The organism is Sphingobium cyanobacteriorum (assembly GCF_030580935.1).
In the GTDB taxonomy this organism is placed as follows: domain Bacteria; phylum Pseudomonadota; class Alphaproteobacteria; order Sphingomonadales; family Sphingomonadaceae; genus Sphingobium; species Sphingobium cyanobacteriorum.
The window spans coordinates 335,405-738,323 of the sequence record NZ_JAUQOM010000002.1 but is presented as its reverse complement, the minus strand read 5'-3'; the positions used below and the strand labels follow the sequence as shown (position 1 = coordinate 738,323).

The window sequence follows — 402,919 nt, the reverse complement described above, 5'->3', positions numbered from 1 at the left end:
CGGCGATGCAGATCCCATCGATGATCTGCTCCCATACAACTGGGTAGATAGTCGCGCTGCCACCAGCCCCGTCATCGATCAGGCCGCCTGAGCGCTCCCCCGTGGGGGTGTTTTAGCGCTTACTATTCGGCGGCGACGGCAAAGGACTCTTCGCAGTCCTCCGCTTCGGTATAGGGAGCCTCCGCTTCGGACGGCTGCTCCACGCTTCCCAAGTCCTCGGTCTCGACCGGCGCGGGCTGCTCCTCTTCCGCCTTCGGCATCCGCAGCACGGTGGGAAGCCAGCCACTACCTGTCAGAAGCTGCTCGGCGGTCTGCGCCATGTCCGGCTTCTTCATGTCGGCGATGCGGCGGGCGGCATCGTCGGACACGCCTTCGGACACAGCTTGGACGATATGCGCCTTGGTGACGCGGCCAAGATAGCTGTCCACCGTGGGTGTCCAGTCCTTCGCCACGTCCAGCGCCAGCAAGCGCGCCAGTCGGTCGGTGGTCTGCAACGACCGGGGCTTGCGATCCCACGGCAACCGCAGCGCGTTGACGGTGCGGGCGGCGCAATGTGCCAGCAGCGCGGTTCGCTTCTCGTCTGGCAGCCCGACGATGAAGCTCCAAAGGTCCGCTACGTCGCGCGGCATCCGCTCGGCCCATGCCTCGTGTTGCTCGCTCGCCCGCGCCGCCAATGGCGTGTCCTCGATTCCGTCTGCGTGGCTTCCCAAAGGAGTCACGGTCGGGCGGACCTCAAGGCAACCGGCCTCCGCATAGCTATAGAACAGTTGCGCGGTGAGCGTGTGGGTCAGTGCGATCAACGCGATGCCGGGTTGATCGGCCAGCGCCACCCGCAAGGCGAGGGTTCGGTGGGCGGACAGGTCGCGAATGAGGCTGTCGGAAATCGGCTTGCCCGGTTCCTCGTCCTCCTCGATCTCCTGCACGTCCCCGTCGCCGTCCTCCGGTTGCTCGTCCTCCCCCACCTCCGGGGCAGTCGCGTCGCCTTCGGCTTCCGGCTCGGGCTGCGGGACCGCCAGCGCCTCGTCCTCGAGACGAACGAAACCGCGCTCGATCCTGACCGTGCCGTCATGGTGAAGCACAACGAACACGCCACCGTGGACGATCACATTGGCGTCGTAGGCGTAACGCTTGGCCGAAATGACGTCGATCTCGTCGGACACCGCCTCCAGCTTTGCCGCTACGTCCTCGGCCATCTGGTCATAGGACGAATAGCCCTCGGCCAGTTCGTCATGCTCGGTGGACAGCGCCTCCAGCCGGGCCTCGTCCTCCTCGGACAGGGCGACGGTCTGCGGATAGAAGCGCCGCATCCCGTGGGCATGGGGATAGTCGATATGCGCCTCTGCCCATTTCCAGCCTTCGGCCTGCACGGTCCAGGCGATCTCGCGCAGCTTCTCGATGGCAAGCATATCGAGCAAGCCCGCATCCTCGAAGAAACCGCCCCGATCCTCGCTGAACAGGTCGCGTATGATGTTGCCGCCCGCCTCGACATAGGCGTCGGAACCGACGAAAACCGCGCGGCGATCATCGGCGGGCACGTTGGCGGCGGTCATGTCGCGCCGGATGATCCACGGCTCGCGATTGTGATGCAGGTTCTCGAACACCTGCTCCTGACGGACGTGATCCTCGGTGATGGCGAAGGCCATAAGCTGGTCCAGCGTAAGGCCATCCTCACGATAGACCTGCAACAGCTTGGGCGAGACAGCGCCCAAGCGAAGCCGCTGCTTCACCACGGAAGCCGACACTCCGAACCGCGCGCCGATTTCGTGCGCGCCCCAACCCTTGTCGTTGGAAAGCTCCGCAAACCGCTCGAACTGATCGGCGGGGTGCATCGGGGTCCGCGTCACATTCTCGTCGAGACTGATCTCGGACGGATCGTTGGCGGTGTCGAGCCAGCAGCGCACGGCTTCCGATTTCCTGATCTGCTTGCGCTTGGCGCGCAGCAGCATCGCCAGCCTGCGTCCCTCGCCAGCGGTGACGAGATAATAGCCGGTCGGCGTCCCGTCCTCCTTGGTTTCCGGCTCGACGACAAGGTTCTGGATAAGCCCCTTGTGCTGGATAGACGCGGCCAGCGCCTCGATAGCGGCTTCCCCATGCGGCACCTTGCGCGCGTTCTTGGGCGACTTCCTGAGCTTGTTCAGCGGCACGAAAATCTCGATGCCACTGACGGCTTCGGTCTGAACGGTATCGGTCATCTTACTGCTCCTTGGGCTTGGGTTTCGCGCAGCGGAGCGCCGCGCTGAAACCCTGCCCGTCGGCGAGACCGGGGGTGCAACCGGAGTGGGCGGCTTCGCGGGGAACCGGCTGCACGGAACGCGCAGCGTGGAGGAAGCTGGGCGGAAGCCGCTCCGAAGGGCGCCGGGGGCAGAGCCCCAAGCATCTGCGCCGCACGCGGCGCCACAGAAACGCACCCTTGCGGCGACCGGCCGGCGCGGCGGCGTGCGCGCGGGCCTGGGGGCCAGCCGCCGCTGCGGCCTCCGGGCAGAGCAAGAGTGCAACGCGGGAAACGAGAACGCGTGCACCCTGACCGGCTTCGCCAGAAGTTGGCAGTGTGCGCTCCGCTGATTCCGCGTACCATCCGGGGCGTTGCGGGGCTCCGGCCCCGCAGAAGGGGTACGGCCAGACCCAGGCTGGCCGTCAGGGGAAGGCTTTCCCCACGATCTTCATTGGCACCGGCGGAACAACGTATCGCGGTGCAACGATACAAAAGCTTGGTCATTGCATGTAAATACCAAGGAATTATATCAAGCCTCATGGAACCGACGACTCATCGAGAACGGGCCCTGGAGGTCGTCCGGCACTGCGGCATTGCGCGGGGACGCGATTTCGACGCGGCCGGCGTCACGCGGGCGACGCTGCAAAGGCTGCGCGACGAAGGCGTCCTTCAACAGGTCGGCCGCGGCCTCTACAAGCTCGCCGATGCTGACGTCGATAGCGCGACGAGCCTGGCCGAGGCCGTGCGGATCCAGCCGCGTGGCGTCATCTGCCTGCTCTCGGCGCTGCAGTTCCACGAACTGACCACGCAGACCCCCCATGCCGTGTGGATGATGCTCGGCCAGAAGGACTGGGCGCCAGTCAATCCGTCCGTGGCGCTCAAGATCGTCCGCGCAAGCGGCGAAGCACTGACAGCGGGCGTGGAGACACATATCATCGACGGCGTCCCCGTGCCCATCACCGTACCGGCCAAGACCGTCGCCGACTGCTTCAAGCACCGCAACAAGATCGGCATTGACGTGGCGGTCGAGGCCCTGCGCGATTTCATGAAGTCCCGGCCCCGGCCGGACCTCAATGCGATCTACCGTTATGCTCAGCTCGATAGGGTCCAATCGGTGATCCGACCCTATCTCGAAGCGATGACATGAGCCGGCCACCAAAGAACATGGCGATCTCGGTACGCGACCGGCTAACGGCGCGCGCCCGCGAACGCCGGGAAAATGCGCAGCTGCTGATGACCCGCTACGTCATCGAACGCTTGCTGTTCCGCCTGAGCCTGTCGCCCCATCGCGAGCGGTTCGTGCTCAAGGGCGCGATGCTGTTCAGCCTGTGGGCGGCAGCCCCTTATCGCGCGACCGGCGACCTCGACCTACTTGGCATGGGCGAGAACGCACCCGACCAACTCGCGACGGTCTTTCAGGAAATACTTGGTGTCGCGGTCGATGACGACGGCATCGTGTTCCGGCCCGAGACCCTCCGCGCGGCCGCAGCCCGGGCCGAGGATGAATATGCCGGTGTCCGTATCGACTTCGTCGCCGAACTCGCCGGCGCGCGCCTGCCGATGCACGTCGATATCGGCTATGGCGACGCGATTACGCCGGGCGCGATCGAGATCGAATATCCCTCGCTGCTCGGCCAGCCCACCGCGCATCTTCGGGCCTATCCGCCCGAAACGGTCGTGGCCGAGAAATTCCAGGCCATGGTCGCGCTCGGCATGCTGAACACGCGGCTGAAGGATTTCTACGACATCTGGGCGATAGCCGGATCGTTCGCGTTCGATGGCGCCGTGCTGTCGCGCGCCATTCAGGCCACCTTCGATCGCCGTCAAACCCCGTTGCCCGCCGAGACGCCCCCGGCGCTCACGCCCGGCTTCGCGGACGAGAAGCAGGGCCAATGGACAGCGTTCCTGCGGCGGACCGAAATCGCGCTGGCCCCCGAGCCGTTCGCCGCCATTCAAGCGCAGATCGCTGCGCTAGTGATGCCGGCGGTGCTGGCGCTCGGCCAAGGCGCCGCCTTTGACGGCGAATGGCCTAGCGGTGGCCCCTGGAAGGAGAGGTAAGGATAATATCCTCGACATAACATGCTCGCTCTGTGCACATTTTGAGAGTGACGAGCGTCACATCGCATACTTGGAGGACGATGCACGGACGGGCTTTGTGTGATACCGGGACGCGAGGAAATGCGGCAGGGGACGGCCATTCGGTGGCATCGAAAAAGTAGAATCTGGTAGTTCGACTTGCACTGGCCAACGAAATCGAGGCTCTTTAGCTAAGAGCATTGGATTGGTCTGCGTTGATGCGATGACGAACAAGAAAGAGTTGGGGCGGGCGGCGTGAACATATTTGAGTTGGATGACGCGCTTGTCGAGCGCTACGCAGCCTTTGCGCGATCATTTTCGATCTTCCGCGCGCCCGAAATTGCGGCTCAGATCGACGCTATTTACAGCGACCGCAAATTCTGGCCCGATCCTTTGATCACCATTAACCCTCGGTTTGAGCCGGGCCGGTCGATCGACGAACTCGTCGCCGATGGGGTTCTCGACCCGGCCCTGGCATCGATCTTCGCAGTCGGAAACCCAAGGGTCAGCCTGCGACTTCACCGGCATCAAGAGCGTGCGGTGGCCAAGGCCGCAAACAAGGAAAGCTTCATCGTCACCACCGGCACGGGATCGGGGAAGTCGCTATGCTTCTTCATCCCGGTGGTGGACGCGATCGTCCGCGCGCGCCGGGCTGGCGAAGCGCCACGAACCCGCGCGATCATCATCTATCCAATGAATGCGCTCGCCAACAGCCAGCTGGGGGAGATCACCAAATTCATTAGGGATGCAGATCTCCCCGCCGCGCTCCAACCGACGGTTGCGCGCTACACGGGCCAGGAAAACGAGGCTGAGCGGCAGGCGATTGCGCGCAGTAAGCCGGACATCCTGCTGACCAACTTCATGATGCTCGAGCTGCTGATGACCCGGCAGGATCCGCTCGATCAGGCTGTCATCGGCAACGCCACCGGGCTCGACTTCCTCGTCCTCGACGAACTCCATACCTACCGCGGACGGCAGGGCGCAGACGTCGCAATGCTCGTCCGCCGTGTGAAGGAACGTCTGTGCGCCGGCAAGAAGCTGATCTGCATTGGTACGTCCGCCACGATGTCGAGTTCGCCGGAAGAGGAAAAGCGGGCGGTCGCCGTTGCCGAGGTCGCCACGAAACTGTTCGGAGAACCGATTTCCCCGAACAGCATTATCGATGAGCTTCTCCAACGAGCCACATCTACTTCGGTCAACGTCGATGGCCTTGGTCAGGACCTCAGGGCGCTGGTCGAAACGCCGCTGAGCCGGACTTTGTCCAATGCGGAGCTTCGCGATCATCCTCTCGCCTGCTGGATTGAAACTCGAATTGGCTTGCAGGAGGGAGAGAAGCTAAGACGCCGGCGTCCCATAACGCTGCCAGATGCCGCCAAGGAACTCGCCGAGAAAACACTACTGCCGGAAGATCAGTGTGTCGCCGCATTGGCCAATATGCTGTCCATGATGGGCCGCCGCGAAGATCAGCGTGGCGGCATCGGCGATCGGGCATTTCTTGCGTTTAAGCTCCATCGCTTCATTTCCGGTGCCGGTCAGGCTTATGCGACGATCGAGCCGGCCGCGACGCGCCGGGTCTCACTTGAGGGACAGCTCTTTCACCCAGACGATGATAATGCTCGACTTTACCCGCTCTTCTTCTGCCGCGAATGCGGCCAAGAGCATCATAGCGTATCCGTAATCAGCGATCTGGATGGTGATCGGATCATCGCGCGGCCGATCGATGAACCGGCGCGGGATGAGGTGGAAGCCGATGGTACGCGCACCGGTTTCCTTGTTCCCGCCGTCAACGGAGACTTCGAATTCAGTGGTCAGCCGGCCGACTATCCCGATGACTGGCAGGAGGTAACGCCCGCCGAGCAGGAACGGCTGAAAAGCGCCCATCGGGGCAAGCACGAAGGACATCTCTATCTCGTCCGGCCCGACGGATCGCTTGGCGGTGACGGCGTCCCCGCATGGTTCTTTCCTGGCAAATATCGCTTCTGTCCGCAGTGCCGACTTCAGCCGCCAGCACAGGCGCGCGACATCAACAAGCTGGCAGGTCTGTCGGCCGAAGGCCGGAGTTCCGCGACAACCCTTATCGTGTCAATGATCCTTGCGTGGATGGATCGGGACGGGTCGATCGACAAGCATACCCGCAAACTTCTGGGGTTTACCGACAACCGACAGGATGCAGCACTACAGGCTGGGCACTTCAACGACTTCATCTTCGTGACACTGCTGCGCGGTGCGATCCTTCGCGCGGTGCGCGAGGCTGGTGACAAAGGCCTGTCGCACGCGAAGTTCGGCGATGCGATCCGTGAGGCGCTCGGGTTCAGTCTGGAAGAGTCGAGCCGTTGTGCCGACTGGATGCTCGATCCCAATGTCAAAGGCTACAGCAATCGCCAGCAAGCCGAAGAGGTGCTGACGCAGGTTCTGGCGCATCGGCTTTGGGCCGACCTGCGCCGCGGCTGGCGCTATACCAATCCGAACCTGGAGGAGGTCGGGCTCATCGCCGCGCGGTTTCAGGGGCTGGATGAGCTCGTCAGTGACGAGGAAGAGTTTCAGGGCAATGCCCGCTTGCGGCTGGCAACGCCTGCGCAACGCAAGCTGCTGTACGAAAAACTGTTCGATCAAATGCGGCAAGGCCTCGCCATCGCCACCGATGCACTCGATCGGCAGCGTGTGCTGCAGACGGCCCAAGACTCGCGCACCCGCCTGCGCGATCCCTGGGCGATCGATCGCGAAGAGGAAGACGGCCTTCGCGAGAGCGGGTTCCTGATGATTGACCCGCCCAGAAAGGGAGAAAGCAAGGCCACCGAGGATGCATTGATCGTCCGCGCCGGCTGGCGAACCAATCTGGGAAAGGCTCTTCGTCACAAGGATATTTGGGGCGATACACTGCCGGTCAGCGAGTATGACGATATGATCCGGGCGCTGCTTAAGGCGGCCGAGGCGCATCAGCTGGTGCGCCGGATTTCATCTGGATTCGACGCGGCGGCATGGCGAGTTTCACCGTCGTCACTGCGGCTGTTCGCCACTGAAACGCGCGCGGACGCCAAACGCCAAAACGCGTTCTTTCGGGCACTCTATGATCAAGTCGCTGAAATGCTCGGACAGCCTGGCAGGTTGCCGAATGCCTTCGAGGCGCGCGAACATACGGCCCAGGTCGATCAGGAGGTTCGTGGCTGGCGCGAGGATAGGTTCCGCTATGAGCGGGATGACGTCTCGCGAATTGAGGTCAACAAAGACCGAATGATCGAGCAGGGTGAGCCGACCGATTTCCTACCCGCCATGTTCTGTTCGCCGACGATGGAACTGGGGGTCGACATTAGCGCGCTCAACGCAGTTTACATGCGCAACGTGCCCCCGACGCCAGCAAATTATGCGCAGCGCTCCGGCCGTGCTGGCCGCAGCGGCCAAGCGGCGCTGGTTGTGACCTATTGCGCTGCCCAGTCCCCGCACGATCAATATTATTTCGCTGACCGGCAGGCGCTTGTCGCTGGGATCGTGCGACCACCCGCGCTCGATCTGGCCAATAAGGATCTGCTCAAGAGTCACCTGCATGCCGAGTGGCTCGCCGCAGCTGTCGTTCCGCTGAGGTCGTCAATTCCCGAGAATCTCGACATGACCGTGAAGGACATGCCGATCACACCTAATATCACCGTCTGTTTCGAGCGCCTGGCTTCGACCGGCGCGGCACGCCCGATTATGCGCAGGCTGGTCGATGCAATGTTGCCTGCGGTCAACGCCAAGGATGTGCCGTGGCTCGCCGACGTCGAGGCGTTCGTCGCTGAGACCGATGTAGAAGCGGCAGGAGCGTTTGCCGCAAGTTTCGAGCGTTGGCGAGGGCTGCACCGCGGCGCCCGCAATGAGCAGGAGCTGGCGCATGCAATCCAACAGAAGACGGGCCTTAAGGCCGGCGAGCGCACTGCTGCCGCGACACGCTACCGTAACGCCTCCAAGGAACTCGACATCCTCGAACGCGGTCGTGCATCGAGTGGGTCGGACTTTTACACGTATCGCTATCTCGCGACCGAGGGGTTCCTTCCAGGGTACAATTTCCCGCGACTTCCTCTCTATGCATTCATCCCGGCTACCAAGGGCGCGATGCTGCAACGGCCGCGCTTCCTTGCGATCGCGGAGTTCGGCCCCAACAGCTTGATCTATCATGAGGGCCGAGCCTACCGCGTCACCAAGGCGAAGCTGCCCGCCGACCGCATGGATGATGGCAAACTTGCGACGTCCACGCTGATCCTTTGCGGCGAATGCGGTGCAGCTCATAGCGATGAGCTGCAGGAGCGCTGTCACGCCTGTAACGCTTCGCTCGGCGGCGTTGAGCGGTTAAATGCTGTCTATCGGATCGACAATGTCGAAACATCCCCATCAGCGCGGATTACCGCGAACGACGAGGACCGGCAGCGGCGTGGGTTCGAGATTCAGACCGTCTTCCAATGGCCGATGAAAAGCGGTGCGCCGGACATCCGCTCCGCGGTACTCAAGGGGTCAGACGGCCCCCTCCTCCACCTCGATTTCGGCGCGTCGGCTAAGCTTTCCCGCATCAACAAGGGGCTCAGGCGGCGCAAATCGAAGTCAATTCTTGGGTTCTGCATCGATCCCCAATCCGGTCGATGGCTGAAGGATTCCCTCGACGGCGGCGACGATGATGCCAACAACGAGGGTGATGTGACGGCGGCGAAAGCCCAACGCATCGTGCCGATCGTCGAAGATCACAAGAATGCGCTGCTCCTGCGGCCGATTGCCGACCTGTCGAAAGGTCAGATGGCAACACTTCAGCATGCGCTGCTGCGCGGTATCCAGATTGGTTACGAACTGGAGGAGGCAGAGTTGCTCGGCGAGCCCTTGCCCACCCGCGATCAGCGCAACACGATACTGCTTTACGAAGCGACAGAAGGCGGGGCCGGTGTGCTCAACCGGCTGGTGTCCCAGCCTGAGAGCCTGGCCGAGGTCGCGCAACGGGCATTGTCGCTGATGCACTATGAGGCGCCGTTCGACCCTGGGCACATGAGCGAAAAAGAAGGCGCCTGCGTCGCTGGCTGTTACCGCTGCCTGCTGTCTTATTATAATCAGCCAGATCATGAGTTGATCGATCGTCGCGATCCCGAAGTGGTGGCATTTCTCTGCTCGCTTGCGGCTGCGGATGCCGCCGCGGTGCCTGTCCAGAGCAACGGGCATGGGTGGCCAGAGGCGCTCGCAGGCTGGGGCTTGCCGAAACCGGCATCAGTGAAAATCGCGGGAGAAAACTACCCGCTCTATTGGCCGGCGAAGGATGTATTAGCAGTGTCAGGACCGATGCCTGACACATTGGTCGAAGCGGCGAGCGCGCTCGGCATACTCGACATCGTCGCACTTCCGGACGCTCCCGGCGATCAGCCGCCAGCCGTCCTTCTGGCGGCACTGGGAGCCTCCTGATGGAAAATGTTGTTTTTTCACCCGGTGATCTCATCAGGGCGCGGGGTCGCGAATGGATTGTGCTGCCGTCGCCCGGCGAAGGCCTGCTGAACATGCGTCCGCTGTCGGGTTCCGATGAGGATGCCCAGCTCATCGCGCCATCGCTCGAACTGGAGCCGGTGACGCCGGCCAGCTTTGCCGCGCCGACCGCCGATCGTCTCGATACTCAGGACGGCGCGCGATTGCTCGCCGACGCGCTGCGCCTGTCGTTGCGGCGCGGCGCGGGGCCGTTCCGGAGCGCGGCCCATCTTGGCGTCGAGCCGCGCGCCTATCAGCTCGTACCGCTGATGATGGCCCTGAAATTGCCGGTCGTCCGCCTGCTGATTGCCGACGATGTCGGGATCGGCAAGACGATCGAGGCTGGGCTGATCCTGCGCGAAATGCTCGATCGCGGCACGGTCGATCGCTTCGCCGTGCTGTGCCCTCCGCATCTCGTCGATCAATGGGTCAGCGAACTCAGCGAAAAATTCGATATTGATGCCGTTGCGGTCACCTCGGCGCGTGCGCGGAGCCTCGAACGCGGCCTGCCGACCTCGCAAAGCCTGTTCGAAGCCTATCCCTACACCGTCGTCAGCCTCGATTATATCAAGGCTGACAGCCGACGCGATGAATTTGCGCGGGCCTGTCCGCCGCTCGTGATCGTTGATGAGGCGCATAGCTGCGTCGGTGGGGAGCGTGGCAAACATCAGCGGTTCGAGCTGCTCGAACGGCTCGCCGTCAATATCGAACGGCATATGCTGCTCCTGACGGCGACCCCGCATAGTGGCGACGTCGTTGCTTATGATAGGCTGCTCGGACTGATCCACCCGGATCTGGCCGGCGGCGCGGAGAGCGGCGATGCCAATGCCCGCGAGCGTTATGCTCGCAGGCTCGCACAGCATTTCGTCCAACGGCGTCGAGCCGATATCCAGGACGGCTGGGGCGAGCGTCGTGCCTTTGCCCAGCATAAGACCAATGAAGCTGCCTACCTCCTCACCGGCGACTTCGCGAGCTTTCAGGAAGATGTGCTCGATTATTGCCTGTCGGTCACTGAGCGCGCAGGCGCTGATCAGCGCAGCCGTCGTCTGGCCTTCTGGGGCACGCTCGCGCTGATGCGTTGCGTGGGCTCGTCGTCCGCGGCGGCGGCGAGTGCGCTCGGCAACCGGCTGGGCGGTATCGCCGAGGAAGGCGCGATCGAACCGGTCGTGTTCGACGCCGAGGACGGAATGCTCGACGAAGGCGATCTTGAGCCGGCCACAGCCGCCGCGCAGGGCGAAGAACAGGGTGCGTTGCGGGAACTGATCGCCCAGGCGCAGGCGCTTGATGCGCGGCGCGATGAGGACCCCAAGATTCGCCGCCTCGTGGCGGAGCTTCGGCCCTTGCTGAAGGATGGTGCGAAGCCGGTTATATTCTGCCGTTTCATCGCCACGGCCGAGGCGCTGGGCGCCGTACTGCGCAAGATCTGGCCAAAGGCCGAGGTGGCAGTGATAACGGGCATGCTAACTCCCGATGACCGCCGCGACCGGGTGGAGGCACTGCAGCCGTTCGACAATCGCATTCTGGTCGCCACCGATTGTCTGTCCGAGGGCATCAACCTGCAAAGCCTGTTCGATAGCGTAATCCATTACGATCTGAGCTGGAACCCGACCCGCCATCAGCAGCGGGAGGGACGAGTCGATCGGTTCGGCCAGCAGGCGCCGCTGGTGCGATCTCTGATGATGTATGGTGAGAATAGCGCGATCGATGGCGCGGTACTGAGCGTCATCATCCGCAAGGCCGAGGCTATTCAGAAGGCGACCGGCGTCGCAGTGCCGATGCCTGAGGATCAGGCCGGCGTCACCGCCGCGCTCATGCAGGCCGTCTTGTTACGGAAGGGCAGCACGCGGACACAGTTCGTGTTCGATTTCGGTACCGCGCCCGAGCGGCTCGATACGGCATGGCGTGACACCGCCGAAAATGTGAAGGCCAGCCGGGCGCGCTACGCGCAGGGTGCATTGAAGCCCGACGAAGTGATCCCAGAATGGCGGAAGATGCGCGCGCTAAACGGCGGGCCGGATGAAGTCGCACGCTTCACTGATCGGGCGTTACGTCGTGTGCAAGCACCGCTCGAAAACGCGGGCGATCATCAATTGGTTCATCTCACCGCGTTGCCGCAGACGATGCGGGAGCGTCTTGAACTGCGCGGACTGGTGGGCACGCGTCGGATCGCTTTCGTCGATGATCCGTCGCCAGGGGTTACCCATGTCGGCCGTGTCCACCCGCTGGTGGCCACGCTTGCTGAAACGCTTGCCGAAGGCGCGCTTGATCCCAAGGGCTCTGAAGCCAATCCGCTGGGTCGCGCAGGAGTCTGGCGTACACGGGCGGTAACTCAGATGACGACCCTGCTACTCGTGCGACTGCGTTTCCAACTCGTCACGAGCGGCCGCACCAATCGTCTGTTACTCGCGGAGGAGACCACTGGTCTGGCCTTTGGCGGCCTCGGCCAGATTACCACGCTCAGCGGACCCGAGGCTCTGTCCCTGCTCGAAGCCGAAGCATCGGCCAATCTCGAAACCGACACTCGCATCCGCCATCTGGACGCGGCCCGCGGCCGATTGCCCGGCTATGAAGGGGCGATCGCAGCTTTTGCGCGATCGCGCGGAGATGTGCTGTCGGACGATCATCAGCGACTAACCGATGCCGCCGGTGGCGGCTCTACCGTCAGGGTCACGCCCGTTTTGCCCGCCGATATCATCGGTCTCTATGTGCTGTTGCCGGAGGCAAATTGATGTCGCGATCTAGCAAGCGTGCCGCCGATATCGGCTTTACGGCGATATCGATCGAAGGGGCGTTGATCGCTCCCGAACAACTGGTTGCCATCGCGTCCGCAACCCCAAGCCAAAAGACTGCCGCCGATTATCTCTGCCCGAAGGGCACCTCTCTACGCGAGGAGATCACGCGCTATTTCCGGATCGGCCAAGCGCATTGGCGCGGATATGCCGCGATCGATGCACCGACGGTGACCCAGACCGCAGCCTTCGTAAAGGTGCTGCTGGAGCAGGCTTTTGGTTTCGTGCTGACCGGGCCGGTCGTGCACGAGCTCGACGGTCGCCGATACCGCATAACGTGGGAAGCAAAGGCCGGGCGTGTGCCGATCGTTGTGGCGGCGCCGATCAAGGACGAGAAGGGCAAGGCTGCCGAAGGATTTACGCGTGCGCTTCCCGAATTCGGTGATGGCGTGGGCGGGGGCACCGCGAAGCGGTCGCCAGTCGTGTTGTTGCAGGATTGGCTCAATGCCAATGTCGATGCCAACTGGGGGCTGGCATTCGCGGGTGATCGTGTGCGTCTGATGCGTGACAACGCCAGCTTCACCCGGCCGACCTATATTGAGGCCGATCTCGGCGCGATCTTCCGCGACGAGATGTTCGCTGATTTCACTGCGGCCTGGCTCTTGCTTCACGCGACGCGCTTCGGCTCCGAAGGCGCGGCGGCGAGCGACAGTCCGCTGGAAAACTGGCGTGAGGCAGGACAACGGGCCGGCACTGCCGTGCGCGAAAGACTACGAGGCAACGTCGAGAACGCTCTGCTTGCCCTGGGACAGGGCTATTTGGATGCCAATATCAGTCTGCGCGAGCGTCTCGATACCAGCGAACTAGCAATGCAAGACTGGTTTGAGCAACTCCTCCGCGTCGTCTATAGATTGATCTTCCTCGCGGTAGCGGAGGATCGAGAACTCCTGCATGGACCCGAGGCATCGGGCGCCAGCCGAGAACTGTATATGTCTGCCTATGGCTTCGGCCACATGCGAAAGCGGTCGATTCGGCGTTCCTCCCATGATCATCATCATGATGCATGGGAGGCAGCCAAGATCGTTTTTCGCGCTCTGGAGCGCGGCGAGAAGCTCCTGGGGTTACCCGCGCTCGGCGGCCTTTTTACGCGCGGCGGTACACCTGATCTCGAAGATGCGAGATTGCCGAATCGGGCTTTTCTAAGCGCAGTCTTCCATCTGAGTTGGTTGATCGAGGATGGCCGGCGCGTCCGCGTGAATTGGCGAGATATGGCGACGGAGGAGCTCGGCTCCGTTTATGAGGGGCTACTTGAGCTAGTCCCAGTCCGCAAAGACCATGGTCGGTGTTTTGGCTTCGCGGATGCCGGGGAAGCGAAGGGCAATGCGCGCAAGACCTCCGGCAGCTATTATACGCCGGATAGCCTCGTGCAGATGTTGCTCGATGCAACACTCGACCCCGTGCTTACACGGGCCGAAGCGGAGGGAGGCGCCGACGCGATCCTTAAGCTTTCGGTCATCGACCCAGCCTGCGGTTCCGGTCATTTCCTGCTTGGCGCCGCGCGCCGGATGGCATTCCGTGTGGCGCAGCTGCGCAACAGTGAGGTGCCCGACTATCCGGCAGCGATGCGCGACGTCGTGCGCCATTCGATCCATGGTGTGGATCGCAATCCGATGGCCGTGGAGCTAGCGAAGGTCGCGCTTTGGATCGAGGCGTTGGAGCCGGGCAAGCCGCTTAATTTTCTCGACAGCCATATCCGCTGCGGCGACAGTCTAATAGGCGTCTTCAACATTGAGGCGTTGCGCGCCGGCATTCCTGATGAAGCCTATGACCCATTGGCCGGCGACGATAAGGGTCTGGCAAAGATCTACGCTCGCCGCAACAAGGAGCAGCGCGAGGGCAAAGGCGCAACCGGTTTCCTCTCAGGCCTAAAACCGCCGACAGGGCTTATCGATGCGGCAATAGTACTGAGTGAAATGCCTGAGAACACCCTAAACGAGATCGCTGCCAAGAAGGCGGCGTTCAGCCAACTTCACATGGGGCCGAGCTGGTTCAATCTAAAGACGGCATGCGATTCATATGTCGCGGCATTCTTCCAACCCAAGACTGGAGCCGCGCCCGGCTCCGCCGACTTTGCCGGGCCGACGATTGCTGAGACCGATCACATGTGGGCAGCGGCGCGGGGCGAACCGCTTGATGGCCCGCTCGTTACGCTCATCGACAGGACGGCATGTGGCGTCAGCGCCTTCCATTGGCCGCTCGAATTTCCCACTATCATGGCGCGTGGTGGGTTCGATGTCGTGGTGGGCAACCCGCCTTGGGAGCGTATCAAACTGCAAGAGCAGGAGTTCTTCGCCGCCCGTGATCCCGAGATTGCGACCGCGCCGAATAAGGCTGCACGGTCAGTGCTGATAAAGGCGCTGAAACAGTCAGAAGCAGGCACCGTACAGGCAGATCTCGCTGCCGAATTCGAGTTTGCGAGCCGTGCGGCGGAAGCAGCGAGTGTGTTTGTACGTAAGAGCGGTCGCTTCCCGCTGAGTGGTATCGGCGATGTGAACACTTATGCGCTGTTCGCTGAACATTTCTCACAACTCGCGCGACCACGAGGACGCGCTGGCGTGATCGTACCTACCGGCATCGTTACCGACAGTTCCACCAGCGCCTTTTTTGGAAGTCTTGTTGCGAGCAATCGCCTAGCCACCCTGTTGAGCTTTGATGAGATCAGAAGATGGTTTCCTGCCACAGATGATCGAAAATCCTTCTGCCTCTTGGGAATTGGCGATTCAGGCCGAGGAGTCCGCGCATCCTTCGAGATTGGGCAGCTTGATCACTTAGCTGATGAGCGAAGACAAATCGAACTGACACCTGAAGAGTTTGCGTTATTTAACCCCAACACGCTCACCTCGCCCTTATTTCGTACCCGCGCGGACAGCGATCTGACGCGCAAGCTTTACCGTGCTGCACCCGTGTTGATCCGTGAGCGATCCGATCATCCCGATGGAGACGACAATGCCTGGGGCATTACGTTTCAGACGCTTTTTCACATGTCCAACGACAGCGGGCTCTTCCGCACCGGAGCACAGCTCACAGCCGGCGGCTTTTCCCGTGACGGGGCGGATTGGCGCCACGCGGACGAGAGACGCTATGTCCCGCTCTACGAAGCGAAGATGATCCATCAATTTGATCACCGCTTTGGCTCCTATGCCAGCCTTGCCGAGCGACCGGGCGACGGCTCGCTTCCACCGACGCCTAACGCTGTAAAGTCCGATCTGAATTACGAGGCCGACCCGTGGTACTGGGTTCCGCTCGACGAAACCGAACTTCGCACGGCCCGTGTGCCGTCCCGGCTCAAGCAATATTTCCGCAAGGGTAATGCCGAGGGCTGCTTAAAGGTGCTGGCGCAATGGGTGCTGGGCACGCTTGATCCAACGGATTTGCAGGCGAGCAATCTTGCGCGGTCTGCTCACCGCGCGAGCGCGCGTCTGCGCGAGGTGCTGGGCCCACGTGCAGTCGAGCGCGAAATCGTCGGCGGCACTTTTGCGACTTGGTTAAACAAGGCTGCTGATGGCGCGCGTGAGATGTGCCGCGAGACACCGCTCCACAAAGACGACCTCGCCTATATCAAGGCCAGTGACTCCGATCCGCTTGCGCTGACCGCCGCCCTGATCAACCGTAAGCAGCCGCGATGGCTGATGGGCTGGAGAGATATCTGTCGCTCAACCGACGAGCGGACAGTGATCGCCAGCGTATTCCCGAAGGTGGGCGCCGGCGATAAGATTTTGATCATGCATCATACGCGCGCCATTGAGACAGCAGTTCCAATTCTAGCGAATTTGATCTCCTTGCCGCTCGACTACAGTGCGCGACAGAAGGCCGGTGGGACGTCGTTCAAATACTATTACATGAAGCAGCTCCCCATCCTCGGACCGCACCAGTTCACTAGCGATGATCGAAAATTTATCACGCCGCGTGTGCTCGAACTGACCTACACCTCGCACTCTATGCGACCATGGGCCGAAGACCTTGGGTACTCTGCCGCACCTTTTCCCTTCGATCCGACCCGTCGCGCTAATTTGCGCGCCGAACTCGATGCGTTCTTCGCGCTCAAATACGGCCTCTCGCGTGACGAGTTGCGCTATATGCTCGATCCGACCGACATGAACGGGCCGGACTATCCTTCCGAAACCTTCCGCGGTCTTAAACGAAACGAAGAAGTCGCCTTCGGAGAATACCGGACGCGCCGCCTTGTGCTTGACGCCTACGATCGGTTGTCTGGAATGCAGGTTGCGGCCGATCCGATCGAACTTCGCCCGACTAAGCCGCTCGAGGCTTCTATGCCGGATGATGCGTGGGCCCGGGTTGCACAGTCGCAGCCGGGGGATACTGGCGCAGCTTTGGCCGCCGTTCTCAAGGCGATGGATGGACCGAAGCCGATCCGTGACGTTCGCCTCATGGCTGCGTTCGTCTTGGAGCCGCGCTTACTTGCCCTGCCATTGCCCAGTGCCAAAGCGGCAGAGTGGCAACGCCTGGTGGGCACCGAGGCCGATCCGCTCACCGGCAATGTCACGACGTTCGTAGCGCGAAACAACGCCGCGTGGGGAGCGGCTGTCCGCAACCATCGCGGCAACGGCCGCCTGATTGAGAATCTTGATGACGGCACGTGGGCGCCTGGACCCGGACTCGATGCGATCGACACGTCAACTTGGCCCGACGGCCGTGCCGGCTTCGTGTTGGAAGCGTTGAAGGGCATTGATCTAGGCACAGCGATGCGCTCATTGCCGGACGAGATACAGGGCTGGATAACCGATGCCGCAGCAGCCTGATCTGTTGGAGCCACAGCCCCTCGAGATAACACCAGCCGCAGGGTCGGAGGGGCCGCGGCTTTGGGTCCGGCGTCTGGTCATCTGGAAGGAGCCCGGCGGGGAAAAGGTACGAGACGTTGCCCTTCGCCCTGGCCTCAATATTGTCTGGTCCCCAGACGGAGCCGATGATGATGCGGCGGTAGACCAGACCAACGCGATCGGGCATGGCAGTGGTAAGACGCTGTTCTGCAGGTTGATCCGCTATTGCCTCGGTGAGGATCGTTTCGCCACGGAGGCACAGCGAGATCGGATAGGCACTGCATTCCTGAACGGCATTGTCGGCGCCGAAGTTATGCTCGACGGAACATGTTGGGCGATCGTCCGACCTCTCGGCATTCGCCGTCGGCACATGGCCGTTGCGAACGGCAATCTAGATGAGATGGCCGCCGGCGAGGGGACATCGACTGGACTTGAGCCCTTTATCGACGCCGTCGATCATAGTGTCCTTACCACTGAACTCGCTAGGCTGGTCCGTCCCCGGGCAGACGGACCGATTTGGCCAATCGCGTTAGCTTGGCTGACGCGGGACCAGGAATGTCGGTTCGACGACGTTCTGGATTGGCGATCGCCAACTTCGGATTCAGATTCACCGATACCCGCGAGCGGTCAGGAGAAGGGACCTAGGCTAGAGGCCCTCCGTGCCTTCCTGATGGCGATCACGCCAGAGGAACAAACGACACGTGGTGAAGTGAATACTCTCAGCGAGCGACGTAGAATCCTTGATCAGGAAATCGGTCATCGACGGTGGGAAATCGAACGCACTCAAAACCGCCTTGTCGCTGCGCTCGATCTCGCGACCCAATCCTTGCCTGAGATGCCGCTACTGATCGATGTCATGCGAAAGTCGGCGGAGGAGCGCCTGGCGGCGGCGTCGAAGCTTCCTGCTGGCGGCGGCGAGCTCGTTGCGGCGCGTGCCCAGCATGAATCTGCACGACTTGAGTGTGCGCGTCTTGATGGCGAGCGCATCCGCATCGAAGCGTCGATTCCGATCGAGCAGCGAGTGCTGAGCGAGATTCAAGGGGAGTTACCCGGGCTTTCCTATTCGCAAGCCGAAGCGGAGAGCCCCATTTGCCCAATTTGTGAAGTGCCGGTCGACCGAGCTTTGGCTGAGGGATGCAAGCTCTCGCACAAAATTCCCGACGCCGAAGCATGTCGTCAGCGGTGGACACAACGAAAGACTGAGTTCGAGGAGCAGGGTAAGCGCCTCGAGAGCTTACGCCAAGAGAGCGTGAGGATTCTTCCGCAAATCGCCCTCGCCAAGCAGCAGTTGGATCAAGCAGCCAATCGTGTTGCCGCGATAGAGAAGGCGCGAGATACGCGAGAGGCTACTTGGTACACGGCTCGAAGAGTCCAGGACGATGTCGAGCGTCTAGCTGATCTTATTGACACGCAGGACAATGCGATCAAGAACCTCCGCGATCTGGGGGTTAAACTCGAAGCTGAAAGAGAGCGTTTGGGGGCATTTCGCGACAAACAAGCTCGCGTATTCGGCAGAATGAGCGAAAAATTTGATCCGATTATTCGTCGCCTTATTGGCCGTCAAGATGTGCAAGGCCGCGTTACGCTTTCCGGCAAGGGGCTGGAGCTTTCGGTTGATATGGGCGGAGATCGAAGCACGGCGGCGATTGAATCACTAAAAATCCTCGCGTTTGACCTCTCCGCTATATGTCTCAGTATTGAAGGAGCGACGCGGGTTCCGGCGTTTTTGTTGCATGATAGTCCGAGAGAAGCCGACCTTGGCCTATCAATTTACGGGAGATTGTTCGACATTGTCGAAGAGTTGGAGCATGTCGGCGGGACACCGCTGTTTCAGTATATCGTCACGACGACCACCGCTCCTCCGGCGGAGTATAGAGAGTCCCCATACCTGCAACTTAAGATGCATGGTGATCCGCCAGCTCAGCGCTTGCTCGGTATCAATTTGTGACAGGGACAGAAATCCGCCTAACGAATTACCCATTCGCGCTGCTCTCTGAGTTGCGAGATGCTGCGAACGAACACGGATATCGGATCGGACCAGAGCAGGCGGCGGGTTGGCTTTTCTTTCGATCAGCATCGGCGCCCGGCGAGATCGCAGTAGCGGCGACCGTTGCGGGTCTCGATGGCCCGCTCTTTCTCTCCATCACGCATCCCGGAGCGGCCCGGGAGCTAAATGCCGAACCGGCCGCACCTTGTGCCAACGGACATTCGGCCGCATTTGTATTTCCTGGCAGGGACGCCCTATTCGCCGCGGTAAGCGATGTTTATCGCCTGTCGATGAGCCTTCCTACCCATCCCTTTGAGGAGTATCTCGCCGAATGCGCGTATCTAGGTGACACCGAGTACGATCGGATTCAGAAGTTCCGTATCGGCCAGGACAAATTCCGCAACGCACTACTGACATATTGGAATAGCCAATGTCCGCTGACCGGTATCACCGAGCCCGACCTTTTGCGGGCTTCGCACATTATTCCTTGGGCCCGCTGCGAGAGCGACGCAGAGCGGCTGAATTTATATAACGGGCTTCTGCTCTCAAGTCTTTGGGATGCGGCGTTCGACGCCGGCCTTCTGAGCTTCGACGATCACGGCCGGGCGATCGCGTCCCCAATGTTGAGTGCTGCAGCGTTAGCCGAACTTAAGATTGATGCGGTACCGCCACTGCCTCTTTCGGCAGAACACCGTATCCGCCTTAAATGGCATCGCGAAGAAATTTGGCTCGGCGGTTGAAGCTGGAATCCGGGAGGGTGCTTCTAGCGATTACGACCCTACAGCGTGGTGCCGCAATAGCGCCGACAATGCGACTGCGGTGCTGTGGACCGGCAGTGCATAATGGGGCGGCGGATTGGACCTCCAGGCCCGCCCGCCCGTAAAGCTGTCGAAGGACGTGCGGTAAAGCTCAGCCATTGCGACATGGGAGCGGTCAATGCGGCCCGGCTGAAGGAGGTCCATGAGGTCCGTCAGATAGGTGAGGAGCATCTTCATTCTGATCAGGCAAAAATCGTTCGCACCCTTGAGACTTTCGTAGAAATGGGCGGCTTGCGCAAACCATTTCGCCTCGCCGTTGCCGTTATGGTCTGAGCGGCAATGCCGGCGCGTTCAAGCTGGGTGATGTGCTAAAGCGGAACCTTGTCGCGCCGCCTGTCGAAAAGAAGGAAGAAAATGTAGCAGAGGCGAGTGTCCCGCCGGATCATTGATAAGCGACGCTTGGGCTTAATACAAGCTGCATGGAGGGCGACCCATCCCCCGGCGTCGTGCCAGTGCAAGCTGGCATCTCCTGCAGCTGCGCTTTTCCGTTCTCTCCCAGCCCCAAGGAGACCCCAGCTTTCGCTGGGGTGACGGCTGCGCTCTAGGTTCGCAAACCGCGGATGAGTCCACATCAACGCAACGTGGTATAAGCCGGCATCTCCACTTGGGCCTTCCACGACCGGGGGGCTGTGCTATTGCTTCATTGTGACCCGCACCTACCGCCGCCGATGCCGAGAAGCGATTGTCGCACTATAATTGGTGATTACCCGGTGATTACAATGGCTAACTCGGAAGATAGAAATCCCCCATTTTCTGGTTTAATTTCAGATCGATACTGCGATTCTAACTCTGAGGTCTGGTATTCCGATACCGGCGGAAATAGGCCAGAAGGCTGTTTTTGCAGCATATGCGTCATTGCAGTCGCGAACGGCAGGACCAGCACATAAGCGCTTGATGCGTTCCCGTCGGGCGGGATGATCGGCTTGCTTCGGGATGAAAATCGCAGGGGGTTCGGCATAAGGGGCGCGGCGTGCTACGTCGTCCCGTGTCGTAGAACGCCCGCCATGCCTAGCTGATTGGCCCCATAGCCCGATCGGACCGCTTGACCACATGGGTCAGATCATGGCGGCGCAAGCGCAACCCTGCATCTGCTGCCATCGGTCCATGCGCTTTGACACAGATCGCCGCCACCCAATCGATTCGATGATTTTCGAAATATGGATTGACTTGGCTGTCGCCAAGGATATTTCGATCATTCTGAAAAGGCGGTTTTCATGGACGATCTCACCATGCAAGTCTGGGCAGTCGAGGCGCTCGGCGCACTGGCGCATGAAACCCGGCTTTCGGTGTTTCGAATGCTGGTCAAGGCTGGCCCCGAAGGCATGATCGCAGGCGCCATAGCCGAACATCAGGCTGTACCGCCGTCGACCATGTCGCATCACCTTGCCATCCTGGAACGTGCCGGCATCGTCCAGTCCGAACGCGAAAGTCGCCTGATCCATTATCGTGCCGACTATCCGGCCATGCGCCGCCTGCTGATGTTCCTGATACAGGACTGTTGCCAGGGCGTACCGGAAATGTGCGGCGACCTCATCGCTGCATTGCATTGCAGTCCATCCCAGTCCCAAGGCGCCTGAGGCTTCCATGGCTGACAGGATTGACAGCGCCCGCTCGATCCTGGGCGAGACAGGAATGAACCAGCGCGGTGCGGGCCGCTTCAAGCCACGGAGCGCAGGCAGCCAGCCCAAGGGCGAGGTTCAGGCCCTGCGCTACTGTCTGACTGAGCCTGTCACGCTGTTCCCGACAGCGCCGAACGCCAGCATCGACGCAATGGCGATGCGGCAGAATCTCAAGGAAACAGGCAAGGCCGAAAGTGCCGACAATGGAGCGCGCGCATGACCGTCGACATAATCATCTATCACAATCCCGCATGCGGCACATCGCGCAATGCGCTGGCCATGATCCGTAATGCGGGAATCGAGCCGCATATTGTCGAATATTTGAAGACCCCGCCATCGCGCGCGCTGCTGGAAAAGCTGATCGCACGCGCGGGCATCTCGCCGCGCGCCCTGCTGCGCGAAAAGGGCACGCCCTTCGCCGAACTGGGGCTGAACAATCCCGATCTGACGGATACCCAGCTCATCGACGCGATGATGGACCATCCCATCCTGATCAATCGCCCGCTGGTCGTCTCACCGCTTGGGGTGAAGCTGTGCCGGCCGTCGGAACATGTGCTCGATCTGATTCCGGCGCAACAGCGCGGCGCCTTTGCCAAGGAAGATGGCGAGCAGGTCGTCGACTCCTCCGGCAACCGCGTAGCAGGGTGAGGAGGGACAATATGACCGCACAGTCCAGACGCGAACGCCTGTCGTTGCTCGACCGCTATCTCACCTTATGGATCGTCCTGGCCATGGTACTGGGGATCGGCCTCGGCCTGACCTTCGAAGGTCTGCCCAAGGCGATCGATAGCCTGTCATGGGGTACGACCAATATCCCCATCGCCATCGGGCTGATCCTGATGATGTACCCGCCGCTCGCCCGCGTCCGGTACGAAGAACTGCCGCGTGTGTTCGAGGATAAGCGCGTGCTGGCGATTTCGCTGATCCAGAACTGGATCATCGGGCCGGTGCTGATGTTTGCTCTGGCGATCCTGTTCCTGTCGGACAAGCCGGAATATATGACCGGCCTGATCCTGATCGGCCTTGCCCGCTGCATCGCCATGGTCATCGTGTGGAATCGGCTGGCGCAGGGTGACAACCAGTATGTCGCGGCGCTGGTTGCGTTCAATTCGATCTTCCAGATTCTGTTTTTCAGCGTCTATGCATGGTTTTTCCTGTCATTCCTGCCGCCCCTGTTCGGCCTGGAAGGCCGCGTGATCAATGTCAGCTTCTGGACCATCGCACAGGCCGTTCTGATATATCTGGGTATCCCCTTCCTCGCCGGGTTCCTCACCCGCCAGTGGCTGACGGCTGCCAGGGGCAATGCATGGTATGAAAGCATATTCCTGCCCAGGATCGGGCCGGTAACGCTGATCGCGCTGCTGTTCACCATCGTCGCAATGTTCAGCCTCAAAGGGAACGAGATTGTCACGCTGCCAAGCGACACCTTGCGCATCGCCATGCCGCTGACGATCTACTTTGTCGTCCAGTTCTCGATCAGCTTCTTCATGGGCAAGCTGATCTCCAGCGACTATCCGCGCACCACGGCGATTGCGTTCACCGCCGCAGGCAATAATTTCGAGCTGGCGATTGCCGTGGCGATTGCCGCGTTCGGGCTGGCTTCGCCGGTGGCCTTTGCCGCCGTGATTGGACCGCTTGTTGAAGTGCCGGTGCTGATCCTGCTGGTCAACCTTGCCTTCTGGTTCGGGCGGCGCTGGTTCCCGGACAGCGTGCCGGCCCACGGCAAGGCGGCGTGACCGGCATGATGAACGTCACTTGGCTCCGCACACCATTCCACAGTGCCTTGCGCGAACGGTCCTGAGCATGGCGCAATGGCCGCGCCCTGTGCGGGGGGCGGCTTTTTATCGGCACAGGGCTGGCAATTACGTTGCCCAGCCGCAATGATGGGGCATGGCCGGCGCGATCAATCCTCAAAGTTTCAGCGACTCCCTTGTCATATTGGGGGCAGCCGGATTGGTGATCCCCGGTTTCGCGCGCTTCCGCATCAGTCCGGTGATCGGTTTCATCCTGGTCGGCCTGGCGGTCGGGCCGGCGGGCCTGGGGGCGTTGGTCGGTCAATATCCCTGGCTTTACCATGTGACGATTTCCAACCGTGCGGCGATCGAACCTTTTGCGGAACTGGGCGTCATATTGCTGCTTTTTTCGATCGGGCTGGAACTGAGCTTCCGCCGATTATGGACGATGCGCGCGCAGGTGTTCGGTGTCGGCGCGGCGGAACTGATCGGCAGCGGCTTGCTGATCGCGCTGGGCCTGTATCTGCTGGGGCAGCCGACGGCAGGAGCGATCGGGCTGGGCCTTGCCCTCGCCCTTTCCTCCACCGCGGTCGTGCTGCCGATGGTGGGTACGCAGAGCGCGGTCGGGCGGTCGGCCTTTTCGATGCTGTTGTTCGAAGACCTGGCGCTGGTCCCGATCATCTTCATGCTGGGCGCCATGGCCCCGTCCCTGACCGCCAGCCCGGACGGGGGATGGAGCGAACTGGCCAGCACATTGTTCAGGGGCAGCATCACCATCGCCGTCATGCTGGTGCTGGGGCGCATAGTCCTGCCCCATATCTTCAGCCAGGCGGCACGAACCAAAAGTCCCGAAGTATTCCTGGCGGCAAGCCTGCTGGTCGTGATCGTTTCCAGCCTGGCGACATCGATCGCGGGCCTTTCCCCCATCGTCGGCGCGCTGCTGGCGGGCCTGCTGATCGCCGAAACCGACTATCATGGCGAGGTCGAGGTGATGACCGCGCCGTTCAAGGGGCTGGCGCTGGGCGTGTTCCTGATCACCGTGGGCATGAGCCTGGACATTCGGGTCATCCTGGCCAACTGGCCCAGCCTGCTGATCGCGGTGATGGGCGTGGTGCTGGCCAAGACGCTGGTGACATCGACGCTGCTGTACCTGTCGGGCGTGCGCAAGGGCGTGGCGATGGAGGTGGGCGTGCTGATGTCCAGCCCGTCGGAAACCACGCTGATCGTGCTGTCGGCCGCCGCCGCGGCGCAACTGATCCTGCCCTCGACGGCCGCTTTCTGGCAGATCGTGACCGCCATCGGCCTGACCATCACACCGCTGCTGGCGCGGATCGGCCATGACATTTCCCGGCGGCTGGAAATGGCGCTGGGCGAGGAGCGGGTCGAGGCTGACGAGGACCAGACCGAAGCGGCGGCTGTCGTCATCGGCTTTGGCCGGGTGGGCCGCATGGTGTGCGACCTGCTCAAGACCCACAAGCAGCGCTTCATCGTTGTCGAATCCGATCCCGATGTCGTCGCGGAGGCACGAAGGCTGGGCTATCCGATCCTGTTTGGCGATGTGGCGCGGGCGGAGATGCTGGACCGGCTACGCCTGGGGCATGCGCGCGCCCTCATCCTGACGATGGACGATCCGGTCCTGTCGGTGCGCGTGACCAAGCGGGTGCGAGGCTGGGTGCCCGACCTGCCGATCATCGCCCGCGCGCGCGATACCGATCATGCCGCGCAGCTTTACCGGGCTGGCGCGAGCGACGCGGTGCCCGAAACGCTGGAAAGCTCGCTGCAACTGGCGGAAACAGCGCTGGTCGACCTGGGTGTCGCGATGGGGCCGGTGATCGCGTCGATCCACCAGACCCGCGAGGATCTGCGCGTCGGGATCAAGGAAGCGGCGCAGATGGAAAGCACCCCCAAGCTGCGCCGGTTGCGTCCCGATGAGGTCGGTTAATCGCCCTCTTCGGGCGGGCTGAATACCGACCAGCCCGTGCGGCGCGCCAGCAATTCCAGTGCCTGCGTTCCAAGCTGGCTGTTGCCATTGTCGTTGAGACCAGGCGACCAGACCGCGATCGACGCCCGGCCAGGCACGATGGCCAGGATACCGCCCCCGACCCCGGATTTACCAGGGATACCAACACGAAAGGCGAAATCGCCCGAAGCATCATAATGGCCGCAGGTCAGCATCAGCGCATTGATGCGCCGCGCCCGGCCGGGCGACACCACCCTGCCGCCATCGGGATGCCGGCCATCGAGCATCAGGTAGCGACCGGCCAGCGCCAGTTGGCGACAGCTCATCTCGATCGCGCATTGATGGAAATAGGTGCCCAGCACCAGATCGACCGGGTGACGGAGATTGCCGAAGGCGCGCATATAATTGGCGAGCGCCATGTTGCGGAAGCCGGTGCCGGTTTCGGAAGCGGCGACATCCTCATTGATCGCGATGCTGTCGTCCCCGGTCAGATAACGGACGAAGCGCAACATCTCCCCGATGGCGACACGGGGCTGATGGCCGCCCAGATTGACGTCGGACACGACGATCGCACCAGCGTTGATGAAAGGATTGCGGGGGATGCCATGTTCCTGCTCCAACTGGACGATGGAATTGAAGGCATTGCCCGACGGTTCCCGCCCGACCCGATCCCAAAGCTGGTCCCCGACCTTGCCGAGCGCCAGGGTGAGCGCGAACACCTTGGAAATGGACTGGATCGAAAAGGCGGTATCAGCGTCACCACCCGCCAGCAGGCGGCCATCGGCCGTAGCGATGGCGATGCCGAAATGCGCCGGGTCGATCTTGGCCAGTTCGGGGATATAGCTGGCGACCTGGCCGCGTTCCTCCTGCGCCGCCATGGCAACGGCGATGTCAGCGATCAACGCAGCGAGATCGACCATAATGCGCGCGCCCCCGATCCGCTCACTCGTAGCTCAGATCCTCATAGCCATCATCGGCAAGGTCGGAGAAGCGGGTGATCTTGGCATCGAACTTCAGGCGGATGCGGCCGGTGGAGCCGTGACGCTGTTTCGCGACGATCACTTCCGCCTTGCCATAGATGCGGTCCATATTCTCGCGCCATGTTGCATAGGCAGCCTCGTCCTCGACCTTTGGCTCCTTGGCGGCTTCGTAATAATCCTCGCGGAACACGAACCAGACCATGTCCGCGTCCTGCTCGATCGAGCCGGATTCGCGCAGGTCGGACAGTTGCGGCCGCTTGTCCTCACGCTGTTCCACGGCACGGCTGAGCTGCGACAGGGCCAGCACCGGGACGTGCAATTCCTTTGCCAGGGTTTTCAGGCCCCGCGAGATTTCCGAAATCTCGTTCACGCGATTCTCATTGCCGCGTCCGGTGCCCTGAAGCAGTTGGAGATAGTCGACGACGATGAAGCCGATATCGTGCCGCCGCTTCAACCGGCGCGCGCGGGTGCGCAGCGCAGCGATGGTCAGGCCGGGCGTATCGTCGATGAACAGTGGCAATTCCTGCAGGTCGCGGGCGGCGCGGGACAGATTCTGGAAATCCGCCCGGCTGATCTTGCCCATGCGCAGCGCCTCGCCCGAAATGCCGGACTGTTCGGCCAGCACACGGGTCGCGAGCTGATCCGCCGACATTTCCAGGCTGAAGAAAGCGGTCTTGGCGCCCATATTCTTGTCCGGCGCGATGCCGTCGGCATTGTCCCGCAGCCAGCGCGACGCGGCATTATAGGCGATGTTGGTCGCCAGCGATGTCTTGCCCATGCCGGGACGGCCGGCCAGGATCATGAGGTCCGAATTGTGCAGGCCACCGATCTTGGCATTGAGGCTGTTGATGCCGGTGGTGATGCCCGACACATGGCCGCCGCTGTTGAGCGCCCGTTCGGCAATCTGCACCGCGGCGGTCGACGCGCTGAGGAAGCTCTTGACCGAGCCGCTCTCGCCCTCCCCCTCCGACACTTTGTAGAGCGCGACTTCGGCCGCCTCGATCTGCTCGCGCGGGTTGACATCCTCACTGGTGTCCAGCGCATTTTCAACCAGTTCCCGGCCGACACTGACAAGCTGCCGCAGCAGGGCAAGGTCGTAGATCTGGGTCGCGAAGTCGCGCGCGCCGATCAGCGCGGCGCCACTGCCCGTCAGTTGCGCCAGATAGGCCGCGCCGCCCAGTTCCCGCAGCGCCGGGTCCTGCTCCAGCATCGGTTTCAACGTCACCGGATTGGCAACCATGTCCCGGTCGAGCAGGCGCATGATCGCGTCATAGATGCGGCCGTGGAGCGGTTCGAAAAAATGTTCGGCCTTCAGCCTGAGTTGCACATCCTCGGCGATGCGGTTGTCGATCATGATCGCGCCCAGCAGCGCGGCCTCCGCTTCGACATTGCGGGGCAATTCGGTGCCGCTGCTTTCAGCGGGATTGATTTTCAGCAGTTCGACCATCGGCTCTCTTTCCTCCCCCGGACGGGTGGGCGCAAGGGGCCTGCGCCACGCATCTGTGGATAAGTCCTGCTTGCATTTCGACGCGCGCCGCCGCACTGACTGTTCGCTTGCATTATGGCCGATCCGCGCATCATAGACATCCAACTGGACCAGCGCACGATCCTGTGGCGCAATGCCGACGTTGAGCAGGAACGGCGCATCGCCATATTCGACCTGCTGGAGGATAATCATTTCGCGCCCCAGCGGGTTCATGCCGATGGCTATGCCGGCCCCTACAAGGTGCTGTTGCGGGTCGAGGAAGGCCGGCTGGTCATCGAGATCAACCGGGAAGATGACAGTCCGCTGGAGGCGATCATCCTGGGCCTTGGCCGGTTCCGGCGGCCGATCCGCGACTATTTCGCGATTTGCGACAGCTATTATCAGGCGATCAGCAATGCGTCGCCGCAGCAGATCGAGACGGTCGACATGGCCCGCCGCGCCATCCACAATGATGCGGCGGAGGTATTGAAAGAACGGCTGGAGGGGAAGATCGAGGTCGATTTCGACACCGCACGGCGGCTCTTCACGCTGATCTGCGTGCTGCATATCAAGGGATGAGGTAATCAGGGTCGTGACTTTGGGGGGGCTTCTGTTCCGTATCGGGGCAGGATTGGCGGCGGGCATGGTGCTGGCTCTGGCACTGTACGTCTATGCCCGCGCCTGGGCGCCCGATCGCGACACATATCCGGTGCAGGGCATCACCATCAGTTCCGACAATGGAGCGGTGGAATGGGGCACACTGGCGGCGCAGGGCGCCGATTTCGCCTATATCCGCGCGGCCAGGGGTTCCGACTGGCGCGATCCGGCCTTTGCCGCCAACTGGCGCGGAGCGCGGGGCGCGGGAATGCGTTATGGCGCGCTGATCGAATTCACCCCCTGTCGTCTGGCGAGCGAGCAGGCGACCCGCTTCATCACCACCGTGCCGCGCGACAATGCGGCGCTGCCGCCGGTGATCCGCCTTGCCTTCGATGCCCGGTGCGCGGCGCGGCCGGCGCGCGACCTGATGCTGTCCGAACTCAACACGCTGGTCAATCTGGTCGAAAGCCATGCCGGCAAGCCGGTGCTGCTGAATGTGACGGAAGAGTTCGACAAAGCCTATGCCATAGGGTCCGGCATCAACCGGACGCTGTGGCTGGACAGCAATTTCTTTCCGCCCGATTATGCGGCCAAACCATGGGTCATGTGGACAGCCAGCGACATGCGGCATATCGACGGCGTCGATGGTCCGGTCCGGTGGGATGTGGTGGCGCCCTGATATGTCAAACGAACAACGAGTGGAACAGCTAATCGCCGCCGCGCGCGGCGCGATGGCCAACGCCCATGCGCCCTATAGCCGCTTTGCCGTGGGGGCGGCGGTGCGGCTGACCGATGGCAGTATCGTCACTGGCAGCAATTTCGAAAATGCAAGCTATGGCCTGTCGCTCTGTGCCGAAACGGTGGCGCTGGCGAGCGTCAATGCCCAGGGTCGTTTCGCTGACGTAATGGAAATCGCCGTCGTCGGCGGGGCGATGGGTGCTGGCGAAGAAGCGCTCGTCACACCATGCGGCCGGTGCCGCCAGATCATGAACGAAGCGGAACAGATGGCAGGCCGCACCCTGGCCATCTACTGCGCCACCCCCAGCGGCGACCGGGTGCTGACGCTGAGCGTCGCCCAACTCCTTCCCCATGCCTTTGGTCCCAAGGACCTGGGCATCGTTCCTGACAAGAAGAGCTAGGACATTATGGCCATTCTTTCCGACAAGTGGATTCGCCAGCAGGCGCTGTCGACCGGCATGATCGAGCCGTTCGTGGAGAGCCAGCGGCGCGAGGGCTGCATCAGCTACGGCCTGTCCTCCTATGGCTATGACGCGCGGGTGGCGGACGAGTTCAAGATCTTCACCAATGTCGACAGCACGATCGTCGATCCCAAGGATTTCGATCCCAAGAATTTCGTCGATCGCAAGACCGATTGCTGCATCATCCCGCCCAACAGCTTTGCGCTCGCCCGCACGGTCGAATATTTCCGCGTGCCGCGCGACGTGCTGGTCATCTGCCTGGGCAAATCCACCTATGCGCGCTGCGGCATCATCGTGAACGTCACCCCGCTGGAACCGGGCTGGGAGGGGCATGTGACGCTGGAATTTTCCAACACCACGCCGCTGCCCGCGAAAATCTACGCCAATGAAGGTGCGTGCCAGTTCCTGTTCCTTCAGGGCAATGAACCGTGCGAGGTCAGCTATGCCGACCGGGCAGGCAAATATATGGGGCAGCAGGGCGTGACTTTGCCGCGCCTCTAGGGTGAAACTGGGCGCCATGACATTCTGGCGCAGAACGGGACGGCCCAGCCCTGCCGCATCGACGCAGGACAGGGCGCACGGCATCGGCACGGACCACCGCGTCTATGCGATTGGCGACGTGCATGGCCGCGCCGACCTGCTGGACGACCTGCTCGACCGGATCGCGCAGGACGACAAGCGACGTGGCCGGGCATCCCTGACCCTGATCCTGCTGGGCGACCTGGTGGATCGCGGCCCCCAGTCGCGGCAGGTGGTGGAGCGTGCCATGGCGCTGATCGCATCTGGCGGCGATGTCCGCTGCCTCAAGGGCAATCATGAAGAAGCCTTTCTTCTGGCCGCGCAGGGGGACGCGCGGGCCATGCCCCTGTTCCGCCGGATGGGCGGGATGGCGACGCTGGAAAGCTACGGCCTTGATCCCGCCCTCTTCCGGGTGATGACCGACGCGGAAATCATCGACTGGATGCTGGCCCATGTGCCGCGCGATCATGTCGATTTTCTCGACACCCTGCCCGACAGCGTCATCATCGGCGACTATCTGTTCGTGCATGCCGGCATTCGCCCCGGCGTCGCGATCGAGCGGCAGACATCGGCCGACCTGCGCTGGATCAGGGGCGAGTTTCTGGATCATGGCGGCATGCATCCGAAAATGGTGGTGCATGGTCACAGCATCACTGCGGACATAGATGCGCAGGTCAATCGCATCGGCATCGATACCGGGGCCTATTTTTCGGGACGGCTGAGCGCGATCGGATTGCAGGGCGGCGATCGCTGGTTCCTGCAAACAGACGGTTGAATTGCTGCGACGCAATATAATGCCGGACCTGTGCCCCCCTGCGGATCGATCGACCTCTCATAAGCCTGCAAGCGGCATTTCATGTCGCTTTTCCGTCACAAGGCGTAGCGGAGTGTAGCAATTGCTTCGTTCGGGGCAATAGAGCGGCACCAACGCCGCCATGCCAGGGGAACAGACAATGCATATTCGCCATGTCATGGCGGGGGCTGCCCTCGCCATATGTTTCATGTCGCCCACATATCTTTTCGCAGCCGCAACAACGGACGCCGCCCTTTCGCAGCGGCACAAGTTCGATATCCATGTGCAGCCGCTGAGCGGCGCGCTGCGCCAATTGTCCACCCAGTCGGGTGTCCGCATCCTTTTTCCCTATGACGAGGTCGCGACGATCCGCAGCCGCCGTATCCAGGGCTGGATGTCGACCCAGGACGCCCTCGCCCGGCTCCTGGCCGGAACGGAACTGAAATCGTCCGCAGCGGGCGCGGGTGTGATCGCCCTTGCCGCCCCGGCCAACCGCAGCGCGGCACGGCGCAGTCCTTTGGCGCTGCAATTCGCCCAGGCGAGCATGCCGGGCGCAGGTGCTGAAGGCCTGGCGCTGGCCCCGGCCCCCGAACCGATCGAGGACGCAACGCCCATCATCGTCACCGGCACCCGCACCACCACCCGCACCGTCGCCGAAAGCCTGGCCCCGATCGACGTGCTGGGCGAAAAGGACCTGGAATCAAGCGGCAAGCAGTCGGTCCGCGACCTGCTGGGTACGCTGGTCCCGTCCATCAACGTGTCGAACAATGGCGCGGGCGCAAGCTGGGCGGTACGCACCCTGTCGCTGCGCGGGCTGGGCGGCGACCAGTTGCTGGTGCTGGTAAACGGCAAGCGGCGGCACAACACCGCCACCCTGTTCATCAACGGGTCGGTCCAGAACGGACAGTCGCCCCCGGACCTGGACCTGATCCCCGGCAACGCCATCCAGCGGATCGAAGTGCTGCGCGACGGCGCATCGGCACAATATGGGTCCGATGCGATCGCCGGCGTGGTCAACATCATCCTGAAGAACGACACGTCCGGCGGCGCGGCGCTGACATTGGGCAGCACCGCCGACAATGGCGGCTGGCAGGGCCGCTGGCAGGTCGACAAGGGCTTTTCGATCGGACCGGATGGCGGCTATATCCACCTGTCGGCCGATGGCGTGTTGCAGGACAATACGATCGTCGCGAGCAGCCCGATCGCGGGGCAATTCTACCCGACCGGCGATCCGCGCAACGCCGATCCGCAGCGTATTCGCGCCAAATTTGGCCAGCCGCAGGTGATCGGCGGCAATGTCGGCTATGACGCCATGATACCGGTGGGCGACAGCCTGGAACTCTATAGTTTCGGCACCTATTCCAAGCGCCACGCCGCCGGATGGCTGACCTATCGCAACCCGGCCGCGCTGAACAACATCATCGAAATCTATCCCGAAGGCTATATCCCGCGCATCCATGTCTATGACGAGGATTTCCAGGTCGCGGGCGGCCTGCGCGGCGAGATTGGCGGAGGCGTGCAGTTCGACTTATCCACAAGCTATGCACAGGATGAGGTCAAATATTCCCAGACGACATCGCTGAACCCGTCACTCGGCACCGCCAGCCCGACCCATTTCTATCTGGGCAAGATCCGGTTCGACGAATGGACCAGCAATCTGGACCTGAGCAAGGAATTCGACATTGGCATGGCCGGCCCGCTGTCGCTGGCGGTCGGGGCGGAATATAAGAAGAATAAATTCCTGATCGGGCCGGGTGATCCCGTGTCCTATATCGACGGCGGCTACAAATCGCCGGCGGGCGCGTGGCTGGCGGGTGCGACCCGCACCGGGGTCGGGTCGCAGGGTGTGACAGGGTTCCTGCCGTCCGGGTCGGGCCGTTGGAGCCGGGACAACTGGAGCGCCTACGTCAATCTGGAAGGGAAAATCATCGAGGGCGTCGAGTTCGGCCTGGCCGGACGGCATGAGGATTATTCCGATTTCGGCACCACCGACACCGGCAAGGCGTCGCTGCGCATTGAGCCGACGCGCGGTTTCGCCATTCGCGGCACCGCCAGCACCGGATTCCGCGCACCGACGCTCCAGCAGCAACATTATGCATCGTCATCGACCATCAACGTGCCCGTCAACGGGGTGAACCAGTTGCTGCCGGTGCAGGCGCTGCCGGTCGACGGTCCGGCGGCCAGGGCGCTGGGCGCGGTATCGCTGAAGCCTGAAAAGTCGCGCAATCTGTCGGCAGGCATCGTCATCACGCCCGCGCCGAACCTGAATTTCACGATCGACGCCTATCAGGTGAAGATCAAGGACCGCATCCTGTTGAGTGAGACGCTGAGCGGGACGGTGGTGATGAATGCGCTGGCGGCAGCGGGGATCAATGGCGTCGCGGGCGGCCTGATCTTCTCCAACGCGGCCGACACGCGCACGCGCGGGCTGGACATTGTCAGCACCTATCGCGCCGGGCTGGGCGACATGGGGCTGGCGACGATCAGCCTGTCGGCCAATTTCAACAAGACCATCTTTACCCATATCGACCCGGTGCCGGCAGTGATCGCGGCGTCGAAACTGACCCTGATCGGCCGCGCCAAGATCGGCGACCTGTCCGAAGGTACGCCGCGCAACAAGCTCATCGCCAACATCCTGTGGGAAAAGGATGATTTCAACATGAACCTGCGCGCCACCCGTTATGGCAAGGTCGTTCAGCGGGCAAGCGCCGGCGTCTGGCATACGGCGGACTTTGCGGGATGTGCCGCACCGCCACCGGGCGGCACGGCGGTGCCCGGCTGCTCGTTCGGCTTCGTCGATGAACCTTTGAAGCCCAAGACCATCCTCGACCTGGAACTGGGCTACAAGCTGGCCAGGGGCGTCAAGCTGTCGGTCGGCGCGAACAATCTGCTGAACACCTATCCCAACAAGGTGAAGCCGGTGAACCGTGTCGTGGGCGGCCTCTATAACAGCTACGCCCCCTACGGCATCAGCGGCGGCTTCTATTATGGCCGGTTCAACCTGGAGTTTTAAAGGCATGACGATGACCAAGGGCGTCAGCCGCCGCCAGGCGATCGCAGCCGGGGGGATCGGCCTGCTCGCGGCAGGGAGCGCCGGGTCGGTCTCGCAAGCGCCCGGCGCTCCTGCTACGGGCAAGGAAAGGATGGTGCGGCTGGAGGACTGCACCAATGTCGCCCTGGCCCTTTCGCCCGACGGCAGCCGCATCGCGTTCGACCTGCTGGGCATATTATGGACCATGCCGGTGGGCGGCGGGGCATTGCAGCGGCTGACCGGCGACTTTGACGACCTGGCCCAGCCCGACTGGTCGCCCGACGGATCGCGCATAGCCTTCCAATCCTATCGCACCGGCCATTTCCATATCTGGTCGGTCGCGGCGGACGGTAGCGACATGCGCCAGCATAGCGACGGGCTGCTGGACGATCGCGAGCCGCGCTGGTCCCCCGATGGCCGGACCATCGCCTTTTCCAGCGACCGGGCGGAAGGACGCTATGCCATCTACCTGCTCGACGTGGCGAGCGGCCAGGTGACGCCATTGTCGCAGGGAACGACCAATGACAGTGAGCCGGCCTGGTCGCCGGACGGCAGGCGCGTCGCCTATGTCGCGGGCGGTACGAAGCTGGTCACGGTCGATGTCGCCAGCGGCGCGGTGACGCAAGTGGCGTCGGTCCCGCCATCGCCCGATCGGTTCAATCCGTCGGCGATCATGGCCCCCGCCTTCGCGCCGGACGGACGCATCGCCTATACCCGTGTCGAACCGGGCGCGCTGACGCTGGTGGTGGACGGCAAGGATGTCGTGGTGGGTGAGGATCTCTATCCGTTCCGTCCAGCCTTCACCAGGGATGGCGCGATCCTCTACGGATCGGGCGGCAAGCTGCGCCGCCTTGCAGATGGCGAGGCGCGCGTCATTCCCTTCACCGCGCAGGTGCCGGTGACGACGCCCAGCTACCGGAAAAAGACCCGCGATTTCACCTCCACCACGCCCAAGCCCGTGGTCGGCATCGCCGCGCCCATGCTGTCGCCCGATGGCAGGAGCATCCTGTTCGCGGCGCTCAACGCAATTTATCTGCTGCCCATCGGCGGCGTGCCCCGCAAGATCATCGGCGACAGTTTCCATAAGTGCGATCCGGCCTGGTCGCCCGATGGCGGGACCATCGCCTATAGCTGCGATCGTGGCGGCACGCTCGACCTGTGGTTACATGACATTGCGAGCGGCAAGGAACGCCAGCTCACCAATATCCCGGACAAGGCGGTCGCGTGGGGCAGTTGGTCGCAGGACGGCAGGATGATCGCCTTTCTCGATCAGGAGGGCGCGCTGCATACGGTGGAGGTCGCGACCGGCCTGGTCACGAAGCGGTTCGACGCGCTGTGGGAACCGGGCCGGCCCAGCTTCGGCCCGGATGGCAAAAGCATCGCCTATGCCGCGTTCAAGCCCGTCACCGGCCGCTATCGCGAAGGTGCCAGCCAGATATTGACGGTCGACCTGGCGAGCGGAAAAGGGACGTATCGCCCGGTATTCGAGGGCAAGTCGCTGGGCACGCGCGGGCATGACGGCCCGCTCTGGTCGCCCGATGGCACGAAAATGGCCTTCGTCTTTGCCTCCACCCTCTGGGTTGCTCCCGTCGCGCCGGACGGCCGCTTCACTGGCGCGCCCAGGCAGATCACCACCGAAGTCACCGACGCGCCAAGCTGGAGCGGGGATAGCGGCACGCTGCTGTACCTCAGCAACGGCAAGCTGCGCATCGTGCCGGCCACCGGCGGCGCGGCGCAGACCGTCCCCTGCCGCCTCAATTGGGCCAATGCCAGGCCCACGGGGCGCACCGTCATCCGGGCGGGCAGGGTCTGGGATGCGCTGTCGACCGACTACAGGATCAATGTCGATGTCGTGCTGGACGGCAACCTGATCAGCGCCCTGACGCCGCGAGGGGCCAGCGCATCCGACGCCAACGCCAGGCACGTCGACGCGCCCGGCCTGACGCTGATGCCGGGCCTGATCGACATGCACACCCACCGGCAGATGGCCGGTTACGGCTATGGCGACCGGATGGGGCGGCTGTGGCTGGCGATGGGGATCACCGCGACCCGATCACCCGGCTGCCCGGCCTATCATATGGTCGAGGACCGGGAAGCGATCCAGAGCGGCAAGCGCATCGCCGCGCGCCATTATGCCACCGGCGAGGCGATCGACGGCGGCCGCATCTTCTATAATTTCATGCGCCCCGTCACCGAACCGGGGCAGATGGCGCTGGAACTGGAACGCGCCAGGGCGCTGGATTATGACATGGTGAAAACCTATGTCCGGCTGCGCCACGACACGCAAAAGGCGGTGGTGGAGGCATCCCACAAGATGGGGATGCACCTGTCGTCCCATTATCACTATCCCGCGCTGCACAGCGGCATGGATTGCATGGAACATAGCGGCGCGACCAACCGCTTTGGCTATTCGCGCACCGTTACCGCGCTGGGCGGCGGCTATCATGATGTGAATGACCTGTTCGCCGCAGCCAGGGCGGGGCGCACGCCGACCCTGTTCGCCGCCACCGCGCTGCTGGGGCTGGACGATGGTTTCACGCGCGATCCCCGGATCACGACGCTCTATCCCAAATGGGAATATGACAAGCTGCTGGCGCGGGTGAAGGCGATGGGCGGCGATGGTGGCAAGGTGATGCTCGCTTCGCTGGAACGGCAGGTGGAACAGATCAGGATGATGCTGGCGGCGGGATGGCATCCCATTTCCGGCACCGACGCGCCGATCGACCTGACCGCGATCAGCCTGCACCTCAACCTGCGCGGCATGGTGAAATATGGCGTCTCGCCCTATGAGGCGCTGCTGATGACGACGCGCTGGTCAGGCGAGTTTCTGGGCGAGCCGGTCGGCCGGATCGAGCGCGGCATGCTGGCCGACCTGATCCTGGTCGAGGGCGACCCGCTCAGGGATGTAAGCGCCGTCGCCCGTGTAAGACAGGTGATCGCGAACGGTGTCGTCCATACGCCCGATGATCTGATGGCGCCCTTCCTATCGGCCAGGCCACAGGCGGGGGAGACGAGGATATTGCCGATGTTGGCGCATGCGCATCAGCATTATTGGTGGCATGAGCCGGATTATGTCGAGAGCAGCCGTGCGGCCTGCTGCGCGGGCCATGCGGTGGCACATGCCTAGAGTGTCACGCCGCATGTGCCCGCGCTGGCGGGTATGTGCTCAAAAGTCCTGAGCTTGGCTCCCGCCTACGCGGGCACATGTTGCAATATTACCGCCAGCCCCTCGCCTGCGCCGCCTTCTCCGCCGTCGCATCGGCTGGTGCGCCGTCGATCAGGGCGTCGACCGTCGCCATGACGCGCGCGTCGGCGGACGAGGCCTGGCGATAGGTCGTGCCTTGGCCCGCGCCCGGCAGCATTTGCTGCACCTGCCAGCCCTCGCCCTCGCGACAGGCGACCCCTGCGACCGTGCCATCGAAGCTGCGGCACCAGCCGCCGCCCTTGCGCCGGAAGCTCAAACCAATGCGGATGGCATTGCCGTCCTGCTGCGCCGACGCCAGTTGGGTGTCGAGCGCTTCACCAAGTGCGCCCTGCGCCACCATGACGCCATTCTGCATGCCGATCGGTCCGCCCTCCCCGCCCGACATGCGGCCGACACCAAGGCCCAGCAACAGGCTGGCCGCAATCGCCCCGCCCGTCACCCAGCCGCGCCAACGCGCTGGCCGTGCGAGCGGGACGACCGCCCCGCTTTCCTCCAGCATCGTCCGCAATCGTTGCGGCACCGGCTCTTGCGCCACCGGGGCATAATGGCGGCTCAGCCGATCACGCAGCGCACGGTGGCGCGCGAGGCGCTGCGCCAGCGCGGGGTCGTCCGCCACCGCCCGCTCGACGCGCCGCCGGTTGATTTCGTCCAGTTCGCCATCGACCAGCGCGATCAGCATGGCTTCGTCAATCTGGCTCATGCCGCTTCCCCCATCATTTCGATCAACGCGCCGCGTCCGCGCACCAGCCGCGACGTGAGCGTGCCCATCGGGATGCCCAGAATCTCGGCCGCCTCCTTGTAGGACAACCCCTCCACCAGCACGAGCGCGATCGCTTCACGCTGTTCGTCGGGCAGGGCCTGCATCGCGCGATCAACGTCGGACAGCATGACATGCGCCTCGATATCGCGATCACCGGCATGGCCGACGGTCGTGCCGGCTTCCTCCGGGGCGAAGGTCCTGGCGGCGCGCTGGCGGGCGCGGGCTTCGTCGATCCACAGATTGCGCATGATCCGGTACATCCAGCTATCGAGACGGGTGCCCGGCTGCCACTGGTCGCGCGCCTTGAGGCCGCGTTCCAGCGCCGCCTGGCACAGGTCGTCGCCATCGGCACGGTCCCGCGACAGGCTGGCGGCGAAGCGTCGCAGCCGGGGCAGGATCGCCAGCAGGTCACGCTCGAAGGACATCGGATCTCCGTCTCATGGGTCTTGCGGGATGAAACGCCCCGGCCCGCACGTTTAATCCCGCACATGACAAGACAGGTGGATATTTTTTCGTAATGGATGACTTTGATGGCCAGAGGAATGATGACAGCAGGAATGATGACAGCGACATGCGGACAAGCCAGTCTTGGATAATCGCGGGGCTGATGCTGATCGTGCCGACAGCATCAAGCGCGCAACTGCTGCCCGGCGTGCAACAGGCCGTGCCCGACCTGATCGGCCGGGCCGGTGACACGCTGGACGGGGCCGGGCTTGATCGCCTGTCCCCTGCCCGCCTGGCCGACCGGCTGGCCGCGGTCCGTGCTGCCCGCATCGACACTATGCTGCGCAACCATGGCGACCGGATCGAACTGGACGACCGGCGCGAACCGGCGCGGCGGGGCGTCATCCTGCTGACTGGCGTGGACGGCGGCATGATCGATACGCTGCGCGCCGCTGGCTATGGCGTGGACAGCATGATGATCGAGGGGTTGGACCTGCCCGTCACCCGCCTGACGACGCACAAGGGGCGCAGCCTCGCCAAGGCGCTGCGGGACGTGCGGCGCCTGGCCCCGCGCGCGCAGGTCAGTGCGGACAATCTCTATTTTCCAAGTGGCCCGGCGCTGCCCCTGACCACCGGCACACTCGCCGCCGGGCGGATCGAGGGGCGCGCCGCCGGGCTGATCGACGGCGGGGTCGCGCGCCATCCGGCGCTGACCGGCCCGATCGAACAGCGTGGCTTCGCCGAGGGTGCGCCACGCGCCAGCGCGCATGGCACCGCCGTCGCCTCGCTCATCAGCGGCGATGGCGTGGTGAAGGGCGCATCGCCCGGCGCGCCGCTGCTGGTGGCCGATGTCTATGGCGCCGATCCGGCGGGCGGCGGCGCATTCGCGCTGGTCCGGGCTCTGGGCTGGATGGCGGCGCGCGGCGTTCCGGTCGTGACGGTCAGCCTGGTCGGCCCGGCCAATCCGCTGCTCGACGGCGCGATCCGGCTGGCGCGGGACAAGGGCGTCATGGTGGTCGCGGCGGTGGGCAATGACGGCCCCGCCGCCCCGCCCGCTTATCCCGCCTCCTATCCCGGCGTGATCGCCGTGACGGGCATTGACGGGCGCGGACGGCTGTTGCCCGAAGCCGGGCGTGCGCTGCATGTCGATTTCGCCGCGCCGGGCGCGGACATGCAGGCGGGGACCGTCAATGGCGGCAAGGGCCCGGTGCGCGGCACCAGCTTTGCCGCGCCTTTGGTCGCCGGGCGGCTGTTCGCGCGCGGTTCGATCGCCGCGCTGCGTGCCGAAGCGACCAGGGGCAAGCCCCCTGTCCTGTGCGCGGATTGCAGAAATAAAGATTGAATTTCAATATATTGATAATATTTTTCGGCCATCGGGATGAAAGGCGCGTCTCTTCCCGTTCTCCTTGCATCGCATCGATATGCATCAAGGAGAAGCGCGATGAACAGCAAGTTTCTGATGGCAGCGACCTGCCTCGCCATCTTTTCAACGGCCCCCGCTTCGGCCCAGTTGCTGGGCGGTGGTGGCGGCGGCCTGGGTGGGTCACTTGGCGGCGCGCTGGGTGGTTCGGCTGGTGGCCTTGGCGGATCGCTGGGCAGCACGCTTGGCGGACGGGGCGCGCTCGACCGCAGCATCGATCTCGACAATGGCAGCGTCAGCACGCGCGCCCATGGCCATGGGCGCAGTTCGGCCACCGGCGGCGTGACCCGCAATGGCAAGAGCCGCAGTGCGTCGGGCGCAGCCACTGGATCGGGCAGTGCGGGCCTGTCGGTGGATGGGCTGGGCGTGAACGATGCTCGCAGCGTCGCCAGCAACGCGCAGGATGCGGCTGGTGCTGTGCGTGACCGGGCGGGCGTTGCCGTTGCCACCGCGCAGAATCGTGCAGACATGGCGGTGAACAACACCCGCGACCGCGCCTCGGCCGCCGCCAGTCGCGTGGGCAGTGTCGCCGGCAAGGCCGCTTCGGTCGATGCCAGCGGGCAAGTGTCGGGCAGCGGTCAGGCTTCAACGACTCCCGCGACCCCGGATCAGGCGGAGGATTGACCCCCGCAGGCGCGGGCGGCGCAAGACCCCGCTGCCGCCCCCTCCCCGCCTGAAAGGCCGGCGGTCCGATCCCGGATCGCCGGCCTGCCCTTGTCAGCGCACGTTCAACCCCAGTTCGCCCAGCAACTGCCCGGCCTGCTCGCGCGAAATGGTCGCGCCGCGAAACAGGCCGGCATTGACCAGCCGCAGGCCGCCAATGTCCGCGCCACGCAGGTCCGCGCCGTCGAAGCGGCACCCGTCCAGGCTGGCGTCGCGCAGGCTGCATCCGTCGAACAGGGTGCCGCGAAAATCGCATTTATGAAGATCCGCCTGGCTGAAATCGACCGCCTTCAATATCTGCTTGCGGAAAGAGAAGCCGGGCAGCCGGGCGTTGACCAGCAAGGTTTCGGCAAATTGCACGTCGAGCGCGCTGGCTTCGCTCAAATCCGCGCCGGTCAGCTTGCAGCGTTCGAACTGCGCGCCGAACAGCTTGGCCCGGCGCAACACGCCATTATTGAGGTCGCAGGCGGTAAATTGCGCATCGCGCAGGTCCGCGCCGCTGAACTGGACGAAACCGCCGCGACAGGATCGCCAGAGCGATCCGTCCAGCTTCGCCCCGCTGAAATCCGTGCGCCGCATCTGGCAGCGCTCGAAGCTCCAGCGTGACAGGTCGAGGCCGGACAGGTCCGCCTCCTCCAAATCACAGTCGATCAGTTGCCCCGGCAATCCCCTGGCCAGCGCCGCAAGATCGGCCCGATCCAGTTTCTGGTCGCTAAGCGATCGATCGGCAAACAGGTCATCCATGGGCCTGCCCTAGCCGCAACCTGCCCGACGATCCAAGCGCCAAAGGCAAAAGGCCGGCGCCCTTGCGGACGACCGGCCCCTTCACCCCCTGGCAATCGGCGGGCTGGATCAGGCGACCTTGGCCTGTTCCTCCAATAGTTCGTCCGGATCGCGCAGCACATAGCCGCGCCCCCAGACCGTCTCGATATAATTGTCGCCGCTGCAAGCCAGCGCCAGCTTCTTGCGCAGCTTGCAGATGAACACGTCGATGATCTTGAGTTCCGGCTCGTCCATCCCGCCATAGAGATGGTTCAGGAACATTTCCTTGGTCAGCGTCGTGCCCTTGCGCAGCGACAGCAGTTCCAGCATCGCATATTCCTTGCCGGTCAGGTGGACGCGATTGCCGTCCACCTCGACCGTCTTGGCGTCCAGGTTGACCGACAGCTTGCCGGTGCGGATGACCGACTGGCTATGCCCCTTCGACCGGCGAACGACGGCGTGAATACGCGCGATCAGTTCTTCGCGATGGAAGGGCTTGGTCACATAATCGTCGGCGCCAAAGCCGAAGGAGCGGACCTTGCTGTCCATTTCCGAAATGCCCGACAGGATCAGCACCGGGGTCTGCACCTTGGCCGCGCGCAATTTCTTGAGCACGTCATAGCCGTGCATGTCCGGCAGGTTCAGGTCCAGGCAGATGATGTCGTAATCATAGAGCTTGCCAAGGTCCAAACCCTCCTCGCCAAGGTCGGTCGTATAGACGTTGAAGCCTTCGGTCGTGAGCATCAGCTCGATCGCCTTGGCGGTGGTCGGTTCGTCCTCGATCAGCAGCACGCGCATGTGAAGCCCCTTTTGCACCTTCCGGTCCGTCGCAGTCCCGTTCACCCCACCAGAACGGCTTCTGCTCCAATTCATTAACCAAAAAACTTCTGAAGGACAAAGGTTAATTTTTCGATAACCGGCAGAAATCCACGAGTCGTCACAAAACGAATCTGTTTACAAAGGGTTGAGAGTGACACGGCCTACCGCGAGTCAAGATGGATTCACCTGCGAAACGACGCTTTGGGCCGGTTCTACGCACATCGATCTGATGGGGGTTGGCAATCATGCGTCGCCATCCTGCATGGCGCGGTTAACAGCCATGATGGCTGGCCAGGAAATCGAGCAGGGCATCGACCCGCGCGGGGCGCAACCGTGATGGCGGCGTCACCAGATGCAGGCCGACAGGCGCGGGGCGCCAGTCGGTCAATATCTCTTCCACCTCTCCCTTCGCCAGCGCATCGCCAATGATGAAGTCGGGCAGGCGCGCTATACCCACCCCCAGCCGGAGCGCCGGCAGCATCGCTTCACCGCTGTTGACGGTGATGCGGCTGCGCACCTGTACCACCACATTCTGCTGCCCCGGTCCGGCAAAGCGCCACACATCGGGTGCGGGAATGTTGGAGTAGCAAAGGCAGTCATGGTTTCCCAGATCGGAGGGATGCTGCGGGCGTCCGCGTTCCTCCAGATATGCGGGCGAGGCGATCACATGCATGGTCACGTCCGCCAGCCGCCGGGCGCGCAGCGAACTGTCAGGCATGTCGGCGATGCGGATGGTGGCATCCAGGCCCATGTCCACAATGTCGATCTTTGCATCGGACAGATGCAGGTCGACATCGACCAGCGGATGATCCTTTGTGAACTGCGCGATCAGCGGCGCGATGCGCAGCAGGCCGAAGGTCATCGGCGCACCCAGCCGCACGACGCCGGACAGGTCCGCCGTTTCGTCACGCGCGGCCTCTTCCGCCGCCTGCCCTTCGGCCAGGATGCGATGGGCATGGTCGGCCAGCCGCTTGCCGCTTTCGGTCAGCGCCAGGCGGCGGCTGGTGCGGTTGAACAGGCTGGTGTCCAGATGCTCCTCCAGCCGCGTCACCGCCTTGGACACGGTGGCCTTGGACACGCTCAGCGCCTTGGCCGCATCGGTGAAGCTGCGATGTTCGACCACGGCCGCGAACATCGCCCATGCCTCGAAATCTGGTAGTCGCATCGGGAAACAATCCGTTTCAAAGCTGCCGGTTTATGAAACGATCCTGATCACTAGATTGTCGGAAAGCAAGCGGAAGCATCCGCATCCGCAACGAAAGGCATCTGATATGACCACGACCACAACGAGCCGCATCGAGCGCCGCCCGTTCGCGTCGCTGGGCCATGCCGACCATGGCTGGCTCAATGCGCGCCACCATTTTTCCTTCGCCGACTATCATGACGACGACCGGATGCACTGGGGTGCGATCCGGGTGTGGAATGATGACGAGATCGGCCCGCGCTCCGGCTTTCCGCCGCATCCGCACAGCGACATGGAAATCATCACCTATGTCCGCACCGGCGCGATCACGCACAAGGACAGCCTGGGCAATCAGGGCCGCACCGAGGCTGGCGACGTTCAGGTCATGTCGGCCGGCACCGGCATCCGCCACGCCGAATATAATCTGGAGGATGAAACCACCACCCTGTTCCAGATCTGGGTCATGCCCCGCACCCGTGGCGGCCAGCCGAGCTGGGGCGCCAAGCCCTTTCCCAGAGGCGACCGTTCCGGCAGGCTGGTGGTGCTGGCCAGCGGCTATGACGAGGACAGGGAAGCGCTGCGCATCCGGGCTGACGCCCGCCTGCTGGGCGGCACGATCAAGGCTGGCGACAGCGTAACCTATGACAGCGCGGATGGCCGCCACCTCTACCTCGTCCCGGCGACGGGACGGATCGAGATTGACGGCCAGCCTTTCGAGGCGCGTGACGGTGCCGCGATCCTGGGCGGCGCGCCGATCACCATCACCGCGATCGAGGACGCCGAAATCGTCCTGGTCGACAGCATCTGACCCTCCTTCGGTCCGTCCATTTCCCTCTCCCCCCGGACGGACCAGGCCGCCTGCGCACGCCCCCTCCCCTGGCGCGGGCGGCCGCCTTTTCCTCATATCAAAGGACAAATATCATGGCTAAGGTACTGGTTCTCTATTATTCCTCCTACGGTCATATCGAAACCATGGCGAAGGCCGTGGCCGAAGGCGCGGCATCCGCCGGCGCGCAGGTGGATATTCGCCGCGTGCCCGAAACCGCCCCGATCGAAGTTGCGAAGAACGCCCATTTCAAGCTGGATCAGGATGCGCCTGTCGCGACCGTCGCCGAACTGGCGGATTATGACGCGATCATCGTCGGCACCGGCACCCGCTTTGGCCGCATGTCCAGCCAGATGGCGGCCTTCCTCGACCAGGCGGGCGGGCTGTGGGCACGCGGCGCGCTGAACGGCAAGGTCGGCGGGGCCTTCACAGCCACTGCCAGCCAGCATGGCGGGCAGGAAGTGACGCTCTTTTCGATCATCACCAACCTGCTGCATTTCGGCATGACCATCGTGGGCCTCGACTATGGGTTCCAGGGCCAGATGGGCGTGGACAAGGTGCGCGGCGGATCACCCTATGGCGCGACCACGCTGGCCGATGGCGATGGCAGCCGCCAGCCCAGCGACGAGGAACTGGACGGCGCCCGTTACCAAGGCCGTCGCATCGCCGAAACCGCGATCAAATTGCACGGCTGATCGGTCGCCATGCCGTCTGAAGCATGCGGCATGGCCAGAGTCTTTGGTCGCATGAAGACTTAAAAACAGGCCGCAGGGGCTGGCGCATCGGGACTATGCGCCAGCCTCTTCATGGTCGTGCATCCTGGCTTGTCCCAGGATTCAGGGTCAAAGGAACAGGCGCCGCAGCGGGGTCGCCCGGATGAGATGGTAGGCGGCAAAAGGCAGGACCAGCGCCAGCCCCAGCAACACCGCCTTGCCCAGATAGGGCGAGAGATAATGGATGATGGCGACATGCAGATACATGACGACCAGCGATGCCCGCCCCAGCATCGCCAGCGGCACGGCGAACGGCGCGATCCTTTCGGACAGGCGGAAAATCAGGCAGGACGCCGCCACCGCCGCGCCGATCGACAGCAACGGCGCGCCATAATCGGCGGCTTTCATGTTGAGCGTCGGCAACAGACCTGAAAGGCCGGCGGCCGCCAGCAAGCCAAGCGGCAGGATCAGGCCATTATGCCAGCGCATATGCGGCCAGGCCGCCCCCATCCACAGCAGCACGAAGGCCATGGGCACGCTGATCAGCCCCAGCGGCGACACCTGCGTCCACCAGCCCAGCGCATAGGCGAGCAACACCATCGGCAACAGCAGCGCCGCCCAGCGCCGGTCGAGCGGGTCGGGCCAGCGGGTCAGCGCGAGGTTGAACAGGATGCGCGCGACCATCAGGCACGGCACGAACCAGAAGATGGTGAACGGCCCACGCAGCCAGGAACCGCCCAGCAGGACCGGCACGATGTCATCAGGCCATGTATGGAAGATCGGCAGATGGCCCTTCAACCGCTCCATGATCTGGTCGGCGACGATCAGCAGGATGAGGAAGGCGACATAGGGCCGCATCTGGCCGGCCAGTTGGCGACGGGTGAAGGCCAGCACCGGACAGGGGCGCGACAGCATCCCCGACAACAGGAAGAAAAGCGGCATGTGAAAGGCGTACATGGCGTCCCGCAACGGGCCGCGCGTCCAGACATGGCCGACCACCACAGCCACGATGCCGATGCTGCGCGCCACATCGATCCAGTCGAGCCGCGCATGCGCCTGGCTATGCCCCCTGTTCTCCATCGTTCCCACGCCCTATAGGATGCGCCACCCACGTCAATATTGCTTCCCGATCGGATATCCTGCTTGGCTCTTCTTACCGACCATGTGCTGTTTCTCGATGGCGAGGCGCTGATCCTCGACAAGCCCGCCGGCCTGCCGGTGGATGCGCCCCGCGACGGATCGATCGCGCTGGAAAACCATCTCGCGTCGCTGACCTTCGGTTTCCAGCGCTGGCCGCTGCCGGTCCACCGGCTGGATCGCGACACCAGCGGCTGTTTGCTGCTCGCGCGCAATCCCAAGGCGCACAAGCGCTTCGCCGCCGCGTTCGAGGCCGGCACCGTCGTCAAACGCTATGTCGCGGTGCTGGAAGGCGTGCCGGCGCAGGATGAGGGCACGATCGAACTGTCGCTCAAGAAGGTGAGCACCGCCGCGCAGGGCTGGCGCATGATCGCGGCCAAGGCCGGCAAGCCCGCCGTCACCCATTGGCGCAAGCTGGCGGAAAAGGATGGTCGCGCGCTGATCGCCTTCATGCCCGAAACCGGCCGCACCCACCAGATCCGCGTCCATGCCCAGCATGGCCTGGGCTTTGGCATCGTCGGCGATCCGGTCTATGGCGACGGGAACGGGGCCATGCTGCTGCATAGCCGGTTCCTGAGCATGCCGCGTGGCGAGAAGCCGGCCGCCGAAGCGACCGCCCCCCTGCCCGCCACCTTCGTCGCCGCCGGTTTCGGGCCGGAGATACTGGACGATGCCGGACTTTGATATTCCCGATGATGCGCTGGAGGAGCGCTTCATCACCGGGGGCGGCCCCGGCGGGCAGAATGTGAACAAGGTCGCGACCGCGGTGCAACTGCGCGTCAACCTGTTCAAACTGGGCCTGCCGCCTTATGCCTATCGCAAGATAAAGGAGCTGGCGGGATCGCGGCTGACCGCCGCTAACGAGATAATGATCCAGGCCAACCGATTTCGCACGCAGGAGGCCAACCGGCAGGATGCGCGCGACCGCCTGAACGAGATGATCGCCAAGGCGCATGAACGCGACGCCCGCCGCATCGCCACCAAGCCGGGCAAGGCCGCCAAGGCGCGTCGCGTCGACAGCAAGAAGGCGCGCAGTTCGGTGAAACAGGGGCGCGGCAAGGTGCAGTTCGACTGATCCGGGCTGCCGCCTGCGCCCATCACGCGACAGCCGCAGGCGACACCGACCGGATCGGCCTTGCGATCAGGCCGGTTCGGGTTGCAGGTTGGCAGGCACGGCGACGGGTTCCTTGTCGCCCGCACTGGCCGTCAATTTCCGGGCAATCGCCAGCGACACCCATGCGATCAGGACACCGACCGGCAGATCGATCAGATAGTGCCAGCGGGTGGCGATCGCCGTCACCATGATGAAGAATGTCAGGAAAATATAGAGCGGCAACAATATACGGCCATGCCGCCAGGCGAAGCCAAGGAAAAGACAGGCCGCAGCCGTATGCAGCGATGGCATGGCGGCAAGTCCCACGGTAAACGCCACTGCTCCGTTTCGTTCCAGCCAGGCCGGCCCTTCGGCGACGGAATGCCGGTAGAAGTCGAGCATGCTCATCTGGCCAGGCGTGACCATCGGGTCCAAACCCTGTTCATAGATGAAGGGGCCAACCGCAGGCGCGACCAGATAGGCCAGGGTGCCGATAACCTGCAACAGAAGCGCTGCAATGACGAGTTCGGAAAAAACCGTCGGGGTTCTGACCGCATGATAGCAGAAGCTGCAATAGAACATTGCAATATAGCCTATCATATAGAAATTCGCTTCATAGGGTATGACCGTCGCCATCATGCGGCGGATTACCATGCACATATCCACCAATGGCCGGAAAAGCTGGTCAATCGACCAGTATAATTCATCATACAGAAGTGGATTCACATGTGGAATCCACAGCTTTATATTGAAATGCGCAAACAGCACGGCGACATAGCAAGGTAACGCAATCAAGAAAGTGCGGGCCAGCGCCTTCTTCTGCCCGAAAAAGGCAAAGGCACCCCAAATGCCCACGCCGATCAGCGGATAGAGATAATGTACGCCGACATAGGCCGCCCGCTCACCGGCCGGGAATATGATGGGCAGATCGTACCAGGCCGAAAACAGCAGCATCGCTGCCACCATGGCCAAGGAAATGCCGATTTCCGGCGGTATCTTCTTCGTGCTGGTCATGAGCCTCGTCTCCGCGAATGGCGCAATCCCTAACCGAACAAGGTTACCAACGGATAAATACGACAATGCTAGGCGGCGGCCTGAACTGATATTAAGGGGATGGTCATGTATGATTTCGCCCCCACATCCACCGCCGACAAGGCGACCCTTTACGCCGACCTGCTCTCCGCCGCCGACGCGCTGACGGCGGGCGAGCCGGACCCGGTGGCCAACATGGCCAATGTCGCCGCGCTGGTCTGGCAATTCCTGCCCGACCTCAACTGGGCCGGCTTCTATCGCCTGGTGGAAGGCGAACTGGTGCTGGGGCCGTTTCAGGGCAAGCCCGCCTGCATCCGCATCCCGGTCGGCCGGGGCGTGTGCGGCGCGGCGGCGGAAAGCCGCCAGACCCAGTTGGTCGCCGATGTCCACGCCTTCCCCGGCCATATCGCCTGCGACGCGGCCAGCGCCTCCGAAATCGTCGTGCCGCTGCTGCATGAGGGCCGGCTGATCGGCGTGCTTGATCTGGACAGCCCTGTGCCCGCGCGCTTCGACTCGGATGATGCCGCGGGGCTGGAGGCATTGGCCGCGCGTATCGCCGCAAGGATCGGATGACGGGTTAACCATAGCAACTGCCAGCGCCACCCTTTTCCGCCCCGTTTCGGGACAGGAAATCGGCCGCGCATCGTGGATAGCGGCGGATCACCATGCTAAACGGTGCGTTAGCATTTTCGTCCGCGCGCACATTGGGCGCGTCCGTGGCAACAGGGAGCGTTAACCATGAGGATGTCGAGCCTTCTCACTCTGGGCGCGAGCGCCATATTGGCGGTTGCCGCAACACCCGCCCTGGCCGGTGGTCATCCCGGCAAGGGATGGGGCGGCGGACCACGGCCGGGCGCGCATATGCCCCGGCCCGGCGGCTGGAACGGCGGCGGCCATCGCTGGGGCCAGCGCACCCAGGGGCGCTGGCATGCCGGATGGCGCGCGCCCGGCGGATGGAGCGCCTATCGCCGGCCGGTCTATGGCTATGTCCTGCCCCGCTACTGGATCAGCCCCAGCTATTATATCGCCAATTACGGCGCCTATGGCCTGCCCCGGCCAGCCGTCGGCTATGGCTGGTCGCGCTATTATGACGATGCGGTGATGACCGATCGTTATGGCCGGGTTTATGAATCGCGCAGCAATGTCGACTGGGGCCGGTATGAGGGCGGCTATGGCCCGGACGGCGACTATGATGACAGGCATGACGCCGGGCCGCGTCGCGACAATGGCGTGGGCGGGGCGGCGATAGGCGCGGTGGTCGGCGGCATTGCCGGCAACCGGATAGCCGGGCGCGGCAATCGCACCGCCGGCACGCTGATCGGCGCGGGCGTCGGCGCGGTCGCGGGCATGGCGATCGACAAGGCCGAGGATCGTCCGCATCACGGCGCGCCGCCGCCGCATCGTCCGGGCGCAGCCTATGACGACGGCCATGGCTATGCCGACGACAGCGTTACCACCCAGAACGACTATGAAGGCCGCTGGACCGGCACCTGGACGACCGATGACGGCCGCAAGGTCAGCGGCACCTATGAGGGCCGGTTCGAAGGCGAAGTGCGCGGCGCAGGCGTCGATTATGACGTGCCGCCCTATGCCGGCGCGCCCCATTGGGGGCATGGTTCCGGTCCGGCCTATCCGGCGGGCGGCTATATCGCAAATGGCTATTATTATCCCGCGCCGATCGTGACCACGGTGACGGTGCCGCCGGCGGTGACGACGACCACGACGACGACGACCTATGTGACCGAAAGCTACCGCAAGCCGGCGCGCCGCAAGGTGCGTAGCTGCCACTGCAAATGACAGGAACGTGACGGGCTGGCCGCTTGCGGTCAGCCCCGTTTCGGCGGGTGAAAGGCACTGAAAGGCTGCGGCCGGCCGAGGTGGAAGCCCTGGCCGACGACGCAGCCCAGTTCCAGCAGGCATTGGGCCTGCGCCTCCGTCTCGACCCCTTCGGCCACCACCTCCATGCCGAAAGTGCCGCCCAGCTTGACCACGGCATCGACAATGGCCGCGTCACCGGCATCCTGATCGACATTGCTGACAAAGCTGCGGTCGATTTTAAGCACGTCGACCGGATATTGTTTCAAATGGGTGAGCGAGGCGAAGCCGGTGCCGAAATCATCGAGCGCCACCCGCACCCCGGCCCGCGCGAAATGGCGCAGGGCGCGGGCGACTTCATCCGCGCCGCGATCCAGAAACACGCTTTCCGTCACCTCGATCTCAAAATGTTCGGCGGGCACGGCGAAACTGTCCAACTGGCGCAGCACCCGGTCGGCAAAGTCGCCATGGGCAAAATCCGCCGCCGCGGCATTGATCGCCACCCGGCCGGGATCGAGGCCCTCGGCCAGCCATTGGCGCAGGTCGGTCAGCACGCCATCAAGCATCTGCGCGGTCAGCGCCACCGCGATGTCACTATGGTGAAAACCGGCGGCGATGCTGCCGGGCAGTTGCACGCCCAGGCGCGGATGATGCCAGCGCAGCAGCGCTTCACAGCCCAGCACCCGGCCGGAACGCATATCGATGCGCGGCTGATAAAAAGGCGTGACCAGCCGGTCGGCCACCACCTGCCGCGCCATGCGGATCATCGAGCCGCGCTGTTGCGCTTCGGCCCGCAGTTCGGAATGGAACAGAGTCAGTCGCCCCCGCCCGGCCCGTTTCGACGCATAGAGGGCCAGGTCCGCCGCCTTGAGCAGATTGTCGGCCCGGTGCGCATGTTCCCCGAACAGCGCGCCGCCCACGCTGACCCCGCAATCGAGCGGGCGTCCCTGATGCATGAGGGGCGTCCGCACACTGTCCATCAGGCGGGCGCTCCATTGCTCCAGCCCCGCGCTGTCGACCAGCGATGGCGCGATCAGGCCGAACTCGTCGCCGCCCAGCCGGCCGAGCACCGCATCGGCCGGCGCGACCGCCGCCAGCCTTTCGGCAAAGGCGCACAACAGGGCATCACCCGCATCATGCCCCAGTGAATCGTTGGTGCGCTTCAGGTCGTCAATGTCCAGCAACATCAGGCCGAACCGTTGCCCCGTGGCCTGGGCCTGCCCTGCCAGCGTTTCCAGCGACGCCTGCCACAGCGCCCGGTTGGGCAGGCGGGTCATCGGGTCATGAGTCGCGGCCCAACGGATGCGCTGCTCCGCGTCACGCTCCTCCGTCACGTCGAGAAAGGTTATGATGATACGTTGCGGCCGACCGGCATGGGACCGCATTGTCCATCCGGTGCTGCGAATCCAGCGCAAGGCGCCTGTATCGGCGCGATGGATGCGCAGCGTCGCTTCGAAATGCGGCGGCACCATGTCAGCCGTCACCGCATCCAGCATGGCCTGCAACCGATCGCGATCATCAGGATGGACCAGTCGCAGCGCCAGATCGGTCGAAGCGGGCTGTTCATCGTCCAGCCCCAGCATCTTGCGAAATTCGGTGGACCAACTGCGCGCGCCGGTGATGCAGTCGAAATCCCAGATGCCCAGTCGCGCCGATTGCACCGCCAGGCGAAACCGCTCTTCGCTGTCGCTCAGGGCATGTTGCGCCAGACGCTCGGCATGAACGTCCTCCAGCGTGCCATACCATCGCACGATCCGCCCCTGCGCGTCGCGTCGCGCCGACGCGCGCGCGCGCATCCAGCGATAGCCGCCTTCCTGCAAGCGGATGCGATAGTCGACATCGACGGCCGCGCCACTGACCAGGCTGCTGGCCCACACTGCCACGGTCGGTTCAATATCGTCAGGATGCAGCGCACCCATCCACCCCGTACCCATTGCCTGATCGGGCGCCATGCCCGTCAGTTCGGACCAGCGCGGCCCCACTTCCTGGATGTTGCCGTCAGGCGCGGCCGTCCATGGCACCTGGGGATTAAGCTGGACCGACCAGCGATAATGTTCCTGGCTTTCGGCCAAAGCACGGGACAGGGCATCGCGTTGATGCTGGTCATGCACATCTTCGACCGTGCCGTACCAGCGCGGCCGGCCATCCATCGTCACGATGCGCGCCAGCCGGATCAGGCACCACCGCCACTGCCCGTCGGCGCAATGCAGGCGCACCGTGCGGGGCAGGTCGGTGTCGCCAGTCAGGGCGGCGCGCAACAGGGCGTGCACATCATCGCGCGACAGGAGGGCGCGCCAGCCCAGACGGATCGGATCGCCCGCGAATCGGGCTTGAAAGCGGCCACCCTCCCGCTCGATCGCGATCACCCGTCCGCGATGATCCGCGACCCAGCGTAACAGCGAAGGTGACACCTTGTCGAAAAGTGGCGAGGACAGGATATCGTTACGTTTAAGGAACAAGTCCTGCGCGGTCAGGCCGGCTTCCAATGCAAGCCGTGCATCATCAAATCGATGATCAGCGAAGCGGTCCATAAACCGCCTCCGATCCCATGACCTGTATCCCGCTCATTGGGAATGCGTAGCAAAGAAAGTTAAATAAATTCGTTCCTATACATCCGCAGCGGCGCTCTTTTACACTGCGACATGGCGATTATCGCCGGAACATGGCTGCCAGTTCGACCGGCAAGGGCGGTTCGTCACGCGCAACAGGGGCGACAGCGGCTTGCGCCCTGTCCTCCGGCGCAAAAGGCACCCAGCCATGCCGGCTCAGTTTTTCGAGCGGACGATAGCGGATCTTATATTGCATCCGTTGCGACCCGTCGACCCAATAGCCAAGATAGACATAAGGCAGGCCCGCGCCCGACGCACGGATGATATGGTCCATGATGATGTAGTTGCCCAGCCCCGGCCGATCCTCCAGTTCGGTATCGAAGAAGCTATAGATCATCGAGAGGCCATCGCCCTGCCGGTCGGTCAGGCAGGCGCCGACCAGCTTGCCGGGACGGCCGCCGACCCCAGGTTCGCGATATTCGATGACATAGCTGTCGACCGGGGACTGTTCCACCATGTCGGCAAAGTCCATCTCGTCCATCTCGGTCATCCCGCCGCCGGGGTGACGGGCATGGAGATAGCGCTGGAGCAGGGCGAACTGTTCTTCGGTCGACCATGGCTTGCAGGCCGTGACCTGCAAATCGCTGTTACGGCGGATCAGCTTGCGCTGGGTCGCGTTGGGCCGGAATTCCTTCGCCAGGACGCGCACCGAGACGCAGGCGGAACAGTCCGCGCAACTGGGGCGATAGGCGACATTCTGGCTGCGACGAAAACCGATGCGGCCCAGCGCGTCGTTAAGTTCGGTCGCATTGTCGCCGCTCAGTTCGGTAAACACCTTGCGCTCGCTCTTGCCCGGCAGATAGGGGCATGGCGAGGGATTGGTGACGAAAAAACGCGGGAATCGAAATGGGGCGGTCATGCACGCCTCCCCGATTCAACCATGCGCCTTTTGCGGTCCATATTTGGCTTATGCCGCCGCGCCGCGCCCCTGAAAAGAGCATTTACCACGAAAATTACACGGCCATTGGGGCATCATGCAACCTCGATCGGCGCCACTTCATAGCCCGCTTCGCCGAGTGCCGCGATCAGCCGCTGAAGGTGCGCGCGGTCGCGCGTTTCGCACTCGACATCCAGGCTCAGCCCCTTGGCCGGCAGGTTGGTGAAGATGCGCTGATGCGCCAGTTCCAGGATGTTGACCGCTTCCTGATCGAAGATGCGGGCGACATGGAACAGCGCGCCGGGACGATCCTGAAGGATGATGCGCAGGCGCGCCAGCCGGCCCGACCGGGCAAGGTCGCGCAGCAGCACATTGGCCAGCAGCCGCGTGTCGATATTGCCGCCGGTCAGCACCAGCCCGACATTGCGGCCGGCAAATGTCTCCCGATGGGTCAGCAGCGCGGCCAGGCCGGCGGCCCCCGCGCCCTCCACCACCGTCTTTTCGATCTGGAGCAGCAGGCTGACCGCTTCCTCCAGCCGCCGCTCCGTCACCAGCAGCACATCGTCCGCCAGCCGCTCGACAAAGCGGCGGGTAAGATCGCCCGGCTGCCTGACGGCGATACCTTCGGCCAGCGTGTCGCCGTCGCAGGGCAGGTCCGCGCCCTTGAGGAAGTCGTACATCGACGGATAGAGTTCCGCCTGCACGCCATAGAGGCGGATGTCGGGCTTCATCGCCCGCGCCGCCGTCGCCATGCCGGAAAAGAGGCCGCCGCCGCCGATCGGGATCACCAGCGTGTCGATTTCCGGGGCGTCCTCCAATATCTCCAGCGCGACCGTGCCCTGCCCGGCCATGATGTCCGGCTCGTCGAACGGATGGATGAAGGTCAGCCCCTGCTCCACCTCCAGCAGCCGCGCATGGGCATAGGCGTCATCGAACTTCTCGCCATATTGCACCACGGTCGCCCCGTGGCCGCGCGTCTGCGTGACCTTCACGATCGGCGTCGTCGTGGGCATGACGATGGTGACGGGCACGCCCAGCCGCTTGCCATGATAGGCCAGCCCCTGCGCATGATTGCCCGCCGACGCGGCGATCACGCCCTTGCTTTTGGACGCTTCATCCAGTTGCAGCAGGCGGTTCAGGGCGCCGCGTTCCTTGTAGGCGGCGGTGAACTGGAGATTTTCGAACTTCAGATAGATTTTGCAGCCCAGCATGTCCGACAGCGTCTGGCTGATCAGCGTCGGCGTCTTGACGATCGAGCCGGCAATGCGGGTCCGCGCGGCAAGGATGTCATCGACGGTGACGGGCAGCGGCAGGGCGCTTTCGATCTTGGCTAGGCTGGTCATGATGGCGCCCCGTAAAGCATAATTGCGTCGGAAGAAACTGGCACTGTCGGAAAACTGGCCCTATGGCGGGGTCAGACGCAGCAAATATACGAGGCATATGGCTAATATCGCGTTTATCGGCCTGGGCGTCATGGGCGGCCCGATCGCCGGACATCTGGCAAAGGCCGGGCACAGCCTGACCGTCTATAACCGATCGATCGGCAAGGCAAAGACCTGGGCCGAAACCTATGGCGGGCAGGTCGCGATCAGCCCGGCCAAGGCGGCCGAGGAGGCCGAGATCGTCATCAGTTGCGTCGGCAACGATGATGACCTGTCGCAGATCGCGCTGGGTCGCGATGGCGCGTTCCGCACCATGCAGCCGGGCAGCCTGTTCATCGACCATACGACCGTGTCGGCGCGGATCGCGCGGCAATTGTTCGTGGAGGGCGAAAGCCGGGGCATCCACAGCGTCGATGCGCCCGTATCGGGCGGACAGGTCGGCGCGGAAAATGGCCGGCTGTCGATCATGTGCGGCGGCGCCGAACCGGCCGTCGCGGCGGCGCAGATCGTGATGAACGCCTATGCCGCGCGCATTGTCCATGTCGGCAGCGCGGGCGCCGGCCAGACCACCAAGATGGTGAACCAGATCTGCATCGCCAGCGTGCTGCAAGGCTTGTCCGAAGCGTTGCGCTTCGCCCAGGCGGCCGAACTGGACCTGGAAAAAGTTTTCGAGGCGATTTCAGGGGGCGCGGCGCAAAGTTGGCAGATGGAGAATCGGTGGAAAACGATGGCGCAGGACAGTTTCGATTTCGGCTTCGCGGTCGACTGGATGCGCAAGGATCTGGGGCTGGCGCTGGAAGAGGCGCGCGCCAACGGATCGACCCTGCCGATGACGGCGATGATCGACCAGTTCTACGCCGACGTGCAGGCGCTGGGCGGGAACCGGCAGGATACCAGCGCGCTGGTGCGGCGGATCACGCGGGCATGAGGGCGTTTGCACTGGCGGCCATCGCCGCGCTCACCCTGCCCTGCGCGGTCCCCGCGCATGCATCGGGCGTGATCGACAATGTGAATGGCATCGCGATCGATGCCAATGGCAGGCTGGTGCGGTTCGGCGCGCTGCTGGTCGATGATGCGGGCAAGGTCGAGAAGCTGATCCAGGGCCGCTATCAGGAACCGGAATATAAGCCCAAAAAGCCGAAAAAGGGCCAGCCCTGGCCCGAACGGCCCAAGGGGCTGTCGTTCCGCATGGACGCGGGCGGCAAGACGCTGATCCCCGGCCTGATCGACGCGCATGGCCATGTCATGGGCTATGGGCTGGCGCTGGTCACGCTGGACCTGTCGGACACCCGATCGCTGGCGCAGGCGCAGGCGAAGATCCGCGCCTATGTTGAAGCGAATCCGGGCCGCAAATGGATCGTCGGCACGGGCTGGAACCAGGAAATATGGGGGCTGGGCCGCTTCCCCACCGCCGCCGAACTGGATGCGGCGGAAAGCGAAATTCCGGTCTGGCTGGAACGGGTCGACGGCCATGCCGGCTGGGCCAACAGCGCCGCGATCCGCGCGGCCGGCGTCACCGCCGCGAGCAAGGCGCCGATGGGCGGGCGGATCGAGATGGCGGCGGGCAGGCCGGCAGGCGTGTTCGTCGACAAGGCGATGGACCTGGTGGCTAGGGTCGTCCCCGCCCCTGCCCCCAAGGATCGCGACATCGCACTGGAAAAGGCACAGCGCGCGCTGCTTTCCATGGGCGTCACCGGCATCACCGACATGGGCACCAGCATCCAGGACTGGCAGGCATTCCGCCGTTCGGCCGATCGCGGCGCGTTGCGCGTGCGGATCATGTCCTATGCCGCCGGGCTCGACAATATGGTGCTGATCGCCGGGCCGGAGCCGACGCCATGGCTGTATGACGATCATCTGCGCATGGGCGGGATCAAGCTGCTGCTCGACGGCGCACTGGGATCGCGCGGGGCATGGCTGCGCGCCGACTATGCCGATGCGCCGGGGCAGCGCGGCCTGCCGATGATTCCCGACACGCAGTTGCGCAACATCATGAGCCGCGCGGCGATGGACAATTTCCAGGTCGCCGTCCACGCGATCGGAGACGCGGCCAATCATGACGTGCTGAACGCGATCGAGGAACTGAACGACACCTACAAGGGCGACCGGCGCTGGCGCATCGAACATGCGCAGATCATCGACCCGGCCGACCTGCCCCGCTTCGGACCGCTGGGCGCCATCGCGTCGATGCAGCCGGTGCATGAGGCGTCGGACTGGCGCATGGCGACCGCGCGCATGGGCGAAGCGCGCTTGAAGGGCGCCTATGCGTGGAAAACCATGCTCGACAATCGCGTGCCGCTGGCGTTCGGGTCGGACGTGCCGGTGGAAAGCCCCAACCCCTTCGCCGGCATCGCCGTCGCCATGAGCCGCGAGGATGGCAAGGGCGAACCGGCGGGCGGCTGGATGCCCGAACAGAAGGTCAGCTTCGAAGCGGCGCTGGACGGCTTCACCCGGCAGGCGGCCTATGCCGGCTTTGCCGAGAAACAGTTCGGCAGCCTGGTCCCCGGCCAGCGCGCCGACTTCCTGCTGATCGACCGCGACATTTCCACCGCGCGGCCATCCGATATCCGCCAGACCCAGGTGCTGGAAACATGGATCGGCGGCAAGCGGGTCTATGTGAAGGGGCAGTAGCGCGCAAATAGAGGCGCAAGGCCAAAAGACCTGTGCGTCGAAATGGACGAATTTCTTCATTGTCGTTTTCGCCGGTCGACAAGCCGCCTTTCTGATGGCATCCTGCCCTGCACATAAGAATAGATATCATTTCGATACGGTGTCGAAACATTGGTGAAGGCACGTCTGGTTGATGCGCTTTCATCCCGGTTTGAGTTGTGGTCGCATCCATCATGTACAGGCTCGTCGTTCGCCAGGGCGAACGGCGCGCGATTTGACGCAGGAAAAGGGTGATCGATCATGGCAACCATCTACGGCAATAAATTCAACAACCTGCTGGAAGGAAGCGATGACGACGACCGCATCCGGGGACGTAGCGGAAACGACGTAATCTATGGCCATGGCGGCACCGATTTCCTGTATGGCGACGACGGCAACGACCATATCACATTGGGGGCAGCACCATGGCTTCACCCGGTCGCTTCCAGTTACGGCAGCCATATATCCGGCGGCGAAGGGCGCGACACCGCGACCTTATATCTCCAGAACCATACCGAAAATCTGAGCATCGGCGCGGTCTATACGCGGGTCGTCGCCGATAGCGGCGATGGGTCGCCCATCCAGGTCGTAACCTCCATGCAGTCGATCGAAGCGCTGGTCGCCTATCTTGGCAGTGGCGATGATTATGTTCATGCCAATGCCTATGGCACCTCGGTCAGGGCAGGATCGGGGAATGACCGCCTGATCGGTGGCGACGGTCTGGACTATTTCTATGGCCAGGATGGCGATGATGTCCTGCTGGGCGGCGGCGGCAGCGATTATCTGGCCAGCGGCGCGGGCGTCGATCTGGTCCGGGGCGGGGACGGCAATGACTCCATCAATGCCGAAGCGGGCGACGACCGGCTCTATGGCGAGGCGGGGAATGATTATATCCAGGCAGGTGATGGCCAGGACATCCTGCATGGTGACGGCGGCAATGATTATCTGTCGGGCGCCAATGGCGACGATTACGTCTATGGCGATGCCGGTGACGACAACCTCTATGGTGGATTTGGCAGAGACAGAATGTTCGGCGGCGATGGCCGCGACAGGCTGAATGGCGACTATGACGATGACTGGCTCTATGGCGAGGCGGGCGATGACGTTCTGAACGGCTGGTCCGGGCAGGATATTCTCTACGGCGGTGACGGCGCGGACCTGCTGGATGGCGGTGTCGAGATCGACCGGCTCTATGGCGGATTGGGTTCCGACCGGCTGACCGGCGGCGCGGGGCATGACCGTTTCGTCTGGCTCAGCCCGGACGAGGGCGGCGACCGGGTGCTGGACTTCCAGCAGGGGCAGGATCTGATCGTCCTCGACAGCGACGGCTTTGGCGGCATCGCCAGCGTGGATGCAGGCAATTTCGTCAGCAACAGCGCAGGCGTGGCCAAGGATGCCGGGGACCGCTTTCTCTATTCGCAAAGCACCCATGCCCTGTTCTTCGACCCCGATGGCACCGGCGCGGCGACGAAGATATTGATTACCCGTGTCGATTTTGCCGTCGGCACGGATATTGCGGCAAGCGACATCATCATCGGCTAGCCCCGTTCTGCGCAATACGGATCTGTCGGCCAATTTGACAACCGGCAATGCTGTCATCGGGCAGGTCCGCTATGGCTATACCCATTCGCGCCCATCTGGCGCGCATTCTCACCCTGGAGACAGCTCATGTCGCGTATCGTTGGTAGCAAATTTCGCGATTATCTCTATGGATCGGCCGGCGACGACCGGATTATCTCCAAGGGCGGGCGCGACCATATCTATGGTCAGGGCGGCGTCGATATCATCTTTGCCGGTGACGATGACGACTGGATCACCATCACGCCACTTGACGGACAACTGGGCAGTTACATCTTCGGTGGGGCAGGCTTCGATCGTGCGACACTGTCATTTGCCGGGTTGACCACGCCCATCACCATCGCAAGCAATTATATCCATGCCTTCACCGACCTTGGCGGTGGTGTACGGGGGATCGTCGCAACGCTTGATTCGGTAGAGTCCCTCACCGTTTCGTTCGGCAGCGCCAATGACGAGTTCCATGCCAATGACGCAGGCAGCACAGCCAACGGCGGCGCGGGCGACGACCGCCTGTTCGGCGGCAGCGGTTATGACAAGCTCTATGGCGACGAGGGCAGCGACCTGCTGGATGGCGGCGCGGGCAATGATTATATCAGCGCAGGGACGGGTGCCGACAGCATACGCGGCGGCCTGGGCAAAGACACGATCTATGGCGAGGACGGCGATGACCTGATCTACGGTCAGGAAGGCATCGACCAGATCAACGCGGGACGGGGCAACGACCGGGTGCTGGGCGGCGACGGCGATGACAATATTCAGGGTCTGGACGGCGACGATGTCCTGTTCGGTGAAGGCGGACGGGACGACCTTTACGGCTATTGGGGCAACGATGTTTTGCTGGGCGGCCTGTCGAGCGACTATCTGTTCGGCCACTGGGGCATGGATGCCCTGCATGGCGGCGAAGCGAACGACTGGCTGGACGGGGGAGATGATAACGACCGCCTCTATGGCGGGCTGGGGAGCGACGAACTGACCGGCGGCGCGGGGCATGACCGCTTCGTCTGGCAGTCCCTGGATGAAGGCGGCGATCATGTCGTCGATTTCGCGCATAATCAGGATCTGATCGTCCTGACGGCCGAAATGGTCGGCGGGATTGCAGCGGTGACTGCCAGCAATTTCGTCAGCAATGCGAACGGCGTCGCCAAGGATGCCGACGATCATTTCCTCTATTCGCAGTCGACCCACGGCCTCTTCTTCGATCCCGATGGCAATGGCGTGATGGCCAAGACATTGATCGCCCATATCGATTTTGCGTCAGGGACATCGCATATCCAGGCCAGCGACATCGTCATCGCCTGATCCGCCCTATCGCGACTTTGCCGGGTTCCAGGTGGTGACGGTGCGACCGGTCATCGCCTTGGCCACGCCCTGCACGGTCGCGGCATAGGCGATCAGCACATCGACCAACGCGGCGAAGGGGCCGCTCTTTGCCCGCACGCCGACCCAGATCACGAATATTATCGCCAGCGCCCCGATCAGGTAGAGCATGGGCGAGATGCGCATGGCCAGCGCTCCCGCCGCCACCGCGCCGGTCAGGATGAAGAGGCCGCCGAACCAGCGGACGATCTTGCGCGAACCATATTTGAAGCGATCGAGGGCGGCCATGCGCCGCAATTGCGGACGCAGATGGCGATGCGTGTGCCAGGCGCGGGCGGCGATGCGGACCTTGCGCCGATATTCGTCGCTGCGCGCAGTCACCAGCCGTTCGCGCGCCAGAACATCCTTCGCCTTGACGAGCCGCTTGCCCGCAAAGACCACAGCCATCGACACGGTCAGGTCGTCCAGCACGCTGTCGGGGAAATCGGGGTAGAGGCTGCGGCGGATCGAGAAGATCGAGCCATCGGCCCCCAGCACATTGCCGGTGCGCGATTCTTCGTCCTTCAGCCGCTCTTCCAGCCGCCAGTAGAGCGATCCGACCGAGGCGGTCGCGCTGTCCTGCGCACCGACATAATGGAGCGATCCGAGCACGCCGCCGACATCGGGGTCGGCATAGCGGGCGAGCAGCCGATCCACGGCGTCCGCATCCAGCAGCACATTGGCGTCGGTGAAGATCAGCACATCACCGCGCGCGCGGGCAGCCAATTGTTTCATGCCATGCGCCTTGCCGCTGCGGCCGGGACCACGGAGCAGGGTGACGAGATCGCCCTGCCCCGCGATCAGATCGGCAGTGCCATCGGACGAGCCATCGTCGAAGGCAAGTATCTCCAGCGCCGGATAAAGCTGCCGGAGCATCGCCAGATTGGCCAGCTTCTCCGGCATCGCCGCCGCTTCATTATAGGCGCAGAAGAGCAGCGAGGCGCTGGGCAGCGGCCCTGCGACCGGCTGTTCCGGCCGGGTGGGGAGCGCGCGCAGTATCAGCGGATAGAAGAAAAACGGCCATGCCACCGCCGCCAGGCAGAGCAGCAGGACAGCGCCGAGGATCAGGTTGGTCGCCATGGACTCAATAGGCCTTGTGATGGACGAGCACGCCCAGCGTCGCGACGATGATGCGCAGGTCGCGCCAGACCGACCAGTCGCTGACATATTCGAGGTCCGACTGGAGCCGGTCGATCAGATCCTGATGATGGTCGGTCGCACCGCGATGGCCGCGCACCTGGGCAAGGCCGGTCATGCCCGGCTTGATGCAATGGCGCGCCCAATAGCGGGCGTCGACTTCCCAATAAAGGCTGTCCCCCGCCTTGGCGGCGGCGGCGTGCGGGCGCGGGCCGACGATGCTCATGTCGCCCTTCAACACGTTGAAGAGCTGGGGCAGTTCGTCGATGCTGGTCCTGCGCAGGAAGGCGCCCACCTTCGTCACCCGATCGTCGTCCCGCCGGGTCAGGGTCGCGGCCTTATGGTCGCTCGCCTCGCTGCGCATCGACCGGAATTTGTAGATGGAGAAGGGGCGCGCGTCCTTGCCGATGCGGGGCTGGCGGAACAGCACCGGACCGGGACTGGTCAGTTTCACCGCCAGTGCGGCGGCGATCAGGACCGGCGACAGGGCGATGGTGGCGATGGTCGCGACGATCAGGTCGAACAGCCGCTTGATCAGGCGATCACGGAAATGCAGCGGCCCGCCCGCGACGATGATGGTCGGCTGGCCGTCAAATTCATCCACACGCGCCGGGGCGAAGCGTAGCAGTTCGGGCACGACGATCTCGCCGCGCGCCGACAGCGACTTGAGCGCCGCCGACCAGTCCGCCATGCGATCGAGCGGACAGGCGACGATCACGCGCTCCGCCATGCCGACAGCGGCCGCCAACCGGGCGGCCATGTCGGCATCATGGCGTTCGGGATGAAGCTTTGCGACCTGGGCGTCGATCACGTCCATATGCGGCCCCGTCTGGATCGCCACCCCGTCCAGGATCACGGCGGTCAGGTGCGGCACATCGCCCAGCACCCGCAGCGCCAGCCGCGCCACCGCCAGCCGCACCAAGGCCACGGCAACCGCCCCCAGCACAAGGCCCGCGATGAAGGTCAGGCGCGACAGTTGCTCCGCGATCTTGCCCAGATAGACGATCAGCAGCATCAGCAGCGCCGCCTGCGCCAGGGCCCACAAGGCGCGGAAAATGCCCCGTCGCACATGGTCCAGCGTATTGATGCCATAGGCGCCGCCCTGCACCGCCAGGATCGCATAAAGCGGCGCGATCATGGCGAACATGACCAGGCCGTGCGGCTTGCCCGGTTCGCCCCAGAGCGCGCCCAGCACGAACCAGTTGGCGGCGAGGAACGCCGCAAACAGCCCCGCCATGTCCCCCGCCAGGCACAGCGCATAGAGCCGCAACCGCACGATTTCCTTGGAGACTGTCACCGATGCGCCCTGATTATCGCCATATGTCCCGTTGGCACCGGGCGCAGCGGGTTGCAAGGGCTTCCCATATGCACCATCCCTATCCTTCGGGCGAGCGGGCGTGCAGGGTCAGACCCCGAACAACCGCGTCAGCGCCTTGTCCAGCATCAGCAATTGCCACAAAAGCCGGCCATGGTCCGACACGCCGGAACGATGATCGGCCGCGACCTTCGCCAGCATCTTCGTGTCGAACCAGCCAGTCCTGGCCAGCGCCGATCCGCCCGCGATCGCGGTCGCTTCTCCCGCCAGTGCGCCACGGAACCAGGCGCTGATCGGCGTCACGAAGCCCATTTTCTGGCGATAGAGAATGTCCTGCGGCAGGAACGGCTCCATCGCCTTCTTCATGATATATTTGCCGCTATTGCCGCGAATCCGCTGCGCCACCGGCAAGCGCGCGGCGAATTCGACCAGCCTGTGGTCAAGCAGCGGTTCGCGCGCCTCCAGGCTGACGGCCATGCTCATCCGGTCGGTCTTGGTCAGTATGTCGCCGGGCAGCCAGATGCGGATATCGGCATATTGCGCCCGGTCGAGCGGGTCGCGCGCGGGTGCATCCGCCATCGCCTTGATATAGCGGTCCTCGGCGCGATAGGCGCCCAGGCGCCCCTTCATCTCCTGGCTGAACAGCCGCTGACGCAGGGCATGGGGGGTTATGCCGACCGATGTGGCATAGGCTTCGCCGCCCTCCCCCGCCAGTTCCAGCAAGGTCGATTTGGCGCGCAGCGCGCGGGGCGCCCAGTCGGCCTTGGGATAATAGCGGCCCAGCGTGCCGAACAGCGGCTGGCGCACCGACGCCGGGATCAGGCTGCGGAACCGTTCGCCCTGCATCTGGAACCGATGGCGGCGATAGCCGGCGAACGCCTCATCCGCGCCGTCGCCCGATAGCGCCACCGTGACCTGTTCGCGCGCCAGTTCGCACACCCGGTAGGTCGGCAGGGCGGAGGCATCGGCAAAGGGTTCGTCGAAATGGAAGGCGAGCGCGTCGATCAGGCCATAATCATCGGGCGACACGATCCGGCTGCGATGGTCGGTGGCGAAGCGGCGGGCGACGCGGTCGGCATAGGCCGTTTCGTCCAGGCTGGCCACGTCGAAGCCGATGGTGCAGGTCTGGACCGCGCGGGTCGAGGCTTCGGCCATCAGCGCGACGACGCTGCTGCTGTCCACACCGCCGGAGAGGAAGGCGCCCAGCGGCACATCGGCAACCATGCGCGACCGCACCGCCTGTCGCATCAATGCGACCAGTTCCTCTTCCAGCGCTTGCGGTGACGCCTTGGTGCGATCGGCGAAGCTGACATCCCAATAGCGTTGCGGCTGCGGCAGGGGGCGACCGCGCACCAGCCGCAGCGTCTCGCCCGCGCCCAGCTTGCGCACGCCCGCCACCAGGCAGGCGTCGTCGGGGACATAGCCATAGGCCATATAATCCTCGACCGCGCTCAAATCGGGCGCGCGGCGCAGCAGCGGATGGGCGAGCAGGCTCTTGAGTTCCGATCCGAAGATCAGGCTGCCGTCCGACAAGAGCGCATAATGAAGCGGCTTCACCCCCAGCCGGTCGCGCGCCAGCCAGAGCGAGCCCGCCCGCGCGTCGAACAGGGCAAAGGCGAACATGCCGTTGAAGCGATGCACGCATTCCTCGCCCCATTGCCGATAGCCGTGGAGGATGACTTCGGTGTCGCTATGGGTGCGAAAGACGTGGCCCTTCGCCTCCAGCTCCGCACGCACTTCGGCGAAATTGTAGATTTCGCCGTTGAAGGTGACGCCCAGGCTTTCGTCATCGGTCAGCATCGGCTGCGCGCCGCCGCCCAGATCGATGATCGACAGGCGCAGATGACCAAGACCCACGCCGGGCGCAGTCCAGATGCCGCTGCCGTCCGGGCCGCGATGCGGCATCACGTCCAGCATGGCGCGCACCCGCGCCGGGTCCACGGGCTTGGCCGTTTCGAGATGGAAGATACCCGCTATGCCGCACATGCGAACTCTCCTAGCGGATGCCGACGGCGCGGTCAGCCAAAAGCTGCACAGCGCCCAGATCGGTGAGGAAGGCGGCGATGGCGGCATCGGCCGGATGCCCTTCCCCCTCCTCCGCCGAAACGAGGATGGCGATCGCCCGCTGGTCCCGGCCCAGCAGGCGCGCGGCCATCGTTTCGATCTTGACCTGCGGCTTGCTGCCGGTCGGGGCGCCGGAACCGACGCGGTAGAAGCTCACCACATGGCGCACCACCGGGCCGGGCGCGGTGATCTGTTCGCCGCGCGCATCGGCCGGTGCGGCGGCGGGCGACGACCAGACCCACTGGCTGTCCGGGTCGGCCGCCCCCTGCGCGAAGCCGACCAGTTCGCGGCCTTCATCCTGCCGGGCATAGGTCGCGATCGACAGGTCCACGACTTGCCCCTGCGCGTTGCGATAGCGGCCGGTGACGAAATGATCGGCCCCGTCGAAGCGCGGCTTCCACGGATAGGCCTGGCGATCGGGGGCGTGGGTCCAGCCCTTGACTTCGGGCAGCGCCAACATGGGCGGCAGCGGATCGGATGCAGCCGCCGTGATGGCCAGCCAGAGCGGTGCCGCCGCGATCAGCGCCAGCGCCGCGCCGGCGACACCGCCGGCCGGAGACTGTCTTGCCCCCCCCTGCAACGCCGCAGGATCGAACCAGGGATCGCCGGGCTTGCGGTCGAAGAAGGGCCAGGCGGCGGCCATCACCACGACCATGATGATCGCGAAGAATAGCCAGCCATAGACGACATGATCGAAACCGACAGCCGCATCCACGGTGGTCAGATGCGCCACCAATATGGTGGCATAGGCGCGCACGCCATTGGCCAGCACGGACAGCGTCAATGCGCTGGCCAGGAACAGGATGCGTCGTTTCCAGGTGCGGAAGCAGATATTGCACACCAGCGTGCCATAGGCGGTCATGGCGATCAGGAATTTCGCGCCGGAACAGGCTTCGGCCACTTCGAAATAGCCGGTCGGCGTGGTGATGAAGATGCCCTCCATATGCGCGGGCACGCCCGACAGGTCGAGCAGCAGCATCGCAATCCGCGCCGTCACCAGTTGCAATGGCGGCACGATCTCTTCCCCGAAGGGCACCATGAAAAAGGCATAGAAGAGCGGGAAGAGTAGCGCCCGCGCGACCGCGGGACCAAGCAGGGCGATGGTCGCGCCCTGGAGCATGACGACCAGCGCGCCGTGACGCACCATCGCCACGCCCGCCGCCGCGCCCAGCAGCCAGGCGAACGCGCCCGCCGCCAGCCACAGCAGCCCCGGCGCCCAGGCGACCGGCTGCAATTGCCGCAGGCCCGGCAACCGTTGCTGCACCATCCAGCCGATCAGCAGGGGGATGAACAGACAATGGCCGAAGGTGGAGGCGTTCCACCAGATCGACACCATGCCGGCCACATCAGCAAAGAAGATCGCCAGGATCGCGCAGGCAACGACGCCCAGCGCCATCAGATGACCGCGCCAGCCAGCCAGGTTCAAAGGCCACGCCCGCGCGATGGGAAGTGCCCGGTCGCTCATGCCGCGCGCGCACCGGCCCGGTCAGCGGGAAACAGCAGGCCGGGAAGCCCCGCCAGCGTCGCCGACCAGCGATAGCGTTCCTCCATCCGCGCCCGCGCCGCCTGGCCCAGGCGATCCGCCCGCGCCGGATCGGCCAGCAGGGCAATGACCTTGGCGGCTTCTTCGGCGGGGTTGGCGGCGATCAGAAAATGCATGTCGTCGGTCGCATCGATCCCTTCGGCCGCCTGTGGCGACGCCACGACCGGCCGCGCCATCGCCATCGCCTCCAGCACCTTGTTCTGGATGCCGCGCGCGATCCGCAACGGGGCGACCACCGCATCCGCCGTCGCCAGCCAGCCACGCACATCCGGCACGCCGCCGGTCACGATCACGCCCGGCAGGTCCGCCAGCGCCATCACCTGTTTGGCCGGATTGCGGCCCACGATGGCGAAGCGCGCATCGGGGTGGACCGTGCGGATGGCGGGCAGCGTCGCCCGCGCGAAGCTGTCGACCGCCTCGATATTGGGGCGATAGTCCATCTGTCCGGTAAAAACGAGCAGCGGCCCATGGCCATGGTCCACGCCGGGGAAATCCGCTGCCGGGTCGAAATAGTCGAGCGCCACGCCATTTTCGATGGCGACGATCCGGTCCGGTCCCTGCCCGCAGGCGTCGCGGAACAATGCCGCCTCCGCTTCGCTGACGAAGGAACAGATGTCCGCCCGCTGCGCCGTGCGCCGTTCGAAATCGAGCAACACCCGCCCCTCGCGCCGGTTGATCCACGCCATCGGCCCGCTGCCTTCCGCGCCATAGGTGGCATATTTGGCGGAATCGAAATCGACGAAATCCATCAGGAAACGGATGCCCGGCGGCAATGGCGGCACGAAATGCGCCATTTGCGCCGAATAGGCGACGACCGCGCGGATCGGCTTTGCCGCCAGCGTCGTGGCGACCCAGCGATGCAGAGCAGGATGGTCGAACAGCGACAGCAGCAGCGACTGGCCCTTGGCCAGGCCGGTCAGTCCGGCGACGACCTTCGAGCGATCGCGCCGCAGAACGCACTGGCTGGCCGTGACCGCCGCCATCGCATCGGCAAAGCCCATGTCGCGATCATCATCGGCGAAGCAGCCGACATGCACCGGGCCGATCTCCGCCAGACGTTGCAGCAGATGGTAGGAGCGGATCTTGTCGCCCCGGTCGGGCGGAAAGGGGATACGGTGGCAGAGGAACAGGATATCGCCGCTCATCCCAGCCCTCGCGCAATATGCGGGCCGATCAGGTTGGCGATCGATTCGGGCAGTTTCTTCCACAATTCGACCTTGCGCCGATATTGGGGTGAGAGCGGGTTGACATCGCGCGTATCCTTGCCCGGCGCGGTGCGCAGATGATAACCCAAAGGTTCGCCTTCGAACCCCCAGGTCTTTTTCCACGCCGCAGGCCCGGTGCCGACCTTCGACCGGCCGAAGTCGAATATGGCGCAGCCGCGCTCACGCGCCGCGCCCATCAGGCGGAAATAGAGATATTCGTTGGAGCGCATGGCACGCGCGCCATCACCCGCGCCATGCCAATAGGGCATGCAGGCACCGCGATGATAGAGGCTGATGACCGCCGACAGCGGTTGCCCGTCCTTCGACACCAGGGCAATGTCGGCGTCGTCGCCGAACCGATCCAGCACCGCGTCGAACAGGGCGCGCGGAAAGACCGGCGTGCCCAGATTGTGGACGCTATGGGCATAAAGGCGATAATGGATATCGCGCAGTCGCTTGTCCCGGCCCATTTCGAAGGTCAGGCCATTGCCCATCCCCTTGCGGATTTCGGCGCGGTGCCGCTTTGGCACGGCCTTCAATTCCGCGTCATCATCGGCGGCCAGCGCGCGCGCGAAGCCCAGATAGGCATCGGCCTTTTCCTGCCATGGCGCGCCTTCGGGGGTTTCGCCGCCACGCAGTTCCAGCGTGGTGCAGCCCAGTTTTTCCGCCAGCGTCCAGGCCGCGTCGGACAGTGCGGCCCCTGCCTTGCGATGAGTCGTCAAAATGCCGCCATCGACCGCAAATCCGCTGCCCACCAATGCACGACCGAACAAAGCGGACCGGATATAGGTGAGCGGCAGCAGGCCCAATATCTCGCCACCGGCCGATCGCGCGACCAGCAACTTGGCCTTCTGCCCGGTGCCGGCTTCGACGCCCATGATCCAGCCGGGGCGCTGGAACGGTGTCGAACCGGGATGCGCGCAGACCCATGCGTCAAGATCCGCCACCACCGCCGGATCGGACAGCCGTGCTTCCTCCACCATGAGGACCAGACCTGGCATTGCGCTCATCACGGATATTTCCCTTAGCATTTTGCCAAAGCCTAGCCGCTCCGGCTGAAGATTTTATGTGCGTTTCAACCAAGGCCGCGCGAAATCATCGGTCCCAGCAGATTGGCGAGGGGCAATGGCAATTTCTTCCACAATTCGATCCGGCGCTGATATTTGGCGTTGGCCGGACTGATATCACGCTGCGCCCCGTCCACCGACCAGCCATGATAGACCAGGGTGCGCGGAGCGAAGCCGAAGCTCTTCTTCCATGCGGCCTGTCCGCTGCCGGCCTTCGACCGGCCGAAATCGAACAAGGTCATGCCACGCGCCCGACCATGGCCCATCAGGCGGTAATACATCAGTTCATTGGAACGCAGCCGGCGCGCATCGGTCACGCCGCCGCCCCAATAGGGCATGATGCGACCGGCATGGTAGAGCGTCAGCACGGCCGACACCGGCCGATCTGCGTCCCGCACCACCATGATATCGGCATCCTCGCCAAAATGGTGCAGCACCGCGCGGAACAGCGCGGCCGGGAATACCGGCGTGCCCAGGTTGCGGACGCTCTGCGCATAGACGTGGTAATGGTCACGGATCAGCCGTTCGCTGCGCCCCGTTTCCACCATCAGCGCCGGATTGGCGAGCGCCTTGCGCAGTTCGGCGCGATGCTTGCGCGGGATGGCCAGCAGTTCCGCTTCGTCACAATCGGCGATCGGACGGACAAAGCCGACATGCTCGCCCTCGCGTCGCTCCCAGCCGTCACCGGGCGCCAGGCCGCCACGCAATTCGATCGGCACAGGGCCAATCGTCCGCGCCAGTTGCTCGGCCGCCGCGGCCAGCGCTGCAACGGTTCGCTGATCCTGCGCCAATATACCGCCGTCGACCGCGAAGGCGGTCGATACCAGCGCCTTGCCGAACAACCGGCTCCTGACATGGTGGAGCGGCAACAGGCCACTGATATGGCCCGATGGCGCGACCGCCGCCAGGATCAGGGCGCGATGCCCGGTCGCCTGCGTGATCGCCCGCAGCCAGGCCGTGCGGTGAAAGGGCGTCCCGTCCGCCTGTGCCATGACGAAAGCATCCGCGGCCTGCCCCTGCGCCGGATCATCGATATCGAGCTGGATGACCGCCAGATCGGCGCCATTGCCGGCGATCATGACGCGCGCGCCGCCTCCGCATCCGCCAGCGCGTCCACGCGGGTCCAGGTGAAGTCACGGGTCAGGCGACGCAGCTTGTCCGCCATCACCGACAGGTTGCTGTAATGACGCAGCTTCGAACGCAGCGGTGCATCGGCAACGCGCGGCTGGTCCGGGTCGATTTCCCACGGATGAAAATAGATGATCGCGGGCCGTCCGGCCTGTTCATTCACCTGCCGGATCGCCCAGCGCGAAAAGCCATAGGGCAGCAGGCGGAAAAAGCCGCCGCCCCCGGCCGCCAATATACGCTTGCCCCATTTGGCGGTCGTCACCGGCAGTTCGACGAGCGGAGAATCCTGAACCGGCTTCCAGGCGAAACGCGGCGAATCCGGCCAGCCATAATGGTCGTGCCGGATCGGCGCGACACTGGAGGAATAGCGATAGCCCTCCTCCGCCAGGATCATATGCGCCCAGGGGGTGCGCGGATCGATCGAGAAGCTGGGCGCACGATAGCCTGTCACCGCCTGCCCACCGGCATCCTCCAGGATCGCGCGCGCCTTGCGCAGGTCGGCGCGAAACTGCTCCGGCGTGAAGGTAAAGACGCGGGCATGGTCATAGCCATGGCTCGCCACCTCATGCCCGGCGTCGGCGATGCGGCGCATCAGCGCGGGATAGCGCTGCGCGACCCAGCCCAGGGTGAAGAAGGTCGCCTTCACCCCGGCGGCGTCGAACAGGTCCAGAACCGCGTGCGTATTGCCCTCGACCCGATGGGGCAGGCTGTCCCAGTCGGCGCGGCGGATCGTGCGTTCGAACGCACCGACCTGAAACCAGTCCTCCACATCGACCGACAGCGCGTTCTGCATCATGCCTGTCCTGACGTCAGGCGACAGCCTGCGTGTCGGCAAGCTGCTCTTCCCGCTCGACCCAGTCGACCAGCAAGGTCAGCACCCGGCGCAGCGCCGTATCCTGTTCCTCGGCCCGGAACTCCAGCGACGACAGCCGTTCCTCGATCAGGGTGAAGCAACCCTTGAGCGCTTCAGGATCGATTTCGGGCTGGGTCGGCTGGGCGAAGGGCGCATGCGCCTGCATTGCGCGCAGCGACGCGATCTCCGCACGCAGCGCCTCGATCTCGGCCAGCATGTCGGAACGCAGCGCCTCGATCGCAAAAGTGTCAACGAGTGGAACATCTGCAACGGCTTGCACCGGCGCATCCGCCTCTTCCTCGATGGCGACCGGCGCGGCTTCTTCAACCTCCTGCGCCAGCGGCGCGAGGGGCGCGGGATCATTGTCCGTTACCGGCCGGACAAAAGGCCCGGCGGCGATGCTGGCCACCGGCGGCACGAAGGGCGCGGCCGGCTCCTCCTCGCCCGCATGCAGGTCGAGGATCTCGGCCGCCTCGTCCTGACCGTCATCATATTCCTCGACCTTGGCCGCCGCCGTTTCATATACGGTAAATACGGGGCGCAGGAAGGGCGCGGGCGCGACGGGTTCGGGTTCGGGTTCGGGTTCCGTGGCGGTTTCGGGCTGCGGTTCAATCCCGTCGTCCACCGGGGGTTCGGACCAGACGGCTTCGGGTTCGATCACCTCTTCCTCTTCCCGTTCCGCCTCTTCCCGTTCCGCGACGACCGGCTCCATCACCGCATCCTCCGCCATGTCCAGTGCGGACGGCGCGACCGGCTCCGGCGCGCTATCATTGTCCAGTCCCATGTCGGCTACCACCGCGCCGACGACATCCTCGTCAATCAGGTGCAGTTGCTCGATCGCGCCGAGCAGCAGCACGCGGCTGGTCAGTGCATTGAGCCGGCGCGGCACACCGCCGGTCGCGGCATAGAGCGCGGCGAAGGCGGCGGGCGTGAAGGCGGGGTTGCCGTTCCAGCCGGCAATGCCCAGGCGATGCAAGATATAAGGTTCGACCTCATTCGCCATCATCGGTTCCAAGTGATGGGTAGCGATAACGCGCTGGCGCAACTGTTCCAGTTCGGGCGACTTCACAAGATCGCGAAATTCAGGCTGGCCCAGCAGGAAAATCTGCAACAGCGATTGCCCGCCCAACTGGAAATTGGACAGCATCCGCAATTCCTCGATCGCGGAAACAGGCAGGTTCTGCGCCTCGTCCACGATCAGCAGGGTACGGCGGCCGGCGCGGGCCTGCGCATGCAGGAAGCCCTCGATCTGGTGGAGGCTCGCCGCCTTGGTCTGGCCATCGGTGGAGAGGCCGAAGCTCTGGGCTGCGAGGCGCAGCATGTCATCGCCCTCCACCTGGGTCGACACGATCTTGACCGCCGTGAGCCGCGCGGGATCGATCGTCTGCATCAGATGGCCGACCAGCGTGGTCTTGCCCGCGCCAATGTCGCCGGTGATGACGATGAAGCCTTCACCCTGCGCCAACCCATAACCCAGATAGGACAGCGCCTTGCGGTGCGTCGCGCTTTCGAAATAATAATGCGGGTCGGGCGTCAACTGGAACGGGCGGCCCTGCAAACCGTAGAATTGATCGTACATTTCTTCGTCTCCAAGCCGACCGTTCAGAAGCTGTAGCGCAGGCCGACCTGGCCCATGCCGCTGATGATCGTATCAATGTCATCCGCCTGTACCCCGTCCACGCCCAGCGAGACGGACCCGGACAGGCGACGGGTCAAGCTTTTGTAATAGCTGCTGAATGCGCCATAGTTGAGGACATCGGGACGCCCCCCGCTGGCATTATAATAATTGAGGTAAGTGACCAGGTCGATGCTGTCGCGATCGTTGAACATATAGGTCGCCGACCCGTTACCGTACCAGTTTTCATCCTGCGATCCGCGGATCAGCACGGTCTGGCCCTGCGGCGTGATGAACTTGCGCTGCGAATAGCCGGCGCCCAGGCCAAAGCCCCAGGGACCACGCCGCAGCGCATATTGCGCCGACACGCCGCGATAGCGGAAATTGGCGTCGGTGATGCCCGACAAGGCATCGTTGAAACACTGCCCCCCGCCGGTGGTGGAGAAGGCGCAGCCGGTAATGTCGCCGGTGAAGGGATTGCGCGCGACATCGAAGCTGCTGCCCGACAGCGCGGCGACATCGGCGGTGATCATCCGGCCGAAGCTGTCGATGCCGTCGAACACGATGATGGCGACGCTGCTGTCGCGGCCCTGCCACAGGAAGCTGCCCTGATAGGTCATGCCGCCATAGCGTTCGCCCACGCGGGCCTGCAACGTGGTGCGATGGCTGGGCCGCCACAGCACGCCCGCATCCCAGATAATGTCGTCGAAATTATAGATGAGCGCGCGCGGCGCGCTTTTGTCGGTGACATAGCGGCCGTTGCGGATCAGCGGCAGGCCATCCGTACCCAGTTGCGGCGATCGCTGGCTGATCCTGATATCTTCATAACCGACCCCGCCGACCAGCGCGAGCGTGCGCGACACCGGCAGCGTCGCGTCGACCCGGCCCCAGGCGTCCTCGAACCGCTGGTCGAGCTGGCTCGCATCCTCACGGTCATAGCCAGCACTGGCGGTCAGGCCGATCGCGGGCAGCACCGTATCGGGCTGAAACCCTACCGATCCAATGAGGCTGTGGGTCCAACTGTCGGCGAAAGCGCCGATCGAACCGCCATTGATATCATTCTGGCTGGTGCTGTCATCGACCCGCGCATAGCCCAGGCGATAGGAGGCATTGACGTTGAAGTCGCCCAGTTGCGTCGTGTAGGACGGCCCGGCATAGGCCGACCAGACCTGACTGGTATAGGTGTCGCGTTGGGTCGTCGCACCCGCCAGCCCGTCTGTACGGACGCGACTGGCCAGCGCGCCGCTCTGCAACGACAGGCCACGCGCGACATTGACATTGGCATGGGCGATGCCGCTCAGCACATCCTGGTCGGTTGCCCGTCCCCAGCCGAAGCTGTGATTATATTGCAGGTCGACCGCCGCCTCGACACGGCGCGTCTGCACCTCGGCCGTGACCCCGGCGGTGACATTGGTGTAGGTCAGCACGTCGCCGCCACCCTTGAGCGGCCCGGTCACGACCTGATCCACCCCGACATAGGGGATGATCAGCGTGCGCTTTTCCGGGCTGGATTGCGCAAAGGCTGGCGTAACAGCGGCCAGCGCGGCGAGCGAAACGCCCGCGATCCGGTGCCGGACGGTCATGACTGGGCATCCCCCTTGGAATAATAGCTGCCAAAGTGACGGCCGCTCCCCTGGAAGCGAACGGCATTGAGCAGAAGCTGGACCTTCGCCCCGCCCTTCAACATGCCGACAGCATCGCGCAGCGCGCTTTCGGGCGTCGTATCGGCGCGCACCACCAGCAGCGCGATGGCGGCATGGCTGGCGAGCACGGCGGCAGGCGAAGCCGCGAGCAGAGGTGGCGAATCGAAGATGATGATCCGCTCCGGTCGCCCTTCGGTCAGTCGCTTAAGCAAAATTTCGGTGCGCGCCGAAGCGAGATATTCGGTGTCGTTGTTGCTGCGCTGCCCGGCGGGCAGGACGGACAGAGAAGCGATGTCGGTGCGGATCACGCAATCCTCGATCGCGATCATCGGATCGGTGAGCGCATCCATCAGGCCAGGTCCGGCCTCCAGCCCCAGCCTGGCGGGAATGCCGGGCTTGCCGAAATCGGCGTCCACCAGCAATATCTCGCGATCCTTTTCCGCCGCCAGGCTGAGCGCCAGATTGATCGCGCAGAAGCTCTTGCCCTCCCCGCTATGGGCGGAGCAGACGAGGATGCGGTTGCCGCGCGCATCATCGCGCAACTGGGCGAGCAAGTCGCGCTTGAGCAGGCGAAATTCCTCGCTGATCGCCGTTACCGGGCCATCGGGGCGGATGAAGCCGCCTTCCGCCAGCGCGATCCGGTCGATCGGCTGCACCGGCCCGGTCCAGGCCGGCGCGCGACAGGCAGGCGGTGCGACCGGCGCGACCGGCGCCTGATATGCCGTGTCCACTGACATGGCGGGCGCGGGCGGCAGATCGGCGGGCAGATCGACCGCGGGCGCGGCCCGGCCGCGCAGCGCGGCGTTGAAATCATAGATTTCGGTCGCCCGCTCGATCAGCGACCCCCGACCCTTGATGGGCGTGTGCTGGTTCATCTTGCCTGGCTCCTTCACGCCATACCGCGCTGGACGAATTCGACGACGATCAGCAGCAGGCAGACAGCCGCCAGCCCCCCGCTCGCACCGGCGAACCATTTCATGCGTTGTTTTTCGATTGCGACCTGTGCCGCACTGACCGTCTGGCTGATCGATCCGGCGACCGGCAGGCCGATCGCTTTTTCCAGCCGGGCGGCGTTCGGGAATGTTCCCTTGAGTTGCCCAAGGGCGAAGGCGACGCCGACCCCCGCGCCAATCCCCAGAAGCAGCACGCCCAGCAGCAGCAGCGGCCGGTTGGGCGCGGACGGCGCGGTGGGGGCGCTGGGCGGCTGGATGACGCGGAACTGGACGGAGCCGGTTTCGGTCTTGACCTCGCCACGCAGGCGAATTTCCTCGCGGTCGCTCATCAGCTTGTCATATTGGGTCTTGAGCGCGGCATAATCGCTGTCGAGCTTTTCCTGTTCGGATGCGACGCCAGGTTCATCCACCTGCTTGGCCATCATGGTGTTGAGGTCGCTTTGCAATTGCGCCTTGCGCGTGCTGAGCGCCTGCACCGAGGCAGCGCGTTCGGCCTGCATCGACTTGATCGACAGATAGGCGGGGTTGGGCGTGCTGCCGCCACCTGCGCTGCCGCCGCCGGCCCGACGCAGGGCATCCACTTCGCGCTGGGCCGCGATCACGTCCGGGTGGCTGCTGGTCCAGCCGCGCGCCCGCATGGACGCAAGGTTGGACTGGGCCTGCGCCAGCGGCGATGCGCCGCCCGAAGCACTGACGCCCGGCAATGTCGCGGGCGTGCCCGCCAGTTGGCCGTTCATCGCGCTCAGGGCGCTTTGCGCCTGGACAAGCTGCGAATCGATCTGGTTGATCTCCATGCGCGCCGCATCCATGCGCTGGCTGATCGATCCGGCGCCGGGCAGCAGCCCGACATAGCGCTGGGCAAAGGCGACGCGGCGCTGGTCGGCCGCCTCAAGCTGCTTGCCGCGCGCGGCGATCTGCTGGTCAAGGAAGGCAAGGCTCTGCTTGGTCTGGTTGCGGTCGCCCGACAGATTTTCTTCCTGGAAGATGTCGATCAGCTTTTGCACCACCTGCTGGGCGATGCGGGCATTGGCGCCGTCGGACAGGCCCGAATCGGCGGAAATGGCGCTGATGTCGATCATGCTGGGATCGGCCTGCGCCATCACGGTGATATTCTCGCGCAGCTTGGTGATCTTCGCCGCGATATCGCGCGGGCCGGACACGGTCTGGGACAGGTCGGTGTCGCGCACCACCTTCTCCAGATTTTCCGCGCTGGCCAGCGTGCTGCGCACCCGGTCCAGATCCTGCTGGGACTGGACCTGGGTGATGCCCACCTTGTCCTCCAGCAGCGACTGGGTGTTCACATAGACCCGCGCCTTGGACTGATAGCTGTTGGGGATGAACGCCACGCCCAGCCAGCCCAGCATGCACACGCCCCAGGCGACGCCAAGCGCCACCCAGCGGCGGCTCCAGATGCCATGCAGAACAAGCAGCAGTTCGTCGTAAAGCCCGGCCATGATCAGAACATGCTTTCTGGGATGATGATGACGTCACCGGGCGACAGCAGCACATTGGCGCGCGTATCGCCCTTCTTGAGCAGGTCGTTCAAGCGGACCTGATATTCCTTCTGCTTGCCGGTCGCCTTGTCGAAACGGATCAGCCGGCCGCGATTGCCGGCCGCATATTCGGACAGGCCGCCGACCGATATCATCGCGTCCAGCAGGGTCATGTTGGCGCGATAGGGAATGGAGGCCGGCTTTTCGGTGGCGCCGACAATCCGCACCTGCTGGCTGTAGGTGCCGTTGAAATTGTTGACGATTACCGACACCAGCGGGTTTTCGATATATTGCGACAGCGCCAGCTTGATATCCTCGGCCAGCATCTTGGGCGTCTTGCCCACGGCCGGCATGTCGGTGATCAGCGGGGTGGTGATGCGCCCATCGGGGCGCACCTGCACCTTGGCGCCCAGTTCGGCGTTGCGCCACACGAAGATGGTCAGGTCGTCCAGCGGGCCGATGACATATTCCTCGCCCGGCCCTTCCTGGGTCGACACGAAGGAAGCCGGCGGCAGTTGTGGCCCGGACCCGCCGGACGCGCAGCCCGACAGCGCGACCACAGGCAGCGACGCGCCGATCAGAAGCCTGGAAACCGAGTTGAAACGCATAACCTAACCCCTTTGTCGGACCATGCGCGATCGGTGGCCGAAAAGGGGAAGGCCGCCCGCCATCACATGGCTTTGGGCTTCTTCTTGCCGTGAAAGGGTAAAGATACCGTTAGGAGTTAAGTGTTGCGCAATTCAGCCAAGTAAAAGTTCACGAGGACTTGGATGCCCCAGAAATGCGGAGGGGCTTGCCGATGCGCCATAGGCCCCCGCCAGGAAGATGGCGACAAGATCGCCTTCGCTGACCGGCGGCAGCGCCACCTTGTCCCCCAGCCGGTCGATCGGGGTGCACAGGCATCCCACGACCGTCACCGGCTGCGCAGCCGGGGCCGCGCCGAAGCGGTTGGCGATGGCGATCGGATAGTTGCGGCGGACCACGGTGCCGAAATTGCCGCTGGCGGCCAGTTGATGGTGCAGCCCGCCATCCACGACGATGAAGGTTTCGCCCTGGCTGACCTTCACATCGACCACGCGGGTCAGATAGACACCGGCTTCGCCCACCAGCCAGCGGCCCAGTTCGATGGCAAAGGCGCTGCCTTTCAGAATATCGGGCAAACTGTCCAGCGCGCTGTCCAGCGCCACGCCGATCGGCCGTATGTCGAGCCGGTCGTCGCCGGGGAAATAGGCCAGCCCAAAGCCGCCGCCCAGATTGACCAGCGGCGGGGCCAAGCCAACCGTGTCGGAAAGGCGCCCAGCGAGCGCGATCGTCGCCGCCTGCGTCGCGATGATCGCCAGCGGATCGAGATTCTGGCTGCCCGCGAAAATATGCCAGCCCTGCCAGTCCGCCCCGGCATCGATCATCGCCCGCGCCAGCGCCGCCGCCCGGTCAGCGTCGACACCGAAGGGCTTGGCGCCGCCGCCCATCTTCATCCCCGATCCTTTCAGGTCGAAATCCGGGTTCACGCGCACCGCGACGCGCGGCGGCTTGCCGACCTTCTGCGCCGCCATGAGCGCGCGACGCCCCTCCCCCTCCGACTCCAGGTTGATCGTGACACCGGCGAAGATCGCCGCTTCCAGTTCGTCATTGCGCTTGCCCGGCCCGGCGAAACTGATCCGATCCGGCGCCATCCCGGCCTTGAGCGCCATGTCGAGCTCGCCACCCGAAGCAATGTCGAAGCCGTCGACCTGACCCGCCATCCGCGCCAGCAGCGGCGCATAGGGATTGGCTTTCACCGCATAATGGAGATGCACCGCCCTGGGCATCGCATCGCGGAAGCGGCGGACCTGCGCCTCCACGATCGCCATGTCATAGACGAACAGCGGCGTGTCCCCCGCTTCGTCCACCAGGCTGGCCGCGCCGCAGCCGCCGATCAGCAGCATCCCCTCTTCGTCCGCGAACCAGGCCGGGATCGGTCCCATCGGCTTCATGCGCCATGCTCCTTCGCCAGCGCGACCCGGTCGATCTTGCCATTGGGATTGCGGGGAAACTGGGTCAGCACGATCATGTCCCTGGGCTGCATGAAATTGGGCAATTCCTGTTTGAGGTGGGCAGCGACCGCATCCGCGACCGCCCCGTCCGCCGACCGCAGCAGCAGGCGCACCGCCTGCCCCAGTCGTTCGTCCCTGATGCCCAGCGCCACCGCTTCGGCGACACCGGGCACGGCGAGCGCGGCCTCCTCCACCTCGGTCGGGCTGATGCGGTTGCCGGCGGACTTGATCATCGCGTCGTCGCGGCCGACGAAATAGAGCAGGCCGTCGGCATCGCGCCGCACCGTGTCGCCAGACCAGACCGCCATGCCGCCATAGCGCGACACCGCCGGCGCGGGCCTGAACCGTTCGGCGGTGCGGGCCGGATCGCGCCAATAGCCCTGCGCCACCAGCGGGCCGCAATGGACCAGTTCGCCCGGCTCGCCGTCATCGGTGATGCGGCCATCGGGGCGCACCACCAATATCTCGGCGAACGGAATGGCCCGGCCCATCGAATCGGGATGGCTGTCCACCAGCGCGGGCGGCAGATAGGTGGAACGGAACGCTTCGGTCAGGCCATACATGGGATAGAGGTCGGCCTCAGGAAAAAGCGCGCGCAGCCTGGCGACCAATGGCCGGGTCAGCGCCCCGCCGCTGTTGGTCAGGCGCTTGAGCCTGGCCGCCACCTGCGCCGGCCAGTCCAGTTCGGTCAGTTGCACCCAGAGCGGCGGCACCCCGGCCAGCGTCGTGATGTCGCGCCGGTCGACCAGCTTCATCACGTCGCGCGGGGTGAGATAATCGAGCGGATAGACACACCCCCCGGCATACCAGGTCGACAATAGCTGGTTCTGCCCATAGTCGAAGCTGAAGGGCAGGACGCAGGCGGTGCGATCATCCGCCGTCAGCTTGAGATAATCGGCCACCGCCACTGCGCCCAGCCAGAGATTGGCGTGGGTCAGCATCACGCCCTTGGGCCGGCCGGTCGAACCGCTGGTGTAGAGGATCGCCGCCAGATCATCCGGCGCGGCGGTCGACGGGCCGATTCCCTGCCCCCCGCTCATCGCGCAGGCGGCGTCCTCCTCGCGGTGCAATCGGCAATGGGCGGGCACGTCCCCCGGCTGGAGGCTGTCGAGCCGCGCCGCCGTGCCGATCAGCAGGTGCGCGCCGCTGTCCGCCAATATATGCGCGACCTGGGCATGTTTGAGCAGCGGGTTGACCGGCACATGGACAAGGCCCGCGCGCGGCGCGGCCAGCGGCATCAGCGCGGCGACCGGCCCCTTGGCGATCCAGCTTGCCACGCGCGCGCCCTTCGCCAGCCCGAAACCCGCCAGCCAGCCCGCCAGCCGCCCCAGCGTCTGTTCCAGTTCGGCATAGTCATAGCTGCCCGAACGACCATCCAGCGCCAGGCGCGCCGGATCGCCGCGCAACAGCAGATGGTCGATCGGTCGCAGCAAAGCGCCATCGATCACCGGGTCAGAATCGGGCACGGACGCTTAACTCCATATGCAGATTCTTCTCCTATGCTTGCCCGCGACGAAGGCGGAGATAGTCGGTTGCGGGCGCCAAGGGAATATCACAGCATCGATGGCGTGCGACAGGCAATGGCCGGTCGGCTGGATCGTGCCTGTGCGCCGCTGTTCGACCGGCTCGACTGGTTCGCCGCGCTGCGCCATCATTGCTTTCCCGATACGCCCGTCCGCATCCTGTGCGCACAGGAAGATAGCCGGGAAGTCTGGCTGTTTCTTCTTTCTCCCACGCCGCGCCGGGTGAGCGCGCTGGCCAACTGGTATAGTTTTTCCTGGGCGCCGATCTTTCTGGGCACGCCAGACGAGGCCGCACAGCAACGGCTGCTGGACATGGCCGCCCGGCACCTGCTGACGACCTGCGCGCAGATCGACCTCTATCCCCTGGAGCAGGCCGCGCCGCTGCTGGCCGCGCTGCGCCATGCCGGATGGTTCGCCGTGCAGCGGGCCATGGGCGGGCGGCATGTGCTGGATGTTCAGGGCCGCAGCTTTGCCGACTATTGGGCGGCGCGCCCCGGCCGGCTGCGCAACCTGGTGAAGCGCAAGGGGCGCGGCACCCCCTTCGCCTTGTCGATCAGCGACCGGCTGACCGACGATCTGTGGCGCGACTATGTTCAGGTCCATGCCCGTAGCTGGAAGGAGGCGGAGCCAGCGTCGGGACTGGATTTCCTGCATGAGCTGGCCATGCGGGAGAGCGCGGCGGGGACGTTGCGGCTGGGATTCGCCCGTGCGGACGGGCACCCGGTGGCGACGCAGTTCTGGACCGTCGAGGGGGGCGTCGCGCTGATCCACAAGCTCAGCCATGATCGTGGTTGCGATAACGGATCGCCCGGCACCTTGTTGAGCCACGCCATGTTCGCGCAAGCCATTGATCAGGATCGGGTCGACAGGATCGACTATGGGACCGGCGATAATGGCTATAAAACCGACTGGATGGAGCGGCGCATCCCCCTCCAGCGGATCGACGCCTTCAACCCGCGCTGCGCCTCCGCATGGTTGCCGGCGGCGCGCACCGCCATTTCCGCGCTTGTAGGTTAGGCCAGGAGGCATTAGGGGACAGCCACTATGCGGGCGCAAAATTCTCAGCCGGTCGACCGGAACGCCGATCTGGACAGCCTGATGCGGGCATTGTTGCGCGATGTGCTCAACCTGCCGCAGGCTCAGGTCGATGCTTTCGACGCGGACACGCCGCTGTTCGGCGCGCTGCCCGAACTCGATTCCATGGCGGTCGCCGGCCTGCTCACCGAGATGGAAGATCGCCTGGGCATCCTGATCGACGATGAGGATATCGACGGCGACACGTTCGAAACCTTCGGGTCGCTGGTGGCGTTCGCCCAGGCGAAGATCGGCTAGAGCCGACCTTCGCCCGTGGAAGGCTTACGCCTCCACCAACTGTTCGAAATCGGCTTCGGCCAGGAATTTCTCCACGTCGAGCGCGGCCATGCAGCCCATGCCCGCCGCCGTCACGGCCTGACGATAAATCTTGTCGGTGACATCGCCCGCCGCGAACACGCCGGGAATTGCCGTGCGGGTCGTGCCCTTTTCCACCACGATATAGCCTTCATCAAGCGGCAGCTTGCCCGTGAACAATTCGGTCGCGGGATGATGGCCAATGGCGACGAAACCGCCATCGGTCGGCTCATGGCTCTTTTCGCCCGTCACCGTGTCGGTGAGGTCGACGCCCACCAGCCCTTCCGGCGTGCCGCCGCCGACGAAGCGATCGACCGCCTTGTTCCACAGCACCTTGATATGGGGATGGGCATGGAGCCGCTGTTGCAGGATCTTTTCCGCGCGCAGTGAATCGCGGCGGTGGATCAGGGTCACGTCATGGCTGTGGTTGGTAAGGTAGAGCGCTTCCTCGACCGCGGTGTTGCCGCCGCCGATGACCACCACCTTCTTGCCGCGATAGAAAAAGCCGTCGCAGGTCGCGCAGGCGCTGACGCCCTTGCCCTGCAAATGCTCTTCGCCTTCGACCCCCAGCCATTTGGCCTGCGCGCCGGTGCAGATGACGAGCGTGTCGGCGACATAGAGGGTGCCGCTGTCCCCCGTCAGCCTGAAGGGCCGTTCGGACAGGTCGATGTCGACGATCTGGTCATACATCATCTGCGCGCCGACATGCTCGGCCTGCGCCTGCATCTGCTCCATCAGCCACGGACCCTGGATCACGTCGCGGAAGCCGGGGTAATTTTCGACATCGGTAGTGATGGTAAGCTGCCCGCCCGGCTGCATGCCCTGCACCACGATCGGCGCCAATCCCGCACGCGCGCCATAGATGGCGGCGGAAAGCCCGGCCGGGCCGGAACCGAGAATCAACATGCGGGTGCTGTGGGTGGCGGTCATATCAGGCTTTCGATTGATGCGATTCGGACAAGACGACAGAGATAGGCGGCGTGGACGCAGGCGCAAGCAAAGGATTGGCCTGGAAAGGGAGAAACAGGCCTGCCGCAGCAGATCGGCGCGACCATGGCGCGCCTGTCGGACGCGACAGGTCGAAGTTCACACCGTCATCGGGCTTTCCGGGGCAATGGCAACCGGGAAGCAGGCGCGCCCCATCCATCAGGCGATGGGACAGAAAAGACAGGCATGTCCCCTCCGCATGCGTTGCCGGCAAGGCCGCGTCAGCCATGGAAATAATCATAGACCTGCTGCGCCACCGCCTTCGACACGCCGGGCGCGCGTTGCAGGTCTTCCAGCGCGGCGTCGCGCACCGCCCGCGCCGTGCCGAAGTGCATGAGCAGCGCCTTTTTCCGCGCGGGGCCGATGCCGGGGACTTCATCGAGCGAACTGACGGTGATCGCCTTGCTGCGCTTCGCCCGGTGCGCGCCGATGGCGAATCGGTGCGCCTCGTCGCGCAGGCGCTGGAGGTAGAACAGCACCGGATGATTGAGCGGAAAGCTGATTTCCCGGCCGTCCATCAGGTGGAAAACCTCCCGCCCCTCGCGGCCATGATGCGGCCCCTTGGCGACGCCGATCATGCACACATCCTCGATCCCCATTTCCTCCAGCATCGTGCGGGCGGCCGATAGCTGGCCCTTGCCGCCGTCGATCAGCACCAGGTCGGGCCATTCGCCGCTGTCGCGATCCGGGTCTTCCTTTTGGGCACGGCCAAAGCGCCGTTCGAACATTTCGCGCATCATGGCGAAATCGTCGTTCGAGATGGCGGGGTCTTTCATGTTGAACTTGCGATAGGCCGATTTGCGGAAGCCCTCCGGCCCCGCGACCACCATCGCGCCCAGTGCGTGCGCGCCCTGGATATGGCTGTTGTCGTAGATTTCGATCCGGTCGGGCACGCCGTCCAGCCCGAACGCCTCGACCATGTCCTCCATGATCCGGCCCTGGCTGGTGGTTTCCGCCAGCCGCCGGTCGAGCGCCTCCACCGCGTTGCGCTGCGCCTGCTTGATCAGGCGGGTGCGCTCGCCGCGCTGGGGCACCTCGATCCGCACCTTGCCGCCCGCCCGCTCGGCCAGCGCCAGCGCCATCAGTTCGCATTCGGCGGGCTGGCGATCGGTCAGGATCAGGCGCGGGGGCGGCACTTCCTCGTAAAATTGCGCCATGAAACTTTCCAGCACCTCGTCGGTCGCCACATCGTTGGTGTGGACCGGGAAGAAGCTGCGATGCCCCCAATTCTGGCCGCCGCGAATGAAGAAGGCCTGGATGCACATCGCCCCGCCCTTTTCTGCCAGTGCGAAAATGTCCGCGTCGCCCAGCCCTTCGGCATTGATCGCCTGCGACCCCTGAATGAAGGTCAATGCCTTCAGCCGGTCGCGGATCACCGCCGCCTGTTCGAAATCCATGGCGTCGGACGCCGCCTGCATCGCCGCGCCCAGCTTCTTCTGCACGGCGGTCGACTTGCCGCCCAGGAAATCCTGCGCGTCCTGCACCAGTTCGGCATAGCCCGCCGCGTCGATCCGGTCGACACAGGGCGCCGAACAGCGCTTGATCTGATAGAGCAGGCAGGGCCGTGAGCGGTTGGCGAAGAAACTGTCGGTACAGCTTCGCAGCAGGAACAGTTTCTGCAACGCGTTGATCGTCCGCGTCACCGATCCGGCGCTGGCGAAGGGACCATAATAGCGCCCCTTATATTTGCGCGCGCCGCGATGCTTCTGCACGCGGGGGAAATCATGATCCTCCCGCAGCAGGATGAAGGGGAAGCTTTTGTCGTCGCGCAGCAGGACATTGTAAGGCGGGCGATAGCGCTTGATGAGCTGCGCCTCCAGCAGCAGCGCTTCGGCTTCGCTGTTGGTGGTCACGATGGTCATGCTGCGCGTCTGGGCGACCATGCGCTGGAGCCGCCGCGGCAGCCGGTCGACCTGGGTGTAGTTGGCGACGCGGTTTTTCAGTGCCCGCGCCTTGCCCACATAGAGCACATCGCCGCGCGCATCGTGCATCCGATAGACGCCGGGCCGGATCGGCAGTGTCCTGAGCGTGGTGCGGATCGCCTCCACCCCCATGTCGATATCCGGCTGGCTTCCGGTAACGGTGAAGCTCGCCTTGTCTTCGTTGAAACGGTCGGGGGATTGGGGGCCGGACATGGGGGCAGAGATAGCGCGTGCCGCCGGTTTCGCAATGGCGGCGTACCGGCCGCCCCCCGCGCCCCGGTCCAAAATATCCGCGCCCGCACCATAAGCGGGAAAAGTCAAATTTGTCCGTTACTTGCGATGCTACACTATTCGTCATGAAAAAGGACTGAACAGGCTGGCCGGTTCGGCCCGATTATCCTATCCTCCGCCCGGCTTCAGGACCATGGAATCGGCAAGAGGGGACCACCATCATGCTCTCGATCATGTCTCAATTCAACGCCGGCATTAGCGCCGTGGGCATCGGCTATGACAGTGTAACCGGCGAACTGTCGGTCTATGGCGCGTTCGGCGCCAACATCTTTCGCTATAGCAGCAGCGGGACCGCGCTGGGCAGCTACGCCGTGCCCGGCGGTGGCGCCAATGATTTTGATCTGGATGGCGTGCCGGTCGCTTTCATGATGAACGGCGTGCTGGTCCCGGCGGGCAGCATGCTGGTGTTCAACGGCGAAAGCGGCGTGGTGGAAATCTACGCGGTCAACCCCGCTACAGGCGCGGTGATCGCCTCGCTGATCACCGCCTTCGGCTCCGACCATGTCGTGGGCGGCAGCTATAACCCTGTGACCGGCACCTTCTTCGTGGTGCAGGACAAGGTGCCCGCCGCCGGGCTGGACAATCTGATCGCGGAAATCGACCCCGCCACCGGCGCGGTGATCGACCAATTCCCTACCGACACCAGCGGCTTCACCGTCAATTATGGCGACCTGGATGTCGATCCCTTTTCCGGCGCGCTCTGGGTCGTCAGCAGCGACCATAACAGCGTGCAGCGGATGGCCGTGGACGGCACGATCCGCGACACCATCACCCTGCCGGCCGGCATCGGTGGCCTGTCCGGCATCGCCTTCATCCCCGAATCCCCCGGCGAAGCCTTCGTCGTCAACACCAGTGGCACCGTGTTCCGCATCGGCGGCTTCCCGGTCGAACGCAGCGGCACGGCGGGCGACGATGTACTGGCGGGCGGCAGCGGCGACGATGTGCTCGATGGCGGCGACGGCAACGACACGCTGAACGCCGGCGCGGGCAACGACACGCTGCGCGGCGGCGGCGCGGGCCTCGACCTGCACTATGGCGGCGACGGCGACGATGTGATCCTGGTCGATCGCGCGTCGGACATTGTCACAGGCGAAGTCTATGATGGCGGCGCGGGCCAGGACAGCCTGATCCTCAATTTCAACAGCGACGGCGATATTTCGGGCGTGACCCTGACGGGGATCGAGTCGCTGACCCAATCCTATTTCGGTTTCGACACGAAGCTGACCGCTGCCCAGCTCGACGCGCTGACCAGCGTTTCCGGCCAGTCCTTCACCCTGACCACCGGCGGCAGCGTGTCGATGAACGGCACGTCGATCAACGCGCAGGTCTTCAACCTGTCGAACGCCGGCAACGTGCTCAGCCTTGCGGGCGCGACGTACACCTACAACATCACCGTCAACGGCGGTGCTGGCGACGATGCCGTGGGCGGCACCATCGGCGCGGACAGCATGTATGGCAACGGCGGCGCGGATATCCTGAACGGCGGTGACGGCGATGACATTCTCGACGGCGGCACCGGCGCGGACATATTGCGCGGTGGATGGGGCGGCGACACCTATTATATCGACAATGCCGGCGACAGGATCGAAGCCGAAGCGCTGGCCGGCGGCGGACTGGACCGGGTTATCAGCACGATCAGCTTCTCGCTCGGCGGCATCAATGTCGAGGAAATCGAACTGGTCGGATCGGCGAATCTCAACGCGACCGGTAACGGGTTCGATAATCGGCTGATCGGCAATGCCGGCAATAATGTCCTGAACGGCGCGACGGGCAGCGACATGATGGAAGGCGGCCTGGGCAACGACACCTATGTCGTGGATATTGCGGGCGATGTAGTGGTGGAAGGTCTGAACGCCGGCACCGACCTCGTCCGCACGGCCCTGACGGTCTATATGTTGGCCGACAATGTCGAAAATCTGACCGCCAGCGGCAATGCCACGCATGACTTCACCGGCAATGCGCTCGACAATATCCTGATCGGTGGCGCACTTGACGACATATTGAACGGCGCGGCCGGGGCCGACCGGCTGGAAGGCGGCAAGGGCAATGATGTCTATTATGTCGACAATGCCGGCGACGTCGTGGTCGAAGCCGGCGGATCGGGCGACGACGCTATTTTCAGCTCGGTCAGCTACACCCTGCTCGGCCGCTATGTCGAAACCCTGACGCTGACCGGCAGCGCCAATATCAACGCGGTCGGCAATACGCAGCCCAACAGCCTGATCGGCAACAGCGGCAACAATGTGCTGCGTGGCGGGCTGGGGAGCGATCGGCTGACCGGCGGCGCGGGGTCCGACATTTTCGGATTCGACACGACGCCGGGGACAGGCAATGTCGACCGCATCACCGATTTTTCGGTGGCCGACGATACGATCCGCCTCAGCCGCTCGGTCTTTTCGGCGATCAGCGCCACCGGCCCGCTCGCCGCCGGCGAATTTCGACTGAGCGGCAGCGCCGCCGACGCGGACGACCACATCCTCTACAACAGCGCCACCGGCGGCCTTTTCTATGACGCGGATGGCAACGGCGCGGGTGCGGCGATCCTGTTCGCGCGGCTGACCACCGGCCTGGCGCTCACCAGCGCGGATTTCCTGATCGTGGCCTGACGCGCTCCATCCACGCCGCGCGCAGGACCGGAGCCGCCGAATTTTGCAGGGCCGGATTGTCGCACCGGCGTTGTAACGATCATCATCGCCAAACGAAAAGGGCCGGTGCGTCGCCGCACCGGCCCTTTTCCGGTTCCGGCAGGGTCTATCAGTTGATCGTGCCCAGCCGTGTGATCGCACTGTCGACCAGCGCCTTGTCCGCCTTCGCATCATGGCCCTGGGCGATCAGGGCGGCGGCGGCGGCGGTGGCCGCGTTCACCGCCTTGGTGCGGATGCCGGCGACGGCGGCACGTTCGGCAGCGCCGATCTTGTCCTCCGCCATCTTCTGGCGACGGGCGACCAGCGCTTCGGCATTGGCCTTGGCGTCGGCGATCAGCCCTTCGGCCTCATGCTCGGCGGCCTTGCGCATGGCGTCGGCCTCGCCGGTCGCAGCGGCCAGCTTGGCTTCATATTCGCCCTTGAGCGCTTCGGCCTCGGCGCGCAGCCGGGTCGCTTCGGCAAGCTGTTCCCTGATCTGCGCGATCCGGCCGTCCAGCACGCCGCCGATCATGGCGGGCACCTTCTTGACCAGCAGGATCAGGATGAAGGCCGCCATCGCCAGGCTGACCCAGGCGGTGGCGTCCATGCCGACCGCCTTGGGATCGGTATGAGGAACCACACCTTCATGGGCGACGGTGCCGACCGGCTCCATGCCTTCGCTGTGGATCGCTTCGTTCAGGTGCGGAACCTGCGCCGCGCTATGGGATGCTGCCTCAGCCATGGGCCAGTGCCGCCTTTACTGCGTTGCGGGCTGCATCCTCCGACGCTTCCACGCCGGAAATGCGAGCCACCATGTCACGCGCCGCATCTGCGGCGACGATTTCGATTTCGGCCAGCGCCGCGTTGCTCGCGGCCTGGATACGCGCTTCGGCCGCGGCGATCTTGCCCGCGACTTCGGCGTCGGCGGCGGCGAGCTTCGTTTCCGAAGCTTTGGCCGCGTCCGATTTCGCCTTGGCCACGACCGCCTGGGCGGCGGCGCGGTTCTGGGCGTCGCGAACGCGATAGTCCGCTTCCGCTTCGTCGGCGCGGGCGAAGGCCGCCTTCGCCGCGTCCAGATCGCCGCTGATCTTCGCGTCGCGCGCGTCCGCCGTGCCCTGCACCTTTGGCACCATGCCGAGGCCAATGACGAAGAAGACGAAGCCGAAAGTCAGCAGCAACCAGAAAATCTGGCTGGAGTAGGTATCGGCAATTTGCGCGATTTGAGGCATTTTACGGGTCCGTCCGGTCAGAGGGCGGTCAATATGGGGGAAGCGGGCAGGCTATCGGCCAAAGCCGCCTGCCCGCTCCCGATTTCGTGTGTCAGGCCACGAACACCAGGATCATGGCGATGACGAACGCCAGCAGACCCAGAAGTTCCGCCGCGGCGAAACCGATGAACAGGCGGCCCTGCTGGCCGTCAGCGGCGCCCGGATTGCGCAGCGCGCCTTCCAGGAATGCGCTGAACACGTTGCCCACACCGAGGGCGGCGATGCCCGCACCGATCGCGGCCAGGCCAGCACCGAGCAGCTTTGCGGCTTCTGCGTCCATGTCGTAAACTCCCTTGTAAAATCAGTTAAAAGTTGAGGAAAATCAGGTGAAACTCAGTGCAGGTTCTCGGCATCGTTCAGATACACCGAGGTCAGCAGCGCGAACACATAGGCCTGGATGACCGCGACCAGCATTTCCAGCGCGCTGATGCCGATCATCAGGATGAAGCTGGCGGTGCCCACGGTCAGACCCAGCGCCGGCGAGGCGTTGGCGCTGTTGATGACGAAACCCGCCAGCACCTTCAGCAGGACGTGGCCAGCGGTCATCGCAACGAACAGTCGCAGGCCCAGGCTGAACGGACGCACCATGAAGGACACGAGTTCGATGACGAAGAGCGGCACGACCATCGCGATCGGCGTGCCGTGCGGCACGAACAGCGAGAAGAAGTGCAGGCCATGCTTCCAGAAGCCGACGATCAGTACGATCGAGAAGCTCATGATGGCGAGCACGCCGGTCGCGGTGAAGTGGCTGGTGAAGGTGAAGGGGTGCATCCCGATCAGGCCCAGCGGCAGCAGGCCCAGCAGGTTGGCCAGCAGGATGAACATGAACAGCGAGAAGACGTAGGGGATATATTTGCGGCCCTTGTCGCCGATATTGGCGATCAGCAGGTTCTTGATGAAGCCGGTCATATATTCGACCGCCATCTGCCACCGGCCCGGCACCAGTTCGCGCTTCATCCCGCCGATCACGAAGATCCACAGCACCACAGCGGCGAGCACCATGTAGAGCGCGCTGTTGGTGAAGGCGATGTTGAAGCCGCCAAGCGACAGATGATCCGTACCGAACAAAGGTTCGATAGCAAATTGATGCATCGGATCGATTTTGCCGGATTCTGCCACGTTGACCCCTGTAACGTTCAAATATTCGGACTAGGACGCTGCCTCCTATTTTTCGGGCGGCTTCGTCGTCGTCAATCTGATGATATTCCTGAACGCCGCCACGATCCCAAGACCGAGAAAAACGAGCAGGAGCCAGGGTGTCGTGCCAAGCAGCCGGTCAAGAACCCAGCCGATCAGCGCACCACCGACAAGACCGCCGATCAGTTCCGCAAGGACCCGGTTGCCCAGCCGCGATCCATCGTCCGCCTGCTGCTCCACCGCCCCCTGCCTGACCTTTTCAACTTGCTCCGCCTGCGCGATCCGCTCCTCAAGGGAAGCGATCCGCGAGTCTTCGCCCGCCGGGTCCTGTCCGGGTGTGTCCGCTGCCATGCATCATCTCCATCAGGCATTCAGCCCGTGGGGGTCGGCATGGCGCTTGCGGCTGCACCCGTCAAGGCGAGGCCCCTCTAGAAAGGGTTGGTGACAGTGTCAACCCCGCCCAAAAGCGCGAAAACCGGCCTTTGGGACCATAAGGGATCGCAGCCTTGCATTTAGATATTTTCCTATTTAGCTAAATGGGAATGGACATGATCTTCAAGGCGCTGGCCTCAGAACCGCGCCGCCGCATCCTGCATCACCTGCTCGCCGAGCCGATGACGGTGGGCGAGATTGCCGACAATTTCGAAATGGCCATGCCGTCCATTTCCCGCCATCTGGCGATCCTGAAACAGGCTGGCCTGGTGCGCGAACGCAAGCGCGGCCAATATATGCTCTATGCGCTGGTCACGGACCAGTTGACCGGGCCATTATATGATTTTCTGGCGCCTTTTTGCGAGCAAGCACGGGCGATTGTCGCGGCAAGGCCCCGGCGACGCGGACGGGATTGAGCGCTTTCCACAACAAGGCGCGTCGTTTTCAGGCAGGCCCATGGGCGTTCGAGGACGTCAGAGCATCGTGCGGAAAAATCGGCCCCGGTTTTCCGTCAGAAACGATGCGAAAACAAAAACCGGAGCGCGCGCCCTGCGTCCGGTTAAAGTGCAGCACGTTCCAGGGTCCAATCGACATTCAGCCCTGACGGCCTGCAAATGACGGTTTCTCGCGCTCGCGATGCTCATCGGCTTTGAACAGACTGCGTTGCAACGCGGCGCGTGACTCGTTTCAAGCGTCACGAACAACCACTATTCTGCCTGCTGCGGCCTGCGGCCCGGCTCGGCATCATCCGCATGCCGATCGGCCCTGCGGGGCGCAATCGCGTCATCCCGGTCGGACAGTCCTGCTCCCCCGCCTGCCCGGAGATAGCCGAATACCGCCCGGTTCACGCGGACACGCAGGGCCGCACAATCCTGCTCCTCCCGATCACCGGCGGTGTCCACCATGGCCTTGACGATGGCGAACACATCCTGCGCCGCGATCCCGGCATCCTCCTGTCGCGGCAGGTCGGCGCGGCCGAGTATATCGCGCAACATGGCCTCCAGCCGATCGGTCACGCGCCGGCTATCCGGGTCGAACGACAATCGCCGCTCGGCAAAATCGAGCAGGCGCGCCAGCGCCGGACGCCGAAGCTGATGCGCCACGGCGGCGTCGATCAGGCCGGACAGCGCCGCCACGCCATCCGCCCGCGCGCATGCGCCCTCGACCTCGTCGATCAGGCGTGATGTTTCGCGGATGATCAGGGCGCCGACAAGCGCGTCCTTGCCCGGAAAATATTGATAGAGCGAACCGATGCTGACCCCGGCCCGATCCGCCACGGCATTGGTGGTGAACCCTGCGAGTCCATCCTGTTCCAATATGCGAGCGGCCGCTTCGACGATCGCCTGCACCGTGGCCGCCGCGCGCGCCTGCCTGGGCATTTTCCGGGGGGCGACATGCTGGCGGTCATCGGGGCGGCAGGGGGCGGGAATGCGAGTAGCCTTTTGCGAGTGATCGCTCACAATAATCGCACCCACCACCGATGCAAGGATGCATGATGACGATATCTGCTGACGACATGATGTTCGACCCCGCCCTGACCATATTCATGCTGGTCAAAACATCGCCGGAATGGCTTGGCTTTAGCGTCGACCGCCGCTTCGCCTTGCTGCGCGAACAGTTCACGCCCATCCTGGAAAAGCATGCCGCCAATGTCCGGTTGCGCTTTTTCGATGTGGAATTTTACGCAACCCGCGTCACCGACATCTGGATGTGGGACGCCCGCAGCCATCATGGCTATGAACTGCTGGTGGAAGATTTGCGCGAAACGGCGTTTTGGGACCGCTATTTCCACATTGTCGAGATATTGACGGGCGTGGAAAATGCCTATGCCAGAAATTATGATCGCGCGGTCATTACCGTCTGATCGAAGGAGGGGGCACGATTATCGGCCCCCTATCCTTCCCCGCGGGCGGACGATCAGCCCGCCGTCGCGCAATAGGATGGCAGGCTGATCGCGCCCGCCCCCTTGGTCTGCCATGCGCCCGCGCCGATGCGATAGACCTGTCCCGTTTTCAGGCGGCTGAGCGTCTGGCAGGCGGTGGCGGCGGCGACATCCTGCACCGTCACGCCCCGCTGGCTGGCGAGCTGGGTATAGGCGGCGCGGCGCTTGATGTTGATCGATTCGACTTCGGATCGCACATCCGCGCCGACCGACCCGGCGACGCCGAGATAACCGTCCGCCTGTTCGCCCACCGTCCCGGCGCTCATCGCGGCGGCGACCGGCCCGGACTGGGCCACAGCCGGCGCGCCCATGGCGATGGCCAGCGCGGCGGCGACAATCAGCATCTTGCGTGTCATTGCGGGAACAACTCCGGGTTATTCTGGATCAGATCCTGGGCGTCGCGTTGCAGGCGCACCACGACTTCCTGCTGCACCTTCACATTCAGGTTGATTTCGATGGGCTTGTCGGGGGCCTTCACCTGAATACATCCCCCCAGGGCAAGACCGGCGAAACCGGCCGTCATGATCGCTCGTTTCTTCATTTCGGTTCCTCAATTACCGCCTTGTCGCTTTCCACAGGCTGAACCGCAAGCCCTTGCGCGCCCTGCACCCGCATCTTTTCCTGCGCCTGCTTGCCAATTTCGTCGCGAATCGTCTGGGTCGGGTCGATGAAGGATTGCGCCGTGCCCAGCAGCCCCCGGAAAGGCGCGGAAATGCGGACGTTGAAGATGAAGGGCAGGCCCACGAAGCTGCGGGCTATCCCGCCCGGCGCATCGCCCAGCTGCCCGCGATTGACGCCGTTGAACACGACATTCGTGACCATTTCACCGTCCAGCGCGCCATCCATCAATATGGTCAGGCATTTATATTGCAGATTCTTGAGCGCGTCGAAGGCCATGCGCCCCATCGTGCCGAGTTGTTCGTTCGATACCGGGCCGACATAGGAGAGCACGCCCGACTGACGACCGGAGTCGCAGGGAATGGAGGGCAGCACCCCTTCGGGCATGATGAGCGGCGGCATCCCCTGCTGCCGCGCGACCAGCACCCCGCCCGCGATCCGCCCGCCCTGCGAATTGAAGATCAGGGGCATGATCCCGTCGAACGTGCCGGTGGCCGAGATATTGTCCAGTTCCATCGCCTGGATGAAGGCGCCCGCGTCCAGCCCGATGACACGGAAGGTCAGGTAGCGATCGACATCCGCGGAAAAATCCATGGTGGTGGGCAGCAGCACCAGTTCCCCGCCGGAAAAGGGCCAGCCGCCGCCCTCAATCCGCACCTTCTGCCCGGCCTCCAGCCGGTAGCGCACTTTGCCGTCATGCACTTCGACACCCGGATTGACCGATCGGATCGTCACTTCCTGCCCCGGCGCGGTAATCATGCCGATCAGGTCGGTGAAGCGGATTTCGCCCGACAGCCCTTCGACCGGGCCGAAGGCAGCAGCCAGATTGGCATTGTCGGTGCGGAAGGTGCCGGTCGAGGTGACGGCCGCCCCCGTCCAGTCTATCCGCCCCTGCCCCGTGACCCTGGCGTTCACATTGGCGACCACGCCCAGCGCCAGCGGGGTGATATCTTCGGGCTGCAGACCGGCGTTGAAGGCCAGGCCGGGCACGATCAGGTCGGCATGCCCCTTCCCGCTGCCCAGCGCATGGCCGATGGCGAGCGTCGCCACCGCCGCGCCGCCGCGCGGGGCGGTCAGCGTGCCGGTGGCGGCGATGCGGCCATCCTTCAAGGTCAGGGCGAAGTCCGGCGCGGTGAGCGGGTTGAAGCGCGGCGGGCTTTGCGAATCGCGCACCGTCATCGCCGCCTTGAGCGCCAGCGCGCCCCCGGCAAAGCGCCAGTCGCCCGCGCCCTGCTCCACGATCAACGGCACCGTGCCGATCTGCCCGCCCGCGCCGTTCAGCGTGCCGCCAAAGCCATCGCCACGCATAGCCCCGTCCAGCGTGGCGGCGGTCAGGCGAACCAGCGCGTCCTGCGGGCCGATCGCCAGCGCGGCGTTGCGCATGGCAAAGCCGGTCCGGCCCAGCACCAGCCGCGCCTGATCGGCGGTCAGGCGCATCGGGCTGTCGCCGCTGCGGCCATCAAGCGCCAGGTTGCGGATCAGCGCGCCGCCGCTGACCCCGCCCGGCCCGGTGGCGACCATCCCGCCAGCGCCGACCGGGCAGAGCGTCTGCCGCGTCCTGCCCAGCGCGAAATTGCCGTAGCGCGCCTCCACCAGCGACAGCGGCACGCAACCCGGATTGATCGCGATCGCGCCATTGGCCGCGATCCGCCCTTCGACCGGCAGGCTGAGGCCGCGCAGATGGCCGTCGGGCAACGGCCCGTCGAGCCGCAGCGCCGTCGTCGCAAATCGGGTCGTGCCGTCGCGATCCGCCGAGAAGCGCACCGTATCGAGCGCCAGTCGCGCGTCGCGCGTCGCATAGGGATCGACGAACAACTGCCCGCCAAAGCCGCCGCCCGGCCGCCGCGCCAGTTTGAGCGCCGCCCTGGGCAGGCCGCCGCCTGCGCTGGTCAGCGCGCCGTCGAGCGCCCAGTCCACCCCTCCCGCCCGGCCCGGCCACGCCAGCGTGACGCGACTGTCCTGGCCCAGGCCGATCCGCGCGCCGCTGCCTGCATCGAGCGCGCCATCGGTCACGACCAGGCTGCCGCCAGCGCCCTTCTGCACCAGGGCGAAGCCGGTATGCAGCCGGTTGCGTGCGCCCGCCTGTTGCACCGCATCGGCCAGCTTCGCCGCCAGCGGCCCGACCGGGGTGCCCGCGGTCGCGGCACGCAGCGGACCAAGCGGGTCGCGCCCGGCCAGGTGCAGATCCTGCCCGGCGATCTGCCCCGTCAGGCTGTTTCCATCCCCGGCCACCAGCCAGTCGCCGGTCAGCGCCGCGTCGCGCAACAGCACCCCCTGCCCGGTCAGCGCCTTCGCGCCCAGCCTGATCCGGCCGCCGGTCCGGTCGGCCGTGCCGTCGAAATCGATCCGGCCGTCGGGCGACGCCAGCACCAGCCCGGCGCCCTTCAATGCCTGCCCCGTCAGGTCGACATGGCCGGTCCAGCGATCGAACGCCTTGCCCAGCGTCAGGTCGACGATGGCCGCCGGTTTCGCGATCGCCGCACCGGCATCGCGGCAGGCGATCGCATCGGCGCTGATCGGGCCGCTCAGATGCGGCTGGCCCTGCTGCATGGCGATGGCGACCATCGCCCGCGCCATCGTCAGCCCGCAACCGGGCAGCGCGGCGCGGGGCATGGCGGCGGCGACCTGCCCCCGGAAACCGGACCGGACATTGCCGCTGCCATCGATCTGCATCCCGACGCGGCCGGCATCGGTGTCGAGCGTCATGCGCGCATCCGCCAGCGACAGGAGGATGTCGGGCAGGCTGAACGGTGCGGTCGAATCGGGATCGCGAAACTTGTCCAGTTCGCCCAGGCGCAGCACGCCGTCATGGTAACTGCCGCGCAGCCGCACCCCGCCCGCCCGCACCGCCGCCACCTGCGGCGTCAGTCCGACAAAGGCGATGTCGACCTCCACCCAGCGCGCGGTCAGGTCCGGCCGGGCGGGATCGCCCAGCACGATATTTTCGATCCGCTGGGTGCGCAGCCCCACATCGATCAGGTCATAATTGGCCTGCACCCCACGCCGGTTCAGTTCCCGGCTGACGAAATTCTCGGCAATCGGCGCGCGCTGCGTCCATAGCGCGACAAGCACCAGCGCCAGCGACCCTGTACCAACGCCCAGCCAGCGCAGCCATGCCCGGCGAACCCTGCCTTCGCCGTCCTGTTCTTCCATGCCTATCGCCAACCCCGGATTGCTGAGACGCTGATGGTCCGTAACGGGACCATAACGTCTGTCCTCCCTTAAATATCCTTGCCCCGCGATTCCGCAACGCATAGCGTCGCCCGACTGCCACCGGGGGAGCGATTTTGGCCGAAGGGGATGCGAAAAGCACGCAGGACGGCGCGGGCCATCGCGCCCGGCTGCGGCAGAAACTGTGCGAGGCGGGCGGCGAGGCGCTGCACGATCATGAACTGATCGAATATCTGCTGGCGCTGGCCATCCCCCGCCGCGACACCAAGCCGCTGGCCAAGGAACTGCTGCGCACCTTCGGCGGGATCGGCGGGCTGATGAGCGCGGACTGGCAGGCGATCGCCCGCGTGCCCGGCATGGGCGACACCAGCGTCGCCGCGATCAAGATCGTCCAGGCGACGACGCTGCGGATGCTGCGCAACGCGGTGGAGGCGCGGCCGGTGCTGGCAAGCTGGCAGGCGCTGCTCGACTATCTGCGCGCGGACATGGCGTTTCTAGGGGTGGAACGGGTGCGGGTGCTGCATCTCAACAGCCGCAACATGCTGATCCGCGACGATCATATGGGCGACGGATCGATCGATCAGGCCGCCATCTATGTGCGGGAAGTCATAAAGCGCGCGATCGATTTCGGGTCGGCCGCGCTGATCCTGGTCCACAATCATCCCAGCGGATCACCCGAACCCAGCCGTCAGGACATAGAGGTGACACGACAGATCATCGATGCGGGCAAGCGGCTGGGCATCGCCGTGCATGATCATATCATCATCGGCGCGCAGGGGCATGTGAGCTTGCGGGCAAAGGGATTGTTGTAGAAGAATAATCACAATCAACAGAAAGATTCTTTAATTAATTGAAAAATAGAATCTTCAATTTCATCTTCTGTTATTCTTTCTATTTCATCCCCATTAAAAATCACCTTGTATTTATTTTCATCTGGAAAATGAATAAAAGTTTCCCCATTTTCTTCATTCGTTATAACTTCGACAACCAACTGTACCGGCCTATCTGGCGGATAAAATTCAAATTCAGATTTTATAAATATATTATTTATACAATAATTGTATCTATTTTGTTCACACGACCAAGTCACGACATAAAAATTTCCTTCCCTGTGATATATATAATTCTGAAAATTAATTCTAAAGTATACACCATCTTTCTCAGTTATATTTTCGATATACTTTGCTTTCTCAGAATCTGAGAAGCAGGATTTAAAGACATATAATACCCTGTCTAGCTCTTTTGGGCCATCCCGCTCAAATGATACAATATCAAATGCACCTCCAAACTGTTTGTCCAACCCCCACCCGTCACGAGACTGTTGAAGCAATGTTAAGGCTACAGCCTTTAACGCAGCCACCACAACATTATCTTCATCAAAATTTGAAATTAAATTCTTAAATTCATTTTTTCCACTTCCAGAAAAATAACCTATTTTATTATAAGTCATATCAATTTCAAAGTTTTTACTTATTATTCCATTTCCTTCCGAACAAATAAATGCAAAAAACCAAGAACATCCATCGTCAGGAAAATCACATTGATCTATCCAGCTAATTATTTTTTCTGAACTATGAATTCCGTTTTCAGATAAATCATAAAATTTTCGAACGCTTCTATAAAATTTATCGTAATCTCCAGCCCATCCAAAAAATATTTTGTCAGTTAATGGAAATATTTTTCTAGCCATGCCCAATACATTAGGAACAACATCATAAACTCTATCAAACTCGTTCGGGCGAGGATGAACTGGTAGAGATGCATCATGATGAACTACCGCATCAGTGGTGATTAAAGCATCACAAACGAATATAGCAAACATGTTATCCTTCAAATGTGCAATCAATGTCACAGATGATCTACCTTCATGCTCTGCAATCCATGTTTGTTTAACAAAATAATGGGCACTTCATAATCCATGACAGAATTAATGCCGTCGGCGATATTAAAAAAAAACGGGCGCTGACACACCCGTTTTCATAAGTTTGAGGCAAGTTCAAATTGGGAGCCAAGCATCTTCATTTGCGATGCCTCAATATACTCTACGATGCTTTAGCGTATGTTATTACTCACCAAAACCGACCGACAGGAAGTGGGGAACCGGGCCGTTCCAGCCATCATCCGGGCCTTCATCCACGGGATCGCGGCGGCGGGGTGGCGGGGCCGCGCGGGGCCGGTCGTCGCGGGGGCGATCCTGACGCGGGCGCTCCTCGCGGGCGCGATCGGCCGGGCGGGCTTCGGTCTGGCGCTCCTCGCCGGGCCGTTCCTCACGCGCGGGGGCTTCGCGGCGGGCGGGCTTGCGGTCACGGCTTTCAGGCCGGGCCTCGGCCCGCTTTTCAGGGCGCGGTTCATCCTGCGGCGCATCGGCATCGCGGGTCGATCCGCCCGGCAACGGCGCATAGGGAATCTTGGTGCCGATCAGCTTCTGGATATTGTCGATCGCCTCGGCATCGGATTCAGTGACGAAGGTGAAGGCGACGCCGGTTGCCCCGGCGCGGCCAGTGCGACCGATGCGATGGACATAATCGTCCGGGTGCCAGGGCGCGTCGAAGTTGAACACATGGCTGACGCCCTTGATGTCCAGCCCGCGCGCAGCCACATCGGACGCAACCAGGATATTGACGGTGCCGTCGCGGAAGCGCTCCAGTTCGGCGATGCGCGACGACTGATCGATGTCGCCATGAATCTCGCCCGACTTGAAGCCCTGCCGTTGCAGCGCCTTGTTGAGATCGCGCACGGTCGTCTTGCGGTTGCAGAAGATGACGGCGCTGGTCACGTCGGCCACCCGCAGCATGTCGCACAGGGCATCGCGCTTCTTGCGCGAATCGACCTTGACCAGATGCTGGGCGATGTTGGTGGAGGCGGTCGCGGGGCGCGCCACCTCGATCGACTTGGGATTGGACAGGAATTTGTCCGCCAGCTTCTTGATGACCGGCGGCATGGTCGCAGAAAAGAGCAGGGTCTGGCGCTGCGTCGGCAGCTTGGTGCAGATTTCCTCGATATCCGGGATGAAGCCCATGTCGAGCATCCGGTCGGCTTCGTCGATGACCAGCATCGAACAGCCGTTGAGCAGGATCTTGCCGCGCTGGAACAGGTCCATCAGGCGGCCGGGCGTCGCGATCAGCACGTCCACGCCCTTTTCCAGGGCCTTGAGCTGATCGCCCATCTGCACGCCGCCGATCAGCAGCGCCATGTTGAGCTTGTGATATTTGCCGTATTTCTCGAAATTCTCCGCCACCTGGGCGGCCAGTTCGCGGGTCGGCTCCAGGATCAGGCTGCGCGGCATCAGCGCGCGGGCGCGGCCATGGGCCAGGATGTCGATCATCGGCAGCACGAAGCTGGCGGTCTTGCCCGTCCCCGTCTGGGCAATGCCGATGATGTCGCGCATCATCAGGACAGACGGGATCGCCTGCGCCTGGATCGGCGTCGGCGTGTCGTAACCGGATTCGGTTACGGCCCTGAGCAATTCGTCGGAAAGGCCGAGATCGGCAAAAGTCATTCAAATGTCCGGACAGGAGGAAGCCGTCTTGCGCGTCCGCAAGACGGAAATCGGCCGCGCATTGCGGAAATATTGGCCGCTTGTCAAGAAATTCGCATGACTGGCGGCGCATGCATGCCGATCAATCCTCATCCTCGACCGGGATCAGGCGACGGAAACTGTCGATCGCGCAACTCAGGCCACTGCGCGCCTGCAATTCGTCCCGGCCCGAACAGAGCGATCCGTCATCATCCGGTTCGACATAGAAGCCGGAATAGAAACCATCGGAATCGCACCCTTTTTCCAGACGGGCGCGATAACGGTGATTGTCGGCCAGGATCAGGTCGACGCCATTGGCAACGACGATGCTGGCCCCGCGAATCGAACGCAGGGCGACACAGCGCGGCCCCTTCTTCTCATCCCATGCCTGCCGCGCTTCAGGCGTTGCGCGCGCAGGCGCCCTGCCCTTTTTGGCCATGGGCACGCGAATGATGATGCGCTGCTGAATCGTCAACTGCGCCATTTGCACAGGCTCGGCGCCGGGCGCGATCAGCAGCAGCAGGACGGATGGAAACAATGCGGACCCCTTCTGGAATCGACACGCTATCGTCAGATGGTTGAACCGTCGATGAATTCCGGGGCATAGCATCGTCCCATGATTGAACAGCAGCATATCGACCGCTTCATTGCCCTGCTCGGCCCTAAGGGGGTGACGACCGACCCGGACGATGTCCGCCCCTGGACCAGCGACTGGCGTGACCGTTATCATGGCGCGGCCGCCGCGATCCTGTCGCCCGCCTCCACGCAGGAGGTCGCAGCGACCGTGGCGCTGGCCGCCGACCTGGACATCGCGCTGGTGCCGCAGGGGGGCAATACGTCGATGGTGGGCGGCGCGACGCCGCCGGCGGACGGCTCCGCGCTGATCCTGTCGCTGCGGCGGATGAACCGCATACGCAGCCTGCGCGCGGACGACAATCTGGCGGTGTGCGAGGCGGGCGTGATCCTGAGCGTCCTGCATGATGCGGCGGAGGACGCCGGGCGGCGTTTCCCGCTGAGCCTGGGGGCCAAGGGGTCCGCGACGATCGGGGGCCTGGTATCGACCAATGCCGGGGGTACGCAGGTGCTGCGCCACGGCACGATGCGCGCGCTGGTGGAAGGGATCGAGGCGGTGCTGCCCGACGGCAGCATCTTCGACGGGCTGGATGCGCTCAAGAAGGACAATCGCGGTTACGACATCAAGCAGTTGCTGATCGGGGCGGAAGGGACGCTGGGTGTCGTCACGGCGGCGGCGTTGCGGCTGGTGCCCGCCATCGCCGCGCGCGCGGTCGGCTGGGTCGGGGTACAGACCCCGGCTGACGCGCTGGCGCTGCTGCGGCTGACGGAAACCATGCTGGGCGACAGCGTCGAAGGGTTCGAGGTGCTGGCCGACGAAACATTGGGCTTCGTCCTGGGCCATATCCCCGGCACGCGCGCGCCGATCGAGACGCGCACGCCCTGGCATGTGCTGGTCGAGATCGACCATGCCGACCTGTCCGACCCATCCCCCGCCGAACGGCTGGAAGGCGCGCTGGCAGAGGCGTTCGAACGCGGCATCGCGATCGACGCCGCGATCGCGACCAATGAGGCGCAGGCCGACGCCTTCTGGCGCATCCGCGAATCGCTGTCCGAATCCGAACGGGCACAGGGGCCGGCGCTGCAATATGACATCAGCGTGCCGGTGGCGAAGATGCCCGCCTTCATGATCGAGGCGGCGGCGGCGGCGCAGGCGCGCTTTCCCGGCACCACGGCGTCGTCCTTCGGCCATCTGGGCGACGGCAATGTCCATTTCCATGTCCGCGCGCCCAAGGGCACCAGCGACGGCCCGGCCTGGATCGCTGCGGAGGGGCAGGCGATCAACGCCTTCGTCCATGACGCCGTGGTCGCGGCGGGCGGATCGATCTCGGCCGAACATGGCATCGGCCAGATGAAGCGGGCGGAACTGGGGCGTCTGGCCAGCCCGGCGCGGATCGCCGCCCTGTGCGCGATCAAGGCGGCGTTCGATCCGCGCGGCCTGTTCAACCCCGGCAAGCTGATCCCCTTGCCGGACGAAATCTGAGCGCGCATCGCCGACAAAGCGATTGCCTAGCGCGGGCAAGGCCAGTATCGCCATGCACCAATATTCAGCCAGCGTCGGCAGGTAAAAAGCCGGCGCATTTTCAAGAGTGGACCCGGATATGGCCAGCGCGCCCGCCAACACCCTGCCGATCTTCTACAATGACCTGCTGCCGCTCAGCAGCGTCGACCATGTCGACTATAAGGTGCGCCAGGTCGAATCGGCCCCGTTCCTGACGACCCAGCATGCGGTCCCGCTGACCATCGACGAATTCGTGTCGGCCCAGCGTTTCGCCCCGATCATCTTTTCGTCCGGCGACGATTCGGTGCCGCTGCTGCTGATGGGCCTCAATGAAGGCGTGAACATCTTCGTCGATGATGAAGGCAAGCTGCGCGGCCCCGCCTATGTCCCGGCCTATGTCCGCCGCTATCCCTGGATGCTGGCCAAGCTGCGTCCCGACAGCGAGGAACTCTCGCTCTGCTTCGACCCCACCAGCCCCGCCATCGGCGCGTTCGATGAAGGCCAGGCCCTGTTCGAGGATGGCAAGCCCAGCGACCTGACCCAGGGCGTGCTGAAATTCTGCGAGGATTTCGAGCAGGCGGCGGCACGGACCGGCCAGTTCGTGCGTGACCTGCGCGAAATGGACCTGCTGATGGACGGGGAAGTGTCGATCCAGACGCCGATCGCCGAGCAGCCCTTCGTCTATCGCGGCTTCCGCATGATCAATGAAGAAAAGCTGCGCGACCTGCGCGGCGACCAACTGCGCAAGATCAACCAGAACGGCATGCTGCCGCTGATCTACGCGCATCTCTTCTCGCTCCAGTTGATGCGCGACATTTTCGAGGCGCAGATCGGCCAGGGCAAGGGACCGATCGCCCTCCCCGCCGCGACCGAGCCGGCCCCGGAAGCCGTGACCGAGGCGGCTGGCGCCTGAATGCAAAATGAACCCGAAAGGGTTTGAAAAATTGATGGAAAGGGCATCGCATCTCCCCTTGTAAGGCGATGCGACCTGCCCTATCTATCAATCATGCGATGCACCTGCCCCCCTTTCGGGTGTGTCGTATGGGCGCCTTCCCCCTTTGGAAGGCGTCTCCTCCCTGAACCTTGGCCACCCCATGCTCTGCATGGGGTGGTTTTTTATGGCATTCAGGCGGACAATCGCTTGACGCACTGGGCCCGCCTGTTAAAGCCCACCGCCTGCCAGCCGCCGATACGGCACATGGCCCCTTCGTCTAGCGGTTAGGACGCGGCCCTCTCACGGCTGAAACACGGGTTCGATTCCCGTAGGGGTCACCAAAATACTCTCACAAAGAGTATCAGAAATGCCGGGAATGGCGAATTTCTGCGGTTTTTCATGGTATAGCTGTCCCGCAGAGTGATCTGGAACCACCGGATACCAGCAAGTTGATGCTATGTCTGATGGCAGCGCGGCCCTCCTCGAAACGGAGGCCATCATGGCGCTCAGCGTCGCTGCGATCAAAGATGCAGCACTGGTCCGACCATCTCGACTGCCTGCGCGACGGGCAGAAGGTCGTAACCGGCTCGTTCGGTCAGGCGAAGGGCCAAGCCGCCTGATCGCAAGCGGTCGATGTTGCCGTGCCCTTGCCAAGAACAGGCGGGGCACGGCGACAGGATCAAGCGCCCAACTCCTGCCGGTCGCTTAACCTCAAGTCATCCGACTCTAAAGGGCCTTCCAGAACGCCAAACGCGCACTCCCATGGTCCAGTGCGTCCGAAATGGGCATCAGGTCGGTTCCGGCCCGTCGGGAAAGCTCGGCCATGACTCCCTCGATATCATCGGTTTCCACCTCGTAAATCGCCATGTAGCGATGCTCGGTGCCTGACACGCAGACGAAGCGTTCACCCGAAACGATATCCGGGATGGCAACCAGGTCAGGCAGATGTCGCTGGTCGTACCAGCGGTTATAATCATCATCCCGGCCTTCGATCGCGTTGCTGAAGGCCACCAATTTGTAACGTGCCATGATGCTTTCCCCTATCCTGTATCGAACCGACGAGACGGCGGATTTACATAATGCGCCGCTGATAAGCGGACACGCGGCCGGCCAGTTGCGCGGCACGCTCCTGTTCGTTCACCCAGCGTGTTTCCGGGGGCAGCTCGCCACGTAGGCCATCGATTGTCGTCCTGTGCAAGGACGCGAAGATTGGTCGACCGCCGGACTGCATCGCCTGCCAGCGGAGGATCATCAGGACATTTGCATATCCCCCCGTATCGAGCCAGTTCCACACACCCGGATCGCGCCGCGCAATCACCGTGCGAATGAAGCCGTCATTGTCGACATGCGACTGCGCCGCCGTTTGGCTTGACTGGATATGCTGATAATCCAGGGAGCGATAAAGCCAATCGGTCAGTTCGACCGCAGCATAGCCAGCACCGGCAGGATCCCATGTCAGGATGAAAGCGTCGTCCGCGTCGAGCCGGAAATGCCCGCTGCTCGTGCCTTGGGTCGACAGGCCAACCCCGGTGCTCGCCAGGGAGCGAGCGGGCAGGATTTCGTTGAGCACGATGCTGCTCACCATGTTCTGAAACCAGAAATATTGGAACACGTCACGCAGGGCGTGATGGATCGCCCGCGCGAACATGTCGTCGCGGTCGATCGGCGGGGCCTTCGCCTCGCCCATCCGCTCGATAGTCAAATCGAGCGGCGTTTCACTGGCCCAATCCATCATCGAGTCGCGAACAAAGAGAAATTTATTGCCGGGACTGGTCTGAAGATGGTTTGTTCGTCCCGCTTTCGGGCGATCGTCGATCTCGATGACGAAGCTGCCATCCTCCTCCCATAGCAGGTCGTGATCTTCAAGCAGCGCAACCGTTTGTGAAGTGCCGAAGTTATTGGCCAGCGCGAAGGAGATATTGGCCGGGCGTCGCCCGATTGTCCGCCCGCTCAGACGATACCGTGTCCCATGTTCGATGCCGGCCAGGCGGTAGCAATTGTCTGGATTGTCCCCGCCGGTACGCGCGCCCGGAACGCTGGTTCCGTGCCAGTCATGGGCCGGCATGAAGTTGCGGACCAGTCGTGGGTGCTGACTATCCGAAGCCGCTGCCTTGAAAAACCAGTTGGTCAGGAACTCATCGGCCAGTTCACCAAGCATGGGACGCATTTCGTCGGGCAGGCGCGAACCATAGCCAATTTCGAAATATTTGGCGATCTGGGCGCGCACGGGTTCGCCGCGTGGATCGGCGCGCATGGCGCGCACGTCGGCCTCCGCGGCCAACTGGGCCGGGGTGAAGATCGGATTTGACACGATATGCCTTTCGCTCTTGCCTTGGGTCATGCGCGGGGACCGCGCTCGCGCGTGATGCCGAATTGCTCGATATAGTCGCCGAACGCCGCCTCTATATCTGTGTCGTCCATGCCGAATTCTTGCAGCGAATATTGGCGTTGCGGCCCCTTGCCATGACTGTCGATGGCCAGGTGCCGCTCCATCCGGTCACGCGCGATATCGGTCAGGTGCAGGCCAAAGCGGTCGTAAAGCTGAGTGACGACAGCCAGGGGATCGGCGACGAGATCGGTAAAGTTGATGTCCACCACCTGGATGTTCGCGCTCGCGCTGCGGCGCCAGGCGGCATAATCTTTCATCGCCTGCGCCCATATCGCCAGTTGCTCCCGCCCTATGGCGGCAAGATCCGTCGGCTGGTCGGAAAACAGCCCGCGCAGTGCAGCCATCAGGCTCGCCATGGACGGCACGACCCTGGCCGGGTCGCGGTGATTTACGTAAATCAGCGCGTCGGGGAAGGCGAGCCGCATGTCATTCCACGCCATGATATGGGCGGGCGTCTTGAGCGCCCAACGCCGCGCTTCGCCATCCGCCTGCAGATATTGCATGACGCCGATCTGCCATTGGTAGGCAGCGGCGGTCTTGTCGGCCACGGCGTCCATGAAGGCCGGCACATGCCAGAATCCGCCGAAAAATCCGGTGCAGGCGCCCTCCTGCATGAAAAGACATTCTTCCGGCAGATCTGCGCCAAATGGATGGATGGCACGCATCTTGGGATCGGTCATGCCTTGGTAGGCAATCAACGCCTCGTAAATCTCGGCACGCTGGTCGCCGCCATCGCCCCGGAGCGGCACGGGGATAACCGCTTCAAACGCGCGGGCGACACGCATGTCGGGATCTTGCGCGATCACACCATGCAGGAACGTGGTGCCTGCGCGCGGCATGCCGGTGCCGATCAACGGCGCCAGGATGCGTTGTTCGTCAACATTTGGCGTAGATTTGCGTGCGTCGAGATAGCGCAGTCGCGAAACAAGAAGTGTCATCAATCGCGCATAGGAGCGATGCCGCCCGATCGCCGAGACTGCACCACTGTCCTCGATCCCGTCGCACAACAGCGCAAAATCGTGCCGAAACCGATCCTCTTCCCATTTCGATCCACCCCAGTCGGACAGGCCGGTCAGGGTCTCGGCACGGGGGATCAATGTGCCTGCGGTCAATGGTCCGTCCCATCCGGCCATGCCCGCCTTATAGGCGAGGGTTGGGCATTCGTCGGCCATAGCTTGCTTTTCTGTCGCGGTTTCATCGTCAATCATGGCTGACTCCAGTAAATGGGAAGGCGGCTATGCCGCACCGCCTGATGGCGCTGCGGCTCACCGTGCGGTCAGAAGCGGTAATTGGCACTGACGCCATAGGTGCGGGGGGCGCCAAATGTGGCCGTGGAATAACCCCAAGCCTGAAATTGCACATTGCGCGAGGTGATATATTCCTTGTCGAACAGGTTGCGTGCCCACAATTGAATATTGATCGGGCCATTCATGACATTGTCCCAGTTCAACGAAGCATTGGCCGTAAAATAACCCGCAATTTCGTTGAAGCGCTTGCCGAAGCTGGCATTATAGTCGCCAAAGACATTGGTTTGGGTGATTTTGCTGGTGTGATATCCCGACACCGTAGTCGTGATTTGGCCGATCGTGGATGCAACCGGCCATTCGTAGCTGGCCGCGACGTTGAACTGATGCTTGGGGGTTTGGGCGGGCGTCGCACCACTCAGGTCGGTCGGCTGGACCAGCGTGACGCCCGTTTGGCCGTCGGCGTTCCCGCCCAGGCCGGGGATGATGAACTCGTCAAACTTCGACTTTATGAAATTGTAGCTGGCGTCCAGCGTCAGCCCTTGAAACGGCGAGTAGCGCAGTTCCAGGTCAACGCCCCAGACCGATTGCCGTGCTGCGTTGATCACGCCATAGCCCGCAAACTGGTCGTCATAGTTCGCGTTGACGAAAACCTGCTTGTCCTTGGTCTTGCCGCGATAGACCGCCACATTGGTACGCAACGGCCGCCCGGCCAGGAACCAGTCGGCCTTGAGCCCGGCCTCCATCATCGTCGTCGTTTCCGGCTCGAAAAACGGCACTTCGCGGATGGTGAAGTTGCTGCCGCCTGACAGATAGCCATGGCTGATCTTTGCATAGCCCAGCACATGCGCGCCAAATTTGTTGGTCACCGACAGGTTCCAGCTCGGTGCCCGGAACCTGCGCGATCGCTGGCCAGTGCAGGCCGCGAAATCCCTGGCCTGATAGAAAATCAACGCGGCCGTGGCACAGGGCGTCTGCGCGTCGGGGAAATAGTTGGCGCCGAATGTGGGCAGTACGCCGACCGCTTGCGACGCGGAAACGCGGGACGAAATCTTGTCCCAGTTGTAACGAAATCCGCCACCCACGCTCAGGGTCGGGGTCACTTCCAACTCGCTATTGGCATACACCGCGCTCGAACTGAATTTTTTCCACTCGAAATTATGAATGTCGATGACGAGCGGCAGCGAAAATCCAAAGGCGCCCGACAGAAACAGGCTCTGTCCGACATTGGCGTTGATGCCCTCGCGCTTGTCGCTCGACAGGAAAAAGCCGCCTACACTCGTGCGCCAGCGATCGTCCATGGCCGAATACATCAATGTTATGTCATCGATCCACTGTGAAGCCTCGACATCTTTATAGATATTCACCTGTGTGAGCGTGAGGCCGGACGTATCCTCCGAAAAGCCCAGCATATCCTTGCGCCAGCCAAGCACGTTGCGCAGCTTGAGCGTGTCAGTCAGGTCAATGTTGAGTCGATGCTCGATGCCAAACAGCTTCGCCTTGCCGTAATATTCCCGCTGCACGCCGGAGGCGTCGGCGCCGACATAGATCGTCTTGCGGTTCCCGATCCGCTCGCCAAGGTCTCCGGGATTGATCCCGGACCCGGCGGCGGGTCCGAAATCCGTCGGAATTGTGCCGGAAGGCGCTTCGTCCCGGTTGAAATAGTCTACGATCAGCACGCTATCTACCGGCCCGGAACCCAGTTGCATCGTCCCGCGCAAGGAGTAGCGGTTTTCGTTTGCAAAACGATCAGGAGCGCCGCCAGCAGCGATGGGGTTTCTCACATAGCCGTCACGCTTGATCCAGTTGCCTGCAAAGCGAAAACCCAACACGTCATTGACCGGGAGATTGATCATTCCCTCCAGTTCCTTGCGGCTATAATTGCCGTAGCCGGCTTTGACATATCCCTCGAAAGCCGGGGACGGCAGGTTGGTGCGCACGGTCAGGGTGCCGCCGGTTGTGTTGGTGCCAAATTGCGTGCCTTGCGGTCCCTTGAGCACTTCGACGGTGGAAATGTCGTAAAACTGCGTGGACAGACCGATGGCATTCATAAGCGGCACATCGTTGAGATAGAGCGCGACGCCGCCGTCAATGCCCAGTTCGGTCGTCGTGCCACGGATGGCAAAGACGGGCGTGCCGCCGGTCTGATTATTGGAAATCGTAAGGCCTGGCGTCACCGTCTGCAAGTCACGCACGTCAAGGATCACCTTTTCCCTGATCTGTTCGGCATTGAATGCGGAAATCGTGATCGGGAGAGACTGTGACGCTTCGCCCACCTTGCGGGCGGTGACGATAATGTCATCGAACCCGTTCTGCGCCCGTGCAGCGCTATTCGCTTGCGCTTCGCCTGGTCGCAAATTGTCCTGCGCGACGGCATGGTGCGGTAGTCCGGCGATCGCGATGCTGAGCAATGAAACGCCAACGGCTTGCCTATATACGGTGTTCATCTGGTTCCTCCCCGGTCAACGTCATGCGAACTTTGCGTCCGTCACGGGAGGAATTGCCACGATGCAAGGCCGCATGGCACCGACGCCTTTTCGTCCCGATCATTTGCATGCGGGCAGTTGTCGGCTGTTTTCCATGATCCTGCTGTTGCAGGTTTCCTCTCCGTCCTCTTGTGGTAGCGCGTGCAAACTGGGCGCGGGAGGCTGAATATTTACATTTGACAGATCAGTATCACTGATCCATCTTTTCGTCCGTGCGGAACTGGAACCACCTAGTCCCCTTTGTCTATGCCGCCCGCGAACTGAGCTTCCGCAAGGCTGCATCACAGTTGGGCGTCACGCCCGGCGCGATCAGCCAGAGCATCTCTCAGTTCGAACGACGGCTGGGTTTCAGTCTTTTCTATCGATTGACACGGGAAGTGCGCCTGACGGATGAGGGCACCCGGCTTTTTGAAATGTTGCGGGGGCAAGTCGAGGAACTCGACCATACTCTGGCGTTCGCATCGGAAATACCATTGAAGCCAAACGGCACGATCCGCCTTGCCGCCTATACCTGCTTCGGATCACAATGGCTTGTACCGATCCTGGCCGATTTCCTTATATTATATCCGGCAATCAACCTGGATATTCGCTTTGCCTACGATCTGAACGACAATGACACAGTCGATATCGTCGTGCGGAGCAGCCTGCCTGAAAGCTCGACTTTCGAATATCATGAAGTCATAAAAATGCGCTCGATAATCGTTGCATCGCCCGCTTATCTGGCGCGCATGGGTACGCCGCAAACAGTGCAAGAGCTAGCGCGCCACACGCAAATTTTTATCGACAACGGCGCTGGGCCGATTCCCTGGTTCCATCGCGAACGAGCGCCCCGGTCCGCCGCGAAAACAAGGCTGCGAGACAATCTGGTGCGGATACCGCGCTCGCCAAATCATATCGTTGTGCGCGGGCATGTCGATGTCACGGACGAAATGCAGCAGGCCGGACTTGGGCTGATCATGGTGAATGATCATGTCGTGAAAGACACCATTGATTCAGGGAAATTGGTGCAGGTTCTCGATGCCGAGGAATTCCACTTGGGCAATGCGTCGAGCAACAATGTATATGTCGGCTGCCGCGGTCCGGGCAAAATGACAAATCGTGAGACCCTGTTATTCAAGCATATTCGTGACCGGCTTCTGGCACGGCAATCGCAAATTTGAAATGTCGCTGAGCAAGTCACTCACTTCACAAGCGGTAAAATGCATGATGGCGTCGAAGTCGGCTTCCTTCATCTGCATTCCGTCGGCCGTCTCTGCCTTTGCATTCGGCATACGGGACATGTCCTTGCAATGGTCAATATCGGGGATCAACACCTCGTCAGGATTGGACCGCACGACGTAAAGAACGCGCCAGTCACCCAGGCGCTCACGATATAGCGGATCGCCCTCATCCATCGCGACGTCCTGCACCGTCCTGGCGCCTTGCGGGTGCGGCTTCACCCGCCTTCGGCCCGCTGCGCTCGCAAGGGCGAAGCAAACCCATGTCCCCGGACTCCAAACGGCTATCGCGACATGCGATCAGCCAAGACTGCCGCCGCATGTCTTTGTCCATCCTGGCATGGGACAGGCGCAACCGGGCACGGCTTTCGCGTCATGGCGGAAAGGCTGCTCAAGGATATGGCTAAACAGCGAGCGTCTGGACCCTTTCGTAAATCCAGTCGGCGACCGCACCGATGCGCGCCAGCCGCCGCATATCGTCCTGCATCACCAGCCAGAAGCTGCGGACGATCTCCACCCTGTCGGTCATCAGCGGCATCAGGCCGGGGTCGCGCCGGCCGATGAAATCGGGCAGCACGCCGATCCCCGCCCCCTGTGCGATCATCCGTTGCTGGATGAGGATGCTGGTCGACCGCAGATGCGCCTCCAGCCCCGCCTCCACCTCGTCCAGATAGTCCAGTTCGGGCGAGAAGATGAATTCGGGCACATAGCCGACCAGGGTGCAATCGCGCAGGTCGGCGGGTCTGTCCGGCCGGCCGACCCGGTCCAGATAGGCAGGCGAGGCATAAAGATGCAGCCGATAGTCGCCCAGCCGCCGCACCCTCAGCCGCCCGCGCTGCGGCCGGGTCAGCATCACCGCCATGTCGGCTTCCCGGTTGGAGGGGTTGAGAAAGCCGGACGCGGTGATGAGGTCCAGCCGGATGCCGGGATGGCGGCGGTTGAAATCGCCGATGCCCGGCGCCAGCACCCAGGCGCCGAACCCCTCCGCCACCGACAGCCGCACCTGCCCGCTCAGCCGATGTTCCTGCCCCTGCACCTCCTCCATCGCCGCCAGCGCCGCGCTTTCCGCGCTCTCTGCGTGGCGCAGCAGCGCCTGCCCTTGCGCGGTCAGGGTCCGCTCCCCCGCGCCCATTTCGAACAGGTCGGCGGCCAGCGCCTTTTCCAGCCGCGCCAGCCGGCGCGCGATGGTGGTGGCGTCGATCCCCAGCGCGCGCGCCGCCGGCGCCACCTTGCGCGCCCGCGCCACCGCCAGGAATATGCGCAGGTCATCCCAGTCGAACATCGCGTATCCTGCAAATTTGCATGATATCCATGCACAACTTCGCCATTGCTGGCAATAACGCGACCTTGCTACAAGAGCGTGGAAAGTGATCCTGCCGCGTGGCGCGGAACGGCGGGGCGGAAGGAAAGCATGACCCAATTCGACCTGACCGAGGACCAGCGCACCATTCAGGACATGGCGCGCCGCTTCACCGCCGACGCGATCACGCCCCATGCGGCGACATGGGACGAGAAGCATATTTTCCCGCGCGACACGATCCGGGCGGCGGCGGAGCTGGGCTTTGGCGGCATCTATGTGTCGGAGCAATCGGGGGGCATCGGGCTTGGCCGGCTGGAAGCCGCGCTCATCATGGAAGCGATGGCCTATGGCTGTCCCTCGACCAGCGCCTTCATCTCGATCCACAATATGGCCGCCTGGATGATCGACCGCTTCGGCGCGCCGGCGGTCAGGGACAAATATCTTCCCGACCTGGTGCCCATGGCGCGCATGGCCAGCTACTGCCTGACAGAGGCAGGCTCCGGGTCGGACGCCGCCGCGCTCAGGACGCGGGCGGTGCGGGATGGCGACCATTATGTCGTGACCGGCTCCAAACAGTTCATTTCGGGCGGCGGCGAAAATGACATCTATGTCGTCATGGTCCGCACCGGGGAGGATGGACCAAAAGGCATCAGTTGCCTGGTCATCGAAAAGGACATGGCGGGCGTCAGCTTCGGCGCGCAGGAGCGCAAGCTGGGCTGGCACAGCCAGCCCACCTGCCAGGTCAATTTCGACGGTGTGCGGGTGCCGGTCGACAATCTGGTCGGCAGCGAGGGCGAAGGGTTCCGCATCGCGATGACGGGGCTGGACGGCGGCCGACTCAATATCGGCGCCTGCTCGCTGGGCGGCGCGCAGCGCTGCATCGACGAAGCCGTCAGCTACACCAGGGATCGCAAGCAGTTCGGCCAGGCGATCGCCGATTTCCAGAACACCCAATTCACCCTGGCCGACATGCAGACCGAACTGGAGGCGGCGCGCACGCTGCTCTATGCCGCCGCGGTCAAGGTGACGGACAATGCGCCCGACAAGACCCGCTTCGCCGCCATGGCCAAGCGCTTCGCCACCGACACCGGATCGTCGGTGGCCGACCGCGCGCTGCAACTCCATGGCGGCTATGGCTATCTGATGGACTATCCGGTCGAACGGCTGTGGCGCGACCTGCGGGTCCATTCGATCCTGGAAGGCACCAACCAGGTCATGCGGATGATCGTCGCGCGGGACATGTTGCGGGATTGATAGCAATCCTCTCCGCCGGGAGGGGAGAGGAGAGGATAGGAAGATAATGACCGACCAGGTCCTGACATTCATCGAAAACGGCATCGGCCGCATCCGCCTCAACCGGCCAAGGGCGATCCACGCCCTCACGCCCGACATGTGCGACGCGATCAACAACGCGCTGCTGGCATGGCGCGGCGATGACAGCGTGATCGCGGTGATGATCGACCATAGCGAGGGGCGCGGTTTCTGCGCCGGCGGCGACATCGCCCTGATCGCCAACAGCGCCAGGGCCGATTGCATCGAGGCGGAGCGCTTCTTCCACCTCGAATATCGGATGAACCATCTGCTGTTCGTCTATGACAAGCCGGTCGTCGCCTTCATCGACGGCATCGTCATGGGCGGGGGCGTGGGGCTGTCGCTCCCCGCCCGCTATCGCGTCGCGACCGAGCGCACGACCTTCGCCATGCCCGAAACCGGCATCGGCCTGTTTCCCGATGTCGGCGGCGGCTGGTATCTGCCGCGCCTGCCCGGCCGGGTCGGCGCCTGGCTGGCGGCGACGGGCGCGCGGATCGACGGGGCGGATTGCGCCGCGATCGGCATCGCCACCCATTATATCGCGTCGGACAGGCTGGATGCGGTCAAGGCCAGCATTCTGGCCGACCCGACCGGGCTGGGCGCGATATTGGACGAAAATGCGGAAACCCCGCCCCCGTCCAGCCTGGACGCGCACCGCGCCGAGATCGACCGGCTGTTCGCATCGGACCGCGCGGAGGAAATCGTCGCGGCGCTGCGCGCCGATGGCGGCGCATGGGCGGACAGGCAACTGGCGGTGCTCGCCACCAAATCGCCCCAGACGATCAAGGTCGCCCTGCGCCAGTTGGTGGAGGGCGCGGCAAAGCCCGACTTCGCGGCCAATATGGCGATGGAATATGGCCTTGCCTGCGCGGTCATCCGCCGTCCCGATTTCGTCGAGGGCGTGCGCGCGGTGATTTTCGACAAGGATAATGCGCCCGCCTGGAATCCGGCCACGCTGGACGCGGTGAGCGACAGGATGATCGACGCGATCTTCGCGCCGCTGCCAGCCGAAAAACAATGGACGCCGCTGCCCGCCACGGTCGGCGCAGACGCCTGAACGCAAGAGGAAGCCCGGACATGACCCAGACGATCGCCTTCATCGGCCTTGGCAATATGGGCGGCGGGATGGCCGCCAACCTGGCTAAAAACGGCTATGCCGTGCGCGCCTTCGACCTGTCGGAGGACGCGCTGGCCAGGGCGGAGGAACATGGCGCCATGCGCGCGGCGAGCGCCGCCGAGGCCGTCACCGGCGCAGATGCGGTGGTGACGATGCTGCCCGCCGGCAAACATGTCGAGAGCGTCTATACTGACGCAGTGTTCGGCGCGGCCAAGCCGGGCGCGCTGTTCCTGGATTGCTCGACCATCGATGTCGCCACCGCCCGCCGGGTGATCGAAGCGGCGACGGCACGAGGGTTCGGGATGGTCGACGCGCCCGTGTCCGGCGGCATCGCGGCGGCCAATGGCGGGACGCTGACCTTCATGGTCGGCGGCGCGGACGCGGCCTTCGCGCAGGCCAGGCCGATCCTGTCCGCCATGGGCAAGGCGGTGATCCATGCCGGCGGCGCGGGGAACGGGCAGGCCGCCAAGATCTGCAACAACATGCTGCTGGGCGCGACGATGGTGGCCACTTGCGAGAGTTTCGCCATGGCCAGGAAGCTCGGCCTCGACCCGCAGACCTTCTACGATATCAGCAGCGTGTCGTCAGGCCAGAGCTGGTCGATGACCAGCTACTGCCCGGTCCCCGGCGTCGGCCCGCAAACGCCCGCCGACAATGGCTATCAGGGCGGCTTTGCGGTCGGCCTGATGCTCAAGGATTTGAAACTGGCGATCGAAGCGGCCGCTTCGGTCGGCGCCAGCGTGCCGATGGGCAACGCCGCCGAAGCGCTCTATCAACTGCTCGCCAACCGGGGCGAGGCCGGTCGCGACTTTTCCTGCATGATCGAGATGCTGGAGGGGAAGTAGGGACGCCTGCAATCCTGCAATCCTGCAAGGGCAGGCGCGCGCGTCCCTTTGCCGTCCCTTCCCCGCCTGCGCGCAAACATGCTGCGCCCTGGATCGACGGGGCGGCGCTCAGCGCCCCTTCCACACCCCCGGCCGCTTTTCGACGAAGGCGGTCATGCCTTCTTTCTTGTCGTCGGTGGCGGTCAGGATCTGGAACAGGCGGCGTTCGGTCAGCAGACCCTGAGCCAGCCCGGTTTCGAACGCGATATTGATCATTTCCTTGTTGATCATGCTGGCCATCGGCGGCATCGCGGCGATCGTGGCGGCGGTCCTGAGCGCTTCATCCAGCAGCTCCGCGGCCGGAACGACCCGGCTGACCAGCCCGGCGCGCTCGGCTTCGGCGGCGTCCATCATGCGGCCGGTCAGGCACATCTCCATCGCCTTGGCCTTGCCCACCGCGCGGGTCAGGCGTTGCGACCCGCCCATGCCCGGCGCCACGCCCAGCTTGATTTCGGGCTGGCCGAACTTCGCCGTGTCCCCCGCCAGGATGAAGTCCGCCATCATCGCCAGTTCGCACCCGCCACCCAGGGCAAAGCCCTGCACCGCCGCGATCCACGGCTTGCGGGTGGCGACCACGCCGGTCTGCCAGCCGGAAAAGAAATCCTGGAGGAAAAAGTCCGCCGCGTCCTTTTCCACCATTTCCTTGATGTCGGCCCCGGCAGCGAACGCCTTTTCACCGCTGCCCGTCAGCACCGCGCAGCGCTGGCCCGGATCGCGGTCATAGGCGCCGAAGGCGGCGCTCAGATCGGCCAGCACCTGGCTGTTGAGCGCATTCAATGCCTGCGGCCGGTTGAGCGTGATCAGCGTTACCGCGTCGCGCTGTTCCACTAGGATCGTTTCATAGGTCATCGCCATCTCCCTTCAAGCCTTCCCCCTCCCTCTATGGACATGGCCCGCGCTGCGCCAGCCCATGCCCATCGCATGCGCGCCGTCCCTATCGGCACAAATGCATGAAGTCGCGATCATAGCTTTTGAGGTGCGCGCCGCCATCGACATAGAGCGTCTGGCCGGTCACGGCGGCCGCTTCGACCAGATAGAGCACCGCCTGCGCGATCTCATCCGCCTGGGGCAGCCGCGCGAGCGGCATCATCTCGCCCAGCCGCTCCATCTGCGCCGCGTCATAATCGGGCGTCGCGATGGTCAGGCCCGGCGCGACGGCGTTGACGCGCACCCTGGGCGCCAGGCTGGTGGCGCTGGTGCGCGTCAGGCCGGCCAGCGCCAGCTTGGAAAGGGTATAGGCCAGTTGATCGGCATGGGGATGGTCGATCCGCTGGTCGAGGATATTGACGATGCAGCGGTCCCCTGCCCCGGCCGGGATGGTCGCGAACGCCTTGGTCAGCAAAGCCGGCGCGGCGCAGTTCACCGCATAATGGCGCATCAGGTCATCGGCCGTCACCGTGTCCAGACTGTCCTGCCCGAACAGGGCGGCGCTGTTGATCAATATGTCGGGCGGGCGACCGAATCGCTCCGCGACCATCGCCACCAGTTCCTCTGCCCCTTCGGGATCGGCAAAGTCGACGACGAAGCCCTCCCATTCGGTCCGCGCATCCTCGAACGCCAGCGCCAGATGGGAATCGAGCCGCGTGTCATGGCTGCCATGGATGGCGAGCGAATGGCCCGCCTTCGCCAGCGCGGCGGCGATGATGCCGCCCAGCCGCCGATGCCCGCCGGTGACGAGCGCCAGCCGCTTGGGCGCCAGCGGCGCACCGACCGGCGCGGCCTCGGACCGCGCCTTGCCCAGCGGGCGATAGGCAGGTTCCTCTTCGCTGGTCATGAAGCGATGAGCTTGAGCACTTCCTCCCGCGACTTTTCATCATCGCGGAATATGCCCAGCATCCGGCTGGTTTTCATGATCACATTGGGGGTGCGGACCCCCCGCCCGGTCATGCAGCCATGGGTCGCTTCGATGATGACGGCGACGCCCTGGGGCTTGAGATGTTCCCAGATGCAGTTGGCGACTTCCGATGTCAGCCGTTCCTGCACCTGCAATCGGTTGGCAAAGGCGTGCAGCACGCGGGCCAGCTTGGAAATGCCGACCACATATTGGCCGGGCAGATAGGCGATATGCGCCTTGCCCACGATCGGCGCCATATGATGTTCGCAATGCGACTGGAACGGAATATCTTTCAGCAGAACCACATCGTCATACCCGCCCACTTCGTGGAAGATGCGGGACAGATGATAGGCCGGATCGTCGCCATAGCCGCGGCAATATTCCCGCCAGGCGCGCGCGACACGTTGCGGCGTTTCCAGCAATCCCTCGCGTTCCGGGATATCCCCCGCCCAACGAATCAGCGTGCGGATCGCCTCGCTCACATCGGCCGGAACAGGTGTCTTGCCATCGCCGGCGGTTTCGGCGTCCAGATCACATGCCATGCACAAACCACTCCCTCTTGTCCGCCCCGCATATGGCGACTGGGATGGCGGATGGCCAGTGTCTTTCAGGACCGCTGGACACGGCATCACGAGGGTGGCACACCGACCGTCAGGGACGCCCAGAAAAATGACGAAATAATCGACTATCCATGCGCACTGAACGTATCGCTGCGGTTTTGCTGGCGGCCGGCACGTCGTCACGCTTTGGCGAGGCGGACAAGCTGATGGCCGATCTGCGCGGCAAGCCGGTGGCCGCGCATACGCTGGAAACGGTGGCGTCCATGGCCTTTGCCGAACTGGTCGCGGTGGTCCGCCCGATCGCATTCGCGCCGGTGATCCATCGCAAGCTGGACCGGCGCGGCTATACGATCCTGGTCAATGACCGGCCAGAAGATGGGATTGCGGGCAGCATCGTGCGCGCGGTCGACCATGTGATGCCCGACAACAGGATTCGCGGCATCTTGATCTGCCTGGCCGACATGCCCAATATTCCGCCCAGCCATTATAACCGCATCTGCCTGGCGGCCGAGGACATACGCTCCGTCGTCGCCAGCACCGACGGCTTTTCTTCCTCCCCGCCCGCCTTCATCGGGCGCAAGCATTTCCCCGAACTGCTGGCCCTGAAAGGCGACCAGGGCGCACGCGCGCTGCTGAGCCATGGGGTCCAGATCGAAACGAGCGGCGCGATATTGCACGATATCGATACGCCGGAGGATTTGCTGGGCGGGCGATCGGTCACGCCGGGCTGAATCGGATTGCCGCGCGGCCTGTGCCCGCGCCGTCAACTGCCCGCGCCGTCAACATTCAGTTCGACCGGGTCGGATCGGTCATGGCATCGCCCATTTCGCGGGCGTCGGGCGCGCGGCTGATCGGCAGCGATCCGGTCTGCCGTTCCAGCCGGCGATGGACGACCGGCTCCTGCGGGCCGGCATGGAGCGCGGCGATCGCTTCGCTGTTGGCAATGTCGGCCACGGTGCGCCGCTGGTTGTGGCGGACATAATCGAGCCAGGTCGACACATGATAGCGCTCGACCCACAGGTCCGGTTCGCCCAGGTCGCGCAGCAATTGCCAGCCATGGGCGCCGTCGCGGCGGCGGATGCGGCGGCGCTCGCTCATCGCGGTCAGGAAGGGCACGACCGATCCGGGCGGGATGCGATATTCGATGGTGATGACGATCGGCCCGCTGCGCGGCTCGACCGGGATCATCGTGTCCGGTTCATGCCAGTCGCCGCGCGGGTCGAGATTGTCGTCGCCAATCTGGGGCAGCGGCCGCCAGAAACCCAGCAATGCCGCGACGCATTGCATCCCTGCGGCGGCGTAGAGGCCCATGACCACGCCCTGATGCTCCGCCACCCAGCCGAACAGCCAGGCGCCCCCGGCCATGCCGCCGAACGCGATCATCTGGTACAGCGCGACCGCGCGCGCCACCACCCAGCGGGGCGCGGACATCTGAACCGACACGTTGAAGGTGGAAAGCGCGATGACCCAGCCCGCCCCGGCCAGCATATAGCCCAGGATCGACAGCGCCAGCCAGCCGCTGGCCCCGGTGATCGCCGTGCCCAGCGCAAGGGCCAGCGCCGCCGAGCGCACGATCGTTTCGATCGGGAAGCGCGCGCGCAGGCGGCGGGTGGACAATGCGCCCAGCACCGCGCCGACGCCGAAACCGCCGCTGATGATGCCGAAGGTCAGCGCCCCGCCGCCCAGCAGGTCGCGCGCGACCAGCGGCATCAGCGCCGACACGGCGGCCGCGCCGATGCCGAACGCCCCGGCGCGCAGCAGCACCAGCTTGATCTTGGGCGAGGCGGCGACATAGCCCACCCCCGCCACCATCGCGACGCCCAGCCGCTCGCGCGGCAGCAGCTTGGGCGGCACTTCGGGGCGCCAGCGCGCCAGCACCACGAGCAGCGCGACATAGCTGAGCGCGTTGGTCAGGAACGCCGCCGCCGCCCCCGCCGTCGCCACGATGATGCCGCCCAGCGCCGGGCCGACGCTGCGCGCGAGGTTGAAGCCCATCGAATTCATCGCCACCGCGCTGGGCAGAACGGCGCGCGGCACCATGTCGCCGACCGACGCCTGCCAGGCGGGACCGTTGATCGCGGTGGCGCAGCCGAGCAGGAAGGTGAAGCCGAGCAGCAGCCAGGGGGTCATGCCCCCGCCCCAGGCCGTGACCGCGAGCACGGCGGAGGTCAGCAGCATCGCGGCCTGGCACGCGATCATCACCTTGCGCCGGTCAAGATTGTCCGCCACCGCGCCCGCCCAGAGCGAGAGCAGCATGATCGGCAGGGTCGTCGCCGCCGGCACCAGCGCGATCAGCAGCGGCGACGCGGACAGGGATGTCATCATCCAGGCCGCGCCGACCGACTGGATCAGGCCCCCGAAATTGGAACCGAGGCTGGCGATCCAGATCGCGCGGAAGCTGGGGATCGAGAAAGGCGACGGCGGTTTTTCGGTCGGGGCTTGGGTCGCACTGTCCATGGGAGGGATATAGCCCGCTCTGGAACGGGTGCAACGGTCCTGCGTCGCCATGCGCCGGCGCGCACGTTCATCTACCTGAAATAGCAGGGGGATTCGCGCAGGACAAGCGCAAAGCGCAACAGCGAGTGGTACAACTGAATCGCGATTGCGCATTTGCCCTTACGGCAGGGCTGGCACGGCGCGAACCGCGTAATAGACACTTGCACTTTACGTAAACGTAAATACATTCATGCACGAGATCCGATACGCCGGAACGGCCCCACGGAGAGGGACAGACATATGGAAGCCTTTATTTACGACGCCGTCCGAACGCCCCGTGGCCGGGGCAAGGCGGACGGATCGCTGCACGAAATCACCCCCATCCAGTTGGCGACGCAGGTGCTGGAAGCGGTGCGCGACCGCAATGCGATCGACACGGCGGACGTGGACGACGTGATCCTGGGCTGCGTCAGCCCGGTTGGCGAACAGGGCGCGGACATTGCCCGCGTCGCCGTGCTGAACGCCGACTATGCCCAGACCGTGCCGGGCGTGCAGATCAACCGTTTCTGCGCGTCGGGGCTGGAAGCGGTCAACATGGCGGCGGCGAAGGTCCATTCGGGCGAGGCAATGTTCGCGATCGGCGGCGGCGTCGAATCGATGAGCCGCGTGCCGATGGCGTCGGACGGGGGCGCATGGGCGATGGACCCGGCGGTGGCGTACAAGACCTATTTCGCGCCGCAGGGCATCGGCGCGGACGTGATCGCCACCAAGTTCGGCATCAGCCGGACCGATGCGGACGCCTATGCGGTCGAAAGCCAGAAACGCGCCAAGCGGGCCTGGGACGAAGGCCGCTTCGCCCGCTCGATCGTGCCGGTGAAGGATGTGATCGGTCAGATCGTGCTCGACCATGACGAACATATGCGCCCCGACGCGACGATGCAGTCGCTCGCCGCATTGAAGCCCAGCTTCACCGCCCTGGGCGAAGACATGCCCGGTTTCGACACGGTGGCGCTGCTGCGCTATCCCGAACTGGAGAAGGTCGACCATATCCACCATGCCGGCAACAGCAGCGGCATCGTGGATGGTGCGGCCGCCGTGCTGGTCGGCAACAAGGATATGGGCGACAAATATGGGCTGAAGCCCCGCGCCCGCATCCGCGCCATGGGGTCGATCGGGTCGGAACCGCTGATCATGCTGACCGGGCCGGAATTCGTCGCGGGCAAGCTGCTGGCGCGGGCGGGCATGACCGCCGCCGACATCGACCTGTGGGAACTGAACGAAGCCTTCGCCTCGGTCGTGCTGCGCTACATGCAGGCGATGGACCTCGACCATGACAGGATCAACGTCAATGGCGGCGCGATCGCCTTTGGCCATCCGCTCGGCGCGACCGGGGCGATGGTGCTGGGCACCGCGCTGGACGAACTGGAACGGTCGGGCAAGGGCACCGCGCTCATCAACCTGTGCGTGGGCGCGGGGATGGGCACCGGCATCATCATCGAGCGTATTTGAGCCAATGTCCTATGCTTCGTCATTGCGAGCGTAGCGAAGCAATCCACCGTTCCGCCATGGATTGCTTCGCTACGCTCGCAATGACGGGGAAGATAATAGCCCTTCGACATTTGAACGAGACAAGTGGCTCGTTCGGACAAAGCGAACAGGGTGAGGAGATTATAATGAACAGCATCGCATTCGACATCGACGCCGACGGCATCGCCACCCTGACCATCGACGTGCCGGGCCAGTCCATGAACGTCATCGGCCCCGACTTCCTGGCCGATCTGGATGCCGCCATCACGCGGATCGCGTCTGAGTCCGCCATCAAGGGCGCGGTCATCGCGTCGGGCAAGGACAGCGGCTTCATGGCGGGCATGGACCTCAAATATTTCGGGGCGATGCTGGCGAAGGCGGGACATGCCCCCTCCCCGGCCGCGCTTTACGACGATCTGTTCACGCTGAACGCGCTGTTCCGGCGGCTGGAAACCTGCGGCAAGCCGGTCGCCTGCGCGATCGAGGGTACATGCGTGGGCGGCGGGTTCGAACTGGCGCTGGCCTGCCATCGCCGCTTCGTGGGCGACAGTAGCAAGACGCAGCTTGGCCTGCCCGAAATCCTGATCGGCCTGTTCCCCGGCGGCGGCGGGTCGCAGCGCCTGCCGCGCATCATGGGGGTGCAGGCGGCGCTGATGTACATGCTCCAGGGCAAGCTGTTCCGCCCGGCCGAAGCCGCGATGCTCAAGGTCGTGGACGCGGTCGTGCCGCAGGGCACGGCGGTCGAAGCGGCGCGGGAATGGGTGAAGGCCAATCCCAACGCCAATACCCAGCCCTGGGACGTGAAGGGATATAAGGTGCCGGGCGGCGCGGGCGGCTTCAATCCCGCCTTCGTCCAGACGATGGCCGGCGCGCTGCCAATGACGCTGAAGCAGACGCAGCGGAACATGCATGCGCCCATCGCGCTGCTGTCGGCGGTCTATGAGGGCATCACTTTGCCGATGGACCGGGCGATCCGGGTCGAAAGCAAATATTTCGCGAAGGTCGCCGCCGATCCCCAGGCGAGCAACATGATCCGCACCCTCTTCGTCAACAAGCAGGCGGCCGAACGCGGCGCGCGCCGGCCCCAGGACGAACCGAAGGCGCCGACGCGCAAGCTCGCCATGCTGGGCGCGGGCATGATGGGCGCGGGCATCGCCACCGTCGCGGCGCAGGCGGGGATGGAGGTCGTGCTGTTCGACCGTGACCTGGCCTATGCCCAGAAGGGCAAGGCGCATGTCGAAGAGGTGCTGAAAAAGCGGCTGGGCAAGGGCATGACCCCGGAAAAGCTGGCCGAAACGCTGGCCCGCGTGACCCCCGCGACCGATTATGCCGCGCTGGCCGGGGCGGATTTCGTGATCGAGGCGGTGTTCGAGGATGTCGCGATCAAGGCGGAGGTCACAAAGCAGGTCGAGGCGGTGCTCGGCCCGGACGTGATCTTCGGGTCCAACACCTCCACCCTGCCCATCACCCGCCTGGCGCAGGCGTGGAGCAAGCCCGCCAATTTCATCGGCGTCCATTTCTTCTCTCCGGTAGAGAAAATGCCGCTGGTCGAAATCATCCTGGGCCAGCAGACCGGCCCCGCCGCGATCGCCAAGGCGCTGGATTTCGTCGCGCAGATCAAAAAGACGCCGATCGTCGTCAATGATTCGCGCGGCTTCTACACCTCGCGCTGCTTTGGCACCTATGTACAGGAAGGCGCGGAAATGATCGGCGAGGGGATCAACCCGGCGCTGATCGAAAATGCGGGCAAGCAGCTTGGCATGCCGGTCGGGCCGCTGGCGGTCAGCGATGAAGTGTCGATCGAGCTGGGCCACAAGGTCATGACGGCGGCCAGGAAGGAACTGGGCGACGCCTATGTCGCGCAGGCGTCCGACGCCATCATGACCCGCATGGTCGAAATGGGGCGGCTTGGCCGCAAGAATGGCAAGGGCTGGTACGACTATCCCGAAGGCGGCAGGAAGCATCTGTGGACCGGCATCGACGCCGAATTTCCCCGCGCCCCGGACCAGCCCGATGTCGAAGCGGTCAAGGAACGGCTGCTCTATCGCCAGTTGATCGAATGCGCCCGCTGCCATGCGGAAGGCGTGCTGGAAACGGCGGAGGATGGCGATATCGGCGCGATCTTCGGCTGGGGCTTCGCGCCCTATACCGGCGGGCCGTTCAGCCATATGGACACGGTCGGCATCGCCCATGTCGTGGCCGTGCTGGACCGGCTGACGGCGGCGCATGGCCCGCGCTTCGCGCCGACGCAGCAGTTGCGCGACATGGCGGCCAGCGGCGCGACCTTCTATCGCCCGGCTCCCGCCAGAGCGGCGGCATGATTGGGGTGTAAATCGTAAAGACTGTGGTTTAGGTCTCCACCCGCAATATATGTTCCCGCGCAGGCGGGAACCCGGTTCTGTCGCTGGACCGGGTTCCCGCCTGCGCGGGAACGCCTGCTTTTTGGGGTGAGAATATGAGCGACAAACCAACGGTCCTGGTCACGGGCGGGGCAGGCTATATCGGCAGCCATGCGGTGCTGGCGCTCAAGGATGCCGGCTATGGCGTGGTGGTGATCGACAATCTGGTCACGGGCTTCGACTGGGCGGTGCCGGACGATGTGCCGCTGGTGCGCGGCGACATTGCCGACCAGCCGCTGGTCGAGGCGACATTGCGCGACCATGGGGTCAGGGCGATCATGCATTTCGCCGGATCGGTGGTGGTGCCGGAGTCGGTCGAAAACCCGCTCAAATATTATCACAACAACAGCGCCAAGACCCGCGACCTGATCGAAAGCGCGGTGCGCGTGGGCGTGCCGCATTTCATCTTCTCGTCCACCGCCGCGACCTATGGCACGCCGGACGTGGAAGCGGTGCGGGAGGATACGCCGCAACGGCCGATCAACCCCTATGGCATGTCCAAGCTGATGACCGAATATATGCTGCGCGACGTGGCGGCGGCGCATCCCATGAATTTCTGCGCGTTGCGATATTTCAACGTCGCGGGCGCCGACCCGCAGGGGCGGACCGGGCAGTCGACTGCGGGGGCCACCCACCTGATCAAGGTCGCGGTCGAGGCGGCTTTGGGCAAGCGGGACAGCGTCGCCGTGTTCGGCACGGATTTCGATACGCCCGACGGGACGGGCGTGCGCGATTATATCCATGTGACCGACCTGGCCGCCGCGCATCTGCTGGCGCTCGAAGCGCTGATGGCGGAACCGGCGCGCAGCCACCTGCTCAATTGCGGCTATGGCCGGGGCTTTTCGGTGCTGGAGGTGCTGGACGCGGTCGACCGCGCCACCAACAATCCGATCCGGCGCGTGATGGCGGGCCGCCGGGCGGGCGATCCTGGCAAGCTGATTTCCGACAATGGGGCGATCCTCAAGACCTTCCCGTGGCAGCCGCGCCATGCCGACCTGGACCAGATCGTCGCCCATGCGCTGGCCTGGGAACGCGGTCTGGGAGAGCGCGGATGAGCGAGGCGAGCGTCCGCGCCTTCTTCGCCGCCCATGCGCCCGATGTGGCGATCATCGACCAGGGGGTGAGCACCGCGACGGTGGCGGAGGCCGCCGCCGCGCTGGGCGTGGAACCGGCGCGGATCGCCAAGACGCTCTCGCTGCGCGTGGGCGACGCGGTGGTGCTGGTCTGCGCGCGGGGCGACGCGCGCCTCAGCAATGGCAAGGCAAAGGCCGCGCTGGGTGCCAAGCCGCGCATGCTGGGCGGGCATGAGGTGGAGGATCTGACCGGCCATCCGGTCGGCGGCGTCTGTCCGTTCGGCCTCGCCGCCCCCCTGCCCGTCTATTGCGACCTGTCGCTCAGGGATTTCGCGACGGTGTTTCCCGCCGCCGGATCGCGCACCGCATCGGTCGAACTGACGCCTGATCGGCTGGCGGCCTTGACCGGGGCGACATGGGTGGACATCTGCACGCTGCCTGAAAATGCGGAGTAGCATCATGCCGACCGAACATCTTTTCGCCACCGGGGCAGAGGCCGCCGCCGATCTCGCCGCGCGCATCGCGTCGATCCTGTCGCAGGCGGTCGCGGCCCGCGGGATCGCGACGCTGGCCGTGTCGGGCGGCCGATCGCCCCGGCCGGTGCTGGAGGCGCTGCGGCAGGTCGACCTCGACTGGGGCAAGGTCGTGGTGACGCTGGTGGACGAACGCTGGGTCGCACCCGACAGCGCCGACAGCAACGAACGGCTGGTACGCGAAACCCTGTTGCAGGGGGCGGCGGCACAGGCGCGCTTCGTGCCGATGAAAACCGACGCCGCCGACGCCTATGCCGGTCAGCCGGCGGTGGAGGCGGCATTCGCCGCCCTGCCCTGGCCGCTTGACATCGTGCTGCTGGGCATGGGCGATGACGGCCATACCGCGTCCCTCTTTCCCGGCGCGGCAGAACTGGCCGAGGGGCTTTCTTCCAGCGCGCGGACGATCGCCGTCACCCCGCCAGCCGCGCCGCACCAGCGCCTGTCGTTAACCGCCAGCGCGATCCTCGACAGCCGGCAGGTCTTTCTCCAGATCGGCGGCGCGGGCAAGAAGGCGGTCTATGATCGCGCGCTGGCGGGCGGTCCGGTTGAAGAACTGCCGATCCGGCTGGCGCTGTTGCAGGACCAGGTGCCGGTCGACGTTTGGATCGCGCAATCCTGACATCAGTCCCGCCCGTCATGCCTGGAAATCAGGTGACGCCACACACCCACGGCGTTGATGACCAGCAGCGCGACATTCTGCCAGCCTATCCCCTCGCTGTCCTGGTCGAGGAAACCCCAAGCCATGAGCGCAATGGACGATGTGACGAACAGGACAAAGGCCCAGCCGGTGATCCGCCGGCCCAGGTTCAGCGACACGATCAGCGCCGCCAGCGTAGCGGCGCCCGCGCCATAATATTGCAGGGCGGTTAGAAATGTCTGGTTCATGCCAGGCAGAACGTAGCGGCCATGGACATGGTTGCGCCGTCTCTTTACGCCACGCAGCCATGATAGCCCGGATAGCCCCTTTCCACGCCATCGCCATCAGCCGCGAAGCCCATGCCCTGGAAGCGCAAGGCCGTTCGATCCTGCATATGGAATTCGGCCAGCCATCGACGGGCGCGCCCGCCGCCGCCATCGCGCTGGCGCATCAGGTGCTGGACACCGACCCGATGGGTTATTGGGAAAGCCAGCCGCTCAAGGAGCGGATCGCCCGTCATTATGCGGAAAGGCATGGCGTGGCGATCGACCCGGAACAGATCCTTCTGACCTGCGGCGCGTCGCCGGGGCTGGTGCTGGCATTGACCAGCCTGTTCGCGCCGGGCGCGCGGGTGGCGACGGCGCGGCCGGGCTATGTCGCCTATCGCAACACGCTCAAGGCGCTCTATCTGGAGCCGGTGGAGGTCGCCTGCGGCCCGGCCGAACGCTACCAGATCAGCGCCGACGCGCTGGCCGCGATCGATCCCGCCCCCGATGGCCTGATCCTCGCCAGCCCGGCCAATCCCACCGGCACGATCATCCCGGCGGACGAACTGGCGCGCATCGCGGCGGTCTGCGCGACACGGGGCATCCGCATCATCTCCGACGAAATCTATCATGGGCTGAGCTTTGGCGAACCGGCGCGGTCGATGCTGGAGTTCGCGCCCGACGCGATCGTCGTGAACAGCTTTTCCAAATATTACAGCATGGCGGGCTGGCGGCTGGGCTGGATCGTGGTGCCGCACGCCCTGATCGACGCGGCGCGGGCGCGGATGGGCAATCTGTTCCTGACCCCGCCGGTGCTGGCGCAACGCGCCGGGCTGGCCGCGTTCGATTGCACGGATGAACTGGAGGGGCATGTCGCCACCTATCGCCACAACCGGCACTTGCTGCTGGACGCCCTGCCTGCCCTCGGCCTCGCCCGGATCGCGCCGCCCGATGGCGCTTTCTACATCTATGCCGACATCAGCCACCTGACCGATGACAGCCTGGGCTTCTGCCAGGCACTGCTGCGCGAAACCGGGGTCGCGACCGCGCCGGGGATCGATTTCGATCCGGTCGACGGGCACCGCTTCATCCGGTTCAGCTTCGCGGTATCAACCGACCGGGTCAGGGATGCGATCGCGCGGATGACGCCGTGGTTCCAGGCGCAGGGGGCGGCAAAGCGCCATGCGAAGGGCGATGCGAAGGGCGATGCGGCCCACGGCCCAGCGGCATAGGATCAGGCGATGATGTCGGGGACCAGTGCGTCCTCCAGCATCGCGATCTCGTCACGCAGGCGCAGCTTGCGTTTCTTGAGGCGGGCGATCTGCATCTGGTCGCCACCGCCCGCCAGCGCCAGTGCGCTGATCGCGCTGTCGAGATCGCGATGCTCGACCCGCAGCAATTCCAGTCGGCGCATGATGTCTTCCCGGCTCACCGCGCCAATTGCCTCCACCTTCTGTTCGCTTGGAACTCCCTGATAGCGGGACCGGGGCGCGCAAACCATCGCAAATTTTCATGCAGCCCGCCGCAAAGCGCGATTCGTATCGAGACAAGCGGGGCGAATCATGATCTACTTCGTCATCCATCGCCCTCGTAAGGAGAATGTCATGGAAAATAGCCACATTTCAGCTCTTTCAGCAAAGCATGCCGGCCTTGAGGCCCGAATCAAGGCGGAATCGAGTCGGCCCATGCCCGACGCCATCCTGGTAGCATCGCTCAAGAAGCAGAAATTGCGGCTGAAGGAGGAAATGACGGCGCAGCACTGAAACGCAGCGCCCCAGGCCGGGAGGAGGTCAGGATCAGGCGGCGCAGACCGCTGATCCGACCCTCCCTGCACCTTCATGATTGTGGCGCATAGCCGCAAAAGCCCCGATGACCGATGGATCAGCGGGGCTTTTTATTGCGTGCGAAGATGTATTGCGCGCGATGATGCGGGATATCAGCGGCGCGGCACGCCAAGCTGGTGCAGCCGCAGATAATCGGGCACCCCCTGCTGCGCGCCCTTGCCCGTCACCGGCTTGCGCGCCAGTTGCGGGTCGATCGGTTCATCGAAGGCCAGGCCGATCTTGTCCTCGCGCGACCAGGCGACGATGCCGGTGACAGGACCGATCCCGCGCAGATCGCATATGATGCGGGTGCCGGCGGGCACCGCCCGCTCGCAATCCGCCATCAGCCCGGTGGCGGACAGATTGCGCACACGCGCCTTGCCCAGCGGCGCGCCTTCCGCCGTAGTGAGCGTCGTGAGCAGGAACAGGCTGTCACGCGGCGCGGCCCGTGCCGGTCCCCGATCAGAAATGTCCCGTTCGTCGTTCATGGGCAGACCCGCGATTCAAAAGAGTGGTCGAATGACGGCCATTCTAGGCGCGGGGTGATGGAAAAAGCGTTAATCGTCGCGGGATATCTTTTCCTGCCGCTCATGCCGTTCCTGCGCCTCGACCGTCATCGTCGCGATCGGGCGGGCTTCCAGCCGGCCGAGCGAAATGGGTTCGCCGGTCACTTCGCAATAGCCATATTCGCCGTCATCGATGCGGCGCAGCGCGGAATCGATCTTGGAAATCAGCTTGCGCTGGCGGTCGCGGGTCCGCAGTTCGATCGACCAGTCGGTTTCGCTCGACGCGCGATCGTTGAGGTCGGGTTCGCGCAGCGGTTCATTCTGCAACACCGCCAGCGTGCCTTCCGCCTCGGCCAGTATCTGTTTCTTCCAGTCCCACAGGCGCTGCCGGAAATATTCCAGTTGCAACGGGTTCATGAACTCTTCGTCGGGGGACGGCCGGTAATCGGCGGGAAGGGTTACAGTCGATTTGGGCGGCTTCTCACCGTCTTTATCGGAATTCAGGACCGATGCCATCTGGCTCTCCGACTCGAAAGGCCCCGGCGCTTGTAGGTTCCGGGCGCCCATGACTTTGATTGTCCGCGCCTCATAGCCATGGGCGTGGACCGACACAAGCGGGCAATCAACGCCCCGGCGCGCTTCTTGCGGAGATGGACTGACCAGGATCAAGGATTTCGACCGAGTCCGCCGCGTCCATGCAACCGGGCGCAACAAACAAGCGCTGTTTACTTGAACCGGCAAGGTCGTGCCAGAGTGGGACGTTAACCATATCCTTTGACGGGAAGGCAGGATTTCCCTCGACTTGAACCCCATATTGAGGGTTAACAGGATTGCGGTTAACCCTTTCTTTTGCGTTCATGCGCTTAGGAAGTTCCCGTAAACCCGCTGTCGGCGCAATTCGGCATCGGGGCCAGGGGCAACAAGATATATAAGAGTGGATCCTATGTCGGTACGGATGGCATTGGCTAAATTATGCGCCTGCACTTGCGGCGGGGCGATCATTGGCGGCGGCGCAGTCCATGTTGCGGAAAGCGCGCGGCCGGCGGTGGTCCACAGCAGCAAGAGCGTGAAGGCCGCCCCCAAGAAGCGCTATGCGGTACGCACCGTGAAGCGCAAGGTGGTCAGGACGGTCAAGACCGTCCACACCCCCGCGCCCCAGGTCGTGACCGTCACGACCCAGCCCGCGCCCATCCCCCTGCCCATGGCCGAAATGCCGGTCATGTCGGGTGGCGGCGGATCGGTCCCGGTGGTCATGGGCGGTGGCGGCGGCTTTGGCGGCGGCGGGTTCGTTGGCGGCTTCTTCGGCGGCGGTGGCGGCGGCAGCGGCGGGTCGGTGGTGATTTCCTCCACCAGCAGCTCGACCGGCGGCATCAGCAGCTCGACCAGTTCCACGACGGGCGGCGTGTCGACATCGACCGGCGGTGTGTCCACCTCCACCGGCGGCGTCTCGACCTCGACCGGCGGCGTGTCCACCTCGTCGGGCGTCAGCAGCAGTTCGTCCTCCTCGTCCAGCAGCTCCTCCTCTTCCTCCTCGTCCAGTTCGTCGTCGAGCAGTTCGGGCGGGTCGAGCGGCGGCAAGCCGCACCATCCCAGCAGTTCCGGCGGCAGCAGCGGCAGTTCGTCCAGCTCCTCCTCGTCCGGCAGCAGTTCCTCGTCGGGCGGATCGTCCAGCTTCGGCAGCACCGGCAGCAGCGGGTCGACCGGCAGCACCTCCTCTTCGAGCAGCAGTTCGTCGAGCAGTTCCTCTTCCAGCAGCTCGAGCGGGGGCTCGAGCGGCAGCACCGGCGGTCACGACGTTCCGGCCCCGCCCATGGTGCTCCTGTTCGGCGCGGCAGCCGTGGCGCTTATCGCGCGCCGGCGCTTCGCGGAGCGCAAGGCGCAGGCCCCGGCCTGACGTCCGACACGCCGGACAGACAGAGGGGCGGCCCGTGCCAACGGGCCGCCCTTTTTGTTGCGGGTGCCGGGGCGCCAGGACGGCGCGCAGGGTTGCGCGGTTCGTCGCGGAACGGCATAGGGCTGGCCCATGCACGACATCCGCTCCATCCGCGAAAACCCCGCCGCTTTCGACGCCGCCCTCGCCCGGCGCGGGCTGGCGCCGCTGTCCGCCGAGATATTGGCGATCGATGAGAAGAGCCGCGCGATCAAGACCCAATTGCAGCAGGGCCAGGCCCGCCGCAACGAGGCCAGCAAGCTGATCGGCCAGGCCATGGCCGCCAGGGACATGACAACGGCCGACGCGCTGAAAGCCGAGGTCGCGACGCTCAAGGATCAGATGCCCGCGCTGGAAGCGGAGGATCGCGACACGGGCGACGCGCTGACCGCCCTGCTCGCCGCTATCCCCAACCTGCCCGCCGACGATGTGCCGCAGGGCGCGGATGAAGCGGACAATGTCGAATGCACGCGCTGGGGCACCCCGCGCACCTTCGACTTCACGCCGCAGGACCATGCCGATTTCGGCCCGGCGCTGGGACTGGATTTCGAGGGCGGGGCGCGACTGTCCGGCGCGCGCTTCACCGCGCTGCGGGGCCAGATGGCGCGGCTGCACCGGGCGCTGGCGCAATATATGCTGGATACGCAGACCGGCACAAACGGCTATGAGGAAACCATCGTCCCGCTGCTGGTGAAGGATGATGCGCTGTTCGGCACCGGGCAGTTGCCGAAGTTTGCCGAAGATCTGTTCAAGACCACCGATGGCCGCTGGCTGATCCCGACCGCTGAAGTCTCCCTCACCAATCTGGTCGCCAACCAGATCGTGCCCACCGACAGCCTGCCGCTGCGCCTGACCGCGCTCACCCCCTGTTTCCGGTCGGAGGCCGGGTCCGCCGGGCGCGACACGCGCGGCTTCATCCGCCAGCATCAGTTCGAAAAGGTCGAGCTGGTCGCGATCTGCGCCCCCGAAGATTCGACGGCCGAACATGAACGCATGTGCGCGGCGGCGGAGGGTATCTTGCAGGCGCTGGCCCTGCCCTATCGCAAGGTGCTGCTGTGCACCGGCGACATGGGCTTTGGCGCGCGCAAGACCTATGACCTGGAAGTCTGGCTGCCCAGCCAGGACACCTATCGCGAAATCAGTTCCGTTTCCAACTGCGGCGACTTCCAGGCGCGGCGGATGAATGCGCGCTACAAGCCGGAAGGGTCGAAACAGACCATGTTCCTGCATACGCTCAACGGGTCCGGCCTGGCGGTCGGCCGCACGCTGGTCGCGGTGCTGGAAAATTACCAGCAGGCCGATGGGAGCGTCATCGTGCCCGATGTGCTGGTCCCCTATATGGGTGGCGTGACGACATTGCAGCCGCGATAGGGCGCGAACCGCCGGATTGTGGTTAAGGAGTGGCAAGCCTTGCGGGATAGGGTAAACGGATGCCGATGCGCCGCCTGTTTCGCCTGATCCCGCCCCGCCTGATCCTGCTGCCCGGTCCGCTGATGCTGGCCGCGTGCATCCCCAGCCATGGCGAGCGCGCCGAACCCGTCGCCGCCCCCACGTACTCCCCCCCGCCCCGGCTCGATGCCGATGCGTCGGCGGTCGAACTGGCCGAGCCGGAGCCGGTCTGGACCGCGCAGCAGGTGGTGGCGAACGCCACGACCGTCGCCGCGTCGACCTATATCGTCCAGCCCGGCGACACGCTGCGCGGCGTGGGCAACCGCACCGGCGCGGGGTCGGAGGCGATCGCCCGCGCCAACGGCCTGGCCCCGCCCTTCGCGATCCGCGCGGGGCAGCGGCTCGCCATCCCCGGCGGCCGCTATCATCTGGTGGCGGAGGGGGAGACGGGCATCGCCATCGCGTCGGCCTATGGCGTGGCGTGGCGGCGGATCGTGGACGCCAATGGCCTTACCGAACCCTATATGCTGCGGCGCGGCCAGCGGCTGCTGCTGCCCGGCGACACGCCCGCCCGCGCGCCCGACATCGAACAGCGCGCCGCCGCCTTCCGCATCGACATCGACGATGTGCTGACCGGCGGCCAGCCCGCCGTCACCGACTCGACGCCCAGGGCCGCCGCGTCGACCAGCGCCCGGCCGCTGCCGACCAATGTGCCGATCGCCCAGCCGTCCCGCTTCGCCGGCAGCTTCGCCTGGCCGGTCAAGGGCACGATCCTGTCCCGCTTCGGTCCGGGAGAAAGCGGCGCGAAGAATAATGGCATCGACATTGCCGCCCCCGCCGGCACCCCGATCCGCGCGGCGGCCGATGGCGTCGTCGCCTATGCGGGGGACAAGGTGGCGGTGTTCGGCGGGCTGGTCCTCATCAACCATGGCGGCGGCTGGGTCAGCGCCTATGGCCATGCCGCCCGCGTCGACGTGGTGCGCGGGCAGAAGATCGCCAAGGGCCAGGTCATCGGCCTGGTCGGCGACACCGGCTATGCCAGCAAGCCCAAGCTGCATTTCGAACTGCGCAAGGACCGCGTGCCGGTCAACCCCGTCGCCCAGTTGCCCCCGGCATGAGGATCGACCGGCCGCCGCCCTCGTCCGCCATGGCGGGCTTCCTGCGGCGGCGGTCGTCCATGCCGATGTGGGTGGACCTGACCTGGCGGGTGGCGCTGGTGTTCGGGCTGATCGCGCTGGTGCTGCTGCTCCACTGGGTCGGGCGCGATGGCCTCAAGGACAATCTCGACAACCAGATCAGCTTCGTCGACGTGCTCTATTTCACCACGGTCACGGTCACGACCGTCGGCTATGGCGACATCGTGCCGGTCACGCCCGAAGCCCGCCTGTTCGAATCGCTGTTCGTCACGCCGATCCGGCTGTTCGTGTGGCTCATCTTTCTGGGCACCGCCTATTCGCTTTTCCTTCGCAACATCCTCTACAGGTGGCGCATGGCCCGTATTCAAGCCGATCTGCACAATCACATCATCGTCACCGGCTTTGGCACGAGCGGGCAGGAAGCGGTGCATGAACTGCTGGCGCGCGGCGCCGACCCGCGCGAGATCGTCGTCATCGACGGCAGCGAAAAGGCGCTGGAACTGGCCGAAGCGCAGGGGTGCAACATATTGTGCGGCGATTCGACGCGCGATCGCACCTTGAAGGATGTGGCGATCCACCGCGCCCGCAGCATGATCGTGTCGGCCGGGCGCGACGACACATCGATCCTCATCACCCTGACCGCCCGCCACCTGGCCCCGCGCCTGCCGATCAGCATCGTCGTGCGCAACGAGGATAATGAACTGCCCGCGCGGCAGGCGGGCGCGACCACGGTGATCAACCCGGTCAGCTTCGCCGGGCTGCTGCTGGCGGGCAGCACCGGCGGCCGGCACATCGCCGATTACATGGCCGACCTGGCCGCATCGGGCGGGCGGGTGAAGCTCAACGAACGGCCCGTCCTGCCGCAGGAAATCGGCGGGCCATTGTCGGCGATCACGACGGGCATCGGCGTGCGCCTCTATCGCGACGACCGGCCGATCGGCTTTGGCGATCCGGCCGCGCAACGGCTCCAGACCGGCGACCTCATCATCGAGATTGTGGAGGAAAAGCCGGCCGATCGCGCGCCCGACAGCGATTGATGCGCCGCCCCCGTGACATGAGGCGTAAAAATCCCTATGTGCGCGGCGATCATGGCAACTAAATTCCCAGAAGCGCCGAAGGTCGGCATGGTGTCGCTTGGCTGTCCCAAAAATCTGGTGGACTCCGAACGCATCCTCACCAAGCTGCGCTCGGACGGCTATCAGATGTCCGCCGACTATGCCGGCGCCGATGTCGTGCTGGTCAATACCTGCGGCTTCCTCGATTCGGCGAAGGAAGAATCGCTGGAGGCCATCGGCGAGGCGATCGCGGAAAATGGCCGCGTCATCGTCACCGGCTGCATGGGGGACGAAGCGGATCTGATCCGCGCGAAATTCCCGCAGGTGCTGGCCGTCACCGGCGCGCATCAATATGAGCAGGTCGTCAATGCGGTGCATGACGCATCGCCGCCCATCCCCAACGCCTTTGTCGACCTGGTGCCCGAAGGCGGGCTGAAGCTGACCCCGCGCCATTACAGCTATCTCAAGATTTCAGAAGGCTGCAACCATCGCTGTTCCTTCTGCATCATCCCGTCGATCCGCGGCGATCTGGTGTCGCGCCGGATCGACGCGGTGCTGCGCGAGGCGGAAAAGCTGGTCGCGGCAGGCACCAGGGAATTGCTGGTCATCAGCCAGGACACGTCCGCCTATGGCGTCGACACCCGGCATGAGCCGCGCATGTGGAAGGGGCGCGAGGTCCGCGCGCACATGACCGACATGGCGCGTGAACTGGGCCAGTTGCGGACGCTCGACGGCCGCGCGCCATGGGTGCGGCTGCACTATGTCTATCCCTACCCCCATGTCGATCAGGTCATTCCGCTGATGGCCGACGGGCTGCTGACGCCCTATCTCGACATTCCCTTCCAGCACGCCGCGCCATCCGTACTGAAAGCCATGAAGCGCCCGGCCAACGAAGCCAAGGTGCTGGACCGCATCCATAAATGGCGCGCGATCTGCCCGGACATCACCATCCGGTCGACCTTCGTGGTCGGCTTCCCCGGTGAAACGGAAGCGGATTTCCAATATCTGCTCGACTGGCTGGATGAAGCGCAGCTCGATCGCGTCGGCGCCTTCCGCTTCGAGCCGGTCGAGGGTGCCGCCGCCAATGATCTGCCCGGCGCGGTGCCCGAAGCGGTGAAGGAAGACCGTTACCAGCGGATCATGGAAAAGACCGCCGCGATCAGCGCCGCCAAGTTGCAGGCAAAGGTCGGCCGCACCCTGCCCGTCATCCTGGACGAGGTGGGCGAACCGGACGATGAGGATGGCTCCATCGGCGCGACCGCGCGATCGCAGGCCGACGCGCCGGAAATCGACGGCAACGTCTTCCTGCGCGATGTGGGCGAAGGCCGGCAGGCCGGCGACATGATCGACGTGCTGATCGAGGACGCCGACGAACATGACCTGTACGGGGTGCCTCTATAAAAATTGTTCTCCTTTTGTTCTTTCCTACAGGGATAGCCTGCTTTTAATGAGTCTCCTCCAACCAAGGAGGAAGAGACATGGCATTCCTAGACGTACCAGGTGTCGTTGTTCCAAGCCTAAAACTCGGAACGAACGCAAACTCCGATGAAATCACGCAAAATACCAATAACATCAATAGCGCACTCGCTGATGCCAACAACAAGGTTGTCCTGCTTCCCGCAGGCGTCATTTATTGCAATAATACAATCTCCATGCCCTATGGCGTCGAATTGCGAGGTGCCGCATTCTGCCCCCTTCTACCTGATGGTCAAGGAGCAATTGTCCCTGCTTCGCCACCACCGACGGTTTTAGTTTTCCCGACTACGGTTTCTCCTTGCATCACGATGGGCAACGGAACCGCAAACATTCCGGGCGCGCTAACCAACATTCATATTAGCCGCTTGCAGACGACTATTCAGTCTCCAGCCTGGACCGGCACGGGCATTTATGTACATGGCGGATATAATATTCGAATTGAAAATGTTATGGTCAGTCGTCAGGCTATTGGATATTATTTTAAAAATACTCCATCTAATGGAGGAGTAGGCATTTCGGCAAAAATAAATGGAATTTATTCTTCCGCTATTACTGATACTCATATTCTCATGGATACTTGGCCAGAACTTTATATTTCCGGTGGTCGCTTGGGACAAAATGGCGGAACCGATCTAGCATGCAATTCCTATGTTCGCGTGACTGGTGGCAGTGGCAACGGTGCACAAGGTCCAAATAGCTTGATAGTCAATCAGGTTCAATTCAACCAAGGATTTTCAAAACCAAAATATTGGCTAGAATTTTCTTCGTTAATAAATAGCGACTCAAACGCTCTTGAATATAAATTTGATAATTGTCACATTGAAGGTGTAGGATATGCATTCATTAAATCTGATTTTGCAACTGAAAGCATTACTCAATTAAATATTACAAACTGCACATTTAATGAACCCAGTATTCCATTTTTTGACCTTTCCACAGCAACGACATTGAATGATTGCTCCATCCATTCCTGCCATATTTTTACAAGTAATTTCAATCTTCAACCCAATAATCAGATCAATAATCTTTCTGTTTGCAATAGTTTGCTATCACCTATGTCAGCCCCTGCATCCCCGCCATCGCTTGTCATGCAGCTTATTGTTCCTGCAAACTCGACAGTGACTTTCAGCGACACATGCTTTGGTGGCAATGTTAAAATCGGCGGCGCAGGCAATGTGTCCTTCACAAATCCGAGTTTCAAAAAAGGCGCTTTCGTTTTCGATACGAATGTTCCCCGCACCGGGAAAATGTTCGTTTCGAATCTTGGCTACGAAGTTATCGACATAATCGGAATTGCGATCGGCACCTCGACTAACGTAACATACGGCTATCGCACTGCTTCGTGGCAGTTCAGCGGAAATAAGATTAATGTTGATTTCAGAATCTCTATCACTAATAAAAATAATCTTACAGGTCCTGTCGCAGTGACGAATTTGCCAGTCCCTTTCGACCTAAACCATGGTGGCCAAGCTGCTGGCGGCGGCATAGTAACGCTCGTGGATAACGTTTCCGGCCTCACTAGTCCCATCATATTGTCGCCGAAAAAAGACAGCGGCAATCAGGCCACGCAAATGGGTCTTTGGATGAGCACCGCAACTGGATTAACACAGGTGACTGGAGCCAATCTTAATCCGTCCATATCGAGTCCAACACGGATTTTTGGTCATTTCAGCTACACCTTCTAAATCCATACTACTCCCGACTAATGTCGGGAGTACTTCTTGCTTTATTTTACGAACCCGTCCTGATATTCCGTCTTGATCGCCTTGCGCATCGCCGCGTCCATCGGCAACGCCACTTCATAGCTGCCTTCCGCATAGGGACCGGCGCTATAGGGGCCGATCACCACGGTCATGCCGTCGATCAGCCTGCCGTCCTTTGACGTTGGCACGATCAACTGCTCCAGCGGGTCGATGCATTGGGTGAAGTCATCGTCGCCCGGCACCACCGGCGCGCCGCGTTTTTCGGCGCGCTGCCGGTCCAGTTCCTTGCAGAATCGATCGCGGATCGCCGTGGCGAAGGCGGCGGGAGCGGTCATCAGCGCCTTGACGCTGGTTTCGCGGCTGCGCGCCTTGTCCCAGATCAGGCCGTCATAGCCGGTCATGCCATGCGCCCCGCCGGTATAGACATAGGTGTCCGATTGCAGCGACAGGAAGCGGGGCGTGTCGGCCGCCACCGTCCATCGCGTCTCCAGACTGTGGGGGCGGAAGGGGAAGCCCGATTCCTTGGCCGCCGCGCTGTCCTCCCGCGCCATTCTGAGCGCATCGGCCTTCAATGTCGTGCGCGCCTTGTCGAATTTCTCGACCAGGGCCGGGATCGCCGCCGCCTGCGCCGGATAGGCATAGGCATATTCCAGGAACGCGCCCTTGTCCGCTTCGGCGAAGGGCTTGGCGGGTGGCGGCGGCTGCGGCGCGCCCGCCATCTTCTCGGCATAGCGGGACGCGGCCGCATTGGCGGCGGCGTTGCTGCCCGGCTGGTCAGGCGATGGCGAACAGGCGGCAAGCAGCAACGCCGCCGCCGCCCATTCCAGCCCCCTGCCCTGCATCAATGCGCCCTGGCTGCGCGGCAACGCTCGGCGATCGCCTTGCGCGCATAGTCGCTGTCCAGTGCACGGCCCGCATTGGGCCAGCCTTCCGCGACCAGCGCATTGTGCACGGCATGGCTGTTGTCGAACCGGCCGGTGTCGGCGAGCGCATAGGCGCGCGCGCGGGCGGCCTGAAGGCCGCGGTCGTCACCATGAATCATCGTCCGTCTCCTTTTTGCTCTGCTATTGGGGGAAACTAGGCTTTTGCAGCGGCACAGGCAAAGGAAGAAAGGGCCGGCCGTGCCCTCAGGACGATGAATTTTGTCCTTTCCTTGCCCGGCCGCCTGGCCCTACAGCCATGTCCATGACCAACTTTGCCGACCTGCTCAAAGCCGACAACCAGCAGCCCGCCCGTTCGATCCACCTGCTTGACGCCAGAAGCCATGACGCCTGGCTCGCGGCGCAGCCTGCCCCGGTGCGGGCGGTCGTCGCGGCGCAGAAGTTCAGGGGCAAGGCGGGCGAGCAGGCGATCCTGCCCGGCGCCGGGGCAGATGACTGGTCGGTCGTGGCCGGGGTCGCGAACAGCGACGCGCCAGGCCCCTGGTGCCTTGCCCGGCTGGCCGAAACGCTGCCGGAGGGCAGCTATCGCCTGGCTGAAGGATCGGTCGGCGCGGCGGGGCTGGGCTGGCTCACCGGCCAGTATCGCTTCGACCGTTACCGCAAGGACGATGCCCCCACCGGCCCGCGCATCCTGCTGACCGGCGATGTCGCCCGGATCGAACAGACGGTGCAGATCGCCAGCGCGGTCGCGCTGGTTCGCGACCTCGTCAACATGCCCGCCGCCGACATGGGACCGCCCGATCTGGAGGCGGCGGTGGAGGCCGTCGCCAGACCGTTCGGCGCGACCGTCAGCGTGACGCGCGGCGATGCGCTGGAACAGGGTTATCCGATGATCCACGCCGTCGGCCGGGCGGCGGACAAGGGCTTTGCCCCGCGCCTGATCGAACTCACATGGGGCGACCCCGCTCATCCGCGCCTGGCGCTGGTGGGCAAGGGCATCTGTTTCGACAGCGGCGGGCTGGACATCAAGCCATCGTCGGCGATGCGGTTGATGAAGAAGGATATGGGCGGCGCGGCCCATGCGCTGGCGCTGGCGCAACTGGTGATGGATGCCCGGCTGCCGGTGCGGCTCCACCTGCTGATCGCGGCGGCGGAAAATGCGATCGGCGGCAACGCCTTCCGCCCTGGCGACATCCTGCGCAGCCGGCAGGGGCTGAGCGTCGAGATCGGCAATACCGATGCCGAAGGGCGGCTGGTGCTGGGCGACGCGCTGACCCGCGCGGGCGAGGATAAGCCCGCACTCATCATCGACTTTGCGACCCTGACCGGCGCGGCCCGCGTCGCGCTCGGCCCGGACCTGCCCGCCCTCTTCGCCAATGACGATGATCTGGCGGCGGACATGGCGGCGGCGGGAAGCGAGGTGGATGACCCCGTCTGGCGCCTGCCGCTGTGGGACGGCTATGCCGACATGCTCAAATCCGATGTCGCCGACATCAACAATGCGGGCGAAGGCGGCTTTGCCGGCGCGATCACCGCCGCCCTGTTCCTCAAGCGCTTCGTGCCGGACGACACGCCCTGGCTCCACCTCGACACCTTCGCCTGGCGCCCCTCATCCCGGCCGGGCCGGCCCAAGGGCGGCGAAGCGCTGGGTCTGCGCGCGGTTTTCCGCCTTCTGCAACAACGTTATGGCCGTGCCGGATAGAAGCATCCGTTACGCAACCGGATTGGGAATCATGCGTTAAGCCCACATGAACGCCCATGCAGCCACCGAAATCGAGCGTCCCGGCACCCATCCCCTTGGTCAATGGATGCGAACCCTGGTCGATTATGTCCGATCGGGCAAACCGGATCTGACCAATCGGCAGATGGCGTTGATGATGACCGTCTATATCGGGTCCGGCCCGCATACGGTGCGCGGCCTGGCCGAAGCGTTGCATGTATCCAAGCCGGTCATCACCCGCGCGCTCAACAAACTTTCGGCGCTCGGTTACCTTCGCCGTGAGCGCGATGCGGCCGATCGCCGTAATATTTTCATCACCCGGACCCCCAAAGGCGCGGAATTCCTTGACGCCTTTCACCATTTCATCGCAGGAACCGCGCGCGATGAACGCCATCAACACCCCAACGCGGAACGGTCCGCCTGAAAGAACCCGGTTCAAGCTGGACGGCCGCTCGGTCGCCCTGGATCGCCGTATCCATGCGGCGCGTGGCGATCTGGCCGATCTGGCGCTGGCCGGGATTCTTTTTTCCGCCCATTATGCCCGCGCGGTCCCCTTCACCTGCGTAGCGCCGGGCGCACCGATCCTGGCCAGCACATCGCCCACGGCCGAAGCGGTGAGCGAATTGCTGCGCGGCGAAACCTTCCACGCGCTTGACGTGACGACCGACTGGGCATGGGGCTTTTGCGGCCATGACGGCTATGTCGGCTATATCCGCCGCGATGCGCTCGACCTGCCGGAAAACCCGACCCACCGGATCGTCGCCAGGACCGCGCCCCTGTTCAGCGCGGCCGACATCAAATCGCCGATCGCCGATTACTGGCCGACCGGCGCGACCTTTGCCGGACAGGCACAGGGCGATTTCATCGCCTGCGCGGAAGGCTATGTCCATGTCCGCCATGTCGAGCCGGTCGACGCGACGCCCGCCGACTGGGTTGCGGTCGCGCAGCGCTATGTCGGCCAGCCCTATGTCTGGGGCGGGCGCGGCCATCGCGGCATCGACTGTTCGGGCCTCGTCCAGGTCGCGCTCGGCCAGGCGGGCATCGCCGCCCCGCGCGACACCGACCTGCAATGCGAAGGCATCGGCGCGCCGATCGACAGCGACGCATCGCTGCGGCGCGGCGACATCATCTTCTTCCCCGGCCATGTCGGCATCATGACCGACGCCAGGACGCTGCTGCACGCCAATGCCCACTGGATGGCGGTGGTCGAAGAGCCGCTGGCCGATATCGTCGCGCGCCTGGCCGACGCCCATGTCCAGCCCATCATCGCACGGCGGAGGATCGGCGCATGACAATAAACATCTTCATCGACGGCGGCCATGGCACCACCGGCATCGAAATTGGCGACCGGCTGGCGGGACGACCCGAACTGTCGCTCATCACCGTGCCGGAAGCCCAGCGGCGGGACGCCGGCGCGCGCCGCGATGCGCTCAACGCCGCCGATATCGTCATCCTCTGCCTGCCCGACGACGCCGCGCGCGAAGCGGTGGCGCTGATCGACAATGACCATACCCGCGTGATCGACGCATCGACCGCGCATCGGGTGGCGGATGGCTGGACCTATGGCTTCCCCGAACTGGAGCCGGGCCATCGGGAGCGGCTGGCGAACAGCCGTTTCGTTGCCAATCCCGGCTGCTGGCCGACCGGCTTCCTCGCCCTCGTCCGTCCGCTGGTGCTGGCCGGGCTGCTGCCCGCCGACTGGCCGGTGACGGTATCGGGCGCCTCAGGCTATTCGGGCGGCGGCAAGGCGATGATCGCCGATTATGAGGGGGCAAGCGGCGCGCCCAGCGCCTTCCTGCCCTATGGCCTGACCCTTGGCCACAAGCATGTGCCGGAAATGACCCGCTATGCGGGCCTTGCCCACCCGCCGCTGTTCGCGCCGGCCGTGGCCAACGCCTATCGCGGCATGATCGTGGAAGTGCCGCTGCAACTGCGCGCCATGCCGGGCGCGCCGTCTGTCGCCGCGATCCATGATGCGCTGGCCGCCGCCTATGCAGGCGCGCCGATCGTCAGCGTCGCGTCGCTCGACGACAGCGCGGCGATGGGCAATGTCCCGCTGGAGCATGTCGGCGCGACCGACCGGCTGGCGCTGTTCGTCTTTGGCAATGAAGAGCGCGGCCAGGCGCGGCTGGTGGCGGCGCTCGACAATCTGGGCAAGGGCGCGGCGGGCGCGGCGGTGCAAAATCTCAACATCCTCGCCGGCCTCCCGGAAACGGCGGGCCTGCGCCTGTAAACGACGTTTCTAGTGGATCGTGCCCAGCGGCTGGTCATGGGTCAGCAGGACGATCAGCCGTTCGATCTGCCGCCAGTGGCAGAAATGGATATGATTGCCCTGGTCCAGGCTGCGGTCCGCCCGCGCCGCCGCTTCATAGCCGGCGTCCGGCCCGAACAGCGCCATCAGTTCAGCCGCATCCTCATAGCTTTTCCGGTTGGAAAGATATGGCACCTGCATTGCAACCCCCCGCTTATTTTTGCGTCCTGGTCTGATCTGCGGTTCAATGTCCGTGCCATTTCAACGCTTTGGCCCTGACGGCTGGCTGCAAGGGTGAACGGGCCGTTAGGCAAGTCCCGGTCTGGAACAATCGTCCCTCACCGGGACGACCGATCCCGAAACGGCGCATGTCCCAAAGCCTCTGGCCTTGGCCGCCGCACCATGGCAAAGCGCGATCCATGACGAATGGCAAGAAAAATCCGACCGGCGCCGGCGCCATCATCGCGCTGCTGATTCTGGTCGGCACCATCGGCGGCGGGCTGCTCGGCCAGCCCAGCATCGGCCTGCTCGCAGGGGCTGCCCTCGGCATCCTGATCGCGATACTGCTCTGGTTGCGCGAACGCGGTCAATAAGCAGGCGACAGGCGCGCCATTCGCCTTGCCCGTCGCTGCGCCGCGATTTAGACGGGATGCCATGAACAAACATGTCATCGTCCTGCCGCTCGTCGCCCTGGCCCTGGCCGGCGGCGCTTTCCTCTATCTGGCGCAGGGCGACACCGCCCGCCTCCCCGCCGGCGCCGACACCGGCAGGGAGCCGGTTTTCACCGCCCCCCGCAGCGAGATGCTGCCCACCATCAACATCGCGAAGGTGAAGCCCTGGGCCGCCAATGCCAAGCCGGTCGCCGCCAGGGGGCTGGCCGTCGCCCGCTTCGCCGATGGCCTCTCCCATCCCCGTTCCCTGCTGCGCCTGCCCAATGGCGATGTGCTGGTGGCCGAAACCAACAGCCCGCCCCGGCCCAAGGATGGCATCGTCAACCGGGTGATGGCCTATCTGATGAACGAAGCGGGGGCCGGCGCTCCGTCGCCCAACCGCATCATCCTGCTGCGCGATGCCGATGGCGACGGCCGGGCGGAAACCAAAGCGACCTTCCTGACCGGCCTCCATTCCCCCTATGGCATGGCGCTGGTCGGCGACACGCTCTATGTCGCCAACACCGACGCGCTGATGGCCTTTCCGTACAAGGAAGGCGACACCAGGATCACCGCCAAGGGCCGCAGGATCATCGCCATCCCTGCCCAGGCGCCCAATTATCATTGGACCAGGAGCCTGGTCGCCAGCCCCGAAGGGCTGCTCTATGTCGGCGTCGGTTCCAACAGCAATATCGGCGAAAACGGGCTGGAGATGGACAAGGGCCGCGCCCTCATCCTGGAAGTCAATCCAAGGACCGGCTACAGGCGCATCTTCGCCTCCGGCCTGCGCAATCCTGTTGGCCTCGCCTTCGAACCCAAAAGCGGCGCGCTCTGGGGCGTTGTCAATGAACGCGACATGCTGGGCAGCGATCTCGTCCCCGATTATCTGACCCGCGTGGAATTCGGCGCCTTCTATGGCTGGCCGTGGAATTACTGGGGCGGTTATGAAGATCGCCGGGTCCAGCCGCAGCGCCCGGAAATCCGCGAATATACCAAGCGGCCCGATTATGCGCTGGGCAACCATGTCGCGCCGCTGGGCCTCGCCTTCGCCGACAAGGTTCAGCTTGGCGCGCCCTATACCGATGGCGCCTTCGTCGGCCTGCACGGCAGTTGGAACCGCAAGCCGGCGGCGGGATATAAAGTCGTCTATGTCGGCTTTGCCGATGGCGAAGCGGGCAAAGCCAAGCCGGTCGATGTGCTGACCGGCTTCCTCGACAAGGACGGCGCGGCACAAGGCCGCCCGGTCGACGTGACCGCCGATGCCAAGGGGGCCTTGCTGGTCAGCGACGATTTAGGCGGCGTGATCTGGCGCGTGACGAAGGCAAAATGACCCAGGCGTCGTGCGCCTGCATGACGGGCGCGCGACGTTTCAAATCCGCAGGCCGTTCCGCCCGGCCAGTTCCACCACATATTGCCAGGCGACCCGGCCCGACCGGCTGCCGCGCTGGGTCGCCCACTGGATCGCTTCCAGCGGATCGAAGCGCAGGCCCAGTTGCGCCGCATAGCCGCGCACGATCGCGACATAGGCGTCCTGGTCGATCGCATGAAAGCCCAGGCTCAATCCGAAACGGTCGGACAGCGCCATCTTGTCGTCGATCACGTCGCGCGGATTGATCGGGTCATCCTGTTCGGTCAGGTGGCGCGGCACGATATGGCGGCGGTTGGAGGTGACATAGAGGCGGACATTGGCCGGCCGCGCCGCCGTCCCGCCCTGCAGCAGCGAGCGCAGCGCGCGCGCGTCGCCCACGCCATTGTCGTCGAACCCCAGATCGTCGAGGAACAGGATGAAGGGGCGGCTGGTCCCGCGCAGCAGCGAAAACAGCCTGGGCAGGCTGGCCAGTTCGTCGATCGCGCATTGCAGCAGGGCGATGTCCTGCCCCTCCGCCTGCAATTTGCCGACCACGCTCGCGACCACCGCCGACTTGCCGGTGCCGCGCGCACCCCATAGCAGCACGTCATGGGCTGCATGGCCGGCGGCATGGCGGCGGCTATTGTCCAGCAATGCGCCCTTCTGCGCATCGATCCCGCTCAACAGCGCATAATCGACCGGCGCGAACGCCTCTACCGCATGGATCGCATGGCCGTCCCAGATATAGGCGGGCGCAGCGCCCAGATCGGCGGAAACGGGCGGCGGCGGGGCCAGACGCTCCAGCGCCTCGGCGATGCGGACAAGAAGGGCGTCGGTCATGCTGCGCGGCTTAATCGCCGAACCGGCGTCCGACAAGTTGGCTTGCTGTCATCGTCCTTACGCATTGGCCTTTTACTCGCCGGAACCGGGGACTATAGCGCGGGGGCCGTGACTATCGCACAATCAGCCTTTTCCACTCGATCCTGCCGCTATGGCGCAGAGGCGCTGCGTGAAGCGGCGCTGCTGATCCGCGCCGGAGAACCCGTCGCCGTTCCCACCGAAACCGTCTATGGCCTGGCTGCCGACGCCACCGACAACAGCGCCGTCGCGGCGATCTACAGCGCCAAGGGGCGGCCCAGCTTCAACCCGCTGATCGTCCATGTCGCCGACCTGGACATGGCGCGGCGGCTCGCCGACTTCTCGCCCATTGCCGACAGGCTGGCCGATCGCTTCTGGCCCGGCCCGTTGACGCTGGTGCTGCCGGTGCGCGCCGACAGCGGCCTGTCGCCGCTGGTGACGGCCGGGCTGCCGACCGTGGCCCTGCGCCTGCCCGCGCATCCCGCGATGCGCGCGCTGATCCGCGAAAGCGGCTGCCCCCTTGCCGCCCCGTCCGCCAACCGCAGCGGATCGATCAGCCCGACCCGCGCCGAACATGTGCTCGCCAGCCTGAATGGCAAGGTGCGCCTGATCCTGGACGAAGGCCCGACCAGCGAGGGGCTGGAATCCACCATCGCCGCGCCGGAGGGCGACCATATCCGCCTGCTGCGCCCCGGCCCGGTGACGGCGGCGATGCTGGAGGACGCGACCGGCCTGCCGGTCGTCAGCGGCAGCGACGGGAAGATCGAGGCCCCCGGCCAGCTCGAAAGCCACTATGCGCCGTCAAAGACGGTACGGCTCAATGCCCTGCGCGCCGAAAAGGACGAATATCTGATCGGCTTCGGCCTGATGCCCTGCCACATCAATCTCAGCCCGGAGGCCGACCTGCGCGAAGCGGCGGCGCACCTGTTCGCCGCGCTCCACATCGCCGACGCCAGCGCCACGCCCCGCATCGCCGTCGCGCCGATCCCGATGGAAGGCATCGGCGCCGCGATCAACGACCGGCTGCGCCGCGCGGCGGCCTGAAACACAAGCGGCGGCTGTGTCGATCCGCCACACCTCGCCCTGATCTACCGGCCTACCCGCAATTGTCGTAACCTGCCTCGCGGCACTGTTCGCGGCGCGCCTTGTCCGCCTTTTTCCGTTCCTTGCCCTCGCGCGCTTCCTGCTTGCGCATCTTGCGACCGTAATTGCGGTCCGCCTCGTCCTGGCTGGTCGTGCTCCAGTCGACCACCTGCGCGCCCGCGCGCACCGGCGCCGTCACGACGCTCGCCACCGTCCGCACGCAACCGGGCAGCGCCAGCAGCATCAGCGGCGCGGCGATCAGCATCTTTGTCCTCATGTTCAGTCCCCCGACCAGATTGTCCGCCGCGTCCCTAGCATAGTCTGTATGAACCGCCGACTAAGGACGCCACGAAACGCGACGGACCGTTGACAGGACTTCAGCCCGCGATCCGCTCGGCAAAGCCCTTGCGCAGCTTGGCCAGCTTGGGCGGGATCACGGCCATGCAATAAGGGTTCCGGTCGCCGACCCGGTCCCAATATTTCTGGTGATAATCCTCGGCCGGATACCAGGGCGCGTCCGGTTCGATCGTGGTCACGATCGGATCGCTCTGGTCCGCCTGCGCCCGTGCGATCCCGGCGCGTGCCTGCGCTTCCTGCTCCGCCGAATGGGGGAAGATGGCGGACCGATACTGGGTGCCGACATCATTGCCCTGCCGATTGAGCGTCGTGGGATTATGCGTCGCAAAGAAAATGTCGAGCAGGTCGGCATAGGCGATCACCGCCGGGTCATAGGTGATGCGGATCGCCTCGGCATGGCCGGTCGTCCCCGAACAGACCTGTTCATAGGTCGGATCGGCCACCTTGCCGCCGATATAGCCGCTCTCCACGCCCTCGACGCCCTTGAGATTCTGGTACACCGCCTCGGTGCACCAGAAGCAGCCACCGGCCAGCGTCGCGATTTCCTGCGCCATCCTGTATTCCTTGTCCGTGTTGACCGCACAGATAGGAAGGATCAGGCGGCGGTTCCAGTCTCCCGTGCCGTCGCTTCGGCCCTGGCCCGCTCCTCGGCGACCAGTTCCTTGCGCGACAGCTTGCCCACCAGCGTCTTGGGCAGGTTCAGCCGCACTTCCACCTCGCACACCCGCTCATGCTTGCCCAGTTGCGGGTTGAGCCAGTCCTTGAGCGTCGCGCCGTCCACGTCGAACCCCTCGTTCAGCGTCACGAACGCCTTGGGCTGCTCGCCGCGATAGCGATCGGGTATGCCGATCACCAGCGCTTCCTTGACCGCGGGATGATGGTAGAGGATGGCTTCGACCTGGCTGGGAAACACCTTGAACCCGCCGACCGCGATCATGTCCTTCAACCGATCGACGATCTTCACATAACCGTCCTCGTCGATGATGCCGACATCGCCGGTGCGGATATAGTCGCCGACGAACACCTGCGCATCGGCATCCGGCCGGTTCCAGTAGCCCTTCATGATCTGCGGCCCGGCGAACAGCAATTCGCCCGGCTCGCCCTCTGGCGGCGGCCGCGTCGGGTCTTCGCGATCGACCAGCCTGACCCGCGTGCCCGGCACCGGCTGGCCCACCGTGCCGCTCTTGTTCAACCCCTCATAGGGGTTGGTGCACACGATCGGGCTGGTTTCGGTCAGGCCATATCCCTCGATCAGCTTCGCGCCGGTCGCCGCCTCGAACTTCTGCTTCACCTCCAGCGGCAGCGGCGCGCCCCCCGAAATGCAGGCGCGCAGCGAAGAAAAATCGATATTGCGGATCGCCGGATGATCGAGCAGCGCCTGGAACATGGTCGGCACGCCCGGCAGCGATGTCGCCTTGACCCGCTGCACCGCCGCCAGCACCTGCGCCGCGTCGAAGCGCGGCAGCATCACCATCTCGCCACCATTCACCACCGTGCGGTTGAGCGTGCAGGTATTGGCGAACACATGAAAGAAGGGCAGCACCGCGATGATCCGGTCGGCTTCATGCTGGTGCGGGTCGATCGCCTGCGCCTGCCGCGCATTGGCGGTCAGATTCTGGTGGGTCAGCATCGCGCCCTTGGGCGTGCCGGTGGTGCCGCCGGTATATTGCAGCAGAGCCACGTCGTTGACCGGATCGACCTCCGCCACCGCGCAATCGCCCCGGTTCGCCAGGAAGCGATCATAGCGAATGACGCGCGGGTCGTCGGGCAGAGCCGTGCATTCGCTCGCCTTGAACCAGCGGAACAGCAGCGACTTGACCGGGGACAGCACTTCGGCGACCGATCCCACGATCAGCGTTTCGAGCGAACTATGGTCCAGCACCTCCAGCGCGGTCGGCAGCAGCGCCTTGGCCGACAGGGTGAAGAGTATCCTGGTCCCGCTATCCTCGACCTGATGCTCCAGTTCGGCGGCGGTATAGAGGGGGGAGAAGTTGACGACGATCGCGCCGGCGGTCAGCGCGCCATAATAGGCCGCGACATAATGGGGGGTGTTGGGCAGATAGAGGCCGACCCGGTCGCCCTTCTTCACGCCCATCGCCTGCAACCCGCAGGCGATCCGGCGGATCTGGTCGAACATCTCGCCATAGCTGAATTTGCGCCCCATGAAGTCGATCATATGGGCATCGGGATGGGCGGTGGCACTGTCCGCGACCATCTGGCCCATCGACAGCGGGGGGAAGCTCTGGTCCCATTTTGTGGGGTGACGATAGCGTTCCGTCAGGATTTTTTCTATGCTCTCCATGGCCAAAGTCTATGGCCATCCCGCACTTTACGCAAGCGTCAAGCATAGCAAAAAGGGCCGCGCCGTAAGCCCGGCGCGGCCCCGAATGAAGTGACGGCACAGCGGCCTGAACCCAGGCCGCCGATGACGCTACGGCATCACGCCTCGTCCTTGCTCCGGCTGAACGGATCGAGGATCGCGGCCGAACCGGCGATGAAGGCGGACTCGCCCTTGAGCGCCTCTTCGGCGCGGCGCGCGGCATCGTCACGCTCGCGACGCAACTCGTTGATCAACGCTTCGCGATCGCCATCCAGGCGCGAATCGGTCGGCGCCTCGATGCCCGCCTTCTTCGCCGCCTTCGTCACCAGCCCGTCCAGTTCGCGCTGCGAACACAGGCCCAGCGTCACCGGGTCTTTGGGCGTGATGTTGCTGATGTTCCAGTGGCTGCGGTCGCGGATCGCGGCGATGGTGGTGCGGGTGGTGCCGATCAGCTTGCCGATCGCGCCGTCCGAAATTTCGGGATGGTTGCGCAGGATCCAGGCGATGCCGTCCGGCTTGTCCTGCCGCTTGCTGACCGGGGTGTAGCGCGGCCCCTTGGTGCGGCGGACCGGCTCCGGGCCTTTCAGCATTTTCAGCTTATAGTCGGGGTTGGCCTCGCCCTTGTGGATTTCGTCCATGGTGATTTCATGGGCGCGCACCGGATCGCGGCCGGTATATTTGATGCTAGCGGTATCGTCGGCGATCGCCTGCACTTCCAGGATATGAAGCCCGCAAAATTCGGCGATCTGGTCAAAGCTCAGAGCGCTGTTGTCGACCAGCCAACTGGCGGTCGCGTGGGGCATGAGAGGCTGGGACACGATGGTCTTCTCCGGCGTAAAAACGATAAGGGCCGCCCAAGCAGGGCGGCCACGACGGATCAGAGATAGAACATCCCGCCCCTTCGGGCAAGGGAAAGCGTCAGGCCGCGCTCTCCACCCGGTCCGGGTCGATCGCGTGCAGCCCGGACAGGAATTCCTGCGCACTGCGTTCCCAACTGAAGCTGCGGCCATAAGCGGCGCAGGCATCCCGGTCGCAGCGCAGCGCCTGCGCGATCGCCGCGCCCAGATCCTCCGACAGCGCGCCCGTTTCCGGCGTCACGATGTCGACCGGCCCCGTCACCGGATAGGCCGCGACCGGCGTGCCGCAGGCCAGCGCCTCGATCATCACCAGCCCGAACGTGTCGGTGCGGCTGGGAAAGACGAACAGGTCCGCCCCGGCATAGGCGCCCGCCAGGTCACGCCCGAACAGCGACCCCAGGAAGCGCGCCTGCGGCCAGGCCCGCTCCAGCGCCGCGCGCGCCGGCCCGTCGCCGACGACGACCTTCGTGCCGGGCTGGTCGGTCGCCAGGAACGCCTCCAGATTCTTCTCGACCGCGACGCGCCCGACATAAAGCTGGATCGGGCGCGGCAGGTCGGCGAAGATCGCGGGCGGCGGCGCATCGGGGGTGAAGGCGCTCAGGTCCACGCCCCGGCCCCAGGGCCGCACCTTGGGCAGGCCATGGGCGCGCAACTGCTCGCGCACCGACCGGGTCGACACCAGCACCGCCTGCGCCGGGCCGTGGAACCAGCGGATATAGCGCCAGAACCAGGCGGCGGGCAGGCCGGTGCGCTGCGCCACATAATCGGGGAAATGGGTGTGATAGGCGGTGGTGAAGGGCACCCGCCCGCGCAGGCACCAGCGCCGCGCCGCCAGGCACAGCGGCCCTTCGGTCGCCAGATGCACCGCATCGGGCCGGAACGCCGCGATCGCCTGCCCCACCACGGCCGGACGCACCAGCGCCAGCCGGATTTCGGGATAGGTCGGGCAGGGAATGGAACCGTAGAGATCGGGCGAGATCACCGCGACCACATGCCCCATCTTCTCCAGTTCGGCGCGGATCGTCTGCAACGTCCGCACCACCCCGTTGACCTGCGGGCTCCAGGCATCGGTGACGATCGCTATACGCATGGCCTTATGCTCCGACAGCAGCCTGGTCCTGCAAGGGCGGGAACAGGCCGCACCACTCACTCAAGCCGCCATCCGCGCCTGCATGGCCCGCTCGTCCCGTTCGCGCGCGGCGATCTCGTCGGCCCAGTGCAGCACTTCCATCCGCCCGTCGCCATGTTCGACCAGCGCGGTGCAGCCTTCCACCCAGTCGCCGTCATTATAATATTCGATGCCGGCAATCTCGCGCATCTCGGCATTGTGGATATGGCCGCACACCACGCCGTCCACGCCCCGCGCGCCGGCTTCATGCGCCACCACTTCCTCGAAGCGGGAAATGAAGGACACCGCATTCTTGACCTTGTGCTTGGCCATCTTGGAAAGCGACCAGTATGGCAGCCCCATGCGCTGCCGCACCGCATTGACGACGACATTCAGCCGCATCAGCGTGGTGTAGGCCGCGTCGCCGACGAAGGCGAGCCAGCGATGCGCCAGCATGATCGTGTCGAACTCGTCGCCATGCAGCACCAGCAGCTTGCGCCCGTCGGCGGTCGTGTGAATCGCCTTGCGCCGGATTTCGACCCCGCCAAAGCTCATGCCGGTGAACTGCCGGAACATCTCGTCATGATTGCCGGGGATATAGACGACCCGCGTGCCGCGCTTGGCGCGTTTCATCAGCCGCCAAACCACGTCATTATGGCTGGCCGGCCAGTAGAAGCGCTTCTTCAGCCGCCAGCCGTCGATGATGTCGCCGACCAGATAGATGGTGTCGCTGTCGACATTATCCAGAAAGTCGATCAGCATCGCCGCATTGCAGCCACGCGTGCCCAGATGAATGTCCGAAATCCAGATGCTGCGATAGCGGCGCCGCTGCCCTTCCCGCTCAGGGATGTGGAAACGGTCGTCCGCGCCCTCGTCCAGCTCGCCCGGAAAGGGCAGGCGCGTAATGGCGTTCATGCTGCGATCCCCAAAGATCCATGTCTTTCGGGACCGAATCCTTAAGCGCGCAATGTTACAGTTCCGAAGAGAATATGACGGAAATGCTACGGTTTCCGTAGGTTTTACTCAGCACTCGGCCCCGTCATGCCAGCGAAAGCTGGCATCCCACTTCTTCTTGTTCTCGACGCGACAAGGCAATGAGATCCCAGCTTTCGCTGGGATGAAGAGGCGTAGAGTTAACGATCATGTCGCGAAAAATACTGCTTCACAAACCGGCATACAACAAAAGTTGCTGCTGCAATTGCGAGCGTTGGTACAAAAACGGGTATACTGCGCCACCACCAGTTCTCGGTGCCGGGTGCTGGATCGCCCATGAATCGCCCCAAATCGAAAAAAAGCGCCAAGCATCCTACAACCGCAGCGGTCAAACAGCCGCTTCGGTTTTTTGAACCCAGTCCGTCATAGCCATCGCCCATCCGCGTTTCCCAGATCACCCAGAAGCACCCTCAAACCACCAGCACGATCTTCCCGAAATGCGCGCCGGCATCCATCCGCGCATGGGCCTTGGCCGCGTCCGCCAGCGCGAACTTCTGATCCATCGCCGGGCGCAATTTCCCCTCGCCCACGAACGACCAGACCGTCCGCATCAATTCATCCGCGACCAGGCTCTTGAACCCCACCGACCGCGCCCGCAGCGTCGATCCGGTAAGGGTCAACCGTCGCTGCATGATTGCGGGAATGAAGATTTCAGCCTTCGCGCCGCCCAGCACCGCGATCGACACATGCCGGCCATCCTCGGCCAGGCATTGGAGGTTGCGCGGCACATAATCGCCGCCGACCATGTCCAGCACCGCCTGAACGCCCTGACCGCCGGTGATCGCCTTCACCGCCTCGACATAATCCTGGGTGCGATAATTGATCGCATGGTCCGCGCCCCATGCCTTGGCCTGTTCGCATTTCTCGTCCGACCCGCAGGTGACGATCACGGTCACGCCGAACAGGTTGCACAGACGGATCGCCATCGTGCCGATGCCGCTGGTGCCGCCATGGACCAGCACCGTGTCGCCTTCCACCGCATAGGCGCGCTCGAACAAGTTGGTCCACACGGTGAACAGGGTTTCGGGCAGCGCCGCCGCTTCGGCCAGGTCATAATCGTCCGGCACCGGCAGGCACTGGCCCGCGGGCGCCACCGCATATTGTGCATAGCCCCCGCCGGCCAGCAGCGCGCACACCTTCTGCCCGATCAGCGCGTCCGCGCCGCTCCCGGCCGCAACGATGGTGCCGGCCACTTCCAGCCCCGGTATGTCCGAAGCACCGGGCGGCGGCGGATATTTGCCCTGCCGTTGCAGCATGTCGGGCCGGTTGACCCCGGCGGCGGCGACGCGGATCAGCACCTCGTCCGCGCCCGGCACCGGCACCGGCCGCCGCTGCGGCACCAAAGCCTCCGGCCCGCCCGGCACGGGAATGGCGATCGCCGTCATCTCGCCCGGCACTGTTTCGCCCGGCACTGCGCTCATATCCGCCATCCTGCTGCCCCCAGCCATTAACCATATTGCACCGCACCCAAAATCGACGGACGGAGCCAGCGCCCTTATTGACAGAGTGGCCAACAGGGTCAACATTGGCGTCATGGACTTGGAAGACGATCTGCCACGCAAGGGAGATGATCCACTGGCCCGCCTGCTCCAACAGGATCTGGGTCCGCTCTCCGTGGCCGACCTGCAAAGCCGCATCACCGCGCTGGAGGCGGAAATCATGCGGACCAGGTTGAAAATGGAAAGCGCCGTTAACCATAAGGCAAGTGCCGAGGCGCTATTCAGGCGATGAACCCGCGCCCTGCCCCCTGCGCCGTGATCGGCTCCACCGGGCTTGGGCAGTCAGGCAATTCCGCAGGTCGGGGCCATGGCCTTGATCCGGCGTCGAGCAATGCCGACATATGGTTCGATACCGCCCCTCTTTGGGGCCAGGAGTAGAACAGACATGCCATCTTTCGCACCCGCTCTTGAAACCACCCTGCACAATGCGCTGACCCATGCGTCGGAACGCAAGCATGAATATGCGACGCTGGAGCATCTTCTGCTGGCGCTGATCGATGACGAACATGCGTCAAAGGTCATGCAGGCGTGCGGCGTGGAACTGGGCGAGCTGGGCGACGCCGTCACCCATTATCTCGACACCGAACTCGACAGTCTGAAGGTCGAAGGGGCCAGCGACCCCTCCCCCACCAGCGGTTTCCAGCGCGTGGTCCAGCGCGCCATCCTCCACGTCCAGTCGTCCGGCAAGGATGAAGTGACGGGCGCCAACGTGCTCGTCGCGCTCTTTTCCGAACGCGAATCCTATGCCGTCTATTTCCTGCAACAGCAGGACATGAGCCGTCTCGATGCCGTGAGCTTCATCAGCCATGGCGTCGGCAAGGGTACGCCCGCGCCTGAGCGTCAGGAGACGAAGGGTGCCGCCGAGGAGGAAAAGAAGGTGCAGGACGGCAAAGGCAAGAAGGACAGCGCCCTCGAACAGTTCACCGTCAACCTCAATGAAAAGGCAGGCCGTGGGAAGGTCGATCCGCTGATCGGGCGCATGGCGGAGGTGGATCGCACGATCCAGATCCTGTGCCGCCGGTCGAAGAACAACCCGCTCTATGTCGGCGATCCGGGCGTCGGCAAGACCGCCATCGCCGAAGGTCTGGCGCGCAAGATCGTCGAGGGCGAAGTGCCCGACGTGCTCAAGGAAGCGGTCATCTACTCGCTCGACATGGGCGCGCTGCTGGCCGGCACCCGCTATCGCGGCGATTTCGAGGAGCGGTTGAAGGCGGTCGTCACCGAATTGGAGAAGATGCCGCACGCGGTCCTCTTCATCGATGAAATCCATACCGTCATCGGCGCCGGCGCGACCAGCGGCGGCGCGATGGATGCGTCCAACCTGTTGAAGCCCGCTCTGTCGGGCGGCACCATCCGCTGCATCGGGTCGACCACCTACAAGGAATTTCGCAACCATTTCGAAAAGGACCGCGCGCTGCTGCGCCGGTTCCAGAAGATCGACGTGAACGAACCCACGATCGAGGATACGATCAAGATCCTCACCGGCCTGCGGACTGCGTTCGAGGAGCATCACCACGTCAAATATACCCCCGACGCGATCAAGGCGGCGGTGGAACTGTCGGCGCGCTACATCAACGACCGCAAGCTGCCCGACAAGGCGATCGACGTGATCGATGAGGTCGGCGCGATGCAGATGCTCGTCGTGCCGTCGAAGCGCAAAAAGACGATCACCCCCAAGGAGATCGAGCAGGTCATCGCGACCATGGCCCGCATCCCGCCCAAGACCGTCTCGTCCGACGACAAGAGCGTGCTGGAAAGCCTCACCACCGACCTCAAGCGCGTCGTGTTCGGCCAGGACAAGGCGATCGAGGTGCTGTCCAGCGCGATCAAGCTGTCGCGCGCGGGCCTGCGCGATCCCGACAAGCCGATCGGCAACTATCTCTTTTCCGGCCCTACCGGCGTCGGCAAGACCGAGGTGGCGCGTCAGCTGGCAACCTTGCTCGGTATCCCGCTCCAGCGCTTCGACATGTCGGAATATATGGAACGCCACTCGGTCAGCCGCCTGATCGGCGCGCCTCCGGGCTATGTCGGCTATGATCAGGGTGGCCTCTTGACCGATGCCGTCGACCAGCAACCGCACAGCGTCCTGCTGCTCGACGAAATCGAAAAGGCGCACCCGGACCTGTTCAACATCCTGCTCCAGGTGATGGATAATGGCCGCCTGACCGACCATCACGGCAAGACCGTCGATTTCCGCAACACCATCCTCATCATGACCACCAACGCCGGTGCGTCGGACATGGCGAAGGAAAGCATCGGTTTCGGCGAGTTTACGCGCGAGGATGTGCAGGAGGACGCGGTGAAGAAACTCTTCACCCCAGAATTCCGCAACCGTCTTGATGCAATTGTCCCGTTCGACTATCTGCCCACGGAAGTGGTTGCGCGCGTCATCGACAAATTCATCTTGCAGCTTGAACTACAACTGGCCGATCGTGACGTTCACATCACGCTGGATGATGAATCGAAAGAATGGCTGACGACAAAGGGCTATGACAAACTCTACGGTGCGCGCCCTATGGGTCGCCTGATACAGGAAAAGATCAAGCAGCCTCTGGCTGAGGAACTTCTGTTCGGGAAGCTTGTTCACGGCGGTGAAGTCCATGTTCGGATCAAGGATGCAGCATTGACCTTTGAGATCACCCCTGCGGCCCCGAAAAAGGGCCGGAAAGGTACGACTAAGGCTTCCATCAAGGCAAAATAGCAATTTGGTCGGGAGGCGCGACGCAACATCGCCTCCCGTATTTTTTTCGTCTCACCGCCTGTTATGCTTTTGGGCCGTCAGCCAAGACCGTCGCGGCGAACGTGAAGGCATTTTTCATAGGAGACAGGCAATTTTTAGCAAGTGGCTTACAGGGGATACCAACGCAGAAGCTTTTTCTCATACCGACATTGTCGAAGGATTGTTCGCCGGACTACTTGGCCGTCCGGTCGACGACAGCGGGCTTGCGACCTACGCCGGGGCTCTGCGGGCGGGTATGCCGCTCAGCCGCGTGATCGAAATGCTCGTGCAGTCCAACGAGTTCAAAAATCTGTATAAATATAATGCGGCATCCCGCACGGCATTGCCGCAGATCGTTCTGCCCGATCTCACGGCATTATATCCGGACAAATTTACCCGGATGGCTTCGGGCGATACCATATTTCACGCATCGTTGGACGCCGATTTTGCGTTAATGGAAGATTTGATCTTCCAGCATCGCTATTATGAAAGCTTTGGCGTCTGGCATCCCAAGGTGGATCTTGACAAGCGGGTCATCGCTGCGCTGGTAGAGGGGCTGGGTGCACGCAACTGCATCGAATTGGGCTGCTTCAGTGGCCCGGTCCTTGGCCTGATGCATGACCGCGGCATCGCTGTCACTGGCGTTGATGTCAGCCACCTCGCCTTCCTGCTTGCGGACGCCAAGATTCATGCCCGAATGCGTTTTGGCGACCTGCTCGATCTGGACTTTCCAGAAACGTTCGATGTCTTTCTGGGCATGGATATTTTAGAGCATCTCAATCCGTTGAAGCTGGATGCCTATATCGCGAAGATTGCGAAACTGGTCGCGCCGGAAGGCTTTGCCTACATCAACTCGCCCATGTTCGGTCCCGACTCGACTTTCGGCACGGTATTTCAAGCCTATCTCCCGGAATGGAGAGCGGCGGGGGATACAGAATATTGGCGCGAAATGCACTGCGACCCCAAGGGCTGGCCAATGCACGGCCATCTGGTCTGGGCCAGTCCAACCTGGTGGGAGGCTCTGTTCGCACGCCATGGCCTCGTTCGCGACACGTTAATTGAAACGGCGATCCACGACAATCTGAAAGGCTTTTTCGACGAAAAGGCACCGGCTCGGCGCAGCTTGTTCGTCCTGCGCCATGCCGACGCAAAACCCGACACCGCGGCCATCAACACCCGTCTTGGCGCCCTGCTGGCACCTTTGATGACGGCGGAAGGCATAACATCCCAGTGACCTGAAATCAGGTGCGCGCCTTAACATCAGCGACGGGGTGATGCGCAATGGTCGCCCTGTTTCAAGCTCGACAATCCTTCTCCCGCTGGCGGGAAAAGGATATGAAGTCTTGTCGGCTCTGCCGGTCAGGCGCAGTGGGATGAGGGCGAGGGCCTATGGCCGATATATCAGTCGACGAGCCTAACGCCGAATCCATCCTCCTGCTCCACGGCTTCGGCGGCCACCCGCTCCAGACTGCCCTGCTTGCCCGCCGCCTGCGCGCATCCGGCTATGCTGTCGCCAATATCGGCTATCCCAGTTGGCGCTGGCCGATCGACCGGGTGCTGGACCATCTTCACCAGCGCATTACCGCCACGCCCGCCAGCGCCGCCCCGCGCCTCCATTGCGTCGGTCATTCGATGGGCGGCCTCCTGCTCCGCGCCTATATCGCGCGCCATCGCCCCCATAATCTCGGTCGCGTGGTCATGCTCGGCACCCCCAATGGCGGCAGCGAGCTGGCCGATCTCTGCTATCGCCTGCGCCTCCACCCGCTCATCCTGAACCATGCCGGCGCCCTGCTGCGCACCCGGCGCGATCCCGTCATGGAGGCGTTGTTCGGAACGGTCGACTATCCCCTTGGCATCATCGCCGGCGACCGCCCGATGATCGGCGCGCTACCCAACCGCCTCTTCGGCGCGCCCAATGACGGCAAGGTCAGTGTCGCCGCCACCCATGTCGCGGGGCAGGCCGATCACCTCACCCTGCCCGTCACCCATACCGCCATGATCTACCGCCGCGCCGTCGCGGATCAGATCGTTCATTTCCTGCGTCATGGCCGTTTCGATCGCACTGGCCTGGCAGAAGCGCATGGAAAAGAGGCTGGCGCCTGACCGCGCTTCGCGTCACCCTCCAGCCACCCGATACAGGAGAGCGCCATGTCCCAAACCCTCACCCTCTACACCAACCCCATGTCGCGCGGGCAGATCGCCCGCTGGATGCTGGAGGAGGTCGGCGCGCCCTATGAAACCGTGCTGCTCGACTATGGCACCACGATGAAAGCCCCCGACTATCTCGCCATCAACCCGATGGGCAAGGTGCCCGCGATCGTCCATGACGGCCGCGTCGTCACCGAATGCGCCGCCATCTGCGCCTATCTCGCCGATGCCTTCCCCGCCGCCAATCTCGCCCCGCCCCCGGCAGACTGCCATGCCTATTATCGCTGGCTCTTCTTCGCCGCCGGCCCGGTCGAATCCGCCGTCACCAACAGGGCGCTGGGCTTCGTCCTGCCCGAAGGGCGGGATCGCACCGCCGGCTATGGCACGTTCGACGCCACGATGGATGCACTGGAAAGCGCAATCGCGACCGGCCCCTGGATCTGCGGCGACCAATTCACCGCCGCCGATGTCTATGTCGGCGCGCAGATCGACTGGGGCCTGACCTTCCAGTCCATCCCCTCGCGCCCCGCCTTCGAACGCTATGCCGCCCGCCTGCGGACACGCCCGGCCTATCAGCGGCAAAAGGCGACAGACAGCGCCCTCATCGCCGCAATGCAGAAACAGGGCTGATCACGCCGCAGCAACCGGCTGCCCATAAACGAAAGGCCCGGCGGATCGCTCCGCCGGGCCTTTCCTTATCCATCAATCCGCACCGATCAGCGGCGATCGCCGAACAGGCGCAACAGGAACATGAACATGTTGATGAAGTCGAGATAGAGGTTCAGCGCCCCCATCACCACCGACTTGCCCATCATGTCCGTGCCCGCGACATGGGCGTAGATGCCCTTGATCTTCTGCGTGTCATAGGCGGTCAGGCCCGCGAACAGCAGCACCCCGACGCCGCTGATGACCAGGCTCATCGCGCTCGACTTCATGAAGATATTGATCAGGCTCGCCACCAGCAGGCCGACCACACCCATGATCAGGAAGGTGCCGAAGCCCGACAGATCCTTCTTGGTGGTATAGCCCCACAGGCTCAGCCCCGCGAACGCCGCCGCCGTCGCGAAGAAGGTCTGCGCGATCGACGTGCCGGTATAGGCCAGGAAAATGTAGGACAGCGACACGCCCATCACCGCAGCATAGGCCCAGAACAGGCCCTGCGCCGCCACCGTGGACAGCCGGTTGATGCCAAAGCTCAGCACCATCACGAACAGCAGCGGCGCGAACATCACGACATATTTCAGGATGCCGGGACCGTAGAACACCGCCTCGGCCATGCCGCTCGTCGCGAACAGCATCGCGACCACGCCGGTCAACAGCACGCCGCTCGCCATATAATTATAGACCGACAGCATATAGCGGCGCAGCCCGGCGTCGAACGCCTCGCCGCGCGCAGCGGTGGCGGTGCCAAAGCCCGCAATGTCGGAACGGGGGTCGGACCAGTTGGCCATGAAAATCATCTCCTTCACCGGCATAGCGCGCCGGCTCCCTTATTATCGGCGCAACCGCCCCCAACTTCAAGCCAAACCCGCGCCATGACCCGTTCGTCATGCACTGGCAGGGATCGATGCGGTGCCGAAAGTTCGCCTATAATGCTTCTCATGCGGGATGGACCGAAGAATCCAGATAACGAGTAACGCATGATCGCCATATGTAACGACGGGACAGGCTCCGCAGGATCAACAGGGGCCGTACCAGAAAATGCCTTGCTGAATTTCCGAATAGCAGCTTGAAGGCATCGGCAGGTCTGACTTGCTGTTGGGAACTGCATAGCCGTAACCGCCATCGAAATACGGCTTCATAATGATCTCGACGCCCCAAGGATGAACCGTAACCGCCTCCGGTTTCAGCCCCGTTATCGACGGCGGCCACCTGTTCATGGGGACATGGACCCATTGGTTTGACAGTCGCGCTGGATGCTGCATCATCAACGACCGGGCTTCGCCTGCCATTGCGCGCAGCGTAACGGGATCAGATATCGGGGCGGTGCAGCCACTAAGCAATGCGATAGCGAGTGGCATCGCGACCCGCGCAATAAGGCTCTTGGGTGGACCCATCGCTGATGTAAAGCACATGGCCCGCGCGACCGCTATCCCGCAGACATCAAACAGCCCGATATGCCAACACATGGTTGCCGGCAGTCACCACTCGCGCAAAACCACCCGCGCAAAACCCGAAAATCGCCCTATATACCCCTCATGCACCGCCTGTTCGTCGCCATCCGCCCGCCCGCTGATCAGCGCGCGCATCTTCTCTCGCTGATGGCCGGGGTCGATGCCGCCCGCTGGCAGGATGATGCGCAGCTTCACCTGACCCTGCGCTTCATTGGCGAAATCGATCGCCACGCCGCCAATGATGTGGCGGACGCACTGGCAGGCATCCGCTTCACCCCTTTCGACATTCGCCTGTCGGGGGTGGGCAGTTTCGATCGCAGGGGCGTGGTCGACACGCTCTGGGCCGGGGTCCAGCCGCGCGACGGCCTGGCCGCGCTCCACAGGAAGATCGACCGCGCCTGCGTCTCGACCGGCCTGCCGCCCGAAGCCCGCGCCTACCTGCCCCACATCACGCTCGCGCGCTTCGGCCGCGCCGGGGGCTTTATCGCCCCCTTCCTCGCCCGCCACGCCGCGCTCGCCGGACCGCTCTTCTCCGTCGACGGCTTCACCTTGTATGAAAGCCGCATCGGCCATGGCGGCGCGGCCTATCATCCGGTCGCGCGCTATCGCGCCGATGGCGGGTCAGGCTGACGCCAGCACCCGCCAGACCCGCTCCCGCGCAGGCGGGAACCTGGTCAACCGTGGCTGCCAGGGTCGCCCTCCTGATCGACGAAAACCGCGCCTGTTACAGCGCGGCGATCGTCACCCCGCCGCCAGCACGCCGCAAGCGATCCGCCCGCCCGCATTGCCCGCCGGGTCGGTCATATTGTCGTCCGCCTGCGCATGAACCACGATTGCCGCGCCATCGGTGTCCAGCAACGGCGTCGCGCCTTCGCGGATCATGCTGCCCGGCACATGATATTCGATCGCGCCGCTGCCGTCCGGCCCCACCGTCATGTTGGGCATGTCGCCCATATGCGGACCGGCGGGATTGGCGGTGCCATGCTTGTGCCCGGTCGGGTTCCAGTGGCCACCCGCGCTGGCGAAGTCCGGTCCCGCACACTGGCCGGTCGTGTGGATATGCACGGCATGGATGCCGGGGGTCAGCCCCTGCGCCTTGACCAGCACATGCAGCCCATCGCTCGCCTGCGTCACCGTCGCCATGCCGCGCGCCGCGCCGTCGCCCGCCGCCAGCTTGGCCGACGCGGTCGGCGCAGGCGCGGTATCGGCGGATGTGGTGGCGCAGGCCGACGCCATCAGCACGATCGGCAAGGCCGCAACAAGGGTCAGAATTTTCATGACAAACTCCCAAGGGGACAGGATATGGACGCGAACGCGGCAGACGCCTGTTTGTTGCCGATCCGCATCGATTTGTCATCCGCCAGATGCGGCAACATGGCCACCCCGCTGCATCGACCATGCCATGGCACCCCGACAAAGCCGCAGCGCCCGCTTCCCGGAATACACCGCCGGCCAATGCCCCTCCGCGCGGACACCGCCCGCCAGGGGCACTGCCCCGAACGGCACGCCCCATAGAAAAAGGGGCCGATCCTGCGACCGGCCCCTCTATTCTGTTTCCGTCCCGAAGGATGGAAAACCGGCTTACATGCCCGAACCCGGACCGTAGCTGATTTCCACGCGACGGTTCTGGACTTCGCGAACGCCATCCGCGGTTTCGACGCGCGGCTTCGATTCACCGAAGGCCTGGGTGGTGATCACGCCGTCCGGGATACCCTTCGAAGCGAGATAGGCCTTGACCCCATCAGCGCGGCGCTGCGACAGGCCGACGTTGTAGGACGCCGAACCCGACTTGTCCGCGTGACCGGCCAGCAGAACCTGGGCGCTGCCGCAGCTGCTGTAGGCCGAAACCGCGTTGTCCAGGATGGTGGCGGCGTCAGGCGTGATGTCCGACTTGTCCCATTCGAAGAACACGATGTACGGCCCAGGGTTGCACTCGGCGACCGGCGGAGGCGGCGGCGGGGGCGGCGGGGGCGGCGGCGGGGGCGGCGGAGGCGGCGGAGGCGGCGGTGCAGCCGGCTCGCCGAAGTTGTAGGTCAGGCCAAGCAGGACGCTGTGCGTGCGCAGCTTGGTGTCCACATTCGCGCCCGGAGGAGCATAAGCGCCGCCGAAACCAGTGACCAGCTTGATGTCGTCCTGGTTGAAGAAGCGATACTTCAACGAAACGTCGACATTGTTGGTGACCGGGTAACGAACGCCAGCGATCGCCTGCCAGGCGAAGCCGGTGTCGCTGTCATTGACCTGGTCGTTGGCCAGCTTGCCACGCGACACGCCGACACCGCCGCCGACGAAGCCCTGCAGGCCGTCATCGGGACCGAAATCGAGCAGGCCGTTCAGCATGAACGACAGGGCCGAGGCCGAACCACCATAGCCGGTCTTGTCCAGGTCGATCTTGGCGCGCTTGTAGGCCGCTTCGGCTTCCAGACGGAAACCACCGAAGTCATAGCCGATATTGGCGTCGAAATCATAACCCTTGTGATAGTCCACGGAGGGCGAAGGATTACGCGCAGGAGTGAAGGTGATGTTCTGGTCTTCAACCAGCAGAACACCGGCGTCGACGCCAACATACCAGCTGTCGTCACGCGCCAAGGCCGGACTGGCCAGGGCGCTGGTCGCAAGAGCAGCCGCGAGGGCAAGCTTCCGCATTTGGATTCCCCTTTCAAAAGTGTCACGAAGGACTGCTGAAACCCTGTATCCGCAAGAAGGTTTCATAGCAAGTCCACAATTAGTGAAACCGTTGCAAAAATAACGCACTAACCCGGCTTGCACAGGCTCCGCAGGCTAATGACGCAGAAATCCTAGACTATCGACGCGCGCCTGCAACAAGAAAAACATAATAGTGCAATATTAGCTCCCGATCAGCCCATGGGCGCGCAGTGCCGTTAAAATGGCGGCCATGGTGGCGCGCCCTTCCACGTCAATCACCGTGCCCCCGGACGGGTCCGCAATCGCCGCCTGTCGCGTCGTTACCAGGCGATTCCCGTCCAGGTACAGGCCGTCGCCCCGGATCGCCGCGTCACGCCACTCCGCGCCGTCATGAAAAAGCGCATGGCCACGGTCGGCCACATCCACCCGCATGCCCGCCCGCGGCGTCAGGAAACGCCACCCGCCCGCGCTCCAGCAGGCGATCGCCCCCGCCTGCCCGGCCCATGCCCCGCTCGCGCCTGCCGCCACGATCCAGCATTGCCCCGCCACCGGCGCGCCGGGCGGCGTGGCGCTGTCGGCGCTCTCCACCCGCCCGTGCAACAGCGCGTCGATCACCGTCAGCGCCTCATTGTGAAAAATTTCCTTCTGCGCCTGCCCGGCAAACAGCAGCGGCAGCGCCCAGCGCGGGGTCATGTCCATGCGTCTCGTCCCTTTCCAGATATCAGATGTTCAGGCTGATGCGCGCGACCCGCCCCTGCGCCAGCGTGCCGATCTGCGCCACCTCGACGCTCAGCACCGCCCCCGCCGTCCCGTCGGCGGCGATCATGGCGGTGTCATAGTTCCATGCCGGCGCGACCGTCTCCACGCTGCGCACCGGCACCTCGCCGTCCAGCAGCGTCAGCCGGTATCGCTCGCTTTCCTCGCCCAGCGGCACGTCGCCGCCATTATGCCATCCCCATCCCGCCCGACTGCGCCGCACCCACCGAATCGCCCAGCCGCCGCCGTCCGCCGCCCGCGCGGTCAGGTGCACCGGCGCCGGCGGGATCAGCGCCTCGCCACTGACCGTCAGCGTCGCCTCGACCGGCATACCGTCGCCCAGCCCGATCGCCGCGACCCGCAACGGCGCGCCGACCGCGCCGCTCATCCCCGCCGCACTGAGCGGCTCGACCAGCCTGTCCTCCTCGATCAACAGGAACGGCTCGCCCGCCGCATGCCCGTCCATCGCCCATTCGGTGCCGCGCAGCCCCCGGCGCAGCCCGCTCAGCCGCCACCCCGCCGGGCCGATCCGCTCGGCTGCCTCGAACTGGAGCAGTTCGCGCCCGACCAGGCACAGGTTGCGCCCCTGCGCCAGCGCCGCCGCATCCGCCCCGCCCAGGTCCATGTCCTCCGCCAGCAGCGTGACCGGCAACACCGCGTAGCGATCCACCAGCATCGCGCTCCCGGCCGGCAGGGCCGCGTCCGCCACACCAATCACCGCCCGTCCCGCGCTCCGCCCGACCGGCCGCGCCTCGCCGCTCTCGCTCATCACGAACAGCGCCGCGCTGCGCCAGCCCGCCCCGCCACTCGCCGCCGCCACCAGCAGCGGCGCGTCCGCCGCCCCGTCGCGCAGCGGCGGCAGGTCGGCCAGCATCAGCGTCGTCGCCCCATGCGGCGCATCCACCTGCCGCACGATCGCGCCCGAAGACGCCCCGGCAGGCAGCGCGCCGCCCGCCCCCGGCACCCGCCGCAGCGCCAGTCGCACCGCCATCGATTCCCATTCGCGTTCCTCGATCCGCCACAGCCCCGGCGCCCCCTCGACGCCGACGACCATGCCCGGCGCCAGCGTCAGCGCCGCCCAGTCGCAGCGCAGCGCCATCGTCGCCCGCCCGGTCCAGCCCGCGCCCAGCCGCGCCGCCGCCAGCGCGCGCGCATCGTCGGGGCTCATCACGACGGGCAGTTCCATGCCCTGCTCCTGCCGCCCCGGTCCCGGCCGCACCACGCGCTGCACCCCGGCCTGATAATCGCGCGCGGCATCATAATGGCGCAGGCTCAGCGCCACCGGCACGCCATCGGCCGCCCCGCCCGCCCGCTCGACCGGATCGATCGCCTGCCCGTTGACCCGCCGCGCCAGCAGGGCAGCGCCCACCACGCCCTCCCCCGTGCCAACGCCCAGCAGCGACAGCCCCGCCTCGCCCGACGCCAGCGCCAGCCCATGCGCCTCGACCAGCGGCTCGATCGCCGCGCCCACGCTCGCCCCGCTCGCGGCAAAGCCGTCCACGCTCGCAAGGCCCTCGCCGCCCAGCGCCCCCGCGCTCAACGCCCCCGCCACCGCGCCGATCGCCACTGCCCCGTCATCCCCTTCGACCTCGAAGGTCAGCGACGGGATGCGATTGCCATAATCGGCCAGCGCCAGATCCTCGAACACCACATAGGCCAGCCCGCGATGCGCCGGGGTCAGCGCGATCCCTTGCGCCGACGCGATCAGCGGATCGACCGCCTGGTCCGCCCCGCCGCCATGCACGCGAAAGCCCGACAATTCGGTCTTGAAATCCCCCGCCGCCCCGCGCAGCAGATTGCCGTCGGCCCAGATGCGCCCGATGGACCGGATCGCCCGCGCCGACAGCGCCACCGCGAAACTGGCCGAATAGCTGTAGGTCGTGACGCTCGGCCGCCCCTTGCCGCCGCCGCTCTTGCTCCGCACCTCTTTCAGGTCGCTCGCCCAGATCACCGTGCCGGCCACCCGCATCGTCCCGAAAATCTTCGGCACCTGCGTCCCGTACCGCGATGTCTGCACCTGCAAGTCCGCCAGCCGCGATCCCTCGCGCTCCTTGGGCTTGAACAATATCTGATTGTCGATGACATTGCCGATCACCGCCCCGATCGCCGCGCCGATCGGCCCGCCCAGCACGGTCCCCACCGCCGTCAGCACCACCGTCGCCATCGCTTTCTCCCTAAATGAAGCGTGCTCCCCCAAACGCGGCGCACAACTATATCAAGCCCCACCAGCCGATCACCGGCCAGGGCGATTCCCCCGGCGTCTCGACCACCCGCCCGATCCCCGCATGGGCGTGGATGAACCCCGCCCCGGTCCCGATCATCAAATGCAGTTGCAACGGCCCCGGCCGCACCAGCGCCAGGTCGCCCGCCCCGCCGTCCGCCACCGGCCGCAGCCCCGCGTCCCGCAACCACCCCTGCGCCCGCGCCACGTCCCCGCTGCGCAAGCCATAGGCGCCCGGCGCCGCCCGCCCCAGCGCCAGCGCCGCCAGACCGACACAATCCAGCCCGGCCGCGCTGCGTCCATGCAAGCGGAACGGCACGCCCAGCAGGGCGCGCGCCCGCGCCACCACCGCGCTCATGCGCCGGGATAGCGGGTCAGCAAATCCATCCCCGGCAGATAGGGTTCGCCCTGGAAATTGACCGCATTGCCAAAGCGCCCCGCGCAGGTCGCGATTTGCCGGTCGCATCCCTCGGTCAGCAGCGCCAGCGTCCCTGTCGCCACCGCAAAGGCCGGCGGATCGACCAGCGACAGGCCCTCGGCCCCATTGTCCGCCACCGCCTGCACCAATCCCGCATTCGGCCCGGTCAGCCAGCGCAGCGTCCCGAACGCATAGGCCCCCGCCGCCAGCCCGCTCACCGTCACGTCCGCCTCCTCGACCGCCGCCACCGTGACGATCCGCCGTCGCCCGCTCAGGTCGACCCGGCACGCCCCGTCGCCCAGCCGCGCCCGGCAATCGGGCGATGTGCTGGGCGCGACCGGCGCGCCCAGCACCGCCGCCGCGCCGATCAGCTCGGCGGTAAAGCCCGCCCCCTTGCGCGACACCGCGCCGATCTCGCCCCGCGCCAGCAACAGCCACAGGTCGCCGGGTTCCTCCCACTGGGTCAGCCGCAATTCCAGCGCCGCCCCGTCCCATCGCCCCGCCATCAGGTCCGCCTCGCTGATCGCCTCGCTCGACAGCGCGCCCGCGACATCGCTATCCTCGCCCTCCAGCCCGATGCCGCCCCGCACCGCCGCCGGGGTCATCCCCGGCGCGGCGCGATACGCCAGCCCCTCGATCTCCAGGTGGCGATCATGGCTGGTCAGGCCGATCGTCACCCCGTCCCGCCGCTCGATCCGCCAGCAAAAGGCCAGCGTGCACAGCGGCGCGTCCAGCCCCCCGCTCATTCGCGTATCTCCACCAGCGGCACCGACACCGCCTCGCCCGCGGCAAAGGTCGCCCGGTTGATCTCCAGCCGGTCCTCGGCAAAGCGCACCGGCACGTCGAAGCGGAACCCGGCGGTCAGCACCACGCCCGCCGCCGGCGCCACGTCGAACGCGATCACGCCCCCGCCCGCATGGCTCCACCCCTCGGTCAGTTCCACGCCATCGGCCGCGATCCTTATGCTCCCCGCCACCGGCCGGGTGATGATCCGCGCCTGCGCATCCGCACCCACGCCATAATAGCGCGCCAGTGGAAACTCGGCCCGCACCCCGTCGCCAATCCCCAGCCTCTGGTCCAGCGGCCCCGGCGCCACGCCCGGCGCACCGCTGCGATCATCATAGGGATCGGTAAAGCGAAACCCCCGCGCCGCCCCGCGCCGCGCGCGGAAGAAGGCGATCAGCGTGGCAATATCCGCCTCGGACCGGACCCCCGGCCCGGCATCATAGGACAGCCTGGCATCCGCCCAGTCGCTCGACCGCCGCTCATGCCCGGCCGGGCTTTCCACGATCTGCGTCGAAAAGGCCGGAGCCAGACTCGCCTCGCGCCCGATCGCGATCGGAAACAGCACATCGTCAAAGGCTTGCACCTCATCCTCCCCATCAATGCTGAAACAGGTAAAGCCGTCGCGGCATGCCTGCGGCAGCGCCCAGATGAAGGTCGCCGCCGTCCCCCGCGCCACCGACGCCCGCGCCGCCGCCACGATTTCGCGCCATTGCCCGGCCTGGCCCGGCAGCAGCACGAAGCCCGAAAAATAATGCTGCTCCTCGACCGGATAGCCCAGCCGCGCCGTCGCCAGTGCCACGCCCCGCGCGGTCAGGTTCGGCCGCCCTTCCGTCACCCAGTCATAATCTTCCAGTTGCAGCACGTCGAAAGCGGGCGACGCCCAGCCGACCGGCATGTTCGCCCGCTTGGCTTCGGGCGCGCGCGGGTCCAGGATCGTCGGCAGATAGGCCAGCAAATGCGTCACCGCGCCCGGCGCCACCGCCCGCACCGCCGCGCACAGGGCCGCCGTCGATCCGGCAAGCAACGCCCCCGCCGCATCCAGCAGCGCGCATTGCGCCGCGTCCAGCGGTTCCCATATGCTCGCGATCGACACCGGCGACCCGCCCAGCGCCGCCCGCGCCGCATCGTCATAGATGCAGATGCGCCCATCCCCCGGCATCACCCACCACCAGGGTTCACCCACCTGAAACAGGATCGGCAAACCCGCCTCCAGGCCGATGGAAACAAAGGCTCCCGCGACCGCCTGCACATAGGCCATCGCGCCGCCATGCGCCGGCGACAACAGGGTCGACGGCGGCACCCATCCGGTCAGCGCCGGATCGCCATTCTCCGCCCGCTGCTTCCAGTCGTTCCAGCAATGCGCGTCGAACAGTTCATAGGACAGCGACCAGATGACGTCGAAGCCCAGCGCCTTCGCCTGCCCCGCAAAATCCCGGTGCCACGCCGCGCAGGGCGCATTCAGCGCTCCGCCCGTCAGGCTCACATAAAGCCCGCCCCCCGACCGTTCGAGCCGGAAATAATGGCTCATCCCCACATAATGGTTGATCGCCCCGCGATAACCCAGCGCATGGATCGCGCCCACCACCCGCGCGGGCGTCTGGTTGAAACAGTCATCATAGCCGGTCGCCATCGACAGCCCATGTTCGGGCAGCATCACATCACCCACCGCCAGCACCGATCCCGCCCCGTCGCAGCGCAGGTCGCTCAGCTCCGCCCAGCCCTCCTGCCCGCTCGCGAAAGGGGTGTCGCCCGCATCATAGTCGGGCGGCACCAGCGACAGGAACATCCGGTCCACATCGCCCGCCCATACCGGGTCCGCCTCGCCCGGCAGCAGATAGCCGCCATCCAGCGCGGCAAAATCCAGTGTGATGACAGCATCTTCCGGCCCGCCGCTCGCATAGTTCCACAAGCGCACATACCAGGCGCGCGGCGCCCCGCTCGCATCCCGCCCCTCGATCGTCAGCGTCGGCCCATGCGTCTCGTCCAGCCGCCGCAGCCCCGCCGACCGCCAGCGGAAGGACAGGGTGCAATCGCGAAAATCCCGCCGCGTCTCATAGGCCAGCAGCGGATGGCTCCATATGTCCTCCGCCTCCCAGATCAGGCCCGCCAGATCGCCCGACCCGTAAAACACCGTGTCCACGCGCAGGGCGTCGGGCGCGGTGGTGACGACGCTCGCCATCATCGGCCGGGGAAAATTCACCGTCCAATGGGTCGCGGCAAAGCGCTTGAGATAGCCCGCCTCCTGCCCCCGTCGCGCATCCGCCAGCCAATAGCCTATGCTCATCGTTCCAGCGCCCCCCGCACCGCCCGCGCCACCTGCCGCGCGCTGCGCGCCAGCAACCGGCTCTCGCTCTCGCCACCCCGGCCCTGCACCGCGATGCTCACCCGCACATCGCGCCCGCCGCCGCTTCCATTGGCAATCACCTGCCCGCTGCTCGTCGGCACGAACAATTCCGGCCCGCGCTCGCCCACGCGATAGGCGCGCCCGCCCGTCACCGGCCCGCCGGTCGCCCGCCCCGGCGATCCCATCAGTGCCGTCAGCAGCGACGCGCCCAGGCTCGCCAGCCCGCCGCCGCCGCTCCCCCCGCCACCGATCACCGATTGCAGCGCGCTCGCCGCAATCTCGTTCAGCGCCGACAGCGCGACCTGCCGCAGATCGTCGAACCCCAGCTTGCCCGTCCGCACCGCGCGCAACAGCCCCTGCTCGATCCGCCGCCCGGCCCGGTCCGCCCCGTCGGCCAGCGGCCCTTCCATCTCCCCCCGCATCGCCGCCACATCGCGGCTCAACCCCTGGGTATCGGCCCGCACCCGCACCACCAGCGTCTCGATTTCCTCGTCCACCAGCGCCTCCCGATCAAAAAAGAAACTTCCAGATACGATGCCTTGGCAGCCTGCTGCCTAGGCGCCGTTGGAAGAGGGGGCTGGACGCCGGACCTCATCCGGCATCACCCCCATCAACCGCCGCAACTCCGCGCCATCCACGCCCTCGCCCGCCGCCTCGTCCCCCCGCGCCGCACGCAGCACCGCCGCCAGTTCCGCCGGGGTGGCGCGCCAGAACTCCTCCGGCCGCCAGCCCAGCAACCATCCGGCCACCCCCGCCAGCCGCCCCGCCGCCTCGCGGAACAGCATCACCGGCCCGCCAATATCTGGTGCAGGATCGCCTTGAGCACCGGCGTCACCCGCGCCAGCCCGGCGGCCAGCACCGCCTCGCCCAGCGCCTCGCGCGTCATCGCCTCGCGTGTCTCCAGGCAGTGCCAGAACAGCCCGACCAGATCGGCGAGCGCCAGCTTGCCCTCCGCCGCCCGCTCGACCAGGTCGAACAGCGGCCCCAGTTCCGCCTCGGCCGCCACCAGCGCCGCGAAACTCGGCCGCACCACCAGCCGCGCGCCGCCAATCTCCAGCGCCACCTCGCCCCGCTGCGGGTTCGCCACGCCGCTCATTCGCTCACCACCGCGCCGGAGCTTTCCAGGCTCAGCGTGTAATTGCGCTCGCCATTATAGTCCCCGGCATAGTCCAGCCGCGTCACCAGAAAGCGCCCGCGCATCCGCTCGCCGCTCTCGAAACTCAGCTCGAACTGCTCGATCGTGCCGGCCAGCGCATGGTTGCGCACCCGCACCTCCGCCGCCGATCCGGTGAACAGCCCCGCCGCCGACACGCTGACCGACCGCACCCCCGCGCCCGACAGCAATTCGCGCCAGCCGCCCGAATCCTTGCTGGTGATGTTCACCGCCTCGCCATTGACCGACAATTGGGTGGTCCGCATCCCGGCCACCGTGGCGTAGGTTGCCGGTATGTTTCCATCCCCCACTTTCAGCAGAAACGCACTTCCCTTTTCCACGCCCATGGCGCATCCTCCAGCTAAGCGACGCCGCCGCCGACGCACCTGCGCCCCGGCCCGGAAAATCGCGAAAAAACAAGGTTATCGGATGGCCCCTCGCCATCCGGTCACAGCAAGAACTTAGGGCTTAGGGAGAGGTCCAGATGATTGTTGCCGCTTCGTTGACGATGATGCTCGCCGCCGCCCCGTCCGCCGATGCCGTCGGCACCGGGCGCAAGGATTATTCCAAATGCCTCAGCGCCCAGGTCCAGCCCGCGCTTGAAAAGAAATTGTCGGTCGGCGATTTCCAGTCCGCCATGAAAAAAGCCTGCGCCGACAAGGAAGCCGCCTTCCGCGCCGCCATCATCGCCCAGGACAAGGCGGATAAAATGTCCGACGCCGCCGCCAGCAGCGATGCCGACGAGCAGATTTCGGAATATGTCGACAAGATCACCGCCGAATATGAGGAAAGCACCCAGCCGGGCTGAGTGGCCATGATCATCCCATCCCCTCAAGGGGAGGGGATGATCCGTCACCCCTCCCGCACCGCTCGCACGCGGTAATCCACCACCGCGCGCCACCCCTGCGCGCCGCTCCGCGCCACCCGCGACCGCAACAGCCGCGCGCTCACGATGCGCCAGCCGTCCTGCACCCCCGCCGCACCGAACGCCGGGTCGATCCGCCCGATCATCCCGGCCAGCCGCGCCGGCGTCTCGTCCGCCACCACCAGCCCGATCGTCAGCCGCACCTCGCGTCCCTCGACATCCTTGCCGCCCCAGTCCGCGCCCAGGCATTCGCCCACCATGCCATAGGGCGCCGCCGCCCGCGCCGGTTCCCCGTCATACAGGCCGTTCATCTGGTCCATCAGCATCTGGTCGCCCCGCAACGCCGCGATCAGCGCCGCCCGCACCGCCACTTCCGCGCTCATCGCCTGTCCCTCCCCGCCTCGCGCAGCGCCAGATCGCGCCACCAGCGCGCCACCAGCCCCCGCCCCGAAGCCCGCACCGCCTCACCCTCGACTGACGCCATGACGCCCCGTTCAGCCAGCGCCGCCGCAATCGCCGCCCGCCGCGTCGCCGCCCGTGCCTCGACCAGCCGCCTCAGCGCCGCCCTCATGCCAGCCGCATCCGCCGGAACGGCCGCCACAGCGCGCTCACCACCGCCGGCGGGGCCGCGCTTTCGTTCCCGCGCGCCAGATAATGGTCCGCCGCCAGCCGCACGATCCCCTGCCGCAATGCGTGCGGCAGGCCGTTCATCTCGCCCGCCATCCCCGCCCGGTAACGCACCGCCAGCACGCGCCCGTCGCCCGCCCGCGTCGCCCGCACCCAGCCATCGCCCGCCGCATCGATGTCGATCGCATAGGCGTCGACCGGCAGCATCTCGCTCGTCCCGTCCACGTCCACCGCCGCCACGCTCTCGATGCTCAGCACCGGCCGCGCCGACAGCCGCTGCCAGCGCCCGTCCCCCGCCATCGTCTCGCGCGCCGCCCGCGCCAGCAGCCATTGCCCGACAAATTGTTCGCACAGCGCCGCCGCGCTGCGCAGCAATCCCGCCAGCACCGCATCCTCGCCGCCCGTCTCGATCCGCAAATAGGCTTTCAGCTCGGCCAGCGCCGCCGCCAGCCCCCCGCTTTCCTCTTCGATCAGCATCAGCGTTCCTCCACCCGGATCGTCACCGACCGTTCATCCACCTGCCCGTCGGACAAGGTGACGCGATTGGTCAGGCGATAGACATGCCCCACCACCCCGCCGGACAGGCGCGCGCTCGTCCGCTGCGCCTCGAACGCGCTCGCCTCGACCAGCAATCCGCCCGTCTCGACCGGCGCGACCTCCCACGCGCTCGCCATCACGCTCTGCCCCGCCAGATAGGCCGACCAGTCGATCCCATGGTCGATCCGCGCGCCGGGATCTTTGCAATGCAGGCTCATCGGATTCTCTCCCCCACGTCCCTTGCCGGCCGCGCCATCCGCGCCTCGGCCCGCACCCTCATCGCCGCATCCGGGCGCACGCCCGCGCCCCACGGCCCTTCCCATCCCGGCGCGCCGGGGCGCAATTCGCCCAGCACGCTCGCGCCCAGCGGATCAGCCTGCATCGCCGCCTCCCGCCAGTGCCATGATCGCCGCCTCGATCCGCGCGATCCGCCGCCGCTGCCACGCCGCCTCCAGCGCCAGGCACTCCTCGTAGCGCAGTCCCCACCGTTCGCCCGGCGGCACGCTGTCATCGCCCGCCCAGCTATCATGGCACAGCAGCCCCAGCCGCACCGCCGCGCCATCCCCCAGCCGCGCGTCGATCGCATCGCGCACCTCCTGCGCCACCAGCCCGACATGCCAGCGCGCCGCCTCGCCCTTGGCCGCATAGGCGTCGACGAAGCGATAGCGCCGCCAGCCCACATCGCCCCAGGCGTCGAGCAGCGCGTCGTCGATCCCCCCGACATCGCGCTTGGCCGCCGCATCGGACGTGTTGATCGTGCCGGTCGCGGCATAGACCACCGACCATCGCTGCCCCGCCAGCCCCAGCGTGCGCGCATTGTCGGTCAGCGGCGCGACCACCCCATCGAACAGGCTGCTCCCGCTCGCCCGCACGATCGTCAGCGCCGCACCCAGCGCCGCGCCGCTATCGTCATGCCGGTGCAGCACGAAGTCCGACCCCGCCGCCGATCCGCTTTCCGCGCCATTGCCCTTGCGCACCGTCCAGCGCAGCGCCGTGCCCGTTCGCAGGCTCAGCCCCGCAAACTGCCCGGCATTGCTGTCGATCGTCACGCTCGCCGCCGCCGCGCCCTGTGTCACGCCCAGCGTCGCCAGCCCGGTGACGCTGCCGCCTGTCACCTGCGCATTGGCCGTGGCCACGCCCGGCGCACTGATCCCCGTCGACGCCACCGTCAGCCAGTTGCCGGACGACAGGTTGGAACTGGCGCCGATGCCAAAGGACGCCCCATCCTTGTTGCCGATGAATATCGACCCGGCCGTGGTCTTGAACTCCATCGCGGAATTGAGGTTGCTGCTGACCCGGTCGGCAATGAAGGACACGACCCCGCTCCCCTGCCGCGTCACTGGCCCGATCGACGTCAGCGACACCAGGCCGCTGACCGTAACGCCGCTGATCGTGCCGCCGCTGATCGCGACGCTCGCCGCCGCCTGGGTGGCGATGCTCCCCAGCCCGATCGCGCCCCGCGCCGCCGCCGCGTCCGCCTGCCCGATCAGGCCGCGGCCAAAGGCGCTGATCGGCGTCACATCGGCGCTCGCCGCCCCGGTCCAGTAGGGCAGCAGATCCGCCCCCGCCGCTACCCCGGCCAGTGCATCCAGCCGCCCGTCGCGCGGCTGCAACGCCGCCAGCGCCCCGGCCAGCCCCTCGACCCCGCCGATGCCATGGCCATGCTCCTCCACCGCCTGCGCCCAGCCGGCATGGATGGCGATGCCGATCCGCTTCTCCCCCGCCAGGAAATCCACCGCCGCACCCCCGGCCGACGACGCCGCCGGCGTCCGCACGATCCGCCCGGTCCCGTCCAGTTCGCCGCTGCCCGCTTCCCACTGGTCGGGATGCGCGACACCCACGATCACATAGGGAAAGCGGTCGCCCGCGCCGACCGCATCGGCAAAGGCGCGAAACCCCGCCATCGCCCCGCCCGGCAGCAAAGGCCCCGCGCCGACATCATGACACACCTCCCGCACCAGGTCGGCCATCGCCCAATCCGTAATCGCCACGCCCCGCTCCCCGCCATGAAAAAAGGGGGAGGCTCAAAGCCTCCCCCCACCAATCCTTCTCCCCTGGGGGGAGAAGGATACGCAGCCTTACTCGCGCGGCGAGTTAGGCGAAGTTGAAAGAGGGGGACGGCGCCCCCCCCTCCCGCCATCACGAAGCGGCGAACTTCATCAGTTTAATGGCCTCGCTGTTCGCCACCCCGCCGCCGATCCGCTTGACCGCGTAGAAATGCACGAACGGCTTGTTGCTGAACGGATCGCGCAGGATGCTCGTCTCGCTCCGCTCGGCGATGACATAGCCCATCTGGAAATTGCCGAACGCGATCGACAGGCTGTTCGCCGCAATGTCGGGCATGTCCTCCGCCTCGACCACCGGATAGCCCAGCAAGGTCGCGGGCTGCGCCGCGCTCAGCCCCGGCTGCCAGATGAAGGCGCCATCGGTGGTTTTCATCTTGCGGATCACCGCCAGCGTCGCCGAATTCATGACGAAGCTCGCCCCCTGGCGATAGGGCGCGCGCAGGCTCTGGACCAGATCAATGAGCTTATCCTGCGGGTTCGTCCCCACAAAAGCGCCCGCCGCGCCCGACGCCACATATTGCAACGATCCGAACGCGCGCACGCTGTCCGCCTCGCTGGTGGTGGTATAGGTCAGGAAGCCCTTGGGCTTGTTGGTGCCATTGCCATTGACGAAGGCGCTGCCCTCCGCCGCCGCGAATTCGCGGGCGATCTCGCTGGCCAGCCAGCCCTCGACATCGAACTGCGCGTCGTCCAGCATCGCCTGGGACGCGGCCGGATTGGCGAACAGCTCGCCCGAAGGCGGCACGATCTCGTTGAAGGTCGGCGTCGCCGTCTCGGCCCGCGCGCCCGTCTCGCTCGCCCATCCCGACGCGATCCCGCCCGCGCTCACCAGCTTGCGGTATCCCGCCGTGCCGGTCCGCACGACATTGGCGATGCCGCGAATGGGCGAAATGGCTTTCAGTGTCGTGTCGATCAACTGGTCGATCTCGCGCGGCACCGCATAGCCGCCCGCCGCGCCGGTCGCGCCGGAAAAGCTTTTCAGCTCCACCCCCGCTTCCAGCCCCTGCCGCAGATAGCGCTCGACGAAAGCGTTGCGCGTCGGATCGCCAAAATGTCCATGCGCCCCGCCCTTCACCCCGTCGAGCGCCGGCCGCTGGACGGCCAGCAGAGCGCCCTTCAACGCCGCAATCTCCCCCTCCAGCCCCTCGATCCGCTCCCCCTGCGCCACCACGTCCAGCCGCGCTTCCAACATATCCGTCATGCCCATTCTCCCGCTTGCAGAAACGAAAAAAGGCGGCCCCGAATGGGACCGCCTTTGATGAAATATAAATTATTGGATTTTTACTTTTTCTTGTCGTCAGCAACTTGCCGTTCATCAGCCATTTTCAACAAAGTCGTCACTTTTCCGCCAATGGCCCACCAGACCAAGCCCAACGCCACGGAAATGACCAAAAAAGCACCAACCACTATATGATGGACACGCTTGATACCCGATATGTCCTTGGCACTTTCATCGATAGCCGTCTTTGCATTTGCAACTTCGGCCTTCAATATTCCCAATTCCTGTCGGATCGCCGCGCATTCTGAATTCAAAGCCTGGGCTGCTTGCGCTTGTTGCAACGCAAGTAACATTTCAGGCATCGCCCCTAATGCGGGCGTGACAAGCGGCTGCTCGCTTGGCGTAGCTTGATTAGGCGGCGTCTGCGGGCTTGTCCGTCGAACCATCAGATGCCGATTCCCACTGAACCTTGATCCACGTCCACAGCTCAGGTTCAGCACGCCCGAAATAATCGGCTATCGTGGTTACAAGGGCAGCAATCCCACCCTCACCAGCATTGATTCCCAGTCTGTCTGACACAATTCTTGCAGGCGCGTCGTCTGCAACCAGCCAGGCTGGCTTTCCATTCAGAGCACGACTCCTCGTCGGATATAATTTTTCTATATTATTCCCAAGCGTTTCGACGCTCGAAGGGCCATTCAGGCCTAGAATCAAGTGAATTTGCATTTCAGGTAGCGATCCTTGACGAGGAATCTGACCATGGTCAATATGCTCGCTCTAAACTCTTAAACAGTCGTTATCGATCCCTCGCCTTCCATTTTGTTCCTGACACCCCCCTCCACCGCCACCACCCGCGCCAAATCCTGCATCGGATGCGTCACCAAACTCACCTCCACCAGCTCCAGCGCCAGCAACTCGCGCGGCCCCGCTCCCCGCGCCGCCCGCACCCGGTATCCGAACGACAGCCCGTTGAGCGCCCCGCTCGCCAGCGCCGCCGCCGCCGCCCGCCCGGCCGCCGTCCGCCGCGACACGCGCCCGATCACGCGCAGCCCGCGCTTGTCCTCCCGCGCGCTCTCGACCGTGCCGATCACGCTGCCCGGCCCATGCTGCCACAGCAAAGGCACGTCCGCCGCCGCCACCGCGCCAAACGCCCCCGCCCGCACCACGTCACCACCCCGGTCCACCCGGTCGAATATCGCCGCATAGCCGGCAAAGCGTATATCGCCCCCGCTCATGCCCTGACCAGCCCCAGCAACCCCATCTTCACCGCCACCCCCAAAAGCACGAGCGCCATGGCGATCCGCACCGCCCAGCCGATCACCGCCCCGCGCGCCGCCTTCTTCGCGTCGCGCCAGGCGGACAGCAGCTCGCGCAGCTCCCGCACATCGCCCTGCGCGCGCCGGTCGCTCAGCCCCAGCCGCTCCAGCGCCCGCCCCGCGCCCAGGTCGCTCGCCTCCTCGATCAGCGCGCGGATCATCACCATGTCCATCGGCCGCGCCTCCGCCTGCGCCACCAGCCGCGCCAGCATCTCCTCTTTCATCGCCGCCTCCCTCACCCGATGCCCAGCATCGCCTTCTTCTCGTCCGCGCTCAGGAAATCCGCCGCCGCCACCCGCTCCCACAGCATCGTCCGCTCGTCCGCCAGCGCCGGCACCGCGTCCAGGTCCGCCTCCACCACGACGCCCGGCCACCAGCCGCTCAAGCCCTGGCTCAACCCCGCGCAAATCTTCGCCACCAGCGGCAGGATCGCCTGCCGCCACAGCGCCTTGTTCGCCTCGCGATAATTGGCGTAGCTATTGTCGCCGGGCAGCCCCATCAGCATCGGCGGCACGCCAAAGGCCAGTGCAATCTCCCGCGCCGCCGCCGCCTTCAGCCCCACGAAATCCATCTCGGCGGGCGTCAGGCTCATCGGCCGCCACGACAGCCCGCCCTCCAGCAGCATCGGCCGCCCGGCATTGGCCGCGCCCGCAAAGGCCGCCTCCATCTCGCGCTTGACCCGCTCGAACTGGTCGGGCGACAGCACCGATCCGTCGCCCGGATCATAGACCATCGCGCCGGATGGCCGGGCCGCATTGTCGAGCAGCGCCTTGTTCCACACCGCCGCTGCATTGTGGATCGCCACCGCGCCCGCCGCCGCCCCCACGCAGCCCAGCCCATAATGATCGTCCAGCGGATGCAGCGCCTTGATATGCAACAGGTTCGTGCGCCCCGCGCCATCCTCCGGCGACAAGCGCGTCACGCTCTCCCCCACCCGATAGAGATAGGCCATCGGCCACCCCCGCGCATCGGCCTCGACCGAAACCCGCTCAGGCCGCAGCGCGAACAGCTCGGCCGGCGTGCCGTCGGCGCCAGCCATCACCTGGACATAGCCATTGCCATGCAGCAGCAGGTGACAGGCCAGCGTCTCCACCAGCCCCTGCCCGGCCGACGCCCGCCCGACCAGCGCCAGCACCCGGCGCCCGTCTTCCACCCCGCGCACTTTCAGCGCACAGGCGCCCGCGCCCTCCGACACCAGCCGCATCGCCCGCTGCGCGATCGGATTGCCCATCACCCCGGCGCGCAATTGCGCCTCATAACTGGCCGGCCACTCGCCCAGCGCCACCGCCCCCGTCCCCCAGGCACGCGCCAGCACCGGCCGCGCATCGCCCGATGCGGCCGCTTTCGTCCCGAACCATTTCATATGAGCATCCCCAGAACGCAAAAATCCTCTCCCCACCGGGGGAGAGGATAGTGAAGGTTGGCGGCAAAGCCGCTTACCGAAACTTGGAGAGGCGGCGCACCGCCGCCAACAATTTACCTGTTGCGCGCCAGCACCCGGTCGCAGGCGGAGTTCGTCCCCTCGCTCTTGCCGATCACCCGGCCCGCCAGCGCACCCGCGCCCGCGCCCAGCAATGTCTCGCCCAGCCCGCCACCGGCCAGCAGGCCAACACCCGCACCGCCAGCCGCGCCGATCACCGTGCCCTTGTCGCGGCCTTTCTTGGCCTTGAGCAGGCAATAGCGCACATCGTCCCGATCGCGCGGCGCAGCCCGCGCCACCCGCGCCTGCTCCTTGCCACTCAGCCGCGCCGCCATCACCGGCGTCGCCACGAGGGAAACGCCCACTGCCACCGCCATCCACTTGATCGCCTTCATCGTCCATACTCCTGATACCGCCACGAAAAACGATACAGTCGGGCCGGGGGTTCCCTCATCCGTCATTCCCGCGCAAGCGGACCCCCATCTCCCTCCCTCACCCCACGCGCGGCGCTGCGGCGACCTGCCTCACATCCCCCTGACCCGCGCTTCCCCGGTCCGCCCCAGCATCAGTTCGCTCATCGCCCACACCAAGGCATCCGCCCGGTCCGGCGATCGCCCCGGCCCCACATATCCCCCGCCGGCCAGCAATCCGCACATCTCGTCCTCCAGCATCGGGAAAGCGCCCCGGTGCATCACCCGCCCGGCTTCATACAAGGCCGCCACCGGCTCCGCCCGCGCGGCTTTCCCCCGCGATGCGTGGACCAGCTTCACCGGCAGCGTCGCCTCCGCCGCGCGCAGCACGCTTTCCACCATCTGCCCGCCATTATTCGCCTCGGCCACCACCTTGTCCGCGCCATGCACCATCGCGGCCGCCGCCACCGCCCGCGCCCAGCCTTCGGGCCGCATCCCCTCGACGCTCGCGTCCGCGATCACATAGCCGCGCCCGTCGCCGCCCAGCCCCGCCACCACGATGCCGCAGGCGTCGCCACCGGCGGTCGCGGGCGGATCGACCGCCACCACCACCCGCGCCAGCACACCCGGCACATGCGCCACCCGGCACCGCTCGATCAGGTCGCGGGTCCACAGCGCGCCGTCTGCCTCCTCGATCAGTTCGCCGTCCAGTTCCTGCCGCCCCAGTCGCGTGCCGCCATAGGCCGCCGCCATCGCCGCGACGAAGCCGGGGGCCAGGTTCGCGTCATTGTCCGCCGTCCGCCCCCGCGTCACCACCACGTCCGCACCCTCCCGCGCCACCAGCGCCCGCACCAGCGGCACCGGGCGCGGCGTCGTCGTCGCCAGCACGCGCGGCGCCGCCCCCAGCCGCATCCCCAGCATCAGATTGTCCCACGCCGCCTCCCCGCTCGCCCATTTGGCGATTTCGTCGGCCCAGCCATGGCTGAACTGCGGCCCGCGCAGCGCCTCCGGCTCGGCCGCGCCGAACAGCCGCGCCTCCGCGCCATTGGGCCAGCGCAACCGCCGCAGCGCCGGGGCATAGTCCGGCCGCGCCCACCAGGGCGCAATCGCCATCAACCCGCTCTCCCCCTCCACCATCACGCTGCGCGCCTCGCCCAGCGTCGCGCCGACCAGCGCGATCCGCGCGCCGGGATCACCCTCCGCAATGGCGCGCACCCATTCCGCCCCGGCGCGCGTCTTGCCGAAACCGCGCCCCGCCAGCATCAGCCAGATGCGCCAGTCGCCCGCCGGGGCAAGCTGCGCCGGCCGCGCCAGGAAAGCCCAGTGCCGCGCCAGCCGCTCCGCCGCCGCCGGGGTCAACCCCGCCCGCAACCGCGCCCACAGCGCCGCCTCCGCGCCGCCCAGCCATTCCCGATCCGAAACCTCCATCGCCCTCCCCCGCAGTGGCGCACAAAAAAGGCCGCCCCAAGGCGACCTTCCCGAAAATCCCCGCGCCGCCCTCTCCTGCGCCGCCCTGAAACAGGCAGCGTCGCGGCAAAAGCAGGCATGGCGCCCGCCACCGGCCCGCCCGCCCGTAAACATCAATATGGATCAACTATTTATCGCTTGACGACGGCTCCGGCGAATAGCACCACCTCCGCCTCAGCTCGGGGGAGCTGCGACTCTTTTTGGGGGGTATCAATGCATTTCGTTTCCCGCGCCATTCTCGGCGCGCTGCTGTCCGCCTGCGCGCCGTCCGTCCTCGCCCAGGTCGCGCCGGCCACGCCTGTTGCCACGCCGGTTGCTACGATCGTCGCCACACCCGGCGGCAACATCCTGCGTGCCGGCGTGCAGATCGCGCTCAAGACCGCCGAACCGCTGACCACTGAAGGCAAGAAATTGCGCGTCGGCCAGCGTGTCCAGCTCGAAGTCGCCGAAACCGTAAGCCTCAACGGCCAGGCCGTGATTCCACGCGGCAGCCCCGTCACCGGCGAAATCACCGATGTCCGCAACAAGGGCATGTGGGGCAAATCGGGCCGGATCACCGGCCGCGTCCTCTACACCCGCGTCAACGGCAACCAGATCCGCCTGACCGGCAGCTTCGATGACAAGGGCACCACCGGCACCGCCGGCGTCGTCGCCGCCATCGCCTTCGTGCCGATCGCCGGCTTCATCACCACCGGCACCAGCGCCCGCATCCCGCTTGGCGCGCCCGTCACCGCCTTCCTTGACGAAGACATCACGGTCGCCTTCGCCGCGCCCGCCGAGTCCGCCGAGCCAATGGCCGCGACCCCGGCCGCCGCACCCGCGCCAGCAACCCCCGCCGCCGCCAGGACTTCGCTGGTCGACCCGGCGCTGGAGATCAAGGCGTCGCATTAACAGGCGATGACAGGGCCTTCCCTGGCTTTGTCCTCGCGATCAGAGTGAAGCCATCCTTGGGTACAGGGATGGCTTTGCCATGCGCGCCAGGACGGCCCGGCAACCCGGCCCCGCAATCCGGGCCCCGCAATCCGGGCAAAGCGCCCCGGCTCCATCGCCCCTTCAATAGGTCCGGCTCGTCACCTTCGCCGTGCCATCGGGCAATATCTGGATCAGATGCGCGCTGCCATTGTCGCACTGCGCCTTCCATCCCTTCACCCCGGTCGCGATCGCCACGCGCCCGGACCCGCTGACCGAAGGACAGGCCGCCCCGCTCGCGCGGATCGCCTTTTCGAACACGCTGTTGCGCGTCGCCTCGTCCAGCGTCGCCACCTGCGCCGCCGCGCCGCTTTCGGGCGCGTCCGCATCGCGCGCCGCCGGCTGCTCCACGCTCTCGCCACAGGCCGCCAGCCCGCAAAGCAGGCCCATCATCATCAGGCTGCGCATGTCATTCCTCCGGTCGGCGCGTTGTTCATCCGCGTCCTGTGCCGCCTGCGCCCGCGCAAGGCAATGCCCGCCGGCCGCCGCGCCCGGCGGCAAACCCGTCGCACCGGCGCCCATGCGATAAATATTTGTTAAGATTTTGCGCCAACACTGGCCGACAGGCGGCATTCGACACGAAATCGCGCCGGAAGGGAGAGCAGCCGATGCATGGTTCCGACTTCGTCTATTATTCCGCGCGCAGCCGGAAGCAGCGGCTGATGGCCGACCGCGCCACCTCTCCCCGCGCCCGCGCCGTCCACCACCGCCTCGCCGCCGCCTATGCCGACCGCGCCGCCCTGGCGATGCTCAACAGCGGCTGAGCGCCCGGCGGGACGGCGAACGGCGCGCCCCCCTGTTACCGTCCCGCCATGTACCGGGATCGTTGCGACAGGCAGGATGCAAGGCTTGTCCCGTCATCCCCGCTCGCGCGACAGGGCCATGGCGCGCGCCCACCGGCGGCATCCTCATCGCATGCCCCGCCGTCGCCGCACCGCGCCCACCACCGCGTCCACCCGCGCGATCGCGTCGGCGCTGTCGGGCCGCTCCTGCGTCTGCCCGGCCCGGATCTGCGCCACCTTGTCACGATAATGGATCAGCAGCCGCAGCGCGACGGTCAGGTTCTGCACCCGCTTCACCTTGCGCCCCTTCACCGCGCCGTCGCCGTCCAGCATCACCTCTTCCACTTCGCTGCCATGCAATGCCGCCCGCATCAGCAGCAGTTCGATCTCGCTATAGCCGATCTCCAGCGCCTGCGCCCATGCCTGCGCAAAGCCGGGATCGCTGGCCCGCCGCCGATAGGCGCTGGTCCGGCTCTTGCCCACCGTCCGCGCCGCCTCGCTTGCATTGCACGTCTCGGCCAGCGCTTCCAGGAACAGTGCTTCCTGCGCCCTGGTCCAGCCATCCTTGCGCGGCTGACGCTTCTGCGCCCGCACCGCCCCGCCCAGGCGCTGCCGCTGCGGCGTCAACGCCGCACCTCCATCCATCCCCTCCGCCGCCATCCCCGCCACGCCCCCTTCCGCAAAAGAAAAGGGGCCGGTCCATAAGGACCAGCCCCTTCACGGCGATTGCTCATCAGGCATGCTGCCCTGCCGAGACATCGCATAATATCAAGGTCCGCCGCCATTTGGGCGACTCGCATTTTTCCACTGTCCGCATCTCTGCCAGATCAGCGTCACGCTGTCAAGCAAAATGTGCCATATGGGTTAAATTCAGGCCGCCATCATCCGCGCCATCGCTTCCTGCTCCTGCGCCAGGGCATCGGCCACGCTCGGCCGCGCCTTCACCCGCTCCAGCCAGGCCGCGACCCTGGGCCAGCGCGCCGCGTCCAGTCCCTGCGAACAATAGCAGACATTGATGATCGGGCAGGCCGCGGCAATATCCGCCAATGTGAAGCGATCCTCGACCAGCCAGCCGCTTTCGGGCAGCACGCCTTCCAGATAGTCATAGATGGCGGGCATCTTGTCCGCCTCCGCCGCATCCGCCAGCGCCGGGTCGTGCGGCACCTTCAGCGCCTTGCCCACCACCCGGTTGAAGAATATCTGCCCGCCCACCGGCTGGGCGATGGTGTCGCCGAATTCCTCGAACCAGATCGTCCGCGCCCGCGCCCTGGCTTCGGTCGGGATCAGGTTCGGTTCGGGGTGCAGGGCATCCATATAGGTTATGATCGCGGTCGAATCGCTGATCAGGAAATCGCCATCCTCCAATGCCGGCATCTTGTTGAAGGGCGACGCCATGGCAAAGGCCGGATCGCCCCGGCCAAAGCCGGCCGGCTTCACCTCGATCGCGATCCCCTTTTCCGCTGCAAAGATGATGACCTTGCGCACAAAGGGCGATGGCCGCGCGCCATGGATAATCATGATGTCCTCCTTCTGGTTGGTCGGATATGCAACGCCACCATGTCAATTGCGTAGTATTTTGCAACTAGTTTTTCATGCACCCCCGCCGACCGGCGCCATCGCCGCGAAGCTGTTCCACTCGCTGTCCCCTTCATCCCGCATCGCCGCCATCCGGCCAGCAAAAAGGGCTCCTCCCGCCGGGGGAGAAGCCCTTCTTGCGTGCCTTCAGTGCGTCAGCGGATCAGGCGGCCAGCTTGCGCAGCACATATTGCAGGATGCCGCCGTTCAGGAAATATTCCAGCTCGTTGACGGTATCGATCCGGCACAGCGCGGTGAAGGTGAAGGTCGACCCGTCGGCGCGGGTCACGACCACGTCCACATCCTGGCGCGGCTTGAGGCCCGCGACATTGGTGATGGTGAACGTCTCGTCCCCCGTCAGGCCCAGCGTGTCCTTGTTCTCGCCATCCTTGAACTGGAGCGGCAGCACCCCCATCCCGACCAGGTTCGAACGGTGGATGCGCTCGAAGCTCTCGACGATGACCGAACGGACGCCCAGCAGGTTGGTGCCCTTCGCCGCCCAGTCGCGCGACGATCCGGTGCCATATTCCTTGCCGCCGATGACGACCAGCGGCGTGCCGTCGGCCTTGTGCTTCATCGCCGCGTCATAGATCGGCAGGACTTCGCCCTTATAGCTGGTCATGCCGCCTTCCACGCCGTCCAGCATCAGGTTCTTGATGCGGATATTGGCGAAGGTGCCGCGCATCATGACCTCATGATGGCCGCGACGCGCGCCATAGCTGTTATAGTCGGCCTGCGCGACCTGATGCTCGCTCAGCCACTTGCCCGCGGGCGACGACGCCTTGATCGATCCTGCGGGCGAAATGTGGTCGGTGGTGATCGAATCGCCGAATATCGCCAGCGGCTTGGCGTCGATGATGTCGTTCACCGGCGCCGGGGTCATGCTCAGCCCTTCGAAATAGGGCGGGTTGGCGACATAGGTGGACCCGGCGCGCCAGGTGTAGGTGTCGCTGCCCGTCACGTCGATCGCCTGCCAATGGGCGTCGCCCTTATAGACATTGGCGTAGCGCGCCTGGAACATCGCCCGGTCCATGCAGCCGGCCATGGTCGACGCGACCTCGGCATTGGTCGGCCAGATATCTTTCAGATAGACATCATTGCCCGCCGCGCTGACCCCGATCGGGGTGGTAATGAAATCCTCGATCACCGTGCCCTTGAGCGCGTAGGCGACCACCAGCGGCGGCGAAGCCAGGAAGTTGGCGCGCACGTCCGGCGACACGCGGCCTTCGAAGTTGCGATTGCCCGAAATGACGGCCGCCGCGACCAGGCCGTTTTCGTTGATCGCCGCGCTGATCGCGGGTGCCAGCGGGCCGCTATTGCCGATGCAGGTGGTGCAGCCATAGCCGACCAGGTTGAATCCGACCGCGTCCAGATGGGTCTGGAGGCCGGCGCGTTCCAGATAGTCGGTGACGACCTGGCTGCCGGGGGCAAGGCTGGTCTTGACCCACGGCTTGGGCTTGAGGCCCAGCTCGTTCGCCTTCTTGGCGACCAGGCCGGCGGCGACCAGGACGCCGGGGTTCGACGTGTTGGTGCAGCTCGTGATCGCGGCGATGGTCACGTCGCCGTCGCCAATGTCGAAATCCTTGCCCTCGACCGGAACGCGCTGCTGCGCCTTCTTGTACACATTCGCCATGTCGGCGTTGAACACGTCATCGACTTCGGGCAGCGAAACGCGGTCCTGCGGACGCTTGGGACCGGCCAGGCTGGGGACGACGGTGGCCAGGTCCAGTTCCAGCGTGTCGGTGAACACCGGCTCGACCGACGGATCGATCCAGAAGCCCTGTTCCTTGGCATAGGCTTCGACCAGCGCGATATTCTCGTCGGTGCGGCCGGTCAGGCGCATATAGTCCAGCGTCTTGTCGTCGATGCCGAAAAAGCCGCAGGTCGCGCCATATTCGGGCGCCATGTTGGCCAGAGTCGCGCGGTCGGCCAGGCTCAGCGAAGCAAGGCCGGGGCCGAAATATTCGACGAAACGCCCGACCACGCCCTTCTTGCGCAGCATCTGGGTGCAGGTCAGCACCAGGTCGGTGGCGGTCACGCCTTCCTTCATTTCGCCGACCAGCTTGAAACCGACGACTTCGGGGATCAGCATGGACACCGGCTGGCCCAGCATCGCGGCTTCCGCCTCGATCCCGCCCACGCCCCAGCCCAGCACGCCCAGGCCGTTGATCATCGTGGTGTGGCTGTCGGTGCCGACGCAGGTGTCGGGATAGGCGACGGTCACGCCGTCCGGGCCTTCGCTCGACCACACGGCCTGCGCGATATTCTCCAGGTTCACCTGATGGCAGATGCCGGTGCCCGGCGGCACGGCATAGAAATTGGCGAGGCTCTTGCTGCCCCATTTCAGGAAGTCGTAACGCTCCATGTTGCGCTGATATTCGATTTCCACATTCTGCTCGAACGCCTTGGGCGTGCCGAATTCATCGACCATGACGCTGTGGTCGATGACGAGGTGGACGGGCACCTGCGGGTTGATCTTGCCGGCATCGGCGCCCAGCGCGTTCATCGCGTCGCGCATCGCGGCCAGGTCGACCACGCAGGGGACGCCGGTGAAATCCTGGAGCAGCACGCGGGCGGGGCGATACTGGATCTCGCGCTCGGCCTTGCCCTTGTCATTCTGCCAGTCGACGATCGCCTGGATGTCGGCGGTGGTGACGGTGACGCCATCTTCGAAGCGCAGGAGGTTTTCCAGCAGCACCTTCATCGAAAAAGGCAGGCGCGATACATCGCCCAGCCTGGCGGCCGCCTTCTTCAACGAATAATAGGCAATGTCCCTGCCGCCGACCTTCATCGTGTCGCGTGTGCCGAGTGTGTCCTGTCCGATGGCGGTCATAAGTAGTGCGTCTCCTCGCATGGCGCTGCGGCCAGAGGATGACGCGATTCCACCAGAAGCTCACCGAACGAGGGAAACCGCCCGGTCGGCAAGGTGGCGGGCAAGCGCCCCAACCGATGGCCGAAGCAGGTATGTCCCGATGCTGCGGTGCCATACAGATTAGGACCGCCGAGTCAAATGGACAAAAAGGCCGACCGGGCCTTGCGATCGGACGATCGCGCCCCTGCGCCACGGCCGCGCCCGGAAACAAATCGCCGCACGCACGTTATCGGATGGCCAAGAAGGGATGCCCATCCATGCCGCTGCCTGCTTCGGATTCCATCAAGGAAGCCTATCCCGCCCTGCTTTCCTACCGTCCCGGCCGCGCCATGGCCTGCCCTTCCTGCGGCGAACGCCAATGGCTGGTGGGCCGGATCGTCGCGCAATGCGCCTGCTGCGACATCGCACTTCCGATTGATCCTGCCTGTCGCGGATGGTCCCGCACGGCCGATCCATCGCCCCGCATCCAGCCATTCCCGATCGCCTGAGCGGCAGCGGCGCCAGCCCTGATCACCGCGCCTTTTCCGCCGCGATCCACTGGCCTATCTGACTGTCCAGCACGGTCAGCGGCACCGCCCCCTGCGCCAGCACCGCGTCATGGAAACGGCGCAGGTCGAATGCCGGGCCCAGCGCGGCCTCCGCCTTCGCCCGCAACGCCCGGATCCTGATCTCGCCCAGCTTGTAACCCAGCGCCTGCCCCGGCCAACTGATATAGCGATTGACCTCCGCATCGATATTGGCGTCGCTGAGCGCGCTGTTCGCCTGCATGAAGGCGACCGCCCGCCCCTTGTCCCATCCCTTGGCATGGATGCCGGTGTCGACCACCAGACGACAGGCGCGCCACATTTCGTAGGACAGCCGGCCCATCATCTTTTCGGGCGTGTCGTACAGGCCCATCTCCTCGCCCAGATATTCGGTATAAAGCGCCCAGCCTTCGACATAGGCGGTAAAAGCGGCGAGATATTTGCGGAAGGGCGGCAGCGGCAATTCCTGTTGCAGCGCGATCTGGTTGTGATGGCCCGGCACCGCCTCATGCGCGGTCAGCGCCGGCAATTCCCAATAGGGCCGCTGGTCCAGTTTCGACGTGTTGACCCAATAGGTGCCGGCAATCCCCGCCTCCGGCGATCCCGGCCCATAATAGGCGGTCGTCGTGCCTTCCGCTTCGGCCGCCGGTATCGCCTTCAACCCATAGGGCAGGCGCGGCAGCGTACCGAAATAGCGCGGCAGCAGGCCGTCGATCGCCTTGGCCTGCCGCGCGGCGGCCCGCAGCAACTCTTCGGGGGTCCGGGCATAATGGGACGGATCGGTGCGCAGGTGCCGGATATAGGCGGCGCGGTCTGGATATCCGGCCTGGGCGGCGATCGCGTCCATCCGCTTGCCGATCCGCGCCACCTCCTCCAGGCCGATCGCATGGATCTGGTCCGGGGTCAGGTCGGTCGTGCTGTGCGCCCGCACCCGGCTGGCATACCAGGCCGCCCCGCCCGGCAATGCCGCGGCACTGTCGCTCTTGCGGCACCGGGGCAGATAATCCTGCACGAACAGGGCATGCCACCGGCGATATTCGGGCGCCAGCACGTCGCGGATCAGCGCGATCGCCCGCATCTGCATCGCGCTCCAGTCGGCATCGCTGATATCGCGCGGTTTTTGTCGCTTGAACGGTTCGTAGAAGCGCGTCTCCTCCGGCTTGCCCGCAACGATGCCGCTGATCGTGCCGGCATATTGTTGCAGCACCGAACAGGGCTGGACATAGCCGCCTTTGATCGCCTGCCGCGTGATCGCAAGCGCATCGCCATTCTGCTTCGGGTACAGCGCCAGACGCTTGAGATAGCTGTCATAATCGGCCCGGTTGTAAAAGGGCAAACCGTCCGCCATGGCCGAAAAGCCCTGATGCCAGCCATAATAGGTGGTAAAGAGCATCAACCGTTCGGCCGGGTGCGCATCGCTGTCGATATCGTCCCGCAGCATCCACAGCAACACGTCGCGATTGACGCGATCCGCCGCGTCCAGCGCCTGCGCCGGCACCCTCTCCAGCCGGGCCGCAAAGCCGCGCTCCGCCTCGACCTGCGCGTCGCGCGCGGCAAGCGACATATCATATATCCGGTCATCATGGTCCCTGACGCCACGCGCCGTCGCCTCGACCGGATGGGTGGACAGATACCAGGCCCAATGATCGTTGATGATGCCGTTCAATCGGTCATGGGCGGCCAACTGGTCGGGCGACAGTCGGACTGAAGGCGACAGTCGAACTGAAGGCGTCTGGGCCTGCGCCAGGGCTGGCGTGGCGACGGCGATGAGGAGGGACAGAATCTTGCGCATGGGCGCAATGGATCGCGCGCTCCTGCGATTTTGGCAAGGGGCAAGGGGGCAAGGGGGCAAGCGGGATGGCGGAGGGCGCAGCGTCAGACCGCCGCCACCCCTTCCGCCTCGACAATATTGTCGCCGGCATAAAAGCCCCGCACCCGCACGCGCTTTTCAACATGGTCGACCGGCACGCGCAGCAGGACGAGCCGATAGCTGCCGCCCTGATCGCGCTGGAGCAGGAATCCGCCCGCATCGCGCAACAGCCGCCCGGTTTCGTCCACGCCTGCGCCGATCTCGATCATGCCGTCAATCTATCGCGTCCTTGATCCCCTTGCCAGCCAGGATTCCCAGGACCAGGAACAGGATGAACACCGCGATCGCGATGAAGAACAGGATTTTGGCGATGCCGACAAAGGCGCCGGCCGCGCCGCCGAAGCCAAGCAGCCCCAGTACCGCCGCGATGACGAGCGAGATGATCGCGAGCTTGATCATGGACAATCCTTCCGAGGAAAATGCGATCTTTCTCCAACGGATGACGCAGCGGCATGTTCCGTCCGCGTGGCCGGGATCAGACCCAGCCTTCCAGCACCTGGTTGGGCGGGCGGTGCCCATCGACCCAGGTACGGATATTGGCGATGACGCGCGCGCCGGTGGCGTCGCGTCCCTCGAAGGTGGCCGACCCCATATGCGGCAGCAGCACGACGTTGGACAGCGCCAGCAGGCGCGGATCGACCGCCGGTTCATGGGTATAGACATCGAATCCCGCGCCGGCGATCCGCCCCTCTTCCAGCGCGTCGATCAGCGCCTGCTCGTCGGTGATCTCCGCGCGCGACGTGTTGATCAGATAGCCGTCCGCGCCCAGCAGGGCGATGCGGCGCGCGTCGATCAGGCCGCGGCTGTCGCCATTGAGCGGGCAATGGATCGAAAGAATGTCACTGACCGTCAGCAGCGCGTCGAGATCGGGCTGCCATTCCGCTTCCAGTTCCTGCTCCACTTCGAAGGGCAGGCGATGGCGGTTGTGATAGGCGATCGACAGGCCGAAGGCGCGGGCGCGGCGGGCGACGGCGCGGCCGATCCGGCCCATGCCGATGATGCCCAGCTTCTTGCCGCCGATGCGATGGCCCAGCATCCCCGACGGGCTCCAGCCGCGCCATTCGCCGGTGCGGACCAGCTTCTCCCCTTCCGCCAGGCGGCGCGGGACCGACAGGATCAGCGCCATCGTCATGTCGGCGGTATCTTCGGTCAGGACGCCCGGCGTGTTGGTGACGATGATCCCTTTCCGCCGCGCGGCGGTCAGGTCGATATGGTCGACCCCGCTGCCGAAACTGGCGATGAGTTGCAACCGTTCGGGCGCGGCGTCGATCAGCGCGGCGTCGATCTGGTCGCTGATCGTGGGCACCAGCACGTCGCATTGTGCCATGGCGCGGGCCAGTTCGGCGCGACTCATCGCCACGTCGCCGACATTGAAGCTGGTATCGAACAGGTCCGCCATGCGCGCCTCCACATTGGGGGGCAGGCGGCGCGTGACGATGACGCGCGGCTTGGCGGGGCGCGGTTTTCTGGCCATGCTTTAGGCCGCTATTCCGCGTCGCCCTGCGGGTCAAGCGGATATGGTCTGGCAGGCAGCAGGAAAGGCTGTCGCATCGCGGCGCAAGCCTTTATGGGAGGGGGCATGGGTGTCTTGCTTTTCGGGTTCGGGATGAAACGGCTTTTACTGGGTGCGGGCGCTGTTGCGGCGCTGGCCGCGGGCGCGGATGCGCTGGCGGCGCCGGCCAAGCCGGTGCCCTATTGGGCCTCGCTGGCGCAGGACGAAGCGCGGATGCGCGTCGGGCCGAGCCTCGATTACCCCTCCAACTGGGTCTATCGCCGCCGCGACCTGCCGGTGAAGGTGGTGCAGGTGCTGGGCCAGTGGCGCAAGGTCCAGGATCCCGACGGCGCGCAGGGGTGGATGCATGTCCGCCTGCTCAGCGACACGGCGACCGCGATCGTCAGGGTCGATGTCGCGCCGCTGCACGAATCCGCCAGGGACGGATCGCGCGCCCTGTTCCGGGCCGAGCGCGGCGTCGTCGGGCGCTTGAGCGACTGTTCGGGCGGCTGGTGCAGCTTCGATGTCAAGGGCCAGCGCGGCTATGTAAAGGCCAGCGATGTGTGGGGCGCAACCGCGAAATAGAGCATCGTGCGGAAAAGCGGTTCCCATTTTTCCGCACGATGCAAAAACAGAACTGGAGCGCCCCCCCGATCATGGAGCCTCTTGCGATCCGATCGTGTCGAGGTGCATCATCCGCTTGATCGCGGGCGAGACGAGCAGGACGAGGCCGCCCACCACGACCGCGAACCAGCCGATCCGGCTATAGACATCCAGCACCTGGGTCACGTCGCCCGCCTCCCCGCTGCCGGTGGCGCGGGCGATGAGGCCAGCGATGAAATTGCCCGCCGCCATGGCAAGGAACCAGGTGCCCATGACCAGCCCGACCATCGAGGACACCGACAGGCGCGTCATGGCGGACAGGCCGACCGGCGAGAAGCAGAGTTCGGCCAGCGTGTGGAACAGGTAGATCAGGAATACGAAGAGGACGGGGGTGAGGTTCGCGCCCGCCATCGCCGCGCCGGCAACCAGCACCAGGAAACCCGCGCCGCACAGGATGAGGCCGATGCCGAACTTGGCGGGCGAGGACGGCTCCAGCCGCCGTTTGTCGAGGAAGGTCCACAGCAAGGCGAAGAGCGGCGCGAACAGGATGATGAACACCGAGTTGACCGACTGGAACAGTGACGCGGGCACATCCCATCCGAACATCGCGCGATCGACATTGCGGTCGGTGAAGATGTTGAGCGACGATCCGGTCTGTTCGAACAGGCCCCAGAAGAGCGGGTTGAGCGCGGTCAGGAACAAGGCGGCGAACATGCGGTCGCGGTCGACCTTGCCCAGCGTGCCGAGCGTGCGCCAGAGGATATAGGCGACGGTCAGCGCGGAAAAGCCGAGCAGCGCATAGCCCAGCAACTCCGCATAGCGGATCACCAGCCAGATCGCCACCACGCCCAGGGCGGCGCCCAGATAGATGGTCCATTCCTGGCTGAGGCCGGTGGCGGTGGGCGTGCGCAACTGTTGCGGCGCGGGCGGCTCGCCCCGGCCCAGCAGCCAGGGTTTGAGCCACACGAACATGACGAGGCCGAGCAACATGCCCACCCCCGCCGCGCCGAAGCCCCAGCTCCAGCCCCACAATTCGCCCAGCAGGCCGCAGACGATCGGGCCGAGCATCCCGCCCATGTTGATGCCCATGTAGAAGATCGAATAGGCCGGGTCGCGGCGATGGTCGTCGCGCGGGTAGAGTTCGCCCACCAGCACCGAGACATTGGCCTTGAGGAAGCCTGTACCCACGATGATGCTGGCGAGCGCCAGATAGAAGCCGTTGAGGAAGACAGGCTGCTGCCCCCCCGGTCCTTCGGTGACGGCGATCAGGAAATGGCCGATGGCGATGAACACGCCGCCCGCCGTCACCGCCTTGCGCGGGCCAAGATAGCGGTCGGCCAGATAGCCGCCGATGACCGGGGTGATATAGACCAGCGAGGTGTACGCCCCGTAGAGCAGATAGGCTTTGTCCTCGCCGAACAGGAAATGTTTGGTAAGGTAGAAGATCAGGATGGCGCGCATCCCGTAATAGGAGAAGCGCTCCCACATTTCCGCGAAGAACAGCAGGTACAGCCCGCGCGGATGGCCGAGCCAGGTCTTGCCCGCCTCCGCCGATAGGGTATTCGAGGTCGCCATGAAGGCCCCTTTTATATGCCGTGTGCGTCGGGCCGATGCGGCGCCGATCAGGATGGCAGGCAACCTAGAACCGTTGGGCGCGTCCTGTCAAAAGCCGACCCCTGCCCTTGCGTTCGGGCGCGCGTCGCGCCATCTGTCGCGGCGATGTTCAACGATCGCTCCTCCCCGCTCGCCCTGCTCCAGACCCGCCGTTCGGGCAAGCCCCGCGACCTGATCGCGCCCGGCCCCGACGACGCGCAATTGCGCCAGATACTGGAAATCGCGCTGCGCACGCCCGACCATGGCAAGCTGGCGCCATGGCGCTTCGTGATCGTGCCGCAGGACCGGCGCGATGCGCTGGCCGCGCTGCTGGAAGCGGCCTACCGCAAGGAAAAGCCCGATGCCGGGCGGCTGGAGATCGAGTCGATGCACCAGTTCGCGCGGCAGGCCCCGGCGCTGGTCGTGGCGCTGTCCGCCCCGGTCGCGAACAGCAAGATTCCGGTCTGGGAACAGCAATTGTCGGCGGGCGCGGCGATCATGAACCTGCTCCATGCCACCCATGCGCTGGGCTTTGCCGGTGGCTGGCTGACCGGCTGGCCCTGCTATAATGACGAAGTGCGCAACGCCTTTGGCGGGGAGCATGAAAAAATTGCCGGCTTCATTTTCATCGGAACTCCGGGCAAACCGCAGGAGGAACGGCCGAGGCCAGAATATGACGATGCCGTATCGACATGGGACAGATAATTACACATGTGTAAAGTCATGGGTAATTTCCTATCTTGACCCCTATGGCTGTATTATGGCACTGATGCACCATGGCCGACGAATCCAAACCCGTCTATCTTCGCCTGCGTGAAATCATCGCCGCGTCCATATTGGACGGGGAATTTTCCGATGGCGACCTGCTCCCGTCCGTGCGCGCCTTTGCCGCGACGCAGGGCGCCAATCCGCTGACCGTGGCCAAGGCTTATCAGAGTTTTCAGGATGACGGGCTGGTGCTGGTGAAGCGCGGCGTGGGCATGTTCGTCGCCGATGGCGCCACCCGCCGCCTGCGCGACATGGAGCGCGAACGCTTCATCGAAAGCGTCTGGCCGCCGGTGGCGGCACAAATCAGGCGGCTGGGAATCCGGCTGGACGATCTGGATCTGGCGAAGGCGTAGGGCCTCCCTATTCAGGCGAAAGGCGGGTCAGACGAAAGGCGGGCGCATCGTCCGGCGGCCTTCTACAGCGCCGCCAGCGCGTCCATCGCTTCCTGACGACCCGCAAATCCCGGCACCGCTACCGCGCGGCCCAGCGCCATTTTCGCCTCGCCCTTCCGCCCGGCGGCGGCATAGGCCTGCCCCAGATGCAGTTGCAACACAGGGGCGCCAGGGGCCAGCGCGACCGCTTTTTCCAGCAGGTCGACGGGCGCCGGCCCCCTGTCCCCGGTACGCAGCAATATCCAGCCGAGCATGTCGGCGGTCATCGGGTTGGCGGGCATCAGGCGGTAGGCATGGGCCGCATAGGCGCGCGCGGAAGCGCGATCGCCATTTTCCAGCGCGGCACGGGCCATATCCGCCATCAGCACGGCATCATTATCCCCCACCTGCATCTGCACCGCACGCAGCATCCGCAGCGCGGTGCGCCAGTCCTGCGCCTGCGCGGCGACACCGGCGGCAAGCCGCTGCGCCTCCACATCATTGGGATTTTGCGAGAGGAAAAGCTGCACCACCTGCGCGGCGCGGGCCGGGTTGCCCGCGCGCGCCCAGGCGGCGGCGATGCGCAGCGCGGCAGCGCGATCGAAGCGGATATTGCCTGCCGCTTCATAGGCGCGGGCGGCCTCCGCCGGCTGGCCTGCTGCGTCGAGCGTATCGCCCAGGATCAGCCAGGCGTCGGGCGCGCCGGGATTGGCGCGGCTGAGCTGCCGCGCACGATCGAGCGCTTCTGCCGCCCGCCCGCTGCTGAGCAGGGCGCGAATATAGGGGATATTGTCGCGCGCGGTGGAATCGCTGGCGGGCGGCACGGCGGCAAGCGTCACGTCGCGGGGGCTGGCGAAGGGATCGGCGGCCGCACGCACCGGCCAGGCGGCGCGGGCGAGCATGTCGGCGGCCAGAACGCGATTGCCCAGCCCCTCCTGCGCGCGGGCGGCCAGCGTCAGCACATAGGGATCGGCGTCACGCTGGGCGACGATGGGCGCAAGGGCGGCGGCAGCGGCGGCAAAGTCGCCATTGAGATAGAGGGCGCGGCCAAGCAGGATGCGCGCGTTGCGGTTGTCGGGTTGGGCGGCGACCAGCGGGCCAAGCGCCTCCGCCGCCAGCACCGCGTTGCCATCCTGCATGTGGAGCACGCCGCGCAGCAGGCGGGTCGCCGGCTCGCCGTCCAGCCGCCCCTTGGTGCGATCGAGCAGCTTGCGGGCAAGATCGCCCTGCCCGACCCGCGCCGCCATCACCGCCTGGAGCATCCAGGCGCGCGGATTGGCGGGATCAAGGCTGAGCAGGCGGCGGCTGAGGCTCAATGCCCGGCTGGCCTGGCCCGCATCGGCCAGGGTTGCGGCATATTGTTCCAGCGCCGGGACCGAATCCGGGTTCGCCGCGAGCGCCCGGTCGAACCAGGGCAAGGCGGCGGTCAGCCCATATTGGGCACGGGTCAGTTCTCCGCGCAACGTGAGCGCGCGGGCATTGGCAGGAGCCAGCGCGACCGCACGGTCGGCCGCGAGGATCGCGCCCGCCTGATCGCCGATGGCGATGCGATACCGGCCAAGCTCGATCCAGTTGTCCGCGTCGTCGGGCGCACGCGCCAGCGCCTGTTCCAGCGCCCGGCGCGCACCATCGGCGTCGCCGATCGCCAGCGACGCACGGGCGACGACACGGGCGGCGGGGACGAGCGATGCTTCGGGCAGGTCGGCGGCGCGGGCTTCGCGCAGGGCGCCCTGCGCATCGCCTTGCAGGAACAGCGCCTGCGCCATCACCGCGCGGGTGTCGGCCGCGGGCTGGCCCAGCGCGCGGGCGCGCGTCGCCTCCGCCTGCGCGCCGGGACCATCGCCCAGTTCGGCAAGCGCGCGAGCCTGGGCAACGCGCGCCTGCGCCGAACGGGGATTGGCCTTGATCGCGTTCATCAGCTCGACCCGCGCGGTGCGGGCGTCGCCCCGGTCGAGCGCGGCGATGCCGCGCGTCAGCGCCGCGCTGCCATCGCGTTCATGGCTGCGCCATTGCCAGAGGCCGGCGACGCCGAGCAGCAGCAGCGCCAGGCCGGCGATCAGGAAAATGCGGGTGCGGCGCATCGGTCAGCCCTGCATCTGATATTGTTTGAGCAGGTCGTAGAGCGTCGGTCGGCTGATCCCCAATATCTTGGCCGCACCGGAAATATTGCCGTCGGTGCGGGCGATGGCGCGACGGATGGCACGGCGGTCGGCCATTTCGCGGGCGGCTTTCAGGTTGACCACATCGCCGCCATCGGCGCGTTCATCGTCCAGGTCGAGGTCGGCCGCAGTGATCAGCTTGCCATCGGCCATGATGACCGCGCGCTTCATGCGGTTTTCCAGTTCGCGCACATTGCCGGGCCAGGTCCAGCTATCGAGCGCGACGAGCGCGTCGGGCGCCAGCCCCTTGACCTGCGGGTTCATGTCGCGGGCGAAGCGGGTCAGGAAATGGCGCGCCAGCAGCGCCGGATCGCCCGGCCGGTCCTTCAGCATGGGTATCCGCACGCTGATTTCAGCGAGGCGATAATAGAGATCCTCGCGAAAATTGCCCGCCACGATCATCGCGTCAAGATCCTGATGGGTGGCGCACACGATGCGGGTGTCGACCGATATGGGCTGACGCCCGCCGATCCGTTCGATCACGCGCTCCTGCAGGAAGCGCAGCAGCTTGACCTGCAAGGCCAGCGGAATGTCGCCGACTTCATCCAGGAAAAGGGTGCCGCCCTGTGCCTGCTCGATCTTGCCCGGCGTCATCTTGATCGCCCCGGTAAAGGCCCCCTTTTCGTGACCGAACAGTTCGGATTCAAGCAAGGTTTCCGGGATCGCGGCACAGTTGATCGCGACGAAGGCGCCATCGCGACGCGGGCTGGCGTCATGCAGCCCCTGCGCCAGCAATTCCTTGCCCGTACCGCTGGCGCCCAGCAGCAGGACCGAGACATTGGCGCTGGCGACCCGTTCGATGGTGCGGGCGACCTTCAGCATTTCGGGCGCGCCGGTGATGAGGCGGCCCAGCACCCGGCCATCTTCCGGCGCGGTTTCGGCCAGGCGGACATTCTCCCGCTCCAGCGCGTGGACGTGGAAGGCGCGGCGGACGATCAGGCCCAGTTCGTCAATGTCGACCGGCTTCTGGTAGAAATCATAGGCGCCCCCCGCGATCGCATCCAGCGCGCTTTCCCGCGCGCCATGGCCGGACGCGACGATGACCTTGATGTCGGGCTTGATCCTGAGCATCTCCGCCAGCGTGGCGAAACCCTCGCTGGTGCCGTCGGGATCGGGCGGCAGGCCCAGGTCCAGCGTCACCACGTCGGGGGCTTCCGCGCGCAGCATCTCGATCGCCTCGTCACGATCACCGGCGATGAAAAGCTGATAATCCTCATAGGCCCAGCGCAATTGGCGCTGAAGGCCCGGATCATCTTCCACGATCAGCAATTTGGGGCGCGTGTCGCTCATCAGGCGGCCTTTTCTTGTTCTTGTCTGTCTGTAACGGGGGCCAGCGGCAGGCGCAGGGTGAAGCGGCTGCCCACGCCGGGCTTGCTGTCCACGTCGATCCGGCCGCCCATCGCCTCCGCCAGGCTGCGCGCTTCGAACGCGCCCAGGCCAAAGCCGCCGGGCTTGCTGGAGGAAAAGGGCTTGAACAGGTCGCGCCGGACATATTCGGCGCTCATGCCCCGGCCCCGGTCGATCACCTCCACGATCGCGTCCTGCGCGTCGGCGGACAGGCGCAATTCGACCGGGCTGTCGGCGGGGCTGGCGTCAATGGCGTTCTGCATCAAATGGAGGATGATCTGCTCGACCCGTGCAGGATCGGCGAGCGCAGGCGGCGCATCACCGCTAAGCTGCACCGGATGCTGGCGGGCGCGATTGTGGGCGATCTGGCCCAGCAGGTCACGCAGCGGAGTGGCGCGCGGTTCTTCGGATCGCCCCTTGTTATGGAGCGACAGGCGGGCGAGCATGTCGTTCATCTTGCCGACCGACTCCTTGAGCGTCAGCAGCATGTCGGCGCGAAATTCGGGATTGTCGGCATGGCGTTCCGCATTGCGGGACAGCAGCGACAACTGGCTGACCAGATTCTTGATGTCATGCGCGATGAAGGCGAAGCGGCGGTTGAATTCGTCGAACCGCTGCGCATCGTCCAGTGCCTGCTGGCCCTGCGCTTCGCTGATATGGGTCGCGGCCTGCCGCCCGGCGGCGCGCAGCATGTCGAAATCCTCCCAGTCGAGCCGGCGGTCGACCGGCGGGCGGGCCAGCAGGACCGCACCGATCAGGCGGCCATAATGGATCAGCGGCACCAGCGCCCAGGCACGGCGATCCGCGATCATCCAGCGCGGCAGGTCCAGCACGCCCTCGCCATTTTTGAGTTTGGCGAAATCGACGATCCAGCCGCTTGTCTCCAGCTTCTCGACAATGCCGGGGGGAACCGGATCGGCGTCCGACAGGTCGCCGTGCCAGTTCCAGTGCGTTTCGAACGCCAGCGCGCCACGATCATCACGCAACAGCAATATCGCGGCGGGGCTGTCGGTGATGTCCGCCACCGCCTTCGCCACGCGCGCGCCCAGCGGCGCGCTGTCGTCGCCGGGGCGGCCGATCGTTTCGCCAAAGCGCATCCATTCGGTGCGATAGTCGTAGCGATGCTGAAAGAAATGCTTGGCGACCTGCACCTTCCACAATGCGCGGATGCGTGGCGAAGGCAGCAGCACCAGCGCCGTGACGGCGGTGAAGAATACGGCGGCGATCTCCACCACCCGCGCATAGGGGCCGGCGATCAACTCGATCAGCAGCGCCGCGGCCAGCAGGACGACAACATAAAGCGCGACGGCGACCACCGAAAGCGACTGGAACGTAAAGCTGCGCGATAGCTGCAACCGCCCTGCCATCCCCTTGCGCATGCCCACCGCCATCACCGGCGCGAGGGACGCCATCAGCAGGCCGCGCAGGGCATATAGCTCGCTCACCCGGTGCGGCGCGAGATAGCAGATCGCATAGAGATTGAGGTCATAGGTCCACATCGCCGCCAGCGATCCCAGCAACAGAGCGATGCCGCCCCGCTCCCGCGAAGGCCAGACGGTGTAGAGATGGTGGACCAGCAGCAGGCTGCCGATCGCGGTCATCATCCGCAGCACCAGAGAGGCGGAGACGAGCGCCTGATGCAGGTCGCTGACCGGCGACAATTGCCGCCAGGTCAGGTCGGTGAAGCTCTGGATCAGGATCAGCGCCGCGACCGCCGCATAAACGGCGATCACCGTCGCGGCCGGGCTGGTCCGACCGGCCGGGCCACGGCGCAGCATGACGAAGAGGGCGAGGAGCCAGCCGGCGTTGCGGACGCTTTCACCCACGCCCGACAACGGTTGCGACACGCCGCCGAAGGACACATAGAGCGCCCAGCAGGACGTGAGCAACAGCGCGGCGGCAAGCAGGCGCGGCTCTGGCGCGTCATCGCGACGGCGCAGCAGGAAGATGCCGAGCGCCGCGAACAGCACCGCCGCCAGCGCATGGCCCCAGTCGCCGACAAATTGCAGGAACATGCCCATTGGCCCGTCCGCCTCAGCGCGCGCCGTCGGGCCAGAGGATGACCCGCAATGTCTGGATCAGGATCAGCAGATCGAGGAAGGGGGTGTAGTTCTTGGCGTAATAGAGGTCATATTCCAGCTTGTGCCGGCTGTCCTCCAGCGACGCGCCATAGGGATAGTTGATCTGCGCCCAGCCGGTAATGCCGGGTTTCACCATATGGCGTTCGGCATAATAGCGCAGTTGCTGTTCCAGATCGTCCACGAACTGGCGGCGTTCGGGGCGCGGGCCGACAAAGCTCATCTCGCCCTTCAGCACCGTCCAGGTCTGGGGCAGTTCGTCGATCCGCAGCTTGCGCAGCCAATAGCCCAGGCGCGTGATCCGCGGATCATCCTTTTCCGCCCACACCGCCTGTCCCGCGACTTCGGCATCCTGGCGCATGGTGCGCAGCTTCACGATCCAGAATTCCTGGCCATAAAGGCCGACACGCTGCTGGCGGTAAAAGGCAGGCCCCTTGCTGTCCAGCTTCACCAATAAGGCGGCCAACAGGATGATCGGGCCGGTCAGCAGCAACAGGATGGAACTGGCAACGATGTCGAACAGCCGCTTGGCGATGCTCGACAGGCGGCGACCGGCGGAAAAGCCATCGGAAAAGATCAGCCAACTGGGATTGACGCTGGCCAGGTCGACGCGCCCGGTTTCACGTTCCAGGAAGGTGGACAGGTCGTTGACATGGACGCCGGTTGTCTTGATCCGCAACAGGTCGGACATGGGGATGGCGTTGCGCCGTTCCTCCAGCGCCAGCACCACTTCGCTGGCGTTCAGCCGGACCACGAAATCCGACAGGTTGAAGATGGCGTCACGATTGATCGCTTCGGGCACCACCTGCGGGCCATCATTCATGGCGATATAGCCGACCACCAGGAAACCGGCGCCACGCTTCTGCTCCAGATCCTTGATCCGGTGCGCGCGATTGCCGGCGCCCAGCACCACCAGGCGGCGCTTGAACGCCTCCCCGCCCAGCATCGACCCAAGCAACAGGCGCACCATCACCAGGAAGCCCATGGCCAGACCCATGGCGTAGAGCGAATTGGAACGCCACAGCGTCATGCCGGGCATCAGGAAATAGAGGACGGAAAGGAAGATGACGCCAAGCGAGACGGCAACCAGCAAACGGGCAAAGGCAAAACGGATCGACTGGAGCGCTTCGGTGCCATAGACGCCGACGGCGATCATCGCAGTCTGGATGGCGAGGGCAAAGCTGAGCAACGGGCCGACGCGGGTTATCACATGATCGATATCCATGCCGATCTGGTGCGCGCGCAACACCCAGCCGGTTTCGGCGGCGCCCAGCAGCAGCAGGAAATCGAGCATCCCCAGCAGCAGCACCGCGTGCGGCACATAATGTTTGAACAGCCTTATCATCGTCGCGCACGTCCTGCTGGCCGCCGACCTGGCGGCCTTCACGGGGCCGGACATTTCTTACACTGGTTGTAAGATAATCCGACACCTGACACACCCTGCCGGAAAATGGCAAAGAAATGCTGAATCAATGGGTAGGGACTGGTGACTTTCCGCTGACCTGTCCCGTCATTGCGGGGGCGACGGAAGCAGGATGCTTCCGATCATCCCTCTCTCGCGCGCAGGGAACAGAGGCCGGTTACAGCGCATGGACGCAGGCAGAATGCAATTTGCCCGACCGATCGGCCGGTCAGCTCATTTGTCGGTGTTGCGCAACCTGTCGGCCGCATTGTGGGCGGCATCGCCGACCACTTTGGCGGCGTCATCGATCGATCCGGCAGCGCGCGTCACCGCGTCGGCCGGCCGGTCATTGCGTTGGTCGTTGGTGAGGTAGAAAAAGCCGATGGCCAGGACCAGCGCCAGCGCCACCAGCGCGAACACCACGCCGCTGCCCCGCGATCGTTCATCGATCGGGGCAGAGGGTGCATGCTCATAATCGGACTGGACCGGGTCGTAACCCATTTTGCGTCTCCTCATGGCAGGATAACGGCCAGACAGACGCAAACGTTCCGATCAATCCCCATCCTGGCTGGACCCGCGCCCACGGCTCAGACGGTCGACATCCTCCATGATTTCGTCAAGCACCGCCGTTTCGGTGGTCTGCTGAGTCCGCCGGGATGGCAAGTCGCCGCTCTCCAATATCTGTTCCAGCGCGGCGCGTCCGCGCGCCACCCGGCTTTTGATCGTACCGACCGCCACCCCACAGATTTCGGCCGCTTCCTCATAGGCAAAGCCACCGGCGCCAACCAGGATCAATGCTTCACGCTGGGGCTGGGGCAGTTGCAGCAGGGCGCGTTGCATGTCGGACAATTCGACATGCTTGTCCTGTCCCGCCGGCGCCGCGAGGATGCGGTCGGCGGTCAGGTCATCCCAATCGCCACGAAAGCGCGAACGGCGCATCTGCGAGAGATAATGGTTGCGCAGGATGATGAAGGTCCAGGCGCGCATATTGGTGCCGGCCTGAAAGCGGTTGCGCGCCGCCCATGCCTTCAACAATGTTTCCTGCACCAGATCGTCGGCCAGATCGCGATTGCCCGACAGCGAACGTCCAAAGGCGCGCAGATGCGGGATCACCGCTGCCAGTTCACGCTTGAAATCGGTGTCGGACAGCGGCGCGCGCTCTTCGATCACGTCAACTTCGTTCGCGTCTTCATCCATCGGAGCATCCCCCGCGCCTGCAACGCTTCTTGCCGCGTGAATCGACGTCGTCAAAGCCATATATGCGTCCGCATCCTAAACCGATTGTCGCCAAAGACCCGTTCCCGCCTCTATCGCCAAAGCACCAGCAACATGGCGATGACCGCCAATGCCAGTGAAATGCCCAGGATGTAGCGCACGATATGCGGCGTGGAGCCGCCCCGCGCATCATCCGTGGCGATATGCTTTTCCTGATCCGCCATGGCCCGTCTCCCGATCGTTACGCATCATTAACGCAGCGTATCGATCAGGGTTCCGAGATATTATCCGCGCCACGCGGGCCGGATACTGTCCGATCGCACCGTTCAGGCGGGCGCGGTCGCTTCATCGAAGAAGAGCGCCTGGGAAATGGCCGCCTTCACCGTCGAGCGCTGGAATGGCTTGGTGATAAGGAAAGTGGGTTCGGGGCGCTCGCCTGTCAGCAACCGTTCCGGGAAGGCGGTGATGAAAATCACCGGCACCGAAAATTCGGCAAGAATATCCTTCACCGCATCGATCCCGCTGGAATCGTCAGCCAGTTGAATGTCGGCGAGAACCAGGCCGGGCCGGTCCGCCAGGGCCTCCCGCACCGCATCCTCGGCGGTGACGGCGATGGCGGTGACATCATGGCCAAGGTCGCGAACGATGGTTTCTATGTCCATCGCGATGATCGGTTCATCCTCGATGATCAGCACCTTGGCGCGGGTCTGCGCCTCGATTTCGGTCAGCGCTTCCTCGACCAGCCCTTCGACCTCGTCATTGTCCATGTCGACCAGATAGGACACGTCATCGACGGTGAAGCCCTCCAGCGCGGTCAGCAGCAGGGCGACACGCGGCAACGGGGTAAGCCGGCCAAGGCGCGCCTGGGCGATCGCCTCGCGGCTGCCGCCGGACGAGATCGGCAGATCTTCCAGATGAGAAGAGGACCAGATCGCATGGAAAGTCTTGTACAGGCCAAGACGCGGATCAACGTCGCTGGGAAATTCTTCCGGCGCGGCCACGATCGCTTCCAGTGCGGCGCGCACATAGGCGTCGCCATGCGCCTGGCTGCCGGTCAGGGCGCGGGCATAGCGGCGCAGGAACGGAAGGTGAGGGTGCAGTTGCTGTCCAAGCGACATCGTCAAATCGTCTCCCTGCCCTTCCGGGCGTCATGGTCCTGAAGCATCGGCCTCGACAGGAAGGATGGAATGTCCATGCCACAATGGCAAGCCCCCCGCCCCGTTCGCGACCAAGGCAAAGGGCCGCGTAAAAAATGCTTCGGACAGGGGAACCATCAATCGCCGGATTTGTTTCGCATCCATATGGTTTTTTTGACGATATCGCGATTTACCGGGCGATGTGGCGATCGGCCGAATTGACGTCACGCAAGAAACCCGCAAATACGGTTTGGCTGCCATGACGAATATTGCTGTAGAGGGGCTCATTTTGGTTTCTTCAATGACGGAGCGGAGCGTGACCGATGGCAGCAAGGAGGCCGACATTGGCGCCGCCCCAGCACAGGTAAAAACCGCCACCGGCACGCGCAAGCGCAAGGCCGCGTCCAGCAAGGATGACGGCCAGGTGTCACAGGCATTGCGCACCGTCTATCAGCGCGCCGTCGATGAAGATATTCCGTCCGAGATGCTGGACCTGCTGAGCAAGCTGGACTGAGGCCGTCATGAGTGGGGGCAGCCTTCCTCCGGCAGCCCGCTCCTGTATCGAGCCACTGCTATTGTTTTTCCGGTCCACCGGCGTCAAGATGTTCCTCATCCTGACGCTGGCACTGCTGCCTTTGGGCCTGATCGCGCTGGTCGCCTCGCTTCAGGCCATCCGCACTGCGGACCTGGAGAAGGAAGCGCTGCTGCGCGTCGCCGTGACCCAGAGCGCGCGCAAACTGACCGCCGATCTCCAGTCGGATCGGACCGCGATCGAACTGACGGTCAACGCCCTGGCCAATAATGTAGCAGATCCGGGCATGTGCCGGCGTCTGGCCTTTTTCCTGTCATCGCATGATGCGGACGGTGGCCGTTTCTATATCTATGATCGCGCCGGCCGGATATGGTGCCGGTCGGACGCGCCGGAGCCAGCCGGCATCGCCGCCGCCGCGCGCTTCGACCAAAAGACAGTCGAACTGGCGCCAGCGTCCCAATATCTGGTCAGCCGCGTGCGCAGCCTTAATGGCCGGATGGTTGCGCTGACCTATTATTCGCGCACGCATCTGGAAAGCATCGCCGACCCCGCGACCGCGCTCCAGAACCGGCAGCTTGTCCTGCGCCAGGGCGACCGGCGCATCGTCGTCAGCCGCTCAGGCAATGCCATTGTCGGCCACATGTCCAGCCTCTCCGCCCGGCTCGACCCGCCCGATGTCCTGTTGACCATGTCCGTGCGCGATCCGCCCGCAACGGTGGCGCGGATGCTGTCGCTGTTCCTGCCGCTGGTGATGTGGTTCGCCGCCGCCGCGATCGGATGGTTCGTGGTCAACCGGCTGCTCATTCGCCCGCTGGTGCTGCTGCGGCGGGTCGTCGCCGCCTATCAGCCTGGCCAGGTGCTGGAATCGGTCGGGCGCGTGCGGACCCCCGCGCAGGAAATATTGGCGCTGGGCGAAACATTTCGCGCGATCAGCGAAGATGTCGCCACCCATGAAGCCGAAATGGCCGAGGGGCTGGAAAACCAGCGCAAACTGACCCGCGAGGTTCATCACCGGGTCAAGAACAACCTTCAGATCATCGCCAGCCTGATCAGCCTGCATGCCCGGTCGGCGCATGAAGCGGAAGCCATCGAAGCCTATGCATCGATCCAGCGCCGGGTCGATGCGCTGTCCGTGGTTCATCGCAATCATTTCGCCGAACTGGAAGATAATCGCGGCGTCGGCGTCCGCCCGCTGATCAGCGAATTGTCCGCCAGCCTGCGCGGGACCGCGCCGGCACAGGCCCGTCGCTTCGCGATCCAGATCGAATGCGATAACCTGCATATCAGCCAGGATGTCGCCGTGCCGATCGCCTTTCTGGTCACGGAACTGGTCGAACTGGCGATGATGCTGGCGCCCCAGGGCGCGATGCGCATTGCGGTGCAACAGGACGAGGCGGAACCGCATCGCGCGGTGCTGATGATCCGGTCCGAAGGGCTGATCGCATCCGACGCGATGAGCGCCCTGCTGGAGGAACGCTATGGCCGGGTGCTGACCGGCCTGTCGCGCCAGTTGCGCGCGCCACTCACCCATGATGGCGAAACCGGCAGCTACAGCATCGCGATCAGCGTGATCGCCTGATTTTTCAGGCCATGGCGCGTCAGACCCGGCGATAGTCGCGACGGAAATCGGCGGTGAAGGTCGACAGCGTGCCGGCGGCGATATGGTCGCGCAACCCCTGCATCAGCTCCTGATAGAAATGGATGTTATGCTGGGTCATCAGCATTGCGCCCAGCATTTCGCCGGCCTTGACCAGATGATGGAGATAGGCCCGGCTCCAGGTCGCGCAGACCGGGCAGCCACAGCGCGGGTCGAGCGGCCCCTTATCCTCGTTGAATTTTGCATTGCGGATATTGAGCGGCCCGGCCCAGGTGAAGGCCTGGCCATTGCGACCCGATCGCGTCGGCAGCACGCAGTCGAACATGTCGATGCCGCGTTCGACCGCACCGACGATGTCATCGGGCTTGCCCACGCCCATCAGGTAGCGCGGCTTGTCCTGCGGCAGCATGTCCGGCGCGAAGTTGAGCGTCGCGAACATCGCTTCCTGCCCCTCGCCCACCGCCAGCCCGCCCACGGCATAGCCGTCGAATCCGATCTCGATCAGCTTTTCGGCCGAGATACGGCGCAGATTTTCGTCCAGCGACCCCTGCTGGATGCCGAACAGGGCGGCGCGGTCCGCATGGTCGCCACCCATATCGAAACCCTCGCGCGATCGTTTGGCCCAGCGCATGGACCGCTCCATCGACCGGGCCGCCTCGTCATGGGTGCAGCCATTTTTGGTACATTCGTCGAACGCCATGACGATGTCGCTATCCAGCAGTCGCTGAATTTCCATCGACCGTTCGGGCGTCAGCATATGTTTCGACCCGTCGATATGGCTGGAGAAGGCGACCCCCTCCTCGCTCATTTTGGTGAGCGCGCTCAGGCTCATCACCTGATAGCCGCCGCTGTCGGTCAGGATCGGCCGGTCCCAGCCCATGAAGCCATGCAGCCCGCCAAGGCGCGCCATGCGTTCGGCGCCGGGGCGCAGCATCAGATGATAGGTGTTGCCCAGGATGATGTCGGCGCCGGTCGCGCGCACCTCTGCCGGGCGCATCGCCTTGACGGTGGCGGCGGTGCCGACGGGCATGAAGGCGGGCGTGCGGATGTCGCCGCGGCGCATGCGGATCACGCCGGTCCGGGCCTTGCCGTCAGTGGCGGCGACGGAGAAGGAAAAACGGGGGTTGCTCATGTCGCGCGCTCTACGGGCGAACGCGCGCGGGCACAAGAAGGCGGCGGATCAGCCTGCCTTGCGCACCCCTTCGAACAACAGCATCGCATCGATGTTGAACCCTTCGACCCGGCGATAGGGACCGATGAAGCGCAGGCAGTCGGCCGACAGGCGCAGCGGCCATGGATCTCCCCGCTCATCATGCAGGGCCAGGGTCACGCGAGCGGAATCGGGGCGCGGTTCGATCATGGCCGGAAATCTAATTCATAAAGGTTAACAAGGGCCTGCGCATCAGAATCTTACGTTCGTTCAAGAAGCTGATTTGTGGCATTCACGCCACATCAATGCGGCTTTTGCTGCCTTTGCGTCGGCACAGATGCAACAGTTATCGGCAAAAATGGTTAACAGACTGTCAATATATGCCGGGTTGATTGCATCCTGCCTGCGAGCCTGTTCACCTCAGTCCGAATAGAAAAACGGGGACGCAGATGATTGATTCAGGACGCTTTAGTCCAACCAGGGATGAGGTGGAGGCCGCGTCGGACGAGCATTTTTCCGAAGATGAGCTGCCGCCGCTGGCCGCTACGGAAACTCCGCTTGCCGTCGCCTTCCGCCAGTCGACCCTGTTCGATCTTGGCCAGATCGATGTCCGCTGGGACGCGGAACTGGCAACGCTCTGGGCGTTCATGACACCGCTGGATCGGCCCAACAGCAACCTGGGCCTGATTCGCGATACCATGGCGTGGCAGCGGGAAAGCCGCCGGGTGTTCGGTGGCACGGACGGAACGGGTCAGGACGGCGCGCTCAAATTCATGGTGCTGGGATCGCGTTTTCCCGGCGTGTTCAACCTAGGTGGCGACCTGGAAATGTTCGCCGAATGCATCCAGCAGCGCGATCGTGCGACCTTGCTGAAATATGGCGTCGCCTGCTGCGAGATCGTCGATCGCATCTGGCATTGCAACGACATGAACATCATCAATATCGGGCTGGCACAGGGTGACGCGCTGGGCGGCGGGCTGGAAGCGCTGATGTGTTTCGATGTCATCATCGCCGAACGGCAGGCGCGCTTTGGCCTGCCCGAAGTTCTGTTCGGCCTGTTCCCCGGCATGGGCGCCTATTCCATCCTGTCACGCCGGGTCGGCCCGGTGCTGGCGCGGCAGATGATCACGGAAGGGCGCATCTACACCGCCGATGAAATGTGCGAGATGGGCATCGTCAGCCAGGTTGTCGAAACCGGCGAAGGCGAAGCCGCGACCGTCCGGTGGATCAAGGAGCATCAGGCGCATCATGCCGGTTATGTCGGCATCAACCGCGCCGGGCGGCGGGTCAATCCGATGACCCTGAAGGAACTGACCGACATTGTGGAAGTGTGGACCGACACCGCGCTGTCGCTGTCGGATCGCGACCTGCGGATGATGCGACGGCTGGCCAGCGCGCAGACAAAATTGCGCGGATAGATCAGGCGCGGCGACGGCGGGTGCGGACGGGATCGGGGCGTTCGGCCCCTTCCAGCGGACCGGCCTCGATCAGTTCGGCAATCCGCTCCCGCGGGACCGGACGGCTGAACAGATAGCCCTGGACATTGGTGAAACCGGCTTCGCGGGCATGGACCAACTGGTCGGGCGTCTCGATCCCTTCGGCCACCGTATCCATCGACAGGTCGCGCGCCAGATTGCCGATGGCGCGGACGATCGCGCGATCCTCCGCATTGGCGCTGACCCCCGCCATGAAGCTCTGGTCAATCTTGAGCGTGTCGAAGCGGTAGGAACGCAGATAGGACAAGGACGAATAGCCGGTGCCGAAATCATCCAGCGCCAGCCGCAACCCGATGCGCTGCAATTCACGCAGCACGGCATTGGTCTGGCCGCTGTCATCGAGAAAGATGGATTCGGTGACTTCCAGTTCCAGCCGCCGTGCCGGCAGGCCGCTGTCCAGCAGCGCGGCGATGACATTGCCGGGCAGGTCGGCCGATTTGAGCGAGGCAGGCGAGATATTGATCGCGACGCGCGCTTCCCCCGGCCAGGACATGGCGGCGGCGCAGGCTTCCCGCAAAACCCACGCCGTCATCGCCTCGATCATGCCCATGCTTTCGGAAATGGGGATGAATTCGGATGGTGGTATCGGGCCGAGTACCGGATGATCCCAGCGCAACAGCGCTTCGCAGGCGTCGATATGTCCGCTTTGCAGATCGACGATCGGCTGGAACAGCAATTTCAACTCGCCGCCATCGAGCGCACGGCGCAGGCCCGTCTCGATCTCGTGAACGCGGTTGAAACGCTCCTTCAGGGACCAGTTGAAGCTGGCGGCGCGGTTGCGCCCCGCGCGCTTGGCTTCATAAAGGGCGAGATCCGCATGTTGCATCAGCTCGTCCATGTCGCGCCCGTCCTGCGGCGCGACGGCATAGCCGATCGAGGCTGTGACCTGGAGGAGATTGTCGCCCAGGTCGAAACCATAAGCGAAATAGGTGATGATCTCCTGCGCCAGCGCGGCAGCCGTCACCCGATCCATGTCGGGGCAGATGATGACGAATTCATCGCCGCCAAAGCGCGCGATCCGTCCCCTGCCCTGCACCACTTCGTCCAGCCGTTCGGCCACGCTGCGCAGCAACTGGTCCCCGACCATATGCCCCAGCGAGTCATTAATTTCCTTGAACCGATCGACATCCATCCACAGGATGGTGACGGCGTCGTTGCGTTTGTGATTATTCTCGAAAATCTCACGCAGCCGCATCTGCATCGCCATGCGGTTTTCCAGGCCGGTAAGGCTGTCGAACCGTGCCAGCCGCTCGAATTTCTCCGCCAGCAAGGACTTGTCGCGCTTGCCCACCAGCGCCTGGACGACGATGCGGTGAATGGTCGAACTGATTTCCGCCAGGCCCAGCACCATCATCACCATGGCGACGCACAGCACCCGGTAGCCGGTCGATCCCTGGAGCCAGAGGCCGGTGGCGGTGGGCAGCAGCGTCAGGCAGACCTGCCCGATCGCGATCTGCACGCGGCCCGCATTGCGGCCTGAGATGCCGCCGGCATAGCCGGTCGCCATCGACACGCTGAGCATATGCGTTACCGGATCACGCGACCCGATCAGCGTGACGAAGGCCATGAGGCCGAGCAGCCCGGCATAGCCCCAGGCGCCCAGTTCATACACCAGTTCCCAGGTCCGGGACGCGACCGCTGTGCCACGCACCAACTGGCGATGGAAAAACACCGCCGACACCACCCGCATGGTGGCCACGATGCACAGAATCGCAACGACCGTCTGGATCGGCCCAGGCCCGGAAAGACTGGCGATCACGATACCGACGGCGACGCCGGTGACGGCGCCGATGGTCAGCGATTTTGGCGAGGCATAGAGCGATTCGACCAGGCTGCGGCGGACATCGGCGTCCTGCACCGGGCGCGCCATCCGCCGTTTTTCCAGCAATGTCGACAAAAGGCGCAAATGCGGGTCTCCGGTTCCCGCTACGCTGATCGCATTTTTCGTTTATTATTCGGTTAACGCTAAGGCCGGCCGTTACAGGAAAGCCGGGATTCTTGCGTTGGCGGGGCGGCGTGATAACGCGGATTTTCCATCATATGCGTTATTGGAATGGCCATGGACCTGCTTAACCATCCCGTCTGGAATGCCTTGACGAGCGGATGGTCGGCCCTGGCGGAGGGGGACGCACGCGCGATGCGGCTCGATCCGCGTTACGGGCCGTTCGGGGCGGCGGCGGACGACAGCGACGCCAGCCGCGCCGCGCTGGCCGCCCTGGCCCATGCGGACGACGAATTATGGCTGGTCGGGCGGGATGCCGTGACACCCCCGCCCGGCATGACGGTGGCGCGTCAGGCGATGCTGGCGCAGATGATCGCGCCGCGCCGCGTTCCGGGCAGGACCGTCGCGTCCGAATGGGTCGAACTGGGTGAAGCGGATGCCAGCGCCATGCTGGAACTGGCGCTGCTGACCAGACCCGGTCCTTTTCGGTCCCTGACCCATCGGCTCGGCCGCTTTGTCGGCATTCGGGATCAGGGCCATTTGGTCGCCATGGCGGGCGAACGGATGCGGATGCCGGGATTTGCCGAAGTCAGCGGCGTCTGCACCCATCCCGACTGGCGCGGCCGGGGGCTTGCCGGCGCATTGATGCAGGTGGTGATGCAGGCGATGCTGGACCGGGGCGAAACGCCCTTCCTTCATGCCTATGCCGCGCATGCGCAGACGATCGCGCTTTACCGCACGCTGGGGTTCGAAGTGCGGGCGCAATTGCCGATGATGGTGGTGACGCGATCGACCAGCGAATGATGGCTGTCAAAGAGCCGGCGACCCGATAGCCGCTGCACGCCATGCAGGACAGGCCGATATGCTGCAAAAAGGCCGGTGGATCGCTCCACCGGCCTTTTCGTTTGTTCATGGGGCGTGTCACCCCGGCCTGCGCCGGGGTGACGAACCGGATCAGAAGTCCATGCCGCCCATGCCGCCCATGCCGCCGCCGGGCATGCCCATCGGCGCCTTGTCATCGGCCGGCAGTTCCGAGATCGCCGCTTCGGTGGTGATCAGCAGACCGGCAACCGATGCCGCGTTCTGGAGCGCGGTGCGCACAACCTTGGTCGGGTCGATCACGCCGGCGGTGACGAGGTTTTCATAGGTGTCGGTCGACGCATTGAAGCCGAACGAGGTGTCGTCCTGATCGAGCAGCTTGCCCGACACGACGGCGCCGTCCTGGCCCGCATTGCTGGCGATCTGGCGCACCAGAGCGGTCAGCGACTTGCGAACGATGTCGATGCCGCGGGTCTGGTCGTCGTTGATGCCGGTCAGGCCGTTCAGGGCCTTCGTGGCATAGAGCAGCGCCGTGCCGCCACCGGGGACGATGCCTTCTTCAACAGCCGCGCGGGTCGCGTGGAGAGCGTCGTCGACGCGATCCTTGCGTTCCTTGACTTCCACTTCGGTCGCGCCGCCGACCTTGATAACGGCCACGCCGCCAGCCAGCTTGGCCAGACGTTCCTGGAGCTTTTCGCGGTCATAGTCGCTGGTGGTGACTTCGATCTGCGCACGGATCTGTTCGGTGCGGCCCTTGATCGAGTCATGATCGCCAGCGCCGTCGACAATGACGGTGTTGTCCTTGTCGATGGTGACGCGCTTGGCGGTGCCGAGCATCGCCAGCGTGACGTTTTCGAGCTTGATGCCCAGGTCTTCCGAGATCACTTCGCCCTTGGTCAGGACGGCGATGTCTTCCAGCATGGCCTTGCGGCGATCGCCGAAGCCAGGCGCCTTGACCGCAGCGACCTTCAGGCCGCCACGCAGCTTGTTGACAACCAGGGTCGCCAGCGCTTCGCCTTCGATATCTTCCGCGATGATCAGCAGCGGACGGCCCGACTGGACGACGGCTTCCAGGATGGGAAGGATCGACTGAAGGTTCGACAGCTTCTTTTCGTGGATCAGGATGTACGGATCAGCCAGCTCGACAGCCATCTTTTCCGGGTTGGTGATGAAGTAGGGCGACAGGTAGCCGCGGTCGAACTGCATGCCTTCGACAACGTCCAGTTCGAAGTCGAGACCCTTGGCCTCTTCCACGGTGATGACGCCTTCCTTGCCGACCTTTTCCATGGCTTCGGCGATCTTTTCGCCGACTTCACGGTCGCCATTGGCCGAGATGATGCCGACCTGGGCGACTTCGGCCGAACCCGAAACCGGCTTCGAACGGGCCTTGATGTCCTCGACAACCTTGGTGACGGCGAGGTCGATGCCGCGCTTGAGGTCCATCGGGTTCATGCCGGCGGCGACCGACTTCATGCCTTCGCGCACGATGGCCTGGGCCAGAACGGTCGCGGTGGTGGTGCCGTCACCGGCAATGTCGTTGGTCTTGCTGGCCACTTCGCGGACCATCTGCGCGCCCATATTCTCGAACTTGTCCTTGAGTTCGATTTCCTTGGCGACGCTGACACCGTCCTTGGTGATGCGGGGTGCGCCGAAGCTCTTGTCGATGACGACGTTGCGGCCCTTCGGCCCCAAAGTCACCTTGACCGCGTCGGCCAGGATGTCGACGCCGCGCAGGATGCGCTCACGAGCGTCACGCGAAAACTTTACGTCCTTCGCTGCCATGATCTTTTACCTTCTCTTGAGAATTGCAAAATTTGCGAAGTTCACACCGTTGCAGGTGTTGAAATTCCGCCGAAAACTGAAACGGCTATCCGGTTCGCAACCTGGCCGATCCGGCCAGGTCCGTCGCTATCAGGCGACGACGCCCAGAATGTCCGATTCCTTCATGATCAGCAGGTCTTCACCGTCGACCTTGACTTCGGTGCCCGACCATTTGCCGAACAGCACGCGATCGCCAGCCTTGACATCGAGCGGCGTGACCTTGCCATCTTCGGCCTTGCTGCCGGTGCCCACGGAGACGATTTCGCCTTCCTGCGGCTTTTCCTTGGCGGTGTCGGGGATGATGATGCCACCCGCGGTCTTCGCTTCCGCTTCGATGCGGCGGACGAGAACACGGTCGTGCAACGGACGAAATGCCATGTTTGTGTGCCTTTCCCTAGCAATTTGGGATCGGGCGACGCACCGGGCGGGGCGATGCCCCATATGCCCTGTCCGCCTGTCCTTCTCCCGATGAACTCTGCGTTGTTAGCACTCATCGAAGGAGAGTGCTAGCGGCGTGAATATGGTCATGTCGTTTTGCCGGTCAAGAGCGGAAAGCACTAAAAATTTCGCTGGCCCGGCAGGATCGGTCGTCCGACGCCGGATATAGGCCCGTCGGCTTTGTGCGTCATCCGGGGCGCGATGGAATGGACGGAAGCTGCGGCTGGATCATGGGCATGACCACCCGACGCCGGATGGGAAATAATCAGGATGGATGCGCGCTGCCCGGTTGCGGGGCACCGGGCCGGTTCCTACCTGCGCACCAGATTTCCATCATCGGAGCGATGCCGCATGACCGACAGCTATACGCCGCCCACAGTCTGGACCTGGGATCAGGAAAAGGCTGGCGGCGCCTTCGCCAATATCAACCGGCCGATCGCGGGCGCGACCCATGACCGGACGCTGCCAGTCGGTGCCCATCCGTTCCAGCTCTATTCGATGGGCACGCCCAACGGGCAGAAGGTCACGATCATGCTGGAGGAATTGCTGGAGGCCGGGGTCAGTGCAGCCGAATATGACGCCTGGCTGATCCGCATCAGCGAAGGCGACCAGTTTTCCAGCGGCTTTGTGGAGGTGAACCCCAACAGCAAGATCCCCGCGCTGATGGATCACAGCGTATCGCCGCCGCAGCGCATATTCGAATCCGGTGCGATCCTGCTGTATCTGGCGGAAAAATTCGGCAAATTTCTGCCCACCGACCCGGCGGGACGAACGGCGGCGCTGAGCTGGCTGTTCTGGCAGGGAGGCACCGGCCCGCTGCTGGGCGGGGGGTTTGGCCATTTCTTCGCCTATGCGCCGGAAAAATATGAATATCCGATCAACCGCTACACGATGGAAGTGAAGCGGCAGTTCGACGTGCTCGACCGGCGGCTGGCGGATAGCGCCTTTGTCGCGGGCGACAGCTATACGATCGCCGATATCGCCATCTGGCCCTGGTATGGCAATATTGCCCTGGGGCGCAGCTATGAAGGGGCGAACATCTTCCTGGATACCGCCAGCTACCGGAATGTGATGCGCTGGGCCGAACAGGTCGATGCGCGCCCGGCGGTGACGCGCGGGCGCATCGTCAACCGCATCACCGGGCCGCTGAACGAACAATTGCACGAACGCCATGATGCAGGTGATTTTACGACCCGGACGCAGGACAAGCTGGCGGCGGCGGCCTGAGAGCGCTCCGTCTTACCCCGCCGCCTTGACGATTTCCGCCCAGTCCGCCTCGCTGATGACGGTGATGTTCAGCGCGGCGGCCTGTTTCAACTTGCTGCCCGCGCCCGGCCCGGCGACGACCAGATCGGTCTTGGCACTGACCGATCCGGCGGCCTTCGCGCCCAGTCGCTCCGCCTGCGCCTTGGCTTCGTCGCGGCTCATGGTTTCGAGCTTGCCGGTGAACACGACGGTCTTGCCGGTCACGGCGCTGGCGGTGGTTTCCACGACATAGGGCGGCGGCGATACTTCGGCGAGGAGATCGTCCCACACCGCCGCATTGTGCGGTTCGTGGAAGAAGTCGGCGATCGCATGGCCGACCGCGCCACCGACATTCTCCACCCCGATATGATCGGCGACCGCCTTGTCGCGCTTGGCGGGCGTGTCGAAGGGCTGGTCGCGCAGCGCCATGATCTCTTCCGCCAGCGTGCGGATGGCGGGCAGCGTGGCATAGCGCTTCAGGAGGTCGCGCGCCGTCACCGCCCCGACATGGCGGATGCCCAGGCCAAAGAGCAGGCGCGCAGCGTCGGGCGTGCGCTTTGCCTCGATCGCGGCGAGGAGATTGTCGACCGATTTTTCCTTCCAGCCTTCGCGCGTCAGAAGATCGGCGCGATGCGCCTTCAGGCGGAAGATGTCGGCCGGTTCCGCGATCCAGCCGAGGTCGAGAAATTCCTGGATGCTTTTTTCGCCCAGCCCTTCGATATCGAGCGCGCCGCGACTGACGAAATGGCGCAGCCGCTCGAACCGCTGGGCCGGGCAGATGAGGCCGCCGGTGCAGCGATAATCCACCTCCCCTTCCTCACGCACGGCTTCGGACTGACAGACCGGGCAATGGGTGGGGAAGAGGAACGGATCACGCGGATCGTCGCGGGTGAGATTGTCGACCACCTGCGGGATCACGTCGCCCGCGCGCTGGACGACGATCCGGTCGCCGGGGCGGACGCCGAGGCGGGCGATCTCGTCGGCATTGTGGAGCGTGACGTTGGAGACGACCACGCCGCCCACGGTGACGGGGGTGAGGCGACCTACGGGCGTGAGCTTGCCGGTGCGGCCGACCTGGATGGCGATGGCCTCCAGCGTCGTCTGCGCGCGTTCGGCGGGGAATTTATGCGCGATGGCCCAGCGCGGGGCCTTGGCGACGAATCCCAGCCGCTGCTGCCAGTCGAGCCGGTCGACCTTGTACACCACGCCGTCAATGTCGAAGGGCAGGTCGGCGCGGGCGGCCTCTATCGCGCGATAATGGGCGATGAGCGCAGGGAGGCTGTCGACGCAGACGAGCCTGTCGGAGACGGGCAGGCCCCAGGACGCGATCGCCTGCATGACGCCAAGCTGCGTGTCGGCTGGGACGGCGCTGTGCGCGCCCCAGCCATGGGCGAGGAAGCGCAAGGGACGGCTGGCGGTGACGGCGGCGTCCTTCTGGCGCAGGGAACCGGCGGCGGCGTTGCGCGGATTGGCGAACTGGCGGGCCTTCTCCGGGTCGTCGGCCTGGGCGAGGAGGCGGGCGTTGAGCGCCACGAAGTCGCCCTTGGCCATATAGACTTCGCCGCGCACTTCGAACAGGTCCGGGATGGCGGGGCCACTCAGCGTCTGGGGAATGTCGGCAATGGTGCGGACATTGGCGGTCACGTCCTCCCCGGTCGCGCCATCGCCGCGCGTGGCGGCAAGGACGAGTTCGCCCTTCTCATAGCGCAGCGAGCAAGAGAGGCCGTCGATCTTGGGTTCGGCGGTGAGCGCGAGCGGTGCGTCGTCGGGGAGCGCGAGGAAGCGGCGGACGCGGGCGGCGAATTCGGCAATGTCATCGTCGGAAAAGCCGTTGTCGAGGCTCATCATGCGAACGGCATGGGGGATTTTCCTGAGCGCGGATGTGGCGGCGGCCCCGACCTGGGCGTTGGGCGAATCGGCGCGGATCAGGTGCGGAAAGGCGGCTTCGAGCGCGTTATTCTCGGCGATCAGCGCGTCATAGGCCGCATCGCTGATCTCTGGCGCGTCCTGATCATGATAGAGGCGGTTATGCTTCGCCACCTCTTTTGCAAGGCGCATCAGGCGGTTGGCGGCGTCGGCTTCGGTGAGGGCGGCGGGGTCGGTCATGGCTATGCCTTAACCGCTGTCGTGCTCCAGCGAAAGCGGGAGCGCCGTGCCCATTATACCCCCGCCACCGGAATCGTCTCGAACCTCTGGCCAAAGCCGGCGATGATCGGGCGGGCCTTGGCGATGGCGGCCTGCACGGCGGGGAGCTTGAGCGAGGCGGCGTGGCTTTCGCGGCTGTCCCAGACTTCGGTGATCCAGATCGCGTCCGGGTTCGCGGCGTCGAGCGCGATGACATAGGAGAGACAGCCGGGCATCGCGCCGGTCGCGTCGCGAAGATAGCCGACCAATTCGTCGCGCTTGCCGGGTTGGCTGAGCATCTGGCCGATCAGGCCGTAACGCGGTCCGGCCGCCTGCGCGGCGGCGGGGATGGCGCTGACGGCGAGCGCGGCGGCGGTCAGGCTCAGCATGTCTCTACGGTTATGGGTCATGCTTCTCCGATTCCTCGTCATTGCGAGCGTAGCGAAGCGATCCAAGGCCGCAACATGGATTGCTTCGCTACGCGCGCAATGACGAAAAGACTCAAACCCGCTCCAGCAAGCGTTCCGCCTGTGCGCGGGCTTCGGCGGTGATTTCCGCGCCGGACAGCATTCGGGCGATTTCCTCGCGCCGCTCAGCGTCGTCCAGCGCGTGGACGCCGGTGCGGGTGACGGTGCCGTCGCTGGACTTGGCGATGAGCAGATGCCCCGCCCCGCGCGCGGCGACCTGCGGGCTGTGGGTGACGACGAGGATCTGGTTGCTCTGCGCGAGGCGGGCGAGGCGTTCGCCGATCGCGTCGGCCACCGCGCCGCCCACGCCCCGGTCGATCTCGTCAAAGATCAGCGTGTCCGCCCCGCCCCGCTCCGCCAGCGCGACCTTGAGCGCGAGGATGAAGCGCGACAGTTCGCCGCCGCTGGCGATCTTGGCGAGCGGCGCGAAGGGCGCGCCGGGGTTGGTCGAGATTTCAAACTCAACCCGGTCCATGCCGTGCGCGCTCCACTGGCCCTCGTCGGTCTGGGCGACGATGGTGCGGAAGCGCGCCGCGTCGAGCTTGAGTGGCGCGAGTTCGGCGGCGACGGCGGCGTCGAGGCGGGCGGCCGCCATCTGCCGCTCGCCCGACAGGGCTTGCGCGGCGGCGCGATAGGTGGCGGCCTTGGCGGCGACATCCTTTTCGAGCGCGGCGATATGCTCTTCCCCACCCTCGATCGCGGCCAGTTTCGCGGCCATCTCGTCCCGCAGGGCGGCAAGGTCGTCGGGCTGGACCTGATGCTTGCGGGCGAGGCCGCGCAGGTCGAACAGGCGGGTTTCGATGCTGTCGAGGCGGGCGGGATCGAAGCTCAACGCCTCGGCGGCTTCGGCAAGGCGGTCCTCCGCCTCCCCCGCTTCCGCCACGGCGCGGTCGAGCGCTTCGAGCACGGCGGTCAGCAAGGGTTCTTCGCCGGCAATGCGGTCGAGCCGCCGGGCCGCCTGGCGCAACTGGGCAAGGCCGCCGTCCGATCCGGTCAGGCAATCGTTGACGATGGCAAGGTCGTCGGTCAGGCGCGCGCCCTTCTGCATCGTCGCGCGGGCTTCGGCCAGGGTCGCTTCCTCGCCGGGTTCAGGAGCGAATTTACGCAATTCCTCGACCGCGTGGGTCAGATAGTCGCAATCGCGCGCGGCATTGGCAACGATCGTGCGCGCTTGCGCCAGCGCGTCGGTGGCGGCGCGCCAACCGGCATGGGCGGTGGCGACGGCAGCGGTATCGCAGCGGCCATAGCTGTCGAGCAGTGCGCGGTGGCCACGCGGGTTGAGCAGGCCGCGATCATCATGCTGGCCGTGAATTTCGACCAGCGATCCGCCCAGATCGCGCAGCAGCGCGGCCGAGCAGGGCTGATCATTGACGAAGGCGCGGCTGCCGCCGTCAGCCTTCACCAGGCGGCGGATCAGCAGCGGTTCGCCCGGTTCGATGGCGATGCCATTGTCGACCAGCAGCGCGGTGGCGCGATGGTCGGCGGCGGGCGCTTCGAAGGCGGCGATGACGCTGGCCTGCGCCTCCCCATTGCGGACAAGGCCGCTGTCAGCGCGCGCGCCCAGCGCCAGCCCCAGCGAATCGAGCAGGATCGATTTGCCCGCGCCGGTTTCGCCGGTCAGCACGGAAAGGCCCGCGCCGAACTCCAGGTCCAGCGCCTCGATCAGCACGACATTGCGGATGGCAAGCGCGGTCAGCATGGCGTTCGTCCTGAAACGTCTTCCCGGCGAAGGCTGGGGGACGCTATCATGGTGGCGTCAGGCCTTGCCGCCATGCCGCTCCATCAGCTTATAGCTGCGCTCATACCATTCGGAGCCGGGATAGTTGCGGCCCAGCACGGCGGCGGCCTTCTGCGCTTCGGCGGGGATGCCGAGCGAGAGATAGGATTCGACCAGCCGTTCGAGCGCTTCGGGCGTGTGGGTGGTGGTCTGATATTTGTCGATCACGGCGCGGAAGCGCAGCGTGGCGGCGAGCCATTGGCCACGGCGCTGGTAGAAGCGGCCAACCTCCATTTCCTTGCCGGCGAGATGATCGTTGACCAGGTCGACCTTGAGCCGCGCATCGGCGGCATAGCGGGTGTCGGGATAGCGGCGGATCAGTTCACCCAGCGCATCGAGCGACTGCTGCGTGATCTTCTGATCGCGGGTCACGTCGGCAATCTGTTCATAGTAGCAGAGCGCGATCAGATAATAAGCGTAGGGCGCATCCTTGTTGCCGGTGTGGATCGACAGGAAACGCTGCGACGCGGAAATGGATTCGGCATAATCGCGGTTCAGATAATAGCTGAACGCCGACATGAGCTGCGCCCGGCGCGCCCAGGGCGAATAGGGGTGCTGGCGCTCGACTTCGTCGAACAGGGCAGCGGCAAGCTTGTACTGGCCGCGATCGAGCCGCGCCTTGCCGCTGTTGTAAAGCGTCGACACGTCGCGCGCGACATAGAGGGTGTCGGCCTTGTTCTTCGAGGTCGAGCACCCCGAAAGCAGGATGGCGAGCAGGGCGGGAGCCGCGACGCGCGACAGATTTTTGATCAGCATGGGCGGGTCATAGCCGAGGGACACGCCGCCGCCAAGCGGCAGAATGGGGCTGCGGTCAACAGGCCGCCGTTGCGGGCAGATCAAGCCGGGCCACCGCACCGCCCGCCTGCCCCGGTCCCAGCGCAAACCGGCCGCCCAGTTGCGTCGCCAGCGCATGGGCGATGCGCAGGCCGAGCGATTGTTGCGTATCCATCTGGAAACCCGGTGCAATGCCCCGGCCATCATCGGCGATCTGGAGGCAGAGCCTGTCATCGCCCCTGTCCAGCGAGATGCGAATACAGCCCCCCGGTCGGGCAGGCCATGTTCGATCGCGTTGCTGATCGTTTCCGCGACGATCAGGGCGAAGGGGACGGCGACGCCGGCATCGAGCTGAATCGCATCGGGCACCAGCATGTCCACCCGCACATCGTCACGGCCGCTGGCGCCGATAATGTCGGCCGCAAGGGTGGACAGGAAATTGCGCATATCCTGCCCTGCCCCGGACGGATCGTAGAGCGCCCGGCTGATGCGCCCCACCAGTGCCAGCCGTTCCGACGCATCATCCAGCGCACGCCTGGCGTCCGCATGGTCGACCTGTCGCCGTTGCAGCGACAGCATGGCGGCGACGACCTGAAGATTGTTCGACACGCGATGCTGGAGTTCGCGGAACAGCAATTCCCGATTGTCGGCCAGGGTCCGGCTGCGTTCGCGCTCCACCGCCAGGTGGAAATTGGCGCGCTGCATGAAGTGGATCAGCAGAATGTCGATGCTGACGACGCCGGTGTAGAAGATCATCGCCACGGCGACGGGCGGGTTCATCATCAGGCTGTGGAACGGCGGGATGAACATGTACCATGACAGCAGCCCGCATAAAATGGCGGTGAAAATGCCCGGCCGCACCCCGAACAGGAAGGAGGAGAGGATGACCGCGGGAAAGAAGGTGACGAAGGGATAGCCGGTGGGCAGCAGCGGTTCGGCCGCGAAGCGCAGCAGCAATGCCGCGAGGCAGAAGATCAGGCTCAGCCCATAGGCATAGGCCGGCCGGTCAAGGACGAGCGGCAACCGTTCGACAAAGCGCTCATTACGCCTCTGCATGACATTCCCCGGATAGATGTTCGTTACAGTAGCAGAACCTTACGCCTGCGCATTGATCGAAATCAGCCGTTCGCGATCATTGCGACGAAAAAGGGCGCCCGGTTCGACCGGACGCCCCCTTTCTTGTCAGCCGCATGGCTGCGCGATCAGTCCTGGGTCAGGAAGTCGGGCAGGCCACCCGGCGCGGGACCGTCATCATTGCCGCCTTCGCTGCGTTCGCGACGCGGGCCACGATCACCGCCGTCACGGCGCGGGCCACGACCGCGATCGCCGCGCCCTTCGCCCCTGGGGCCACGATCACCGCCACCGTCACGGCGCGGGCCGCGCCCATCTTCTCTGGCGCCACGGGGTTCGCGCGGTTCGCGGGCAGGACGGGTATCCTCAAGTTCCGCGCCGGTTTCCTGATCGACGACGCGCATCGACAGGCGCACCTTGCCGCGCGGGTCGATTTCGAGAACCTTGACCTTCACTTCCTGCCCTTCCGACACGACATCGGTGGGCTTTTCCACGCGCTCATTCTTCATTTCGGAGACGTGGACAAGGCCGTCCTTGCCACCCATGAAGTTCACGAAGGCGCCGAAATCGACGATATTGACGACCTTGCCATCATAAATCTTGCCGACTTCCGCTTCCTGCGTGATGCCAAGGATCCACTTGCGGGCCGCTTCGATCTGCGCCGGGTCGGACGAACTGATCTTGATCAGGCCCTCGTCGTCAATGTCGACCTTCGCGCCGGTTTCGGCGACGATCTCGCGGATCACCTTGCCGCCGGTGCCGATGACTTCGCGAATCTTCGACTTGTCGATCTGCAAGGTTTCGATGCGGGGGGCGTGGGCCGACAGTTCGGTGCGGGTCGATGCCAGCGCCTTGCTCATTTCGCCCAGGATGTGCGCACGGCCTTCCTTCGCCTGACGCAGCGCGACCTCGAAGATTTCCTGCGTGATGCCGGCAACCTTGATGTCCATCTGCATCGTGGTGATGCCGGCTTCCGTGCCCGCGACCTTGAAGTCCATGTCGCCCAGATGATCTTCGTCACCCAATATGTCGGACAGGACGGCAAAGTCCTTGCCTTCCAGGATCAGGCCCATGGCGATGCCCGAAACCGGGCGCTTCAGGGGCACGCCGGCGTCCATCATCGAGAGCGAACCGCCACAGACGGTCGCCATCGAGGAAGAACCGTTCGATTCGGTAATGTCGGACAGGACGCGGATCGTGTAGGGGAACTCGTCCTTGCTGGGCAGCACGGGGTGGAGCGCGCGCCATGCGAGCTTGCCATGGCCCACTTCACGACGACCCGGCGCGCCGAAGCGGCCGACTTCACCGACCGAATAGGGCGGGAAGTTATAGTGCAGCATGAAGTTTTCATAATGCAGGCCAGTGAGGCCGTCGATCATCTGCTCGGCGTCCTTGGTGCCCAGCGTGGTGGTGCAGATGGACTGCGTTTCACCGCGCGTGAACAGGGCCGAGCCATGGGTGCGGGGCAGGAAGCCGACCATCGCCTCGATCGGGCGGATCTGGGTGGTGGTGCGGCCGTCGATGCGCTTGCCGTCCTTGAGGATGGCGCCGCGGACGATTTCCGCTTCCAGCTTCTTGGTCAGCTTGATGCCGGCCATGACGGTCTGGGCGTCCAGGCCCTCGGCGGTGAAGCTGGCCTTCGCCTTGGCGCGGGCTTCATTGAGCGCGTTCGAGCGGGCCGACTTGTCGGTCAGCTTGTAAGCGGCGGCAATGTCCTTGCCGATCAGCTTCTTCAGCTTCTTCTTGAGGTCGTCGAGATTGTCGCCCTTGGCGATATCCCAGGGTTCCTTCGCGGCCTTTTCCGCCAGGTCGATGATCGCGTTGGCGACCTTCTTGCTCGCTTCATGGGCGAACAGGACGGCGCCCAGCATGATATCTTCCGACAATTCCCTGGCTTCGGATTCGACCATCATCACGGCATTGCCGGTGGCAGCGACGACCAGGTCGAGTTCGCCGGTCTTGACCTCGTCCAGCGACGGGTTGAGCTGATATTCGCCATCCTTGTAGCCGACGCGCGCCGCGCCGATCGGCCCCATGAAGGGCACGCCCGACAGGGTGAGTGCAGCCGACGCGGCGATCATTGCCACAATGTCCGGCTCGCTTTCGCCATCGAAGCTCAGAACCTGAGCGATGACGTTGATTTCGTTATAGAAGCCTTCGGGGAACAGCGGGCGGATCGGACGGTCGATCAGGCGGGAAACCAGCGTTTCCTTTTCGGTCGCGCCGCGCTCACGCTTGAAGAAGCCGCCGGGGATGCGGCCGGCGGCGGAATATTTTTCCTGATAGTGAACGGTCAGCGGGAAGAAATCCTGCCCTTCCTTCACGCTCTTGGCGGCGGTCACGGCGCACAGCACCACGGTTTCGCCATAGGTGGCCAGCACGGCGGCGTCAGCCTGACGCGCGATACGGCCGGTTTCGAGGGTCAGCGTCTTGCCGGCCAGCTCGATAGATACTTTCTTGACGTCGAACATAGTTTTTTCCTTCGCCCGCGTCGGCCCTATTGCCGGGCGGGGCCTGTGTTGCGGGCTAACCGGCCCGCTGCGGTGTCGGGGCATCATCTGGCCCCTGATATGCAACAGGGCGCCGAATTGCGCCCCATTCCAGAATCGGAAACGGCCCCGAATGGGGCCGTCCCTTTGTAGCGGACTTACTTGCGCAGGCCCAGCTTGCCGATCAGGTCGGTGTAACGCGCCTGATCCTTCTTCTTGAGATAGTCCAGCAGCGAACGACGCTTGTTGACCATCATCAGCAGACCACGACGGCTATGATTATCCTTGTGGTGACCCTTGAAATGCTCGGTCAGGTTGGTGATCCGCTCGGTCAGGATAGCAACCTGAACCTCTGGCGAACCCGTGTCACCTTCAACGCGGGCATATTCCTTGATCAGCGCTTCCTTGCGCTCGGCAGTAATCGTCATCTAGTCGTCTTCCCTCGACATCAGGTTGAAACCGCGCACCACCCGGATCTCTCCGTCCTGCGCTTCGACCAGCGCCACGGGCATGGACCCGTCGAACGCCAGATGAAGGCCGGTGGCAGTGTCGGACCCCGACAGCACCTTCCCCTGACGGAGAGCCAGCGCCTGATCGGGAGAGACGGGGAGAGCCGGGATGTCGTCCAGCCCCGCCGTCAACGGCAGCAAAAGCCCGCCGATGGTGCCGCCCCTAGCAGCTTCATCCAATTTGTCCAGCGAAATCGCGGATTCCAGCGTGAACGGCCCGGCCTTGACCCGGCGCAGCATGGTGACATGGCCGACCGTGCCGAGCGCCAGCGCAATGTCGCGGGCGAGGGAGCGGATATAGGTGCCCTTGGAGACATGGGCGGTCAGGGTGATGGCGGAGATCCTCTCCCCACGGGGGAGAGGGTGTGAAGGCTTGGCGGCGTGCTGCCTGGCCGGAGTTGGAGAGGGGGGTGGCGCGCCCTCCCCCTCTCCAAGCTGCGCCAGCCCGCCTTGCGGGCAAGCTGCGCTATCCTCTGCGCCCTGGAGCGAGGAAATGTGCAGCCCATATATCGTCACCGACCGCAGCTTCATTTCGACCTCTTCCCCCTTGCGGGCGAGGTCATAGGCGCGCCGGCCGTCGATCAGGATGGCGCTATAGGCGGGCGGCGCCTGTTCGATCGGGCCGGTGAAGCGCGGCAGCACCGCCTCCACATCCGCCCATGTCGGTCGCACATCGCTGGTCGCGATCACCGCGCCTTCCAGGTCGAGCGTGTCGGTCTGAACACCGAAAGTTACAGCAAAATCGTAAATCTTGTCACTGTCGAGCATGCGCCCCGCCAGCTTGGTGGCTTCGCCGATCGCGATCGGCAGCACGCCGGTCGCCAGCGGATCGAGCGTGCCGCCATGACCGACCTTCCATTTGCCGGCGCCGCCCGTCGCTTCCCTCTGGATACGCAGCGCGCGCTTGACCGCGCTGACCGCCTGGGTCGAGCCAAGGCCATGCGGTTTGTCGAGGATGAGCCAGCCATGCATGGACGCGCCTGTATAGCGCGCCGCCGCCGCTGTCAGCCCTGCATCTGCTCCACGAAATGGCGGCGGCAGAGCGCGACATAGCGATCATTGCCGCCGATTTCGGTCTGGGCCCCCTGGCGGATCGCCCTGCCCTGCCCGTCGACGCGCAGGTTCATCGTCGCCTTGCGGCCGCAATCGCACACCGTCTTGATCTCCGTCAGCGCGTCGGCCAGGCCGAGGAGGTGGGCGCTGCCGTCGAACAGTTCGCCCTGGAAATCGGTGCGCAGGCCATAGCAGAGGACCGGCACGCCAAGCCGGTCGCACACCGCCGCCAGTTGCCACACCTGTGTCCGCGTCAGGAATTGCGCCTCATCCACCAGTACGCAGGACAGCGGCGTTGCCTGATGGCTGGCGGCGATGGCGGCAAACATGTCGGATTGCGGATCGAACAGATGCGCCGGCTGTTCCAGCCCGATGCGCGAGGCGATGCGGCCATGGCCGTAGCGATCGTCGATCGCGGCGGTCCACAGCATCGTCGCCATGCCGCGTTCCTGATAGTTGAAGCTCGATTGCAGCAGCGTGGTCGATTTGCCCGCATTCATCGAGCTATAGTAGAAATAGAGCTTGGCCATCCGCGGTCAATTAACGGATCGTGGGCGCAACACCAGCCAGGAAACGGACCAGCGCGTCGGCGAGCGCGATCCGGCTGTCGGAAAAGCTGTGGTCGGTCGGCCAGACCATCAGCCGCGCGTCCGGATTGGCCCCCTGCGCATCGGCCGCAGCCTTGCGAGCATGTGCGCCGATCCCCTTTTCCGCGCCCAGCAGGGTCAGCGGGCGGCGGCCATAGCCCGCAAGACGCCGGCCAAGGTCGAATTTCTGCCCATCCCCCCTGATCTCGCCGGTCAGGCTGTCATAGGTTGCGCCGTTGAGCGGCGGCAGGTCGCTCGCCACTTCGGCCTTCCATGCGGCCTCGCCTTCGGGCGTTGCGAGCGCGGCGACGGTATGGGCCGGGTCCCAGGGGTCGATCAGGAACAGGCCCGCGACGCGCGGTTCGGCGGCGGCGGCATCGGCGGCCATGAAGCCGCCCATGCTGTGCCCCGCCACCACGATCGCGCTGGTGTCAATGCGATAGCGGGCGACGGTCGCGGGCTGTTGCAGAAATTGCAGCGCGGCAAAGGCATCGTCGGACGCATGGGTGAAGGAGAAGGTGCCGGGGCTGCCCCAACTGCCGCGATAATGCAGCGTCAGGACATGCCAGCCGGCGCGCCGCGCCGCCTGCGCCAGATCGAGATTCTGCTCATTGCCGGGAAAGCCGTGGAGCAACAGCAGGGTGGGATGGAGGCCCGGACCGGCGGCGGTGTACAGGACCGCATTCATCGCGCCATCCTCGACCGGGATGACGAAGGCGCTCATCCCGGCGGGATAGGCGGCGTCCGGCCGGGGATCGGTGATGACGGCGGGATGGATCGCGGGCTCCCTGGCGAGGGCGGGCGTGGCGATCACGAAGACCGCCAGAAGCATCATCAAATGTCTCATCATATGCTGTCCGCTCCATCGCCTTTTATGCTTAGTCCGCCAGCAACGGGAAGCCTCTGCACGGCCCCACGCCGGCAAATGGCCGAAATTTCCGGCCAGCGGCAGGCATTTCAATCCGCAGCCTCGCCCTCGTCCTTCGCCAGGTCGCGGGCCACCTTGGGATCGCGCAGCAGCTTGTCGATATGGGTGCCTTCGTCGAAGCTCTCGTCAGCCAGGAATTTGAGCTTCGCCGCATATTTGAGGCGAATGCGGGTCGCGACTTCGCGCTGGAGATAGGCGGTGTTGGTGCGCAGCGCTTTCAGCACCGCTTCCTCATCCTGCCCCAGCAGCGACTTGATGAACACGGTCGCGTGGCGCAGGTCGGGCGACATGCGGACTTCGGTGACGCTGACGACATGCCTGGTCAGCACATCGTCATGCACGTCACCGCGCTGGAGGATTTCGGACAGGACGTGGCGCACCTGTTCACCCACGCGGAGCAGGCGGACGGAGGGGCCTTCGGGTTGGTTGGACATAGATCCTCTCCTCCCGCCTGCGGGAGGGGCCTGGGGTGGGCCTTCCCCGCCGGCCATAGCGATTCACAAGGAGGGCCGGCCCGCCGCCCTGGCCCCCTCCCGCAAGCGGGAGGGGGAATTTGGATCACAGCGTGCGCTGGCGTTCTTCGACCTCGAACAGTTCGAGCGTGTCGCCGACCTTGATGTCGTTCGTGTCCTGGAGGACCGCGCCGCATTCCATGCCCGCGCGGACTTCGGAGACATCGTCCTTGAAGCGGCGGAGCGAATGGATGACCGTTTTCGACACGATGACATCGGACCGGGTGAGGCGCGCGTTGAGCCCCTTGCGGATGATGCCGTCGAGGACGAGGAGGCCGGCCGCCTTGTCCTTCTTGCCCGCCGGGAACACCTGGAGCACTTCGGCGCGACCAACGATCGTTTCGATGCGTTCGGGCGCCAACTGGCCCGCCATTTCGCCGCGCACTTCCTCAAGCAGGTCGTAGATCACGTCATAATAGCGCAGCGAGATTTTCTCGCGCTCCGCCAACTGGCGCGCCTTGGCATTGGGGCGGACGTTGAAGCCGATCAGCGGCGCGCGGCTGGCGGCGGCCAGCGTGACATCGCTTTCGGTGATCGCGCCGACGCCCGATTGCAGGATGCGGACCTTGATCTCGTCGGTCGAGATGCGGTTCAAGGACGACACGATCGCTTCGACGGACCCCTGCACATCGCCCTTCACCACCACCGGATATTCGATGACGGTGGTGTTGAGCGCCGAGAACATATGTTCAAAGCTGGTGGGCGCGGTCGTCGTGCGCTTCTTGGTCGCCTGTTCCTGACGATAGGCGGCGACTTCGCGGGCACGGGCTTCATTTTCCACGACAGTGAGCTGGTCGCCCGCCTTGGGCACGCCGGACAGGCCCAGAACCTCGACCGGGGTGGAGGGGCCGGCGGACTTCACCTGCTGGCCCTTGTCATTGACCAGCGCACGGACCTTGCCGCTTTCGGCGCCGATGACGAAGGTGTCGCCGACCTTGAGCGTGCCCTTGCGCACCAGCACGGTGGCGACCGCACCACGGCCCTTGTCGAGCTGCGCCTCGATCACATTGCCTTCGGCCTGGCGATCGGGGTTGGCGGACAGTTCCATGACTTCGGCCTGGAGCAGGATCTTTTCGATCAGTTCGTCAAGGCCGGTCTTCTTGAGCGCGGAAACCTCCACGTCCTGAACGTCGCCGCCCATATCCTCGACCACGATCTCCTCGCTCAGCAGGCGCTCGCGCACCTTTTGCGGGTTGGCGTCGGGCTTGTCGCACTTGTTGATCGCCACGATCATCGGCACGCCGGCCGCCTTGGTATGGTTGATCGCCTCGATCGTCTGCGGCATCAGCCCGTCATCGGCCGCCACCACCAGGATGACGATATCGGTGACGTTGGCGCCGCGGGCGCGCATTTCCGAGAAGGCTTCATGGCCCGGCGTGTCGAGGAAGGTGATGACATCGCCAGCCTTGGTCGTCACCTGATAGGCGCCGATATGCTGGGTGATGCCGCCGCTTTCGCCCGCGACCACATCGGTCCCGCGCAGCGCGTCGAGCAGCGAGGTCTTGCCATGGTCGACATGGCCCATGATGGTGACAACAGGGGCGCGGGGCTTGAGCGTTTCGAACGCATCGACCTCCCCTTCCATGCCGATTTCCACGTCGGCATCGGACACGCGCTGGATGCGGTGGCCGAATTCCTCGACCAGCAGTTCCGCCGTATCCTGGTCGATCGACTGGTTGAGCGTGACGGCGGTGCCCATCTTGAACAGGGACTTGACCAGATCCGCGCCCTTTTCGGCCATGCGGTTGGCGAGTTCCTGCACCGTGATGCTTTCGGGCACGATCACGTCGCGGCTCTGCTTCTCGCGCGTCTTGGCGCCGCCCGAATAATGGGCGCGACGTTCCTTTTCGCGGGCACGCTTGAGCGCGGCGAGGCTGCGGGCGCGGGCGCTGTCGTCATCGGCCAGCGCCTTGGTGACGGTGAGCTTGCCGGCCTGGCGACGATTATCCTCGCCCTTCTTGGCGCGTTCGGGCTTGGCCGGTTCGGGACGCTTGACCGGCGCGACCGGGGTGAAGCGGCGCGGCGGCGGGACGGCAGCGACCGGAGCGCGCGCTTCGGCTTCCGCCGGGGCGGACTGCGCCGCGACAGGTGCGGTGGCGACAGGCGCGGGGGCGGCAGGCTCCTGCGCCGGGGCGGGGGCGCTTGCGGGTTCTTCGGCTGCCCTGGCTTCCGGTTCGGCCACCGGAGCAACCGGGGCTTCGGCCGCCTGGCGATTTTCCTCGGCCCGGCGCTTTTCTTCCTCGATCGCGGCAAGGCGCGCGGCGTCCTCACGACGACGGGCATCCTCCAGCGCGGTCATGCGGGCCTCTTCGGCCTCACGCAGCAGCTTGGCCTGCAATTCCTGACGCGACATCAGGCTTTGCGGCGGCGACTGGCGCACCGGGGCGGCCGGCTGGGGCGCGCGGGCCTGGGGCTGCTGCGGCGCCGGGGCGGCGGGACGGGGCGCAGGCGCGGGATCAGCCTGGGGCGTGGCCGCAGGCGCGGCACCGGCCGTCTCACCCGGCTTGCCCAGAACACGGCGCCGCTTCACCTCGACCACGACCGTATTCTTGCGGCCATGGCTGAACTGCTGCTGCACCTGGCCGGATTCGACGGTCCGCTTGATGCCCAGTGGCTTGCGGCCCAGAACCGGCTTGTCTTCCTTGCTGTCACTCATACGACTGAACTTAACCCTTCACTTCCGCTTCGGCCGGATAGGCCCGCCGACGCCCAATATATGCCTGTTCGGCCCAAACTAGTCAGGGACGCCCGGCGCATCGGCGGAGTCATGCTCCCCATGCACAGGCGCCCCGTTAGCGCAACCCAGATAGCTTTCCAAGCGGCCTATGGCCGCGCGCAGGCGCGAAGCAGCCCGCGAGTCGGTCACCGCGATATGGACGACATTGTCCCGCCCCATTGCCATAGATAGGGCATCGCGGTCCACAGGCAAGGTGATGCCCGCCAAATCCGTGCCCTCCGCATCCCGGCCAACCCGAAATGCCTGGTCCAGCTTGCGATTGCCGTCGGCCGCCGCATCGACGGCATGGAGCAGCAATTGCACCTGCCCCTTGCGGCAGGCGACATCGATCTTTTCCGACCCGGTGAGCAGCATGGAGGCGCGGGCTTCCAGCCCCAGCCGGTCGAGCAACGCCTTGCGCAGACCATCCTCGACCAGGGCGGGCAGGGATTCTGGGATCTGAAGCGCGCCGTCCTTGAACGACCGGGCGAGCGCGCCCTTGAGCTTGCCCCTGGCCAGCGCGGTTTCCAGTTCCGCGCGGGTCACGCCGATCCAGGCGCCCCGCCCCGGCGCCTTGGCGCGGATGTCGGGCAGCACCTGCCCCTCCGGCCCCACGGCCAGGCGGATCAGCGTGTCGGGATCGGCACGGTCGCCGGTCAATATGCATTTGCGTTCGGTCATGCGCGCTCCTCCGCCAGAACGGAAGAAAGGGCAAGTCCAACGCTAGAGGGAGCGCCTATTCTCTCATCGGGGAGTGACCGCAGCATGGGCGTCCTCCCTTGGTGAAGAGGGGGCGTCGCGGTCGACGAGCAATTGCCCGCCGGCCGCGTAATTTTCAGTGGGAATTTCCGAGATCACGATCTGCACGGCAGCCGCCGGCTTCCCCAGCCGCTCCACGAGCGACCGGGTGACGTCAGCAACGATCGCGGCTTTCTGCGCGCGGGTTGCGTTGCCAGCCAGGCGGATGTCGACAAAAGGCATAAAGGCTCAGGCTTCCTCTTCGAACCAGTGGGCGCGGGCGGCCATGATGATTTCATTGCCCTGCTCGTCGGACAGGCCGTAGGCGGCCAGGATGCCGCCCTTGTCGTCGCTGCTGCTGTCGGACTTGCGGCGGCGCTGGTCGACGCGCTTCTTCTGCACCAGTTCGTCGGTGGCGAGATCGGCGAGATCGTCGAGCGTCTTGATCCCCGCCTTGCCCAGCGTCACCAGCATGGCTTCGGTCAGGTGCGGCATGTCGGCCAGCGCATCCTCGACGCCCAGCGCCTGACGTTCCTCACGCGCGGCAGCCTCGCGGCGTTCGAGCGCTTCCTGCGCGCGATTTTGCAGTTCGGCGGCCAGTTCCTCGTCAAAACCCTCGATCGAGGCGAGTTCGTCAACCTCGACATAGGCGACTTCCTCCAGCTCGCCAAAGCCTTCGGCCACCAGCAGTTGCGACAGAGTTTCGTCCACGTCCAGTTCGTTCTGGAACAGTTCGGAGCGGGCGACGAATTCCTTCTGGCGCTTTTCCGACGCATCGGCTTCGGTCATGATGTCGATCGCCTTGCCGGTGAGCTGGCTGGCGAGGCGGACATTCTGGCCACGGCGGCCGATGGCGAGGCTGAGCTGATCGTCGGGAACGACGACTTCGATACGCTCTTCTTCCTCATCGATGACGACGCGGGCGACCTGGGCGGGTTGCAGCGCGTTGACGACGAAGGTGGCGGTATCTTCCGACCAGGGGATGATGTCGATCTTTTCGCCCTGCATTTCCTGCACGACGGCCTGGACGCGGCTGCCCTTCATGCCGACGCAGGCGCCTACCGGATCGATGCTCGAATCGCGGCTGATGACGCCGATCTTGGCGCGGCTGCCCGGATCGCGGGCGGCGGCCATGATGGTGATGACGCCATCGTAGATTTCGGGAACTTCCTGCGCGAACAGCTTCTTCATGAATTCGGGATGCGCGCGGCTGAGGAAAATCTGCGGCCCGCGATTTTCGCGGCGCACGTTGAGCACGACGGAGCGGATGCGGTCGCCGACGCGGACGACTTCGCGCGGAATCTGCTGATCGCGGCGGATCACGCCTTCGGCCCGGCCCAGATTGACGACGACATGGCCGAATTCGACGGACTTGACGACGCCGGTGATGATCTCGCCCACGCGGTCCTTATATTCCTCGAACTGGCGCTCGCGCTCCGCGTCGCGGACCTTCTGGAAGATGACCTGCTTGGCCGATTGCGCGTCGATGCGGCCCAGGTCGATCGCGGGCAGCGGATCGACGATGAAGTCGCCGACAACAGCGTCCTTCTTGAGCTTTTGCGCCTGCTTGAGGTCGACCTGCTTGAAATAATCCTCGACCGTGTCGACCACTTCGACGACGCGCCACAGGCGCAGGTCGCCGCTGTCCGGGTCCAGCTTGGCACGGATGTCGTTTTCGGCGCCGTAGCGCGCGCGGGCGGCCCGCTGGATCGCGTCCTCCATCGCCTCGATGACGATGGCCTTGTCGATCATCTTTTCGCTGGCCACCGAATTGGCGATGGCGATCAGTTCGGCCCGATTGGCGGAAATGGCGTTGGCCATGGCTTATGAACCCTTATTCTTCGGTTTCAAATTCATCCGCCCCATCGGAAGAGAGCGGCATGGTAGCAGAAATCAGCCTGTCGGTCAGCAGCAGCTTGGCTTCGCCGACAAGGGCGAAGGGGATGGCGACCGCGCCGGCCTTGGCGTCTGTAAAGAGAATATCGTCCCCTTCGACGCCGTTCAGGACGCCGCGAAAGCTCTTGCGCCCCTCGACCAGTTCGGTCGCGGCGATTTTCGCTTCATGACCCGCCCATTCGCGGAAATCGTGCAGGCGGGTGAGCGGCCGGTCGATGCCGGGTGAACTGACTTCGAGGCGATAGGCTTCCTCGATCGGATCGGCTTCGTCCAGCACGTCCGACAGGCGGCGCGAGATGGCGGCGCAATCCTCGATCACCAACTGCTTGGTGGCGGGACGTTCGGCCATGATCTGGAGCGTGTGTTCATCCCCCGACCCGAACAGCTTGATGCGCACCAGGTCGAAGCCCAAAGCCTTCACCTCAGGTTCGATCAGCGCGGTCAGTTGGGCGATGTCCGCCATGCAGTCTCCAGAACAAATATGCAGCTTCTTCCGCGCCGCAGGTGGAAACCCGCGACCCTGACATGTTTGACGATGTGAGGAAGCAAGGGCGATATAGGCGGGGTACAGAAAATCTGCAACATTAATCGTCCCCGATCATTGCAGCGGCATGATCCTTTTGCCCCGGAGACACAGATGCGCCACCTGACGCTCACCGCCCTGCCCCTGCTGCTGATCGCCTGCGCGGGCGACGGGGCCAACAGCCAGGCGGCCATATCGGCGGACAAGCCGTTCAAGACATCGGTGATCGCCGATTTCGAGTCGCCCTGGGCGATGACATTCCTGCCCGACGGTCGCGCGCTGGTGACGGAGAAGGCGGGCGAGATGATCCTGTTCGATCCGAAAAACGGCACCAAGATCCCGGTCGCGGGCATCCCCAGGGTGGACAGCGCGGGGCAAGGGGCGCTGATGGACGTGGTGCTGTCGCCAGCCTTCGCCAAGGACCAGGCCGTCTATTTCAGCTTTTCGGAAGCGCGGGACGGCGTGAAGGGCGTCGCGCTGGCCAGGGGCCAGTTCGCGCAGGCGAGCGACGGGACGACCGCGCTGAAGGATGTGCAGGTGATCTTCCGCGCCAGCCCCTATGTCGAGGGCAATGGCCATTATTCGGGCCGCATCGCCTTTTCCCCCGACGGCCAATATCTGTTCTTCACCAATGGCGAGCGGCAGGCATTCGATCCGGCGCAAGACCCCAAGGCGACGCTGGGCAAGCTATTGCGCCTGAACCTGGACGGCACGCCGGCGGCAGGCAATCCGCTGGCGGCACAGGGTTTTCACCCGGCGGTCTGGTCCTATGGCCATCGCAACCTGCTGGGCATCGCCTTTGATGCCGACGGGCGATTGTGGGAACAGGAAATGGGGCCGAAGGGCGGCGACGAGGTGAACCTGATCAAGCCGGGCCTCAACTATGGCTGGCCCAAGGCGTCGAACGGCAGCCATTATGACGGTCGCGACATTCCCGATCACAAGGCGGGCGATGGCTATGAAGCGCCCAAAGTCTGGTGGAACCCGGTGATTTCGCCGGGCGGGCTGATCCACTATGCGGGCGACCTGTTCCCGGCCTGGAAGGGGTCGCTGTTCATCGGCGGCCTGTCCAGCCAGAGCCTCGTGCGGGTGAAGCTGGACGGCGAAAGGGCGGAAAAGGCGGACCAGTGGGACATGGGCGCGCGCATCCGCGAGGTCGAGCAAGGCCCGGACGGCGCGCTGTGGCTGCTGGAGGATGGCGGCGATGGATCGCAGGGACGGTTGCTGAAGCTGACGCCAACGCTATAGGCAGCATTGCTTCAATTCTAACCGCATAACAGCGTTTAACCCGCCTGAATCGAAAAACGGGGCCTCGCAGGCCCCGTTTCTCCTTACACCAGCCGGCTCTGCTTGACCGCCGCTGCGATGAAGCTGGCGAACAGCGGATGCGGATCAAAGGGTTTGGACTTGAGTTCCGGGTGGAATTGCACGCCGACAAACCAGGGATGGTCCGGCCGCTCGACGATTTCGGGCAGCGTGCCGTCGGGCGACATGCCCGAAAAGATCAGGCCGCCCTGTTCGAGACGATCCCGATAGCCGGCATTGACTTCGTAGCGGTGGCGGTGCCGTTCGCTGATCTCGGTCGCGCCATAGACGCCCGCGACGACGCTGTTGCCGGTCAGCCTGGCCGGGTAAGCCCCCAGACGCATGGTGCCGCCAAGGTCGGTTTGCGCGGTGCGTTTCTGCAAGCCTTCCTTGCTCATCCATTCGGTGATCAGGCCGACCACAGGCTCTGTGGTTTCGCCAAATTCGGTAGTGGAGGCCGCGGCGATGCCCGCCGTGTTCCGCGCGCCCTCGATACAGGCCATCTGCATCCCCAGGCAGATACCGAAGAAGGGCACATGGCGTTCGCGCGCGAACTTGACCGAGGCGATCTTGCCTTCCGACCCGCGCACGCCAAAGCCGCCAGGGACGAGGATGCCGTGCATCGGCTCCAGGCTGGCGGCGATATCATCGCCCTTTTCAAACAGTTCGGCGTCGATCCACTTGATCTTCACCTTCACCCGGTTGGCAAGGCCGCCATGGTGCAGCGCTTCGTGCAGCGATTTATAGGCGTCGAGCAGGCCGACATATTTGCCGACCACGCCGATGGTGACTTCACCTTCGGGATTTTGCTGGCGGTCCATGATGTCGTCCCAGCGGGCCATGCTGGGCGCGGGCGCATCCGTGATGCCGAAGGCGCGCAGCACTTCGTTATCCAGCCCTTCGGCATGATATTGCTGGGGGACGGCATAGATGCTGCTGGCGTCGAGCGCCGGGATGACCGCTTCGGGCCGGACGTTGCAGAACAGCGCGATCTTGCGGCGCTCGCTTTCGGGCAGCGGATGTTCGCAGCGGCAGAGCAATATGTCGGGCTGGATGCCGAGCGAGGTGAGTTCGCGCACGCTATGCTGGGTCGGCTTGGTCTTGAGCTCGCCCGCCGCCGCGATATAGGGCACCAGCGTCACATGGACGAAGATCGACTGGCCGCGATCCAGATCATTATGGAGCTGGCGAATCGCTTCCATGAAGGGCAGCGATTCGATGTCGCCGACCGTGCCGCCGATTTCGCACAGGACGAAGTCGAGATCTTCGGTGTCGGCGAGCGCGAAGGCCTTGATCTCGTCGGTGACGTGCGGAATCACCTGCACCGTCGCGCCCAGATAGTCGCCGCGCCGTTCGCGCTGGATGATCGTCTGATAGACGCGGCCCTGCGTCACATTGTCCGACTGGCGCGCCGAAACGCCGGTAAACCGCTCATAATGGCCAAGGTCGAGATCGGTTTCCGCCCCGTCGTCGGTCACATAGACTTCGCCATGCTGATAGGGCGACATCGTGCCCGGATCGACGTTCAGATAGGGATCGAATTTCCGGATTCGCACACGGAAACCTCGCGCTTGCAACAAAGCTGCAAGCGAAGCGGCCATCAGGCCCTTGCCAAGCGAGGAGACCACGCCGCCGGTGATGAAAATATACCGCGCCATGGGAGAAGAGGGTTAGCCTTTCGGAACAACAAAGAGCAAGCGCGCGAATCCACGCGCGCTTAAAAAAAGATCGAACGATCGCTGTGGCGGTTAGTTGGCGAGCGGGACCGCGCCGTTGGCGGCCGGCGCCGCCGCCGCATTGCCGGCCAGCGGATCGGCCGGCGCAGGCGCGCCCTGCGTGGCCGGGGCCTGCTTCACCAGCGAGGTGTCGATATCGCCGGGGGCGTGCCGCACCGACGCGATCACCGCCATCACGATCGACAGCAGCACGAAGATGCTGGCGAGGATGGTGGTCGAGCGGGTCAGGAAATCCGCCGCGCCGCGCGCCGACATGAAGCCCGACGGGCTGCCGCCCACGCCCAGACCGCCACCTTCCGACTTCTGCATCAGGATGACAGTGACCAGCAGGGCGGCGACGATCGCCTGCACGACGAGAAGGAAGGTGAACATTGCGGTTATATCTGTCCGGTGAAGGAGGGCGTTGGCGCGCACATAGCGATGATGGGGCGCGGGGGCAACCGCACCTTTCGCGACAAGTTGATGCGTGCCCTCCCCGCGCGAACGGCGATCCATCTCCCGCCTGCGCCGCGTGATGCAAAGGTCGGGAGATGGAGTCCCGCCTGCGCGGGGGTGACGGCGCGAAAAGGACGGGTTTCTTTACCCGGCCGGGGCGTCCCGGTTCAGGCCGCCGCCGCCATCTGCTGGTCCGCCGCCTCGATGATGGGCGCGAATTTCTTGGCGCTCAGGCTCGCGCCACCGACCAGGCCGCCATCGACATCGGCGATGGCGAGCAGGTCCGCCGCATTGTCGCCATTCATCGACCCGCCATAGAGGATGCGCATCCTGTCCGCCTCTGCCCCGATCCGGCTGGCGAGCGCGGCGCGCAGCGCGGCGTGCATGGCGGCGACCGCCTCCATCGTCGGGATGCGACCCGTGCCGATCGCCCAGATGGGTTCATAGGCGACCGCGAGCCAGTCGGCCGCCGCGCCTTCGGGCAGGGAAGCGAGCAATTGGTCGGCGACCACCTGTTCGGCGCGTCCGGCATCGCGCACGGCCAGCGTCTCGCCCACGCACAGGATGACGTTGAGGCCGGCCTGATGCGCGGCGGCGGATTTGGCGGCGATGTCGGCATTGGTTTCGCCGCGCGCCTCGCGCCGTTCGCTATGGCCGGTGATGACCCAGGTGGCGCCAGCCTCCGCCAGCATTTCCGCCGACAGCGAGCCGGTATAGGCGCCGCTGATGTCCATATGACAGTTTTGCGCGCCGATGAACGCCGCGCCGCGCCGTTCCGACCCCGCCATGATGAGGGTGGCCGGCAGGCACAGGCCCACCTCCACCGACGGATGCGCCGCCGCCACGCGGCCGATCGCCTCCACTTCGCCCAGATGCTCGCGCATCCCGTTCATCTTCCAATTGCCGACAACCAGCTTGCGCCTGCCCATCAATCCATTCCCTTATGGTTATTGCTGCACGTCGCCCCCGCCCCTTCGCCGCCGGGCCATGGCCCTGATGCGTCTCCCCGAAAGAAGCGGATGCTGCAAAAGCCGATGAACGGCGCTCGCGCATTTGTCCAGTCCAAGCCTTGCCGCCGCGCGCATCCGCGCCTAAAGCGGGCCGCCATAACGCCCGCAATTCGGACAATTTCATGCTCTCTGTCTTTCGTCGCTTCATCCGCTCAAAATTCGGCGCGATCTTCGCGATCCTGTTCCTGGGGGTCATCGCCGCAGCCTTCATCATGGGTGATCTGAGCAACGGGCAGTTCGGAACGTCGCTGGGCGGCGGCGGCACGGCCGCCAGGGCGAAGGGGCGGACGCTGAGCGAGGGCGAATTGCAGACGCAAGTGCAGCGCGCCTTCGAGAATGCGCGGCAATCCAATCCCGGTTTGCAGATGAGCCAATTGCTGGCGCAAGGCGGCGTGGAACAGGTGTTTGACGGACTGGTGGGCGAACTGACGCTGAAGGCGTTCGCCGATCAGCAAGGCGTGCATATCAGCAAGCGGCTGATCGATGCGCAGATCGCGCAGATTCCTGCCTTTCAGGATGCGGCGGGGAATTTCAGCCAGGCGCTGTTCCGCCAGTTCCTGTCGCGGCAGCGCATCACCGAGCAGCAACTGCGCGACGATTTCGCCGCCAACATCCTCCAGCGCCAGTTGCTCGCGCCGGTGGGACTGGGCGTGAAGCTGTCGGACGGTCAGGTGCTGCCCTATGCGTCGTTGCTGCTGGAAGCGCGGCAGGGCACGGTGGCGGCTATTCCCGCCATCGCCTTCCTGGACGACAAGGCGCCGACCGACGCGCAACTGGCGGACTATTACCAGAAGAACAGCACGCGCTTCACGATCCCCGAACAGCGGCGCATCCGCTATGCCGTGGTCGACGCCACCCGTTTCGCCCAGGCGGCGCAGCCGGGCGATGCGGAGATCGCCGCCTATTACAACCAGAACAAGGCCGCCTATGCCGCCAAGGAAAGCCGCAGCGTCGAACAACTGGTGCTGCCGACCCAGGCCGGCGCCAAGGCGATCGCCGATCAGGTGAAGGCGGGCAGGAGCCTGGCCGATGCCGCCAAGGGCGCGGGCCTGGCCGTATCGACCGTGACAGACCAGAGCCGCGAGGCGATGACCCTGTCGGCCGGCAAGGCTGCTGCCGACGCGGCATGGGCGGCCAGGCAGGGCGAACTGGTCGGGCCGGTGCGCGGATCGCTGGGCTGGCTGCTGCTGCGCGTTACCGCGGTCAAGGACACGCCCGCCCGGCCACTGGCCGCAGTGCGCGCGGAAATCGTCGCCACGCTGCGCGCGCAGAAGGAAAAGCAACTGCTGACCGACTTCACCGGCAAGATCGAGGATGCGATCGCCAATGGCGGGACGTTCGAGGAAGTGGCCAAGGACAACGGCCTGACACTGGAAACGACCCCGCCCCTGCTGGCCACCGGCAAGCAGGTGAAGGACCAGGCCTATGTCGCCCCGGCCGATATCCAGCCGCTGCTGGCCCCCGTCTTTGCGATGAGCGCGGACGACGATGCGCAACTGGTCCCGATCACGCCCGACAAACGCTATGCGCTGGCCGCGCCGGGCGACATCATCGCCGCCGCGCCGCCGCCGCTGGCCGAGGTCAAGCAACTGGTGCTGGCGCAATATAAGCTGAACGCCGGCAATCTGAAGGCCAAGGCGCTGGCCGCGCAGATCCAGGCCAAGGTGGCAAAGGGCATGAAGCTGGCCGACGCGATCGCGCAGGCCGGGGTCAAGCTGCCCGCGCCGCAGGTGCTGGGCGGTCGTCGCGCCGACATCATGCGCGGCCAGCAGCGCCCGCCCGCCGAGGTCGCCATTCTCTTTTCGATGGCGCCCAATACGGTCAAGACATTGCCGATCGGGCAGGATCGCGGCTATTTCGTGGTGCAGTTGAACGCGATCCAGCGCGGCGACGCCAAGGGCCAGCCGGAACTGCTCAATCAGGTGCGATCGCAACTGGGCACTGTGGTGGGCCAGGAATATGCCCAGCAGTTCGAGCGCGCGGTCGAAAAGGACCTGAACGTCACCCGCAACGCCAAGGCCGTGGCGCAGGTGCGCAAGGCCCTGTCCGACAGCACAGCCGGCGGCCAGTAAGATGGCGGCAGGGGGGACGGACGGCGTGGATTTTGCGCGCGCGGCGCTGGCGCGGGGCGAGTCGGCGCTGGTATGGCGGCGGCAGATCGCCGACACCGACACGCCGATTTCAGCGGCCCTGAAGCTGCTGGAACCGAATCGCGGCGATTATCTGCTGGAATCGGTCGAGGGCGGCGCGGTACGGGGCCGTTACAGCCTGATCGGGCTGGCCCCCGACCTGGTGTTTCGCGCCCATGGCCAGAGCGCCGAAATCAATCGTGCATGGGCGACCGATCGCGACGCCTTTGTCGCGACAGGCGGCGGCGCGCTCGATGCGCTGCGCGCGCTGGTGGCGGAATGCCGGGCGGAGATGGACCCGGCGCTGCCGGCCGCGCTCGCCTGCCTGGTCGGCTATTTCGGCTATGAGACGGTCGGGCTGGTGGAAAAACTGCCCCGCCCCGCCCCCAATCCGATCGCGCTGCCCGACATGCTGTTCGTGCGCCCTACCGTGATCCTGATCTTCGACCGGCTGGCGGACCAGCTTTATATCGTGTCGCCGGTGTGGAAGGGCAGCTTTGGCGACGCGGACAAAGCCATCGACGCCGCCCTGGAGCGGATCGACGCCACCGCCGCGCGGCTGGCCGCCCCCCTGCCCGCCCTCCCCGCCCCGGCGCAGATCGCCGATATCGACGTGAAGCCGGTGCTGGAACCGGGCCGCTATGCCCAGATGGTGGATGCGGCCAAGGACTATATCGTTGCGGGCGACATATTTCAGGTGGTGCTGGCGCAGCGTTTCACCAGCCCCTTCACCCTGCCCCCCATTGCGCTGTACCGCGCATTGCGGCGGATCAATCCGTCGCCCTTCCTCTATTATCTCGACCTGCCCGGCTTTGCCCTGATCGGATCGTCGCCGGAGATACTGGTCCGCGCGCGCGACGGCGAAGTGACGATCCGGCCGATCGCCGGCACGAGGCCGCGCGGCAAAAACGGGGTGGAGGATGCGGCCAATCGCGAAAGCCTGCTGGCCGATCCCAAGGAGCGGGCCGAGCATCTGATGCTGCTGGACCTGGGCCGCAACGATGTCGGCCGGGTCGCGACGGCCGGATCGGTGACGGTGACGGAAAGCTACACCGTCGAATTTTACAGCCATGTCATGCATATCGTGTCGAACGTGGTCGGCCGCCTGGCGCCGGACAAGGACGCGATCGACGCGCTGTTCGCTGGCTTCCCGGCCGGCACGGTGTCGGGCGCGCCCAAGGTCCGCGCCTGCGAGATCATCGCGCAACTGGAGCCGGAGACGCGCGGCGCCTATGCCGGCGGGGTGGGCTATTTCGGGCCGGACGGCAATATGGACAGTTGCATCGTGCTGCGCACCGCCGTCCTCAAGGACGGGATCATGCATGTGCAGGCGGGCGCGGGCATCGTCGCGGATTCGAACGCCGACTATGAACAGCGCGAGTGCGAGGCCAAGAGCGGCGCGCTGCTGGCGGCCGCGCGCGAAGCGGTGGCAGTGGCGAGGGACGCCGGTTTCGGGCAGTGACGGGCATTCCCCCCCTCCGGTCCAGTCCGGGGGGAGGCGTGCGCGCAGCCGCTACGCCGAAGCCTCCTCGGCGGCTTCCGCCTTCGCCTGCTTGCGGTCGGTGAACCAGATCGCGACGATCGTGATTTCGTAGAGCAGCAGCAGCGGAATGGCGAGCATCAGTTGCGACACGACATCGGGCGGGGTCAGCACCGCCGCCAGGATGAAGGCGGCGACGATCATGTAGCGGCGCATCCCGATCAGTTGCGCCCGCGTCACGAAGCCCGCACGGTTGAGCAGCATCAGCAGAACCGGCATCAGGAAGCTGATGCCGAAAGCCAGGATGAATTGCATCACAAGGCCGAGATAGGCGTCGGCACTGGGCAATGCCTCGACCGACAATCCGCTGCTATTCCCCTGAAATTGCAGAAAGAAATGGAACGCGGTCGGCATCACGACGAAATAGGCCAGGCTTGCCCCCATGCTGAACAGGAAGGGAGTGGCAAGGATGAAGGGCAGCAGCGCCTTCTTTTCCCTGGCATAGAGACCCGGCGCGACGAAAGCCCAGAGCTGGTTCGCGATGATCGGGAAGGACAGGCAGAAGGCCCCGAAAACGGCGATCTTCACCTGCACGAAAAAGGCTTCGTACAGCTTGGTATAGACCAGCTTGCCGCCGGCATCGCCGAATGCTTCCTTGAGCGGATGGACGAGGATGGTGAAGAGCTGTTCGGAAAAATAGAAGCAGACCGCGCCGGTCAGGAACAACGCATAGACGCATTTGAGCAGCCGGCCGCGCAGTTCGATCAGATGGTCGAGCAAGGGCGCCTTGCTGTCGTCGATATCGCCGATCATGCCGTTGCGTCACCCTTATGCGATGCGCTGCCGTGCGCCGGGGTTGGCGCTTCGGCGACATAGGGCGGGCCTTCGGACGCCGGGGCTGGCGGGAGCGCGGGCGCGGCCTCCGCCACATAGGGCGGCCGGTCGTCCACCGGCGCGGATTGCGCGACGAAGGCCGGCTTGTCCTCTGCGGCGGGTGCGGGCAGCGTTTCGGGCGGATGTTCGTCCATGATCCGCTTGTTCTGCGCGGCCCATTTCTTTTCCAGCTCTTCCAGTTCCACTTCGCGGACCATGGCGTCGATGCCGGTGCGGAAATGACGCGCCATGCCCTGCGCCTTGCCCACGATCTGCCCCACCTTGTAGAGCGCGCGTGGCAGATCCTTCGGCCCGATCACGATCACCGCAATGATCACGATCACCAGAAGTTCGGATGAATCGATACCAAACATGCGGGACTATCGGCCTGTGCTGGAGGCGGTCAGGCCTTGGTCTTTTCTTCGGTCGCGGTCGGCGCATCCTGTTCGGGGACACGATGCCCTTCGAGGCGGGTCGCGGGCTTGGCGGGCGTCACCTCGTCATCCTCGGCCATGCCCTTCTTGAAGCTCTTGATACCCTTGGCCACGTCACCCATCAGGCCGGAGATGCGGCCGCCACCGAACAGCAGCATGACGACCAGGAGCACGATCACCCAGTGCATCAGCGAAAAGGAACCCATTTTTCAATACTCCTAGCAGAGGGCCTATCTAGGCCTCTTCCTCGTCATTTTCCACAACGGATTGGCCCGTCAGACCCTCCAGCGCCAAATCGACCGGATCGAGCAGGCCGGCCGCGCGCAGATCCTCTATTCCAGGCAGGTCACGGCGGCTGCTAAGCCCGAAATGTGTCAGAAATTCTACGGTCGTCGCATAGATGAGCGGGCGGCCGGGGACTTCGCGGCGGCCGGCGGGGCGGACCCAGCCTGCCTCCATCAGCACGTCGAGCGTGCCCTTGGCCACCTGAACCCCGCGAATCGCCTCGATCTCGGCGCGGCTGACCGGCTCATGATAGGCGATGATCGCCAGCGTCTCCATCGCCGCGCGCGAGAGCCTGCGCGGCTCGTCCTTTTCGCGGCGCAGGATATGGGCGAGGTCGGCGGCGGTCTGGAAATGCCAGCGCCCGCCCCGTTCGACCAGATTGACCCCGCGCCCGGCATATTGATCGCCAAGGGTCCGCAACGCGGTGTCGAGGTCGCCCGCTTCGCCGACATGCAGCCTGATCTCCGCCGGGGTCAGCGGATGCTCCGCCACGAACAGCGCCGCTTCCACCGCGCGCAGATAATCATCGGGTTCCGGGTTCATAACAGGGGTCCGCGATGGTCCGCCGGCATGGGCGCGCGCAGATAGATGGGCTGGAAAATGCCGTCCTGCTGGATCTCGATCCGCCCCTGCCGCGCCAGTTCGAGCGCGGCGACGAAGCTGCTGGCCAGCGCCGACTTCACCTTTGGCGGGTCTAGGTCGGGCGGGAGGAAGGATTCGAGCCGGGTCCAGTCGAGCGCCGCGCCGACCAGCGCCCCGACCCGCTGGATCGCTTCGTCCAGGGTCATGACCGGGCGGACGGCGATGGTGTGGACCACCGGCTGGGTACGGGCGCGAATCTGGCCATAGGTGGCAATGAGGTCATAGAGGCTGGCGCGCCATTGCGCCTTCTTCACCAGCCGCAGCCCTTCGGGCGCGCGGCGCGGGAATACGTCACGGCCGATCCGGTCGCGCGCCATCAATCGCGCCGCCGCGTCACGCATGGCGTTGAGGCGCTGGAGCCGCAGTTGCAGGCGCAGCGCCAAGTCTTCGGGGCTGGGATCGGGCTGTTCCTGCCTGGGCAGCAGCAGCGCGGATTTGAGATAGGCGAGCCAGGCGGCCATCACCAGATAGTCGGCGGCCAGTTCCAGCTTCAACTGCCGCGCACTGTCGATGAAGGCGAGATATTGTTCGGTCAGGGCCAGGATAGAGATTTCGCGCAGGTCGACCTTCTGCGTCCGCGCAAGGCCGAGCAACAGGTCGAGCGGTCCTTCCCAGGCGTCGAAGCTGACGGTCAGGGTGTGGGGCGCGGGGATGGGCGCGGGGGTGAAGAGGTCGGCCATGGTCAAGCCTCCCTCATCGCGCGGGCGCAGCCGCCACAGGCGGTGGCGGAGGGGTATCGCGCTATCGTTGAGGCGATACCCCTCCATCTGGCCTGCGGCCAGCCACCTCCCCTTCCAGGGGAGGAATTTTCAACCTGCACCTTCAAGCCGGGACCAGTCCCAGCAGGGAGTCGCGGGTGGCGAGCAGGTCATTCAGCGCGGGCTGGTCCGTCCCGCGCGGGACGGAGGCCATGGCGCGGTCAAGCCGGGCGCGGCCGGCATCCGTAATTTCCGGCAACTGGTTGGCGATGCCGACCATGTCGTCCATCCGCCCCCAGCAGTTGAGCGCCAGGTCGCACCCCGCCGCGACCACCCCGGCGGCAAGGTCCGGGATGCTGCCGTTCAGCGCCTTCATATCCAGATCGTCGGACATCAGCAGGCCGGTAAAGCCGATCGACCCGCGGATGATTTCATCGATGATCGTGGGTGACAGGCTGGCCGGGCGGTCGGCATCCCATTCGCTATAGACGACATGGGCGGTCATGCCGATCGGCGCGCTGCGCAGGGTGCGGAAGGGCGCGAGATCGGTTTCGAGCGCGTTCAGATTGGCGTTCACCACCGGCAGTTCCAGATGGCTGTCGACCAGCGCGCGGCCATGGCCGGGCATATGCTTGACGATGCCGACCACGCCGCCATCGGCCAGCCCCTCCAGCATCGCGCGGCCCAGCGCGGCGACGCGCATCGGGTCGGCGCCCAGCGTGCGGTCGCCCATGATGTCGCTCGCCCCGTCCTGCCGCACGTCGAGCAAGGGCAGCGCATCGACGGTGATGCCGACCTCCGCCAGGGTCAGCGCGATGGCGTGGGCATTGGCGCGCGCCGCCGCGATCGCGCTGGACGGGGCGATGTCGTAGAGACGGTCGAACACCGCGCCGGGCGGGAAGGCAGGCCAGACCGGCGGCTGCATCCGCGCGACGCGCCCCCCTTCCTGGTCGATCATGATGAGCAGGTCGTCGCGGCCGTGCAGGCCGCGCAGATCGTCGGTCAGCGCGCGCAGTTGCGCCCGGTCGACGATGTTGCGCCTGAACAGGATATAGCCGGCCGGCTGCGCATCGACGAGGAAGGCGCGCTCGTCGGCGGTCAGGGTGGCGCCGGAAAGACCGAAGATGACGGGTTTCATGGCGGCGATGGTAGCGGGGCAGAAGGCAAATGTCGAAGGAGAAGAGACGCCTGCCTGCCCCGCTGGATCGTCGCCGTCAGTTCACCACCAGGCAGCTTTCGCCCGCGACCTTGAGCTTGCCGCAGATCATGCTCGCCTGCCCCCCGGCGCCGGCGCGCAGGCGATAGACGGTGCCGCCGCCGACTTCGGCCGGCTCGACCGACATGGCGAGCGGGGCGAGATAGGCAAAGCGCTTGGACAGCTTGGTCCAGGCGTCCTTCGCCCCCGACGCGCTGCCATAGGCGCCAAGCTGGATCAGGCCGCCGCCGCCGGCCGCCCGCGCCGTGGCGACGGGGCTGGCGCGGGTTTCATCGGCGACATGCGCGGTGACGCTTTGCGCCGGTCTGGCGGGCGATGCCGGTTTCGTGCCGGTGGGCGCGGGCGCGCTCTTGGCGATCGGCGTTTCGGGCACGCGGCTGGGATCGATGCGGCCGTCGCGCAGCACGCCTTCGCTCGCGGCGAAGCTGGCGTCGCCTTCGCCGTCGAACTTCTTGGCGTCGGCCTCGTTCGCCGCGATCTTGTAATTGTCGGCCGGCGCGGCGATGAGTTGCCCCTCACCCGCGCCACCGCCGCCATTGCGGTTCTGCATCCACCAGACGCCCGCGACCACCGCACCGATCAGCGCGAGGCCGAGCAGGATGAGGCCGAGCAGGCGGAGCGGCGAGATGCCCTCATCCCCTTCGTCATCCACGGCCGGTTCGAGCCAGGGCAGACGATCCTCATCATCCAGGTCCAGTCGTCCGCGCGCATAATCAGTCATGGTTCAGCGCCTCACTGCATTTCCGTCAGGGCGACGACGCCCATCAGCGTCAGCCCGTTGCGGATAATCTGCCCTATTCCCTGCGCCAGGAAAAGCCGGGTGGCGGTGAGCGCCGGATCGTCGGCCAGGATGACGCGCGCGCGCGGATCGTCATTGCCCATATTCCACCAGCCATGGAAAGCGGAGGCCAAGTCATTGAGATAGAAAGCGATCCGGTGTGGTTCACGCGCCTGTGCCGATCCTTCCACCACGCGCGGAAATTGCGCGGCCAGCTTGACCATGGCGAGTTCGGCCGTCCCAAGAAGGGACAGGTCGGGCGCGGGCAGGACAATCCCGGCCTCTTCCGCCCGCCGTCCAAGCGAGGCAATGCGCGCATGCGCATATTGCACGTAGAAAACCGGATTGTCCTTCGACGCTTCCACCACCTTGGCGAAGTCGAAGTCCATCTGCGCGTCGGCCTTGCGCGTCAGCATGGTGAAGCGGACGACATCCTTGCCCACTTCCCTGACCACATCGGCGAGCGTGACGAAATTGCCCGCCCGCTTGGACATTTTCACCGGCTCGCCATCGCGCAGCAGGCGGACCATCTGGATGAGCTTCACGTCGAAGCGCGCGCGCCCTTCCGTCAGGGCGGCGACGGCGGCCTGGATGCGCTTGACCGTACCGGCATGGTCGGCGCCCCAGATGTCGATCAACTGGTCGGCCGATTGCGCCTTCTGGTAATGATAGGCCATGTCGGCGCCGAAATAGGTCCAGGAGCCGTTCGACTTCCTGATCGGCCGATCCTGATCGTCGCCGAACCGGGTGGAGCGGAACAAGGGCAGTTCGACCGGCTCCCAGTCGTCGGGCAGTTCGCCCTTGGGCGCTTCGAGCACGCCGTCATAGACGAGGTCATGGGCACGCAGCCAGGCTTCGGCCTCGTCCGGCTTGCCCGCCGCCTGCAATTCCGCCTCCGACGAGAAAATGTCGTGATGGATGCCGAGCAGCGCGAGGTCGTCGCGGATCATGTCCATCATCCTGGCCACGGCGAATGTGCGGAAGGTGACGAGCCAGTCCGCTTCGGGCGCGCCGACGAACCGATCGCCATATTCGGCGGCCAGCGCCTGCCCCACCGGGACCAGATAATCGCCGGGGTAGAGGCCTTCGGGGATCGCGCCCACATCTTTGCCCAGCGCTTGCGCGTAACGCAGATGCACGGAGCGGGCGAGCACGTCGACCTGACCGCCCGCGTCATTGATATAATATTCGCGCGTGACCTTGTGCCCGGCATATTCCAGCAAGGTGGCGAGCGCGTCGCCCACCACCGCGCCCCGGCAATGGCCCATATGCATCGGGCCGGTCGGGTTGGCGGAGACATATTCGACATTGACGGTCACGCCCTGCCCGATGTCGGACCGGCCATAATCATCGGCGTCGGCATGAATTGCGGCCAGTTCCGCGCGCCAGGTCGGATCGGTGAGCGTCAGGTTGATGAAGCCGGGACCGGCGATGGCCGCGCTCTCGACCTCATCGAGCGCCTGCAACCGGGTCACGATCGCTTCCGCCAGCGCGCGCGGGTTGGTGCCGGCAGGCTTGGCCAGCACCATCGCGGCGTTGGTGGCAAGGTCGCCATGGCTGGGATCGCGCGGCGGCTCGACCGTCACCGGCTTGCGGTTGAGGCCGGCAGGCAGCACGCCATCACCCTCCAGCGCGTCGAGCACGGCGTCGAGATGGGCGGTGAAACGGGTGTAAAGGGACACGCGGAAATTCCTGTCTGTCCCGTTCGCCCTGAGGAACCACCGAGCGAAGTCGAAGTGGCGTATCGAAGGGCCTGTTACAGTCCCATGCTTCGATACTTGAGCAGGTGAGCCATCCCCCGGATGGTTCAGGATCGTCCGGGGATGATCCGTCCCGCTCAACTTCGACAAGCTCAGCCCCTACTCAGCACGAACGGCAATGTGAGTGGGTCGAACTTGCCCTTAACGGGTCGCATTATATCGGAGCTGGTCCTGGGTCAGGTTGAAACCCACGAGCAGTTCGAAACTGGTTCGCTGCAACGCCGCCTTGACATCGGGCTGGGCGAAGGGATCGATCGCGGCGTCGGCGTCGCCGGCCTTGCGCTTCTGCGTGATCTTCGCCTGAATGTCGGCGGGCAGCGAGGCCGCCGCCCTGTCGACATAGGAGCCGGCCTTGGCCTGCGCGCTGGCGCGATAGTCGCCCGCCGCGAAGTTGAGCGTCACCTGGCCCACCCGCTTGGCGACGACGGAGTCCCCGCCGCGCACCACGACCGAGAAATAGGGCAATGTCACCTGCCGCGCGGCACCGGCATTGGTGCGGCGCGCATTCACGGTGAAGGTCGCTTCGGTATAATATTGCGCGCCATCGGTGCAGGTCGAGCGCAGATCGGTGATGTTGGCGACCAGATCGATCGCGCCGGCGTCCGTGCGGCCGGGCGGGTCGAACAGGGTGATATCCCCGGTCTGAGCCGGGATCGCCGCCGACGGGCAGGCCGAGCGCACGGCGACGATGCCGCCTGTCGCGTCGATCTCGCCCCGGCGCGAACACCCGGCCAAAGCCAAAGCCAGCATGGCGGTCAGGGCGATAGTAGAGGGTTTCACCAGCAGATAATCCTTCGCAAAGCCCACAGGACCAGAGGCTCTGCGCTTCCTTATCCATCCCCCACGTCCGGCGCAACCGCAAGGACACGGCTTTCGCCTTGGCCCTTTCATCGCGGGCGACATTCGCCTAAGCGGCGGAACATGACCGACACCTCCGCCGCCCTGCCGCCGATGACCCTGTTGATCGCCGCCCCGCGCGGTTTTTGCGCCGGGGTGGATCGCGCCATCGTCATCGTCGAAAAGGCGATCGAGAAATATGGCGCGCCCGTCTATGTCCGCCATGAAATCGTCCACAACAAATATGTGGTCGACGGATTGAAGGCCAAGGGCGCGATCTTCGTGGAAAGCCTGGACCAGGTGCCCGATGGCGTGCCGGTGGTGTTTTCCGCCCATGGCGTGCCCAAGGCGGTGCCGGCCAAGGCGGAAGCGCGCGGCCTGTCCTATCTGGACGCCACCTGCCCGCTGGTGAGCAAGGTCCATCGCCAGGCCGAACGGCAGGTCGAGGTCGGCCGCCACATCCTGTTCATCGGGCATAAGGGCCACCCCGAAGTGATCGGCACGTTCGGTCAGGTGCCCGATGGCGCGATGAGCCTGATCGAGACGGTCGAGGATGCAGAGGCTTTCGTACCGGCCGATGCCGACAATCTGGCCTTCCTGACCCAGACGACGCTGTCGGTGGACGATACCGCCGCGATCGTCGCCACGCTGGAGCGCCGTTTCCCCACCATCGTCGCGCCCAAGGGGGAGGATATCTGTTACGCCACGTCGAACCGCCAGACGGCGGTGAAGGCGATCGCGGCGCAATGCGACGCGCTCTATGTGATCGGCGCGCCCAACAGTTCCAATTCGCTGCGGCTGGTCGAGGTGGCGGAGCGCGAAGGCACGCCCGCGCGGCTGATCCAGCGCGCCAGCGAGATCGATTTCGACTGGCTGGCCAATGTGCGGACACTGGGCCTGACGGCGGGTGCTTCCGCCCCGGAAATATTGGTGCGCGAAGTGGTCGACCGGATCGGCCAGCATTTCGCGGTCGAAGAAAAGCAGGTGGAAACGGCGCGCGAGAGCATCGCCTTCAAACTGCCGCGCGGGCTGGAAACAGCGTAACGTCTTGGCTCGCGTGAGATCATCCGTCATTGCGCGCGTAGCGAAGCAATGACGATCCTCAATGTAAAGACAGTGTGAAAAATGGCCGTCTATACCCATGTTCCTGCCGAAGAGATCGACGCCTTCCTGACCCGTTACGACGCCGGCCGGCTGGTGTCGGCCAAGGGCATTGCCGAAGGGGTGGAGAACAGCAATTACCTGCTGGAAACCACCGGCGCGGACGGCAAGGGCCATCGCTACATCCTGACGCTGTATGAAAAGCGGGTGGATGAGGCCGATTTGCCCTTCTTCATGGACCTGCTCGACCATCTGGGCGCGCGCGGGTGCCTGGTCCCGCGCTTCATCGCCGATCGGGAGGGCAAGCGGCTTCAGCAATTGTCGGGCCGCCCGGCGTGCCTGATCGAATTTCTGACCGGCATTTCCGTTACCGAACCGACACCGGGACAGGCGCGCGCGGCGGGCATGGCGCTGGGCGAATTGCACAAGGCGGCGCAGGGCTTTGCGGGCGAGCGGCGCAACGCCCTCGACATTGCCGGCTGGCACGCATTGGCGGCCAAGTGCGGCGCGGATTTCGACCGGATCGACCCCGGCTTGGGCGCACGGGTGGCGCGGGAACTGGCGTTTCTGGACGCGCACTGGCCCGCCGACCTGCCGCGCAGCGTGATCCATGCCGACCTGTTCCCCGACAATGTGCTGATGCTGGGAGACGCGGTGACGGGCCTGATCGATTTCTATTTCAGTTGCACCGACATTCGCGCCTATGACCTGGCCGTCACCCACAGCGCCTGGTGCTTCAGCAATGACGGCGCGACCTGGCATGGCGCGCGCGGCGCGGCGATCGGCGCGGGCTATGCCCAGGCGCATGGGTTGAGCGATGCCGAACGCGCCGCCTTCCCGATATTGTGCCGGGGCGCGGCGTTGCGGTTCCTGCTGACGCGCGCCTATGACTGGATCAACACGCCGGCCGATGCGCTGGTGACGCGCAAAGACCCGCTCGCCTATCTGCGGCGGCTGGATTTCTATGCCAGCGTCGACGCGGCGGAGTTGCTGGGCGCATGACCGATCTGCCCCAGGTCGACATCTTCACCGACGGCGCGTGCAAGGGCAATCCGGGGCCCGGCGGCTGGGGCGCGGTGCTGCGCTTTGGCGAGACGGAGAAGGAAATTTCCGGCGGCGAGGCGCAGACCACCAACAACCGCATGGAAATGATGGCGGCGGTCGAAGCCTTGAACAGCCTCAAGAAACCGTGCCGGGTGACGCTGCATACCGACAGCAAATATGTGATGGACGGCATCACCAAATGGATTTTCGGCTGGCAGAAAAAGGGCTGGCGCACCGCCGACAACAAGCCGGTCAAGAATGTCGAAATATGGCAGGCGCTGGTGAAGGCCGCCGCCCCACATCAGGTGACGTGGCAATGGGTCAAGGGCCATGCCGGCCACCCGGAAAATGAGCGCGCGGACGCGCTGGCCTGCGCGGCGGCGGAACGTTTTCGGCCATAGCGCTGCGTGTTCCCGCCTGCGCGGGAACACATCGCCTTTATCGTCCCCGCAAAATCGATTCGATCAGGGTCACATCGTCCGGCTTGTCGGCGTCGATGCAGGCTTCGGGGCTGACCATCGCCACCAGCCGGGCGGTCAGGCCGAATTTGCGGCCGATGCGGGCAATGCCGCCGCGCAGCGTCAGGATGCGCAGCAGCGCGCCCAGCAGGGCCAAGGGGCCGAAGGCGGCGAGGATTTTCCAGCCTTTCTTGCGGTCCTGTTCGACCTCCTGCCACAGCGCGATGACAGGTCGGGCCTTTGTGCTGCCGAACCAGAAGATGTTTGCGCCCGACCACCAGCCGTCGCGGAATTTGAGCCAGGTGCGGCGCGAATCGGGATAGCGCGCCAGCAGGGTGGCGCGCTCCACCATGGCGACGGCGATATCCGCGCCGGTCGCCTGCGCCACGAACTGGTCGAGCATGGCGCGGTCGAGCAGCACATGGTCGGCGGTGGTCAGCAGGATCGGGAACGGCAGGTCGCCCCGTTCCAGCAGCGCCAAAAGGGACGAGGCGATCCCCTGCCCGCCCCTCTCGAACCGGATGCGCGGGTGGGTGGCGAGCCAGGCGCTGGCTGGACCGGCGGCGAACAGGTCGGGCCGCTGGGTGAGGATGATGACCTGCCCGATCGCGGGATGATCCAGCAGGGCGCGCGCGGGGCGGTTGATCATCGGTTCACCGCCGACCGGCACCAGCGGCTTGACCGCGACACCGGCGGCCTGCGCCAGCGGATCGGGAATGGGGCGCGCGCCGGCGAGCAGGATGGCGGTAACGGAACCAGTCATCGCCGTGCGTTAGCGGAGCGGATGGTGCGCGGGAAGCGCCTTATTTGCCCGCCGCCACCGGCGCGGCGCCGGATTTCTGCGCGAAACTTTCGTGCAAGCCCACGCGCAGCCCCTGATAGTGCGCCAGTCGCGCGCGGAAGGCGGCGAGTTCGCTGCCGGCCAGTTGCGCCGTGGTGGTGAACTTCACCGACAGCGGATTGACCACCTGGCCATTGCGATAGAGTTCATAGTGCAGGTGCGGGCCGGTCGACAGGCCGGTGGAACCGACATAGCCGATCACCTGGCCGCGCCGCACCCGCTGGCCCGGCGCGGCGGCGATGTGGCTCATATGGGCATAGCCGGTGGCGAGGCCGCCGCCATGCGCGATGCGGACATAATTGCCATGGCCGCCATGCCGCCCGGCATAGGCGACCACGCCGTCGGTGACGGCATAGATGGGGGAACCATAGCGGGCGGCGAAATCGATGCCCGCATGCATCCGCGTGTAACCCAGGATCGGATGGCGGCGCATCCCGAAGCTGGAGGTCATGCGCCCCGCCACCGGCGAGGACAGGACGCCGCGCCGTTCGCCCACGCCCGATGCCTCGAACCATTCGGTGCGGCCGTCGCGGGTCCATTTGAGCATGTCGACGGATTTGCCGCGCGCGCGCTTCAGCCCCGCATAGAACAGGTCGCCCACCTCCACATCGCCGGTTTCGGCGCGGCGATATTCGGTGACGATGTCATAGCGGTCGCCCGCCGCGATGCCGCCCAGATCCACCTGTCCCGCGATCACGCGCAGGAATGCCTGCACCGCCTTGGGCGGGGCGCCGGCCGCGCGGGCGGAGCGGTAGATGCTGTCGCCCACCACGCCCTGGATACGCAGCGGCGTATTGTCGACGCGGATCGGGATACGATTGATCGACAGCACACCGCCGGCGCGGCTCAGTTCGACATTGAGGTCGAGCCGGGCGCGGAAGGCGAGCCGGTCGAGCGGACGCGGCCGGTCGCGGCTGGCGCGGCGGCCGAGCAGGATGTCGAGCCGGGTGCCAGGCTTCACGCCATCGGCAATGTCCGTCCCCACCATCGCCATGACGGTGGCGACATCGCCGCCGCTGACGCCCGCGCGCGCCAGGGCGCGGGGCAGGCTGTCGCTGCTGCCGACCTGGGCGCTGAGGTCTATCTGCGGCCGTTCGGGTGTTTCGCGCAGCGGCTGGACCGCATCGGTCGACCCCATGTGCCGGCCGCTATCCGCGCCCAGCGCCAGCGGAGTGATCATCTGGCTGCGCACTTCGTCATAATGCGCGTCGGTCAGGTGGGCGCCGGGCAGGCCGGGGACCGGCTGGAATCCTGGCGAGAGATAGAGGGCCGTGGCGCACAGGCCAAAGCAGGTCGCAAGGCCACGGAACCAGGTGAGGCTGCCGATGCGCTGGCCAAGGTCGGGGACCAGTTCCACCTCGTCCGCCCATTCGCGCAGGCGGCTGCGCCAGTCCTGCGGCGGCGGCGCGGCCGGGGTGCGGGTGAGCGAATCGGCGAGCCAAAGGGAGACAGAGGCGCGCCCCTGCTGCGATCCGAACTGGCTTTCGTGAAACAAACCCGCTGACCCCAAAGGCATTTTCGTTGCCGCACCGGCAACGTCCCCCGCGCCATGCGTGGTGGCACTGTTGTGAACGCACAGGGTTAAAGTCAAATAAAGACGGTGAGATGACAGGCCATTGCACGATGAACCGTGCCGGGGGCCGGACGGGCGCGTGACAGCGAGTGGAACAGCTAAATCCGCTTGCCCCGCGTCCGATAACCCCCGACATAGGCTGCCATGGCCCAGTTCGCCCGTTCTTCCATCACCGCCGTCCTGGGACCGACCAACACCGGCAAGACGCATCTGGCCGTCGAGCGGATGTGCGGCCATTCGAGCGGGATGATGGGATTCCCGCTGCGCCTGCTGGCGCGCGAAGTCTATGACCGGGTGGTCGCCATCAAAGGGCCGCAGCAGGTCGCGCTGATCACCGGCGAGGAAAAGATCGTGCCGCCGCAGGCCCGCTATTGCCTGTGCACGGCGGAATCGATGCCGATCGGCGGCGGGCGGGAAAGCGGCGTGAAGGCGGATCATGCCTTCGTCGCGCTGGACGAGGCGCAACTGGGGTCGGACCCGGAACGCGGCCATATCTTTACCGACCGGCTGCTGCGGGCGCGGGGACGCGAGGAAACGATGATCCTGGGGTCCGCCAGCATCAGCCGGGTGGTCAAGGCGCTGGTGCCCGATGTCGAGATCATCGGCCGGCCGCGCTTTTCGACGCTGAGCTATGCCGGCGCGAAGAAGCTGTCGCGCCTGCCCAAACGGTCGGCCATCGTCGCCTTCTCCGCCGAGGAAGTCTATGCGGTCGCCGAAATGCTGCGCCGTTTCCGTGGCGGCGCCGCGGTGGTGATGGGCGCGCTCAGCCCCCGCACCCGCAATGCCCAGGTGCAGATGTTCCTGAATGGCGAAGTCGATTATCTGGTCGCGACCGACGCCATCGGCATGGGGCTGAACCTGGATGTCGCCCATGTCGCTTTTGCGTCGCTGCGCAAATATGACGGCCGCCGCAGCCGCCGCCTGACCATCAGCGAAATGGCGCAGATCGCGGGGCGCGCCGGGCGGCATCACAAGGACGGCACGTTCGGCAGCCTAGGCGGAGAGGATGGCGACGCCGCCTTCACCCCCGAAGAGATCGAGGCGATAGAGGCGCATCGCTTCCCCCCGGTGGAGCAATTATTCTGGCGCGACGGCACGCCGCGCACCGACCGTCTGGACCATCTGCTGTTCGACCTGGAGCAGCGGCCCGAACGGCCCGAACTGCGCGCCGCGCCCGAAGCGGTCGATCATGCGGTGCTGCGGCGGCTGGCCGACGATCCGCTGGTGATCGAGCGGGTGAAGGGCCAGCGGCAGGTCGAGCGGCTGTGGGCGGCGTGCGGCCTGCCCGATTTCCAGAAGCTGGGCGCGGAACATCATGCCCGCGCCGTCAGTCGCATCTGGCGCTTCCTGTCCGAAGGAACGGGCCATATTCCGCGCGACTGGTTCGCGCAGAATCTGGCCCGGCTCGATTCGGTGCAGGGCGACATCGATACGCTGTCCGGCCGGATCGCGGCGGCGCGGACCTGGTCCTATATCGCTCATCGCCCCGACTGGCTGGACTATCCCGCCGAAATGGCCGAGCGGACCCGCGCGCTGGAAGAGAAGCTGTCCGACGCGCTGCACGCCGCGTTGACGCAGCGCTTCGTCGACCGGCGCACCGCCGTCCTGCTGCGCGACATCGGGCAGAATGCGAGCAACCTGCCGGTCACGGTGGAGGCGGACGGGGCGGTCTGCGTCGATGGCGAGACGATCGGACGACTTGACGGATTTCGATTCTCGGTTGATCCCGCTACGCGACATCAGGACCGAAAGATGTTGCTGGCGGCCGCGGAGCGGCGCCTTGGAAAGGTATTGCGTGTGAAGGCTGAAGAACTGGTTGCGGCGGCGGATACGGATTTCGCCCTGCTGGACGAAGCGGGACAGGCGCCGGGGATCGCCTGGGGCGCGGTGCCGGTGGCCACCCTGCTGGCCGGGCCGACCCTGCTGACGCCGGAAATTCGCCTTGATCGCGCGTTGCTTAGCCTGGGGCAGGACATGCAGAAGCAGGTCGTCACGCGCCTGGCCACCTGGTTCGAGGCGCAGAAGCAGAAGCATCTGTTGCCGCTGGTGAAGATGGCGGAAAGCGCCGCCGACCCGGCCGTGCCCGCCGTGGTGCGCGCCGTGTTCGCGCAACTGGGCGATGCTGGCGGCGTGATCGCGCGGACCGACCTCGATTCGGCGCTGGGCCATCTGGACAAGGAACAGCGCCACCTGCTGCGCAAGGCGGGCATCGATATCGGCGTGCTCGACATTTATCATCATGGGCTGTTGAAGCCCGGCGCGGCGCGCTGGCGCTCCGCATTGCTGGCGGCGCGCATCGCCAAGCCGTGCCTGCCGCTGCCCGGCCCCGGCCTGACCCTGATCCCGGCGGGCGAAAAGCCGGCGCAGATGGGCGCGCGGATCGCGGGCTTTCGCGGTTTTGGCGAACAGATGCTGCGTATCGACATGGCCGAACGCATGGCGCGGACCGCGCATGAGGCGATCGCCAAGGGCGAAGCCTTCACCCACACCAGCCCGCAGATCGTGTCGCTGGGCCTGTCCGAGCCATCCTTCCTGCAACTGATGCGGCTGGCCGGCTTCCGCCCGATCGACCCGCCCGCGCCCGCGCCGGTCGAAGAGGGGGTCGAGGCGCCGCCCGTCAGCGCCGCCAACTGGGCGTTCAAGGGCCGCCAGAAAGCGCGCCCGGATCGACCGCAACGGCCGCAGGGGCAGCAGCCGCGTGGCCAGCAGGCGCGTGGTCCCCGGCCCGAAGGCGGCAACCGCCGCCCCGGCAAGGACGGCGGTGCGCCCCGCCCCGCATCGACCGGCGGCAGCCCCGCGCCGGTGAACAACGCCTTTGCCGGCCTTGCCGATCTGCTGGGTCGCAATGGCTGACCCGATCGCAGGCCCCAGCCTGCGCATCGACAAATATCTGTGGTTCGCCCGGCTCGCCAAGAGCCGGTCGGCCGCGCAGAAACTGGCCGAGGACGGCCATATCCGCCTGAACGGCCGCCGCATCGACCGCGCCCACGCGCCGGTGCGGGCGGGCGACCTGATCACCTTTCCCCATGGCGCACATGTCCGCGTGGTGCGGGTCGCCGCCCTGCCCGCGCGGCGCGGGCCGGCGGTGGAGGCGGAAGGCTGTTATGAGGAACTGACGGTCGGGGGGTGATGGGATTCCCGCCTATTTATATCCGACTTCCCTCTGATGCCGGATCGCCAGAATCGTGACGCTTTCCCGATCCACGCGATAGCGCGCGACATAGCCGCTCTCGCCAAAGTCGATCAGCCATTCACGATATTCTTCGGGCAGATCATCGATCAGCCGGCCGATGCGGGGATAGGCCGCCAGCATCTTTACACCCTGCCGGATCGCTTCACCCGCCCGTCGTGCGGCTTCGGCATCCTTGGGTTGCAGGAAAGCACGCAGCCGCTGCATGTCGCGGATCGCCGCTGGCGCGAATATTATTCGTGGCATTCAGGCGCGGGCAACTCGCTTTCACTGCCCCAGCTTGCGAGCCACTTGTCCACCTCGTCCGCGTTCGCGTGCAGGCCGGTTGCCTGAAATTCGTTCCATGCGTCCAGCGTGTCGCGGCGCAGCGCCTCCCGCTTCTCTTCACGATCGACATATTGCACGATCGCTTCCCGCATGATCCAGTGGGCGCTGCGTCGACGTGTTTCGGCCAGTTGCTGCACGCGCCCTTTCAATGCGTCATCGAGTTTGACGGATGTGGCCGTTGCCATCGCAAGAAGCTCCATAGCAAAAGGTAATACCTCTTGCTACTTTAGCAGACCGCATCATGGCGTCCACCCTGATCATCAGGCCGCATCGGCAAAACCAGCCCTAAGTCCCCGGCAACAATATCCTCATTGACGTTGGGCGCAGGCGGGCATAGCAGGACGGCGTTTTTCCAAAGGATAGAGTGCCCAGCCAATGACCTATGTCGTGACCGACAACTGCATCCGCTGCAAATATATGGATTGCGTCGAGGTCTGCCCCGTGGACTGTTTCTACGAGGGCGAGAATATGCTGGTCATCAACCCCAGCGAGTGCATCGATTGCGGCGTGTGCGAACCGGAATGCCCGGCCGAAGCGATCCTGCCCGACACCGAAAACGGCCTGGAAAAATGGCTGGAGCTGAACACCAAATATTCTGCCGAATGGCCCAACATCACGGTCAAGGGCGACGCCCCGGCCGATGCCGACGCGATGAGCGGGATCGAGAACAAGCTGGAGAAATTCTTCTCCCCCGAACCCGGCACCGGCAGCTAGACTGCGTCCATCGCGTCCCAAATTGCGGCACCTGAAAGGCACCACCCCCAGACTTTGTGTCCGGGGGTGGTAATTTTGTTACGAATCTGCTAAATAGGGCCGCAACGGTCGGATATCCCCCTGTCCGACCCTGGAGAATAAGCTTCATGTCTTGACGGTGGCGCCGTGGACTTCCCGGCATATGCTTCTCGCGCATCTGCTTCCGCGTTCGTCCCGTTCCCCGGTTGAATTGGAAAGGTATCAAATGGCTGCCAAGGCGCTGTCCTTTGACGTTGGTGACTATGTCGTTTATCCCAAGCATGGCGTTGGCCGTGTGATTGAGCTGCAAAAGGAGCAGATCGCGGGCATGGAGCTGGAGCTGTATGTGCTCCGCTTCGAAAAGGAGCGCATGACGCTGCGCGTGCCGACCAACAAGGCCGAAGGCGTGGGGATGCGCAAGCTGTCCTCCAACAAGACGCTCGAAGAATCGATGGAAACATTGAAGGGCAAGCCCAAGGTCAAGCGTACCATGTGGTCGCGCCGGGCCCAGGAATATGAAGCGAAGATCAATTCGGGCGATCTGGTGTCGATCGCCGAAGTGACCCGCGACCTGTTCCGCGCCGACGACCAGCCGGAACAGAGCTATTCGGAACGGCAAATCTTCGAAGCGGCGTCCAGCCGCCTGGCCCGCGAACTGGCGGCGATGGAAGAGACGGACGAACCGACCGCGCTCAAGAAGATCCTGCGCATCCTGAACGAGGCCGCGCCCAAATATGCGAAGGTCGAGGGCTGATCAAAGCCCGATCGCAGATGAAATGCAAAAGGGGCGTTCCGAACCATCGGAACGCCCCTTTTTCATGCTGGCCCGATGCTGGGGATCATTCGCCTTTGGCAGCGCCTGCGGCATCCCTGGCCGCGTCGCCGACATCGCTGGCGGCCTGGCCGACCTGGCTTGCGGCGCTCGATACGGCATCATCCTTGCGCGTCTGGCTGCTGATCAGGAAGAAGGCGGCGACGGCCACCACAACCACCAGCAGCAATATGGCGAAGGTCGTGCCGCCGCCACCGCTGCGCTTTTCGATGATCGTCGTCGTGGTCGCCGGACGCTCCTGATAATCGGCCATGGCATGTTCCTCCATATTCTCTGTGCGCGCACAATGCATGGAAGGACGCGACGGTTCCCTGACGCTTCAGCGCCGCAGCAGATCGTCCAGCGCGGTCGCGATCGCCGTCATTCCCGCCAGATTGGGATGATAGGGCGTGAACGGATCGACACCGGGACGCGCGACGAGGCCGTTCGACCATGGTTCGGCCGCGCAGGCGTCATGGCCGCGCGACAGGTCCGACGCACGCAGCACTTCGGCACCGTTGCGCTGCGCCACGGTGGCGGTGATCCCTGCCAGACGATCGGCCGTCGCCCGTGCGGTTGCAAGAGCGTCCATCGACAGCGGCACTTGCGAACAGGGCGCGCCCGTCGGCAGCAAGGAGACATAATCGACAAAGATCAGCCGTGCCCGCGGCGCGCGCGTGCGGACCTGAGCGACGACCCGGTCCAGGTCGGCGTCGAGTTTCGCCCAGATGGCCTGGGTCGGCGCAGCGGGCGCCGGCCCGGCAGGTTGCCGCGCCGCCATCCCCCTGCACATGGCGGATGCCTGTTCGAGGTCGGGACGCTCCTGTACCGTCTTGCAGGATTGCGCGAACAGATAGCCCACAAAGCCGACATCATTGCCCCCGATGGTGATCGTCACCAGGGCGGTGTCGGGCGTCAACGCATCCAGTTGCGGCGCCAGTTCGTTCCATGGTCCCAGCAGGTGGGCGGTGGTGGCACCGCCACAACTGACATCGACCAGATCGAGATGACGCAGCCGCGCGAGTTGATGCGCATAATTGTCCCGCGACCGGGTGCAGCGGTTGGCCGGGTCGTCCGCTGACACGGTGATGCCCGGCCCGGCCGCAAAGGAACTGCCCAGAGCGACGTAGCGCGTGGACGGCGCGACCGGCGCGGTGGCGCACCCTGCCAGCAAGAGGACGGGCCAGAGTGCCGCCATCATGGTCGCCCGATATTGCCCGTTCATCCTTTGCCTCCCGCACATGGCGAAATCGACCGGGCCGGCCGCCATGCCTGTCATCGCCTCTGTCCGGTTCCGCCCGTCAAAGCGGCACGAAAGCCCCTTTTGCCCGGTCCTTGACCACCTGGTCGGCGCGGAACACCGATCCGCTCATGGTGATATAGACGCCCGGCTGCGCGACCTGCGCCGTGGCGAAGGCCATGCCGAGGTTGAAGCTGGCGTCGCTTTCGCCAAAGCGTGCCGGGGCGAGCGCGCCGACCAGCACGATCGTCTTGCCCTCGATCCCGGCCAACTGCTTCGCGGTATCGGTCATCGTGTCGGTGCCATGGGTGATGACGATGTGGCGTTCGGGCGCGGCGGCAACGCGGGCGCAGATCAGCGCGCGGTCGCCATCGTCCAGTTCCAGACTGTCCTTGCGCGTCACTTCCTCGATACGGAAGGGCCGCTTGACGCGGGCGATGTCGAGCAGCTTGGCCATCACCGTTTCGCCGACCTGATAGTCGGAGAGGGCATCGAAATAGATTTTGTCGATGGTCCCGCCGGTGGTCAGCAGCAGGATCGGGGTATCGGGCGACAGCATGGGGAACTCCATACCAGATGAATACAAGAAGCGTCCTTCGAACAGGCTCAGGGCGCACGGAAAAAGCGGTTATTCTCCGCGCGCCATCGCTTCGCCACGGTCGCGGGCGGCGGCGAGCGTGTCGGTCAGCAGCGTCAGCAGCCGGTCGTCAGCGTCGAGGACGTTGAGGCCCTCGCGCGTCATGCCGCCGGGGCTGGCGACGCGGTCGGCCAGCGTCGCGGGGCTGTCACCGGCGTCGGCGCTGGCGCGGGCGGCCATGGTGGCGGACCCCCGCACCGTGGCCAGCGCCATGCGCGCGGCCTGATCGGCCGGGATGCCGATCGCCTCGCCCGCGCGGGCCAGCGCATCGGCAAAGCGGAAGAGGAAGGCCGGGCCGCAGCCCGACAGCGCCGTCACCCGGTTGAACAGGGTTTCGTCGCTGATCCATTCGGCCAGGCCCAGCGGCTGGATCAGCGCGTCGATGGCGGCCCTGGCCGCCGCGTCGGTCGTGGCGTCGGTGAACAGCGCGGTCACGCCCTCCCCCAGCCCCACCGGCAGGTTGGGCATGGCGCGCACGATGGCGCGCGGGCCGGGGAAGCGGTCGCGCAGTTCGGCCAGCGTCGTGCCGGCGAGGATCGAGACGATGCGCGTGTCAGCAACGCAGAGCGGCGCGAGCGATGAGGCGACATCGGCGATCTGATAGGGTTTCATGCCCAGCAGCACCGTCGTCCCGGCGGGCAGCGCGGCGGGATAGGCGGTCACGACGCGCACGCCGTCCGCCACCGGCCGGCCACTGGGGCGCAGCACGGTGACGCGCGCGGGATCAAGGCCGCAGTCCAGCCAGCGGACAAGCATCTGCCCGGCCATATTGCCGCAACCGACAAGGAAGAGATGATCGGGCCAGGTCGGGGTCATGGGATCAGGCTTCGCCGCGGGTTTCGATCAGGCTGGCGGAGATCGCTTCCGACGGCGACTTGCCACCCCACAGCACGAACTGGAACACCGGATAGAAGCGTTCGCATTCGTCGATCGCGGTTTCGACCAGCAATTGCGCCTGGTCGAGCGTCAGCGTGCCGCCCGCGCCCAGCAGGGCGCCGTGGCGGAACAGGATGATGCCGCTGGACGACCAGAGTTCGAAATGGCCGATCCACAATTGTTCGTTGATCAGGCCCAGCGTTTCATAGATGGCGGCGCGCTTTTCATCGGCGACACGAATATCGGGCAAGGCCAGGAGCTGGAGCACCTGATCCTCGTCCCGCCAGATGCCGCGCAGCTCATATTGCGCCCACGACCCCTGCGTATTGGCGACGATTTCGTCCTCGCCCACCTGGTCGAAGGACCAGCCATGCGCCTCGAAATAGGCGGCCAGCATGTCGATTGGCGCGGCTTCCCCGCCGCCATGTTCATATTCGTCGCTATCCATCATCGGCGCGCCTTAACACCGCAAAGGGCGAAAGGACAGACAGGATCAGTCGGCGTTCGTCGCCTTGGGCTTGGCGGCCTTCACGGTCCTGGTGAGCGGTTCGCCGGCCTTGCCTTCCAGCGCATCGAGCCGCGCCTTGAGCAATTCCACTTCCTCGCGCGCGGCGGCGGCGAGCGCCTTGACCGCGTCAAATTCCTCACGCGAGACAAATTCCATGCCGCCGATCCATTCCTTGGCGCGTTCGCGCGCGTTGGATTCGAACTCGCGCGTCATGCCCGCCACCGTGCCGGCGGCGCCGTTCACCAGCTTGGCCAGATCGTCGAAAAAGCGGTTTTCGCTCTGCATTGCACTTGTCCTTGTTGCGGCACGCCGATCAGCGCGCCCATCATTCATATCTGGGTTCTGAGCGCCGGCGCGACAAGGGTGGCCGCATCCGGGTTCAGGCGGCCGATCTCATAATTGAGGAAGGAGGCGAAGGCCAGCCAGAGCAGATAGGGCAGCAGCAGCACGCCGGCGAAGCGGCGAATGCGCCAGAAAAGCAGGGTCGTGACGGCCACCGCGACGATCAGCACGAGGATCAGCGCCAGCGCGCCGCCGACCTGATGAAAGCGGAAGAAAAGCGGCGACCAGGCGAGATTGAGCAGGAACTGGACCAGGAACAGCGCGATCGCCGGTCCCCGCCCCTGCGCCCCGCGCGCGTGCAGCACGATCGCCAGAGCGAGCGCCATCAGGATGTAGAGGATGGTCCAGGCGACGCCGAACAGCCAGCCCGGCGGCATCAGCGCAGGCTTTTCCAGCGCATCGAACCAGCGGTTGCCAAAGCCGCTATTGGCAAATTTGCCCGACAGGAAGCCGAGCGCGACGATCGTGGGAACGGTGAAGAGCGCCCATCGCAGATAGGCGAGACGCAACTGACCCTGGGACGCAATCTGGTTCATCGACGGCACCAATTCCCCGCATATGTCATTCGGCCGGTTCAGGCGAATCCTTCAACGCCGACTCCAGCTTCCGGCCCACGGTTTGCGGAGAAACCGTCCGCTTGGCAACGCGCGAATAAAAGATCGGGATCAGGAACAGGGTGATGAGCGTCGCCAGGCTGACGCCGAACACGATGACGGTGCCGATCGAGTGGCGCGCCGCGGCCCCCGCCCCGCCGCGGATGACCAGCGGCACCGCGCCGATCACGGTCGCAATCGATGTCATCAGGATGGGACGCAGGCGGCGTCTGGCGGCTTCGCGAATGGCCTGCGCCACCTCCATCCCTTCATCGCGGAGCTGGTTGGCGAATTCGACGATCAGGATGCCGTTCTTGGCGGCCAGGCCCACCAGCATGACGATGCCGATCTGGCTGTAGAGATTGATCGTGCCGCCGGTCAGCGCCAGCCCCAGCACCCCGCCCGCCACCGCGAGCGGCACGGTGGCGATGATGACGCCGGGATGGACGAAACTTTCGAACTGGGCGGCGAGCAGCAGATAGACGATCAGGATGGTGAGGCCGAACACCAGCCAGATCGACCCGCCGGTTTCGCGCAGCGACTGGCTTTCGCCGCGATAGCCGATGGCCAGGATTTCGGGCGACTGGCGCGCCTGATCCTCCAGAAAGGCAAGGCCCTGCCCCAGCGACGTGCCGGGGGCGAGCGCGGCGGTCAGGGTGATGGCGCGCAGCTTGTTGTAGCGGTTGAGCTGACGCGGGCCGGCGACTTCGCGGACGGTGACGAGCGCGGACAGGGGGACGAGCGCGCCGGTGCGGCTACGCACGTTGATCCGTTCCAGGTCGGCGACGGTGCGGCGGCCGTCATCCTCCGCCTGCACCAGCACGCGATATTCCTCGCCCCGGTCGACATAGGTGCCGACCCGGCGCGACCCCAGCAGGCTTTGCAACGCCTGGCTGACATCATTGACCGAAACCCCAAGGTCGCCCGCGCGGGCGAGGTTGGTTTCGATCCGCATCTGCGGCTTGCTTTCCTTGTAATCGCTGTCGAGATTGATGAGGCCGGGATAGTCGGCGGCGGCGGCCATGATGCGATCACGCGCGGCGACCAGTCCTTCATAGGTGGAGCCGGCGAGCACGATGTTGACCGGCAGGCCGCGCCCGCGCCCCAGCCCCGATCGCGGCGCGGCATTGCCGCGCACGCCGGGCTGGTCGGCGATCACCTTGTTGATGATGGTCGCGACCTGGGCGGTGGTGATGGTGCGGTCCTCCCAGGGGCGGAGGAAGGCGATGACGTTGCCAGCGTTGAAATCGTCGGTCGCGCCAAAGCCCGCCGGGGTGCGGATGACCAGATTCTGGAGCGTGCCATCCTTGCGCAGATAGGCAAGGTCATCCTCTATCTTCTTCATATAGGCCAGCATCCGCGCATAGCCGGTGCCTTCGGGCGCGCTGATCTGCGCTTCGACCACCCCGGTATCTTCGGCCGGGGCGAGTTCATTTTGCAGGCGGGTGAAGAAGAAACCGCCGATGGCCAGGAAGATCAGCACCGCCGCCAGCGGCAGCAGCGGCCTGCGCAGGGCGCCGTCGAGCCAGCGGGCATAGCCGTCCTCCAGCCGCTGGAAGCGGGCGTCGATCCAGCGCGCCAGCCGGCCGCGCTCGCTGTTTTTGAGCAGCTTGGAACAGAGCATCGGCGCGAGGCTGAGCGAGATGAAGCCGGAGAAGGCGATCGCCGCGATCATCGCGATGGCGAGTTCGCGGAACAGCAGCCCGGTCTGACCGGCCAGGAACATCACCGGCACGAACACGGCGCAGACGACGAGCGTGGTGGAGATGATCGCAAAGCCCACCTGCCGCGTGCCGAGATAGGCGGCGACCAGCGGGTCTTCGCCCTGTTCGATGCGGTGATAGACATTTTCCAGCACGACGATGGCATCGTCGACGACAAGGCCGATCGCCAGCACGAAGGCGAGCAGGGTCAGAAGGTTGATCGACAGGCCGAGCAGCCACATGACGGCACAGGTGGCGAGCAGGCAGATCGGCACGGTGATGGCCGGGATGATGGTGGCGCGCACCGACCCCAGGAACAGGAAGATGACGAGGATGACGAGCAGCGCCGCTTCGACCAGCGTGTCATAGACATTGTCGATGGCACGTTCGATGAACAGCGATTCGTCGGTGCCGACGGCGACCCGCATCCCTTGCGGCAGGGTGGGCTTGAGGTCCGCGATCAGCGCCTTGGCCTTTTGCGCGACATCCAGCGTGTTGGCGCCCGATTGACGGATGACGCCGATGCCGATCGCATTGCCCTGATTGGAACGGAAGCTGTTATAGGGGTTTTCCGCCCCCGTCTCTATCCTGGCGACATCGCCCAGCCGCACCAGATGGCCGTCCGCGCCGCGCCCGACCACCAGGGTCGCGAATTGTTCCGGGCTGGCGAAGGGGCGTTCGACGCGCAGCGTCTGATTCTGGTCCTTCGATTCGAACCGGCCGGCGGGCAGTTCGACATTCTGGGCGCGCATGGCATTTTCCACATCGCCCGGCGTCAGGGCGAAGGCGGCGAGTTTTTCGGCGTTGAACCAGATGCGGGTGGAGGGCCGCGCCTCCCCCCCGATCGTCACGCGGGCGACGCCATCGATCGCGGCGAAGCGATCGACAATATTGCGGTCGAGATAGTCGCTGATCTGGATCGACGACCAGCCGGGGCGGGAAAAGGCGATGAAGAGGATGGCGCGCGCGTCCGAATCGACCTTGCGAATCTCCGGCGCCAGCGCGTCCTCCGGCAGATCCTCCGTCACCGATCCCACACGATCGCGCACATCGTTGGCGGCGCTGTCTATGTCGCGCGACGGATCAAATTCGATATTGATGTTGGAGGTGCCGTCCTGCGAGGTGGAGGTGATGGTCTGGATGCCCTGCACCCCGGCCACCGCATCCTCGATCAACTGGGTGATGCGGGTTTCCACCACCGATGCGGCCGCGCCGGTATAGCTGGTTTCGACCGACACGATCGGCGGATCGGTATCAGGATATTCGCGCACCGACAGGCTGATATAGCCGACGACGCCGACGATGCAGAGCAGCACCGCGACCACGGCGGCGAAGACCGGACGGCGGACGGACAGATCGGATAGCTGCATGGCTTCAGCCCGCGGCCCTGGCGGCACGGGGCTTGTCACCCGCGAGGCGGACCCTGGCGCCGTCGGTCAGCTTGACGACGCCCTCGGTCACGACCTTCTGCCCGGATTGCAGCCCGCCGGTGATTTCGACCAGGCCATTCTGGCGGATGCCGGTGTCGACCTTCACCCGCTTTGCGGTGCGATCCTCCAGCACGAACACGAAACGTTCGTCGCCATCGCCGACCACGGCCAGTTCGGGCACGGCGATCGACTGGCGCTGGCGGGCGAGGACGCTGACGGTCAGCAGCATGCCGGGTTTGAGCGCATGACCCGGATTGGGCAGGATGGCGCGCACCCTGACGGCGCGGGTGGCCGGGTCGATCACCGGGTCGATCGTCGCGATCGTGCCATCGAACGGCCGGTCGGGCCAGGCGGCGGCGACGGCGCGGATCGGCATGCCCGCGCGGATCATCGCCAGCCGGGTTTCGGGGACGGTGAAGTCCAGCTTGATCCGGCTGATGTCGCTGACCGTGGCGATGGCGGTGCCGGCGGTGACGATCGCGCCGGGGGACACGGTGCGCAGGCTGACCCAGCCGCCAAAGGGCGCGCGGATGACACGATCGCTGATCGAGGCGCGGGCAAGGTCGGCATTGGCGCGGGCGGCGTTCGCGGTCGCGACCTGCTGTTCCAGCGAGGCCCCGGTGGCGAAGCCGCGCGCCTTCAACGCCTGGATGCGCTGAAGCTGCTGCCCGGCCTGGAGCGCGGCCGCTTCGGCGGCGGCGAGTTCGGCCTTTTCCTGCCCCACCGCCAGCGTGGCGATGACCTGCCCCTTGGCCACATAGCCGCCATCGGCGAAGTTGAGCGAGGTGATCCGTTCCGTCACCGGCGCGGACAGCACCACCTGTTCATTGGCGAGCGCGGTGCCGACCGCCTCGATCGCGTCGGTGAAGCCGGTCGTGGCGACGGCGCGGACCTCCACCAGCGGCACGGCGCGCGGCTTTTCCTCTTTCTTCCCGCCGCACCCGGCAAGGCTCATGACGATCAGGGCGAGGACGATGGGCGGGATGGGACGCATGGCAGGGAGATACTGGCCTTTACGAACGAGATGATGTCAGGTGGCATGATGTGCGGCGGATCGATGCCGGGTCGGCAGCTTCGAAAACGAACATGGGGCCATTATCCGCCAAGCCGGGCGTAGAGCAGAAATTCGACATTGCCCTGCGGCCCTGTGATCGGGCTTTGCGTCAGCCCCGCGACGGTCCAGCCCTGCGCCTGCGCCCAGTCCTGAACCTCCGCGCAAACGCGCTGGTGGACCAAAGGATCACGCACGACGCCATTTTTGCCGATTTCCTCGCGCCGGGCCTCGAACTGGGGCTTGATCAGGGCGACCATCCGCGCGCCGGGGCGGGCGAAGCTGATCGGTTTTTCCAGCACCTTGGACAGGGCGATGAAGCTGGCGTCGCACACGATGATGTCGATCGGTTCGGGAATATGGGCGTCGGTCAGGATGCGGGCGCTGGTCTGTTCATGGACGATCACGCGGTCGTCGGAGCGCAGTTTCCAGGCGAGCTGGTTGGTGCCGCTGTCCACCGCATAGACTTTCGCCGCGCCATTGCTGAGCAGCACGTCGGTAAAGCCGCCGGTCGAGGAGCCGACATCGATGGCGACGAAGCCCGTCACGTCGATGGCGAATTCGTCCAGCGCATGGGCCAGCTTGATGCCGCCGCGCGACACCCAGGGATGGTCGCGGCCGCGCACGTCGAGATCGGCGTCGGCGGCGACCTGCTGCCCGGCTTTCTCCACCTTCCGGTCGCCCAGATAGACGAGGCCCGCGAGAATGAGCGCCTGCGCGCGGGCGCGGCTTTCGGCAAGGCCATTGTCGACGAGCAACTGGTCGGCGCGAACCTTGGCCATCAGCGCACCAGCGCCGTCAGGGTGCCGGGGGTCAGCAGTTGCGGCAGGGGCCGCCCCTCCTTGCCCGGCGCATACCAGAGATAGAGCGGGACGCCCGACCGGCCCTGGCTTTCGAGGAAGCGGGTGATGGCGGGATCGGCATTGGTCCAGTCGCCGACCATGACGGTGACGCCCGCCCTGTCGAACGCGGCGCGGGTTTCGGCGCGGTCGATCGCGGCGGCCTCGTTCGCCTTGCAGGTGAGGCACCAGTCGGCGGTGAAATACAGGAAAACCGGCTTGTTGGCGGCGCGGAGCCGGGCCAGTTCCGTGACAGCGAAGTGTACAACTGAATCGCTTTTTCCCGATGCGGCCGGGGCGCTGGCCGGAAGGGCCAGAGCGGCGGCTGCGAACAGCGCGAGCGCGGCAAGCGCGGCGACCGGGCCGCCGCCCTTGCCCAGCCGCTGGCGACCGCCAAGCCACCAGAGCAGCAGCGCCAGCAGCAGGGCCGCGCCAAGGCCGATGGTCATGCCCGCAACGCCCCGTTGCTGCCCCAGCAGCCAGGCAAGGCCGAGCGCGGTCAGGAACATGGGGATGGCGAGGATGTTCTGGAACCGGCCCATCCAGTTTCCAGGCTTAGGCAAACGATTGCGAAGCGCCGGAACGAAGGCGAGCAGGAGGAAGGGGAGTGCGAGGCCGAGGCCGAGGCCGGCGAAGATCGCCAGCGCGGCCGGCACGGGCAGCAGCAGCGCCGCCCCCATCGCCGCTGCCATGAACGGGCCGGTGCAGGGCGTCGCGACGAAGGCGACCAGCGCGCCGGTCCAGAAGGAACCGGCAAGCCCGCCCTTCCCCGCCAGCCCCCCGCCCCCGCCATAGGCACGCAGTTCGAACAGCCCGGCCAGGTTGAAGGCGATGCCCGTCACCAGCAGCAGCAGCGCCAGGATGATGCGCGGATCCTGTAACTGGAAGGCCCAGCCGACCGCCCCGCCCGCCGCGCGCAGCGCCAGCAGCGCGCCGCCGAGCAAAAGGCAGGTGAGGATGACGCCCAGCGCATAGGCCAGCGCCTCCCGCCGCACGGTGCGTTCGTCGCCGCCGGCCCTGGCCAGCTTCATCGCCTTCAATCCCAGGATCGGGAAAACGCAGGGCATGATGTTGAGCAGCAGGCCGCCCAGCAGCGCGCCGCCCAGCGCGGCGAGGATCGTGCCCAGTTGCCCGCCGTCCGCAGGAGATGAGACAGCGCCGGGCCGGGCCGTCAGCAGGAAGCCGACATGATCGCCGGTGCGCAGCACCGCCTGTACCGTCCCGCCCTTGTTCTGCCCCTGCCCCTGCCCCTGCCCCTGGCCCTGGCCCGCGTCCGTCTCGACCAGCAGCCGGTCGCCATCGCGCGTCACCGTCTGCGGCGCGGCGTAGCGGGCCAGCCCTTCGGCGCGCGGGAAGAGATGCAGGTCGCTTGCCGGCGCGCTGGCGGGAAACGGCACGGACAGGCGCAGCTTGCCGTCCCGGATCGCATAGGTTGCCTGCGACCCCAGCGGCCGGGGCAGACGGGTGCGCCATGTGTCGAAGCGCGCGCGGGTCGCGGCGGCGACTGTGCCGTCGCCGGCAATCAGATCAAGCGACAGGTCGCCGCTTTCGGGCACGCACAGCTTGTCCGTGCAGGCCAGCCATTGCGCCTTTGCCCGCACCGGCAGGCGCGTGCCCGGCGCGATGTCCGCAGCGACCTTCAGGTCGGCGAGGATCGCATAGGGGCCTTCATAGACATGGTTCATCAGGCCCGCGATCAGCAGCGTTTCGGGCACCGGATAGCGCAGCGCGCCGACGTGCACGCCCCTGGGCAAGGTCCATGTCACGGTCATGCCCAATCCCGCGTCGCCGGGATTTTCCCAATAGCCATGCCAGCCGGAGTCCGGCGCCATGGCAAAGGCGATGGTGGTGCCCGCGCCCGGTTGTGGCGCGGCGCTTTCGGCGACCAGTTGCGCGGCGATATGCGCCGGGCCATTGCCGGACGTGCCCTGCGCCTGCGCGCCGGATGCGCCCGCCAGCATGGCGAGCGTCATCAATATGACTTGAAAAATCCGCATCGGGCCTCTGGTCGGGTGGATGCATGGGGGCTAGGTCCGGGTGCGTTCGCCGTCAAGGCTGGAGAAGGTACAGCAGATGTTCAAGAAAGCCGTCGCCGCCCTGTTGATCGCCACCGCCATGCCGCTGGCGGCGCAGCAACCCGCGCCGGGTGCCGCCGCCGCGCCGGCGAGCGTGCCTGCAACTGCGCCCAGGCTGATCGTCGCGATCAGCGTGGACCAGTTTTCCGCGGACCTGTTCAGCGAATATCGCCCATATTATAGCGGCGGCCTCAAGCGGCTGACGCACGAGGGCGCGGTGTTCCCGCGCGGCTATCAGAGCCATGCGGCGACCGAAACCTGCCCCGGCCATTCGACCATCCTGACCGGCGGCCGCCCGTCGCGCACCGGCATCATCGCCAATAGCTGGTTCGACCTGTCCACGCCGCGTGCCGACAAGGCGATCTATTGCGCCGAGGATGAAAGCGTGCCCGGCAGCAGCAGTGGCACCTATGCCGCGTCGCCAGTGCACCTGAAAGTGCCGACGCTGGGCGGGCGGATGAAGATCGCCAACCCCGCCACCCGCGTCGTGTCCGTCGCGGGCAAGGATCGGGCGGCGATCATGATGGGCGGGCCGACCGCCGACCAGGTCTGGTGGCTGGGCGGGCCGCAGGGCTATGTCAGTTACAAGGGCGTCGCCACGCCGCCGCTGGTCGCGAAGGTGAACGCAGCGATGGCGCAACGGCTGGCCCAGGCCAATCCGGGATTCGCGCTGCCGGCCCAGTGCGTGGCGAAGGATTTCGCCGTGCAGGCGGGCGACAAGCGCGTGGGCACCGGCCGATTCGCGCGGGCGGCGGGCGATTACAAGGCGTTCCGCATCTCGCCCGAACAGGATGCGATGACGCTGGCCTTCGCCGCCGCCGCGATCGAGAGCATGGCGCTGGGCAAGCAGGCGCAGACCGACATCATATCGATCGGCCTGTCGGCGACCGACTATATCGGGCACAGTTATGGCACCGAGGGCACCGAAAGCTGCATCCAGGTCGACCGGCTGGACCGCGAACTGGGCGCCTTTTTCGACCGGCTGGACCAGGACGGGATCGATTATGTGGTGGTGCTGACCGCCGACCATGGCGGCCATGACTTGCCCGAACGCCACCGGCTGAACGCCATGCCGATGGAAAGCCGGGTCGACATGGCGCTGACGCCCAAGGCGCTGTCCAATGCGGTGGCGCAGAAGGCCGGCCTGCCCGGCAGGCAGGTCATCTGGGCCGACGGGCCGGCGGGCGACCTGTATTTCGACAAGGGCCTGACGGCGGCGGAACGCGCGCGGGTGGAGGCGGCGACGCTGACGTTGCTGCGCGCCCATCCGCAGGTGGAGGTGGTGTTCACCAAGGCGCAGATCGCCGCCACCCCATCCCCGTCCGGTCCGCCCGAAAGCTGGAGCCTGATCCAGGAAGCGCGCGCCAGTTTCGATGCCGAACGGTCGGGCGACCTGCTGCTGCTGTTGAAGCCGCGCGTCATGTCGATCCCGGAGCAGGCGACGATGGGCAGTGTCGCGACCCATGGATCGCCCTGGGACACGGATCGCCGCGTACCGATCCTGTTCTGGCGCAAGGGGATGCGGCCGTTCGAACAGCCGCTGGGCGTGGAGACGGTGGACATCATGCCGAGCCTTGCCGCGCTGATCGGGCTGCCGGTGGCCAAGAGCGACATTGACGGGCGCTGCCTGGACCTGATCGCCGGTGACGGGGATAGCTGCGCGGGGCAGTGAACGCCGCGCCATGCCAAGGGCGCAGGCGCCGCCCCACCCTGCGTGGCGCGGCGCCTGCCGGTGCGATCATCCGGTCCCCGCAGGAAAGCCGGGATCAGACGGCCGCTTCCTTCACCGCCTTTTCCTTGCGCACCAGCCGGTCGATGGAGTCCGGCACCAGGCGTTCGGCAAAGCCGGCCAGAAATGCCAGCAGCATCATGCGCAATATGTCGGCATTGTAGAAAAAGCCCAGCGCCTTCGACAGTTTTTCAATGCCCATCGGCACATGATCATTGGCGCGGACGATATATTGCGCATTGAGCAGTTTCGTTTTCGCCGGCGGGGCGGCGGGCTGTCGCGGCGGTGCGACAGGCTGACCGGCATTCGGGCCGGGATCGGTCGCCTTGCCCTTCGCCGCGCTGCCGGACGTGGGGGGTGCAGGGGCTGTCGGGGTTGCGGGCGCTGCCGGCGCGACGGGTGCGGGCGCCGCAGTGGCTGCCGGAGCCGCCGGGGCGCTGGTCGTGCCGTTGCCTGCATCCTCCCTTTCACCGACATCCACGATGGTCCGCTTTTCCGTCAGGCTGGGAAAGAAGCGCATGTCCAGCCCCAGCGCGTCGGTCGATCCCGAAATGACCATCAGGTACAGGACGAGCGCGAACACGCCGCCGGAAGCGATCGATCCGGCGATGCTTTCGCGGCTGAAGTTCAGCGACACCAGTTCGTTGAAAGGGTCGGCGACCAGAATATTCTGGCCGCCAATATCCTGGAACTTGCGGCTGATGCTGACCACCGCGCCGACCATGCCCGTCAGGAAGATCAGGACAAGGGCGGTCGGCATCCACGGCAATTCCCATGGGGCAAAGGGCAGCCGCGCCGGGGTGGCGACGGTGGCCAGCCAGAAAATGACGGCGATGGCCAGCACGACAGCGATCACGCGGGACAGCAACCACCATTTGATCGACGCCAGCGTCTGTTCGCGCCGGGCATTGAGGATATAGAGTTGCTGCATATAGGTGGACAGGCTGAGCAGGTCGGCGCGGATCATGTCCGCATTGTCGCGCTTGCCCTTGTCCATGGAGGGCGGCAGCGATCCTTCATATTCGATCAGCGCCTTTTGCGGGGACACCCGCCGCATCCGGTCGAGCAATATCCAGCGACGCGCCACAAGGAAATCGCCCGGAATGATTGCAATCAGTTGGGCGTCTATTTCGATATAGCGTTCGAAAGCCGTCACTTCCACGCCATCGCGGTCTTCGGATACTTCGCCTTTTTCCTCTTTTTCACGGACGCTCTGGAAGTCCTTTTCCAGTTCCTTGATCCTGATAAGGCATTTTTCCAGTTGGGCGATGTCCGGGCCGCCCGATGTCGCAGGCTCATCCAGCCGCTGCTGGATATAGGTCCGGGTCGATGCAATGAGGACGGCGATGCACTGGCCATAGGCCGCGACGATCTGCCTGAGATTTTGACTTTGCTTGATGAATGTCATGCCAGGATTGCCCAGCATCAAACGGCCTGCGCGACGCGCCATATTAGATATCATTGTCGACATGCCCCAGCCTGTGAAAATGGACACCCCGGCGATTCTTCGACAATTATTTATATATCAATATATTGATGCGACCATTTACTGCCTGGAACACCGAACCCCGGACAATAGACCATATATTATATTCACACACAATGCGCTTTATCCAAAGCGGACCAGTCCAGGATGACCGTGAAGGCGCGCAGCCCGTCGATCAGGGACGCGATCGTCAGATAGTCTTTCCCGCATCGTCGCCATGCGCCATGGCATGGACGCGATGGGGCGCGGACACATCGACCCGGCTGGTCACTTCATATTGCGCCTTGGCCTGGCGGACATGGGAGTCGGCCGGCACGCTGTCGGTCAGCCAGACATTGCCGCCGATCACCGACCGGCTGCCCACGATGATCCGGCCCAATATCGTCGCCCCGGCATAGATGACCACATCATCCTCGATGATCGGGTGGCGGGGCAGCGCCTTTTCCAGCGCGCCCTTTTCGTCCGAGGGGAAGCTGCGCGCGCCCAGCGTGACGCCCTGGTAGAGGCGCACCCGGTCGCCCACGATCGCGGTTTCGCCGATGACGACGCCGGTGCCATGGTCGATGAAGAAGGCGCGGCCGATCGTCGCGCCGGGATGAATGTCGATGCCGGTCTTGCCATGGGCGATTTCCGAGATGATCCGCGCGACCAGCGGCGCCCCCAGTTGATGCAGGCGATGGGCCAGCCGGTGATGGATGATCGCCAGCATGGAGGGGTAGCAGATCAGCACTTCATCCACGCTGCGCGCGGCGGGATCGCCCAGGAAGGCGGCATCGACATCGGTGTCGAGCAAGACGCGCAGGGCCGGCAGGTCGCGGGCGAAATCGCCGATGATCCGCGCCGCTTCCCGGTCCACCGCGTCCGCCGGCTCGTCTTTCAGCACATAGATGAGTTCGAGCCGGATCTGGCCATAGAGGCGGCTGAGCACGGTCTGGAGGGTTTCAGCGACGAAGGCGTCCTCATTATGGAGGCGCACGAAGCTGGGGCCGAGGCGCAACGGGAAGAGCGCGCCGCACAGCGACTGCATGATCCGGGTCAGGTTGGCGCGCGAGGGGAAACCTTCCGCCCCATATTCGGCATGATGCCGCTGCGCCTGCCGCCAGCGGGCGCGCGCGCCGCTCAGGTCGGCGACCAGTTGGTCCAAATCCCAATATCCATCGACGATATCATCGTCCGGCCCGTCCACCATGCTATCTGCCTCATGCACCTGTTTCCGCCGGCATAGCGTGGACGCGGCGACGGCGATAAACGAGTTTTGCTTGGGGCGGGACAGTTTCTCTTTTAGCTGCGGCCCGACGAGCGCGGCAGGTGCAGGCAGATTTCGGCGCGCAGGCCGCCTTCGGGCCGGTTGGCGAGGGTCAGGCGGCCGCCCTCCGCACTGACCGCCTTTTGCACGATGGCAAGGCCAAGGCCAAGGCCGCGCGTGTTGCGCCGGCGCGAGTCATCCAGACGGGAAAAAGGCCGCAACACCTCCTCCAGCCGGTCACGCGGGATGCCCGGACCGTCATCATCGACGCGGATCAGCAATTCGGTCCCGACCCGATCGAGCGAAACACGGGCGCGATCGCCATAATGGAGCGCATTTTCGATGAGGTTGCGCACGGCCCGGCGCAGCGACAGGGCGCGCACCTCCATTTCCAGATGGTCCGGCCCGTCATAGCGCACATCATCGCCATGGTCCTGAAAAGCATCGACGATGGTGGCGATGGTGACGGCGATGTCGGTGCGGACGGGCGGTTCGGGTTCCTGTTCGCCGCCCAGGAAGGCGAGCAGCGATTCGAGCATCGCGCCCATTTCTTCCAGATCGCCAGCCATGGCTTCCTGCACGTCCCGGTCCCGCACCCCTTCCAGCCGCAATTGCAGCCGGGCCAGCGGGGTGCGCAGGTCATGGCCCACGGCGGCGAGCGTTTCGGTGCGTTCGTCGATCAGGCGATGGATGCGCGCCTGCATCGCGTTGAAGGCGGTGATGAGGTTGCGCACGTCGCTGGTGCCCGCTTCCGGGACGAGGACTTCGACGCCACGGCCGATCTTGTGGGTGGCGTGGGTCAGGTCGCGCAGCGGCGCCAGCGTCTGGCGGATCAGCAGCCAGGCGGCGACCAGCAGGGCGATGACGGGGATCAGCGCCAGCCCCATCCGGCCCAGGGTGAAGGCCCATTTGCCGCCGCTGTTATGCATGGCGAAATAGAGCCAGCTTCCGTCCCCCAGCCGCAGCCCGCCGTTGATTTCCGACGGCCGGCCAGGGTTCAGCCGCAGCCAGAGGGCAGAGCGTTCGAGGCTGGGTTCCCACGCCACCACCTGTTGCCGCATCCGCGCCAGTTCCGGCGACAGTTGATGGGGCGGCGGGGCGGAGGGCGACCAGTGCACGTCATAGCGGTCCGTGGTCAGTTGCAGGCCCAGCGCCGGGCGTTCGACGCGGGGCTGTTCGGCCAGCAATTTACGGGCGATGACCAGATGTTCGGCCAGCCGCCGCGCCTCATCATCCTGAAGCGAAAGCTGGCTGGTGCGTTCGTAGATCAGCGTGCCGACCGCGAATTCCAGGGTGACGGTCAGCAGCAGGATCGCAAACAGGCGGCCAAGCAGCCCCAGCGATCCCCTGACATGCAGGGTCAAGCGCGGCTGACCTCTGCATTGAACATGTAGCCCACGCCCCGGACGGTGGTGATCGGCGCGGCCTTGTCCGTCGTGGTGAGCTTGCGGCGCAGGCGGCTGACCAGCACGTCGATGCTGCGGTCGGAACTGTCGCCCATGCGGGTGCGCGACAGTTCGATCAGCCGTTCGCGGGCGATGACCCGCTGGGGATGGCTGAGGAAGGAGCCGAGCAGGTCGAATTCCGCCCCGGTCAGTTCCACCACCGCGCCGGTGGGCGAGCTGAGTTCGCGCCGCGGGAAATTGACGGTCCAGCCGTCGAAGCGCGCTTCGCTTTCGCGATGTTCGTCCGGGCCGCGCTCCACGCCGACGCGGCGCAGGATGGCGCGGATGCGGGCGATCAGTTCGCGGGTGCCAAAAGGTTTGGGGAGATAATCGTCCGCGCCCAGTTCCAGCCCGACGATACGGTCGGTTTCGCTGCCCTTGGCGCTGATGAAGATGATGGGCACGTCGCTCTTGCGCCGGATCTGGCGGCACAGGTCAATGCCGTTGGTGCCGGGCAGCATCACGTCGAGCACGACAAGATCGACCGGGCCGGCATCGAAGGCCACCCACATTTCCGGCCCCGAAGAGGCGGGACGGACCTGATAGCCATGTTCCTGGAGCGCGCGGGCCGTGAGCGTGCGCAGCGGCGGATCGTCTTCGACGAGGATGATCGAGGGCGCGGTCATAGGCTGGGCAACGGGAGAGATATCATATCGGCGAGATAGGACCGGCCGGAACGGGGGTCAACCATATGGGACGCCGGAAACGCCGCATCCGGGCGGCAGCAACAATTTGTCACGGCACAGCAAAGGCGGCAGCCGGGCCTGACGCAGCAGGCCCGGCGCCATGGATCAGAAGGCGGCAGAGACAGAGAAGATGATCGTGCTGCGCGCGATCGACTTGCCGAAGTCCTTGCTGTCGTTGACCATGAAGTTGGGACGCAGATACTCTTCCTCGACACGGGCGATGTCGGTGTCGACATAGGAGACGCCCAGCGTCAGCGGGGTGCCGGGGATGGCGACATCGGCACCGACCATCCAGTCGAGATATTTGCCGGTGGGCGCGACCGACGTGCCGTTCGGGCCAAGGCCGCTATTGCCGTTCGACCAGCCCAGATGCGCCTTCAGCGTGACCGGGGTGTTGGGCACGGCGCCGCTGATGTCGCCCCAGACGTAGAGATTGTCTTCCTTGTCGCCCGGATCGAACACGGTGCAGGCCGCGTCGCTGCACCATTTGCCCAGCGCTTCCTGCTTGGGCGCATAGGCGACGCCGACCAGACCCTTGACCGGGCCGAACTGGTGCGACAGCTTGACATAGGGTTCGGCGAAATCGGTTTCGTCAGCACCCGACGGATACATGTACCAGGTCAGGCCGACATCGACCGTCGTGCCTTCGCCCAGCGAGGCCGAATAGCCCGCGATCAGGTCCAGTTCCATGTTCGCGCCGCCGAAACGGCCCCAGCCGCCCAGGTTGGAGCCCCAGGCGCCGACATAGAAGCCGCTTTCATGGGTGGCGGTCAGGCCGCCCTGAACAGCCATGCCGCGATCGCTCTGCGACACGCCGCGGAAACGATAATCGGATACCAGGCCGACGCTGCCGGTCACGGTGACGGGGCTGGCGGGTTCTTCCTGCGCGAAAGCCGGCGCGCTGGAAAGAAGCGCAAGAGCGGCACAGGCGATTTGATACTTCATGAACATTCCCCTTAACGTTGGAATGTTCCGTCCTGCATCCGCTCTGGTTCGAAGATCTTTGAATCATCGTCCCCGATACCGGCGGATGACCATGACCTATTCCGTCGCGGCCAGCGGGCAAACCGCTTTTACTGCACCTGCGAAAGGATCAGCGGGGCTGTGATATAGGCAACACGGTTTTTTTCTGTAATGGCAATATATATTGCTATCGTGTTTCCAAATTGAAACAGGACAAGAAGAAGCCGCCGTGCCGGGGGAGGCACGGCGGCTTGCGTCGCCTGGGCAATGGGGGGGGGTCAGGCGACGAGCTGGCGCATCCGTCCGGTTGCGCCAAACAGTTCCACCGGCGCTCCGGCGCTCCGGCGGCGATCGACCCATTCGCGCAGCATTTCCGCGCAGGTATGGTCGATATGGCCAAGGCGTTCGACATTCAGGATGACGAGGCCCGCGGCCGGCAGGGATTCAAGCCTGGCCGACAGGCCGGGCAGGTTGAGGAAGGTGGCGGTGCCACGCAACGCCACTTCATGCGCGTCGCCCCGGCTTTCCTCCTCGACCTTGAGGCGCAGCTTGCGGGCATGGGGCAGCAGTTCGAGCAGCGACAGGCCGATGCCGACCAGCACGCCGGTCAACAGGTCGGTCGCCACGACGCAGATCAGCGTCGCCGCCCACACCACGGCCGGAAGCGGGCCGTAGAGATGGAAGAGATGTTTGACATGCGCCACGCTCACCAGCCGGACGCCGGTGATGACGAGGATGCCGGCGAGCGCGGCCATCGGGATTTCACGCAGCAGCCAGGGCAGCAGCGCGACGAAGCCCAAAATCCAGATGCCGTGCAGGATCGCCGACAGGCGGGTTTTCGCCCCCGCCTGCACGTTGGCGGACGAGCGGACGATCACGCCGGTCATCGGCAGCGCGCCGGCAAAACCGCAGAGCAGGTTGCCCACGCCCTGGGCGCTGAGTTCCCGGTTATAGTTGGTGCGCACGCCGTCATGCATCCGGTCGACCGCCGCCGCCGACAGCAGCGTTTCGGCGCTGGCGATGAAGGCGATGGCGATGGCGGTGGTGATGATGGCCGGGTTCATCAATTGCGCCAGAAGCCCCGAATCGGGCAGGCTGACCGCCGCGACGATCGATTCCGGCACGACCACCCGCGCGACCGGCAGGCCCAGGACAAAGGCGACCAGCGTGGCCAGCACGACGCCGACCAGCGCACCGGGCACCAGCTTCATGGACGCGGGGCGGAATTTTTCCCAGCCCAGCATGCCAAAGATGGTGACGAGGCCGACCGCGAAAGCGGTGGCGGCGTCGCCGTTCGACAGGCCGAAAATCTGGCCCGGCATGGCGATCAGATTGTGCAGGCCGCTCGACAGCGGCTTGTCGTCGAACAGCACATGGAACTGGCCGACCACGATCAGCACGCCGATGCCGGCCAGCATCCCGTGCACGACGGCGGGCGAGATGGCGCGGAACCAGCCGCCGACCCGCGCGATGCCGGCCAGGACCTGAATCGCGCCGGCCAGGATCAGGATCGGCCCCAGGGCCGACAATCCCTGTTCGCGGACGATTTCAAAGACGATGACGGCAAGGCCGGCGGCCGGGCCGCTGACTTGCAGGGGGGAGCCCGCCAGCAGGCCGACGACGATGCCGCCGATGATGCCGGTGATCAGACCCTTTTCCGGCGGCACGCCGGAGGCAATGGCAATGCCCATGCAAAGCGGCATCGCCACCAGGAATACGACGATGGACGCCGTGAAGTCGCGGCCGAAGCTGCCGCCGGAAAAAGCCTTCAGCATGATTTACTCCGCCGCCTGGGCGTAAACGGCGTCCGCAGCGAGGCGACGGCCATGGGGCAGCGCGACCGGCATCGGCTGGCCTTCGCGCAGCGGCGAGAAACGGCCGGTTTCGCCGTCCAGACCCAGAACCTGACCGGCATGAATGTCGACATACCAGCCGTGCAGCGCGATTTCGCCGCGGGCGATGCCCGATGCGACCGAGGGATGGGTGCGCAGATGGGCAAGCTGGGCCACGACATTTTCCAGCGCCATGTTGCGCAGCTTGTCGCTGTCGCTCAGATCGTCGGGATAGCTTTCGCGGCAGACCTTCTGCGCGGCGTGGCTGTGGCGCAGCCAGGCGGCGACATTGGGCATGGCCGTCAGGTCGGCATTGGTCGACAGCGCCTTCATCGCGCCGCAGTCGCTATGGCCGCACACGATGATGTCGCGCACGCCCAGCACCATCACCGCATATTCGACGGTGGAGGTGACGCCGCCATTCTGGGTGGCGTGCGGCGGCACGATGTTGCCGGCATTGCGGCACACGAACAGGTCGCCGGGTGCGGCCTGCATGATATGTTCGGGCACGATGCGGCTGTCGGCGCAGGAAATCATCAGCGCCTTGGGGCTTTGGCCATGGCTGGCCAACTGATTGTAGAGCGCGCTTTCATTGGGAAAGACTGTCGTCTCGAAATTCAAAACGCGACCGATGAGCTCGTTCATGGAGTCTATCCTTTTGCAAATGACTTTCCGGCCAGGGGGCGGGCCGGGATAATGTAAAGGATAGGGACGCGGTTTTGCTGCGTCGCAGCGGGTTTGTTATAAAATATGTCTGGATGTTGAAGCCTGCCGATCCCGCGCGCAACGCCGCGCGACCGGGCGTTGCGCGCTTCAGGGATTGCGGGACAGGCATCTAGCGAGACAGGCATCTAGCGGGACAGGCATCCAGAGCGCGCTGCGTTTAACCGGACGCAGGCCGCGCGCTCCTGTTTTTTGTTTTCGCATCGTTTCTGGCGGAAAGCCGGCTCCCGCTTTCCCGCACGATGCTCTAGCGGCGATCGACGATGGCGCTGAACATATAGCCCACGCCCCGCACGGTCACGATCGGCGCGGCGCGGCCGCCCTTCCCCAGCTTGCGGCGCAGGCGGCTGACCAGCACGTCGATGCTGCGGTCGGACGAGGGCGTGTCGCGCACCCCGGCCAGTTCCATCAGCCGGTCACGCGCGATCACGATCTGCGGATGGTCGATCAGCACCGCCAGCAGGGCAAATTCGGCGGCGGTCAGAGCGACCTGCCCCCCTTGCGGATCGACGACCTCCCGCCGCGCGGAATCGACCACCCAGCCGTCGAAGATCGCCTGGGTCTGACGGCGCAGGCCCAGCGCGCGATCACCCCGCCCCCGCCGCAGCACCGCGCGCAGGCGGGCGGCCAGCTCACGCGCCGAATAGGGTTTGGCCATATAATCGTCGGCGCCCAGTTCAAGGCCGACCACCCGGTCGACTTCCGAACTGTTGGCGCCGACCAGGATGATCGGCACATCGCTGCGTTCGCGCACGTCGCGGCACAGGTCGAGGCCGTCCGGCCCGCGCAGCGATGCGTCGAGCACCACCGCGCCGACCGGGGCGCTGGTCAGGGCATGGAAAATGTCGTCCGCCGAAACCGCAGGCAGGGCACGGAACCCGCTCTGCTCCAGATAGTCGCGGACATCATGCCGCAATTGCGATTGTGTTTCGGCGATCAATATCAGCGGTGGACTCATCAGCCCTGAACGGTCAGCGCACGCACGCTGTCCAGTTCGTTCAGGAACACCGCGCGATCGCGCTGCGCGATGGCGGCCGCTTCGGCGGACATGGCGGCGGTGTAGCGCGCGACCTGGGCGTCGATCTGGCTGCGGGCGGCGCCGCAACTGCCGGCATAGCTGCCCGACAGCGGGGCGAAGCGATGGATCGCCTTGCCAAAGGCCGGGACGGCGCGCCCCTGGGCGGCGACGGCGCGGTTGACGGTCACGTCGGCCTGCCAGCGGCAGACCGGCACCGCATTGCGATTGGCAAAGCGCGGTTCGACCTGGCGCAGGCTGATCGAGGGGCTGGCGTGATAGCTGGCGCTGTACGCCTGCGCGCCATGGCTGATTTCAGCGCTGTGGACGGGCGCGGCAGGCGCGGCCATCATGGCCAGGGTCTGGGACGCAATAGCAAGCAACAACATGGGCGCTTCTCCTTTGCCAGCCGGCGGTCATGCCGGGATTGCGTCGGGTTTAGGCGGCCTGAATGTCTGAGGGATGGGCTGACGGTAACAAAATATTGCTGAAGCGTGAAAAATGGCGGGGCCTTATTGCGCGGCCAGCAGCAGCGAGGCCGGACGGGCCGCGCCAAGATGGCTGACCACCGCCGCCAGCCACAGGGCATCGCCCGCCGCCCGGTGCCGGACCGCGCCCTGCGCATCGGCATAGGCCACCGCCGCGGCGATCCGCGCCGCGTCGGCCGCCTGTTCATCGAACAGGGTGGCGACATGGTCGATGCGGAAGGGCGAGGGCATACCGGCCGCCTGCGCCAGCGTATCCAGCCAATATTGGTCGAGCAGGCTGTCGGCGATCACCCGCCGCCCCGCGGCCGCGGCCGCCAGTTCGGCCAGCACGGTGCCGGCCGGCTGCCCTTCCCGCACGATCCGGTCATGGCTCAAGCCGTGCAACGCCTGCGCTTCGGCCGTCCAGTCCCAGCCGGCCCAGCTTTCATGCGGGCGGATCAGCCAGTTGCGGCTGACGCCATCGCCCGCGATCCCGACCTCAATCGGGAAGGAACGGCCATGACGCGGCAGGCAGGACGCCTCGAAATCGATGGTGAGGATAGTCAACGCACGGCTCCACTCCGACGCGCGGCCTGCTTTCTGCGAAGCATGATGCCGCCTGTCTCGATGCGCCCCTTTCGGCTCCAACTATGTCAGGCCAAAGTCATTCGCCAGCCCCTTTGGCAAAAATGCTTCCTGTTGAAGGCAGGATGCGACGAAGCGCAGGAGAGGCGCGACGCGGCCGCCGGTTTTTGCTAGGCGGCGGAAACAAGGAGGAAACATCCACCGTCATGACCGTCGTTGCCGCCTATCTCTACCGCCACGGCCAGCGCGTGCGCGCCGTATCGATCGACGAGCGCGTCGATTGTGCACAGGACAAGTCGGAATTCATCTGGATCGGCGTCGCCGACCCGACCGTCGCGGAAATGCAGACGCTGCAACGCACGTTCGGCCTGCACCCGCTGGCGGTGGAGGATGCGATCAAGGCCAACCAGTTGCCGAAGGTCGATATCTATGGCGACCAGTTGTTCGTCGTCGCGCGCACCGCCCATATCGAGGAGGACGCCATCTGCTATGGCGAAACCGCCCTGTTCATCGGGCACAGCCATATCATCAGCGTCCGTCATGGATCGGCCCGCGCGCATCTGGCGCTGCGGGCGGAACTGGAGGCGGTGCCCACCCGGCTGGCGCAGGGCGTGGATTATGTCGCCCACGCGATCCTGGACTTCATCGTCGACGGCTATCTGCCGATCATCGAAGGGGTGGAGGAGGAAGTGCTGGAGATGGAACAGCAGATGATCGACCATTTCCTGGGCCGCGACGACATCACCCGCATTTTCAGCCTGCGCCGCCAACTGATCCGGTTCCAGCGCATCCTGACCCCGATGCACGAAGTAGCAACCAAATTCGTCAAGATCGACCTGCCCTGCATCGACCAGGAGGCGCGCCCCTATTTCAGCGACGTGCGCGACCATGTGCGCCGCGTCCAGACGATGGTGGACGACCTGCGCGAAGTGCTGAACAGCGTGTTCGAATCCTCCAACCTGCTGGAACAGCAACGCACCGGCCAAATCACCCGCCAGCTTGCCGCCTGGGCCGCGATCCTGGCGGTGCCGACCGCGATCGCGGGGATTTACGGGATGAATTTCGACCATATGCCCGAACTCAAGAGCATCTATGGCTATCCGGCGGTGCTGGGCGTGATCACGCTGGTCTGCACCATGCTCTACGTCCGGTTCAAGAAGCTGAAATGGTTGTGACGGCCCTCAGCCGGCCTTCATGGGGAAGCTGGCGCCTGGACAAGCGATGCGCAGGCGAAACGTTCATGGTGCAGCAAGAATGGATGTGACAGATGTTCCTGCATGTCATGTGCAACGCTTCTTGGCGGCTCGGTCGCGCCGGTCCTGCTGATGCTGTCGCCCTTCGCGGTGATGGCGGCGAAGGATTGCGATGCGTGGCAACCCGCCGCCAAGGCGGCAAAGAGCGCCAGTTCCACGCCCGGTTCCAGGCCCGGCTCCAGTCATTGCGACCGCCCGCGCCTGCCGCTGATGTGACGGCGGATATTGCGGCGCAGCGGCGGCGCTGCTAACCGCTTGCCATGATCCAGCCGCCTGAAATCATCCGAGTCTCCAAGTCCCGCGTCTCGTGCGACGGATCGGGGGACATTCCCGCCGCCCTTGGCCATCCGCGCGTCTTTCTGGAGATTGACGAGCATGGCTATGTCGATTGCGGCTATTGCGACCGCCGGTTCGTGCTGATCGGCGGTGCGGGCGATACCGCCGACCTGGCGAACAAGCCGGATATCGCGTCGGGCGCCAGCCTGTAAATTTTTCCGTTGGGCTTGGGTCGTGCCGCCCCTATATCGGGCGGCATGACCGATATTGCTTCACATTTCACGGATGCCCGTGGCCTTCTCTATCGTCCGGGCCTGCTCGATCCCGATGGCGCGCGCCGCCTGACCGCGCAGGCGCTGGGCCAGTGCGACGATGGCGAACTCTATCTGCAATATCGGGCGAGCGAGAGCTTCGGCTTTGACGATGGGCGGCTGAAAACCGCCGACTATTCGACGGACGCGGGGTTCGGCCTGCGCGGCGTGTCGGGCGAGATGACCGGCTTTGCCCATGCCAACGATATCAGCGAGGCGGCGATCGCCAAGGCGGCGCAGACGCTGAGCCTGCTCGATCCGGCCAAGGGCCAGCCCGCGCCCCCGCCCCAGCGCACCAACCGCCACCTTTATACCGACGCCAATCCGCTGGAGATCGTGCCCTTCGCCGAGAAGGTCGCGCTGTGCGCCGAGATCGACGCCGCCGCCCGCGCCCGCGACCCGCGCGTGGCGCAGGTGTCGGTCAGCCTGGCGGGAAGCTGGTCGGTGGTGGAGATCGTGCGCGCCGACGGCTTTACCGCGACCGACATCCGCCCGCTCGTGCGCCTGAACGTCTCTGTCATCCTGGAGGAAAATGGCCGGCGCGAAACCGGCACGTTCGGCATTGGCGGGCGCTATCTCTACGATCAGGTCATGGAAGCGGGCGTATGGAACCGCGCGATCGACGAGGCGCTGGCGCAGGCGCGGGTCAATATGCGGTCCGTCGCCGCGCCGGCGGGCGAGATGACCGTGCTGCTGGGGTCGGGCTGGCCCGGCGTGCTGGTGCATGAAGCGATCGGCCACGGGCTGGAAGGCGATTTCAACCGCAAGGGCACCAGCGCCTTTTCCGGCCGGATCGGCCAGCGGGTCGCCGCGCCCGGCGTTACCGTGGTGGATGACGGCAGCATCATGGACCGGCGCGGGTCGCTGTCCATCGATGATGAGGGCACGCCGACGCGCGAGAATATCCTGATCGAGGATGGCATATTGCGCGGCTATATGCAGGACCGGCTGAACGCCCGGCTGATGGGGGTCGAACCCACCGGCAATGGCCGCCGCGAAAGCTACGCCCATGCCCCCATGCCGCGCATGACCAACACCTTCATCAAGGGCGGCAAGGACGATCCCGAAGAGCTGCTGAGCCGGATGAAGTCCGGCATCTTCGCCAAAAGCTTCGGCGGCGGCCAGGTCGATATCGTGTCGGGCAAGTTCGTCTTTTCCTGCACCGAGGCGTACAAGGTCGAGTATGGCAAGCTGGGAGAACCGATCAAGGGCGCGACGCTGATCGGCGACGGCCCGACCGCGCTGACCAAGGTGGTCGGGATCGGCAGCGACTGGGCGCTGGACGAAGGCATCGGCATGTGCGGCAAGGGCGGGCAGAGCGTGCCGGCGGGCGTGGGCCAGCCGACGCTGCTGATGGAAGGGCTGACCGTGGGCGGCACGGCGACCTGAGCCTTTTGCGTGCATGAGTGGCGGGAACTCCGCCGCGCGTTCGTCATTGAGCCTGTATGAACATGCTGACCGACAGCCATGATGCCGTGACCGCCGACTGGGCGGCCGCGCTGCTCGATTTCTGGTTCAATCAGGTGGGCGAAACGGGATGGTACAGCCATGATCCCGCGCTCGACCGGACCTGCGCCGCGCGGTTCGCGCCATTGTGGCGCGAAAAGCGGGCGCTGCCGGCCGAGACGTTCCTGGACCGGGCGGACGACGCGCTGGCCGCCGTCCTGCTGTTCGACCAGTTGCCGCGCAACATGTTCCGCGGCACGGCGCAGGCGTTCGCGACCGACCCGCTGGCGCGCGACGTGGCGCGCGGCGCCATCGCGCTGGGCTATGACATACAGATTGGCGGCGCGGGGCGCCTGTTCTTCTACATGCCGTTCATGCATAGCGAGGCGATCGCCGATCAGGAACTGTCGCTGACCCTGTTCGAAGGGGCCGGCGACGCGCGCGCGCTCAGTTTCGCGCGCGACCATCATGCAACCATCGCCCGCTTCGGCCGTTTCCCGCACCGCAACGGTGCGCTGGGCCGCAAGAGCCTGCCCGAAGAGGCCCAGGCCGCAGCGGAAGGCGCGGGCTGGTAGAAGAAGTGCCTAAAATTTAGGCAATGTCGTTACGCTGCCCATTTTTTTGGCGGCGCAGCATGGCCCGTCGCGCGCCAGGCCCGCATTAACCCGCTCTTAGCAATTTGGCACGGCTCTTGCTGGTAGTCCCCCGCACACCAATCAAGGGGGCGACATGAAACTTGTCATGGCTATCATCAAGCCGTTCAAGCTTGACGATGTCCGCGAGGCACTCTCCTCGCTCGGCATCGCGGGTATGACGGTCAGCGAAGTGAAGGGCTTCGGCCGCCAGAAGGGGCAGACCGAAATCTATCGCGGCGCCGAATATTCGACCAACATGGTCCCGAAGATCAAGATCGAGGTCGTCTGCGACGACGACCTTGCGCCGCGCGTGGTCGAAGCGACCCAGGCGGCCGCCAATTCGGGCGCCATCGGCGATGGCAAGATATTCGTCCTCGATGTCGGTCAGGCCGTGCGTATCCGCACCGGCGAGACCGGCGAAACCGCGCTGTAAGAAGGGGGAAATAATGACCTTTTCCAAGAAACTTTGCGGGGTCGCGGGGGCGATAGGCCTGTCCCTGCTCGCCGCATCCCCGGCGCTTGCCGCCGCCGGCCCGGTCAAGGCGCCGGACGCCGCCGCCATGGCCACGATGGTCAACAAGGGCGACGTCGCCTGGATGCTGATTTCGGCCGCTCTGGTGCTGATGATGTCGATCCCCGGCCTCGCCCTCTTCTACGGCGGCCTGGTCCGCACCAAGAACATGCTGAGCGTCCTGATGCAGGTGTTCATGATCGTGTCCGTCGCGGGCCTGGTCTGGGCCTGCTGGGGCTATTCGATGGCCTTCACCTCCACCAGCACCCCGGTGCCGTGGCTGGTCGGCGGGCTGGACAAGGCGTTCCTGATGAACGTCAGCAGCTCCACCTATGCCGCGACCTTCAGCAACAATCTGTATCTTCCCGAACTGGTGTTCGTGGTGTTCCAGATGACGTTCGCCATGATCACCCCGGCCCTCATCGTCGGCGCCTTTGCCGAACGTGTGAAGTTTTCGGCGCTGATGGTGTTCGTCGTGCTGTGGCTCACCATCGTCTATTTCCCGATGGCGCACATGGTATGGTACTGGGCCGGCCCCGACTTCCTGCCTGACGCACCGACCGACGCCGGCCTGCTCTGGGGCTGGGGCGCGCTCGACTTCGCGGGCGGCACGGTCGTCCACATCAACGCCGGTATCGCCGGCCTGGTCGGCTGCCTCATCATCGGCAAGCGGATCGGCTTCCCCAAGGAACCGATGGCACCGCACTCGCTGACCATGACCATGATCGGCGCGAGCCTGCTGTGGGTCGGCTGGTTCGGCTTCAACGCCGGTTCCAACCTGGAAGCCAATGCCGTCACCGGCGTCGCCTTCATCAACACCATGCTGGCCACCTGCGCGGCGGCCGTGAGCTGGGCGCTGGTCGAACAGTTCCACCATGGCAAGCCGTCGCTGCTGGGCGCCGTCACCGGCGCGGTCGCCGGCCTGGTCGCGATCACCCCGGCCGCTGGCCTGGGCGCGCCGATGACCTCGATCGTCCTGGGCTTCGTCGTGTCGCCGGTCTGCTACCTGTTCGTGGCGTTCGTGAAGGGCAAGCTGGGCTATGACGACAGTCTGGACGTGTTCGGCGTCCACTGTGTCGGCGGCATCGTCGGCGCGATCGCGACCGGCATCGTCGCGGCCCCCTCGCTGGGCGGCCAGGGTGTGTTCGACTACACCGTGTTCCCGGCCGGCTTCAACGCCGACAGCTACTCGATCGCAACCCAGGTCGTGACGCAGATCAAGGCGGTGCTCTTCACCCTGGTCTATTCGGGCGTGCTGAGCGGCATCCTCTTCTTCGTCATCGACAAGACCATCGGCCTGCGTCCGAATGCGGAAGACGAGCAGCAGGGTCTGGACCTCTCCAGCCACGGCGAGCGCGCTTACAATTATTGAGATTGGCAGGGCGGGCCGCCCGGTTGGGATACGGCCCGCCCGCCTCACCTTGTTCCTCCTGCGAACATCCCTTGGGGTCGATGCGAAAGCATCGGCCCTATTTTTTTGGTCATGATGCGCTTTGCAAAGCCGACTGATGTGCCCCCCTGTAAGCGGGGGTGGCTGAACGCAGGCCAGGCGAGGGCTGTCACCCTGTCGGGAGACCCCCGCCGTTCGTGCGGCGCCTGTCGCAGCAGCCCCCCCTTGTCAGGCGCAGTTGACGGAAGCGGGGCTATGCCGCTTGCGTCCAGGCGAACGGCAATGGCGCTTCGCGAAAGGCGAAGCGGTCGAGATGGTCGGCGACGACCTGCTTGAACCGTTCGACATCGGCGTCGGCATTGGGTTCCAGCGTCACGACCAGCGCCTGCGGCTTTGCCGCCATGCGGATCGCCCCCATGGGGAAGGCGATGACGCCCTGTTCAGCGTCAAAGCGCGTTTCGAACTTGTGGCTCCAATGCTTGCATAGCTGCTGGAGATAGCGGCTGCCATGGGTGGTGGCGACAGTTGCGGTCAGGATCATGGATCAGAGCCTTTCGATTTTGGAGACGGCTTCGTCGATCAGGGCAGCGACATCGAACATGGTCTGATTGTCCGCCCCTTCCTTTTCCAGCCGTTGCTGGATGGCGAAACGCAGATTGTGCATCGCCCGGCGCACCGGCCCGCCATCGACCCGTTCCGCCTGCTGCGCCATCGCCGCCAGCCGGGCCAGCGCCAAGTCCAGCCCGGCCTGTCGTTCGGCAATCTGGGCTTTGCCGGCATCGGTAATGGCAAAACGCTTGCGGCTGCCCTCACTGGGTTCCTCCGCAATCAACTCCATTTCCGCCAGCATGGTCAGCGTCGGATAGACGACGCCGGGACTGGGCGCATAGGCTTCGCCCGACAGCGCCTCGATCGCGCGGATCAGTTCATAGCCGTGGCGGGGTTCGTCGGCGATCAGCTTGAGCAGGATCAGGCGCAGCGTTTCATTGTCGAACAGCCGCCGGCGACCGCCGCCGCGACCGCCCCGGCCACCGCCCCGATCTCCGCCCCGTGGGCCGTCCTCGCCAAAGGGATCCCGCCCGGCGCCGCCCCGGCGCACGCCATCGGGCGAGGCAAACCGGCCATGGCCGCCGTGGAGGCCATGATGATGAGGGTGATGGCCGTGATGGCAGCCATGGGAAGAATGGATATGTCGCATCATTTGACCTTTCATATATGTCATGATGCTTTGAGATATATCTTATAAAATGAGATCGTCAAGAGTTGCGATATATTTTAATTATATCGTCCTGCATGTAGGCCAGTGGCCCCGTCCCCTTGCGGCGCGGCGCCAGGGTCCAAAGGGCCATGGCAGCAGGAGGGGGACGATCGCCGCGACAATCCGCGGTCAATCGCCCCCGCCCCCGATCACTCCGGCGCCTTGGCCACGCTGACCATGGCGGGGCGCAGCAGGCGGTCCTTGATCATGTAACCGGCCTGCATCTCTATGAGGATCGTGCCCGGCGCGGCGTCGGCCGACGGGACTTCCATCATCGCCTGATGCTTGTTGGGGTCGAGCGGCTGGCCGACCGATTCGATTTTCGTGATGCCGTTGCGGCCGAATATGCTGTCCAGTTCGCGCCCGGTGGCTTCCAGACCCACGACCAGCCCCTTGAGCTTTTCATCCTCGCGCAGGTCGGCGGGAATGGCGGCCAGCGCGCGGCTGAGATTGTCGGCAACCGACAATATATCGCGGGCGAAAGCGGTCGCCGCATAGGCGCGCGCGTCGGCCAGTTCCTTTTCCAGCCGGCGGCGCACATTCTGCGTATCGGCATGGGCGTAGAGAATATCCTGCTTGGCCGTGGCGAGTTCCGCCTCCAGCGCGGCAATGCGTTCGGCATTGGCATCGGCCACAGGCGCATCCTCTTCCGGCAGCATGTCCACGACTTCGGTATTTTCCAGATTCTGTTTGTCTTCGCTCATCTCATCAATCTCGACAGCGTCTGTGCAGTGAAATCCACCATGGGGATCACCCGCGCATAGTTCAAGCGCGTGGGGCCGATCACGCCGACCACGCCGACGACCCGGCCGTCCGCGCCACGGTAGGGCGCGGCTATGACCGAAGAACCCGACAGGGAAAAGAGCTTGTTTTCCGAGCCGATGAAGATTTTGGTCGCGCTGCCCGCCAGCGCGCCGCGCAGCAGGTCCAATATTTCCTGCTTGCCCTCCAGTTGTTCCAGCAATTGCCGCGCCCGCTCCAGATCGGCCGCCGCACCATCGTCCAGCAGGTGCGACTGGCCCCGCACGATCAGCACCGGCCGGTCGTCGGCATCGTGCGACCAGATCGCAAGGCCGCGCGCGACCAGATCGCGCGCGCTGTGGTCGAGCGCATGGCGTTCCATCTCCATCTCGCGCGCCAGCGCCTCCCCCGCCTGCCGCAGGGTCATGCCGCCAAAGCGCGCCGACATGAAATTGGCCGCTTCGTTCAGCATCACCGGGCTGACCCCTTCGGGCAGATCGAGCACGCGATTTTCGACCGATCCGTCCTGCCCCACCAGCACGGCGAGCGCCTGCCGCGCATTGAGCGGCACGAAGCCGAACTGGCGCAGCACCGGCTCGCGCTTGGGCACCATGACGATGCCGGCGCAGGCGGACAGGCCCGACAGGGTCGCGGTCGCAGCGGACAAGGCATCCTCGATCGGGCCGCTTTCGACAATCCCCGCCTCGATCGCGCGCCTTTCTTCGGCCGACGGTTCGGCCGCCTGCATCATGCCATCGACGAACAGGCGCAGGCCCGTTTCGGTCGGCATCCGCCCGGCCGAGGTGTGCGGCGCGGCCAGCAGGCCCAGTTCCTCCAGATCCTGCATCACGTTGCGGATCGAGGCGGGCGACAGGCTGAGCGAGGCGATCTTGCTGATGGTGCGCGACCCCACCGGCAGGCCGGTGCCCAGATAGCTTTCCACCACCACGCGAAACACATCGCGCGCACGGTCGTTCAGTTCGGAGATGGGCGTGACCGACATGCCTTCTATCTAGGGAAGGCGACAGCGGCGCTCAAGGCGTAACCGCCTTGGGATTGAGCATCGGTTGCATGTCGAGGATGCGGGGCACGGCCGCGATCGCGACGCGCAGCTTGCCATATTGCGGGTCCATGCAGCCCGATTGATAGTCCAGCCGCGTCGTCGCCTGCCCCGGCCGGCTCCATTCAATGCTGTAGCTGGGCATGTCGGTGGCGAACCGCTGGCAATTCCGGCCATGGGCAATCGCCTGCGTCGTGCCCGCCGCCGGGCGATGCGGCGCGAGCGTCGCCACCAGCCGGCGATATTGCGCCGTCGTCACGGTGAAGCGGGTCGGCCCCGGAACGGACGTGAACCGTTCCGGCTCCAGCAGCGCCGATCCGTCGGGCGACACCTGCACCGTATAGGCCGGGCACGCACCGAAACAGCGGCCGGCGGTGAAGCGGATCACATCGCCCGGCGCCCTGGGCGGTTCCAGCCCATCCTGCTGCGCCATGCACCCCGTCACCATGAACAGCCCCGCCAGGGCCAGGATTTTTATCGTCATACCCCCTCTTATCGTTCAATTCGCACTCTGGACACTGGCAACTCGCTGCGCCGGGCGCTAAGCGGCTCATCAAGTGCGCTTCCTGGCGCATTGGCGGCATCCGCAGCGACGGGCCGCCTTCTGAACGCTTCGGAGTAGAAAATATGCGTCCTTCCGGCCGCGCGCCCGACCAGATGCGCGACATCACCATGGAGCCTGGCTTCACCATCCATGCCGAAGGGAGCTGCCTCGTCAGCTTTGGCGACACCCGCGTGCTGTGCACCGCATCGGTCGAGGACAAGGTGCCGCCCTTCCTGCGCGGCAAGGGGTCGGGCTGGGTCACGGCGGAATATGGGATGCTGCCCCGCGCAACCCACACGCGCGGGTCGCGTGAGGCGGCCAAGGGCAAGCAGTCGGGCCGGACGCAGGAAATCCAGCGCCTGATCGGCCGTTCGCTGCGCACCGTGGTCGACATGAAGAAGCTGGGCGAGCGCCAGATCGTGATCGATTGCGACGTGATCCAGGCCGATGGCGGGACGCGGACGGCGGCGATTTCCGGCTCGTGGGTCGCGCTGCGCATCGCCGTCGACAAGCTGATGGCGTCGGGCGCGCTCAAGGAAGATCCCATCATCCAGAAGGTCGCGGCGATCAGTTGCGGCATCTATGAAGGCACGCCGGTGCTCGACCTCGACTATGCCGAGGACAGCAATGCCGAAACGGACGCCAACCTGATCCTGACCGGCGACGGCAAGTTCGCCGAAGTGCAGGCGACGGCCGAAGGCGCGGCCTATGACGAGGAAGAGCTGCTCCGCCTGCTGCGGCTGGCGCGGATCGGCTGCGCGAAAATCTTTGCCGCACAGGACGCGGCGACGGGCCGGTAAAGGCCGACACAAACCTCCGTCATGCCAGCGAATACTGGCATCCCGCTTTTCTTTCGGCTCTACAGTGGAAAAGAAAGTGAGATCCCGGCGTTCGCCGGGATGACGAAGCATAAAATAGGGTAACGCGATGAGCGACCAATTCGGACAGGAACAGGCGATCCGCAAACTCGCCCCCGGCAAGCTGGTGATCGCCAGCCACAATCCGGGCAAGGTGCGCGAAATCGCCGCGCTGCTTGGCCCCTACGGGATCGAGCCGATTTCCGCCGCGAGTCTGGACCTGCCCGAACCGGAGGAAACCGGCACCACCTTCATCGCCAACGCTGAGTTGAAGGCGATGCAGGCCGCCGACCTGTCCGGCCTGCCCGCGCTGGCCGACGACAGCGGCCTGTGCGTCGAGGCGCTGGGCGGCGATCCAGGGCTGTTTTCGGCGCGCTGGGCCGGGCCGGACAAGGATTTCGCGCTGGCCATGCGCAAAGTGTGGGACGGGATCGAGGCCAAGGGACCGGATGCCGGCCATGACGCCCATTTCATCTGCGCCCTCGCCCTCGCCTGGCCCGACGGCCATGTCGAAGCGTTCGAAGGCCGGATCGACGGAACGCTGGTCTGGCCGCCGCGCGGCGACAGGGGCTTTGGTTACGACCCGATGTTCGTGCCGTTGGACCATGACATCAGCTTCGGCGAGATGGACCCGGACGCCAAGCACGCCATGAGCCACCGCGCCAAAGCCTTCGCGCAAATGGTGGACGCGGTGTTCTGAGATATTCCGTGCCCGCGCAGAAGAGGACAGGCAGGCGGGAACAGGCAGGCGGGAACAGATTGCAACCGGGCTATCGCTCCGCACTCGCCAGTGTCGGCGCGTCGTCCATGTCCAGCGGCCCCTTGCCGAACGCATTGCCGGCCGGGAAGTAGCGGCAGACAAGATAGTCATAGTGCGGGCCTTCGCCCAGGGCGCAGCCGACCTGGCGGGTGCCGCGCCAGATCATCTGCGTATAATGGCCGACATCCTGCCAGCGGCCGGTGGTGCTGAAATCGGGCAGCTTGCCATCGGGGCGGAACAGGTGGCGTTCGGCCAGGAACGCGCCGACCATCACGTCATAGCCATAGAGGCGGTGCGGCCCCATCCACAGATTTTCACCGCTGGGCACGGCACGCCCGGCGCGCGGCGAGTGGCGGAACTGGCCGGTCCGCGCCATTTCGGCCGCGTAGCGGGCAGCGTCCTGCGCCAGCGCCGCATCCCAGTCCAGCGGCGACAGGCCCAGTGCGGCGCGCTCGCCATTATGCAGGTCGAGCACCACCGCGCGCAGCAGGGCGTCACCGCGCGGCGCTTCTTCCATGCCATAATAAGATGCCGGCATCACCACGCTTTGGGGTGCGGCAGGGGGTGTGGCCACGCCATCCGACGCCGCCTGCGCCCCGTTCGCGAAGATCAGCGCAGCCCATAGCCCCGCGCGCAGAATCGGTTTAGGGCTGCCCCCAGCCATGTCGTCTCATTCCCCCCAAAATCCGCCAGCATCCGCCGACGCACAGGCCCTATATATTCACTGGCCCTTTTGCGTATCCAAATGTCCCTATTGCGATTTTAACAGTCATGTCCGCGACGGCATAGATGTTGAAGCGTGGCGCGGCGCGCTGCTGGCGGACATGGCGCATGAAGCGGCGCTGACCGCAGGCCGCCCGCTCTCCTCCATCTTCTTTGGCGGCGGCACGCCATCGCTGATGCCGCCCGCGCTGGTCGAAACCCTGATCATGGCGGCGCAGCGCCACTGGGGCTTCACCCCGGACATGGAGATCACGCTGGAGGCGAACCCCAATTCGGTCGAAGCGGCGCGCTTTGCCGACATCGCCGCCGCCGGGGTGAACCGGGTGTCGCTGGGGTTGCAGGCGCTCGACAATGAGGCGCTGCATTTCCTGGGCCGCGCGCATGATGTGGACGAAGGCCTGGCCGCGCTCGACACGGCGCAGCGCCTGTTCGACCGGGTGAGCTTCGACCTTATCTACGCCCGCCCTGGCCAGAGCGAGGCGGAGTGGGCGGCGGAACTGGCCCGTGCCCTGTCGTTCGGCACCGGGCATCTCTCGCTCTATCAGCTCACCATCGAGCCGGGCACGCGCTTTGCCACGCTGGTGGCGCAGGGCAAGCTGGTCCCCGCCGACCCGGACCATGGCGCGACCCTCTATGAACGGACGCAGGCGATGACGAACGCGGCAGGCATCCCCGCCTATGAGATCAGCAACCATGCCCGGCCCGGCCAGGAAAGTCGCCATAACCTGACCTACTGGCGCTATGGCGACTATGCCGGGATCGGGCCGGGCGCGCATGGGCGGCGCGGCGGCATGGCGACGATGCGCCACAAGAAGCCGGAAAACTGGATGGGCGCGGTCGGGCGCAACGGCCATGGCGCCCAGAGCGAAGTGCCGCTGTCAGGCGAGGACCGGGCGCGCGAAGCGCTGCTCATGGGATTGCGGCTGGGCGAAGGCGTGGACCTGGATCGCATCGCGGCCATGGCCGGGGTGAGGTCAAGCCGACTGGTTGACGAACGGGCGATCGCGCAACTGACCGGCCTTGGCCTTGTTCGCCTGACCGGCAGCCGGTTGCAGGTGGCCCCGGCGGGCATGTTGCTGCTGGATGCGATTTTGCCGGAAGTGGTGGCTGTCTAGGACAATATGGGGGGCGACAATGGATTGCCTCGCTGCGCGCGCAATCCTGTAGTGACGAAGCCCGTTGACGTCATCACAGTCTAATCCTGTTCTGCGCGAATCTCCGCGATCGACTGGTCGATGTCACGCAGCGCTTCCGCGCGGGCGTCGGCGGGCATGGACATGTTGCGCGCAATCTGCGCGCGCGCCGTGCGCAGGCTGCTGAGCGCCGCGACATGGGCCATGCGGGCCGCGCGATCGGCATTGGCCATGTCGCGGTCGGCCGTGCGTGCCGCCCGATCGGCCTGGGCAGCAGCCCTGTCGGCGGCGCGCCGGGCCGCCTGCTCGATTGCCCTGGTGCAAATCCGCACGCGGATATGGCGGCGGCCATCGGTGTCCACGCTCTCGCTGCGGGTGGTCGTGTCGCCGCCTTCGCACCCTGTACGGACATCGACCACTGGCACCATGCGGGCAATGTCCGCATCGGTCGGGATGCGGCGGGTTTCGACCCGGCCGTCCGCATGGGTGACGGTGACATGGTCCTTTTCCTGACGCACGGTGACGGGCGGAACCGGCGGGACGGGCGCGATCATGTCAGCGGCCGGCACCATCGGCGCGGACGGAGCGACAGGCGCCGGCCATGGATCGACGGCAGGCGCCGGCGGCGCTGCGGGAACGGCGGGCACGTCGGCGACCGTCGGCCCGGCCGCCACGGCAGGTTGCGACACCAGGCCGGACAATTTGGCGAAGTCGGCGCTTTCCACCCTGTCCGTGATCGCCGCCATCTGCTGCGCGGCGCGGCTGCCCGATGCGGTGAGTGCAAGACCCGTGGCGGTGACGAGTGCGACGGCGGCCATGCCCCAGCTTATCCGCTGAAGCGAAACATCATGATTGGACAGCATTTTCAGCCTCCCCTTGAGGGCATTGATGCGGGTGAGATGACAGGCGCCGGCGAACTGCCGCCCGCCCGCCGCCTTCAGGATGGCGCGACCATAGGCATGGGCCTGTTCGCGGCCGTAGAGCGACAGAACACGCGCGTCGCAGGCGCTTTCCTGGTCGGCGCGATAGGCGCGGTAGGCAATCCAGGCGACCGGGTTGCACCAGTGGATCGCCAAGAGCAGCAGCGCGATCATGTTGGCGGTCAGGTCGCCCCGCTCATGATGCGCGCGCTCATGCGCGATCGCCATATCCTGTTCCTGCGCGTCGTAGCGCAGCGCGAAATCGGCGGGCAGGACGATATAAGGGCGCACGACCCCGAAGGCGAGCGGCCCGGACGCATGGGGACTGGTGATCAGGCGGATGCGGCCTTCCTCCCCGATCAGCGTCGCGCCAGCCAGCATATGGCGGCGAAAGCGCGCATAGCCGGCCGCCTGAACGATCAGGAAAACGACCATGCCGGCGAACCAGAGCGCGATGAGCATCTCCAGCCAGGGGATGGCCGAACCGGCGGTCGCGACCGTTGCGACCGGCGCGCCCCCGCCCAGCATGTCGGGCAGGCCGACCTGATCGACCGCGACATGCAGCGGGGAAGGATCGACATCGGACGGCAAGGTCGGCAGCACCATCCGCGCCAGCGGCAGCACCCAGAGCAGATAGGCCGCCCCTGCCCCCAGCCAGCGCGCCACCGGCCGCCGCAACAGCATCACCAGCGCCATCAGCAATGTGGTGGCGATCAGCGTTTCGGCGATCCAGACAGTCATGACTTCAGCCCTTTCAGGATGTCCTCAAGTTCGGCGATATCCTCCGCCGTCAACTGGTCCTGGCTCGCCAACTGGGCGACCAGCGGCGACACCCGGCCGCCGAACAGCCGGTTCACCAGCCGCCCGGATTCGCCCGCGACATAATCGTCACGCGCGATCCTGGGGCGGTAGAGGAAGCGACGGCCATCCTGATCGGCGGCGATAATGTCCTTGGCCATCAGCCGCGACAACAAGGTCTTGACGGTCTGGAGGCTCCAGTCGCGGTCGGCCGACACGCGATCGGCGACTTCATTGGCGGTCTGCGGCGCGGTTTCCCACAGCGCCTCCATCACCACCAGTTCCGCTTCGCTGATCTTCTCGCTCACTGACCCGAACCCGACTCGCCTGTTTGACAACCACAGATGTAGTCGCACCGATTACAGTTGTAGTCAACAGGTCCGCCATCGCGCGACCCCAGGCCGTGCGCTTGCTGTTCCGCCCGGACCAAGGCGCCGCGGCACATCGCATATGCGCTGGGCACGCCGGATCGCCATGGCAGGGATTAAGTCAGGTTTCTTATTTCCATGGACATGCTAAATTCACCCCCAGCCGTATCAGCGGCAATTTTGGGGAGGAACCATGAAAGACATGCTAAAAGTCCTGTTGCTTTGCAGCGCAGCCATGCCGGCCGCCGCCATCGCACAGAGCAATCCCGCGCCTGCCACGCCAGCCGTTACAAGTGCCGGGATCGACGAAATCATCGTTACCGCCCAGAAACGCGAGCAGAACCTGCAAAAGGTTCCGATCGCCATCACGGCATTGACGGCGCAAGCCCTGCAGGCCAAGGGCATCAACACGCTGAGCGACCTGGTCAGCGTGCCGCCGCCGGGCCTTTCGGCCCAGCCATTTGCCGGTGCGGCGCAATCCCTGATTTTCGACATGCGCGGCATATCCAACCCCGATCCGACGCAGGGCACCGCCGAACTGGGCGTGGCGATCTATCTGGATGACGTCTATCTCGGCCGCTCTCAGGGCCTTGGCACCGAGCTTTCCGACCCTGAGCGCATCGAAGTGCTGCGCGGGCCGCAGGGCACCCTGTTTGGTCGCAATGCAGAAGGTGGTGCCGTTCGGATCGTAACCAGCAAACCTACCGGAGAATTTGGCGGCCGGGTGAAGCTGGGCATCGGCAATTACGGCCAGCGGCGATATGAGGCGCACATCAATCTGCCTGAAATTGCGGGCTTCGCCGTCAAGATCGATTATCTCGACACCAATCTTGATGGCTATACAAAGAATGGCACCGCCCGCGTGGCCGGCCTGGCGCAGCAGAGAGACTTTGGCGCCCTCGACAACAGGGGTTATCGGGTTTCGGTCCGCTGGAAGCCGGTCGATGGCGCGACGATCGACTATGCCTATGACAATGCCAAGACGGAAAGCGTCGGAGACTGGCATGTGCTGGTCGCCCCCAATCCGGTGCCACCCGGCTTCGTCTTGCCGGCCACTTACCGCAACAAGGCGCGCGGCATCGAAAGCATCAGCAAGCGTACGGATACCAGCTACGCACCGATGTTCAACGAACCGTTCATCGTCAAGACGCAGGGGCACACGCTGACAGCCCAATATGAGGTTTCGGACGACATCACGGTCAAATCAATCACCGCCTGGCGCCGTGTCCGCAGCAGCGGATCGCAGACGCTGAACGGTGCCTATTCGCTGGTTCCGTTCGAATTCACGCCGGGCCTGAACCGCCCGCTTCCGGCCGCCGCGCTGCGCCCTGACCCGCGTTTCGGCGCATTGGGCACCGTCGACAGCACGGCATCCATCTACGCTGTTACCGGCGTCGTGCCCTATGCCGAACTGCGACAGAACCAGTTCAGCCAGGAATTGCAGTTGATCGGTTCGACCGATACGCTGGAGTGGGTCGTGGGCGGTTATTTCTTCCGTGAACGGGTAACGGACAACCGACAGACGTTTTTCAATGGCGTATTCCTGGACAGCGGCAAGGACGGGGCCTTTACCGATTTCGTCGGCACCAACCCGTTCAGCCTGCCTTTCCCCAATCAGGGCGCCAGCAACCAGAGCGCCAGGTCACGGTCCTATGCCGCGTTCGCGCAGTTCACCTGGACGCCGGATTTCGCCGATGGCCGCCTGCACATCACGCCCGGCGTGCGGTACACGAATGATCGCAAGACAGCGGCCAGAACGTTGTTCGGCGGATTGCCGGTCGGCCCGATCAACCGCTTGTTCGAGGAGAAGCGGTTCGATCCGGCAATGACCATCGCCTATGACGTAGCGCCGACAGTCAATGCCTATGCCCGCTATGCCCAGGCCTATCGCGCAGGCGGGGCCGGCATTCGCGATCCGAAATTCGGATCGTTCGGCGCCGAAGTGAACAAAGCCTATGAACTCGGCCTGAAATCATCGTTCATGGATCGTCGCGTGATCCTGAACCTTTCCGCGTTCCGCAACGAAATCAGCGGCCGGCAGCTTACGGTACAGGTCAGTCCGACCGATCCGGCCGCGACTGCCACCATCAACGTTCCGGGATCTGCGCCGGTGAAGGGGCTGGAGGCGGAATTGACGATCAGCCCTGCAAGGGGCCTGACGCTCGGTGCAACCTACGCGCATCTGACTGGCACACTTCCCGCCGATCGTCTTGCCGGGATCGACCCGACGGCGAACTTCTTCATTCCCAACCTTCCCCGCAACAGTGGCACGGTCACGTTCGACTATCTTTCGCCCGACCTTGGCAATGCCCGGTTTGCATTCCACATGGACTATAGCTGGGCTGACGCATTCAACTCGACAGTCCGCGTTCCCAAGAACAGCTATGCGCACCCGATGAAGCGGAACGTGGCCAATGCCAGAATTTCGCTTCAGGATATTGAAGTGGGGCCGACCAACTTCATGATATCCTATTATATGAAGAATATTTTCGACACGGCCTATCCCGTGTTCACGGCGCCGGGATCGATGGCCATCCTGTCGCCACCGCGCACCTACGGCCTGGAAGCAACGATGCGCTTCTGAAGCGATGCGTCATCGGATGGACACATCTGATGACGCGACAATCGACGGAAGGCAAAAAGAAGAAGCGGCCGATCCGGTACAGGCGGATCGGCCGCTTCTGCTTTGCCTTTCCAGAGTCCGATGACGTAGTTTCGGGTCGTCCTTGCAAGCGCAGCGGGCCGAAGGCGGCGTGGGTCGATCCGACGTCATCCCGCTCCATATGCGATGAGATGGCGTCCATGCCGCCTTTGAGCAACGAGGACAGGCGCGCGGCGACCGGAGCCACCATCATGGTGCGTGCGTTCAAGCAGGATGGGGCCTGTTTTCCGTGCTGACCGGGATATCCGGGATGGCGCGCGCCATTGCCCGGCACCCGTCCCGACCGTCACAGCCGCGCGGGATCAGGCTTTGGGTAGCGTCCCAGCGACAGATAGCAGACCGCAGATGCAAGCAGCACCGCCATAATCGGCAACAGCGCGGCATTGTAGCCGCCGGTGCGATCATAAAGATAGCCGATCCCGACCTGCCCCACGACCGACATGAGCGCCATCGCCATGATGGTGCTGCCATAGATGGTCGAATAGTGGCGCATCCCAAAATAGCGGGCGGACAGATAGGCCACAATGTCGATTTCCGCGCCCTGCGCCATGCCGATCAGCACGGCGGCGGTCGCCGCCATCGGCAGGCTGACCACGGGTTGCATGAGAATGAGACACCCGATCAGCGGCCCTATGCTGAACAGGCAGGCGATCATCGGCGCCCAGATCCGATCGACCAGCACGCCGGACAACAGGGTGCCGACCAGCACAGACCCGGCAAGCAGGCCGATAAGACTGGCCGCATCCCCCGCCGCGATCCCGCGTTCGGTCAACAGCGGCTGGAACTGGCTGAGCAAGGCTCCAAGCGGGGCATAGGCGCATGCGGCGGCCAGGCAGAGAATGACGACGCGCCGATTGCCGGCTACCAGCGCCAGGAAGGATGGCGCGCGTTGTGCGGGATGCTCTTCCTCAACGGCCGGGGCGGTATCGGCTATGCCAAAGAAGCAGACGGGCAGGCCGATCAGCAGCATGATGGCCGCGAGCAGCAGAAAGCCCGCCCTCCAGCCTTCCGACGCGATCAGGCCATGCAACAGCGCCGGCAGGACCATGCCCAGCAGCGAGATGCCGATCCGCGTGCAGGCCAGCGCCAGGCCACGGGATCGAATGAAGCGCGCAGCGACGACGCGCGTGAATACAAGGCCGGTGGTGAAAATCCCCGCCACTTGCAGCAGCAGATAGGTGGCATAGAATTGCGTGAGGGAACCAGTCAGTCCCGTCATCGCGAGATAGGCGGCGGCGGTTATGCAGATTGCGATCAGCAACGGACGGCGTACCCCCACCCGATCGAGCAGCGCGCCGGCAAAGGGCGACAGCAAGGCGGTCAGGATCATGCCATTGTGCGCCGCCGCGATCTGCCCCCGCGACCATCCGAATTCCGCTTGCCAGGGCTGAATGAAAAGGCTGGTGGTAAATTGCAGCATCGAAAAGCCGGTTGCCACCCCGACCGACGATGCCAGCAAAGGTCGCCAGTGCAACCGCCATTCGTTGCCCGCAGAGGCCATCATCATCCTTTCATGGTGCGGCAGCACGGAAGCAGAGGGAGATCGAGGGCATCTGCGGCCTCATGAGGGCTGAACCGGCCGTGGTGCACGACAGCATTCAGCCACGCATGAGGTCGGCCGCCCGTTCGGCTATGGCGATGGTAGCGGCGTTGGTGTTGCCGGACACGACCTGCGGCATGACGGAAGCATCGCAGACGCGCAGCCCGGCTATCCCGCGTACCCGCAGGTCCGGGTCGCACACGCTGTCGGCGCCGCCCATCCGGCAGGTGCCGACCGGGTGATAGCCGATCCCGACCATCGACCTGATCCAGTCGCGCCGTTCATCGTCGTTGCCGAATGCGCGGTCCGGCGAATTGAGTCCGGTCACATGGCTGGCAAGAGGATCGGACGCCCAGACCGTATCGATGAACTTGAGGAAGAAGAGCAGGCGCTCAAGGTCGCTCTCGTCGGACAGAAGGCGGTGGTCGATGATCGGCTTGTCGCGCGGGTCCGTGCTGCGCAGACGTATCTCGCCCCGGCTGCGCGGGCGCATGTTGCTGCCGCCGATCGTGATGCCGGGCCGCTTGGCCATCCGGGGCGCTCCGTTGCTGGTATCGACGGCAAGGGCCAGCATGCTCACGGAGATATCGGCTTCGTCCAGAGACGGATCGGACTTGAGACCGGCCATGACATGCACCGCGGCGCTTGCCATCGGGCCATCCTTGCGGATCAGCCAGCGCACCAGGTTCTTGCCGATCGTCCAGGGACCAAAGGGGCTGTTATAGGTCGGCATGTCGATGAAGCGGCTGGTCGACACCCCGCTATGATCGTGCAGGTTCCGACCCACCGGCAGGTCTGCCAGAACCGGAATGCCCATGTCCTGCAAATGCGCCGCAGGGCCGATGCCGGACCGCATCAGCACGGCCGGGCTTTGCAGTGTCCCTGCCGAAACGATGACTTCATGCGCGCCGAATTGCTGCATCCGGCCGTTCACGAGCGCCCGGACACCGACGGCGCGCCCCTGTTCGATCAGTACCTTGTCCACCATCGCGTTGGTGAGGATCGTCAGATTGGGCCGACGGCGCGCCTCCGTCAGAAACGCTTCGGCCGTGCTGCGGCGAGCGCCTTTCGCAGCGGTCGTGACGATATCATAGACGCCGAACTGATCGCCCGCGCAATATTCGTCCAGATGCGGCACGCCGCAGGCTTCGAACGCACCGATCACCGAGTCGCAGATCGGGTGGCGCACATTGGCGGGGCCGACCAGCATCGGCCCGTGACGGCCGTGCCACTGGCTTGCAGGACCAGTAAACTGTTCCGAGCGCAGGAAATAGGGCAGCATGGCGTCCCAGCCCCATCCGGTCGCTCCATCCGCCACCCAGCGGTCATAATCCTGCCGGTTGCCCCTGACATAGACCATGCCGTTGATCGCGCTTGACCCGCCGAGCATTTTGCCGCCGGACCAGGCGGTGGCGCGGCCCCCGATCGTCGGATCGGGTTCGGTCAGATAGGACCAGTCATAGCGCGCGCGCTGCATCATGGCGAACGAGCCGGCCGGCATCCGCACGAACAATTCCTTCGACCGATCCTGGCCGGCTTCCAGCAGCAGAACGCGCACATCGGGGTCCTGGCTCAGCCGCGCGGCCAGCACTGCGCCGGCACTACCCGACCCGATGATGATGACATCAGCCTGCTCGATCACGCATTCACTCCCGTCACGTCCGCTTCTGCCGATGCAGAATTCCGGAGCGCGCTGCGTTCAATCGGACGCAGCGCGCTCCGGTTTCTTGTTTTCGCATCGTTTTGGCGGGAAACCGGTTCCCGCTTTTCCGCACGATGCTCTAGTCCAGCGCGATCCAGATATTCTTGGGCCGCAGAAATTCCTGGATGCCGTGCCGCCCGCCAAGACGGCCGACCCCGCTCTCTCCAACGCCGCCGAACGGAGCCGCCCCAGGAATGCCGGTAAAGCCGTTGACCCAGATATTGCCAGCCACCAGCGCGCGCGCGCAACGGTGGGCGCGCTTCAGATTTTCCGTCCAGATATAGCCTGCAAGACCGAATTCGGTATCATTGGCCATGGCGATCGCTTCTTCTTCGGTGTCGAAGGGCAACACCGCCAGAACTGGCCCGAACACTTCGCACTGCGACAGTTCCGACATGTGCGCGACATCGGCAAAGATCGTCGGCTGGATGAAATACCCGTCGGCCAGATCGCCGCCAAGGCGTTCGCCGCCCGCGATCAGGCGGGCGCCGTCCGCCTTCGCCCGGTCGATCATGCCCATGATGCGCGTGACGGCCCGGTCATCGATTACCGGACCGAACACCGTGGCGGGATCGGTCGGATCACCGACCGACAAAGCCCCGACCGCAGCGGAAAGCCGTTCCAGCACCTGCGCGTAAATGCCGCGCTGCACCAGCAGCCTGGTGGGATTGATACAGCCCTGCCCGCTATTGTTCACGATCCCCGCGAGGCCAAGCCGGGCAAAGGCATCAAGATCAGCATCGTCGAACACGATCGACGCGGACTTGCCGCCCAGTTCAAGCTGTACAGGCGTCAGATGCTTCTGGGCGGAGGCAAGAATATGCCGCGCCGTCGTGCCGCTGCCGGTGAAGCTGATCTTGTCGATGCCGGCATGTCCGGTCAGCGCTGCGCCCGCTTCGGGACCGCCGGGCACGATGTTGACGGTTCCGGCGGGCAGCCCCGCCTCCAGGCATAATTCACCAAAACGCAACGCCGCATAGGGCGCCAGTTCAGGGGGCTTGACCACGATGGCGTTCCCTGCGGCCAGGGCCGGGGCAAGCACCATGCCCAGCGCATAGACCGGGCCGTTCCACGGGATGATCACGGCGACGACGCCATAGGGTTCGTCCAGCGTATAGTCGAGCGCGTCGCCCGGCCAGGTGGCGATCACGTCACCGCCAATCTTGTCCGTCCACCCCGCATTGTAGAGCAACAGGTCCGCGGCGACATGCGGCCCATATTGCTGGGTGCTGACGACAATGCCGTTGTCGATGACCGACAGCCGGATCAGTTCGTCGGCATTCTCGCGCAGCAGATGGGCCAGCCGGATCAGGCAGTCACGGCGCTGGTCGCGCGGCATTCCGGCCCAGAGTGGGGCAGCCCTGCGCGCGGCGGCGACGGCGGCATCGATTTCCTGTACCCCCGCCAATGGCACGTCGGCTGTCGGCTTGCCGGTGGCGGGATAGACATGCGTGTGCGTGCCGCCGCTCGCGCTGTCCAGGCGCTGATCGCCGATGAGGAGCGCGCGCCGGGGGAGCGAAGCCGGATCGGGATGTGCGATCATGTTCCTATTCCCTCAACCGACCAGATAGCCGCCGTCGACCGCCATGATATGGCCAGTCATATAGCTGGACGCCGGACTGGCAAGGAACAAGATCGCGCTGGCGAGCTGGATCGGATGTGCGATGCCCAGCAGCAGGCGGCCGGGCATCATCACCGGCCCCTTCGGCACGAAATTGCGTGAAGGGTCGTTCTGCATCTTACGCGAGCCGCCGGTATCGACGCCGCCGGGCATCACCGCGTTGATGCGGATGCCATCGACGGCAAATTCGCTGGCCGTGCTCTTGGTGATCGAGTTTATCCCAGCCTTCGAACTGTCATAATGGACATTGTTGACGATCGTGGGGAGCGCCGTGCCGATAGTGGAGATGTTGACGATCGCACCGCCGCGTTCCTTGCCCTGATCGCGCATGACCTTGATCACCTCGCGCATGCACAGGAAGGTGCCGCGCGTGTTGACCGCGTGCATCTTGTCCCAGTCCGCCACGCTCATGTCGAAAAAATCGGCTTTCGGACGATAGGCGGCGTTGTTGACCAGGATGTCGATGCCACCGAACGTCTCGCGCGCCTTGGCGACCATGGCCTTGACCTGGGGTTCTTCCGACACGTCGCAGGCAACCGCGATCGCTTCGCCACCTTCGGCGACGATCGCATCGGCAACGCGCTGTCCATCCTCTTGAACCAGGTCGGCGATGACGACTTTCGCTCCCGCCTTGCTGAAAAGATGGGCGGTCGCCTCGCCAATGCCGGACCCGGCGCCTGTCACGATCGCGACTTTTCCGGGGACGGCGAACAGGTCGTTCATAGCTTGGGTATCGATTGCCATTGTCTTTGGCCTCTTCAAAAGTTCAGGAAATAAGGAAACCGCCGTCCACGGCGATCAACTGGCCGGTGATGAACCGGCCGGCCGGGGAAGCGAGCAGCAGGGCCAGCCCGGTCATGTCATCGACCTGGCCGAAACCGCCAAGATGCCGGGCGGGATCGGCGCCGGGGCCGGTGGGCCTGAAACCGGAAGAGATGGTTTCGGTGATGATCGCGCCGGGCAGGATCGCATTGGCGGTGATGCCGTCCTTCGCGAAATCGAGCGCGCAGTTCCGCGTGAACTGGTTCAGTCCCGCGCGCGACGCGGAATAGGCGCCGTTGCCATGCAACACCGGATGCACCGAACCCATGGTGGTGATGTTGATGATCCGTCCGCCGCCGCGCGCCTGCATCGAGGGCACGGCTTCCCGCGTCGCGATGAAGGCCCCGCGCAGGTTGATCGCCTGGACGCTGTCCCATTCCTCAACAGAGGTTTCCAGCACCGGCTTGTTGTGATTGACCACCGCGCCATTGACCAGAATGTCGATCCCCCCATGGTCGGCGATGATGTCGGTCACGAGGGCGCGGATCGCGCTTTCGCAGGTGATGTCGCATGTGCGGGCCTCGACACCGGGCGGAAGGTCGGCCAGCGCCGCTATCCGCCCCCCATCGTCAGCCAGCACCACCCTGGCCCCGGCCGCCGCGAGGATCAGCCCGGTCGCCTTGCCCATGCCAACCGCCCCGCCCGTGATCAGCGCGACCTTGCCGTTCAGATCGAACATCGGCGCGACGTGCGCTTGGAAATCGGTAGTCATAGCAACCTTTCTGACCTTGCCTCAGCCGTTCTGCGGCACATCATCGTAGATTTTGAGGGCGTCCCCGCGCAGCATCACATATTCCGTGTAGATGCCAAGCATCGCGCGGGTGTCGACATAGGCATAGCGTAGCTGGCCATTCATCACCGCCCCCATCATGTCCGTGCCGATCCCCCTGGCCGCGACCACCCGTTCCATGGCCTGCCAGACGGCATCGTCCATGATGCGGCGGCCAAGATGATGAAGCCGCAGATCACCCGGCGGCGGCAGGGCGAAGTCGGTATAGAGCGCGGGCGCGCCCTGACCACAGACGATCACTTCCACCATCGTATCGCCGGTCCAGGCGTGGAGCGTCTCCATCCAGTCGCTGGGCCGCTTGTACCGCGTCCTGGTGATCCCGAACCGTTCACGCAGCGCCTGGGCAGCGGCATCGATATCGCTCGCGAGATAGCCGAACTGATAGAAATGCTCCATCGGCAGCCTGTCGGCCACGGTCATATGTCCCAGACCAGATGCAGATGCGACACGCCGTTGACGCTGCCCATATGCGATACCGGACGCCGTTCCGGGTCGATCCGAAATTCCGGCACGCGCTTCATCCATTCTTCCAGAAACACCTTGAGTTCAGCGCGCGCGAGGGGCTGACCCAGGCATTTGTGCGGGCCATTGCCGAAGGTGTTGTGCGAACCGCCGCCCGGCGCGAAGTTGCCGGGTCGATCGAAATCGACGGTGAAGGGATCGGAATAGCGCCGATCGTCGATGGAGGCGGCGCCGATCGGCACCATCACCATCTCCCCCGCCTTCATCGTCACGCCATCGCGGGTCACGTCGGACAGGATCAGGCGGCCCGTGTTGGAAAGGCCGAACCGGCGGAAATATTCCTCGGCAGCCGCAGGGATGATGGCAGGATCCTCACGCAGACGGCGCTGATGCTCTGGATGCTCGGCAAGATGCCACGCGACATAGCTGAGCAGATTGGCCACGGTGTCGAGCCCGCCAAAGAAAACAAGCAGAGCCATGCCGATCACTTCATGCTCGCCACCGAAGCGCGCATTGTCGCGCCAGCGGGCGATAGCGGTGAGCATATCCTCGCCGTCGCCGGCGTAGCGCTCCTCGATCTTGCCCGACAGATAGGAGACGATGGGACCAAGCGCAATCTGGCGCGCCTGCGCGTTGTCCGCGTGCATGAAGGCCTTGCCCCATTCGACGAACTGCTCGCGCCGGTCGGCCGGCAGGTCGACGATGCCAAGGAACATCGCCGCCGGCATGATCTCCGCGAAATCCTTTCGAAAATCGCATTTGCCCCGGTCGATCAGCCTGTCGATCAACTCGTTCGTCAGGGCGCGGGCCTGATCGCCCATCTTCGCCACCCGCTTGGGCGTGAAATAGGGATTGAGCACCGCCCTGTACCGTGCATGATTTGGCGGATCGACCGTAAGCGGGGGCATCTTGACCGGGGATGCCTCACGGGGAATCGTGAACTCCTCGTGGCTGAAGATCGCGAAATTTTCCTGCACCCATTTGACATCATCGAACCGGGTGACGACCCAGTGCCCGCCATAGCGCGGTGTCCAGACGATGTCGGGCCCCTGTTGCAGGGCGCGCAACACGTCATAGACGGTTCCGCCTTCCAAGCCTTCAGGATGCATGTAATCGAAGTCAACCACGCGATCAGCCGGAACGTGATCCGGCTTTTCGACCGTGCTGAAAGACACGCCGCCCATGCAAACTCTCCATTCCGGCTTTCCGCATCTCGTCGCGAAGCCTTGAGGAGAGTGTAAAGACATATTTCTTAATTTCAATGACAGACGTGCCCTGAGCATGGCTTTGCGCTTCCATCGCGAACGCGATATGAGGCGGCATGATGACCGAAAGCCTGTCGATTGCGCCACCTGCCGACAAAACCGAAACATGGTCCGCAGCCAGCATTGCGATCATGCAGACCGCCGAACTGATGATGGGCCGCCACGGGATCGAAGGCGTTTCCATGCGCCAGATCACACGGGCAGCGAAAATGGCGAATAATTCGGCCATCGCTTATCATTTCGGGGATCGCGATGGCCTGTTGCGCAGCATTTCGCGCTGGCGCGCTGGCCCGATCAGGGAGGAGCGGGCGCGGCTGCAACGTCTTGCGGAGGAACAAGGAGAGGCGGACTGTCCACGCCGGATCATACAGATCATCACCCGGCCTGTGCTGTTCATTCAGAATCCGGACGGGTCGCACCCGCATGCGGCCTTTGTGATCCAGATGCTCCGGTCGCGCATGGGGCGGGAAATCCGCAAGATGCTGTTCGATCGCCCCACCGGGATGGTGGGCGATCTCATGCGCAGGTTGAAGCGACACGTGCCGGACCTGTCGCAATCGCTGTTCGAGTTCCGATTGCGATCAGGCGCGCTCGCCTTCTACGACGCCATTGTCGAACGGGACGAGATGGCGCCCGACGATCCGGCGCGGCTCGATGTCGATGCGGAGGCATTTCTTGCCGAACTGGATGCGATGTTGCTCAGCATTATCCTGCGGCCACCTGCCTGCTGACCCCTGCCCTTGACAGCGCGGAGGCGAGCTATTCCGCCCCCCCCCGAAGGGCGCTTCATTTTCGGGTAACGCGCATTTCCTCGAAAAAGGCGAGGGCCGCGAGGTGATAGGCACGCCCCACGCGATGCAGGCTGATATTATGTCCACAGTCCGCCTGAACGATGATGCGCGTGTCCGGATTGTCGCGTGTCCAGTCGCCGACAGTCGCAAGGACGGCGTCATCGACACGGGACGAGGCTTCCTGCGCGGCAAAGCACCATCTGACGGGAATACGAACCGCGCGGGCTGTCGCCTCCACATGGCGCGGAAAGTCGATCACGTCGACGATCTCCGCAACCACCGACCGATGATCGGCGGGATCATCAGACAAAACTATCGGGTCAAACGTCCCGTCCGCGCCGAAGAACATCATGCGCAGCGCCTGGGGATCGAGACAGGGCATCCGGTCCTCGCCCGCCGCCTGCAATTGGTTCAGCACATCCAGAATCTGCTTGTCCTGCCCTTCATGATAGCGAACCGGAACACCCGACAGCTCGACCGCTTGAATTTTATGCGCACGCGCATCCGCAGCGACGATCAGGCTCAGCGTTGCGCCCAGTGAGTGGCCAATAAGGAATACAGGCAGCCCCCGCGCGGAACCCAGATCATCCGCCAAGGCAAAAATCTGCTCCACCTGCGCCGCCATGGACAGGCCGGCGGGAAAGCTGGCGATGCTGTCGCCATGCCCGGCGCGATCCAGTATCACGACATCGAAGCCAAGCGCGGCACCCAGTATCGGCAAGGACGCATCGGGTGCGGCGGGATGATGCCAATAATGTGCGTCATGCCCGCCGCCATGCAGGGCGATGATCAGGCCGCGCGGATTTGGGGCGGTCGCGCGAAACGCGGAGAGCGTCCCGCCAGGAACCATCACTGTCGTTCGCTCGACCATATTGCTCTCCTGTTCCAGATATTCTTGGCCTGGAGGTTCCCAAAGGTGACGCAGATTTCATCTGCCCGCTTGAGGAAATCCATGCATGGTGGCCCAGCATATTGCATAAGACATGTATCTTGAAGATGAAAATCCGCCTGACAGGCATGGCCATCCGCATCAACGCCATCATGCCCACTGCTATGGACGCCGCCGGAACGCGCAGGATGTCATCGCGCAAAGAGCCATTATCCGTGTCATTCTCCATGGCCCTGACTATCCGGTTGGCATGCGCTTTGGCTTTGAAAAGGCGGGATATGTCGGAAATTCTGACAAAGCCGGCACGGCGGGTCGGCGCGTTAACCTTTGTACCCACCGCTTTCCCGCGATCGCCCTGTTCTGGCACGGCGATTGCGACATGATCCATGTTCCCACCGTTCAACTACCGGGGGATGCAGGCCGTCTCCGCCAGGCATCCCCCACCCGGTGGCGCTTTCCCTTGTCATTATTGCGCTACTTCGTCTGCAAAGCCGGCATGACTGGCAGCGACCATTGATATTCCTCTTCCCGCAAGCGGGAGGGGAATAGCGTGTTCCCCCCCTTCTGGTCATTCCAGTACAGGCAAAAAGGCAGGAGATGATTCCCGCGCGAGCCTGCCGCCAGACTTCAGGTGGCGAGATGACGATACAGGACCGGCGCGTCCGCCCTCCATGCGGCACGACATGAAAAAAGGCGGCCGGAACCCCGACCGCCCTTGTCAAACCCTGACCTCGCCTCGTTCAGCTCGCCGCGGCGACGCCCTGGTCGGTCATTAGCTGCTGCAATTCGCCGGCTTCATACATTTCCATCATGATGTCGCTGCCGCCGACAAATTCACCCTTCACATAGAGCTGGGGGATGGTCGGCCAGTCGGAAAAAGCCTTGATCCCCTGGCGCACGGCCTGGTCCTGCAGCACGTCGACCGTGTCATAGGCAACGCCCAGATGCTCCAGGATCGCGATGGCACGGCTGGAAAAGCCGCATTGGGGGAAAAGCGGTGTGCCCTTCATGAACAGCACCACGTCATGGGCGCCCACAAGTTCGGCAATCCGCTGATGCACGGCGTCGGTCATGTATAAGGTCCAGTCCTGTCTGGCGCCCCGCCTGCGGAGCGCAAATCTGTCGAGGGATTAGTTGGGAACGGCGGTGGTCAGTTGCAAGGCGTGGAGCACCCCGCCCATGCGTCCGCCCAGCGCCGCATAGACGGCGCGCTGCTGCGCGACCCGGCTCATGCCGCGAAAACTTTCCGCCACGACTTTCGCGGCATAATGGTCGCCATCCCCGGCCAGATCGGTAATTTCGACCTGCGCATCGGGAATCGCGGCGCGGATCATGTCGGCAATATCGTCGGCGGCCATCGGCATCGGGTGCGGGCCTTACTGGGCTTCGATGAACATGCGGCGGGCGACCACCGCCTGTTCGTCCAGCGCGGCGCGCACGCCAGCTTCATCGATATCGATCCCGGCGGAGGTCATGTCCCCCACCAGTTTGCGGATGACATCCTCATCACCTGCTTCCTCGAAATCCGCCTGCACCACCGCCTTGGCATAGGCGTCGGTTTCTTCCGGGGTCAGGCCCATCTTCGCCGCAGCCCATTCGCCCAGCAGGCGGTTGCGCCGCGCCTGGATGCGGAACTGCATTTCCTGATCATGGGCGAACATATTTTCGAACGCCCGTTCGCGATCGTCAAAGGTGGTCATGCGTCAAAGCCCCGTTGAAATGCCATGTGGTGAAAGATGATAGGAAGAAGCGCGCCGTTACGCAACGGCGGCGGGCACGACCCAGGGACGATCCTGCGCCTGCTTCGCTTCATAGCGGTCGATCACATCGCCCTGGTCCAGCGTCAGGCCGATTTCGTCCAGACCGCCGAGCAGGCAATGTTTGCGAAAAGGATCGATTTCGAACGTAAAGCGGTCCTGAAACCGGGTGGTGACGGTTTGCGCTTCCAGGTCGACATGGATCGGGTCAGGCGTTCCGTTGACGCCCTGGGCCACCTCCATCAGGCGATCCACCGCCGCCTGCGGCAGCACCACGGTCAGGATGCCGTTCTTGAAGGCATTGCCGGAAAATATGTCGGAAAAGCTGGGCGCGATCACCACCTTTATGCCCAGGTCGCCCAGCGCCCAGGCGGCATGTTCGCGGCTGGAGCCACAGCCGAAATTGTCGCCCGCGATCAGGATCGGGCTGCCGGCATAGGCGGGATCGTCAAAGACATTCCCCGGTTCCTTGCGCAGCACTTCGAACGCGCCGCGCCCCAGGCCGTTGCGGGAAATCGTCTTGAGCCAGTGTGCCGGGATGACGATGTCGGTATCGACATTCTTCATCCCGAACGGATAGGCCCGGCCGTCGATGGTCGTCAGCTTGTCCATCAGTGACCCTTCTTCGCCTCGGCCGCCGGTATGTCCTCGGCCCGGCCCAGGGTCGCGGCCATCGCCGCGCTGGCCAGCGCGCCCAGTGTCAGCAGCCAGAAAATCTTCTTCATGCCACCACGCCCTCTTTGTTATGCAACAGTTCCCGCACGTCGGTCAGCCGCCCGGTGATGGCCGCCGCCGCCGCCATGGCGGGCGACACCAGATGGGTGCGCGATCCCGGACCCTGCCGGCCCATGAAATTGCGGTTGCTGGTCGATGCGCAGCGCTCGCCCGCGGGCACCTTGTCCGGGTTCATGCCCAGGCACGCCGAACAGCCCGGCTCGCGCCATTCGAACCCGGCGTCGAGGAAGATGCGGTCCAGTCCTTCGGCTTCCGCCTGGCGCTTGACCAGGCCGGAGCCGGGGACGACCATGGCGTGCTTGATGCCCGACGCGATATGCCGCCCCTTGAGCAGCGATGCGGCAGCGCGCAGATCCTCGATCCGGCTGTTGGTGCAACTGCCGATGAACACATGTTCGATCGCCACGTCCGCCATTTTCTGCCCGGCGACAAGCCCCATATAGTCGAGCGACTTTTGCGCGGCGGCCTGCTTGGACGGGTCGGCGAAGCTCTGCGGATCGGGGACCACGCCCGTCACCGCGACGACATCCTCCGGGCTGGTGCCCCAGGTGACCGTGGGCACAATGTCGGCCGCGTCGATCACCACCGTCTTGTCGAACACCGCGCCTTCATCCGTGACCAGCGTTTTCCACCAGGCGACGGCGGCATCCCAGTCCGCGCCCTTGGGCGCCATCGGCCGTCCCTTGATATAGGCGAACGTCTTGTCGTCGGGCGCGAACAGGCCCGATCGCGCGCCCGCCTCGATCGACATGTTGGCGACGGTCAGCCGCCCCTCGATCGACATGTCGCGGAACACCGAACCGCGATATTCCATGACATAGCCGGTGCCGCCCGCCGTGCCGATATGGCCGCAGATCGCCAGCGCCACATCCTTGGCCGTGACGCCGGGGGCCAGTGCGCCATCGACAATGACGGCCATGGTCCTGGACTGTTTGAGCAGCAGTGTCTGGGTCGCCAGCACATGTTCGACCTCCGACGTGCCGATGCCGAAGGCCAGTGCGCCCAGCGCCCCGTGCGAGGAGGTGTGACTGTCGCCGCAAACCAGCGTGGTGCCCGGCAGGGTGAAGCCCTGTTCCGGGCCGACGACATGGACGATGCCCTGTTCCACATCGGCATCGCCGATCAGGCGCACGCCGAATTCGGGCGCATTGCGCTCCAGCGCCGCAAGCTGCTGCGCGCTTTCGGGATCGGCGATCGGAATGCGATTGCCCTGCGCATCGCGGCGCGGGGTAGTGGGCAGATTATGGTCCGGCACCGCCAGCGTCAGATCGGGCCGGCGCACCTTGCGACCGGCAAGGCGCAGGCCTTCGAACGCCTGCGGGCTGGTCACTTCATGGACGAGATGCCGGTCGATATAGATGAGGCAGGTGCCATCGGGACGCCGTTCGACGACATGTGCGTCCCAGATCTTTTCATAGAGGGTGCGAGGCTTAACCATAGGCCTTTGTCCCTAGACCCGGAATGCCATGGGGAAAAGGGGGGATGAGCGGCAAATTATGCAGTTTCCTCGATCAGGCGGGCAATAATGTTACAGGGCAGCCCGATCGCGAGCAGCCCCGTCGCGACAGGCGTGCAGAGCATGGGGACGCGCGTGCGCGCCCGCCCGCAAGACGATCAAAAAAAACGGCCCGACGAATGCTGTCGGGCCGCCCAGTTCCTTCCACCCAAATCGCAAGGATATATCGATATCCCCGCGAACTGGCTCTTTTCACGGGCCATGCCGCGAAACATGTCCGCACCCACCTCCCCGACCGGCATCGGGTTCCCGCCGGGGAGATGGAGCGCCTGCGGCCCTCAGGCCGCGAACTGGTTCATCGTGTTGTGGACGCCGCCCGCCTTGAGCGCGGCTTCCCCGGCGAAATAATCCTTGTGATCGTCGCCAATGTCGCTGCCGGACATGTTCTGATGCTTGACGCAGGCGATACCCTGGCGGATTTCCTTGCGCTGGACGCCCTCGACATAGCCCAGCATCCCGGCCGCGCCGAAATATTCCTTGGCCAGATTGTCGGTGCTGAGCGCCGCCGTATGATAGGTCGGCAGGGTGATGAGGTGATGGAAAATCCCGGCCCGTGCCGCCGCATCCTTCTGGAAGGTGCGGATCTTGTCGTCGGCTTCCCGGCCCAGATCCGTGTCGTCATAATCGACGCTCATCAGCTTTGCGCGGTCATAGGCCGACACATCCCTGCCCGCTTCAACCCAGGCATCATAGACCTGCTGGCGGAAGTTGAGCGTCCAGTTGAAGCTGGGCGAGTTGTTATAGACGAGCTTGGCGTTGGGGATGACTTCGCGGATACGGTCGACCATCGATGCGATCTGTTCGATATGCGGCTTTTCCGTTTCGATCCACAGCAGGTCCGCGCCGTTCTGGAGCGAGGTGATGCAATCGAGGACGCAGCGGTCCGCGCCGGTGCCTTCGCGGAACTGGAACAGGTTGCTGGGCAGGCGCTTGGGGCGCAGCAGCTTGCCGTCGCGGTTCAGGATGACATCGCCATTGCGTGCGGTGGCCGGGTCGATCTCCTCGCAATCGAGGAAGCTGTTATACAGGTCGCCGATATCGCCCGGTTCCTTGCTGACCGCGATCTGCTTGGTCAGGCCAGCGCCCAGCGAATCGGTGCGGGTGACGATGATGCCGTCGTCGACGCCCAGTTCGAGGAAGGCGTAGCGGCAGGCGCGGACCTTCGCGAGGAAATCCTCATGCGGCACCGTGACCTTGCCGTCCTGATGGCCGCACTGCTTTTCGTCGCTGACCTGATTTTCGATCTGGAGCGCGCAGGCGCCTGCCTCGATCATCTTCTTGGCGAGGAGATAGGTGGCTTCCGCATTGCCAAAGCCCGCGTCGATGTCGGCGATGATCGGGACGACATGGGTTTCATAATTGTCGATCGCGTGGGTCAGGCGCTGCGCCTCGACCGCGTTGCCCGTTTCGCGGGCCTTGTCCAGATCGCGGAACATCATGCCCAGTTCGCGGGCGTCGGCCTGCTTGAGGAAGGTATAGAGTTCCTCGATCAGCGCCGGAACGCTGGTCTTTTCGTGCATCGACTGGTCGGGCAAAGGGCCGAAATCGCTGCGCAGCGCCGCGACCATCCAGCCGGACAGATAGAGATACTTCTGCTTGGTCGTGCCGAAATGCTTCTTGATCGAGATGATCTTCTGCTGACCGATGAAGCCGTGCCAGCAGCCCAGCGACTGGGTGTAATTGGCGGGGTCAAGATCATAGGCGGCCATGTCGCGGCGCATGATGCCGGCGGTATATTTCGCAATGTCGAGGCCGGTGTGGAAGCGGTTCTGGAGCTTCATGCGGGCGACCGATTCGGCATTGATGCCGTCCCATGTGCCGGGGTGGCTGCCGATCAGCGCCTGCGCCTTCGCGATATTTTCCTGGTAGGCCATGGGATATTCCTTGCGTGGGGTTGCTCCGTTGCCCCCGCCCTAACCGGCCTTGTTGCGGTGCGGCAGTCCTTATGAAGTTCAGTTGTCGATCTTTACAAAAATCTGCTGTAAAGTTGTAAAGTCCATACAGGAGTCGGATAACATGGCCAAGGATCGCCCGGTTTACATGGGACCGCGCCTGCGGCGGCTGCGGCGCGAGCTGGGCCTGACGCAGGCGGACATGGCCGCCGACCTCGACATTTCCGCCTCCTATGTCGCCCTGCTGGAGCGGAACCAGCGGCCCCTGACCGCCGACATGCTGCTGCGCCTGGCGCGCACCTACAAGCTGGACATGGCCGAAGTGGCGGGCGATGGCGGCGCGGAACAGACCGCGCGGCTGCAAGCGGTGCTGAAAGACCCGATGTTCGCCGATATCGACCTGCCAGCGCTTGCGACCGGCGACGTGGCGGTCAACTATCCCGGCATCACGGAAGCGCTGCTGCGGCTCTACACCAGCTATCGCGAGGAACATCTGGCGCTGGCCGATCGGGGCGCAGACACGCAGCCGACCGAGGAGGCCGCCGATCCGGTCGCCGAAGCGCGTCGCTTCCTCGCCGCCCGCCGCAACAGCTTTCCGCTACTGGACGATGCGGCAGAGAAACTGGCGGCGGAAGCTGACGCGGAAGGCGGGCTGGCAGACTGGCTCAAGGCCCGCCACAATCTGCGGGTCCGCCGCCTGCCGTCCGACGTGATGGCCGGGTCGATGCGGCGGCTCGACCGGCATCGCGACGCGGTGCTGCTGGACGACGCGCTTGATGGCGCCAGTTCGGCCTTTCAACTGGCGCTCCAGATCGCCTATCTGGAAATGCGCAAGGGCTTCGACGTCATTTTGAAGGACGGCCAGTTTGCCGGCGAAAGCGGTCGCCGCCTCGCCCGCCGGGCGCTGGCCAGCTATGGCGCGGCGGCGATCCTGATGCCCTACACCGCTTTCGCCAAGGCGGTCGAGGCACGACGCTATGATGTCGAGGCGCTGGCCCGCCAGTTCGGCGTCAGTTTTGAACAGGCCGCCCATCGCCTGACCACGTTGCAAAAGCCGGGGCAGGAACGGGTGCCCTTCTTCTTCCTGCGCGTCGATCCGGCCGGCAATGTCTCCAAACGGCTCGACGGGGCAGGCTTTCCCTTTGCCCGGCACGGCGGCTCCTGTCCGCTATGGTCAGTCCATCGCGTGTTCGAAACCCCGCGCGCCGTGGTCACGCAATGGCTGGAACTGCCCGATGGCCAGCGCTTCTTCTCGATCGCGCGCACGGTGACCGCGGGCGGCGGTGGATGGGGGGCGCCACGGGTGGAACGGGCCATCGCCCTCTGCTGCGCCGCCGATCATGCCCATCGCCTGATCTATACGCAAAATGCCACCCCGCCGGAGCCAACCCCGATTGGCGTCACCTGTCGTCTTTGCCATCGCAGCCAATGCCTCGCCCGATCTGCCCCGCCGATCGGCCGCGACATGCTGCCCGACGATTATCGCCGCACGCGCGCACCGTTCGGCTTCGCCGATGGCTGAGCCGACGGGGAACGCTGCCTGGCGATCAGCGGACGGCCGGACCCGAAGGACAGCGTCAGGGGGCGCGGCAGTTATCTGGACATGATGGGTCGGCGGCGCAAACTGCCGGGCGCCTGATCACTGCTCGATCAGGTCGAGATAGGCGACGACGTCATTATCCGTGGCCAGATACAGTCCGTCCTGCACGTCGGCAGGCTGCTGCTGCGCGACATGCAGGGCCTGGCTGAGCGGACCATATAGAATAGTCGTCGCCGCACCATCATCGCCCAGATGATAGAGGCGGACGGTCGCGCTGTCATAGGTGGTTCGCATGACGCCTGGCTATCACAGGAACGCGGCCACGTCAGCGGCGATCCTTCACCTTCATGCTGGGCGCAAGGTCGTTCGCGCCGATCCGCACCGGATCGTCGGTGAAATTGGCGACGAAGGTGGAGCCGCGCGCCAGCCCCGGCACGAAACCGGCCTTGTTGCCCTCTATCACAAGGCCCGCGCTGCTCTGTTCGCGGCCTTCGGGAGCGACGGTGATGAAGGCGGACCAGTTATCCTTGTCCTTGCCCTGCACCATCTCATTGCCGCTGATGATGCCGCTCGCCCCGTTGGACAGGTCGATCATGTAATTGGTCAGCTGGCCGCCGCTGTCGTCGAAACTGTTGCCGATGATGGTGACGCGGGCGGTGCGGGTCTTGAGATAATGGCCGCCATCGCCCTGGTCGAAGCGGCTGTTGGTGACGGTGAGCGCCGCCAGCCGACCGATATAGATGCCGTGCGCGCAGTCGAGGTCGCGGTCGCACCGGCCCAGATGGCGGAAGGTCGACTTATCGATCACCACCTGCCCGCCGGCATAGTCGCCGGTCAAAATCCCTTCCTCGCTGTTGCGGAACAGGCTGTTGCGGACGGTCAGGTTGCCGCTTTCCAGCCGGATGCCAGCACCATTGCCGTCGGGGACGCGGATATTCTGGAAGATGATGCCGTCCACGCTGGACGAACGGCCGCGCAGCACCAGCGCGCCCTTGCCCTCGCACGGCACGCCGTCGAAGATCACCGTGCCCGGCGTCGCGGCGCGGATAGTGATGTCGCCGCCCTGCTGCACCGCGCATTGATGATAGGTGCCGGGCGCGACGATCACGGTGCCGTGCCCGTCACCGATGGCGCCCAGCGCGTCGGACAGAGAACCAAAGGCGCGGCCCGATTCGGCGAGGGTGAAGGGCGCTGGATTGCCCTGCGCCAGCGCGGTCGAGGCGATGGCGATGGAGACGAGGAGGCTGGTGGACAGGATCTGCATGACCGGCAGGATAGGCCGTGCGGAGGACGCCACCAAGGCGGGATCGGGGTTAATGGCGAACCGGCCCGTTCTGGGACAGATGCGGGCCGACAGGTTAAGGGCGCGCATTATCCGCATCATCCTCATGGCGCGCAGGGTCACGGCCGGATCATTGCGGCAAAGTTCACACCGTCGCTGGTATGATTTTGCGCGGAAAAGGGCGGGCGATGCACCGGCAAAGCCCCTGCCCCGCCCCCGCGACGCGCCGGTTGGGTCAGGATGGCGCGCCTGCCGGGTCACGCCCACGCGCCACCCACGTATCAGCCACGCGCCTGCCGGGTCACGACCGAGGGCGCGAAAGGATCGGCCAGGCTTTGGGCATGGAGCGCGAGCGCGTTGGTCCATGTCCGATCGAACACCGTGCCCGCGAGCCGCCGCCGCAGCCGATGCGCGCTGGCGGGCGACATGCCCGCCGCGCGGGCCGCCTGCGTGACATTGCCGGTCGCAAGCAGGGTGGCGAGGAAAAGGCGCTGCCTGGCCGGCGTCCAGCGGGCGCGGTCGGCTGCGGGTGGATTGGGGGTGAGAGGCTGGTCCATCGACAAGGATAGATCAGAGGATTTCCTATTTTGAAAGGCGAATAGGATTTTTGGGAGGGAGAGCGGGAGCGCCGAATGTCGGGGATGCGCCACTTGTCGCCGCCCAACGGAAATTTCTGTTTCCTAGAAGCAGTCATTTGTTCAGGTCCAGCCGTGAGAAAAGCAGACGGTCGGCCGTCGGTCAAAAGCATAAATTCCCGTCGCTCGACCACACGCCAGAAGCCAGCGAACAAAGGCCGCCCAAAGTCGGACGGCCCTTTTCCTGCAAAGATCCAGGGATCGCTTGTCAAGTAAGCACAGCTAATTTCCGCACCGTGCCCGCCGCATCCTTCACGCTGATATAGCCGGAAACAGTTGTGGCTCCCGAAGCATAGGCCCCGAAGCGAACATAGCCCGTCCCTTTTCCACCCAGCACTAAATCTACATTCGCGTCGGTCCCGATCGCGCGCAGTGAAACCGGTGACCCCGCAGGACCGTCATACGCCCGAGCCTCATTTGCGGCGATCGTGGCCGTCGCGTTCCTCAGAAGCGATACGCAGCTCGCAACACCCAGCCCCGCGCCGTTGTTGTTGATCAGCTGCGGGGGAATAGCGAAAAACACGTTCGAGCTGCCGCTCGTTTCCTCGACGAGTTGCGCGCCCGTTCCGCCCATGTTGAAGTCCTCCCACCGGCTAGATGCAATCTCGATCCGGCTGTTCGCTCCCGTGTTCAATATGCATCCTTTTGAATATCTTTGCCCCTGTGCCATGGAAATTAAAATGGAGGCACCGACGCCCTCATTTCTGATCACATAGGCGTCGGTCAGCGGCATTCCGGGCTGCGTAACATCTTCACCCTGGCCGCCGACGGACGATGCCCTGATGGTGGTGCCGGCCGCCCTGTTCCAGATCGTATATTTTGAGAAATCGCCCTCGATCCGACCGACGAGAATTTTGGATGGACCGCCATCAGCCGGAACATCGATGACCGTACAAAGTACGGATCTACTGAATATCGAAAATACTTCGTCGATAAAAGGCGTATCCACCCTAGCCAGAACGATCAAATCTAGATTTTTCTGGGTATAGGACAACACATTTTGGTCTTGCGTCCAGTAGCAATAACTGTGGATGTCGCTTATCCGGCAACAATCTTTTGATAGTGTTATATAGCAGAGACCGTTGAAAAATTGCCCCTTTATCCCTCGCAGATTCAATCTGCCGCTAGAGATGCTGCTAATCAGCCGATTGACTGGCGAGCAAAAAATGTCCTCTAGGAAAAATTCGCCCAACATGCTTTGACACAGAAACACTTGAGGGTAATTGGTCGGCGCCCAATTTGCCGCTGGTCCGGGGTGCTCCTGGTAAATCCCAAAATGTCGAAAGCCGCTGCCGCGAGAAGGCTCTCCTGTAATCGTGAACGGTTGAAAATTGCTTCTTGTTATCTTTATCCACGACCCTTCACCGATCCCACTTTCATATGAAGGGCTCTGACCGATGAAAGTAACTGGGTTACCAGACATCAAGATAGGACCATCGATCCACGCGATACCGGACGGAACATCTATTTCGGAAATTTTATTTTGGGAACAATAATTATATGCGTTTTGAAAAGCAGCACTGTCGTTCGTCGAGCCATCCAGAACGGCACCAAAATCTTTTACTGAAACCCGCTCCCGAAACTTGCTTCCGCAATTTCGGTTGGCGGCGCCGGGCGCAGCCACATCAATTTTATATGAAACCTTATCGGCATCATAATCGCCGCTGACAGGAACGACGGCCCCGGTGCGGCCGTTAAATGACGTGACTGCCATATCTTCACTCCTCTGCTGAAATGCCTGCTCATACTCAATCGAAAATTCAGTGGCGCGCGTGACTCAACTCACGCTGTATCAGATCGGCAAGTAACCTCCATATGTTATCATTGATTTATGCCGATACATTATTCTGACCGTCAGCTATCCACTTCTACGGGCTAGTAAGCAGTCATTCCGCAATGGCCAGAACCTCACCCCACAAACAAATCCACCCGTTCCGCATCCGGCAGCACCGCGTCCAGCAGCAGCGAGCGGTGGCAGCCTGCGGGGTCGCGTTCGAAGCAGAGCAGGGCCGTGGGGGTCTCTGCCGCCATGTCCTTGAGCTGCTGGGCCTGCACGATCGCTTCGGGCAGGTCGAGTTGCCGGGCGTAGATGGCGGCCAGGCGGGCGTGCTGGTGCTTGCGCGCGGCCTCCCGCCCTTCGGCCGGGGTGCCAAGGGCTTTCAGGCCGACATAGGCGATGCCCGCTTCGCGCAGGCCGGCGGCGAGGATGTTCTTGGAAAAGCCGGGGCGGCGCGACAGCGGGACCGCGCGGACATCGGCCAGCAGCCGCACGCCCGCCTGAACCAGCGTGGCGATCAGTTCGGGCTGGGTTGCCCCTTCATAGCCGATGGTGAAGATTTTCATCACAGGCATGTAGGGGGTAAACGGCGTTCCGCCACCCGCGGCCTGTGACGTTGCTGGCTCGCTGCGCTCGCTACCGACCCCCCCGGCCCCGCCCTTGAACGGGAGGGAGGATGAGGAAGCCTCAATCCAGATTCGGGCGCAGATAGCGTTCCGCCGTTTCCAGGTCGATGCCGCGCCGCGCCGCATAATCTTCCAACTGATCCCGGCCGACGCGGGCGACGCCGAAATATTCCGCCTGGGCGTGGCCGAAATAGAAGCCGCTGACCGCCGCCGTGGGCAGCATCGCGAAACTTTCGGTCAGGGTCGCCCCGGTGGCGTGATGGGCGTCGAGCATGTCGAACAATATCGGTTTCAGGCTGTGTTCCGGGCAGGCGGGATAGCCGGGCGCGGGGCGGATGCCGCGATATTGTTCCTTGATCAGCGCTTCGTTGGTGAGCTGCTCGCCCTCCGCATAGCCCCAGAGCGCGGTGCGGACATAATGGTGGAGCCGCTCGGCAAAGGCTTCGGCCAGGCGGTCGGCCAGTGCCTTCAAAAGTATGTCCGAATAGTCATCGATCGCATTCTTGAAGCGCGCCAGATGCGGTTCGATGCCGTGGATCGACACGGCAAAGCCGCCGATCCAGTCGCCATCATGGCTGATGAAGTCGGCCAGGCACATGTTGGCGCGCCCTTCCCGCTTCTGGATCTGCTGGCGCAGCATGGGGAGGCGCACATGCTTTTCATCCTCGACATGGACGATGATGTCGTCGCCTTCGCGGCGGCATGGCCACAGGCCGGCGACGCCGCGCGCGGTCAGCCATTTGTCCTTGACGATGCGGTCCAGCATCTTCTGCGCGTCGGCGAACAGGCTGGTCGCGCTTTCGCCCACCACCGGGTCGGTCAGGATCGCGGGATAATTGCCCGCCAGTTCCCAGGCGCGGAAGAAAGGCGTCCAGTCGATATATTGGACCAGATCGGCCAGGTCCCAGTCGGGGAAGCGATGCACGCCGGGCAGGCGCGGGCGCGGCGCTTTCAGGCTCTCGTCGATTTCGAAGGCGTTGGCGCGGGCATCCTCGATGCTGACCAGCGCGCTTTGCCCCTTGTTGGCGCGGGCAACGCGGACATGCTCATAATCATCCTTCGTCTTTTGCACGAAGTCGGTCTTTTGCGTCTCGCTGACCAGCGCGGTCGCCACGCCCACGGCGCGGCTGGCGTCGAGCACATGCACCACCGGCCCGGCAAAGGCCGGGTCGATACGCAAAGCGGTGTGAACGCGCGACGTGGTCGCGCCCCCGATCAGCAGCGGCATGGTCATGTTGGCGCGCTGCATTTCCACCGCCACCGTCACCATCTCGTCCAGCGACGGGGTGATGAGGCCCGAAAGGCCGATCATGTCGGCGTCATGATCGTTCGCAGCCTTGATGATGTCCTGCCAGGGGACCATCACGCCCATGTCGATCACGTCGAAGCCGTTGCATTGCAGGACGACGCCGACGATATTCTTGCCGATATCATGGACGTCGCCCTTCACGGTCGCCATGATGATCTTGCCCTTGCCCTTGGCGCCGGGTTCTTTCGCCGCCTCGATATAGGGCAGGAGGTGCGCGACCGCCTTCTTCATGACGCGGGCGGATTTGACGACCTGCGGCAGGAACATCTTGCCCGCGCCGAACAGGTCGCCGACCACGTTCATGCCGTCCATCAATGGCCCTTCGATCACTTCGATCGGCTTGGCGGCGGACAGGCGGGCTTCCTCCGTATCCTCGACCACATACATGTCGATGCCCTTGACCAGCGCATGTTCCAGGCGCTTGGCGACCGGCCAGCCGCGCCATTCCTGCGCCGCCTTCTCGGTCGCGGCGTCCTTGCCGCGATAGCTTTCGGCCAGCGTGACGAGGCGTTCGCCCGCGTCGGGATCGCGGTTCAGCAGCACATCCTCGCACGCCTGGCGCAGCGCGGGGTCGATCGCGTCATAGACGTCGAGCTGCCCCGCATTGACGATCGCCATGTCGAGGCCAGCGGGGATGGCGTGATAGAGGAATACGCTGTGCATCGCCCGGCGCACCGGCTCGTTCCCCCGGAAGGAGAAGGAGAAGTTGGAGAGGCCACCCGAAATATGGACATGCGGGCAGCGCGCCTTGATCTCGCGGCAGGCCTCGATGAAGTCGACGCCGTAATTATTATGCTCCTCGATCCCCGTCGCCACGGCGAAGATATTGGGGTCGAAGATGATGTCCTCCGGCGGGAAGCCGATGGTCATCAGCAGCTTGTAGGCGCGCTCGCAAATCTCGACCTTGCGTTCTTTCGTGTCGGCCTGGCCGGTTTCGTCGAAGGCCATGATGACGGCGGCGGCGCCATAGGCCATGCATTTGCGGGCGTGGCCCAGAAAGGCTTCCTCGCCCTCCTTCATGCTGATCGAATTGACGATCGGCTTGCCGGAGACGCATTTCAGCCCCGCCTCGATCACCTCCCATTTGGAACTGTCGATCATGACCGGCACGCGGGAAATGTCGGGTTCCGAGGTCATGAGTTTCAGGAAGGTCGTCATCGCCTCGACCGCGTCGAGCAGCCCTTCGTCCATGTTCACGTCGACGATCTGCGCGCCATTTTCCACCTGCTCGCGCGCGATGTCGATGGCGGCGGCATAGTCGCCGGCCATGATCAGCTTCTTGAACTTGGCGGAGCCGGTGACGTTGGTGCGTTCGCCAATGTTGACGAAATTGGCGGTGGATTTGGTCGTCATTGTATCAAAAGTCCGTTCGCTTCGAGCGAAGTCGAGAAGCGTTTGCGCGTCCGTGTCTCGACTTCGCTCGACACGAACGGAGGGAAAACTCAGGCCGCGATGTGCATCGGTTCGAGACCCGCGAGGCGGGTCACGACCGGCAGTTCCGGCACCACGCGCGGCTTGTGCCCGGCCAGCGCCTTCGCCACCGCGCCGATATGGGCGGGCGTCGTACCGCAGCAGCCGCCGACCATGTTCACCAGCCCCTCGTCCACCCACTGTCGGATCAGCGACGCGGTGGTTTCGGGCAGTTCGTCATATTGGCCCAGTTCATTGGGCAGGCCGGCATTGGGATAGGCCAGGATCAGCGTATCGGCATTCCTGGACAATTCGGCCAGATAGGGCCGCAACAAATCCGCCCCGAAGGCGCAGTTCACCCCGATGGTGAGCGGCTTCAAATGGCGCAGCGAATACCAGAAGGCGTTGATCGTGTGGCCCGACAGGTTGCGGCCCGACATGTCGGTGATGGTGAAGCTGAGCATCAGCGGCACCGGACGGCCCGCCGCTTCCTCCGCCTCGCGCGCGGCCATGCCCGCCGCCTTGGCGTTCAACGTATCGAAGCAGGTTTCGACCAGCAGGAAATCGACCCCGCCCGCGATCAGCGCATCGCATTGTTCGCGATAATCGGCTTTGAGCGTATCATAATCGACTTCGCGGAAGGCCGGGTCGTTCACGTCTGGCGATATGCTGAGCGTCTTGTTGGTCGGGCCGATCGAGCCGCACACGAAACGCGGCCTGCCATCCTTCTGCGTCGCGGCATCGCACGCCTTGCGGGCAATCTTCGCGGCGGCGACATTGATGTCCCACACCAGATGTTCGCAGCCATAATCGGCCATCGCGATCTTGGTCGAACTGAACGTGTTCGTCTCGATCATGTCGGCGCCATTGTCGAGATAGGCGGCATGGATGCCCTCGACAATGTCGGGCCGGGTCAGGCAGAGCAGGTCGTTATTGCCCTTCTGGTCCTTCGCCAGGTCCAGGTCGCCGCGATAATCGGCTTCGGTCAGGCCGTGCTTCTGAATCGACGTGCCATAGCCGCCGTCGAAGATCAGGATTTTTTCCGCCGCCAGGGCGCGCAATCGGGTTTCGGCGCTCATGCTGTTTTCTCCAGTTCGACCGTCACCCTGGGCCGCAAGCCCAGCAGGTGGCAGATCGCATAGCTATGTTCCGCCCGGTTGAGCGTGTAGAAATGAAAGTCGCGTACGCCGCCTTCATACAGGCCCCGGCACAGTTCGGCCGCGATCGTCGCCGACACCAGTTGCCGCGCGGCGGGATGATCGTCCAGCCCTTCGAACAGGCGCGCCATCCAACTGGGCACGTCGGTATTGCACATCGCGGCCATGCGCTGCGTCGCGGCGAAATTGCCGACCGGCATGATGCCCGGCACGATATCCGCGCTGATCCCGGCGGCCAGCACTTTGTCCATGAAGCGGAAATAGGTTTCCGGCGCGAAGAAGAACTGGGTGATGGCGCGGGTCGCGCCGGCATCCAGCTTGCGCCTGAGATTGTCGAGGTCGCTTTGCGCGCTTGCCGCTTCGGGATGGACTTCGGGATAGGCGGACACCGAAATCTCGAACGGATGACGCTTCATCAGTCCTTCGACCAGATCGGCCGCGCCGGTGTAACCGTCCGGGTGCGGTTCGAACCGGCCGCCCACCTCCGGCGGATCGCCACGCAGGGCGACGATATGGCGCACGCCCGCCAGCCAATAGGCGTCGGCGATTTCGGCGATCTCCGCCTTGCTCGCGGCCACGCAGGTCAGATGCGCGGCGGCCGCCAGCGGCGTTTCCTGGGCAATGCGAGCGACCGTATGATGGGTGCGTTCACGGGTGGAGCCACCCGCGCCATAGGTGACGGACACGAATTTGGGCGCCAGCGGCGTCAATGTCTCGATCGCGGACCAGAGCTGCGCTTCCATCTTCTCCGTCTTGGGCGGGAAGAATTCGAAGCTGACATGGCAGTCGCCGGCCAGATCCGCATAAAGCGGCGCGACAGGATCATTCAGGGTCATGCGGGCATCCGTTTGTGAGTAAGGCGTTCTTCGCGCAGCGGGACGCGCGCGCTCTTACGCCGTCCCAGCCACAGTTGCACCGTCAATTGCTGGCCGGGCAAAGTTTCCACCCGTTCCAGCGCAAGGCCCGCATCCGCGAACCAGTGTTCGATCTGTTCGTTCGAAAAGCCCAGGCGCGCATGCTGGTCGCGCGTGCGCAGTTCTTCGCGCTCATGCGCGGCGAAATCGGCGATCAGCACCCGGCCATCGGGCGCGGTCACGCGCGCGGCCTGCGCGATCACCATTTCGGGCGCCTGCGCATAATGGAGCACCTGATGCAGCACGACCGTATCGACGCTGCCCGGTTCCAGTGGCAGGTCGAGGAAATCGCCCAGCAGCAACGCATATTTGTCGCCCGCCTCCTGCGGCAGCTTGGCACGGGCAAGGCGGAGCATGTCGGGGCTGCGATCAAGCGCGGTGACGCGGGCGGCCGCTTCGCCGAACAGTTCGATGATCCGTCCGGTGCCGGTGCCGATGTCGAGCAGATGACCGATCGGTTCGCACGCCAGCAGCGCGGTCATCGCCGCCTCCACATCCGCATCGGCGACATGGAGCGAGCGGATCGCGTCCCATTCCTCGGCATGTTCGGCGAAATAGGCTTCCGCCGCGCGCGCCCGGTCGGCCCGCACCGCCGCCAGCCGGGCAAGGTCCGCCGCCTGCCAGAGCGCTTCGCCATCGGATGGTTCCAGATGGTCGAACAGGGTCAGGAAAGGCGCGACGATCCGCGCCCGATTGAGGCGCAGAAAGACCCAGTTGCCTTCCTTGCGCCGTTCGACCAGGCCGGCTTCGGCCAGGATGCGGACATGGCGCGACACGCGCGGCTGGCTCTGCCCCACGACCTGCGCGATTTCCCCCACGGCCAGTTCCATCGCCCGCAGCAAATGGATGATGCGCAGGCGCGTCGGGTCGCCCAATGCCCGGAAAATGTCGAGTGCCGCATACATGAAGGCATCATATAAAGAAATCTTTATATACGTCAATGGCCGTTGGTTTAGGCCCCTTTTCCGGCAAAAGACCACGCCAACTTGATGGCAATCGCATGAATGGGATTGCCTTGCCTTGTCCAAGGCATTACGAATCGGCGCGCAGGCGCAATGGGGGGTGAGCTTTTCTCCGAGAGTGGTCTGCATCTTTTTTTTCTCAGAGAGGGGTTTCTGCCCATGACCAAGTCGATTGCTCTTTCGCTCGTTCTTGCCGCTTCGCTCGGCCTGGCCGCTTGCTCCGGCGGCGCTGAAAATGCCGCGAACAATGCCGCCAATTCGGCCGAGAACGCCTCGAACGCTGCCGACAACGCCCTGAACGCCGCGCTGAACGCCGCCGACAATGCCGCCAACGCAGCATCGAACGCGACCAACAACGCCGCGAACGCGATGTAATTCTCGCTTCGGCGAAACATTTCGAAGGGGTCGCACCGGCAACGGCGCGGCCCCTTTGCGCATGGGAATGACATGATGATCCGATCCGCCCTGCCGATGATAGCGCTTTGCGCGCTGGCCGCCTGCGGCGCCGGGGATCAGGCCGGGGATCAGGATGGCGTGGGCGGCGTCAGCGCGGGTGAGGCCAGGGCCTTGAATGCGGCGGCGGCGCAGCTCGATGCGCAGGCGGGCGCCGCGCAAAGCGGCAGCCCCGGCCTCAACCCGGCGGCCGCCACCGCCGCGCGGGCCGACCGCAACCGGACCGCCCCCCGCCCCGAACCGCGTCCCTGAGCGGGAGCAGACGCAAAAAAGGCCGCCCCGGACGGGACGGCCTTTTTCATGTGCCTGGTCGATTGACCCGGCGAAGGTCCGCTCAGCAGTTGCGGTCGATGGCGCGACCGGCGAGCGCCCCTACCCCCGCGCCGATGATCGCGCCGGTGGTGCCGTCGCCACGACGGCCATAGCGGCCCGCCCCCTTGCCGATTTCGTTCCCCAGCAGGCCACCGGCGATCGCGCCGATGATGGTGCCGCCCGTGCCATTGTCCCGGCAGCGATAGCCGCCGCGATAACCGCGATAGCCGTTGTTGCGATAATAGCCGTCACCACGATAGCCGCGATAATAATCGCCCCGATACCCGCGGTCGTAACCGCGATAGCCACGATCATAGCCGCCGCGATAATAGTCGCCGCGCTCATAATAACCGCCACGATAATGATCGCGCGCAGCCGCCGGGGTCGCCGTGACGGCGAAGGACGCGGCGCCCATGGCCAGAACGGCGCCCATATTCACGAGAAACTTCATCTTCATGGCGTTGCTCCTCCAAATGCCATTCTCTTGGGCGGTCGCGCAAAGGAGCGGGATGGCCCATCGATTGCACCCCTTATGGCCGAGTCGGGTTGAGCCGGGCCTGAATGCGCCTGACAGCCGCCGTTCAGGCAGGGGCGGCCCGTCATTGGCCTGCTGCGTCCTGCCGCATATTGCCCTATGGCGGGGATGATGCAGCGAATCCTGATCGTCCTGGCCCTGGCCGTCCTGCTGTTGCCCGCCCCGCACATGAGCAAGCCGCAAAGCGTGCGCGCCGGCAGCCTGCTGGTCCGAGCGACGCCATTGCCGCTGAGCAGCATCGATCCGGCGCTGCGGCGGGCGGGCGCGCTCGCTTATCTGGGCGGATGGGCGCTGGACAGCGACAATGGCGGCTTTGGCGGCCTGTCGGCGCTGCTGGTGACGGGGCCGGGGCAGATGCTGGGCCTGAGCGATTCGGGCGTGCTGACCGGCTTTCATGTCGGACAGGGACCGGGCAGCCGCCGCCCCTTCATCGCCCCCCTGCCCGTCCGCGCGCAGGATCGACACCGGCCCTGGTGGTCATGGGACGCGGAATCGCTGGCCTATGATCCCGCCATCGACCGTTATTGGGTGGGGTTTGAAGGGTTGCAGGCGATCTGTCGCTACGGCCCCGGTTTCGCGCGGGTGGAGGCGTGCCGGACCTGGCCGGAAATCGCCGCCTGGCCCGAAACCGGATCGATCGAATCGCTGGCCCGCCTGCCCGACGGCCGCTTCATCGCGATCGGCGAGATGGGGATGACGGCGGACGGGCGACATGATGTGCTGCTGTTCGATTCCGACCCGGCCGAACCGGACACGCCCGACCCCGTCCACCTGCGCTACGCCCCGCCGCAGGGCTATCGCCCGACCGACGCGGTGGCGCTGGATGCGCGGCACCTGCTGGTGCTCAACCGGCGGCTGACATTGCAGGATCTGTTCACCGCGACGATCGCTGTCGTGGCGTTGCCGGAACGGCCGACGCCTGGCACGTTGCTGCGGGCACGCACGCTTGCCCGGCTGGCGCCGCCGCTGCTGGCCGACAATTTCGAGGGGATCGCGGTCAGCCAGGAAGCCGGACGGCCGATTGTCTGGGTGATATCCGACGACAATCACGAATTTTTCCAGCGCACGTTGCTGCTGAAATTCGGGTGCTGCTGAAATTCGGGTTGCATTGACCAGGCGCATTCGGGCCAAATGCACACGCAAAAAAGCGGCCCGGTGAGGGGCCGCTCCTTATGCCGAAACGAAGCGCGGGAATCAGGCTGCGACGGCAGCCTTCTTCTTGACGATATCGCGCTTCAGGCGGCGCGCCTTGAGCGAGAGCTTGTCGTCGCTGGTCTTGACCAGCCAGTTGTCCAGGCCGCCATTATGTTCGACCGAGCGCAGGCCATGGGTCGACACGCGCAGCTTCACGCTGGTTTCCAGCGTTTCGGAGATCAGCGACACGTTCTGCAGGTTCGGCAGGAACACGCGCTTGGTCTTGTTATTGGCGTGGGAAACATTGTGACCCACCTGGCGACCCTTGCCGGTCAGCTCGCAAATGCGCGACATAGTCAATCAACCTTTGAATTCGGGTTCGTTCGGAAAGCCGCGCCGATAACGGGATTCGTCCATCGCGTCAACCCGCCGTGCGGGCTTTCGCAACCCTTTGGACGGGCGGCGCGTTAAGGGGGCGTTATCCCATAGGAGGCCGAAATGCGAATCATTGGTGGCTTGCTGATCATCATTCTTCTGATCCTGGCCGGCGGCATCGCCACCGGCTTCATCGACCTGCAAAAGACACAGGATGGCCGCCTGCCCAGCGTCGCCGTCAAGGAAGGCGCGCTGCCCAAATATGAGGCGAGCGTCGCCAAGGTGGAGGTCGGCACCCGCAACGAAACGGTCGAGGTGCCCACGGTCGCGGTGAAGAAGCCCTGATCCTTCCTTAGCGCCGCGTCATCGGCTAACGGGCGGAGCATGGTTCCGCCCTTCCCCTTGCCCGCGCCGATGCGCCGCGCGCTCGCCCTCGCCCGTGCGGCGGCGGCGGCGGACGAAGTGCCGATCGGCGCGGTGGTGACGAAGGACGGGGCGATCATTGGCGAGGGCGAGAATCGCAATCGCCGCGATTGCGATCCCACCGCCCATGCCGAAATCGTCGCGATGCGGGCGGCGGCGGCGCATCTGAACGATCATCGGCTGACCGGCTGCGACCTGTGGGTGACGCTGGAACCGTGCCCGATGTGCGCGGGCGCGATCTCCCACGCCCGGATCGCCCGCCTCTATTATGCGGTCGGCGATCCCAAGGGCGGCGCGCTTGAACAGGGACCGCGCCTCTTCGCCCAGCCGCAATGCCTGCACCGGCCGGAGGTCTATGGCGGCCTGGCCGAAGCCGAAGCCTCAGCGCTGCTGCGCGACTTTTTCGCCGTCCGGCGCTGAATAGTCGATGCGGTAGAGCTGATAGGGCAAGGTCATCGCCGTCTCCAGCTTCATCGGCACCAGCCAGCCGGGCCGCTGGTCGCGCATCAGGTCGGCATAGAAGCCGCCGGGGCTGCGCGACTGGTAGATGGTGCCTTCGGGAAACCAGGGACAGACCAGCAGATAGGTGGCGTGATGCTTTGCCGCGATCGCGCGGAAAGCGCGCGCCGGCCCGTCAAAGGCGTGATGAATGTCCAGGATCGTCGCGCCGTTGCGATGATAGGGACCGGCCAGCGCGCTATGATGGGTGGTGGCGATCAGGCGTGGCCCCAGATCGACCATGGTGAAGATGGTCGCGGGCGGCAACTGGTCCAGCACCTCCAGCGCCGGCAGCGTGCGGCACCGGCCGTTCGCCTTCTTGATCGCATCGGTGCGCGCGACGGCGGCGGGGCGCCATGGCCGGGGCTTCACGCCGGTCGCCTCCTGATAGAGACGCATCACCGGCTGGTAGAGCGGATAGGCAAAGGCGATGACGCCCAGCAGCGCCACCCCTGCCCCCGCGGCGATCCTGACCCGGCGCGTGCCCGTCAGAACCATGGCGGCCAGCCGGTGCGCGGCCCAGGCGGCAGGCGGGATCGCCAGCAATTGCGCCGCCGGCCCGGCCCGTAGCTGCCAGAACAGCAGCGCGGTGGAGAAAAGCATCATCAGGCCCACGGTCGCCCAGGCCCAGAGCCGTTCGCTGTCGCGCCGCGCGTCCCAAAGCGCCCAGAGCAGGCCCGCCAGCCCGGCCAGCGGCACCGCCAGCAACGGCACCACCATGGACTGCGCCTGCGCGGTGATCGGCTTGGCCTCCCGGATATTGACGAGCCAGAGCCGTTCCAGTTCGGGCGAAATCTGATAGGGGGAGAGGCATTGCGGCCAGTTGAGCCAGAAAAAGGCCGCCACCGCGCCGCCGACCAGCGCGCCCGCGCCCAGCCGTGCCGGCCAGCCGCGCAGGGGCGCGACCGACAGGATCACCATGCCCGCGCCTGCCGCACCGAACACCGCCACCCATATGGGCGAGATCGCGTCGCATACCGGCAGGCGATTGGCATAGCTGGCAAACAGCAGGTAGAGGATCGATGTCGCCCCCGCGAGGCTGAGGCCGTAAGGCAGCATCCGCCGTTCCGCCCCCGGCCGAAACACCCAGCGCAGCGCGATCAGCGCGCCGCCGGCCGCCAGATAGACGATCATCTCCATGCCGATGGCGATCGACAGCGCGCTGCCGATCCCCGCCATCAGCCCGCCGCGCAGGCGATTTTCGTCGATGACGCCCGCCAGCATGGTCAGCGCCAGCGCCAGTTGCCAGCCATGATGGTCGATCCGCATCGGCGCGTACATGCCCAGCGCCATCTGCGCCGCGAGCGGGGCCAGCACGGCAAGCAGCCAGCCATTCGGCCCGGCCAGCCGCCGCCCGATGAAGCCCAGGCTCAGCATCAGCAGCAGTAGTGGCAGCAACGGTGCGATGCCGCAGGCCAGCCGATCGGCCAGCCCCTGGTCGACGAAGGCGCGGAAAAAGAGGATCAGGCCCGCGATCGGCAGGTCGACCAGCCGCGACCAGTGGATGTTCGCGCCGCCGGGCGGATCGAGCCGATATTGGCGCAGGTCGTACCAGCCCTGCCCGGCCAGCCAGTCCTTGACCTGGACATAGCGGATATTGTCGTCGGTATCGCTCAGCACCAGCCAGTGGATCGCAGGCCAGCGCGTCGTCACCATCGACACGGCGATGACGATCCAGATCAGCAGCGTCAGCCATTTCCAGTGCCGCCCGGCATGAGCGGTCAGGATCGCCGCCCAATGAAGGGCGCGGGTGCGCAGGGGTTCACCGCTATGCAAGGTCATGCGCGTGGATTAGAGGCTGCGCGTCAAAGCGCAACGGGGAGCGTCATGAAATTGCTGTCACGCCTGTCGGCAGAGCATCGGGCGCTGTTCTGGCAGATCGTCCGCTATGGCCTGACCGGCCTGTTCGTCACCGCATGCCAGGCGGCGATCTACTGGTGCCTTGCCGCGCTGGCCGGGCTGCATGTGCAGCTCGCCAATCTGATCGGCTATGGCGCGGCGGTGGTGATCGGCTATGCCAGCCACAGCGCCTTCACCTTTCGCGGCCATGGCGAAGGCAGCAGCCATGCCGCGCGCGGGGTCAGGTTCGTGGCGGTGTCGCTGGTCAGCTATGCGCTCAACGCGCTGTGGGTCTATCTGTGCGTCACCCATATGCGCTGGCCCGCATGGTCGCCGATCCCGGCGATGCTCTTCGTGACCCCGGTGGTGGTGTTCGGGCTGAACCGGCAGTGGGTGTTCAAATAGCGCATTGCGCGATTTTTAACACAGCATGGTCCCGCATGCGCGGGAACACATATTATGAGAGGATGTTCTCGAACAAATCGCGCCACTTGGGATTACTCTCTTCGATCAGACGCAGCTTCCACGCCCGCTCCCATTTCTTCATCCGCAACTCGCGCTGGCGCGCTTCCTGAATATCGTCATGCGCTTCGAACCAGACCAGAAATCGGCAACCATATTTTGCGCTGAATGCACTGCCAAAGCCATTACGATGCTGCCAGACGCGCTGAACGAGATCACTGGTGACGCCAAGATAGAGCGTGCCATTCTGACCGCTCGCCATCAGATAGACATAACCTGGCTTGATCATGCCCACGCTTTACCGTGTTCCGGCGAAGGCAGGAACCCAGTTCCACCGTCAGAGACAAGCCCACCCTCAGGACTGGGTTCCCGCCTGCGCGGGAACACATTAATCGCAGATCAATGCGTGAAGTCCGCCGGACACGACCATCAGATTGGTGTCACCACGTCTACCCGCGCCCGGACCTGACCGTGTTCCCGCGAAGGCGGGAACCCAGTTCGGACAGAACGACCAGCCCCAGCCCGCGCGGTCAAAAGCCCGCCCGGATCAATGCACGAACCGCGCCACCACGTCGCGATAGGAGCGGCTGACCTTTACCTGGGCACCGCTTTCCAGCACCAGGAAACATTCGCCATTGGTGTGGGGCTTGACCTGTCGCACCTGGCTGAGGTTCACGATGGTCGAGCGGTGAACGCGCTGGAAGTTGCGCGGGTCGAGCCGCTTTTCCAGATCCTTCATCGTTTCGCGCAGGATCAGCGAATTGTCGGCGGTGTAGATGCACATATAGTCGCCCGCCGCGTCAATCCGCTCGATCGAATCCACGTCGACACGAAAAATCTGGCCACGATCCTTGATGTTGATGAGCTTTTCGAAACGGTTGGAGGCGGGCGCATCGTCATCGGCGGCGAAATCGGTCATCGCCTGGGGCGCGACTTCGGCCAGCACCTCGCGCAGCTTTTCCACTTCCTGCACCTGCCGCTTTTCGTTGAGGCGCTGGCGCACCCGGTCGAGCGCGTCGGCCAGACGGCCTTCGTCCACCGGCTTCATCAGATAATCGACCGCCTGCGCCTCGAACGCACGGATCGCATGGTCGCTATAGGCGGTGCAGAATATGACGAGCGGCGGCTCCACCTCCATCAGCCCCTGGACGACGGAAAAGCCGTCGAAACCCGGCATCTGAATGTCGAGGAACACAAGGTCGGGTTTATGCGTCTTGATGGCGCGGATCGCTTCGCGGCCGTTGGTGCAGGTTTCGATGATGTCGACATCCTCATGCGCTTGCAGACGCAGCGCGAGGCCCTGAATGGCCAGGCTTTCGTCATCGACGAGGATTGTTCTGATGGTCATGCGGCCACTTTCGATGTTTCATCCATGTTCAGCGGAATTTCGATGATGACCGAAAATCCGCCCGCTGTGGAACGTGTTTCAAAGCTCTGTCGTTCCCCGAAGGCCTGAATTAATCGGTCCCGGATATTTGGCAGGCCGATCCCGGTCCCTTCGCTCATGGGGATGTGCGGCCTCATTCCGCTTTCGTTCAATCCCGGCCCCGTGTCCGATACGACGATCCGTACATTATCCCCGGCAGGCTGCGCGCTGACCGATATATCCGCCCCTTCCTCCTTGGGCGTGACCGCATATTTGATCGCATTTTCGACCAGCGGCTGGAGCAGCAGCGACGGCAACCGCGCCCGCGCCACCGCCGGGTCGATGGAGAAGGACGGCCGCAACCGATCCTCGAACCGCATCTTCTCGATCTCCAGATAGAGTTTGAGCGTCTCGATCTCCTGTTCGATCGTCACCTGCGCGGTCGGTTCGTTGATCAGCGTATAGCGCAGGAAGGAGGACAGGCGCGACAGCATCGCATTGGCCCGGTCGGTCTGCTTGAGCAGCACCAGCGTCGAAATGGAGTTGAGCGTGTTGAACAGGAAATGCGGGTTGAGCTGGTAGCGCAGCATCGCGAGCTGGGCGTTGGCGGCCTGATTTTCCAGCAACAGCAACTGGTCCGCCTGCTCCTCCACCGTCAGGTAGAAGTTGATCGCGTAGTAGAGCGCGCACCACGCCCCGATCAGCGTGCTCGACAGGTAGAAGGCGCCCAGGAACAGTTGCAGTCCCGCCGTCTCGCTGCCCCGGTTCTGGGTGGAAAAGACCCAGCTATCGATGAAGGCGACAAGCGCCGCCGCCAGCACCACGGTCGCGATCGACACGCCCCAGGTGATGATCGGCCTTTGTTTCAGCAGGAAGCGGAAGGCGACCGCGATCAGCAGCGTCACCGAATAGCCGGTGACGGTGGAAATCAGCACCGGCACCAGGCTGGAGAGCGGCTGGCCATTGGCGATGGTGGAGGAACCGCGCAGCAGGAACGCGCCGGCCCATCCGAGCGATTGCAGGTTCCAGAAGGCGCGATTCTTGTCAGCGAAAAAGGGCTGCGGCTTGATGCGGGGCACGGAGACGGACATTGTATGCAGACTTAGGCGATTTGGGCCGCGGGTCAAAGCCGTTCAGGCCGCAACCGCCGGTTCCTGCGTCATCGGCGTCACTTCATCGGGGCAAACCCACACCATATCGCTCAACCCCAGCACCCTGCCGTCATGCGCCTGCACGGCGATGGGACGGATCGGCTGGCGGTCGCGGCTGTCGGCCAGCATCTGGCAGGAAGGCGGCGCGCAGCCCCATTTTTCGCCCCACTGGCGCAGCGCGATCATGGCGGGGGCCAGATCCTGCCCCTTTTCGGTCAGCCGATATTCGACCTTGCGCCGGTCGCACAGCATCGGCTGGCGCAGCATGATGCCATTTTCGACCAGTCGCGCCAGGCGGTTGGCCAGGATGTTGCGGGCGATGCCCAGGGTGGATTGAAATTCCTCGAAATGGCGGATGCCCGACAGGGCGCCGCGCAAGATGAGGAAGGACCAGCGTTCACCCATCGCCTCCAGCGCGGCCGGGAGCGCGCATTGTTCCAGATCCTGGGCCAGATTATGTTTCATGGCATCCACGCATAGCGCAAAGCGCTGATTGTTGCAAAAGTGCCGCCTAATTCAATCCAGATGGGATTTTTTTGTTGCGTGACAAGGGGGTTCCAACACAATCGGGAAACGATGCTACGCCAATATGAACTTGTCGAACGGGTAAAGCGCTACGATCCCGACGCGGACGAAGCGATGATCAACCGCGCCTATGTCTTTTCGGTCCAGAAACATGGCAGCCAGAAGCGCGCCAGCGGCGACCCCTATTTCAGCCACCCGATCGAGGTGGCGGGCATCCTGACCGATTTCAACCTGGACGACCAGACGATCGTGACCGCGCTGCTGCACGACACGATCGAGGACACGCTCGTCACCTATGAGGAGATAGAAGCCGCCTTCGGCAAGGATGTTGCCCGCATGGTCGACGGCGTGACCAAGCTCAGCAAGATCGAGGCCATGTCCGAAAATGAGCGGGCGGCGGAGAATCTGCGCAAATTCCTGCTCGCCATGTCGGACGATATCCGGGTGCTGCTGGTCAAGCTCGCCGACCGGCTGCACAATATGCGCACGCTGCACTTCATCAAGAACCCGGACAAGCGCCGCCGCATCGCGCGCGAGACGATGGATATCTACGCGCCGCTGGCCGAGCGGATCGGCATGTACGATTTCATGCGCGAGATGCAGTTGCTCGCCTTCCGCGAGATCGAGCCGGAAGCCTATGACAGCATCACCCGCCGGCTGGAGCAGTTGAAGGAAGGCGGCCATGACAAGGTGGACCGGATCGGCGCCGAACTGCAACTGCTGCTGGCGGGCAAGGGCATGTCGGTCAGCGTGTCGGGGCGCGAAAAACATCCCTATTCCATCTGGAAGAAGATGCAGGAACGGCACATCAGTTTCGAACAACTGACCGATGTGATGGCCTTCCGCGTCATCACCCAGAATCAGGAGGATTGCTACCGCGCGCTCGGCATCATCCACCAGACGTTCAAGATGGTGCCCGGCCGGTTCAAGGATTATATCTCCACCCCCAAGCGCAACGGCTATCAGTCGCTGCACACCACCGTCATCCATCAGGACAATGCCCGGATCGAAGTGCAGATCCGCAGCCGCGACATGCATAATGACGCGGAACTGGGCCTTGCCGCGCACTGGGCCTACAAGCAGAAGGGCGACGCGACCGACCATCATGCGGCCTGGCTGCGCGACCTGGTTGAAATCCTGGAACAGAGCCAGGACGCGGACGAGCTGCTCGAACATACCCGCATGGCGATGTATCAGGACCGCATCTTCGCCTTCTCCCCCAAGGGCGAACTGCACCAGATGCCCAAAGGGTCTACCACGGTCGATTTCGCCTATGCCGTCCACACCAGCCTGGGCAACCAGACGGTCGGCGCAAAGGTGAACGGCCGTGTCGTGCCGCTGCGCACCACGCTGGAAAATGGCGACCAGGTCGAGATTTTGAAATCGGTCGGGCAGGAGCCGCAGCCCGGCTGGCTGACCTTTGCCATCACCGGCAAGGCGCGCGCCGCGATCCGCCGCTATATCCGCCAGAAACAGCGGGGCGAGGAGATCAAGCTGGGCGAGAAGCTCTATGAGGAGATTGTCGGCCGCTTCTCCCCGGACCTCGCCAAGGAACTGGGCGACAAGGCGCTGACCGCCGCGTTGAAGCGCCTGAAGCTGGAGGATCGCGCGTCGCTGATGGTGGCGATCGCGACCCACCGCCTGCTCGATTCCGAAGTGATGGAGGCGCTGATGCCCGGCTCCACCAGCGCGCAGGGGGTGGAGGAAGCCCATCCGCGCCAGCATGAGCCGGTGTCGATCCGCGGCCTGACGCCGGGCATCGCCTATCATCTGTCCGATTGCTGCCATCCCGTGCCGGGCGACCGCATCGTAGGCGTGCGCCGCACCGGCGAGCCGATCGAGGTCCACACGATCGACTGCCGCTCGCTGGAGGTGGAGCAGGACGACGACTGGGTCGACCTGGCCTGGGACAGCAAATCGAAGGGCGGCACCGCCCGCCTCTCCGTCATCGTCAAGAACCAGCCCGGCGCCCTTGCCGCCGTCGCCAACGTGTTCGGCGCGACCAAGGCGAACATCTTGAACCTGCAACTGGTCAACCGCGAAGGCCCGTTCCACACCGACATCATCGACCTGGAAGTGGCGGACGCGCAGCATCTGAACCGGATATTGTCAGCGCTGCGCGCGATCGATGTGGTGGTGCAGGCGGACCGGGTCTAGGGGGATGGGACAGGTCGGGGAGGATGGCGCGGTTTGATTTTACGCGATTTCCCGGAAAGCAGATGCATTCATCTGATGAGAAATCGCTTTGGAATGCGATGACGTAAATTTGCTTCGGCCCGCTGCGTTTAACCGGACGCAGGCCGCGTGCTCCAGCGAGCCGGCGGCCAGCGCAGCCAAAAGCGGGTCGCGCTTTTCCGCACGATGCTCTTAGCGCGAGGGTATGCGCCGGGCGCTCGCCAGATGATGGGCGTGGGTGATGGCGACGGCGAGCGCGTCGGATGCATCCGGTCCGGCGATCTTCGCACCGGGCAGCAGGCGCGACACCATGGCGTGGACCTGCTCCTTCGACGCATTGCCGACGCCGACCACCGATTTCTTGACGAGGCGTGCGGCATATTCGCCCACTTCCATGCCGGAGCGCGCGGCGTTGAGCAGGATCACGCCCCGCGCCTGCCCCAGTTTCAGCGTCGATTGCGGATTGACGTTGACGAACACCTCCTCGACCGCGGCGCCATCGGGCCGATGCTCCAGGATCAGGTCCGTCAGCGCCAGATCGAGCGCCAGCAGCCGCGTGGCGAGCGCCATGGTCGAATCGGTCCTGATCTGGCCATTGCCGATATGGGTCAGCCGGTTGCCGTCCACAGCGATGATGCCCCAGCCGGTGGTGCCAAGGCCGGGGTCAAGGCCGAGCAGGATCATGACCGCACATCAGCCATATTTACTATGGAATGCATCCTCACTCATGATCGCGTAAATTATTGCTTCTACAAAGGCAATAATTGCCGGTACAAACGTCCAAAAAAATATGAGATACAAAAAACCCCAACCGGCTCGACCAAGGTAAAACTTGTGTATGCCCAAGCCACCCAAAAGAAGAGCCAAAATTATTGCGACACCTCTGCTCTTACGCTCCTTAGACCGTACATCTGCTTGAGGCGCACCACATTTTGGACATGCCGGAGCCGCTTTATGAATAAGACCACCGCAACCAGAGCAATATTTTTGACTTGTTGCAGCAATTCCATTCACGGCAAAATCGGTCATGCAAAGCCCCCTTTAAATGCTGAGATTAAGTATGATATAATCTTCAGTATAAAAAGGGGTTAAGTTTATTGACCAGCGCAAGCCTTGCGCTTAGCCCAGTTTCTCCATCACCGCGTCGGAAACCTCATAGTTTCCCCACACGGTCTGGACATCGTCATCATCTTCCAGCGTATCGACCAGCTTCATCAGCGTGGCGGCGTTGCTTTCATCGACATCGACGCTGGTGGTCGGCCGCCAGGCCAGCTTGGCGCTGTCGGCCGCGCCCAGCCTGGCTTCCAGCGCCTTGGCGACTTCGTGCAGCGCATCCATCGCGGTCCAGATCTCATGCTCGTCCTCGTTGGACGACACATCTTCCGCGCCTGCTTCCAGGGCCGCTTCGAAAATCGCTTCGGCGTCGCCGACGCTGGCCGGATAGGTGATGAGGCCAAGGCGATCGAAGCCATGGCTGACCGCGCCCGATGCGCCGAGATTGCCGCCATTTTTGGAAAAGGCGGTGCGGACGTTGGTGGCGGTGCGGTTGCGGTTGTCGGTCAGCGCTTCGACGATGATCGCGGTGCCGCCGGGGCCATAGCCCTCATAGCGCACTTCCTCGTAATTTTCCGTATCGCCCTTGCTCGCCTTGTCGATCGCGCGCTGGATATTGTCCTTGGGCATCGACTGGGCCTTGGCGGCGTTGACCGCCAGGCGCAGGCGCGGGTTCATGTCCGGGTCGGGCATCCCCATCTTGGCCGCGACGGTGATTTCGCGGCTGAGCTTGGAGAACATCGAGGAGCGCTTCTTGTCCTGCGCGCCCTTGCGATGCATGATGTTCTTGAATTTGGAATGGCCTGCCATAAGTCCTGAATTCTTGTCTGCCGGTTGACTGTGATGCGCGCCCTTACACCAGCGGCAGCCCAAAGGGCAACCGCCCGCGCGCGCCGGCGTGGGGCCAGCGGATGGTGGGTCAGTACAGGATTGCGGTGCCGGAAGCCGACACCATCAGCATCGACCCGTTGGAACCGATGACTTCATAGTCGAGATCGACACCCACTACCGCATTGGCCCCCAGCGTCGCCGCCCGTGTGCGCATCTCGGCGATCGCCTGTTCGCGGGCGCGCTGGAGCACATCCTCATAGGCCCCGGAACGCCCGCCCACGATGTCGCGGACGCTGGCGAACAGGTCGCGGAACAGGTTGGCGCCCACGATCACCTCGCCGGTGACGATGCCGAGATATTCCTTCGCCGGCCGCCCTTCCAGGCGGCTGGTGGTGCTGACGATGATCTCGGACATGGGCGTTTCTCCTTATGGCCTGGAGTGATGCTTATTCCATACCCAGTGCGGCAAGATAAGTCTGCAAAATCGCTTCCATTTCCTGGCGGTCGTGCGGCTGCATCTTCCGCAGGCGGATGATCTGGCGCATGATCTTCGCGTCGTAGCCGGTCGCCTTGGCTTCCAGATAGACGTCCTTGATATCGTCGCCGATGCCCTTCTTTTCCTCTTCCAGGCGCTCGATACGTTCGATCAGAAGGCGTAGCTGGTCGGCGGCGACGTTGGGTTCGCTCATGGGTCTGTCTCCAAGGATGTGAATCGGTTGGAGGGCGTCCTAGTGCTTGTCCGCGTTCTTCGCCACACTCTCTTTCATCCGCGCCACCTGCTCTGGCGTCGCTTCGCCCTGATGCCGCTCTTTCCATTCGGCAAAGGGCATGCCGTGGATGATCTCGCGCGCCTGGTCCCGTGTCAGATGGCCGTCCGCTTCCGCGATCCAGTCCGCCAGGCAGTTGCGGCAAAAGCCCGCCAGGCCCATCAGGTCGATATTCTGGACATCGGTGCGGTGCTGCAAATGCGCCACCAGCCGGCGGAAGGCGGTTGCAGCAACCACATCTGTGAGTATGGTATCGGCCATTGGCGATCCTTTCGCTGAATCTACATCATCCTGTCGTGCAGCACGGATAATCCATAACGACGCACTGGCAAGCCCGTCGGCACGGCCAGCAGCGATCATGACGGCCAGGAGCATATATGACGAAGTTACCGCCCCGATCACGCAAGGTCCGCATCCTGGCGACCCTTGGCCCTGCAAGCGATACGCCCGACATGATCCGGGCGCTGTTCGTCGCCGGGGCCGATGCCTTCCGCATCAATATGAGCCATGGCGCGCATGAGGATCATGCCGCGCGCATCGCCACCATCCGCGCGCTGGAAAAGGAATTCGCCCGGCCGACGACGATCCTGGGCGACCTGCAAGGGCCAAAGCTGCGCGTGGGCACGTTCGAAAAGGGCCTGGCCATCCTGGAAACCGGCGCGCCCTTCATCCTGGACCGGGACGAAACGCCGGGCGACGCGCGCCGCGTCAACCTGCCCCACCCGGAAATCTATGCCGCGCTGGTGCCCGAAACCCGCCTGTTGCTGGACGATGGCAAGATGGTGCTGCGCGTGAAGGCGATCAGCGAGGACCGGATCGACACCATCGTCGAAGTCGGCGGGACGCTGTCCAACCGCAAGGGCGTGAACGTGCCGGACGTGGTGGTGCCGGTCCCGGCGCTGACCGACAAGGATCGCCGCGACCTCAGTTTCGCGATGCAACAGGGGTGCGACTGGATCGCGCTGAGCTTCGTCCAGCGGCCCGAAGACCTGGCCGAGGCGCGCAAGCTGATGGGCGGCTATGGCGCGCTGATGGCCAAGATCGAGAAGCCGTCCGCCGTCCAGCGGCTGGAGGAGATCATCGAACTGGCCGATGGCGTGATGGTGGCGCGCGGCGACCTGGGCGTCGAATTGCCGCCCCAGGCCGTTCCGCCGCTGCAAAAGCAGATCGTCGCCACCGCGCGGCGCATGGGGCGGCCGGTGGTGGTCGCGACCCAGATGCTCGAATCGATGATCAAGTCCCCCTCCCCCACCCGCGCCGAAGTGTCGGACGTCGCCACGGCGGTCTATGACGGGGCCGACGCGATCATGCTGTCGGCGGAAACGGCGGCGGGCGACTGGCCGGTAGAGGCGGTGACGATGATGGACAGCATCGCCAACAGCGTGGAACGCGATCCGGGCTATTATGGCCGGCTCCATTATACCGAGACGAAGCCCGACCCGACCACCGCCGACGCGCTGGCCGAAGCGGCGGGCAATATCGTGTCGGTCGTGGGGGCGAGCGCCATCACCTGCTTCACCTCATCGGGCAGCACGGTGCGCCGGGTCGCGCGCGAACGTCCATCCGCGCCGATCCTGGCGCTGACGCCGCGGTCCGATACGGCGCGCAAGCTGGGCCTGACCTGGGGCGTCCATGCGATCCGCACCAAGGATATCGGCAATTTCGAGGAAATGATCGGCAAGGCCCGACGCATGGCGCTGCGCCATGAGATGGTAGAGAAGGGCGGCAAGATCGTCGTGCTGGCCGGTGTCCCCTTCGGCACGCCGGGGTCGACCAACGTGCTGCATGTCGCAGCCATTCGCGGCGACGAGTTGAAGGGGCGCGACGAGGGCTGATACCCGCGCGCAAGAACGAACAGGGCTGGGACGAACAGGGCTGGTTCGCCAGCCTTGTGGCACGCACGCGAAAAGGCGCCCGATCATCGACCGGGCGCCTTTCGTCCTGTCAGAGCCTGACCCCCTTGGGGTCAGGGCCTCGCTTTAGCCTTGGCGGGCCTTGAAGCGGCGGTTGGTCTTGTTGATGACATAGGTGCGGCCGCGACGGCGGATCACGCGGTTGTCCCGGTGGCGGCCCTTGAGCGACTTGAGCGAGTTGCGGATCTTCATGGCGTCGGCCCTTGATGAATCTGGTGTGGTCGAATTTCGAAGCGCAGCCCCTATGGGTCGCACAGGCCAAAGTCAAGGGTGGCGGACGCTCTTTTGCCCTTGTTCATCCCCCATGCAGCAAGATGGTGGCTACAGGCGTTGGGAGGAATTACAGCTTTCGCGCCGTGTATTCGGTGAACGCCCCTGGAGTGCCCCCCATGTCGAAGCGCCTGATCCTCGCCGCCGCCCTTGCTCTTCCGCTCGCCGCCTGCGCGACGGCGATCCCGCCGGTGGAGGTGACGCGATTCCATGTCGACAATCCTGCCCGCACCGGCACCATCGCGGTCGAGGAAATGCCGGGCAACCCGGATATCAGCCTGGAATTCCGCACCTATGCCGCCGCCGTGTCGCAGGAATTGCAGCGCGTCGGCTTCACCCCGGCACAGGCCGGCACGCCCGGCGACTATGTGGCGCTGGTCAGTTTCCATCGCAGTTTCCGCCCGTCGGGGTTTGACCGCAGCAGCGACAGGCCCGTCAGCGTCGGCGTGGGGGGCGGCTTTGGCGGTGGCGGTCGTGGCGGCAGCTTTGGCGGTCTTGGCCTGGGCGTGGGCATCAACCTGTCGGGCAAGCCCAAGGATATCGTGACGACGCAACTGCATGTGCAGGTGCGTCGCCGGTCCGATTCGATGGCGATATGGGAAGGCCGGGCTTCCACGGAGGCGCGGCAGGGGACGCCAGCCGCCCAGCCGGGCATCGCGGCGCAGAAACTCGCCGCCGCCCTGATCGGGGGCTATCCGGGCGAATCGGGGCGCACTATAATGGTCAAATGACCATCAGCATCTCCAGCAGCTTCGACAGCGGCAATATTCGCGTCCTCTCCATCACCGACAGCCCGGACGGCCTGAGCGCCGACCTGGAAATCGTCACCGATCACCAGAGCGACTTTTATCAATGGTTCCATTTCCGCCTGGCCAATGCGGCAGGGCGGGACGTGACAGTGCGAATCGTCAACGGCGCGGGGTCGGCCTATCCGGGCGGCTGGCCCGGCTATAGCGCGCGCATGAGCGAGGATCGTGAAAGCTGGCTGCTCATCGACACCGATTATGCCGACGGCACGCTGACCATGCGCCTGACACCGGACAGCAATGTGGTGTGGATCGCCTATTTCGCGCCCTATTCGATGGAGCGCCATCATGACCTGATCGCCTGGGCGGCGAGCCAGCCGGGCGTCGCCCATCGCGAACTGGGCCTGACGCTGGACGGCCAGCCCATCGACCTGCTGACGATCGGCGAGGGCCCCAAGCAGGTGTGGCTCTATGCCCGCCAGCATCCGGGCGAAACCATGGCGGAATGGTGGATGGAAGGCGCGCTGGAGCGGCTGACCGACGAGGAGGATGCCGTCGCCCGGCTGCTGCGGCAACAGGCGACGATCCACCTGGTCCCCAACATGAACCCGGACGGCAGCCGGCGCGGCCATCTGCGCACCAATGCGGCGGGCGTCAACCTGAACCGCGAATGGCATGAGCCAAGTGCCGCGCGCAGCCCCGAAGTGCTGATGGTGCGCAACGCCATGGACGAAAGCGGCGTCGATTTCGCCATGGACGTGCATGGGGACGAGGCAATCCCCGCCGTGTTCATCGCCGGGTTCGAAGGCATCCCGTCGATAAGCGAGAAGCAGATGGCGCTCTATCACCGCTATCGCGACACGCTGGCCGCGCGCACGCCCGATTTCCAGACCCGGCTGGGCTATCCGGTGGCGAGCGCGGGCAAGGCGAACCTGTCCATGTCCACCAATCAGGTGGCGGAGCGGTTCGGCGCGGTGGCGATGACGCTGGAAATGCCGTTCAAGGACAATGATGACCTGCCCGACGCCGATTATGGCTGGTCCCCCGCCCGGTCGATGCAACTCGCCAAGGATTGCCTGGCGGTACTGGCAGAGATGATCGAGGATCTGTGACCTGTGCTTGAAGGGGCATTGCGGACGCAGCGACGCAATGCCCGTTCAAGCAAGAGGCGTCGCGCCCTGGAGCGGCCGGGTCCACAGCGTCGCCGGGCGGGCAATGGCACCCGGCCAGCGGCGCGCGCGACCGGGCACCTGGGCCGCGGCGCGGAGCACCCAGCCCAGCTTGTCGCCCCTGGACGTGACGACGCGATGGTCCCATGCCTGTTCGCCCCGGCGGGCGACTTCACGGGCGATATCGCCATAGATGCCGGCGGCCGCCAGCACCGCCCAGGCGGCGCGCGGCGGCAGCGCGCCGGTGCCGTGGCGCGCGCTGGCTTCATAGGCCGCCGCCATCGTCGCCAGCCGCTTGCCCAGCATTGCAAGGCGCGGGCGCGCCCAGGGCTGCATCTGCGCACCGGGAGGAATGTCCATTTCGGCCAGCCATGCTTCTGGCAGGTAGCAGCGGCCGGCGGCCTGATCCTCCCCAATGTCGCGGGCGATATTGGCGAGCTGGAAGGCAAGGCCGAGGTCGCAGGCGCGGTCGAGCGTCGCCCGGTCGTTCGGATCGACGCCCATCAGCACCGCCATCATGCAACCGACTGCGCCGGCGACATGATAGCAATAACGCAACATGTCCGCTTCCGACCGGGGGCGCCAGTCGCGCGCGTCGAGCGCGAACCCCTCGATCAGGTCATGGGCATAGCGTTCGGGAATCGCACATTCGCGCATCACGACGCCAAAGCCGTCAAAGGCCGGATCGCCGGTCGGATCGCCGCGCAGGGCGGCATCGGTCAACCGCCGGATGGTCGACAGCCTTGCCTGCCCGTCGGTCACGCCCTGCAACGTGCCGCCATGGTCCTGGCCATCGGCGATGTCGTCGCATTTGCGGCACCATGCGTAGAGCAGCCAGGCGCGTTCGCGGGTGACGGGATCGAACAGTTTCGAGGCGAGCGCAAAGGATCTGGAACCGCGGGCGATACTGTCGCGGGCGTGGGTGACGAGGGCGGAACGGTCTGAGGAAGATAGGGACATGGGGGGAGACATGCCCGTCCGATCGATCGCCCGCAAGCCGTGCGTTCCCCCGCCTGCACGGGAGCATGGCAGGCTACAATCGATCCGCCTTCATCGCGAAGATCGTTTCATGCGGCTGATAAGCCGCCATCGCGTCGATCAGCCCGTCGATGCGTTCGTCATGGATCAGGATGCCGGCATGTTGCGGGCGGATGAAGCCTGTTTGGACCATCTGCCGGTTGAAGCCGATCAACTGGTCGTAGAAACCCGCGACATTGAGCAGGCCGACCGGCTTGCTGTGATAGCCAAGCTGCGCCCAGCTTATCGCTTCCCACAGTTCATCCATCGTGCCGACCCCGCCCGGCAGCGTGACGAAGCCATCGGACAGGTCGGTGAAGAGCTGCTTGCGCTGGTGCATGGTCTGGACGACGTGCAGGTGCGTGCAGCCGCGATGAGCGACTTCGGCGCCGACCAGCGCCTCCGGGATCACGCCGATCACCTCGCCGCCCGCCTCCAGCGCGGCGTCCGCCACCGCGCCCATCAGGCCGAGGCGCCCGCCGCCATAGACGACGCCGATGCCGCGTTCCGCAAGGGTGCGGCCGACATGGCGTGCCGCGTCCACATATGTCAGGTCGGCCGGCGTGGCCGAACCGCAATAGACCGCCAATCGTTTCATTTACATCCTGCCCAGATCGTCCAGCATCAGCGCCGCCGTCGCCTTGGCACTGCCCACCACGCCGGGGATGCCGGCACCCGGATGGGTGCCCGCCCCCACCAGATAGAGGTTGGGGATGACATCGTCGCGATTATGCGCGCGGAACCAGGCGCTTTGCGTGAGCAGCGGCTCCAGGCTGAAGGCGCTGCCCAGATGGGCATTGAGGTCGCGGCCGAAATCGGTCGGCGCATAATGGAACTGGGTGACGATGCGCGAACGGATGTCGGGGATCAGCCGGTGCTGGATTTCGTCCAGGATGCGTTCGGCATAGGCCGGCGCGAACTGGTCCCAGTCGATCGGCAGCTTGCCCATGTGCGGCACAGGGGCGAGCGCATAGAAGGTCGAATGCCCGTCCGGCGCCATCGACGGATCGGTGACGGTGGGATGATGCAGATAGAGCGAGAAATCCTGCGGCAGCACGCCATGATCGTAAATGTCGGTCAGCAGCCCTTCATAACGCGGGCCGAACAGGATCATATGGTGCGGGATGCCGGGCCAACTGCCCTTGATCCCGAAATGCAGCACGAACAGGCTGGGCGACCAGCGCTTGCCCGCCAGCTTCTCGCCCTGTTTGGCCCCGCGCGGATGATGGCCGAGCAGGTCGCGATAGCTATGCATCAGGTCGGCGTTGGTGGCGATGGCGTCCGCCTCCCCGCGCCAGCCCGACGCGGTATGGACCGCCGTGGCCCGGTCGCCATAGGTTTCGATCCGCGTGACCGCATCGCCCAGGCGAAGCGTGCCGCCCAGTCGCTCGAAATGCGTCGCCATGCCCTGGACGAGGCGATTGGTGCCGCCCTTGGCGAACCACACGCCGCCATCCTTTTCCAGCTTGTGGATGAGGGCGTAGATGGCGCTGGTCTTCATCGGGTTGCCGCCGACCAGCAGGGTGTGGAAGCTGAGCGCTTCCCGCAGCTTTTCATTCTTCACATGGCTGGCGACGACCGAATAGACCGACCGCCACGCCTGATATTTGGCGAGGCTGGGCGCGGCCTTGATCATCGAGGCGAAGTCGAGGAAGGCGACCGAGCCGAGCTTGCGATAGCCTTCTTCGAACACGCCGGCGGCATAGTCGCAGAAGCGTTCATAGCCCGCGACATCATTGGGATCGAGCTTGGCGATTTCGGCGCGCAGTTGCGCTTCATTGTTGGAATAGTCGAAATTGGTGCCGTCGCGCCAGTTGAGCCGGTAAAAGGGCGACACCGGCATCAGCGTCACGTCCTGCGCCATGTCATGGCCCGACAGGCGCCACAGTTCGTTCAGGCAATCGGGATCGGTGATGACGGTCGGGCCGGCGTCGAAGGTGAAGCCGTCCCTTTCCCACATATAGGCGCGGCCACCGGGGCGGTCGCGCGCTTCCACCAGGGTGGTTTGAATGCCGGCCGATTGCAGGCGGATGGCAAGCGCAAGGCCGCCAAAGCCTGCGCCGATCACGATCGCTGTCCTGTCGGTCATCAGGCGGGCGGGTTCCACAATGTTCGCATGGCGTCCCTTATGGGCACGGGGGGCCGTCCGCACAAGATGCGCAAACGGTCAGTCAGCGACGAACGGCCGGCATAGAAGCGCTGGATGAGGGCGGGCCGCAGCCGGTAGAAGCGCGCAAAGATGCGCCAGCGCTGGTCGGGCCGGGCGGCGCCGAACAGCATCTTGCCCAGCAGGCGATAATAGCCGCCGCGTCGCCAATGGGCCGCCGCATAGGCGCGGGTGGCGGCGGGCAGGCCGTCGAGCGGCTGGTCGGCCAGCCAGAGCGCGAATCGCACCGCGTCGGGCAGCGAATAGCCGGTCATCGGCTGGAACAGCCCGGCGCGGACACCGGCGCGGGCGACCGGATCATCCGGGGGCCAGTAACGGTCGAAATCGCCGCCATGCACGACCGGCAGCACGCCCTGTTCGCGATGGACGACTTCCGCCCGCCAGCCTTTGGCATCGGCATAGGCGGCGATGCGGGCGTCCATGGCCGGGACATCGAGGTCGGGCGTGTCGCTGTAATAGGTGTCCTCGACGAAGATCGTCCGATCGTCCCAGGGCAGGAGATAGACGAAGCGATAGCCGTCCATCTGGGCCACCGTCGCGTCCATGATGACCGGGCGATCGACGCCATGGGGGGCGGCGCAGCGCAGCGCGTGGCCGACGAATTTCTGCCAGCCGCAGCGCAGCGCCGACAGATCCCCCGCCCCGCGCGCGTCGATGACCGCCCGCGCCCGGATCATGCGGCCATCGGCCAGGGTGACGCAGTCGGGAGCAAGGGCCTCGACAGGAGTGCCGGTCAGCAGCCGGTCGCCCAACTGGCGTTCAAGTGTGACAGCGAGTGGAACACTTGTCGCGCTGTTATACGGCGTGTCGAGATGGCGGGCATGACCGGGGAAGCGGACCGCATGCCCCTGCGGCCAGCGGTGGACGAGCAGCGGTTCGATCAGCCAGCGGTCGGCGGCGGTCACGTCGCCGTCGAAGAAGGACCAGATATGATTGCCGCCCGGCCTGTCCCCCTGTTCCACCAGCAGCAGCCGGACATCGGGCCGGAGCGCCGCGAAGGCGAGCGCGATCAGCCCGCCCGAAAGGCCGCCGCCGATGATCGCCAGGTCGCAGTCCAGATCGCTTGTCATGCCAGTTCGCTTGTCATGGACCTCTGTTAGAATGTGTCCTGTCCCAGGGGAAGCGATGTTCGGGGGAAGGCCCGCACATCCCGCCCGCGCCACGCCCAGCCCCCCCTTGGCTTCTGCCCTCATATAGTATAGGGGGGTATCCTATGCATATCATCGCGGATCGGGACAAGTTGCTGGCGCGGGTGCGCCGTATCGCCGGGCAGGTGGCCGCCGTCGAGCGGCAACTGGCGGGGGATGCGGGCTGTTCGGAGACGTTGCAACTGGTGGCGTCGGTGCGCGGCGCGGTCGGCAGCCTGATGGAGGAGCTGATCGAGCAGCATATGCGCGAGCATGTCGCCCGGCCCGGCCTGTCCGACGCGGCGCGCCAGGCCGCGACCGAGGAAATGCTGGCGCTGATCCGCCGTTACGGGAAATAGAGATGCACGACGACCACAAGCATGACGGGCCTGGGCATGACGGACACGGGCATGACGGGCATGGACATGCACATGGCCCCGGCCATGATGCCCGCGTCCCCGCCCCCGCCGGCATGTCCGCCGATGGCGAGGACAGCCATTATTTCGACCATATCTACCTGTCCGCCGGGCATGACCAGAATGCGAAGCGCACCTTGTGGGTGGTGTGGCTGACGGCAGCGACGATGGTGGTCGAGATCGCCGCCGGCTGGATCACCGGATCGATGGCGCTGCTGGCCGACGGGTTCCACATGGCGACCCATGCGGGCGCACTGGCGGTAGCGGCGGCGGCCTATGGCTATGCCCGGCGCCATGCGCGCAACCCGCGCTATACGTTCGGGACGGGCAAGGTCGGCGACCTGTCGGGCTTCGCATCGGCGTTGCTGCTGGGCGTGACGGCGCTGTTCATCGCGATCGAATCCGGGATGCGCCTGTTCCAGCCGATCCATGTCGCCTTTGGCGAGGCAACGCTGGTCGCGGTGGTCGGGCTGATCATCAACATCATCAGCGCGCTGTTGCTGGGCCATGACCATAGCCACGACCATGACGGGCATGATCATGACCACAGCCATGACCACAAACATGGCCATGCCGACAATAATCTGCGCGCCGCCTATATCCATGTGCTGACCGACGCGCTGACATCGGTGCTGGCGATCGGGGCGCTGCTGGCCGGGCGCTATCTGGGCTGGTGGTGGATGGACCCGGCGGTCGGCCTGCTGGGCGCGGTGGTGATCGCGCGCTGGGCCTGGGGACTGATGAAGGACACGTCCGCCATCCTGCTCGACACCGCCGAACCGGCGCTGATGGCGCGGGTGCGGCGCGAGGCGGAGGCGGAGGGCGCAACCATCCGCGACCTGCATGTCTGGCGCATCGGCCCGCACGCCCATGCCGCGATCCTGAGCCTGGCGCCCGGCGCCGATGGCGCGGCGGTGCGGGCGCGGGTGCGGGCGCTGCCCCGGATGGAGCATGTCACGGTCGAGTGCGGCTAGGCCGGCCGTTCGTCCCAGCGGACCAGCCTGATCGCGCCTGACGGTTCGACCGCCAGTTCGCCGAACGCGCCGGTGCGCAGCTTGAGCGACCCCAGCGGCAGGCCCGCCGCGATCAGGGCGAAGCGGGCCGCGCCATTGCTGGTGACGAGCAGGTCCGTCCCCTGCCCCGGTTCGGCGAAGAAGTCGCGCCAGGCGGCGATGCGCGCGTCGGCATCGACGATCCAGCCATCGGGCGCGATGCCGCGTTCGTCCCAGTCGGCCAGCGCCTGCGCGCCGATGCGGGCCAGCACATCGGCTTCCGGCCGGCCTTCGTCAGGGCCATGGTCGATTTCGCCAAGCCAGTCGCGCACGCCATCGGTCGCATGGCCGGTGGCGGCGGCGATCCGCGCTGCGGTTTCGCGGGCGCGCAGCAGCGGGCTGGACAGGAGGCGGTGAATGGCGATGCCCTGCGCGGCGAACCAGGCGCCGAGCCGGTCGGCCTGGGCCTGGCCGCTGTCCACCAGAGGGATGTCGGTGCGCGCGCCGACGCGGCGCGCATCCGCGCTGCTGGCGAAGGTATTGCCATGGCGAATGATGAACAGGCGGCGCATCAGAGCGCCGGGGTCGGATCGCCATGGCGGGCGATCAGCGCCTCGACCCTGCTGATGTCAGCCTCCGTATCGATGCCGCTGCTGTCGAAACGGGGCGGATCGACCGACACGGTCATGACCGGGATGCCCAGTTCGAGCAGGCGCAGTTGCTCCAGCCCCTCCAGATTTTCGAGCATCGTCGGCGGGCAGGCTTCGAACCGGCGCAGCGCGTCGAGGGTGTAGCCATAGAGGCCGACATGGCGCCAGACCGGGGACAGCGGCTGGCTGGCGCGCAGCTTGTCCTCATTGCGGATCGCCGGGATGATCGCCTTGGAAAACCAGTAGGCATGCCCGTCCGGCGCACGGGCGCAGGTGGTGCCGCTGAAAGGCGAACGGATCTTGTGATCGCGCAGCGCGTCGAGCGCGGCCCAGTCGAGCGCGATGACCGGGGTGGCGACCTGCGCGCCATCCTGCAAGGCGGCGATGACAGCGCCCAGGGCACCCTGCGGCTGGAAGGGCGAATCGCCCTGGAGATTGACGACGAAGCGCGGAAGCACCGGCTGCGCCAGGGCGGCGGCAAGCGCGCGGCCAGAGCCGGTGGCGATGGCGCTGTCCGTCATCACCGCGTCGCAGCCGGCGGCGCGGGCATGGTCGGCGATGGCGTCGTCGTCCGTCGCCACGGCCAGCGCCACCCCGTCCCGCGTGCCGATCGCGGCGCGGGCCATGGCGATGGTGCGATGAAGCAGGGTCCGCCCGGCGATCAGCCGCAGCGGCTTGCGCGGCAGGCGGGACGAGCCGGCGCGCGCGGGAATGACGACGAGAAGGCTCAGGCGACCCCGGCGTGCAGCAGGTCGTGCATATGGACCGCGCCGACCAGCTTGCCATTGTCGCAGACGAACAGAAGCATGATGTTGCGTTCGTGCATCAGGCGCAGCGCTTCGGACGCCAGTTCGTCCGGCGCGACCGCCAGCGGCGTCAGCGTCATGAAGCGGCCGACTGCCTCGGTCAGATTCTGCTTGCCGGTCACGGTGCGGCGCAGGTCGCCATCGGTGAAGGCGCCGATCAGGCGGCCGTTGCGATCGACGATGGCGGTGCCGCCCAGACGGGCGCGGGTCATTTCGATGGTGGCGTCGAGCAGCGAGGCATCCTCGCGCACCATCGGCACGTCCTGGTTGCTGGCCATCAGTTCGCGCACCTTGACCAGTTGCGCGCCCAATTTGCCATTGGGATGGAATTTATGGAAGTCGTCGGCGGAAAAGCCGCGCATTTCCATCAGCGCGATCGCCAGCGCGTCGCCAAACGCCATCTGCACCGTGGTGGAGGTGGTCGGCGCCAGCGCGTTGGGGCAGGCTTCTTCCACTTCGGGCATCAAGACGCAGATATCGGCGGCGGTCGCCACCGTGCTGTGCGCCTGCGCGGTCATCGCCAGCAGCGGGATGGCGAAGCGTTTGCAATAATGGATGATCGGGCCAAGTTCGGTCGATTCGCCCGAATGGGACATCATCAGCACGACATCGTCGGGCGTGATCATGCCCAGGTCGCCATGGCCGGCGTCGGCGGGATGCAGGAACAAGGCAGGCGTGCCGGTGGAGGTCAGGGTCGCCGTCATCTTGCGCGCGACGATGCCGCTCTTGCCGATGCCGGTGACGATCACGCGGCCACGCACCTTCATGATGATGCCGACAACACGCAGGAAAGTCGCCGCAAAATCACGCTCTGAAAATTTCGCTTCCAGTGCATTGAGGCCGAAAGCGGCAATCGAAAGACTGCGGCAGGCACTTTCCACGATTCGCCCACCGGAGCCGAACGGGACAATCTTCGAAGCTGATGTCGACACGCGCTTGCCCTTTTTTCCGCCTCTTTGGATCTGATGATCCATCAGAGCAGCGGCGACGAGCCACCGTATTCGATGCGCCGTCTTTCCCTCGTTCCGCGACCCCCGGCCGGTTATGCAACCAGCCTGCGTGATTGGCTTACGCTGTTTCAGGCACTTATGGCAATCCATTTTGCAAGTGCGAAAGAAGATTTGCCCGATTCTGCACGAACAACGCACCAGCAACAAAAGATGAAATGACATATATTGCCGACGAACCGTGGAACCTTCCGCCCCGCGACGTGTGCAGTGCAGCAGCGGTCATCAACATCCATGATAGGCGCGATACCATTCCACGAATCGGGGCACGCCCGACTCGATGCCGGTCGTCGGCGCGAAACCGATATTCCGGGCGATGGCGCTGATATCGGCATAGGTCGCATGCACGTCGCCCGGCTGCATCGGCTGGAAATCGATTTCCGCCTTCCGCCCCAACGCATCCTCCAGCACCGCGATCAGGTGCATCAACTCTTCGGGCCGGTTGTTGCCGATATTGTAGAGCCGGTGCGGCCCCCGGCTGCCGCCCGCCTTGAGCGCGCCGTCATCGGCCGGGGGATGATCGAGACAGCCAAGGATTCCAGTCACGATATCATCGATATAGGTGAAGTCGCGCTGCATCCGGCCGTGGTTGAACACCGGGATCGGCTGGCCCGCCAGGATTTTGGACGTGAAGATCCACATCGCCATGTCCGGCCGCCCCCAGGGACCATAGACGGTGAAGAAGCGCAGCCCGGTCATGGGGATGCGGAACAGATGGGCGTAGGTTTCGCTCATCAGTTCGTCGGCGCGCTTGGTCGCGGCATAGAGCGAAACGGGATGGTCGGTCCGATCCTCCACGCGAAACGGCAACGAGTCGTTGCCGCCATACACCGAGGAGGAGGAGGCATAGACGAGATGCCGCACCCGCCGTTCACGCGCCAGTTCCAGCATGTTGACATGGCCCGCCAGGTTCGAGCGGACATAGGCGTGCGGATTGACGAGCGAATAGCGCACCCCGGCCTGCGCGCCCAGATGGACGATCGATTCGACCACCTGGTCGTGCAGCGCCCCCTGAAGCGCGTCCAGATCGGCAAAATCCAGTTCATGGAAGGTGAAGAGCCGGCCATGCGCCGCCTGCAACGCCGCGATCCGGTCCCGTTTCAGCGATACCGGATAATAATCGTTCATATTGTCGATGCCGACCACGGCGTGGCCCTGCGCCATCAGCCGGTCGGCGACATGCATACCGATGAAGCCGGCCGCGCCGGTAACAAGGATCGTCACGCTTCATTTCTCCCGCCAAGGCTGCTCAGCCGCGCCGGCTTGCCTGTCTCTCAACCATTGTCTCAGACAATAAGCCGCGCGATGTAAAGCCCGCGCGGACCAGTCAGGTCGCGTTAAACAGGAAGATTGCGACTTTCTCGCATCTTTACCGCCCCCTAATCTTTATCGCCTAAGCGAGGGCCATGGATATGGCATCCCATCCCTCGCTTCCCGCTGCCCATCATGCCGGGCCGGGGCAACGTGCCCGCTGGGCGGCGCTGGCGCAGGACGCGGCGGAGGCCAACGCTTTCTATGCGCCCGACATGCTGGACGCGGCGATCGATCATCTCGCGGCGGACGGGCTGCATGTCATCGAGGTCGAGAAGGACGACGCACTGATCGGGTTGCTGCCGCTGACGGTGCAGCCGCGCCATGGCCGCTTGCCGGTCGGCTGCGTCGGCAACTGGATGCATGATCATTGTTTTTTCGGCGCGCCGATGGTGCGGCGGGGGCATGAGGCGGCGGCGTGGCGCGGCTTCCTGGCGCAACTGGACGCAGCGCCCTGGGCGCGGGGATTCCTGCATCTGGAGGGGCTGGACGCGGCGGGCGCCAATGCCGCCGCGATCGAGGCGGTGTGCGTCGAGCAGCGACGCGGATGGCGCGAGATTCACCGCTATGAACGGGCGATGCTGCGGTCCGAATTGAGCGCCGACGCCTATTGGGAAACGCAGGTCCGGTCGAAGAAGCGCAAGGAATTGCGCCGGTTGCAGAAGCGGCTTGCCGAACTGGGCACGGTCGAGACGCGCCTGCTGGACGATGGCGCGGCGCTGCCGCTGTGGTGCGACGATTTCCTGGCGCTGGAAGCGGCCGGCTGGAAAGGCACAAAGGGCACAGCGCTGGGCTGCAAGCCGGGTGACGCCGCCTTCTTCCGTGCCGCCTGCGCCGCCGCGCTGGCGGCGGGGCGGCTGCATATGCTGCGCATCGACCTGGACGGGCGGGCCATCGCGATGCTGGTCAATTTCCGCCATGGCGCGGGCGCTTTTTCCTTCAAGATCGCCTTTGACGAGGAACTGGGCCGTTTTTCGCCGGGCGTGCTGATCGAGATCGCCAATCTCCATGCGGTGCAGGATGATCCAGCGATCGGCTGGATGGACAGTTGCGCTGCCCCCGACCATCCGATGATCGACAGCCTGTGGGCGGAACGGCGCACCATCGTGCAATATCGCATCGCGCTGCACGGCAGGGGCGCGGCGCGGATGCAGCGCCACGCCGCCTTCGCCGTCGCGAACGGCGTCGAAACTTTAGCCAGATATGTGAAAGGACAGCGATGACCGCGCACAGCCCCATCGCGCCGGCGGACGGCGCGACCTTCCCCGACAGTGCGCGCGCCGCCTTCGCCGCCGCCTATCCCGACGAATCGGCCAGACTGAACCATGGCCTGGCAGGGCACGGGTTGCTGACGCTGGACGCGCTGGCGGGGCTGGCGGAGCGGATGCCGGCACAATCGGTCGAATATAATCTGGGCAAGCTGCCGCTGGGCGTGCGGCCGGAGGATACGCCGTCCAACGGGCTGACGCTGGGCGAGACGATCCGCACGATCGAAACGAACGGCAGTTGGGCGGTGCTCAAGAATGTCGAGCGCGACCCGGCCTATGCCGCGCTGCTCGACGCGGCGCTGGCCGAACTGGAACCGATCGTCGGGCAAAAGACCGGGCCGATGCTGCATCGCGAAGCCTTCATCTTCCTGTCCTCACCCGGCAGCGTGACGCCGTTCCACATGGACCCGGAGCATAATATCCTGCTCCAGATCATGGGGACCAAGACGATGACCGTCTTTCCCGCGCGCGACGAGCATCTGGTGCCGGCGCAGAAAAGCGAGGATTTTCATGGCGGCGGGCATCGCAACCTGGTGTGGCAGGACGGGTTCAAGACGCAGGGCAAGGCCGTCCGGCTGGCGCCGGGCGACGCCATCCATGTGCCGGTGAAGGCGCCGCATTTCGTGGAAAACGGCCCGACCGTATCGGTCAGCCTGTCGGTGACATGGCGGTCCGAACGCAGCGTGGCGGAAGGCGAATTGCACAGTTTCAACGCGCTGCTGCGCAAGCGCGGCCTGCCGGTCGCGACGGTCAGCGCGCAGCCCGAACGGCAGGGGCTGCGCCGCCTGGTCTATCGCGTCATACGGAAGCTGGGCGCCTGAGCAGCCGGCGCAGCAGCGCTTCGGCTTCGAGGCGCGGGCTGAACCGTTCAAGCAGCCACCATTCGAGCGAGTCCTCGCAGGTCGACAGGCTCTGCTTGTAGCGATCCTTGCCCGCCAGCAGGGAGTAGCGGGACAGGCCGCGCGCCGCATAATGACCGACGGCGGCGGCATGGCAGAGCAGGCCGGGCTTGTCCTTGGCCGTGCGCGGATCGGCGAAGGCGGACTGATAATTCATCGCCACGCCATCCTGCACGAAATTGACCAGCAGCCCGACCACGCCGCCTGCATCGCTGAACCGCAGCAGTTCGACCGCGCCGCCGGGCAGGCCGCGCGCGGCGAGCGTGGCGACGAACGCACGGAAGCTTGCGCTGTCCCAGGCATTGTCGGCGTGGCGGCCTGCATTGAGTGCGGCCATGGCGTCCAGCCAGGGGGCGATGTCATCGAGCGTGGCGGTTTCGACGGCGGGCAGCGGGCCGCCATGATCCTTCATCGCGCGGCGGATCTGGCTGCGGCTGTTGGAACTGAGCAGCGAGAGATAGTCGCCATCGGCCGCGCGCACGGCGTCGAGATCGACCTGATAGACCGGCGACTGGTCGATCCGCGTCTTGCGCCGGGCAGGCAGGCCCAGCAGCGGGGAATCCGGGGCGATCCCGCTCAGCCGCAGGGCGCGCCAGTCGCGGCGGCGGGCGAGCGCGGCCAGCGCGGCGGCAACCGCCTCCCCGTCCCGGCCGCGTTCGGCGAGCAGGCCATTATATTCGACATAGGGGCGGTCGGCGTCCGGGTCGCCCGACTGGTTGAGGCTGAGCGTCGCCACGCCGCCCAGCAGGCGCGGCTGCATCGCATGGCCGACCAGCGCCAGCGCCACGTCCCGGCCATCTGTGTCCACGACGGCCAGCAGTTCGGGCCGAATCGGATAGCTGTCGAGCCACGCCCCCACCCAGGTCCAGCGCAGGAAGAAGGACGCATCCGATCGCGCCTCCAGCGCCTGCCAGCGCTGCGCCAAAGTCGCCCGGTCGGGCAGCGAGAAGGTCGCGGTAAGAGCCATCGCGCCCTTGTGGCAGAGCGCCGGGCGCGGTCAAGCGCTACGGTCAGCCACGGATGCGCCGCGCCGGATCGACCGTGCCGTCGGCGCGCACGCCGGCCTTGGCAAGGTCGCGCTTGATCTGGCCGGTCATGAAACGCTGCCACATCACGAAATCGGCGCGCAGCGACCAGAGCGGGTAGCGAAAGGTGGCGGGGCGGTTGTGCTCGATCAGGCCATGGCCCGCCCAGGCGAAGCCATAGCCCGCGACCGGCAGCGCCACGCCGACCCACCAATAGCCGGTGAAGGGCGCGCTCGCCAGCAGGGCCATCACCAGGCTGGTGCCGGCATAATGGAGGGCGCGTGTGCCGGGGCGCGCATGTTCCTGCAAATAATAGGGCCAGAAATCCCTGAAACAGTGCAGGCTGGTCATGTCAAACTCGCGCTCCGACACCCTCTCTAATCGGTAGCGTAATGATTTTTCCGACCTGTGTTAAGTGTTATGCGCCCGGCCGTGCATCCTGTCCGGGGCATAGAGAAAATAATCATAGGCCGCCCGCGCCGCTTCCGCGATGATGCGGTCGCGCGCGACATGGCCCTTGCTGTCCTTCATCACGAACACGACGATGGCAAAGCTGCGCCCGTCGGGCAGGCGCACCACGCCGACATCATTGCCGACCCCGTTGAGAGAGCCGGTCTTGTGCGCCACCGCCGTGCCGGGCGGCAGCATTCCGACGATTCGCGCCTTGCCCGTTTCGCAATGCGCCATGATGGTGAAGAGGCGCCGGGTGCTGGCGGGGGAAAGCGCGCGGCCCGCCTGATAGGCGGTCATCAGGTCGAGCATCGCGGTCGGCGTGGCGGTGTCCTCCGGTTCGGTCGCGAAGGCCAGGTTGGGCAGGTCACGCATGTCGCGCACCACAAGTTGCGGGTCGGCGCGACGGGCGGCGTCGGCATTCTGGCGGAAGCTGCCCGACAATGGACGGATGCCCATTGCCCGGTAGAGAAGATGCGCCGTGTCGCTGTCGACGCGCAGGCCGGTGACGCCCAGCCCGTTCACGAAGGCCGTGATCGCCCGCGGCCCGCCAGCGCGCGCGACCAGCACGTCGGTGGCATTATTGTCGCTCTTTTGCAGCATCAGTTCGAGCAGCCGGTCGACCGACAGGGTTGCGCCGGGGCGCGAGAACATCCAGGCGATGCCGCCCTCGCTCGCCAGTGCGGGATCGAGCGCCAACTGATCGTCCAGCCGCAGGTCGCCGGCATCGGCCAGGGCAAGGATGCGGCCGGCGACCGCGACCTTGTAGGCGCTGGCCATGGGAAAGAGCGTGTCGCCGTTGAGCGCCTGAGTCTCCCCGGTCTGGAGGTCGCGCACGGCGATGCCGACGGTGCCGTCCGACAGCGCGGCGAAGCGGGTGAATTCGGCCATCAGCTTGGCCCGCGCATCCTGCTGGAGCGTAGGTGCGGGCGGCGGGCCGAAGGCGTCGGCGCTGGGCAGCGGGGCGAGGAACAGGCCAAGGGCGGCAAGGAGCGACAGCGGACGGGCAAGCGGCATGACCTTTAGTTGCGGATCATCCGCCGCGAGGCAAGAGCGTTAACCGCAAACGGGCGCGTTGACAGGGCTTTGCGGCGCAGGCCATCAGGGGCGTCATGACAGACGGGATCAAGCTGCACGAAAGCTGGCGCACGCCGCTGGCCAGCCAATTCGCCGCGCCGCACATGCAGGCGCTCAAACGCTTCCTTCAGGCGGAAAAGGCAGCAGGCAAGCGCATCTTTCCCAAGGGGAGCGAATATTTCCGGGCGCTCGACCTGACGCCGGTGGACAAGGTGAAGGTCGTGATATTGGGGCAAGACCCCTATCATGGCGAAGGACAGGCGCATGGCCTGTGCTTTTCGGTGAAACCGGGCGTGCGGACGCCGCCGTCGCTGGTCAATATCTACAAGGAGATGGAGACAGACCTGGGCATCGCACGGGCCAGGCACGGCTTTCTGGACCATTGGGCCAAGCAGGGCGTGCTGCTGCTCAACAGTGTGCTGACGGTGGAAATGGGCCGCGCGGCATCGCATCAGGGCAAGGGATGGGAATTGTTCACCGACGCGGTGATCCGGCTGGTGGCGCAAAAGGAAGAGCCGGTCGTGTTCATGCTGTGGGGCGCCTATGCCCAGCGCAAGGCCGCCTTTGTCGACCAGGACCGGCATCTGGTGATCAAGTCCGCCCACCCCTCCCCATTGTCGGCGCATAACGGATTTCTGGGGTCACGGCCCTTTTCCAGGGCCAACGCATTTCTGGAGGCGCATGGCCGGGGCGCGATCGACTGGGCATTGCCGGACCTGGACTGAGCGGCCCGCTTAGCTGAACGGCACATGACAGGCCGGTTCAGGATCGGAACATCGGGGCCATGCGATAGCCCGGACCGTCAACAGATGATCAGGTCCGAGGAGAATTTATGTTCATTCGCAAAGCCATATTGGCCACCGCCCTTGCCGCCGCGTCGCTGGGCGCGGTCGTGCCCGCAACATCCTACGCCCGCGATCATCATCGCCATGGCTATCATCGCGATTATCGTGGCGATCATTATCGCGGCGACCGCTATGCCGATCGTCGCGGCTATCGTGACGATCGCGCCTATCGCTGCCGCAAGTCGGGCGGCACCACCGGGCTGCTGCTGGGCGGCGTCGCCGGCGCGTTGCTGGGCCGGGCCGTGGATACGCATGGCGACCGTGCGCCGGGCACGATCATCGGCGCGGGCGCGGGCGCGCTGGCCGGCCGGGCGATCGACCGCAATTCCAGATGCTGACAAGGACGACAGGGGGATCGCGCGATGCGCGGCCCCCTGTCGCCTGATCGCCGGAGCGGGATGACGCCAGATTGACGCATCTTGCCAGCGCGCCCGCCATGGATGGCTTCGCCGCGCGCACAATCACGCATCGCACCGGCTTTATCGGATACCAAAAAGGTCGAGGCCCGGTCCTGCTTGCGCAGGCCGGGCCTCTTTCCCTCTCCAAACTTGTGCGGCGATCAGCCGTCGTAGTCGCCGCCAATATTCTGGTTACGCGGCGGCGCGGCGGCGGTCAGGCGCAACGCCTCCGCCGACTGGGCGATCGAGCCGATTTCGTCCGGCGTATCGTCATCATCGATCTGCACCTTTTGCAGGGACGCGACGAGCGAATCGTGGAGATCGACGGGCATGACGGTTTCTTCAGCGATTTCACGCAGCGCGACGACCGGATTCTTGTCACGGTCACGATCGACCGTCAGTTCGGCGCCACCGGAAATCTCCCGCGCGCGCTGGGCGGCGAGCAGGACAAGATCGAAACGGTTGGTAATTTTGTCGACGCAATCTTCGACGGTAACGCGGGCCAAACAGGGCCTCCTGCAAATAACGGAAGGAAAGTCGTGAACCGGGCCACTAGCAGCGCCCCACGACCGAGTCAATGAAAAGGCCATAAAGCCATGGCGCAAGGCAAGCAAACACGGCATGAGGGCGGCATGGCGACCCCAGAGCCTGCCCCGGCGTCCACCGCCCCCGGCCCGCGCACCGCGCCGATATGCGCCGATCTGGCCGGCAACCGGCTGCGGCTGATCGCCGACGGGCAGGCGCTGCGCGATGCGCTGATCACGCTGATCGCGGGCGCGCGGCGCAGCCTGAACCTCTATTATTACATCTTTGCGGCCGATGGCAGCGGGACGATGGTGCGCGACGCGCTGATCGCGGCGCGGGCGCGCGGGGTGGCGGTGACGCTGATGGTCGACGGTTTCGGATCGTCCCGCACGCCCGACAGCTTCTTTGCCCCCCTGGTGGAAGCGGGCGCGCAGTTCGCACGGTTCGGGACGCGACGATCCACCCGCTACCTGATCCGCAACCATCAGAAGATGGCGATCGCCGACGCGGCACGCCTGCTGATCGGCGGATTCAATGTCGAGGACGGTTATTTCGGCATCCCGGCGGAGGATTGCTGGCGCGACATCGGCCTGCTGGTCGCGGGCGACCAGGTGGAGGCGATGGCCAAATGGTACGGGCAGTTGTGGCGCTGGGTAGGCACGAAGAAACAGCGGTTCCGCACCTTACGGCGCATGGTGCGGCAATGGCACCCGGCGCTGCACCATGACCCGGACGAACCGTTCCGCTGGCTGATCGGCGGGCCGACCCGGCGGTTGAGCCCCTGGGCGCAGGTGGTGAAGCATGACCTGGAACGGGCGCGGCGGGTCGACATGATCGCCGCCTATTTCTCGCCCGGCCGGGGGATGCTGACGCGAATCGCGCGGGCGACGCGGCGGGCGGGCGCGCGGATCATCCTGCCGTCCCGGTCGGACAATGGCGCGACCGTGGCGGCGGCGCGGCTGCTTTATGGGCCGCTGCTGAAACGCGGGGTGGAGATTTACGAATATCAGCCGTGCAAGCTGCACATGAAGCTGATCGTGATCGATGATGCGGTGTTCGTGGGATCGGCCAATTTCGACATGCGCAGCCTGTTCCTGAACCTGGAACTGATGCTGCGGGTGGAGGACCGGGATTTCGCGGCGGCCGTGCGCGATTTCATCACGGCAGAGGCAGGCGAGAGCCGGGCGATCAGCCTGGCCGACCATCGCGCCAGCCGCACTGCGTTGACCCTGGCGAAACAGTGGATCAGCTATCTGCTGGTGGGCGTGCTGGACTATACGGTGACGCGGCGGCTGAATTTCCGCAACCCGGACGCTGACTGAACATTTTCGGAGCGCGAACGGCGGAAAACCGCCGGTCGACATTTGCCGTCACGCCATCCCTGCAATAGAGATTATATCGCCGCTTCTGGCAATGACGGGTTCACCTTGCCCTCTCCCCTCCCCTCCCCTAAAGCACCGGCTCATGCCCGACATCTTCATTCCTGACGCGACCCCCGAACTGACCGGCCGGGCGCTGTTTCCGCACAGGCATCTGCTGTCGATCGCGGACCTGAAACCCTGGGAAATCCGGTTCCTGCTGGACGAGGCCGAACATTGGGCCGCGACCAACAAGGGGCAGGCGCGCAAGCATGATGACCGGCTGGCGGGAATGACGCAGATCAACGCCTTTTTCGAGAATAGCACACGCACGCTGCTTTCGTTCGAGATTGCCGGCAAGCGGCTGGGCGCGGACGTGGTCAACATGGCGGCGGCCACGTCGAGCGTGAAGAAGGGCGAAACGCTGATCGACACGGCCATGACATTGAATGCCATGGCCGCCGATGTGATCGTGATCCGCCATGCGAGTTCCGGCGCGGTGCGGCTGATCGCGGACAAGGTGGACTGCCCGGTGCTGAACGCGGGCGACGGATGGCATCAGCATCCCACGCAAGCCTTGCTCGACGCGCTGACGATCCGGCGGCGCAAGGGCGGGTTCGAAGGGCTGGTGGTCGCGATCTGCGGCGATGTGCTGCATAGCCGGGTGGCGCGGTCGAACATGCTGTGCCTGGCCGCGCTGGGCGCGCAGGTGCGCGCGGTCGCGCCGCCGACGCTGCTGCCGCCGGAGGTGGAGATGCTGGGGGCGACGCCCTTTACGAAGATGGACGAGGGGCTGGACGGCGCGGACGTGGTGATGATGCTGCGGCTCCAGAATGAGCGGATGGACGGAGCGTTCATACCGTCGGCGCGGGAATATCATGCGCTGTACGGGCTGACGCCGGAGCGGCTGGCCATCGCCAGGCCCGATGCGCTGGTGATGCATCCGGGGCCGATGAACCGGGGCGTGGAAATCAGCAGCAGCGTCGCCGATCATCCCGAACGATCGGCGATTACCGAACAGGTCGCGATGGGCGTGGCCGTGCGGATGGCGTGCCTGGACGTGCTGACGCGCGGCGCGCGGGGCGTGGAGGGATGGGCGTGACCATTCCGGCCTTGTCGGTCATTGCCGCGCAGGCGGCAATCCATCTCCCACCCCATCCCCGGCCGCAAGGCCAGGAGATGGATCCCCGCCTCCGCGGGGATGACGGCTTCTGTTTCGGGGGAGTGCAGTGACTATGATCGCCATCATCAACGGTCACCTCGCCGATCCGGCGGGCGACGCGATGACGCCCGGCGTCGTGCTGATCGAGGGGGACCGGATCGTCGCGGCGGGCGATGTGGCGGTGCCGGACGATGCGCAGCGGGTCGATGCGGGCGGCCTGGTGGTCGCGCCGGGCCTCATCGACCTGGGCGTGTTCGCCACCGACAAGCCGGCCTTTCATTTCGGCGGGATCACGCGCGCGGCGCTGATGCCGGACCAGCGGGCGGCGCTGGACGAGGTGGGGCTGATCCGGCAGGCGACGCGCGCGGGCAAGCCCGATTTCTGGGTGCATCCGATCGCGGCGGCGACGCGCGGCTTGCAGGGCACGGAAATGGCCGAAATGGGCCTGATGCAGGCGGCGGGCGCGAAGGCGGTCGGCACCGGGCGGCAATGGATCGCGGATTCGGGCGTCATGCTGCGCGTGCTGTCCTATGCCAGCGGGCTGGGCCTGACCGTGATCGCCCATGCCGAGGATGGCGGGCTGACGGCGAAGGCGGTGGCGACCAGCGGCGAGACGGCGACGCGCCTGGGCCTGCCCCACGCGCCGGCCTGCGCGGAGGCGATGGCGATCGCCCGCGACATCATGCTGGTGCGCGAGACGGGCGCGGCGATCCATTTCCGGCTGGTGACGACGCAGGCGGGCTTTGACCGCATCCGCGCGGCCAAGGCCGAAGGGCTGAACGTCACCTGCGGGATCAGCCCGGCCTATCTGTTCCTGAACGACCAGGCGGTCACGGATTTCCGCACCTTCGCCCGCCTGTCGCCGCCGTTGCGCGACGAGCGGGACCGGCAGGCGAGCCTGGCGGCGGTGGCGGACGGGACGGTGGACGTGATCACGTCCAGCCACGATCCGCGCGGACCGGAGGACAAGCGCCTGCCCTTCGCCGATGCCGCGCCGGGCATGGCGGGGGCGGAAACGCTGCTGGCGCTCTCGCTCAACCTGGTGCGCGAGGGGCAGGTGTCGATGGGCCGGCTGATGACGCTGCTGTCCGCCAACCCGGCAAAGATATTGGGCGTGAACGCGGGCAGCTTTGCCCCCGGCAGCGCGGCCGACCTGATCTTCGTCGATCCCGATGCGCCGTGGATCGTGGACCGCGCGAAGATGGCGGCGTCGGCAGGCAACACCCCGTTCGACCGCCTGCCGGTGCAGGGCCGCGCGCGGCGGGTGATGAAGGGCGGCGTGTTCTTGTAGCGTGGCGTCGCATTGCGATTGGGCGGAGGCAATGGCTCTCCTGCCAGAGGAGGGTGGATTTTGGTCGACCGCCAGCATCTGGTTTAGCGACGGCCAGGATCGCCCTTTGCAAAACGGCGCATGCCCCCCTGGACAACCCTTCCTTTACCATGGGCGGTTATGCCCGGCCGCATGACGGGACGGCATTTCGGGATCGGGACGGCGCTGGCAGTGGTTGCCATGGGCGGCATGGGTGGCGCTGGATTGCGTCACTTGACCAGCAGGCCAGCGGTCGCGACCGTGCCGGTCGAGCACCAGAGGGCCACCAGCGCGCCATGGCGGCCCACCCGCAACACCATCCGCCTGGATCAGCCGATGTCGGCCGATGAACTGGACCGGCAGCAGCCCGGCGGTGGCGCCCTGTCCGCGCCTGCCGCACCTGCCGCACCTGCGCCCCGCAGGGTGCAAGCCCCTGCTGCGGGCGCCGGTAGCGCCACCGGAGCCTATCGCAATTGCCGCGATGCGTGGGCGGCGGGTGCGGCCCCGCTCTATCGCGGCCAGCCCGGCTATGGCGCGCACATGGATGGCGATGGCGACGGCATCGCCTGCGAACCCTATCACGGCGGATAGGCGACGCGCGCGGCGGCGCGTGGCCAGGATGGAACCGCCCTCCCCCTTCATGCGCTTGCCTTGCTGGAACAGCAGGGGGACCGCCATGGCGGAAAGAATCGCGCAGCAGGTGCATGTCGATGCGCCGTGGAAAATCCCGCCGCGCGCCTGGTGGGAGATATTGAAGCGCGTCTATGCCGCGATCGGCGACAATCATGTCGGCCTGCTGGCGGCGGGGGTGGCCTATTACGCCTTTCTGTCGATCGCGCCGCTGTTCGGCGCGGTCGCGCTGACATATGGCCTGTTCGGCGATCCGCAACTGGTGGCGCGGCATATGCAGGCGATCATCACCGTGGTCCCCGCCGATGCGGCACGCCTGATCAACGACCAGTTGCTGGGGGTGGTGAGCGCGGCCAAGCCGGCGGTCGGCCTGGGGCTGTTCGGCGCGCTGGCGCTGGCGGTCTATGGCGCGACGCGCGCGGCGTCGGCGATCATGGAGGCGTTGAACATCGTCTATGGCCAGAAGGAAGGGCGCAACATCTTGCGCTTTTACCGCACGTCCATGGGCATCACCTTTTCCGCCGTGCTGGTGGTGGTGGCGGGCGTGTTCACCGCGACGATCATCGGCCTTGTCCAGAAATGGCTGACGGACTGGGGCCCAGGCGCGCTGTTCGCGGTCAAGGCGGTGACATGGGTGTGCGCGGGGCTGCTGGCCAGCGTCATCTTCGGCCTGATCTATCGGTTCGGGCCGAACCGGCGGCAGGCGCAATGGCAATGGCTGACGGTGGGATCGGTGACGGCGACCCTGTTCTGGCTGCTGGTGACGCTGGGCGTGTCCTATTATGTGTCCACCTTCGGCAAGTATAACGAGACGTACGGGTCGCTGGGCGCGGTGGTGGTGTTGCAGCTATGGCTGTTCGCATCCGCCTATGTCGTGTTGCTGGGCGCGCAGATCAACGCGGAGGCCGAGCGGCAGACCAGCGTGGACACGCACGTCGCCGGGCCGATGCAAAAAGCCGCATAATCGCGCTTGCCCTGCCCGGCCGCCCACGCTAAAGCGCCCTCCTTCGCTGGCCCCGGCCAGTGCAGGAGTGTAGCTCAGTTGGTAGAGCGTCGGTCTCCAAAACCGAATGCCGTGGGTTCGAGTCCCTCCACTCCTGCCAAGCGAACTGGCCGCGAACCCTTGTAAATGCAGGGGTTCGCGGCTAAGTGCGCAGGCGAAACAAGATCGCGGAGCAAGCGGTCGCACCCCCGGACGCCAAACAGGGCGGGATCGGGAGGGCGAACTGTTGCTGCGCGAATTGGTGTTGGTTCGAAACGCAAGAAGGCAAACGATGGCGAAGGTTTCCCCCGGCGAATTCGTCAATCAGGTGCAGACCGAAGCGAAGAAGATCGTGTGGCCGACCGGCCGCGAGACAATGATGACAGGCGTGATGGTCGTCATCATGACGACGCTGCTGGGTCTCTTCTTCTTCGGCATCGACACCTTCTTCGGCGCGATCGTTCAGTGGTTGCTGAGCGTCGCGGCAGGCCAGGCCTGATTAAGATTTTGAAAGGGTAACATGGCGCGCTGGTACATCATCCACGCCTATTCGGGCTTCGAGAACAAGGTCAAGGAATCGATCCTGTCCGAAGCCGAGCGCATGGGCCTCTCCCAACTGGTCGAGCAGGTGGAAGTCCCCACCGAGACGGTGACAGAGGTGAAGCGCGGCAAGAAGGTGCAGGTCGAGCGCAAGTTCATGCCCGGCTATGTCCTGGCCAAGCTGGCGATGAACGACGATATCTATCACCTGGTGAAGAACACGCCCAAGGTGACGGGCTTCCTGGGTTCGAGCGGCAAGCCGCAGGCGATCAGCGAGGCCGACGCGGCGCGCTATTTCGGCGCCCAGAAGGAAGCCGAGGCCGCGCCCAAGCACAAGGTCAGCGTCGATTACGAGATCGGCGACAGCGTCAAGGTGCTGGACGGTCCGTTCGCCAGCTTCAACGGCGTGGTCGAGGAACTGGATTTCGAAAAGAACCGGGTCAAGGTGTCGGTGTCGATCTTCGGCCGCGCCACCCCGGTCGAACTGGATTTCGAGCAGGTCGAACTGTCGAAGTGATTACGCCGTCCCGGCGAAGGCCGGGATCGCGTGCCTCAAGCCGTCCCCTTGCGGCCTGAGATGCCAGCCTTCGCTGGCATGACGACAAGGGATGAACGCGGGAGGAGGCTTTGGCCTTCGTCTGACCGCTAAACTTGAACCGGGCCGATCCTTCAAGGAAAGGCCCAGCAACAGAGTGAGTGACAATGGCCAAGAAGATTACGGGCTATATCAAACTCCAGGTGCCCGCTGGAGACGCCAAGCCTGCCCCGCCGATCGGCCCTGCCCTGGGTCAGCGCGGCGTGAACATCATGGAATTCTGCAAGGCGTTCAACGCCCAGACGGCGAATGTCGACAAGGGCACCCCGCTGCCCACGATCATCACCGTCTATGCGGACCGCAGCTTCACCTTCACCACGAAGCAGCCGCCGGCCACATTCCTGATCAAGAAGGCGATCAACCTGAAGTCGGGTTCCAAGGAACCGGGCAAGATCGTCGCCGGCAAGATCACCCGCGCGCAGCTCGCCGAAATCGCCCAGGCCAAGATGGTTGACCTGAACGCGAACGACATCGACGCAGCGACGAAGATCATCGAAGGCTCCGCCCGCGCGATGGGCCTCGACGTGGTGGAGGGCTAAGACCATGGCAAAGCAGACCAAGAAGGCGAAGGCTCTGGCCGCCGCGATCAACAAGGACAAGCTGCACGGCGTTGACGAAGCGCTGGGCCTGATCAAGACCCATGCGACCGCCAAGTTCGACGAAAGCGTCGAAATCGCGATCAACCTGGGCGTCGATCCCCGTCATGCCGACCAGATGGTCCGTGGCGTCGTCACCCTGCCCGCCGGCACCGGCAAGGACGTGCGCGTCGCCGTGTTCGCCCGCAACGACAAGGCGCAGCAGGCGCTCGACGCCGGCGCCGACATCGTGGGCGCCGAGGACCTGCTGGAATCGATCCAGGCCGGCAACATCGACTTCCAGCGCGTGATCGCGACGCCGGACATGATGGGTCTGGTGGGTCGCCTGGGCAAGGTGCTTGGTCCCAAGGGCCTGATGCCGAACCCCAAGCTGGGCACCGTGACGCCGAACGTCGCCGAAGCCGTGAAGGCCGCCAAGGGTGGCCAGATCGAATTCCGCGTCGAAAAGGCGGGCATCATCCATGCGGGCCTGGGCAAGTCGAGCTTTTCGGCCGAGGATCTGCGCAAGAATTTCGACGCCTTCGTCGACGCGATCGTCAAGGCCAAGCCGTCGGGTTCGAAGGGCAAATATGTTCGCAAGATCGCCCTGTCCTCCTCGATGGGTCCGGGCGTGAAGGTCGATGTGGCGGAAGTCGCTTCGGTCTGATTTTTGCGCTATAGACGATCGGGCAAGCCTCCTTCCTCGCGAAATGGGGAAGGAGGCTTTCCTGTTTTTGCATCATCCTCCCTCTTGCAGGGGAGGTGGCAGGGCGTAGCCCTGACGGAGGGGTGTTCATCTCTCGATAGGGGGACACCCCTCCACCACCGCCGTCGGCGGTGGTCCCCCTCCCCTGCCAGGGGAGGATTTTGGAACCAAGGGCACGACCGACCCTTGGGCTTCCCGCGCGGAAGCATGAGCGGTCTTTTCGTATCCGTCGGGAATGGCGGGTCGCTTAACCGACGAGACAACAAGATATGGCATTTGAAACACTTCCTTCCATCCTTGCCCAGGCGCTGACCGCCAAGGGCTATGAAAGCCTGACCGAAGTGCAGGCGTCCGTCATCGAGCCCGAAGCCATTGGCCGCGACATGATCGTGTCGGCCAAGACCGGATCGGGCAAGACCGTCGCATTCGGCCTGGCCATGGCGGGCGAATTGCTGGGCGACGGCGAGAAGCTCCCCGTCGCCGGCCTGCCGCTGGCGCTGGTGATCGCGCCGACGCGCGAACTGGCGTTGCAGGTGAGCCGCGAGCTGGAATGGCTCTATGGCGCGGCGCGCGCGCGCATCGCGACCTGCGTGGGCGGGATGGACGCCGCCAAGGAGCGCCGCAGCCTGGCCCATGGCGCGCATATCGTGGTCGGCACGCCGGGCCGCCTGCGCGACCATCTGGAACGCGGGGCGCTCGACCTGTCGGCGATCAGGTCGGTCGTGCTGGATGAAGCCGACGAAATGCTGGACATGGGCTTTCGCGAGGATCTGGAGGGCATTCTCGACAGCGCGCCCGAAGGCCGCCGCACGCTCCTTTTCTCCGCCACCATGCCCAAGCCGATCGTGGCGCTGGCCAAGCGCTACCAGCGCGATGCGCTGCGCATCTCGACCGTCACCGAGGAACGCGGCCATGGCGACATCAGCTATCAGGCGCTGACCGTCGCGCCGTCCGACATCGAAAATGCGGTGGTCAACCTGCTGCGCTATCATGAGGCGGAGACGGCGATGCTATTCTGCGCCACGCGCGACAATGTCCGCCACCTGCACAGCAGCCTGACCGAGCGCGGCTTTGCCGCCGTGGCACTGTCGGGCGAGCATAGCCAGAATGAGCGCAACCATGCGTTGCAGGCGCTGCGCGACAAGCGGGCGCGGGTGTGCGTCGCGACCGACGTGGCCGCGCGCGGCATCGACCTGCCTTCGCTGAGCCTGGTCGTGCATGTCGAACTGCCGCGCGACGCCGAAACGATGCAGCATCGGTCGGGCCGCACCGGCCGCGCGGGCAAGAAGGGGACGGCCGTGCTGATCGTGCCCTATCCGCGCCGTCGCCGCGTCGAATCCATGCTGCGCGGCGCGAAGATCCCGGTCGAATGGGGCACCCCGCCCAGCAAGGAAGCGATTCTGGAGCAGGATAATCTGCGCCTGCGCGCGACGCTGATGGAGAAGGCGGAACTGGACGAGGCCGACTGGACGCTGGGCGCCGAGTTGCTGGCCGAGAAGTCCGCCAAGGAAATCGCGGCGATGCTGGTGCGCAGCGCCCGCGCCGCCCTGCCCGCGCCGGAGGAATTGCTGGACGGCAGCGAGGCCCCCGCGCGTCGCGACGGGCCGCGTCCGGGCTTTGAGGACACGCAATGGTTCCGCATGGACATCGGCCGGCGGCAAAATGCCGATCCGCGCTGGATATTGCCGCTGATCTGCCGCCGTGGCCATGTGTCGCGCCAGGATATCGGCGCGATCCGCATCACCGCCGATGAAACGATGTTCGAAATCCCCAAGGCGATCGCGAGCCGTTTCATCACATCGATCAAGCGTACCGCCGAAGCCAATGACGAGGGCGCGGACGTGTCTTTCCAGCCGGTCGACGGCGCCCCGCGCGAGGAAGCGCGGGAAAATCGCCGCCAGTTGCGCCCGTCCAACGATGCGCGGCCCAATCGTGGCCCGCGCCCGCCCGCCCATGCAGCGCGCCCGTTCAAGGGCGGCCCCAAGCGCGGCGCGCCCGGCGGACCGCGCAAGCCGCGCTGACATCCCTTTCGGGCATGTAGGATAAAAGAGGGCCGTGACGCATTCCGACAGGGATGCGCCATGGCCCTCTCCTCATTCCCGTCCTGGGCGACCAGTTGACGCCGGACATAGCCGCGCTGCGCGATGCCGACAAGGCGGACAGCATCGTGCTGATGATGGAGGTGGCGGACGAAACCACCTATGTCCGCCATCACAAGGCCAAGATCGCCTTCATCCTGTCGGCCATGCGCCATCATGCCGACCGGCTGCGGGCGCTCGGCTGGACGGTCGATTATGTGCGGCTGGACGATCCCGACAATGACGGCAGCTTCACCGGCGCGGTGGCGCGCGCGATCAGCCGGCATCGGCCCCGCGCCATCCATGTCACCGAAGCGGGCGAGTGGCGCGTGCGGGCGATGCTGGAGGCGTGGGAAGCGCGGTTCGCGATACCCGTCACCATCCATGAGGATGATCGTTTCCTCTGTTCCCATGCGCAGTTCGACACATGGGCGGCGGCGCGCAAGCCGTTGCGGATGGAATATTTCTATCGCGACATGCGCCGCATGAGCGGCCTGCTGATGACGCCGGATGGCACGCCCGAAGGTGGCGAATGGAATTATGATGCGGACAATCGCAAACCGCCGCCCAGGCGCGACCTGTTGATGCCGCAGCCATTGCGCTTTACCCCGGACGCAGAGACCCAGGCGGTGCTGGCGATGGTGGCGGAGCGCTTTGCCGGCCATATCGGCAGCCTGGACCATTTCGCCTTCGCCGTGACGCGGGAGGATGCCCTGCGCCAGCAGCAGCGCTTCCTGGACGAGGCGCTGCCGCGCTTTGGCGACTATCAGGACGCGATGCTGACCGACGAGCCGTTCCTGTGGCATTCGATCCTGTCGCCCTATATCAATGTGGGGCTGATCGATCCGCTGGACCTGTGCCGGGCGGTGGAGGCGCGCTATCGTGCGGGCAAGGCCCCGCTGAACGCCGCCGAGGGCTTCATCCGCCAGATCATCGGCTGGCGCGAATATATACGCGGCATCTACTGGCATGAAGGGCCGGACTATGCGCGGCGCAATGCGCTGGGCGCGACGCGCGACCTGCCGGATTTCTACTGGACCGGCGACACGGAGATGCATTGCATGGCGCAGGCGATCGGCCAGACGATCGACCATGCCTATGCCCATCATATCCAGCGGCTGATGATCACCGGCAATTTCGCGCTGCTGGCCGGGATCGACCCGCATCAGGTGCATGTCTGGTATCTGGAAGTCTATGCCGACGCCTATGAATGGGTGGAATTGCCCAACACGCTGGGGATGAGCCAGTTCGCCGATGGCGGGTTGCTGGGGTCGAAACCCTATGCGGCCGGGGGCGCCTATATCAACCGGATGTCCGATTATTGCGGATCGTGCCGCTATGACGTGAAGCAGCGGGTGGGCGTGGACGCCTGCCCGTTCAATGCGCTCTATTGGGATTTCCTGGCGCGCAACGAGGACCGGCTGACGCGCAATCCGCGCCTGGCCATGCCCTATCGGACATGGACCAGGATGGCGGAGGCCGATCGCGCCGCCATCCGGGATCAGGCGGCACGCTTTCTGGACAGTCTGGCCTAGCCCGCGCCGCAGAGCGTCAGCATCCGGTTCGCCAGTTCGCGTTCACCCATGACGATATGGGGGACGCCCAGCCCCTCCAGATGCGCGACCTCCGCATCGCTATGAGCGCGGGCGACAACCTGGATGTTTGGGTTGAGCCGCCGGGCATGGTCATGGATCGCGCCGCCTTCGAACCCTTCGGGCACGGCGATCAGCAGGTGGCGCGCATCGCCGATGCCGGCGGCGAGCAGATGCTTGTCCTCCAGCGCATTGCCCCTGACGATCGACAGGCCGGCCTCCTCGGCCTCCTCCACCCGTTCCGGGTCATCCTCGATAATGATGACATGCAGCTTGCGCTCGGCCAGGCGGGTGGCGATCATCTTGCCGACGCGGCCATAGCCGACCAGGATGACATGCCCCATGCGCGGGCCGCTGGGCGCGCGGACCGGCTCGCCGCTCTCGTCCGGCCGGTGGTCGCGCACGATGAGGGTGAAGAGGATGGGGTTGAGGAAGATCGACGCCATCGCCCCGGCGAGGATCAGGTCGCGCCCTTCGGCCGGCAGGACGCCAAGCCCGGTGCCCAGGGATGCAAGGATGAAGGAAAATTCGCCGATCTGGGCCAGGCTGGCGGCGATGGTGAGCGCGGTGACATTGGCATGGCCAAAGACGCGGACGATGCCCCAGGCGGCGATCGATTTGCCCACGACGATGATGAGGATGGTGGCCAGCAGCGGCAAGGGCTGCTCCACCACGATCGACGGGTTGAACAGCATCCCCACCGACACGAAGAAGAGCACGGCGAAAGCGTCGCGCAGCGGCAGCGTTTCCTCCGTCGCGCGGCGGCTCAAAGGGGTTTCGCCCAGGATCATGCCGGCGAAGAAAGCACCCAGCGCGAAGGACACGTCGAAGGCCGCCGCCGCGCCGAAGGCGACGCCGAGCGCGATGGCGAGGACAGCGAGGCGGAACAGCTCGCGCGATCCGGTATGGACTACCCAGTGCAGCGCCCAGGGAATGACGCGGCGACCGACGATCAGCATCACCGCGACAAAGCCGACTACCTTGAGCAGGGTGCCGAGCAGCGGGCCGATGAGCGCGGCGGCCCCTGCCCCGTCGGCACTGTTCATGACGCTGGCAAGCGCGGGGAGCAGGACAAGGGCGAGGACCATCACCAGATCCTCCACGATCAGCCAGCCGATCGCGATTCGGCCGCGCCGGGTTTCGACCAGATCGGCGCCCTGGAGCGCGCGCAGCAGGACGACCGTGCTCGCGACCGAGAGGGCGAGGCCGAAAACGATGCCGCCCATCAGCGGCCATCCCATCAGGTGGGAAAGGCCCATGCCCAACAGCGTCGCGACCGCGATCTGCACCAGCGCGCCGGGCACCGCGATATTCTTGACCGACAGAAGATCCTTGAGCGAAAAATGCAGGCCGACGCCGAACATCAGCAAAATGACGCCGATTTCGGCGAGTTCATTGGCAAGGTCGGCGTCGGCGACGAAGCCGGGGGTGAAGGGGCCGACCATGATGCCCGCGACCAGATAGCCGACCAGCGGCGAGAGTTTGAGCCGATGGGCGATCGCGCCCATGATGAAGGCGACGACGAGACCGGCGACGATGGTGCCGATCAGGGGGGTATGATGGGGCATGTTTGCCTTTCGATCCGGCCGCCGGGCGGGGGAGACAGCGCCCGGCGGGAAAGTAGCAGATGCGGTCCGTGCGAACCACGCCATTCGGGACGGGCCGACGGCGCGGCAGGACGGTCATTCGACGAGGCTGATCATCGTCGCCGACAGCGCGAAGGCGGCGACGCCGAGGCCCGCCATGACGGTGGGCATGAACCACCGGGGCGGGCGGCGGCGACGGCCGCGGCGCGGATTTTTGCGAGGCATGGCAGGCTCCTGCGTCCAACGAACGGCCCGTCCAGGACGGGCGGGTTTGCGATTCGTCAGGAGGCAGCGGGCGGCGCGCGGGCGTGACCGGCGCGGACGAGGGCAAAGGATGTCCGGCCCTGCGGCCTGGCGGGGGCAAAGATAGCGGTCAGGATGCGCCAGACCATGGCCAGCAGCGCCGCGCACAGGCCATGCAGCGGCAAAAGCGGCAAACCGTCGCCATCGGGGCGGGCAGGCTGGACCATCTGCGTGGTGGCCGGCGTGCGGGCCTTGAGCACCACATCGCTGGTCGCGGGGTTGAAGGCGGAGCCGGTCACGCGGCTGAGCGGCGGGCCGAGCGGGGCCAGCGCCGACAGCAGGGTGACGGCGATCAGGGTCCACAGCGCGGCCAGAATCGCGGTGCGGGGGATGATGCCCCTTCCCTTCCGCTTTTCCATGCCGCTATACTGCATCTGTTCGCCATATCCCTTGCTTGCGCCCCAAGATAGGGAAAGCCGGGGGTGAAAACCAGTGCGGAAACCGGGCCGGATCGGTTGACAGTCGCGAGTCATTCCACTAACGGGCCACATTCCCGCGCGGGTCGGCAGGACTTCATGTCTTTGGTGAGCTGCGTAAAGCAGATTTGAACGAGAAGAGACAAGCCATGTTCGCTATCGTGCGCACAGGCGGCAAGCAGTATCGCGTCGCCGCCGGAGACAAGATCGTCGTTGAAAAGCTGGCTGGCGAAGCCGGCGACAAGGTCACGCTGGGCGATGTCCTGCTGGCCGGTGAAGGCGGCGAGCTGAAGGACGCGGCCAAGCTGACCGTCGCGGCCGAAATCATCGCGCAGGCGAAGGGCGAGAAGGTCATCGTCTTCAAGAAGCGTCGCCGCCACAATTATCGCCGCAAGAATGGCCATCGCCAGAATCACACGATCCTGCGGATCGTGTCGATCGGCGCCTGAGCCACAGCGTAACGTTTTCGAGGAGTTTAGGTCATGGCACATAAGAAAGCTGGCGGTTCGTCGCGTAACGGTCGCGATTCGGAATCGAAGCGCCTTGGCGTGAAGAAGTTCGGCGGTCAGGACGTGATCGGCGGCAACATCATCATTCGCCAGCGCGGCACCCGCGTCTATCCGGGCCGCAATGTCGGCATGGGCAAGGATCACACGCTCTTCGCGCTTGGCGAAGGCAAGGTGGTATTCCACACCGGCAAGCTCGGCCGCAAATATGTGTCGGTGGATGCATTGGCCCAGGCCGCAGAATAACGGACGATCGATGCCGGGTCGTCCTCCGACAGGAGCGACCCTCCCGCTGTTCAGGCCAATGGCCTGACGCCGGTGTCCGAGGGAAAACGGGGCGCTCCTTCCATGTGAGGGGCGCCCCTTTTCCGTTGGGCGAATATCCCTCGCAAAATCCCTCAAGTCTCTGGAACTCAACGCCTTCTCGCGCGTCGTGCGGGCGGGGAAACAGCCAGAATGAAAGCGTCGCGAAGCCGTCATGAAAGGCGGCTAACGGCGCGCAGAAGAGGAGACGAGAATGTTCGCCCGCACCCCCCGCCTGCTGCTGCGTCCCGGCTGGATGGAAGACGCCCAGGCCCTGGTCCACGCCATTGGCGACCCGGCGGTCATCCGCAATCTGGCGCGCGTCCCCAGCCCCTATGGCCTGGACGATGCGCACGCCTATCTGGCGATGCCGCAGCATCCGCGCCAGCCGCGCCTGCTGGCCTTCACCCGCACCCAGGGCGCGCCGCGCCTGGTCGGGGGATGCGGCATTCATCTGAGCGAGACGGGCACCCCTGAACTGGGTTACTGGATCGCCCGCCCCTATTGGGGACTGGGTTTTGCAACCGAAGCCGCGCGCGCGGTGATGGCGATGGCGCGGGCCAATGGCGTCCGCGACATGCGCGCCTGCCATTTTGTCGACAATCGGGCATCCGGCAACGTCCTGCGCAAGCTGGGCTTTCGCTTCACCGGACGGATCGAGCCGCGTTACAGCCTGGCGCGTGGCGCCATGGTCGATTGCCTGCTGTTCGAGGAGGGCGAAGCCGCGCGCCTGAATGACGATCCGGCGATGGACCTGTATGGCGACGCACTGCCGGTGGCGGCCTGAAGGCATGGCATCCGCCGCCCTTACAGGGGCGGATGCCTTGGCCGGTTGAACAGCCGGATTGGCTGGCCCCCATGATCGGCATCGGCCAGCGGGTGGAAGCCCAGCTTCCCCGCCACCTTGATCGACGCGAGATTGCCGGGATCAATGATGCAACGGATGGCTGGGGCGTCGAGATGGGCGTCGGCCCATTGCAGGATCGCCTGCATCGCTTCCGTGGCGATGCCCCTGCCCCAGGCATCGCGGCCGAGCACCCAGCCCGCTTCGGGCACGCCCTCCAGATACGCGATGCCGCGTTCGGCGCTGAGCAGACCGGCTTCGCCCAGCAGCACGCCGCTGTCACGTTCCTCGATCACCCACATGCCATAGCCCAGCAGCGCCCACATGCCGGCATAGCGGAGCAGGCGGAACCAGACCGCCTGCGCATCCTGCGGCACGCCGCCGATATGGCGCACCACCTGCGCGTCGGCCCAGAGCGTGCGACAGGCAGCATAATCCTCCACCCGATGCGGGCGGAGGATCAGGCGGATGGTTTCAAGGGTCGGTGCATCGGCCATGGCGCCATAGAATAGCGCCGCCGCACCGGGGTCAAGCGAGCGCGGATTGCAGACCAGGGCTGCGCGCAGCGGCATAGGGCGTGTCGGCCAGCGCGATGAGCGCGCGGTCATCCACCTGCCACGGATGAAAGCCGGGCAGGAAATAGCCGAGCCAGGGCCGCGCCACCCGGCGCAATATGCCGGGGCGCACCAGCGCATGATGGAGCAACCCGCCCCAGGCGCGACGCCCGCTGATGCCGTCCTGCCGCAGCAGGTCCATCATGCCGCGCGCGCGATGGTGGAGGAAATGTTTCGTCACCACCAGCATCAGCATGCTTTTCACCCACCAGCGCCTGAACCGGCTCCAGTCGCGCGTGGCATGGACCCATGTGTCATGGGCGACGCCCTTATGCTCGATCTCCTCGATCGCGTGCCAGCGCCAGAGCGCCGCGCTGTCCGGGTCGGCGCCGTCGAGATGGCGCGGATCACTGAGCAGTTCATGGGCGAGGATGGCGGTGAAATGTTCCAGCGCCATGGTCGCGGCCAGGCTGGCGATCGGCGGGCGCTGTCTGGCGAGGTCCAGCATGGTGGTGACGTCCGCGTCGAGGCGCGACACGTCATAGCCATGATCCGTGACCTGCCGGTTGAAGGCCAGATGTTCGCGGCTGTGGACGACTTCCTGTTTGATGAAGGCGGCGATTTCGCGTCCCAGCCTGTCCGGCACGCCGTCGCGGAAGGCGCGGACGCTGTCGATGAAATAGGCTTCGCCGCGCGGGAAGGTGATCGACAGCGCGTTGAAGAAAGCCGTAGCGATCGGGTCGCCGTTCAGCCAATGTCGCGCAATGCTGCGATCCCGCCCGAAACGGCGGTCGCGCGGCGTGATGGTGAGGTCGGTCGGGGTCATGATGTCTCCCTTCGTTACTTACATTTATGTAAATAAGAGTTGCTTACAATCATGTCAATAAAACGCGCGCGCCTCAGCCCGGATGAAAGCCGCCTCGTCGCCGTGGAGGCGGCGCGCGACCTGCTGATCGAGGCGGGGCCGCAGGCGGTGACGCTGAAAGCCGTGGCCGGGCGGGTCGGGCGGACCCACGCCAATCTGCTGCACCATTTTGGATCGGCGGCGGGATTGCAGAAGGCGCTGGCCGCGCATCTGGCCGACACCATCACCGCCAAGATCGGCGAGGCGGTGGACGCGGCGCGGCGCGGCGAGGTCAGCCCGCGCACCATCGTCGACATGACATTCGACGCCTTCGACCGGGAGGGTGCGGGCGCGCTGGCAAGCTGGATGCTGGCGTCGGGCAATGAGGATGCGCTGGACCCGGTGGTGGACGCGATCCACCGGCTGGTCGACAAGCTGGCGGCGAGCGCGCTGACCCCCAATGTCGCGGACCTGATCCGCGACAATACGCTGATGCTGGTGCTGGTGGCGCTGGGCGATTCGCAACTGGGCGGGGCGATGGCCGCCGCCCTGGCCCTGCCGCGCGAAAAGGCGCGCGAAATCGCGACGCACAACCTGACTTTCGCGCTGATGCAGGAAGCCGCCGCGATAGCAGCGCAGGCCAAGGTTTAATTTTCCGGCAGATGGCGCTATGGCGCTGGCAGAATGGACGATCCCGGCATCGTCCCACATGTTTCTTGTTTTCCGCATTCTGCGACCCGGCGGCTGTTCCAGCCGCCTCCAGAATGCTTTATGGGCGCGCCATGCATTTTCTCGATCAAGCCAAAATCTACATCAAATCCGGCTGGGGTGGTCCCGGCGCGGTCAGTTTCCGTCGCGAAAAATATGAGGAATATGGCGGCCCGGACGGCGGCAATGGCGGCAAGGGCGGCGACATCATCTTCGAAGCGGTGCAGGGTTTGAACACCCTGATCGACTTCCGCTACACCCAGCATTTCAAGGCGCAGCGCGGCACGCCCGGCATGGGCAAGAACCGCTATGGCGCGGGCGGCAAGGATCTGGTCATCAAGGTGCCGGTGGGCACGCAGATCCTGTCCGACCCCAAGCCGATCGAGGGCAGCGAGGACGAGGACGGCATCCCCGATTATGAGGATCAGGAGGTGCTGGCCGACTTTACCGAAGTGGGGCAACGCATCACCTTCCTGCGTGGCGGCGATGGCGGCCGGGGCAACATGTCCTACAAGACCAGCACCAACCGCGCCCCGCGCCAGCATGGCACGGGCTGGCCGGGCCAGGAAATGTGGGTGTGGCTGCGGCTGAAACTGCTGGCCGATGTGGGCCTGGTGGGGATGCCCAATGCGGGCAAGTCGACCCTGATCAACCAGGTCACGAACACCAAGGCGAAGGTCGGCGCCTATGCCTTTACGACCACCAAGCCGCAACTGGGCGTGGTGCTGCATCGCGATCGCGAATTCGTGCTGGCGGATATTCCCGGCCTGATCGCGGGCGCGGCCGAGGGCGTGGGCATCGGCGACCGCTTCCTGGGTCATATCGAGCGGTGCCGCGTGCTGCTGCACCTGATCGACGCAACCGTCGACGACCCGGTCGAGGCGTTCCATATCGTGACCGAGGAACTGGCCGCCTATGGCGAGGGGCTGGACGAAAAACCGCAGATCGTGGCGCTCAACAAGGGCGACCTGCTGGGGCCGGAACTGATGGAGGACATCGCCGGGCAATTGCGCGAGGAAGCGGGTGTGGAAGATGTGTTCATCATTTCCGGCGCGACCGGCGAAGGCGTGGGCGCGCTGATGGACGCGGTGCTGCCGATGCTGGACGCCGAGGCGCGGGATGCAGAGGGCGAGGAGAATGACGAGGGCGAGGCGCGCTGGTCGCCGATCTAGGCGCCCGTTTCCACCTCCGTCCGGTTCGCGCTTGTCGAGAACCGGGCGCGAGGATTCTCGACAAGCTCGAACCGAACGGATGTTGTCTTAGATCGCCATGAACCCCCTTTCCGGCTTCCCCCCCGCCCTTGTCCGCCGCCTGGTCATCAAGATCGGGTCCGCTTTGCTCGTCGATCCGGCGGGCGAGGTGCGCGTCGACTGGCTGCGCACGCTGGTGACCGATGTCGCGGCGCGCAAAGGCGCGGGGCAGCAGGTCATCATCGTGTCGTCGGGCGCGATCGCGCTGGGCGCGCGGCGGCTGAAACTGCCCAAGGGCGGGCGCGGCAGCCTGGAGGATGCGCAGGCGGCGGCGGCGACCGGGCAGATCGCGCTGTCGCAATGCTGGGCCAGCCTGCTCGCGGAAAAGGGCATCACCGCCGCGCAGATGCTGGTGACGCTGGACGATCTGGAAAACCGGCGGCGTTACCTGAATGCGTCGGCCACGCTGGAGCGGCTGATGGCGCTGGACGTGGTGCCGGTGGTCAACGAGAATGACAGCGTGGCGACGGCGGAAATCCGCTTCGGCGACAATGACCGGCTGGCGGCGCGTATCGGACAGGCGGCACGGGCTGACGCGGTTGCGCTGCTTTCCGATGTGGACGGGCTTTACACCGCCAATCCGCACGCCGATGCGAACGCCATGCTCATAGAGACGATAGACAGGATCGACGCGCGGATCATGGCGATGGCCGATGACGGATCGGCGTCGGGCATGGGATCGGGCGGCATGGTATCGAAGATCCAGGCCGCGCGGATCGCCACTGGCGCGGGCGCGCATCTGGCCATTATTTCGGGCAAGGTCGACGCGCCGCTGTCGCACTGGGCCAATGGCGGCAAGGGGTCGATTTTCATTGCCGCCCAAGGCAAGGGCGCGCGCAAGGGCTGGCTGGCTGGCCGGCTGACGACGCGCGGCCGGCTGATCGTGGATGCGGGCGCGGAAAAGGCGCTGGGCAAGGGCAACAGCCTGCTGCCTGCAGGGGTGGCGAGCGTGGAGGGCCTGTTCGATCGCGGCGACGTGGTGGATATCGTGACCCAGGACGGCCGTGTGATCGCGCGCGGCCTGATCGAATATGACAGCGCGGCGGCGGTGAAGATCGCGGGCAAGCGCAGCGAGGATATCGCCGCGCTGCTGGGCGAAATGCCCCGGTCGGTGCTGGTCCATCGCGACCATATGGCGATGGTCTGATCATGACCCCGTTCCGTATTGCGATGACCGGCGCGACGGGCTTCGTCGGCGCCGAAGCGTTGGAGCAGGCGCTGGCTGACGGCCTGAACGGGGAGTTGCGCGTCAATGCGCTGACCCGCCGGGCGCAGCCGCCGCGCGCGAAGCTGAAATGGGTGCCGGGATCGCTGGAGGATGCCGCCGCGCTCGATACGCTGGTGCGGGACGCCGATGCGGTGATCCATATCGCCGGGGTGGTGAACGCGCCCGACCGCGATGGGTTCGAAGTGGGCAATGCGCGCGGCACCATGGCCGTGATCGACGCGATGCGACGGCGGGGTATCAGGCGGCTGGTGCATGTGTCGTCGCTGGCGGCGCGCGAACCTGGCCTGTCCGACTATGGCTGGTCCAAGGAACTGGCCGAAAAATATGTCAAGGCCAGCGGACTGGACTGGACCATCGTGCGACCGCCGGCGATTTACGGGCCGGGCGACAGGGAAATGCTGGAACTGTTCCGCATGGCCAGGCGCGGCATCATGATGCTGCCGCCGGGCGGGCGGCTGTCGGTGATCCATGTCGGCGACCTCGCCCGGCTGCTGCTGGCGTTGGCGCAGGAAAAGGAAAACAGCCTGACCCGCAGCTATGAGGTGGATGACGGCACGCCGGGCGGGTGGGAGCACAAGGATTTCGGCGCGGCGATCGGGCGGGCGGTGGGCCGGTCGGTCAGGACGCTCGCGACGCCGCAATGGCTGCTCAACGTGGCCGCGCGGGCAGACCGGCTGGTGCGCGGCAAGCAGGCAAAGCTCACCCCCGACCGGGTCGATTATTTCTGCCATCCCGACTGGGTGGTGGCCAAGCGCAAGCAGCCGCCCAAACGGCTGTGGATGCCGCAGGTGGGAACCGAGGAGGGGCTGCGCGAAACGGCGACGGCTTATCGGGAGAAAGGGTGGCTTTAGCGCCGAGCTGTACGAGAACGGGACGCTGTCAAACGGCGGATTTGGGTGGGTAGCGGACTCGCTTCTTTCACGTCGCCATCCCCGCGCAGGCGGGGATCCATCTCCCCAGCGTGGTGCTGGACGCAAGCTCAGGAGATGGGTTCCCGCTTTCGCGGGAATGACGAAGAAGGGTGGGTTGCGGACAGTCTGCCATCGGCTAGAAGTCAGCATAAAGCGGCCAGCAGTTTAGGCATTTACAGACTTGCTGATGTTACGGCATCGTTCGCTCCGTTCCAGAAAAGCCAAGGCTCTTGCTGTCATTTCAAGCACGCACTCTATGGTGTTTGCGGACATTTGCTCCGTCCAATAACGCGTCGGCAACCACCATGGCTTCCCCCAGAAGTGAAGATATTGTGAGGGCTTTCGGACTAGATTGGCAGCCCGCACCCAAGCGTGCGGTGATACAATTTCTCGACGACTAAGGTGAACTTGGAAAGTCGGACGCCGGTATTTGTCGAAATTGAAGATAACTGTGTCGATCTCGTCGCCGTAAAAACGCTCCAAGCAAATTTGCCTTGCGCTAACAACGTCTTTGGGATCGCGCAGGTGCACAGAAACTCTTTGAAAGCCAAGGGCAAGGTAGGGTGGGAGCAACTGCTCTTCTACAAGACGCCCCATCCTAGTCAGAGGGGTTCCGCCCAATCGGCACCATTTTGTGAAGCGCGCCGTCGCAATCTGGACGCTTTGGGTCATCTTGTTCTTCCTCTGCTTCAGCGACGACAAGATTGCTGTCTTGCGTCCGCTTTAGGCGAAAGCTCCTGTCTCGCAAAGCGGCAACAAATGGTCGACACCAGACCCACCCAGTCTAACGATCCGCCGCCGCCGGCTTCTTCGCGCGCTGTTCGGCCAGAAATTCGCTGATCGCCTGGCCGCTGGCGTTGAGCAGGGGATAGGTGCGCGCGTCGCTCAGCCAGTCGGGGCGGCGGGCGCCGCTGCCGTAGAATGTGTCATAGACCAGGCTGAAGGCGAGGAAGATCAGGGTCGCGCCGATGAGGCCCTTCACCGCGCCGAAGCCCGCGCCCAGCACCCGGTCGACCGGCCCCAGCACCGACTGGCGCGTGCGGCGGCCGATGGCGTGGGCGATCAGCTTGCCGACGCCGAAGGTGACGCCGAAAACGAGGACCAGCGCCAGCACCGCCGCGCCGCTGGGGCTGCCGACGAAGGCGCTGAGCAGTTCGGCGGCGGAGGCGTGGAACAGGCGGATGGCGAAGATCGCCAGCACCCAGGCGATGAGCGAGAGGGTTTCCAGCACGAAGCCGCGCATGAGGCCCAACAGGGCGCATCCGCCGATGGCGAGCAGGACGAGAATGTCGATGGCGTTCATTGCGCCTGTGGCTATCCGCGTCCCAGCATCTGGTCAACCAGCCCTGCAAGGGTGCGGAAACCGCTGACCGCGATTCCCTTGACCCCGTCGGCGGCCGAGGCCGGGATGAAGGCGCGGGTAAAGCCCAGCTTGGCGGCTTCGCGCAGGCGTAGCGGCGAATGGGCGACGGGGCGAATTTCGCTCGACAGGGCGATTTCGCCGAACAGCACGATGTCAGCAGGCACCGGGCGTTCTGACATGGCGGAGATGAGCGCGGCGGCGACGGCGAGGTCGGCCGCCGGGTCCGACAGGCGATAGCCACCCGCGACGTTAAGATAGACTTCGCAGGTCGAGAAACTGAGGCCGCAGCGCGCCTCCAGCACCGCCAATATCATCGCCAGCCGTCCGCTGTCCCAGCCGACCACCGCACGTCTGGGCGTCGCGCCGCTGGACAGGCGCACGACCAGCGCCTGGATTTCCACCAGCACCGGCCGGGTGCCTTCCAGCGCGGGGAACACGGTCGCGCCCGTCACCGTCTCGTCCCGGTTGGTGAGGAACAGGGCGGACGGGTTGGCGACCTCCTCCAGCCCTTCGGCCACCATGGCGAATACGCCGATCTCGTCCGTGCCGCCGAAGCGGTTCTTGACCGCGCGCAGGATGCGATACTGGTGGCTGCGTTCCCCTTCGAACGCCAGCACGGTGTCGACCATATGTTCGAGCACGCGCGGACCGGCGATGCTGCCATCCTTGGTCACATGCCCGACCAGGATCAGCGCGGTGCCGCGCTGCTTGGCGAATTTGATGAGTTCCTGGGACGAGGCGCGGACCTGGCTGACGGTGCCCGGCGCGCCTTCGATCAGGTCGCTGTGCATGGTCTGGATGGAATCGATGATGAGCAGGGCGGGCGGCGGCCCTTCCCCCAGCGTCGTCAATATGTCGCGCACCGATGTGGCGCTGGCGAGCATGACCGGGGCATTGCCAAGGCCAAGGCGCTGGGCGCGCAGGCGGACCTGATCGGCGGCTTCCTCCCCGCTGATATAGGCGACCGACAATCCGCGCGAGGCGATGCGCGCCGCCGCCTGGAGCAGCAGGGTCGATTTGCCGATGCCCGGATCGCCGCCGATCAGCGTCGCGGACCCGGTGACGATGCCGCCGCCCAGCGCCCGGTCGAACTCCGCAATGCCGGTGCTGGTGCGCGGGGGCAGTTCGACGGCGCTGTCAAGGCTGACGAGCGTGATGGCACGTCCGCCATTTTGCAGGTCATGCCGGGCGGAAAAGACCGTCTCGCCCGCTTCCTCGACGATGCTGTTCCATTCGCCGCAATCCTCGCACTGGCCCTGCCACCGGCTGGAGACGGTGCCGCATTGCTGACAGACGAATTTGCGTTTTGCCTTGGCCATGGTCCCGATATGCCGGGACGGCGCGAACATTGCAAGAACATCGCAACATCGTCTGGAAACATCCACCGCACTGGCGCATTGAAACGATATGAAAACGATCCGCGTCGCGAGCTACAATATCCGCAAGGCCATCGGCACCGACCGGCGACGGATGCCCGAACGGGTGCTGGAGGTGCTGGCGGAGGTGGATGCGGACATCGTCGCGTTGCAGGAGGCGGACCGGCGCTTTGGCGTGCGGTCGGCCGCGATCCCGCCGCTGCTGATGGAGCAGCAGAGCGGATATCGGCCGGTGCCGCTGAATGTGCAGACGGATTCGATGGGCTGGCATGGCAATGCGATCCTGGTGCGCAAGGCGGCCGAGGTGGCGGGCCATGACGTGCTGCACCTGCCCTGCCTGGAACCACGCGGCGCGACCATGGCGGAAGTGCGGCTGAACGGCGCGACGGTGCGGGTGTTCGGGATGCATCTGGACCTGTCGGGCCTGTGGCGGCGGCGGCAGGCGGCGGCGGTGATCCATGCCGCGGCACAGGGGGCGGCGATGCCCACCGTGCTGATGGGCGACCTCAACGAATGGAGCGCGGGGCGCGGCTGCCTCGCCGATTTTGCGCGGCATTACAGTTTTGCGCCGTGCGGACGCAGCTTCCATGCGCGGCGGCCGGTGGCGCGGCTCGACCGGATCATGCATTGTAGCAGGCTGACGTTGAAGGATTGCGGGGTGCACGAAAGCGCCGCAGCGCGCAAGGCGTCCGACCATCTGCCGATCTGGGCGGAATTTGCGCTTGGATAGGCCCCCGCCCCTTCTATCAGCGGCCTCGACAATGGCGCTTGCCTCTGCGACCTTCGGTTCATGAAGGAGAGGGAATTACGGCTGGCGCTGGTCTGCTATGGCGGGATCAGCCTGGCCATCTACATGCATGGCATCACCAAGGAGGTGTGGCGGCTGGCGCGGGCAAGCCGGGCCTTTCACGATCATGCGCCCGCCAGCGCCGGCAGCGAAGCGGTCTATCGCCAGATGCTGGCGGCGATCGAAGCGCAGAGCGGGGTAAGGCTGCGCGTCATACCCGACATTATCGCAGGGGCGAGCGCGGGGGGGATCAATGGCATATTCCTGGCGCAGGCGATCGAGACGGGCCAGTCGCTGGAGCCGCTGACCGACCTGTGGCTGGACAATGCCGATGTCGACCGGCTGCTCGATCCCGATGCGCGGCCGGCGCGGGCCATGACCAAATTCTGGGCGACGCCGCTGGTGTGGATGGCGGCGCGGCGACCGGGGGACGCGGTGGAACGCACCGTCGCCCCCGACACGCGCGAGGAGGTGCGGATGAAACTGTCGCGCTTCATCCGCTCGCGCTGGTTCGAGCCGCCCTTTGGCGGGGAGATTTTCTCGACCATGCTGATCGATGCGTTCGACGCGATGGCGACGGCGGAGACAGGTTTGCCGCTGTTGCCCGACGGGCATCCGCTCGATCTGTTCGTGACCGTCACCGATTTCGAGGGGCATCCCCAGAGCCTCCACCTCAACAGCCCGCCGCAAGTGATCGAGACGGAACATCGCCTGTCGATCGGCTTTCGCGCGCGCGGCCGGGGGCAGGAAGGCGGGAAGCGGCCCTTTGCCGATGCGGTCGAACTGGTGTTCGCGGCGCGGGCCACGGCCAGTTTTCCCGGCGCCTTCCCGCCCTTCACCGTGCGTGAGCTGGACCGGGTGCTCAAGCGCCGCCATCGCGCCTGGCCGACGCGCGACGCCTTCCTGGCGCGCGCCCTGCCCCGCCATGCCGCGCGCGGAACGGCGCAGGACGCGGTGCTGATCGACGGATCGGTGCTGGCCAACGCCCCCTTCGCCCAGGCGATCGGCGCGCTGCGCAACCGGCCGTCGCGGCGCGAGGTCGACCGGCGCTTCGTCTATATCGATCCCAAGCCGGGGCATCGTTCCATCCGCCTGAACAAGGAAGGGGAGCAGGTCGACGCACCGACCGGGGAGGACGCGCCCCTGCCCGGCTTCTTCCGCACCATTTTCGGCGCATTGTCGGACATTCCGCGCGAACAGCCGATCCGCGACAATCTGGAGGCGATCGATCGCCATTCGGCGCAGATCCGGCGGATGCGGCGGATATTGGATGCGCTGCGGCCGGGCATAGAGGCGGAGGTGGAGGACGCGGTCGGGCGGATGCTGTTCCTGGACCGGCCGACCCCGGCGCGGTTGTCGGCCTGGCGGTCCAAGGCGCAGCAGCGCGCGGCGAGCGCGGCAGGCTTCGCCTATCCCGCTTATGGCCATATGAAGCTGTCGGGCATCGTGGAATCGCTCTGTGCACTGCTGTTCCGCCTGTCCGGCGAGGATAGCGCGATGATGCGCGAAGCCTATCGCCAGGCGATCTGGGCCGAAATCCGCAAGACAGGGGCTGACCAGCTCAGCGAGGATAAGGGTTCGGCAAGCGCCCCGGTCGCCTTCTTCCGCGCGCATGACCTGTCCTTCCGCATCCGCCGGCTGCGCTTTCTGGCGCGGCGGCTGGCCGATACGCTGGAACTGGAGGCGGAAGCTGACGATGCGGCGGTGCTGGCGATGCACGACGCCATCTATGGCGCGCTGACCCTCTATGCCGAATGCGAGGACAGCGATTTTCACGGGGCGGACGTGATCGCGGCGGCCAAGACGGTGCCGACCGATGCGGGCGCGGCGCTGGCGGCGGTGGCGCAGGCGCGCGGATTGAAGGCGCGCGACGAGCAGGCCGACCTGATGCTGGCCGAAGCCTTTGCCGCGCTGCCCAAGGCGGGGCGGCGGACGATGCTGCTCGCTTATCTGGGCTTTCCCTTCACCGACATCGCCACGCTACCGTTGCTTCAGGGTGACAGTCTGGATGAATATGATCCGGTCAAGGTCGACCGGATTTCGCCCGAAGATTGTGGCGCAATCCGTAGCGGCGGCGCAGCGGCGACCTTGAAAGGTATTGAATTCAACAATTTCGGCGCCTTTTTTAGCAGGGCCTATCGCGAGAATGACTATCTGTGGGGGCGGCTGCACGGGGTCGAGCGGCTTCTGGACATCGTAAATTCCACCATGCCCGCAGCAAGCCGCCTTTCGCCCGACGCATTGCGCGACTATAGGCGGGCCGCGTTTCTGGCGATCCTTGACGAGGAAGAGTCGCGGCTGCCCCATGTGGCCGACCTCATCGCCAGCCTGCGGGAGGAAATCGGGTGAGCGGGCGTGCGGGTCTGGTTGCTGGGATGCTGATGCTGGCCTTGGCTGGCGGATGCCGTTCGTCCTCCGACGACAGCGCCCAGGCGGACAATGGCGCGGCCCCTGCCCCGGTCGCGATCGCCCCGTCCGAACCCGCGCCGCAGCCCGATCCGGTCGAAAATGTCGCCGCGCCGGTCGCGCCGTCGCCGGTCGTCACCGTGCGCGCCCAGCCCGCCCCGCGCAATGCGCTGGACCTGCCGCCGTCCGACGATGGCCTGTCGGCACAGCCCTTCCCGCAGGAAGTCACCGCCTTCATGGTCGATCGCGACGGATGCGATCATTTCCGCGGCGAGGAACCCTATGACGCCGAACGCCGCGCCTATATCGCGGACAGCGTGGCGGAATTGTGCACCGGCACCGACGCCCGGCTGGCGATGCTGCGGCGGCGCTATGCCGCCGAACCTTCGGTGATCGCCGCGCTCAAGAATTATGACGATCATATCGAGGGCGTGACGCGCTATTAAGCGCGGTTGCCAGTGACCCGAATCTGAAAGTTCGTCACCTTATTTGGCAGACGTTGAACGAACTTCAGATTCATAAGGGTCACGAGCAAATATCTGATTCCAGCGTGGTTCAAGGATTTGAAATTCGCGCCCAACCTTGCCGAAAAATGTGGCGAATTTCAAATCCACCACATTAGGCACCCAAGGCGTCGATCGCCTTCGCCAGGTCGATGTCGCGTTGCGACAGGCCGCCCGCGTCATGGGTGGTGAGGATGATGTCCACCCGGTTATAGACGTTCGACCATTCGGGATGATGGTCCGCCTTCTCCGCCATGATCGCCACCCGCGTCATGAAGCCGAAGGCCGCATTGAAATCGGCGAAGGTGAAGCGGCGCGACAGGCCATCCGGGTCCGATACCGGCGTCCATTGGGGCAGGTCGGCCAGCGCCAGCGCCCGTTCCTCGTCAGTCAATTTTGCAATCATGTCCCTATCCCGATACCATGCTTTCGCTATATGTGATCCATGTCATCCATCGGTCAACCGCCCCGCTTCGCTCCCACCAGGGACGAAATCGAAACATTGGCGCTCGCGGCGCTCAATCGCCTGCCCGCACCCTTTGCCGAGCATCTGGATGGCGTGCTGCTGTTCGTGGAGGAATTCGCGTCGGCCGATATCCTCAAGGACATGGAACTGGACGATCCGTTCGAACTGACCGGCCTTTATAGCGGGCGCAGCATCGGACAGGAGGCGCAGACCGGGGATTTGCCGCCGACCGTGCATCTGTTCCGCCGGCCGCTGCTGGACGAATGGGTGGAAACGGGCGTGCCGCTCGACGCGCTGATCACCCATGTCGTGGTGCATGAGATCGGCCATCATTTCGGCCTGTCCGACATCGACATGCATGTGCTGGAGGATATGGTCACTTTATGACCGGCGCGGCGTTGCGCCTGACCGGCCTTGCCTGCCTGCGCGGCGGGCGGATGCTGTTTGCCGGTGTCGACCTGGCGCTTGGGCCGGGTGACGGGGCGTTGCTGACCGGGCCGAACGGCGTCGGCAAGTCCAGCCTGTTGCGGGTCGTCGCCGGTCTGCTGCCCGCCTTTGCCGGGACGGTAGAACGGTCAGGCGGGATCGCTCTGACCGACGAGCGGCTGGCGCTGGACATGGACCTGCCACTGGCCAAGGCGCTGGATTTCTGGGCGCGGCTGGACCGGGCCGGGCCGGGCGCGGTGGCCGATGCGCTGGCGGCGATGGCGCTGACGCCGCTGGCCGACCTGCCGGTGCGGATGCTGTCCACCGGGCAGCGCAAGCGGGCGATGCTGGCGCGGGTGATCGCCAGTGGCGCGCCCATCTGGCTGCTGGACGAGCCGGGCAATGGCCTGGACATGGCATCGCTCGACCTGCTCGGCCGGGCGGTAGCGGCGCATCTGGCGACGGGCGGGATCGTGCTCGCCGCGTCGCACCAGCCGCTGCCGATCGCCGCGCCCGTCACGCTGGCGCTGGCCGACTATCAGGCGGAAGCGGCATGAGGCTGCTCTGGCTGCTGGGCGCGCGCGACCTGCGGCAGGCCTGGGCGTCGGCCGGGCTGTGGCTGCCGGTCGCGTTCCTGCTGCTGGTCGCCAGCCTCTATCCCTTTGCGGTCGGCCCGGATGCGGCGCTGCTGGGGCGGACCGGGGGCGGGATGCTGTGGATCGCGGCGCTGCTCGCCAGCCTGCTGCCGGTCGACCGGCTGGTCGCGCCCGATCGCGATGCGGGCGTGCTGGACCAGATCGCATTGCGCGGCATCGGTGAGGAGATGGTGGTGATGGCGCGGCTGGCGGCACACTGGCTGGGCTTCGGCCCGCCGCTGATGATCGCCACCCTGCCCGCCGCCGCGCTGCTGAAGCTGGACGGCGCGACAATCATGAAGCTGGAGATCGGCCTGGCGGTCGGCACCCCGGCGCTGGCGGCGCTGGGCCTGCTGGTGGCGACGCTGACCGCCGGGCTGCGATCAAGCGGGGCGCTGGCCGGCTTGCTGGCGCTGCCGCTGGCGGTGCCGCTGCTGATCTTTGGCGCGGGGACGCTGGGCGATGGCAGCGGCGCGGCGCTCAAGTTCCTGGGGGCAGCGTCGCTGCTGCTGGTCGCGATCACGCCGTTCGCGGGCGGTGCGGCGATCCGCGCGGGCCGGGAATAGGATGCGCCGCTAAAAGCGGGGCCCGCTTTTCCGCACCATGCACTATGGCCCCTCGCGCAGCCTTTCATGGTGGCGGATCACTTCGTCGATGATGAAGCGCAGGAATTTTTCGGTGAAGTCGGGGTCGAGCTTCGCGTCCAGCGCAAGCTGGCGCAGCCGGGCGATCTGGCGTTCCTCGCGGCCGGCATCGGCGGGCGGCAGGTCGTGAGTCGCCTTGTGCTCGCCCACCGCCTGGGTGATCTTGAACCGTTCGGCCAGCATGAACACCAGCGCCGCGTCGATATTGTCGATGCTTTCGCGATAGCGGTTCAGTGTCTCGTCCACGTGGGGCCTCCGGTTCCAGATGGCGCGCTTTTTGCCGCATCCTGTCGCGCGCGCAAGCTATTCCCGCTTGCCTTTCACATTTTGCGCAGCCAGAGGACGCGCATGACAGCACCAGCCCCCGGTAACGTCCATGCGATCGGCCGCGCCAAAGCGGAGCCATCGCTTACGCCCATCCTGAACCTGGTCGCCGATGGCATGAACCAGGTCAATGCCGTCATTCTGGACCGGATGCAGTCGCGCATTCCGCTGATCCCGGAACTGGCGGGCCATCTGATCGCGGGCGGGGGCAAGCGGCTGCGGCCGATGCTGACGCTGGCCTGCGCCGACCTGGTGGGATATGCGGGCAGCCGCCATTACAAGCTGGCCGCCGCGGTCGAGTTCATCCACACCGCCACGTTGCTGCACGACGATGTGGTCGACGGATCGGGCCTGCGCCGGGGCCGCAAGACCGCCAACATCATCTGGGGCAACAGCGCCAGCGTGCTGGTCGGCGATTTCCTGTTCTCGCGCTCGTTCGAACTGATGGTCGAGGCCGAGTCGCTCAAGGTGCTCAAGATCCTATCCAATGCGTCGGCGGTGATCGCCGAGGGCGAGGTCAACCAGTTGACCGCGCAGCGCAAGATCGACACCAGCGAAGAACAATATCTGGATATCATCGGCGCCAAGACCGCCGCCCTGTTCGCGGCCGCATGTCGCATTTCCGCCGTGGTCGCCGACCGCAGCGAGGGCGAGGAGCAGGCGCTGGACGTTTATGGCCGCAATCTGGGCATCGCCTTCCAGTTGATCGACGACGCGATCGATTATGAATCGGACGGCGCGACCATGGGCAAGGATGCGGGCGACGATTTCCGCGACGGCAAGGTGACGCTGCCGGTGATCCTGGCCTATGCGCGCGGTTCGCAGGAGGAACGCGCCTTCTGGAAGGCGGCGATTGCCGGCCACCGGATCAGCGACGAGGATCTGGCCTATGCCACCGGCCTGCTGCGCAAGACCGGCGCGATTGCCGACACGATGGCGCGGGCGCGCCATTATGGCCAGCGGGCAATCGACGCGCTGGGCATGTTCGATGCCGGCAAGGCGAAATCGGCCCTTACGCAAGCGGTCGAATTCGCGATAGCACGCGCTTATTGAGGGAACGGGCCGCTGGTCCGTTCTTGATTCCGTTCGGGCTGAGCCTGTCGAAGACCGCGCTTTCTTGAAAACAGGACGCGAAGCCCTTCGACAAGCGCAGGGCGAACGGAACATAATCCAGGCCCGTAATCCATGATCCTGTCCCCTGAAACCATCGCCTTCCTGATGGCCGCCGCCTTGATGGCCGGGTGTATCGACGCGATGGCGGGTGGCGGGGGCCTCATCACCCTGCCCGCTTTGATGGCGGCCGGGGTGCCGCCGGTGCAGGCAGTGGCCACCAACAAGCTGCAAAGCTGTTTCGGCACGTTCGGGGCGTGCGTGGCCTATGCCCGGCGCGGGCATATGGACCTTGGAACCTACAAGGCGCCGATCATCGCGGCCTTTGTCGGATCGGTCGGCGGGGCGTGGCTGTTGCAACGGGTCGATCCGTCGATCCTGGCCGGGCTGATGCCCGCGCTGCTGGTGGCGATGGCGGCCTATTTCACCTTCTCCCCCAAGCTGGGCGACGCCGACCGCCATGCCCGGATCGGGATGGCGGGGCTGGCGGGCCTGATCGGCGTGGTCGGTTTCTATGACGGCTTTTTCGGGCCGGGCGCTGGCGCTTTCTACACCACCATCTTCCTTGCGCTGGGCGGCCTGTCGATCCTGCGCGCCACGGCCCAGACCAAGGCGGCGAATTTCGCGAGCAATGTCGCCGGATTGCTGACGATGATAGCGGGCGGCCATGTGATCTGGATCGCGGGGCTGGCCATGGCGGTCGGCAGCATTGCCGGCGGACAGATCGGGTCGCATCTGGCGATGCGCTTCGGATCACGGCTGATCAAGCCGCTGCTGATCATCATGTCGCTGGCGCTGACGGCCAAGATGCTGCTGGACCCGAAGAACCCGGTCCATCTCTATCTGTTCGGGTAAAGTCCCGGCGTTCCTACTCCGCCTGCAGCAAGGTCGCAACCCGCCGGCGCAGTTCATCGACGGCGAAGGGCTTGGTCAGCACTTCCATGCCATGTTCGATATGACCGTGGTTGAGCACCGCATTTTCGGCATAGCCGGTCACGAACAGGATTTTCAGGTCCGGGCGAAGGGCGCGGGCGGCATCCGCAACCTGGCGACCGTTAAGGCCGCCGGGCAGGCCAACATCGGTGACAAGCAGGTCGACCCGCGTTTTCGATTCAAGGATACGCAGCCCTGTCGGGCCATCGCCTGCCTCCAGACAATGATAGCCCAGGTCGCCCAGCGAATCGGCCACCAGCATCCGCACGGAGGGTTCGTCGTCGATCACCAGCACGATTTCACCGGCATCCGCCGCGACCATCGCTTCGCCAGTCGGCGCGACATCATCCTCTTCCTCGCCGCGATGGCGGGGCAGGTAGATGCAGACCATCGTGCCTTCGCCGGGCTCTGAATAGATGCGGACGTGCCCATTGCTCTGTCGCGCGAAGCCATAGACCATGGAGAGGCCAAGGCCGGTTCCCTGCCCGATCGGCTTGGTGGTGAAAAAAGGATCGAACACCCGGTCGAGAATCGCCTTGTCGATGCCCGCGCCGGTGTCGCTGGTGCAGACAGTGACATATTGGCCGGCAGTCAGGCCATGATCGCGGGCGGTGCGATCGTCGAGCCAGCGGTTCGCCGTCTCGATCGTGATCTTACCCCCGTGGGGCATGGCGTCGCGCGCGTTGATGCAAAGGTTGAGCAACGCATTTTCAAGCTGGTTGGCATCGACCAGCGTAGGCCACAGGCCGCTGGCGGCGACCGTCTGCACCTCTATCTGCGGGCCGACGGTGCGGCGGACCAGTTCGGAAAAATCCCCCAGCAGCCGGTTGATGACGGTCGATTTGGGCGAGAGTGTCTGTCGGCGGGAGAAAGCCAGCAGCCGGTGGGTGAGCGCGGCGGCGCGACGGGTGGCCCCCTGCCCGGCGGCGAGATATTTTTCCACGTCCCCGGCGCGCCCCTGCGCCAGGCGCACGCCGATCATTTCGAACGCGCCGGAAATGCCGGCGAGCAGATTGTTGAAATCATGGGCAAGGCCGCCGGTCAACTGACCCACCGCCTCCATCTTTTGCGCCTGGCGCAGCGCGGTTTCGACCTCTTCGCGTTCGGCCAGCGCTTGGGCAACCCGCGCCTCCAGCGTTTCATTGAGATCGCGCAGCGCGCGTTCGGCCCGGATCCGGTCGGTAATATCCTTGAACAGGACCGCAACCTGCCGGTTTTCGAAGGGACCGACGCGGAAGGAGGAAACATCGAGATAGTGGCCGGTTTTTTCCAGTTCGCGCTGAAAGCGGATCGGCTTGCCGGTGTGGAGGACACCGCCATATAATTCGACCCAGCCATCCGCTTCGTCCGGCACCATTTCGCGCAATTTCTGCCCCACGACATTGGGGATGCCGGCGTGGCGTTCATAGGCCGGGTTGGCCTCGACATGGATATAATCGCTCAAAGGCCCATGAGGACCATCGAAAAATTCGATGATGCAAAAGCCTTCATCCATTGTTTCGAACAGGGTGCGGTAGGTTTCCGCACTGCCCGTCAGGCTTGTCATTATCTTGTCGCCCCCTGATCGCCCCACCAGGCTTTCGCCATGATATCCATTGTGCGCGCGTAACGTCCGGCGATGCAACTGTTTCCATGGGAAGCGGGATTTTCCCCGCATCTTGCGATTTGACACATTTGGGGCGAGAGGAAGCGCGATGCGTGACCTGCCGATCCATGATGTGCTGCCCGACCTGCTCGCCGCCTTGCGCAGCGGCAGCAACGCCGTGCTGGTGGCGCCACCGGGCGCCGGCAAGACGACGGCGGTGGCCCCCGCCCTGCTGGATGAGCCATGGTGCACGGGCCAGGTGCTGTTGCTGTCCCCGCGCCGGCTGGCGGCGCGCGCGGCGGCGGAACGGATCGCCGAAATGATGGGCGAACAACCGGGCGGCACGGTCGGCTATGCGACGCGCATGGACAGCAAGACTTCGGGCCGCACCCGGCTGCTGGTGCTGACCGAGGGCATTTTCGTGCGGCGGATACAGGATGACCCGGAACTGGCAGGCGTGTCGGCCGTGCTGTTCGACGAAGTGCATGAGCGCAGCCTGGACAGCGATTTCGGCCTTGCGCTGGCACTGGACGCGCAGGGGGCTTTGCGACCGGACCTGCGGATCGTGCCGATGTCCGCGACGCTGGACGGGGCGCGCTTTGCGAGCCTGCTCAATGGCGCGCCGGTGATCGAGAGCGAGGGGCGCATCCAGCCGCTGGGCCTGCGCCATATCGGCCGCGCGGCGGAACGCAAGATCGAGGATGAGATGGCGGCGGCGATCCGCCGCGCGCTGAGCGAAGAGGCGGACGGCGACCTGCTCGCCTTCCTGCCGGGCGTGCGCGAGATCGAGCGGACGGCGGAACGGATCGAGGGGGTTGCGGAGGTGCATATGCTGCACGGCAGCCTCGACCCCGGCGCGCAGCGGGCGGCGATACGGCCTTCGCGTGAGGGCAAGCGCAAGGTGATCCTGGCCACGTCGATCGCGGAAACCAGCCTGACGATCGATGGCGTGCGGATCGTGGTGGATAGCGGCCTGGCGCGGCGGCCGCGTTATGACCGGGCGGCGGGGGTAACGCGGCTGGTGACGGAGCGGGCGAGCCAGGCATCGGCAACCCAGCGCGCCGGCCGCGCCGCGCGACAGCGGCCCGGCGTCGCCTATCGCCTGTGGGAAGCGGCGGCGAGCGCAGGCATGCCGCCCTTCGACCCGCCGGAGATATTGGAGAGCGACCTGTCCAGCCTGCTGCTGGATTGCGCGCTGTGGGGCGTGAGCGATCCGGCTGCGCTGCGCTGGCTGGACGCACCGCCGGCCGCAGCGGTGGAGGAAGCGCGGCGGCGGCTGACGGTGCTGGAGGCGCTGGACGCGGACGGACGGATCACGCCGCATGGCAAGGCGCTGGCGACGTTGCCGCTGGCACCGCGCATCGCCCATATGCTGGTGCGCGCGGGCGAGATGGGACTGGCGGAGGTGGCGGCCGAGGTTGCGGTGCTGCTGGGCGAGCGTGGCATTGGCGGGCAGGACACCGACCTGACCTTGCGACGGCAGCGCTGGCGGCGCGAAAGCGGGAAGCGTGCGGACGCGGCGCGGGGGTTGGCGCGGCGGTGGGCGAAGCTGGTGCAGCGCGCGCCGGGCGATGCTGGCGGGGAGCATGCGGTCGGCCTCTGCCTCGCCCTCGCCTTCCCCGATCGCGTGGCCAAGCGCCGCTCCGCCGATGGCGCGGACTGGGCGAGCGTGGGCGGGCGCGGCTTCCGGCTCGATCCGCTGTCGCCGCTGGCGCGCGAGGATTGGCTGGCGGTGGGCGAGGTGCAGGGCAGCGCGGCGGGCGCGCGGATATTGTCCGCCGCGCCGATCGGCGAGAGCGACGTGATCGCGCTGTTCGGCGCGCGGATCGCGACCACATGCACCGTCAGGTTCCGCCCCGCCAATGGCGGGATCGAGGCGTTGCGGGAGCGGCGGCTGGGCGCGGTACGGCTGTCGTCCGGGTCCGACGACAGGCCCGATCCTGACGCCGTGGTCGCGGCACTGGTGGATGGCGTGCTGCAGGGGGGGATCGACCTGCTCCCCTGGTCGGAGGCGGCGCAGTCGCTGCGGATGCGGGGCGGCTTTGCCGGGATCGAGGCGCTGTCCGACGCGGCCCTGATCACGACCCTGGACGACTGGTTGCCGCCGCTGCTGGCAGGCAAGCGGCGCCTGTCCGATATCGACCGATCACAGCTTTCGGGCGTGCTGGAGGGACTGATCGGCTGGGATGGCAAGAGCCAGCTCGACCGGCTCGCCCCGCCCGACTTCCGATCGCCGGCCGGCAGCACCCACGCGATCGACTATGCCGCCGAGGGCGGGCCGCGCGTGGAATTGCGGGTGCAGGCGCTGTTCGGCCTGTCCGAACATCCGACCGTGGGCAGCGCCCGCATTCCGCTCGTCCTGTCGCTCACATCGCCGGCCGGCAGGCCGATCCAGACGACGCGCGACCTGCCCGGCTTCTGGGCGGGCAACTGGCGCGATGTGGCAAAGGAAATGCGCGGCCGCTATCCGCGCCATCCCTGGCCCGACGATCCCGCCGCCGCCAGCGCCACGCTGCGCACCAAAAACGCCGATGCCAGAGGACATGGCGCCCGCAAGTCTTGACTTCGCGGCGGCCGCTGGTGCAACGCACCATGACGATTGACCGGAGTCTTATCGCGATGAGCGCGCGCATTTACCAGATCCAGAAGAACGCCCTCCAGTCCGGCAAGGCGCTGACCCACAAATGGGTGCTGGAATATGCGCCGGCCGAAGCGAAGAAGGCCGACCCGCTGACCGGCTGGGCAGGGTCGGGCGACACGCAGCAGCAGTTGAAACTGAGCTTCCCCTCGCAGGAAGCGGCTGTCGCCTATGCGCAGAAGCAGGGCGTACCCTATACCGTCATCGCAACCCCGCCCAAGACGCTGAAATTGCAGGCCTACGCCGACAATTTCCGCTAAACGCGCTGGCACAGCCTCTCAGATCGGGCGCGATGCTGCCCGATTGACGCCTTATTCGCTTGCCAAAGAGCGGGCTGAGGCGGCAAATGCCGCGCTTTGACGGAAAGAATTTGACGATAATGACGGATCGCACCGAGATTTTCGACAGCGTTGCGGCGCAGATCGCCCCCTTCAACAAGAAGGGCATCGACCTGACCGAAGGCACCAGCTTCGCCGGCGACCTGGAGTGGGACAGCCTGACGGTGATGGATTTCGTCGCGGCGATCGAGGATGAATTCGACATCATCATCACCATGAACATGCAGGCCGAGATCGAAACCGTCGGCCAGTTGGTGGACGCGGTCGCCAAGCTGAAGGGCTGAACCGCCTTTCCTTTCCCGTTCGGTTCGATCCTGTCGAGAACGATGCGCCTGGTTTTCGACAGGCTCGAACCGAACGGAGGTTTTGAACCGAACGGATTTTACATATGACCGACGCCGCCATCGCCACTGAAACACGCGATCTCTTTTCCAAATTCGATCCCCTGATCGCCGAGCGCGAGGCGCTGCTGGCGACGGGCGTGCGCGATCCGTTCGCGATCGTGATGGATGAGGTAAAGTCCCCGACCCAGGCCGTGATCAAGGGCAAGGACACGATCCTGCTGGGCACCTATAATTATATGGGCATGACGTTCGACCCGGACGTGGTCGCGGCGGGCAAGAAGGCGCTGGACGAATTTGGCGCCGGCACCACCGGCAGCCGCGTCCTGAACGGCACCTATCAGGGCCACAGGGAAGTCGAGGACGCGCTTCGGGAATTTTACGGCACGTCCGGCGCGATGGTCTTTTCGACCGGCTATCAGGCCAATCTGGGCGTGATTTCGACGCTGGCGGGCAAGGGCGACTATGTCGTGCTGGACGCGGACAGCCATGCGTCCATCTATGACGGCTGTTTCCTGGGCGATGCCGACATCGTGCGTTTCCGCCACAACAGCGTCGAGGATCTGGACAAGCGCCTGGGCCGCCTGCCCGCCGATGCGCTGAAACTGGTGGTGCTGGAAGGCGTCTATTCGATGCTGGGCGACGTTGCCCCCCTGCCCGCCATGGTCGCGGCGATCCGCAAGCATCCCAATTGCATGATCCTGGTCGACGAAGCCCATGGCATGGGCTTTTTCGGCGAACATGGCCGGGGCGTTTACGAGGAACAGGGCGTAGAGGCGGATGTCGACTTCGTGGTCGGCACCTTCTCCAAATCGGTTGGCACGGTTGGCGGCTTCTGCGTATCGAACCATCCCAAGTTCGAGATTCTGCGCCTCGTCTGCCGCCCCTATGTGTTCACCGCGTCATTGCCGCCCAGCGTCGTCGCCACCGCCGCGACCAGCATCCGCAAGCTGATGCACGCGGGCGACAAGCGCGCCCATCTGTGGAAGAACAGCCAGCGGCTGCACAAGGGGCTTACCGATCTGGGCTTCACGCTGGGCACGGAAACGCCGCAGTCGGCGATCATCGCCGTCATCCTGACCGATCAGGCCCAGGCTGTGGCGATGTGGCAGGCGCTGCTGGAACTGGGCCTGTACGTCAACATGGCGCGGCCACCCGCGACCCCGGCCGGCACCTTCCTGCTGCGCTGCTCGCTCTGTGCCGAACATAGCGACGAACAGGTCGGACAGATCATCGGCATGTTCGAGGCGGCGGGGAAGCTGACCGGCGCGATTGGCTGATCGCCCGGCGAACGCGGTCGATTGAGCCAGTGGTGCGGCGGAATGATAACCCAAAAGGGAACTTTTGACCTGGGCTGTTTCACGGCCGGGCTTGTTGGGCTAGTGTAACGGTCACATGGCCGATGGCGAGCATCAGGATCAGCAGTTGGCAGGCGCGCGCGCAGCATTGCGGCGCGTGCTGCCCTTGCTGCTGGCCGCGCTGCTGATCGGTGCGCTGGGCGCGCTGGTCTTTACCGCCAGCAATGCATCGCGCGATCATCAAAGGGCATTGGCCGAACAGCAGCGCAGTTTCGAGGTGATCGCGCTGGCCCGCGCATTCGAGGCCAAAAGCGCTCGCGCCGAAGTGACGCTGGCCCGCTATGTCATCAGCCTGGACCCCGACACCGGCCGGCTTTACCAGGATCAATGGCGCAGTGCGGCGAGCCAGTTGAAGGCGCTGGCCTATGCGACGCGCGGGTCGGGATGGCAGCGTGGCAATGTCGCGGCGCTGCAATATGCCTTCACCCAGCGCGGCCGGACGCTGAACGAAATCGGCCTGCGCACCACCTATGACCAGAAGATGGCGGCGCTGGCGCGCTTTCATCAGGCAGGCAAGAGCCAGGATCTGCGCCGCATCACCGCCCTGCTCGACCTGGTCATCAAGGCGGAGGACCAGCGGCTGCGCGAACGCAGCCTGGCGGTGACGCTGGCAGGGGATCGCAGCGAAACCGTTGGCAAGACATCGCAACTGGTCGGCCTGGCGATGCTGGTATGCATCCTGTTCGTCGCCTGGTTCGCCAACATCGCCTATCGCGAGCGGCGCAACGCCCGGCGACAGGCGGAGGCGGAAACCGAGCGCGCCGACCGGATGGAAGCGGCGGTGCGCGAACGCACCGCCGAACTGTCCGACGCCTATGAGCGGCTGAAGCGCGAATCGGCCGAGCGCGCAGCCGCCGAGGACAATCTGCGCCAGATGCAGAAAATGGATGCGGTGGGCCAGTTGACCGGCGGCATCGCCCATGATTTCAACAATATGCTGGCGGTCGTGGTCGGCGGGCTGGAACTGGCCAGGCGCAAGTTTCGGTTGCAGCCCGAAGAAGCCGCGCGCCATCTGGACAATGCGATGGACGGGGCCAATCGTGCCGCCGCCCTCACCCGCCGGCTGCTGGCCTTTGCCCGGTCAGAACCGCTATTGCCCAGCGCCGTCGATCCCGATGGCCTGCTCCGTGGCATGACCGACCTGATCGACCGCACCATCGGCGACCAGATCATCGTGCGCGTTACGCAGGAAGCGCAGGGCTGGCACATCTTCGTCGACCAGCATCAGATGGAAAATGCGATCCTGAATCTGTGCGTCAACGCCCGCGACGCGATGGATGGCCGTGGGCGGCTGACCCTGGCGACGGGACAGGTGACACTGGGCGCCGGCGAGATCGGCGAATGTGCGGCGGGCGACTATGTGACGCTGCGCGTGACCGACGATGGATGCGGCATGACGCCCGACGTGCTGGCGCGGGTATTTGAGCCTTTCTTCACCACTAAGCCGGTCGGCAAGGGCACGGGCCTGGGCCTCAGCCAGATTTTCGGCTTCGTGCGGCAGAGCGCAGGCGAGATCCGCATCGAATCCGAGCCGGGCAAGGGCAGCAGTGTTCACCTCTACCTGCCCCGCGCCGTGCAGGATGCGGATGAGGCAGGGGCCGAGGCGGCCGCATTTGCCCATATGCCGGTGGAACAGCCGCCCACCCGCATCCTGGTGGTGGAGGATGACCCGCGCGTGCTGAACCAGACGATGGCGGCGCTCAGTGAACTGGGCCATCTGCCGATCGCCTGCGATCATCCGGCCAAAGCGGCCAGGTTGCTGGAGCATAATGGCGACATCAGCCTGATCATCAGCGACGTGTTGATGCCCGACATGACCGGGCCGGAAATGGTGAAGGCATTGCCCGCGCGCTTCCGCCACCTGCCCGTGCTGTTCGTCACCGGCTATGCCGGCGACGGCAATGACAGCGCCGATTTCGAAGGCCATGCGGTGCTGCGCAAGCCCTATACGCTGGCGGCGCTGGGGCAGGCACTGGCGAATGTCCTTGGCGACGAGGCCCTTAACGGATCGCCCCGCCCCGGAACAGCCGCGGCAGCAGAGTGAGCGCGCCCAGCAGCGGCCAGCGCCGCTGCCAGGGCTTGATGCTGATCTGCGTGCCCGCGTGGCGGTTGATCTTCCACGCCAGATAATCGATGCCGCCGGCATAGGTGAAGCTGGCCTTGGCCAGGCGGATCACCGACAGGCGCTTGCCGCGGCGCTGAAGCGCGCGCCAGAGCGCAGGCGCGTCCTGCGGCGCAGGGGGCAGGCCATCGGCGAGCGCGGCATCACCAAAGCGGCGATAGCGGTCGGGATCGGCATCGACGATCGAGCGCGAACGTCCCGTCTTTTCCGCACGCAACTCCGCATCATAGGTCAGCGCAAAGCCGGAGGTCCACAGGGAGAGCACGTCTCCCCCTTCTTTTACCATGGGCCTGGCAAGCGACAGGAGCGTCGGCGCGGCCTGCGCCACGGCGGCGATGGTGCGCTGGCGGGCCAGGTCGTCGGACGCCCAGAGCAGCCGCGATGGCTGGGCGAAGCGCGCCCAGAGCGAGACATTGTCGGCCGCCGGGCTGTTCAGACGCGCGAAATCGGCTTCGGACAGGACCGCATATTTGGCGATCAGCCCCTGATGTTCGAACGGAAAGACGTTGGGGGGGATCAGGCGGTTGGCCCGCGCCAGCCAGCCCTTGCCATAGGCGGCGGGATAGTCGGACACGATCAGGTAGAAATCGAGCATCAGCCCGTCGAGATTGGCCTCCCGCAGGCAGGAGCCGTAGAACAGCACAGCGCGGGCGGCATCAGGATATTGCGCCGCCAGCGCGCCCGCCATCGCCGCGGCGCGGGGGTCGGCCGGGGCGGCGAGTTCGGCGGTGACGAGGGGGAGGAGTTGGGGCATGGATGACATATCAATTCATACTCTCGTCATTGCGAGCGCAGCGAAGCAATCCACGGTCACGCCATTGGATTGCTTCGCTGCGCTCGCAATGACGAATGACATGCTCCGCCTTCGCAGGAGCACGCTAGCTTTTCAATCCCGCCGCCTGAAAAGCAGCGAGAGATTGTTGGCGGGCATGTCGATCACGCGATCAAGGCGCAGACCCTGCCTGTCCGCCGCAGCAACCACATCCTCCAGCCTGCGCAGGCCCCAGCGCGGATCGCGGGCCTTGAGCGAGGCGTCGAAGGCGAGATTGCTAGGCGCAGTCTCCACACCCGCACGGGTGTAAGGGCCATAGAGATACAGCAGACCGCCGGGCGGCAGCATCTGCCCCGCCCCCTTGAGCAGCCCAAGCGTCGCGTCCCATGAACTGATATGCACCATGTTGATGCAGAGAATGGCGTCGACCTGCGCGACGGGCCAGTCGGCGGCGGCATCGAGCCGGATCGGCGGGCGGAGATTAGGCAGGTTCGCCTCGGCACGCCAGGCCGCGATCGACGCCAGCGCGGCGGGATCAGGATCGGTCGGCTGCCAGTCGAGCAAAGGAAATGAGACAGCGAAGTGGACAGCATGTTGACCACTGCCGCTCGCCACCTCCAGCACAAGACCACAGGATGGCAGGGCATCATCCAGCACCGCGACGATAGCGTCGCGATTGCGCATCGTTGCAGGTGCGAAACGTTTTTCTGCGGCGACGCGGCCGGAACCGGGTTCCCAAGGTTCCGGCCCGTCCGTCATTCCGCAGCCTGCGCCAGCCCCGGCTCGGTCCAGGCCAGCACCGGCTTGCGCGCGGCCAGCGTTTCATCCAGACGCCGGCGCGGGGCATGATAGGGTGCGCCCTTCAATGCTTCATCCCCGGCCTTCGCCCGTTCCGCGAGACTGCGCAGCGCCATGATGAACTGGTCCAGCGCCGCCTTGCTTTCGGTTTCGGTCGGTTCGATCAGCATCGCGCCATGGACGACCAGCGGGAAATACATGGTCATCGGGTGGAAGCCCTCGTCGATCAGCCCCTTGGCGATGTCGAGCGTGGTGAAGCCTTCGGCCAGCCCCTTGTCGCTGAACAGCGCCTCATGCATGCAGGGGCCACTGGCGGCGAAGGGGGCGTCCAGCACATCGTCCAGGCTGCGCAGGATATAGTTGGCGTTGAGCACCGCATCCTCCGCCACCTGGCGCAGGCCGTCGGCGCCATGGCTGAGGATATAGGCCAGCGCGCGGGTGAACATGCCCATCTGGCCGTGGAAGGCCGACATGCGGCCGAAGCTCTGCGGCATTTCCTCGCCGACATTCTCCTCCTCGATGAGGTGGATGGAGCCGTCCGCCATGCGCGCGGTATAGGGGAGCGGGCCGAAGGGCGCGAGCGCTTCGGACAGCACCACCGGGCCGGAGCCGGGGCCGCCGCCGCCATGGGGGGTGGAGAAGGTCTTGTGCAGGTTGATATGCATGGCGTCGACGCCGAGGTCGCCGGGGCGGACACGGCCGACGATGGCGTTGAAGTTCGCGCCGTCGCAATAGACGAAGGCCCCGGCGGCATGGACCGCATCGGAAATCACCTTCATGTCGCGCTCGAACAGGCCGCAGGTGTTGGGGTTGGTGATCATCACCGCCGCAACATCGGGACCAAGCCGGGCCTTGAGCGCCTCCAGATCGACGCGGCCTTCGGGGGTCGCGGGAATATCCTCGACCTTGTAGCCGCAGAAGGCCGCGGTGGCGGGATTGGTGCCGTGGGCGCTTTCGGGAACCAGCACCACCTGACGCGCATCGCCGCGTGCTTCCAGCGCGGCACGGATGCAGAGCAGGCCGCACAGTTCGCCATGGGCGCCGGCCTTGGGCGTCATCGCGACGCCATGCATCCCGGTCAGCCTGATGAGCCAGACGGCCAGTTCGTTGATGACGCCCAGGGCACCCTGCACAGTGGATTGGGGTGCGAGCGGGTGGAGATCGGCAAAACCGGGCATCCGCGCGACCTTTTCATTGAGGCGCGGATTATGCTTCATCGTGCAGGAGCCGAGCGGGAACAGCCCAAGGTCGATGGCGTAATTC

The 402,919-nt window shown here is 65.0% G+C and carries 395 protein-coding genes, 2 tRNA genes and 2 pseudogenes (1 of these 399 only partly in view); 156 read left to right on the top strand and 243 right to left on the bottom strand.

All coding sequences use genetic code 11. From position 1 onward, the window contains the following. Positions 1–122 precede the first annotated feature (122 nt). Positions 123–2,192: a ParB/RepB/Spo0J family partition protein gene (locus Q4610_RS08490; RefSeq protein ID WP_304535539.1), complete on the bottom strand. Its 2,070-nt coding sequence runs from the start codon at positions 2,190–2,192 to the stop codon at positions 123–125. A 558-nt stretch (positions 2,193–2,750) separates the two neighbouring features. On the opposite strand from Q4610_RS08490, the gene Q4610_RS08485 reads away from it, so the two are divergent. From Q4610_RS08485 to Q4610_RS08430, 12 genes are all read left to right on the top strand, one after another. Beyond that, complete coding sequence (locus tag Q4610_RS08485) at positions 2,751–3,359, top strand: type IV toxin-antitoxin system AbiEi family antitoxin domain-containing protein (RefSeq protein ID WP_304535538.1); 609 nt, start codon at positions 2,751–2,753, stop codon at positions 3,357–3,359. Positions 3,360–3,445: 86 nt separating this feature from the next. Continuing rightward, a complete protein-coding gene (locus tag Q4610_RS08480; RefSeq protein WP_304535537.1) occupies positions 3,446–4,270 on the top strand; it encodes a nucleotidyl transferase AbiEii/AbiGii toxin family protein in 825 nt (274 codons plus the stop codon). Positions 4,271–4,543: 273 nt separating this feature from the next. Continuing rightward, positions 4,544–9,697: a DEAD/DEAH box helicase gene (locus Q4610_RS08475; protein ID WP_304535536.1), complete on the top strand. Its 5,154-nt coding sequence runs from the start codon at positions 4,544–4,546 to the stop codon at positions 9,695–9,697. Between the two features lie 158 nt (positions 9,698–9,855). Further along, positions 9,856–12,483, top strand: a complete 2,628-nt coding sequence (locus Q4610_RS08470; protein ID WP_304535535.1) for a DEAD/DEAH box helicase — start codon at positions 9,856–9,858, stop codon at positions 12,481–12,483. Next, positions 12,483–17,303, top strand: coding sequence for an Eco57I restriction-modification methylase domain-containing protein (locus Q4610_RS08465; protein ID WP_304535534.1), 4,821 nt, complete (start codon positions 12,483–12,485; stop codon positions 17,301–17,303). Before Q4610_RS08470 ends, Q4610_RS08465 begins: the two co-directional genes overlap by 1 nt. Further along, complete coding sequence (locus Q4610_RS08460) at positions 17,287–19,269, top strand: chromosome segregation protein SMC (RefSeq protein ID WP_304535533.1); 1,983 nt, start codon at positions 17,287–17,289, stop codon at positions 19,267–19,269. The genes Q4610_RS08465 and Q4610_RS08460 overlap by 17 nt, the downstream gene beginning before the upstream one ends. Further along, positions 19,266–20,048, top strand: a complete 783-nt coding sequence (locus Q4610_RS08455; RefSeq protein WP_304535532.1) for an HNH endonuclease — start codon at positions 19,266–19,268, stop codon at positions 20,046–20,048. Before Q4610_RS08460 ends, Q4610_RS08455 begins: the two co-directional genes overlap by 4 nt. 1,292 nt (positions 20,049–21,340) lie before the next feature. Further along, positions 21,341–21,703: an ArsR/SmtB family transcription factor gene (locus tag Q4610_RS08450; RefSeq protein ID WP_304535531.1), complete on the top strand. Its 363-nt coding sequence runs from the start codon at positions 21,341–21,343 to the stop codon at positions 21,701–21,703. A gap of 7 nt (positions 21,704–21,710) precedes the next feature. Next, positions 21,711–21,965, top strand: coding sequence for a low molecular weight phosphatase family protein (locus Q4610_RS21785; protein ID WP_304535530.1), 255 nt, complete (start codon positions 21,711–21,713; stop codon positions 21,963–21,965). Beyond that, positions 21,962–22,393, top strand: a complete 432-nt coding sequence (gene arsC / locus Q4610_RS08440) for an arsenate reductase (glutaredoxin) (protein WP_304535529.1) — start codon at positions 21,962–21,964, stop codon at positions 22,391–22,393. Before Q4610_RS21785 ends, arsC begins: the two co-directional genes overlap by 4 nt. An 11-nt stretch (positions 22,394–22,404) precedes the next feature. After that, positions 22,405–23,481, top strand: coding sequence for an ACR3 family arsenite efflux transporter (arsB, locus tag Q4610_RS08435; RefSeq protein ID WP_304535528.1), 1,077 nt, complete (start codon positions 22,405–22,407; stop codon positions 23,479–23,481). 154 nt (positions 23,482–23,635) lie between these two features. Then, the gene (locus Q4610_RS08430; protein ID WP_304535527.1) at positions 23,636–25,420 is read left to right on the top strand and encodes a cation:proton antiporter domain-containing protein; all 1,785 of its coding nucleotides are present in this window, start codon (positions 23,636–23,638) and stop codon (positions 25,418–25,420) included. Here Q4610_RS08430 and Q4610_RS08425 read toward each other — a convergent pair. Together Q4610_RS08425 and Q4610_RS08420 are read right to left on the bottom strand one after the other, a co-directional pair. Continuing rightward, the gene (locus Q4610_RS08425) at positions 25,417–26,358 is read right to left on the bottom strand and encodes a glutaminase (protein ID WP_304535526.1); all 942 of its coding nucleotides are present in this window, start codon (positions 26,356–26,358) and stop codon (positions 25,417–25,419) included. The two genes, Q4610_RS08430 and Q4610_RS08425, sit on opposite strands and share 4 nt — an antisense overlap. Before the next feature lie 22 nt (positions 26,359–26,380). Beyond that, a complete protein-coding gene (locus Q4610_RS08420) occupies positions 26,381–27,865 on the bottom strand; it encodes a replicative DNA helicase (RefSeq protein WP_304535525.1) in 1,485 nt (494 codons plus the stop codon). Between the two features lie 114 nt (positions 27,866–27,979). On the opposite strand from Q4610_RS08420, the gene Q4610_RS08415 reads away from it, so the two are divergent. The 7 genes from Q4610_RS08415 to Q4610_RS08385 all read left to right on the top strand — a co-directional run bounded on the left by Q4610_RS08415 (position 27,980) and on the right by Q4610_RS08385 (position 37,149). Then, the gene (locus Q4610_RS08415; protein ID WP_155180082.1) at positions 27,980–28,462 is read left to right on the top strand and encodes a UPF0262 family protein; all 483 of its coding nucleotides are present in this window, start codon (positions 27,980–27,982) and stop codon (positions 28,460–28,462) included. A 64-nt stretch (positions 28,463–28,526) separates the two neighbouring features. Then, positions 28,527–29,159, top strand: a complete 633-nt coding sequence (locus Q4610_RS08410) for a GH25 family lysozyme (RefSeq protein ID WP_304535584.1) — start codon at positions 28,527–28,529, stop codon at positions 29,157–29,159. Between the two features lies 1 nt (position 29,160). Continuing rightward, positions 29,161–29,619 carry a cytidine deaminase gene (locus Q4610_RS08405; protein WP_304535524.1) on the top strand — a complete coding sequence of 153 codons (459 nt, stop codon included), beginning with the start codon at positions 29,161–29,163 and terminating at the stop codon, positions 29,617–29,619. A 6-nt stretch (positions 29,620–29,625) separates the two neighbouring features. Next, positions 29,626–30,180, top strand: coding sequence for a dCTP deaminase (dcd, locus tag Q4610_RS08400; protein WP_304535523.1), 555 nt, complete (start codon positions 29,626–29,628; stop codon positions 30,178–30,180). 16 nt (positions 30,181–30,196) lie between these two features. After that, entirely contained in the window at positions 30,197–30,973 is a 777-nt protein-coding gene (locus tag Q4610_RS08395; RefSeq protein ID WP_304535522.1) for a metallophosphoesterase, read from the top strand. A gap of 178 nt (positions 30,974–31,151) precedes the next feature. Further along, the gene (locus Q4610_RS08390) at positions 31,152–34,004 is read left to right on the top strand and encodes a TonB-dependent receptor plug domain-containing protein (RefSeq protein WP_304535521.1); all 2,853 of its coding nucleotides are present in this window, start codon (positions 31,152–31,154) and stop codon (positions 34,002–34,004) included. 4 nt (positions 34,005–34,008) lie between these two features. Further along, entirely contained in the window at positions 34,009–37,149 is a 3,141-nt protein-coding gene (locus tag Q4610_RS08385; RefSeq protein WP_304535520.1) for an amidohydrolase family protein, read from the top strand. A gap of 88 nt (positions 37,150–37,237) precedes the next feature. On the opposite strand, the gene Q4610_RS08380 is transcribed toward Q4610_RS08385, so the two are convergent. Both Q4610_RS08380 and Q4610_RS08375 read right to left on the bottom strand, forming a co-directional pair. Then, positions 37,238–37,927, bottom strand: a complete 690-nt coding sequence (locus Q4610_RS08380; RefSeq protein WP_304535519.1) for an anti-sigma factor family protein — start codon at positions 37,925–37,927, stop codon at positions 37,238–37,240. Then, complete coding sequence (locus Q4610_RS08375; RefSeq protein ID WP_304535518.1) at positions 37,924–38,412, bottom strand: RNA polymerase sigma factor; 489 nt, start codon at positions 38,410–38,412, stop codon at positions 37,924–37,926. Before Q4610_RS08375 ends, Q4610_RS08380 begins: the two co-directional genes overlap by 4 nt. A gap of 92 nt (positions 38,413–38,504) precedes the next feature. On the opposite strand from Q4610_RS08375, the gene Q4610_RS08370 reads away from it, so the two are divergent. After that, on the top strand, positions 38,505–39,773 hold the full coding sequence (locus Q4610_RS08370) for a S8 family serine peptidase (RefSeq protein ID WP_304535517.1): 1,269 nt from the start codon (positions 38,505–38,507) through the stop codon (positions 39,771–39,773). Between the two features lie 99 nt (positions 39,774–39,872). Continuing rightward, entirely contained in the window at positions 39,873–40,475 is a 603-nt protein-coding gene (locus Q4610_RS08365) for a hypothetical protein (protein WP_304535516.1), read from the top strand. 93 nt (positions 40,476–40,568) lie between these two features. Here Q4610_RS08365 and Q4610_RS08360 read toward each other — a convergent pair whose 3' ends face one another. From Q4610_RS08360 to Q4610_RS08350, 3 genes are all read right to left on the bottom strand, one after another. Beyond that, the gene (locus tag Q4610_RS08360) at positions 40,569–41,258 is read right to left on the bottom strand and encodes a pentapeptide repeat-containing protein (RefSeq protein ID WP_304535515.1); all 690 of its coding nucleotides are present in this window, start codon (positions 41,256–41,258) and stop codon (positions 40,569–40,571) included. A gap of 108 nt (positions 41,259–41,366) precedes the next feature. Further along, the gene (ctrA, locus tag Q4610_RS08355; RefSeq protein WP_304535514.1) at positions 41,367–42,074 is read right to left on the bottom strand and encodes a response regulator transcription factor CtrA; all 708 of its coding nucleotides are present in this window, start codon (positions 42,072–42,074) and stop codon (positions 41,367–41,369) included. Between the two features lie 292 nt (positions 42,075–42,366). Then, on the bottom strand, positions 42,367–43,260 hold the full coding sequence (locus Q4610_RS08350) for a LysR family transcriptional regulator (RefSeq protein ID WP_304535513.1): 894 nt from the start codon (positions 43,258–43,260) through the stop codon (positions 42,367–42,369). 106 nt (positions 43,261–43,366) lie between these two features. Here Q4610_RS08350 and Q4610_RS08345 point away from each other — a divergent pair, with 106 nt between their 5' ends. Both Q4610_RS08345 and wrbA read left to right on the top strand, forming a co-directional pair. Beyond that, positions 43,367–44,086, top strand: a complete 720-nt coding sequence (locus Q4610_RS08345; RefSeq protein ID WP_304535512.1) for a pirin family protein — start codon at positions 43,367–43,369, stop codon at positions 44,084–44,086. Between the two features lie 113 nt (positions 44,087–44,199). Beyond that, positions 44,200–44,799, top strand: coding sequence for an NAD(P)H:quinone oxidoreductase (gene wrbA / locus Q4610_RS08340; RefSeq protein WP_304535511.1), 600 nt, complete (start codon positions 44,200–44,202; stop codon positions 44,797–44,799). Between the two features lie 147 nt (positions 44,800–44,946). Here the strand turns inward: wrbA and Q4610_RS08335 are convergent, their stop codons facing one another. After that, on the bottom strand, positions 44,947–45,897 hold the full coding sequence (locus Q4610_RS08335) for an acyltransferase family protein (RefSeq protein ID WP_304535510.1): 951 nt from the start codon (positions 45,895–45,897) through the stop codon (positions 44,947–44,949). 63 nt (positions 45,898–45,960) lie between these two features. Here Q4610_RS08335 and Q4610_RS08330 point away from each other — a divergent pair, with 63 nt between their 5' ends. Both Q4610_RS08330 and arfB read left to right on the top strand, forming a co-directional pair. Then, positions 45,961–46,638 (top strand): RluA family pseudouridine synthase, encoded by a 678-nt coding sequence (locus Q4610_RS08330; RefSeq protein WP_304535509.1) that lies wholly within the window; start codon positions 45,961–45,963, stop codon positions 46,636–46,638. After that, positions 46,625–47,029 carry an alternative ribosome rescue aminoacyl-tRNA hydrolase ArfB gene (gene arfB / locus Q4610_RS08325; RefSeq protein ID WP_304535508.1) on the top strand — a complete coding sequence of 135 codons (405 nt, stop codon included), beginning with the start codon at positions 46,625–46,627 and terminating at the stop codon, positions 47,027–47,029. The genes Q4610_RS08330 and arfB overlap by 14 nt, the downstream gene beginning before the upstream one ends. 66 nt (positions 47,030–47,095) lie before the next feature. Here arfB and Q4610_RS08320 read toward each other — a convergent pair whose 3' ends face one another. Beyond that, complete coding sequence (locus Q4610_RS08320; protein ID WP_304535507.1) at positions 47,096–48,061, bottom strand: phosphatase PAP2 family protein; 966 nt, start codon at positions 48,059–48,061, stop codon at positions 47,096–47,098. Positions 48,062–48,166: 105 nt separating this feature from the next. Between Q4610_RS08320 and Q4610_RS08315 the strand changes: the two genes are divergently transcribed. Then, positions 48,167–48,652: a GAF domain-containing protein gene (locus tag Q4610_RS08315; protein WP_304535506.1), complete on the top strand. Its 486-nt coding sequence runs from the start codon at positions 48,167–48,169 to the stop codon at positions 48,650–48,652. 165 nt (positions 48,653–48,817) lie between these two features. Continuing rightward, positions 48,818–49,876 (top strand): RcnB family protein, encoded by a 1,059-nt coding sequence (locus Q4610_RS08310; protein ID WP_304535505.1) that lies wholly within the window; start codon positions 48,818–48,820, stop codon positions 49,874–49,876. A gap of 29 nt (positions 49,877–49,905) precedes the next feature. Here Q4610_RS08310 and Q4610_RS08305 read toward each other — a convergent pair whose 3' ends face one another. The 3 genes from Q4610_RS08305 to Q4610_RS08295 all read right to left on the bottom strand — a co-directional run bounded on the left by Q4610_RS08305 (position 49,906) and on the right by Q4610_RS08295 (position 54,723). After that, complete coding sequence (locus Q4610_RS08305; RefSeq protein WP_304535504.1) at positions 49,906–52,425, bottom strand: sensor domain-containing protein; 2,520 nt, start codon at positions 52,423–52,425, stop codon at positions 49,906–49,908. Between the two features lie 118 nt (positions 52,426–52,543). Continuing rightward, on the bottom strand, positions 52,544–53,362 hold the full coding sequence (locus Q4610_RS08300; protein WP_304535503.1) for an arginyltransferase: 819 nt from the start codon (positions 53,360–53,362) through the stop codon (positions 52,544–52,546). Between the two features lie 113 nt (positions 53,363–53,475). Then, positions 53,476–54,723 (bottom strand): threonine ammonia-lyase, encoded by a 1,248-nt coding sequence (locus Q4610_RS08295; RefSeq protein ID WP_304535502.1) that lies wholly within the window; start codon positions 54,721–54,723, stop codon positions 53,476–53,478. A 97-nt stretch (positions 54,724–54,820) separates the two neighbouring features. On the opposite strand from Q4610_RS08295, the gene Q4610_RS08290 reads away from it, so the two are divergent. The 4 genes from Q4610_RS08290 to Q4610_RS08275 all read left to right on the top strand — a co-directional run bounded on the left by Q4610_RS08290 (position 54,821) and on the right by Q4610_RS08275 (position 60,288). Beyond that, on the top strand, positions 54,821–55,690 hold the full coding sequence (locus Q4610_RS08290) for an NAD(P)-dependent oxidoreductase (RefSeq protein WP_304535501.1): 870 nt from the start codon (positions 54,821–54,823) through the stop codon (positions 55,688–55,690). Further along, positions 55,687–57,393, top strand: a complete 1,707-nt coding sequence (locus Q4610_RS08285; RefSeq protein ID WP_304535500.1) for an amidohydrolase — start codon at positions 55,687–55,689, stop codon at positions 57,391–57,393. The genes Q4610_RS08290 and Q4610_RS08285 overlap by 4 nt, the downstream gene beginning before the upstream one ends. Positions 57,394–57,672: 279 nt before the next feature. Next, positions 57,673–58,953, top strand: a complete 1,281-nt coding sequence (locus Q4610_RS08280) for a calcium-binding protein (RefSeq protein WP_304535499.1) — start codon at positions 57,673–57,675, stop codon at positions 58,951–58,953. A 126-nt stretch (positions 58,954–59,079) separates the two neighbouring features. Further along, complete coding sequence (locus Q4610_RS08275) at positions 59,080–60,288, top strand: calcium-binding protein (RefSeq protein ID WP_304535498.1); 1,209 nt, start codon at positions 59,080–59,082, stop codon at positions 60,286–60,288. Between the two features lie 6 nt (positions 60,289–60,294). Here the strand turns inward: Q4610_RS08275 and Q4610_RS08270 are convergent, their stop codons facing one another. The 15 genes and pseudogenes from Q4610_RS08270 to Q4610_RS08200 all read right to left on the bottom strand — a co-directional run bounded on the left by Q4610_RS08270 (position 60,295) and on the right by Q4610_RS08200 (position 79,842). Then, a complete protein-coding gene (locus tag Q4610_RS08270; RefSeq protein WP_304535497.1) occupies positions 60,295–61,425 on the bottom strand; it encodes a glycosyltransferase family 2 protein in 1,131 nt (376 codons plus the stop codon). A gap of 4 nt (positions 61,426–61,429) precedes the next feature. After that, positions 61,430–62,779: an exopolysaccharide biosynthesis polyprenyl glycosylphosphotransferase gene (locus tag Q4610_RS08265; protein ID WP_304535496.1), complete on the bottom strand. Its 1,350-nt coding sequence runs from the start codon at positions 62,777–62,779 to the stop codon at positions 61,430–61,432. 108 nt (positions 62,780–62,887) lie between these two features. Beyond that, positions 62,888–64,783, bottom strand: coding sequence for an XrtA/PEP-CTERM system amidotransferase (locus Q4610_RS08260; protein WP_304535495.1), 1,896 nt, complete (start codon positions 64,781–64,783; stop codon positions 62,888–62,890). A 10-nt stretch (positions 64,784–64,793) separates the two neighbouring features. Beyond that, positions 64,794–66,326 (bottom strand): exosortase A, encoded by a 1,533-nt coding sequence (gene xrtA / locus Q4610_RS08255; RefSeq protein ID WP_304535494.1) that lies wholly within the window; start codon positions 66,324–66,326, stop codon positions 64,794–64,796. Beyond that, positions 66,323–67,549 (bottom strand): TIGR03087 family PEP-CTERM/XrtA system glycosyltransferase, encoded by a 1,227-nt coding sequence (locus Q4610_RS08250; RefSeq protein WP_304535493.1) that lies wholly within the window; start codon positions 67,547–67,549, stop codon positions 66,323–66,325. Before Q4610_RS08250 ends, xrtA begins: the two co-directional genes overlap by 4 nt. After that, entirely contained in the window at positions 67,546–68,619 is a 1,074-nt protein-coding gene (locus Q4610_RS08245; RefSeq protein ID WP_304535492.1) for a FemAB family XrtA/PEP-CTERM system-associated protein, read from the bottom strand. The genes Q4610_RS08250 and Q4610_RS08245 overlap by 4 nt, the downstream gene beginning before the upstream one ends. Before the next feature lie 65 nt (positions 68,620–68,684). After that, positions 68,685–69,755, bottom strand: coding sequence for a FemAB family XrtA/PEP-CTERM system-associated protein (locus Q4610_RS08240; RefSeq protein WP_304535491.1), 1,071 nt, complete (start codon positions 69,753–69,755; stop codon positions 68,685–68,687). After that, positions 69,752–70,600, bottom strand: coding sequence for an XrtA system polysaccharide deacetylase (locus Q4610_RS08235; RefSeq protein WP_304535490.1), 849 nt, complete (start codon positions 70,598–70,600; stop codon positions 69,752–69,754). The genes Q4610_RS08240 and Q4610_RS08235 overlap by 4 nt, the downstream gene beginning before the upstream one ends. Before the next feature lie 780 nt (positions 70,601–71,380). Further along, positions 71,381–72,236: pseudogene (locus Q4610_RS21780) on the bottom strand (XrtA/PEP-CTERM system-associated ATPase); the annotation flags it as partial. Between the two features lie 23 nt (positions 72,237–72,259). Then, positions 72,260–73,855 (bottom strand): hypothetical protein, encoded by a 1,596-nt coding sequence (locus tag Q4610_RS08225; protein WP_304535488.1) that lies wholly within the window; start codon positions 73,853–73,855, stop codon positions 72,260–72,262. Continuing rightward, positions 73,852–74,790 (bottom strand): P-loop NTPase, encoded by a 939-nt coding sequence (locus Q4610_RS08220; protein ID WP_304535487.1) that lies wholly within the window; start codon positions 74,788–74,790, stop codon positions 73,852–73,854. Before Q4610_RS08220 ends, Q4610_RS08225 begins: the two co-directional genes overlap by 4 nt. Positions 74,791–74,804: 14 nt before the next feature. Further along, complete coding sequence (locus tag Q4610_RS08215; RefSeq protein WP_304535486.1) at positions 74,805–76,322, bottom strand: XrtA system polysaccharide chain length determinant; 1,518 nt, start codon at positions 76,320–76,322, stop codon at positions 74,805–74,807. A gap of 2 nt (positions 76,323–76,324) precedes the next feature. Next, positions 76,325–76,969, bottom strand: coding sequence for an XrtA/PEP-CTERM system exopolysaccharide export protein (locus Q4610_RS08210; RefSeq protein WP_304535485.1), 645 nt, complete (start codon positions 76,967–76,969; stop codon positions 76,325–76,327). Positions 76,970–77,101: 132 nt separating this feature from the next. Further along, a complete protein-coding gene (locus Q4610_RS08205) occupies positions 77,102–78,334 on the bottom strand; it encodes a pyridoxal-dependent decarboxylase, exosortase A system-associated (protein ID WP_304535484.1) in 1,233 nt (410 codons plus the stop codon). Further along, the gene (locus Q4610_RS08200; protein ID WP_304535583.1) at positions 78,331–79,842 is read right to left on the bottom strand and encodes an acyl-CoA ligase (AMP-forming), exosortase A system-associated; all 1,512 of its coding nucleotides are present in this window, start codon (positions 79,840–79,842) and stop codon (positions 78,331–78,333) included. Before Q4610_RS08200 ends, Q4610_RS08205 begins: the two co-directional genes overlap by 4 nt. A gap of 84 nt (positions 79,843–79,926) precedes the next feature. Between Q4610_RS08200 and Q4610_RS08195 the strand changes: the two genes are divergently transcribed. Both Q4610_RS08195 and Q4610_RS08190 read left to right on the top strand, forming a co-directional pair. Continuing rightward, positions 79,927–80,934: a GNAT family N-acetyltransferase gene (locus tag Q4610_RS08195; protein WP_304535483.1), complete on the top strand. Its 1,008-nt coding sequence runs from the start codon at positions 79,927–79,929 to the stop codon at positions 80,932–80,934. A gap of 27 nt (positions 80,935–80,961) precedes the next feature. Next, positions 80,962–81,249, top strand: a complete 288-nt coding sequence (locus tag Q4610_RS08190) for an acyl carrier protein (RefSeq protein WP_304535482.1) — start codon at positions 80,962–80,964, stop codon at positions 81,247–81,249. A 24-nt stretch (positions 81,250–81,273) separates the two neighbouring features. Here Q4610_RS08190 and trxB read toward each other — a convergent pair whose 3' ends face one another. Then, positions 81,274–82,236 (bottom strand): thioredoxin-disulfide reductase, encoded by a 963-nt coding sequence (gene trxB / locus Q4610_RS08185; protein WP_304535481.1) that lies wholly within the window; start codon positions 82,234–82,236, stop codon positions 81,274–81,276. Between the two features lie 278 nt (positions 82,237–82,514). Then, on the bottom strand, positions 82,515–84,428 hold the full coding sequence (gene uvrC, locus Q4610_RS08180; RefSeq protein ID WP_304535480.1) for an excinuclease ABC subunit UvrC: 1,914 nt from the start codon (positions 84,426–84,428) through the stop codon (positions 82,515–82,517). Positions 84,429–84,679: 251 nt separating this feature from the next. On the opposite strand from uvrC, the gene Q4610_RS08175 reads away from it, so the two are divergent. After that, positions 84,680–87,112, top strand: coding sequence for a beta strand repeat-containing protein (locus tag Q4610_RS08175; protein WP_304535479.1), 2,433 nt, complete (start codon positions 84,680–84,682; stop codon positions 87,110–87,112). A 148-nt stretch (positions 87,113–87,260) separates the two neighbouring features. Here Q4610_RS08175 and Q4610_RS08170 read toward each other — a convergent pair whose 3' ends face one another. The 5 genes from Q4610_RS08170 to Q4610_RS08150 all read right to left on the bottom strand — a co-directional run bounded on the left by Q4610_RS08170 (position 87,261) and on the right by Q4610_RS08150 (position 89,886). Then, a complete protein-coding gene (locus tag Q4610_RS08170) occupies positions 87,261–87,872 on the bottom strand; it encodes a F0F1 ATP synthase subunit B family protein (RefSeq protein WP_304535478.1) in 612 nt (203 codons plus the stop codon). Then, a complete protein-coding gene (locus Q4610_RS08165) occupies positions 87,865–88,359 on the bottom strand; it encodes a F0F1 ATP synthase subunit B family protein (protein WP_304535477.1) in 495 nt (164 codons plus the stop codon). The genes Q4610_RS08170 and Q4610_RS08165 overlap by 8 nt, the downstream gene beginning before the upstream one ends. A gap of 91 nt (positions 88,360–88,450) precedes the next feature. Then, positions 88,451–88,678: a F0F1 ATP synthase subunit C gene (locus Q4610_RS08160; RefSeq protein ID WP_006961951.1), complete on the bottom strand. Its 228-nt coding sequence runs from the start codon at positions 88,676–88,678 to the stop codon at positions 88,451–88,453. A 53-nt stretch (positions 88,679–88,731) separates the two neighbouring features. Beyond that, positions 88,732–89,490 (bottom strand): F0F1 ATP synthase subunit A, encoded by a 759-nt coding sequence (locus tag Q4610_RS08155; protein WP_482241488.1) that lies wholly within the window; start codon positions 89,488–89,490, stop codon positions 88,732–88,734. Between the two features lie 72 nt (positions 89,491–89,562). Further along, complete coding sequence (locus Q4610_RS08150) at positions 89,563–89,886, bottom strand: AtpZ/AtpI family protein (RefSeq protein ID WP_304535475.1); 324 nt, start codon at positions 89,884–89,886, stop codon at positions 89,563–89,565. 197 nt (positions 89,887–90,083) lie between these two features. On the opposite strand from Q4610_RS08150, the gene Q4610_RS08145 reads away from it, so the two are divergent. Next, positions 90,084–90,383, top strand: a complete 300-nt coding sequence (locus tag Q4610_RS08145; protein ID WP_304535474.1) for a metalloregulator ArsR/SmtB family transcription factor — start codon at positions 90,084–90,086, stop codon at positions 90,381–90,383. Positions 90,384–90,674: 291 nt separating this feature from the next. Here the strand turns inward: Q4610_RS08145 and Q4610_RS08140 are convergent, their stop codons facing one another. Then, positions 90,675–91,427 carry a TetR/AcrR family transcriptional regulator gene (locus tag Q4610_RS08140; protein WP_304535473.1) on the bottom strand — a complete coding sequence of 251 codons (753 nt, stop codon included), beginning with the start codon at positions 91,425–91,427 and terminating at the stop codon, positions 90,675–90,677. A 35-nt stretch (positions 91,428–91,462) separates the two neighbouring features. On the opposite strand from Q4610_RS08140, the gene Q4610_RS08135 reads away from it, so the two are divergent. After that, positions 91,463–91,831, top strand: a complete 369-nt coding sequence (locus tag Q4610_RS08135) for a darcynin family protein (RefSeq protein WP_304535472.1) — start codon at positions 91,463–91,465, stop codon at positions 91,829–91,831. Between the two features lie 53 nt (positions 91,832–91,884). On the opposite strand, the gene Q4610_RS08130 is transcribed toward Q4610_RS08135, so the two are convergent. From Q4610_RS08130 to Q4610_RS08120, 3 genes are read right to left on the bottom strand one after another with little or no spacing between them, the layout of a single operon-like run. Continuing rightward, a complete protein-coding gene (locus Q4610_RS08130) occupies positions 91,885–92,265 on the bottom strand; it encodes a YdbL family probable chaperone protein (protein ID WP_304535471.1) in 381 nt (126 codons plus the stop codon). Further along, positions 92,262–92,450 carry a YnbE family lipoprotein gene (locus Q4610_RS08125; protein ID WP_304535470.1) on the bottom strand — a complete coding sequence of 63 codons (189 nt, stop codon included), beginning with the start codon at positions 92,448–92,450 and terminating at the stop codon, positions 92,262–92,264. Before Q4610_RS08125 ends, Q4610_RS08130 begins: the two co-directional genes overlap by 4 nt. Next, the gene (locus Q4610_RS08120) at positions 92,447–95,680 is read right to left on the bottom strand and encodes an intermembrane phospholipid transport protein YdbH family protein (RefSeq protein WP_304535469.1); all 3,234 of its coding nucleotides are present in this window, start codon (positions 95,678–95,680) and stop codon (positions 92,447–92,449) included. The genes Q4610_RS08125 and Q4610_RS08120 overlap by 4 nt, the downstream gene beginning before the upstream one ends. A 134-nt stretch (positions 95,681–95,814) precedes the next feature. On the opposite strand from Q4610_RS08120, the gene radC reads away from it, so the two are divergent. After that, positions 95,815–96,510 (top strand): RadC family protein, encoded by a 696-nt coding sequence (gene radC, locus Q4610_RS08115; protein ID WP_304535468.1) that lies wholly within the window; start codon positions 95,815–95,817, stop codon positions 96,508–96,510. 14 nt (positions 96,511–96,524) lie between these two features. Here the strand turns inward: radC and Q4610_RS08110 are convergent, their stop codons facing one another. From Q4610_RS08110 to Q4610_RS08100, 3 genes are all read right to left on the bottom strand, one after another. After that, positions 96,525–97,550, bottom strand: a complete 1,026-nt coding sequence (locus Q4610_RS08110; protein ID WP_304535467.1) for a hypothetical protein — start codon at positions 97,548–97,550, stop codon at positions 96,525–96,527. A gap of 213 nt (positions 97,551–97,763) precedes the next feature. Then, positions 97,764–99,197 carry a DEAD/DEAH box helicase gene (locus Q4610_RS08105; RefSeq protein ID WP_304535466.1) on the bottom strand — a complete coding sequence of 478 codons (1,434 nt, stop codon included), beginning with the start codon at positions 99,195–99,197 and terminating at the stop codon, positions 97,764–97,766. A 121-nt stretch (positions 99,198–99,318) separates the two neighbouring features. Beyond that, positions 99,319–99,753, bottom strand: a complete 435-nt coding sequence (locus Q4610_RS08100) for a hypothetical protein (protein WP_304535465.1) — start codon at positions 99,751–99,753, stop codon at positions 99,319–99,321. A 78-nt stretch (positions 99,754–99,831) separates the two neighbouring features. On the opposite strand from Q4610_RS08100, the gene Q4610_RS08095 reads away from it, so the two are divergent. The 3 genes from Q4610_RS08095 (at position 99,832) to Q4610_RS08085 (ending at position 102,564) form a co-directional block, all read left to right on the top strand. Beyond that, positions 99,832–101,271 (top strand): FAD-binding oxidoreductase, encoded by a 1,440-nt coding sequence (locus tag Q4610_RS08095; RefSeq protein ID WP_304535464.1) that lies wholly within the window; start codon positions 99,832–99,834, stop codon positions 101,269–101,271. Between the two features lie 118 nt (positions 101,272–101,389). Beyond that, positions 101,390–102,202 (top strand): SapC family protein, encoded by an 813-nt coding sequence (locus tag Q4610_RS08090; protein ID WP_304535463.1) that lies wholly within the window; start codon positions 101,390–101,392, stop codon positions 102,200–102,202. A gap of 287 nt (positions 102,203–102,489) precedes the next feature. Continuing rightward, positions 102,490–102,564, top strand: a tRNA-Glu gene (locus tag Q4610_RS08085). 385 nt (positions 102,565–102,949) lie between these two features. On the opposite strand, the gene Q4610_RS08080 is transcribed toward Q4610_RS08085, so the two are convergent. The 4 genes from Q4610_RS08080 to Q4610_RS08065 all read right to left on the bottom strand — a co-directional run bounded on the left by Q4610_RS08080 (position 102,950) and on the right by Q4610_RS08065 (position 108,303). Next, on the bottom strand, positions 102,950–103,252 hold the full coding sequence (locus Q4610_RS08080) for a hypothetical protein (RefSeq protein ID WP_304535462.1): 303 nt from the start codon (positions 103,250–103,252) through the stop codon (positions 102,950–102,952). Between the two features lie 43 nt (positions 103,253–103,295). Next, positions 103,296–104,534, bottom strand: a complete 1,239-nt coding sequence (locus Q4610_RS08075) for a hypothetical protein (protein WP_304535461.1) — start codon at positions 104,532–104,534, stop codon at positions 103,296–103,298. A gap of 26 nt (positions 104,535–104,560) precedes the next feature. Beyond that, positions 104,561–105,820: a sulfotransferase family protein gene (locus Q4610_RS08070; RefSeq protein ID WP_304535460.1), complete on the bottom strand. Its 1,260-nt coding sequence runs from the start codon at positions 105,818–105,820 to the stop codon at positions 104,561–104,563. Between the two features lie 68 nt (positions 105,821–105,888). Next, complete coding sequence (locus Q4610_RS08065) at positions 105,889–108,303, bottom strand: TonB-dependent receptor (protein WP_304535459.1); 2,415 nt, start codon at positions 108,301–108,303, stop codon at positions 105,889–105,891. Between the two features lie 251 nt (positions 108,304–108,554). On the opposite strand from Q4610_RS08065, the gene Q4610_RS08060 reads away from it, so the two are divergent. Continuing rightward, positions 108,555–109,502: a LysR family transcriptional regulator gene (locus tag Q4610_RS08060; RefSeq protein ID WP_304535458.1), complete on the top strand. Its 948-nt coding sequence runs from the start codon at positions 108,555–108,557 to the stop codon at positions 109,500–109,502. On the opposite strand, the gene Q4610_RS08055 is transcribed toward Q4610_RS08060, so the two are convergent. Then, positions 109,452–109,751 (bottom strand): type II toxin-antitoxin system RelE family toxin, encoded by a 300-nt coding sequence (locus tag Q4610_RS08055; RefSeq protein WP_304535457.1) that lies wholly within the window; start codon positions 109,749–109,751, stop codon positions 109,452–109,454. The genes Q4610_RS08060 and Q4610_RS08055 overlap by 51 nt on opposite strands. Before the next feature lie 211 nt (positions 109,752–109,962). Beyond that, a complete protein-coding gene (locus Q4610_RS08050) occupies positions 109,963–110,841 on the bottom strand; it encodes a LysR family transcriptional regulator (protein WP_304535456.1) in 879 nt (292 codons plus the stop codon). 129 nt (positions 110,842–110,970) lie between these two features. Here Q4610_RS08050 and Q4610_RS08045 point away from each other — a divergent pair, with 129 nt between their 5' ends. From Q4610_RS08045 to mmsB, 3 genes are read left to right on the top strand one after another with little or no spacing between them, the layout of a single operon-like run. Continuing rightward, positions 110,971–112,113, top strand: coding sequence for an acyl-CoA dehydrogenase family protein (locus Q4610_RS08045; protein WP_304535455.1), 1,143 nt, complete (start codon positions 110,971–110,973; stop codon positions 112,111–112,113). Positions 112,114–112,159: 46 nt separating this feature from the next. Next, positions 112,160–113,227 (top strand): enoyl-CoA hydratase/isomerase family protein, encoded by a 1,068-nt coding sequence (locus Q4610_RS08040; RefSeq protein ID WP_304535454.1) that lies wholly within the window; start codon positions 112,160–112,162, stop codon positions 113,225–113,227. Then, entirely contained in the window at positions 113,188–114,132 is a 945-nt protein-coding gene (mmsB, locus tag Q4610_RS08035) for a 3-hydroxyisobutyrate dehydrogenase (protein WP_304535453.1), read from the top strand. The genes Q4610_RS08040 and mmsB overlap by 40 nt, the downstream gene beginning before the upstream one ends. A 108-nt stretch (positions 114,133–114,240) precedes the next feature. On the opposite strand, the gene Q4610_RS08030 is transcribed toward mmsB, so the two are convergent. From Q4610_RS08030 to folE, 3 genes are all read right to left on the bottom strand, one after another. Continuing rightward, a complete protein-coding gene (locus Q4610_RS08030; RefSeq protein WP_304535452.1) occupies positions 114,241–115,020 on the bottom strand; it encodes an enoyl-CoA hydratase-related protein in 780 nt (259 codons plus the stop codon). 85 nt (positions 115,021–115,105) lie between these two features. Further along, on the bottom strand, positions 115,106–115,945 hold the full coding sequence (locus Q4610_RS08025; protein ID WP_304535451.1) for an SDR family oxidoreductase: 840 nt from the start codon (positions 115,943–115,945) through the stop codon (positions 115,106–115,108). Continuing rightward, on the bottom strand, positions 115,942–116,547 hold the full coding sequence (gene folE, locus Q4610_RS08020; RefSeq protein WP_304535450.1) for a GTP cyclohydrolase I FolE: 606 nt from the start codon (positions 116,545–116,547) through the stop codon (positions 115,942–115,944). Before folE ends, Q4610_RS08025 begins: the two co-directional genes overlap by 4 nt. Before the next feature lie 149 nt (positions 116,548–116,696). Between folE and Q4610_RS08015 the strand changes: the two genes are divergently transcribed. Next, a complete protein-coding gene (locus tag Q4610_RS08015; RefSeq protein ID WP_304535449.1) occupies positions 116,697–117,296 on the top strand; it encodes a nucleotidyltransferase family protein in 600 nt (199 codons plus the stop codon). A gap of 55 nt (positions 117,297–117,351) precedes the next feature. Here Q4610_RS08015 and Q4610_RS08010 read toward each other — a convergent pair whose 3' ends face one another. Then, positions 117,352–119,022, bottom strand: a complete 1,671-nt coding sequence (locus Q4610_RS08010) for an MFS transporter (RefSeq protein WP_304535448.1) — start codon at positions 119,020–119,022, stop codon at positions 117,352–117,354. 279 nt (positions 119,023–119,301) lie between these two features. On the opposite strand from Q4610_RS08010, the gene Q4610_RS08005 reads away from it, so the two are divergent. The 5 genes from Q4610_RS08005 to pgl all read left to right on the top strand — a co-directional run bounded on the left by Q4610_RS08005 (position 119,302) and on the right by pgl (position 125,152). Beyond that, entirely contained in the window at positions 119,302–120,510 is a 1,209-nt protein-coding gene (locus Q4610_RS08005) for an acetyl-CoA C-acetyltransferase (protein WP_304535447.1), read from the top strand. 164 nt (positions 120,511–120,674) lie between these two features. Then, positions 120,675–122,849 (top strand): 3-hydroxyacyl-CoA dehydrogenase NAD-binding domain-containing protein, encoded by a 2,175-nt coding sequence (locus tag Q4610_RS08000; RefSeq protein WP_304535446.1) that lies wholly within the window; start codon positions 120,675–120,677, stop codon positions 122,847–122,849. Positions 122,850–122,983: 134 nt separating this feature from the next. Then, a complete protein-coding gene (gene galE, locus Q4610_RS07995) occupies positions 122,984–123,982 on the top strand; it encodes a UDP-glucose 4-epimerase GalE (RefSeq protein WP_304535445.1) in 999 nt (332 codons plus the stop codon). After that, positions 123,979–124,455: a YbaK/EbsC family protein gene (locus tag Q4610_RS07990; RefSeq protein WP_304535444.1), complete on the top strand. Its 477-nt coding sequence runs from the start codon at positions 123,979–123,981 to the stop codon at positions 124,453–124,455. The genes galE and Q4610_RS07990 overlap by 4 nt, the downstream gene beginning before the upstream one ends. 4 nt (positions 124,456–124,459) lie before the next feature. Beyond that, the gene (gene pgl, locus Q4610_RS07985; RefSeq protein WP_304535443.1) at positions 124,460–125,152 is read left to right on the top strand and encodes a 6-phosphogluconolactonase; all 693 of its coding nucleotides are present in this window, start codon (positions 124,460–124,462) and stop codon (positions 125,150–125,152) included. A gap of 2 nt (positions 125,153–125,154) precedes the next feature. Here the strand turns inward: pgl and Q4610_RS07980 are convergent, their stop codons facing one another. Further along, complete coding sequence (locus Q4610_RS07980; RefSeq protein WP_304535442.1) at positions 125,155–125,418, bottom strand: hypothetical protein; 264 nt, start codon at positions 125,416–125,418, stop codon at positions 125,155–125,157. A 59-nt stretch (positions 125,419–125,477) separates the two neighbouring features. Between Q4610_RS07980 and Q4610_RS07975 the strand changes: the two genes are divergently transcribed. Continuing rightward, entirely contained in the window at positions 125,478–126,668 is a 1,191-nt protein-coding gene (locus Q4610_RS07975) for a pyridoxal phosphate-dependent aminotransferase (protein ID WP_304535441.1), read from the top strand. Positions 126,669–126,670: 2 nt separating this feature from the next. Here the strand turns inward: Q4610_RS07975 and Q4610_RS07970 are convergent, their stop codons facing one another. Further along, a complete protein-coding gene (locus Q4610_RS07970) occupies positions 126,671–126,850 on the bottom strand; it encodes a YdcH family protein (protein ID WP_304535440.1) in 180 nt (59 codons plus the stop codon). 190 nt (positions 126,851–127,040) lie between these two features. Here Q4610_RS07970 and Q4610_RS07965 point away from each other — a divergent pair, with 190 nt between their 5' ends. Further along, positions 127,041–127,199: a YdcH family protein gene (locus Q4610_RS07965; protein WP_084625505.1), complete on the top strand. Its 159-nt coding sequence runs from the start codon at positions 127,041–127,043 to the stop codon at positions 127,197–127,199. Between the two features lie 173 nt (positions 127,200–127,372). On the opposite strand, the gene Q4610_RS07960 is transcribed toward Q4610_RS07965, so the two are convergent. The 4 genes from Q4610_RS07960 to Q4610_RS07945 form a co-directional block, all read right to left on the bottom strand. Continuing rightward, positions 127,373–127,747, bottom strand: coding sequence for a PilZ domain-containing protein (locus Q4610_RS07960; RefSeq protein WP_304535439.1), 375 nt, complete (start codon positions 127,745–127,747; stop codon positions 127,373–127,375). Between the two features lie 69 nt (positions 127,748–127,816). Next, positions 127,817–128,281, bottom strand: coding sequence for an RNA polymerase-binding protein DksA (dksA, locus tag Q4610_RS07955; RefSeq protein ID WP_093019981.1), 465 nt, complete (start codon positions 128,279–128,281; stop codon positions 127,817–127,819). 106 nt (positions 128,282–128,387) lie between these two features. Further along, positions 128,388–128,624: a hypothetical protein gene (locus Q4610_RS07950; protein WP_304535438.1), complete on the bottom strand. Its 237-nt coding sequence runs from the start codon at positions 128,622–128,624 to the stop codon at positions 128,388–128,390. A gap of 230 nt (positions 128,625–128,854) precedes the next feature. Next, entirely contained in the window at positions 128,855–129,547 is a 693-nt protein-coding gene (locus Q4610_RS07945) for a hypothetical protein (protein ID WP_304535437.1), read from the bottom strand. 241 nt (positions 129,548–129,788) lie between these two features. Between Q4610_RS07945 and serS the strand changes: the two genes are divergently transcribed. The 5 genes from serS (at position 129,789) to Q4610_RS07920 (ending at position 136,436) form a co-directional block, all read left to right on the top strand. Next, positions 129,789–131,066, top strand: coding sequence for a serine--tRNA ligase (gene serS, locus Q4610_RS07940; protein WP_304535436.1), 1,278 nt, complete (start codon positions 129,789–129,791; stop codon positions 131,064–131,066). 65 nt (positions 131,067–131,131) lie between these two features. Then, positions 131,132–132,202 (top strand): M23 family metallopeptidase, encoded by a 1,071-nt coding sequence (locus tag Q4610_RS07935; protein WP_304535582.1) that lies wholly within the window; start codon positions 131,132–131,134, stop codon positions 132,200–132,202. Then, the gene (locus Q4610_RS07930) at positions 132,199–133,257 is read left to right on the top strand and encodes a potassium channel family protein (protein WP_304535435.1); all 1,059 of its coding nucleotides are present in this window, start codon (positions 132,199–132,201) and stop codon (positions 133,255–133,257) included. The genes Q4610_RS07935 and Q4610_RS07930 overlap by 4 nt, the downstream gene beginning before the upstream one ends. Before the next feature lie 36 nt (positions 133,258–133,293). Beyond that, a complete protein-coding gene (gene rimO, locus Q4610_RS07925) occupies positions 133,294–134,676 on the top strand; it encodes a 30S ribosomal protein S12 methylthiotransferase RimO (protein ID WP_304535434.1) in 1,383 nt (460 codons plus the stop codon). 77 nt (positions 134,677–134,753) lie between these two features. Beyond that, positions 134,754–136,436 carry a hypothetical protein gene (locus tag Q4610_RS07920; RefSeq protein WP_304535433.1) on the top strand — a complete coding sequence of 561 codons (1,683 nt, stop codon included), beginning with the start codon at positions 134,754–134,756 and terminating at the stop codon, positions 136,434–136,436. Positions 136,437–136,477: 41 nt separating this feature from the next. Here Q4610_RS07920 and Q4610_RS07915 read toward each other — a convergent pair whose 3' ends face one another. Next, positions 136,478–137,296, bottom strand: coding sequence for a DUF4163 domain-containing protein (locus Q4610_RS07915; RefSeq protein WP_304535581.1), 819 nt, complete (start codon positions 137,294–137,296; stop codon positions 136,478–136,480). Next, positions 137,296–137,496, bottom strand: coding sequence for a hypothetical protein (locus tag Q4610_RS07910; RefSeq protein ID WP_304535432.1), 201 nt, complete (start codon positions 137,494–137,496; stop codon positions 137,296–137,298). The genes Q4610_RS07915 and Q4610_RS07910 overlap by 1 nt, the downstream gene beginning before the upstream one ends. Before the next feature lie 143 nt (positions 137,497–137,639). Between Q4610_RS07910 and Q4610_RS07905 the strand changes: the two genes are divergently transcribed. The 4 genes from Q4610_RS07905 to argC are packed head-to-tail and all read left to right on the top strand — an operon-like array spanning position 137,640 to position 141,288. Continuing rightward, positions 137,640–139,037, top strand: coding sequence for a leucyl aminopeptidase family protein (locus Q4610_RS07905; protein ID WP_304535580.1), 1,398 nt, complete (start codon positions 137,640–137,642; stop codon positions 139,035–139,037). Between the two features lie 46 nt (positions 139,038–139,083). Next, positions 139,084–139,479, top strand: a complete 396-nt coding sequence (locus tag Q4610_RS07900; RefSeq protein ID WP_304535431.1) for a MarR family winged helix-turn-helix transcriptional regulator — start codon at positions 139,084–139,086, stop codon at positions 139,477–139,479. Continuing rightward, entirely contained in the window at positions 139,439–140,347 is a 909-nt protein-coding gene (locus Q4610_RS07895; RefSeq protein ID WP_304535430.1) for a C40 family peptidase, read from the top strand. The genes Q4610_RS07900 and Q4610_RS07895 overlap by 41 nt, the downstream gene beginning before the upstream one ends. Then, a complete protein-coding gene (gene argC, locus Q4610_RS07890; RefSeq protein ID WP_304535429.1) occupies positions 140,344–141,288 on the top strand; it encodes an N-acetyl-gamma-glutamyl-phosphate reductase in 945 nt (314 codons plus the stop codon). The genes Q4610_RS07895 and argC overlap by 4 nt, the downstream gene beginning before the upstream one ends. Positions 141,289–141,297: 9 nt before the next feature. Here the strand turns inward: argC and Q4610_RS07885 are convergent, their stop codons facing one another. Beyond that, a complete protein-coding gene (locus Q4610_RS07885) occupies positions 141,298–141,507 on the bottom strand; it encodes a hypothetical protein (protein ID WP_304535428.1) in 210 nt (69 codons plus the stop codon). A gap of 218 nt (positions 141,508–141,725) precedes the next feature. Between Q4610_RS07885 and Q4610_RS07880 the strand changes: the two genes are divergently transcribed. Continuing rightward, positions 141,726–141,899: a hypothetical protein gene (locus Q4610_RS07880; protein ID WP_304535427.1), complete on the top strand. Its 174-nt coding sequence runs from the start codon at positions 141,726–141,728 to the stop codon at positions 141,897–141,899. A 61-nt stretch (positions 141,900–141,960) separates the two neighbouring features. Next, complete coding sequence (locus Q4610_RS07875) at positions 141,961–143,286, top strand: PQQ-dependent sugar dehydrogenase (protein ID WP_304535426.1); 1,326 nt, start codon at positions 141,961–141,963, stop codon at positions 143,284–143,286. A 39-nt stretch (positions 143,287–143,325) separates the two neighbouring features. On the opposite strand, the gene Q4610_RS07870 is transcribed toward Q4610_RS07875, so the two are convergent. Then, positions 143,326–144,144 carry an ATP-binding protein gene (locus Q4610_RS07870; protein WP_304535425.1) on the bottom strand — a complete coding sequence of 273 codons (819 nt, stop codon included), beginning with the start codon at positions 144,142–144,144 and terminating at the stop codon, positions 143,326–143,328. Between the two features lie 108 nt (positions 144,145–144,252). On the opposite strand from Q4610_RS07870, the gene Q4610_RS07865 reads away from it, so the two are divergent. Continuing rightward, positions 144,253–145,206, top strand: a complete 954-nt coding sequence (locus Q4610_RS07865; RefSeq protein ID WP_304535424.1) for an L-threonylcarbamoyladenylate synthase — start codon at positions 144,253–144,255, stop codon at positions 145,204–145,206. A gap of 52 nt (positions 145,207–145,258) precedes the next feature. Here Q4610_RS07865 and Q4610_RS07860 read toward each other — a convergent pair whose 3' ends face one another. The 8 genes from Q4610_RS07860 to Q4610_RS07825 form a co-directional block, all read right to left on the bottom strand. Continuing rightward, positions 145,259–145,522 (bottom strand): hypothetical protein, encoded by a 264-nt coding sequence (locus tag Q4610_RS07860; protein ID WP_304535423.1) that lies wholly within the window; start codon positions 145,520–145,522, stop codon positions 145,259–145,261. Positions 145,523–145,622: 100 nt separating this feature from the next. After that, positions 145,623–146,156, bottom strand: a complete 534-nt coding sequence (msrA, locus tag Q4610_RS07855; RefSeq protein WP_304535422.1) for a peptide-methionine (S)-S-oxide reductase MsrA — start codon at positions 146,154–146,156, stop codon at positions 145,623–145,625. A gap of 41 nt (positions 146,157–146,197) precedes the next feature. After that, a complete protein-coding gene (locus Q4610_RS07850) occupies positions 146,198–147,904 on the bottom strand; it encodes a long-chain-fatty-acid--CoA ligase (protein WP_304535421.1) in 1,707 nt (568 codons plus the stop codon). 137 nt (positions 147,905–148,041) lie between these two features. Further along, positions 148,042–148,725: a DUF1013 domain-containing protein gene (locus Q4610_RS07845; protein WP_304535579.1), complete on the bottom strand. Its 684-nt coding sequence runs from the start codon at positions 148,723–148,725 to the stop codon at positions 148,042–148,044. A gap of 115 nt (positions 148,726–148,840) precedes the next feature. Continuing rightward, on the bottom strand, positions 148,841–149,869 hold the full coding sequence (locus Q4610_RS07840; protein WP_304535420.1) for a glycosyltransferase family 4 protein: 1,029 nt from the start codon (positions 149,867–149,869) through the stop codon (positions 148,841–148,843). Positions 149,870–149,929: 60 nt separating this feature from the next. Beyond that, a complete protein-coding gene (locus Q4610_RS07835; RefSeq protein WP_304535419.1) occupies positions 149,930–150,802 on the bottom strand; it encodes a UDP-2,3-diacylglucosamine diphosphatase in 873 nt (290 codons plus the stop codon). 218 nt (positions 150,803–151,020) lie between these two features. Continuing rightward, on the bottom strand, positions 151,021–151,260 hold the full coding sequence (locus Q4610_RS07830) for a hypothetical protein (protein ID WP_304535418.1): 240 nt from the start codon (positions 151,258–151,260) through the stop codon (positions 151,021–151,023). 30 nt (positions 151,261–151,290) lie between these two features. Beyond that, on the bottom strand, positions 151,291–152,310 hold the full coding sequence (locus Q4610_RS07825) for an NAD(P)H-quinone oxidoreductase (RefSeq protein ID WP_304535417.1): 1,020 nt from the start codon (positions 152,308–152,310) through the stop codon (positions 151,291–151,293). Between the two features lie 103 nt (positions 152,311–152,413). Here Q4610_RS07825 and Q4610_RS07820 point away from each other — a divergent pair, with 103 nt between their 5' ends. From Q4610_RS07820 to Q4610_RS07800, 5 genes are all read left to right on the top strand, one after another. Continuing rightward, positions 152,414–152,611, top strand: a complete 198-nt coding sequence (locus tag Q4610_RS07820) for a DUF1192 domain-containing protein (RefSeq protein ID WP_304535578.1) — start codon at positions 152,414–152,416, stop codon at positions 152,609–152,611. Positions 152,612–152,764: 153 nt separating this feature from the next. Next, the gene (clpA, locus tag Q4610_RS07815) at positions 152,765–155,080 is read left to right on the top strand and encodes an ATP-dependent Clp protease ATP-binding subunit ClpA (protein ID WP_304535416.1); all 2,316 of its coding nucleotides are present in this window, start codon (positions 152,765–152,767) and stop codon (positions 155,078–155,080) included. 4 nt (positions 155,081–155,084) lie between these two features. Continuing rightward, positions 155,085–156,332, top strand: a complete 1,248-nt coding sequence (locus tag Q4610_RS07810) for a class I SAM-dependent methyltransferase (RefSeq protein WP_304535415.1) — start codon at positions 155,085–155,087, stop codon at positions 156,330–156,332. A 155-nt stretch (positions 156,333–156,487) separates the two neighbouring features. Further along, complete coding sequence (locus Q4610_RS07805) at positions 156,488–157,201, top strand: esterase/lipase family protein (RefSeq protein ID WP_304535414.1); 714 nt, start codon at positions 156,488–156,490, stop codon at positions 157,199–157,201. Positions 157,202–157,246: 45 nt separating this feature from the next. Further along, positions 157,247–157,876 carry a glutathione S-transferase family protein gene (locus tag Q4610_RS07800; protein ID WP_304535413.1) on the top strand — a complete coding sequence of 210 codons (630 nt, stop codon included), beginning with the start codon at positions 157,247–157,249 and terminating at the stop codon, positions 157,874–157,876. A gap of 86 nt (positions 157,877–157,962) precedes the next feature. Here Q4610_RS07800 and Q4610_RS07795 read toward each other — a convergent pair whose 3' ends face one another. Next, positions 157,963–158,697, bottom strand: a complete 735-nt coding sequence (locus Q4610_RS07795; RefSeq protein ID WP_304535412.1) for a Bax inhibitor-1/YccA family protein — start codon at positions 158,695–158,697, stop codon at positions 157,963–157,965. 228 nt (positions 158,698–158,925) lie between these two features. After that, on the bottom strand, positions 158,926–159,126 hold the full coding sequence (locus tag Q4610_RS07790; RefSeq protein ID WP_304535411.1) for a hypothetical protein: 201 nt from the start codon (positions 159,124–159,126) through the stop codon (positions 158,926–158,928). A gap of 318 nt (positions 159,127–159,444) precedes the next feature. Between Q4610_RS07790 and thpR the strand changes: the two genes are divergently transcribed. Further along, positions 159,445–159,990 (top strand): RNA 2',3'-cyclic phosphodiesterase, encoded by a 546-nt coding sequence (gene thpR, locus Q4610_RS07785; RefSeq protein ID WP_304535410.1) that lies wholly within the window; start codon positions 159,445–159,447, stop codon positions 159,988–159,990. Between the two features lie 111 nt (positions 159,991–160,101). On the opposite strand, the gene Q4610_RS07780 is transcribed toward thpR, so the two are convergent. From Q4610_RS07780 to Q4610_RS07730, 11 genes are all read right to left on the bottom strand, one after another. Next, entirely contained in the window at positions 160,102–160,638 is a 537-nt protein-coding gene (locus Q4610_RS07780) for a superoxide dismutase family protein (RefSeq protein ID WP_304535409.1), read from the bottom strand. A 303-nt stretch (positions 160,639–160,941) separates the two neighbouring features. After that, positions 160,942–162,003, bottom strand: coding sequence for an OmpA family protein (locus Q4610_RS07775; protein WP_304535408.1), 1,062 nt, complete (start codon positions 162,001–162,003; stop codon positions 160,942–160,944). A gap of 201 nt (positions 162,004–162,204) precedes the next feature. Beyond that, a complete protein-coding gene (locus tag Q4610_RS07770) occupies positions 162,205–162,702 on the bottom strand; it encodes a DUF2793 domain-containing protein (RefSeq protein ID WP_304535407.1) in 498 nt (165 codons plus the stop codon). A gap of 22 nt (positions 162,703–162,724) precedes the next feature. Continuing rightward, the gene (locus Q4610_RS07765) at positions 162,725–164,923 is read right to left on the bottom strand and encodes a phage tail protein (protein ID WP_304535406.1); all 2,199 of its coding nucleotides are present in this window, start codon (positions 164,921–164,923) and stop codon (positions 162,725–162,727) included. Between the two features lie 46 nt (positions 164,924–164,969). Beyond that, entirely contained in the window at positions 164,970–165,326 is a 357-nt protein-coding gene (locus Q4610_RS07760) for a peptidoglycan endopeptidase (protein ID WP_304535405.1), read from the bottom strand. A gap of 8 nt (positions 165,327–165,334) precedes the next feature. Further along, on the bottom strand, positions 165,335–166,144 hold the full coding sequence (locus tag Q4610_RS07755) for a DUF2163 domain-containing protein (protein ID WP_304535404.1): 810 nt from the start codon (positions 166,142–166,144) through the stop codon (positions 165,335–165,337). Next, a complete protein-coding gene (locus Q4610_RS07750; protein ID WP_304535403.1) occupies positions 166,141–168,468 on the bottom strand; it encodes a DUF2460 domain-containing protein in 2,328 nt (775 codons plus the stop codon). Before Q4610_RS07750 ends, Q4610_RS07755 begins: the two co-directional genes overlap by 4 nt. Further along, complete coding sequence (locus tag Q4610_RS07745) at positions 168,465–169,025, bottom strand: tail tape measure protein (RefSeq protein ID WP_304535402.1); 561 nt, start codon at positions 169,023–169,025, stop codon at positions 168,465–168,467. The genes Q4610_RS07750 and Q4610_RS07745 overlap by 4 nt, the downstream gene beginning before the upstream one ends. Before the next feature lie 57 nt (positions 169,026–169,082). After that, complete coding sequence (locus Q4610_RS07740) at positions 169,083–169,313, bottom strand: phage tail assembly chaperone (protein ID WP_304535577.1); 231 nt, start codon at positions 169,311–169,313, stop codon at positions 169,083–169,085. Further along, a complete protein-coding gene (locus Q4610_RS07735; protein ID WP_304535401.1) occupies positions 169,313–169,624 on the bottom strand; it encodes a GTA-gp10 family protein in 312 nt (103 codons plus the stop codon). Before Q4610_RS07735 ends, Q4610_RS07740 begins: the two co-directional genes overlap by 1 nt. Further along, positions 169,621–170,028 (bottom strand): phage tail protein, encoded by a 408-nt coding sequence (locus Q4610_RS07730; protein WP_304535400.1) that lies wholly within the window; start codon positions 170,026–170,028, stop codon positions 169,621–169,623. Before Q4610_RS07730 ends, Q4610_RS07735 begins: the two co-directional genes overlap by 4 nt. Before the next feature lie 137 nt (positions 170,029–170,165). Here Q4610_RS07730 and Q4610_RS07725 point away from each other — a divergent pair, with 137 nt between their 5' ends. Beyond that, on the top strand, positions 170,166–170,489 hold the full coding sequence (locus tag Q4610_RS07725) for a hypothetical protein (protein WP_304535399.1): 324 nt from the start codon (positions 170,166–170,168) through the stop codon (positions 170,487–170,489). A gap of 44 nt (positions 170,490–170,533) precedes the next feature. On the opposite strand, the gene gp17 is transcribed toward Q4610_RS07725, so the two are convergent. The 13 genes from gp17 to Q4610_RS07660 form a co-directional block, all read right to left on the bottom strand. Next, positions 170,534–170,929, bottom strand: coding sequence for a tail completion protein gp17 (gene gp17 / locus Q4610_RS07720; protein WP_304535398.1), 396 nt, complete (start codon positions 170,927–170,929; stop codon positions 170,534–170,536). Continuing rightward, positions 170,926–171,117: a hypothetical protein gene (locus Q4610_RS07715; RefSeq protein WP_304535397.1), complete on the bottom strand. Its 192-nt coding sequence runs from the start codon at positions 171,115–171,117 to the stop codon at positions 170,926–170,928. Before Q4610_RS07715 ends, gp17 begins: the two co-directional genes overlap by 4 nt. After that, a complete protein-coding gene (locus Q4610_RS07710) occupies positions 171,114–171,650 on the bottom strand; it encodes a head-tail connector protein (RefSeq protein ID WP_304535396.1) in 537 nt (178 codons plus the stop codon). Before Q4610_RS07710 ends, Q4610_RS07715 begins: the two co-directional genes overlap by 4 nt. Then, on the bottom strand, positions 171,650–171,928 hold the full coding sequence (locus tag Q4610_RS07705; protein WP_304535395.1) for a phage fiber-tail adaptor protein: 279 nt from the start codon (positions 171,926–171,928) through the stop codon (positions 171,650–171,652). Before Q4610_RS07705 ends, Q4610_RS07710 begins: the two co-directional genes overlap by 1 nt. Next, the gene (locus tag Q4610_RS07700; protein WP_304535394.1) at positions 171,925–172,092 is read right to left on the bottom strand and encodes a hypothetical protein; all 168 of its coding nucleotides are present in this window, start codon (positions 172,090–172,092) and stop codon (positions 171,925–171,927) included. Before Q4610_RS07700 ends, Q4610_RS07705 begins: the two co-directional genes overlap by 4 nt. Further along, positions 172,082–173,701, bottom strand: a complete 1,620-nt coding sequence (locus Q4610_RS07695; protein ID WP_304535393.1) for a tail fiber domain-containing protein — start codon at positions 173,699–173,701, stop codon at positions 172,082–172,084. The genes Q4610_RS07700 and Q4610_RS07695 overlap by 11 nt, the downstream gene beginning before the upstream one ends. 148 nt (positions 173,702–173,849) lie before the next feature. Beyond that, positions 173,850–174,977, bottom strand: a complete 1,128-nt coding sequence (locus Q4610_RS07690; RefSeq protein WP_304535392.1) for a phage major capsid protein — start codon at positions 174,975–174,977, stop codon at positions 173,850–173,852. Positions 174,978–175,057: 80 nt separating this feature from the next. Continuing rightward, entirely contained in the window at positions 175,058–175,441 is a 384-nt protein-coding gene (locus Q4610_RS07685; protein ID WP_304535391.1) for a hypothetical protein, read from the bottom strand. 339 nt (positions 175,442–175,780) lie between these two features. Further along, entirely contained in the window at positions 175,781–176,230 is a 450-nt protein-coding gene (locus tag Q4610_RS07680) for an HK97 family phage prohead protease (protein WP_304535390.1), read from the bottom strand. Further along, positions 176,227–176,535: a DUF6127 family protein gene (locus Q4610_RS07675; protein WP_304535389.1), complete on the bottom strand. Its 309-nt coding sequence runs from the start codon at positions 176,533–176,535 to the stop codon at positions 176,227–176,229. The genes Q4610_RS07680 and Q4610_RS07675 overlap by 4 nt, the downstream gene beginning before the upstream one ends. Before the next feature lie 11 nt (positions 176,536–176,546). After that, positions 176,547–177,674: a phage portal protein gene (locus Q4610_RS07670; RefSeq protein WP_304535388.1), complete on the bottom strand. Its 1,128-nt coding sequence runs from the start codon at positions 177,672–177,674 to the stop codon at positions 176,547–176,549. 113 nt (positions 177,675–177,787) lie between these two features. Continuing rightward, positions 177,788–178,126: a hypothetical protein gene (locus tag Q4610_RS07665; RefSeq protein WP_304535387.1), complete on the bottom strand. Its 339-nt coding sequence runs from the start codon at positions 178,124–178,126 to the stop codon at positions 177,788–177,790. 129 nt (positions 178,127–178,255) lie between these two features. After that, positions 178,256–179,569: a DNA-packaging protein gene (locus tag Q4610_RS07660; protein WP_304535386.1), complete on the bottom strand. Its 1,314-nt coding sequence runs from the start codon at positions 179,567–179,569 to the stop codon at positions 178,256–178,258. Between the two features lie 252 nt (positions 179,570–179,821). Between Q4610_RS07660 and Q4610_RS07655 the strand changes: the two genes are divergently transcribed. Continuing rightward, the gene (locus Q4610_RS07655; protein WP_304535385.1) at positions 179,822–180,499 is read left to right on the top strand and encodes a hypothetical protein; all 678 of its coding nucleotides are present in this window, start codon (positions 179,822–179,824) and stop codon (positions 180,497–180,499) included. A 162-nt stretch (positions 180,500–180,661) separates the two neighbouring features. Here the strand turns inward: Q4610_RS07655 and Q4610_RS07650 are convergent, their stop codons facing one another. Further along, complete coding sequence (locus Q4610_RS07650; protein ID WP_336622863.1) at positions 180,662–181,099, bottom strand: hypothetical protein; 438 nt, start codon at positions 181,097–181,099, stop codon at positions 180,662–180,664. A gap of 86 nt (positions 181,100–181,185) precedes the next feature. Between Q4610_RS07650 and Q4610_RS07645 the strand changes: the two genes are divergently transcribed. Then, on the top strand, positions 181,186–181,341 hold the full coding sequence (locus tag Q4610_RS07645) for a hypothetical protein (RefSeq protein WP_304535384.1): 156 nt from the start codon (positions 181,186–181,188) through the stop codon (positions 181,339–181,341). A gap of 144 nt (positions 181,342–181,485) precedes the next feature. Here the strand turns inward: Q4610_RS07645 and Q4610_RS07640 are convergent, their stop codons facing one another. The 3 genes from Q4610_RS07640 to acnA all read right to left on the bottom strand — a co-directional run bounded on the left by Q4610_RS07640 (position 181,486) and on the right by acnA (position 185,767). Continuing rightward, positions 181,486–182,019 (bottom strand): hypothetical protein, encoded by a 534-nt coding sequence (locus tag Q4610_RS07640; RefSeq protein WP_304535575.1) that lies wholly within the window; start codon positions 182,017–182,019, stop codon positions 181,486–181,488. Positions 182,020–182,229: 210 nt separating this feature from the next. Next, positions 182,230–182,877 carry a glutathione S-transferase family protein gene (locus Q4610_RS07635; RefSeq protein ID WP_304535383.1) on the bottom strand — a complete coding sequence of 216 codons (648 nt, stop codon included), beginning with the start codon at positions 182,875–182,877 and terminating at the stop codon, positions 182,230–182,232. Between the two features lie 220 nt (positions 182,878–183,097). Further along, on the bottom strand, positions 183,098–185,767 hold the full coding sequence (acnA, locus tag Q4610_RS07630; protein ID WP_304535382.1) for an aconitate hydratase AcnA: 2,670 nt from the start codon (positions 185,765–185,767) through the stop codon (positions 183,098–183,100). Between the two features lie 296 nt (positions 185,768–186,063). Here acnA and Q4610_RS07625 point away from each other — a divergent pair, with 296 nt between their 5' ends. Further along, complete coding sequence (locus Q4610_RS07625; RefSeq protein WP_304535381.1) at positions 186,064–186,294, top strand: hypothetical protein; 231 nt, start codon at positions 186,064–186,066, stop codon at positions 186,292–186,294. A 22-nt stretch (positions 186,295–186,316) separates the two neighbouring features. Here the strand turns inward: Q4610_RS07625 and Q4610_RS07620 are convergent, their stop codons facing one another. The 4 genes from Q4610_RS07620 to Q4610_RS07605 form a co-directional block, all read right to left on the bottom strand. After that, positions 186,317–188,122 carry a DUF885 domain-containing protein gene (locus Q4610_RS07620; RefSeq protein WP_304535380.1) on the bottom strand — a complete coding sequence of 602 codons (1,806 nt, stop codon included), beginning with the start codon at positions 188,120–188,122 and terminating at the stop codon, positions 186,317–186,319. Positions 188,123–188,205: 83 nt separating this feature from the next. Continuing rightward, positions 188,206–188,409 (bottom strand): DUF5818 domain-containing protein, encoded by a 204-nt coding sequence (locus Q4610_RS07615; protein WP_304535379.1) that lies wholly within the window; start codon positions 188,407–188,409, stop codon positions 188,206–188,208. Positions 188,410–188,413: 4 nt separating this feature from the next. Continuing rightward, the gene (locus tag Q4610_RS07610; protein ID WP_304535378.1) at positions 188,414–188,599 is read right to left on the bottom strand and encodes a DUF1328 family protein; all 186 of its coding nucleotides are present in this window, start codon (positions 188,597–188,599) and stop codon (positions 188,414–188,416) included. Between the two features lie 76 nt (positions 188,600–188,675). Beyond that, complete coding sequence (locus Q4610_RS07605) at positions 188,676–189,674, bottom strand: 2-hydroxyacid dehydrogenase (protein ID WP_304535377.1); 999 nt, start codon at positions 189,672–189,674, stop codon at positions 188,676–188,678. Positions 189,675–189,779: 105 nt separating this feature from the next. Here Q4610_RS07605 and Q4610_RS07600 point away from each other — a divergent pair, with 105 nt between their 5' ends. Further along, positions 189,780–190,277: an SH3 domain-containing protein gene (locus Q4610_RS07600; RefSeq protein WP_304535376.1), complete on the top strand. Its 498-nt coding sequence runs from the start codon at positions 189,780–189,782 to the stop codon at positions 190,275–190,277. Positions 190,278–190,346: 69 nt separating this feature from the next. Here Q4610_RS07600 and Q4610_RS07595 read toward each other — a convergent pair whose 3' ends face one another. Further along, positions 190,347–191,870: a peptide MFS transporter gene (locus tag Q4610_RS07595; RefSeq protein ID WP_304535375.1), complete on the bottom strand. Its 1,524-nt coding sequence runs from the start codon at positions 191,868–191,870 to the stop codon at positions 190,347–190,349. A gap of 144 nt (positions 191,871–192,014) precedes the next feature. Between Q4610_RS07595 and Q4610_RS07590 the strand changes: the two genes are divergently transcribed. Both Q4610_RS07590 and Q4610_RS07585 read left to right on the top strand, forming a co-directional pair. Next, on the top strand, positions 192,015–192,593 hold the full coding sequence (locus Q4610_RS07590; RefSeq protein ID WP_304535374.1) for a nitroreductase family protein: 579 nt from the start codon (positions 192,015–192,017) through the stop codon (positions 192,591–192,593). A gap of 71 nt (positions 192,594–192,664) precedes the next feature. Further along, on the top strand, positions 192,665–193,009 hold the full coding sequence (locus Q4610_RS07585; RefSeq protein WP_304535373.1) for a GntR family transcriptional regulator: 345 nt from the start codon (positions 192,665–192,667) through the stop codon (positions 193,007–193,009). 62 nt (positions 193,010–193,071) lie between these two features. On the opposite strand, the gene Q4610_RS07580 is transcribed toward Q4610_RS07585, so the two are convergent. The 8 genes from Q4610_RS07580 to Q4610_RS07545 all read right to left on the bottom strand — a co-directional run bounded on the left by Q4610_RS07580 (position 193,072) and on the right by Q4610_RS07545 (position 202,346). Further along, positions 193,072–195,108, bottom strand: coding sequence for a tetratricopeptide repeat protein (locus Q4610_RS07580; RefSeq protein WP_304535372.1), 2,037 nt, complete (start codon positions 195,106–195,108; stop codon positions 193,072–193,074). A gap of 3 nt (positions 195,109–195,111) precedes the next feature. After that, on the bottom strand, positions 195,112–196,476 hold the full coding sequence (gene prsR, locus Q4610_RS07575; RefSeq protein WP_304535371.1) for a PEP-CTERM-box response regulator transcription factor: 1,365 nt from the start codon (positions 196,474–196,476) through the stop codon (positions 195,112–195,114). Then, complete coding sequence (gene prsK, locus Q4610_RS07570; protein WP_304535370.1) at positions 196,476–198,554, bottom strand: XrtA/PEP-CTERM system histidine kinase PrsK; 2,079 nt, start codon at positions 198,552–198,554, stop codon at positions 196,476–196,478. The genes prsR and prsK overlap by 1 nt, the downstream gene beginning before the upstream one ends. Before the next feature lie 13 nt (positions 198,555–198,567). Then, complete coding sequence (locus Q4610_RS07565; protein ID WP_304535369.1) at positions 198,568–199,956, bottom strand: TIGR03013 family XrtA/PEP-CTERM system glycosyltransferase; 1,389 nt, start codon at positions 199,954–199,956, stop codon at positions 198,568–198,570. A gap of 291 nt (positions 199,957–200,247) precedes the next feature. Beyond that, positions 200,248–200,514 (bottom strand): hypothetical protein, encoded by a 267-nt coding sequence (locus Q4610_RS07560; protein WP_304535368.1) that lies wholly within the window; start codon positions 200,512–200,514, stop codon positions 200,248–200,250. Positions 200,515–200,565: 51 nt separating this feature from the next. Next, a complete protein-coding gene (locus Q4610_RS07555; RefSeq protein WP_304535367.1) occupies positions 200,566–201,210 on the bottom strand; it encodes a sigma-70 family RNA polymerase sigma factor in 645 nt (214 codons plus the stop codon). A gap of 110 nt (positions 201,211–201,320) precedes the next feature. Further along, on the bottom strand, positions 201,321–201,452 hold the full coding sequence (locus Q4610_RS07550; RefSeq protein WP_304535366.1) for a hypothetical protein: 132 nt from the start codon (positions 201,450–201,452) through the stop codon (positions 201,321–201,323). Between the two features lie 102 nt (positions 201,453–201,554). Beyond that, complete coding sequence (locus tag Q4610_RS07545) at positions 201,555–202,346, bottom strand: response regulator (RefSeq protein WP_304535574.1); 792 nt, start codon at positions 202,344–202,346, stop codon at positions 201,555–201,557. A gap of 220 nt (positions 202,347–202,566) precedes the next feature. Between Q4610_RS07545 and Q4610_RS07540 the strand changes: the two genes are divergently transcribed. After that, the gene (locus tag Q4610_RS07540; protein ID WP_304535365.1) at positions 202,567–202,878 is read left to right on the top strand and encodes a NepR family anti-sigma factor; all 312 of its coding nucleotides are present in this window, start codon (positions 202,567–202,569) and stop codon (positions 202,876–202,878) included. 88 nt (positions 202,879–202,966) lie between these two features. Further along, positions 202,967–204,475 carry a sensor histidine kinase gene (locus tag Q4610_RS07535; RefSeq protein WP_304535573.1) on the top strand — a complete coding sequence of 503 codons (1,509 nt, stop codon included), beginning with the start codon at positions 202,967–202,969 and terminating at the stop codon, positions 204,473–204,475. A gap of 19 nt (positions 204,476–204,494) precedes the next feature. Here Q4610_RS07535 and tgt read toward each other — a convergent pair whose 3' ends face one another. Beyond that, positions 204,495–205,625, bottom strand: a complete 1,131-nt coding sequence (tgt, locus tag Q4610_RS07530) for a tRNA guanosine(34) transglycosylase Tgt (protein ID WP_304535364.1) — start codon at positions 205,623–205,625, stop codon at positions 204,495–204,497. A 48-nt stretch (positions 205,626–205,673) separates the two neighbouring features. Next, positions 205,674–205,853, bottom strand: a complete 180-nt coding sequence (locus Q4610_RS07525) for a hypothetical protein (protein WP_304535363.1) — start codon at positions 205,851–205,853, stop codon at positions 205,674–205,676. A 239-nt stretch (positions 205,854–206,092) separates the two neighbouring features. Between Q4610_RS07525 and Q4610_RS07520 the strand changes: the two genes are divergently transcribed. Then, positions 206,093–207,061 (top strand): crotonase/enoyl-CoA hydratase family protein, encoded by a 969-nt coding sequence (locus Q4610_RS07520; protein WP_304535362.1) that lies wholly within the window; start codon positions 206,093–206,095, stop codon positions 207,059–207,061. Between the two features lies 1 nt (position 207,062). Here Q4610_RS07520 and Q4610_RS07515 read toward each other — a convergent pair whose 3' ends face one another. Continuing rightward, positions 207,063–209,009 (bottom strand): putative bifunctional diguanylate cyclase/phosphodiesterase, encoded by a 1,947-nt coding sequence (locus tag Q4610_RS07515; RefSeq protein WP_304535572.1) that lies wholly within the window; start codon positions 209,007–209,009, stop codon positions 207,063–207,065. Between the two features lie 189 nt (positions 209,010–209,198). Between Q4610_RS07515 and Q4610_RS07510 the strand changes: the two genes are divergently transcribed. Next, positions 209,199–209,885, top strand: coding sequence for a GNAT family N-acetyltransferase (locus Q4610_RS07510; protein ID WP_304535361.1), 687 nt, complete (start codon positions 209,199–209,201; stop codon positions 209,883–209,885). A gap of 150 nt (positions 209,886–210,035) precedes the next feature. Here the strand turns inward: Q4610_RS07510 and groL are convergent, their stop codons facing one another. Then, positions 210,036–211,682, bottom strand: a complete 1,647-nt coding sequence (gene groL / locus Q4610_RS07505) for a chaperonin GroEL (RefSeq protein WP_304535360.1) — start codon at positions 211,680–211,682, stop codon at positions 210,036–210,038. Positions 211,683–211,811: 129 nt separating this feature from the next. After that, entirely contained in the window at positions 211,812–212,099 is a 288-nt protein-coding gene (gene groES / locus Q4610_RS07500; RefSeq protein WP_007704439.1) for a co-chaperone GroES, read from the bottom strand. 411 nt (positions 212,100–212,510) lie between these two features. Between groES and yghU the strand changes: the two genes are divergently transcribed. Next, positions 212,511–213,386, top strand: a complete 876-nt coding sequence (yghU, locus tag Q4610_RS07495) for a glutathione-dependent disulfide-bond oxidoreductase (RefSeq protein ID WP_304535359.1) — start codon at positions 212,511–212,513, stop codon at positions 213,384–213,386. A gap of 12 nt (positions 213,387–213,398) precedes the next feature. Here the strand turns inward: yghU and ligA are convergent, their stop codons facing one another. The 16 genes and pseudogenes from ligA to rimP form a co-directional block, all read right to left on the bottom strand. Continuing rightward, positions 213,399–215,510, bottom strand: coding sequence for an NAD-dependent DNA ligase LigA (gene ligA / locus Q4610_RS07490; protein WP_304535358.1), 2,112 nt, complete (start codon positions 215,508–215,510; stop codon positions 213,399–213,401). 53 nt (positions 215,511–215,563) lie between these two features. Then, positions 215,564–215,938, bottom strand: a complete 375-nt coding sequence (locus Q4610_RS07485; protein WP_304535357.1) for a putative quinol monooxygenase — start codon at positions 215,936–215,938, stop codon at positions 215,564–215,566. A 91-nt stretch (positions 215,939–216,029) separates the two neighbouring features. Then, a complete protein-coding gene (gene recN, locus Q4610_RS07480) occupies positions 216,030–217,694 on the bottom strand; it encodes a DNA repair protein RecN (protein WP_304535356.1) in 1,665 nt (554 codons plus the stop codon). A gap of 57 nt (positions 217,695–217,751) precedes the next feature. Further along, positions 217,752–218,528, bottom strand: coding sequence for an outer membrane protein assembly factor BamD (locus Q4610_RS07475; RefSeq protein ID WP_304535355.1), 777 nt, complete (start codon positions 218,526–218,528; stop codon positions 217,752–217,754). A gap of 55 nt (positions 218,529–218,583) precedes the next feature. After that, positions 218,584–219,602, bottom strand: a pseudogene (locus Q4610_RS07470) (sensor histidine kinase). Between the two features lie 146 nt (positions 219,603–219,748). Continuing rightward, a complete protein-coding gene (gene pnp / locus Q4610_RS07465; protein ID WP_304535354.1) occupies positions 219,749–222,088 on the bottom strand; it encodes a polyribonucleotide nucleotidyltransferase in 2,340 nt (779 codons plus the stop codon). 176 nt (positions 222,089–222,264) lie between these two features. Beyond that, the gene (rpsO, locus tag Q4610_RS07460) at positions 222,265–222,534 is read right to left on the bottom strand and encodes a 30S ribosomal protein S15 (RefSeq protein ID WP_304535353.1); all 270 of its coding nucleotides are present in this window, start codon (positions 222,532–222,534) and stop codon (positions 222,265–222,267) included. Next, a complete protein-coding gene (gene truB, locus Q4610_RS07455) occupies positions 222,535–223,587 on the bottom strand; it encodes a tRNA pseudouridine(55) synthase TruB (protein ID WP_304535352.1) in 1,053 nt (350 codons plus the stop codon). Between the two features lie 32 nt (positions 223,588–223,619). Further along, a complete protein-coding gene (locus Q4610_RS07450) occupies positions 223,620–224,198 on the bottom strand; it encodes a thymidine kinase (protein ID WP_304535351.1) in 579 nt (192 codons plus the stop codon). A gap of 10 nt (positions 224,199–224,208) precedes the next feature. Then, the gene (locus Q4610_RS07445) at positions 224,209–225,090 is read right to left on the bottom strand and encodes an alpha/beta hydrolase family protein (RefSeq protein ID WP_425262537.1); all 882 of its coding nucleotides are present in this window, start codon (positions 225,088–225,090) and stop codon (positions 224,209–224,211) included. A gap of 122 nt (positions 225,091–225,212) precedes the next feature. After that, positions 225,213–225,617: a 30S ribosome-binding factor RbfA gene (gene rbfA / locus Q4610_RS07440; protein WP_304535350.1), complete on the bottom strand. Its 405-nt coding sequence runs from the start codon at positions 225,615–225,617 to the stop codon at positions 225,213–225,215. 124 nt (positions 225,618–225,741) lie between these two features. Continuing rightward, positions 225,742–228,351 carry a translation initiation factor IF-2 gene (infB, locus tag Q4610_RS07435; RefSeq protein WP_304535349.1) on the bottom strand — a complete coding sequence of 870 codons (2,610 nt, stop codon included), beginning with the start codon at positions 228,349–228,351 and terminating at the stop codon, positions 225,742–225,744. Positions 228,352–228,429: 78 nt separating this feature from the next. After that, positions 228,430–229,092, bottom strand: a complete 663-nt coding sequence (locus tag Q4610_RS07430; protein WP_304535348.1) for a DUF448 domain-containing protein — start codon at positions 229,090–229,092, stop codon at positions 228,430–228,432. A 63-nt stretch (positions 229,093–229,155) separates the two neighbouring features. Further along, positions 229,156–229,392, bottom strand: coding sequence for a tautomerase family protein (locus Q4610_RS07425; protein WP_304535347.1), 237 nt, complete (start codon positions 229,390–229,392; stop codon positions 229,156–229,158). 6 nt (positions 229,393–229,398) lie between these two features. Beyond that, the gene (nusA, locus tag Q4610_RS07420; protein WP_304535346.1) at positions 229,399–230,970 is read right to left on the bottom strand and encodes a transcription termination factor NusA; all 1,572 of its coding nucleotides are present in this window, start codon (positions 230,968–230,970) and stop codon (positions 229,399–229,401) included. Positions 230,971–230,983: 13 nt separating this feature from the next. After that, positions 230,984–231,508, bottom strand: a complete 525-nt coding sequence (gene rimP, locus Q4610_RS07415) for a ribosome maturation protein RimP (RefSeq protein ID WP_304535345.1) — start codon at positions 231,506–231,508, stop codon at positions 230,984–230,986. A 174-nt stretch (positions 231,509–231,682) separates the two neighbouring features. Between rimP and Q4610_RS07410 the strand changes: the two genes are divergently transcribed. Beyond that, a complete protein-coding gene (locus Q4610_RS07410; protein WP_304535344.1) occupies positions 231,683–232,816 on the top strand; it encodes a PQQ-dependent sugar dehydrogenase in 1,134 nt (377 codons plus the stop codon). 83 nt (positions 232,817–232,899) lie between these two features. On the opposite strand, the gene Q4610_RS07405 is transcribed toward Q4610_RS07410, so the two are convergent. The 3 genes from Q4610_RS07405 to tpiA form a co-directional block, all read right to left on the bottom strand. Then, entirely contained in the window at positions 232,900–234,531 is a 1,632-nt protein-coding gene (locus Q4610_RS07405) for a CTP synthase (RefSeq protein ID WP_304535343.1), read from the bottom strand. Positions 234,532–234,621: 90 nt separating this feature from the next. Further along, a complete protein-coding gene (secG, locus tag Q4610_RS07400) occupies positions 234,622–234,981 on the bottom strand; it encodes a preprotein translocase subunit SecG (protein WP_304535342.1) in 360 nt (119 codons plus the stop codon). 230 nt (positions 234,982–235,211) lie between these two features. Continuing rightward, on the bottom strand, positions 235,212–235,973 hold the full coding sequence (gene tpiA / locus Q4610_RS07395) for a triose-phosphate isomerase (RefSeq protein WP_304535341.1): 762 nt from the start codon (positions 235,971–235,973) through the stop codon (positions 235,212–235,214). Between the two features lie 203 nt (positions 235,974–236,176). Here tpiA and Q4610_RS07390 point away from each other — a divergent pair, with 203 nt between their 5' ends. After that, on the top strand, positions 236,177–238,126 hold the full coding sequence (locus Q4610_RS07390; RefSeq protein ID WP_304535340.1) for a peptidyl-prolyl cis-trans isomerase: 1,950 nt from the start codon (positions 236,177–236,179) through the stop codon (positions 238,124–238,126). Position 238,127: 1 nt separating this feature from the next. After that, the gene (trpE, locus tag Q4610_RS07385; RefSeq protein ID WP_304535339.1) at positions 238,128–239,645 is read left to right on the top strand and encodes an anthranilate synthase component I; all 1,518 of its coding nucleotides are present in this window, start codon (positions 238,128–238,130) and stop codon (positions 239,643–239,645) included. Between the two features lie 51 nt (positions 239,646–239,696). On the opposite strand, the gene tatC is transcribed toward trpE, so the two are convergent. From tatC to Q4610_RS07340, 9 genes are all read right to left on the bottom strand, one after another. Continuing rightward, on the bottom strand, positions 239,697–240,476 hold the full coding sequence (gene tatC, locus Q4610_RS07380) for a twin-arginine translocase subunit TatC (RefSeq protein ID WP_304535338.1): 780 nt from the start codon (positions 240,474–240,476) through the stop codon (positions 239,697–239,699). Next, positions 240,473–240,910 (bottom strand): Sec-independent protein translocase protein TatB, encoded by a 438-nt coding sequence (gene tatB, locus Q4610_RS07375; protein ID WP_304535337.1) that lies wholly within the window; start codon positions 240,908–240,910, stop codon positions 240,473–240,475. The genes tatC and tatB overlap by 4 nt, the downstream gene beginning before the upstream one ends. Positions 240,911–240,939: 29 nt before the next feature. Then, positions 240,940–241,176 (bottom strand): twin-arginine translocase TatA/TatE family subunit, encoded by a 237-nt coding sequence (locus Q4610_RS07370; protein ID WP_304535336.1) that lies wholly within the window; start codon positions 241,174–241,176, stop codon positions 240,940–240,942. 28 nt (positions 241,177–241,204) lie between these two features. Further along, positions 241,205–241,798, bottom strand: a complete 594-nt coding sequence (scpB, locus tag Q4610_RS07365; protein ID WP_304535335.1) for an SMC-Scp complex subunit ScpB — start codon at positions 241,796–241,798, stop codon at positions 241,205–241,207. Further along, the gene (locus Q4610_RS07360) at positions 241,795–242,577 is read right to left on the bottom strand and encodes a segregation and condensation protein A (RefSeq protein WP_304535334.1); all 783 of its coding nucleotides are present in this window, start codon (positions 242,575–242,577) and stop codon (positions 241,795–241,797) included. Before Q4610_RS07360 ends, scpB begins: the two co-directional genes overlap by 4 nt. 142 nt (positions 242,578–242,719) lie before the next feature. Beyond that, the gene (nagZ, locus tag Q4610_RS07355) at positions 242,720–243,733 is read right to left on the bottom strand and encodes a beta-N-acetylhexosaminidase (RefSeq protein ID WP_304535333.1); all 1,014 of its coding nucleotides are present in this window, start codon (positions 243,731–243,733) and stop codon (positions 242,720–242,722) included. Between the two features lie 76 nt (positions 243,734–243,809). Then, a complete protein-coding gene (locus tag Q4610_RS07350) occupies positions 243,810–244,532 on the bottom strand; it encodes an SPOR domain-containing protein (protein WP_304535332.1) in 723 nt (240 codons plus the stop codon). Between the two features lie 11 nt (positions 244,533–244,543). Continuing rightward, positions 244,544–246,271, bottom strand: a complete 1,728-nt coding sequence (argS, locus tag Q4610_RS07345) for an arginine--tRNA ligase (RefSeq protein ID WP_304535331.1) — start codon at positions 246,269–246,271, stop codon at positions 244,544–244,546. A gap of 219 nt (positions 246,272–246,490) precedes the next feature. After that, entirely contained in the window at positions 246,491–247,099 is a 609-nt protein-coding gene (locus Q4610_RS07340; protein WP_304535570.1) for a hypothetical protein, read from the bottom strand. A gap of 171 nt (positions 247,100–247,270) precedes the next feature. Between Q4610_RS07340 and ispH the strand changes: the two genes are divergently transcribed. The 3 genes from ispH to rnhA all read left to right on the top strand — a co-directional run bounded on the left by ispH (position 247,271) and on the right by rnhA (position 249,732). Further along, positions 247,271–248,230 (top strand): 4-hydroxy-3-methylbut-2-enyl diphosphate reductase, encoded by a 960-nt coding sequence (gene ispH, locus Q4610_RS07335; RefSeq protein WP_304535330.1) that lies wholly within the window; start codon positions 247,271–247,273, stop codon positions 248,228–248,230. A gap of 81 nt (positions 248,231–248,311) precedes the next feature. Continuing rightward, on the top strand, positions 248,312–249,289 hold the full coding sequence (thrB, locus tag Q4610_RS07330; protein WP_304535329.1) for a homoserine kinase: 978 nt from the start codon (positions 248,312–248,314) through the stop codon (positions 249,287–249,289). Then, entirely contained in the window at positions 249,286–249,732 is a 447-nt protein-coding gene (gene rnhA / locus Q4610_RS07325; RefSeq protein WP_304535328.1) for a ribonuclease HI, read from the top strand. Before thrB ends, rnhA begins: the two co-directional genes overlap by 4 nt. A 37-nt stretch (positions 249,733–249,769) precedes the next feature. Here rnhA and Q4610_RS07320 read toward each other — a convergent pair whose 3' ends face one another. Next, positions 249,770–250,552 carry a nucleotidyltransferase family protein gene (locus Q4610_RS07320; protein ID WP_304535327.1) on the bottom strand — a complete coding sequence of 261 codons (783 nt, stop codon included), beginning with the start codon at positions 250,550–250,552 and terminating at the stop codon, positions 249,770–249,772. A gap of 40 nt (positions 250,553–250,592) precedes the next feature. After that, complete coding sequence (locus Q4610_RS07315; RefSeq protein WP_482241487.1) at positions 250,593–252,125, bottom strand: peptidoglycan DD-metalloendopeptidase family protein; 1,533 nt, start codon at positions 252,123–252,125, stop codon at positions 250,593–250,595. 222 nt (positions 252,126–252,347) lie between these two features. Between Q4610_RS07315 and Q4610_RS07310 the strand changes: the two genes are divergently transcribed. Both Q4610_RS07310 and Q4610_RS07305 read left to right on the top strand, forming a co-directional pair. Further along, on the top strand, positions 252,348–255,056 hold the full coding sequence (locus Q4610_RS07310; protein WP_304535325.1) for a helicase-related protein: 2,709 nt from the start codon (positions 252,348–252,350) through the stop codon (positions 255,054–255,056). Next, positions 255,049–255,333 carry an RNA-binding S4 domain-containing protein gene (locus Q4610_RS07305; protein WP_304535324.1) on the top strand — a complete coding sequence of 95 codons (285 nt, stop codon included), beginning with the start codon at positions 255,049–255,051 and terminating at the stop codon, positions 255,331–255,333. Before Q4610_RS07310 ends, Q4610_RS07305 begins: the two co-directional genes overlap by 8 nt. 12 nt (positions 255,334–255,345) lie before the next feature. Here the strand turns inward: Q4610_RS07305 and Q4610_RS07300 are convergent, their stop codons facing one another. Together Q4610_RS07300 and Q4610_RS07295 are read right to left on the bottom strand one after the other, a co-directional pair. After that, complete coding sequence (locus tag Q4610_RS07300) at positions 255,346–255,600, bottom strand: type II toxin-antitoxin system RelE/ParE family toxin (RefSeq protein ID WP_304535323.1); 255 nt, start codon at positions 255,598–255,600, stop codon at positions 255,346–255,348. Between the two features lie 26 nt (positions 255,601–255,626). Continuing rightward, entirely contained in the window at positions 255,627–255,905 is a 279-nt protein-coding gene (locus tag Q4610_RS07295) for a CopG family ribbon-helix-helix protein (RefSeq protein WP_304535322.1), read from the bottom strand. A 190-nt stretch (positions 255,906–256,095) separates the two neighbouring features. Here Q4610_RS07295 and fdxA point away from each other — a divergent pair, with 190 nt between their 5' ends. Together fdxA and Q4610_RS07285 are read left to right on the top strand one after the other, a co-directional pair. Next, positions 256,096–256,434, top strand: coding sequence for a ferredoxin FdxA (gene fdxA / locus Q4610_RS07290; protein ID WP_304535321.1), 339 nt, complete (start codon positions 256,096–256,098; stop codon positions 256,432–256,434). A gap of 244 nt (positions 256,435–256,678) precedes the next feature. After that, a complete protein-coding gene (locus Q4610_RS07285; protein ID WP_007709832.1) occupies positions 256,679–257,206 on the top strand; it encodes a CarD family transcriptional regulator in 528 nt (175 codons plus the stop codon). A gap of 85 nt (positions 257,207–257,291) precedes the next feature. On the opposite strand, the gene Q4610_RS07280 is transcribed toward Q4610_RS07285, so the two are convergent. The 11 genes from Q4610_RS07280 to Q4610_RS07230 form a co-directional block, all read right to left on the bottom strand. Further along, positions 257,292–257,537 carry a hypothetical protein gene (locus Q4610_RS07280; RefSeq protein WP_304535320.1) on the bottom strand — a complete coding sequence of 82 codons (246 nt, stop codon included), beginning with the start codon at positions 257,535–257,537 and terminating at the stop codon, positions 257,292–257,294. A 66-nt stretch (positions 257,538–257,603) separates the two neighbouring features. Further along, positions 257,604–258,542, bottom strand: coding sequence for an SGNH/GDSL hydrolase family protein (locus Q4610_RS07275; protein WP_304535319.1), 939 nt, complete (start codon positions 258,540–258,542; stop codon positions 257,604–257,606). A gap of 22 nt (positions 258,543–258,564) precedes the next feature. Further along, on the bottom strand, positions 258,565–259,062 hold the full coding sequence (locus Q4610_RS07270; RefSeq protein WP_304535318.1) for an asparaginase domain-containing protein: 498 nt from the start codon (positions 259,060–259,062) through the stop codon (positions 258,565–258,567). Between the two features lie 69 nt (positions 259,063–259,131). Further along, a complete protein-coding gene (locus tag Q4610_RS07265; protein ID WP_304535317.1) occupies positions 259,132–259,956 on the bottom strand; it encodes a pyrroline-5-carboxylate reductase family protein in 825 nt (274 codons plus the stop codon). Positions 259,957–259,960: 4 nt separating this feature from the next. Next, a complete protein-coding gene (locus tag Q4610_RS07260) occupies positions 259,961–260,467 on the bottom strand; it encodes a type III secretion system chaperone family protein (protein ID WP_304535316.1) in 507 nt (168 codons plus the stop codon). Between the two features lie 42 nt (positions 260,468–260,509). Further along, entirely contained in the window at positions 260,510–260,809 is a 300-nt protein-coding gene (locus tag Q4610_RS07255) for an accessory factor UbiK family protein (protein WP_304535315.1), read from the bottom strand. Positions 260,810–260,853: 44 nt separating this feature from the next. Continuing rightward, entirely contained in the window at positions 260,854–261,402 is a 549-nt protein-coding gene (locus Q4610_RS07250; protein WP_304535314.1) for a TspO/MBR family protein, read from the bottom strand. A 25-nt stretch (positions 261,403–261,427) separates the two neighbouring features. Next, positions 261,428–264,532, bottom strand: coding sequence for an efflux RND transporter permease subunit (locus Q4610_RS07245; protein ID WP_304535313.1), 3,105 nt, complete (start codon positions 264,530–264,532; stop codon positions 261,428–261,430). Between the two features lie 4 nt (positions 264,533–264,536). Beyond that, positions 264,537–265,586: an efflux RND transporter periplasmic adaptor subunit gene (locus Q4610_RS07240; protein WP_304535312.1), complete on the bottom strand. Its 1,050-nt coding sequence runs from the start codon at positions 265,584–265,586 to the stop codon at positions 264,537–264,539. A gap of 101 nt (positions 265,587–265,687) precedes the next feature. Continuing rightward, entirely contained in the window at positions 265,688–266,425 is a 738-nt protein-coding gene (locus tag Q4610_RS07235) for a TlyA family RNA methyltransferase (RefSeq protein WP_304535311.1), read from the bottom strand. Beyond that, complete coding sequence (locus tag Q4610_RS07230) at positions 266,425–268,479, bottom strand: protein-disulfide reductase DsbD family protein (protein WP_304535310.1); 2,055 nt, start codon at positions 268,477–268,479, stop codon at positions 266,425–266,427. Before Q4610_RS07230 ends, Q4610_RS07235 begins: the two co-directional genes overlap by 1 nt. A gap of 76 nt (positions 268,480–268,555) precedes the next feature. Here Q4610_RS07230 and Q4610_RS07225 point away from each other — a divergent pair, with 76 nt between their 5' ends. Then, on the top strand, positions 268,556–270,229 hold the full coding sequence (locus Q4610_RS07225) for an alkaline phosphatase family protein (RefSeq protein ID WP_304535309.1): 1,674 nt from the start codon (positions 268,556–268,558) through the stop codon (positions 270,227–270,229). 94 nt (positions 270,230–270,323) lie between these two features. Here Q4610_RS07225 and Q4610_RS07220 read toward each other — a convergent pair whose 3' ends face one another. From Q4610_RS07220 to Q4610_RS07175, 10 genes are all read right to left on the bottom strand, one after another. Then, complete coding sequence (locus Q4610_RS07220) at positions 270,324–271,736, bottom strand: hypothetical protein (RefSeq protein WP_304535308.1); 1,413 nt, start codon at positions 271,734–271,736, stop codon at positions 270,324–270,326. A 226-nt stretch (positions 271,737–271,962) separates the two neighbouring features. After that, positions 271,963–272,961 carry a serine O-acetyltransferase EpsC gene (gene epsC, locus Q4610_RS07215; protein ID WP_304535569.1) on the bottom strand — a complete coding sequence of 333 codons (999 nt, stop codon included), beginning with the start codon at positions 272,959–272,961 and terminating at the stop codon, positions 271,963–271,965. Between the two features lie 92 nt (positions 272,962–273,053). Beyond that, complete coding sequence (locus tag Q4610_RS07210) at positions 273,054–274,382, bottom strand: ATP-binding protein (RefSeq protein WP_304535307.1); 1,329 nt, start codon at positions 274,380–274,382, stop codon at positions 273,054–273,056. Then, a complete protein-coding gene (locus Q4610_RS07205; protein ID WP_304535306.1) occupies positions 274,379–275,089 on the bottom strand; it encodes a response regulator in 711 nt (236 codons plus the stop codon). Before Q4610_RS07205 ends, Q4610_RS07210 begins: the two co-directional genes overlap by 4 nt. Positions 275,090–275,254: 165 nt before the next feature. Next, complete coding sequence (locus tag Q4610_RS07200) at positions 275,255–276,100, bottom strand: TorF family putative porin (RefSeq protein ID WP_304535305.1); 846 nt, start codon at positions 276,098–276,100, stop codon at positions 275,255–275,257. A gap of 290 nt (positions 276,101–276,390) precedes the next feature. After that, positions 276,391–277,887 carry a SulP family inorganic anion transporter gene (locus Q4610_RS07195; RefSeq protein WP_304535304.1) on the bottom strand — a complete coding sequence of 499 codons (1,497 nt, stop codon included), beginning with the start codon at positions 277,885–277,887 and terminating at the stop codon, positions 276,391–276,393. Between the two features lie 3 nt (positions 277,888–277,890). Next, complete coding sequence (locus Q4610_RS07190) at positions 277,891–278,589, bottom strand: carbonic anhydrase (protein WP_304535303.1); 699 nt, start codon at positions 278,587–278,589, stop codon at positions 277,891–277,893. 325 nt (positions 278,590–278,914) lie between these two features. Continuing rightward, positions 278,915–279,625, bottom strand: coding sequence for a winged helix-turn-helix domain-containing protein (locus tag Q4610_RS07185; protein ID WP_304535302.1), 711 nt, complete (start codon positions 279,623–279,625; stop codon positions 278,915–278,917). Next, the gene (locus Q4610_RS07180; protein ID WP_304535301.1) at positions 279,625–280,071 is read right to left on the bottom strand and encodes a hypothetical protein; all 447 of its coding nucleotides are present in this window, start codon (positions 280,069–280,071) and stop codon (positions 279,625–279,627) included. Before Q4610_RS07180 ends, Q4610_RS07185 begins: the two co-directional genes overlap by 1 nt. A 123-nt stretch (positions 280,072–280,194) precedes the next feature. Then, a complete protein-coding gene (locus Q4610_RS07175) occupies positions 280,195–280,716 on the bottom strand; it encodes a hypothetical protein (protein ID WP_304535300.1) in 522 nt (173 codons plus the stop codon). A 224-nt stretch (positions 280,717–280,940) separates the two neighbouring features. Here Q4610_RS07175 and Q4610_RS07170 point away from each other — a divergent pair, with 224 nt between their 5' ends. The 7 genes from Q4610_RS07170 (at position 280,941) to Q4610_RS07140 (ending at position 286,538) form a co-directional block, all read left to right on the top strand. Next, positions 280,941–281,909, top strand: a complete 969-nt coding sequence (locus Q4610_RS07170) for a magnesium and cobalt transport protein CorA (RefSeq protein ID WP_304535299.1) — start codon at positions 280,941–280,943, stop codon at positions 281,907–281,909. 102 nt (positions 281,910–282,011) lie between these two features. Further along, positions 282,012–282,203: a hypothetical protein gene (locus Q4610_RS07165; protein ID WP_304535298.1), complete on the top strand. Its 192-nt coding sequence runs from the start codon at positions 282,012–282,014 to the stop codon at positions 282,201–282,203. Between the two features lie 44 nt (positions 282,204–282,247). After that, positions 282,248–282,475 carry a zinc-finger domain-containing protein gene (locus tag Q4610_RS07160; RefSeq protein WP_304535297.1) on the top strand — a complete coding sequence of 76 codons (228 nt, stop codon included), beginning with the start codon at positions 282,248–282,250 and terminating at the stop codon, positions 282,473–282,475. A gap of 45 nt (positions 282,476–282,520) precedes the next feature. Beyond that, on the top strand, positions 282,521–283,963 hold the full coding sequence (tldD, locus tag Q4610_RS07155; protein WP_304535296.1) for a metalloprotease TldD: 1,443 nt from the start codon (positions 282,521–282,523) through the stop codon (positions 283,961–283,963). A 56-nt stretch (positions 283,964–284,019) separates the two neighbouring features. After that, entirely contained in the window at positions 284,020–284,595 is a 576-nt protein-coding gene (locus Q4610_RS07150; RefSeq protein WP_304535295.1) for a DUF924 family protein, read from the top strand. A gap of 154 nt (positions 284,596–284,749) precedes the next feature. Then, complete coding sequence (locus Q4610_RS07145; protein WP_004209785.1) at positions 284,750–285,088, top strand: P-II family nitrogen regulator; 339 nt, start codon at positions 284,750–284,752, stop codon at positions 285,086–285,088. 13 nt (positions 285,089–285,101) lie between these two features. After that, the gene (locus Q4610_RS07140) at positions 285,102–286,538 is read left to right on the top strand and encodes an ammonium transporter (protein ID WP_304535294.1); all 1,437 of its coding nucleotides are present in this window, start codon (positions 285,102–285,104) and stop codon (positions 286,536–286,538) included. 271 nt (positions 286,539–286,809) lie between these two features. Here the strand turns inward: Q4610_RS07140 and Q4610_RS07135 are convergent, their stop codons facing one another. The 5 genes from Q4610_RS07135 to Q4610_RS07115 all read right to left on the bottom strand — a co-directional run bounded on the left by Q4610_RS07135 (position 286,810) and on the right by Q4610_RS07115 (position 290,099). Then, complete coding sequence (locus tag Q4610_RS07135; protein ID WP_304535293.1) at positions 286,810–287,097, bottom strand: DUF2218 domain-containing protein; 288 nt, start codon at positions 287,095–287,097, stop codon at positions 286,810–286,812. Between the two features lie 3 nt (positions 287,098–287,100). Then, entirely contained in the window at positions 287,101–287,754 is a 654-nt protein-coding gene (locus tag Q4610_RS07130; RefSeq protein ID WP_304535568.1) for a PadR family transcriptional regulator, read from the bottom strand. 209 nt (positions 287,755–287,963) lie between these two features. After that, complete coding sequence (grpE, locus tag Q4610_RS07125) at positions 287,964–288,518, bottom strand: nucleotide exchange factor GrpE (protein WP_304535292.1); 555 nt, start codon at positions 288,516–288,518, stop codon at positions 287,964–287,966. Further along, on the bottom strand, positions 288,515–289,558 hold the full coding sequence (gene hrcA, locus Q4610_RS07120; protein WP_304535291.1) for a heat-inducible transcriptional repressor HrcA: 1,044 nt from the start codon (positions 289,556–289,558) through the stop codon (positions 288,515–288,517). Before hrcA ends, grpE begins: the two co-directional genes overlap by 4 nt. Before the next feature lie 31 nt (positions 289,559–289,589). Continuing rightward, positions 289,590–290,099, bottom strand: a complete 510-nt coding sequence (locus Q4610_RS07115; protein WP_304535290.1) for a DUF6438 domain-containing protein — start codon at positions 290,097–290,099, stop codon at positions 289,590–289,592. A 143-nt stretch (positions 290,100–290,242) separates the two neighbouring features. Between Q4610_RS07115 and rph the strand changes: the two genes are divergently transcribed. After that, positions 290,243–290,959 carry a ribonuclease PH gene (gene rph, locus Q4610_RS07110; protein WP_304535289.1) on the top strand — a complete coding sequence of 239 codons (717 nt, stop codon included), beginning with the start codon at positions 290,243–290,245 and terminating at the stop codon, positions 290,957–290,959. A 127-nt stretch (positions 290,960–291,086) separates the two neighbouring features. After that, a complete protein-coding gene (gene rdgB / locus Q4610_RS07105; protein ID WP_304535288.1) occupies positions 291,087–291,716 on the top strand; it encodes an RdgB/HAM1 family non-canonical purine NTP pyrophosphatase in 630 nt (209 codons plus the stop codon). A 70-nt stretch (positions 291,717–291,786) separates the two neighbouring features. On the opposite strand, the gene Q4610_RS07100 is transcribed toward rdgB, so the two are convergent. Continuing rightward, on the bottom strand, positions 291,787–292,440 hold the full coding sequence (locus Q4610_RS07100; protein ID WP_304535287.1) for a CAP domain-containing protein: 654 nt from the start codon (positions 292,438–292,440) through the stop codon (positions 291,787–291,789). Between Q4610_RS07100 and hemW the strand changes: the two genes are divergently transcribed. Then, complete coding sequence (hemW, locus tag Q4610_RS07095) at positions 292,439–293,614, top strand: radical SAM family heme chaperone HemW (RefSeq protein WP_304535286.1); 1,176 nt, start codon at positions 292,439–292,441, stop codon at positions 293,612–293,614. The two genes, Q4610_RS07100 and hemW, sit on opposite strands and share 2 nt — an antisense overlap. Positions 293,615–293,694: 80 nt before the next feature. On the opposite strand, the gene Q4610_RS07090 is transcribed toward hemW, so the two are convergent. Together Q4610_RS07090 and Q4610_RS07085 are read right to left on the bottom strand one after the other, a co-directional pair. Beyond that, positions 293,695–295,293, bottom strand: coding sequence for a M56 family metallopeptidase (locus tag Q4610_RS07090; protein ID WP_304535285.1), 1,599 nt, complete (start codon positions 295,291–295,293; stop codon positions 293,695–293,697). Next, the gene (locus Q4610_RS07085; RefSeq protein WP_304535284.1) at positions 295,290–295,658 is read right to left on the bottom strand and encodes a BlaI/MecI/CopY family transcriptional regulator; all 369 of its coding nucleotides are present in this window, start codon (positions 295,656–295,658) and stop codon (positions 295,290–295,292) included. Before Q4610_RS07085 ends, Q4610_RS07090 begins: the two co-directional genes overlap by 4 nt. Before the next feature lie 253 nt (positions 295,659–295,911). Between Q4610_RS07085 and Q4610_RS07080 the strand changes: the two genes are divergently transcribed. Next, on the top strand, positions 295,912–298,302 hold the full coding sequence (locus Q4610_RS07080; protein WP_304535283.1) for a TonB-dependent receptor: 2,391 nt from the start codon (positions 295,912–295,914) through the stop codon (positions 298,300–298,302). Between the two features lie 364 nt (positions 298,303–298,666). On the opposite strand, the gene Q4610_RS07075 is transcribed toward Q4610_RS07080, so the two are convergent. From Q4610_RS07075 to Q4610_RS07040, 8 genes are all read right to left on the bottom strand, one after another. Beyond that, positions 298,667–299,887, bottom strand: a complete 1,221-nt coding sequence (locus Q4610_RS07075) for an MFS transporter (protein WP_304535282.1) — start codon at positions 299,885–299,887, stop codon at positions 298,667–298,669. A gap of 91 nt (positions 299,888–299,978) precedes the next feature. Further along, positions 299,979–301,562, bottom strand: coding sequence for a GMC family oxidoreductase (locus tag Q4610_RS07070; RefSeq protein ID WP_304535281.1), 1,584 nt, complete (start codon positions 301,560–301,562; stop codon positions 299,979–299,981). Positions 301,563–301,701: 139 nt separating this feature from the next. Further along, positions 301,702–303,165, bottom strand: a complete 1,464-nt coding sequence (locus tag Q4610_RS07065; RefSeq protein WP_304535280.1) for an aldehyde dehydrogenase family protein — start codon at positions 303,163–303,165, stop codon at positions 301,702–301,704. A 12-nt stretch (positions 303,166–303,177) separates the two neighbouring features. Continuing rightward, entirely contained in the window at positions 303,178–303,987 is an 810-nt protein-coding gene (locus tag Q4610_RS07060; protein WP_304535279.1) for an SDR family NAD(P)-dependent oxidoreductase, read from the bottom strand. Between the two features lie 22 nt (positions 303,988–304,009). Beyond that, positions 304,010–304,777, bottom strand: coding sequence for an SDR family NAD(P)-dependent oxidoreductase (locus Q4610_RS07055; protein ID WP_304535278.1), 768 nt, complete (start codon positions 304,775–304,777; stop codon positions 304,010–304,012). A gap of 21 nt (positions 304,778–304,798) precedes the next feature. Then, positions 304,799–305,269, bottom strand: coding sequence for a hypothetical protein (locus Q4610_RS07050; protein WP_304535277.1), 471 nt, complete (start codon positions 305,267–305,269; stop codon positions 304,799–304,801). A 2-nt stretch (positions 305,270–305,271) separates the two neighbouring features. Beyond that, a complete protein-coding gene (locus tag Q4610_RS07045) occupies positions 305,272–306,501 on the bottom strand; it encodes a cytochrome P450 (RefSeq protein WP_304535276.1) in 1,230 nt (409 codons plus the stop codon). Continuing rightward, entirely contained in the window at positions 306,449–306,811 is a 363-nt protein-coding gene (locus Q4610_RS07040; protein ID WP_304535275.1) for a hypothetical protein, read from the bottom strand. Before Q4610_RS07040 ends, Q4610_RS07045 begins: the two co-directional genes overlap by 53 nt. Here Q4610_RS07040 and Q4610_RS07035 point away from each other — a divergent pair. Further along, positions 306,714–307,313, top strand: coding sequence for a TetR family transcriptional regulator (locus tag Q4610_RS07035; protein ID WP_425262536.1), 600 nt, complete (start codon positions 306,714–306,716; stop codon positions 307,311–307,313). The genes Q4610_RS07040 and Q4610_RS07035 overlap by 98 nt on opposite strands. Positions 307,314–307,368: 55 nt before the next feature. Here Q4610_RS07035 and Q4610_RS07030 read toward each other — a convergent pair whose 3' ends face one another. After that, positions 307,369–308,244, bottom strand: a complete 876-nt coding sequence (locus Q4610_RS07030) for an alpha/beta fold hydrolase (RefSeq protein ID WP_304535273.1) — start codon at positions 308,242–308,244, stop codon at positions 307,369–307,371. A 112-nt stretch (positions 308,245–308,356) separates the two neighbouring features. Here Q4610_RS07030 and Q4610_RS07025 point away from each other — a divergent pair, with 112 nt between their 5' ends. Then, positions 308,357–308,779: a hypothetical protein gene (locus tag Q4610_RS07025; RefSeq protein ID WP_304535272.1), complete on the top strand. Its 423-nt coding sequence runs from the start codon at positions 308,357–308,359 to the stop codon at positions 308,777–308,779. A gap of 223 nt (positions 308,780–309,002) precedes the next feature. Here the strand turns inward: Q4610_RS07025 and grxD are convergent, their stop codons facing one another. The 6 genes from grxD to Q4610_RS06995 form a co-directional block, all read right to left on the bottom strand. Continuing rightward, entirely contained in the window at positions 309,003–309,335 is a 333-nt protein-coding gene (grxD, locus tag Q4610_RS07020) for a Grx4 family monothiol glutaredoxin (protein WP_304535271.1), read from the bottom strand. A gap of 57 nt (positions 309,336–309,392) precedes the next feature. After that, the gene (locus tag Q4610_RS07015) at positions 309,393–309,626 is read right to left on the bottom strand and encodes a BolA/IbaG family iron-sulfur metabolism protein (protein ID WP_056683730.1); all 234 of its coding nucleotides are present in this window, start codon (positions 309,624–309,626) and stop codon (positions 309,393–309,395) included. Positions 309,627–309,638: 12 nt separating this feature from the next. Then, positions 309,639–309,962 (bottom strand): DUF1476 domain-containing protein, encoded by a 324-nt coding sequence (locus Q4610_RS07010; protein WP_304535270.1) that lies wholly within the window; start codon positions 309,960–309,962, stop codon positions 309,639–309,641. Positions 309,963–310,019: 57 nt separating this feature from the next. Then, entirely contained in the window at positions 310,020–310,631 is a 612-nt protein-coding gene (gene leuD, locus Q4610_RS07005) for a 3-isopropylmalate dehydratase small subunit (protein WP_304535269.1), read from the bottom strand. A gap of 109 nt (positions 310,632–310,740) precedes the next feature. Next, on the bottom strand, positions 310,741–312,192 hold the full coding sequence (leuC, locus tag Q4610_RS07000) for a 3-isopropylmalate dehydratase large subunit (protein ID WP_304535268.1): 1,452 nt from the start codon (positions 312,190–312,192) through the stop codon (positions 310,741–310,743). Between the two features lie 356 nt (positions 312,193–312,548). Then, positions 312,549–314,144, bottom strand: coding sequence for an isocitrate lyase (locus Q4610_RS06995; protein ID WP_304535267.1), 1,596 nt, complete (start codon positions 314,142–314,144; stop codon positions 312,549–312,551). Positions 314,145–314,286: 142 nt separating this feature from the next. Here Q4610_RS06995 and Q4610_RS06990 point away from each other — a divergent pair, with 142 nt between their 5' ends. Beyond that, positions 314,287–315,684, top strand: coding sequence for a helix-turn-helix domain-containing protein (locus tag Q4610_RS06990; RefSeq protein ID WP_304535266.1), 1,398 nt, complete (start codon positions 314,287–314,289; stop codon positions 315,682–315,684). 117 nt (positions 315,685–315,801) lie between these two features. On the opposite strand, the gene Q4610_RS06985 is transcribed toward Q4610_RS06990, so the two are convergent. The 9 genes from Q4610_RS06985 to Q4610_RS06945 form a co-directional block, all read right to left on the bottom strand. After that, on the bottom strand, positions 315,802–315,996 hold the full coding sequence (locus tag Q4610_RS06985) for a hypothetical protein (protein WP_304535265.1): 195 nt from the start codon (positions 315,994–315,996) through the stop codon (positions 315,802–315,804). A gap of 31 nt (positions 315,997–316,027) precedes the next feature. After that, positions 316,028–316,966, bottom strand: coding sequence for a right-handed parallel beta-helix repeat-containing protein (locus tag Q4610_RS06980; RefSeq protein WP_304535567.1), 939 nt, complete (start codon positions 316,964–316,966; stop codon positions 316,028–316,030). A gap of 299 nt (positions 316,967–317,265) precedes the next feature. Further along, a complete protein-coding gene (locus Q4610_RS06975) occupies positions 317,266–317,541 on the bottom strand; it encodes a terminase small subunit (RefSeq protein WP_304535264.1) in 276 nt (91 codons plus the stop codon). A gap of 286 nt (positions 317,542–317,827) precedes the next feature. Continuing rightward, positions 317,828–319,333: a glycosyl hydrolase family 28-related protein gene (locus tag Q4610_RS06970; protein ID WP_304535263.1), complete on the bottom strand. Its 1,506-nt coding sequence runs from the start codon at positions 319,331–319,333 to the stop codon at positions 317,828–317,830. Between the two features lie 194 nt (positions 319,334–319,527). Then, complete coding sequence (locus Q4610_RS06965; RefSeq protein WP_304535262.1) at positions 319,528–319,962, bottom strand: DUF488 domain-containing protein; 435 nt, start codon at positions 319,960–319,962, stop codon at positions 319,528–319,530. Between the two features lie 121 nt (positions 319,963–320,083). Further along, a complete protein-coding gene (metH, locus tag Q4610_RS06960) occupies positions 320,084–322,684 on the bottom strand; it encodes a methionine synthase (RefSeq protein ID WP_304535261.1) in 2,601 nt (866 codons plus the stop codon). A gap of 89 nt (positions 322,685–322,773) precedes the next feature. After that, positions 322,774–323,820, bottom strand: coding sequence for a homocysteine S-methyltransferase family protein (locus Q4610_RS06955; protein WP_304535260.1), 1,047 nt, complete (start codon positions 323,818–323,820; stop codon positions 322,774–322,776). Further along, complete coding sequence (gene metF / locus Q4610_RS06950; protein ID WP_304535259.1) at positions 323,817–324,734, bottom strand: methylenetetrahydrofolate reductase; 918 nt, start codon at positions 324,732–324,734, stop codon at positions 323,817–323,819. Before metF ends, Q4610_RS06955 begins: the two co-directional genes overlap by 4 nt. Further along, positions 324,731–325,717: an ArsR/SmtB family transcription factor gene (locus tag Q4610_RS06945; RefSeq protein WP_304535258.1), complete on the bottom strand. Its 987-nt coding sequence runs from the start codon at positions 325,715–325,717 to the stop codon at positions 324,731–324,733. Before Q4610_RS06945 ends, metF begins: the two co-directional genes overlap by 4 nt. 216 nt (positions 325,718–325,933) lie before the next feature. On the opposite strand from Q4610_RS06945, the gene Q4610_RS06940 reads away from it, so the two are divergent. Continuing rightward, a complete protein-coding gene (locus Q4610_RS06940) occupies positions 325,934–326,149 on the top strand; it encodes a circumsporozoite protein (RefSeq protein ID WP_304535566.1) in 216 nt (71 codons plus the stop codon). Between the two features lie 72 nt (positions 326,150–326,221). Then, positions 326,222–326,479, top strand: a complete 258-nt coding sequence (locus tag Q4610_RS06935; RefSeq protein ID WP_304535257.1) for a hypothetical protein — start codon at positions 326,222–326,224, stop codon at positions 326,477–326,479. A gap of 82 nt (positions 326,480–326,561) precedes the next feature. Here the strand turns inward: Q4610_RS06935 and Q4610_RS06930 are convergent, their stop codons facing one another. After that, positions 326,562–326,996 carry a glycine zipper 2TM domain-containing protein gene (locus Q4610_RS06930; protein WP_304535256.1) on the bottom strand — a complete coding sequence of 145 codons (435 nt, stop codon included), beginning with the start codon at positions 326,994–326,996 and terminating at the stop codon, positions 326,562–326,564. Between the two features lie 189 nt (positions 326,997–327,185). Here Q4610_RS06930 and Q4610_RS06925 point away from each other — a divergent pair, with 189 nt between their 5' ends. Further along, a complete protein-coding gene (locus tag Q4610_RS06925; protein ID WP_304535565.1) occupies positions 327,186–328,169 on the top strand; it encodes an esterase-like activity of phytase family protein in 984 nt (327 codons plus the stop codon). 99 nt (positions 328,170–328,268) lie between these two features. On the opposite strand, the gene rpmB is transcribed toward Q4610_RS06925, so the two are convergent. Beyond that, positions 328,269–328,562 carry a 50S ribosomal protein L28 gene (gene rpmB, locus Q4610_RS06920; protein WP_066604556.1) on the bottom strand — a complete coding sequence of 98 codons (294 nt, stop codon included), beginning with the start codon at positions 328,560–328,562 and terminating at the stop codon, positions 328,269–328,271. A 144-nt stretch (positions 328,563–328,706) separates the two neighbouring features. On the opposite strand from rpmB, the gene Q4610_RS06915 reads away from it, so the two are divergent. Both Q4610_RS06915 and Q4610_RS06910 read left to right on the top strand, forming a co-directional pair. Next, positions 328,707–328,928 carry a hypothetical protein gene (locus Q4610_RS06915; protein WP_304535255.1) on the top strand — a complete coding sequence of 74 codons (222 nt, stop codon included), beginning with the start codon at positions 328,707–328,709 and terminating at the stop codon, positions 328,926–328,928. A gap of 39 nt (positions 328,929–328,967) precedes the next feature. Continuing rightward, positions 328,968–329,426, top strand: a complete 459-nt coding sequence (locus tag Q4610_RS06910) for a nucleoside deaminase (protein WP_304535254.1) — start codon at positions 328,968–328,970, stop codon at positions 329,424–329,426. Here the strand turns inward: Q4610_RS06910 and Q4610_RS06905 are convergent. Then, on the bottom strand, positions 329,388–331,286 hold the full coding sequence (locus Q4610_RS06905; protein ID WP_304535253.1) for a hypothetical protein: 1,899 nt from the start codon (positions 331,284–331,286) through the stop codon (positions 329,388–329,390). The genes Q4610_RS06910 and Q4610_RS06905 overlap by 39 nt on opposite strands. 45 nt (positions 331,287–331,331) lie before the next feature. Here Q4610_RS06905 and Q4610_RS06900 point away from each other — a divergent pair, with 45 nt between their 5' ends. After that, positions 331,332–331,748: a GtrA family protein gene (locus Q4610_RS06900; protein WP_304535252.1), complete on the top strand. Its 417-nt coding sequence runs from the start codon at positions 331,332–331,334 to the stop codon at positions 331,746–331,748. 52 nt (positions 331,749–331,800) lie between these two features. Here the strand turns inward: Q4610_RS06900 and Q4610_RS06895 are convergent, their stop codons facing one another. From Q4610_RS06895 to Q4610_RS06880, 4 genes are all read right to left on the bottom strand, one after another. Next, positions 331,801–332,094 (bottom strand): GIY-YIG nuclease family protein, encoded by a 294-nt coding sequence (locus Q4610_RS06895; protein WP_304535251.1) that lies wholly within the window; start codon positions 332,092–332,094, stop codon positions 331,801–331,803. A 258-nt stretch (positions 332,095–332,352) separates the two neighbouring features. Beyond that, positions 332,353–333,153 carry a LytR/AlgR family response regulator transcription factor gene (locus tag Q4610_RS06890; protein ID WP_304535250.1) on the bottom strand — a complete coding sequence of 267 codons (801 nt, stop codon included), beginning with the start codon at positions 333,151–333,153 and terminating at the stop codon, positions 332,353–332,355. Further along, positions 333,150–334,262: a sensor histidine kinase gene (locus Q4610_RS06885; RefSeq protein ID WP_304535249.1), complete on the bottom strand. Its 1,113-nt coding sequence runs from the start codon at positions 334,260–334,262 to the stop codon at positions 333,150–333,152. The genes Q4610_RS06890 and Q4610_RS06885 overlap by 4 nt, the downstream gene beginning before the upstream one ends. 42 nt (positions 334,263–334,304) lie before the next feature. Further along, entirely contained in the window at positions 334,305–334,787 is a 483-nt protein-coding gene (locus Q4610_RS06880; RefSeq protein WP_304535248.1) for a winged helix-turn-helix transcriptional regulator, read from the bottom strand. Positions 334,788–334,898: 111 nt separating this feature from the next. Here Q4610_RS06880 and Q4610_RS06875 point away from each other — a divergent pair, with 111 nt between their 5' ends. Continuing rightward, the gene (locus Q4610_RS06875) at positions 334,899–337,004 is read left to right on the top strand and encodes a RelA/SpoT family protein (protein WP_304535247.1); all 2,106 of its coding nucleotides are present in this window, start codon (positions 334,899–334,901) and stop codon (positions 337,002–337,004) included. A gap of 210 nt (positions 337,005–337,214) precedes the next feature. Here Q4610_RS06875 and ruvC read toward each other — a convergent pair whose 3' ends face one another. The 6 genes from ruvC to Q4610_RS06845 form a co-directional block, all read right to left on the bottom strand. Continuing rightward, a complete protein-coding gene (gene ruvC, locus Q4610_RS06870) occupies positions 337,215–337,706 on the bottom strand; it encodes a crossover junction endodeoxyribonuclease RuvC (RefSeq protein WP_304535246.1) in 492 nt (163 codons plus the stop codon). Between the two features lie 9 nt (positions 337,707–337,715). Continuing rightward, entirely contained in the window at positions 337,716–338,051 is a 336-nt protein-coding gene (locus tag Q4610_RS06865) for a TM2 domain-containing protein (RefSeq protein ID WP_304535245.1), read from the bottom strand. 90 nt (positions 338,052–338,141) lie between these two features. Further along, positions 338,142–338,885: a YebC/PmpR family DNA-binding transcriptional regulator gene (locus tag Q4610_RS06860; RefSeq protein ID WP_304535244.1), complete on the bottom strand. Its 744-nt coding sequence runs from the start codon at positions 338,883–338,885 to the stop codon at positions 338,142–338,144. Between the two features lie 109 nt (positions 338,886–338,994). Beyond that, a complete protein-coding gene (locus tag Q4610_RS06855; protein ID WP_200928286.1) occupies positions 338,995–339,321 on the bottom strand; it encodes a heavy metal-binding domain-containing protein in 327 nt (108 codons plus the stop codon). A gap of 31 nt (positions 339,322–339,352) precedes the next feature. Continuing rightward, positions 339,353–339,595: a DUF2312 domain-containing protein gene (locus Q4610_RS06850; protein ID WP_304535243.1), complete on the bottom strand. Its 243-nt coding sequence runs from the start codon at positions 339,593–339,595 to the stop codon at positions 339,353–339,355. A gap of 39 nt (positions 339,596–339,634) precedes the next feature. Then, positions 339,635–339,934 (bottom strand): DUF1244 domain-containing protein, encoded by a 300-nt coding sequence (locus tag Q4610_RS06845; protein ID WP_304535242.1) that lies wholly within the window; start codon positions 339,932–339,934, stop codon positions 339,635–339,637. A gap of 116 nt (positions 339,935–340,050) precedes the next feature. Here Q4610_RS06845 and pyk point away from each other — a divergent pair, with 116 nt between their 5' ends. Then, complete coding sequence (pyk, locus tag Q4610_RS06840) at positions 340,051–341,508, top strand: pyruvate kinase (protein WP_304535241.1); 1,458 nt, start codon at positions 340,051–340,053, stop codon at positions 341,506–341,508. Between the two features lie 144 nt (positions 341,509–341,652). Here pyk and ykgO read toward each other — a convergent pair whose 3' ends face one another. Next, on the bottom strand, positions 341,653–341,778 hold the full coding sequence (gene ykgO / locus Q4610_RS06835) for a type B 50S ribosomal protein L36 (protein WP_004210176.1): 126 nt from the start codon (positions 341,776–341,778) through the stop codon (positions 341,653–341,655). A gap of 197 nt (positions 341,779–341,975) precedes the next feature. On the opposite strand from ykgO, the gene Q4610_RS06830 reads away from it, so the two are divergent. Both Q4610_RS06830 and Q4610_RS06825 read left to right on the top strand, forming a co-directional pair. Next, a complete protein-coding gene (locus Q4610_RS06830; RefSeq protein ID WP_304535240.1) occupies positions 341,976–342,587 on the top strand; it encodes a hypothetical protein in 612 nt (203 codons plus the stop codon). Then, positions 342,584–343,714 (top strand): M14 family metallopeptidase, encoded by a 1,131-nt coding sequence (locus tag Q4610_RS06825; protein WP_304535239.1) that lies wholly within the window; start codon positions 342,584–342,586, stop codon positions 343,712–343,714. Before Q4610_RS06830 ends, Q4610_RS06825 begins: the two co-directional genes overlap by 4 nt. 45 nt (positions 343,715–343,759) lie before the next feature. Here the strand turns inward: Q4610_RS06825 and Q4610_RS06820 are convergent, their stop codons facing one another. The 4 genes from Q4610_RS06820 to crtY form a co-directional block, all read right to left on the bottom strand. Continuing rightward, positions 343,760–344,731: a phytoene/squalene synthase family protein gene (locus Q4610_RS06820; protein ID WP_304535238.1), complete on the bottom strand. Its 972-nt coding sequence runs from the start codon at positions 344,729–344,731 to the stop codon at positions 343,760–343,762. Between the two features lie 73 nt (positions 344,732–344,804). After that, a complete protein-coding gene (locus Q4610_RS06815) occupies positions 344,805–345,386 on the bottom strand; it encodes an LOG family protein (protein WP_304535237.1) in 582 nt (193 codons plus the stop codon). Next, positions 345,387–346,877, bottom strand: a complete 1,491-nt coding sequence (locus tag Q4610_RS06810; protein ID WP_304535236.1) for a phytoene desaturase — start codon at positions 346,875–346,877, stop codon at positions 345,387–345,389. Further along, the gene (crtY, locus tag Q4610_RS06805) at positions 346,877–348,025 is read right to left on the bottom strand and encodes a lycopene beta-cyclase CrtY (RefSeq protein WP_304535235.1); all 1,149 of its coding nucleotides are present in this window, start codon (positions 348,023–348,025) and stop codon (positions 346,877–346,879) included. The genes Q4610_RS06810 and crtY overlap by 1 nt, the downstream gene beginning before the upstream one ends. A gap of 143 nt (positions 348,026–348,168) precedes the next feature. Between crtY and Q4610_RS06800 the strand changes: the two genes are divergently transcribed. Together Q4610_RS06800 and dmeF are read left to right on the top strand one after the other, a co-directional pair. Further along, entirely contained in the window at positions 348,169–348,441 is a 273-nt protein-coding gene (locus tag Q4610_RS06800; RefSeq protein ID WP_304535234.1) for a metal/formaldehyde-sensitive transcriptional repressor, read from the top strand. 2 nt (positions 348,442–348,443) lie between these two features. Then, entirely contained in the window at positions 348,444–349,472 is a 1,029-nt protein-coding gene (dmeF, locus tag Q4610_RS06795; protein ID WP_425262535.1) for a CDF family Co(II)/Ni(II) efflux transporter DmeF, read from the top strand. Here dmeF and Q4610_RS06790 read toward each other — a convergent pair. The 3 genes from Q4610_RS06790 to Q4610_RS06780 are packed head-to-tail and all read right to left on the bottom strand — an operon-like array spanning position 349,469 to position 351,827. After that, entirely contained in the window at positions 349,469–350,062 is a 594-nt protein-coding gene (locus Q4610_RS06790) for a histidine phosphatase family protein (protein WP_304535233.1), read from the bottom strand. The genes dmeF and Q4610_RS06790 overlap by 4 nt on opposite strands. Beyond that, on the bottom strand, positions 350,062–350,871 hold the full coding sequence (locus Q4610_RS06785; protein WP_304535563.1) for a 3-deoxy-manno-octulosonate cytidylyltransferase: 810 nt from the start codon (positions 350,869–350,871) through the stop codon (positions 350,062–350,064). The genes Q4610_RS06790 and Q4610_RS06785 overlap by 1 nt, the downstream gene beginning before the upstream one ends. After that, complete coding sequence (locus Q4610_RS06780) at positions 350,868–351,827, bottom strand: KpsF/GutQ family sugar-phosphate isomerase (protein ID WP_425262542.1); 960 nt, start codon at positions 351,825–351,827, stop codon at positions 350,868–350,870. Before Q4610_RS06780 ends, Q4610_RS06785 begins: the two co-directional genes overlap by 4 nt. A gap of 84 nt (positions 351,828–351,911) precedes the next feature. On the opposite strand from Q4610_RS06780, the gene Q4610_RS06775 reads away from it, so the two are divergent. Further along, the gene (locus Q4610_RS06775; protein ID WP_304535231.1) at positions 351,912–352,115 is read left to right on the top strand and encodes a hypothetical protein; all 204 of its coding nucleotides are present in this window, start codon (positions 351,912–351,914) and stop codon (positions 352,113–352,115) included. Positions 352,116–352,178: 63 nt separating this feature from the next. Here the strand turns inward: Q4610_RS06775 and Q4610_RS06770 are convergent, their stop codons facing one another. After that, positions 352,179–353,177 carry an NAD-dependent epimerase/dehydratase family protein gene (locus Q4610_RS06770; protein ID WP_304535230.1) on the bottom strand — a complete coding sequence of 333 codons (999 nt, stop codon included), beginning with the start codon at positions 353,175–353,177 and terminating at the stop codon, positions 352,179–352,181. A 182-nt stretch (positions 353,178–353,359) separates the two neighbouring features. Between Q4610_RS06770 and Q4610_RS06765 the strand changes: the two genes are divergently transcribed. After that, positions 353,360–354,487: a GNAT family N-acetyltransferase gene (locus Q4610_RS06765; RefSeq protein ID WP_304535229.1), complete on the top strand. Its 1,128-nt coding sequence runs from the start codon at positions 353,360–353,362 to the stop codon at positions 354,485–354,487. Continuing rightward, a complete protein-coding gene (locus Q4610_RS06760; RefSeq protein ID WP_304535228.1) occupies positions 354,484–355,353 on the top strand; it encodes a cupin-like domain-containing protein in 870 nt (289 codons plus the stop codon). Before Q4610_RS06765 ends, Q4610_RS06760 begins: the two co-directional genes overlap by 4 nt. Here Q4610_RS06760 and Q4610_RS06755 read toward each other — a convergent pair. The 3 genes from Q4610_RS06755 to bla are packed head-to-tail and all read right to left on the bottom strand — an operon-like array spanning position 355,331 to position 357,923. Then, entirely contained in the window at positions 355,331–356,398 is a 1,068-nt protein-coding gene (locus tag Q4610_RS06755; RefSeq protein WP_304535227.1) for a GNAT family N-acetyltransferase, read from the bottom strand. The genes Q4610_RS06760 and Q4610_RS06755 overlap by 23 nt on opposite strands. Before the next feature lie 43 nt (positions 356,399–356,441). Then, a complete protein-coding gene (locus Q4610_RS06750) occupies positions 356,442–356,807 on the bottom strand; it encodes an Mpo1-like protein (protein WP_304535226.1) in 366 nt (121 codons plus the stop codon). Between the two features lie 60 nt (positions 356,808–356,867). Then, positions 356,868–357,923 (bottom strand): class A beta-lactamase, encoded by a 1,056-nt coding sequence (bla, locus tag Q4610_RS06745; protein ID WP_304535225.1) that lies wholly within the window; start codon positions 357,921–357,923, stop codon positions 356,868–356,870. Positions 357,924–358,018: 95 nt separating this feature from the next. On the opposite strand from bla, the gene ung reads away from it, so the two are divergent. Both ung and Q4610_RS06735 read left to right on the top strand, forming a co-directional pair. Next, positions 358,019–358,708: a uracil-DNA glycosylase gene (ung, locus tag Q4610_RS06740; RefSeq protein ID WP_304535224.1), complete on the top strand. Its 690-nt coding sequence runs from the start codon at positions 358,019–358,021 to the stop codon at positions 358,706–358,708. 107 nt (positions 358,709–358,815) lie between these two features. Beyond that, entirely contained in the window at positions 358,816–359,166 is a 351-nt protein-coding gene (locus Q4610_RS06735) for a glycine zipper domain-containing protein (protein ID WP_304535223.1), read from the top strand. Positions 359,167–359,387: 221 nt separating this feature from the next. Here the strand turns inward: Q4610_RS06735 and rpoZ are convergent, their stop codons facing one another. Next, complete coding sequence (rpoZ, locus tag Q4610_RS06730; RefSeq protein ID WP_304535222.1) at positions 359,388–359,732, bottom strand: DNA-directed RNA polymerase subunit omega; 345 nt, start codon at positions 359,730–359,732, stop codon at positions 359,388–359,390. A 126-nt stretch (positions 359,733–359,858) separates the two neighbouring features. On the opposite strand from rpoZ, the gene Q4610_RS06725 reads away from it, so the two are divergent. The 12 genes from Q4610_RS06725 to Q4610_RS06670 all read left to right on the top strand — a co-directional run bounded on the left by Q4610_RS06725 (position 359,859) and on the right by Q4610_RS06670 (position 371,221). Continuing rightward, positions 359,859–361,073, top strand: coding sequence for a phospholipase D-like domain-containing protein (locus Q4610_RS06725; protein WP_425262534.1), 1,215 nt, complete (start codon positions 359,859–359,861; stop codon positions 361,071–361,073). A gap of 142 nt (positions 361,074–361,215) precedes the next feature. Continuing rightward, complete coding sequence (locus Q4610_RS06720) at positions 361,216–362,211, top strand: aspartate carbamoyltransferase catalytic subunit (protein WP_304535220.1); 996 nt, start codon at positions 361,216–361,218, stop codon at positions 362,209–362,211. A 127-nt stretch (positions 362,212–362,338) separates the two neighbouring features. Continuing rightward, positions 362,339–363,562 (top strand): dihydroorotase, encoded by a 1,224-nt coding sequence (locus tag Q4610_RS06715; RefSeq protein ID WP_304535219.1) that lies wholly within the window; start codon positions 362,339–362,341, stop codon positions 363,560–363,562. 252 nt (positions 363,563–363,814) lie between these two features. Beyond that, positions 363,815–364,171, top strand: a complete 357-nt coding sequence (locus Q4610_RS06710) for an excalibur calcium-binding domain-containing protein (RefSeq protein WP_304535218.1) — start codon at positions 363,815–363,817, stop codon at positions 364,169–364,171. Positions 364,172–364,256: 85 nt separating this feature from the next. After that, on the top strand, positions 364,257–365,174 hold the full coding sequence (locus tag Q4610_RS06705; protein ID WP_304535217.1) for a YihY/virulence factor BrkB family protein: 918 nt from the start codon (positions 364,257–364,259) through the stop codon (positions 365,172–365,174). A 63-nt stretch (positions 365,175–365,237) separates the two neighbouring features. Continuing rightward, a tRNA-Trp gene (locus Q4610_RS06700) sits at positions 365,238–365,313 on the top strand. A gap of 171 nt (positions 365,314–365,484) precedes the next feature. Beyond that, a complete protein-coding gene (secE, locus tag Q4610_RS06695; protein WP_304535216.1) occupies positions 365,485–365,691 on the top strand; it encodes a preprotein translocase subunit SecE in 207 nt (68 codons plus the stop codon). A 21-nt stretch (positions 365,692–365,712) separates the two neighbouring features. Next, positions 365,713–366,249, top strand: coding sequence for a transcription termination/antitermination protein NusG (gene nusG / locus Q4610_RS06690; protein ID WP_304535215.1), 537 nt, complete (start codon positions 365,713–365,715; stop codon positions 366,247–366,249). A gap of 185 nt (positions 366,250–366,434) precedes the next feature. Continuing rightward, a complete protein-coding gene (gene rplK, locus Q4610_RS06685; RefSeq protein ID WP_304535214.1) occupies positions 366,435–366,866 on the top strand; it encodes a 50S ribosomal protein L11 in 432 nt (143 codons plus the stop codon). Between the two features lie 4 nt (positions 366,867–366,870). Beyond that, positions 366,871–367,569 (top strand): 50S ribosomal protein L1, encoded by a 699-nt coding sequence (gene rplA, locus Q4610_RS06680; RefSeq protein ID WP_304535213.1) that lies wholly within the window; start codon positions 366,871–366,873, stop codon positions 367,567–367,569. Between the two features lie 308 nt (positions 367,570–367,877). Beyond that, positions 367,878–369,629 carry a DEAD/DEAH box helicase gene (locus Q4610_RS06675; protein ID WP_304535212.1) on the top strand — a complete coding sequence of 584 codons (1,752 nt, stop codon included), beginning with the start codon at positions 367,878–367,880 and terminating at the stop codon, positions 369,627–369,629. A 53-nt stretch (positions 369,630–369,682) separates the two neighbouring features. Next, positions 369,683–371,221, top strand: coding sequence for a cryptochrome/photolyase family protein (locus Q4610_RS06670; protein ID WP_304535211.1), 1,539 nt, complete (start codon positions 369,683–369,685; stop codon positions 371,219–371,221). On the opposite strand, the gene ybaL is transcribed toward Q4610_RS06670, so the two are convergent. The 3 genes from ybaL to Q4610_RS06655 all read right to left on the bottom strand — a co-directional run bounded on the left by ybaL (position 371,218) and on the right by Q4610_RS06655 (position 373,526). After that, a complete protein-coding gene (gene ybaL, locus Q4610_RS06665; RefSeq protein WP_304535210.1) occupies positions 371,218–372,846 on the bottom strand; it encodes a YbaL family putative K(+) efflux transporter in 1,629 nt (542 codons plus the stop codon). The two genes, Q4610_RS06670 and ybaL, sit on opposite strands and share 4 nt — an antisense overlap. A gap of 114 nt (positions 372,847–372,960) precedes the next feature. Continuing rightward, the gene (locus tag Q4610_RS06660) at positions 372,961–373,089 is read right to left on the bottom strand and encodes a hypothetical protein (RefSeq protein ID WP_304535209.1); all 129 of its coding nucleotides are present in this window, start codon (positions 373,087–373,089) and stop codon (positions 372,961–372,963) included. A 56-nt stretch (positions 373,090–373,145) separates the two neighbouring features. After that, positions 373,146–373,526 carry a hypothetical protein gene (locus Q4610_RS06655; protein WP_304535208.1) on the bottom strand — a complete coding sequence of 127 codons (381 nt, stop codon included), beginning with the start codon at positions 373,524–373,526 and terminating at the stop codon, positions 373,146–373,148. A 206-nt stretch (positions 373,527–373,732) separates the two neighbouring features. Between Q4610_RS06655 and rplU the strand changes: the two genes are divergently transcribed. From rplU to Q4610_RS06640, 3 genes are all read left to right on the top strand, one after another. Continuing rightward, entirely contained in the window at positions 373,733–374,032 is a 300-nt protein-coding gene (rplU, locus tag Q4610_RS06650; RefSeq protein ID WP_304535207.1) for a 50S ribosomal protein L21, read from the top strand. A 33-nt stretch (positions 374,033–374,065) separates the two neighbouring features. After that, a complete protein-coding gene (gene rpmA, locus Q4610_RS06645; RefSeq protein WP_304535206.1) occupies positions 374,066–374,335 on the top strand; it encodes a 50S ribosomal protein L27 in 270 nt (89 codons plus the stop codon). Positions 374,336–374,606: 271 nt separating this feature from the next. Beyond that, the gene (locus tag Q4610_RS06640; protein ID WP_304535205.1) at positions 374,607–375,179 is read left to right on the top strand and encodes a GNAT family N-acetyltransferase; all 573 of its coding nucleotides are present in this window, start codon (positions 374,607–374,609) and stop codon (positions 375,177–375,179) included. 20 nt (positions 375,180–375,199) lie between these two features. Here Q4610_RS06640 and Q4610_RS06635 read toward each other — a convergent pair whose 3' ends face one another. Both Q4610_RS06635 and Q4610_RS06630 read right to left on the bottom strand, forming a co-directional pair. Continuing rightward, on the bottom strand, positions 375,200–375,733 hold the full coding sequence (locus Q4610_RS06635) for a GNAT family N-acetyltransferase (protein ID WP_304535204.1): 534 nt from the start codon (positions 375,731–375,733) through the stop codon (positions 375,200–375,202). A gap of 31 nt (positions 375,734–375,764) precedes the next feature. Beyond that, positions 375,765–376,616, bottom strand: coding sequence for a metal-dependent hydrolase (locus Q4610_RS06630; RefSeq protein WP_304535203.1), 852 nt, complete (start codon positions 376,614–376,616; stop codon positions 375,765–375,767). Between the two features lie 51 nt (positions 376,617–376,667). Here Q4610_RS06630 and Q4610_RS06625 point away from each other — a divergent pair, with 51 nt between their 5' ends. The 4 genes from Q4610_RS06625 (at position 376,668) to Q4610_RS06610 (ending at position 380,671) form a co-directional block, all read left to right on the top strand. Beyond that, positions 376,668–377,285, top strand: coding sequence for a TetR/AcrR family transcriptional regulator (locus tag Q4610_RS06625; protein ID WP_304535202.1), 618 nt, complete (start codon positions 376,668–376,670; stop codon positions 377,283–377,285). Positions 377,286–377,416: 131 nt separating this feature from the next. Continuing rightward, complete coding sequence (gene obgE / locus Q4610_RS06620; protein ID WP_304535201.1) at positions 377,417–378,514, top strand: GTPase ObgE; 1,098 nt, start codon at positions 377,417–377,419, stop codon at positions 378,512–378,514. A gap of 97 nt (positions 378,515–378,611) precedes the next feature. After that, a complete protein-coding gene (gene proB, locus Q4610_RS06615; RefSeq protein ID WP_304535200.1) occupies positions 378,612–379,739 on the top strand; it encodes a glutamate 5-kinase in 1,128 nt (375 codons plus the stop codon). 23 nt (positions 379,740–379,762) lie between these two features. After that, positions 379,763–380,671, top strand: coding sequence for an NAD-dependent epimerase/dehydratase family protein (locus Q4610_RS06610; RefSeq protein ID WP_304535562.1), 909 nt, complete (start codon positions 379,763–379,765; stop codon positions 380,669–380,671). A 225-nt stretch (positions 380,672–380,896) separates the two neighbouring features. Here Q4610_RS06610 and Q4610_RS06605 read toward each other — a convergent pair whose 3' ends face one another. The 3 genes from Q4610_RS06605 to radA all read right to left on the bottom strand — a co-directional run bounded on the left by Q4610_RS06605 (position 380,897) and on the right by radA (position 383,413). Next, a complete protein-coding gene (locus Q4610_RS06605; RefSeq protein WP_304535199.1) occupies positions 380,897–381,403 on the bottom strand; it encodes a hypothetical protein in 507 nt (168 codons plus the stop codon). A gap of 112 nt (positions 381,404–381,515) precedes the next feature. Continuing rightward, positions 381,516–382,034 carry a CvpA family protein gene (locus Q4610_RS06600; RefSeq protein WP_304535198.1) on the bottom strand — a complete coding sequence of 173 codons (519 nt, stop codon included), beginning with the start codon at positions 382,032–382,034 and terminating at the stop codon, positions 381,516–381,518. An 11-nt stretch (positions 382,035–382,045) separates the two neighbouring features. Beyond that, the gene (gene radA, locus Q4610_RS06595; RefSeq protein ID WP_304535197.1) at positions 382,046–383,413 is read right to left on the bottom strand and encodes a DNA repair protein RadA; all 1,368 of its coding nucleotides are present in this window, start codon (positions 383,411–383,413) and stop codon (positions 382,046–382,048) included. An 88-nt stretch (positions 383,414–383,501) separates the two neighbouring features. Between radA and Q4610_RS06590 the strand changes: the two genes are divergently transcribed. Genes Q4610_RS06590 through Q4610_RS06580 form a run of 3 tightly spaced genes read left to right on the top strand, consistent with a single transcriptional unit; the run spans position 383,502 to position 387,109 of the window. Continuing rightward, the gene (locus Q4610_RS06590) at positions 383,502–384,200 is read left to right on the top strand and encodes an endonuclease/exonuclease/phosphatase family protein (RefSeq protein ID WP_304535196.1); all 699 of its coding nucleotides are present in this window, start codon (positions 383,502–383,504) and stop codon (positions 384,198–384,200) included. Between the two features lie 60 nt (positions 384,201–384,260). After that, positions 384,261–386,606, top strand: coding sequence for a patatin-like protein (locus Q4610_RS06585; protein ID WP_304535195.1), 2,346 nt, complete (start codon positions 384,261–384,263; stop codon positions 386,604–386,606). Beyond that, a complete protein-coding gene (locus tag Q4610_RS06580) occupies positions 386,603–387,109 on the top strand; it encodes a hypothetical protein (protein ID WP_425262533.1) in 507 nt (168 codons plus the stop codon). The genes Q4610_RS06585 and Q4610_RS06580 overlap by 4 nt, the downstream gene beginning before the upstream one ends. 172 nt (positions 387,110–387,281) lie before the next feature. Here Q4610_RS06580 and Q4610_RS06575 read toward each other — a convergent pair whose 3' ends face one another. Further along, positions 387,282–387,572, bottom strand: a complete 291-nt coding sequence (locus Q4610_RS06575; RefSeq protein ID WP_304535194.1) for a 4a-hydroxytetrahydrobiopterin dehydratase — start codon at positions 387,570–387,572, stop codon at positions 387,282–387,284. Positions 387,573–387,611: 39 nt separating this feature from the next. Between Q4610_RS06575 and Q4610_RS06570 the strand changes: the two genes are divergently transcribed. Genes Q4610_RS06570 through Q4610_RS06560 form a run of 3 tightly spaced genes read left to right on the top strand, consistent with a single transcriptional unit; the run spans position 387,612 to position 389,259 of the window. Beyond that, the gene (locus Q4610_RS06570; protein WP_304535193.1) at positions 387,612–388,019 is read left to right on the top strand and encodes a metallopeptidase family protein; all 408 of its coding nucleotides are present in this window, start codon (positions 387,612–387,614) and stop codon (positions 388,017–388,019) included. Beyond that, positions 388,016–388,615, top strand: coding sequence for a heme ABC exporter ATP-binding protein CcmA (gene ccmA / locus Q4610_RS06565; RefSeq protein ID WP_304535192.1), 600 nt, complete (start codon positions 388,016–388,018; stop codon positions 388,613–388,615). Before Q4610_RS06570 ends, ccmA begins: the two co-directional genes overlap by 4 nt. Beyond that, positions 388,612–389,259: a heme exporter protein CcmB gene (locus tag Q4610_RS06560; protein WP_304535191.1), complete on the top strand. Its 648-nt coding sequence runs from the start codon at positions 388,612–388,614 to the stop codon at positions 389,257–389,259. The genes ccmA and Q4610_RS06560 overlap by 4 nt, the downstream gene beginning before the upstream one ends. A 42-nt stretch (positions 389,260–389,301) precedes the next feature. Here Q4610_RS06560 and Q4610_RS06555 read toward each other — a convergent pair whose 3' ends face one another. Beyond that, positions 389,302–389,583, bottom strand: a complete 282-nt coding sequence (locus Q4610_RS06555) for a chorismate mutase (protein ID WP_304535190.1) — start codon at positions 389,581–389,583, stop codon at positions 389,302–389,304. A 102-nt stretch (positions 389,584–389,685) separates the two neighbouring features. Between Q4610_RS06555 and Q4610_RS06550 the strand changes: the two genes are divergently transcribed. Together Q4610_RS06550 and Q4610_RS06545 are read left to right on the top strand one after the other, a co-directional pair. Further along, positions 389,686–390,714: a polyprenyl synthetase family protein gene (locus tag Q4610_RS06550; protein ID WP_304535189.1), complete on the top strand. Its 1,029-nt coding sequence runs from the start codon at positions 389,686–389,688 to the stop codon at positions 390,712–390,714. Between the two features lie 132 nt (positions 390,715–390,846). After that, positions 390,847–391,626 (top strand): TSUP family transporter, encoded by a 780-nt coding sequence (locus Q4610_RS06545; RefSeq protein WP_304535188.1) that lies wholly within the window; start codon positions 390,847–390,849, stop codon positions 391,624–391,626. Positions 391,627–391,639: 13 nt separating this feature from the next. On the opposite strand, the gene Q4610_RS06540 is transcribed toward Q4610_RS06545, so the two are convergent. Continuing rightward, positions 391,640–393,250, bottom strand: coding sequence for an ATP-binding protein (locus Q4610_RS06540; RefSeq protein ID WP_304535187.1), 1,611 nt, complete (start codon positions 393,248–393,250; stop codon positions 391,640–391,642). A 148-nt stretch (positions 393,251–393,398) separates the two neighbouring features. On the opposite strand from Q4610_RS06540, the gene hrpB reads away from it, so the two are divergent. The 5 genes from hrpB (at position 393,399) to Q4610_RS06515 (ending at position 400,008) form a co-directional block, all read left to right on the top strand. Continuing rightward, on the top strand, positions 393,399–395,852 hold the full coding sequence (gene hrpB / locus Q4610_RS06535; protein WP_304535186.1) for an ATP-dependent helicase HrpB: 2,454 nt from the start codon (positions 393,399–393,401) through the stop codon (positions 395,850–395,852). Positions 395,853–395,908: 56 nt separating this feature from the next. Beyond that, positions 395,909–396,187, top strand: coding sequence for an ETC complex I subunit (locus tag Q4610_RS06530; RefSeq protein WP_304535185.1), 279 nt, complete (start codon positions 395,909–395,911; stop codon positions 396,185–396,187). A 119-nt stretch (positions 396,188–396,306) separates the two neighbouring features. Further along, entirely contained in the window at positions 396,307–396,549 is a 243-nt protein-coding gene (locus Q4610_RS06525) for an acyl carrier protein (RefSeq protein ID WP_304535184.1), read from the top strand. A 104-nt stretch (positions 396,550–396,653) separates the two neighbouring features. After that, complete coding sequence (spt, locus tag Q4610_RS06520) at positions 396,654–397,886, top strand: serine palmitoyltransferase (RefSeq protein WP_304535183.1); 1,233 nt, start codon at positions 396,654–396,656, stop codon at positions 397,884–397,886. Between the two features lie 115 nt (positions 397,887–398,001). Continuing rightward, positions 398,002–400,008: an ATP-binding protein gene (locus Q4610_RS06515; protein ID WP_304535182.1), complete on the top strand. Its 2,007-nt coding sequence runs from the start codon at positions 398,002–398,004 to the stop codon at positions 400,006–400,008. Here the strand turns inward: Q4610_RS06515 and Q4610_RS06510 are convergent. The 3 genes from Q4610_RS06510 to gcvPB form a co-directional block, all read right to left on the bottom strand. Beyond that, positions 399,965–400,840 carry a hypothetical protein gene (locus Q4610_RS06510; protein WP_304535181.1) on the bottom strand — a complete coding sequence of 292 codons (876 nt, stop codon included), beginning with the start codon at positions 400,838–400,840 and terminating at the stop codon, positions 399,965–399,967. The genes Q4610_RS06515 and Q4610_RS06510 overlap by 44 nt on opposite strands. Before the next feature lie 132 nt (positions 400,841–400,972). Continuing rightward, positions 400,973–401,617, bottom strand: a complete 645-nt coding sequence (locus Q4610_RS06505) for a DUF938 domain-containing protein (protein ID WP_304535180.1) — start codon at positions 401,615–401,617, stop codon at positions 400,973–400,975. Next, on the bottom strand, positions 401,614–402,919 hold the 3' portion of the coding sequence (gene gcvPB, locus Q4610_RS06500) for an aminomethyl-transferring glycine dehydrogenase subunit GcvPB (RefSeq protein ID WP_304535179.1). Its footprint extends 269 nt past the window's final position; 1,306 of the gene's 1,575 nt are visible here — the last part of the coding sequence; its start codon lies beyond the right edge, outside the window; its stop codon occupies positions 401,614–401,616. Before gcvPB ends, Q4610_RS06505 begins: the two co-directional genes overlap by 4 nt.

What these genes read in the sequence shown, in the direction of transcription:
- Q4610_RS08490 (WP_304535539.1), bottom strand. Translation starts at nt 2,192, where the DNA reads ATGACCGATACCGTTCAGACCGAAGCCGTCAGTGGCATCGAGATTTTC.
- Q4610_RS08485 (WP_304535538.1), top strand. Translation starts at nt 2,751, where the DNA reads ATGGAACCGACGACTCATCGAGAACGGGCCCTGGAGGTCGTCCGGCAC.
- Q4610_RS08480 (WP_304535537.1), top strand. Translation starts at nt 3,446, where the DNA reads ATGACCCGCTACGTCATCGAACGCTTGCTGTTCCGCCTGAGCCTGTCG.
- Q4610_RS08465 (WP_304535534.1), top strand. Translation starts at nt 12,483, where the DNA reads ATGTCGCGATCTAGCAAGCGTGCCGCCGATATCGGCTTTACGGCGATA.
- Q4610_RS08460 (WP_304535533.1), top strand. Translation starts at nt 17,287, where the DNA reads ATGCCGCAGCAGCCTGATCTGTTGGAGCCACAGCCCCTCGAGATAACA.
- Q4610_RS08450 (WP_304535531.1), top strand. Translation starts at nt 21,341, where the DNA reads ATGGACGATCTCACCATGCAAGTCTGGGCAGTCGAGGCGCTCGGCGCA.
- Q4610_RS21785 (WP_304535530.1), top strand. Translation starts at nt 21,711, where the DNA reads ATGGCTGACAGGATTGACAGCGCCCGCTCGATCCTGGGCGAGACAGGA.
- arsC (WP_304535529.1), top strand. Translation starts at nt 21,962, where the DNA reads ATGACCGTCGACATAATCATCTATCACAATCCCGCATGCGGCACATCG.
- arsB (WP_304535528.1), top strand. Translation starts at nt 22,405, where the DNA reads ATGACCGCACAGTCCAGACGCGAACGCCTGTCGTTGCTCGACCGCTAT.
- Q4610_RS08430 (WP_304535527.1), top strand. Translation starts at nt 23,636, where the DNA reads ATGGCCGGCGCGATCAATCCTCAAAGTTTCAGCGACTCCCTTGTCATA.
- Q4610_RS08425 (WP_304535526.1), bottom strand. Translation starts at nt 26,358, where the DNA reads ATGGTCGATCTCGCTGCGTTGATCGCTGACATCGCCGTTGCCATGGCG.
- Q4610_RS08420 (WP_304535525.1), bottom strand. Translation starts at nt 27,865, where the DNA reads ATGGTCGAACTGCTGAAAATCAATCCCGCTGAAAGCAGCGGCACCGAA.
- Q4610_RS08415 (WP_155180082.1), top strand. Translation starts at nt 27,980, where the DNA reads ATGGCCGATCCGCGCATCATAGACATCCAACTGGACCAGCGCACGATC.
- Q4610_RS08410 (WP_304535584.1), top strand. Translation starts at nt 28,527, where the DNA reads ATGGTGCTGGCTCTGGCACTGTACGTCTATGCCCGCGCCTGGGCGCCC.
- Q4610_RS08405 (WP_304535524.1), top strand. Translation starts at nt 29,161, where the DNA reads ATGTCAAACGAACAACGAGTGGAACAGCTAATCGCCGCCGCGCGCGGC.
- dcd (WP_304535523.1), top strand. Translation starts at nt 29,626, where the DNA reads ATGGCCATTCTTTCCGACAAGTGGATTCGCCAGCAGGCGCTGTCGACC.
- Q4610_RS08395 (WP_304535522.1), top strand. Translation starts at nt 30,197, where the DNA reads ATGACATTCTGGCGCAGAACGGGACGGCCCAGCCCTGCCGCATCGACG.
- Q4610_RS08390 (WP_304535521.1), top strand. Translation starts at nt 31,152, where the DNA reads ATGCATATTCGCCATGTCATGGCGGGGGCTGCCCTCGCCATATGTTTC.
- Q4610_RS08385 (WP_304535520.1), top strand. Translation starts at nt 34,009, where the DNA reads ATGACGATGACCAAGGGCGTCAGCCGCCGCCAGGCGATCGCAGCCGGG.
- Q4610_RS08380 (WP_304535519.1), bottom strand. Translation starts at nt 37,927, where the DNA reads ATGAGCCAGATTGACGAAGCCATGCTGATCGCGCTGGTCGATGGCGAA.
- Q4610_RS08375 (WP_304535518.1), bottom strand. Translation starts at nt 38,412, where the DNA reads ATGTCCTTCGAGCGTGACCTGCTGGCGATCCTGCCCCGGCTGCGACGC.
- Q4610_RS08370 (WP_304535517.1), top strand. Translation starts at nt 38,505, where the DNA reads ATGGATGACTTTGATGGCCAGAGGAATGATGACAGCAGGAATGATGAC.
- Q4610_RS08365 (WP_304535516.1), top strand. Translation starts at nt 39,873, where the DNA reads ATGAACAGCAAGTTTCTGATGGCAGCGACCTGCCTCGCCATCTTTTCA.
- Q4610_RS08360 (WP_304535515.1), bottom strand. Translation starts at nt 41,258, where the DNA reads ATGGATGACCTGTTTGCCGATCGATCGCTTAGCGACCAGAAACTGGAT.
- ctrA (WP_304535514.1), bottom strand. Translation starts at nt 42,074, where the DNA reads ATGCGCGTGCTGCTGATCGAGGACGAACCGACCACCGCCAAGGCGATC.
- Q4610_RS08350 (WP_304535513.1), bottom strand. Translation starts at nt 43,260, where the DNA reads ATGCGACTACCAGATTTCGAGGCATGGGCGATGTTCGCGGCCGTGGTC.
- Q4610_RS08345 (WP_304535512.1), top strand. Translation starts at nt 43,367, where the DNA reads ATGACCACGACCACAACGAGCCGCATCGAGCGCCGCCCGTTCGCGTCG.
- wrbA (WP_304535511.1), top strand. Translation starts at nt 44,200, where the DNA reads ATGGCTAAGGTACTGGTTCTCTATTATTCCTCCTACGGTCATATCGAA.
- Q4610_RS08335 (WP_304535510.1), bottom strand. Translation starts at nt 45,897, where the DNA reads ATGGAGAACAGGGGGCATAGCCAGGCGCATGCGCGGCTCGACTGGATC.
- arfB (WP_304535508.1), top strand. Translation starts at nt 46,625, where the DNA reads ATGCCGGACTTTGATATTCCCGATGATGCGCTGGAGGAGCGCTTCATC.
- Q4610_RS08320 (WP_304535507.1), bottom strand. Translation starts at nt 48,061, where the DNA reads ATGACCAGCACGAAGAAGATACCGCCGGAAATCGGCATTTCCTTGGCC.
- Q4610_RS08315 (WP_304535506.1), top strand. Translation starts at nt 48,167, where the DNA reads ATGTATGATTTCGCCCCCACATCCACCGCCGACAAGGCGACCCTTTAC.
- Q4610_RS08310 (WP_304535505.1), top strand. Translation starts at nt 48,818, where the DNA reads ATGAGGATGTCGAGCCTTCTCACTCTGGGCGCGAGCGCCATATTGGCG.
- Q4610_RS08305 (WP_304535504.1), bottom strand. Translation starts at nt 52,425, where the DNA reads ATGGACCGCTTCGCTGATCATCGATTTGATGATGCACGGCTTGCATTG.
- Q4610_RS08300 (WP_304535503.1), bottom strand. Translation starts at nt 53,362, where the DNA reads ATGACCGCCCCATTTCGATTCCCGCGTTTTTTCGTCACCAATCCCTCG.
- Q4610_RS08295 (WP_304535502.1), bottom strand. Translation starts at nt 54,723, where the DNA reads ATGACCAGCCTAGCCAAGATCGAAAGCGCCCTGCCGCTGCCCGTCACC.
- Q4610_RS08290 (WP_304535501.1), top strand. Translation starts at nt 54,821, where the DNA reads ATGGCTAATATCGCGTTTATCGGCCTGGGCGTCATGGGCGGCCCGATC.
- Q4610_RS08285 (WP_304535500.1), top strand. Translation starts at nt 55,687, where the DNA reads ATGAGGGCGTTTGCACTGGCGGCCATCGCCGCGCTCACCCTGCCCTGC.
- Q4610_RS08280 (WP_304535499.1), top strand. Translation starts at nt 57,673, where the DNA reads ATGGCAACCATCTACGGCAATAAATTCAACAACCTGCTGGAAGGAAGC.
- Q4610_RS08275 (WP_304535498.1), top strand. Translation starts at nt 59,080, where the DNA reads ATGTCGCGTATCGTTGGTAGCAAATTTCGCGATTATCTCTATGGATCG.
- Q4610_RS08270 (WP_304535497.1), bottom strand. Translation starts at nt 61,425, where the DNA reads ATGGCGACCAACCTGATCCTCGGCGCTGTCCTGCTGCTCTGCCTGGCG.
- Q4610_RS08260 (WP_304535495.1), bottom strand. Translation starts at nt 64,783, where the DNA reads ATGTGCGGCATAGCGGGTATCTTCCATCTCGAAACGGCCAAGCCCGTG.
- xrtA (WP_304535494.1), bottom strand. Translation starts at nt 66,326, where the DNA reads ATGAGCGACCGGGCACTTCCCATCGCGCGGGCGTGGCCTTTGAACCTG.
- Q4610_RS08250 (WP_304535493.1), bottom strand. Translation starts at nt 67,549, where the DNA reads ATGAGCGGCGATATCCTGTTCCTCTGCCACCGTATCCCCTTTCCGCCC.
- Q4610_RS08245 (WP_304535492.1), bottom strand. Translation starts at nt 68,619, where the DNA reads ATGAGCGCAATGCCAGGTCTGGTCCTCATGGTGGAGGAAGCACGGCTG.
- Q4610_RS08240 (WP_304535491.1), bottom strand. Translation starts at nt 69,755, where the DNA reads ATGATCGCCGGCAATGGCGCCGATCTGGCGGTCATCCAGCTCGATATC.
- Q4610_RS08235 (WP_304535490.1), bottom strand. Translation starts at nt 70,600, where the DNA reads ATGATGCAGAACGCGCTGTCGGTCGATGTGGAGGACTGGTTTCAGGTC.
- Q4610_RS08225 (WP_304535488.1), bottom strand. Translation starts at nt 73,855, where the DNA reads ATGACCGTCCGGCACCGGATCGCGGGCGTTTCGCTCGCCGCGCTGGCC.
- Q4610_RS08220 (WP_304535487.1), bottom strand. Translation starts at nt 74,790, where the DNA reads ATGAACCAGCACACGCCCATCAAGGGTCGGGGGTCGCTGATCGAGCGG.
- Q4610_RS08215 (WP_304535486.1), bottom strand. Translation starts at nt 76,322, where the DNA reads ATGGCCGGGCTTTACGACGAACTGCTGCTTGTTCTGCATGGCATCTGG.
- Q4610_RS08210 (WP_304535485.1), bottom strand. Translation starts at nt 76,969, where the DNA reads ATGCGTTTCAACTCGGTTTCCAGGCTTCTGATCGGCGCGTCGCTGCCT.
- Q4610_RS08205 (WP_304535484.1), bottom strand. Translation starts at nt 78,334, where the DNA reads ATGAAGCCGATGGGACCGATCCCGGCCTGGTTCGCGGACGAAGAGGGG.
- Q4610_RS08190 (WP_304535482.1), top strand. Translation starts at nt 80,962, where the DNA reads ATGCGGGCGCAAAATTCTCAGCCGGTCGACCGGAACGCCGATCTGGAC.
- trxB (WP_304535481.1), bottom strand. Translation starts at nt 82,236, where the DNA reads ATGACCGCCACCCACAGCACCCGCATGTTGATTCTCGGTTCCGGCCCG.
- uvrC (WP_304535480.1), bottom strand. Translation starts at nt 84,428, where the DNA reads ATGTCCGGCCCCCAATCCCCCGACCGTTTCAACGAAGACAAGGCGAGC.
- Q4610_RS08175 (WP_304535479.1), top strand. Translation starts at nt 84,680, where the DNA reads ATGTCTCAATTCAACGCCGGCATTAGCGCCGTGGGCATCGGCTATGAC.
- Q4610_RS08170 (WP_304535478.1), bottom strand. Translation starts at nt 87,872, where the DNA reads ATGGCTGAGGCAGCATCCCATAGCGCGGCGCAGGTTCCGCACCTGAAC.
- Q4610_RS08165 (WP_304535477.1), bottom strand. Translation starts at nt 88,359, where the DNA reads ATGCCTCAAATCGCGCAAATTGCCGATACCTACTCCAGCCAGATTTTC.
- Q4610_RS08160 (WP_006961951.1), bottom strand. Translation starts at nt 88,678, where the DNA reads ATGGACGCAGAAGCCGCAAAGCTGCTCGGTGCTGGCCTGGCCGCGATC.
- Q4610_RS08155 (WP_482241488.1), bottom strand. Translation starts at nt 89,490, where the DNA reads ATGCATCAATTTGCTATCGAACCTTTGTTCGGTACGGATCATCTGTCG.
- Q4610_RS08150 (WP_304535475.1), bottom strand. Translation starts at nt 89,886, where the DNA reads ATGGCAGCGGACACACCCGGACAGGACCCGGCGGGCGAAGACTCGCGG.
- Q4610_RS08145 (WP_304535474.1), top strand. Translation starts at nt 90,084, where the DNA reads ATGATCTTCAAGGCGCTGGCCTCAGAACCGCGCCGCCGCATCCTGCAT.
- Q4610_RS08135 (WP_304535472.1), top strand. Translation starts at nt 91,463, where the DNA reads ATGACGATATCTGCTGACGACATGATGTTCGACCCCGCCCTGACCATA.
- Q4610_RS08130 (WP_304535471.1), bottom strand. Translation starts at nt 92,265, where the DNA reads ATGACACGCAAGATGCTGATTGTCGCCGCCGCGCTGGCCATCGCCATG.
- Q4610_RS08125 (WP_304535470.1), bottom strand. Translation starts at nt 92,450, where the DNA reads ATGAAGAAACGAGCGATCATGACGGCCGGTTTCGCCGGTCTTGCCCTG.
- Q4610_RS08120 (WP_304535469.1), bottom strand. Translation starts at nt 95,680, where the DNA reads ATGGAAGAACAGGACGGCGAAGGCAGGGTTCGCCGGGCATGGCTGCGC.
- Q4610_RS08105 (WP_304535466.1), bottom strand. Translation starts at nt 99,197, where the DNA reads ATGACTTTTGCCGATCTCGGCCTTTCCGACGAATTGCTCAGGGCCGTA.
- Q4610_RS08095 (WP_304535464.1), top strand. Translation starts at nt 99,832, where the DNA reads ATGATTGAACAGCAGCATATCGACCGCTTCATTGCCCTGCTCGGCCCT.
- Q4610_RS08090 (WP_304535463.1), top strand. Translation starts at nt 101,390, where the DNA reads ATGGCCAGCGCGCCCGCCAACACCCTGCCGATCTTCTACAATGACCTG.
- Q4610_RS08080 (WP_304535462.1), bottom strand. Translation starts at nt 103,252, where the DNA reads ATGGCACGTTACAAATTGGTGGCCTTCAGCAACGCGATCGAAGGCCGG.
- Q4610_RS08070 (WP_304535460.1), bottom strand. Translation starts at nt 105,820, where the DNA reads ATGATTGACGATGAAACCGCGACAGAAAAGCAAGCTATGGCCGACGAA.
- Q4610_RS08065 (WP_304535459.1), bottom strand. Translation starts at nt 108,303, where the DNA reads ATGAACACCGTATATAGGCAAGCCGTTGGCGTTTCATTGCTCAGCATC.
- Q4610_RS08050 (WP_304535456.1), bottom strand. Translation starts at nt 110,841, where the DNA reads ATGTTCGACTGGGATGACCTGCGCATATTCCTGGCGGTGGCGCGGGCG.
- Q4610_RS08045 (WP_304535455.1), top strand. Translation starts at nt 110,971, where the DNA reads ATGACCCAATTCGACCTGACCGAGGACCAGCGCACCATTCAGGACATG.
- Q4610_RS08040 (WP_304535454.1), top strand. Translation starts at nt 112,160, where the DNA reads ATGACCGACCAGGTCCTGACATTCATCGAAAACGGCATCGGCCGCATC.
- mmsB (WP_304535453.1), top strand. Translation starts at nt 113,188, where the DNA reads ATGGACGCCGCTGCCCGCCACGGTCGGCGCAGACGCCTGAACGCAAGA.
- Q4610_RS08030 (WP_304535452.1), bottom strand. Translation starts at nt 115,020, where the DNA reads ATGACCTATGAAACGATCCTAGTGGAACAGCGCGACGCGGTAACGCTG.
- Q4610_RS08025 (WP_304535451.1), bottom strand. Translation starts at nt 115,945, where the DNA reads ATGACCAGCGAAGAGGAACCTGCCTATCGCCCGCTGGGCAAGGCGCGG.
- folE (WP_304535450.1), bottom strand. Translation starts at nt 116,547, where the DNA reads ATGGCATGTGATCTGGACGCCGAAACCGCCGGCGATGGCAAGACACCT.
- Q4610_RS08015 (WP_304535449.1), top strand. Translation starts at nt 116,697, where the DNA reads ATGCGCACTGAACGTATCGCTGCGGTTTTGCTGGCGGCCGGCACGTCG.
- Q4610_RS08010 (WP_304535448.1), bottom strand. Translation starts at nt 119,022, where the DNA reads ATGGACAGTGCGACCCAAGCCCCGACCGAAAAACCGCCGTCGCCTTTC.
- Q4610_RS08005 (WP_304535447.1), top strand. Translation starts at nt 119,302, where the DNA reads ATGGAAGCCTTTATTTACGACGCCGTCCGAACGCCCCGTGGCCGGGGC.
- Q4610_RS08000 (WP_304535446.1), top strand. Translation starts at nt 120,675, where the DNA reads ATGAACAGCATCGCATTCGACATCGACGCCGACGGCATCGCCACCCTG.
- galE (WP_304535445.1), top strand. Translation starts at nt 122,984, where the DNA reads ATGAGCGACAAACCAACGGTCCTGGTCACGGGCGGGGCAGGCTATATC.
- Q4610_RS07990 (WP_304535444.1), top strand. Translation starts at nt 123,979, where the DNA reads ATGAGCGAGGCGAGCGTCCGCGCCTTCTTCGCCGCCCATGCGCCCGAT.
- pgl (WP_304535443.1), top strand. Translation starts at nt 124,460, where the DNA reads ATGCCGACCGAACATCTTTTCGCCACCGGGGCAGAGGCCGCCGCCGAT.
- Q4610_RS07980 (WP_304535442.1), bottom strand. Translation starts at nt 125,418, where the DNA reads ATGAACCAGACATTTCTAACCGCCCTGCAATATTATGGCGCGGGCGCC.
- Q4610_RS07975 (WP_304535441.1), top strand. Translation starts at nt 125,478, where the DNA reads ATGATAGCCCGGATAGCCCCTTTCCACGCCATCGCCATCAGCCGCGAA.
- Q4610_RS07970 (WP_304535440.1), bottom strand. Translation starts at nt 126,850, where the DNA reads ATGCGCCGACTGGAATTGCTGCGGGTCGAGCATCGCGATCTCGACAGC.
- Q4610_RS07965 (WP_084625505.1), top strand. Translation starts at nt 127,041, where the DNA reads ATGGAAAATAGCCACATTTCAGCTCTTTCAGCAAAGCATGCCGGCCTT.
- Q4610_RS07960 (WP_304535439.1), bottom strand. Translation starts at nt 127,747, where the DNA reads ATGAACGACGAACGGGACATTTCTGATCGGGGACCGGCACGGGCCGCG.
- dksA (WP_093019981.1), bottom strand. Translation starts at nt 128,281, where the DNA reads ATGGCATCGGTCCTGAATTCCGATAAAGACGGTGAGAAGCCGCCCAAA.
- Q4610_RS07950 (WP_304535438.1), bottom strand. Translation starts at nt 128,624, where the DNA reads ATGAACGCAAAAGAAAGGGTTAACCGCAATCCTGTTAACCCTCAATAT.
- serS (WP_304535436.1), top strand. Translation starts at nt 129,789, where the DNA reads ATGCACGACATCCGCTCCATCCGCGAAAACCCCGCCGCTTTCGACGCC.
- Q4610_RS07935 (WP_304535582.1), top strand. Translation starts at nt 131,132, where the DNA reads ATGCGCCGCCTGTTTCGCCTGATCCCGCCCCGCCTGATCCTGCTGCCC.
- Q4610_RS07930 (WP_304535435.1), top strand. Translation starts at nt 132,199, where the DNA reads ATGAGGATCGACCGGCCGCCGCCCTCGTCCGCCATGGCGGGCTTCCTG.
- rimO (WP_304535434.1), top strand. Translation starts at nt 133,294, where the DNA reads ATGTGCGCGGCGATCATGGCAACTAAATTCCCAGAAGCGCCGAAGGTC.
- Q4610_RS07920 (WP_304535433.1), top strand. Translation starts at nt 134,754, where the DNA reads ATGGCATTCCTAGACGTACCAGGTGTCGTTGTTCCAAGCCTAAAACTC.
- Q4610_RS07915 (WP_304535581.1), bottom strand. Translation starts at nt 137,296, where the DNA reads ATGCAGGGCAGGGGGCTGGAATGGGCGGCGGCGGCGTTGCTGCTTGCC.
- Q4610_RS07910 (WP_304535432.1), bottom strand. Translation starts at nt 137,496, where the DNA reads ATGATTCATGGTGACGACCGCGGCCTTCAGGCCGCCCGCGCGCGCGCC.
- Q4610_RS07905 (WP_304535580.1), top strand. Translation starts at nt 137,640, where the DNA reads ATGACCAACTTTGCCGACCTGCTCAAAGCCGACAACCAGCAGCCCGCC.
- Q4610_RS07900 (WP_304535431.1), top strand. Translation starts at nt 139,084, where the DNA reads ATGAACGCCCATGCAGCCACCGAAATCGAGCGTCCCGGCACCCATCCC.
- Q4610_RS07895 (WP_304535430.1), top strand. Translation starts at nt 139,439, where the DNA reads ATGAACGCCATCAACACCCCAACGCGGAACGGTCCGCCTGAAAGAACC.
- argC (WP_304535429.1), top strand. Translation starts at nt 140,344, where the DNA reads ATGACAATAAACATCTTCATCGACGGCGGCCATGGCACCACCGGCATC.
- Q4610_RS07885 (WP_304535428.1), bottom strand. Translation starts at nt 141,507, where the DNA reads ATGCAGGTGCCATATCTTTCCAACCGGAAAAGCTATGAGGATGCGGCT.
- Q4610_RS07880 (WP_304535427.1), top strand. Translation starts at nt 141,726, where the DNA reads ATGACGAATGGCAAGAAAAATCCGACCGGCGCCGGCGCCATCATCGCG.
- Q4610_RS07875 (WP_304535426.1), top strand. Translation starts at nt 141,961, where the DNA reads ATGAACAAACATGTCATCGTCCTGCCGCTCGTCGCCCTGGCCCTGGCC.
- Q4610_RS07870 (WP_304535425.1), bottom strand. Translation starts at nt 144,144, where the DNA reads ATGACCGACGCCCTTCTTGTCCGCATCGCCGAGGCGCTGGAGCGTCTG.
- Q4610_RS07860 (WP_304535423.1), bottom strand. Translation starts at nt 145,522, where the DNA reads ATGAGGACAAAGATGCTGATCGCCGCGCCGCTGATGCTGCTGGCGCTG.
- msrA (WP_304535422.1), bottom strand. Translation starts at nt 146,156, where the DNA reads ATGGCGCAGGAAATCGCGACGCTGGCCGGTGGCTGCTTCTGGTGCACC.
- Q4610_RS07850 (WP_304535421.1), bottom strand. Translation starts at nt 147,904, where the DNA reads ATGGAGAGCATAGAAAAAATCCTGACGGAACGCTATCGTCACCCCACA.
- Q4610_RS07845 (WP_304535579.1), bottom strand. Translation starts at nt 148,725, where the DNA reads ATGCCCCACGCGACCGCCAGTTGGCTGGTCGACAACAGCGCTCTGAGC.
- Q4610_RS07840 (WP_304535420.1), bottom strand. Translation starts at nt 149,869, where the DNA reads ATGCGTATAGCGATCGTCACCGATGCCTGGAGCCCGCAGGTCAACGGG.
- Q4610_RS07835 (WP_304535419.1), bottom strand. Translation starts at nt 150,802, where the DNA reads ATGAACGCCATTACGCGCCTGCCCTTTCCGGGCGAGCTGGACGAGGGC.
- Q4610_RS07830 (WP_304535418.1), bottom strand. Translation starts at nt 151,260, where the DNA reads ATGGGCGATGGCTATGACGGACTGGGTTCAAAAAACCGAAGCGGCTGT.
- Q4610_RS07825 (WP_304535417.1), bottom strand. Translation starts at nt 152,310, where the DNA reads ATGGCGGATATGAGCGCAGTGCCGGGCGAAACAGTGCCGGGCGAGATG.
- Q4610_RS07820 (WP_304535578.1), top strand. Translation starts at nt 152,414, where the DNA reads ATGGACTTGGAAGACGATCTGCCACGCAAGGGAGATGATCCACTGGCC.
- clpA (WP_304535416.1), top strand. Translation starts at nt 152,765, where the DNA reads ATGCCATCTTTCGCACCCGCTCTTGAAACCACCCTGCACAATGCGCTG.
- Q4610_RS07805 (WP_304535414.1), top strand. Translation starts at nt 156,488, where the DNA reads ATGGCCGATATATCAGTCGACGAGCCTAACGCCGAATCCATCCTCCTG.
- Q4610_RS07800 (WP_304535413.1), top strand. Translation starts at nt 157,247, where the DNA reads ATGTCCCAAACCCTCACCCTCTACACCAACCCCATGTCGCGCGGGCAG.
- Q4610_RS07795 (WP_304535412.1), bottom strand. Translation starts at nt 158,697, where the DNA reads ATGGCCAACTGGTCCGACCCCCGTTCCGACATTGCGGGCTTTGGCACC.
- Q4610_RS07790 (WP_304535411.1), bottom strand. Translation starts at nt 159,126, where the DNA reads ATGAACAGGTGGCCGCCGTCGATAACGGGGCTGAAACCGGAGGCGGTT.
- thpR (WP_304535410.1), top strand. Translation starts at nt 159,445, where the DNA reads ATGCACCGCCTGTTCGTCGCCATCCGCCCGCCCGCTGATCAGCGCGCG.
- Q4610_RS07780 (WP_304535409.1), bottom strand. Translation starts at nt 160,638, where the DNA reads ATGAAAATTCTGACCCTTGTTGCGGCCTTGCCGATCGTGCTGATGGCG.
- Q4610_RS07775 (WP_304535408.1), bottom strand. Translation starts at nt 162,003, where the DNA reads ATGCGGAAGCTTGCCCTCGCGGCTGCTCTTGCGACCAGCGCCCTGGCC.
- Q4610_RS07770 (WP_304535407.1), bottom strand. Translation starts at nt 162,702, where the DNA reads ATGGACATGACCCCGCGCTGGGCGCTGCCGCTGCTGTTTGCCGGGCAG.
- Q4610_RS07765 (WP_304535406.1), bottom strand. Translation starts at nt 164,923, where the DNA reads ATGGCGACGGTGGTGCTGACGGCGGTGGGGACCGTGCTGGGCGGGCCG.
- Q4610_RS07755 (WP_304535404.1), bottom strand. Translation starts at nt 166,144, where the DNA reads ATGAGCGGGGGGCTGGACGCGCCGCTGTGCACGCTGGCCTTTTGCTGG.
- Q4610_RS07750 (WP_304535403.1), bottom strand. Translation starts at nt 168,468, where the DNA reads ATGAGCATAGGCTATTGGCTGGCGGATGCGCGACGGGGGCAGGAGGCG.
- Q4610_RS07740 (WP_304535577.1), bottom strand. Translation starts at nt 169,313, where the DNA reads ATGCTGTTCCGCGAGGCGGCGGGGCGGCTGGCGGGGGTGGCCGGATGG.
- Q4610_RS07735 (WP_304535401.1), bottom strand. Translation starts at nt 169,624, where the DNA reads ATGAGCGGCGTGGCGAACCCGCAGCGGGGCGAGGTGGCGCTGGAGATT.
- Q4610_RS07730 (WP_304535400.1), bottom strand. Translation starts at nt 170,028, where the DNA reads ATGGGCGTGGAAAAGGGAAGTGCGTTTCTGCTGAAAGTGGGGGATGGA.
- Q4610_RS07725 (WP_304535399.1), top strand. Translation starts at nt 170,166, where the DNA reads ATGATTGTTGCCGCTTCGTTGACGATGATGCTCGCCGCCGCCCCGTCC.
- gp17 (WP_304535398.1), bottom strand. Translation starts at nt 170,929, where the DNA reads ATGAGCGCGGAAGTGGCGGTGCGGGCGGCGCTGATCGCGGCGTTGCGG.
- Q4610_RS07715 (WP_304535397.1), bottom strand. Translation starts at nt 171,117, where the DNA reads ATGAGGGCGGCGCTGAGGCGGCTGGTCGAGGCACGGGCGGCGACGCGG.
- Q4610_RS07710 (WP_304535396.1), bottom strand. Translation starts at nt 171,650, where the DNA reads ATGCTGATCGAAGAGGAAAGCGGGGGGCTGGCGGCGGCGCTGGCCGAG.
- Q4610_RS07705 (WP_304535395.1), bottom strand. Translation starts at nt 171,928, where the DNA reads ATGAGCCTGCATTGCAAAGATCCCGGCGCGCGGATCGACCATGGGATC.
- Q4610_RS07700 (WP_304535394.1), bottom strand. Translation starts at nt 172,092, where the DNA reads ATGCAGGCTGATCCGCTGGGCGCGAGCGTGCTGGGCGAATTGCGCCCC.
- Q4610_RS07690 (WP_304535392.1), bottom strand. Translation starts at nt 174,977, where the DNA reads ATGACGGATATGTTGGAAGCGCGGCTGGACGTGGTGGCGCAGGGGGAG.
- Q4610_RS07685 (WP_304535391.1), bottom strand. Translation starts at nt 175,441, where the DNA reads ATGGTTCGACGGACAAGCCCGCAGACGCCGCCTAATCAAGCTACGCCA.
- Q4610_RS07680 (WP_304535390.1), bottom strand. Translation starts at nt 176,230, where the DNA reads ATGAGCGGGGGCGATATACGCTTTGCCGGCTATGCGGCGATATTCGAC.
- Q4610_RS07675 (WP_304535389.1), bottom strand. Translation starts at nt 176,535, where the DNA reads ATGAAAGAGGAGATGCTGGCGCGGCTGGTGGCGCAGGCGGAGGCGCGG.
- Q4610_RS07670 (WP_304535388.1), bottom strand. Translation starts at nt 177,674, where the DNA reads ATGAAATGGTTCGGGACGAAAGCGGCCGCATCGGGCGATGCGCGGCCG.
- Q4610_RS07665 (WP_304535387.1), bottom strand. Translation starts at nt 178,126, where the DNA reads ATGAAGGCGATCAAGTGGATGGCGGTGGCAGTGGGCGTTTCCCTCGTG.
- Q4610_RS07660 (WP_304535386.1), bottom strand. Translation starts at nt 179,569, where the DNA reads ATGGAGGTTTCGGATCGGGAATGGCTGGGCGGCGCGGAGGCGGCGCTG.
- Q4610_RS07655 (WP_304535385.1), top strand. Translation starts at nt 179,822, where the DNA reads ATGCATTTCGTTTCCCGCGCCATTCTCGGCGCGCTGCTGTCCGCCTGC.
- Q4610_RS07650 (WP_336622863.1), bottom strand. Translation starts at nt 181,099, where the DNA reads ATGGGCGCCGGTGCGACGGGTTTGCCGCCGGGCGCGGCGGCCGGCGGG.
- Q4610_RS07645 (WP_304535384.1), top strand. Translation starts at nt 181,186, where the DNA reads ATGCATGGTTCCGACTTCGTCTATTATTCCGCGCGCAGCCGGAAGCAG.
- Q4610_RS07640 (WP_304535575.1), bottom strand. Translation starts at nt 182,019, where the DNA reads ATGGCGGCGGAGGGGATGGATGGAGGTGCGGCGTTGACGCCGCAGCGG.
- Q4610_RS07635 (WP_304535383.1), bottom strand. Translation starts at nt 182,877, where the DNA reads ATGATTATCCATGGCGCGCGGCCATCGCCCTTTGTGCGCAAGGTCATC.
- acnA (WP_304535382.1), bottom strand. Translation starts at nt 185,767, where the DNA reads ATGACCGCCATCGGACAGGACACACTCGGCACACGCGACACGATGAAG.
- Q4610_RS07625 (WP_304535381.1), top strand. Translation starts at nt 186,064, where the DNA reads ATGCCGCTGCCTGCTTCGGATTCCATCAAGGAAGCCTATCCCGCCCTG.
- Q4610_RS07620 (WP_304535380.1), bottom strand. Translation starts at nt 188,122, where the DNA reads ATGCGCAAGATTCTGTCCCTCCTCATCGCCGTCGCCACGCCAGCCCTG.
- Q4610_RS07615 (WP_304535379.1), bottom strand. Translation starts at nt 188,409, where the DNA reads ATGATCGAGATCGGCGCAGGCGTGGACGAAACCGGGCGGCTGTTGCGC.
- Q4610_RS07610 (WP_304535378.1), bottom strand. Translation starts at nt 188,599, where the DNA reads ATGATCAAGCTCGCGATCATCTCGCTCGTCATCGCGGCGGTACTGGGG.
- Q4610_RS07605 (WP_304535377.1), bottom strand. Translation starts at nt 189,674, where the DNA reads ATGGCCAGAAAACCGCGCCCCGCCAAGCCGCGCGTCATCGTCACGCGC.
- Q4610_RS07600 (WP_304535376.1), top strand. Translation starts at nt 189,780, where the DNA reads ATGGGTGTCTTGCTTTTCGGGTTCGGGATGAAACGGCTTTTACTGGGT.
- Q4610_RS07595 (WP_304535375.1), bottom strand. Translation starts at nt 191,870, where the DNA reads ATGGCGACCTCGAATACCCTATCGGCGGAGGCGGGCAAGACCTGGCTC.
- Q4610_RS07590 (WP_304535374.1), top strand. Translation starts at nt 192,015, where the DNA reads ATGTTCAACGATCGCTCCTCCCCGCTCGCCCTGCTCCAGACCCGCCGT.
- Q4610_RS07585 (WP_304535373.1), top strand. Translation starts at nt 192,665, where the DNA reads ATGGCCGACGAATCCAAACCCGTCTATCTTCGCCTGCGTGAAATCATC.
- Q4610_RS07580 (WP_304535372.1), bottom strand. Translation starts at nt 195,108, where the DNA reads ATGCGCCGCACCCGCATTTTCCTGATCGCCGGCCTGGCGCTGCTGCTG.
- prsR (WP_304535371.1), bottom strand. Translation starts at nt 196,476, where the DNA reads ATGAGCGACACGCGCCCCAAATTGCTGATCGTGGAAGATGATCCGGGC.
- prsK (WP_304535370.1), bottom strand. Translation starts at nt 198,554, where the DNA reads ATGGGCATGTTCCTGCAATTTGTCGGCGACTGGGGCCATGCGCTGGCG.
- Q4610_RS07565 (WP_304535369.1), bottom strand. Translation starts at nt 199,956, where the DNA reads ATGATAAGGCTGTTCAAACATTATGTGCCGCACGCGGTGCTGCTGCTG.
- Q4610_RS07560 (WP_304535368.1), bottom strand. Translation starts at nt 200,514, where the DNA reads ATGGGTTACGACCCGGTCCAGTCCGATTATGAGCATGCACCCTCTGCC.
- Q4610_RS07555 (WP_304535367.1), bottom strand. Translation starts at nt 201,210, where the DNA reads ATGGATGAAGACGCGAACGAAGTTGACGTGATCGAAGAGCGCGCGCCG.
- Q4610_RS07550 (WP_304535366.1), bottom strand. Translation starts at nt 201,452, where the DNA reads ATGGCGGATCAGGAAAAGCATATCGCCACGGATGATGCGCGGGGCGGC.
- Q4610_RS07545 (WP_304535574.1), bottom strand. Translation starts at nt 202,346, where the DNA reads ATGTCGCTTGGACAGCAACTGCACCCTCACCTTCCGTTCCTGCGCCGC.
- Q4610_RS07535 (WP_304535573.1), top strand. Translation starts at nt 202,967, where the DNA reads ATGTTCCTCATCCTGACGCTGGCACTGCTGCCTTTGGGCCTGATCGCG.
- tgt (WP_304535364.1), bottom strand. Translation starts at nt 205,625, where the DNA reads ATGAGCAACCCCCGTTTTTCCTTCTCCGTCGCCGCCACTGACGGCAAG.
- Q4610_RS07525 (WP_304535363.1), bottom strand. Translation starts at nt 205,853, where the DNA reads ATGATCGAACCGCGCCCCGATTCCGCTCGCGTGACCCTGGCCCTGCAT.
- Q4610_RS07520 (WP_304535362.1), top strand. Translation starts at nt 206,093, where the DNA reads ATGATTGATTCAGGACGCTTTAGTCCAACCAGGGATGAGGTGGAGGCC.
- Q4610_RS07515 (WP_304535572.1), bottom strand. Translation starts at nt 209,009, where the DNA reads ATGGCGCGCCCGGTGCAGGACGCCGATGTCCGCCGCAGCCTGGTCGAA.
- Q4610_RS07510 (WP_304535361.1), top strand. Translation starts at nt 209,199, where the DNA reads ATGGACCTGCTTAACCATCCCGTCTGGAATGCCTTGACGAGCGGATGG.
- groL (WP_304535360.1), bottom strand. Translation starts at nt 211,682, where the DNA reads ATGGCAGCGAAGGACGTAAAGTTTTCGCGTGACGCTCGTGAGCGCATC.
- groES (WP_007704439.1), bottom strand. Translation starts at nt 212,099, where the DNA reads ATGGCATTTCGTCCGTTGCACGACCGTGTTCTCGTCCGCCGCATCGAA.
- yghU (WP_304535359.1), top strand. Translation starts at nt 212,511, where the DNA reads ATGACCGACAGCTATACGCCGCCCACAGTCTGGACCTGGGATCAGGAA.
- ligA (WP_304535358.1), bottom strand. Translation starts at nt 215,510, where the DNA reads ATGACCGACCCCGCCGCCCTCACCGAAGCCGACGCCGCCAACCGCCTG.
- Q4610_RS07485 (WP_304535357.1), bottom strand. Translation starts at nt 215,938, where the DNA reads ATGACCCATAACCGTAGAGACATGCTGAGCCTGACCGCCGCCGCGCTC.
- recN (WP_304535356.1), bottom strand. Translation starts at nt 217,694, where the DNA reads ATGCTGACCGCGCTTGCCATCCGCAATGTCGTGCTGATCGAGGCGCTG.
- Q4610_RS07475 (WP_304535355.1), bottom strand. Translation starts at nt 218,528, where the DNA reads ATGCTGATCAAAAATCTGTCGCGCGTCGCGGCTCCCGCCCTGCTCGCC.
- pnp (WP_304535354.1), bottom strand. Translation starts at nt 222,088, where the DNA reads ATGTTCGACGTCAAGAAAGTATCTATCGAGCTGGCCGGCAAGACGCTG.
- rpsO (WP_304535353.1), bottom strand. Translation starts at nt 222,534, where the DNA reads ATGACGATTACTGCCGAGCGCAAGGAAGCGCTGATCAAGGAATATGCC.
- truB (WP_304535352.1), bottom strand. Translation starts at nt 223,587, where the DNA reads ATGCATGGCTGGCTCATCCTCGACAAACCGCATGGCCTTGGCTCGACC.
- Q4610_RS07450 (WP_304535351.1), bottom strand. Translation starts at nt 224,198, where the DNA reads ATGGCCAAGCTCTATTTCTACTATAGCTCGATGAATGCGGGCAAATCG.
- Q4610_RS07445 (WP_425262537.1), bottom strand. Translation starts at nt 225,090, where the DNA reads ATGATGCTTCTGGCGGTCTTCGTGATCGCCACGCCCGCCCTCGCCAGG.
- rbfA (WP_304535350.1), bottom strand. Translation starts at nt 225,617, where the DNA reads ATGTCCAACCAACCCGAAGGCCCCTCCGTCCGCCTGCTCCGCGTGGGT.
- infB (WP_304535349.1), bottom strand. Translation starts at nt 228,351, where the DNA reads ATGAGTGACAGCAAGGAAGACAAGCCGGTTCTGGGCCGCAAGCCACTG.
- Q4610_RS07430 (WP_304535348.1), bottom strand. Translation starts at nt 229,092, where the DNA reads ATGACCGAACGCAAATGCATATTGACCGGCGACCGTGCCGATCCCGAC.
- Q4610_RS07425 (WP_304535347.1), bottom strand. Translation starts at nt 229,392, where the DNA reads ATGCCTTTTGTCGACATCCGCCTGGCTGGCAACGCAACCCGCGCGCAG.
- nusA (WP_304535346.1), bottom strand. Translation starts at nt 230,970, where the DNA reads ATGGCCAACGCCATTTCCGCCAATCGGGCCGAACTGATCGCCATCGCC.
- rimP (WP_304535345.1), bottom strand. Translation starts at nt 231,508, where the DNA reads ATGGCGGACATCGCCCAACTGACCGCGCTGATCGAACCTGAGGTGAAG.
- Q4610_RS07410 (WP_304535344.1), top strand. Translation starts at nt 231,683, where the DNA reads ATGCGCCACCTGACGCTCACCGCCCTGCCCCTGCTGCTGATCGCCTGC.
- Q4610_RS07405 (WP_304535343.1), bottom strand. Translation starts at nt 234,531, where the DNA reads ATGGCGCGGTATATTTTCATCACCGGCGGCGTGGTCTCCTCGCTTGGC.
- secG (WP_304535342.1), bottom strand. Translation starts at nt 234,981, where the DNA reads ATGTTCACCTTCCTTCTCGTCGTGCAGGCGATCGTCGCCGCCCTGCTG.
- tpiA (WP_304535341.1), bottom strand. Translation starts at nt 235,973, where the DNA reads ATGGGCAGGCGCAAGCTGGTTGTCGGCAATTGGAAGATGAACGGGATG.
- Q4610_RS07390 (WP_304535340.1), top strand. Translation starts at nt 236,177, where the DNA reads ATGCTCTCTGTCTTTCGTCGCTTCATCCGCTCAAAATTCGGCGCGATC.
- trpE (WP_304535339.1), top strand. Translation starts at nt 238,128, where the DNA reads ATGGCGGCAGGGGGGACGGACGGCGTGGATTTTGCGCGCGCGGCGCTG.
- tatC (WP_304535338.1), bottom strand. Translation starts at nt 240,476, where the DNA reads ATGATCGGCGATATCGACGACAGCAAGGCGCCCTTGCTCGACCATCTG.
- tatB (WP_304535337.1), bottom strand. Translation starts at nt 240,910, where the DNA reads ATGTTTGGTATCGATTCATCCGAACTTCTGGTGATCGTGATCATTGCG.
- Q4610_RS07370 (WP_304535336.1), bottom strand. Translation starts at nt 241,176, where the DNA reads ATGGGTTCCTTTTCGCTGATGCACTGGGTGATCGTGCTCCTGGTCGTC.
- scpB (WP_304535335.1), bottom strand. Translation starts at nt 241,798, where the DNA reads ATGAACCCGGAACCCGATGATTATCTGCGCGCGGTGGAAGCGGCGCTG.
- Q4610_RS07360 (WP_304535334.1), bottom strand. Translation starts at nt 242,577, where the DNA reads ATGGCCGACCTCTTCACCCCCGCGCCCATCCCCGCGCCCCACACCCTG.
- nagZ (WP_304535333.1), bottom strand. Translation starts at nt 243,733, where the DNA reads ATGAAACCCGTCATCTTCGGTCTTTCCGGCGCCACCCTGACCGCCGAC.
- Q4610_RS07350 (WP_304535332.1), bottom strand. Translation starts at nt 244,532, where the DNA reads ATGACTGATTATGCGCGCGGACGACTGGACCTGGATGATGAGGATCGT.
- Q4610_RS07340 (WP_304535570.1), bottom strand. Translation starts at nt 247,099, where the DNA reads ATGCTGGCTTTGGCTTTGGCCGGGTGTTCGCGCCGGGGCGAGATCGAC.
- ispH (WP_304535330.1), top strand. Translation starts at nt 247,271, where the DNA reads ATGACCGACACCTCCGCCGCCCTGCCGCCGATGACCCTGTTGATCGCC.
- thrB (WP_304535329.1), top strand. Translation starts at nt 248,312, where the DNA reads ATGGCCGTCTATACCCATGTTCCTGCCGAAGAGATCGACGCCTTCCTG.
- rnhA (WP_304535328.1), top strand. Translation starts at nt 249,286, where the DNA reads ATGACCGATCTGCCCCAGGTCGACATCTTCACCGACGGCGCGTGCAAG.
- Q4610_RS07320 (WP_304535327.1), bottom strand. Translation starts at nt 250,552, where the DNA reads ATGACTGGTTCCGTTACCGCCATCCTGCTCGCCGGCGCGCGCCCCATT.
- Q4610_RS07310 (WP_304535325.1), top strand. Translation starts at nt 252,348, where the DNA reads ATGGCCCAGTTCGCCCGTTCTTCCATCACCGCCGTCCTGGGACCGACC.
- Q4610_RS07305 (WP_304535324.1), top strand. Translation starts at nt 255,049, where the DNA reads ATGGCTGACCCGATCGCAGGCCCCAGCCTGCGCATCGACAAATATCTG.
- Q4610_RS07300 (WP_304535323.1), bottom strand. Translation starts at nt 255,600, where the DNA reads ATGCAGCGGCTGCGTGCTTTCCTGCAACCCAAGGATGCCGAAGCCGCA.
- Q4610_RS07295 (WP_304535322.1), bottom strand. Translation starts at nt 255,905, where the DNA reads ATGGCAACGGCCACATCCGTCAAACTCGATGACGCATTGAAAGGGCGC.
- fdxA (WP_304535321.1), top strand. Translation starts at nt 256,096, where the DNA reads ATGACCTATGTCGTGACCGACAACTGCATCCGCTGCAAATATATGGAT.
- Q4610_RS07285 (WP_007709832.1), top strand. Translation starts at nt 256,679, where the DNA reads ATGGCTGCCAAGGCGCTGTCCTTTGACGTTGGTGACTATGTCGTTTAT.
- Q4610_RS07280 (WP_304535320.1), bottom strand. Translation starts at nt 257,537, where the DNA reads ATGGCCGATTATCAGGAGCGTCCGGCGACCACGACGACGATCATCGAA.
- Q4610_RS07275 (WP_304535319.1), bottom strand. Translation starts at nt 258,542, where the DNA reads ATGACAGGCATGGCGGCCGGCCCGGTCGATTTCGCCATGTGCGGGAGG.
- Q4610_RS07270 (WP_304535318.1), bottom strand. Translation starts at nt 259,062, where the DNA reads ATGCTGTCGCCCGATACCCCGATCCTGCTGCTGACCACCGGCGGGACC.
- Q4610_RS07265 (WP_304535317.1), bottom strand. Translation starts at nt 259,956, where the DNA reads ATGACCCCGACCTGGCCCGATCATCTCTTCCTTGTCGGTTGCGGCAAT.
- Q4610_RS07260 (WP_304535316.1), bottom strand. Translation starts at nt 260,467, where the DNA reads ATGATGGATAGCGACGAATATGAACATGGCGGCGGGGAAGCCGCGCCA.
- Q4610_RS07255 (WP_304535315.1), bottom strand. Translation starts at nt 260,809, where the DNA reads ATGCAGAGCGAAAACCGCTTTTTCGACGATCTGGCCAAGCTGGTGAAC.
- Q4610_RS07250 (WP_304535314.1), bottom strand. Translation starts at nt 261,402, where the DNA reads ATGAACCAGATTGCGTCCCAGGGTCAGTTGCGTCTCGCCTATCTGCGA.
- Q4610_RS07245 (WP_304535313.1), bottom strand. Translation starts at nt 264,532, where the DNA reads ATGCAGCTATCCGATCTGTCCGTCCGCCGTCCGGTCTTCGCCGCCGTG.
- Q4610_RS07240 (WP_304535312.1), bottom strand. Translation starts at nt 265,586, where the DNA reads ATGCGTCCCATCCCGCCCATCGTCCTCGCCCTGATCGTCATGAGCCTT.
- Q4610_RS07235 (WP_304535311.1), bottom strand. Translation starts at nt 266,425, where the DNA reads ATGGCCAAGGTTCGCGCCGACCAGTTGCTCGTCGACAATGGCCTTGCC.
- Q4610_RS07230 (WP_304535310.1), bottom strand. Translation starts at nt 268,479, where the DNA reads ATGCGGATTTTTCAAGTCATATTGATGACGCTCGCCATGCTGGCGGGC.
- Q4610_RS07225 (WP_304535309.1), top strand. Translation starts at nt 268,556, where the DNA reads ATGTTCAAGAAAGCCGTCGCCGCCCTGTTGATCGCCACCGCCATGCCG.
- Q4610_RS07220 (WP_304535308.1), bottom strand. Translation starts at nt 271,736, where the DNA reads ATGGCGCGTCGCGCAGGCCGTTTGATGCTGGGCAATCCTGGCATGACA.
- epsC (WP_304535569.1), bottom strand. Translation starts at nt 272,961, where the DNA reads ATGGTGGACGGGCCGGACGATGATATCGTCGATGGATATTGGGATTTG.
- Q4610_RS07205 (WP_304535306.1), bottom strand. Translation starts at nt 275,089, where the DNA reads ATGACCGCGCCCTCGATCATCCTCGTCGAAGACGATCCGCCGCTGCGC.
- Q4610_RS07200 (WP_304535305.1), bottom strand. Translation starts at nt 276,100, where the DNA reads ATGTTCATGAAGTATCAAATCGCCTGTGCCGCTCTTGCGCTTCTTTCC.
- Q4610_RS07195 (WP_304535304.1), bottom strand. Translation starts at nt 277,887, where the DNA reads ATGCTGAAGGCTTTTTCCGGCGGCAGCTTCGGCCGCGACTTCACGGCG.
- Q4610_RS07190 (WP_304535303.1), bottom strand. Translation starts at nt 278,589, where the DNA reads ATGAACGAGCTCATCGGTCGCGTTTTGAATTTCGAGACGACAGTCTTT.
- Q4610_RS07185 (WP_304535302.1), bottom strand. Translation starts at nt 279,625, where the DNA reads ATGAGTCCACCGCTGATATTGATCGCCGAAACACAATCGCAATTGCGG.
- Q4610_RS07180 (WP_304535301.1), bottom strand. Translation starts at nt 280,071, where the DNA reads ATGTTGTTGCTTGCTATTGCGTCCCAGACCCTGGCCATGATGGCCGCG.
- Q4610_RS07170 (WP_304535299.1), top strand. Translation starts at nt 280,941, where the DNA reads ATGACCGTCGTTGCCGCCTATCTCTACCGCCACGGCCAGCGCGTGCGC.
- Q4610_RS07165 (WP_304535298.1), top strand. Translation starts at nt 282,012, where the DNA reads ATGTCATGTGCAACGCTTCTTGGCGGCTCGGTCGCGCCGGTCCTGCTG.
- Q4610_RS07160 (WP_304535297.1), top strand. Translation starts at nt 282,248, where the DNA reads ATGATCCAGCCGCCTGAAATCATCCGAGTCTCCAAGTCCCGCGTCTCG.
- tldD (WP_304535296.1), top strand. Translation starts at nt 282,521, where the DNA reads ATGACCGATATTGCTTCACATTTCACGGATGCCCGTGGCCTTCTCTAT.
- Q4610_RS07150 (WP_304535295.1), top strand. Translation starts at nt 284,020, where the DNA reads ATGAACATGCTGACCGACAGCCATGATGCCGTGACCGCCGACTGGGCG.
- Q4610_RS07145 (WP_004209785.1), top strand. Translation starts at nt 284,750, where the DNA reads ATGAAACTTGTCATGGCTATCATCAAGCCGTTCAAGCTTGACGATGTC.
- Q4610_RS07140 (WP_304535294.1), top strand. Translation starts at nt 285,102, where the DNA reads ATGACCTTTTCCAAGAAACTTTGCGGGGTCGCGGGGGCGATAGGCCTG.
- Q4610_RS07135 (WP_304535293.1), bottom strand. Translation starts at nt 287,097, where the DNA reads ATGATCCTGACCGCAACTGTCGCCACCACCCATGGCAGCCGCTATCTC.
- Q4610_RS07130 (WP_304535568.1), bottom strand. Translation starts at nt 287,754, where the DNA reads ATGCGACATATCCATTCTTCCCATGGCTGCCATCACGGCCATCACCCT.
- grpE (WP_304535292.1), bottom strand. Translation starts at nt 288,518, where the DNA reads ATGAGCGAAGACAAACAGAATCTGGAAAATACCGAAGTCGTGGACATG.
- hrcA (WP_304535291.1), bottom strand. Translation starts at nt 289,558, where the DNA reads ATGTCGGTCACGCCCATCTCCGAACTGAACGACCGTGCGCGCGATGTG.
- Q4610_RS07115 (WP_304535290.1), bottom strand. Translation starts at nt 290,099, where the DNA reads ATGACGATAAAAATCCTGGCCCTGGCGGGGCTGTTCATGGTGACGGGG.
- rph (WP_304535289.1), top strand. Translation starts at nt 290,243, where the DNA reads ATGCGTCCTTCCGGCCGCGCGCCCGACCAGATGCGCGACATCACCATG.
- rdgB (WP_304535288.1), top strand. Translation starts at nt 291,087, where the DNA reads ATGAGCGACCAATTCGGACAGGAACAGGCGATCCGCAAACTCGCCCCC.
- hemW (WP_304535286.1), top strand. Translation starts at nt 292,439, where the DNA reads ATGTCGTCTCATTCCCCCCAAAATCCGCCAGCATCCGCCGACGCACAG.
- Q4610_RS07100 (WP_304535287.1), bottom strand. Translation starts at nt 292,440, where the DNA reads ATGGCTGGGGGCAGCCCTAAACCGATTCTGCGCGCGGGGCTATGGGCT.
- Q4610_RS07090 (WP_304535285.1), bottom strand. Translation starts at nt 295,293, where the DNA reads ATGACTGTCTGGATCGCCGAAACGCTGATCGCCACCACATTGCTGATG.
- Q4610_RS07080 (WP_304535283.1), top strand. Translation starts at nt 295,912, where the DNA reads ATGAAAGACATGCTAAAAGTCCTGTTGCTTTGCAGCGCAGCCATGCCG.
- Q4610_RS07075 (WP_304535282.1), bottom strand. Translation starts at nt 299,887, where the DNA reads ATGATGATGGCCTCTGCGGGCAACGAATGGCGGTTGCACTGGCGACCT.
- Q4610_RS07065 (WP_304535280.1), bottom strand. Translation starts at nt 303,165, where the DNA reads ATGATCGCACATCCCGATCCGGCTTCGCTCCCCCGGCGCGCGCTCCTC.
- Q4610_RS07060 (WP_304535279.1), bottom strand. Translation starts at nt 303,987, where the DNA reads ATGGCAATCGATACCCAAGCTATGAACGACCTGTTCGCCGTCCCCGGA.
- Q4610_RS07055 (WP_304535278.1), bottom strand. Translation starts at nt 304,777, where the DNA reads ATGACTACCGATTTCCAAGCGCACGTCGCGCCGATGTTCGATCTGAAC.
- Q4610_RS07045 (WP_304535276.1), bottom strand. Translation starts at nt 306,501, where the DNA reads ATGGGCGGCGTGTCTTTCAGCACGGTCGAAAAGCCGGATCACGTTCCG.
- Q4610_RS07035 (WP_425262536.1), top strand. Translation starts at nt 306,714, where the DNA reads ATGCAGACCGCCGAACTGATGATGGGCCGCCACGGGATCGAAGGCGTT.
- Q4610_RS07040 (WP_304535275.1), bottom strand. Translation starts at nt 306,811, where the DNA reads ATGGCCGAATTATTCGCCATTTTCGCTGCCCGTGTGATCTGGCGCATG.
- Q4610_RS07030 (WP_304535273.1), bottom strand. Translation starts at nt 308,244, where the DNA reads ATGGTCGAGCGAACGACAGTGATGGTTCCTGGCGGGACGCTCTCCGCG.
- Q4610_RS07025 (WP_304535272.1), top strand. Translation starts at nt 308,357, where the DNA reads ATGTATCTTGAAGATGAAAATCCGCCTGACAGGCATGGCCATCCGCAT.
- grxD (WP_304535271.1), bottom strand. Translation starts at nt 309,335, where the DNA reads ATGACCGACGCCGTGCATCAGCGGATTGCCGAACTTGTGGGCGCCCAT.
- Q4610_RS07015 (WP_056683730.1), bottom strand. Translation starts at nt 309,626, where the DNA reads ATGCCGATGGCCGCCGACGATATTGCCGACATGATCCGCGCCGCGATT.
- Q4610_RS07010 (WP_304535270.1), bottom strand. Translation starts at nt 309,962, where the DNA reads ATGACCACCTTTGACGATCGCGAACGGGCGTTCGAAAATATGTTCGCC.
- leuD (WP_304535269.1), bottom strand. Translation starts at nt 310,631, where the DNA reads ATGGACAAGCTGACGACCATCGACGGCCGGGCCTATCCGTTCGGGATG.
- leuC (WP_304535268.1), bottom strand. Translation starts at nt 312,192, where the DNA reads ATGGTTAAGCCTCGCACCCTCTATGAAAAGATCTGGGACGCACATGTC.
- Q4610_RS06995 (WP_304535267.1), bottom strand. Translation starts at nt 314,144, where the DNA reads ATGGCCTACCAGGAAAATATCGCGAAGGCGCAGGCGCTGATCGGCAGC.
- Q4610_RS06990 (WP_304535266.1), top strand. Translation starts at nt 314,287, where the DNA reads ATGGCCAAGGATCGCCCGGTTTACATGGGACCGCGCCTGCGGCGGCTG.
- Q4610_RS06985 (WP_304535265.1), bottom strand. Translation starts at nt 315,996, where the DNA reads ATGCGAACCACCTATGACAGCGCGACCGTCCGCCTCTATCATCTGGGC.
- Q4610_RS06980 (WP_304535567.1), bottom strand. Translation starts at nt 316,966, where the DNA reads ATGCAGATCCTGTCCACCAGCCTCCTCGTCTCCATCGCCATCGCCTCG.
- Q4610_RS06975 (WP_304535264.1), bottom strand. Translation starts at nt 317,541, where the DNA reads ATGGACCAGCCTCTCACCCCCAATCCACCCGCAGCCGACCGCGCCCGC.
- Q4610_RS06970 (WP_304535263.1), bottom strand. Translation starts at nt 319,333, where the DNA reads ATGGCAGTCACGTCATTTAACGGCCGCACCGGGGCCGTCGTTCCTGTC.
- Q4610_RS06965 (WP_304535262.1), bottom strand. Translation starts at nt 319,962, where the DNA reads ATGAAAATCTTCACCATCGGCTATGAAGGGGCAACCCAGCCCGAACTG.
- metH (WP_304535261.1), bottom strand. Translation starts at nt 322,684, where the DNA reads ATGACGACCAAATCCACCGCCAATTTCGTCAACATTGGCGAACGCACC.
- Q4610_RS06955 (WP_304535260.1), bottom strand. Translation starts at nt 323,820, where the DNA reads ATGAGCGCCGAAACCCGATTGCGCGCCCTGGCGGCGGAAAAAATCCTG.
- metF (WP_304535259.1), bottom strand. Translation starts at nt 324,734, where the DNA reads ATGACCCTGAATGATCCTGTCGCGCCGCTTTATGCGGATCTGGCCGGC.
- Q4610_RS06945 (WP_304535258.1), bottom strand. Translation starts at nt 325,717, where the DNA reads ATGTATGCGGCACTCGACATTTTCCGGGCATTGGGCGACCCGACGCGC.
- Q4610_RS06940 (WP_304535566.1), top strand. Translation starts at nt 325,934, where the DNA reads ATGACCAAGTCGATTGCTCTTTCGCTCGTTCTTGCCGCTTCGCTCGGC.
- Q4610_RS06935 (WP_304535257.1), top strand. Translation starts at nt 326,222, where the DNA reads ATGATGATCCGATCCGCCCTGCCGATGATAGCGCTTTGCGCGCTGGCC.
- Q4610_RS06930 (WP_304535256.1), bottom strand. Translation starts at nt 326,996, where the DNA reads ATGAAGATGAAGTTTCTCGTGAATATGGGCGCCGTTCTGGCCATGGGC.
- Q4610_RS06925 (WP_304535565.1), top strand. Translation starts at nt 327,186, where the DNA reads ATGCAGCGAATCCTGATCGTCCTGGCCCTGGCCGTCCTGCTGTTGCCC.
- rpmB (WP_066604556.1), bottom strand. Translation starts at nt 328,562, where the DNA reads ATGTCGCGCATTTGCGAGCTGACCGGCAAGGGTCGCCAGGTGGGTCAC.
- Q4610_RS06915 (WP_304535255.1), top strand. Translation starts at nt 328,707, where the DNA reads ATGCGAATCATTGGTGGCTTGCTGATCATCATTCTTCTGATCCTGGCC.
- Q4610_RS06910 (WP_304535254.1), top strand. Translation starts at nt 328,968, where the DNA reads ATGGTTCCGCCCTTCCCCTTGCCCGCGCCGATGCGCCGCGCGCTCGCC.
- Q4610_RS06905 (WP_304535253.1), bottom strand. Translation starts at nt 331,286, where the DNA reads ATGACCTTGCATAGCGGTGAACCCCTGCGCACCCGCGCCCTTCATTGG.
- Q4610_RS06900 (WP_304535252.1), top strand. Translation starts at nt 331,332, where the DNA reads ATGAAATTGCTGTCACGCCTGTCGGCAGAGCATCGGGCGCTGTTCTGG.
- Q4610_RS06895 (WP_304535251.1), bottom strand. Translation starts at nt 332,094, where the DNA reads ATGATCAAGCCAGGTTATGTCTATCTGATGGCGAGCGGTCAGAATGGC.
- Q4610_RS06890 (WP_304535250.1), bottom strand. Translation starts at nt 333,153, where the DNA reads ATGACCATCAGAACAATCCTCGTCGATGACGAAAGCCTGGCCATTCAG.
- Q4610_RS06885 (WP_304535249.1), bottom strand. Translation starts at nt 334,262, where the DNA reads ATGTCCGTCTCCGTGCCCCGCATCAAGCCGCAGCCCTTTTTCGCTGAC.
- Q4610_RS06880 (WP_304535248.1), bottom strand. Translation starts at nt 334,787, where the DNA reads ATGAAACATAATCTGGCCCAGGATCTGGAACAATGCGCGCTCCCGGCC.
- Q4610_RS06875 (WP_304535247.1), top strand. Translation starts at nt 334,899, where the DNA reads ATGCTACGCCAATATGAACTTGTCGAACGGGTAAAGCGCTACGATCCC.
- ruvC (WP_304535246.1), bottom strand. Translation starts at nt 337,706, where the DNA reads ATGATCCTGCTCGGCCTTGACCCCGGCCTTGGCACCACCGGCTGGGGC.
- Q4610_RS06865 (WP_304535245.1), bottom strand. Translation starts at nt 338,051, where the DNA reads ATGACCGATTTTGCCGTGAATGGAATTGCTGCAACAAGTCAAAAATAT.
- Q4610_RS06860 (WP_304535244.1), bottom strand. Translation starts at nt 338,885, where the DNA reads ATGGCAGGCCATTCCAAATTCAAGAACATCATGCATCGCAAGGGCGCG.
- Q4610_RS06855 (WP_200928286.1), bottom strand. Translation starts at nt 339,321, where the DNA reads ATGTCCGAGATCATCGTCAGCACCACCAGCCGCCTGGAAGGGCGGCCG.
- Q4610_RS06850 (WP_304535243.1), bottom strand. Translation starts at nt 339,595, where the DNA reads ATGAGCGAACCCAACGTCGCCGCCGACCAGCTACGCCTTCTGATCGAA.
- Q4610_RS06845 (WP_304535242.1), bottom strand. Translation starts at nt 339,934, where the DNA reads ATGGCCGATACCATACTCACAGATGTGGTTGCTGCAACCGCCTTCCGC.
- pyk (WP_304535241.1), top strand. Translation starts at nt 340,051, where the DNA reads ATGACGAAGTTACCGCCCCGATCACGCAAGGTCCGCATCCTGGCGACC.
- ykgO (WP_004210176.1), bottom strand. Translation starts at nt 341,778, where the DNA reads ATGAAGATCCGCAACTCGCTCAAGTCGCTCAAGGGCCGCCACCGGGAC.
- Q4610_RS06830 (WP_304535240.1), top strand. Translation starts at nt 341,976, where the DNA reads ATGTCGAAGCGCCTGATCCTCGCCGCCGCCCTTGCTCTTCCGCTCGCC.
- Q4610_RS06825 (WP_304535239.1), top strand. Translation starts at nt 342,584, where the DNA reads ATGACCATCAGCATCTCCAGCAGCTTCGACAGCGGCAATATTCGCGTC.
- Q4610_RS06820 (WP_304535238.1), bottom strand. Translation starts at nt 344,731, where the DNA reads ATGTCCCTATCTTCCTCAGACCGTTCCGCCCTCGTCACCCACGCCCGC.
- Q4610_RS06815 (WP_304535237.1), bottom strand. Translation starts at nt 345,386, where the DNA reads ATGAAACGATTGGCGGTCTATTGCGGTTCGGCCACGCCGGCCGACCTG.
- Q4610_RS06810 (WP_304535236.1), bottom strand. Translation starts at nt 346,877, where the DNA reads ATGACCGACAGGACAGCGATCGTGATCGGCGCAGGCTTTGGCGGCCTT.
- crtY (WP_304535235.1), bottom strand. Translation starts at nt 348,025, where the DNA reads ATGACAAGCGATCTGGACTGCGACCTGGCGATCATCGGCGGCGGCCTT.
- Q4610_RS06800 (WP_304535234.1), top strand. Translation starts at nt 348,169, where the DNA reads ATGCATATCATCGCGGATCGGGACAAGTTGCTGGCGCGGGTGCGCCGT.
- dmeF (WP_425262535.1), top strand. Translation starts at nt 348,444, where the DNA reads ATGCACGACGACCACAAGCATGACGGGCCTGGGCATGACGGACACGGG.
- Q4610_RS06790 (WP_304535233.1), bottom strand. Translation starts at nt 350,062, where the DNA reads ATGCGCCGCCTGTTCATCATTCGCCATGGCAATACCTTCGCCAGCAGC.
- Q4610_RS06775 (WP_304535231.1), top strand. Translation starts at nt 351,912, where the DNA reads ATGATCCATCAGAGCAGCGGCGACGAGCCACCGTATTCGATGCGCCGT.
- Q4610_RS06765 (WP_304535229.1), top strand. Translation starts at nt 353,360, where the DNA reads ATGGATATGGCATCCCATCCCTCGCTTCCCGCTGCCCATCATGCCGGG.
- Q4610_RS06760 (WP_304535228.1), top strand. Translation starts at nt 354,484, where the DNA reads ATGACCGCGCACAGCCCCATCGCGCCGGCGGACGGCGCGACCTTCCCC.
- Q4610_RS06755 (WP_304535227.1), bottom strand. Translation starts at nt 356,398, where the DNA reads ATGGCTCTTACCGCGACCTTCTCGCTGCCCGACCGGGCGACTTTGGCG.
- Q4610_RS06750 (WP_304535226.1), bottom strand. Translation starts at nt 356,807, where the DNA reads ATGACCAGCCTGCACTGTTTCAGGGATTTCTGGCCCTATTATTTGCAG.
- bla (WP_304535225.1), bottom strand. Translation starts at nt 357,923, where the DNA reads ATGCCGCTTGCCCGTCCGCTGTCGCTCCTTGCCGCCCTTGGCCTGTTC.
- ung (WP_304535224.1), top strand. Translation starts at nt 358,019, where the DNA reads ATGACAGACGGGATCAAGCTGCACGAAAGCTGGCGCACGCCGCTGGCC.
- Q4610_RS06735 (WP_304535223.1), top strand. Translation starts at nt 358,816, where the DNA reads ATGTTCATTCGCAAAGCCATATTGGCCACCGCCCTTGCCGCCGCGTCG.
- Q4610_RS06725 (WP_425262534.1), top strand. Translation starts at nt 359,859, where the DNA reads ATGGCGACCCCAGAGCCTGCCCCGGCGTCCACCGCCCCCGGCCCGCGC.
- Q4610_RS06720 (WP_304535220.1), top strand. Translation starts at nt 361,216, where the DNA reads ATGCCCGACATCTTCATTCCTGACGCGACCCCCGAACTGACCGGCCGG.
- Q4610_RS06705 (WP_304535217.1), top strand. Translation starts at nt 364,257, where the DNA reads ATGGCGGAAAGAATCGCGCAGCAGGTGCATGTCGATGCGCCGTGGAAA.
- secE (WP_304535216.1), top strand. Translation starts at nt 365,485, where the DNA reads ATGGCGAAGGTTTCCCCCGGCGAATTCGTCAATCAGGTGCAGACCGAA.
- nusG (WP_304535215.1), top strand. Translation starts at nt 365,713, where the DNA reads ATGGCGCGCTGGTACATCATCCACGCCTATTCGGGCTTCGAGAACAAG.
- rplK (WP_304535214.1), top strand. Translation starts at nt 366,435, where the DNA reads ATGGCCAAGAAGATTACGGGCTATATCAAACTCCAGGTGCCCGCTGGA.
- rplA (WP_304535213.1), top strand. Translation starts at nt 366,871, where the DNA reads ATGGCAAAGCAGACCAAGAAGGCGAAGGCTCTGGCCGCCGCGATCAAC.
- Q4610_RS06675 (WP_304535212.1), top strand. Translation starts at nt 367,878, where the DNA reads ATGGCATTTGAAACACTTCCTTCCATCCTTGCCCAGGCGCTGACCGCC.
- Q4610_RS06670 (WP_304535211.1), top strand. Translation starts at nt 369,683, where the DNA reads ATGCGCCATGGCCCTCTCCTCATTCCCGTCCTGGGCGACCAGTTGACG.
- ybaL (WP_304535210.1), bottom strand. Translation starts at nt 372,846, where the DNA reads ATGCCCCATCATACCCCCCTGATCGGCACCATCGTCGCCGGTCTCGTC.
- Q4610_RS06660 (WP_304535209.1), bottom strand. Translation starts at nt 373,089, where the DNA reads ATGCCTCGCAAAAATCCGCGCCGCGGCCGTCGCCGCCGCCCGCCCCGG.
- Q4610_RS06655 (WP_304535208.1), bottom strand. Translation starts at nt 373,526, where the DNA reads ATGGAAAAGCGGAAGGGAAGGGGCATCATCCCCCGCACCGCGATTCTG.
- rplU (WP_304535207.1), top strand. Translation starts at nt 373,733, where the DNA reads ATGTTCGCTATCGTGCGCACAGGCGGCAAGCAGTATCGCGTCGCCGCC.
- rpmA (WP_304535206.1), top strand. Translation starts at nt 374,066, where the DNA reads ATGGCACATAAGAAAGCTGGCGGTTCGTCGCGTAACGGTCGCGATTCG.
- Q4610_RS06640 (WP_304535205.1), top strand. Translation starts at nt 374,607, where the DNA reads ATGTTCGCCCGCACCCCCCGCCTGCTGCTGCGTCCCGGCTGGATGGAA.
- Q4610_RS06635 (WP_304535204.1), bottom strand. Translation starts at nt 375,733, where the DNA reads ATGGCCGATGCACCGACCCTTGAAACCATCCGCCTGATCCTCCGCCCG.
- Q4610_RS06630 (WP_304535203.1), bottom strand. Translation starts at nt 376,616, where the DNA reads ATGACCCCGACCGACCTCACCATCACGCCGCGCGACCGCCGTTTCGGG.
- Q4610_RS06625 (WP_304535202.1), top strand. Translation starts at nt 376,668, where the DNA reads ATGTCAATAAAACGCGCGCGCCTCAGCCCGGATGAAAGCCGCCTCGTC.
- obgE (WP_304535201.1), top strand. Translation starts at nt 377,417, where the DNA reads ATGCATTTTCTCGATCAAGCCAAAATCTACATCAAATCCGGCTGGGGT.
- proB (WP_304535200.1), top strand. Translation starts at nt 378,612, where the DNA reads ATGAACCCCCTTTCCGGCTTCCCCCCCGCCCTTGTCCGCCGCCTGGTC.
- Q4610_RS06610 (WP_304535562.1), top strand. Translation starts at nt 379,763, where the DNA reads ATGACCGGCGCGACGGGCTTCGTCGGCGCCGAAGCGTTGGAGCAGGCG.
- Q4610_RS06605 (WP_304535199.1), bottom strand. Translation starts at nt 381,403, where the DNA reads ATGACCCAAAGCGTCCAGATTGCGACGGCGCGCTTCACAAAATGGTGC.
- Q4610_RS06600 (WP_304535198.1), bottom strand. Translation starts at nt 382,034, where the DNA reads ATGAACGCCATCGACATTCTCGTCCTGCTCGCCATCGGCGGATGCGCC.
- radA (WP_304535197.1), bottom strand. Translation starts at nt 383,413, where the DNA reads ATGGCCAAGGCAAAACGCAAATTCGTCTGTCAGCAATGCGGCACCGTC.
- Q4610_RS06590 (WP_304535196.1), top strand. Translation starts at nt 383,502, where the DNA reads ATGAAAACGATCCGCGTCGCGAGCTACAATATCCGCAAGGCCATCGGC.
- Q4610_RS06585 (WP_304535195.1), top strand. Translation starts at nt 384,261, where the DNA reads ATGAAGGAGAGGGAATTACGGCTGGCGCTGGTCTGCTATGGCGGGATC.
- Q4610_RS06575 (WP_304535194.1), bottom strand. Translation starts at nt 387,572, where the DNA reads ATGATTGCAAAATTGACTGACGAGGAACGGGCGCTGGCGCTGGCCGAC.
- Q4610_RS06570 (WP_304535193.1), top strand. Translation starts at nt 387,612, where the DNA reads ATGTCATCCATCGGTCAACCGCCCCGCTTCGCTCCCACCAGGGACGAA.
- ccmA (WP_304535192.1), top strand. Translation starts at nt 388,016, where the DNA reads ATGACCGGCGCGGCGTTGCGCCTGACCGGCCTTGCCTGCCTGCGCGGC.
- Q4610_RS06560 (WP_304535191.1), top strand. Translation starts at nt 388,612, where the DNA reads ATGAGGCTGCTCTGGCTGCTGGGCGCGCGCGACCTGCGGCAGGCCTGG.
- Q4610_RS06550 (WP_304535189.1), top strand. Translation starts at nt 389,686, where the DNA reads ATGACAGCACCAGCCCCCGGTAACGTCCATGCGATCGGCCGCGCCAAA.
- Q4610_RS06545 (WP_304535188.1), top strand. Translation starts at nt 390,847, where the DNA reads ATGATCCTGTCCCCTGAAACCATCGCCTTCCTGATGGCCGCCGCCTTG.
- Q4610_RS06540 (WP_304535187.1), bottom strand. Translation starts at nt 393,250, where the DNA reads ATGACAAGCCTGACGGGCAGTGCGGAAACCTACCGCACCCTGTTCGAA.
- hrpB (WP_304535186.1), top strand. Translation starts at nt 393,399, where the DNA reads ATGCGTGACCTGCCGATCCATGATGTGCTGCCCGACCTGCTCGCCGCC.
- Q4610_RS06530 (WP_304535185.1), top strand. Translation starts at nt 395,909, where the DNA reads ATGAGCGCGCGCATTTACCAGATCCAGAAGAACGCCCTCCAGTCCGGC.
- Q4610_RS06525 (WP_304535184.1), top strand. Translation starts at nt 396,307, where the DNA reads ATGACGGATCGCACCGAGATTTTCGACAGCGTTGCGGCGCAGATCGCC.
- spt (WP_304535183.1), top strand. Translation starts at nt 396,654, where the DNA reads ATGACCGACGCCGCCATCGCCACTGAAACACGCGATCTCTTTTCCAAA.
- Q4610_RS06515 (WP_304535182.1), top strand. Translation starts at nt 398,002, where the DNA reads ATGGCCGATGGCGAGCATCAGGATCAGCAGTTGGCAGGCGCGCGCGCA.
- Q4610_RS06510 (WP_304535181.1), bottom strand. Translation starts at nt 400,840, where the DNA reads ATGCCCCAACTCCTCCCCCTCGTCACCGCCGAACTCGCCGCCCCGGCC.
- Q4610_RS06505 (WP_304535180.1), bottom strand. Translation starts at nt 401,617, where the DNA reads ATGACGGACGGGCCGGAACCTTGGGAACCCGGTTCCGGCCGCGTCGCC.